The sequence below is a fragment of the Microbacterium meiriae genome (assembly GCF_032364335.1).
In the GTDB taxonomy this organism is placed as follows: Bacteria; Actinomycetota; Actinomycetes; order Actinomycetales; family Microbacteriaceae; genus Microbacterium; species Microbacterium meiriae.
The window spans coordinates 681,071-1,131,853 of the sequence record NZ_CP133984.1; the positions used below are offsets into that span (position 1 = coordinate 681,071).

A 450,783-nucleotide genomic window follows, 5' to 3' on the forward strand; every position below is an offset into this window, starting at 1 on the left:
GGCTATGACGTCGTGATCGCGAACTCGCGAGGGCCGGAGACCTTGGCCGACCTCGTCGCAGAGCTCGGGCCGCACGCGAAGGCGGCGACGGCGGAGGAAGCGGCCGCCGCAGCGGACGTGGCCGTGGTGACAGTGCCGCTGCACGCGATCGATCAGCTTCCCGCCGCACAGCTCGCCGGGAAGATCGTGCTCGACACGAACAACTACTACTTCGAACGCGACGGGCACATCGAGGCGCTCGACAAGGGCGAGACCACCACGTCCGAGCTCGTGCAGGCGCAGCTTCCGGAGTCGAAGATCGCCAAGGCGTTCAACCACATCTACGCCGCGGACATCACGACCGACGGGACTCCGGCCGGTACGCCGAACCGTCGGGCGCTGGCCACCGCGGGTGATGACGCCGAGGCTGTGGCCTTCGTGACCCGCTTCTACGACGAGGCCGGCTTCGACACGGTCAACGTCGGCCCGCTCAGCGAGTCGTGGCGGGTCGAGCGCGACCGTCCGGCGTACGTCGTCCGGCAGAACGCGGAAGAGCTGACCGCGAACGTCGCGCGGGCGAACCGTCTGCCCTGAGTCGGCTCGCGCCTCCGGTCTGGGATACCAAACTTGGCCAATCCCGGGCCGGGGTGCGAGAATGCCCGGATGGCGGGGGCTGTGGGGGTAGGCGGGGAACTCGAGTCGGTCAGGGTCACGAGGATCCTCCGAGACGACATCGTGCTCGGGCGACGCCCTCCGGGATCGCGTCTCGTGGAACGGGACATCGCCGCCGAGCTGCAGGTGTCGCGTCTCCCGGTGCGGGAGGCGATCAGGACCCTGGTCGCGGAGGGCGTGGTGGTCGCACGACCGCGGACGTGGGCGGTCGTGCGGGAGTTCACCCATGACGACATCCGCAACTTCGCCGAGGTGCGGGAGGCGATCGAGACCCTCATCTTCGTCTTCGCGGCCGAGCGGCATGACGCCGCCGGGCTCGCACGCCTGCGGGATGCCTATGAGCGCGAGGCTGCGGCGGCGCGGGCAGGAGACGCCGAGACCGCGCGCACAGCGGCGGCGGCGTTCCACGAGATCGCCGTCGATCTGGCGGGCAACGAGATGCTGGGCGAGCTCATCGCGGTGTTCCTGACCCGCCTGCGGTGGCTGTTCGGACAGCACGACGATCTGGCGGCGATGGCGGACGAGCACCGCGTCATCCTCGAGGCCGTCGCCGCGCGGGACGTCGAGGCGGTGCGCCGGATGGTCCCCGCTCACCTGGCCAGCGGACATTCGGCAGCCGAACGACGGCTGGCGCAGACTGTGACCGGCTGAGCGCGTCCGTCTGCGAAGACACCCCCACCGCGCGGAAGGCCGGTTGTATCCTTGTCCGGTCGGAGTCGGTCCGGTCTGTTCGCGCTGTCCTGGGAAGCGAGATGCGAAATCTTGCTGTCGTCGTCGGGGGAATCCTCCTGCTCGGCGGTGCTGCGCTCCTCGTCATGGCCGACCAGGAGCGTGCCGCGGACGTCGCCGCTGTGAAGGCCGAGATCGCTCGGATCGAGGACGTGCTCGACGAGTCGCAGACGGAGAACCTCGCCCTCGCGGAGCGTCTCACCGAACTCCGGTCCCGTATCGCTGAGCAGGACACCGATCTCTCGGACACGACGGGCTTCCTGCCGTGATGCGCCGGAAATTGGCGGTGACGGTGTCGGTGGCCGTGCTCCTCGCGGCGGCCGTCGTCGCCCGGGCCGACGCGCTGGACCACGAGCGGGCGGAGGCGTTGGCGCAGCTCTCCGTTCTGGCCGAGCGATCGCACGACGCCGCGCAGCGCACCGACCACCTGTCCGGCGCCGTCGCGCAGGCCGAGCAGGACACCGCGGATCGGGCCGCCGTGCTGGCCGTGCGTCCCGCGTTCCTCGAGGAGCTCTCGACGCTCGCGGCCGTCCTCCGTGGTGCGGACGGCAAGGTCGACACCGCGGCGCATCTCGCGTCCGCCCGGTCGGCTCAGGAGACGGTGCGCGCCGAGCGCCACGATCCCGACACCGTGGTCGCGGCGACCGCGACGGTCGAAGCGCTCACGCAGAAGGTCGGCACCGAGGTCGCAGGGTGGCAGGCATCGCAGAGCGCCGGTCCCGGCGGGCCCGCGTGGACGTCGAGCGGGCCGGACGGCTATGCGCGGGTGCGCGCGGCCCTCGACCGGGTGGGCGGCGGGGGCGTCGGGCTGTACGAGTCGTCGTCGTGTGCGGGCGGCACAGCGCCGGCCTGCGCCAACAGCAACGGCTACATCAAATACCGTGCCGACATCACCGGGTGGAGCGACGGACGCCTGAACTGGGCGATGGCGCACGAGCTCGCCCACATCCATCAGTTCCGGGTCTGGGGTGCCCTCACCTCGTCCGGCGCCTACGCGACGATGTTCGGCGGCGATCCGGAGTTCCTGGCCAACTGCATGGCCGTCGTCCGCGGCTTCCCGGGTTCGGTCGGGTGCTCCGGCGAGCAGCAGACCTGGGCCTCCGGTATCTGGGTCGGGGTCGTCCGCTAGCCCCGGCTCGACACGGACTTCGATGTCGGAGGTGTGCGGCATGCTGATCCGGAGCCAATCCGGCCGAGACTGTGCGGCATCGGTACCGGTACGCTCGAGAGAAGGAGGTGCCGGTGGGACGGACTGCGGATGCCATCGCCGAAGGCGTCGCGATCGCGACGGCCGCTGCGCGCCTCGCCGTGAAGAATCACATCCTCATCGGCACCATCGCCGAGGACGGCGTCTTCGACCTCGACAAGTACGTCGAGGATGCCAGGGCTGCTCTCGGCGCGATGGCCGAGGAGTCGGAGGAGGCGGCGGCCACGGTCACCGCGCTGCGCAAGCGCGCCCGCGGTCGGCATTCCGACCCGGTCGGCACCCACGACTACCGCGACCGCGATGTGCGCAATCTCCGGAGGCGGGCGAAGCAGTCGCTCGGCGTCGCGCAGCGTCTGCGCGAGATGATGGATGACCGTGCCCAGCTGGAGAGCATCGTCGAGGAGGCGCGCGCGGCGGCCTGGGCCGACGTGCGGCACAACCTCGACCGTCGACTGCGCGTCGAGGGCATGCGACCCGATCAGGATCCCGACTACGCACGTATGCGTGAGGCGCGGATGCAGGCACTGCGGCTCGTCGACCTGCAGGCGCTCTCCTCGCAGCAGCGGGCCAGGGAGAAGCGGCGGAAGAAGCAGGAGAAGGTGGCCGCGAAGGGGGAGTGAGCCCTCGTTTCGCTTTCCGGTCTCGTCTGTTGTAGGCTGGTCGTCGGCCCGCTGAGCGGTAAAGCACCGCGGGTCCTGCGCCTCTAGCTCAATGGATAGAGCATCTGACTACGGATCAGAAGGTTGGGGGTTCGAGTCCCTCGAGGCGCACACTGTGTTGAGACAGTACGGAAACCCCCGTCGCGGAAGCGGCGGGGGTTTTCGCTGTCCGGGGGCAGGTGCCGCGGTCAGAGCAGGCTGGTGATAGCGGGATCGCGTTCCGCGAGGTCGGCCGCCGTCGCCATGATCGCCGACCGCATCGCGGCGACCGCGACGGCGGGCGTCACGTCGGAGCGGTGGGCGAGGCTGATCGTCCGGGACATCGCGGGGTGGGCGAGACGCGCGGATCGCAGTGCGGGGCGTTCGTACAGCACCATCGCCGGGACCACCGCGACGCCGACGCCGCGCTCGACGAAGCGCAGCACCGCATCCATCTCCGCGCCCTCCAGCGCGAGGGTCGGGGTGAGATCGGCGGCCCGGAAGACGGCGTCCATCGCGGCGCGCAGTTCGTAGCTCTCGTCGAACTGGATGAGCGGGAGCGTGGCGAGGTGCGCCAGGCTCACGGACGAGCCGTGGGTCACCGGAGGGGCCGCCGCCGACGAGATCACCACGAGCTCCTCGGCGAGCAGCGGGACGTGCGTGAGGCTGACCCCTGCCGGCACCGGACCCTCGGACTGGGTCACGAGGGCGATGTCGACCGCGCCGACCGCGAGCTGCTCGACGAGCAGGCGAGAGCCGCCCTCCGTGAGGTGCAGATCGATGCCGGGGTGGGTGGCATGGAACGAGCTGAGAGCTTCCGCCACGAGGCTGATGCACAGGGTGGGCGGGGCGCCGAGTCGCACCCGTCCACGGCGGAGCCCGGCGAGCTCGGCCACCTCGTCGCGGATGGCGTCGGCTTCGGCGAGCATGCGCTGCGCGCGAGGGAGGACCGTCTCCCCGGCCGCCGTCAGGGCGATGTGGCCGCGCGCGCGATGGAACAGCTCGGCGCCGAGCTCGCGTTCGAGGGTCGAGATCTGACGGCTCAGCGACGGCTGGGCGAGGTGGAGGTGCTCGGAGGCGCGGGTGAAGTGGCCGAGGCGGGCGACTTCGACGAACCCGCGGAGCTGCTCGAGGTTCATATCCATAGCGTACCCGCATGGTTTCCAGACGAACTATGCATTGGAGTTATTAGGATCGCCTAACTAGCGTCGAGAGCATGAATGCACCCGAACGTCAGATCTCCACCACGGTCCTCGTGATCGGCACCGGAGGCTCCGGGCTCCGCGCCGCGATCGAGGTGGCCGAGCACGGCTTCGACGTGCTCGCCGTCGGCAAGCGCCCGCGGCAGGACGCCCACACATCGCTCGCCGCGGGCGGCATCAACGCGGCCCTCGGCACCATGGACGCCGAGGACAGCTGGCAGCAGCACGCGGCGGACACGATCAAGGAGAGCTATCTCCTCGCCAACCCCCACACCGTCCAGATCGTCACCCAGGGGGCTGAGCGCGGTATCCGCGATCTCGAGCGCTGGGGCATGGACTTCGCGCGCGAGGGCGATGGCCGCATCTCGCAGCGCTTCTTCGGTGCGCACACCTACCGGCGCACCGCCTTCGCCGGCGACTACACCGGCCTGGAGATCCAGCGGACGCTGGTCGCCCGGGCCGAGCAGCTCGACGTGCCCATCCTCGACAACGTCTACATCACGCGCCTGCTCGTGCGCGACAACGTCATCTTCGGCGCCTACGGCTTCGATCAGGCGGACGGCACGCGCTATCTCATCCATGCGGACGCCGTGATCCTCGCCGCGGGCGGGCACAACCGCATCTGGCGCCGTACGTCGTCACGCCGCGACGAGAACACCGGAGACTCCTTCCGGCTCGCTGTGGACGCGGGGGCCCGGCTCCGGGACCCCGAGCTGGTGCAGTTCCATCCGTCCGGGATCATCGAGCCCGAGAACGCCGCCGGCACCCTCATCTCCGAGGCCGCGCGCGGGGAGGGCGGCATCCTCCGCAATGCCCGGGGCGAGCGGTTCATGGCGAAGTACGACCCCGAGCGGATGGAGCTGTCGACTCGGGACCGTGTCGCGCTCGCCGCCTACACGGAGATCCAGGAGGGACGCGGCACGGAGAACGGCGGCGTCTGGCTCGACGTGTCGCACCTGCCCCGCGAGACCATCATGACCCGGCTTCCGCGCGTCTATCAGACGATGATGGAGCTGCAGATGCTCGACATCACCGCGGACCCGATCGAGATCGCGCCGACCGCGCACTACTCGATGGGCGGCGTGTGGGTGCGGCCGGACGACCACCAGACCGACGTCGACGGGCTGTACGCGATCGGGGAGGCGTCGAGCGGACTCCACGGCGCGAACCGTCTCGGCGGGAACTCGCTCATCGAGCTGCTCGTCTACGGCCGGATCGTCGGGCAGGCCGCCATGGCGCATGCGGCGGGGCTCGACGCCCAACGCCGGTCGGCCGAAGCGGTCGCCGCCGCGCGGGCCGAGATCGACGACCTCCTGGCCGCGGAGGGGCGCGAGAACGTGCGGGCGCTGCAGCGCGCGATCCGCAACCTCATGACGGAGTATGCGGGTGTGGTGCGGTCGGAGGAGGGGCTGAAGGCGGGCCTCGCCGACCTCGACATGATCGAGGGGCGGATGGAGGACATCGGCATCCACCCGGACATCGCCGGCTTCCAGGATCTCGCGCACGCGTTCGATCTCAAGGCCTCGGCGCTCGCCGCCCGGGCCACGCTGGAGGCGGCGCGGGAGCGTCGGGAGACCCGTGGATGCCACAACCGCAGCGACTTCCCGGACACCGATCCCACGCTGCAGGTGAACCTCGTGTGGTCCCCGTCCGCCGGGGTGACCCGCGAGGAGATCCCCGCGATCCCCGACGAGATCGCCGAGCTCATGCGCGACGTCGATACGACCGGCAAGCTCGTCGAGTAGATCCCCGAGACCCCGCTCTCGCGTCGAGACCCCGCCCTGCAGACGTCTGCAGGGCGGGGTCTCGACGGTAGTCCGGGGTCTCGCGGAGGGGTCAGTCGACGCCGAGGCCGACGGCCTCGTGATCCGGTTCCGGGTCGTCGCGCTTCGGGGCCTTCGGCTCCTCGCCGGGGGACTTCTCGGTGCTGGGCTCCTCCAGCTCCTCGGTGCTCGGGACCTCGGCCGGGTCCGCGTCCTCCGGGGAGTTCGCCTGCTCCGGCGTCGTCGCCTCGCCCTCCGAGGTGTCGGACGCGGGGGTCGGCGTGGGGGTCTGCGCCTCGGGCGAGAGCTCGTCGTTCGCGGTCTGTTCGGGAGTGCTGTCGGTCATGATCGTCCCTTTCTGCGATGTCGTGCTCTCAGCCTGCCTCTGCCTCGACACGAGCTGAAGGGCCTTGACGCCGACCCGTCGGCCACGCGGTTAATCGCGGTGAACCGGATCCGCGAAGTCGGCGTAGCCTGGAGGGGTGACTGCGTACGTCTCGGCCTTCGACCTCTTCTCCATCGGCGTCGGCCCGTCCAGCTCGCACACCGTCGGACCGATGCGGGCGGCACTCGACTTCGCGCGCCGGCTCTCCGGCTCCGGCGAGCTCGACCGCATCGCCCGGGTCGAATGCACGCTGTACGGCTCGCTCGGCGCCACCGGCATCGGCCATGGCACCCCGGACGCGGTGGTCGCGGGGCTGCGCGGTCTCGCACCCGAGGCCTGTGACCCGGCGGCGGTGCGCGCGGCCTGGTCCGCCTACCCCGAGGGCGAGCCGCTGCGGATCGACGGCGCCCACGCGGTGCCGTTCAAGAAGGACGACATCGTGTTCGCGCCGCGGACCCGCCTCCCCGGTCATCCGAACGCCATGACGCTCATCGCCCGTGACCGGGACGGAACCATCCTGTTCGAGCAGACGTACTACTCGATCGGCGGCGGGTTCATCCGGCGCGAGGGGGAGGAAGCGCAGCTCTCCACCGGCGCCTTCCCGCACCCGTATGCCGATGCCGCCTCGCTGCTCGCCCTGTGCGACGAGCTCGGACTGTCCATCGCGGAGGTCGCCCGCCGCAACGAGACGGCGCTGCGGAGCGAGGAGGAGGTCGCCGCCGGCCTCGACGCGATCTGGGATGCGATGTCGGGCTGCGTGGACGCGGGGCTCCACGCCGACGGGGTGCTTCCGGGCATGCTGCAGGTGAAGCGCCGCGCCGGCACGATCCGCGCACAGCTCGAGGCGGTCGAAGCCGAGGGGCACCGAGAGCTGCCCGGCGAGTGGCTCGGCGCGTTCGCGCTGGCCGTGAACGAGGAGAACGCGGCGGGCGGGCGCGTCGTGACAGCCCCGACCAACGGCGCGGCGGGCATTCTCCCCGCGGTGGCGATGTACTGGTGGCGCTTCCTCGCCGACTCGGGGCTCGGCGCCGGGAACGCGGTGACGCCGTACGGGGAGCTCGTCGGCAGCGCGCTGCTCGGGTTCGACGGGGCCCCGCCGCCCGCTCCCGCACTCGACGGGGAGGACGCGGAGATCGCGGAGGCCAATCGTCGCCGGGGCATCCGCCGGTTCCTGCTGACGGCCACCGCCCTCGGGTCGCTGTTCAAGGCCAACGCCTCGATCTCCGGCGCCGAAGGCGGGTGTCAGGCCGAGGTCGGCTCCGCGTGCGCGATGGCCGCGGGTGGGCTCACCGCGGTGATGGGCGGCACGAACCGGCAGATCGAGAACGCCGCGGAGATCGCGATGGAGCATCACCTCGGCCTCACATGCGACCCGATCGGCGGACTCGTGCAGATCCCGTGCATCGAGCGCAACGCGATCGCCGCCTCCACCGCGGTCACCGCCGCACGTCTCGCGCTCCGCGGCGACGGGAGCCACTATGTCTCGCTGGATGCCGTCGTCGAGACGATGCGCCAGACCGGTCTCGACATGTCGACCAAGTACAAGGAGACCAGCGAGGGCGGTCTGGCGGTGAACGTCATCGAGTGCTGACCTCGCCGACCCACCCCCTCTCGTGCGCCCCGGCCCGTTGCGTGCGCATGAAGAGGGGTGGCAGGCACACAGAGGGGTGGGTCGACGGAGGAGGGAAGGGAGAGGCATATGCGGCAGCAGCCGGTCGTCGCGGTGCGGGCGAACGACGAGGCGCCGACCGCGGACGGGACGTGGCCGACGAACATCCCCGCGGTCGCCCAGGTGCTGCGCGAGGGACTGGATCTGGGACCGGGAGTGACCTTCCTCGTCGGCGAGAACGGCAGCGGGAAGTCCACCCTCGTCGAGGGCATCGCGATCGCGTACGGTCTCTCCCCGGAAGGCGGATCCCGGCAGGCGCAGCACCGGACGCGTCCGACCGAGTCGCCGCTGTCGGACTGGCTGCGCCTCCAACGGGGCGTCGGCGCGCACCGCTGGGGGTTCTTCCTGCGGGCCGAGACGATGCACTCGTTCTACACGTATCTCGAGGACAACCCCTCCCTGCGCGGCGACGTGCCCTTCCACGAGATGAGCCACGGGGAGTCGTTCCTCGCCCTGCTCGACAGCCGCTTCGATGATCCGGGGTTCTACTGCCTGGACGAGCCGGAGGCCGCCCTGTCGTTCCATTCGACTCTCACGCTGATCGCCGTGCTGCAGCGCATCGCCGACGAGGGTGGCCAGGTGCTGTGCGCCACGCACTCCCCGGTGCTCGCGGCGCTCCCGGGTGCCACCATCCTGGAGGTCGGGGAGTGGGGGCTCCGCCCTGCCGCCTGGGAGGACCTCGAGATCGTGAACCACTGGCGCTCGTTCCTCGGGCAGCCGCAGCGGTATCTCCGGCATCTGCTCGACGAGCGAGGCTCCGCGGAGCCGTAGGCTGACGGGCATGACCGAGCAGAGGGCGCCGAGACGACGCGGGCGCCCGCGCGGCGGCACCGACTCCCGCGAGCGCATCGTGTCCGCGGCCGTCGACGAGTTCGGCGCGCAGGGGTACGACGGCGCCACGGTGCGGTCGATCGCTGCCCGCGCCGGCGTCGACTCCGCGCTCGTCCACCACTACTTCGGCACCAAGGCCGACCTGTTCGCAGAGGCCGCCGGGATCCCGTTGCGCCCCGACCTCGACGTCCCGGAGATCCTCGCGGGGCCGAAGGACGAAGCGGGGGCCCGGCTCGTCCGCTACGTGCTCGACGCGTTCGAGAAGCCCGACGTGCGCCGCCGCGGGGTACTGCTCCTGCGCACGGCGATCGGGAGCAGGCTGACGACCCCCCTGCTCGCCGGCTTCCTCTCCCGCGAACTGCTCTCCCGCGTGGCACGACGCCTCGACGTGGAGGACGCTGACCTCCGCGCCGCCCTCGTCGCCTCGCAGATCGCCGGCATGCTCATCGGTCGCTACGTGCTGCAGCTCCCCGCGCTCGCCGGAGCCTCCGTCGACGAGCTCGTCCGCCGCGTCGGCCCCACCGTCCAGCGCTACCTCTTCGACTGACGCCCGCGTCCCCGGGCACGGCTGCGGAGATCTCGGCCGCCGCGCCGGACGGCACGGGCCGGCGACGGCGTGTCGATCCGGCGCTCCGCAGCTGTGCCCACCGAGCCGTTGACGCCCGACGAGGCGAGGCGCATAATTCATCGCATGATGAATAACGCGGCGGTCGAGATCACGCAGCTCCACGTGCGGCGTGGGGCCGTATCCGTGTTCGACGGCATCGACCTCGCCGTCCCCCGCGGGCAGATCACGGGTCTCCTCGGCCCCTCGGGGTGCGGCAAGACCACGCTCATGCGGTCGATCGTCGGTGTGCAGCGGATCGCCTCCGGCGACGTGACCGTGCTGGGTGAGCCGGGCGGTACGCGTCGGCTCCGGCACCGCGTGGCCTACGGTACGCAGGGCGCCTCGGTCTACGGCGACCTCAGCGTGCGGCAGAACCTCTCGTACTTCGCGTCGCTCCTGAAGGCGCCGAAGGGCGATGTCGACCGGGTCATCCAGGAGGTCGGCCTCGGCGCACAGGCCACGCAGCTCGTCGATGCGCTGAGCGGCGGCCAGGCGACGCGGGTGTCGCTCGCGGTGGCTCTGATCGGCTCGCCGGAACTGATCGTGCTGGACGAGCCGACCGTCGGACTCGACCCCGTGTTGCGGGCGGAACTCTGGACCCTGTTCCGCCGGCTGGCCGACCGGGGCGTCACGCTCATCGTGTCCAGTCACGTGATGGACGAGGCGGTGCGCTGCGACCGGCTGCTGCTGATGCGGGAGGGGAGGATCATCGCCGACACCACGCCGTCGTCCCTGCTCGCCGACACCGACACGACCGACGCCGAGGCCGCGTTCCTGGCGCTGATCGAACGCGACAGGGCCGCCGGCGCCGCGTCCTCCCGGCGCGCACGCCGAGAAGCGCAGCAACGCCATGAGGAGGAGGGAAGATGAACGGCCGCCGGCTGTTCGCGACCGCGGGCCGTGTGCTCACGCAGCTCCGACACGACCCGCGTTCGATCGCCCTGATGCTCATCGCCCCGAGCCTGCTCGTCGGTCTCTTCGCCTGGCTGTTCAGCGAGCAGGACGGTGTGTTCGATCAGTTCGGGGGTGCCATCCTGGCGCTGTTCCCGTTCATCGTGATGTTCCTCATCACGTCGATCACCACCTTGCGCGAACGCCGTTCCGGCACGCTCGAACGGCTGATGACCACGCCGCTCGAGAAGGCCGACTTCATCCTCGGATACGCGCTCGCGTTCGGGCTGATGGCCGTGCTGCAGGCAGTGATCACGGTGTCGTTCGCCGTCGGGGTGTGCGGGCTCGACGTCGACGGACCGCTGTGGCAGCTGGGCCTCGTCGCGGTGGTCGACGCGCTGCTCGGCACAGCTCTCGGCCTGCTGGCGAGCGCGTTCGCCCAGACCGAGTTCCAGGCCGTGCAGTTCATGCCGTTGCTGGTGTTCCCGCAGATCATCCTCGGCGGGCTGTTCATGCCGCGCGACCAGATGCCCGACGTGCTGTACGCCATCTCCGACTGGCTGCCGCTCAGCTACGCGATCGACACGATCAACGCCGTCGCGGCGGGGGACGAGGGGTGGGACGTGTTCGGTCCGCTGCTCATCGTCGTGGCCTTCGCCGTCGGCGCGCTGGTGCTCGCCGCCCTCACCCTGCGGCGGCGCACGCGCTGATCCGGAGCCCTGGCCTCGGCTCAGCGTGCGGCGCGGTTCTTGGTGTGCTTCGTCGGCGCCGCGGCCCAGGGGTCCTCGGGCCAGGGGTGCCGGGGGTAGCGGCCGCGCATCTCGGCGCGCACCTGCCCGTAGGGACCGGACCAGAAAGAGGCGAGGTCGTCGGTGACGGCGAGCGGGCGGCCTGCGGGCGACAGCAGATGGAAGAGGACGGGAACACGGCCGTCCACCAGCCGGGGAGTCGCCGCCCACCCGAAGCACTCCTGCAGCTTCACCGCGACGACGGGGCGTGCGGTCGGATCCCCGTCGGGTTCCGGGTAGGTGATGCGGACGCGGGAGCCGCTGGGCACTTCGAGCCGCTCCGGGACGAGGGCATCGAGGTGCACGGCCTCGGGCCAGGGCAGCAGACGGCGCAGCGCCGAGGACAGATCCAGCCGACTCGCGGGGGTGCCGGATGCCAGCGCGTCGAGCTCCGGTGCCATCCAGGCATCGAGGGCGTCGACCAACCCCGCGTCCGACACATCGGGCCATGGCTCTCCGAGCTCACGTCGCAGCAGCGCGAGTCTGCGGCGGAGGGCTTCCGCCCCGTCGGACCAGGTGACCATACCGAGGCCATCGCGTCGGACCGCCCGGGCCACGGCATCCCGCCCTTCCGATGCCGCCGCTCGCACCGGCACCGATGAGCGCAGGATCGCACCGATCCGGCGCTCGCGGCGGGCCTGCACACGACCTCCGACGAACTCGGCCTCCACGCGGTCGCTCATCAGGGGGCCCGCAGCGTGCTCCGCCTGCTCCTCGGTAAGGGCCGCCGCGGAACGGATGACCGCACCGGAACCGGCGGCCGCCCGGGACGAGGCGCGGACGACATCGGCCACGGCGAGCCACTCCGAGGACGCGAGGGAACCGCTCACTCCGGCCCGCGTGCCGGAGGCCAGCAGGAACGTGGCTCCCGATCCCGTGTGCTCGACGCGGTGGGCGACACGTTCGGGGAAGGCCAGCGCGATCACGAGACCGACGCCGTCGAGACCCGCGCGGGTGTCCGGCGTCGGATCGGCGAGGCGTTCCAGACGACGCGCGTCCTCGCGCCAGCGACGGGCCTCCGCAGTCCCGCCGCCCCGCAACGCGACAAGAGCGTGGGCGACGTCGGCATCCGGGACGCGCTGATCACCGCCCAGAAGCGCGACGACCTCGGCGGCGAGCCGGCTCCCCACCACGGGGCTGCCGTCCCGCAGTGCCCTGGCCAGCCGGGGGTCGGTCGGGATGCGGGCCAGCACGCGGCCCTCGGCCGTGGCGCGCCCGTCGTCGTCGATCGCTCCGAGACCGCGAAGCACCGCGACGGCGTCGGCGAGGCTGTCGGCTCGCAGCGGTTCGATCAACCGCAGGCCTGCTCCGCCCGGGGCACCCCAGCACGCGAGGAGGAGGGCGGCGTCGGTGAGGTCGGCCGTGGCGATCTCCGGGGACGGACGCGCGGGAGCCGCCGCGTAGGCGCGCTCGTCCACACACCGGACGACGATGCCGGGGCCCTGACGCGTCGCGCGTCCGGCACGCTGCACGCACGAGGAACGGGAGGCGGCGGTGGTGACCAGACCCGTCATGCCGCGGGCGGCGTCGCGCTGCGGCTGCCGGGACAGACAGCTGTCCACGACCATCCGCACACCCGGCACCGTGATCGACGACTCGGCGAGCGAGGTGGCGACGATGATGCGGGGCACGCCCCCCGGTGCACGACCGCGGATCACGGCATCCTGTTCGGCCGGCGGGATCTGGCCGTGCAGCTCCCGCACGTCGAAGGCGCCGTTCAGAGTGCGGACGCGTCGGGCGATCTCCGACACCTCGCGAGCGCCCGGGGCGAACACGAGCACGTCGGCTTCGGGGTCTTCGCGGACCAGCTCGGTGGCGGCGGAGGCGGAGACACTCGCGATGTGGTCGAGGAAGCCGCGGGTGACTCCCCGTTCGTCGAGGCGGGGCGTGGGACTCGGAGCCCAGCGCTCGGTGAGGGGGAAGGCCGGGACGTCATGGTCGACGATCGGTGCGGGGGACTCGGCGGTGCCGATGACGGCGGCGAGCCGGGCAGCGTCGAGGGTGGCGGACATCGCGACGACGACGAGGTCATCCCGCAGCTCCCGCACCTCCGAGAGCAGGCCGACGAGGAGGTCGGTCTCGAGGGCACGCTCGTGCACCTCGTCGATGATGACCGCACTCACGCCGTCGAGTCCGGGGTCGTCGAGCATCCGTCGCAGGAGAACCCCGGCCGTGACGAACTCGACCCTCGTCTCCGGCCCTGCAGTGCGCTCGCCGCGGACGGTGAAGCCCACCCGGGATCCGAGCGGGGAGCCGTCGAGGTGTGCGAGTCGGCGGGCGGCGGCACGCGCGGCGACCCGGCGGGGTTGGGTGACGATCACGCGGTCGGTGGTTCGTGAGGCGAGGAGCGGCGGTACGAGGGTGGTCTTGCCCGTGCCCGGCGGCGCGGTCACCACCACGGATCCGCTCGCGTCGAGGGCTGCGGAGAGCTCGTCGAGGGCGCCGGCGAACGACAGGCCGGCACCGATGGCGGCGAGGTCGAAGGCAGCCCGGGTCACCCGTCCAGTCTGCCCGGTCGATCGACGCCCGGAGACGTTCACAACTCAGGAGATCCGGGGGATTCGGAGCACAGGGAGGGATCGCCGCGTCCGCGCCTGCCGATCTCCTGAGTTGTGAACCGGCAGAGGCGGTGCCCGACGACAGACAGCGGATGCCGCGACCGAGTCGGTCGCGGCATCCGCTGTCCTGTGCTGCTTACTCCGCCTCGGGAGCCGGATGAGCGGGGGGCGGCGGGGTGGTCGGTGCGGGCGTGCGCGGCGCGGGGGCCGGTGCGGAGGCTTCGGCGACTCCGGCTCCGAAGCCGCGACCGACGGCCTGCCCCTGGATGATTCCGGCCAGGTCGAGGCCTGTCGCGGAGTGCACGCTGTCGAACACCGAGCGCATGGCCTTCGCGCTGTCGGCGCCCACGACGTTCGACGCGCCGTCCTCGGCGGACCCGCCGACGATCGAGACGCTGCCGATGGCGGCGTAGCCCTTCGCGAACTCCGACATGATCGACGGCAGCACTTCCAGCACGCGCTGCGAGAGGAAGGCATCCTGGTTGGAGGCGATGGCCTTGGCCTCGGCCTCGACAGCGGCTGCACGGGCCTCACCCTCGGCGCGGATCGCCTCGGCCTCGGCGTTGGCGCGGAGGCGACGGGCCTCGGCTTCGGCCTCCGCCTGGGCGCGCAGAGCATCCGCGTCACCGGTCGCCTTCGCGATCGCGGCGGCAGCCTCACCGTCGGCGCGCGCCTTGTCGGCCTGCGCCTGCTGCTCGGCGATGCGGGTGCGCGCCTCGGCCTGCTTGACCTGCTCGATCGCCGCCGCCTCGGCCGCCCGCTCACGCGTGTAGAGCTCGGCCTGCGCGCGGGTCTCCGCCTCGTACCGCTGGGCGTCCGCGACGCGCTTGACGTCGGCGTCGAGCTGCGCCTGCTTGTTCTCGGCCTGCTGCTGCAGCACGGCCTGCTCGGCCTGGGCGCGGGCGAGCTGCTCGGCCTGCTCCGCCTCGGCGCGGGCCCGGCCGATGCCGGCGTTGGCGTTGGCGGTGTTGGTGTCGAGAGCGGTCTGCTCGACGAGGTTCGCCTCCTGGTTGGCGATGTTCTTCTGGTTGATCGCGCGGTCGGCGTTGGTCTGCGAGATCTCCGCGGCCTGACGCTTCGCCTGGATCTCCGGCGCACCGAGGGACTGGATGTAGCCGACCTTGTCGGTGATGCCCTTGATCTGGAAGGAGTCGAGGATGAGGCCCTGCTCGGCGAGCTCCTGGGAGACGTCGGCGGCGATCTGGTCGGAGAACTTCTTGCGCTCCCGCATGAGCTCCACAACCGAGAGCGTCGCGACGATGCCGCGCAGAGCGCCCTCGAGCTGCTCGGTGGTGAACTGCTCGATGGCCTTGTCCTGGGAGGCGAAGCGCTCGGCGGCCCGGCGCACCAGCAGCGGGTCGGAGCCGATCTTCACGATCGCGACGCCGTCGACGTTGAGGGTCACGTTGTCGAGCGACTGCGCCTCGGCGTTGAGCGACACCTGCCGTGAGCGGAGGGAGATGATCTCGTGGCGCTGGGTGATCGGGTTGACGAGCGACTTCCCGTTCACGATGACCGTGACGGGCGATTCCGTCATCTCCGAGCTGCTGGTGCCGTCGGCGCCGATGACGGCACGCTGCACCTTCTGCTTGCGTCCGGAGATGACGAGCGCTTCGTCGGCACGAGCGACCTTGATCCAGCTGCGTGCGAACAGCAGCAGGATGAGCAGGACGACGATCGCGGCGACGACCGCGATCCCGACGATGGTGAGGATGCCGATGATTCCGGCGATCTCCATGGATGACCTCCCTGGTTCCCCCCGAGGGGGCGGTCCGATATGCCCACGGTCGATGTGGGCGTGCGCAACCCACCCTGCCAGAAAAGCGACGCCCGCCACCGTCGCGGCCGTCATGATCCCGTCGTCGGCGGAGACGCCACCGACCGCGGCGACTGTGGAGGAGGGAAGCGGTCAGCGGGTGCGGAGTTTCTCCGCGAGGTCGCGCAGCAGGCGCAGCTCCTCGTCGTCGAGCCGTGACATCCGGTCGGCGATCGACCGGCCGTGCACCGTGGCGAGGGCGCGGAAGGCCCGCGCGCCTTCGTCCGTGGCGCGGATCAGCGCCCCGCGTCCGTCGTCCGGGTCCGCGCACTTCGCGACCAGTCCCCGCGTCACCATCCGATCGACGAGGCGGGAGACGCTCGGCTGGCTGATGAGCATGTTGGCGGTGATGTCGCGCAGCCGCGAGGTCATCTCCGGCGAGCGCGTGACGGTGAGCAGCACGTCGTACTCGGCCTGCGTGATGTCGCCGGTGTCGAAGTCCGCCGCCATCTCGGTGAACAGTTCGTGCTGCGCGCGGAACAGGCTTTCCCAGGCCTCCAGCGCGAGCTTCCGATCGGTCATCCTCACAGAGTACCGGGCGCAGTAAAGGGCCGGTCGGAGAGGCTCCCGACCGGCCCTTGTCCCTTGCACCAAGAGTGTCCTGCAATCACATGCGGTGGATGCCACAGCAAACATTCACCGTGCGATCACTGTATAACGGCGAGGTAACGAATGCAACGGTTTCATCACGATGAATCGGGCGGATGCTGGAAGCGACGGTTCGATGACACGAACAGTGTTCGGAGTCTCATGAAAGCTGTCGGAGCGTCTCACTCAGGCGTCAGAGTCTCATGAGAGGTATCGGTTGCGCGGCGTGTAGACGAGACCCGTTGGGCGCTGGACATACTCTGCCCGTGGGTCGATCCCCTGTCGGGCGATCTTTGTCAGGGCTCAGGGCTCAGGGCTCAGGGCTCAGGGCTCAGGGCTCAGGGCTCAGGGCATAGGGCTCAGGGCATAGGGCATAGGGCATAGGCCAGAACCGCTCACTAGGAGAGTGGCTGACTGCCGAATAGGACGCATCCGTCGATGTCTTCCGGCTCGGCTGCGAAACGAACGCGCGTGGAGTATCGACTCGACGGCATTCAACGGGAAGTCGACGCAGTCGATTGCAACGACGTCGCCTTCGAAAGAGGTGCTCCGGTCCGCAGTTTGCCCGGTTGGCGCTTGAAGCGGCACCATGACGGGAATCACTGGATGGGTGCGCTCGGCGTCTCAATCGGCTTTGAGTCGCTGACAGACAGGGCTGCATCATCGAGTTGGACCGCACGCCCGTCGTCGTCGTCGCAGGCCAGCCGGTGTGGATTCGGTGGGCCACGGCCGGGGGCCTATGTGAGAACTATCCGGACTACTTCGTTCGTCGCCACGGCCGGCAGGCCGTACTGATGGACGTCAAGCCTGCGCGTCAGCTCGATGACGACGTCAGAGCGCAATTCGACATGACTGCCCTGTTCGCTGCTGAGCGCGGATGGTGGAACATCGTCTATGACGCCGAATCGCCGATCCAAGGGGCGAACCTGCGATTCCTCCCGCCGTTTCGAGATAGTGCGATCAGCGAGGACTCTCCGAAATTGTCCGAGGGTGGCTTGCCGCTAGGCGCGGTCGCCAGCCTTTTCGGCTTCGGATCCAAGGGGTGCGCGCACTGTCACGCGCTCCTTTGGGTTGGCGCGCTCGAGGCAGATCTTGAGCAACCGCTCAGCAGTACAACCATCGTGTGGGAAAGGAGCGCGTGATGCGCGCTGCGGTCGGGGCGTTCATGTGGCGTCGACGCAAGTACACGGTTCTGTTCATCGAGAAAAATTCTTCGGCACTCCGAGACGACGATGGCTCCGAAATTGAGGTTGCCGTGGACAAACTTGGACGTGAGGCAGCGCCGATGGCTTCGGACACATCAGGGCTCCTCCATCTGTCTCCGCAGGCGGAGGATATCGAGCCGAGGATCGGTCCCTGGCTGCAGGCGTCTATCCGCGTTGGGGCCTCCCGCAGCGAAGTCGGGGTTGGGAGGGCCATTGAAACAGAGCGTCAGTGGCTGGAAGCTCGCTTGGGGAGTCCGTCTCCACACGCGCCGTTGACCGTCGGCTCGAAGTCTTTCGAGAGCAGGGAACGACCACGGCTGGAAAGCGTGCACGGCGGAAGAGCCAGTGGGATCCGTGCCTCATCGGAGTGATGAATATCGTCCTGGCTGAGAAGAGCCGCTCGTCGACCGTGAGCCAAACGACGGCGATCGAGCAGCTCACGCGGCGCGTCGAGCGGCTCTACGGGGATTCGGTCAAGCTGCCGAGTCGATCGACATTCTTCCGGTTACTGAACGCAGAAGACCGACGAGACCCGCGATTGTACCGAGCGACTAAGGTGCGAACTGGTCGGGGAATGGCCCACGATTCCTCGAGGACTGGCCGGACCGTGCGATTGAGGATGGCGGCGACCATTCGGCGCTCTAATGCGTGAGCTCCGCGAAGGTTCCGGCTGGACGCTGAGTGAATGTCTCCGTCGCGTCGAGCTGGAGCGCATTAATCCCCGGAGCGAGTGTCGCGCACCTGGCCCGGGTGGGGTGCTAGGCGGAACCACAGTGGGCCCAGCGTTCGGAGGCCCAAATACTGCTGGAAAATGCGAGCAGATTTCGCCAAATCTGTGAAGAAGTCGACCCCGCTCAGCAGTTACCCGCCGAGTCACAGGGATCGCACCACTTGATGAAATCTGAGCGTCCCCTAGCGGGAACGCAAGGGCAGTGCAGGGCTCTCTACTGGATCGACGTCTCGATGATCGGCATCCATCAGACGTCGGCTTGCGAGCCACTGACCATCGCGCTCTTGTTCCTCAGCGGCGCATAGCTGTAGCGAGGATCTTCTCACGCACGCGGACGGGCTGATGTAGATTCAGCGGCAGGCGGCCCGCAACTCCGGCCGCGACTCAGATGCTAGACGGTAGGCCATAAGGAGCCCCTCATGCCGCAGATAAGAGCAGTGCTAGGTCACGTATCACTGGAAACGGCACTCGGAAAGCGCATCTGCTCGCGCCACCGCACCGGTAAAGAGAAGCATGACATCCAAAAGGGCGACCTTTGCCTGGTGGTGCGAGGGATGCCCAGTGATCTGAACTACTGCGTCGAATCGGCTATGGATATCCTCCAGAAGGCCGAGAATGACCTTATCGATCTACGCAGTTCCCTCGAAGAGGCAATGAGAAAATAGCATGCTTAAACGGTAGCTTGGCGAGACTCTCGGGGCCGGTGCTTAGGCCCTGTGTTCTCGCTCGGTCAGTCGCTTCGAGCTTGGGCCCTAGAAACCTGAAGGCAGCGCAGAGGAAGGCAGGCTCGTCCCTCGGCCGGAGGTCTCGATGTCCCGTTCGTAGTGTTTCGGCGGACGTGTAGAGCAGCGACGTACTCAAGGCCAGATCTGGGGCGCACGATTGTCGCGCATCACTCACCACGTCCACCGCGCGGCTGAGAGCGAAGAGCTCAACGGATCGTTGCACAGCTGATCCGCGTCGCTCACTGCGACCACCAGGCGGCACCATCCTCACTGAGAACGCTCCGCCCGGTGTTACTAGCGTTGTGGCGGTTGATCTCGGCGCGAAGATACTCGCCGAGCAGCGCAGCTGTCTCGCTTGCTTAGAGCGTGATCGTGACATGACTTCCGCGGAACTCCGTGGAAGTCATGTCTCAGTCCGTGGAAACTCTCGTGACATCGGACGTGTCCTGTCCGGTCCGCGAAAGCTGAGCGAAATCTCGAGAGGCGGCGTACGTCTCGGGCAGTTTGGTGCCGCGCCGTCCAGCGCGGGCTGGCGCTTCGGCAAAGTCTGAGTACCACTACGGATCAGGCCGAACGGTTGGGATGACTGCTGCTGGCGCTCGAGGATTCCCTCCTGTTACTTGCCCGCGAGCCGTGCCGATACCCTCCGATACGAAGGCGCGCAATCCGGTGCAGCGGCCGATTCTTGACGGCGATGCGCACCGCCGATTTAGGCGACGCGCCATTCTGCTTCCGATGGGTGCGCGGAGATATCCCAGGTGAGCGCGTCCGCCGCGCAGGCGACCGCGATTCTCAAGAGCCTGCGCGTCCAGCACGGTCGCTCTGGACGCCGAGGCGTTCGGCGATCCTCAAAAGCCGTGTGCGATTCGGCTGCTCGATGGTGCAACGATCCCATGCGAGAAGCGATTGCAAGAACGCGGCGGCACCATGACCGACGACGGCAGAAATCTCCTCGGACGTGAGGGTCAGAAGGAGAGTAGAGGAGCTTCGGATCCCGCCCGGCACGCTCGCGTCCACCTCGGAGTAGAGATCCGCGACGGGCTTACCCGCATGCGCGTATTGAGACAGAACCCTGTAATGGGTGTACAGCGACGCCCCTGCACCGCGCAGCTCGTGCATCTGTCGCCTGACCGTCAGACGAGGACCCTTGGAGTCCGCAAGTTGTGTGCGCGTGGCTGCTGCCGCTTCGCTTAGCTTCTTGAAGCCGGGCGTCAGACCACCATTTCGCGTGATCTCGTCGATGAGCCCCTCAAGATCCGTGGACGCTTTGTGGATGAGTTCACGCCAAGATCCGGGTTCGGATTCAAGCCATAGAACAAGGATCGAGTCTTCGAGCATCAGGCGCACAAGGGGATAGGCCTGCACGATCATCTCCGCCTCGACGAGTTTGAGAACGGCTCGGCCCAGATCCGCCCCGTGCGCCGTGAGACCGTGAACTAGTGTCGCATTCCGAACGGAATCCACGGTGTGCTCCACACGCACGTCATCAACACGATGGTCGTCCCAAATCTCCAGGAGCTCAAGCATGACTTGTCTACCGTCGGGGAACGCAGCGCTATCTCGCATAGTCGCGAGCCTAGACTGATCCGTTGTCGGCATATGCTCTCAGGACAGCACTCGTCCAGAAGCGATGGAAGTCGGCTGCGCCCGGTCGTGGACGCGCCTGCAGACGTGCCGCACTGAGGAGGATGTGGATGCTCATATCGCTCTACTGTGGAAACGCTCGATTCAAATGGCTGTCCGCGTCGTCTCGTTGTCCGTATACCGCTGTCCGCCGGTGACGACCGCGTCGTCCCAGAAGGCACCGTTCCACCATCGCAAATCGAAGCGCATCGTGGGATCCGGCCACCAGCCAGGTGAGGGCAGCCGCGCGGCGCGTTCGACGGCATCCCGTGTTACCGGCAACGTTGAGGTTAGTGGCGTTAGAGCGAGATCGACTCGGATCGCCCGCGAAAGTCGGTCGAGTGAGGCGGCGTAATGCCCAAAGTGCAGGGTGGCCACTCCGACGCGGAACATCTCCTGCGAGGAAATCGCCCCCATGTACTCAGTGGTTGCCCGCCTGAATGCGTATGCAGCTTCCACTACAGCCGGGGAACCCACAGTGGCTACGCGCGCCTCCACACGGACGAGCGTTGACATCAGCTTGATGACCTCGTTGATAGCGTCTGCCGCTTCTTGATCTGCGCGCTGGTCGGCCCCGCCGCGGGGGCCGTGCAATCCGATCCGACGCAGCTCGTCGTACAGGGAGACCGCAACGTCCATGGTTTCGAAGTAGACCTCACGGCGTATGTCAGTGACGGTCCGACGTACGTCGTTGCGCCTAGTAACGATGCCGGTGACGGTCGCGCCGACGATGATGCCCGCAACCCCAAGCAGGGGCGTCAGCGCGCCGACAACATCTCCTACGGCTTCTAGGAGGGTACGGATTACATCGAAAAGGGACGCCACATTGAATGGTACCGAGCAGCGGTGATCACGAGAGCAAACCATCGCCAACCTCTGGGATGTGTTCTGAATATCCCTCACTTTCGCCGTCTGGTCTGTAGCTGGTGTGGTCTGCGCGCGCCAATCGCCGGGCGAGCGCCCGCTTGCTAACGGCTCCCAGGGGCGTGAGCGCAAGGCGAACTGGGACACAGCGCGTCGCCTCCGTCACGTAAATGCCGTGCCGCTCCCGGGCAGCGCTAGTGAGAACTGCCATGATGGCCGCGTCGCCATCGATCTCGGGAGCGCGCCGAAGGAAGCGATCGTGCACGGCAAATAGCGGCTCGGCTAATGGAGGAGACCAGCGGTGAATCGTGACATCGTCGTATGGGACCCCGAGCATCCCACCGCGGAACACTTGCTTAGTGGCGTGCTCACTTTGCACAAAGCGAATCGGGCAACGCTGGGTCCGATGCCGGACGAGGGCTTCCGAGATCGAGCGCGCCACGGTGGTCTCCTGATCGCGTGCCAGGGAGGGCAGGTTGTCGCGTACGCCCTGTACGACATACCGCGGTACAACCTCCTCAAGCTGGTGCACCTCTGCGTGAGCAGAGAGGTGCGAGGTGCAGGGTGGGCGAGAACCCTTGTCGACGCGGCCGTCCAGCGAAACCCTGGGCGGTCTTTCGTGACTGCCGCGTGCCGAATCGACTATCAGATGGACGGGTTTTGGCGGGCGCTGGGTATGCACGCCACATCAGAGAAGCCCGGCCGCGCACTCAATGGGTCGACCCTTACCAACTGGGTCAAACGGGTCAACCTCGACAGCGGTCTCGACTTGCTCGAAACGGCCGCGCTCGGATCCGGCGTGCCCGTGGCCATTTTGGACACAAACGTGATCGGAGATCTGTTCTGTCCCCCCGACGTGCGTCGTGACCAGCGAGAGGAGTCGTCGGCATTGCACGCGGACTGGTTGCAACCCCTCGTGACCTTCGCGGTGTCGGGGGAAGTGGACAACGAGCTCAGCCGCATCGTGGACCCGGCTGAACGCCAACACATGCGCGCCGAGACGTCTCACCTCACACGGGTGAGCACGCGACGACCCATTGACAGGCAGCTCGAAGACGCTCTGCTCACGGCGACCGGGCCGGACCTCGTAGGCAAAGACGCCAGTCTCCGCTCAGACGTTCTGCATGTCGCCGACGCCGTGAACGCCGGCGCCGACTACTTCGTCACCAACGACAGCAACGTGCACCTGGCGGCCGCAGCGTGGGAACCACTGTTGCGGGGAATGCGTGTCGTGCGGCCGCACGAACTTGTCGGTGCGCTTACACCTCAGTCGTTCATGTCTGACTTCCGCTCGCGTCTCATCGACGACGGCGACTTGGAATGGGCGCCAGTAGGATCGGTCGATCCGGGGCTAGAAGCATCGTTTCGTGTGTTTACGAGCGAACCTCGTCCGGCCGACTTCCACCGCACCATCCGGGAGCTCCTCGCCCGCCCCCACGAAATCGCGGTCCAGAAGCTCACCGATGGCGACGGGCGGCTCTGGGCATTGGCAGCGGTCGCCGTCGAGGAGACCACTCTGAAGTTGCCACTGCTCAGAGCGATCCGCGGCGCACGAGGTGCAACGGTCGCCTTCCAACTCGTCCGCCACTTTCGCCGAATGGCGTGGGAGAGAGGACTCTCCCGGGTTGAGGTCACCGACCGTGCCATCTCCCCGACCATCGACGCGGCCTTGGAAGCCGACGGGTTCACAGCAATGTCCCCACGTACCGCGACCCTCGGCCCCGCGACATTGGGGCGGGACGAGCTCGGACTGGCCACAGCCGCAGACGTCTCATTCATGGAGAGGACCCGGTGGCCGCTGGTCGTCACGGGCGCGTCCCTGCCTACCTATCTCATTCCCATCCAACCCAAATGGGCGTCCCTGCTGTTGGGAGTCGACGACGGATTGTTCTCCGTTCGTCGACGCGGGCTCGGCCTCTCCCGGGAACTGGTCTACTTCTCCGGATCGAAGATGAGGCCCCGAGAACTACCGGCCCGGGTGTTGTGGTACTCCAGCAGCGACAAAGGAGTCAGCGTGAGTCGAGTCGTCGCACGGTCGGTGATGATCGACGCGACCCGCTTACCCGTGCAGGACGCCGTGACGCGTTTCGCGCTCCTCGGAGTCCTACGACGGTCCGACATCGAGGCCGCAGCCGGGAAAGACGGGACGGTGAATGTCATACGCTTCCAGGACACTGAACGTCTCCCCGTGTCCATCTCGCGGAGCGACGATGTTTTCCGGACTTACGTGAAGGGCGAGGTGCAGAGCATGAGATCCGTCGACCCGGAGTTCTTCGATGAGGTTCTACGCCGTCAGCCCGAAGGACCGCGCACCGCATGAGCCGTTCCCTAATGCTCTCCGTCCGTCCCCGTTTCGCCCGAGCCCTGCTCGGAGGAACGAAGACCGTGGAGATCCGCAGACGATTCCCTGATGTGCCGGCCGACACCACCGTCGTCATCTACTCATCGACGCCCGACAAAGCTGTTCTCGGAACGATGAGATCAGCCGGCTTGGTCCGCAGCACCCCTGCGCAGATCTGGCGAGACTACTCCACAGTGATGGAACTCACCCGCGAACAGCTCACCGACTACCTCCATGGGGCATCGGAGTGTTCCGTGTTGAAGCTGGACCGTCCGCACCGCTGGGCGCAGCCCGTTCCCCTGACCCACTTGCGACGGATTCTGCACCTGGAACCCGCCCAGAGTTTCCGGTACCTCTCCCGCCGGCAACTCGAGCTCCTCACTGATCTCGGTTCCACCCAGTCACTCGAACCCGTGCTAGACACTCTGATCATTCGCAACGTAGCTGCCCTCGTATGATCCCGCTGACCCGCCGGCTGCCAAAGGGCGGCGGAGTCACGAAACTCGAAGTTTCAGTACCAAGCTGAATCGGTACGCGGATCAAAGAAGTGCATCTGCGTTGCTGTCGCGGAATCGACCGCGACGTGGCGACGCAGGTAGGCAACGAGCTCATCAAGTTGATCCTCGTGCGCGTCGAGGAAGTCCGCCATCACCATCGTCATCATCATGTCGGTTCGCATGTCATCCTTCTCGACCGTGCACTTTACAAGCTCGCCGTGCCGTTCGGACAGGACCAGTGGTAGCGGCTGATTACCGCGTTTCTCTGAGATTTCGTAGCTGAGATGCCAAGCCTCGAGGAGGCGGACGTTAGCCTCGGCCTGGTCATCGAAGGCTCGAAGATCGCCCCATTCTCCGATGTTCGCGAATGCTGCGCGGAGACCGTCTACGAGGCGTACCTTCGCGCCGTCCCACCTCAAGTAGCCCCACAGCCCGAAACCCATATTGTTTGGCGCCTCTACAGCGAGCACGAAATGGGGCACCAACTCGATCCACCGACGGTCGCGGTGCCCATGTAGTAGTGACTGGAGTAGGTCATGATTGTCGTAGACATTGACGCTGATGTCCCACCTAGGAGCGCTCTCTTGAAGGCTATCCAGCCACATCCTGGCCGGCGCCACCCATCCCGGTGAATCTGCGATCACCTTCGAAATTGCCCCGCGAAACGCCGCCCATTGAGCTGTATTCGATGTCCGTGCCCTCCCGTTGAAGTGGTAGGCCGAGAGCCCGCCAGCCCACCCCTGACATGCGTGGAGAACATCGGCTTCTGGGAAGAGATCGAGATCTTCGAAGACACCGGACCGCTCCACCTGATCGACATGCCAACCGTGGCCCGTTATCAGAGCACCAACCTTCTCGGGGTAGCAGACGTTCAACGGGTGACCTTCATACTCCATGCCGAGCAGAACGATCTCTTCGGTGGTCATCTCGTCGAGGTCTTCATCGTCGAAGTCCAGTTCCCGACGCAGGACTTCACTCATGGGTGCGAGCGGGTCGTCCGAGAGGATAGTGCCGAGTGCGAGGACGACCATATGGTTCTCGTCCATCGAGAGGTGCAGTCCGACGAAGTCACTGATTTGCAATTCGCGGAGACGAGATTTCACGGCATCCCATGATGCCGCGAGTTCCGTCTTTCCGGCCTCGTCGATTCGTCGCTGAGACGCAGTCAGGCTCCGAGGCGTCGCAGTCTTTAGCGGCTTCACCTCGTGTGCACCCGTCGGCGTAAGGCCGTCCGCTGCAAGATCGAGCTGAAACCCGCTGAGGTCGAAGTCGCTTTGATGGACGTAGTAGCTGAACGGAATGAGGAGCTCGTGCCAGTCGGTCGATACGACGATCGCCCTGATCATCTCCGGCGGGAGCCCTTTGTCGCGACTCAGTAGATCGACGTACTTGCCGACCTCGTGCATGGCCTGTCGAGACGTTGAACTTGCCTTCTTCAGCTCAATGACGACAAACGAGCCCGTCGAGTCGCGGGCCAGAATGTCCACGAACCCGTCGGCCCCGAGCGGGTTGCGAAGGTGGTAGTTGTTCGCGATGTGCTGCAACCCCGGCTCAATCAGTGAGAGTCGAGTCGCAAGCTGATCGCGGATGTCGTTTTCGGGAGCAGTCACGTTCGAACACTACTGAACTGGCGGTGGGGCGCGCATCGTGCTTGTTGCCGGTAGTTCGGCCTCGGAAAGCGTCAAGACGCGCAATAGGTACTGCGAAGCGCGTCGTGTCATCACTTATAGTTTCGTGAGAAAGCGCAGAGCCGGCGTTGGTGATGAGAACTGCCGAATCGCGCAATTTCGCTGTCTCACGAACTGTCAAGATTTGTGAGATCGGGCGGATACTGGAAGGGACGGTATCGAGAGCCCCCGCCTCCGCACCGCGCGGCAGACCTCTCGACGCCAGGAAGAAGATGCTCATGAAAGCTCTCCGCTACGTCGAGATCGGCAAGCCCCCGGTGGTGGTCGACATCCCGATTCCGAAGCCCGGCCCCGGCCAGGTCCTGCTCAAGATCACCGCGGGTGGTGTCTGCCACTCCGACGACTACGTCATGGGGCTCCCCGAGAAGGACTACCACGAGCAGGGTTACCCGCTGCCGCTGACGCTCGGGCACGAAGGCGCCGGCATCGTGCACGAGATCGGCGAGGGCGTCGACTCGACGCTCAAGGTCGGGGATGCCGTGGCCGTCTATGGTCCGTGGGGCTGTGGCCGCTGCCACAACTGTTCGATGGGCAAGGAGAACTACTGCACGAACGCCGCCGCCGAGGGCATCCGTCCTCCGGGACTGGGCAGCCAGGGCTCGATGGCCGAGTACATGATCGTCGACGACGCGCGCCACCTCGTGCCGCTCGGTGACCTCGACCCCGTGCAGAACGTCTCGCTGACCGACGCGGGCCTCACCCCGTACCACGCGATCAAGAACTCGCTTCCGAAGCTCGGCGCCGGCACGTTCGCCGTCGTGATCGGCACCGGCGGTCTCGGCCACGTCGGCATCCAGATCCTCAAGGCCATCTCGGGGGCCACGGTCATCGCCCTCGACGTGAACGACGAGAAGCTGAAGCTCGCCACCGAGGTGGGCGCCGATCACGTGCTGATCAGCGATGCATCGGCCGCCGAGAAGATCCGCGAGCTCACCGGCGGTCTCGGCGCGAACGCGGTGTTCGACTTCGTGGGCGCGAACCCGACGATCGCCCTGGCCCAGAGCGTGGCCGCGCTCGAAGCCGACATCACGATCGTGGGCATCGGTGGTGGGAGCATGACGCTCGGGTTCGGCTCGATCGCCTACGACGCCGCCGTGCGCATTCCCTACTGGGGCTCACGCGCCGAACTGATCGAGGTGCTGGACCTCGCCCGCGCCGGGAAGATCCACGTCCAGACCGAGAGCTACACGCTCGACGACGGCCCGAAGGCGTACGAGGACCTCGCGTCGAACAGTATCCGCGGACGCGCCGTCATCGTCCCCTGACGCCGGCACGGGAGCGCCCGGGAGGACTGACCTCCCGGGCGTTCTTCTTCTGGTTGCGCCTCAGTGCCGGCGTCGCCGGTCGGCGAGGAGTGCGAGCGCCGCATCGATCGCACTCGCCGCGGCGTCGGGGGCCACGCGGACGAGGGCGAATGCGGAGACCACCAGTCCCGTAGAGGCGTCCGCCAGGGTCGCGACTTCGGTTCCCGCGAGCTCGGGGAGGGCGGCCCGGACGCCGCGGGCGAACGCCTCTCGGAGCTCCGCGCGATAGGACGCCACGACCCGGGCGACCGCGTCGTCGGTGCCGATGGGGGCGGCGGCGGTGTTGACCAGCAGGCAGCCGCTCGTCGCCGGGAGGCTCCCCGCGGTCAGCAGCGCCGTACGCAGTCCGCCGAGGTAGGTCTCCAGAGCCTCCGGCGCCACGGTCTCACCCGTCAACGGGGCGAGGCGCGGGCGGATCACCTCGTCCAGATAGCTCTCGACGGCGGCGTCGAAGAGTCCGCGCTTGGAACCGAAGGCGTGATAGATGCTGGAACGACTGAGGCCGGTCGCGCGCTCGAGCTCCGGCAAGGGAGCGCTCTCGAAGCCGCGCTCCCAGAACACGCCGCGTGCCGCGCGGACCGCTTCCGCGGTGTCGAAGGTCTGTGTGCGCCCCATCCACCCTGCTCCTGCTCTTTTGTGAATCGCTCGATCCAGTATATATTGGAACGACCGATACAGAATGCGCGGCCTCGCCGCGTCGAAGGGGGACTGTCATGGTCATCGCCGGACTCGTGCTCGCAGGCATCGCGGCACTCGTGCACGTCTACATCTTCTGGCTCGAGTCGTTCGCCTGGACGAGCGCGCGCGCTCGCCGCACGTTCGGCACGGGCACGGCGGAGGAGGCCGCGCGACAAAAGGAGCTCGCGTTCAACCAGGGCTTCTACAACCTGTTCCTCGCGGTCGCCGTCCTCCTCGGCATCGTCCTCTTCGCCACGGGAGCGACGGCCGTCGGCGCGACTCTCGTCTTCACCGGCGCCGGATCGATGGTCGCCGCGAGCCTCGTGCTGCTGCTGTCGAGCCCCGACAAGGCGTCCGCCGCCCTGAAGCAGGGCGTCATCCCGGCGCTCGGCGTCATCGCGCTCGCCATCGGCCTCCTCGTCTGAGTCCGGCCGCAGCACCCCTAGATCCTCACGAAGGAGAGAAATGTCCCACGCCATCAGCACGCAGATCCAGCTCGCCCGCCGCCCCGAGGGGTGGCCGACCCACGACGACTTCCGCACCGTCGAGGTGGAGCTGAGCGATCCGGCGCCGGGGGAGGTGCGCGTGGCGAACGAGTTCGTCTCCGTCGACCCCTATATGCGCGGGCGGATGAACGACGTCCGCAGCTACGTCGCCCCCTACGCCCTCGACGAAGTCATCGCGGGTGGCGCCATCGGCCGGGTCGTCGCCTCTGCGGCGGACGACCTCCCCGTCGGCACCGTTGTGCTGCACCAGCACGGCTGGAGCGATGTCGTGCAGGCGGACGCGTCGACATTCCGGGCCGTGCCCGAGGTGCCCGGCATGCCGCTGTCGCTGCGCCTGCACATCCTCGGCATGACCGGCCTCACCGCGTACGTCGGGCTCACCGCGATCGCCGGACTCGCCCCGGGCGACACGGTGTTCGTCTCCGGGGCCGCCGGCGCCGTCGGCACGGCTGTCGGTCAGATCGCGAAGCTCCTCGGCGCCGGCCGTGTCATCGGCTCGGCAGGATCGGCCGAGAAGGTCGCCCTGCTGACCGAGAAGTACGGCTACGACGCGGCGTTCAACTACAAGGACGGCCCGGTGCGCGAGCAGCTCGCCGCCCTCGCGCCCGAGGGCGTGGACGTGTTCTTCGACAACGTCGGCGGCGACCACCTCGAAGCCGCGCTCGACGTGATGAACGACGGCGGCCGGATCGCGCTGTGCGGCGCCATCACGAGCTACAACACCACCGAGCCCGTGCCCGGGCCCGACAACATGGCGAACATCATCACGCGCGGCCTCCGCCTCCAGGGATTCACCCTCGCGAACTACCTGCACCTCTCGCCGGAGTTCAGCGAGAAGATGACGCGCTGGTTCGCGGAGGGCCGCATCGCCTACGACGAGACCATCGTCGATGGGATCGAGAACACGGTCGACGCGTTCCTCGACATGATGCGCGGAGCCAACACGGGGAAGATGCTCGTGCGGGTCGCACCCTCCGCCTGACGTCGGAGCGGGCCGCCCGCGCATTTGAGATATATTGCTTGAGACGTAGAACTTCACTCTCCATGACCCCCACTGGAGGCAGTGTGACACTCTCTGGCGGCCCCCTCGAACGCCGGTCGATGAGCGACGAGGCTTTCGTGCGCCTGCAGGATGCCATCATCAGCGGCGAACTCCAGCCCGGCGAGCGTCTGCGCGATTACGAACTCGCCGAACGCCTCGGCACCTCGAAGACGCCGATCCGTCATGCCCTCGACCGCCTGGCCGACAACGGCCTCGTCGAGATGCAGCGGAACCGGTACACCCGCGTGGCCCCGATCGATCTGGAGCGCGTGCGGAACGCGGTCGACCTGTTCGGCGACATCTGGATCGGCTCGGTCCGTCACGTCATGCCGGTCATCCAGGACGACGATGTGGCGTACCTCGTCGAGCTGGCCGACGACATGGCGGCGTCGGTGCAGGAGCGGGACATCATCGCGTTCGGGGCGGCGCTCCGCAGCGCGGCGACGGGCTTCGCCCGGATCGAGGGCAACGCCACGCGCGCCAACTCCATCGAGCGCCTCGGGCCGCAGATCCGTCGTTTCACCCAGCATGCGAAGGACGCCGTGGACTGGTCCGCCGTCGAGGAGTTCGTCGGCGCGATCCGCGAGGCGACGTCCGAACGGGACGCGGTCAAGACCCGGGCCGTCCTGGTGAGCTTCTTCGACGAGACGCTCCCCGCGATCATCGATCGGGCCGAGCAGTCGGGGCTGGCCGAGATCACGGAGTGATCCGCCGCTGACGAACGAGGGCGACCGCACACCGCGGTCGCCCTCGTCGCGTCCCGGAGCTACGGCGTGAGGCGATGGACGTCGCGCGGGAACAGCGTCACCTCACGCACGTTGGTCGCCTCGACCAGTCGGCCGACCCAGCGCTCCAGTCCGATCGCGAAGCCGCCGTGCGGAGGCATCCCGTGCGCGAACGCCTCCAGGTAGCCGGCGTACGCCGAGGGCGACTCGCCCCGAGCTTCGATCGCCGCGATGACCTCGCTGTGCCGATGCAGCCGCTGTCCGCCGGTCACGAGCTCCAGACCGCGGAACAGGAGGTCGAAGCTGTTGCTCCCCTCCGTGTCGTCGGGCTGCGGATGCGTGTAGAACGGGCGCTTGCGCATCGGGTATCCCTCGACGGCCAGCACGTCGCTGCCGAACTCCTCCTTCGCCCACGCCCCGAGCGCCCGCTCGTGTGCGGGGGAGAGGTCGGGCTCGTCGGCCGGAGCACCGACCCGGCGCAGCGCATCCCGGAAGTGCACGACGGGGATGTCCTCGGGGATGACGGGGAGCGTCACGTCGAGCAGCGCGAGTTCCTCCGCGGCGTCGGTGCGGATGCCGTCGAGCATGCCGCGCAGCACGTGGCCGAGGAGGCGCAGGACGTCGCGGTGGTCGCGGATGAACCCGAACTCGACGTCCAGCGACACGTACTCCGAGAGGTGCCGCACGGTGTCGTGCGGCTCGGCGCGGAAGACGGGACCCACCTCATAGACGCGCTCGAACACCCCCACGAGCTGCTGCTTGTAGAACTGCGGACTCTGCGCGAGATATCCGGTCCTGCCGAAGTAGTCGACCGGGAACACGTTCGCTCCCGACTCCGTCACGGTGTCGACGATCTTCGGGGTCTGCACCTCGGTGAAGTCCGCGGCGTCGAGCACCCGGCGGAACGCGCGCACGCTCGCCGCGGCGATCTGCCAGGTCGCGCGGCGTGCCGGATGGCGCCAAGTCACCGCGGCGTGGTCGAGCAGCGTCGGCAGGCTCGTTTCGAGTGTCGGACGCCACAGTGCCACGACCGGCGGTGCGGCCGGCTCCGACAGGCTCTCGATCTGCGGGTCGACGATCTCGACGCCGCCGGGGGCCTGCGGGTTCGCGGCGACGGTCCCCGTCACGCGGACGACCGTCTCCTCCGGAGGGAGGCCGCCGGCCGGAGCTTGCGCGGGGCGGACGACGACCTGTGCGAGTCCGGAACGGTCGCGGATGATCAGGAACGCGACGGTGGCGAGCTCCCTCCGGCGGTGGACGTGACCGAGCAGTGTGACACGGCGGTCGGGGACGGCCTCGGCGAGCTCCGCGGCGAGCGTGCGGGCGGGGTCGGGTGATCTCATTTCTCCTCCAGGTTGTGGGAGCCCTGGAGGTGTGGGCGGGGGCCAGATCGCGGTGCCACCACACCTTCGCCGGTGAGAAGCCGGCCTCTCGTCGGTACGCCGGACGCGCGGGGACCGCCTGCCCGGAGGCCGGAGGTCGTCACGCTCCGGCGGTCGCCGCGTCCAGTCTAGGGGCGCTCTCGGCAGATCCACAGAATCCCGCGGGCACCGTCTCGTACCCTGGATTATCCAAGGGGAGTACTCCGACACGGTCGGGTCGTCATTACGGATGCGTCTGCATCCCGGCCCACCGGTCCCGCTCAGCGGGATGGGGAAGACTTTGGCGCTGTTCCGTCACGCCCGAGTCTGGAGTACCCGTTGGAAATCACCCCCTTGATCTGGGTCATCACGATCGCGGTCACCATCGCGTTCTTCGTGTACGAGTTCTTCGCGCACGTCCGCAAGCCGCACGAGCCGAGCATCGGCGAGTCCGCACGCTGGTCGATCTTCTACATCAGCCTCGCGCTGCTCTTCGGCGTGGGCATCGGCATGGTGTCCGGCTGGACGTACGGCGGCGAGTACTTCGCCGGCTACCTCACCGAGAAGGCGCTGTCGATCGACAACCTCTTCGTGTTCCTCATCGTGATGACGGGCTTCGCGGTGCCGAAGATCTATCAGCAGAAGGTGCTGATGATCGGCATCGTGATCGCGCTGATCCTCCGCGGCATCTTCATCGCGGTCGGCGCGACCCTCATCGAGAACTTCTCCTGGATCTTCTACGTCTTCGGCGCGCTGCTGCTCTTCCTCGCGTACCGCCAGGCCTTCAGCAGCCACGAGAGCAACCCTGCGAACGGTCGCTTCATGACCTTCGTCCGCCGCCACCTCCCCGTCAGCGAGGAGTACAACGGCGACAAGCTCACGGTCGTCCAGAAGGGCAAGCGCTACGTCACGCCGATGCTTCTGACGATCATCGCGATCGGCTTCATCGACCTCGTCTTCGCCGTCGACTCGATCCCCGCCATCTACGGCCTCACCGACGAGGCGTACATCGTGTTCACCGCGAACGCCTTCGCCCTGATGGGTCTGCGTCAGCTCTACTTCCTCATCGGCGGTCTGCTCGAGCGCCTGGTCTACCTGGCTCAGGGCCTCGCCGTCATCCTCGCGTTCATCGGTGTGAAGCTCGTGCTGCACGCCCTGCACGTCAACGAGGTGCCGTTCATCAACGGCGGCGAGCCGATGCTGTGGGCACCCGAGATCCCGATCTGGTTCTCGCTGCTGTTCATCGCCGCGACCATCGCGGTCGCCACCGTCGCGAGCCTGATGAAGACGCGCCGGCACCGCAACACCCTCTCTTCCCCGACCGATTCCACCCCCACCATCGACAAGGAGCACTCTTGAGCGCGCAGCGCTGTTCTGACTCTTCGGACTCTGACAGTACGAGCACCCGGTTCATCCCGGGTGCTCACCCCGCCACCGAGGAGGTCGCCCGCTGATGGGCGATCTGCTCTGGAACATCGCCCTCGTCCTGCTCTTCGTGCTGATCGGCGGTGTCTTCGCTGCGACGGAGATGGCGCTGGTCACGCTCCGTGAGAGCCAGCTCAACGCGATCGCCGCACGCGGACGTCGCGGGGCGAAGGTCGCCGCTTTGGCCCGCAACCCCAACACCTTCCTCTCGGCGGTGCAGATCGGTGTGACCGTCGCGGGCTTCGCGTCCGCCGCGTACGGCGCGACCTCGATCGCCCCGTCCGTCGCGCCGCTGCTGGAGGGCTGGGGCGTCGCACCTCCGCTCGCGATGACCCTCGCCACGATCGTGCTGACGCTCATCATCGCGTACCTGTCGCTCGTGCTCGGCGAGCTCGTGCCGAAGCGGCTCGCGATCCAGCGCAACGCGCAGTTCGCGTATGCGGTGGCGCCGGCCCTGAACGGCTTCGCGACCGTCATGCGCCCGGTGATCTGGCTGCTGTCCGTCTCGACGAACGCGCTCGTCCGCGTGCTCGGCGGCGATCCGCACAAGACGAGCGACGAGCTCACCGATGAGGAGGTGCGCGATATCGTGGCGACCCACCAGGGCCTGCCTGACGACGAGCGCCGCATCCTCGACGACGTGCTCTCGCTGCGTGGGCGCCAGGTGAGCGAGGTCATGCGCCCGCGACCGGAGGTCGTGGCGCTGGACGAGGCTGCCACGGTCGGGGCGGCGGTGGAGCAGGTGCGCGAGCTGCCCTACTCCCGGTACCCGGTGTCGCAGACGTCGATCGACGACATCACCGGCTTCGTGCACGTACGTGACCTCTTCGAGGCGGCGGCGGACGACCCGGAGCGCCCGCTGCAGGGGCTCGTCCGCGACATCCCCTACATCCCGTCCACGGCAGGCGTGCTGCCGACTCTGACCCGCATGCGGGCGGAGGGACACCACATCGCGGTCGTCGTGGACGAGTACGGTGGCACCGACGGTCTGGTCACGCTGGAGGACCTCGTGGAGGAGGTCGTCGGTGAGATCTTCGACGAGTACGACGCCGAGGTGTTCCTCTCCGCCGACGACGGGCTGGACGGGCGCCTCAACCTGCAGGACTTCGAGGAGGCGACGGGGCTCGCGATGCCGCGCGGTTCCTCCGACACCATCGCCGGATTCGTCACGGAGCAGCTCGGACGGCTCGCCGTGGTCGGCGACACCGTCGAGGTCCCAGGTGCGACGATCCAGGTGGTCGAGATCGATCGCCGCCGCATCGCGCGGGTGCGGGTCTCGATGCAGACCGATCCGGCAGCGGGACGAGGCGCCGAGGACTGATGCGCGACCGGGTGGCGGGGTGCGTCAGTCGCGCGCCCCGCTGCCCAGCTCGCGCAGTCCGTCGTGGAGGACCTCGGTGAGGAGCCGCGCGTAGCGGCCATCCGGATCGAGGTCGGGATCGAACACGGTGATGCTGGCTCCGATCGCCCGCGGGGCGAGGGCGCGCAGGAGAGCGGTGAGCTCCGCCGCGTCGAGACCGCCGGGGTCAGGGCTGTCGACAGCAGGCATCACCGACGGGTCCAGCACATCGACGTCGAGCTGCAGCCAGTAGCGGCCGCCCGCGGACGCCGCGGTCTCGGCGGCGACCGCATCCGCGCCTCGCGCCAGCACATCGGCCGCAGGTGTGACGCGTGCGAGGAGGCTGCGGACCTCCGCCTGCTCCTCGTCATCATCACGGTGTCCGATGTGGGCCGTGCTAGCGGGGGAGAAGTACGGCGCGAGCCCCTCGATGTCGGCGATGGACGGCCAGTGCGCGCCGACGGCGGCCGCCAGCGCTTCGCCCGCCACGCTCGCGCACTCGTCGCTGTTGCCCGGGTGGCGGAAGTCGGTGTGTCCGTCGATGTGCACCAGGCCGGCCCCGCCGCGGCGCTTCACCGCGATCCCGGCGGCGACGAGGATGCCGCAGTCGCCGCCGATCACGAGCGGCGCTCGCCTCTCATCGAGGATCTCGCCGATACGCGATGCCAGTCGGAGGGAGTGGTCGACGAAAGCGGCCTCGTTGCGCACCCGGTCGGCGGGCCGGGTCGCGTCGTCGTCCACGTAGCGCCCGGCCAGCACGATGCCGCCGTCAGTCGCGCCCCGGTCGGTGAAGCGCCGGAACAGCCCCGCTTCGCGGAACGCTTCCGGCGCCTTCGCGGAGCCGGGCACGCTGCCGGGCTCCGGTGGGCGCAGGCCGAGGTTGCTGGGGGCGGACAGCAGCGTGATCATGCGCTCATCCTGCCCCGGGCGTCCGACATCGCCGTCGATCAGCGGATGGCGTAGACGGCGCTGCCGACGATCACCGCGATGACGGTCGTCCAGCCGATGATCGCGACGGCCTGCCACACGAGGATGCGCCCCTTGCCGATGCCGGACGCGGCCAACATGGTGGCGGTGAAGTGGGTCGGCAGCAGCAGCGGTCCGAGCAGGCTCACCCCGGGGACGCCGTAGCGCTCGAAAGCGCGCTGGAACTTCTCGCGGCGGGCGGACCCGCGTCCGGTCTCCGCCGGGACGCCGTCGGCCTCCAGGCTCGTGCCGCCGCCCACCGTCACCGGCTGCTTCGCCCGCGAGCGGTCCACGATGGCCCGGCGGGCGCCCGCGCTGGCGAGCACCAGGATCGCGACGCAGAGGAAGTTGCCGACCATCGCGGCGATGGCGGCGACCACGGGCGGGATGCCTCCGAGGATTCCGATGCTCGCGGCGCCCTCGCCCTCGACGAAGGGGACCGCCCCGGCGAGGGCGACGATGAGCGGCTGGACGAGGTCGGGGACCTGGGCGACGAGGTTCTGGAAGGTCTCGATGAGGTTCATGGGGGAAGCTCCGGGTGTCGGTGCGGACGGTCTCTCCGTCGCGATGACCCCAGTCCAGTCGAAGCGGCCCCGGCGCGGCAGTGCCGCCGCGTCACCGCTCTCCATGCGGTTCGCACCGGATCCCGTGACATGTGTCACGCCTCTATCGTGGGGAGCGTGAGCAGTCCTTCCCCCGCCCTCTCCGATCCCGGCCCCGGTGCCCGCCAGCTCGCGCGGGGAATCACCGCCACCTGGTGGTACACGGTGGGCGGGGTGATCTTCATCGAGCTCATGCTGGTGGCGGCCTGGCTCGGCATCGCCGTGGCGCTGGATCGCTCGGGCGTCGCGCTGCTCGTCGTGGGAGTCGGGGGCGTGCTCTGGGCGGCGTCGACCGTCCCGCTGCTGGTCGACTACCGTCATCGCGTCGATGTCGGCCCGGGAGTGAACTGGGCCCGCCTGGCCGCCCCGACCGTCGTCGCCCTGGTATACGGGGGCGCGGCGGGGGCTCTCGTCGGCAGTTGGCAGCTCGCCGCGATGCCGGTGGTGCAGGTCTTCGTGCTGCTGAGCTGGCCGCGCGGGATCCGGGTGCGGGTGGCCGTGGCGGCGACGGTCGTGCTCGTGGCTCTCGCGCTGGTCGACTCGACGACGACCTTCGGCGACGGCGTGCCCTGGTTCGTGCCGGTCATCTACGGAGTCATGCTCCCCGGGATGACCGTGAGCTCGCTGTGGTGGTGGGACGTGCTCGTGACCCTCGACCGGGCGCGCGCCTCGGAGGCGCGACTGGCCGCCACGCAGGAGCGCTTGCGTGTGGCCACCGACGTGCACGACCTCCAGGGGCATCACCTCCAGGTGATCGCCCTGCAGCTCGAGCTGGCGGAGCGCCTGCTCCCGACCGACCAGGAGGCGGGGATGGAGCAGCTCCGCGCCGCGCGGGCGAGTGTGGACGACGCACGACAGGGCACCAGAGACCTCGCCACACGGTTCCGGTCGGTGCCCCTCGGCGATGAGCTGGCCAACGCCCGGGATCTGCTCGAGGCGGCAGGGCTCACCGTGGACGCCCGGATCCACCCCGATGCGGATGCGGCACCCGCAGCCGACCTCGGTCCCGTGATCCGGGAGACGACCACGAACGTCTTGCGGCACGGACGCGGTGATCACGCGCGCCTGATCCTGGACCGGACGGCGGATGCCTGGCGATACGAGGTCGCTAACGACGCGGACCCCGCGTCCGAGGACGGGGCGGGCGGCTCCGGGCTCGACGGTGTCCGCCGGCGGATCGGCGAGGCGGGCGGCACGTACGAGCAGCGGAGGGACGCCGACGAGTTCGTCGTGACGGTCACCGTGCCAGCGCAGGCGGAGATCGTCCGATGATCCGGGTGCTGCTCGCCGACGACGAGGGGATGATCCGCTCCGCGCTCGCCGCTCTGCTGCGCCTCGAGGATGACATCGACGTCGTCGCGGAATGCGCGGACGGCGAGGAGGCCGTCGCCGCCGCCACCCGGCTCGAACCCGACGTGTGCGTGCTCGATCTGGAGATGCCGGGGCTCGACGGCGTGCAGGTCGCCGAGAGACTCAACCGGACGATCGCGACCCGCTGCATCGTCGTCACCCGGCACGCGCGTCCAGGGGTGCTCCGGCGGGCGCTCGCCTCCGGCGTCTCGGGTTTCGTGCCCAAGTCGCGGGGCGCGGACGAGCTCGCCGCGATCATCCGCCGCGTCGCGGCCGGCGCCCGGTACGTCGATCCGGAGATCGCCGCGGATGCGCTGAGCGACGAGCGCTCGCCGCTCACGGACCGCGAACTGGACGTGCTCCGCGCCGGGCGCCGAGGGGAGACCACGGGACAGATCGCGCGGGCGCTGGCGCTGGCGCCGGGGACGGTGCGCAACCACATCTCCGTCATCCTCGGGAAGCTCTCGGTGAGCACCCGTCAGCAGGCCGTGCTCGTCGCCGAGGAGCGCGGCTGGATCTGAGCGCTATGCTGACGGACATGGGAACAATATGCGCTGCGCCCGTGATGGGGCGCACCCTCGTGTTCCGCGACCGCCGCTCCTGACGGCGCGCTCGCTTTCCGCACGGCTCTGCGCGCCGTCCACCGAGATGTCATCGCACCTCGGGACGGGCGAATCACCGACGTCTCCCGCGTCCTCCCCTCCTTCGAGGTGCTCCGATTCTTCCTCTGGAGCGCACTCATGCCTCGATCCGTCCATGGCGGCCGTCACGAACTCGGCCAGAACTTCCTCACCCACCGTCCGACGCTGGCTCGCATCACGACCCTCGTCGCGCGGACGTCCGGCCCCATCCTGGAACTCGGATGCGGGGACGGCGCGCTCACGCGCTCCCTCGCCCGACTGAACCGACCCCTCACGGCCATCGATATCGACGAGCACCGTGTGCAGCAGTTGCGTCGGACGCTGCCCGGCGTGCGCGTCGAGGTCGCCGACGCCACCCGCCATCCGCTGGACGCGGAGGTCGTCGTCGGCAACATCCCCTTTCACGTGACCACCCCGATCCTGCGACGGCTGCTGTCGAGCGGGCAGTGGAGGCAGGCCGTGCTGCTCACCCAGTGGGAGGTGGCACGCAAACGCGCCGGCGTGGGCGGCAGCACGATGATGACGGCGCAGTCGGCGCCGTGGTTCACCTTCTCCTTGGAGGGTCGCGTACCGGCGTGGGGTTTCTCACCGCAGCCGAGCGTGGACGGGGGAGTGCTCTCGGTCGCGCGGCGCGGTTCGGCACTGGTTCCGGTGTCCGAGCGGAGGCCGTATGAGGCCTTCGTGCGGGCGGTGTTCACCGGCCGCGGGTCCTCTCTCACTGCGGTGGTGGCGTCCGCCGCCCAGATCCCGAGCTCCCGCGCACGACGTGCCGTGGCGGACGCCGGGGCCGACGGACGGCGCCTTGCTCGCGATCTGCGCCCCGAGCACTGGGCCGCGCTCTGGCAGCACGTCTCGCGACCATGAGCGCGCACTCCTGTCATCCCGTCAACTCGATGCGGAACGGCCTGCGAGAATGGAGGCGCCGAGTCCCGAGCCGAGGAGCACACGTGCCGTTCATCTCCACCCGCGGCGGCATGCAGCCGCAGTCGTTCAGCGAGACGCTGCTGGAGGGCCTGGCGCCCGACGGCGGTCTGGCCGTTCCCGATGTCATGCCGGAGGTCGACGGCGAGACGCTCGAGCGCTGGAGGGCGCTGACCTATCCGCAGCTCGCGACCGAGGTCCTCGGACTCTTCGCGACCGACATCCCGCGAGAGGACCTCGCGCGGATGACGGCGGCGGCGTACGCGGACTTCCCGGACGGCGTGGTCCCGCTTCGTCGCGTGGACGACGACCTCACGCTGGTCGGCCTCTCCGAAGGCCCGACGCTGGCGTTCAAGGACATGGCCATGCAGTTCCTCGGGCAGGTGCTGGAGTACACGCTCGAGCGCCACGGCTCGGTCCTCAACATCCTCGGCGCGACCTCGGGCGACACCGGCTCGGCCGCGGAGCACGCGCTGCGCGGCAAGGAGCGCGTCGCGGTGTTCATGCTCTCGCCGCAGGGCCGGATGAGCGCGTTCCAGCGGGCGCAGATGTTCTCGCTCGACGACGCGAACGTGCACAACATCGCGGTGGAGGGCGTCTTCGACGACTGCCAGAACCTCGTGAAGAAGCTCGCCGGCGACCTCGACTTCAAGCGCGCCCAGCACCTGGGCGCCGTGAACTCGATCAACCTCGCCCGCATCACCGCGCAGACTGTCTACTACTTCTGGGCATGGCTGCGGGCGACCGACGCCGGCGGGTGGACCGAGGTGTCGTTCACCGTCCCCTCGGGGAACTTCGGCAACATCCTCTCCGGATTCTTCGCGAAGCAGATGGGATTGCCGATCCGGCGCCTCGTGCTCGCCGCGAACGAGAACAACGTGCTCGACGAGTTCTTCCGCACGGGGGTGTACCGCCCGCGTAGCGCCGCGCAGACCCTGGCGACCTCGAGCCCGTCGATGGACATCTCGAAGGCGTCGAACCTCGAGCGGTTCATCTTCGAACTCGTGGACCGCGACCCCGCGCGCGTCGTCGGCGCCTGGGACGACCTGGAGGCGCAGGGCTTCTTCGACTTCTCGGCCGAGCAGGCGCGCTTCACCGAGGAGTTCGGCATCGTGAGCGGCACCTCGACGCACGAGGACCGGCTCGCGACGATCCGGGACGTCTACGAGACCTCCGGCGAGGTGATCGACCCGCACACCGCCGACGGGGTGAAGGTCGCGCGGGAGTACGTGGAGCCCGGAGTGCCGATGCTCGTGCTGGAGACGGCCAAGCCCGAGAAGTTCGCCGAGACCATCCACGAGGCCATCGGGGTCGAGCTGGCGTACGCGCCCGAGCTCCGTGCCATGCTCGACGCCCCCCAGCACGTGACCGAGATGGCCGACGACGAGGACTCTCTCCGCGCCTTCATCGAGGAGAACGCCCTGCACTGATCCGCGAGACCCCGCTTTCGCGCCGAAACCCCCTGTCCCCGACGCCGGAGACAGGGGGTTTCGACGTGAAGCCGGGGTCTCGGCGAAAGGGAGGGGGAAGAGAGGGGCGAGGGGAGGGGGTGGGCAGTGTGCACAGGAAGAAGGGAGATCAGGGCGGAGTGCACATGTCGGGAAGGTGGCGGGGTGAGTACCGTGGCGGGCAACCCGTATCCTCCTCCCGAAGGAACCCCCATGGCACGCACGGCGCACGCAGACGACTTCGCGCTCTCCCGAGTGACTCCCGAGGCCCGCAAACCCTGGTTCGGAATCGCCGTTCAGCGATTCGGGCAGGTCTCGGCCCTCTCGCAGTTCCTCCTCGGCGCGACCCTCGGTTACAGCATGACCTTCGGCGAGGCCGTCCTCGCCTTCCTCTTCGGCTCGCTCATCCTCGAAGTGATCATGTGCGTCGTCGGCTTCATCGGCCAGCGCGAGGGTTTGAACACGGCGCTCCTCGCCCGCTGGACCGGCTTCGGCGAGATCGGCGCCTCGCTCGTCGGCCTCGCGATCGGCATCAGCCTCATCGGCTGGTTCGGCATCCAGTCCGCGATCTCCGCGCAGTCGCTCGACGCGCTCATGCCCGGCGCGCTGCCGGTCTGGGCCTGGAGCCTCATCTTCGGCCTCGCCGTCACCGCGATCGTCGCCTTCGGCTTCGTCGGCATGCAGTGGCTCGCCAACATCACGGTGCCGCTGTTCCTCATCCTCGTGGGCTGGTCCGTCATCTCCGAGCTCACGCGGCACGACATCGGCGAACTGCTCACCGGCCCGGCACCCGGCCCGACCATGAGCGTCTGGGCGGGAACCGGCATCGTCGCCGGGGGCCTCATCGTCGGCGCCATCATCACCGGCGACATGACCCGGTTCAACCGCTCGCGGGCCGACGTCGTCAAGCAGACGGTGCTCGGCGTCTCCCTCGGCGAATTCGTGATCGGACTCGCGGGCGTCCTCCTCGCCCACGCGGCGGCGACCGGCGACATCGTCGCGATCGTGACCTCGTCCGTCGGCTTCATCGGTCTGTTCATCGTCCTCACCGGCACGCTGAAGATCAACGACTGGAACCTGTACTCCTCCACTCTCGGCCTGGTGAACTTCATCTCCACGGCCTTCGGCAAGAACCTCCACCGTGTCACCACCACGATCGTCCTCGGAGTGGTCGGCTCGGTGCTGGCCGCCGTCGGCATCCTCGGTCAGTTCACCGAGTTCCTCGTCGTGCTCAGCGTCGCCTTCCCGCCGATCGCCGGGATCATGGTCGCGGAGTACTACGTGGTGCGCCGCTGGCGTCCCGAGCTCGACGCGACCCGTGCCGCGGGGACCCTGCCCGCCACCGCCCCGAGGATCGTCCCGGCCACGATCGTCGTCTGGCTGGTCTCCTCGCTGGTCGGCTACTTCGTGACCTGGGGCATCCCGTCGCTGCTCAGCCTCTTCCTGTCGATGGTGCTCTACATCGTCGCCGGCAAGCTCGGCTGGGTGCGCGGCGTCGGCGTCGCGACCACCCGGCAGGCGAGCCCCGTCGACAGCACCCCCGCCGCGGTCTGAGCAGATGCGCCGGAAAAGAACCACCTCCACGAAAGCGAGCACCATGCACATCGGTATCGACGTCGGCGGCACCAACACCGACGCCGTCCTCATGGACGGCACCCGCACCCTGGCCGGGGTGAAGCACTCCACGACCCCGGACGTGACGAGCGGGATCGTCCAGGCCATCGAAGACCTCCGTGCGGGGCACTCCTTCGAGGGGGCCGACATCGACGCGGTGATGATCGGCACGACGCACTTCATCAATGCGCTCGTGCAGGCGAGCCGACTCGCTCCGGTCGCGGCCCTTCGACTCGGCCTGCCCGCGACGCGGGCCCTGCCGCCGCTGATCGACTGGCCGGAGGTTCTCGTCGCGGCCACCCGGGCGCGCAGCTACCTGGCGCACGGCGGCTACGAGTTCGACGGCCGTCCGATCTCGCCGCTCGACCCCGATGAGATCCGCGCGCACGCCGAGGACATGAAGGCGCACGGCATCCGGTCCGTCGCCATCTCGTCGGTGTTCAGCCCGGTCAACCACGACCTCGAAGTGCAGGCGGCCGAGATCGTCGCCTCGGTGCTGGGGGAGGACGCCGCCATCTCGCTCTCGCACGAGATCGGCCGCATCGGGCTGCTGGAGCGCGAGAACGCGACGATCATCAACGCCGCCCTCCGGGAGCTCGCGTCGGAGATCGTCGACGGGCTCACCTCGGCGGTCCGCGCGCAGGGCATCGAGGCGCCGATCTTCCTCAGCCAGAACGACGGCACGCTGATGGACGAGGACTACGTGCGCCGGTACCCGGTCGCCACGTTCGCGTCCGGACCGACGAACTCGATGCGTGGAGCCGCGGCCACGAGCGGACTCGTCGACTGCGCCGTCATCGACGTGGGCGGCACCACCGCCGACATCGGCCTGCTCATCAACGGCTTCCCGCGGGAGACGGCGAACGAGGTGAAGGTCGCCGGCATCCGCACGAACTTCCGGATGCCGGACGTGCTCTCCCTCGGCATCGGTGGCGGCAGCATCGTCGACGAGGAGACCGCCGAGGTCGGCCCGGCCTCGGTCGGCTACACGCTGACGACGGAGGCGCTGGTCTTCGGCGGCTCGACCCTCACGGCCACCGACATCGCGGTCGCCGCCGGTCGCGCGCAGGTGGGAGACCCCGCCAAGGTCGCGCACCTGGACCCCGCTTTCGTGGAGCGGGTGCTCGCCCGGATCGCGGAGCGGGTGGCGGAGGCGGTGGACCGCATGCGCACGTCGCCCGAACCCATCGCGGTCGTGGCGGTCGGTGGCGGGTCCATCCTGCTGCCCGACGAGCTGCCGCTGTTCGGCACCGTGCATCGGCCGGAGAACTATGCGGTCGCCAACGCCATCGGCGCCTCGATCGCGCAGGTCGGTGGCGAGATCGACAAGGTCTACGCGATCGAGCCCGGTCGTCGCGATGAGACCATCGCCGAGGTGCGCGCGGAGGCCGTCGACAAGGCCATCGCGGCCGGTGCCAAGCCCGCGACCGTGACGATCATCGACTTCGACGAGGTCCCCATCCCGTATCTTCCCGGCAACGCCACGCGCATCCGCGTGAAGGCCGTCGGCGACCTCGACATGGGGGCCTGACATGAGCACCACGATCACCGCGGCCGACATCGACGGCCTCGCCCGCGGCGCGGCCGTGCTCGGCACCGGCGGGGGTGGCGACCCGTACATCGGCGCCCTCCTCGCCCGCCAGGCCCTCGCCTCCGGAGACGTCACGGTCGTGGCGCTCGACGAGGTGCCGGACGACGCCCTGGTGCTGTTCGTCGCGATGATGGGCGCGCCCACCGTCATGGTCGAGAAGCTGCCGAGCCTCGCGGAGGTCATCGAGCCGGTCAAGGCGCTCGGCGTCCACCTCGGCCGCCCGGTCACGCACATCGCCTGTGCCGAGGTCGGCGGGGTGAACTCGACGATCCCGATCGCCGCCGCCGCCGCGCTCGGGCTTCCGCTCGTCGATGCGGACGGCATGGGGCGCGCGTTCCCCGAACTGCAGATGGTGCTCCCGACGCTCTACGGCGTGACGGCCTCGCCGCTCGCCTTCAGCGACGAGAAGGGGAACACGGGCGTGCTGCAGACCGCCGACAACTCCTGGACCGAGCGCATCGCCCGTGTCGCGTGCGTCGAGATGGGCTGCTCCGTCATGATCTCCGGCTTCTCGATGTCTGGTGCCGCCGCACGTCAGTCGCTGGTGGCGGGATCGCTGTCCCGGTGCATCGACATCGGTCAGCGGATCGCGGAGGCCCGCGAGGCGAAGACCGACCCGGTCGCCGCTGTCGTGGAGCTTCTCGGCGGTCGCGAGCTGTTCGGCGGCAAGGTCGCCGACGTGAACCGGGCCACGACCACCGGCTTCGCGCGCGGCAGGGCACGGATCGATGGAGACGGCGGCACCTCGCTGACGCTGCAGTTCCAGAACGAGCACCTCGTCGCCGAAGCGGACGGACGGGTGCTGGCGACCACTCCGGACCTCATCATGGTCCTCGACGGCGAGTCGGGGGAGCCTGTCACGACCGAGGGGCTGCGCTACGGACAGCGCGTCCGCGTGATCGCCGCTCCGGCCGACGAGCGCTGGCACTCGGATGCGGCTCTCGCGATGGTCGGCCCGGGGTACTTCGGCTACGACATCCCGGCGCATCGCTTCGACGGCACGGTCTCCGCCGGAGACGCCGCGGCAGGGGCCGCCGCATGAGCTGGGAGCTGACGGCGGCGGACCTGCCCGACCTCGCCCGCGGTGCGACGCTGCTCGGCACCGGCGGCGGGGGCGACCCCTACATCGGCAAGATGCTGGTGGAGCGGGTGCTCGGCGACGGGACCATCACGATCCTCGATCCGGACGACCTCGCCGATGACCTCTTCGTGATCCCGACCGCGCAGATGGGGGCGCCGACCGTGATGGTCGAGAAGATCCCCGCCGGCACCGAGCCCACCCTCGCGCTGCGCACCCTGGAGGACCACCTCGGACGTCGGGCCGATGCGACCATGCCCATCGAATGCGGCGGGATCAACTCGATGATCCCGCTCATCGTCGCCGCGGAGACCGGACTGCCGGTCGTCGACGCGGACGGCATGGGACGCGCCTTCCCCGAGCTGTCCATGGAGACCTTCGCGGTGTACGGCGTCCACGGCTCGCCGCTCGCCCTCGCCGGAGAGCGCGGGGAGCGGGTCGTCATCGACACCGGGGAGGACGACCGCCAGATGGAGTGGCTCGCCCGGGGCATCACCATCCGGCTGGGTGGCGTCGGTCACATCGCCGAGTACGCCATGAGCGGCGCCGACGTGCGACGCACAGCGGTGCCGCGGACCATCTCGATGGCCCTCGCGCTGGGTCGGGCGATCCGCCTCGCCCGGGAGGAGCACCGCTCGCCGTTCGAGGCCATCGCCGCGACGCTGTCGACGACGCTCTACCCGCATATGCGCGAGCTCTGCGTCGGGAAGGTGATGGACGTCGAACGACGGACCACCGAGGGTTTCGCGAAGGGGCGGGCGGTCATCGCTCCGCTCGGTGCCGCGGAGGACGACACGTTCGAGATCGCGTTCCAGAACGAGAACCTCACCGCGCGGCGGGCTGGACGGCTCGTCGCGATCGTCCCCGACCTCATCTGCGTCGTCGACCACGAGACGGCCGAGCCCATCACCACGGAGGGCCTCCGGTACGGTCAGCGCGTCCGGGTGCTCGGCATCTCGACGCCGGCGATGATGCGCACCCCCGAGGCGCTGGCCGCCTTCGGGCCGTCGGCCTTCGGCCTGACCGAGGAGTTCGCTCCCGTCGAGGGGATGGCCGCGTCCTAGGCTGGATCCCATGAGGCTGGAGCGGGACGACCTGGAGGCGCTCGCCCGCGGGTATGCCCTGCTCGGCTCCGGCGGCGGCGGTTCCACGACGATGCTCGAACTCATCCTCGACACCACCGCGGGATGGCCCCTCGAGGTCTCGCCCGTGGATGCGCTCGATCCCGGCACGCCCTGTCTCGGCGTGGCCTTCGTCGGGTCGACGATGCTGCTCGGCGAGCGGATGCCCGGCGACGCGCCCTTCGCCCCTCTGCTGCGGGCGGTGGAGCGGTGGCTCGGGCACCCCGTCCCGGCCGTGTGCTCCCTCGAGGGCGGCGGCATGAACGGCCTCGCGCCGCTCACCCTGGCCGGATCGCACACCGTGGTGGACGCCGACTGCACGGGGCGTGCGGTGCCGGGACTCGATCAGATGTCCCTGTTCGTCGACCGCGTGCCGGGACTGGTCTTCGCGTGCGAGACCGGCGCCGACGGGGTGGCGCTGGTGGAGGCGACGAGGGCCATCGATGCGGAGCGTGTCGTCCGTTCGGCCATCATCCAGGCCGGGGGTGTCGGCTGCGCCGTGCTCGCCGGCTTCACCGTCGGCGACCTGCGGGAGCACGCCATCGCCGACCACCTCGCCCGCGCGCTCGCCCTCGGTCGCAGCTTCCTGGCGGACCGGTCGGCGCCGCTGCCGGTCCTGGCCGACGTGCTCGGCGGGACGCTGCTCGCCGAGGGTCGCATCGTGGCCGGTGCGTCCTCCGGCACCGATCCGCACGTGAACGCGGTCGAGATCGCCGGACTCGGCGGAGCGGTGCATCGGATCGTCACCCGTTCCGAGACGCTGGCGGTGCTCACCGACGGCCTGCTCGTCGCCGCGGCCCCCGAGATCATCGTGCTCCTGGATGCCGTGTCCCGGGAGATCCTCGAGGTCACCGAACTCGCCCCCGGGCGCACGGTGGCGGCCGTCGCCCTTCCCGCGCCGGAGTGGTGGAACGCCCGCCCTGAGCGGCGGGCCCGGGTCGTGCCTTCCGCCTACGGGCTCGTCGATCTGGACGCCGCGTGAACGGCGCACTCGCCCTGGGGGCCCTTCTGGCGCAGGAGGAGAACGGCGTCCTCCGCCATGTCGCCGGCCCGCGCGACGTCGGGTGGGACGCGGTCGTGGTGGAGGCTGCGGAGTCCGACCTGCCGGACGAAGGGACCGCCCGGCTCGCCATCCTCACGGCGGGGGCACCGCTCGCCACCTGGCAGCAGGACGCGATGCTGCGCCGGGTCCGTGACCGCGGGTTCACCGGACTCGCGCTCCCCGGCGCCGCCGGTGTCGATCCCGGGGCGCTCCGCCTCGCGGACCGGATCGGTCTCGCTCTGCTCGACGTCGAGAGGCCGGTCCAGCTCGCCCGCGCCTGCTGGATGCTCATCGAGGCGAGAGACGCCCTCACGCTCACACGGGTGCGCAAGGTCGCGCAGTCCTTCGAATACGCCGCCGACGACCTCGGCGACCTGCTCGGACACCTCGCGGCGAACCTCGGTCTCGGCGTCGCCCTCGTCGACGCCGCGGGAGTGCTGCGTCAGGCCGGAGGACATCTGGGTGCCGACCTGCACGCGGCGATCCGCTTCGACTCGTGGAGCGATGGCGCCAGGGCGGGGGAGGGCGCGGCCGCCTCGGTGCGCGTGGACAGCCCCGGCCGGTCCGGTCTGCGCCTGGTCCTGTTCGGCGACGGCTTCGGAGAGGCGCAGCTGCAGTCGCTCCTGGTGGCCGCGGAGGTCGCAATGCCCGCGGTGGCCGCCCGCATCCTCATCGACGAGATCGCGGCCGTCAACGACGTCGCCGCGTCGTCCGGGCTGCTGCGGGACTTCGTCGAGCTCCGCGGAGCCGCCGATGCCGATGTCGAACGGCGCATGGCGGAGCGAGGGTGGCGCACCGGTGGGCATCACCTCGGGTTCCGCATGGTGGCGCGCAGCCGGGTGGAGCCGCTCGCGCTCCTTCGTGCGATCAGGCCTGGGCTCAGCGCGATCGACGCCGAGGCGCACGCGACCACCGCCGGTCGAGGCCTCAGCGGTTGGCTCTCCTTCGCCGAAGCCCCCGGTCCCGACCGCATCGAGCGGGCCGTGGCGGCGCTGCGCGACCTCCACCTCGCGGCCCTGCGCGACTTCGCGGTGGCGACCGGGGTGGGCTCGGCGCAGACCGGGCCGGAAGGACTGGCGGCGACCCTCGACGAGGCCGGCGACGCCGCACGGATCGCCGCGGCCCGGTCGGCGACCGGATGGTTCGTCCGCGTTGACAGCCTCGGGCTCGAACAGCTCCTGCTCGCCTGGACCGGGAACGACACCTTCGTCCCGGCCGCGCAGTCGCTGCTGGCACCCCTGGGGGAGGGGAACGGCGAGTTGCTCACGACGCTGTCGGCGTACCTCGACCATGAGTCAGGCATCGCGGCCACGGCGGCCGCTCTCGGGCTGCATCGCAACACGGTCGCCGTGCGGATCCGGCGGGTGCAGGAGCTCCTCGGGATCGACATGAGCGACCCCGAGGCGCGGCTGGCGTTGCACCTCGCGTGTCGCGCCGTGCTGCCGCGCTGAGCCCGGCGGTCACTCCGGGTCGCCGTGCAGCATCCAGGCGATCCCAAAGCGGTCGACGAGCATGCCGAACGTCCCACCCCACGGCGGCACGTCGAGCGGCATCGTGATCGTGGCGCCCTCGGAGAGCCGGTCCCACACCTGTCGGGTGACCTTCTGTGTATTGCCGCTCAGCGAGACGGAGATGCCCTGCGGTCTCTCGTAGGTCATGCCCTCCGGAGTATCCGAGGCCATGAGCACGAGACCGTCGGGGGTCGTGAGCTGCGCATGCATCACGAGATCCTTCTGGCTCGGATCCTGCACCATGTCGGGGAAGTCGCCGAAGACCGTGATGTCGAGGTCTCCGCCGAGGACTCCCCGGTAGAACTCCATGGCCTCGCGGGCCTCGGTGCGGAAGGACAGGTAGGGATTGAGGTTCGCCATGCGTGCTGCTCCTGGTCGCTCGACTGCTGGAAAGACCCCCGCCCCTCCTCAGTCTGCGCGCGCCGGCACCGCTTCGGCAAGCCATTCCGCGAACGTCTGCGTCCCGCGAATCGCGTCTGGTCCCGGCAGCGCCTTCCCCGCGCGCATCCCCGCCATCTGCGGACCTGGCACGTTCAGCGCCGGGATCCAGCCGCGGTACCCGATGCGTCGCGCGTACGCCCGCACCATGTCGGCGAGCTGCTCTTCGCGGGGGCCGGCGAGGTCGGGCACTCGGCCCCGCGCGTCCCCGGTCGCGAGCGCGACGAGCCGTTCCGCGACCTCTCGGGCCGCCACCGGCTGCGTGCGCGCACGCGGGGCGAGATGCAGCGGACCCGCCTTCGCGCGCGCGAACATCTGCGCGGCGAACTCGTGGAACTGCGTGGCTCGGAGGATCGTCGAGGGGACGGCGGACGCGGAGACCAGCTTCTCCTGGGCCACCTTGCCCGCGTAGTAGTCGTAGGGGATCCGGTCGATGCCGACGATGGAGAGCAGGACGACGTGTCCCACGCCGGCGTCCGCGGCGGCGGCGAGGAGGTTCCCGGTGGCGGCCGTGAAGAACTCGATCGCCGTGCTCGCCTTCAGCGTCTCGACGCTCACGACGTCGATCACGGCGTCGGCTCCGGTCAGCGCCGCCTCCAGCCCGCGCCCGCTGACCAGGTCGACGCCGTGCGAACGACTGAGCACGACGGCCTCATGACCCGCGCTCCGGACGGCCTCCACCGTGGGCGTGCCGACGACGCCGGTTCCTCCTGCGACGACGATCCTCATGCGTCGATCCTCACTCCCGATCCAGTCCGAAGGTGCGCTTCACGAGCGCCTGCACATCACGATCGAGCCCGTCGATACGGGCGTTGACGCCGTCGATGCGCGTGCCGACCGCGTCGAACCGGGTGTTGACCGCGTCGAAGCGCGCGGTCATCTCGTTGCGCAGGCCGCCGAGCTGACCGTTCATCTCGTTGCGCAGGCCGCCGATCTCGCTGCGCAGGACGCGGATGAACAGCGTCGAGACGACCGTGAGCATGCCCATCATCAGCGCCGTGAACGCGCCGATCATGGTCCAGACCTGTGCACCGTCCATGGTTTCCATCCCCTCATCGTGGCACCGGATCCTTCAGCCTGCCAGCATCCTGGCGGACGCCACGCCCGGCTACCCGCGCTCTGTGGAGACGCCGGGAATCGCGCGGATGGGGGAGGAAGGGCCGGGCGAGGATCCCTCTCACCCGGCCCTCGGTCAGTCACCCTTCACGTTGACGAGCTGCCGCAGCGTGTGCCGGATCCGCACCAGGCTCGCCGCATCCGCCATCACGCGATCGATGGGCTTGTACGCCTGCGGGATCTCGTCGATGAAGGCGTCGGTGTCGCGGAACTCGATGCCGGCCATCGCCTCGCGCAGCTGCGCATGCGTGAACGTCTTCCGGGCCGCGGACCGCGAGTACTCGCGCCCGGCGCCGTGCGGTGACGAGTTCAGCGACAGCGGGTCGCCGAGCCCTTCCACCACGTAGGACGCCGTGCCCATCGACCCGGGGATGAGTCCGGGCCGACCCGCATCCGCCTGGATCGCGCCCTTCCGGGACACCCAGACGCGCTTCCCGAAGTGCATCTCCGACTCCGTGAAGTTGTGGTGGCAGTTGATCCGCTCCTCCTCCTCGACCGGGGTGCCGAGGAACTCGGAGAGCTGCCGGATGACGCGGTCCATCATCTCCTCGCGGTTCAGCAGCGCGAAGTGCTGCGCCCACCTGAGCTCCCGGATGTAGCGGGTGAACTCCGGCGTGCCCTCGACGAGGTAGGCCAGGTCGGGGTCGGGGAGATCGATCCACCATTGCTTCGCCAGACGCTGTGCGACGGCGATGTGGTGCCCGGCGATCCTGTTGCCCACGCCGCGGGAACCGGAATGCAGGAACAGCCAGACCCGGTCGAGTTCATCCGCCGACACCTCGATGAAGTGGTTTCCCGACCCGAGGGTGCCGAGCTGGAGCCGCCAGTTCTTCGCGTAGCCCTCGGGGTCGAACTCGGCCGCGGTGGCCCGCTCCTCCAGCTCGACCACGCGAGGAGCGGCCGTCCCCACGACCTTGTTGTTGTAGCGCCCGGCGGACAGCGGGACCGCGCGCTCGATCTGCTCCCGGAGCGCGGCGAGGTCGCGCCCGTCGAGGTCGTCCTTCGTGAACGGCGTGCGGACGGCGATCATGCCGCAGCCGATGTCGACGCCGACGGCGGCGGGGATGATCGCGCCGAGCGTCGGGATGACCGACCCGACGGTCGCCCCCTTGCCGAGGTGCGCATCCGGCATCAGCGCCAGGTGCGGGTGAATGAACGGCATGCGTGAGGTGGTGCGCGCCTGATCGAGGGTCTTCTCATCGATCAGGGACGCCCACGACAGCAGCCGTGCGGAGAGCCTCTCCATGATTCCTTTCCTTGTGGTGATGTCCAGCTCACAGGTCAGGGGAGTCTTCCGACGGAAAACGCCCCGGACCTGACGGTGCGGGGCGTTGCGAGAGCGGATGCTGTCACACGGCGCGCGCCGGAGGGTACGACTCGTCGCGGTCATTGCGCTTCTGCGGAAGCGGCAATGCCGTGATCGGGTGGAGATTCCGCGGGGCGGTCATCCGTCGTCTCCTCGGCTGGTGTGCGGCGCCGGTCGGCACAGCCTTGCCACCCTAGGCGGCGACACGCCCGGGCGTCAAGCGTCCCTCGGCGGGTTGTACATGAACTCGAGCCGGATGCCGTCGGCGTCCTCGACGAAGGAGGCGTAGTACCGGTCGCTGTACCGCGGATATTCCTTCGGGTCCCGCACGGCGGTCCAGCCGGATTCGAGCGCGAGATCGTGGAGCCTGTCGACCTCGGCGCGCGACGGCACCGCGAAGGCCATGTGCTGCCAGCCCACGCGGCCGTGCCGGTGGGGGGTGGAGTCGTCGTCCCAGGTGTAGAGGATGATCTCGGTCTCGTCGCCGGTGTGCCAGGAGATCGAGTGATCGTCCTCGCCGCCGAGTTCGTAGCCGAGCGCGGCGAGCACGGGATGGAACTGCGCCCGTCCGCGTTCGAGGTCGGCGACGGTGATGCCCAGGTGATCGAGGAGAGCCATGCGCCCAGTCTGTCAGCGCATCGACCCGGTGTCAGTGGGGAGCGTGGTATTCGGCCTCGCCGCGCTTCCAGTAGCCCTTCACGACGGCGTTCGCGTTGTCCACGCCCCAGCGTGCCAGCAGGGCCCGACCGGGCTTCACGATGGACTGCTCGGCGGCGATGAAGACGAACGGGTCGGGTCCGACGACCTCGTCCTCGGTGAGCGCGTCGAGGAAGGAGATCAGCGCAGAGCCGGCGGGAGCGGCGCCGCGGTGCAGCCACTCGACAGCCACCGGAGCTTCGAGAGCGACCTCGCCGGCTGCCGACGTGGTCTCGATGACGATGCGTGCCGGCGTGCCCTCGGGGACGAGGGCGGCGAAACGGCGGATCGCGGGGATGGCCGTCTCGTCACCGACGAGGAGCCACGATCCCGGCTCTCCGGTGAGGACGGCGGCGCCGCGCGGCCCGCCGACGCCGATGGTCGACCCCAGCGGGGCGTTCGCGGCCCACGGTGCGGCCACGCCCTGATCGCCGTGCACGGCGAACTCGACATCGAGCCAGTCATCACCCCACGCGAGGGGCGTGTACTCGCGGCTCGGGGCGGCGCGCAGCTCCTCCACCGAGCCCACGGGGCCGCTCGGGAAGAAGAGCCGCATGTGGTCGTCTGAGCCCGGGGAGTCGAAGCCGGCGAGGTCGGGGCCGGACAGCCGGACGCGCACGAAATCCGGAGCGAGCCATTCGCGGGCGCTCAGCGTGACGTTGCGGAAGCGCAGCTCGAGGCCGCGACGCTCGATCGAGAAACCGGATTTCGTATCGCTCATAAAGTAAGGCTAACCTAAAAACCGACGCGGTCGGCTCGCCCGCCCGTCGGACCGGCGCCCCACGAGGGTGCACACATCCCCGCAGAACAGGAGTCTCTCCATGTCCGTGCCCAGAACCCTCACCGCCACGAGCGTCGCTCTCGTCGGCCTGCTCGCCCTCTCCGGCTGCGCGTCCGGCGGCGAAGCCGAACCCGAAGCGACGACCGCGGGATCGGGGACCGTGACCATCGAGGACAACACCGGCACGCATGAGATCACCACGCCGCCGACCTCGGTCGTCGCTCTGGACAACCGGACCTTCCAGACCCTGTCCGACTGGGGTGTCGAGCTCTCCGCCGGCGCGGTCTCCCTGATGCCGGAGACCGTCTCGTACGCGAAGGACGAGGACATCGTCGACATCGGCCTGCACACCGAGCCCGACCTCGAGGCCATCGTCGCCGCCGACCCCGACCTCATCATCAGCGGTCAGCGCTTCACTCAGCACAACGAGGCCATCGCGGAGCTGGTCCCGGACGCGACGATCATCGACCTGGAGCCCCGAGACGGCGAGCCCTTCGATGAGGAGCTCAAGCGGCAGACGACCGTCCTGGGCGAGATCTTCGGCACGCAGGACGAGGCCCAGAAGCTCGTCGAGGAGTTCGACGCCGCGGTGGACCGCGCGAAGGCGGCCTACGACGACGCCGACACCGTCATGGCCGTGAACACCTCGGGCGGCCAGATCGGCTACCTCGCCCCGACCGTCGGCCGCTCGCTCGGCCCGATCTACGACATGCTCGGCCTCACTCCGGCACTGCAGGTCGACGATGCGAGCGACGACCACCAGGGCGACGAGATCTCGGTCGAGGCCATCGCCGCCTCCAACCCCGACTGGATCCTGGTTCTCGACCGCGACGCCGTGTTCGCCGCGGAGACGCCGGACTACGTGCAGGCGGCGGAGATCATCGAGAACTCCGAAGCGCTCGCCGGCGTCACGGCGGTGAAGGACGATCAGATCGTCTACATGCCCACGGACACCTACCTCAACGAGAGCATCCAGACGTACACGACGTTCCTCAACGACCTCGCCGACGCGCTCGAGAAGAGCGCCGACAAGTAAGGGCTGGGCGGCGGCGTCCCGACCGGGGCGCCGCCGCCGGCATCCCCCCATGACCTCTCCTCTCCTCACCTCGACACCGCGATCGTCCGCACGGCTGTTCGATCCGAAGCTGCTCATCGGCGTCCTCGTCGTGGCGGTGCTCCTGGCGATCTCGCTCTTCACGGGCGTGTACGACATCGCCGGCGCGGACGACGGCGCGCAGATGTTCCAGATCACCCGCGTCCCCCGGACGATCGCGCTCGTGCTCGCCGGCGCGGCGATGGCGATGGCCGGTCTCGTGATGCAGCTTCTCACCCAGAACCGCTTCGTCGAGCCGACCACCACCGGGACCACCGAGTGGGCGGGACTCGGGCTCCTCACCGTCATGGTGCTCGTACCGCAGCCGTCCCTGCCGCTGCGTATGGCCGGCGCCGTGCTCGCCGCCTTCGTCGGCACGATGGTGTTCTTCGCGTTCCTCCGCCGGGTGGCGTTGAAGTCGTCGCTCATCGTGCCCATCGTCGGCATCATGCTGGGCGCCGTGGTCGGCGCGATCACGACCTACTTCGCCCTCGTCACGAACTCCCTGCAGATCATCGGTGTCTGGTTCGCGGGCAGCTTCACCTCGGTCATGCGCGGACAGTACGAGATGCTGTGGATCGTCGCGATCATCGGCGTCATCGTCTTCCTCGTGGCCGACCGACTGACCATCGCAGGGCTGGGGGAGGAGATCGCCACCAACGTCGGGGTGAACTACAACCGGATGATCCTGCTCGGCACCGCGCTGATCGCGGTGACGACCGGTGTGGTCACCGTCGTCGTCGGCAACCTGCCCTTCCTGGGGCTGATCGTTCCGAACATCGTCTCGATGGTCCGTGGCGACGACCTGCGCAGCAACCTGCCGTGGGTGTGCCTGCTCGGCATCGCGATCGTCACCGTCTGCGACATCATCGGCCGGACGATCATCATGCCGTTCGAGGTGCCGGTGTCGCTGATCCTCGGTGTCGTCGGCGCCGTCGTGTTCGTGCTCCTCCTCCTGCGGCAGCGTCGTCGTGGCTGAGGCGACGATGACGGCGACGACGGCCCCGCGGACGCCGCGCTCGGCCGGGGCGTTCACGACCGTGCGGGCGCGTCGCCGCTACATCGTCGTGCTCGTGGTGCTCGGCGTGCTCGCCCTCGGTTCCGCGTTCGGTCTCCTCGCCTGGGACAACCCGCTGCCCGTCGGCACGCCCGGGTTCTGGCGCATCGCCCAGCACCGCGCGACCGCCGTGGTCGTGATGGCGCTCGTCGCCGTCGCCCAGGCCGTCGCCACGGTCAGCTTCCAGACGGTCACGAACAACCGGATCATCACTCCCTCGATCATGGGCTTCGAGTCGCTGTACCGTGTCGTCCAGACGACGACCGTGTACCTCTTCGGCGTCGCGGGGCTGGTGGCGATCCAGGGCGTCGGCCAGTTCGCCCTCCAGGTGCTCATCATGGTCGCGCTCGCCGTCCTCCTCTACGGGTGGCTCCTGTCCGGGCGCTACGGCAACCTCCAGATCATGCTGCTCGTGGGCATCGTGATCGGGGGCGGCCTCGGGGCGATCGCCACATTCATGCAGCGGCTGCTCACCCCCAGCGAGTTCGATGTGCTCGCCGCCCGGCTGTTCGGCAACGTCTCCAACGCCGATCCCTCGTATCTCCCGCTCGCGATCCCGCTCGTGATCGCGGCCTCGACCCTCCTGTGGCTGCGGTCCCGGCGTCTGAACGTGCTCGCGCTCGGCCCCGATGCCGCACGATCGCTCGGCCTCGACCACCGGCGGGAGCAGTTCCTCGTCCTGACCCTCGTCGCCGTGCTGATGGCCACCTCCACAGCCCTCGTGGGGCCGACGACCTTCCTCGGCTTCCTCGTGGCGACGCTCGCGTACCAGTTCGCCGACACGCACGACCATCGGCTGATCTTCCCGGTCGCCGTCCTCACCGCGTTCTCGATCCTGGCGGGGGCGTACTTCGTCATGAAGAACGTCTTCTACGCGCAGGGCATGGTCTCGATCCTCATCGAGATCGTGGGTGGCACCGTGTTCCTCATCGTCATCCTCCGAAAGGGCAGACTGTGATCGCACTCGACGGCGTCCGCCGTGACTACAGCAGCGAGGTCGCGATCGGCCCCGTCGACCTCCGCATCCCCACCGGCGGGATCACCGCCCTCATCGGGCCGAACGGTGCGGGCAAGTCGACGCTCCTGACCATGATCGGCCGGCTGAACGGGATGGACGCCGGGGCCATCGAGATCGCGGGCCTCGACGTCGCCTCCACGAAGTCGAAGGACCTGGCCAAGGTGGTCTCGATCCTCCGCCAGGAGAACCACTTCGTGACCAGGCTCACCGTGCGGCAGCTCGTGGGTTTCGGCCGCTTCCCGCACTCCCAGGGCCGGTTGACGAGAGCCGACGAGGAGGTCATCAGCCAGGCGATCGACTTCCTCGATCTGGGGGCGCTCGAGGGGCGCTACCTCGACGAGCTCTCCGGCGGGCAGCGGCAGCGGGCTTACGTGGCCATGGTGCTCGCGCAGGACACGGAGTTCGTGCTGCTCGACGAGCCCCTCAACAACCTCGACATGCGGCACGCCGTGCAGATGATGAAGCACCTGCGGCGCGCGGCGGAGGAGCTCGGGCGGACGATCGTCATCGTGTTGCACGACATCAACTTCGCCGGACACTACGCCGACCACATCTGCGCCATGAAGGACGGTCGGGTGGTGGAGTTCGGCCCGCCGGCGGCGATCATGACGGACGACGTGCTGAGCCGCGTGTTCGACACCCCCGTGCAGGTCGTGGACGGACCCTCGGGCCCCCTCGCCGTCTATTACTGACGCGGGCCGGCGATCCGAGGGGCCCGGAGGTCGTCGTTCTCCACGATCACCGCGGCGTGCCGCTCCGGGTCGTCCTCTCGCAGGTACATCCGCTGACCCTCGACGTAGCGTCGGTTGCTCGCCGCCTCCGGGGCCGGATCCGAGCCGTCGCGTCGTGCCATGCGCGCGGCGGAGACGGCGAAGTCCACACGGAGGAAGACCGAGAAGTCCCACACCGCACGGAGCTCCCGCCGATGCAGGAAGATCCCGTCGACGACGATCACCGACGGCGCGGCGAGATGGCGTACCGGCCCATCGAGCAGTTCGTCGCTGTCGAGGTCATGTGACGCCGTGAGATACGGTCCATGGCCGGCCCGGAGTGGGGCGATCACATGGCGATCGAAGGCCGCGTAGTCGTAGGAGTCGAGGAAGAAGCCCTGCGGGGAATGCCGGCCTCGCCGATGGCGCTCCGTTCTGCGCCGGTGGAACCCGTCGATGGAGATCCGCACCGTGGGGTGCCGCGGCGCGAGGAGTTCGGCGATCTCGTCGGCGAACACCGTCTTCCCCGAGCCGTCCACGCCGTCGATGCCGACGAACACGTTGCGGCGGAGATCCTCCGGCCGCGGAATCACCGACACCACGGCCGTGAGCACGGCCCGACGGCCGGCGCTGGACTGCCGCTCCATGGCGTCAGAGCTCGACGCCGTGGTCCTCGTCGTTCACGCCCGCGTTGTGACCGCGGCGGGACTCGTAGCCGAGGAACCAGCCGAACCACACGATCGCGGCGAGCAGCACGCCCAGCCACACGTTCTGGAAGATGAGGCCGAGGACGACACCGGCGATCAGCAGGCCGACCGTGACGAAGATGCGCAGGGCGGTACGGGACATGCGCTCAGCATACGTCGGTCGCTCCGGGAACGGGCCGGTCAGCGTCGGCGGTGGTCTTCCGGGGCGAGCCGGGGTCCGCGCCGCGCCTCGCCGACGCCGCTCGCGAAGATGAGTCGTATGACGCGCTGCCGGTGACCGGCCCAGGGAGCGAGCAGTTCGACCATGCCGGCGTCATCCGTGCGGTGCCCCGTCAGGGCATGCCCGACCTCGTGCGCCAGATGGTAGTCGCCCACGCTGACGGCATCGGGGTCGCCCAGGGCGCGGATGCGCGTCTCCGCAGCGGTCCAGACGCCGACTCCGGGCAGGCTCGTGAGGACGCGGTCACGGTCAGGGCCGGTCGTGGCCGCTCGGACGGCATCGGCGATGCGGTCGCCGCGCTCCGCCGCCCGCACGATGGTCTTCGACTGCGGCGGCTCCACTCCGGCGCGGTGCCACGCCCAGGACGGGATGCGTCGCCACTGCGCCGCCGTGGGAGCGACGGCCATCGGTCGCGGCGTCGGCCCCGGCGCCGGGTCGCCGAAGCGCGACACGAGGTATCGCCAGGCGCCGAAGGCCTGCATGGAGGTGACCTTCTGCTCCAGGATGCCGCAGGCGAGGGCATCGAAGACCTCATCCGTGCGTGCGAGCCGGATGCCGGGGTGTCGTCGGGCCGCCTCGGCGATGAGGGGGTGCAGGGAGGGATCGAAGCCGGTCGGGTCGTCGCCGGCACCGCACAGTGCCGGCACGAGGGCGAGTGCGTGCTCGGCGCCCGGACCCCAGGCGGTCGCCGTGACCTCGTTCCCCGACATCCGCAGGGCCAACGTCGACGGACCCTGTGGCGTGCGGACCGCGCGCCAGATGACGGGGCCGTCGAAGACCGTCGTCGGATCGGTGCCGCCGCGGCGCAGCATGCCGACGGTACGCCGGAGATCGAGCGGGTGCGGCGGGCGGTACGTCGTCTCCCGCGGAGCATCCGCGCGGACGGCGCCCGCCGTCGCGGGGGCGGCGGCGAGGGTCATGCGCCCACCCTACGCGCGGCTCCTGACACCGGCCTCCGGGTCGAGCAGGAGCGGGTCAGAAGCGGTCCGGCGACGGGGTTCCGTGGCCGTAACGGATGACGACGTCGGCGTGACGGTCGAAGCGGTAGCCGATGCCGCGCACGGTACGGACGATGTCCTCGTAGCGGCCGAGCTTCGCCCGCAGCCGGCGCACGTGCACGTCGATCGTGCGCTCGCCAGGGGTCTCGTCGTCCTGGGCCTGCCAGAGGGCGGCGACGAGCTCGCTGCGCTCGATCGTGCGGCCCTCGCGGAGGACGAGGTACTGCAGCAGCTCGAACTCCTTGTAGGTGAAGGCGGCGGACTCGCCGTCGATGAGCACGCGCTTGCGGGAGATGTCGACGGTGACGCCGGACTCCTCGGGCGTGGTCTCCTCCTCGGCGGCGGCCTTGGTGCGGGCGATCGCGCCGGGCTCCTGCAGGGCGAGACGCACGACGTCGAGGTCGCGGCCGCCGGAGCCGTGCGGGGCGAGGGCGACGGTGGCGTGGGTCTCGGCGCCGGGCGCGAGCTCGGCAAGCGTGCGGCGGAGGGCGTCGACGAGCAGCGGAAGGCTCACACCGGCTTCGGCGGCCTTGATCTCGTCCAGGCCGACGTAGAGGGCGAAGCCGCGGGGCGAGCGGACGGCGGGGAGGTCGGCGCCGGCCGGGGCCAGCGGAGCCGACGACTCGGCGGGTCGGACGGTGCGGTTCGGGGCGGTGACGGCGGGACGCTCGAGAAGGGCGGAGTTCGACATGATGATGGGTCCTCAGGACGTGAGCCCGACGGGAGGGGGCTCGGATGCGTTGCACGAATGACCGGCGGAGCCGGGGAAGCGAGCACGGGTGTGTGCTCGGGACACTGCTCTCGCAGATGGCGAGGAGTCAGGTCAGACGAGGTGGCTGTTCGTTCAGCGACACATTCGGCAACACATGTCAACGCGACCGGGCATCATCATCCCGGCAGTCCCGTTCGCCTCCTGGGCGGACAAAGGGCGTGCGTTGATGGTCATGGGGGGATTATGTCCGATCGTGACGGGACATGTCAAAACGCCCGGGCGCGTCGCAAGAGGCGTAACGTGACACGGATGACGATCTCGCACACCGTCGGCGGCTTCATCCTGACCGACGAGAAGGACGCATCGCGGTACACCCTCACGCGCGACGGGAAGCTCGTCAGCGTGCTCGACTACCGGGACGACGGCCACACCGTCGCGCTCACCCGGGCCTACACGGTCCCGGCATTCCGCGGAAACGGATACGCCGGGAAGGTGGTCGAGGGGGCCGTGGCCGACATCGCGGAGCGCGGCGACCGCAAGGTGGACGCCGTCTGCTGGTACGTGGCGGAGTGGTTCACAGCCCACCCCGAGCAGTCCGGACTCCTCCGCTCACGCTGACGCTCCGGCTGTATGACGAACTGTTACGGCCGCCGCCTGCGAGGATGAGGACATGAGACTCGCCGAAGCCCTGGCCGCCCGCGCCGACCTGCAGCGCCGCATCGAGCAGCTGCGGGCGCGCATCGTCGCGAACGCCCGGTACCAGGAGGGTGAGGAGCCTGCGGAGGACGCGGCGGCGTTGATCGAGGAGGCCGATGACGCACTGACTCGGCTGCAGAGCCTCATCCGCCGCATCAACGTCACGAACTCCCGCCTCGACCTCGGCGCGGACGGCACGATGACCGACGCGCTCGCCGCGCGGGACGTGCTGCGCCTGCGCCACTCGGTGCTCGCCGACGCGGCGGCCGCCGCGTCCGGGGCGAGCGAGCAGTACCTGCGTCAGATGCGCTCGGAGCTGAGGCAGGTGTCGGCGCTGCCGGTCGCCGCGCTCCGGGCCCGGGCGGACGCCGTCGCCCAGGAGCTCCGTGCGCTCGACAACCGGATCCAGCAGGCGAACTGGTCGCACGACCTCGAGGAGGAGAGCGGAAGTCGGTAGTCGCGACGGAGCGGGCACAACCCTCAGCCGGCGGGGCAAGCCGGCACCTGTGGGCGGAGGGCAGCCCTGATCTCGCATCGCGCAGCCCCGCACGTCGCACAGGTGAAGATGCACGGTGCATCTCGCATCACCACGTGCCGGTCGTCGCGACGAGGGTGGGTCAGGGGACCTTCCGCCTTCTCCTCGGCCGTCGGGAGACGGCGGTCCCGGCACGCCTCGGACGGAATGTCCGAGGGGCTTCGTACCGTGGGGGTATGCGGATCCTGCACACCTCGGACTGGCACATCGGCCGGACGTTCCATGGCAACTCGACCATGGACGCGCTGGCCGAGGTGCTCACCGCCCTGACCGCGCAGGTCAGGGAGCACGAGGTCGACGTCGTGATCGTCGCGGGCGACGTGTTCGACTCCGCCACGCCCTCGGCCGCCGCCTATACGCTGCTCGGAGACGCCCTCGTCGATCTGCATGAGACGGGTGCACGGGTGGTCGTCACCAGCGGGAACCACGATTCCGCCGCGCGGCTGGGGTTCCAGGCCCGGCTGCTGCGCGACGGCATCCACGTGCTCACCGACCCCCTCGCGGTCGGTACCCCCGTCACGATCGACGACGCTCACGGTCCGGTGCATTTCTTCGGGATCCCGTATCTGGAGCCCGCGATCGTCCGCCAGCACTGGCCGGAGGGCGACGCCGAGGGACGGCAGCTGCGCACGCAGGCGCAGACCATGACGCACGCGATGACCCTCGTCCGCGCGGGCATGCAGGAGCACGCGGGTCGGTCGATCGCGATCGCCCACTGCTTCGCCGCGGGGGTGGAGCCGACGGAGGGTCTGGAGCGCGAGGTGCGACAGGGCGGCCTCGACGTCGTGCCGCTCCGGGCGTTCGACGGCCCCGACTACGTCGCACTGGGTCATATCCACGGTCGTCAGCAGGTCAGCGAGCGGGTGCGATACGCCGGCGCTCCGCTGCACTACAGCTTCGGCGAGCAGCACAAGCCGCGCGGCTCCTGGCTCGTCGACCTCGATGCCGACGGGCTCGCGGGCGTCGAGTGGCTGGAGCTGCCGGTTCCGCGGCGCCTGGTCACCCTGACCGGCGCCTTCGAGGAGATCCTCTCCGCAGAGAACATCGCCGCGCACGCCGACGCCTGGGTGTGCGCCGTCTACACCGACGCCGTACCGCAGACCGAACCCATGCGACGGCTGCGCGAGGCGTACCCGCACTGCGCCATGGTGCAGCATCAGCCCGCGACGGTCGGGGAGGAGCGTGAGCGGTCGTACGGCGAGCGGCTGCGCTCCGCGGTGACCGACGCCGACCGGATCGAGGCGTTCCTCGAGCATGTGCGGGCGGGCCAGGGAGCGACCGAGGTCGAACGCGAGCTGATCCGCGAGGTGCTCGACGACCGGGTCCGCGCGGAAGCCCTCGTCTAGTGCGGCTGCATCGGCTGGAGGTCGAGGGTTTCGGGCCGTTCCGCGCGCGTCAGACCGTGGACTTCGACGCCTTCGCCGACGACGGGATCTTCCTCATCGCCGGCCGCACCGGAGCGGGGAAGTCGAGCATCCTGGACGCGGTCTGCTTCGGGCTGTACGGCGGGGTGCCGCGGTACGACGGCGGGGAGAAGAGGCTCCGCAGCGATCACAGCGAACCGGACGATCCCTCCGAGGTGGTCGTCGAGTTCAGCACGCCGTCCGGTCGCTACCGGGTCACGCGTTCGCCCGAGTACCTCCGGCCGGCTCGGCGCGGCGGAGGCCTGACCAAGCAGGCGGCGGCGGTCTCCTTGGAGGAGCTCACGGACGACGGCTGGGTGGGTCGCGCGGCGCGGGCGGTCGACGTGGCGCACGAGCTCGATGACATCCTCCAGCTCAGCCGCGAGCAGTTCCTGCAGGTGATCCTCCTCGCGCAGAACCGCTTCTCGGAGTTCCTCCTGGCGGGCAGCCGGGACCGGCAGGCGCTGCTGCGCCGGCTCTTCGGCACCGAGCGTTTCGAAGACGTGCAGGCGCGGTTCGACGAGCGGCGGCGCCACGCTGAGCAGGGGCTCGGCGCGCGCCTGGCCACCGTCTCCGCGCGGCTGGACGAAGCGGAGCGCCTGGTGGCGGATGCCGATCTCGGGCGGGACGGCGGTGGCGACGAGGGCGGCATCGCGTCGGAGGTGCAGGGCGCTGGCACCACGACCGCCGATCGCCTGGCGGAGCTCGAACGGGCGCAGGCGCGCGCTGCGTATCGGGCGGAACGGCGCGCCGCCGATCGCCTGGAGGCGGAGAAGCGGTTCGAGGTCGCCGATGCTGCTCTGGCTGCGGCGCGCGAGGATCAACGCGCGCAGAAGGAGCGAGACCGTGCCCGCGCGGCGATGGCCCGTCTGGATGCCGAGGAAGCGGCGGTCGCCGCGGCGAAGGCGGAGCTCGCCAGGGCGCGGGCAGCCGAGGTGCTCCGTTCCTCGATCGCCGCGGCCACACGCGCGGCGGCGGCAGCGGACGAGGCGGCCGCCACGGAGGAACGGGCACGCGCGGCCTGGGCCCGGCTCGGCGTCGAGACCGACGACCTCGACGCGTGGATCGCGGAACGGACGCGTGAGTCCGGGATCTGGGAGCGCGCCGTCACGCTGGAGGCACAGGCGCCGTCCCGCGCCACCGAGCGCGGGACGGCGGAAGCGGCTGTCGTCGCCGCCGAGCGCCGGTGCGAGGACGGGCAGGCGGAGCGCGCTGCCCTCCCCGGGCGGATCGCGGCCGCAACCCTGGAACGGGACGACGCCCGTCGACTCGCCGACCGCATCGCGGAATGGGAGAGCGTGCGCATCGCCGCGGCCGTTCGCCGCGAAGCCGCGGTAGAGGCGGAGACCCTGCAACAGGAGTGCACCTCCGCCGAGCGGGTCCTCGCCGAGGCGACGTCTGCACAGGCCGCCGCACAGTCGGCTCTCGCTGACCTGCGGCAGCGCCGGATCGACGGCATGGCGGGGGAGCTGGCCTCCGCCCTCGTCGACGATCACCCCTGCCCGGTGTGCGGTGCGCGAGAGCACCCGGCCCCGGCAGACCACGGCGCGACGGTCTCCGCGGAGGACATCGCGGCCGCGGAGGTCCGGAGGGACGAGGCGGCGCGGCGCGAGCAGCAGGCGGCGTCGACCTGCACGACGTTACAGGTCCGACTCGCCGCGGCCACGGCGCGCGCGGACGGACGGGACGTCGAGACGGCGGGAGCCGAGCTCGATGCCGCCCTTGCCGCGGAGAAGGAAGCCCTCGCCGCCGCCGAGACCGCGCGGCGACGCGATGTCGTCCTCGCCGAGCTCCGTGAGCAGCAGGACGCCCTGGAGCTCCGCCGTGTCCAGGATGAGGCGGCCCTGGCCGCAGCCCGCGAGCAGCTGGCTCTGGTGGTCCAGCGAGACGATGACGCCCGCAGGGCGATCGACGAGGCGCGAGGGAGCTACGCGTCGGTCGCCGAGCGGACGGCGGAGACGACCGCCCACCTCGCCGTGGCCCGACGCCTCCTGGACGCCGAGGCCGAACGTGCGCGGAGACAGCAGGCGGCGACGGAGGCGGCCGCCGAGAGGGACGCGGCACTCGATGCCTCCGAGTTCTCCGACGTCACGGCCGTCGTGGAGGCGTTGCGCCCGCCGGCGGTGCAGGCGGAGCTCGATGAGCGGGTGACGACGCACGCGGTGCAGCGGGAGAAGGAGCGTGCACTTCTCTTCGACCTCGAACTGCGGACCCTGCCGGAGGAGCCGATCGACCTCGCGCCGATCGAGCAGGCGGCGCTCGATGCGAGGGCGGCGTGGACCGCCGCCGTCGACGAGGCCACGAGGACGGCGGGCGACGCTGCGCGGCTGACCGGCCTCATCGACGCCGCGAAGGACGAGCACGCCCGCACGGCAGAGGACGCGGCGGCGTTCGAGGTGCTCCAGGCCCTCGCCGACACCATCGCCGGACGCGGAGCGAACACACGCAAGATGACGCTGGAGACCTTCGTGCTGGCGGCAGAGCTCGAAGAGATCGTCGACGCCGCGAACCGCCGCCTCCACGACATGTCGGAAGGACGCTACCGGCTGCAGCACTCCGATGCCCTGGCGGCACGCGGTGCCGCGTCCGGACTGGGCATCGTGGTCGCCGACGCGTTCACCGGGCAGACCCGCCCGCCACAGTCGCTGTCCGGCGGCGAGACGTTCCTCACGTCCCTGGCGCTCGCCCTCGGGCTGGCCGAGGTCGTGACGGCCCGCGCCGGCGGCATCCGCCTGGACACGCTCTTCATCGATGAGGGATTCGGCTCGCTCGACGGCGACACACTCGACGTCGCGATGCGCACGCTCGACGAACTCCGGCAGGGCGGGCGCACGGTCGGGGTCATCAGCCACGTCGAGGCCATGCAGGAACAGATCCCGGCTCAGCTCACCGTCCGCGCGCTGCCGAACGGGCCGAGCGTCATCGAGATGCGCTGAGCTCAGACCCCGTATTCGGCGCGGATGACTTCGCGCAGCTCGATGCTGCATCGGGCGATGGCCTCGCGGAAGTCGGCCAGGGCGCCGTCCTCGGCTTGGTCGGAGACGGCGCGGAAGGCGCGGATGGGCACGCCGAACTGCCCCGCGACCCAGATGTACGCGTAGGTCTCCATGTCCACCAGTGCGGCGCCCATCGGCCGGATCACCGCCGTGACCTCGGCGTCGTTCACGAAGTGGTCACCCGTGGCGATCACGACGCCCTCGCGGCCCGTGGTCACCTGCGGCGGAAGCGAGACGTGCCGTCCGACGACGCCGTCGAGATCGATCACGTCGTGCTGCACCGCCGTCGCGATCTCGTGCACCGCGTACGGACGCCCCTTCTCGATGGAGCCCGCGGTGCCGACGACGACGACCTCGTCGTAGGTCTTCGCGTCGAGGGCCCGGGTCAGCGCGTACGTCGCCGGCAGCTTGCCCGGGCCGGTGACCAGACGGTCGAAGCCGTCGAGCTCCTCGGGGAAGGCGGACAGTTCGGACGCGAGGGCGGCGACGAGGAGCTTCACCGCTTCAGTCTCTCAGGTCGCGGCTGGATACCGCGTCCTGGCGCAGTGGCGTGACCCGCAGGAAACACGGAAGGGCGATACTGGAGTGAACCGATGAGCGGAGGACAACGTGTCGTTGCAGAAGCAGATCGCGGAAGACCTGGGCGCCCGGCCCGACATCGACCCCGAAGCGGAGGTGGAGCGTCGCGTCGGCTTCCTCGCGGACTACCTGCGCACGACGGGCGCGAAGGGCTTCGTCCTCGGCATCTCCGGCGGACAGGACTCGACGCTCGCGGGGCGCCTCGCCCAGCTCGCGGTGGAGCGCGTGCGTGCCGAGGGCGGGGAGGCGACCTTCCTCGCGGTGCGCCTGCCCTATCGCGTGCAGCACGACGCCGACGACGCGCAGGCCGCGCTGGACTTCATCGCGCCGGACTCGTCGATCGAGGTGAACATCCAGAACGGGGTCGAGGGCGTCGAGAAGGACATCGATTCCGCCGTCTCCAGCGACATCTCCGACTTCAACCGCGGGAACATCAAGGCCCGCCTCCGCATGGTCACCCAGTACGCGCTCGCCGGGCACGAGGGTCTGATCGTGATCGGCACCGACCATGCCGCCGAAGCCATCACGGGCTTCTACACGAAGTTCGGCGACGGCGCGGCCGACGTCCTCCCGCTCGCCGGGCTCACGAAGCGACAGGGTCGCGCCCTGCTCCAGTTCCTCGACGCCCCGGAGCGCCTGGCCTTCAAGGTGCCGACGGCCGACCTCCTCGACGACCAGCCGGGGCGCACCGACGAGGACGAGCTCGGGCTGACGTACGAGCAGATCGACGACTTCCTCGAGGGCCGGGAGGTCGACCCCGAGGTCGCCGGGCGCATCGAGGCGCGGTATCTCGCGACTCAGCACAAGCGTCATCTGCCCGTGACGCCCGACGACACCTGGTGGCGCTGACCCGGGGCGCCTCACGCGGGACCGCCCGCTTTTCGCCGTGTCGGATGCCGCGGATAGTGTCGAAGCAGCCGACAGAACGGGAGAATCGTGCGGATCGACACAGAGGCGCAGCGGGTCATCTGGAGCGCGAGCGACCTCAAGGCGGCCGCCGAGTGCGAGTTCGCCTGGTCCCGCGCGATCGATGCGAAGCTCGGTCGAGTCCCCGCGGTGGAGGAGCCGGAGGACGCGACGCTCCTCCGCGCGGCCCAGCTCGGAGACGTGCACGAGCAGAACGTGCTCGAGCGCTACATCCGGGAGCTCGGCGACGAGCGGGTGCATCGGATCGCCAAGGTCTCGTCGAGCGATCCTGATGCGCTGGCTGCCGCCGTCGACGAGACGTTGAGCGCTCTGCGCTCGGACGCGCTGGTCGTCTTCCAGGCGGCCTTCGCCACCGACGAGTTCGTCGGGTTCGCCGACTTCCTCCGCCGCGATGCGGACGGGCGTTGGCGCGTGCAGGACTCGAAGCTCGCCCGCAAGGCCCGGGTGACCGCACTCATGCAGCTCGCGGCATATGTCGACCAGCTCGACCGGCTCGGCATCCCGCGTGCGGACGAGGTCGACCTCATCCACGGCGACAACAGCGTCAGCACGCATGCGGTCGACGACCTCCTCCCACTGTTCCGCGTGCGCCGGGCGCGGCTGCGCGCTCTGATCGCGGACCGCGCCGTGGCCGACGGCGCGGCCGGGGCGCCGCTCGCGTGGGGCGACGACCGCGGCGATCTGCGCGTGGTCGCCTGCGGACGTTGCGCCACGTGCGAGGAACAGGTGCTGGCCCATCGCGACCTCCTCATGGTGGCCCGCATGCGGCCGGTGCAGCGGGCCCGTCTGCGCGCCGCCGGGATCCTCACCATCGACGACCTGGCCGCGGCGACCCAGGCACCGGAGGGCATGAACGTCGACACGTTCGAGAACCTCCGCGCCCAGGCACGCGTGCAGCTGCGGGCGGATGCCGAGGGGGCGGCGACGTACGACGTGCACTATGCCGCGGCGATCCACACCCTCCCTGTGCCCAGCCACGGGGACATCTTCTTCGACTTCGAGGGCGATCCGCTGTACACCGAGCCCGCTCCCGACGGCGAGGCCGAGTGGGGCATCGACTATCTGTTCGGCTGGGTCGACAACGCCGACCAGTACACCGCGCTCTGGGCGCACTCGTTCGCGGAGGAGCGTCGGGCGCTGGAGACCTTCCTCGACTTCGTGAAGGTGCGTCGCGCCGCCCACCCCGGCATGCACATCTATCACTACGCCCCCTACGAGACCTCCCACCTGGTCGCGATGGCCGCCCGCCATGGGGTGCGCGAGGGTGAGGTGGACCGCCTGCTCCGCGAGGGCGTGTTCGTCGACCTGTACCCGCTGGTGCTGCGCACAGTGCGGGTCGGTTCGCGGTCCTACTCCATCAAGAAGCTCGAGCCCCTCTACATGGGGGAGGACGTGCGCACGAGCGACGTCCAGAAGGGCGACGATTCCATCGTGCAGTACGTCGCGGCGCGGGAGCTCGCGGCAGCGGGGGCGCAGGCCGAGGCCGACGCGGTGCTCGCCGACCTCGCGGACTACAACCGCTACGACTGCGTCTCCACCCGGCGGCTGCGCAACTGGCTCATCGACATCGCCCGCGCGGAGGGGGTCACGCCGGCCCCGCCGGACGACGCGGACGAGGTCATCTACGAGCCGTCGCCGCGTTCGCTCGCGCTGCTCGGCGACGCGGAGCGTGCGGTGGAGGTCGGTGGCGATGGGCTCGTGCACCGGCTCGCGGCGGCCGCCATCGACTACTTCCCACGCGAGGCGAAGAGCTTCTGGGTCGCGCACTTCCAGCGGCTGCGGGAGCCGGTCACGATGTGGGACGGCACCCGCGATGTGGTGAAGGTCGATGCGACCCGCTCGCGGGTCCGCCGGGACTGGAGCATCGGCGAGGGCCGCAGAGTCCTGTCGCGCGAGCTGGAGATCCGCGGCGAGGTGTCCCCTGGCACGACGCTCGGTCCGGGTGCCCAGCCGTTCGCGCTCTACGACGTCCCGGCGCCGTTCGACACCGATGTCCCGTCGCGCGCGGTGCACGTGCCGCACGGGGTCACGGTCGTCGAGGTGCTGGACGACGGCTATCTCGTGGCGGAGTCCGCGGTCCAGGGGCAGACCTGGGATGACCTCCCCGTCGCCCTCACCCCCGCCGCGCCGCCACGGGTGGTGTCGCTGCAGCAGGCGATCGACGAATGGGCCGATGCGGTGCACGCGGCCGCTCCGGACTTCCCCCAGGACGCGGCGACCGACATCCTCCGCCGCCTCCCTCCGCGCACCGTGTCGGGGAACGCGCTCCCGGCCGCCGGCGACGACCCGATCGACGCGATCGTCCGCGGGATCCTGGACCTCGACCGCAGCTATCTCGCCGTACAGGGGCCTCCAGGCACGGGGAAGACCTACACGGGCTCCCAGGTGATCGCCCGGCTCGTCACAGAGCACGGCTTCCGGATCGGCGTCGTCGCGCAGTCCCACGCGATCATCGAGACGCTGCTGGAGCGCGTCGTCGCCGACGGTGTCGCCCCGGGTCAAGTGGCGAAGTGCCCCAAGGACGCGAACGCCGATCCCGGGTACACGGTGATCCCGAAGACCGGCATGGCCGCCTTCCTCGCGGAGCACGCAGACGGGGGCGCCGTCGTGGGCGGTACCGCCTGGGACTTCAGCAACACGCAGCGGGTGGCCAGGGGAGAGCTCGACCTGCTCGTGATCGACGAGGCCGGGCAGTTCTCGCTCGCCTCGACGATCGCGGTCGCCACGGGCGCGCAGAGGCTCCTCCTCCTCGGCGACCCGCAGCAGCTGCCCCAGGTCAGCCAGGGCGCCCACCCGGAGCCGGTGGACACGTCCGCGCTCGGCTGGGTGATGGACGGCGACCCCGTCGTGCGCCCGGAGTACGGCTACTTCCTCGCGCGCTCCTGGCGGATGCACCCGCACGTCGCGGCTCCGGTGTCGAAGCTCGCCTATGCCGGGAAGCTCGCCTCCGCCCCCGGTACCGAGCGGCGCGCGGTCGAGGGCATCGACCCGGGCCTCCACGTGGTGCCGCTGCGCCACCGCGGCAACGCGACCCAGTCGCCGGAGGAAGCAGAGGAGGTCGTGCGCATCGTCCGCGACCTCGTGGGCCGCGCCTTCCACGACAACGATGCGGCGGGCACCGTGCGGCCACTGACGCCGGAGGACATCATCGTCGTGGCGCCGTACAACGCGCAGCGGCAGCTCGTGCACGACGCGCTCGCCGCGGCGGGTTTCGGCGGCGTCCCGGTGGGCACGGTCGACAACTTCCAGGGCAAGGAGGCCGTCGTCTCGATCACGACGCTCGCGGCGTCGAGTGGCCGGGACGCTCCCCGGGGCCCGGAGTTCCTGCTGCTGCAGAACCGGCTCAACGTGGCGATCTCCCGGGCGCAGGTCGTGGCCTACCTCATCCACTCGCCGGCGCTGCTCGACGACCTGCCGTACACGCCCGAGGGCGTCGCCCGGCTCAGTGCCTTCGCCCGCCTGGTGGGGGCCGCGGAGGAGGAGGGTTCATGACGACGGTTCCTGCACCGGCCGCCGACGGCACGCCGACCGAGGCGGACATCCTCCGTGCAGCCGCCGCGTGGGCCTGGTTTCCGCGCGGCAGCGAGCATGTCCGCGGCGACCTGCTCCTCGTGCGGTACCCGGAGCGGTTCGGGGGCGGCGTCCGCGGCTCGCAGGTGACGTCCGCGCGCCCCGCCGCCGAGGTGCTGGACGGGGCGCTGGAGCGCACCAGAGCCTGGGGCGAGAGCGTGTTCACGTTCTGGACGAATCCCGCCGACGACCCCGACCTCGAAGAGGAGCTCCGACGCCGCGGTGCCGTGCACTTCGACACCGTCACCGTGTTCGCGCGTCCGACCAGCGGGGCCGCGGTCGGCGTGCCGCCCGGGGTCTCCGCCGAGGTCGTGCGGACCGTGGATCAGCTCCGCGAGGTCGATGCGATCAACGTCCCGGTCTGGGAGCAGCAGCCCCTCGACGACGACGGTCTGCGTGCCGAGTTCGCCGAGCTGACCGAGGCTCTCGATGCCGGTACCGGTTTCCGGGTGCTCGGGCGCATCGACGGACGCGCGGTGAGCACGGGGGGATGCACCATCGTCGACGGGTTCACTCGACTGTGGGGAGCGGCGACGCTCGAAGCCGATCGTGGTCGCGGCGTCTATAGAGCGGTCCTCGCGGAACGCCTGCGGCAGAGCGCCGCGCGCGGTGCGAGGACTGCGCTCGTCAAGGGCCGTGTCTCGACATCGGCGCCGATCCTCGCGAGAGCCGGCTTCACGCGCTACGGCGACGAACGCGGCTACCGCCTGGCCCTCTGACGTGGGAGCGGCGGCGACGGCCTCAGACGGTGCCGTACAGGCGGTCTCCCGCGTCGCCGAGACCGGGCACGATGTACCCCTTCTCGTCGAGGCGCTCGTCGAGCGCTCCGAGGACGAGGGTCACATCGCGGTCGCCGGCCATCGCCTCGATCGCCGCCACACCCTCCGGAGTGCCGAGCAGGCAGATCGCGGTGACGTCCTTCGCACCGCGATCGAACAGGAACTGGATCGCGGCGGCGAGCGAGCCGCCCGTCGCCAGCATCGGGTCGATCGCGAAGCACTGGCGGTCGGAGAGGTCGTCCGGAAGGCGCTCGGCATAGGTGGTGGGCTCGAAGGTCTCCTCGTCGCGGACCATGCCGAGGAAGCCGACCTCCGCGGTGGGGAGGAGCTTGACGAGGCCTTCGAGCATGCCGAGACCGGCGCGCAGGATGGGGACGACGATGGGTCGCGGCTCCGAGATCTTCACGCCCGTGGTCGTGGTGACCGGCGTCGTGATCTCGATGGGAGTGACCTTCACATTCCGGGTCGCCTCGTACGCGAGGAGCGTCACGAGCTCTTCGGTCAGCTGGCGGAATACCGGCGACGGGGTGCGCGCGTCGCGCAGCACCGAGAGTTTGTGGGTGATGAGAGGGTGGTCGGCGACGTGAACACGCATGGATACAGGCTAATGCGCCCCGCGTCCGCGCACGACATCGGGTGCCGTGGCGGACACCGCGCGCTGTCGTAGGCTCGGGGCATGACCCCCGCCGACCGCCGTGCGATGCAGCGTGCCCTCGAGCTCGCCGCCGAGGCCGCGGACGCCGCGGAGATCCCGGTCGGCGCCGTCGTCCTCGATGCCGAGGGGCATGTCTTGGCCGAAGGGCGGAACACCCGCGAGACCACGCACGATCCGACCGGGCACGCCGAGATCGAAGCCATCCGGGCTGCGGCGGCGCTCCAGGGATCGTGGAATCTCGACGGCTGCACGCTCGTCGTCACCCTCGAGCCCTGCGTGATGTGTGCCGGCGCGATCCTGCAGGCACGCATCGGCCGCGTGGTCTTCGGCGCGTGGGATGACAAGGCGGGAGCAGCCGGATCGATGTACGACGTGCTGCGCGACCGGCGCCTGCCCTACCGCGCCGAGGTGATCGGCGGCGTGGACGAGCACGCGTCCATCGCGCTGCTCCGGGCCTTCTTCGAGGACCGTCGCTGAACGCTCAGTCCGACGACTTGAGGACGAAGACGTCGGTCGAGGGTTCCGGATCGATCGCGGGACGGTAGACGTCCGGCTCGATGTAGACGACCCGGGCGACCGGCACGGCGGCCCGGATGCGGGCCTCGATCTCGTCGATGTCGTCGGCGACCTCGCGCAGCGGCTTGTCGGCGCTGAGCGCGATCTTCGCGGCGACCATCAGCTCGTCGGGCCCCAGGTAGAGGGTCTTCATGTGGATGATCTTCTCGATCTCCGGGCCGTCGTTGATCGCGTCCACGATCCGGTCGTAGTCGGCGGGGGTCGCTCCCTCGCCGACGAGCAGACTCTTGGTCTCCACCCCCAGCACGATCGCGATGAGCACGAGCAAGACGCCGATCATCACCGTGCCGAGGGCGTCGAAGACGGGGTTGCCGGTGAGGAGCGTGAGACCGACGCCGAGCAGGGCGAAGGTGAGTCCGGTGAGGGCACCCACGTCCTCGAGGAGGACGACGGGGAGCTCCGGCGCCTTGGACCGTCGTACGAAGGAGAACCACGACTGCCCCTTCTCGCGCACGACGTTGCTCTCGCGCACGGCGGTGCGGAGCGAGAACGACTCCAGGCCGATCGCGATGAACAGCACGACGAGGGGGAGCCACCACCAGGTCTGATCGATCTCATGCGGATGGGTCAGCTTGTCCACACCCTCGTAGATCGCGAAGAGCCCGCCGACGGAGAAGAGGATGATCGACACGACGAAGGCGTAGACGTAGCGCTCGCGGCCGTAGCCGAACGGGTGCGAACGGTCCGCATGGCGCTTCGCCTTGCGCCCGCCGAGCATCAGCAGCAGCTGGTTGCCGGAGTCGGCGACGGAGTGGATCGCCTCCGCGAGCATCGATGCCGAGCCGGAGAGAGCCCACGCGAGGAACTTCGCGAGGGCGATGCCCAGGTTCGCCAGGAACGCCGCGACGATGGCCTTGCTGCCTCCGGATGCACTCATGCGACGAGTCTAGGACGGCAACCCGGCCGCCACAGGAGCGCCCGCCGTAGGATGACGACATGGCTGATGCGCTCCCGTCCCTCGCGTTCCTCGGTGCCGGATCGATGGGGGGAGCGATCCTCCGCGGCGTGCTCGCCTCGGGCGTCCCCGTGCAGGGAGGGATCACGGCCACGAACCGCACGCCGGAGAAGGCGGCGGCGTTCGCGGGCATCGAGGGCGTCACGAGCATCGCGCTGTCCGAGCAACCGGAGGGCAACGCCGAGGCCGTGGCCGGCGCACGGGTGGTCCTGGTCGGGGTGAAGCCGGCGATGGTCCCCGACCTCCTCCGCGAGATCGCGCCGCACCTGGCCGCGGAGACCGTCGTGGTGAGCCTCGCCGCGGGTGTCACGCTGCAGACCTTCGCCGACGTCCTCGGTGCCGAGGCCCGCGTCATCCGCTCCATGCCGAACACCCCGTCGACGATCCGCAAGGGGGTCACCGGTCTCGCTGCCGGTGCCGCGGCGACCCCCGACGATCTCGCTCTCGTGCGTCGTCTGTTCGAGACGGTGGGGGCGGTGGTGGAGGTCCCCGAGTCGCAGATCGATGCGCTCTCGACGATCTCCGGCTCCGGTCCCGCCTACGTCTTCCTCCTCATCGAACAGTTCACCGAGGCTGCGCGGGGGATGGGCTTCTCCGACGCCGACGCGCGGCTCCTGGCCGAGCAGACCTTCATCGGCGCGACCGCGCTGCTGGACTCGACGGGGGAGGACCCCGCGGAGCTGCGCCGCCGGGTGACGAGCCCGAAGGGGACGACGGAGCGCGCGGTCGCCGTGCTCCAGGACGCGCACCTGTCCGACACCTTCGCCGCCGCTGCTGCCGCCGCCCTCGCTCGCGCGAAGGAGCTCGCCGCCGGCGCCTGATCCCCGCCTGTTCTCGCGCGCTTCCATCCTGCAGGAGCAGGCGATCACGCGAGTTCAGGCAGCCAGCACTCCTGGAGCCTGAACCCGCGCGAGGGCCTGTTGTGGCGAGGGCGGCGGGGAGCAGGCGACCACGGGAGTTCAGGCGGCCAGTGTTCCTGGAGCCTGAACTCGCGCGAGTGCCTGTTGCGGGCCAGGTGTCGTGCGGCTACGCGTCGCTGGCGACCTCGGTGAGCACCTCGGGCCACCGGCGCTGCAGGGTCCGACCGCCGAGCACCGTGCCGCCCCAGAGCGCAGCGCCCCCGAGCACGACGGCGGCCGCGAGGCTCGCCCAGCCCAGGGGCGGGATCCAGATCGACGCGATCGCGAAGCCGAGGGCGGGGCCGCCGAGCAGCAGCGTGATCGGGGACATGATGAGCATCGCCAGGAAGGACTGCGCGCCGCCGGAGGACCCGCGTCCGAACGGGTTGGCCTCGGGTGCCGGAGCACGTCCTGGCAGGAACGCCCCCACCCAGGACCCCGCTCCCGCCGACACTGCCATGAGCCCGAGAGCAGCGCCCAGGCTACCCGGAAGCAGATCCGCACGCCCGGCCAGCAGGCAGCTCGCGACGCAGAGGAGGACCGTGATCGGCACCGCGATCAGCGCGAATCCGAGCAGCCGTCCGGCGCGGTCGGCCGTGCCGCTCACGCCCGTGAGGATGTGCAGCGCGACGGCATCGTTGTCGTAGGCGATCGCCATCTGCACGATGCTCCCGGCGAGGAGAGCGTTGATCGCCGGAATGAGGGTGATCGCGGGCGCGAAGCCGGCACTGTCCTGCTGCAGTCCGTTCATGAGCGCGAGTCCGAGGAAGATCGCCGGAAGCAGCAGGAGCATCACGATGTTGACGACCTGACGCGGATCGCGGCGGAAGTAACGGAGCGTCCGTCCCGCGATGGCACCGACGGGGCCCGCGGGGAGCAGGCGGTCGAGCAGGCCGCCCGAGCGCACGCGTCCGCCGCCGCTCGACTGCAGCGGCGCGACCAGGCGCGCATCGAGCATCCGGCGCGCGGCGACCCAGAAGACGACGAGGGTGCCGGCGGCGACGAGCAGTCGCAGGAGGGCGGTGAGCACGTCGCCCTGGGCCACCGCGGCCGGGACCCCGAAGACGGCCGCCACCGGCGTCCACGCGGCGATCTCGGCGACCGTCGTGAAGGCGCCGCCGACGTCGCGCACGGTCGACAGCGCCTGCAGCCCGATGTTCAGGAGGAGGCCGGAGGAGGCCAGCAGCACGACGCCGAGGGTGAGGACGAGGTCGCGCGTCCGCCGACGGGCGAGCCACCCCGCGAGCAGACCGCTGACGACGCGGGCGCCGAGGACGCAGGTCGCGAGGGCCACCGGGACCATGAGCACCGCGACGAGGAGGGCCGGCACGCTGACCGACCATCCCACGAGCATCAGCAGCAGGGCCAAGGCGGTGCCGATGCCGCCGATCGTCGTCATCCCCGCCACGACCAGTCCGGGGAGGAGGGTGCGGGCGGTCACCGGGAGCAGGGCGAAGCGCTCGGGTGCCAGCGAGTCGTCCGCACTGACGAGGATCGACCCGATCCACCACCCGAGCACGACGATGGCACCCGTGAGGACCATCGCGGTCACGGCGGCGTCGGGCGCTCCTACCCGCAGGGCGATCAGCCCGACGGTGAGCAGTCCGAGCATGCTCAGCGCGATGAGACCCACGATCGCGAGGGTCACGATCATCCAGGGGTTGCGCCTGAGCTGATGTCCGAGCTGTCGCAGCCGCAGGCCTACGAGGAGCGCAACCACGCGAGCGTCTCCGTTCCGAGGTCGTGCGCGCCCACGAGGGTGAGGAAGCGCTCCTGCAGCGTGAGCCCGGCGCGCACCTCGTCGAGCGCACCGTGTGCCAGCAGGCGGCCCTCGGCGACGATGGCGACGCGGTCGCACAGCGACTCGACGAGCTCCATGACGTGGCTGGAGAGGACGACCGTGCCGCCGCCGTCCACGAAGGAGCGGAGGATCTGCCTGATCGTCTGCCCGGAGACCGGGTCGACCGCCTCGAGCGGTTCGTCGAGGATCAGCAGCCGGGGCGCGTGGATGAGCGCGCAGGCCAGGCCGATCTTCTTCTTCATGCCGGCCGAGTAGTCGACGACGAGCGTGTCGCGGGCCTCCGTCAGGCCGAGCGCGTCGAGGAGCTCACCGGAGCGGGAGACGACCTCCGCCTCCGGCATCCCGCGCAGCAGGCCGGTGTACCGCAGCAGCTCGGCGCCGGTGAGGCGGTCGAGCATCCGGATGCCGTCGGGGAGCACCCCCATCCGCGCTTTCGCGGCGGCCGGATCCTGCCAGACGTCGGCGCCGAGCACCCAGGCGGTCCCGGCGTCCGGACGCAGGAGCCCCGTGGTCATGGCGAGCGTCGTCGTCTTGCCCGCACCGTTCGGGCCGAGCAGCCCCAGCATCGAACCCGCGGGGACGTCGAGCGACAGCGCGTCGACGGCGACCTTCTGCCCGAACTGCTTGCGGAGCCCACGGAGGGCGAGGACGGGCGGTGCGGGGGCGTGATCGCTCATGCCCCCATCCCACCACGGCGGCCGTGGCGGGCGCATCCGTCGCGGGGAGGACTCGCTCAGCGGTCGAGGGCGGCGAAACGCTCGATGTCGCTGTTGGTCCCGGAGACGATGATGAGGTCGTGGTTGGTGACGATGGTGTTGGCCTCGGCGTACCGGAACGGCTTGCCAGGGCTCTTCACGCCGACGACCGTGACCTTGTACTTCGAGCGCACACCGGATTCGTTCAGGCCGACCCCGCGGATGAACTTCGGCGGGTACATCTTGGCCAGGACGAAGTCGTCGTCGAAGCGGATGAAGTCGAGCATGCGCCCGCTCACGAGGTGCGCGACGCGCTCGCCGGCCTCGCGCTCGGGGTAGATGACGTGGTTGGCGCCCACCCGGGCGAGGATCTTGCCGTGCGACTGGGAGACCGCCTTGGCCCAGATCTGCGGCACCTTGAGGTCGACGAGATTGGCCGTGATGAGCACCGACGCCTCGATCGAGGAGCCGACGGCGACGACCGCGACCTGGAAGTCCTGGGCGCCGATCTGACGGAGCGCGTCGATGTTGCGCGCATCGGCCTGCACGGTGTGCGTGACGCGGTCCGACCACTTCTGCACGAGCTCGAGGTTGTCGTCGATCGCGAGCACCTCGCGGTCGAGGCGGTCGAGTTCGCCGGCGCAGGCGGCGCCGAACCGGCCGAGACCGATGACGAGGACGGGAGCGTCCCCCCGAAGGACTTCAACCAACGATCGGCCTTTCCACGGGCAGTGAGTAGTACTGCGTGCGCGATGTCGCGGCGACTGCCGCAGCGAGAGTCACTGTACCAACGCGGCCCATGAAGATCGTCGCGGCCATGACGTACGAGGCGGAATCCGGCAGCTCCCCGGTGAGGCCGGTGGAGAGCCCGACGGTGCCGAATGCGGAGATGACGTCGAAGAGCACGTGGCTGATGTCGGCCTTGGTGATCTGCGCGATCACGATGGTCGACAGGGCGACGATCGTGGCACCCCAGGCGACGACGCTGAGGGCGACGCGCTGCACGTCGCTGGGGATGCGGCGGCCGAACGCCTCGACGGACTGGCGGCCCTTCGCTTCGGACCAGACGGCGATCGCGAGGACCGCGAGCGTGGTCACCTTGATGCCGCCCGCCGTCGACGCGGACCCGCCGCCGACGAACATGAGCATGCTGGCAGCGAGCAGCGACGAGCCGTTGAGGTCGTCCATCTCGATGACGTTGAAGCCGCCGGAGCGGGTCATCGCGGAGAGGAAGAACGCCTGGAAGGTCGTGTCGGCGGCGTCCATCGAGCCGAAGGTCTTCGGGTTGTTGTACTCGAGGATCAGGAAGGCGGCGGCGCCCAGGATGAACAGCAGCACGGTGGTGACGATGGTCAGCTTCGAGTGCAGCGACCAGCGCTTGACGTGCCAGACGTGCTTCGCGAGCGTGTAGATCACCGGGAAGCCGATGCTCCCGAGGAACACGCCGACCATGAGGAGTGACAGCACGAGGTAGTCGTCGGCGAAGACGGCCACCCCGCCGTCGTTCGGCGCGAAGCCGGTGTTGGTGAAGGCCATCGCCGAGAAGTACGGGGCCTCCCAGAGCGCGGCGATCGGGTCCACCCCCGCCATCACCAGCGCCGGGTAGAGGAGGGCGGCGAGGGCCGCTTCGATGAAGAGGGCCGAGAGGGCGACCGTGGTGAGCAGCTGGCCCACCTCGCCCAGGCGCACCGTCTGGCTCTCGTTGACCACGCCGCCGTGCGCCCGAAGCGGGTTCGTGTCGCCCGCCGCCATGAGCTTCGCGCGCAGCCCGAGGCGCTTCGAGATGAGCATCCCCATGAGGGAGGCGAGGGTCAGCACGCCGAGGGCGCCGATGTTGACGCCGATGAACACGACGACGTGTCCGAAGGGCGACCAGTGGTTGGCCATGTCGACGGTCGCGAGGCCCGTCACGCAGATCGTGGAGACGGCGGTGAACAGCGCGTCGCTGAGCGGTGTCACCGTGCCGCTGGCGGAGGCGATCGGCAGCGAGAACAGCACCGTGAACACGAGGATCAGCAGCGCGAAGACGGCGATCGCGAACCGGGAGGGCGACGAGGTGATGAGGTGCTTCACCCGGCCGGCGGCTCCGGGGAGACCGGTGCGAGGAGACGACGCCGAAACGATGCCCGACATCGCTGCCCCCTTCTTCTGCGCCGTCCGTTCCCCGGCGGCAGCACGGCGCCTCTCGCCGAGCCTTCGTCATGGTACTCCGTGCCGGGGCGCACTACCCTGATCACATGACGGACATCTTCGACGTGATCGCAGACGGTACGAGGCGCGACATCCTCCAGCTCCTGCTCCGCCGCACGTCCGAAGGCGAGTCCGGCACGAGCGTGAGCCAGATCGTCGCCGACCTCGGCATCAGCCAGCCCACGGTCTCCAAGCACCTCAAGGTGCTCCGCGACGCCGAGCTCGTGACCGTCCGCGAGGACGGGCAGCGTCGCTTCTACAGCCTTTCCGTCGCGCCGCTCGAAGCCGTCGACGACTGGCTGGTCCCGTTCCTCGTCGACGCGTTCGGCGACACCGCGCCGGACATCGCATACCCGGGCGCTCCGATCCCCGACGGTGCTGCACACGCGGCCGAGGTCGTCGGGCGTGCAGCGGCATCCGCCAAGCACGTGGTCGCCAACGCGCTGAAGCGCCTCGGCGCCTGACCCGACGCCCCGCCCGGACGGAGAACCGCCCCCGACGGCAGGGGGGATGCCGTCGGGGGCGGTGTGCGGACCCCAGATCCGCGCGGACTCGGCAGGTGCCGGCACGGGTCCTGCACTCGACACTGGCAGGGCTGTCTGAGCGATCGGGCAATGCGGGCTATGCGCGGGCTGGACGTCGGCGTGCCGGTGGGGCAGGGCGGGTCACGCACCGTTCCGGAGGAGCCCGTCAGGCAGGATGGGCACATGACGGACGAGTACCGCGCGCACTTCGACTTCGCGATCACCTTCGCCAACGGCGGCGGGCTGCAGGGACAGGGGTTCCGACTCGATCTGCCGCGGAAGGACATGACGGCCGAGGAGGTCTCGAGCCTGCTCGTGTCGCACCTCGGTCTGACGCTCGTGGGCGGGGTCGAGCTCCGGGACCTGCGGATCGTCGCCGAGCCGCACCGGGGCAGCCGCGGCGTCGCGGCACCGGCTCCTGCAGATCGCGCCGACCGCGTCGTCGACCTGAGCCACCCGATCGCCGAGGGCATGGTCACGTATCCCGGGCTGCCCGCGCCGAGCATCACCCCGCACCTCACCCGCGCGGCCTCTCGCGAGCGCTACGCGCCGGGGACGGAGTTCGCGATGGACGTGATCACGATGATCGGCAACACGGGGACCTACCTCGACTCCCCGTTCCACCGCTATGCGGACGGCGCGGACCTGGCGGCGCTCGACCTCGACACCCTCGTGGATCTCCCCGCCGAGGTCTTCCACCTCCGCGACGCCTGGACGCCGGAGCGGCGGGGCATCAGGGCGGCGACGCTCGCCGATCGCGAGCTCCGCGGCAGCGCGGTGCTCCTGGACACCGGCTGGAGCCGGCTGTTCGGCACGCCCGATTACGGCACCGGCGCGCCCTTCCTCACCGAGGACGCCGCGCGATTCCTCGTCGACGCCGGGGTGCGCCTCGTCGGCATCGACGCGCTCAACATCGACGACACGGAGAGCGGAGGGGAGCGGCCCGCGCACAGCATCCTCCTCGCAGCGGGCGTGCACGTCGTCGAGCACCTCACCGCTCTTGACCGCCTCCCCGCGCGCGGGGCGCGGTTCACCGCGGCCCCTCCGGCGATCCGCGGGTTCGGCACGTTCCCGGTCCGGGCGTTCGCGACCATGCCGATATCTCACTGATCACAGCAGTCACGCGGGTTTACACGCGTCCCAGCGACCCCATAGAGTGTGCTCATCGAGAAAGGGGTACGTGGGATGCCCGAGGTTCCAGACGTCCGATTCCTGACGGTGGCCGAAGTCGCCGAGCTCATGCGCGTGTCCAAGATGACCGTGTACCGGCTCGTGCACGCCGGTGACCTTCCCGCCATCCGGTTCGGACGGAGCTACCGCGTGCCGGAGTCCGCCGTCGCGGAGGCTCTGCAGCGGCCCATCGCCGACGCCGGCTGACGGAGGGCGCGGGGCACCCTCCTGAGTTTGCTAGGATGATCCGAGGCATTTTTCGTGCTCGTACCCGGGTGTCCGATTCCGGCGACACCCAGCCCCTGACTTAGTGAGGTTTCCGTGGGTTCTGTCATCAAGAAGCGCCGCAAGCGCATGGCGAAGAAGAAGCACCGCAAGCTGCTTCGCAAGACTCGCCACCAGCGCCGCAACAAGAAGTAAGCGGCCAGACACCGAGCGCCTGTCTTCGGACGGGCGCTTTGTGTCTCTGCGCGCCGTTCCGCACCGCCGAGAGGATGTCATGAAGTCGATCACCGTCGCCGAACTCGCCGAGCGCTCCGGCACGCCCCTCATCGATGTCCGGGAGGTGAACGAGTTCCAGGCAGGACACGTCCCCGGCGCCGTGAACATCCCGATGTCCGAGATCGGCAACCGCCTGGAAGAGCTTCCCGCGGAGTCGTTCGACGTGATCTGCCAGGCCGGCGGCCGCTCGGCCCGTGTGGTCGAAGCGCTCGAGGTCCGCGGCTACGACGCCACCAACGTCGAGGGCGGCACCGGCGAGTGGATCGCGCAGGGACGCGAGGTCGAGGTCCCGTCGTCGTGACGACGCTGACCCTCATCGGCAAGCCCGACTGCCATCTGTGCGCCGTGGCCTCCGAGGTCGTCGACGCGGTCGTCGCCGAGCTGCCGGACGCCGCCGCGGAGCGCATCCAGATCGTCGAGGCGTCGATCCAGGACGACCCCGCCCTGTACGAGCAGTGGTGGGAGAAGATCCCGGTCGTCCTCATCGACGGGCGACTGCACGCGCACTGGCGCGTGTCCCCCGACCGCCTGCGTGAGGCGCTGGAAGAAGCCGTCGACGCGGAGGCCCGCGCCGACCAGAAGGAGCTGCGATGACCATCCGCCATGTCGTGACCTGGAAGCTGGCCGCGGAGGACGCGGGGGAGCGGAAGGCTCAGGCGGCTGAGGTCGCCCGGCGTCTGAACGCCCTCGACGGCGTCGTACCGCAGTTGCGCAGCATCTGGGCCGGCGCGAACGACGTGTACCCCGACGCCAACTGGGACGTCACCCTGGTCGCCGACTTCGACTCCGTCGCGGACCTCGAGCAGTATCAGGTGCACCCCGCGCACGAGGAGGTCGCCGGGTACATCCGCTCGGTCGTCGCCGGTCGCGTGGCGGTCGACGCCGAGGTCTGAGCGTCGAGGCTCGTCCCCGCGGCACCGAAACACAAACGTGATGCGGCGCGAGGGGATGTCATTGGTCACGCGACGAGCCGCATGTTTAGATGAACTCCTACCCGTCCGTGGGCGCACCCGCCCCCCGACTCTCAGGAGCCGACATGTCCCGTCGTAACCTCTTCGCCGGCCTCGCGATCGCGGCCACCGCCACCCTCGCGCTCGCCGGATGCGCCACCGGCTCCTCCGATGCGGGCAGCAGTGGCGAGCCCGCCGCGGGCGACGAGTACGGCCTCGTCGAGGCGGGCACGCTCACCGTCTGCTCCGACATCCCCTACCCGCCGTTCGAGTTCGAGGGTGACGACGGCGAGTACACCGGCTTCGACATCGACCTCCTCGGCGCGATCGCCGAGCAGCTCGACCTCGAGCTCTCGGTGCAGGATGTGGGCTTCGACGCGTTGCAGTCCGGCACGACCCTCGCCGCCGGTACCTGCGACGTCGGCGCCTCGGCCATGACGATCACCGACGAGCGCAAGGCCAACATCGACTTCTCGGACCCGTACTACGACTCGCTGCAGTCGCTCCTCGTGCGCACCGATTCCGGCATCACGTCCATCGACGACCTCGACGGCAAGAACGTCGGCGTGCAGCAGGGTACGACGGGTGAGGCCTACGCGACCGAGAACGCTAAGGGCGCGCAGCTCGTCCAGTACCCGTCGGACGGCGAGCTGTGGCCGGCCATCCAGGCGGGGCAGATCGACGCGATCCTGCAGGACCAGCCCGTCAACCTCGAGCACGAGAAGGCCGACTCCGCGTACGAGATCGTCGAGACCTACGAGACCGACGAGTCCTACGGCTTCGCGTTCGCGAAGGGTGAGAAGGACGAGCTCCTCGACGCCGTGAACGGTGCGCTCAAGGATCTGAGGGACAACGGCGAGTACCAGAAGATCTACGACCAGTACTTCACGGCGAACTGAGCCGGGGAACACGGAGGTCGGGAGGACCTTGACAATGGCGTTGAGGCGCACCACCAAGCAGAAGCTCTACCGGTACACCGTCTATGCGGTGCTGATCGCGATCGCCGTCTGGGTCGCCTTCAGCACCGACTGGTCCCGGCTCGGGCAGCTCTTCTTCAACCCCGAGGTCGCAGCCAAGATGCTGCCGGGGATCATCACGACCGCGCTCGTCAACACGCTGTGGTTCACGGCGGTGGCGTTCGCCGGCGGCCTTCTCCTCGGCGTGATCCTCGCGCTGATGAAGCTGTCCGAGATCGGTCCGTTCCGGTGGATCGCGACCGTCTGGATCGAACTGTTCCGCGGGCTCCCCGCCCTGCTCACGATCTTCGCCATCGGGTTCATCGTGCCGATCGCGCTCGGCGTGCGGGCGCAGGAGCTCGGCGGTCCCGTGGTGCTCGGCCTGATCGGTCTCGTGCTCGTGGCGTCGGCGTACATGGCCGAGACCATCCGCGCGGGACTCCAGGCGGTGCCGAAGGGGCAGACCGAGGCCGCGCGATCGCTCGGCATGTCGCCCATGAAGACGACCTTCTGGATCGTCGTGCCGCAGGGCTTCCGCATCATCATCCCGCCGCTGACGAACGAGTTCGTGCTGCTGCTGAAGGACACATCGCTGCTGTTCGTCGTCGGCACGTTCATCTGGTCGAAGGAACTCACGACCTTCGCCCGTGACGCCAGCACGCAGAACGCCAACGGAACGCCGCTGATCATGGCGGCGATCCTCTACCTGATCGTGACGATCCCGCTCACGCGTTTCAGCGCGTGGCTGGAGCGTCGGATGGCGAGGACACGATGAGCACCGACCTGATCGACGTGCAGGCCCCCGCGATCGCGATCCAGGACCTGCACAAGAGCTTCGGCGACAACGAGGTGCTCAAGGGCATCGACCTGACGGTGCTCGCCGGCGAGGTCGTCTGCGTGATCGGCCCGTCCGGGTCGGGCAAGTCGACGTTGCTCCGCTCCGTGAACCTCCTGGAGGAGCCCACGGGCGGCAAGGTGCTCATCGAGGGCATCGACATCACCGATCCCGACATCGACATCGACCGCGTGCGCACCCGCATCGGGATGGTGTTCCAGAGCTTCAACCTGTTCCCGCACCTCAGCGTGCTCGGCAACCTCACGATCGCGCAGCAGCGGGTCAAGAAACGCTCGAAGGCCGAAGCGGAGAAGGTGGCCCGCGCCATGCTCGAGCGCGTCGGGCTCGCGGAGAAGGCCGACGCGTACCCCGGGCACCTGTCCGGCGGACAGCAGCAGCGGGTGGCCATCGCGCGGGCGCTGTGCATGAACCCCGACATGATGCTGTTCGACGAGCCCACGTCGGCCCTCGACCCCGAGCTCGTCGGCGAGGTCCTGCAGGTCATGCGGTCGCTGGCCGATGAGGGCATGACGATGCTCGTCGTCACGCATGAGATGGGCTTCGCGCGCGAGGTCGGCTCGCGGCTGATCTTCATGGACGGCGGACAGATCGTCGAGGAGGGCGACCCCCGCGAGGTGCTGGCGAATCCGCAGCACCAGCGCACGAAGGACTTCCTCTCCCGCGTCCTGTAGTTCTCCCCTCCGTGGTGCCGCCGAGACCCCGGGGATTCGCCGAGACCCCCGGCTGCAGACGTCTGCAGCCGGGGGTTTCGACGTGAACCCGGGGTCTCGGGTCAGCCGCGCGGACGCGCGACCACCGGGACAGGGGTCACCGCGATCCGGACGCGGTCGCCGAACGACGGGTGCACGGTGGGTGCGTGCTGCACGCGGACGAGCTCGCCCGACTCGGTGCGCACGAGGGTTCTCCGCATGCTGCCGAGGAACGTGCTCTCCTCCACGAGGGCATCTGTGGCGGCATCCTCCGCGGAGGTGAAGCGCACGTTCTCCGGGCGGAGGTACACGTCGACGGGGCCATCGGCGGGGGTCTGCAAGGGAAGACGCTGCCCCCACACGACGACGTGATCGCCCTCGGCGACCCCGGACACGACGCTGGAGAGGCCCACGAACGCGGCGACCTCGGCGCTCGCGGGGGTGGTGTACAGCTCCTCCGGGGAGCCGATCTGCTCGATGCGACCCGCGTTCATGACCGCGATCCGGTCGGACACCGCGAGGGCCTCCTCCTGATCGTGCGTGACGAACACGGTCGTGATGCCGAGCCGCAGCTGAATGCGCCGGATCTCGTCACGGAGCTGCACGCGCACCTTCGCGTCGAGTGCCGACAGCGGCTCGTCGAGCAGCAGCACCCGAGGCTCCGTGACGAGGGCGCGAGCCAGGGCCACCCGCTGCTGCTGCCCGCCGGAGAGCTGATGCGGGAACCGGTCGGCCAGGTCGGCCAGACCCACGAGGGCGAGCGCGTCGAGGGCCCGTCGCGCCGCCTCACCCTTGCCGACACCCCGACGACGGAGCCCGAAGGCCGTGTTGTCGACGACGCGGAGGTGCGGGAACAGCGAGTACGACTGGAACACCATCCCGATGTCGCGCCGGTTGGTCGGCACACGCGAGACATCTCCGCCGCCGAGGAGGACGGTCCCCTCGTCGGCGCCCTCGAGTCCGGCGAGCACGCGGAGCAGGGTGGTCTTCCCGCAGCCGGACGGACCGAGCAGCGAGACGAACTCCCCGGGAGCGATGTCGAGGTCGACGCCGTGCAGCACCCTCGTGCCGCCGTAGCTCTTCACGATGCCCTGCAGCTCGACCCGCGTACCCTCGCCGGCCTGGGCGAGCAGCAGGTTGTCCTTGGTGCGCGGGAGCGCGTGATCGAGGGTCATGAGCGGGCCTTTCGCGGACCGCGGGCGACGCGGCCGATGAGCAGGAGCAGGAGGAAGACGAACAGCAGGGCGAGCAGCGTGAAGATCGCGGGCGCGAACGGGTCCTGCTTCTGCACCACGACCATCGCCGTCTGGAAGACCTGTCGGTTGAGCAGGGACGCGATCGTGAACTCCCCGAGAACCACCGCGATGGAGATCAGCGCGGCGGCGAGCAGTCCCTGTCGGAGGTTCGGCGCGAGGACGCGGAGCACGACCGTCGGCCACCCCGCCCCGAGCGAGCGTGCTGCCTCGGACAGCGTGCGCAGATCGGCGGCATCGATGGACGCCTGGATCGAGCGGAACGCGAAGGGGAGGACTGTGACGCCGTAGGCGAAGGCGAGGGTCCAGGTGCCGGTGCCGAGGGTCCGACCGATCTGCAGGTAGATCGGCGCGAGGCCCACCACGAGGACGATCGCGGGGATCGAGATCGGGAGGAGCGCGACGAACTCGAAGGCCGCCTTCATTCTGGGGAAGCGCAGGTTCACGAGGATCATCGTGGGGGCCAGGAGGAACAGCACGATCGCCACGGTCACCACCGCGAGGACCAGCGAGTTGCCGAGCCCCGTCCAGATGGGCTTCAGACTCGCCGACGCCGCGGGGTCGACGAGGGCGGCCCAGTGCGCGAAGGAGAGGCCGTCCGTGCCGCGCAGCGTGAAGAGGAACGTCGACACGAGAGGCACAGCGAAGAACGCGCCGACCACGATGCCGATCACCGCACGGGTCGCGCGGGAGGGGGCGAGGCCGTTCATGCCTGCCACCGCGCGGCACGTCGCTGGATGACCGAGTACAGCGCCATCACGATGCCGACCACGACGATCATGCCGAGGGCGAGAGCGCCCGCGAGATTCTCCCGGCCGAGCAGGGTCTCGCTCGTGAGCGCCGTGCGGATCTGCAGCGGGACGATCTGCGAGCCCTGACTCGCGAGCGCCGCGGCCGTGGCGTAGGAGGAGAACGCGTTCGCGAAGAGCAGCAGCAGGCTCGCGAGGAACGACGGCGCCAGCACCGGGAGGCCGATCCGCAGCCAGAAGCTCGCCCTGCTGCCCCCGAGTGTGAGGTTCGCCTCGACCCACTGCGGCTTCAAGGCGGCGAGGGCGGGGAGGAAGGTGATGACCATGAGCGGCACCTGGAAGTAGATGTACGGGAGGATGAGGCCGGGCAGCTCGTACAGCCAGGTGCCCTCGGCGAAGATATCGATGCCGAACGTGTCGCGGAGGAAGACGGTGACCACGCCCTGGATGCCGATCATGGCGATGAAGGCGAAGGCGAGCATGACGCCGCCGAACTGCGCGAGGACCCCGGCGGCCGCGTCCACGGATCGCCGCACGACGCCGTCCGGGTTCATGCCGAGCAACGCATAGGAGACCAGGGCGCCGACGGTGGCGCCGACCGCCGCGGTGAGCAGGGAGAGCCCCGCCGAGTTCGCGAAGGTCGTGAGCACGACGGGGTCGCCGAGGGCGGCGACGTTCGTCCAGGTGAAAGCGCCGTCGCCGTCGAAGAACCCGGAGCCGATCGCGAGCACGGTGGGCAGGGCGAGGAACAGCAGCACGTAGGCGGCGAAGGGCACGAGCCCCAGCCACGCCGTGGACGGCGCAGACCGCCGGGCCCGCGCGTGCGACGCGGGTCCGGCGGCGGTGACGGGGGCGGACGCCGCGGCATCCACCCCCGGTGCGACGAGAGAGGTCACTGGACCGCCGCTGCCCACTTCTCGCCGAGCAGCGTGCCGGCGTTCTCGGACTGCTCCTCGGTCGGCACGACGGTCTCCTCCGGAGCCTCCGGGAGAGCCGCCGCGAGCTTCTCGTCGATCGTGCCCGCCTCGGTCATCGCCTCCATGCGCACCGGACGGGCGCCGCCCTTCAGCCACAGGTTCTGCACCTCGTCGCTGTAGAGGAACTCCTGCCACAGACGCGCGGCCGCCGGGTTCGGCGCGTCGACGTTGATGGCCTGGTTGTAGTAGCCCGCGTAGCCGGTGCCGTCGAAGACCTCGACCTTCCAGTTCGGGTTGTCGGCCGTGTGCGCGGCGTTCAGGTAGTCCCAGTCGAAGACGACCGGGGTCTCGCCGCTGGCGACGGTCGCGGTCGTGACGTCGACCTTGAGCAGGTTCCCGGCCTTCTGCAGGTCGGCGAAGAAGTCGATGCCCGGCTGGAAGTCGTCGAGCGTGCCGTCCGACTGCACCGTCGCCAGGCCCACGGCGGCGAAGGCGGCGCCGGCCTGCGTCGGGTCGCCGTTGATGGCCACGGCACCCTTGTAGTCGGCGGAGAGCAGGTCGGACAGCTCGGCCGGCGCCTCGAACTTCGAGGAGTCGTAGCCGATCGACATGTACCCGCCGTAGTCGCCGACGAAGAGGCCGGTGGGCTCCTTCAGCTCGTCGGGGATGTCGTCCCAGGTCTGGACCTTGTAAGGAGCGAAGGCATCGGTGTTCTGCAGAGCGACGGTGAGGCCGAGGTCGAAGACGTCGGGGGCGGTGTCGAGGCCCTTGTTCGTCTCGGCGGTCTGGATCTCCTCGGCGCTGGAGACGTCGGGCGACGCCTCGTTGATGGTGATCTCGGGGTACTTCTCGGCGAAGAGGTCGAGGATCTCGCCGTAGTTCGCCCAGTCGCGCGGGAGGGCGATGACGTTGAGCTGACCCTCCTCCTTCGCGGCGGCCTCGAGGTCGGCGAACGAGCCGAAGTCCTCGACCGACGTCGCGCTCGCCGCGTCCACGGCCTCGTCGCCGGCGGCCGGGGCGTCGGTCGCCGAGGCGCAGGAGGTCAGTGCGATGACGGCCGTGGTGGCCAGGGCGATGCCGGCGCCGATGCGTGCGCGGCGGATGGAGCGTGCCATGAGTGTCCTCTCGGTGTCCGGCGCTGCAGGCCGGTGTCGGGTTGCGAGAGGACACTATGAGTCCGAGGTAGCCGCGGGGAGCGGCGCGGGTGAACGGTCGGTGTCGGGCGGGTGGCGCAGGAATGCGCCTGGGGATCAGTCGTGCCGGACCGTGTACTTGAAGCCGCGGTGCGAGCCCACGTAGCCGAGGCGCTCGTAGAACCGGTGTGCGTCGGTGCGGGCGGCGTCGGAGGTGAGCTGCACCATGGCCGCGCCGAGGGCGGGCGCCGCGGCATCGCCGACCCACCGCATGACCGCGGAGCCGATGCCGGACGAGCGCAGGTCGCTGCGTACCCGGACCGCCTCGACGAGCAGCCGCCGTGCGCCGCGGCGCGCCATGCCGGGGATCGACGTGAGCTGGAGGGTGCCGACCACGGCGCCGTCGAGCTCGACCACGAGGAGGTCGTTCGAAGAGTCGGTCAGGATCTCGCGAAGGCCGCGCTCGTACGCCGGGCGGTCCTCGTCGGAGGCCACGTCGCCGCGGGCGGCGCTGATCGGGTCGTCGGCGAGCAGGGCGATGACGGCGTCGGCGTCGGCCTCGGTCGCCCTCCGGAGCACGGCGTCCCCGCTCCTCGACGCGAACGGGTGCGGCAGCGGGAGAGCGGGAAGCATGACCCCAGTCTGCCAGCGGCGCGGATGCGGGACGGTGCCCGCGGGTCTGGAATCATGGCGGGGTGGATATCGGCAGCCTCCTCGGACTCGAGCAGCTCACCTGGGGGATGCTGATCCTCATCATCGTGGCGGCGTTCAGTGCCGGGTGGATCGACGCGGTCGTCGGCGGAGGAGGACTGCTGCAGCTTCCGGCACTGCTCCTCATCCCCGGCATCGCCCCGGTCCAGGCGCTCGCGACGAACAAGCTCGCCTCCGTGTTCGGGACCGCGACCAGCAGCATCACCTACTACCGCCGTGCCAAGCCCGACCTCCGCACGGCCCTGCCGATGGCGGTGATCGCGTTGATCGGCTCGTTCGGCGGCGCGGCGGTCGCGACGGTGCTGCCCCCGGCCGCCTTCAAGCCCATCATCGTGATCGCGCTGCTGGCGGTCGCCCTGTTCACGGCGCTCCGTCCGCAGCTCGGGGCGGCGACGCAGCTGCGCTTCCACGGACACAAGCACCACATCATGGCCGGGCTCGCCGGGCTCGGCATCGGGTTCTACGACGGGATGATCGGTCCGGGGACGGGCACCTTCCTCGTGATCACCCTCGTCGCGCTGCTGGGGTACGACTTCCTGCAGGCGAGCGCGAAGGCCAAGATCGTGAATCTCGCGACGAACGCGGGGGCGCTGCTCCTCTTCATCCCGCACGGCTCGGTGCTGTGGCTGCTCGGGGGCATCCTCGCGGTCGCGAACGTCGCCGGCAGCTACCTGGGCTCGCGGATGGCCATCTCCCGCGGCACGACGTTCATCCGCGTGGTGTTCCTCGTCGTGGTGGTGGCTCTCATCGCGAAGCTCGGTGTCGACGTGTGGAACGAGAACCTCGCCCCCCTCTTCGCGTAGCCCCCCTTCTTCTTTTTCTTCGCCGAGACCCCGGGTACGCGACGAGACCCCGGGCTGCCAGCGGCAGTGTCCCGGGGTCTCGGCGGTAAGACGGGGTCTCGGGGGGTCAGGCCTCGTCCTCGGGGGTGAAGTCCACACCGGCCTCGGCGCGCTGCTCGGGGGTGATCGGCGCGGGAGCGGAGGTGAGGGGATCGAAGCCGTTGCCGGACTTCGGGAAGGCGATGACGTCGCGGATCGACTCGGTCTTCGTCAGGTGCTGGAGCACGCGGTCCATGCCGAGCGCGATGCCGCCGTGCGGGGGAGCGCCGAACTTGAACGCGTCGAGGAGGAAGCCGAACTGCTCCTGCGCGACCTCGTCGCTGATGCCCATGACCTCGAAGACCCGCTTCTGCACGTCCTCGCGGTGGATGCGGATGGACCCGCCGCCGAGCTCCGAGCCGTTGCACACGATGTCGTACGCGTAGGCGAGGGCCGATCCGGGGTCGGTGTCGAACGTGTCCTCGAACTCGGGCTTCGGGCCCGTGAACGCGTGGTGCACGGCCGTCCAGGCGCCAGCGCCCACTGCCACGTCTCCGGAGGCCACTGCGTCGGCGGCCGGCTCGAACATGGGAGCGTCGACGACCCAGGTGAAGGCGAACTCGTCCGGGTTCAGGTAGCCGAGGCGACGGCCGATCTCGACCCGCGCGGCGCCGAGCAGCGCCCGGCTCTCCTTGGTGGCACCGGCGGCGAAGAACACGCAGTCGCCCGGCTCGGCGCCGACGAACTCCGCCAGTCCCGCCTGCTCGGCCTCGGACAGGTTCTTCGCGGCGGGGCCGCCCAGGGTGCCGTCCTCGTTGAACAGCACGTAGGCGAGACCGCGCGCGCCGCGCTGCTTGGCCCAGTCCTGCCACGCGTCGAGTTGCTTGCGCGGCTGGCTGGCACCGCCGGGCATGCGCACCGCGCCGACGTACTCGGCCTGGAACACGCGGAACGGGGTGTTCTTGAAGTAGTCCGTCGCCTCGACGAGCTCGAGCCCGAAGCGGAGGTCGGGCTTGTCGGAGCCGTACTTCGCCATGGCGTCGGCGTATGTCATCCGCGGCAGCGGGGTCTGCACCTCGACGCCGATCGTCTTCCACATCGCCACGATGAGCGACTCCATGAGGGCGATCACGTCCTCCTGGTCGACGAAGCTCATCTCGATATCGAGCTGCGTGAACTCGGGCTGACGGTCGGCGCGGAAGTCCTCGTCGCGGTAGCAGCGGGCGATCTGGAAGTACTTCTCCACACCGCCGACCATGAGCAGCTGCTTGAAGAGCTGCGGGGACTGCGGCAGGGCGTACCAGCTGCCCGGGTGCAGACGGGCGGGGACGACGAAGTCGCGGGCGCCCTCCGGCGTGGAACGGGTGAGGGTCGGGGTCTCGACCTCGGTGAAGTCCTCGGCGTGCAGCACGTCGCGGATCGCCTTGTAGACGTCGGACCGCAGGCGCAGCGCGGAGGCGGCGGCCGGGCGGCGGAGGTCGAGGTAGCGATACTTCAGGCGCGCCTCCTCGCCGACCGTCTCGGTGTCGGCCAGAGCGGTCGAGACCTGGAACGGCAGCGGCGCCGACTCGTTCAGCACCTCGACCTCGGCCGCGATGACCTCGATCTCGCCGGAGGGGAGGTTCGGGTTCGCGTTGCCCTCAGGGCGTCGCGACACCTCGCCGGTGACCTTGAGGACGAACTCGTTGCGCAGCGGGTGGGCGATCTCCTCGTCGCGGATGACGACCTGGGCGATGCCCGACGCGTCCCGCAGATCGATGAAAGCGACGCCTCCGTGGTCACGACGACGATCGACCCACCCGGTGAGGGTGACGGTCTGACCGATGTTCTCGGCGCGCAGGGAGCCTGCGGAGTGGGTTCGCAGCACGGAGGATTCCTCCTGATCCGGGGAAAGATGAACCCGCCCAGTCTACGCGGGCGTCCCGGCCCTTCCCGGCCGGGTCGCCTGCGCGGAGCAGCGGCACCTCAGTAGGATCGCCACGACGAAAGGCGCACCCCATGAACCTCTCCATCTCGGACGGCAACGGCCTTCCCGACCTGTTCGGCGCGATCTTCTCCGGCACGACAGGGCTCATCGCCCTCATCTTCTATATCCTCGTCGTGGTCGGCCTGTGGAAGGTGTTCACGAAGGCGGGCTACCCCGGAATCCTCGCGATCATCCCGATCGTGAATGTCGTGTTCCTCGTGAAGATCGCCGGGATGTCGGGCTGGTTCGCCCTGCTCTACCTCGTGCCGATCGCGAACTTCATCCTCGGGGTCATCGTCGCATTTAAGCTCGGCGCGCGCTTCGGCAAGGGCGGGGTGTTCTCCTTCTTCCTGTTGTTCCTCTTCCCCTACATCGGCTATCTGGTCCTCGGCTTCGGCGAGTCCCGCTACCGCGAGGTCTGACGTGGCGGCATCACTTCTGCACCTCGTTCGCCACGGTGAGGTGCACAACCCGTCCCGCGTGCTCTACGGACGGTTGCCCGACTACCACCTCAGCACCGCGGGGGAGGAGATGGCGCAGGCGGCGGCGGAGTATGTGGCCGGGCTCGGCGATCCGGTGACCGCGCTGTTCGTGTCGCCTCTGGAGCGCGCGCAGGAGTCGGCCGCCCCCTTCGCGGAGGTGTTCGACCTCGAACCCGAGACGGACATCCGCCTGATCGAGCCGACGAACGTGTTCGAGGGCACCCGGATGCGGCGGTCGCTGATGAATCCGGTGAACTGGTGGCACCTGCGTCAGCCGTCGCTGCCCAGCTGGGGGGAGCCGTACGCCTTGATCGCGGAGCGCATGCTCGGCGTGATGGATGAGGCATGGACGGCCGCGGCCGAGATCCCGACCGCGGGGGACATCGTGATGGTGTCGCATCAGGCGCCGATCTGGATCACGCACCTCCGCGTGGCCGGCCTCCCGCTGCAGCATGACCCGCGGACCCGCCGCTGCGCCCTGTCGAGTGTGACCTCGTTCGAACGCGTGGGCGACGTCTGGCGCGAGGTCTCCTACGCCGAGCCCGCCGCGACCGGCGGTGCTGTCGACGTCGGGGCCGTCTGATCCCCTGTTCGAATCGCCTGACTGGCCCCATTCGGCCCGGAGATGGGACCAATCGGGCGATTCGAAGTCAGAGGGACTGGATCACCCCCACCGCGGCGAGCTGACCCGCGGCGGCGGCGAGCAGGACCGAGGCCATCGGGCCGGGGAGGGTCGCGCGATGGGCGAGGTCGCCCGCCGCAAGGACCCCAGGACGCGACGTCCTCCCGAACTCATCGATCTCGATGGACCCCGACTCCAGCATCCGCAGCCCGAGGTCGGCGGCGAAGGGTGCCCGGTGTCGCATCGTGCCGGAGGCCACGAACACGCCCGCGACGTCGAGGTCGCCCTCGGCGCTGCGCACCCGCACCCCGTCTCCGTGCGCGGCGACAGCCTCGACCGGAGCGGAGGCCACCCGTACCCCGAGCTCCTCCAGCGCGGTACGGTCCTCCGCGGCGAACGGCTCTCCCACCGGGACCACCGTGATCTCGCCGACGATCCGGCCGAGCAACCCGATCAGATGGGCCACCCGGGGTGCCGCGCCGAGGATCGCGATCGGCTTCCCGGCGTGCTCGTGTCCGTCGCAGAACGGGCAGCTGAAGACCCGGACGCCCCACAGCTCGGCGAGACCCCGCACCGGCGGGAGATCGTCCGCGACGCCGGTCGCCAGGATCACCCGTCGTGCGTCGGTCACCGACCCGTCGGCGAGGCTCACCGAGAACCCCGTCTCCGCGTCGCCGGAGATCCGCTGCGCCGCGACGTCCCGCACCTCGACGTCCGCATAGGCCGCGAGCTCGGCCCGGGCCTGGGTGCGGAGGTCCGCCGGGGCCTTCCCATCGGCACCGATCATGTTGTGCATGTGCTGCACGGTGCCATTGCGGTACTCGCCGGAGTCCAGCAGGAGCACCGGCCGATGCATCCGTCCGAGGGTGAGCGCCGCCTGGAGTCCGGCGGGGCCGGCACCGATCACGATCGCGTCGTACATGGGGGTTCCCTTCTCGCGTCTTGCGTTCGGCACCAGTCTGTGACTTCATGTCAACATGAAGTCAAGCGACCTGCATCCCTGGTCCGTCGGCGAGGTCGCCGCGCGTTTCGACCTGCCGACGAACGTCCTGCGGCACTGGGAGACGGTCGGCCTGCTGCGGCCACCCCGGGACGCGGCGGGCCGGCGTCGCTACGGCGAGGACGAGGTCGTGCGCATCGCCGTCATCCAGCGCAGCAAGGCCGCCGGCATGAGCCTCGACCAGATCGCCGTGCTCCTCGACGACGGCAGCGCGGGCCGGCATCAGGTGCTGCAGCAGCATCTCGACGACCTCGACAGGCGGATGGAGGAGATGCGCCGATCCCGGGAAATGACGGAGCACGCCATGGGGTGCCGGGCGCACGACATCGCGACCTGTCCGCGGTTCCGCGCCGGGGTGGACGACGTGCTCGCGCGCTTCTGACTCCCCCCGGGGGTACCCGGCCGATGCATAGGAAGCTCTGCGTAAACTCGGAGACGTGTCCCGCGCTTCCAGGATTCACCCGATCCGCAACGGCCGCCCCTCCCGTCTTCGGCCCCTCGGCCGCCTGGGCGGAGCCGCGCTCGCTGCGGTGCTCGCCGTCGGTTTGAGCGCCTGCGCCCCCGACGCCGTGAGCGAGTCGTTCCTGAGCGGCGAGAACACCGGGTACGTCGCCGCCGACGGCGCGATCGTCGAGATCCCCGTCGCCGAGCGTGGCGAGCCGGTCGAGTTCGCCGGAGTCACGGAGCACGGCGAGGACTTCGACAGTGCCGACATCGCAGGACAGGTCGCGGTCGTCAACTTCTGGTACGCCGGCTGCGCCCCGTGCCGCGTCGAGGCCCCCGACCTGGAGGCCGTCTGGCAGGAGCACAGCGACGCGGACGTCCAGTTCATCGGCATCAACACGCGGGATCAGGCCGACACCGCGGCCGCGTTCGCCGACGAGTTCGGGATCACGTACCCGAGCCTCATCGACGTCGACACCGCCGAAGCCAAGCTCGCCTTCGCGAAGGTCGTGCCGATCTCGGCGACCCCCACCACGCTCGTGCTCGACAAGCAGGGGCGCGTCGCCGCGAAGATCATCGGTCCGATCGACGGCACCTCCGTCCTCTCCACGCTCGTCAAGGACGCGCTCGCGGAGGACTCCTGATGTCCACGAGGTCGTCGTGAATCCGGGGACGATCATCGACTCCGGGGCCCTCTGGCTGGCGATCCCGGTGGCCATGGTCGCGGGCCTCGTCTCCTTCCTCTCACCGTGCGTGCTCCCGCTCGTGCCGGGCTACCTCGGCTTCCTCGGTGGAGCCGTGGCGCCGCGGGGATCGTCGACGACCGGCAGCACCACCCAGACCGCCACCCGAAGCCGCCTCGTGCTCGGTGTGCTGCTGTTCATCCTCGGCTTCACCGTGGTGTTCATCCTCTACACGGTGCTCGGCGGCACTGCTGGCGTGTTCCTGCTCCAGTGGGGCGACCTCATCACCCGCATCCTCGGCGTCGTCATCATCGCGATGGGCCTGGTCTTCCTCGGGCTCTTCGGGTTCGCGCAGAAGGAGCTCCGCTTCCACGTCGACTCGAAGGCCGGGATGGTCGGTGCCCCGCTCCTCGGCGTCGCGCTCGGCATCGGCTGGGCGCCCTGCATGGGCCCCACGCTCGCCGCCATCCTCGCGCTCTCCTTCAACGCGGGCGACCCCGTGCGCGCGGGCTTCCTCGGCCTCGCGTACTCCCTCGGCCTCGGCATCCCGTTCCTGCTCGTGGCGCTCGGCTTCGGCTGGGCGACCAAGGCCATCGGGTTCCTGCGCCGCCACATCCGGGTCGTGAACATCCTCGGCGGCGTGCTGCTGATCCTGCTCGGCGTCCTGATGGTCACCGGCCTGTGGACCGACATCATGTCCCGACTGACGGCGGTGATCGGCAGTGTCGACCTCCCGCTCTGACCGCTCCGAGACGACCATGACGAAGAACAAGAGTGCCGTGACGAACGACTCCAGCGATCCGCTCCGCCCGTCCGATCACGTCGACGGCGACGACACGATCACCCAGCCGCGCCTCGGATTTGTCGGCTGGCTGCGGTGGGGGTGGCGTCAGCTCACCTCCATGCGCACGGCGCTCGTCCTGCTGCTCGTGCTGGCGATCGCGGCCATCCCCGGGTCGATCTTCCCGCAGCGGATGGCCGACCCGAACGGCGTGACGCAGTGGGAGCGCGACAACCCCGATCTGTTCCCGGTGCTCGACGGGCTCAAGCTCTTCGACGTGTACCTGTCGCCCTGGTTCTCGGCGATCTACCTGCTGCTGTTCACCTCGCTCGTCGGCTGCGTCATCCCGCGCATCAAGCACCACGCCAAGGCGCTGCAGGCCCGCCCGCCGCGCACGCCCGCGCGACTGCGACGCCTGGAGGACTACCGCGCCGTCACCCGCGACACGGTCGCCGACTCCGGCACCCGCACCGGAGACGCCGCCGCGGAGGCCGCCGCCTCGATCGACGTCGCCACGAAGCAGCTCAAGGCGCTCGGCTACCGCGTGGAGCGCTACGACCGCGGCCGCACGTACTCGGTGTCGGCCGAGCGCGGCTACTGGCGGGAGACGGGCAACCTGCTCTTCCACCTCGCCCTCGTCGGCGTGCTCGTGACGATCGGCGTCGGCGGCGGCTTCGCCTACACGGGGCAGCGCGTGCTCGTCGAGGGGGAGACCTTCGCCAACACGCTGCTCGACTACGACTCCATGAACCGCGGGCGCTTCGTGGCCGACGACTCCTTCGCGCCGTACTCGATGCGGCTCGACTCCTTCGACGTCACGTATCAGCCGTTCGGCGAGCCGGGCTCCGGCCAGGCGGGCAACTTCACCGCGAACATGACCATCCAGGAGAACGGCGAGGAGCGCGAGGGCGCCGTCAAGGTCAACGAGCCCCTGGGCGTGGCCGACGACGACGTGTTCCTGCTCGGCAACGGGTACGCCCCGACGGTGACGGTGCGCGACCCCGAGGGAAACGTGGTGTTCCACAACAGCACGCCCTTCCTCCCGCAGGACAACAACATGACCTCGCTCGGAGTGCTCAAGGTCCCGGACGGCCTGGCCGAGCAGGTGGGCCTCGTCGGCTTCTTCTACCCGACCACGGGCGTGCTCGACACGGGCGCCTTCTTCTCGGCGTACCCCGACCTCACGAACCCGACGCTCACGCTCGACGTGTACACGGGTGACCTCGGGATCAACGACGGTGTGCCGCGCTCGGTCTACGTGCTCGACACCTCCGACATGACCAAGCTCACCGGACGCAGCACCGACGTCGAGTCGATCGAGCTGTCCCCGGGTGAGACCGCGCAGCTGCCGAACGGCCTCGGCTCGGTGACCTTCGACGACGAGTCGCCGGAGGGCGCCACCGACACCTCGGAGTCCGTCAAGCGCTTCGCCTCCCTGCAGATCCACCGCGACGAGTCCGGGGTGTTCGTGCTCGGCTTCGCGCTGCTCGCCCTCGGCGGCCTCATGCTCGCCCTGTTCGTGCCGCGTCGGCGCGTGTGGGTGAAGGCCACCGCGACGGACGGCGCGGTCGACCTCGAGTACGCGGCCCTGGCTCGAGGGGAAGACCCCACGCTCGCCCGCGCCGTGGACGACCTCCGCGCCGGTCACGCCCGACTGCTCGACGCCGCGGGAGGCACGACCGCCCGCACCCCTGAAGACGCCGACGAGGATGCCGCGGACGCCGCCGCGGACCCTGCGGCCCCGGCACCCGGAAAGTAGACTGACACCATGCTCGAGCTCACCGTGATCTCGCCCGTTCTGCTGTGGACGGCGATCGCGATCTACGCGGCGGCCTTCGTGGCCTACGCCTTCGATCTCGCGCGCCGCTCGCAGGCGACGGCCGACGCCCACACCGTCCGCGAGGGCGAGCTCGTGGCCGCCGGTCGTTCCGGGAGCGTCTCCGCGCCCCTCGATGCGACCGGAGCGCCGACGTCGGCACCGCAGCGGTTCGTCATGGCGCGGATCGGCACCTCACTCACCGTGCTCGGCTTCGTGTTCCACCTCGCGGCGACCCTGACCCGAGGCATCGCCGCGGGACGGGTGCCGTGGGCGAACCTCTACGAGTTCGCGATGGTGGGCACGCTGCTCATCATCGCCGTCTATCTCGTGGTGCTCACCCGTCTCGACCTGCGCTTCCTCGGCACGTTCATCACGGGCCTGGTCGTGGTCCTCCTGGGCCTCGGCGCGACGAACTTCTACGTCGAGGTCTCCCCGCTGATGGACCCGCTGAAGAGCGTGTGGCTGATCATCCACGTGTTCGTCGCCTCGCTCGCGACAGCGTTCTTCGCCCTCGCCTTCGCGCTCTCGGTGATCCAGCTCATGCAGGCCCGGCGCGAGCGGCTGCTCGGTGAGGGGGCGGCCAAGACCGGCCCCGGCTTCCTGCGCACGTTCCCGCCGGCGGAGCGCCTGGAGAGCCTGGCGTACCTGTTCACGATCATCGGCTTCATCCTCTGGACCTTCACCCTCATCGCCGGGTCCATCTGGGCGTACTACGCGTGGAGCCGCTTCTGGGGCTTCGACGTGAAGGAGACCTGGACCTTCGTGATCTGGGTGCTCTACGCCGGGTACATCCACGCCAGGGCGACCCGCGGCTGGCGCGGCAACCCTTCGGCCTGGCTGTCGATCGTCGGCTTCACCGCTGTGATCTTCAATTTCACCATCGTCAACGTCTTCTTCAAGGGCCTGCACGCCTACTCCGGCCTGAGCTGAACCGGCCGAGCACAGCTGCGGAGATCGCGAGGGACACACCGACGGGCGGACCTCGGTCGCGGTGTGTCGTCCGGCATCTCCGAAGTCGTGCCCGCCGGAGCAGGGCTCAGCCGCCGAGGGGGATGACCTCGGCGTGCTCGACGCCGCCCTCGTACCAGACGAACTCGGCCTCGGTGACGACCTCCGTCGGCGAGGGTGTGAGAGGACGGACCTCGGTGGCGGCGAGCTGCTGCCATGTCTCAGGGTCCAGCGTCTTGCCGTAGAGCACCGAGAGGTGGAACGTCCAGTCCTCGACGGAGAGCTCGTCGAGGCGACGGAAGTCCGTCGGCCGGAGCACCTCCGTCAGCGAGGCGTATGCGTGCACGAGCGCGGGGGTGCGGGCGAGGCGCAGGATCAGGATCTGCCACGGCGCGGGGAAGACGTCCACGGCGTCGGCGGTGAGTTCGAGAGGACTCTGTTCCGCGGCCCAGGCGCGGATCAGGGCCCGCAGCTCCTCCCGGCGCTCCGGCTCGAAGAAGCCGCGAAGCGTCACGTGCTCCGTGTGCGGATGCCGCAGGGGCGTCCCCAGGCGATCGAGCGCGCCTTCCTGGATGGCCCGGTATTCCGCGGCGACGGCTCCGGTCGGCCGGAGGACGAGATACTGCTGTCCTTCGAGGCTCGCGAGCTGGTCCGGAGTGTCCATGAACGGTCGGCGCATGGCACGAGGGTACGGGGTGTCGTCGTCGCGTCCGTGCACTGTTTCGGAGAACGGACGCGACACGCCGTCGGCAGGAGGTGTCCGGCGGCGTGTCGTCCGTGATCTCCGAAGTTGGGCCCGGGGTCAGGCGGTGACGACGGCCTGGGCCGTGGTCGTGCGGCGGACCGCGACGACCACCGTCGTGGCGACGAGCGACAGCACGCCCCAGACGACGAGGGCGGCGACCGCCGCACCGCTCGCCTCCACGAGACCCGCGAAGGCCGGTGCGGTCGGGAGGGCGGCCCCGATGCTCGCGAGCCCGTCGGGCACGGTCGAGATGAGTCCCGTCGCCACGGCGATGACGCCGATCAGCGCGGCGATCCAGCGTCCGATGCCGCCGAACACCGCCACGAGGGCCTGGTTCACGGCCGCGAACACCACCCCGGCGAGGACGGCGGTGCCCGCGAACGCCCACCATGCCGCAACGTCATAGTCCGCCACGGTCTGCACGATGAGGGAGACGAGCAGACCCTGCGCGGCGCCGATCGCCGCGGCCGGCCAGAAGGCACGGAGGGTGAGGGAGGCGGACGAACGTCGCGACGTGAGCGTGCGTGCCGTGTGGGCACGGAGGACCAGGAACGACGCGAGACCGCCGAACCACAGCACCACCGCGGTGAGCAGCGGGATCGCGGTGGGACCGAAGAGCGAGCCCATCGAGGAGTCGGTCGCCACGGGATCGGCGATCACCGAGGCCAGCGACGTCGACTCCTCGTCGCTGAAGGACGGGAGGGAGTCCGCCGCGGTGCGCAGCCCGCCCGCGAGGTCGCCGGTGCCGGTCGCGAGGGTGTCGAGGCCGGTGGCGAGCTCCGTGCTGCCGTCGGCGAGTTGCGTCGCCCCGTCGGCGAGCTGCGCCGCGCCGGACGACAGTGCCCGCGCCCCCGCCGCGGACTGATCCACGCCCTCGCTCGCGAGGCGGTTGAGCCCGCCGGCGAGCTCTGTCGCCCCGGCGCCCGCCTCGGACAGGCTCGAGACGACAGAGTCGAGTGTTCCAGGGATTGCGGCGACGCCGGGAGCCGCATTCGTCAGGAACCCTGCCGCGGTTCCCGCGGACTCGGCCACGGCCCTGGAGCTCTCCACTGCGTCACCGAGGCTCGCGCACAGCTCGGCGCCCGAGACCGCTGGATCGCACGACGACGCGAGGGATTCGAGGTCCGTGAGGAGAGTAGTCGCCTGTGCACTCGCTGCCTGGGCCGATCTGGTGCCAGTCTGCACGGCACCCATCGCCGCCTTGAGCCCGGCAACATTGGGCTGCAGCTCGGTCGCCCCGGAGCTGAGTCCCGCACCGATGGTGCCGGCGCCGGTCGCCGCCTGCCGGGTCTGCCCCGCGATCGTGTCGAGGCCGGATGCGAGGGTGGAGGCCCCCGTGCCCAGCTCGCCGGCACCGGCGGCGAGCTGCGTCGCGCCCTCCGGGAGGGCGGCGGCGCCGGTGGCCGCGTCGCGGGCGCCCTTCGCCAGCTCCAGGGCCCCGTCCGCCGCATCGCCGATCTGGTCGCCGATGGTGGTGAAGCCGACGAGGATGTTCTCGGTCGTCGCCTCGGACAGCATGGTGCCGAGCGTCGAGGCCGCCACGTCGGCGATCTGTCCGGTGATGAGGTCGTCGGCCACGAGGCCGTCGTCGGGCGTCGTCACCTGGATCGTCGCCTGCTCCGCGTCCCCGCCGCCGTCGGCGACCGCCTGGCCCGCGGAGGTCGCCGCGGCCGAGAAGTCTTCGGGGATCGTGATGACGGCCTGGTACGAGCCGTCGGCGAGTCCGTCGGCGGCGTCCTCCTCGTTGGAGATGACCCACGTGAGATTCGAGTCGAGGTCGTCCGACCCCTCGACGAGCCCGGAGGCGAGCTGGCGTCCCAGGGGAGTGGTCTGGCCGTCGATCTCGACGGGTTCGTCGAGGTTCACGATGGCCGCGGTCATGGAGTCGAGACGCTCGGTCGGGTTGTAGAGCGCCGCCATGAGGATGCCGCCGACCGCTGCCGGCAGCAGCAGGACACCGAGGATGGTGAGCCAGGTGATGGGCTTGCGCGAGCGGGCACGCTCGAGGGGGAGGGTCATGCGGGCACCTCGGTCGTTTCTGCGGCGCTCGGGCGGGGCGCGCGCGTGTCGAGAACGTCGGCGGACGGCCATCCGGCCTCCGCGAGAAGGGAGCGGGCCGCGTCGGGGTCGGCGGCCGTGGCGAACACGGCGAGATCACGACGGGACTTCGCATCGCGCAGCATCGCGGCCACCTGGTCGCGCTCGCCGCCGCGAAGCCGGTCCGCACCGTCGATCACCACGAGCTCGGAACGACCGCGGAGGGCTTCGCGGAGATCGGCGAGGACGGATCCGTCGTCCTCCGCGAGCACACAACCCACGTGCGAGCGGACCCAGGCCGCACGACCGGGGAGCAGGTGCCCGGCGACGCGGAGGCGCCCGTCGGCCGGAGCGATCCGGGCGCCGATCGTGAGCGCGAGGGCGCGCAGAGTCCCGGCGTCCGTGCCGCTCACGACGAGGGCCTCGCCGGGCGCGAGTCGCAACGTCAGCCCCTCCGCCGCGGAGATACCGGCGCCGAGCTCCAGGTGGTCCGCGGCGACGAGCGACCCGTCTCCCGGCCAGGCTTCGAGGTGCCGTTCGCGTTCCACCGCCTCGCCCTCGATGTCCACCCGAGGAAGGATCCGCTCCAGCCACGACGGGATCTCCCAGGCGCGCTCGCCGAGGATCGCCATCAGCGCCGGGATCAGCGTCATCCGCACGAGGAAGGCGTCGAAGGCGATGCCGGCGGCGAGTCCGAGGGCGATGGGTTTGAGGGAGGAGTCGCCCTCGGGTACGAAGGCCACGAACACCGCGAACATGATGAGGCCGGCCGCGGTGACGACCTTCGCCGACCCGGTGAACCCGCTCCGCACGGCGCGCAGGGCCGCCGCACGCCGGGTGGCGCGGTTCACCGACCCCGCACCCCGGCGCAGGTCGGGATCGTGCACGAAGTCCTCGCGCATCCGCGACACCAGGAACACCTGGTAGTCCATCGCCAGGCCGAAGAGCACGCCCATGAGGATGATCGGCATGAAGCTGATGATCGGTCCGACCTTCGCCACATGCAGGACGTCGGCGAACCAGCCCCACTCGAAGACCGCCCCGACGACACCGAAGGCAGCGACGATCGACAGCAGGTAGCCGGCCGCGGCGGTGATCGGCACCCAGAGGGAACGGAACACGATGGTGAGGAGGATCAGCGAGAGTCCGATCACGAAGATCCCGAACGGCAGCAGAGCCGCGCCGAGCTGATCGGAGATGTCGATGCCGACGGCGGTGAAGCCGGTGACCTTGAGGTCGATGCCGAACTCGTCCAGCCACTCGTCGTGGTGGCTGCGGAGCTCGCGCACGAGGTCGGCCGTCGCGGGGTCGTCGGGAGCCGTCTCCGGGATGATCTGCACGATGCCGGTGTCGGCGGTCTCGTTCGGCGTCGCGAGGGCGACCTCCTTCACGCCGGGAACCTCGGCCACCGCATCTCCGAGGTCTTCCATGAGACCGAGCGGGTCGGTGGAGGTGACGATGGTGCCGGTGAGGATGAGGGGGCCGTTGAAGCCGGGACCGAACTGCTCGCCGACGAGGTCGTAGTTCTGTCGCGCCTCGGAGTCCTTCGGCAGGACGCCGGCGTTCGGCAGGGCGAGGTCGAGGCTGAGGGCGGGGACGGCGACGATGCCGAGTCCGAGGACGACCGCGAGGGAGACGAGGACGGGGTGCTTCGTCACGCCCTCCACCCACCGACGGCTGCCGCGGGGCTTCGTGGCGGCGTCCTTCGCGGCCGCCTTCTTCGTGGGCTTCGTGCGTTTCGGCCGTCCGGCCACGCGCCCCTTGAGGAAGCCGAGCAGGGCGGGGGTCAGCGTCACGGCGATCGCGACGGCGACAGCGACGGCGACCGACGCGGCCACGCCCATCGTCGTGAGGAACGGGATCCCGGCGAAGCCGAGGCCGGTCAGCGCGATGAGCACGGTGACGCCCGCGAAGACGACCGCCGAGCCGGCCGTGCCGACCGCTCGCGCGGCCGATTCCTCGGGCTCCACACCCTCTCGGACCTGGTCCTGGTGGCGAGCGACGATGAAGAGCGCGTAGTCGATGCCGACCGCGAGTCCGAGCATCAGGGCGAGCAGCGGCGTGGTGGAGGAGACGGTCGCGAAGGCGGTCGCCGTGAAGATCCCGGCCATGGAGATGCCGACGCCGAGGATCGCGGTGAGCAGGGGGAGTCCGGCGACGACGAACGACCGGAATGTGACGATGAGCACGAGGAGCGCGATGAGCAGGCCCACGGCCTCGGTGAGCGTGACGCCGGGGATCGAGATCGCGAAGAGGTCTCCGCCGAGCGAGGCCTGCGCGCCGTCGGGAAGCTCTGCCGCCAGCCCGTCCACCGTGAAGCGCAGGGCGTCCTTGGTCTCCTCGGAGACGTCGGTGGACTCGCCGTCGAACTGCAGGCGCACGATGGCGGCCGTGTCGTCGTCGTTGATCATGCCGTTGACCATCTCGTCGTACGGCGAAGTGGCGGCGAGGACGTCGTCGAGGTCGCCGAGCTCCGACACGGCGTCCTCGATGGGCTCGCGGTACTCGTCATCGGTGATCTCATCGCCGTCCGCAGCCACGACGATGAACTGCGCGTTCGTGCCGCTCACCTGCGGGAAGGAGCGGGAGAGCTGCTCGAGCCCGGCCTGGGACTCGGTCCCGGGGATGGAGAACGTGTTGTCGGTGCCCGCACCGAGGAACACGGCTCCGGCTCCGGCGATGCCGAGGGCGAGCAGCCAGGAGACGAGGACGCGCCACGGGTGGCGGAAGGACCAGCGTCCGAGGGACGAGAGCAGTGTGGACACGCGAATCTCCGTGGGGTGCCGGGTGGATACACAGGTGTATCCGATACATAGATGTATCGTAAGGTCATCCGCCATCCGGAGTCTGTGCACCGGGTGTGAATAGTCGAGAGGGAAGGCCAGGAGGTTCCGATGTCGTCACCCGCCACCCGCAGCCGGGAGAACACCAAGGCGCGTCTGCTCGAGGCCGCCGCGCAGGTGTTCGCCGAGGTCGGTCTGGACGGCGCCTCGGTTGAGGCGGTTTGCGAGCGCGCCGGCTTCACGCGCGGGGCGTTCTACTCGAACTTCGACTCGAAGGACGAACTGTTCCTGACCCTCGCGGCCGGCGTCGCCGACGCGAGGGTGGCGGCCGTGCGGACTCGCGTGGAGCAGATGCGGGCGGACGGGGAGCTCGCCGACGACTGCGACCCGACAGATCTCGTCCAGCAGATCATGGAGCTCGGCAGCGACGACCGTCTGGGCGTGATGCTGATGAGCGAGATCCGCATCCGGGCCCTGCGCGATCCGCAGTTCGGCGAGGCCTACCTCGCCCAGGAGCGCGAGATGGTGGCGAGCATCGCACGCATCGTGGAGGACATCGTGGAGGCGGCGGGGACGCTGCGCCTCCGGCTGCCCGCGACCGATGCGGCGCGCATGCTGATGATCCTCTGGGAGGGCATGACCGTCCGCGGCGCCATGGCCGGCCGCGACGACGCGGCGCTGCGGCACTCCGGGGGCGAGGAACTCGGGCGGCTCGTGGAACTCCTCGTCGAGTCCTAGGCGCTGCGGTTCGCGAGCAGCTCGTGGTGGCAGCGGGCGAGGCGGGCCAGCCACCACTCCCGGCGTTCGTCCGCGGCGGCGAGGCGCGTGAGGGCTGCCGGGTCGGGGGACAGGCGTCCGACCGGGATCGCCCCGTCGACGGGGCGGAGGTCGGCGACGTCGTCCTGGAACAGTGAGGCCGTGCCCAGACCGCAGTCGTAGTCGAGGGTCGGGAGGGCGGCGGCCAGGGCGGCTCCCTGCGTCAGGCCGATCGCGGTGTCCAGGGCACTGGAGACGACCGCGGGCAGGCCGGCCGCGGTGACGATCTGCAATGCGTGGGTGAGCCCGCCCAGCGGCTGCGCTTTGATGACGACGATGTCCGCGGCTCCCGCGCGCGCCACGGCGAGGGGGTCTCCGGACTTCCGAATGCTCTCGTCCGCCGCGACCGGGATCCCCATGTAGGCGATCCGCCGTCGGAGCTCGACGAGCTCGGGCACCGAGGCGCACGGCTGCTCGACGTACTCCAGATCGAACGCCGCGAGCGCGTGCACGGCGTGCTCGGCCTCGTCGACGTTCCACAGACCGTTGGCGTCGATCCGGATGCGTCCCTCCGGCCCGAGTGCGTCACGGACGGCACGGACCCGGTCGAGGTCGTCCGCCAGTGTCTGGCCGGGCTCGGCGACCTTGACCTTCGCGGTCCGGCATCCGGAGAAGCGCGCCAGGACCTCGGGCACGCGGGCGGCGTCGACAGCCGGCACCGTGGCGTTGACGCCGACGCGGTCGCGCAGCGGTGCGGGTTGGGGTGCGTAGGCGTAGTCGATCGCGGCGGCCAGCCAGGTCGCCGCCTCGGCGTCGTCGTATTCGACGAACGGGGAGAACTCGGCCCAGCCCTCCGGCCCTTCGAACAACAGGGCCTCCCGTGTGTCGACGCCGCGGAAGCGGGTCTGCATCGGCAGGGCGACGACGCGGGCGGAATCGAGGAGCTCCGTGACGGCGGGGATCATGACTTCATTGTGCGCCACCTCCGCCGCGATGATGTCGCACGCGAGTATCTTCCACGACGCTGAACGGCACGCAGAGCACCGCGTGACCCCAGGGAAAGGCCGCGCCGACGCTCGGATTCTCAGGGGCGACCGCCGCGCCGAAGCGGTGGGCACGCCGTCTCCCCCCGCCGGGTGCCTGCAGGTCCGGTCCCGCTTCGCCACGACGTCCTCTTGTTCCGATGGTTCGACGACGCGTAACCAACAGATAGTGCGGTAAATGTTGGTAAACTGAGGGAATGGCAACAGGAGCTGCACCCGCACCCATTACGATCGAAGCCGTCTCCCACGAGACCTTCGAGTGGGTGCCGCGCGCCCCTGCGATGTTCTCCCGCGCCGAGGTGTCGCGCCAGACGGGTCCGTACGACGCCACCGTCACGTCGCCGATCGCTCAGTGGCATCCCCTACTTTCCGGTGAAGACTCGGCCGACGTCGAGGATGCCACGCGCCAACTGGTCGAGTTCGATCAGCACGCGCAGAAGAAGCTCGGCATGGACAACCCCGCCCTCGGCCCGATGACGGCGATCCTGCTACGCACAGAGTCGGCGTCGAGCTCGCAGATCGAGCAGCTGACGACCTCGGCGAAGCAACTCGCTCTGGCCGAGATCGAAGAGGGCGACAAGGCGAACGCGCTGACGGTCATAGGTAACGTCCGCGCCATGGAAGCCGCGCTCCGGATGGCCGACGACATCAACGAGGACTCCATCCTCGCCATGCACCGCGCGCTGCTGACGCATCAGCGCGGTCTCGAGCACGAAGCCGGCCGCTACCGCCGGGAGCAGGTCTGGATTGGGACCGGGAACGCCGGCCCCCGCTTCGCAAAGTTCGTCGCCCCACATCATGACCGCATCCCCGGTGCGATCGCGGATCTGGTTTCCTTCATCGACCGTCAAGATGTGTCGGTTCTGGTGCAGGTGGCCGTCGCGCACGCCCAGTTCGAGACCATCCATCCCTTCGTTGACGGCAACGGTCGCACCGGGCGCGCCCTGGCGCAGTCGATCCTGCGCAACAAGAAGCTCGTCGGGTCCACCGCGGTGCCGATCTCCGCGGGACTTCTCGTGGATACCGAGCGCTACTTCGCAGCCCTCGGAGCGTTCCGCGACGGGGACGCCGGCCCGATCGTCCGCGAGTTCGCGATGGCCAGCCGCATCGCTGCGAAGACGGGCACCGGGCTCGTCGACGACCTGGTGGAGCAGCTCGACGAGTCACGTCAGAAGATGGAGGGCATCCGTGCGGATGCCGCGGCGTGGAAGGTGCTCCCCTACCTCGTCGGCCAGCCCGCCGTGAACACGAAGTACCTCATGGCGGAGCTCGGTCTCGGGGAGATGGCGGCGCTGCGCGCGCTCGACGCGCTGACGGAGCGAGGAGTCCTGACCGAGACCTCGGGAAAGAGTCGCAACCGCGTCTGGCAGCATCGCGGCATCTTCGGCGTGCTTGACGCCTATGCCGCGGAGATCCGCCGCATGACGATCCGCTGAATCGAGAGGCAGCTGGGCGCGGAACCGCCCTTTGCCGGTGGGCCCACGACCACACGTCGTTGGTGCACGTGCTGTGGGCGTGCAGAATCGCTGGCTTGCCGCTCAGCTTCACGACGCGGCGACGCAAGACCGGGGAGGGCGCCACCCCCGCTCAGGCGACTGTGAGGCGTTGTGGGCGGGGAGCGAAGTGGACGGGTGAAGGGTGGATCGCACGAATAAGTGTCCTTGACGATAGTGTGTGCCGCACAGTAATGTGATCGACATGAACGAGACGCTCGACACGCACCTGCAGGAACTGCGCCGGGGCACGGTGGTCCTGGCATGCCTGCAGCTGCTGCGCACGCCGGAGTACGGGTACGCGCTGCTCGAGCAGCTCGAGAGCCGGGGCTTCGCCACCGATGCGAACACGCTCTATCCGCTGCTCCGTCGTCTGGAGAAGCAGGAATACCTGACGAGCGAGTGGAACACCGACGAGGCCCGTCCTCGCAAGTTCTACCGCACCTCGGAGGCCGGCATCCGGCTGGCCGACACCCTCACCGACGAATGGCGCGCGCTCACCGGCGCGATCGCCTCCCTCACCCCCGAGGAGAACTGACATGACCACGAGCACGCTCACCGAGCGTTACATCAGCGCCACGATCCGCAGCCTCGCACCGGAGGCGCAGGACGAGGTCCGCGCCGAGCTCGAAGCCGCCATCGCCGACGCCGTCGACGCGAGGCGGGAACAGGGCGAGAGCCCGGAGGAAGCGGAACGGGCCGTCCTCACCGACCTCGGCGACCCGGGCATCCTCGCCGCCGGATACGCCGACCGGCCGCTGCACCTCATCGGCCCCCGGTACTACCTCACTTGGTGGCGGCTGCTGAAGCTGCTCCTGTTCATCGTGCCGCCGTTCGCGGCCGTCGGGGTCGCGATCGGACAGCTGATCAACGGTGCCGGCCCCGGAGAGGTCATCGGCGCGGTCGTCTCCGTCACGCTGTCGGTGATCGTGCACCTGTGCTTCTGGGTCACGCTCGTCTTCGTCGTGCTGGAGCGCACCGGTGCGGACACCGGGGTGCGATGGGACGTCGATCAGCTCCCCGAGCCCACGGAGCACGGGGCCGCCCGCGCCGACGTGATCGCCTCGCTCGTGTTCCTCCTCGCCGGCATCGGTGCGATCGTGTGGGACGCCACGCTCGGGTTCTTCCCGACCGGCGGCGACCCGATCCCGATCCTGGCGCCCGCGCTCTGGCCGGTGGGCATCGGCATCCTCCTCGCGCTCATGATCGCCGAGGCCGGACTGGCCGTCGCCGTGTACGCGCGCCGCCGGTGGACCGTCGCCGCCGCCGTCGTGAACACCGTCCTCGCGGTCGCCTTCGCGGTGTGGGCGCTCACCCTGCTCCTGCGGGGCGAACTGCTGAACCCGGCCTTCCTGGAGTTGGTGTTCACGGGCAACGGGGTGGATGCCGACACGATGCGCGTCCTCACGGTGATCACGGGTGTCTGCCTCGTGGCCTTCCCGGCCTGGGACATCGTCGACGGGTGGATGAAGACGGCGCGTGCCCGGGGAATAGGCTGAAGACCGTGACCGATGCCTTCGTCTCCGACCTGTTCGATCCCGCCGAGTGGGAACTCGCGCCCGGCGCCGAGCACTACACCGACATCACCGCGCACGTGAGCCGCGACGGCGGGGTCGCCCGCATCGCCTTCCACCGGCCCGAGGTGCGCAACGCCTTCCGACCGCACACGGTCGACGAGCTCTACCGCGCCCTGGACATCGCGCGGCAGGACGCGCGCATCGGGGCGGTGCTGCTGACCGGCAACGGACCGAGCCCGAAGGACGGCGGCTGGGCGTTCTGCTCCGGCGGCGATCAGCGCATCCGCGGCCGCGACGGGTACAAGTACTCGGATGCGGAGACCGCCGTCGTCAGCGGAGCGTCCGCTGCGGCTGTCGGGCGGCTGCACATCCTCGAGGTGCAGCGGCTCATCCGGTTCATGCCCAAGGTCGTCATCGCCGTGGTCCCCGGGTGGGCGGCCGGCGGCGGCCACTCGCTGCACGTGGTGTGCGACCTGACCATCGCATCGGCCGAGCACGCGCGCTTCAAGCAGACGGACGCCGACGTCGGCAGCTTCGACGCCGGGTACGGCTCCGCCTACATGGCCCGGCAGACGGGGCAGAAGTTCGCGCGGGAGGTGTTCTTCCTCGCCGAGGAGTACTCGGCGCAGCGGGCCTACGAGGCGGGCGCCGTGAACCGCGTGGTGCCGCACGCCGAGCTCGAGCGTGAGGCGCTGAAGATGGCGCGCACCGTGCTGACGAAGTCGCCGACGGCGATCCGGATGCTCAAGTTCGCCTTCAACGCGGTCGACGACGGCCTCGTCGGCCAGCAGGTGTTCGCGGGAGAGGCCACCCGTCTCGCCTACGGCACCGACGAGGCGGTGGAGGGCCGGGACTCCTTCCTCGAGAAGCGCGCCCCGGACTGGTCGTCCTTCCCCTGGCACTACTGAGTCCGCACGAGAGACGGAGCCGACCGTGACCGCGCTGATCCCAACCGACGCCGAGGACACCACGCTGCTGCGGGAGGCGCTGCTCCGGGCGCTCGACGAGGGACCGGCTCTCGGGTTCGGCATGCTCGCCGACGCTCCGGCGGAGGTGGACGACGGCATCGCCGCAGTGATCGCGACCTCCGGATCCAGCGGCGTCCCGAAGCGGGTGGCGCTGAGCGGCGAGGCTTTGCGGGCGAGCGCGGAGGCCACCGCCGCCCGGATCGGCAGCGGGCGCTGGCTGCTCGCCCTGCCGGCCGGTTATGTCGCGGGGCTGCAGGTGATGGTGCGGTCGATCCTCGCGGGCACGGAGCCGACCCGGATCGAGGGGCGGTTCACGCCGCACGCGTTCGCCGAGGCCACGCGGCGCATGCTGCACGCCACGACCGCCGGTGTCGTCCCCGCGCTCTACACCTCCCTCGTCCCGGCGCAGATCGCGACGCTGCTCGACGCGACAGGGGAGCCGGGGGTGCTCGCGGCACTGCGGGCCTATGAGGCGATCCTCGTCGGCGGGCAGGCGCTCCCGGATCCGCTGCGGGAGCGGGCGGCCGACCTCGGGGTCCGTCTCGTGCGGACCTACGGCTCGACGGAGACCAGTGGCGGCTGCGTGTACGACGGCGTCCCGCTCGACACCGTGCACGTCCGCGCCGTCGACGGGGAGCTGCGGATCGCCGGCCCCCTGCTCGCGGAGGGGTATCTCGGGGACCCGGCGCTGACCGCGCGCACGTTCGCCAGGGACGAGCACGGCATCCGCTGGTACCGGACGGGAGACCTCGGTCTCGTCGAGAACGGTGTGGTCCGCGTGCACGGCCGCGCCGACAACGTGATCGTGTCCGGCGGCATCAACATCTCGCTGGACCGGGTGGAGCGGATCGTGCGCTCGGTGCCCGGGCTGCATCAGGCCGTGGTCGTGGGCGTCGACGACGAGCGCTGGGGGGAGGCCTCGGTCATCGTCGCGGCGCGCGGGGAGGCCCTGCGGCGCAGCGAGTCCGAGCAGCTCGCCCAGGCCAGGGAGGCGGTGGCCAGGGAAGTCGGCGCCCACGCCCGTCCGTCCCGTCTGATCCTCGTGGACGAGCTCGACGTCCTCTCCTCAGGCAAGCCCGACCGCGAGGCGATCCGCCGCATGGTCGCCTCCCTCTGACCCGTCGACCCACCCCTTTCGCGCCGTCCCGGCCCCATACGGGCGTTCGGAAGGGGCCGGGACACACGCAGAGGGGTGGGTCGACAGGAGTGCCAGACTGAGCGCATGGCCTCGTACACGCATGGACACCACGAATCCGTCCTCCGCTCGCACAGTGTGCGGGACATCGCGAACTCGGCGGCGTACCTGCGACCGCACCTCACGGCCGAGACCCGGCTCCTCGACGTGGGGGCGGGGCCCGGATCGATCACGGTGGACTTCGCGGGAGTGGTCGCGCACGTCACCGCGACCGAGATCGACGACGCCGCGCTGTCCCTCTCCCGGGACCTCGCCGCGGCGCAGGGAGTCGCGAACATCGCCTTCTCCATCGAGGACGTGCACGCGCTGAGCTTCGCAGACGACTCCTTCGACGTCGTGCACGCGCACCAGGTGCTGCAGCACGTCGCCGATCCGGTGCAGGCGCTGCGGGAGATGCGTCGGGTCGCGAAGCCCGGGGGACTGGTCGCCGCTCGCGACGCCGACTACGCGGGCTTCCTGTGGTTCCCTGTCCTGCCGGAGCTCGACCGCTGGCTCGCGCTGTACCGCGCCGCCGCCCGGACGAACGGCGGAGAGCCGGACGCCGGGCGCCGCCTGCTGTCCTGGGCGCGGGCGGCGGGCTTCGAGGACGTCTCGGCGACCGCGTCGACCTGGTGCTTCGCGACCCCGTCCGAGCGCGCCTGGTGGGGCGGGATGTGGGCCGACCGCATCCTGGAGTCGGCGCTCGCGCGGCAGCTCGTGGACCAGGGCATGGCCACGCGCGCCGATCTGCAGGAGATCAGCGACGCCTGGAAGCGCTGGGCCGACGACGGCGACGGCTGGTTCCTCGTGCCGCACGGGGAGATCCTCGCCCGCGCCTGACGGATACATCCCGCGACGGATGCCGGTCCCCGGGCGCTCGCGTAGCGTGGGGGAGTGATCCGTCCGCTGTCCCGTACCGGCCTCGTCCTCGACATCGTCGGGGCGGTGCTGCTGTTCGCGCTCCTGACGCCGCTCGGGGTCGTGTTCTACGCCCCGCAGCCGGAGCTGGCCGGCTCGTCCGCGGTGAACGTCATCGGGCTGATCTCGTCGTCGGTGTTCCTGTTCGGCGGGGTGGCGATCGGACGCCTCGCTCCCGGTCTCGCGCTCGCCGCCGCCTGGGCCGGAGCCATCGTGCAGATGCTCGCCGGCTTCGGACCGCTGCCGACCGACTTCGCGATCCTCCTCGTGCTGTACGCGACGTCCGCGTGGGGGTCGCGCCGCGTGCTCTGGTGGGGGTTCGGCTCCGTCATCGTGGGCGGCATCGTCGCTTCGCTGTACCTGGTCTTCGTCGGGGGCGTCGCGTTCGGCTCCGGCAGCGGGTGGGAGCTCGTGACCGGCGGCACTCTGCTCGTGGCAGCCTCGATCATGGCGCTCGGGTTCGCGTGGGTGTGCGGCCTCCTCTGGCGGGTCGTGCTGCGCAACCGGCGCACGCGCTCGGCGCAGCTGCAGGCCGAGGCCCTAGCCGCCGAGGAGCAGGAGCGGGTGCGCATCGCGCGGGACATGCATGATGTGGTCGCCCACTCGCTCGCGGTCGTCATCGCTCAGGCCGACGGCGCGCGCTACGCCGCGGCGGTGAAGCCCGAGATCGCGACGGAGGCCCTCGGCACGATCGCGCAGACCGCCCGCGGAGCCCTGAGCGATGTGCGGATGCTCCTCACCCAGCTCCGCCATCGGCAGGGGGACGGTCCGCAGCCGACCCTCGCCGACCTCGAGTCGCTGTTCGCCCAGGTACGCCAGGCCGGCATCGAGCCGCGGGTCACGGTCGACCCGATGCCTCCGGGGGAGCCACCGGGGGCGATCCAACTCGCCGTCTACCGGATCCTCCAGGAGGCGTTGACGAACGCGATCCGCCACGGCGACGGCGCGGTGGACGTGCATCTCGCGTGGCTCCCTGATCGCGTGGACATCGAGGTGCGCAACGCCATCTCGCCGGAGTCGACGCCGGGCGCGCCCGGGGGACACGGTCTGATCGGCATGCGCGAGCGGGCGCAGCTCGTGGGCGGTAGTCTGCAAGCCGAGCGCCGTGGTGCGCAGTTCGTCGTCCAGAGCAGCCTTCCGATCGGAGCCCCGCAGTGATCAGAGTCGTGCTCGTCGACGACCAGGCGCTGTTCCGTGCCGGTATCCGCATGCTCGTGGCCTCCCAGCCGGACCTCGAGGTCGTGGGGGAGGCGGGGAACGGGCAGGAGGCGCTCGCCGTGGTCGCCGCGACCCGGCCCGACGTGGTCCTCATGGACATCCGGATGCCGGTGATGGACGGGCTGACCGCGACCGCCGAGATCCTGTCCCGTCCGGAGCCCCCGCGCATCGTCATGCTCACCACGTTCGACCTCGACGAGGCGGCGGCGCGGGCGATCCGGCAGGGGGCGAGCGGCTTCCTCCTCAAAGACGCCGATCCGGAGTTCCTGCTCGCGGCGATCCGGACGGTGCATGCGGGGTCGAGCGTCATCGCGGCGTCGGCGACCCGCGAGCTGTTCGAGCACTTCGCGGAGGCTCCGAAGCCGGTACCCCCGCAGTATGCCGAGTTGACGGAGCGGGAGCGGGAGATCTTCGCGCTCGCCGCCCGGGGCCTCTCGAACGCCGAGATCGCCGCGCGGGAGTTCCTCAGCGAGGCCACGGTGAAGACGCACATCAGCCGCATCCTCACGAAGCTCGCGCTCCGCGACCGTGTGCAGCTCGTCGTGTTCGCGTTCGAGCACGGCCTCGCCTGACGTCGACCCACCCCCTTCTGTTCGGCCCGGCCCTTTGCGGCGGGCCGTAGAGGGGTGGGTCGAACGCACGGGGGTGGGTCGAGGGGAGGGGGATCATCCTCCCGATGTATCGGGATGCTCCCGGAGGGCGACGCGGGGGGACCGGGCGCGGAAATAGCGTCGGAAGCATGGAGATCACGACCACCGACCTCGGGCTCGCCGCCCGCGTCCAGCACCTGAAGAAGACCTACGGTTCGGGCGAGGGCACCGTCCGCGCGCTCGACGATGTGAGCGTCGGCATCCGCCGCGGACAGTTCACCGCCATCATGGGCCCGTCCGGATCCGGCAAGTCCACCCTCATGCACATCATGGCCGGCCTCGACAGCCCGACGGAGGGGCGGGCGTGGATCGGCGACACCGAGATCACCGGCCTCGGCGACCTCGACCTGACGATCCTGCGCCGCCGCCGCGTCGGGTTCATCTTCCAGGCGTTCAACCTCGTCCCCACGCTCGACGCCCTCGGCAACATCCTGCTGCCGTTCGAGCTCGACGGCCGTCGGCCCAGCGCCATCGAGCGGGCACGGATCGACGGTCTCATCGAGACGCTCGGCCTCGGCAAGCGCCTCGGGCACCGGCCGCACCAGCTCTCGGGCGGACAGCAGCAGCGCGTCGCGATCGCCCGCGCCCTCGCCACCGCCCCCGACCTGGTGTTCGCGGACGAGCCCACGGGCAACCTCGACTCCCAGACCGGACGGGAGGTGCTGCGCCTGCTCGCCTCCGCCAGCCGGGAGCACGGCCAGTCCATCGCGATGGTCACGCACGACGCGATCGCGGCCAGCCATGCCGATCGGGTGCTCTACCTCGGCGATGGGCGCATCGTCGCAGACCACCCGCGGCAGACCGCGGAGCAGATCTCCGCCTACATGCTCGCCGCGGAGGTGTCGGCATGACCGCGCTCACCACGGTCGTCCCGGAGACGCGGACGACCGGACCCCGGCTGGCCTGGCTCCGCGACCGCGGCATGGGCGCGAGCGTCCTCGTCGCCGCGCTGTCGTCGGCGTTCGGGGTGTTCCTCGTCGAGATCACGGCCTACATCGGCGCCGTCCTCCAGGCCGATCCGTTCATCGGCGACAGCGGCACGCTCGCGGTCGTCGTCGCGATCCTGTCGGTGCTGCTCACGGCGGTGGCGATGTACGTGGCGGCGATCGTCACGGCGAACACGTTCTCGACGATCATCGCGGGACGCACGCGGCAGATCGCGCTGATGCGTCTCATCGGGGCGACGGCGCGATCGCAGCGGGCGCAGGTCGGCCGGCAGGGCCTCGTCGTCGGGCTCCTCGGAGCAGGGCTCGGGCTGCTCGCCGGCCTCCTCCTCTCCGCGGCCGCCGTGCAGCTCGGTGGACAGCTCGTCGCCACCGCGCCGTCGTCCTTCTCGCTCGCGCAGCCCGCTCTCGCCCTTCCGGCGGTCGGCGTCGCGCTCACCACGTGGGCCGCCGCATGGGTGGGCTCCCGCCGCGTCCTCGCGGTGACCCCCCTGCAGGCTCTGGGCGGCGCGGTGGAGCGCACGCGCGACGAGGTCTCCGGGCGGAAGGGCCGCCATGTCGGGGCCTGGGTGCTGTTGATCTCCGGCGCTGCTCTGCTCGCGGGCGGGGTCGTCCTCGGCCTCGTCACGCCGCTCGGGGTCGTGGTCGCGTTCTTCGGCGGCATCCTCTCCTTCACCGGGCTGGCCCTGGGGTCCGTGCTGTTCATGCCGCCGGTGCTCCGGCTCGTGGGGCGGATGTTCGGGTCGAGCGCGACCGCCCGTCTCGCGGCCGAGAACGCCCTGCGGTACCCGGAGCGGTCGTCGCGGATGGCCATCGGCGTCGTCATGGGCGTGACCCTGGTGACGATGTTCGCGGTGGCGCTGGAGTCGTCGAAGCGCCTCATGACGAGCCAGACCACGGAGGAGATCCCGGCCGAGTTCTTCGCGCCCTACGACGCCTTCGCGGCGATCATGATGGTGCTCGTCGCGGTCTCCGCGGTGATCGCGGCGGTCGGCCTCGTCAACCTCCTCACCATCGGCGTCGTGCAGCGTCGTCGCGAGCTGGGGCTGCTGCGCTCGATCGGCCTGTCCAACCGGCAGGTGCGCCGCATGGTGCTGCTGGAGGCGACGCACATCACGGTGGCAGCCACCCTCACCGGGCTCGTGCTCGGGGTGCTCTACGGGTGGATCGCGGCCCAGTCGCTGCTGGGCTCCGTGCCGGTCCTGCCGGAGTTCACGCCCGCAGGGCTGATCGCTCCGCAGGTGCCGTGGCTCCCCGTGGTGATCATCGTCGCCGCGACGGCGCTCCTCACCCTCGTGGCCGCCGCGACGCCCACCCGGTTGGCGACCAGGGTGGCTCCGGTCGAGGCGCTCGCCGCCGACTGACGGCTCTAGGCTGGACGGATGCCGTCGCCGTTCGATCAGTCCCCGTACCAGGTCCGACTCGACTGGGGGGTGTCAGGGCTCGCCCGCCTCGCCCCGGCCGACGTCGTCGTGGTGATCGACGTCCTCCGGTTCTCCTCGACGGTCGTCGACGCGGTGGCCGCGGGAACGGACGTCGACCTCTCGACAGCCCTCGGATGGTCGCGGAACGGGGCGGCGGTGGCCGATGCCGCCGCCTCGACCGGGGCCACCGTCCTGCTGGGCGCGATCCGCAACGCCGGTGCCGTGGCCAGGGCCGTGCAGGTCGAGCAGGAGCGCCGGCAGGGCCGCACCTCGGTGGCACTCATCCCGGCGGGGGAGCTCGACGCCGCGGGGGAGCTGCGCGTCGCGGTGGAGGACCAGCTCGGGGCCGGCGCGATCGCCGCGGCTCTGACCGACCTCGGCATCGACCACACGGCGCCGGACGCGGCCGTGGCAGCGGAGGGCTTCCGTGCCCTGCGGCGCGCGGTGAAGCACCTGATCGGGGCGACGGGTTCCGGACGCGAGCTGCAGGCCGGCGTCCCGGCCACCGATCGGATCCGGGCCGCCGGACTGGAGCCGACCAGCACCGCCGACGCGGCCGTCCTCGATGCCGCGGACACCGTCCCCGTCCTGCGCGACGGGCGGTTCACGCGCTACGAGTGAGCGCGCCTTCCGCGTAGGGTCGAGGAATGAGGTTCCTCCCCGCTCTCCTCGTCGACGCCGTCCTCGTCCTCGTCTTCGCCGCCATCGGCCGGGCCTCCCACCAGGAGGACCCGGCAGGGTTCCTTCTCACGGCCTGGCCCTTCCTCGTCGCCCTGCTGCTCGGGCACGCTGTCGCGGCGCTGCTCCCCGGGCGCCCGCGTCGGCCGTGGTCGCTGCCGTGGGGCGCGGTGGTCTGGGCGGTGACGGTCGTCGGCGGCATGCTGCTGCGGCTGCTCAGCGGAGACACCGCGGAGCTGCCCTTCATCATCGTGGCGACGCTCGTGCTCGGCGTGTTCCTGCTCGGCTGGCGTGGGCTCACCGCGCTCGTCCGTCGCCGACGCGTGACCGCGGCGGCTGCGACGGCGGAGGACTCCGCCGTGCCCGCTCCGGAGGCCGCACCGGTCGCCGAAGAGGTGGCGCCGGAGGATGAGGCGCACACGCCCGATGAGGAGAACCGATCCGCCTCCGATGAGCAGGCCCGTCCCGGCGGCCCGTCGGCCTGACACGGTTCCGCTCGCGCCGCTCCGGCAGGACTCAGCGCGGCGCCTGCGCCGCGAGCCGGGCGTCGGTGGTGATCTCACGACGCGTCCAGGCGAACAGATGTTGCGCGTCGAATGTGCGGGAGCACCGGGCGCAGGACGTGGCTCGCGTCGGGCGCCGGTGACGGTACGTGACGTGTCCGGCCGGGCATCGCCCCACCCAGGGGGCGAGCTCGACCGCGGTCTCCCCGTGATGCGTCGTACCGCCGACGTAGCCCAGGTCGCGCGCCACGCGCTTCCACGCCGGACCGTGCGCCGCCTTGTGCCCGGCGAGCGCGTGCGCGACCTCGTGCAGCAGCACCTGATGGATGTCGTCGTCCTCGAAACGGGCGGCGAGGTACCGCGACACGGTGATGCGCTTGCGCGTGTAGTCGCATTGCCCGGCGCGACGCTTGGCATGGTCGAAGTCGAACGACCAACTGTCGTCGAGATGCAACCGGATCAGTGCCTCGCCCCAGACGCGCACGCGGTCAAGTTCCGCCATGCGCTCAGGCTAAGGCATGCCGCGGACACTCAGGCGCATCGGCGTCAGCCCGCGACGAGCTGCGCCGGACGACGACGCTCCACGGCCTCGATGGCCAGCAGCACCGTCTCGAGCTCGCGGTCCTCGGCGCCGGACTCGCGCCGCAGGAACAGCGACTGCTTGAAGCTCTCCCGCGCGGTCTCGTAGTCTCCCGCGTCGTAGGCGTTCTTGCCGTGGTGCTGGTAGGCGAACGCGGCGATCGACAGCCAACGCTGGCCCTCGGCCTCCGTGGCGCAGGTGGCCAGCTCCTGCTCGGCGGCGGCGTGGGCCCCGCGGTACTGCAGGATCGTGGCGTGGAGCACGCGGGCGCGGAGCACGTCCTTGCGCGTGCCAGCCATGCGGGCCTGCCGCACGGCCTCGTCGGCGAGGACGAGGGCGTCGTCGAGGCGACCGAGCACCTTCAGCAGCCACACGCGCTCGAGCAGGGCGGGAAGGCTCCGCTGCTCCTCGATCTCGTCCAGGCGGGCGGCGCACTCATCGAGGTCGACGCGTTCGCGGAGGCTCTCCTGGTCGTATCCCCGGATCAAACTCATTGCTCTCCTTCCGCGCGTCCCCGCGACTGTCCCCGTCCAGTCTGCCTGCCGCTTCCGCGCTCCTCGGGGCGGCGCGCCCGGTCAGCGCAGGAACAGCGACGCATCCGGGCGCGGGGAGGCGACCGCGTCGGCATCGGTGACGATGCGGGCCCCCTGGAGGAAGGCGCGGGCCTCGTCCCCCTGGGCGATCTTCGCGGGGTGCGGGCCGGCGGCCAGTATCCGCGGCAGCCACTCCGTCGGTAGCGGCGCGGCGGATGCCGCCACCACGAGATTGCCGAAGCGGCGGCCCTTGAGCACCTGGGTGTCGGCGAGGATGCCGATCTCCGGAAGGACCTCGGCGATCGTCGCGGCCTGTCGACGGGCGAACGCGAGACCGGGGCCGTCGGCGACGTTGACCAGCAGCACCCCGCCGGGCGCGAGCAGCGCGGCGAGCTCGCGGTAGAACTCCACGCTCGTGAGGTGGGCGGGGGTCTGCGCGCCCGAGTACACGTCGGAGACGACGAGATCGCAGGCGGCGTGCAGGGCGGCCGGGAGCTTGCGGACTCCCTCCCTGGCATCGCCGATGCGCAGGCGGATCGCCGCCCCCTTCGGCAGCGGGAGGTGCTCGCGGACGAGCTGGACGAGCGGGGCCTCCAGCTCGATGACCTGCTGGCGGGACCCCGGCCGCGTCGCGTCGATGTAGCGGGGGATCGTCAGTGCGCCGGCGCCGAGGTGGACGGCAGTGAGCGGTCCGGGGCGGAGCTGGTCGATCACGGCGCCCATCCGCACGATGTACTCGAAGTGCAGGTGGGTGGGGTCGTCCAGATCGACATGGGACTGCGGGGTGTCATCGACCACGAGCTCGAAGCCGCTCGTGAACTCGGAGGGGAGGATGCGGGCGATGCCGCCGTGGTCGAGACGGGTCTGCGGGTGCTCGGCATCCCGTGATCGCGTCCGTCCCATGTCGTCGAGCCTACGCCGCGCCCGCCTCGGGTCAGCGCTGGTTGCCCACCGCGCAGGTCTCCTGCTCGAGGGTCTGGCCCGAGACCTCCGGCGGGAGGGTCGCGCGGGCATCCGGCGTTGCGGTCGCCTCGGGACCGGGATCCGTCTCCGGGGCCGTCGGCGCCGTGGGAGCGGGGGTGACGAGCTCCACGCCGCGGTGCGTCGTCACGTCTCCGGTGAGCTGCAGCGGTTTGCCGGCCCGCACCGCATCCCAGAGCGCGGCGGCGGCGTCCTCGTCGGGCACGACCTTGTCATCGTCGAACGGGTCGACGACGTTCGGGTACTGCACGAAGGCGAAGTCGCCGAACCTCACGTCCTTGAGAGCGAGGGCGAGCTGCGCCAGCCGCAGCGGGTCGGCGAGCTCGTCGCTGGGGTCGATGTTGTCGGCGATGGCGTTCGTCAGCCGCAGGACCTTGGGGATGTCGGTCAGCGTCTCCTCGCTCAGCACCTTCTTGGCCAGTCGCGACATGTACTGCTGCTGATTGGAGATGCGGGCGAGGTCGCTCTCGTCCCCCACGCCGTGCCGGGTGCGGATGAACTGGAGCGCCTCCACGCCCGAGACCGTCCGCATGCCCGCCGGCCAGTCGATGCCCGTGTGGCGGTCGCGGATGCCGTCGCCGGCGATGCAGACCTCGACCCCGCCTATCGCATCGGTGACGGCCATGACGCCGTCGAAGCTGATCTTGGCGGCGAACTCCACGGGGATGTCACCCAGTTCGCTCACGGTCTTCGCGATACAGGAGAGGCCGGCGTGCTCGAACAGCGAGTTCATCGATGCCTTCTCCATCGCCGACGCGACGGAGCCGTCCTCGCGGGTGCACTCCGGCACGGGCACGCCGAGGTCGCGGGGAAGGGAGACGACGGTCACGTTCCGCGGGGCGGCGGAGACGTGCACGAGGAGGTTCACGTCGTTCCGACTGAGGCCGTCCGCCTCGGCGCAGCGCTCATCGAAGAGCGCGGTGGCCTTCGGGCCGCATTCGTCCGTGCCCACGATGAGGATGCTGAAGGCCTTGTCGTCGGGATACGCGCCGAGGGTGGGCGGGTCGACCTGCGGTGCACCCTCCAGGGTGACGGCCCCGTCGCCCACGCGGTTGAAGACGTCCCAGACGAGGAACCCGGCGACCGCCGCGGTCGAGACGAGCACCACGGCGAGTCCGATCCCGAGCCCGCGGAGCACGCGGGACGCGCGTCCGCGTGCAGGGTGCGGGGCATGCCGGGGGAGTGGGCGGCGGTCGGCGTCAGATCCACGTCGGGGCATGCGGGGAGCCTACCCCGGAGGCCTGATGTTACGGCGGTGTGACGATTCTGGGAGGAACTTGCAGGGAATTAGTTAGTCGTGAATACTTTTTCCTATCCCCGGTACGCACCCGATGCACACCTGGACTTTCAAAGAGGAGATCCCCCCATGCACAAGCGCATTCTTCCGGCGGTGGCGCTCGGCGCCGTCGCCACGATCGCTCTGGCCGGCTGTGCCGGCGGCAGCGGTGACAACGGCTCGACCAACGGCGAGGGCCAGGAGCTGACCGTCTGGATCATGAAGGGGACCAACCCCGACGCGACCGCCTTCTACGACAAGGTCTCGGAGGCCTTCGAGGAGGAGACCGGTGCGAAGGTCACCATCGAGGAGATCCAGTGGGCCGACGCCCACGACCGCTTCGTGACCTCGATCGCCGGGAGCACGACCCCGGACATCGCCGAGACCGGCACCACCTGGACCGCGGAGTTCGCCGACGCCGGCGCGCTCCTCCCGCTCGACGAGTACGTCGACGCCGAGGACGGCCTCCGCGACGACCTCGTCGAGGGCCTCGCCGTCGCCGGCACCTACGAGGACGAGCTGTACGGCATGCCGTGGTACGCCGGCGTCCGCTCCATCGTCTACCGCACCGACGTGTTCGAGGAGCTCGGTCTCGAGGCTCCGAAGACCTGGGACGACATCGTCGCCGCGGGTGAGGCCATCAAGGCCGCCAAGCCCGACATGCTGCCCTTCCCCGTCGCGGGCGACGCCGAGTTCCAGGTCTACCCCTGGGTCTGGGGCGCCGGCGGCGAGATCGCCACGAAGGACGGCGACACCTGGACCAGCGAGCTCGACAGCGCCGAGTCGCAGGCCGGCATCGAGTTCTACACGGGTCTGGCCACCGAGCACGGCTTCTCGTCGGCCGGTGCGACCACGTGGAAGGAGACCGACCTCCGGGACGCCTTCACGCAGGGCAACGTCGCGATGATGCTCTCCGGCTCCTGGACGCCGAACGCCCTCATCGAGGCCAACCCCGAGCTCGAGGGCAAGATCGGCGCCGCCGTGATCCCCGGCCAGGACGGCGGCATCGCGCCCTCCGTGCTCGGCGGCTCGCACCTGTCGGTGTTCAACACCACGAAGAACGCCGACCTCGCGTGGGAGTTCGTCAAGCTCATGACCACCGGTGAGTTCGCCGAGCAGTGGTCCGACGAGACCGGCTACTTCCCGGGCGTCCAGTCCGCGATGGAGGAGGCCCTCGCCTCGACCGACCCGCTCGTCGCACCGTTCGCCGAGCAGATGGTCGACGGCGGCGCGTCCGTCCCGGTCACGCCGAACTTCGGCGCCGTGCAGGCGAAGAAGACCACCAACGCCATGATCCAGGCCATCCTCAGCGGGCAGAAGGACGTCGCGACCGCGACGAAGGACGCCGCTGCCGAGATGACCGAACTGCTCAACCAGTAAGGAACCATTCCTTCCATGTCGATGGTGCAAGCGCCACTGCCGGCCACGAAGGCGGAGCCCTCCTCCGCCTCCGTGGCCGGCGGCCGGAAGCGTCGGGGTCTCTCGATCGTCACGGCCCGCCCCTGGCTCCTCCTCGCCCCCGGGCTGATCATCCTCGCGGGGCTGATGCTCTGGCCGCTCGTGCAGGTGTTCCTCTACTCGCTGCAGGACTACGGTCTGCGCGAGATCAACACCGGTGAGAGCAACTGGATCGGGCTGGACAACTACGCCGAGGCGCTCACCAATCCGACCCTGTGGACGGTGGTGCTCCCCAACACGGTCGGCTTCGCGGCCGTCGCGGTGTTCACCACCGTCGCACTCGGAACCCTCGTGGCGCTGCTCCTGGCGCGGCTGGGCACCGTGTGGCGCACCATCGTCTCCAGCTGCATCATGGTCGCGTGGGCGATGCCCGCCGTGACCGGCACGTACGTCTGGACCTTCATCTTCGATGCCGACCGCGGCATCTTCAACAGCGTCCTGCAGGACCTCGGCCTCATCGACGGTCAGGTCAACTGGTTCACCAACCAGTGGTCGTTCTACGCGATCGTGCTGCTGAACGTCGTCCACCACGGCTTCCCGTTCGTGGCCATCACCGTGCTCGCCGGCCTCCTGGGCGTCTCGAAGGAGATGCTCGAGGCCGCGGCGCTCGACGGGGCCGGCGCGTGGCGCCGCTTCTGGAAGATCATCTTCCCGACGCTCAAGCCCGTCTTCTCCGTCGTCATCATCCTGTCGACGATCTGGGACTTCAAGGTCTTCGCGCAGGTCTACCTCATGCCCGGAGGCAGCGGCGGCAACCGTCAGGTGCTCAACCTCGGCGTCTGGTCGTACGTGGAGTCGTTCGGTCAGAACCGCTACGGGTTCGGCGCCGCGCTCGCGGTGCTGCTGACCCTCGTGCTGATCGGCATCACGATCGTCTACATCCGCTCGCTCATGAAGGAGGACGAGCTGTGAACCCCCGCCCCAGGCTCCGGTCGCGCATCGGACTCGGCATCGGCGTCGCCGCCGTCCTCATCTTCACGCTGTTCCCCGTCTACTGGATGGTCTCCAGCGCGTTCGACGGCAAGGCCTCCAGCGGTGGGCAGTCGCTCCTCCCGCAGGAGTTCACGTGGGACAACTTCGCCTTCGTGCTCACCGAGGGCGGCTTCGGCACCTACCTGCGCAACTCCGCCATCGTGGCCCTCGTCACGGTGCTCGTCAGCGCGATCGTCTGCCTGCTCGCGGCGGTCGCCGTCGCGCGCTTCCGCTTCAAGTTCCGCACCACGGTCCTGATGATGATCCTCGTGGTGCAGATGGTGCCGCTCGAGGCGCTGGTCATCCCGCTGTTCCTCCAGGTGAAGAGCCTCGGTCTGCTCAACAGCATCATCGGCCTCATGGTGGTCTACGTTGCGCTGTCGCTCGCGTTCGGCATCTGGATGCTGCGCGGCTTCGTCGCGGCCGTCCCAGTCGAGCTCGAGGAGGCCGCCTACATCGACGGCGCGAGCTGGTGGCGGATGTTCCGCTCCATCCTGCTGCCCCTGGTGATGCCCGGCCTCGTCGCGACGAGCATCTTCAGCTTCATCACGGCGTGGAACGAGTTCATCTTCGCCATGACGATCCTCGGCGCGCAGACCGACCAGTACACGGTCTCGATCGGGCTCAAGTCGTTCTTCGGCCTGTACTCGAACGACTGGGGCAGCATCATGGCCGCCTCCACGATCATCACCGTGCCCGTCATGATCTTCTTCGTCATCGTGCAGCGCCGGCTCTCCGCCGGCATGGTCGCGGGAGCGGTGAAGGGATGACCGACGAGCTCGAGCGCCTCGCGAACGGCGTGCTCTGGCCCGGGTTCCTCGGCACCACGGCGCCCGCCTGGCTCGTGGAGGAGCTGCGCGACGGCCTGGCCGGAGTCGTGTACTTCGGACAGAACGTGGGAGAGGGACTGCCCGCGCTGAGTGCGCAGATCCTCGACGCGAACCCGGACGCCCTGATCGGCGTGGACGAGGAGGGCGGCAGCGTCACGCGTCTGGAGTCCGGGAGCGGCTCGACCCTTCCCGGCGCCGCGCAGCTCGGTGCCCTCGACGACGTGGTCGCGTCGGAGCGGACCGGCGCGGAGCTCGCCCGTCGCGTGCGCGCCGTCGGTGCGAACGTGGTGCTCGGTCCGGTCGCCGACGTCAACACCGACCCGCGCAACCCCGTCATCGGCGTGCGCTCGTTCGGATCCGACGAGGCGCTGGTGACGCGCCACGTCGTCGCCACGGTCGACGGCATCCAGGACGGCGGCGTCGCCGCGTGCGTCAAGCACTTCCCCGGTCACGGCGACACCCACCTCGACTCGCACCACGCGCTTCCCGAGATCGCGCTCGACGTGGCCGAGTACGAGCGTGTGCACCTCGAACCGTTCCGGGCGGCCGTCGAGGCGGGCGTCGACGCGATCATGACCGCGCACATCGTCGTCCCCGCGTGGGGCGCGCAGCCGGCGACCCTCAACCCGCGTGTGCTCGGCATGCTGCGGGAGTGGGGCTTCCGGGGCGTCATCATCACCGATGCGCTGGACATGGCCGCGATCCGCGAGACCGTCGGGCTGGGAGGAGGCGCCGCCCTCGCTCTGGCCGCCGGCGCGGATCTCCTGTGCATCGGAAACCCGACCAACCCCGGCGACGCCGCCCTTCCCGACCAGGACCGCCGCGACTTCCTCGCCGCCCGCGACGGGATCGTGGCCGCGCTGCGTGACGGCTCGCTCTCCCGGGAGCGCGTCGAGGAGGCCGCCGCGCGGGTGTCGGCCCTCGCCACCCGGCTGCGCACGAGCGACACCTCGGACGAGGAGATCGCCGCGTTCGACGCCGCCGAGATCGTCCGTCGGTCCGTGTCCCTCGCCGGCGACACCCCCGAGGCCGCCGACGCCCTGGCGGTGATCGACGCCCGACGTCGCTCGACGCTCGCGGTGGACAGCGCCGCCTCCTACGTGGCCGATGCGCTCGCGGGAGACGGCGTCCGGGTGCGGCTCGACGTGGCCGCGCGCACCGTGGACGAGCAGGACGCCGTGATCGACGAGGTCGCCGCGGCGACAGGCACGACGGTCGTCCTCGTGGACCGGCCGGATGCGGAGCCGGCGCAGCGCGCACTCATCGAGCGGGCCGCGCTCCGGGATCCGGGAGCTGTCGTGGTGAACGTCGGCCTGCCCGTACAGGAGCCGCTGCCGCTGCCCACCATCGAGGTCGGTGCCGCCAGCCGGCTCGGCGCTCAGACCGCGCGGGACGCGCTCCTCGGCCGCTTCGTGCCCCGACAGAGGACGACCGCCGCCGGTTGAGACGGGATCAGCGCATGGACGACGACGTTCTGGCCGTGGTGCGACGCTCCCTCCCCAAGCTCAGCGCGGCGGAGGGACGTGTCGCCGAGAGAATCCTCGGGGACCCCACCCTCGTGGTGGACCTCGCGATCAACGACCTCGCACAGCTCTGCCAGACCTCGCTCTCGACCGTCGCCCGGTTCGCGCAGTCGTTGGGCTACAGCGGCTATCGGGAACTCCGGGTGGCCGTCGCCCGCGCGGTCACCCTCGCACAGGCGCAGCAGGCCCGCTTCGGACTCGATTCCACGGCGATCGACCGGGACGACGGGCCGGCCGCGATCGCCGCGAAGCTCGCCGTGCAGGAGATCGACGCGATCGAGAAGACGGCACGGGCCCTGGACGCGGACGCCCTCGACCGAGTCGCGCGGGCGGTGGTCGTCGCCCGGCACATCGACCTGTTCGGGCAGGCGGCGTCGTCGCTGACCGCTCAGGATCTCCAGCTCAAGCTGTCCCGGATCGGCTGCTCGGTGACCCACTCGGCCGATCCGCACCTCGCGATCACCGCGGCCTCGTTGCGGTCGTCCGCCGACGTGGCGATCGCCTTCTCACACGGCGGCGAGACGGCCGAGACGGTCCGCGCCCTGGAGGTCGCGCGGGCCACGGGTGCGCTCGCGGTGGCGGTGACGAGCGCTGCGGACTCCCCGCTCGCGGCCATCGCCGACGTCGTGCTCCTCAGCCAGGCCCAGGAGTCGCCGTTCCGGATGGCCGCCATGTCGAGCCGCATCGCGCAGCTCGCGCTCATCGATGTGCTCTTCGTGCGGATCGTGCAGCACCGGGGCGAGCACGTCGCGGTGTCGCTGCAGCGCACGCACGACGCGGTCCCGCCGCGGCGTGGACGTCACGCGGACTGAGGTCGCCCGGTCAGTCGACGTGGTCCCGCGTGCTGGTGATCGCGCGCGTCGCGATGCGGTGGGCGCGGGCCAGGCTCCCACCCAGGGTCAGACCGGTCAGGACGCCCGCGAGGAAGCCCGCGGCGAACGCGTCGCCCGCTCCGATCGTCTCCACGACCGGTACGTCGAGGGCGTCGCTGGCCGCGCGCTCCGCGCCGTCGAACGCGACGGCACCGGCGGGGTCGGTCACGACCAGGTACCGCGGCTCGGGGAACAGCGTCCGCAGGTCGTCCGGCGCGCTCGTCCCGAACACGGCCTCGGCATCCGGCCGGGTGCAGAAGACGATGTCGGCGCGGTGGGCGAGGTCGGTGAGCAGTGCCCGCCCCTCGTCCTCCCGGTCGCGCCACAGCGCAGGGCGCCAGTTCAGATCGAAGCTGACGAGGCGGGCGGGGCGGGGAGCCGCCACCAGGGACTCCTGGGCGGCGCGTGCAGAGGGCGAGAGTGCCGGCGTGATGCCGGAGGTGTGCACGAGGGCCGCCGCGGCGAGCAGGTCCACCGCCACGGGCGACTCCAGCGACGCCGGCGACAGCGCCGCCGCGGCCGACCCGGCACGGTAGTAGTGCATCGTCCCCTCCACGGCGCCGTCCGCCCGCGGTGAGAGCTCCTTGACGTAGAGTCCCGTCGGTGCGACCGGGTCGACCTCCACGGCCCGATCGTCCACGCCGTGCGCACGGAGCTCGGCGGTGAGGAAGCGTCCGAAGCCGTCGTCGCCGACGCGGGACACGACCGCGGTGCGGATGCCGGCGGAGGCCAGCGCGATCGCGGTGTTCCACTCGGCCCCGGCGAGGGAGCGGTGGAACGTGCGGCAGGTCTCGAGCGGTCCGGCGGTGGCGGCGACGAGGGCGACCAGGCCCTCGCCCAGGCACACGACGCGGGGAGTGGTGTCCGGCACGTTCTGGACATTACCGGATCACGGGCGGCACCGCGTCGATACCGGATCGCAACCTCGGACTCTTGGCATCGGCCGGACCGCTGGGTACCTTCGAGGAATCACCGTCTCCGCGGCGACGATGCCCGGAGACGCGCAAGGAAGCGCCCGACAGGGAAGGTCATACACACATGCACCAGTCAGCCATGCCTCGGCGAGGACTCGCCGCCGTCACCGGAGCGACCATCGCCGCTCTCGCACTCGCCGGATGCGTCGCCAGCGAGCGCGGGGACAACGGGTCGGAAGGATCGGGTGACGTCGACGGCACCTTCGTCTTCGCCGCCTCGTCGGATCCCGCGAGCCTCGACCCGGCGTTCGCGCAGGACGGCGAGACCTTCCGTGTCTCGCGCCAGATCTTCGAGGGTCTGGTGGGCACGGAGCCCGGCACGGCCGACCCGGCACCGCTGCTGGCGGAGTCGTGGGAGTCGTCCGAGGACGGCATGTCCCACACCTTCGCGCTGAAGGAGGGTGTGACCTTCCAGGACGGCACCCCGTTCAACGCCGAGGCCGTCTGTGCCAACTTCGACCGCTGGTACAACTGGACCGGTCTCGCCGCCTCCGAGGCCTTCGGGTACTACTACAACAAGCTCTTCAAGGGCTACGCCTCCAACCCGGAGGACGCGGTCTACAAGTCGTGCACGCCGGACGGCGACAACTCCGTCACCATCGAGCTGAACAAGCCGTTCGCCGGCTTCATCGCCTCGCTGTCGCTGCCGGCCTTCGGCATGCAGAGCCCCTCGGCGATGCAGGAATTCGGCGCCGACGAGGTCGGCGGCACCGCCGAGGCCCCGCAGCTCTCCGAGTACGCCATGGGACACCCGGTCGGCACCGGCCCCTACCAGTTCGAGGAGTGGGCACCGGGCGAGCAGGTCACGCTCAAGGCCTACGACGACTACTGGGGCGAGGCCGGCCAGATCGACGAGATCATCTTCCGCACCATCGACGACCCGACGGCCCGTCGCCAGGCGCTCGAGTCGGGTTCCATCGACGGCTACGACCTCGTGGGCCCCGCCGACACGAAGGCGCTGGAGGAGGACGACTTCACCATGGTGTCGCGTCCCCCGTTCACGATCCTCTACCTCGCCTTCAACCAGGCGATCCCGGAGCTGCAGGACCCGAAGGTGCGTGAGGCGCTGTCCTACGCGATCGACAAGGACGCCCTGATCAGCCAGGTCCTCCCGGAGGGCACCGAGAAGGCGACGCAGTTCGTCCCGCCGGTGGTCAACGGCTACAACGACGAGGTCACGACCTACGACTACGACCCGGAGAAGGCCAAGGAGCTCCTCGCGGAGGCGGGCTACGACGAGGCGAACCCGCTGGCGCTGGACTTCAACTACCCGGTCAACGTCTCGCGTCCGTACATGCCGGACCCCGAGCAGATCTACACCGTCCTGTCGTCGCAGCTCTCCGAGGTCGGCGTGGAGACCACCCCGGTCTCCGAGGAGTGGGTCGAGTACCTCGACCGCACCACCGGCACCGCCGACCACGGCATCCACCTGCTGGGCTGGACCGGCGACTACAACGACACCGACAACTTCGTCGGCGTCTTCTTCGGCCAGAAGAGCTCCGAGTGGGGCTTCGACAACCCGGAGCTGTTCCAGGCGCTGACCGAAGCACGCGGGGTCTCCAACCTCGACGACCAGACGGCGCTGTACGAGGACATCAACGAGATGGTCGCGGAGTTCATCCCCGGCGTCCCGCTCGCGCACCCGGCGCCGACGCTCGCCTTCGACCCGCGCGTCGAGAGCTACCCCGCCAGCCCGGTGAACGACGAGGTCTTCACGGACATCGTCCTCACGAAGTAGGCCTGACCATTTGATATGCCGAGCCCCGGTTCCGCTCCTGCGGAACCGGGGCACGGCGTACCTTCTGATCGACGGAGAACTCTGTGCTGCGCACCATCGGCAGGCGACTGCTGTTCCTCATCCCCACCCTGTTCGGGCTCAGCATCCTGCTGTTCGCCTGGGTCAGGGCCCTCCCCGGCGGCCCCGCGGTCGCCCTCCTCGGCGAGAAGGCCACCCCGGAGGCCATCGCCAGGGTCAACGAGCTCTACGGCTTCAACAAGCCCCTCATCGAGCAGTACTTCATCTGGGTCACCCGGCTGCTGCAGGGCGACTTCGGTACGTCCATCCAGACCAACCGGCCGGTCACGGAGGAGTTCCTCCGCCGATTCCCCGCGACGATCGAGTTGAGCGTCGCGGCGCTCATCTTCGCGATAGGGGTCGGCATCCCGCTCGGATACTGGGCGGCCCGTCGCCACGGAAAGTTCACCGATCACGCGTCGGTCGTGCTGAGCCTCATCGGCATCACCATCCCGGTGTTCTTCCTCGCCTTCATCCTCAAGTACGTCTTCGCCGTGCAGCTGGGCTGGCTGCCCTCGGACGGTCGGCAGGATCCACGGATCGATGCGACCCATCCCACGGGCTTCTACGTCTGGGACGGCATCATCACGGGGGAGTTCGACGCCGCGTGGGATGCGATCCTCCATCTGATCCTCCCGGCACTCGCCCTCGGCACCATCCCGCTCGCGATCATCGTCCGCATCACCAGGGCGAGCGTGCTGGAGGTGCAGAACGCCGACTACGTGCGCACGGGACGGGCGAAGGGCGTGGGCTCGGCGACGCTGCGCAGCCGGTTCATCCTCCGCAACGCCATGCTGCCGGTCATCACGACGATCGGCCTGCAGACCGGACTGCTCATCTCCGGGGCGGTGCTCACCGAGACGGTCTTCGCCTTCCCCGGCATCGGGTCGTTCCTCGCGCGGGCCATCTTCACGCGCGACTTCCCGGTGCTGCAGGGGTTCATCATCTTCATCGCGATCGCCTACGCCCTCATCAACCTGGCCGTGGACGTGTCGTACAGCTTCATCGATCCGAGAGTGAGGGTGCAGTGATGTCCTCCTCCCTCATCCGAAAGGAGGCGCTCGCATGAGCATCGCCCTCCCACCCGCACAGGGGCCGTCCGCCGAGAGCGGTGGCAGCATCGACACCGTCGCGATCGCCCAGGCCGACCTCAAGGACGGCGGCGGCGGCTTCTGGCGCGACGTCTTCCGCCGGCTCCGGCACAACCCGACGGCGTGGATCGGCGCGGTCATCGTGCTCCTCTTCCTGCTCGTCGCGGTGCTCGCGCCGGTCCTCGCTCCGTATCCCGAGACCGCGCTCCCGGGCGCGAAGGAGATCACGCCCACGCACATCCCCGGCCCGGGGGAGCTGCCGCAGTTCCCGCTCGGTCTGGACCGGTTCGGCGGCGACGTGCTGTCGAAGCTCATCTGGGGCGCGCAGGCGTCGCTGCTGATCGGCGTCGTCTCCACCGCGATGGGCCTCGTCGGCGGCATGATCCTCGGACTCCTCGCCGGCACGTTCGGCGGCTGGGTCGACACGGTCATCATGCGCGTCGTCGACATCATCCTCTCGGTGCCGAACCTCCTGCTGGCCGTGTCGATCGCCGCGATCCTCGGACAGACGCCGTACGCCGTGATGATCGCCATCGGGGCCTCCCAGGTGCCGATCTTCGCGCGCCTGCTGCGGGCGTCCATGCTCCAGCAGCGCTCCAGCGACTACGTGCTCTCGGCGCAGACCCTCGGTCTCGGCCGCGGCCGGATCACGATGTCGCACGTCCTCCCGAACGCGATCGGGCCCGTGATCGTGCAGGGCACCCTGACCCTCGCGACCGCCGTGATCGATGCGGCGGCGCTGTCGTTCCTCGGTCTCGGCGGCGGCGGGCCTGCGACCGCCGAGTGGGGCCGCATGCTCACGTACGCACAGGCCGAGCTGGCGATCGCCCCGTGGCTGGCGTTCCTCCCCGGCATCTGCATCGCCGTCACCGCGCTGGGCTTCACCCTGCTCGGCGAGGCGCTGCGTGAGGCCATGGACCCGAGGACGAGGGCACGATGAACATCCATGACGAGGGCGCCGTGCGCGCCGCGAAGGAGAACGGCATGGCGGACGAGCCCCTGCTGTCGGTCGAGGGCCTGGCGGTGGACTTCGCCACCATGGACGGCGTCGTGCACGCCGTCGAGGGCGTCGACCTCGAGATCCGCCCCGGGGAGACCGTGGCGATCGTCGGCGAGTCCGGTTCCGGCAAGTCGACCACCGCGATGGCGATCATCGGGCTGCTCGCGGGCGGAGGGAAGGTGGCCGCCGGCAGCATCAGACTCGACGGGAGGGACATCTCCCGCGCCTCCGAGAACGAGTTGCGGTCGATCCGCGGACGGGACATCGGCCTCGTGCCGCAGGACCCCATGTCCAACCTCAACCCGGTCGCGAAGATCGGCACCCAGGTCGCCGAGACGCTGCTCGCCCACGGCCTCGCCACCCGGCAGAACGTGCAGTCCAAGGTCGTCGAGGCGCTCACCGCCGCCGGCCTCCCCGATCCGGAGAGCCGTGCGAAGCAGTACCCGCACGAGTTCTCCGGCGGCATGCGGCAGCGGGCGCTCATCGCGATCGGGCTGGCGTGCAAGCCGCGGCTGCTCATCGCGGACGAGCCCACCAGCGCCCTGGACGTGACGGTGCAGCAGACCATCCTCGACCAGATCGGCGAGATGACCAGGGAGCTCGGCACCGCCGTGCTCCTCATCACGCACGACCTCGGGCTCGCCGCCGAGCGGGCCGAGCGGGTGATCGTGATGCACCGCGGCAAGGTCGTCGAGCAGGGTCCCGCGCGGCAGATCCTCGAGGATCCGCAGCACCCGTACACCCAGTCGCTCGTGAAGGCGGCGCCGTCGGTCGCGGTGGCACGGCTGCGCCCGGAAGCCTTCGTGCAGGGCGCTTCGACAGGCTCAGCGACCCAGGAGGAGGCTGGGTCAGCGACCCAGGAGGGCGCTTCGACAGGCTCAGCGACCCAGGAGAAGGCTGGGTCCCTGAGCTCGTCGAAGGGCAACATCGTCGAGATCGAGAACCTCACGAAGGTGTACCCCGTGCGTGGCAAGCACGAGGACTTCGTCGCCGTCGACGACGTCTCGCTCGCGATCCCGCGCGGAGAGACCGTCGCGATCGTGGGGGAGTCCGGATCGGGCAAGACCACGACCGCGCGCATGCTGCTCAAGGTGATCGAGCCCACGAGCGGCCTCATCCGCTACGAGGGCAAGGACATCTCGACCCTGAGCCGCGCGGAGACGAAGGACTTCCGGCAGCGGGTGCAGCCCATCTTCCAGGATCCGTACTCCAGCCTGAACCCCATGTTCACGATCGAGCGGCTGATCGCGGAGCCGCTGGAGTTCTACAAGCGGGGGAGCGGAGCGGACCGGCGCAAGCGCGTGCGGCAGCTCCTGGACGACGTCGCGCTGCCGCAGTCGATGCTGCGGCGCTACCCGTCCGAGCTCTCCGGCGGGCAGCGTCAGCGCGTGGCGATCGCGCGGGCACTGGCCCTGTCGCCTGACCTCATCGTGTGCGACGAGCCCGTGTCGGCGCTCGATGTGCTCGTGCAGGACCAGATCCTGCGGCTGCTGGGCGACCTGCAGCGGGAGTACGGCCTGAGCTACCTGTTCATCTCGCACGACCTCGCGGTGGTGCGGCTCATCAGCGACTACGTGTGCGTGATGAAGGACGGGAAGCTCGTGGAGGCCGCGACGTCGGAGGAGATCTTCACCAACCCTCGCGACCCCTACACGCGCCGCCTCCTCGCCTCGATCCCCGGCAACGAGCTCAACATCGCGTCCTGACCCGAGACCCCGGTTTCGCGTCGAAACCCCGCCCTGCCCCCGCGGCGAGGGCGGGGTTTCGACGCGAAGGCGGGGTCTCGGCCGTCCCATTACCGCAGCAAGGAAGATTGGTCAAGGATTGCGCTTGCCATGTCGTGAGATCGCGTCTATAGTTGGTAGTTGCGCTCGCTTCTCCCTGCCCTCATATGGTGGTCGGCATCTCGTGAGCTTCTGAGCGCACTCCACCTGACGACAAAGGAATCGAGAAGCCCTGCGGGGCTCACGGAGGTTATTCCCTTGGCTGCTGCTCCCAACGCATCCACATCCACCACCACCAAGAACGGACGCGGAGCTTCCCGTCTCTCGTTCGCCAAGATCTCCGACACGCTGACGGTCCCGGACCTTCTCGCCCTGCAGACCGAGTCCTTCGGTTGGCTGGTCGGCAACGACGCCTGGAAGGCGCGCGTGGCCGAGGCCAAGGCCGCCGGTCGCACCGACGTGAACGAGAACAGCGGTCTGGGCGAGATCTTCGAGGAGATCTCCCCGATCGAGGACCTCGGCGAGACGATGCAGCTGTCGTTCACGAACCCGTACCTCGAGCCCGAGAAGTACTCCATCGAGGAGTGCAAGGAGCGCGGCAAGACGTACGCGGCCCCGCTCTACGTCGAGGCCGAGTTCATGAACCACCTCACGGGTGAGATCAAGACCCAGACGGTCTTCATGGGCGACTTCCCGCTGCAGACCGACAAGGGCACGTTCATCATCAACGGCTCCGAGCGCGTCGTCGTCTCGCAGCTCGTGCGCTCGCCGGGTGTCTACTTCGACAAGACCCCCGACAAGACGTCCGACAAGGACATCGTGTCGGCGCGCGTCATCCCGAGCCGCGGCGCGTGGCTCGAGTTCGAGATCGACAAGCGCGACCAGGTCGGCGTCCGCGTCGACCGCAAGCGCAAGCAGTCCGTCACGGTCTTCCTCAAGGCGCTGGGCATGACCAGCGAGGAGATCCTCGCGGAGTTCGCCGGCTACACCTCGATCGAGGAGACGCTCGCGAAGGACACCATCGTCACCAAGGAAGACGCGCTGCGCGACATCTACCGCAAGCTGCGTCCGGGCGAGCAGGTCGCCGCCGAGGCCGCCCGCGCGCTGCTCGACAACTTCTACTTCAACCCGAAGCGCTACGACCTCGCCAAGGTCGGCCGGTACAAGATCAACCACAAGCTGGGTCTCGACACCCCGCTGACGGAGTCGGTGCTGACGGTGCAGGACATCGTCGCCACCATCAAGTACCTCGTGCGTCTGCACGCGGGCACCGAGGAGACCTTCGAGGGCATCCGCGGCGGCAAGAAGACCGAGATCCGTCTCGCGACCGACGACATCGACAACTTCGGCAACCGTCGCATCCGCGCGGTCGGCGAGCTGATCCAGAACCAGGTCCGCACCGGTCTGTCCCGCATGGAGCGCGTCGTCCGCGAGCGCATGACCACGCAGGACATCGAAGCCATCACGCCGCAGACCCTGATCAACGTGCGTCCCGTCGTCGCCGCGATCAAGGAGTTCTTCGGAACCTCGCAGCTGTCGCAGTTCATGGACCAGAACAACCCGCTCGCGGGTCTGACCAACAAGCGTCGTCTGTCGGCTCTGGGCCCCGGTGGTCTGAGCCGCGACCGCGCCGGCGTCGAGGTCCGTGACGTCCACCCCTCGCACTACGGCCGCATGTGCCCGATCGAGACCCCGGAAGGCCCGAACATCGGCCTGATCGGTGCGCTCGCGACCTTCGCGCGCATCAACTCGTTCGGCTTCATCGAGACCCCGTACCGCAAGGTCGTCGACGGTGTCGTGACCGACCAGATCGACTACCTGACCGCCTCCGAGGAGGTCGACTACAACATCGCGCAGGCCAACGCGCCGCTCGATGCGAAGGGTCGCTTCCGCGAGAGCCACGTGCTCGCGCGCCCGAAGGGCGGCAGCGGTGAGGTCGATCTGTTCCTCCCGGAGGAGATCGGCTACATCGACGTCTCGCCGCGCCAGATGGTGTCGGTCGCGACCTCGCTCGTGCCCTTCCTCGAGCACGACGACGCGCAGCGCGCGCTCATGGGCGCCAACATGCAGCGTCAGGCCGTGCCGCTGCTCCGCAGCGACTCGCCGCTCGTCGGAACCGGTATGGAGGGCTACACCGCCATCGACGCCGGTGACGTGATCACCGCCGAGAAGGCCGGTGTCGTCTCCGAGGTCTCCGCGGACCGCGTCGTGGTCATGCTCGACGAGGGCGGCACGCAGGAGTACCACCTGCGCAAGTTCGACCGCTCGAACCAGGGCACCTCCTACAACCAGAAGGTCGTCGTCAACGCCGGTGAGCGCGTCGAGGTCGGAGAGGTCATCGCCGATGGCCCCGCCACCGAGAACGGCGAGCTGGCCCTCGGAAAGAACCTCCTCGTCGCGTTCATGACGTGGGAGGGCTACAACTTCGAGGACGCCATCATCCTGAGCCAGGACCTGGTGAAGGACGACACCCTCTCCTCGATCCACATCGAGGAGTACGAGGTCGACGCCCGCGACACGAAGCTCGGCAAGGAGGAGATCACCCGTGACCTCCCCAACGTCAGCCCGGAGCTGCTGAAGGACCTCGACGAGCGCGGCATCATCCGCATCGGCGCCGAGGTCCGCCCCGGCGACATCCTCGTCGGCAAGGTCACGCCGAAGGGCGAGACCGAGCTGTCGGCCGAGGAGCGCCTGCTCCGCGCGATCTTCAACGAGAAGAGCCGCGAGGTCCGCGACACGTCCCTGAAGGTGCCGCACGGCGAGCAGGGCACGATCATCGCGGTCAAGGAGTTCAACGCCGAGGACGGCGACGACGAGCTCGGCTCCGGCGTCAACCGCCGCGTCGTGGTCTACATCGCCCAGAAGCGCAAGATCACCGAGGGTGACAAGCTCGCCGGCCGCCACGGCAACAAGGGTGTCATCGCGAAGATCCTCCCCATCGAGGACATGCCGTTCCTCTCGGATGGCACGCCGGTCGACATCGTCCTCAACCCGCTCGGCATCCCGGGTCGAATGAACTTCGGCCAGGTGCTCGAGACCCACCTCGGGTGGATCGCGAAGCAGGGCTGGAAGGTCGAGGGCACCCCGGAGTGGGCCGCCAAGCTGCCGCAGCAGGCCTTCGAGGCCGCGCCGGGCACCAAGGTCGCCACCCCGGTGTTCGACGGTGCCAGCGAGGAGGAGATCTCCGGTCTGCTCGACTCGACGCTCCCGACCCGTGACGGCCTGCGCCTGATCGACTCGAGCGGCAAGACGCAGCTGTTCGACGGCCGCTCCGGCGAGCCGTTCCCGGCGCCGATCTCCGTGGGCTACATGTACATCCTGAAGCTCCACCACCTGGTGGACGACAAGATCCACGCCCGCTCCACCGGTCCGTACTCGATGATCACCCAGCAGCCGCTCGGTGGTAAGGCGCAGTTCGGTGGACAGCGCTTCGGTGAGATGGAGGTGTGGGCCCTCGAGGCCTACGGTGCGGCGTACGCCCTCCAGGAGCTCCTCACGATCAAGTCCGACGACATCCTCGGCCGCGTCAAGGTGTACGAGGCGATCGTCAAGGGCGAGAACATCCAGGAGCCCGGCATCCCCGAGTCGTTCAAGGTGCTCATGAAGGAGATGCAGTCGCTCTGCCTGAACGTCGAGGTCCTCTCGGCCGACGGCACGCTGGTCAACCTCCGCGACACCGACGACGAGGCGTTCCGCGCCGCAGAGGAACTCGGTATCAACATCTCCAGCCGCTTCGAGGCCGCCTCGATCGACGAGATCTAACCCTTCGACGGGCTCAGGGACCCAGGTTCCTGGGATCAGGACCCACCGGGTCGCTGAGCCCGTCGAAGCCCAGACTTCTCAAACAGAATTTCCGACACAGGAGAACTAGTGCTCGAGTCCACAACTTTCGATGAGCTTCGCATCGGCCTGGCGACCGCAGACCACATCCGCGCGTGGTCCTACGGCGAGGTCAAGAAGCCCGAAACCATCAACTACCGCACCCTCAAGCCGGAGAAGGACGGTCTCTTCGGAGAGCAGATCTTCGGCCCGTCCCGTGACTGGGAGTGCGCCTGCGGCAAGTACAAGCGCGTCCGCTTCAAGGGCATCGTCTGCGAGCGCTGCGGCGTGGAGGTCACCAAGAGCTCCGTCCGTCGTGAGCGCATGGGTCACATCGAGCTCGCCGCTCCCGTCACCCACATCTGGTACTTCAAGGGCGTGCCCTCGCGCCTCGGCTACCTGCTGGACATGGCGCCGAAGGACCTCGAGAAGGTCATCTACTTCGCCGCGTACATGGTCATCTCGGTCGACGAGGATGCCCGTCACCGCGACCTGGGCACCCAGGAGAACAACATCCGTCTCGAGCTGAAGACGCTCGGCGACCGCCGCGACTCGAAGATCGCGGAGCGCCTGGCGAAGCTGGAGGAGGAGCTCGCGGCCCTCGAGGCCGAGGGTGCCAAGGCCGACGCCAAGAAGAAGGTCAAGGACGCCGCCGAGAAGGAGATGTCGCTCATCCGCAAGGGTGCCGACGAGGCGATCCTGAAGCTGGAGCGCGTGTGGGAGGACTTCCGCACGCTTGAGGTCGGTGCCCTGCGCCCGGAGGACGACGTCTTCCACGAGCTGCAGGACCGCTTCGGCCAGTACTTCGAGGCCTACATGGGTGCCGAGGCGATCCAGCGTCGCCTGGCCGCTTTCGACCTGGCCGCCGAGGCCGAGAACCTGCGTCTGCAGATCTCGGAGGGCAAGGGCCAGCGCAAGATCCGTGCGATCAAGCGCCTCAAGGTCGTCAGCTCGTTCCTCGAGACCGGCATGAGCCCGGCCGCGATGGTTCTCGACGTCGTCCCGGTCATCCCGCCGGAGCTGCGTCCGATGGTCCAGCTCGACGGTGGCCGCTTCGCGACCTCCGACCTGAACGACCTGTACCGCCGCGTGATCAACCGCAACAACCGTCTCCGTCGCCTGATCGACCTCGGTGCCCCCGAGATCATCGTCAACAACGAGAAGCGGATGCTGCAGGAGGCCGTCGACGCCCTGTTCGACAACGGCCGCCGCGGTCGCCCCGTCACCGGTACCGGCAACCGCGCCCTGAAGTCCCTGAGCGACATGCTCAAGGGAAAGCAGGGTCGCTTCCGCCAGAACCTGCTCGGCAAGCGCGTCGACTACTCGGGCCGTTCGGTCATCGTCGTCGGCCCGCAGCTGAAGCTGCACCAGTGCGGTCTGCCCAAGCAGATGGCGCTCGAGCTCTTCAAGCCGTTCGTCATCAAGCGCCTGATCGACCTCGGTCACTCGCAGAACATCAAGGCCGCGAAGCGCGCCGTCGAGCGCACCCGTCCCGAGGTCTGGGACGTGCTCGAGGAGATCATCCGCGAGCGTCCGGTGCTGCTGAACCGTGCACCCACCCTGCACCGTCTCGGCATCCAGGCGTTCGAGCCGCAGCTCGTCGAGGGCAAGGCCATCCAGCTGCACCCGCTCGTCTGCGCGGCGTTCAACGCCGACTTCGACGGTGACCAGATGGCCGTGCACCTGCCGCTGTCGGTCGAGGCTCAGGCCGAGGCCCGCGTGCTGATGCTCGCGTCGAACAACATCCTGAAGCCGTCGGACGGCCGTCCGGTGACCCTGCCCTCGCAGGACATGATCATCGGTCTGCACCACCTGACGACGGTCAAGGCCGGCGCCAAGGGCGAGGGTCGTGCGTTCGGCTCCGTCGGCGAGGCACAGCTCGCGTACGACGAGGGCACGCTCGACCTGCAGGCGAAGGTCCGCATCCGCATCCCGGGTCTGGCCTTCCTCGAGGGCGAGGCTCCCGAGGGCTACGAGAAGCACGGCCTGGTCGACGCTTCGCTGGGTCAGGCGATCTTCAACGACGCGCTCCCGAAGGGCTACCCCTTCGTGCGCGAGCAGGCCGACAAGGGCAAGCTGTCGCAGATCGTCAACAAGCTGGCCGAGGAGTACCCCAAGGTCGAGACGGCCGCCACGCTGGACCGCATCAAGGATGCCGGTTTCTACTGGGCGACCCGTTCGGGTGTGACCGTCGCGCTGAGCGACATCCTCACCCCGCCGAACAAGGCGGAGATCGTCGCGGGCTACGAGAAGCAGGCCGCGAAGGTCCAGTCCCAGTACGAGAAGGGCCTCACGACCGACGCCGAGCGTCGTCAGGAGCTCATCAAGATCTGGACCGAGGCGACCGACGAGGTGCAGGCCGCGATGAAGGCGCACTTCCCTGAGGACAACACCATCAACCGCATGGTGTCCTCCGGCGCCCGTGGTAACTGGCTGCAGATCCGGAACATCGCCGGTATGCGTGGTCTGGTGAACAACCCCAAGGGTGAGATCATCCCGCGTCCGATCATCTCCTCGTACCGCGAGGGTCTGTCGGTGGCGGAGTACTTCATCGCGACGCACGGTACCCGTAAGGGTCTGGCCGACACCGCTCTGCGTACCGCCGACTCGGGTTACCTGACCCGTCGTCTGGTGGACGTCTCGCAGGACGTCATCATCCGCGAAGAGGACTGCGGCACGTCGAAGGGCCTCGAACTCCCGATCGCCGCTCCGAACTCGCAGGGTGAGCTGGTGCGCGACGCGAACGTCGAGAACTCGGTGTTCGCCCGCACGCTGGCCTCCGACGTGGTGAGCGAGTCGGGCGAGGTTCTCGCTTCGGCCGGCGACGACGTGGGCGACGTGCTCATCGACAAGCTCGTCGGACTCGGTGTCGAGACCATCAAGGTCCGTTCGGTCCTGACGTGCGACTCCGCCGTCGGTGTGTGCGCGCAGTGCTACGGCCGTTCGCTCGCGACCGGCAAGACCGTGGACATCGGCGAGGCCGTCGGCATCATCGCGGCCCAGTCGATCGGTGAGCCCGGTACCCAGCTGACGATGCGTACCTTCCACACCGGTGGTTCGGCGTCGGCGGATGACATCACGCAGGGTCTGCCCCGTGTGCAGGAGCTGTTCGAGGCGCGTACCCCCAAGGGCGCATCGCCGATCGCGGAGGCCGACGGCCGCATCACGATCGACGAGACCGAGAAGGCCAAGAAGGTCATCCTCACGCCCGACAACGGCGACGAGCCCGTCGTCTACCCGGTGCTGAAGCGTGCCACCCTCCTCGTCGAGGACGGCCAGCACGTCTCGGTCGGTCAGCCCCTGCAGGTCGGCACGCTCGACCCCAAGGAGGTCATGCGTGTCATGGGTGCCCGCGAGGTGCAGAAGTACCTCGTCGGCGGCGTTCAGGGCGTCTACCGCTCGCAGGGTGTGCCGATCCACGACAAGCACATCGAGGTCATCGTCCGCCAGATGCTCCGCAAGGTCACCGTCGTCGATCACGCCGACACGACGCTGCTGCCGGGTGAGATGGTCGACCTGAAGCGCTACCAGCAGATCAACCGCGAGGCCGTGGCCGAGGGCAAGCGCCCCGCGTCCGGTCGCCCGGAGCTGATGGGTATCACGAAGGCGTCGCTCGCGACCGAGTCGTGGCTGTCCGCTGCGTCCTTCCAGGAGACGACTCGCGTGCTCACGCAGGCCGCCATGGAGGGCAAGCGCGACCCGCTGGTCGGTCTCAAGGAGAACGTCATCATCGGAAAGCTCATCCCCGCCGGAACCGGTCTGTCGAAGTACCGCGACGTCACGGTCGAGGCCACCGAGGAAGCCAAGAGCGAGCGCTACCCGAACCGGATCTTCGCATCCGACGGCGCGTACGCGGACGGCGACTTCGGCTACGTCGACTTCGACGCGTTCTCGACGGACGACATCACCCCCGGTACCTACAACTGAGGTGTGAGTGAGTGAACGAAGGCCCCGGGGTTCTCCCCGGGGCCTTCGTCGTCCCTCGGCCCGTTCGGGTGTGCACAACTCAGGAGATCCGGGACGGCAGGCCGCCGTCGGCTGCTCGTGACGGCATGGAGGCCCAGGTCTCCTGAGCTGTGCACACGGTTCGGCGCTGCTTCGGGGCGCGGGCGTCGCGGTAGGGTCGGCGAGTGAGCACTGAGACTTCCCCCGGCGGCGCGGCCGTCGTCATCGGAGACGCCCTGATCGACGAGATCCGGGATGACAGCGGCGTCCGTGAGTTCGTCGGCGGAGCCGCCCTGAACGTGGCGGTCGGGCTGCGCCGGCTCGGCATCCCCACGACCCTCATCGCGATGGTGGGGGAGGATGTCGCGGGCGCGCACATCCGCGAGTACCTGGCCGATCACGGCGTACGGCTGATCGCGAGCGCGGCGCCGCACGGGTCGTCGCGGGCCGTCGTGACCCGGGCCGCGAACGGCGAGCCGAGTTACGTCTTCAATCGCGCGGCCCAGGAGCGGACCATCCGGTACTCGGACGAGGCGAGGGCCGCCATCGGCGACGCGGACATCGTCGCCGTGAGCTGCTTCCCCTTCGATGCCCCCGAGGAGGTCGACGCCCTCGCGACCGCAGTGGAGAGCGCGCGGCTGGCGATCGACCCGAACCCGCGCACCGGCATGCTGTCGGACCGCGAGGAGTTCGTCCGCGGCTTCGAGCGGCTGGCTTCGAGGGCCGAGCTGGTGAAGGTCGGTGCCGACGACGCTGCCGTGCTCTACGACGGCGACCTCGACGCCCTGCGCGCGCGGCTCCGGAGCCTCGGAGTCACCGCTGTGCTCGCGACGGCCGGGGCAGACGGCGCGGTGCTCGAGTCGGACGGCGGGTCGGTCTCGGCTCCCATCTCGGCGCTCCCTGGTCGCGTGGTCGACACCGTGGGGGCTGGGGATGCGACTCTCGCCGCCGTCGCCGCCGGGCTGGTGGACGGCGGCCCGAAGGCGGCCGAGGAGTGGACGGCCCTGCTCACGCGCGCGATGGACGTGGCCGCCGCGACCTGCCGCGCCGAGGGCGGGCTGCTGCGCACGCCGGAGTCGCTGGCTGCCGCCGACCGCGGCGTGTACGGGAGCTGACGCCTCGATTTCTCGCGCCCGCATCCGACAGGTATGATTGTTCTTCGTGCCCCCGGTTGGCTGTTCAAGTCGGACGGGTGCGCTCTGGCGAGTTACCCAAGTGGCCAAAGGGATCTGACTGTAAATCAGCCGTCTTCGACTTCGGGGGTTCGAATCCCTCACTCGCCACCACGGAAGCCCCCGCTCGCGGGGGCTTCTCGCGTTCCCGGCCTCACCTCCGCGCCGAGTTCCTAGACTGGAGCGATGCGACCTCTCACCGAAGCCGACGTCCGGGCCTCGTTCGTGAACGCGGACGCCGACGAGCTGCGCGTCATGGAGATGCCGCACGACTTCCTCCTCGTGGACTGGGACTACCTGGACTTCTTCGCCTGGCGCGATCCGAGTGCCGGCAAGCGCGGCTACGTCCTGATCCCGCACGAGGGGCGCGTGGTCGGCGTGGTGCTGCGGGCGTCGGAACCAGGGCGCGGGCGCTCCGGCATGTGCAACATCTGCCACACGATGCAGCCGGGCAACCAGGTGGCGTTGTTCGCCGCCCGGCGGACGGGGGAGGCGGGGGAGCGCGGCGACTCGGTCGGCACCTACATCTGCGCCGATCTGTCCTGCCACGAGAACGTGCGCCTGGCGCATCCGCTCGCGCCGAACGAGATCCGGGCGGCGGGACAGGTCGACTTCCGGCTCGACGGCACCCGGCGGCGGATGGAGCGGTTCGTCGCTCGCGTCTGGGACGGCTCCTGAGCGCGACTAGCCTGGAGGCATCCGCCTGTGCTCGAAGGAGAAGCCATGAGTGATGCCGTCCTGTTCGCCGTCGACGAGGGGATGGCGCGGCTGACGCTGAACCGTCCGACCCGCCTCAACGCCTTCAACGCCGATCTGGCGTACGCCTGGCGGGATGCGACCGTCGAGGCGACATCGCGGGACGACGTGCAGGCCATCCTCATCGACGCGGCGGGACCGGCGTTCTGCGCGGGCGGCGACGTGATCGACATGGCGACGACCATGGGGTCGTCCGGGGCGGAGATCACCGCGCTGGCCGAGGTCATCAACACCGGGATCCGCGCGCTCACAGAGTCGAGCGTGCCCGTGGTCGCCGCCGCGCACGGGACGACGGCCGGCGGCGGACTCGGCATCCTGCTCGCCACGGACTACGCGGTGGTGGGCTCGCGGTCGCAGCTCGGAAGCCTGTACGCGAACATCGGCCTCACGCCCGACCTCTCCGTGTCGGCGCAGCTCGCGCGGGCCGTCGGCCAGCGCCGCGCCCTCCAGCTGGTGCTGCAGGACCGGCTGCTCAGCGCCGCGGAGGCCCTCGACTGGGGGCTGGTGGCCGAGGTCGTGGAGGGCGAGGACGGCAGGGCGGAAGCCGATCGGGTCCGTGCGCGGGCCGAGGAGGTCGCGCGGTTCTGGCTCGCCGGGGCCGCCGACGCGTACGGACACGCGAAGCGGCTGGTGCGGTCGCAGCCGGAGCGCACGTTCGCCGAGCAGTTGAGCGAGGAGGCCCGGTCCATCGGCGCCGCCCTGGAGACCCCGGACGCGCAGGCGCGGGTCGCGGCCTTCGCTGCGGCATCCGCGAAGAAGGCCGGCTGACCCCTCCTCCCCAGAGCGCGATCGCGTCCCGATCTTCCGCGCGCCTGAGGGAAGCCGGAACAAGCGGGCCTGCGCGTGGCAGGATGAAGGCATCGCCGCTCGACGAGAGGATCCCCATGTCCCATCCGGACACCGCACGGCTGCAGCCGCAGGGTGACAAGAAGAACATGTCGCTGCTCATCAGGGGGTCGCTGTGGGTCGCCATCGGCGCCCTCATCGCCGCCGCACTGGTCTGCGTCGTGTGGGTCCTGGTCGGTGATCAGAACGGCCTCATCGGTCGTGCCTTCCTCACGATCCTCCTGCTCGCCGCCTTCGCCGGAATCGCCATCCTCGAGGCGGGCCTCGCGCCGAACCGGCCGGACTGGCTCCAGCTCGCCAGCATGGTCACCTGGGTCGTCGCGCTCCTCGTCGGCCTCGTGAAGATCTGGCTTCCGGAAGACGGCCTCTATTTCGGCGCGGAGCGGTTCTTCCAGCTGCTGCTGGTGATCGGGATCCTTCAGCTCGCACTGCTCCACGTGCGGCTGTTCACCCGTGCCGCGCAGCGACACGTCACGACCTTCACGAAGGTGATCCACATCGTGACGATCGTCTTCCTCGGTGCCCTCGTCGCGCTGCTGGTGTTCTTCCTCGCGTTCCCGAACACCTTCGACTACACCGAGCTGTACTGGCGCATCGTCGTCGCCCTCACGATCCTCGTCGCCGTCGGCACCACGCTGATTCCGCTGCTGAACGCCCTGTTCGCGCCGAAGAAGGCGCCCGCCGCCCGTCCCGTCGCTTCCGCCCCATCCTGGCCGACCTACGCCGATGGGATCACGCCGCTCCCGGTCCTCCCGGACGGCAGCCCGGACTGGAACGCCTACTACACGGGGTACCCCTCGACGGCCCCTCCGGCACTGGGTCAGGCGCCCGCCACGGCGTTCCCCGTGGCGACGCCGCCCCTCGCGCCGACGACTCCGGCCCTTCCCGACTTCGGCGCTCCTCCCGCTCCGGGACCCGTGCCGCCCGCGCCTGACCGACCCGCTCCGCCGCAGCCGGCGTCGGCACCCGCTCAGCCGGCGCCTCCGCAGCCGGCCCCGCCGCAGCCCGCGTCGCCCGCCCAGGGTGAGGCCCCGGCCTTCCCGCCGCCGCCGCCCGCCCCCTCGCACCCGGCGCCGTGATCGACGCTGTCGAGCTCAGCGCCCTGGCGGCCGAGATCGCCGAGGAGGCGGGAGCTCTCGCCCGGACCCGTCGACGGGAGGGTGTACGCCTCGCCGCGACCAAGTCGACGCTCGCCGACATCGTCACGGACGCCGACCGCGAAGTCGAGGAGCTGATCCGCGAGCGCCTGCGCGCGGCGCGACCGGCGGACGGCTTCCTCGGTGAGGAGTCGGGCGCGGCCACCGGCGACAGCGGGATCACCTGGGTGGTCGACCCCATCGACGGCACGGTGAACTACGCCTACGGCATCCCGGCGTACAACGTGAGCATCGCAGCCGTCAGCGGTCCGCCGGAGCCGGACGAGTGGGAGGCGCTGGCCGCCGCCGTGCACGCGCCCGCCGTGGGGGAGACCTTCACGGCTGCTCGCGGCCACGGGGCCTGGTCGGACGGCGTCCGGCTCGCGGTCACCGAGGTGACCGACGCCGGCGCGCTCCTGGCGACCGGATTCGGCTACGACCCGACGACCCACGACGGCGACCTCGCGACGGTCCGGCGGGTGATGCCGATCGCCCGTGATCTCCGTCGCATGGGGTCGGCGGCCCTGGATCTGGCCTATGTGGCGGCCGGCCGACTGGACGGATACTTCGAGCGCGGGCTCAAGCCGTGGGACCATGCCGCGGGCGCGCTGCTCGTCCAGGAGGCGGGTGGCCGGGTCAGCCGGATCGATCGGGAATCGCCGCGGCCTTTTTTGATCGCGGGCGGCGTGACCCTGCACGACCGACTCCGCGCTATCCTCGATGAGGAAAAACCCTGACCGATCCATGGCATTCACAGGTCGATCGGGGTAGTGTTTACCCGATCGTTACTTTCACCACCCGAAGGTGAGAGTTGTCATTGCGCCCCCGAGCATCACGAACGACCGAGAGATTAGCTTTGCCCTTCGAGAACCCCCAGGCTGCCGCTGCGCCCACGCGCCGGTCCAGCCGCCCTCGCACTGCGGCCTCCGAGGCCTCGGCGAGCGGGTCGACGGCACCCCTCGCTGACGCGGAGACCGTGATCGCCCTCGCTGCTGTCATCCCGCTCTCCCGTCGCGCCGCGCGTCAGCGTCAGGCCGACGTCCCTCCGGTGCCCGCCGCGCCGGAGGAGCCCTTCATTGCTGCGGCTCCCGCGCCTGCCATCGCCGATGTCCCCGCGGTGCCCGTCGTCGCGGAGATCGTCGAGAAGGCCGAGGACACCGTTCCGGTCGAGGACATCGCCCCGGCGTCGGAGCCCTTCGTCGCCGAAGCCGACGCCGAGGGTGACGCCTTCGAGCGCGCCTCCCGCGCCTTCCGCACCACCGGCTCCATCCCGACGTCGTCGGCGTCCCGCCGTTCGGCCTTCGCTGCGAATGTCGCATCACAGACCGCGCCGAAGATCGACACCGCAGGCCTCGCGGCCGTCGGCCCTCGCCGCACGCGCAGCATCCGCAAGGCCCTCACGGCCGGTGCCACCGTCGGAGCAATGGGTCTCGCCGGCCTCCTGGCCGTGTCCATGACGCTTCCTGCGGAGGCGGTCGCCGCCGCCCAGGGCGGCTCCCTCGCCTCGACCTCCCTCGTCACCGCGGCGGCTGCTGACGCAGCTGGCTCGGCGGACGACGAGATCCAGGCCTTCGTCGCACCATCCGGCGTGCAGAACGAGCCGCTCTCGCGCGCCGACAACTTCAGCACGGTCTCGCTCGTCGAGGTCGCCGCCGAGCAGGGAATCAACTACTCCGGTGAGATCTTCACGAACGACCCGGATGCCGCCATCCAGTGGCCGTTCCTCGTCGGCGTGGGCATGAGCTACGGCTACGGCATGCGCAGCGGCCGCCTCCACGAGGGCATCGACTTCGTGCCGGGCAACGGCGCGCCCATCCAGGCCATCGCCGACGGCACCGTCCGCATCGCGACCGAGCAGGGTGCCGCCTACGGTGTCACGGTCTACATCGACCACGTCATCGACGGCTCCGTCATCACGAGCCACTACTCGCATATGCAGTACGGCTCGCTGCAGGTCAAGGCGGGCGACAAGGTCAAGGTGGGCGACATCGTGGGCAAGACCGGCAACACCGGCCGCTCCTACGGCGCGCACCTGCACTTCGAGCTCATCGTGAACGGGACGACCATCGACCCGATGCCGTGGCTCAAGAAGAACGCCGGACGCACGTCTCTCACCTCGGAGGAGTGACCGTCTCGATTTCATGAGGACGCCACAGTGATGGTATTCTCGTGTGGTTGCCCCGCGAGGGGCAGCACGCCCCGATAGCTCAGTGGCAGAGCACTTCCATGGTAAGGAAGGGGTCGTCAGTTCAATCCTGACTCGGGGCTCGGAGTTCGCATCTGCGATGCGGATGCCGTGCGGCAGGGTAGCTCAGTTGGTGAGAGCGCACGACTCATAATCGTGAGGTCGCGGGTTCAAGCCCCGCTCCTGCTACAGAATGTGACACCTAGGTGGACCCGATAGTGTCCCCGATCAGCGAAAAGCAGCAATCAGGCCGCACTCATGTAGGCCCGAAGCAACGTCCTAGTCACGCCAAGCTCCGAGATGATCTCGTGCTCATCCGAAGCCCACTCGTAGAGTTCCGCGAGCTCGTTTGGGCAGATGAGGTTCTTCGCGGCGTACTGATCCGCCTGCCGTTCGTGCTTCGGCCGATCATCACGGTGGGCTAAGACTCCATGCCCGATCTCGTGGGCCAGAGTGAGCCTCTGGTCGCGCGCGCGCAGGCGATCACTGATGATGATCTCGCCGTACTCTGGGAACCAAATCCCGTTGGCGGTGCGGAGCCGGCGCACGAACACGGGGATGCCGAGTAGCTCGGCGTGTTCCCACGGATCGTAGTCGCGCCCTCTAGGGATGCTCAGGCTCGTCGTGGCCAAGATCGGGGTGCGTGTTGGCTGCGGCTTCTCCATCGAATGCATCCAACTCCTCCTCCGTCATTTCCGATGGTCGCTTCTTGCGCGCCTGTTCAGCGATCGTACGGATACCCTCCGACGCCAAGCGTTCTTCATGGGCGACGTCCGCCATCGCTTCCTCGAGCACATCTCCGGGCTTCACTCCAATGGCAGTGGAGAGGATGACCAGATCGGTAGCAGTGATCGGCGCGCGGGCCTTCAGCTTTTTCTGCAGCGTCCAGATAGACATCTGAGCCCGCTCCGCCACTACGTCCTGTGTGAGTCGCTTCTTCATGTACGCGCCGGTCAGAACGTCCGAGATTGCGCGGCTGATCGGTGAAATCTGTTCGGCCATGCCTCAACCGTAGAACAGTTCACCAGGCTCTTCGGCCAAAAAGTTGTCCCCAACGGTTGACACCTGGCGCTACCGCCAGGTAGCCTGGCGACATGGACAGGAACCGGGTCACCCTCGCAATCGCGAGAAGAGTCAACCTCGCTATTCGCGAGGCCGGCTGCGACGTCCACAGTGTCGCACAAGCCGCCGACATCACCACCATCGAGCTGTCTGCACGCCTTCAAGGGCGCGCGGAGTTTCAGCCCGATGAGTTGGTGCGTGTCGGCGGCTTTTTGCGTATCCCCGCAGAACGATTCATGGAGGAGGCCGCGTGAACGCGGAAAGCAAGATCGACAGCAGGAAGCCGACTGTGCTCACCGTCGCGGAGTCCGCCGCGGAAGTTCGCCTTTCGATCGATTCGATCCAGAAGGCCATCAAGTCGAACGAGCTTCCCGTGAAGTACTACGGCACCAAGCCGCTCGTGAAGTTCGATGAGCTGATGCGCTGGTTCGACAACCTGCCCGACGAGAAGCAGGGGCGTGTGGCGTGAAAACTGTAGATGCAGTGACCCCGGTTGGTTCCCGGTCGAGGAGAGCATCATGAGTGCGTCATCGTTTGCGAAGCGGCTCAAGGCTGCTCGTCGTTCAGCAGGCGTTTCTGCGCAGGCGCTCTCCGACGCCACTGGTGTCACACGATCCGTGATCGCGAACATCGAGTCAGGGCGCAAAAAGTCGATCACGGTCGACGAGATCGTTGCTTTTTCAGCGGCGCTGGGTATCACTCCGGGCGGCCTCGATGAGCGTCTGGAATCTTCGGAATCTAGGGCGCGGCGGAATGAGTACCGCGCTTCCCTCAAGGCGCAGATTTCACGGCTTCAAGCGGAACTTGACGAGGTGTCGTCATGAGCGGCCTGCGTGCGGCGCGTGAGCTGGCCGACATGTCACAGACGGAACTCGCGCGCCGGATGGCCGCTAAGGGATTCAACTGGTCGCAGATGACCGTCTCTCGACGCGAAGAGAACGAGAGCACCCTCCGCTGGCATGAGGGTGTGGCGCTTCGGGAAATCGTTGGATACCCATCGCTAGCGGACCCCCGCTCTCGCGACTCGTCCAAGTTCGACCCCGACTACTCGCCGGAGGTCTTCGAAGCAATGTATTCCCTCCTCTCAGAGGCGGCCGGCAGCCCGATGCGCGCGGTGCGCTTAGCGGTCTCACGTCTGCTCTCCACCACCGGCTGATCCCCGTCATCTGATCCGGCTGGTAGGTCGCACTGATCTACCCGTCACTCAGTGCACCCGAAAAGAGGGCGCACGCACAACTTAATCCCGCCCCCATCCCGCGTTACACCGACCGGCTAAGGGGAGATCGGGCGAACTCAATAGAGGTAAGCGTCAAGCCGATGGTCGGCCACCAAGGGGTGGTTCCGCGGATGGTGTGAGGTCCATTCCTTGGTTGGGGTGGCGGCTCGGTCTCGTGAGGGCCGGGTGTGGAGTAAAAGGTTTCCACGATTGGCCCGCACGACTATCACCGTTTGGTGTTCGGGCCGTCAGAACTGTTCGTGCGCTTAGGTCGGCGCATAGGCGGGCAGATGGGGAACCTGGCGCGCGACTGGCAGGCACCGATGTTCGAGTCATCGGCGCGCACGGTGGTCCCGGATGAGATAGGCCGGAAGACGCCAATTCGGGGAAGTCCATCCCCCGCAACCGCAAGTGGGTGCATGTCACAAAGAACGGCTTGACATGACGACCTTGCGGAAACGGACAGCCGCCGAGTGTAAAGGCATCGCCCTCGTTCAAGTCGGGGCGGCGGCACGGAAAGGAGCGGGAAATGAACAACTACTCGCAAGACATCTTTGGAGCCCACGGGCTGTGCTACAAGTCAGGCCCGGACGAGTCCCCACGCTGGTGGTTTGACGCTGGAGTTCTGTGCGAGCACCCCGAATGGCATGCAGAAGCCGGGGGAGACTCACGATGACGATCAAACTGACCCCGACGGGTTTGCGCGCCGGCGAGCAGTACTACTCGCTGGAACTAGGCACTGGGGAGTTCCGATACCTGGCGGGCGTGCTTCGACAATTTGGGTTCTACGACCGGGGAGCAATGGCTATCGCGCGAGAGATCGACCGCGTGATCGGGTCGACGCATACCCTCCCAAAGATCCTCCCGCGAAGCATCCGAGAAGACATGGCGCAGGAGATAGCTGAGGCGATCGACGACTCCTGCGCGGGGGGAGGGGCCGGGCTTGATGCCAACGAGCTTGAACGGGTTACCGAGCATGTAACTGCCGCGTTACTGGCATCGGATGTGATCCGGCAGATCAGGCCGGAAGCGTGCGATCACAGCGCCAAATAGCAGCTTCCGCCCGTGCGTGCGCTCGCAGATCGGCGCACGGGCACTTGGTCTGGCGGTTTCTTGAGTGGTTGCAGTGGCGTGGTGGCCGTTGCGAACTCCCGCAGACCTGGGGGCTGGTGTTGGTAGCGCCGGCCCCCTTCTCTTTTCCCTGCACCGCTGGGGTGGTTGTGGGGTTGTGCGTGGTGTGGGGCTGCGTGCGTGGGTGGGGGTTCGGGTGCATGGGGTTACCCGGACCTCCGCCGGAATATGGCACAGGACACATAAAGGAGAATGACATGAGCCTGTTCAGCAGCCGCGAACCGTTCAACGAAGACCCGCTGCCGTGGGTTCATCCGGTTCAGAACTGGCGCGCACCGGAGCAGATGATCAATTGGCTTGATCGTCGTGCGCGAACGGATTTCGACGTTCCGCAGCACAATCCGACGAACCCGATCCTTGTCGCGTTTCGTGAGTCATTGCCTTGCGACTACACGGCCGCAGAGTTCTCCGAGATCATCTCGGACGGGTACTTGGCTGAGTTGCGTGGCTGGTCGACAGCGGAAGTCGATCAGGCGCTCCGCGTTCTGAACCGTCTCGCCGTTCTCGAACAGGTGGCGCTCTGATGTTCTCCGTCGTTCGTCGTTTGCTCATGTTGCGTCGGGATAGGCGTTTGCGGGTTGCGGGGTTCCTGGTCGAAACGGCCGCCTACCAACGCGCACTACACAAGGAAGGCCACTAGGCATGTTCAAGGCAAGCAACGGGTACACGCTTGATGTCGGGGCTGGGAGCATCGAGGTTTTCAACAGGGCAGGCGAAACGCGTCACGTCCTCGGCAAATACTCGATGGACTCCCTGCGTGAGTTCTTCCGGCATGAGCGCGACGAAGAACTCGGACGGTGGCGCTGGCCCGACAACCCCGACTTTGTCGTGTACCCGCGCGGAGAAAGCGGGGTCCATGTACTCGACGAGGGGTCAGGCATCGGTGCGGCCCGCTTCATCCAACGCAACGGCGACCCACACAACCCCACCGCTGAATACCAAGCCGCGTACGCGTACTTCGAGGCGCACCCGGAGCGGAAGCCCTGGCACGACGCGAAGACTGGCGAAATCTGGGTCATCACCGTTGAGGGCGAAGAGTCCGCGTGGACAGTGAACAACGAAGACCGCTTCGAGAACCCGGACTCGACCTACGAACTCACGAACCCGCACATCACCGCGGCTCGGCGTCTCTGGCCGGAGTCGGACTGATGTTCACGGTTGAGGGGTGTGAGAAGTGTGTCCTGGCGAACGCTCATGGTGGGCCGGCACACAACAACCAGACGTCACGGTGCCAGTACCTCAGATTCGGGTACACGGTGCCCCATTGCACGTGCTCAGGCTGCTGGTAGGAGGCGCGATGAGGTTGCGACAGAGGGTTCGTGTTCACGCGGAGAACTTCACCACGCACACGGCCGTGAACGGTGACCGGCTTACTCGCGCTGATATCACCCTGTACCTGGGCGGCGTCGTGATGTGGGAGGCGGCGAGGTACTTGCTGCGTGTGGATCGGGTGGTGCAGTGATGGATGACCTGACGGAACGGGTGGCAAAGGCGATGTATGAGGCCCCCGCACCCGACGAACCCGACGCCCCGGTATCCCCGTGGCCACCGAGACACCCGGACGACCTCGCATGGTGGATCACCCGCGCACAGGCCGCCATCAACACGATCGCAGGACCCGTGTGGGCGGAGGGCGCGTTGTGGGCTGCCGTGGAATGCGGTGCGATCCGAGACGAAACCGAACGCTGGCTGGCACCCGGCTACAACCCGTACACGACCAAAGGAGAACCATGATGAGCCGCGATGACCCGCGCCGAGACGGATCCCTTGACCAACGGCTCAGTTACTGGGAAGAGCGGCTGGCTAACGCGAAGAGGCTGGGGCGACCCAAGCACATCGCCAAGGTGCAAGAACGAGTTGACGCCCTGTCGCTTCTCGTAACCGTTTCAAAGGAGAACCGTGATGCCCAACCCCGATGACGCGATTGAACGTGCACTCACAGACGGACAACAGTTCAACACCATGCTCCGTATCGGACTCATGGACATGTGGGACCAGATCGAACGCATCCTCAAACGGCCCGTCCGATTCCTCACCGAACAACAGAGAGAAGCACTCCGATGAAGATGACGTACACCGACGCACAGATGCTCTACATGATCTGTCTCGCGCTCGAGGAAGGCCTCGACGGCATCAAGCACGCCGAAGACCTGAACCACCTGCTGGTTCAGATGATCGCCGAACACTGGGGCATGTCTGACGCGGATGACCCCCTTGAGCGAATCGAACAGGCGTTTGAGGAGCTGGATCCGTACATCCCGGAGCATCTCAAATGATGGCGCTTAGGTTTGCGGCGTTCACACTCGCCGCCCTCTGTCTCGGGTGTATCGCGTTCACCCCCAACAGCCCCGCAACCATCTGGTTGACGGGGCTCTTCTTTACCTTCTTCGCCATCGTCTGCCTGACATGCCGCGAACCCAAAACCAGGAGACGACCATGAGTGATCCGTACTGGCCATGGTGGGCCGTGATCGTGTTCTTCATGAGCGGTGCGTTCAGCGCATGGATCATGACGATCTCGAACCGACCCAAGGAAGTCGACTGCCCAAACTGCGATGCGCACTTGAGGGTCAGCGACCTTCGCGCGCACTGGAAAGTGTGCATGTCATGACTCTTGATGAGGCTCTGGACCGGTTGGCGCAGGAACAGGCATACCTCAACCACGCCCAACACGGCAACAACCCCACAGCCATCGCACTCGCACAATCACACGTCCGCTACTGGGAATCCGTAGTGGCACAGAAACGACTCCAAGACCAAGGAGGCTGGCGACCATGAACGCCAAATGCAGGTGCGGATTCCTTGGATTGCCAAGGACAGGACCGTATGCGGACCAGGAGCACAAGCCCTGGTGTCCCGCTAGACCGAACGGATAGAGGACGACCATGACTAGTCGTGTTCGTGTTGCGCACACCGAATCCGGATGCTGGGCCGTCTACCGCGGAACCACCGCCATCGACATCTACCCACCCTTCATGTGGGCCTACGCATACCGGGCAGCACTCAACGAAGCCATCTACCAGAACCTCAGCATCACCGGAATCGAGATCAACCCATGATCGACCACCACATGCCCGACGAGATCTACCACGCGCGCCCCGAGCTATCCAGCACCGGGGCGCGTTCCCTTCTCCCCGAGTTCAAAGGATCGCCGGCAAAGTACATCTGGGAGAAGCAGCACCCCAGAACGTCACGCTCGTTCGACATCGGACACGCCGTCCACGCGAAGGTGCTCGGAACCGGGTTGCAGGCCATCGCATACCCCGAAGACCTCCTCGCAACCAACGGCGCCGCATCAACCAAAGCCGCGAAGGACTGGGCTGCCGAACAGCGCGAAAACGGGTTCGTGCCGATGAAGTCCGTCGAGGTGAACGTAATCAACCGCATCACTGAATCCGTTCTCGCCGAACGTGAAGCCAGAAAGATCCTCGAGATGCCTCACCGGGAGACATCCATATTTGCGCGCTCCCCGGAAGGCGTCGACTGCCGCGCACGATTCGATGTCTACGGCGTGGACCCGACCACCGGTCGAACAGCCGGCGCCGATCTCAAGACCGCCGACGACATCACGCCCCACGGATTCAACCGCCACGTCGTCGAGTACGGGTACTTCGTGCAAGAGGCCTGGTACCGCGACGTACACCGCTTTGAAACCGGCGAAGAGCTCGACTCGTTCAAGTTCATCGTCGCCGAGACCAAGGGGCCATACCAGGTCGCCGTCTACCCGCTCGACGTCATGTACCTCGAGATCGGCCGCAAACTCGCCCGTGAAGCACGCGACACCTACCAGCGGTGCGTCGAAACGGGGGAGTGGCCCGGCATCGAAGGTGAACTACTCGCCCCGCCCAGCTGGCTCATCTACGAGCACGAAGACGAAATGGAGATCGCGTGATGGACATCAGCGCGAGCACGACCCCACGCAGTGACCAGCAGAACTATGACGACTACATCAGCGGCCCGAAGGTCGTCACGGTCGCTGAGGTCAAGCAGGGGAGCTCTGAGCAGCCCGTCGAAGTCCACCTCGTGGAGTTCCCTGGGCGACCATACAAGCCGTCCAAGTCGATGCGTCGCGTGCTGGTCGCAGCATGGGGCGCTGAGGCAGCGAACTACGCGGGTCGAAAGATCAAGCTCTACGGCGATCCCGATGTCACGTTCGGCAGAGACAAAGTCGGCGGCATCAAGATAGCCGCCCTCAGCCACATCGACAAGCCGTTGTCGATCGCTCTCACGGTGACTCGTGGGAAGAGGGCACCGTTCACCGTGCAGCCGCTCGCCGACACCCCCGTGGACCCGGCGGTGGTTGATGCTGCACACGCCGCCATCAACCAGGCAACCACGACCCAGAAACTCGACGAGATCGCCGCACACGCAACACGCATCGGCATCCACAAACACCTGAAAGACGCGATCGAGACGCGACGGGCAGAGCTCGAGAAGTAAACAAAATCAATACGAAACGGGGCGCGCAACCGATCACGGATGCGCGCCCTCACTGCACCCCAGGAGACACCCGTGACCACCTCATTCCAGGTGCATGGAACACCAGCACCACAAGGCTCCAAAACCCGCACCAGATACGGCATGTTCGAGTCATCCAAGAGGGTCAAGCCGTGGCGTGAAGCAGTAACCACAGCCGCAACCGGGCTCGAACCGATCGCGCCCCCGTACGACGTCAAGGTGTTCTTCTTCATCCCAACACCCAAGAAGACCAACGCGGACTACCCAGTAGCGCCAACTGTCGGCGACCTCGACAAGCTACTCCGAGCCACCTTCGACGGACTCACAGCGTCCGGCATCATCACCGACGACCGACACATCGTCACCACCGAAGCCGCCAAAAACTGGGCAGGCACAGACGGACCCGGCGCCGTCATCATCATCAAATCACTGGCAGGGACAGCATGACGATCCGTGTGTATACGGAGGGCAACCTGACCCCGGAAACGTGGATGGAAGCTGAAGAGTGGCGCCCAGTTGTCGGCTTTGAAAGTGCCTACATGGTGAGCAGTCGCGGTCGAGTCAAGTCTCTCACTAGAACGGTGCACAGGATTGGCCGCGGTCCGTTTCCGGTGCTAGGGCGAATCCTCAAACCCTGGCCTTCTCCTCACGGGTACCCGCTCGTCAACCTGAGTTTCAACGGGCGCCGGCGGTGCTATCCGGTACACGTTCTCGTATGTGAGGCGTGGCATGGTCCCAGGCCGCCGGGTATGTTGGCCCGCCATCTGGACGACGTCCCCGACCATATCTGGCCAGAGAACATTGCCTGGGGTACGCCCCTCGACAACGCACAAGATGCAATACGCAACGGGAGGAATGTGCTTCTCAAGCGAGTCGAGTGCAAGCGCGGCCATCCATACGACGATCGCAATACCTACTTCGACCGACGTGGACACCGCCGCTGTCGGGCGTGCGCGGCGCAGTACTTCCGCGAAAGGCGCGCTCGGATCAAAGAGGAGCGGAAGGAAAGGGGAAGCTAATGATCCGCGTATACACCGACGATCATGTTCGCCCGGAGAGCTGGATGCGCGGGGCGATGTGCGCCCAGATCGGTGGAGACGACTGGTTCCCGAAGCACGGTGACCTGCCCACCGCAGAGCGCGCGAAACGTATCTGCCGCGAAGCATGCCCCGTGCAAGCCCAATGCCTAGAGTTCGCGTTGCGGACAGGGCAGTCGACCGGCATTTGGGCGGGGTACTCCGCGAAGTCGTTGCAAGCGATCAGGAGAAGGGGCGCCGCATGAGTTACGTGACAGCACCGGGCGCGATCCCGACCACGTACGCCCGTGAACAGCCCGCGTGTGGTCGCTGCCCACGATGCCACCCCGGCAAAAACTGGGGTGGCGACGAAGCATGCCGCATCAACACCTGCACATGCCACAAGAGGGGAGAGGTGATGACTTGAGCTGGTTCAAAGTAGACGACGGGTTCTGGTCGCACCCGAAGACCCTGGCTCTGTCGCCGGATGCTGTTGCGCTCTGGGTTAGAGCCGGCTCATGGTCGTGCCAGCAGTTGACGGACGGGGTGATCGAGGACTACACGCTCCCAATGTTTGGCCCGGTTGCTTCGGCGGCGGAGGAGCTTGTTGAGGTCGGTTACTGGTATCGGCATGACGGGGCTTACGAGTTCCACGATTGGGCTGAGTATCAGGAGGCCTCTGAGGCCGTGAAGGAGCGCCGGAAGAAGAACGCCGAGAAGATGCGGCGTTGGCGTGAGGCGAAGGCCGCGAAGCAGGAGAGTGACGAGGTTAGTGACCCGGTTACGTTACCGGTTACGAACCCGGTTAGTAACGCTCTCCCCGACCCGACCCGACCCGACCCGACCTCTTCTATCTCTGACGAGATAGAAGAGTCTTCTTTGTCCGACGCTGACGCGTCCGACCGGGGAACCCTCATCCCTGAAACCTGGCGCCCCAACCAAACCCACATCGACAAAGCCAAGTCGTTACACCTGGATGTGAAGGCCGAGTATCAGCGGTTCCGTTCCAACGCGGAACGGACGCAACGCAGGTTGAAGAACTGGAACACGGGTTTCACGAATTGGCTGCGGAAAGCGGCTGAGTTCAACCAGCAGCGTCAGGGGACAACGGCGCCGTCATCGAGACAGTCGCCCACGGATCGTATCGCCGCCATCCTCGCGATCGGCGAGCAAGGAGAAATAGAAGCATGAACGAAGCAGTGAGGGCAGAAGCCCTAAACCGCTACTCGCACAAGAACGTCAGGGACAGATACGACGCTGACCTACTCATGGCCGGGTTCAGTGACGGAGCCAAGTGGGCTATAGAGCATGGGGTGGACTTCTGCTACGAGTGCAATCGCACAACTTTGTGGAGCGGCGAGACCTGCACGGGTTGTGGCCGTGAATGGGGGCATGACCTGTGACTACGCCGTACTACGAGGACGACCTCGTGACCCTGTACCACGGGAGTTGCCTAGAGATCCTGGATTGGCTTTCCGCTGACGTCTTGGTGACAGATCCCCCATACGGGACTCAGTTCAGCAAGGACAACCCGAAGGGTGGGTATGGCCGACGCCAGAACGCCGGTCTCGGCCCGGAAGGGTTCGTTATCGCGAACGACGGGACAACCGAGACTCGTGACGCGGCACTCAAACTCTGGGGAGACCGCCCGGCGCTCCTCTTCGGTTCACCGCGCCTGCCGGACCCGCCGATGAAGGTTGCCGACCGCCTCGTATGGGACAAGAAGCGACCGGGGATGAATGGTGGGCCGTGGCGCTACCGGCACGAGTCCATCTATGTCACTGAAGGGTTCGTGCGTACGTCAGACGCATCGGTGTCGATCCTCACCGCGTTTCCCGAACAGTCTGACCACATACATGCCAAGCCGCTCCCGCTCATGGAAGCGCTCGTCGAGTCGGCGCCTCGGGGAGTGATCGCGGACCCTTTCGCTGGGTCTTGTTCCACCCTCGTGGCTGCGCGGAACCTTGGCCGGAAGGGCGTCGGAGTCGAATTGGAGGAAAGATATTGCGAAATGTTAGCGAAACGCCTGTCGAAGCAGACGTTGTTCGACGGCGCATTCTGACCGCAGAAGATGTCCAAGACCTCTCCGAAGCCCACCGGCTCGGGGAGGTTCGTTGTTCCGGCTGGTGGTCGTACGACAGGGGAAGTGAGTGAACGCTTTCGAGATGAAGCGTCTGCTGGCGAAGATCAGCCTTGGTGACAACAGGCAGGTCGACCAGCTCGTGATCGATGACTGGATGGAAACGATCGGGCACCTCGACTACCCGGCAGCGTATGAGGCGGTTGTTGCTCATAGGCGGGATTCGACGGAGTATCTGCAACCCGCGCACATCGCCCAGCTTGTTCGCTGGCGTGCACCACAGGCGGCGGTGACGATGAGCCCGGAAGCGCCGACGTCGTGTACACAGTCGGCGCATCGGTGGTTGCCGGATGGGACGTGCGTGTTCTGCACGGGGCGGAGGGATCGATGAGTGGTCCGGTGTCTGCGTGTCCGAGGTGTGGGTTGCGTCGTGAGGCGAGAACGTCGGCGGCGTTGTGTGCGTCGTGCCGGTCGGTCCTCACACCCGAAGAACGAAAACTATGGAGGAAACCATGACCGACATCCGGTTGCGAGAGTTCCACGGCGACGGAGTGTGGCGAGATGACACGGGCACAATCTGGGTTCGGCAATCCGAGCTTGTTGACGCGGTGCGGGCTGGTGTCGTAGCCGAGGAACCGGAATGGGAGTACGGCGTCAAGTTCGACTGGAAGCCCGAGCCTTCCTACGTCGGGTCACATGACAATTGCCGCTACTTCATGGATCAGCCCAATGATTCTCTCGAAAAGCACGCCCACCCCGAAGACACAAAGACGCTCCTGCGGCGTCGCAAGGCCGGCCCGTGGGTGCCGATGAAGCAGGAAGGAGCCGACCAGTGAAGCTCGCTTTGAACATCCCCGATCGTGAGTGGTTCGAGCTCGCAGGCAGGGCGGACAGGGCCAACACACGCCTCGACGACCTGATCGTGTCAGCAGTACGAGGGCTACTTGAGGATTCGCCACGGCGGACTGCGATGGCGGACAGGGTGCACGACCTCGTTGTGCAGGGTGTGCCCGACCCGGTGATCGCACACAGGTTGCAGGTGCCGGTTGAGCATGTGCGGGGGTTGCGGCGGTCTCACGGGTTGCGGCCCGTGAAGTTCCGTCGTGAGGAATGGGAACAGGAACTAGCCGCATGACCGACGACCTCAAAGAAACCAGGTACACCCACTGGGTAGGTGGATCGCCGCCGACCAGCCTGCACGCAAACGGCCCCTCGTCCTTCGAACACAAGACAGGCGACGCCATGGCCATCACGTGCAAGCTCTGCCGAACCCTGCTCGAGCGCGATTGGAGCACCTATGACTGAGGTTGTTGTGTACACCCAACCCAACTGTCAACCCTGCAAAGCCACACTCCGCAGGTTCAACGCGGCAGGCATCGAGGTGAAGGAGGTCGCCGCGGACGACTACAGGCCCCTGTTGAAAGCAATGGGCCACATGTCTGCCCCCGTCGTCATGGACGGGGTGCGCCACTGGTCGGGATATCGCCCTGACCTCATCGACGACACCATCAACACAAGGAGAACAGCAAATGGCTGATGTTCAGGTCCGATCCGCATTCGTCGACAAGGTACTCGTCGGCACAGACGGCGCATGGGGACTCAAAACCAGCGAACCCCACTCCCGCAAAAACGACAACGGCGGGTACGACACCACCGGTCGCACCTTCCGCACCATCCGCGGCAAGAACATCGACTGGACCCAGTTCCAGGAGAAGGACCGCATCTCGTTCTTCGGCCGTGAAGAGACCGTCGAACGTGAACACGAGGGCAAGAAGTATTACGACCTGCTCGTGTGGGTTGACGGGGTGACGGTGCTGCGGAACACGGGCCAGTCTCGTCCGGCGCCCACACCCGAACCCTGGCAAACACCGGGCGCATCCACACAGACCGACGCATGGACGACACAGGGGAGCTTCGGCGATGACACACCCTTCTGACCTGATCGCACATCGATGCGAGGACTGCCAGACGTGCGGTGTGCACGGGGGAAGCCACCTGAAGTGCTGCGGGTGCTATGACGGCGTGTGCTGTCAGGACCCGAAGGCTGAACCGTCTGACGCGCAGGTGAGCGCGGCCCTTGAGTCGTACTGGGGCTACCCAGACGGATACTCTCGCGGCCAGTTCGAGAAGATGCGCGCCGCTCTGCGTGCCGCTTGGGGTGTCCGATGACCTTGCCGCCGTTGTGGCGTTGTCCGTCGTGTCCGGTCATCCTTGTCGGCCCACAGATCGACGGCGCACGAGAACACACACTTGAACACGAAAGCGAGAACCCATGACTGACCTTCTCGATGCCGTGGATGACCTCACCCTCCCACGGCCCGTCAAAGTCACCACCGACGACGGACACACCTGGGCAACCGAAGACGCACTCCTCGTCCAACTCGAAGAAGCCATCCACTCAACCATGTCCAGAACCGGTGGCAGAGGCGGGGGAGACTCACGCATGATCCTCGACGCCGACGCCCTCATGCGGTTCTCGATGATCAGCGCTGCCATCACAGACTGGTGCCGCATGGTCCGCGCCCATGTCTCCCGCAACACCATCAACGACCTACGCGCATGGTACATCGCCTACACGGCAACACCAGGGGAACGCATGGACGAGTTCTACATCACCCAGTTGCGGAAGTGGGCTGACCTCATCCGGGGGAAACTCAACCCGCGAGAGACGATCGAGTTCACTGACCCGTGCCCCGAATGCCACGAGAAGGACTGGGTGAACGAAGACGGCGAACTCATCCCCAACCCAGTCGTCATCGACTACGACAAGACCGGTGACGTGCTCAACAGTGCACGCGGGTCATGTCGGGCATGCGGTGCGACCTGGCAAGGAGTGTGGGAACTGCGGGGGATGAGACACGCCGCCGACGAAATGACCGCACATGGTAGCGAATAGCCGTCAAATGCTGTAGCATAGACAACGCAGGGCAGTAGTGCGTCTACTCCCACCCAAAACCGCCCACCGTATCCCAATACACGGTGGGCTTTGTTGTTCCTCCCGGTCGGCTCATGGAATGACCCGTGGCGAATGGTCGGTCGAGGACAAGCCGGGTCGACGCCGGCGAAAACAGGTTGCGTGAGGCAACCCGACAAACACACGACAGCCCCCACCGACCCATAGCCCCACGCTTACAGGTCAAAGCGCGCACCCCGTCGTGTCAAACGCTCGAGTCCGGGTAAAGCCGCGGCGAGCACCTATGGTCCTAGGTGTTACGGAAGCATGGCGGTCTCATAATCGTGAGGTCGCGGGTTCAAGCCCCGCTCCTGCTACAGATGAAAACCCCCGGAACATTCCGGGGGTTTTGTCGTCTCCGACCTCAGTGCCGGGATACCGTCCTCACCCTGCGCGGAGCGTCCTAGAGTGTGTGACGCGTCGGCCTCCCAGCCGGCCACCGAGATGGCGGGCATCGAGGGACGAGGTCTGCCGTGTCTGCGCCCGATCGCCGTGCGAGCATCGTGTTCCGGGACGCCCGGCGCGCCCTGGAGGAAGCCGTCGCGGACGGGCGCGGTCATTCCCTCGGGCTCGAAACGCTCGCGCCGCAAGAGTCCTGGGACCTGCTGGTCGCCGAAGGGTACGGGCGCGCGTTGCTGACCGGCGCCCTCGCCGGGGCACTCGCCGGGCTGCTGCGACACGGCGTGACCGTCGCCGACGTGCTGAGCTGTCCTGCGGTCCCTCTCGGGGTCGAGCTCGGGACGAGATCCCTCCGGCTCGTCATGGGGTGGCTCGCGGACGGCGTGGCCGAGATGGACGATGCCGTCGTGTCGCGGACGATGGTGGCCGGCGTCGCCGACGATCTCATCGGTGCCTCCGACGCGGCCCTGGCCGTCGGCGATGCGCACCGGGTGGCCGTGCTGGTCTTCGCGATCGCGGCGGTCGGCACCCACGCGGTCTGGCGTGCGGTGTGATCCGGGCGGTCAGCGCTGCGGGGCGAAGGTGTCGGGTGCGGAAGCCCCGACCCGACCGCGGATGAAGATCATCAGCACGAGACCCGCGACGATCACGACGATGTTGCCGAGCCCCGCGACCGCGGTGAGCCCGCCTTCGGTGGGGTACAGCGTCTGCAGGAAGATACTCGGATCGGTGCTGGCGTGCAGGAGGATCGGGGCGATGATCGTCCCGGTGACCCGGAGCGCGAGGTACATGCAGATCCCGAACGCGAACGTGTAGACGAGCTGGAAGAGGGTCGGGAGCAGATCCTGGCCCGTCAGGAGATTCCCCGCGTGCAGAGCGGCGAAGATCGCGGCGGAGACGACCGCGACGACGAGCTCGCGCGCCCCCGCGTCCCGCATCATCTTCACGACGAGGCCGCGCGTGAGCACCTCTTCCGCGAAGCCGATGGCGAGTCCCGCGAGCAGCCAGGTCGCGACGACATCACGTCCGACGCTGCCGTCCTCGATCGTGAGGAAGCGGAGGACGTTGAACAGCAGGACCGCGACGATCGCGATCCACATCCACCCCGCTCCCCGGATGGGCTGGGGTCCGAACACGGGTCGCCACCACCCGACCGAGGCGATGAACGCGACCAGCAGGAGGCCCCCGACGAGGATCGGCAGGACGTCGTAGACGAGGACGCCGGCTGCACTCGCCGGATCGTCGACCTGCGCGGCCAGCGGGAGGAGGGCCAGCGAGAGCAGCTGATAGAGCCCGTAGTACACGGCCGCGAGCAGGAGGGCGCGCCACCAGCCTCCGCGATCCCAGAAGCGCTGCCAGGCGGAACGGTGCGGTGCGGCGTCGATCACGGGTGCTCCTCGAGAAGGGAGGGAGAGGGGGCGAACAGCTTCAGTCTGATGGCTCCGCCCCCGGCGAGTGGGCGTGCGGCGGCGACACGCCGTGTCAACCCCCTCGGCCGCGTCGGCGCCCCCGCGCAGACTGGCCGTCCGGATCCCCAACATCAGGAGGCGCCATGTCCGACACGTCGAACAGCCAGGACAATCAGGAGGAGATCGAGGCCATCGGCGTCGACCCCGACTTCGTCACCACCGATCACGACCCCGAGCCTGACGACCTTCCCGCGACCGGCGGTGGGGAGGACGACGACGACGACGTCGACGTCGCCGACCTCCCCTAGCGCGGGCTACCTGCCCGTGGACGCCGAGCCGGTCTCTCCCGGCTCGGCGTCCGCGCGTCCGGCATCGACGCGTCCGGCGGTGCGCAGCTCGGCCTCGAGGCGCTCGGCCTCCTCGCCGCTGATCGCCTCGCCGCGCGCGACGAGACCCGCCTGATCCGACAGCGGGATCTGCTTGAGGAACAGCGACAGGATGAGCGCGAGCGCGATGAAGGGCACGAGGTACCAGAACACCGGGGCGAGGGCGTCCGCATACGCCGTGACGATGCCGTCGCGGACCTCGTCCGGCAGGCTGTTCAGCGTGGCGGGGTCGATCGTGGACGCGGCCTCGGAGGCGGACTCGGGGGACGCCCCGGCGCCGGCGAACACGCCGAGCAGGTTCTCCGTCAGACGTGTGGTGAAGATCGTGCCGAACACCGCCGTCCCCAGCGAGGCGCCGACCTCGCGGAAGTAGTTGTTCGTGCTCGTGGCGGTGCCGATCTCGCCCGCCGGGACGGCGTTCTGCACGACGAGCACGACGACCTGCATGATGAGGCCGAGCCCGGCGCCGAAGACGAACAGGAATGCGCAGATCAACCAGATCGGCGTCTCCGCCGACAGCGTGGTCATGGCGACCATCGCGATACCGGTGATGATCGTGCCGAGGATCGGATAGATCCTGTACTTCCCGGTCTTCGAGATCGCGAGGCCGGAGAAGATCGAGGTCCCCATGAGGCCGACCATCATCGGGATCATCAGCAGCCCGGAGGCGGCGGCGGAGGTGCCGGACGACATCTGCAGGAACGTCGGGACGAAGCCGATCGCGGCGAACATGCCGATGCCGAGGACGAGGCCGATCGCCGTGGCGTTCACGAAGATCGGGTTGCGGAAGAGGCTGAGCGGGATGATCGGGTCCTGCACCCGGGACTCGGTGATGACGAACGCCGTCGCCGACACCACGAGCCCGGCGCCCCAGGCCCAGGTCGCGAGCGAGTCCCAGCCGAACGCGGCGTCGCCGCCGAAGTCGGTGAAGAAGATGAGGCAGGTCGTCGCCGCCGACAGGAAGAGCACGCCGAGGATGTCGATCGGCTTCTCCGCCTTCTTGCTGGGGAGCTTCAGAGCCACGAGGGCGATGAGGAACGCGGCGATGCCGACCGGGATGTTGATGTAGAACGCCCACTGCCAGGTCATGTGGTCGACGAAGAAACCGCCGAGGAGCGGTCCGGCGACGGCGGAGAGGCCGAACACCGCGCCGAGCGGACCCATGTACTTGCCGCGCTCGTTGGCGGGCACGATGTCGGCGATGATCGCCTGCGACAGGATCATGAGCCCGCCGCCGCCGAGACCCTGGAGGGCACGGAAGACGACGAACATCCAGAAGTCCGTCGCGAACGCGCAGCCCACCGAGGCCAGTGTGAACAGGGCGATGGCGACGAGGAAGAGTGACCGTCGTCCCAGCACGTCGCCGAACTTGCCGTAGATGGGCATGACGATGGTGGTGGCGAGCAGGTAGGCGGTGGTGATCCAGACCTGATGGTCGACGCCGCCGAGCTGGCCGACGATCGTGGGCATCGCCGTCGACACGATGGTCTGGTCGAGGCTCGCGAGCAGCATGCCCGCGATCAGGGCGCTGAAGATGATCCAGATGCGGCGCTTCGTGAGGAGGAAGGGCGCATCCGCGGTGACGGTGGCGGACATCAGTGGGCTTTCTGTGAAGGGGAGTAGAGGTCGCGCGCGAGGCGCAGTCGGCGGGCGATGAGGTCGGCGAACGGCTCGGTGGAGTGGTGGTGCAGCAGCTGCTCCATGCAGAGGCGGACGAGCGCGCCGACGGAGTGGACGAGCACTTCGGCGCGGAGCTCCGCGTCCGTGGCACCGCCGATGCGGCGCGCGACGAGGGCGATGTCGCGCCGCTCGTGCTTCTCCTGCTGCTCGAACGCCGCGCGCAGCAGTCGCGGCTCCTGCTCGATGACGGCGAACAGCTCGGCGGCGTGCTCGATCGGATCGAAGAGGGCGAAGCGCTCGACGGTGAGCTGCACGAAGTCGTCCAGGAGATCGCCGTCGCGCTCGAGGAAGACCGCTTCGAGCTCCTCCTGGCGGGAGTCGATCACGGCGAACCCGAAGACGGCGTTCTCCTTGCTCTCGAAGTAGTTGAAGAACGTGCGCCGGGAGACTCCGGCGTCGGCGCACAGCTCTTCGACCGTGAAGCCGGCGAAGCCCCGCTCGGCCGTCAGGCGGCGTGCGGCCTGGGTGAGGGCCCGCGTGGTCTGCCGCTTGCGTTGCTCCCTCGTGGATTCTGCACTGTTCTCCATAGAGTGCAACTTTGCACTCTGAACCTTGGAGTGCACTGAAAGTCGCCGCCGAGGAAGGCCCGGAGATTCGTTCCGAGAAGTTTGTGACATTCTGTGCTCCTCGACCGTCTTAGTGGTGTCGTGAGAACACGGCCCGCGCGGAAACCGCGTGGACACACGGATGAAGGAGCTCGAGATGGCGAACGTGACTGGGGGCACCCAGCCCAAGGCTCAGGTCGTCCCGGCGTCGCAGGGGGCGGCGGGGAAGACGACGATCGAGGATGCGGTGGTCGCGAAGATCGCCGGCATCGCGGCGCGGGAGGTCGACGGCGTCTACGCGCTCGGCGGTGGCGCCGCGCGCATGATGGGTGCGATCCGCGACGCCCTCAACACGACCGACCTCGCGCAGGGGATCAGCGTCGAGGTCGGCGAGACGCAGGTGGCCGTCGACGTGACGATCGTGGCGGAGTACCCGGTGTCCCTGCAGAAGGTGGCCGACCAGGTGCGGGCCGCGATCCACCGGGCCATGGTGGAGCTGGTGGGCATGGACGTCGCCGAGGTCAACGTGACCGTCAACGACGTGCACATCCCCTCGGAGGACGACGATGAGGCCCCGGAGGCGCGGGTCCAGTGAACGCCTCGGTGATCGGCGGAGCTGCGGCGACGGTGCTCGCGCTGACCTGGATCGTCTGGGGGTTCTGGGCGTTCCTGCTCGTCACCCTCGCGATGCTCGTCGGCGCCGTCGTCGGCCGCATCGTCGACGGTCGCCTGGACGTGCGGGCGCTCGCCGACGTGGTGCGCGGGCGGCGATCGTCCTCATGAGCGTGGCACAGACGGACGGGCCGACGACCGTGGCGGGGGCCACGGTCGTCGAAGCCCGCGCGTTGCACCGGCTCGCTCTGGGGATCGTCCGGGATGCCGCTCGGGTCGGTACCGACGACGTGAGCGTTCAGCTGGCGGACCGTCGCGGCGATCTGCGGGTGTCCGTGAAGGTTCCGGTCGTCCTCGGACGCCTCGGAAGCGATCCCGTGAGTGTGCGGGCGGACGCCGTCCGCGATGCCGTGGTACGCGGTATGCGGGACCTTGCCGCCCGCCGCGTGGGAGCGGTGGACGTGCGCTTCGCCGGAGTCCGGCGCGAGATCGGGAGGAGAGTGGCATGACGGTGGACACGGCGACATCACGGCGGCTGCTCCGTCGAGAGGCGAGGGCGACTCGTCGGGGGCCCGCCATCGCGCTCGCGGTCGTGCTGACGGCGATCCTCCTCGCTCTGCTGGCCGGAGCGATCGCCTGGGCCATCGACGCGGCGTTCCGCGCGCAGGTCAGCGCCTGGTTCGCGCCCGTCGCCTCGGTCGCGCAGACGCCGTCGGCCCTGATCGCGGTCGGGGTCGCGCTTCTCCTCCTGGCGTTGCTCCTCTTCGCGCTCGCTGTGCTTCCGGGCCGGCGTGCGCGCCGTACACGTCTCGACACGCGGGCAGCGCTCGTGATCGACGACGGCGTGCTCGCCGACGCCATCGCGGACGGGGTCGCGCGCCGGATCGGGGTGCCGCGCGGGCAGGTGGGCGTGACCGTGGCCCGACGCGCGGCGCTGATCCGGGTCACTCCGACGAGCGGGGTGCCGGTGGATGCGGCTGCCGCCGAGGAGGCAGCGGCCCGGGTGCTGGACGAGGTCGGCTTCCGGCTCTCGCCGCGGGTGCAGGTGGGACGGGAAGGAGTGATCGCATGACGTCGGCAGGGACGGCGGCGAACCGCGCGGTCCTCCTCGGGGGAGCGGCAGTGCTTCTGAGCGGGGGCGTCGTCCTCCTCGCCGGGGGGCTGCGGGGCGCGGGGATGCTCCCGCCACCCGTCGAGGAGGGGCTCGCGCAGGCGGACGGCCTCATGGCGTGGTCGGGGGCGTGGGGCCTCGACCTCCCCGGCGCGGGCTTCGTGCCGCTGTGGGCGATCGCGGGGGTCGTCGCCGCCGTGCTGCTTCTGGTCGTGCTCGTGGCGTTCCTGCTCACGCGCCGGCCGCGACGTGAACGCACCGTTCTCCGCCTCGTCGGCGAGCGCGGCACGACCGCCGTCGACCGGAGCGTGGCGGAGGACCTGCTCGCGGCGCCCCTCGCGGAGCGCGGGGATGTGCTCGCGGCCCGGGTGATGACCCGGAGAGTCGGGCGAGGGATCGCTCTCGGCCTCGTGGTGACCCCGCGCCCCGGTGCGGCTCTGGGTGGGCTGCTCGCGGCCGTCGATGACGTGGTGCAGGAGTGGGACGCCCTCACCGGTACCCGCATGCCGCTCGTCGTGCACATCGCCGACCGCGGGTGGCGGGAACTCTTCCGGTCGCGGCAGCGGATGCGTCGTTCGCTCGCGGCGGGACGGACCGCGGCGCCGGAGGGCCGGAACGCCGCACGGACATCGACCCCGACCGTCGGGGTCGTGTGAGGAAAGGAGACGCCATGAGCGCGGAGAACAAGATCAAGGCCGCAGCCGAGAAGGTGGCGGGCAAGGCCAAGGAGGTCGTCGGCGAGGTCACCGACAACGACAAGCTCGTCGCCGAGGGCAAGGCCGAGCAGGCCAAGGGCGATGTCAGGAACGCGGCCGAGGATGTCAAGGACACGTTCACCAAGTGACGGAGGGGGAGGAGACGCCCGTGCGGGCGTCTCCTCCGCCTGCGCGCATCGGGTCGTCACGATCCGACGCGGCGCGGGCTCCGAACGCCCGGGGAACCGTGAACGAGGGGTGGGGGAATGGCAGCCGACCGCTGGGGTGAGGCGCTGGAGCAGGCTGGGGACCGCATCGTCGCCGGCCGTGCGATGGATGGGGACGTCGCCGCATTCGCGGTGCTCGTGCGCAGGTACACGCCGATGATGAGGGCCTACACGCACAGGATGCTGAACGCATCGGCGGAGGTCGACGACATCGTGCAGGATGCGTTCGTGACCGCGTGGCAGCGGTTCGGTGAGCTGGAGGACCCCGCCAAGGTGAAGAGCTGGCTCATGCGGATCGTGAGTCGCAAGGCGGTGGACCGGCTGCGGCAGACGCGGCCGGCCCTCGACGTGGACGAGATCGACCGGCCCGCGCCGCCGCAGGCGTCGCCCGCCGCGGTCGTCGAAGCGCGAGCGGGTGTCGCGGCCCTCGGTGCCGCTCTGCGCGAGCTCCCCGAGGCCCAGCGCGAGTGCTGGGTGCTGCGGGAGCTGGGCGGCTACAGCTACGACGAGATCGCCGAGGAGCTCGGCATCCCCGTCAGCACGGTGCGCGGACTGCTGTCCCGCGCGCGACGATTCCTGATCACACGGATGGAGGCGTGGCGATGACCGATCACCACGAGGACGACCAGCTGCGCCGCCTCGGTCTCGAGCCCGCCGACCTGGACGGGCACACGATCGAGGACCTCAGCGATTACCTGGACGCCGGACGCACCCCGCGGAACCCCGCGATCGAGGAGTCTCCGGGATGCCAGCTCGCGCTCGACGCCCTGGAGAGGCTGCGCGGCCTCGGCAGCGAGCTGATGGATGACGACGCGGCCTCTGCCGCGCCGGTGGACGAGAGCTGGGTGGACCGGATCCTCAGCGGCATCGCGATGGATGCCCAGGCAGGACGCCGTATCCCGTTCGCCTCCGACGATCCGGCCGTGGAGCTGGCGATCACCGAGGGTGCCGTGCGCGGACTGGTCCGTGCCGCGGAGGAGGCCGTCCCCGGGGTTCTGGTCGGCCGGTGCCGACTGGACGGCGACGTGACCGAGCCCGGAGCGCCGGTACGGGTGATGATCGACGCGAGCGTGCGCCTGGGCGACCCTCTCCGCAGCGTCGCCGACCGGCTGCGCGCCGAGGTGGATGTCCGGGTTCGTCGTCACACCGAGCTGCAGGTCATGGCGATCGACGTCGCGATCACCGACGTCAGGGAGGGGGCATGATGGCCGACGCCGAGCTGACGAAGGAGGAGCGCGCGGACCTCGCGATCCGGATCGAGACCGCCCTGCGCGCCTGCTCGGGGGTGCGCGGTGTGTACCGCTCCGGATCGCTCGTCTCGAACCTCGTGCGTGCGGGGGCGGCCGCCTGGGGCGTCGAGCGCGGTGCCGACCCGATCGTGTCCGTCACCGCGGCGCCGGAGGGCGTGGCGGTCGAGGCCGCGATCGGGGTCGACGGGCGGGTGAGCAGCGTCGCGACCCTGCGGCACGCCCGCGAGACCGTGGATGCCGTGCTGTACGCGGACGGCCTGCGGCGGGACAGGCTCACGCTGACCGTCGCCTATGTGCAGAGCGCCGGCGAGCCGGTGTCGGGGGAGCGCCGCCGCCCGTGACGGCGGCCGGCGGCGCTCCTCACCTCACACCAGGGCGCGGAGGCCTTCGACGAGCGGTGTCGTCGGGCGGCCGATGAGGCGGCGGAGCGTGCCGTCGGTGTCTGCCAGTGCGCCGTCGCGGATACCGGCGTCGAGGGCGACGACGAAGTCGGCGGTGCCCTCATCGAGCCCGGCGGCGCGCAGCGCGGCGAGCTGCTCGTCCGCGGAGAGCGGGAGGAAGGTGACCTCGCGGCCGGTGACCTCGGTCATCGCGGCGGCAAGGTCGGCGTAGGTCCACGCGACGTCTCCGCCGAGCTCGTAGACGGCGCCGATGTGTCCGTCCTCCGTGGCCACGGCCGCGGCGGCCTCGGCGTAGTCCTTCCGGCTGGCGGAGGCGACGCGGCCGTCTCCGGTGCCGGCGCTGAGGGTGCCGGTCTCGGCGGCGCGGGCGAGGTCCGCGGCGTAGTTCTCGGTGTACCAGTTGTTGCGGAGGATCACCGCGGGGAGGCTTGCGGCCGCGATGAGCTCCTCAGTGGCCTTGTGCTCGGGAGCCAGGACGAGGGTGCTCGTGGTGGCGTTCGGCGCGCTCGTGTAGATGAACTTCGACACGCCGGCGTCCTTCGCGGCGTCGATCACCGCCCGATGCTGCGCGACGCGCTGGCCCACCTCGGAGCCCGAGACGAGCACGACGGTGTCCACGCCGTCGAGCGCCGCGGCGACCGATTCCGGGTCGGTGTAGTCGAGACGGACGACGGGCACGCCGAGGTCGGCACCCTTGGCGAGGTCGCGGGCGCCGGCGCGGATCGCCTGCGGCTCGACACCGCGCTCCAGGAGGGCGGCGACGATGAGGCGGCCGAGGTGACCGGTCGAACCGGTGACGAGGATGGTCATGGGAGTCCTTTCGTAGCTGACTCCCCGGACAACCCCGATAGCCGTCGTGAGCATTCCTTTCAGCAGGTACCCACTTTTCGGTAAGGTACCCACATGACGGTGAGTTTTGCGCAGATCCGCGATTCGCAGCCGGCCCTCTTCGATCAGGGGTGCGGCACGCGCGTCGTCCTGGACCACATCATGAGCAAGTGGGGCGTTCTGGTTCTCTCGTGTCTCTCCGACGACACCCACCGCTGGGGAGAGCTGCGCCGACAGGTGGACGGCATCAGCGAGAAGATGCTCGCCTCCACCCTGCGCACGCTCACCGACGACGGCCTGGTGCACCGGGAATCGCTGCCGACGGTGCCGCCGCACGTCGAGTACAGCCTCACGCCGCTGGGGCGCGACCTGATGGAGCGGATGCTGCCCCTGATGGAGTGGGTGGCGGCGCACGCCGACGGAATGCTCACTCGCGACTGACCCACGGAATCCTTCGCATATCCCCACACGACGCGTGGAATCCGTCGCCGAAACAAAAGGATTGACGGGATACCGCGGCCCGCCGTACTGTTCTGAGCATGGCAACGACGCCCATCCACCTTGAACGACCCGACGGCAAGGGCCTGGCTGCAGGCACCCTCGGCCTGTGGGGATCCACCGTCATCGGTCTGGCCTCCACGGCCCCCGTCTACTCGCTCGTCGCGACGCTCGGCTTCGTCGTGCTCGCGGTGGGCGCCCAAGCACCGATCGCCTTCATCATCGCCTTCGTGCCGATGCTGCTGATCGCCTTCGCCTACCGGGAGCTCAACAACGCCGTCCCCGACTGCGGCACCACCTTCACCTGGGGCACCAAGGCCTTCGGCCCCTGGGTGGGATGGATGGGCGGCTGGGGCGTCGCGGTCGCCGGCATGGTCGTGCTCGCGAACCTGGCGCAGATCGCCTCCGTCTACTTCTGGTCGCTGATCGGACAGGACCTCGAGAACAACGACTGGCGCGTCGTCGTCGTCGCCGTGCTCTTCATCGCGGCCATGACCTGGGTGAGCTGGCGCGGCGTGGAGATCGGCGAGCGCATCCAGAACGTGCTCCTCGCGATCCAGTACCTGGCGCTGGCGATCTTCGTCGTCGCCGCCCTCTGGCAGTTCTTCACCGGCGACGCCCCCGACGCCACGCCGTTCGCGTGGGAGTGGCTGAACCCGTTCGGCTTCACCGACTGGTCGGGCTTCACGGAGGCCATCCTCCTGGCGCTCTTCATCTACTGGGGGTGGGACACCTGCCTCGCCCTCAACGAGGAGACCAAGGACCCGAAGCGCATCCCCGGCCGTGCCGCCGTCCTCACCTGCGTCATCCTGCTCGTGACGTACGTCGCCGTGACGATCGCCGCCATGATGTACGCCGGGCTCGGCGAGGACGGCACGGGACTCGGCAACGAGGCCAACGCCGACGACTTCTTCCTCGCCATCAAGGACGGCCTGCTCGGCCCGTTCGGGTGGGTGCTCGTGGTCGCGGTCATCATCTCGGCGATCTCGTCCACCCAGACGACGATCCTCCCGACCGCCCGCGGCACGCTCGCGATGGGCGTGTACCGCGCGCTCCCGGCGAAGTTCAAGGACGTGCACCCCGTCTACAAGACGCCGTCGTTCTCGACGATCGTCATGGGTGTGGTGGCCTCTCTCTACTACGTGGGCATGACCCTCATCAGCGACAACATCCTCCAGGACTCGATCCTGTCGCTCGGACTCGCGATCGCGTTCTACTACGCGATCACCGGCTTCGCCTGTGTCTGGTACTTCCGCGCCGATCTGCGGCGCTCCGCTCGCGACCTGTTCTTCAAGGGGATCTTCCCGCTGGTCGGCGCCCTGCTGCTCACCGGGGCGTTCGTCCAGTCGGCGATCGACATGTGGGACGTCGACTACGGCTACACCGTGCTCTTCGGCATCGGCGGGACGTTCGTGATCGGCATCGGGTCGCTGGCGATCGGCCTGGTCCTGATGTTCCTCTGGTACCTCTTCCCGCGGTCGAAGCGGTTCTTCCGGGGCGAGAGCCTGAACCGGGAGACCCAGGTGATGGTTCCCGAGGAGCCGGGCGCGCTGATCCGATCGGTCGACGGCGGCATCTGACGCACGGGGTGCGCACGCGGCTGTCCTAGGCTGGCCTCGTGCGCATCCGGCTCGACATCGCCTACGACGGCACCCATTTCCGCGGGTGGGCCACGCAGCCCACGCTCCGCACGGTGCAGGGGACGCTGGAGGCGGCGCTCGCCCGGATCGTCGGCTCCGACGTGCGGTTCGTCGTCGCCGGGCGGACGGACGCCGGCGTGCATGCGAGCGGACAGGTCGCGCACGTGGATCTCGACGAGGCGCAGTGGGCGCGGATCGAGGCGCGCCACGGCCGCGCCGCCGAGGACCCGGCCGGCAGCATCGCGGCGCGGATGCGCGGGGTGCTCGGCGCCTACCCCGACGTGACGGTCACCCGGTCCTCGCTCGCCCCCGAGGGGTTCGACGCGCGATTCTCGGCCGTCTGGCGCCGCTACCGCTACCGGCTCGCCGACGACCTCGCCGGATACGACCCGCTGCGGCGGCTCGACACCACCACCATCCGGGGGCGGCTGGACGCGGAGGCGATGGACGCCGCGGCGCAGACGCTCATCGGCCTCCACGACTTCGCCGCCTACTGCAAACCCCGTGAGGAGGCCACGACCATCCGTACGCTGCTCGATTACCGGTGGCAGCGGGACGCGGACGGGGTGCTCGTCGCGGAGGTCAAGGCCGACGCGTTCTGCCACAGCATGGTGCGGGCCCTCGTCGGCGCCTGTGCGGCTGTGGGGGAGGGGCGCCTGGACGTCGGTGATCTCGTCGTGCTCCGCGATGCGCTCACGCGGACGAGTGAGTTCAAGGTCCTCGCCGCCCGCGGGCTGACCCTCACGGAGGTCGGCTACCCGGCCGAGGAGCTCCTGGCCACCAGAGCCGCCCAGACCAGGGCCCGACGCGACCGCGAGAGCGACTGATCGCCGGAATCGGGAGCCGGGGCACAGATGGGGCGGGTAGCGTGGGGACGATCATGAAGGTCATCTCCTACAACCTGCGCAAGCACCGCGCCGCCGGCGAGCTCGCGGCGCTCGTCGATGAGCATGATCCCGACATCCTCTGCCTCCAGGAGTGCGATGTCCCGGAGCTTCCGGATCGGATCGGCGGTCTCGTGCTGGCGGACGCGACGCAGGGCAACAGGCTCGGCCTCGCCCTCTTCTATCGCGAGAGCACCTACCGTCTGCTCGGCATCCGCACCCTCGGCCTGAAGAAGTCGCTGCATGACCGCATCGCCAAACCCGCGCATGAGCGCGTCCTCGGCGCCCGCCTGCGCGACATCGACGACGGCGGCGAGTTCATCGTGGCGTCCTTCCACGCCGCGCCCCTGACGGCGTTGAACTCACTGCGCCGGCACCAGATCCGCGCGGCGCTCGCCGAGCTCGCGACGCTCGGCGAGGGGCTGCCGCAGCTCATGGTGGGGGACTACAACTACCCCGTCTTCAAGGAGAACCTCGGTCAGGCGGTGCGCGATCAGGGATACGCGCTGTCCCTCAGCGACGACCACACCTACACGCGGTACCGGGTCTTCCGCGGGCACTACGACTTCGCGACCTCGTCCGGCTTCGAGATCGAGCGCATCACCACGCTGCCGCAGCGCTCCAGCGACCACCGCCCGATCCTCGTGACGGTCCGTCCGAACTGACACCCGTGCCGGGCGGGTTTGGGGAATGCCGTTCCGGTGGCGTATGCTGACTCTTTGGTGCCCTTCCCTGCCTGCGGGGAAGATGCACATCCGAACGTGAGCCCTCCACTGGCGTGTTCCTCCCCGTAGGGAACGAACCACCCCGGAGTGGGATTCACGAACACCTCCGTTCGACAAGAAAGCAGCACTATCGTGACGCGCACTTACACCCCCAAGGCTGGCGAAGTCCAGCGCGACTGGGTCGTCATCGACGCCACCGACGTCGTTCTCGGCCGCCTGGCCTCGCACGCGGCGACGCTTCTGCGTGGCAAGCACAAGCCGACCTTCGCCAACCACATCGACTCGGGTGACTTCGTCATCATCGTGAACGCCGACAAGGTCGCGCTCACCGGTCAGAAGCTCCAGAAGAAGCTGGCCTACCGCCACTCCGGCTACCCGGGCGGCCTGAAGTCGGTCACCTACGCCGAGCTTCTCGAGAAGAACCCGGTCCGCGCCGTGGAGAAGGCCATCCGTGGCATGCTCCCGAAGAACAGCCTGGGCCGCCAGCAGCTGTCGAAGCTGAAGGTGTACACCGGTGCCGAGCACCCGCACGCCGCGCAGCAGCCCCAGCCGTACACCCTCGACCAGGTCGCCCAGTAAGCGCCGTACAGACTAAGGACATACTCGTGGCTGACATCCAGGACTCCACCGAAAACCTCCAGAACTTCTCGACGTCGACCCCGGAGACCGACGCGGTCGAGGCGGCTCCCCGCCCCGTGCTGAGCGTCCCCGGCGCCGCTGTCGGCCGTCGCAAGCAGGCCATCGCCCGCGTGCGTCTGGTCCCCGGCTCGGGCACCATCACGGTCAACGGCCGTACGCTCGAGGACTACTTCCCGAACAAGCTGCACCAGCAGCTGATCAACGACCCGTTCACCGCGCTGAACCTCGCCGGTGCGTACGACGTGATCGCCCGCATCTCGGGTGGTGGCGACTCCGGCCAGGCCGGCGCTCTGCGTCTCGGCATCGCGCGTGCCCTCAACGGCATCGACGCGGAGAATAACCGTCCGACCCTGAAGAAGGCCGGCTTCCTCTCGCGCGACGCTCGCGTCAAGGAGCGCAAGAAGGCCGGACTCAAGAAGGCCCGTAAGGCGCCTCAGTACTCGAAGCGTTAAGGTCCACTGCTCCGATGCCGATCTTTGGCACGGACGGCGTGCGAGGACTCGCCAATGGCATCCTCACCGCCGACCTGGCGCTCACCCTGGCCCAGGCGACTGCTGTCGTCCTGGGCCAGGGCCGTACGGCGGAGGCTCGCAAAGCCGAAGGCAAGCGACTCACCGCCGTCGTCGCCCGTGACCCCCGGGTCTCCGGGCACTTCCTGACCGCTGCCGTCGCCGCGGGCCTCGCCTCTTCCGGAGTCGACGTCCTCGAGGCCGGGGTCATCCCCACGCCGGCTCTGGCGTTCCTCGTGGCGGATCGCGATGCGGACTTCGGCGTGATGATCTCCGCCTCGCACAATGCGGCGCCCGACAACGGGATCAAGATCTTCGCCCGTGGCGGACGCAAGCTCCCCGACGTCGTCGAGCAGCGCATCGAGGAAGCCATGCATGGCGAGATGCTGCGCCCGACCGGTGCCGGCGTCGGCCGCATCGACCGCTTCTCCGATGCGGAGGACCGCTACGTCGTCCACCTGCTCGGCTCGCTGCCGCACCGCCTCGAGGGCGTCCACGTCGTGCTCGACTGCGCCCATGGCGCCGCTTCCGGGGTGTCTCCCGAGACGTTCCGCGACGCCGGTGCCGAGGTCACCGTGATCGGTGCCGACCCCGACGGCTGGAACATCAACGACGGCGTCGGCTCCACCCACCTCGACAACCTGGCCGAAGCCGTCGTCCGGCTCGGCGCCGACGTGGGCATCGCCCATGACGGCGACGCCGACCGCTGCCTCGCGGTGGACGCGCAGGGCAACGTCGTGGACGGCGATCAGATCATGGCGATCCTGGCGCTGTCGATGAAGGAGCGCGGCCGTCTCACCGACGACACGCTCGTCGCGACGGTCATGAGCAATCTGGGTCTGCACGTCGCGATGCGCGAACACGGCATCACGGTGCGCCAGACGGCCGTCGGCGACCGCTACGTGCTCGAGGACATGAACGAGGGCGGGTACGCGCTCGGCGGCGAGCAGTCCGGCCACGTCATCATGAGCGAGTACGCGACCACGGGGGACGGCCTGCTCACAGGTCTCCATCTCGTGGCCGAGATGGCGCGGCAGGGCAAGTCCCTCGCAGAGCTCGCATCGGTCATGACGGTCTACCCGCAGCTGCTGATCAACGTCCGCGACGTCGACAAGGATCGCGTCGCCGAGGACGAGGTCGTGCAGCAGGCGGTGCGCGATGTCGAGGCTGAACTCGGCGACACCGGGCGCGTGCTGCTGCGCAAGTCCGGCACCGAGCCGCTCGTGCGGGTCATGGTCGAGGCCGCCGACTCCGAGTCGGCCCGGACCTACGCGGAACGTCTCGCGGCGGTCGTGCAGGAGCGCCTCGCGCTCTAGGACCGCCGTCTCCGAACCGGTCGGTCGCCTCGGCGGCCGACCGGTTCGTCGTCTCCGGAGGCCGCGTTCAGCGGGCGGCGCAGAGGCGGCTCGTCGTCCCCTCGGCCAGCGTCGCCGTGGCGCAGTCATCGAGGGTGAGTCGTGGTACCTCGGTCATCGACGGCGCATCCTGAAGCCCCAGATGCGCGCCGGTGAGCACCACCAGAGGCACCGCCCACCCCCAGCGCTCCGCCGCGACCCACTCGGCGTCGTTCTCCTCGATCCAGGCCTGCAGCGGCTCGACGTCGGCCCGCTGCTGGGCGAGCGTCAGCCCGGGGGACGTGACGGTGCCTGCGACGTGCAGCACCGCGCCCGCCGCGACGATCATCGCGACCAGGGCCGCCGCGACGGTCCCGCCGAGCCGCCACGCGCGTCGCTCGGGAAGCCGCGCGACCGACCAGACCGCGACGGCGGCGAGGACCGGGAAGAAGGCGAGGATCCCCGGCGCGGGGTGCCGGACCCACAGCGGCAGACGCGAGGCGGTCGCCCACCAGGTCACGAAGGCGAGGGCGCCGACGACAGCCGCGAGAGCGTAGGCGATGACCACACGTTCCTCTTCCGTCGCGATGCGCCAGCGACGGGCGACGCCGAGCGTCACCAGAGCGAGGGTGAGGACAGCGCCGAGGAGCGCGGCGGCGGGCGGCAGCGACCAGGAGTCGGCGAGCGTGCCGAGCTTCTGCAGCACCGTCGTCGCGGCGTCGGCCTGGCCGCCGCTGCGCACGAAGCGGACGAACGCGCGCAGGTGCTCCACGAATCCGGCCGGGCCGAGAGCGAGGAGCGCCCCCAGCTCGAACAGGGCCGTCGGCACCGCCGAGAGGAGGAGCGGCAGCCAGGCGCGGCGCAGGGCGTCGCGGACGCGTGCCCATCCGTGGCCATCGGCGAGGACCCACAGCGCGACGGCGTAGGCAGGGAGGGCGAGCGCGGCGATGAGCTTGGCCTGCACTGCGAGACCGACGAGAAGCCCCGCGAGCCAGGCCCGTCGCGGGAGCACGGCGAGAGCCCAGACCAGGAGCGCCGCGGCGGGGATCTCGCCCAGCAGGTCGGCAGGCCCCTGGATGGGGGAGACGCCGGCGCCGGCGGTGAACGCCAGGGGGACCGCGACGGCGAGAAGTGCCGCCCACCGCCCGCCGATACGACGGCCGAGGACCGCGAGTCCAGCGAGGAGCAGCAGCCAGAAGGCGAGCGGCACGAGTCGGGCCGCCAGAACCGGGTCCATGCCGGTCGCCAGGAGCGCCGCGACTGGGAGGAGCACGACGGGCCCGGTGGAGATGCGGGGGTCGAACGGCGTGATCGTCGAGCCGGACAGGGCGCCGTCACTGGCGTATCCGAGCCCGGCGAGGAGGTTGCGGGGCACGGTCAGATTGAACGCCTCGTCCTCCCAGAAACGGGACACCGTGAGGCTGTGCCAGGCGAGGGCGACGTGGCCGATCACGAGGGCGGCGGCCGCCACCCAGAAGAGGGCCGTGCGCAGCCGGCTCATCGGCGCACGGGCTCCGGACGACGGACGGCCCGGAGCGGAGCGGACGGACGCAGCGAGAGGAGCCAGGCCTCGCTGAGGGCGGAGCGCACGAAGACGCGCAGGCGCTTCGGTGGCAGGGGGAGCCCGCCGCCACGGCCCCACATGGTGCCGGTGCTGGATGCACCGCGGCGCGGGATGCTGGCGACGCGGACGTAGCGCACGCGGAAACCGCCCCGCGCCTCGGCGAGCGAGAAGTGTACGTGCGGCACCGTCGCGTCCGCGGGCACCGCCTCGACCAGGACTCGCAGAGCCTCGGGACGGTAGGCGCGCAGGGGCGTGTTCACGTCCGGGATGCGGCGACCCGCTGCGACGGCGATGAGGAGGCCGACCGCGCCGGTGAGCGTCTTGCGGTACCAGGGATCGGTGCGTCCGTCGCGCACGCCGTGCACGACGTCGGCCTGCTCGTCGGTGAGCGCACGCAGCAGCCGGGGGAAGTCGGCGCCGTGGAACTGCCCGTCACCGTCGACGTGCACGAGCGCGTCCGGGTCGGCGGCGAGTCCGGCGCGATAGGCCGCGAGGGCGGTCGGACCGTGGCCGCGGTTGGTCGCCTGCACGACGACGGTGGCGTCGGCGACGTCGTCGAACACGGTCGCGGTGGCGTCCGTCGAACGATCGTCGGCGATGTGGAAGGAGACCTCGTCGGCCAGAGGCTCGACCGCCGACCGGATCTCGTCGATGAAGCCCCGGATGCCCTCCACCTCGTTGTAGGCGGGCATGACGATGGCGAGGTGGCGGAGAGTCACGGAGTCCTTGCGGTGGCGGGCTGCAGAGGTGTCAGCCAGTAGCCTAGTTGAGCCATGAATCCTCCCTCCCGACTGCGTCGCCTCGCCGGCGTGGGCAGCCGCTTCCTCGTGGTCGGGGCGCTGAGCACCCTGATCGAGGTCGGCGTCTTCAACCTCCTCGTCTACGCCTGGGGGTGGGACGTCGTCGCCGCGAAGATCGTGGCCTCGCTCGTCGCCCTCATCAACGCGTACATCGGCAACCGCGAGTGGACCTTCCGCCACCGCGATCGCCGGGGACGGGCCGCGGAGGTCGCCCTGTTCCTCGCGACCAACGCCGTGTGCACCGCGCTCGGGGCCGCGCTCGTGTGGGTCGGCGTCGAAGCGGTCGGCGGCATCCTCGGCCGCACGCCCGGAGCCGTGGCGGTCAACCTCGTGAACCTCGTCAGCATCGTCATCGTCGTGCTGCTGCGCTTCGTGCTCTACCACTCGATCGTCTTCCGGGTCACGTCGCCGAAGGCCTGAGCGGCCGACGGGGGTCGGCGTCAGGCACGGGCGGTGGTGCGCTTCTTCGGGGCGCTCTTCCTGCCCCACCCGCGTCCGAACTTCGCGGTAACCCTGGTGGAGGGGCTGCCGTCGAGCTCGTGGGTCGAGCCGTAGGTGTACGCCCCGTAGCCGTAGCTGTCCGGTCCCTTCGTCGGGAGCATGGTGACCACGACGCCCAGCATCTGCACGCCGGCGTTCTCGAGAGCGCGGACGGCGCCCGAGAGCTCCTGCTTCTTGGTCTTCCCCGAGGCGGCGGCGAGGATGACACCGCGCGTCTTGGTCCCCAGGACCGCCGCGTCGGTCACCAGGAGCAGCGGCGGGGCGTCGATCAGGACATAGTCGAAGTACTCGCCCAGCGCCTGGAGCACGTCGTCCATCGCCGACGAACCGAGCAGCTCACTGGGGTTCGGCGGAACCTGTCCGCTGGGGAGGACGTAGAGGTCGTTGCGACCCCACTTCTGGAGGGCGTCCGCCACGTCCATCCGGCCGATCAGCACATCGGTGAGACCGGCGCCACCCTCGAGGCCCATGTAGTCGGCGACGCGGGGAAGGCGGAGGTCGCCGTCGAGGAGGGCGACGCGCGCGCCGGTCTCCGCGAGGGCGATCGCCAGGTTCGCGGTCGTAGTCGACTTGCCCTCGCCGGGGCCCGCGCTGGAGACGACGAAGATGCGCGGTCCGCTGTCGAGGTTCAGGAACTGCAGGTTCGTCCGCAGGCTCCGGAAGGACTCCGCGCGGGGGCTTCGCGGATCGGCGTGCACGATCAACGGACGCTTCGGTGCCTCCGGGTCGAAGGCGATGCCGCCGAGCACCGGGCGGTCGGTGAGCGCCTCGATGTCATGCAGGGTGTGGATGCGGTTGTCAAGCACGGTGCGCAGCATGGCGATGCCGACGCCCAGCGCGAGGCCGATGACGCCCCCGAGCAGGATGAGCATGCGCGTGTTCGGGCTCACGGGGGAGGTGGGGACCGCGGCCGGCTCGGTCACGGTGATCTGCACGGGGCTCACCGCGCCCTCGGCGGCCGGCTGCTCCAGTGTGTTCTGCACCGCGTTCTGGAAGCTCGCCGCCACGGCGTCGGCGATCTCCGCCGCTCTGGCCGCGTTCCCGTCGGCGACGCTGACGTCGATGAGGACGGTGTTCAGCGGCGTCGTCGCCGTGATGCGACGGCCCAGGCTCGAGACGGTCTCGTCGAGATCCAGTTCCTCGATGACCGGGTCGAGCACGAGGGCCGTGCCCACCACGTCGACGTAGCTGGTCACCATCTGCCGCGCGAACGTCGTGCCTTGCACGAGGTCGCCGGTCGCTGCACCCTCCGTGCGCACCGAGACGTACAGCTGCGTCGAGGCGACGTAGGAGGGCTGCTGGAGTGCTGCGTACCCGGCACCGCCCACGACGCCGAGGACGAGCAGGATCAGGATCATGATCCAGTTGCGGTGCAGGATGCGCACATAGTCGCGAAGTTCCACGCGGCAGTTCTTTCTGTTGCTGGGCAGCTCCCGGTCGTCGGTGAGCCGCGGAGTCAGATCCCGATGTTCTCACACAACGCGGGCGTCGCGCCGCGCGTCTGCGTCATCGCGGAACACCTGCCTGCGCGGCGGCCTGCGCGGCGGGATCCCGCCGACGGGTCGGGGCCTTCGTGAGGACGGTCCCGAGGACCGTGGCGCCGACCGCTTCGATGCTCTTGGCGGCAGCGGAAATACGCCCGGACGGAGTGCTGCCGGACGCGGCGACGAGGATCGCTCCGGTGGTGACGCGGGCGATGACCGCGGCGTCCGTCACGAGGAGCAGGGGCGGTGCATCGATGACGACCACGTCGAAGGCGGTGGAGGCCGCCTGCACGAGCTCCTCCATCGCCGATGACCCGAGCAGCTCCGCCGGATTCGGAGGCACGGTGCCGGCCGGCAGCACGAACAGTGCGCTGCGTCCCCACCGCTGGATGACGTCGTTCAGCCGCACGCGGCCGACCAGGACATCACTGAGGCCGACGCCGCCTTCGATCCCGAAGTAGTCCGCCACGCGTGGGAGCCGGAGATCCGCATCGATGAGAGCCACGCGATGCCCGGCATCGGCGAAGGCGAGGGCGAGGTTGGCCGCCGTCGTGGACTTGCCCTCTCCCGGGCCGGAACTCGTGATGACGAAGACGCCGCGGTTCTCGCGGAACAGGAAGTGCACGTTCGTGCGGAGGGCGCGGTAGGCCTCGGCACGCGCGCTCTGGGGCGCCGAGCTGATCGCGAGGGGTCGCTCCTCGGTGCCGGTGTCGAAGGGGATGCGCCCGAGGAGGGGAACGGGCACGGCCGCCTCGATGTCCGCCTGCGTGCGTACGCGCTGATCGAGCAGCGAACGAAGGAGCGCCGCTGCCAGGCCGAGGCCGAGCCCCACGACCGCTCCGATCGTCAGCGACAGCGGCATGTTCGGCGCGACGGGTGTCGTGGGCACCTGGGCTGCCTGCAGGGTGACGACGCGGATGGAGAACGGGGTCTCCTGGCCACGGTTCTCGAGGGTGTCGGCCACCACGGCGGTGAAGCTCTCCGCGATGCCGTTCGCGATCCGGGCCGCCTGGCCGGGGTTCGTGTCACCGACCTGGACGGTCACGATCGAGCTGTTCAGTTCCGAGGAGACCGCGGTGGCGGCGGCGATGTCCGAGGGCGACGCCGACAGGCCGAGGTCCTCGATCACGCGGTCGAGCACGAGTGAGCTCGTGACTACGTCACGGTAGGTCTGGATGATCTGTGTGGCGTAGCCGGTGGCCTGCGCGCGCTCCGTGGGTGAGGCCGTCTCCGACAGCTGCACCGTCACCATCATCTGGGTCGACGCCTCGAAGCGCTGCGGGGTGAGCATCGCCACCACCGCGCCCACCGAGAGCCCGATGAGCAGCCCGGACAGGATGACGACGATCTGCCGTCGGACGATCCGGAGATAGTCCTGGAGCTGCATCGGTCTCCCCGCGTGGTCAGGCCGGATGGGCGGTATGTTCTCTTGAGACTACCGATTCCCTGAAGGCGGCATGACGGCTCTCGACGAACTCTTCCCGGACGGTCCGCGCGCGGACCGTGAGAGCTCGGCCGTGCGCGAGGCGGCGTCCGGTGCACGGTTGCGCGAGCTCGTCGGGGATCCGCGCTCCCGCGCGCCCCGCGCCGCCGGCGTGACGGACACGCGGGAGCTCGCGCGCCGGGCGGAGGCCGCGGCCCGCAGTGCGGTGCCCTTCGCCGCCGCCGCCCCCACGGTTCCCCGGGAGGCCCCGCGCCGCCGTCGGCGGCTCGATCCGCTCTCGGCCTCCGCCGCCGCGCTCGCCGTCGTCGCGGTCATCGGCGCGGTCACGGTCGGCGGGATCCAGGCCGCCACGGCCAGCCCGGCAGCCAGCGCGCTCGAATCCCTCCGAGCCGACGAGGCGACCATCCAGAACACGCATCAGGCGCTCACGGCGACGCGGGACGGCATCGTCGCCGACATCGGAACCCAGACCGCGGAAGCGACGGCGCTGCGCGCTGCTCTGCTCGACACCGCCACCGTCCCCGACCCGCTCTCGTCGGAGGGCGCCGTGGTCGACGTGACCGACCCCGCGCTCCGGCAGGCGGCGGTGGCGGCGCTCGACACGTACCTCGCCGGTCTCGCCGCCGTCGAGGTCCCCGAGGCGCCCGCCGAATACCGCCGCGGAGACGTGGACGAGGATTCCCTCGTCGAGGTCGGCGGTGCCATCGACGCGGCCCAGGAGCGCCTGGAGGCCCTTGATCGCGAGACGGCCGAGATGCGAACGGTGCGGGGGACGCTCGACGCGTTCCGGCCCGCCACCGCGCCGGCTCTGGCCGCTTTCGCCGGCTCGTTCGTGCCCTCCGCGGAATCGGCGACGGCGGACCGGCTGGGTGCCGAGGAGCCCTTCCGCGTGGCCGTGACCCAGACGGCCGCCGCGGCGGCCGCCGCGGACCCGTGGACCGCTGACGCGCAGACGGCGTACGCGGCCTATCGTGATGCCTTCCGAGCCCTCGTCGACGACCAGTTGCGGGCCGAGCGCGAGGAGGCCGACCGGCGCGCGGCGGAGCAGCAGCAGCAGCCGAGCTTCCCCCAGAACCCGTCGGACGGGGGCACCACTCCGCCCGACCCGATCGAGTCTCCTGCGCCCACCGACCCGGACACGCAGGACGGCGAAGGCACCCCATAACGCACAGACCTTCTCGTTTCCTGTGAGACCATGGCGTACAGGTGGAGAAAAATGCGGGGGAGCAGACTGTCGTGAGCGACGCATACACGATCGGTGACGAGGCCGAGGAGCCCCGTGCGCCGTCACAGGCATCGGTGAAGCAACGGCGGCGGCGCTGGTTCGCCGCGCTGGTCGACGGGGCGTGCTGGAGCTTCGGGGTCGTCCTCGCCGTCGCGCTCCGCTTCGAGTTCCAGATGGACGCTCAGGGGTGGATCGCGACTCTGGTCCTCGCCGTCCTCGCCGGCGCGATCCAGATCCTCATCGGCTACCTGGCGGCGCTGTATCGCGGGCGCTTCACGTACGGCTCCTTCGACGAGGTCCGCGCCCTGGCGTTCATCGTCATCGTGGAAGCGCTGCTCCTGTCGCTCGTCGTCATCCCGCTCGGGCCGGTGATCGGCATTCCCCGCGGCACCCTGATCCTCGCGTTCCCCTTCGTGCTGCTGCTCATGTTCGGGGTGCGGTACGTGGCGCGGCTCGTCGTCGAGCGTTCACGCAAGCCCGGGGTGGACGCGGAACCGGCGCTCATCATCGGCGCCGGATTCGTCGCCGACAAGCTCCTCGCGAACATGACCACGGACCCGCTGTCGCCGATCCGGCCCGTCGGACTCCTGGAAGACGACCCGGACAAGCGGAACCTGCGGCTGCGCGGCGTCCCAGTGATCGGCACCACGCGGGACATCGCCGCCGCGCGCGCCCGCACCGGGGCGACGCTCGCCGTGATCGCCATCGCCCGTGCCGACAGCTCCCTGTTGCGCACGCTCACCGATCGTGCCGAGGCGGCGGGCCTGCGTGTGGCGGTGACCCCCAGCATCGAGATGATGACCTCGGGCACACGGGCGCTCACCGACGTCCGCGACATCAGCATCGAGGACCTCATCGGCCGCCACCCCGTGGACACCAACGTCGAGCTCATCGCCGGCTACATCACCGGCCGTCGCGTGCTCGTGACCGGCGCCGGAGGGTCGATCGGCGCGGAGCTGTGCCGGCAGCTGGCCAAGTTCGGTCCCAGCGAGCTCATCATGCTCGACCGCGATGAGACAGGGCTGCAGTTCGCCCAGCTCGGTACCGCCGGTCACGGGCTGCTCGACACGAACGACGTCGTGCTCGCCGACATCCGGGAGACCGCGACACTCGACCGGATCTTCGACGACCGCCGGCCGGAGGTCGTCTTCCACGCCGCCGCGTTGAAGCATCTGCCGATGCTCGAGCAGTACCCGGACGAGGCGTGGAAGACGAACGTCATCGGCACGCTCAACGTCATCACCGCGTCGCGACGGGCGGGGGTGACGACCTTCGTCAACGTCTCCACCGACAAAGCGGCCAACCCCACCAGCGTGCTCGGCCACTCCAAGCGCGTCGCGGAGAAGCTCACCGCCTGGGCGGGCGAGGAGACCGGCATGCGGTATCTCTCCGTGCGCTTCGGCAACGTCATCGGCAGCCGCGGTTCGATGCTCCCGACGTTCCAGCGCCTGATCGCGGAGGGACGGCCCATCACCGTCACGCACCCGCAGGCGACGCGATACTTCATGACCATCCCCGAGGCCTGCCAGCTCGTCGTGCAGGCGGGCGGCATCGGACGTGCGGGGGAGGTGCTCATCCTCGACATGGGTGAGCCCGTGTCGATCCTCGAGGTCGCGAAGCGGATGATCGCCATGTCCGGCAAGAACATCGAGATCGTCTTCACGGGCCTGCGCGCGGGCGAGAAGCTGCACGAGGAGCTCGTCGGCTCCCGGGAGAACCTCGAGCGTCCGTTCCACCCCAAGATCTCCCACACGCGTGCCGACACGATCAGACCCGACCGCCTCGACAAGGAAGGCTGGATGCGCCGGATGTTCGCGACCCCCCGCGAGAACGACACGGTCACGATCACCCCGGTGAAGGTCGGCGAGGTGGCGGAGCGATGAGCGATCGCATCTTCATGTCCTCCCCGGATGTCGGCGCGGCGGAGGAGGCGGCCGTCATCGCCGCGATGCGCTCCGGGTGGATCGCGCCCCTCGGGCCGGACGTGGACGCGTTCGAACAGGAGCTGGCGGCGCGCGTCGGCGTTGCGCACGGCGTCGCGCTGAGCTCGGGCACCGCGGGACTGCACCTGGGCCTGCTCACGCTCGGGGTGAAGCCGGGCGATGTGGTCCTCACCTCGTCGATGACCTTCGCCGCCACCGCGAACGCGATCACCTACACCGGCGCCGAGCCCTACTTCATCGACGCCGATCCGCAGACCGGGAACATGGACCCGGCGCTGCTGCGGGAGGCGCTGATCGAGCTCGGCGGGGCGGGCGAGAGCGCGGCCGCCATCGTCCCCGTCGACCTCCTCGGCAAGGCCGTCGACTACACCGCGATCCTGGCGGTCGCGGACGAGTTCGGTGTGCCCGTGCTCGCGGACGCCGCAGAGTCGTTGGGGGCCGTACACGCCGGGCGCCCGGCCGGGAGCTTCGGACGCGCGTCGGTGGTGTCGTTCAACGGCAACAAGATCATGACCACGTCCGGCGGCGGCATGCTGCTGACCGACGACGAGGGCTTCGCACAGCACGTGCGGTACCTCGCGACCCAGGCGCGGCAGCCGGTCGTGCATTACGAGCACACCGACATCGGCTTCAACTATCGGATGAGCAATCTCCTGGCGGCGCTGGGACGGGCGCAGCTCGCCCGGCTCGACGCGATGATCGCGCGGAGGCGGGAGATGCGCGAGCTCTACAAGCGCCTGTTCGCGGACGTCGACGGCGTCGAGGTGTTCGGTGCGGAAGGCGACGAGGACGACAACGTCTGGCTGACCTCGATCCTCGTCGACTCCGCCGTGGCGGGATGGGAGCCGTCCGCGCTCGCCGCCGCGCTCGCCGAGGACGACATCGAGAGCCGCCCGCTGTGGAAGCCGATGCATGCGCAGCCCGTCTTCGCGGGGGCACGCCGACGGACCTCCGGTGCGTCCGACTCTCTGTTCGCGCGCGGACTGACGCTGCCGAGCGGCTCCGCGCTCACCGACGACCAGCGCGCGCGGGTGACCACCGCGATCCGCGGTTTCCTTGACCGATGAGCGGCGGTTTCCGGGCGTACGACATCGTGAAGCGCGGCCTCGACATCCTCGTCGCGGGGGTTGCGCTTGTTCTGCTGTCGCCCGTGATCGTCGCGACGGCGGTTCTGGTCGCCGTCCGGCTCGGACGGCCGGTGCTGTTCGCGCAGCCCCGCCCCGGCCGACATGGCCGCATCTTCACGCTGTACAAGTTCCGCTCCATGCGAGCGGTGGACCCGGCGCGCGGCTGGGTGAGCGACGCCGACCGCCTTACCCCGTTCGGGATGCGCCTCCGGGCGACCAGCCTTGACGAACTGCCCAGCCTGTGGAGCGTGCTGCGCGGTGACATGAGCATCGTCGGGCCGCGTCCGCTGCTGGTCGAGTACCTCGATCGCTATACGCCGGAGCAGGCGCGACGACACGAGGTGCGGCCGGGGATCACCGGGCTCGCCCAGGTCACCGGGCGCAACGCGGTGACCTGGGAGCAGCGCTTCGCGCAGGACGTGCGGTATGTGGATAGACGCAGCGCCGGACTGGATCTGCGCATCGTGATCGCTACGATCGGCGCGGTGATCGCCCGTGAGGGGATCTCCGCGGAGGGGCATGTGACGATGACGAGGTTCGGTGAGGAGAATGACTGAGCGCGTCGTCGTCGTCGGCGCCGGAGGATTCGGCCGGGAGACGCTCGACGTCGTCGCCGCCCTGATCGCGGGCGGTGCCGCGCTGGAGCTCGTCGGCGTGATCGACCCCGGTGCCCGCGACCTCGACCGCGAGCGGCTCGCGGCGCGCGATGTCTCCCTGCTCGGCACGTTCGAGGAGTGGCGAGAGGGGGCGCGTGGCGACGAGCGCTTCGTCGTCGGCATCGGTGCGCCTGCGGTGCGCCGGAAGGTCGCAGCCTCCCTGCATGATGCCGGCTTCCGCGCCGCCACTCTCATCCACCCGTCGGCCGTCATCGGCACCCGGACGCGAATCGGCGAGGGCGTCGTCATCGCGGCGGGGGTGCAGGTGTCGACGAACGTCGACATCGGCGCCCACGTCCACCTCAACCCGGCCAGCGTCATCGGTCACGATGCCGCGCTCGCCGGCTTCGTCTCCGTGAACCCCGGGGCGATCGTCTCGGGGAACGTCGCCATCGAGACGGGCGTCCTGCTCGGCGCCGGCTCCGTCGTCCTCCAGGGACTCAAGGTGGGGGCTGACGCGACGGTCGGGGCCGCGGCCTGCGTGACCAAGGACGTCGCTCCGGCGGCGACGGTCGTCGGGGTGCCCGCGCGCCCGCTGATGAGTGGGGGTCCGGAATGAGGGTGCTGATCGTCTCGCAGTACTACCCGCCGGAAGCCGTGCCCCTCCCAGCCGATCTGGCGCAGGGCCTCGCGGCACGGGGGCACCAGGTAAAGGTGCTGACGGGATACCCGAACTACCCGTCGGGGCGGATCTTCCCCGGTTATCGCCAGCGCTGGCGCCAGACGGAGCAGGACGGGGTCGTCGCGGTGCACCGGGTCCCGCTCTTCGCCGACCATTCGCCGAACGCCGTCAGACGCATGATCAACTACCTGTCCTTCGCGGTGAGCTCGGCGACCGCGGTCCGCCTCGCGCGCGGCGCGGATGTGGTCTACGTCTACGCCACCCAGATGACGGCGGGCTTCGGGCCGTGGCTCTGGCGGGCGACGGGTGGCGCCCCGTACGTGCTGCACGTGCAGGACCTCTGGCCGGACTCTATCGTCGGCTCCTCGTTCGTGGCCAGTGGCCGTGCATCCCGCCTGGTGTCCGGTGTGCTCGATCCCTGGCTCCGCAGCGCGTATCGGCGGGCCGCCGGCGTGATCGGCATCGCACCGACCATGGTCTCCACGCTCATCGCCCGGGGAGTGCCGAAGGACAGCGCCCACCTCGTGTACAACTGGGCCGACGCCGGCGAGCCGGTGACCACCACGCTGCCTCCGGCGGAGAGCCCGCGCGCCGAAATCATCTACGCGGGCAACGTCGGTGACATGCAGGATCTCGACACCGTCGTGCGGGCGGCCCACGCCGCCGCGGATGCGGGCGTGCGGCTGACGATCGTCGGCGACGGGGTGGCCAAGCCCGCCCTCCGTGCGCTCGTCGATTCGCTCGGCGCCGGGAACGTGCGCTTCCTCGACCCCGTCGCCCGGGAGCGGATGCGTGAGGTCTACGCCCGCGCCGACTACGCGCTGGTCTCCCTCAAGGACCGACCGGTCTTCCGCGGCACCATCCCCTCCAAACTCCAGGCCGTCCTCTCGGCCGGGCTCCCTGTCGTGACGACGGTGCAGGGTGACGTCCGGGCGCTCGTGGACGACGCGTCGGCAGGGCTGACTGCGGACGCCGAGGACGTAGGGTCGGTGGAGGCGGTATTCCGCGCGGCGGCGGCACTTCCGGCTGACGATCGCGACGCCATGGGGCGACGCGGACGCGAGCTGTACGACACGCAGTTCTCCCGGGACTCCGGGATCTCCAGCATCGAAGGGCTCCTCACGGCAGCCGCGAAGGGAACGAGCAGACGATGAGCCACTCATACGACGGCGCCCGCGTCCTGGTCACGGGCGGAACGGGCTCGTTCGGCCACACGGTGGCCAGGAAACTCCTCGAACGGGACGTCGCCGAGATCCGCATCTTCAGCAGGGACGAGGCGAAGCAGGACCTCATGCGCCACGAGGTCAGGGACGGACGCCTGCGGTTCTACGTCGGGGACGTGCGCGACTACGACAGCGTCGAGCGGGCGACCAGGGACGTCGACTTCATCTTCCACGCCGCGGCTCTCAAGCAGGTGCCGTCGTGCGAGTTCTTCCCCATGGAGGCTGTCCGCACCAACGTGCACGGAAGTGAGAACGTGGTGCGCGCCGCCGACCGCAACGGCGTCTCCTCCGTCGTCGCGCTGAGCACCGACAAGGCCGTGTACCCGGTGAACGCGATGGGCATGTCCAAAGCGCTCATGGAGAAGGTGGCGCAGTCGCACGGTCTCAACAACCCCAACACCGCGACGACGGTCTCGTGCGTGCGCTACGGCAACGTGATGTACTCCCGCGGCTCGGTGATCCCGCTGTTCATCCGCCAGCTCAAGTCCGGCGGGAACATTACGATCACCAACCCCGACATGACCCGTTTCATGATGTCGCTGGCGCACTCGGTCGACCTGGTGGAGTTCGCGTTCCGGAACGCCCAGCAGGGCGACCTCTTCGTGCGGAAGGCCAAGGCGACGTCCATCGGCACGCTCGCCCAGGCCGTGCTGAACCTCTTCCGCTCCGACGCGAAGATCGAGATCATCGGCACCCGCCACGCGGAGAAGCTCTCCGAGGCGCTCGCGACGCGGGAGGAGCTGTCCCGGGCCCGGGACATGGGCGAGTACTTCCGGGTGGTCGCCGACAACCGCGACCTGAACTACAGCGTGTACTTCGAGGAGGGCGACCCGACGCAGAACCGCTTCGAGGACTACGACTCGCACACCGTCGAGCAGATGTCGGTCACCGAGGTGGAGGCGCTGCTGCTCACGCTGCCCGAGGTGCGTGCGGAGCTCCGTGCCGCAGGCCTCCCCGACGGATCGGACGCGGTGTGAGCCGTTTCGCGGTCACCGGCGCCCGGGGCTTCCTCGGGTGGCATCTCCGTGCCGCGCTCCAGGAGGAGAGCGTCGCCGTCGCGGGCATCCCGCTCGGCGACGCGTACGACGAGGGAGAGGCCGCATCGGCGCTCGCCGGCGCGGACCGGGTCATCCATATCGCTGGGGTGAACCGCGGCACCGACGAGGAGGTGCTCGAGGGCAACGTCGCCTTCGCCACGCAGCTGGCGTCGGCGCTCCGCGCCACCCGCACGCCTCCCCGCGTGGTCGTGTTCGCGAACTCGATCCAGGCGGGTAACGGATCGGTGTACGGGGAGGCGAAGGCACGCGCGGCCGGGATCCTCGCCGACGCGGCGTCCGACGTCGGCGCCGAATTCCTCGATGTGCTGCTCCCGAACCTCTTCGGCGAGCACGGACGCCCGTTCTACAACGCCGTCACCGCAACCTTCAGCCACCTCATCGCCCAGGGGGACACCCCCCGGATCGAGACCGACCGCGAGCTCGAGCTCCTGCATGCGCAGGACGCCGCCGACGTGCTGCGTGGCGCCGTCCCGCTCTCGGGGATGCCGGCGCTCCAGCGTCGCGAGACGGTGTCCGGCCTGCTCGGACGCCTGCAGCGGTACGCCGCACTCTATGGCCGAGGGGAGATCCCCGACGTGTCCGACCCGTTCGACCGCGACCTCTTCAACACCTACCGCTCGTACACGTTCCCCGCGCAGGCACCCCTCGACCTGACGCGGCACGCCGACGCCCGGGGATCCTTCTTCGAGATCATCCGCTCGCACGGTGGACCGGGGCAGTCGTCGTTCTCTACGACCGTCCCCGGCGTCACCCGCGGAGACCACTTCCACCGCCGCAAGATCGAGCGTTTCACGGTGCTCCAGGGGCGGGCCCGCATCTCGCTGCGCCGCCTGTACTCTGAGGAGGTCGTGTCGTTCGAGGTGTCGGGCGAGGCGCCGGGAGCGGTGGACATGCCGACGATGTGGGCGCACAACATCACCAACATCGGCGACGACGTGCTCTACACGTCGTTCTGGACGAACGACATCTTCGACCCCGCCCACCCCGACACGATTGCCGAGGCAGTGTGACATGGCCGACAAGCTCAAGGTGATGACCGTCGTCGGGACCCGTCCCGAGATCATCCGGCTCTCCGCGACGATCAAACTGCTGGACGAGCACACCGACCAGGTGCTCGTGCACACGGGGCAGAACTACGACTACGAGCTGAACGAGGTGTTCTTCGAGGATCTCGGGCTGCGTCGTCCCGACCACTTCCTGGAGGCGGACACCTCGTCGCTCGGCACCGCACTGGGCTCCATCCTCACGAAGACTGAGGAGGTGCTCCGCGCCGAGCGCCCGGATGCCTTCCTGGTCCTCGGCGACACCAACAGCTGCATCTCCGCAGTGATCGCCAAGCGGATGAAGATCCCGGTGTTCCACATGGAGGCCGGTAACCGCTCCTTCGACGAGAACGTGCCGGAGGAGACGAATCGCCGTCTCGTCGACCATGTCGCTGACTACAACCTCGTGTACACCGAGCACGCGCGCCGCAACCTGCTGGCCGAAGGACTGCACCCGTCCCGCATCCTCCTCACGGGGTCGCCCATGCGCGAGGTGCTGGAGCAGAACCGGGCGCAGATCGACGCGAGTGATGCGGTCGCGCAGGCCGGACTCCGCACGGGGGAGTACTTCCTGGTGAGCCTCCATCGCGAGGAGAACGTCGACAACCCGGAGCGCCTCGCATCCGCGATCGCCGCGCTCCAGGCGCTGCGCGACGAGTACGGCCTTCCCGTGCTCGTGTCGACCCATCCGCGCACACGCAAGCGGATCGAAGCCCTCGACGACGCGACGGCGATCGACGGCATCACGTTCCATCCGCCGTTCGGTTTCCACGACTACGTGAAGCTGCAGCAGGACGCGAAGCTCGTGCTCTCCGACAGCGGAACGATCAGCGAGGAGTCCAGCCTGCTGGGCTTCCCGGCGGTCACGTTGCGCGACTTCATCGAGCGGCCGGAGGCGGTCGACACGGGGGCGATCATTATCGCAGGGGTGTCCCCGGAAGACGTGCTGCGGGCCGTGGCGGCACGGCTCGCTGCCGCCGGGGCAGACATCGCGACGATCCCTGCCGGCTATGAGGTCGCGAACACCGCCTGGCGAGCGTCTTCGTTCATCCTGTCTACCGCGCACTCCCACCGGCAGCGGCTGGGGCTCCGATGAGGGCGTCATCGCGCGACCATGACGGACGCGCGGAGGCGCTTGGACCCGGCAAGGTCGAGCCAAGGGACGATGGGCATGTGAGCCCCGCGCCGAAAGCGGATCACGTGGTCGGTGTTCTCACGACCTTCTATGAGCCCGCGGTTAATGGCGGTGGCCCGATCCGAACACTGAGCGCCCTGATCGACAGCGCGCCGGACAACTATCACGTCCGCGTTGTGACGTCTGACACAGATCTCGGTGCGACGAAACCCCTCGCGGTCGTGACGGATGCGTGGAGGCCTCGTGGTCGGGCGTTGGTGCGATACGCATCCTCGAGCAGCCCCTGGTCCTACATTCGGTCTCTACGGTCTCTCCGTGCGGAGAGACCGGAAGTCGTGTACCTCAACAGCTTCTTCGCCTTCAAGTTCTCCATCATCCCCGCGGTGCTCCATCGGCTCGGCTGGTTCAAAGGTAGCGTCTTGCTGATAGCGCCCCGTGGCGAGTTCGGCGTCGGTGCGCTCGGCCTCAAGAGTGTGAAGAAGCGCCTCTACCTCGCCTTCGCACCGTGGCTCTTCGAGAGATCGGGTGTCTACTGGCATGCTTCGACCGAGGACGAAGCCCGCGACATCCGAGGTGTCCTACCCAAGGTTCGACGGGTCTTGGTCCGCGAGGACGAAACGGCGCTCCCGCCCGAACCCGATCCGGGGAGGGAGCGCACCGGGGACAAGCTGCGGCTGGTCTTTCTCGGGCGCATCGTTCCGGTGAAGGGCCTTGAGACGCTCCTCCGAGGCCTCGCGCTCGTCGAGCACGAAGTCGATCTCGACGTGATGGGTCCGGCCGAGGACGCGGCTTACGCCCGGCGTTGTCGCGACATTGCGGCGGCGCTTCCGCCGCAGGTGCGTGTTCGCTTTCGCGGATCGATGAGTCACGACGCCATCCTCGAGGAGCTGGGGAATTATGACGTGATGGTGCTGCCCACCCGCGGGGAGAACTTCGGGCATGTCGTGGCGGAAGGTCTCTCGAAGTCGCTACCCGTGTTCTGTTCGTCGCATACCCCCTGGTCGCCGTTCCTGCACAGTGGAGGTGGCCGCGTCGTGTCTCCGAATATTCCTTCCGAGTGGGCTCGTCAACTCACCGAGGTGGCTGCGTTCGACCGCGATCGGCTGCAGGCGATGAAGGTGGAAGCAGGCAACGCCTACCGGCGATGGCGGCACAAACAGGAGAGCCCCTCGATTTTCTTGCTCTTGGACGAAGCACGTCGAGCGGACGATTCGAAGGGGTGCGAATGAGCAGGGTCGCCGTGATCCACATTCCTTACGAACTCAAAGCTGACGCCAATATCGCCCCGCAGCTGAGGCCTCGCCGAATGATCGAAGCGTTCCGAGCGGTCGGGTTCACCGTAATCGTCGTGGATGGCGCTCCGCGCCGACGACGCGCGCTCATGAAGCGAGTGCTCCGCGACTTCGACTCCCACTCGCTGAATGTGGACTTCGTGTACTCCGAATCTGCAGGGTGGCCGAATGCGGTGTCTGACGGCCGCAAAGGGTCGTTCCATCCCTATCTCGACGAGAGGTTCCTGAGAGGTCTCAGGGCGCGAGGTGTTCCGGTCGGCGTGTTCTATCGGGATGCCTACCACCGCTCGGACCAGTTCTATCAAGTCCCGCGGTGGAAGCGACCGTTGCGACACGCGCTACGGTTCTTGGCTGAGCGCGATCTGCGCAGGTACAACGCCTACGTCTCCCTCCTCTATCTTCCGTCGAAGGAGATGGCCGCCCACATCCCGGAGTACAAGGGGAAGATCGAGGCGCTTCCGCCGGGCGCGAAGCCGCGCAGCGGCGACGGTCGCGGGGCGCCGGACAGCCCGCAAGCAACGCCCCTGACTTTGCTGTATGTGGGTGGTCTTGGTGCCTTATACAAGATTCATAACCTACTCGAGGCCGTGAGCCGGACTCCCTCGATTGAACTCGTGATCTGCACGAGGGAGGCAGATTGGGCGTCCGTTGAATCCGAGTATCAGCCGTACCTCGGGCCGCGGATATCCGTAGTGCACAAATCGGGAATGGACCTCGAGGAACTCTATCGTCGCGCCGACGTCGCGATGCTGATGGTCGAACCGCACCCCTACAGAGAATTCGCCGTTCCCGTCAAGCTCTACGAGTACATCGGATCTGGCCTTCCGATCATGGCCTCAGCAGGAACATTGGTCGGGCGGTACGTGGAGGAATCCGGCCTCGGATGGGTCGTGCCGTACTCGACAGACCGCATCGCCGACATATTGGCATACTTGGCGACGGCACAAGGGGAGGCAGACCGGGTAGCGGCCAGAGCCCGAGTGCAGAGACACGCGTTGGGGGTCACCTGGGAAGCACGCGCTCGGCAAGTGGTGATCGATCTCGCGGACGAACACAGCAGGGCGTCCTCCGTCATGCAGGATGCAGTTCACAACGAAACACCCCAAGATAGGCTCTGACTTGACTCTGCTCGATCCGCTATTACAGAAGGTACCGTTTCAGTGAAGACGAGCGCACCGGCAGCCACTCTCGGAAAGGGAAGCGGGCCGACGAGGCCTCCCGGCTACCGGATTTCCGCGTGGACTGTCTTGTGGACAGCGCTGGGCGTCCTGGCCAACGTACCTGCAGCGCTCGGTCTTTCGGCTACCGCACAGGTCTTGGTTGGGTCGGCCGGTCTCGCTCACTCGGCCGTGTACTTCTGGCGCGATGGTGGGCGACGCATCACGGCTCCGGGTGTTTATCTAATTGGGAGCGCGCTCTTCGCCTTCTACCCCGGGATCGCCATGGTGCTCGATGGAAAGTACTACCCGCCATCAGCGTCATTGGTTGCGACCAATATCGCGTTTTGGGTCCAGCTAGTACTCGTTCACCTCTTCTGGGAGCCGCGCCCGGCGAAAAGTACCCCTGTCACCTTCACTGACGATAATAGGATTGTGAGGCGCGGAGCTTCGATCGCGGTAGTCCTTATCGCAACAGGGTTCTGGGCCGTTCGCAGTTTCCCAAGCGATACCGCAGGCATCTTCGGAACCGCTGCGGTCTTCGTCGGGATTGTGTTGCTGGCTGTCTCCTTATTCCTCCGGTCTGGAAGAGTGGGGTTCGCCTCATACATTCTGGTTGGTGTGGCGTTCATGCTGTTCGCCGTCTTTCTCTCGGGCGGTTTCGGCCGTTTGATCCTTGGTTCCCTGGGAATCGCGGTCGTTATTGCGGCCGCCCCGAGATGGCGAGGTTTGCCCAAGATCGGCCTCCTTGCGGGCCTCGCGCCCGTCCTGGTTTATCTTGCGGCCGACCGAGTGCAGTTCACCGCCGGACTCAACCCAAATCAGTCATCCTCTGTCACCGGCTTCGAGTCTGTGATCAGCCCCTTCGTGCGTTTCTCGCAGACCCTCCTCCTCGAAACCACCAACGATATCCCGCACTCGTGGGGATCGTCGTTCTTTACCGCGCTCGTCGCCCTGGTTCCGCGACAGCTGTGGCCAGAGAAGCCCGTTGGATTTGGAGCGGAGGTGGCGATGTTCTTCAGCCCGGGCCTTGCCGGTACCGGCCATTCAGAACTCGTTCTCTTTTATGGCGAGTGGGTGTGGGCTTTCGGGTTTCTCGGGCTGTTCGCCATGGTTCCCGCGATTGGGTGGATCGTGCGCTCGTTGGACACCGCGATGATCAATGCCTTGGCGCCGCAGCGCGTCACGGTTAGGTCGCTTCTCATCGCGACGATGACCGTAATCCTCGTCGCGTCGATAGTCGATCTCTTCTGGGGTGGCGCATTCACCTATACCGCTCGCGTCGGCCCGCGGGTGTTGGTGATCGGATTGTTACTAGTCTTCACCATGTCTCTTCGGAGCGGAGACTCCAAGCGGGGCACCGACGAGGTCCACGGTCCCACCTCGAAGCCAGCAGCGTCCCGAGCGCGAGCGACCGTTCTTGCACAGCAGCGCCGGTAGCCGATTCAAACCTGGGTGGTCGGCGTTGCAGCCGTCCAGGCTTCGAGCTCTCGTGATTTGCGCCTGCAACGCTTTCGTTGGGGGCGATCATGCTCCTTGGGCGGCCGCGCCGGGGGCGAAATACAATGAGTGTGTTGTCACGACCGAGGCAGCGAGCAGCTTGTCTATCACCCGCCCTGAACTGACTAGCGTACCAACGGCCCTGTCGATTTCTGGCGTGATCTGCGACGAGCGCTCGAGTTGGGAATCTATCATTTCGCGTATACGCGGATTGGTCGCGTACCAGTAGTCAAAAGGATTCATGCTGTTTGGGGACTGCGCCGACGCCACCAAGCCTGCTTGTGCAAGCGCGCCCCGAACCGTTCTTTGCAGACGTCGGCGTACGCGACCCGCGTGCCAGCGCGCACGCCCGACTCTGCTCATGTGCGATGGAATGACTCGGGTGGAGCGGAGTTCGATCGCCTCGCGGTAGCGGCTAGACACCCAATCTCCGTATAGTCCATGCTTCACGCGCCAGCCCGACGGCAGGGAGAAGCAAAGATTGAGGAAGTCCACATCGATGAACGGCGAGACGGCGTATGTGTGCTCCTTGCGAGTAGCGTGGGTGCTGAGCGCGCCGAGGAATCCACGTGTTTCCATGAGATAGTCCTCCTGGTGTACCCAGCGTTCCGAAACTATCGACTGAAAGTCGAACTCAAGCGTGTCCGAATAACGTTCGCTGCCGACGGACGGCGGCTGGTCCGGGGCAGAAGTTGTGGAGAAGGTACCGAGGACGACATCGCCGAGCTGTCCCGTGTGCTCGAGTCCGAAGTGCTCGAAGCTCAACGTCTCCAGGAAACGCTTTCCCCCGGTTATGCCCGCATAGAATGCGGCTGAACCATTGAGGCGGAGTATCTGCTCGGCGTCGGCGAGATAGTTGCCGGAGTCGAGCGGCATCACCAGAACATCGTTACCGAGTTGCTTCGCCACCGACAGCGCCATCCGAAGCTCATCAGATCCGGGCTGCGCGAAGCACATATTGACGAGCGATGAGTAACCAAGCCGACGGGCAACCCAGTTGACCATCCGGCTGTCGAGGCCGCCAGAGACGTCGACGAGGTGGGATGTATACCCATACTCCAGATCCTTCTCGAAGCAACGTGCGACGGCCTTCTGGAAAGCCTTGTCGATCGTATCCACCGCTTCTCGCCGCGTTCCGATGAAAGGCGGCGCGTCCCTCAGGCTGAAGTAGGTCGCTGTCGTTCTTGAATGTGTCCGCTGGTTGAGAGCTGACACCCGGCCGGGAAGAACCCGCTTGACCTGTTCTGTGAAGGTGGTCTCGTCGAGCATGTAGCCAAAGGAGAGCATGTACCGTGCGGCCATCGCATCGAAAGTCGTCTCCATGTTGTTTTCGCCGGCGACCATCATCACGAGATCGAAACTGTTCGACGCGACCACTGTGTCTGGCGCGGGGCCTTTATAGATATAGGCCGCAGTGTCGCCCGTCTGATTCGCGAAAGTGTGGAGTGTGTTAGCAGTGCGATCAAGAATAGAGCCGCTGAAGGGGCCGCGCAACCGCTTCAAGGTTTCGTTCACTCCGTGCTTTTTCAACATACTCGCTAGAAGCGTAGGAACGTCGTCGACGCTCTCGTCCTTGAATAGCTCAAGCTTGTTCAGCAGTACGCCTTCGAGGACGATTACGTAGTCCGGGGTCGCGCTGAACGCCTTATCCCCTTGGAAGCGTCCGTCCACTCTTCGATGAAACGCTAAGCCGTCATGAATCATCAATTCGAAGTTCGAATCTACTGGGCGGCGCAGCTCCGCACCAGTTACAAGCCAATCGTTCGTCAATACGAAACCTTAAATTGTTCGATTACAGGCGACAGGGCGCCACAGCGCCTGGGCTCGACAGTATCACCGCCACGAAGCCGACGATCCCCTCCGCCTCGGTTCAGGGGAGGTCCACCCTGAGTGGCCCGACCAACGAGGTCATGATGTCTGTCATGCCACCCCAACCTGGGTACACCGATTAGGTCTCTGCCGCCCGACTCTTGGTGGCGGCGCGCTTCGCCAGCCGGAGAGCGATGGCGATGTAGGCGATCGACGAAACCGCCTGTACTCCGCTCATGAGCCAGATCGCTAAGAGGACGTCTTCGCGGAAGAGATAGACGGTGAACAACGACAGTGCGCTGTAGATGATCGAGTACATCAGCCCGACGTGCTCTTTTCTCAGCACGATGAACACAGTGGAAATGGGGGCGGATGCAAGGATTCCATAGAGCGCGGGGACCAATGCCTGAGCGTACTCTCCGGCCTCCGCCCACTGCTCGCCGAGAAATATCGGAAACAAGGCGGGGCTGAGCCATAGGATCAGCCCGAACGGGATCGCGCCGAATGCGAGCGCCTTCGCAACGCTTGCGCGGGCCGTCCGATACAGGTCGTCACGCGCAGTTGCTGCCAGTCGAGGAAAGTACACCTGGCTGATCGCTGACCCAACGAGACCAACCGGCAGCTGAACGAGTCTCCAGGCCTGAGAGTACTGGCCTAAGGCGCTCACTGAGAATTGGCCGATCAGCAGATTGAGCCCATTGAGTCGAAACGAATCGACGAACGTCTGCGGCATCAGTAGCGCGGGCAGTCGACGATACTTGCGAAGGAGATAACTCCACCGCCGGTCAGAGTGTATCTTCAGTATGCGTTTGCCCGAGGCGTCGACGAGGGTCAACAGCAAGGCCGCAACAGTCTGACCGACGAGCAGGCCTAGCGTCAGCCCGAGGCCGGAAGGCGGCACGACGTAGCACAGCAAAGCTTGCGCGGCACCAGTTACGCCGCTTTGAACGATCCGATTCGCCCCAATCGCACCGAATCTTCCCGCGCGGGTCAACCACTGAGTGAGAAGGCTGGTATACCCAATCAAGAAAACTGCTGGCCCAAGCAGTAGTGCGAGCCACACCCACCGCGAAGGCAGGAAGCTCGGTATCAATGTCGACGCCGAGCCTATTAACGTGATGCCGACCGTCACGGCGAGCAGAAGCCGTAGTCCAAGGTGGGCGATGGCGTCGGCTTCCCGATTAGATCGGGGTAGCACTATGGCCATCTCGTATCGCGCGGTTCCTATAATTCCTGCCAGCGCCGTGATCGAGACGAATATGGCATATTCACCAAAGGAAACTGGGCCGTACTGTCGGGCCAATAATGGCAGGAGAGCGATGGTGACGAGCTGCCCAGTCACCGCCGAGGATATCAAAGTGGTTATGCTGCGTCCGACGCGCTGCCTGGGTCGTTCCGCCATCTATGCTGTCCTCCACGCCGCACAAAGGAGCGTCCCCGGCTCGGGCCATGATAGGTCGTAACGTCCCCCCCTGTCGACTTTGCTGATTTTCGGCTCGGGGATCGAACGCGAGGTCGGCACACACCGCAGGACGGCGTCCGCTCTCATAGAGTGGACGCCATGAGGCGATCGGCACCGAATGACCTGGGCAACGACGCTTCATCGCTGATCTTGTTCACTCAGATCTTTCCGTTCGGGCGCGGCGAAGAGTTTCTTGAGGCGGAGATCGTCCAGCTTGTCGAAGTGTTCGACCGGGTGGTCGTCGTTCCCACCCTATGGGCCTCCGGTATACGGCAGACGCGCCAGCTTCCGGCAGGAGCATCCGTGGTGACCGGTCGAGCCACTGGGGGCTCCCTCGCCGCTGCGGTCGTGCGCTTCTGTGCTCGTCATCCCCTCCAGGCCCTCCGCTCGTTCCGACGAGCGATGTCAGCCGGCCCGAATCCGCGCTTCATCATGGAGGATTGGAAGTTCGACGTGCGAGCGCTGGAGATCGCAGAGCGCGTGGTGCCTCAGATCGCAAACCTCGTGAGCACGGATGCCGATATCGCGTTCTACGCGTTCTGGCTGCACATGCCGGCCCGCGTGGCGATCGAGACGATAAGACTGATGGGTCTCGATGAGATCCCGATCGTGAGTCGGGCCAACGGATTCGACTTGTATGTCGAACGCGCTCCGCATCATCACCTCCCGCAACGAGAGCTTCTCCTGTCGGAGCTCAATCATGTCTTCGCCGCCTCCGAATCTGCCGAGCGGTACCTGCGCGAGCGCTACCCGGAGCATCGCATGAAGTACTCGACCGACCGCATAGGCACGACACCCGCGATCGGCGCGGGCAACGCTAACAGGTCTAGCCTGCATCTGGTCTCCTGCTCTTACATCGCGCCCGTGAAGCGTCTCCGCATGCTCATCGACGATCTGGCCGAAGCGCAGAAGGCAACCGGCCTGCAGCTCACATGGACTCATATCGGCTCGGGAACCGGCGATCATACGAAGGACGTGATGGCTCACGCGGAGAACGTCCTCGCCCCGGGGTCGTACCGGTTCGCAGGCCACATGGAGAGCCGGCAACTTCGCGAGTGGTACGCGGAGAATCCTGCCGCCGCGTTTCTGCAAATGTCGGAATCGGAAGGCGGTCTCGCTGCCTCCATCCAAGAAGCCCTCGCTCAGGGCCTTCCCGTCATCGCGACCAACGTGGGCGGGGTCGGTGTGCTCAGGAAGGACCCGGATCTCTTCCCAGGCCTCTTGGATCCGTCGCACACGCCCAACGACTTCGTCGATCGTCTCCAAGAACTTCTCGGATCAGACGATGCGACCTACGCCCGGTATGTCAGAGCGAGCATGGACTATTGGCGGGCTCACTGCTCCGCCGAAGTGCTCTCGAGAGCACTGGCGCATCGGCTGCGGCGAATTGCCCGTCGTCCGTCGCAAAACCCGCAGGGACGGTACCGAGCGTGACGTGAGCTCGGCGTCGACACCTCGGACTCGCGGTCGCGGTACGGAATCTCGCTCGACTACTCGGAGTTTCACATCCGAGTACGATTGAATGGGCCCGATGTCTTCTTCAACACGTTCCCGCGCCAGCCTTCGTGACGCCAACCTCCGTCGACGGCGGCGGCGCCCTCGACGGGCGCTCATCGTCTGGTCGATCGTTGGCGTCTTGGTCCTGCTGATCGCAGCTCTTACTGCTCTCACTGTGATCGTCGGATCGAAAGCTTTGGCAGTGCGGGACGCGCTGACCGGCGCCGTGCCTGTCGCGAAGGGACTGCCGGACATGGTCGTTGCCGGAGATATGCCCGGAGCCGTCGCGCAAGCCGGTGCCCTGAAGGAGATGTCGCGCGCGGCTGCAGCGGAGACGAAAGGCATCGAGTGGAAGATCGCGGAGAGCTTTCCGTTCGTCGGCGACGACCTCCAGGCAGTGCGCTCAGCGGCGGAGAGCGTCGACGAGATCGCTGACTTCGCTGTCGACTATCTTCCGAGGCTGGACATCAACGCGTTCCGTCCCGTCAACGGCGCAGTTGACCTGAACGCGCTTCACCAGCTCGAGGAAGTTGTGTCCGCCGGCGCTGCCGTTTTCTCGAACGTCGCCGACAGGATTGACGAGACAGACCGAGGCGCACTCCTGCCGCAGGTTAGCGGTGCGATCGAAACCCTTGACGATGCCGTAAGCGGAGTAGATGAGACGCTGGGCAGCTTCGCGCCGATCCTGGAGATCCTGCCCGCCGCCTTGGGTGAGGGCGGAACGCGTACCTACCTCCTCATGTTCCAGGGCAACTCTGAACTTCGTGCCTCTGGAGGCAACCCGGCAGCACTCGCGCTCGTGACGGCGACGGACGGCCGTATTGAGATGACAACGCAGGCGACGAGCGTCCAGTTCGCTAACGCGCGTCCCGAGAGCATCGCGCCGCTCGACGGTGAGACATCGTCACTGTATAGCGACATCATCGGCCGCTGGATTCCGAACATGACGGCAACCCCGGACTTCCCGACGACTGTCGAAATCATGCGCGCATGGTGGGCCGACGAGGGCCTCCCTCCGTTCGATGACGTCATCTCTACCGATCCGGTCGCGCTCAGCTATATCCTGCGTGCCACAGGGCCCATTCCCCTCGCTACGGGCGAGACACTGACGAGCGAGAACGCGGTGTCCCTGTTGCTCAACGAGGTCTATTACCAGTACGGCGAGTACGTGCCGGGGAAGGTCCTCGACGCCTCCCCTCAGGACGCATTCTTCGCCGCAGCGGCGGCGCAAATCTTCAGCACACTGACGGCCGGTGTCAACAGTCCGATGGCGTTCCTCGACGCGCTGCGTCAGGCATCTGACGAAAGCCGATTGAAGATCTGGTCGTCGAACGAGAAGATTCAGTCGATGATGGCGGACACGAAGCTCGCTGGAACCCTCCCAAAGTCGAACGAGAACAAGACCGTGGCCGGGGTCTACTTCAACGACACGACGGGTGCCAAGACCGACTACTACGCGGACGCGACCATCGTCTCCAACACGGATCAGTGCACCGCGGCCGGCCAGCCGACATTCACTCAGGAAATCACGTTCGCCAACAACATCACGCCCGAACAGGCCCAAGACCTGCCGTTCTTCATCACCGGTCCGCATTACCGTCCGGGGGATATCGCGACCGACGTTGTCGTTTACACGCCCGTTGGCGCCTCGGTGGAGTCCTGGAACGTAGAGGGCGCCGCGAGGGCCAGTCTCGTGTCTGAGGGGCAGCACCTTGGACGCGACGCAATCCGGCTCAGCGTGCTCACCCCGCCGCAGACCGCCGCGACGATCACCGTCACGATGAAGGGCGCTGAAGGCACCACAGGGGCCGATTACGGGCCGTACGATGTCTGGACCACGCCGATGGTGCGCGAGACCCCGGTCACCCTGGAGACGCCCGGCTGCTAGCGAAGCGCCGCCTGGACGATCCGCTCGACCTCGCTCAGCGCGGGGGCGAGCTGCGCACCCGAGAGCGCGTAGGTCTCCCGCGAACGGCGGTACGGATCGATGACGTCGTCGTCCTCCGGCCGTGCGGGGGTGAGGCCGCGCTGATCCCCGACGGCGCGGAGCACGGCGGCGAACCGGTCGCGCAGCGCTCCGTCCCCCCGGGCGGCGTCCTGGACCTCGTCGGTGCTCAGCGTGGAGGCGAGCCGTGCGAACTCGCGCAGCGTGAACGTGCGTCGGAGAGCACCCGGCACCATCTTCACGACGGTGGAGCGGTGCTCGCGCGCCATCGTCAGCACGAGGTCGGCGCCTGTGATGTAGGGCTCGACGAGGTAGCGGGCGCGGTGAGCGGCGGCGATCGCCGGATCGGCCCCGCCGAGCGTCGCGAGTTCGAGGGCTTCCTCCGGCATGCCGTGCCCGTCGAGCGCGTGCGTCCCGGCGCTGTGCACGCGGACGCCCAGCGGCTCGAGGCGCTGTCGGAGCAGCACCTCGGCGAGCGGAGAGCGGCAGATGTTCCCGGTGCACACCGTCAGGATGGTCAGCGTCTCGCCGGCAGGGGCGATCGGGCTGACGTCGTTCTCGGCGGCGGGGGTGGGCGCGGGTCGGTCCTGCTGCTCGCGCCACTCTCGGCGGCTCATGCCGGCCGGCGGGCCGTCGAGGGGAGGGAGGGTCACGAAGCCAGCCTAGGGTCCCTCGGTCCGTCCGGACCGCGTGACAACAGGGCCAGCAGCAGAGTCGCCACGACGGCTCCGAGGAAGGTGCCGGTGGTGTTGGCGATCACATCGCTGAGCGTGGGGAACCGGGACGGCATCAAGCCCTGCACCGACTCGATCACGACGCTCAGCAGACCACCGGCGAGCGTGACCTGCCAGAGTCGAAGCCGTGGCCAGGCGAAGGGCAGCAACAGCCCGACAGGGACGAAGAGGGCGACGTTGGCCAGGATCTCCAGCACCACGGCGCTCGGCTGGTAGGGCGCGATGCCGGCTTCCGCGACCCAGCGGGCCATCACGCCCACGAGACCCGTGACCTTGGACGACACGGCCGCGGGCAGCCAGACGGTGAAGCCCACGAACAGCAGGTAGCCGACCAGGGCGACGCGGGCTGCCACCCTGCCGCGCGGGGCACGGGGGGCGAGGGTCGGGGTCATGGCGTCATGCTATCCGCGCCGCCGGAGCAGCCCTCTCAGGATCGCGACCCGAGCTGCTCGATGTACCGCAGCAGCACTCCTTCGCGCAGCGCCCACGGCGACACCTCCAGCTCCTCCACCCCCAGTGCGCTCATCGCAGCATGCAGCGACACCGCGGCCGCCACGATCTGGAACGTCCGGTCGGGCGTGATCCCCGGGAGCTCCTGGCGCGCCGAGGCGGGAAGGCGCGCGAGCCGCGGGATCCACGACCCGAGCGCCTCGCGGGGGAGCAGCATCCGCTCGATCCCGGACCAGCCGGGGACGGGATAGCCGACCAATCGTGCGAGCGAACGGATCGCCTTGGAGGACCCCACGACGTGGTCCGGACGGGGGAGGGCATGGAACCGGGGGACGACCGCGTCGAGAGTCGCTGCGGCGTGTGCCCGCAGCCGCTCCACATCGTCCTCACCCGGCGGATCCTGCGGGAGGAACTGCACCGTCATGCGCCCGGCTCCGAGCGGCACGGAGGCGGCAACGTCCGGCACCTCCTCGGCGCCCGCGGCGATCTCCAGGGAGCCGCCGCCGATGTCGAGGAGCAGCAGCTGGCCGGCGGACCACCCGAACCAGCGCCGCACCGCGAGGAAGGTGAGCGCGGCCTCGGTCTCCCCGTCGAGCACCTGGAGCGGCTGACCAAGGACGGCCTCGACGCGGGCGATCACCTCGGCGCCGTTGCGGGCATCGCGCACGGCGCTCGTGGCCGTGGCGAGGAGCGCGTCCACGCGTTCCGCCTCCGCCACCCGGCGCGCCTGCGCGACAGCGGTCTCCAGGGCCTGCACGCCGTCCTCCGCGATCGCCCCGTCCGGGGTGAGGTACCGCATGAGGCGCAGCACGGTCCGGTCGCTCGTGGTCGCGAGCGGTCGTCCACCCGGGCGCACGTCGGCGGCGAGCATGTGGACGGTGTTGGATCCGATGTCGAGGACTCCCAGGCGCACGGGATGAGGATACTCGCGCGCGGTTACGATGGACGACGTGACCACCGCCGACCCCACACTGCCGCTGTCGCCGTACCGGGAGATCGGGCGCGCGGAGTGGGCGCGTCTCGCCGCCGGACTCGACCAGCCCCTGACCGAGACCGAGGTCGTGGAGCTGCGGGGGATCGGCGATCGCCTCGACCTCACCGAGGTCCGTGAGGTGTACCTCCCGCTGAGCCGGCTGCTGAGCCTGTACGCGAGCGCGACGAAGCAGCTCGGTGCGGCCACCTCGTCGTTCCTCCAGGAGGACGACACGACCACGCCCTTCGTCGTCGGTGTCGCCGGCTCCGTGGCCGTGGGCAAGTCGACCATCGCCCGGCTCCTCCGCGAGCTGATGAGCCGGTGGCCGGGGACGCCGCGCGTGGAGCTGGTGACGACGGACGGCTTCCTCTACCCGAACGCCGAGCTGGAGCGCCGGGGCCTCATGGACCGCAAGGGCTTCCCGGAGTCGTACGACCGCCGGGCGCTGATCGAGTTCCTCACGGAGGTCAAGAGCGGAGCGCCCGAGGTGCGGGCGCCGTTCTACTCCCACATGCGCTACGACATCGTGCCGGACGCGCACGTCGTGGTGCGCCGCCCCGACGTCGTGATCGTCGAGGGGCTCAACGTCCTGCAGCCTCCGCCCGCGCCGAACGACGTCGCCGTCAGCGACCTCTTCGACTTCTCGATCTTCGTGGACGCCGACACCGCGCACATCGAGAAGTGGTACGTCGACCGGTTCCTCGCGCTGCGGCAGGGGGCCTTCAGCAACCCCTCGTCCTACTTCAACGTGTTCGCGCACCTCACCGACGAGGAGGCGATCACCACCGCACTGGGATATTGGAACGAGATCAACATGCCGAACCTCGTCGAGAACGTCATGCCCACGCGGCACCGCGCGCGGCTGGTTCTGCGCAAGGGCGCGGATCACGACGTGGAGAGCGTGCTGCTGCGCAAGCTCTGAGGCGCCCTGGCGGGCGTCCTATTGTTCGGACGACTCGCAAAAATTCCCGCTTACCCTTATCCCCATGTGTGGAATCGTCGGATACGTGGGCCCGCGGCCCAGCCAGGACATCCTTCTCGCCGGCCTCGCCCGGCTCGAGTACCGCGGCTATGACTCCGCGGGCATCGCCGTGATCGACGGCGACGGAACGCTGGGCATGCGCAAGAAGGCGGGCAAGCTCGCCATGCTGCGCGACTCGCTCGGCGATGCACCCCTCGCCGACGGCACGACCGGCATCGGTCACACCCGGTGGGCCACGCACGGCGGCCCGACCGACGTCAACGCGCACCCGCACCTCGCCGACGACGACAAGCTCGCGGTGATCCACAACGGCATCATCGAGAACTTCGCCGCGCTGCGCGACGAACTCCTCGCCGACGGCGTCGCCTTCCGCAGCGAGACCGACACCGAGGTGGCCGCGGCTCTGCTCGGCCGCGAGTACGCTGGCAACGGGGGCGACCTCGCGCTCGCGTTCCGCGCCGTCGTCAACCGCCTCGAGGGCGCCTTCACGCTCCTCGCGATGCACCAGGACCACCCGGGTCTCGTCGTCGGCGCTCGCCGCAACTCGCCGCTCGTGATCGGCCTGGGCGAGGGGGAGAACTTCCTCGGCTCCGACGTCGCCGCCTTCGTGGAGCACACCCGCAAGGCCCTCGCGATCGGTCAGGACCAGATCGTCTCGATCACCCCCGACGCGGTGACCGTGACCGACTTCGCCGGCACGCCCGTCGCCGCCGAGCCGTTCGACGTCTCGTGGGACGCCGCCGCCGCCGAGAAGGGCGGATGGTCGAGCTTCATGGCCAAGGAGGTCGCGGAGCAGCCGGAAGCCGTCGCGAACACGATCCGCGGCCGCATCCGCGACGGTCAGGTCGTCATCCCGGAGCTGGACGGTCTCGACGACCTGTTCGTCGGCATCAACCGCGTCATCATCACCGCGTGCGGCACCGCGTCCTACGCGGCCCTCGTCGGCAAGTACGCGATCGAGCAGTGGGCGCGCGTGGCGGTCGACGTCGAGCTCGCCCACGAGTTCCGGTACCGCGACCCCGTCATCGGCGCGGACACCCTCGTCGTCTCGATCAGCCAGTCCGGCGAGACCATGGACACCCTCATGGCCGTGAAGTACGCCCGGGAGCGCGGTGCCCGCACGCTGTCCGTCTGCAACACGCAGGGGGCGACGATCCCGCGCGAGTCCGACGCCGTCGTCTACACGCACGCCGGCCCGGAGGTCGCCGTCGCCTCGACCAAGGCGTTCTCCGCCCAGATCACGGCCCTGCTCCTGCTCGGCCTGCACATGGGACGCGTCCGCGGCGTCGTGGCCGACGCCTCGACCGATGTCGAGGAGCTCGCCGCGCTGCCGGAGAAGGTCGCGAAGGTGCTGGAGAGCGAGCACGAGCACGTGACCCAGCTCGCGGGCTGGATGGCCGACACCCGTTCGGTGCTGTTCCTCGGTCGCCACGTGGGCTACCCGATCGCGCTCGAGGGTGCGCTCAAGCTCAAGGAGATCTCCTACATCCATGCGGAGGGCTTCGCCGCCGGCGAGCTCAAGCACGGTCCGATCGCGCTGATCGAGCCGGGCCAGCCCGTGTTCGTGCTCGTGCCGTCGCCGCGGCACTCGGCACTCGTGCACTCCAAGGTCGTCTCCAACATCCAGGAGATCCGCGCCCGCGGTGCCCGCGTGATCGTGGTGGCGGAGGAGGGCGACGCCGCCGTGCTGCCCTTCGCCGACGAGGTCATCCACATCCCGCTCGCCGGCCCGATGTTCGAGCCGCTGCTGGCCGTCGTCCCGCTGCAGATCTTCGCGATGGCGCTGGCGACCGCGAAGGGCCTCGACGTGGACCAGCCGCGCAACCTCGCGAAGTCCGTCACGGTGGAGTGACCGCCGACCCACCCTGTTCTGTTCGCCCCACCCCTCTGCGTGCGCACGCAGAGGGGTGGGGCGTTCGTAACGGGGTGGGTGGGGAAGCCCGAGTAGGCTGAACGCGTGATCATCGGCACCGGCATCGACCTCGTGGACATCCCGCGGTTCGAGCGCACGATGACCAGGACGCCTCGTCTGCGGGAGCGGCTGTTCGCCCCGTCCGAACGGGAGCTCCGGCTGCCGTCCCTGGCCGCGCGGTACGCCGCGAAGGAAGCGCTGATCAAGGCCCTCGGCGGCTCCGACGGCGTGCACTGGACCGAGATCGAGATCGCCTCCGAGCCCTCAGGACGGCCGCATTTCGTGCTGTCCGGATCCACCGCCGCGGTGGTCGAGGAACGCGGCATCCTCACGCTGCACCTCACCCTCACCCACGACGCCGGTCTCGCCGCCGCGTTCGTCGTCGCCGAAGGAGCCCCGCTGTGACCGTCCCGTTCCGCGAGGCGACGATCGACCTGGATGCGATCGCCGACAACGTGCGGCACTTCCGTCGCCTGACCGGCGTGGAGGTGCTCGTCGTCGTGAAGGCGAACGCGTACGGCCACGGTGCCACCGCGGCCGCCGTGGCGGCTCTCTCCGCCGGCGCCACCCGCCTCGGCGTGGCCGAGATTCCGGAGGCACTGGAGCTGCGGCGTCAGGGCGTGCACGCCCCGATCGTGGCCTGGCTGCACGCTCCGGGGGAGCGCTTCGTCCAGGCGGCCGCCGAGGGGATCGAGCTCGGCATCTCGTCATACGACCAGCTGCAGGCGGCGGCCGCCGCCGCATCCGGAGACGGCCCGGTCGCCGTGCACCTGAAGCTCGAGACCGGGTTGTCGCGCAACGGCATCGCCCCCGACGACTGGGGGACGGTGCTCGCGGAGGCCGCCCGCCTGGAGCGCATCGGACGGGTCAGGGTCGTGGGACTCTTCAGCCACCTCTCCAACGCCTCGCCCGCCGACGACCGTGCCGCGCTCGCCCGATTCGAGGAAGGGGTGGCGCAGGCCGCCGCGCTCGGCGTGCGACCCGAGATCCGACACATCGCCGCCACGGCCGCCGCCATCGACCTTCCCGAGACGCGACTGGACGCCGTCCGCATCGGCATCGGCACCTACGGCCTCTCGCCCTTCGACGACCGCTCCTCGGCGGAACTGGGCCTGCGTCCGGCCATGACCCTTCGTGGGGCGGTCGCCGCCGTGCGGCGCGTTCCCGCCGGCACCGGCGTCTCCTACGACTACGCGCACCGCACGGACCGGGAGACCACCCTGGCGCTCGTGCCGCTGGGGTATGCCGACGGCGTCCCCCGCAGCGCCTCGGGGCGACTGCCCGTGTCCATCGGAGGGCGGCGCTACACGAACGTGGGACGGATCGCGATGGATCAGTTCGTCGTGGACGTCGGCGACGCCCCGGTCGCGGTCGGCGACGAGGTCACTCTCTTCGGGGACCCGACCCTCGGCGTGCCCTCGGCCGCGGACTGGGCGGAGGCCGCCGGCACCATCGGCTACGAGATCGTCACCCGCATCGGTCACCGGGTGCCGCGGAGGACGACGTGAGCCTGGACCCGGCGTTCCTCGGACGCCGGCAGATCGCCACCTCCGACGAGATGGAGCAGCTCGGGCTGCGCATCGGCGAGCAGCTCGAACCGGGCGACCTGCTCATCCTCACCGGACCCCTGGGGGCGGGCAAGACCACGTTCACCCGGGGTCTGGCCGAGGGACTCGGTGTGCGGGGACCCGTGCAGAGCCCGACCTTCGTGATCGCCCGCACCCACCCGTCCCTGGTCGGCCGAGCGCCGCTCGTGCACGTGGACGCGTACCGCCTCGGCTCCGCCGCCGAACTCGACGACCTCGACCTCGATCTGGAGCGGTCGGTCGTGGTCGTGGAGTGGGGCCGCGGCATGGCGGAGGAGCTCGCCGACGCCTGGTGGGACGTCGAGATCGAACGCCCCGTCGGAGCCGGCGACGACGAGGACGACCTCGACCCCTCGGAGCTGGATGCCGACGCGCCGCGCTTCGTCACGATCGCCCGCGAGGAGCGCGCGTGACGGGGGAGACGCCGCTGGTCGCGGTCATCATCGAAGACGACCCCGGTGTGCGGTCGCTCCTGGACGAGGTGTTCCTCGCCGCGGGCTTCCGCACCGTGCTGGCGGGTTCCGGTCCGGACGGTCTCGCGGCAGTGGCGGCGCACCACCCGATCATCACCACCCTCGACATCAACCTCCCCGGCATCGACGGGTTCGAGGTCGCGCGACGCATCCGACGGGTCAGCGACACCTTCATCATCATGCTGTCCGCCCTCGCCGAGGAGTCGGACGTGGTGCTGGGCCTCACCTCCGGTGCCGACGAATACCTCGTCAAGCCCTTCCGGCCGCGCGAGCTGCGGGCACGGATCGAGGCGCTCCTCCGCCGTACCCGCCTGTCCGCGGCGGACAAGGGGACGCCCGCGGCCGCGAGCGCACCGCCGCCCCGGGTCACCGTCTCGACGGCCTCCGCGGCGTCGAGCGCGTCCCTGCCGGTCATCGCCGCCGCCGACGCCACCGTCGCCACCTGGCGAGGGCTCGTGCACCGCGACCTCAGCCTCGACCTCGACACGCGTCTCGTGCTCGTCTCCCAGCGCCCCGTCGAACTCACCCCCACCGAGTTCGACCTGCTCGCCGCGCTCCTCGAGGCCGGCCGCAGAGTCTGCAGCAAAGCCGACCTCGCACGAGGGCTGCGCGGGCTCTCCGGAGATGCGTTCGACCGGGTGAGCGAGCCGGACAAACGGGCCATCGAGACGCACATGGCCAATCTGCGCCGGAAGCTCGGTGACAACCCGAACGCCCCGCGCTACATCGAGACGGTGCGCGGCGTCGGCTACCGTCTGACCTCCGACGACCGGCCCGTCTGAGGAGAGGGGTCGAGGCCGCGGCTCCCCCACCGCGGCCCCGGATGCCTGCGAATCCCCACTCGCGCGGCCCCAGCTTCTGCGAAATCCCCAGTCGCAGCGTCGGCTCCCACTCAGAATCGTAGGACGGGAAGGCCGCCTGAAGAGCGCGAAGTGACGATCTTTGAGTAATCTTGCGTGAATGCTGAGGATCGACCGGGAGGCGGGCCTTGATGATCCGCACGGTCTCGATCTGGCGGTGGCAGCTGGTGTTCACCGCGAGCATCGTCGCCATCGTGGTGATGGTCGCGGGCTTCAAGCCGCAGACCCTCGCGATCCCGCTGTTCATCGGGGGGATCGGCCTCATCGTGGTCACCACCCTCGTGGCGCTCATGGTGCCCTGGCGGCGCTTGCCGCGCACGGCGGTGACGATCCTCCCGCTGCTGGACGTGCTCGGGGTGGGACTGACGACGAACGTGCCGGATCTCCGGCTCGGCTTCCTCTGGGTGTTCCCGGTGGTCTGGCTGGCGACCTACTTCTCGATGCCCTGGGTGTTCGTCGGCATCGTCCTCAGCGGCGGCTGCCTCGTGTTCTTCGCGGACCGCTCCGGGCCGCCGGAGGACGTGCTGCTCCGGGTGCTCACCGTCGTCATCACCCTGAGCTTCCTCGGCGTGACCGTCCGTATCGGTGCCCAGCGCTCCGGTGCGGCGCGGCGGCTCCTGCAGCGCCGTTCCGAGCAGGTGAACAGGGCGGCGGAGCGGGCCGAGACGAACCAGGAGCGCGTCACGCAGGTCATCGACGCGCTGGGCATCGCGCTGGTGGTGGTCACCTCCGCGGGCCGCGTCCTGCAGATGAACGACGCCTACCGCGCCCTGTACGGCCGCGACCGCTTCGGCACAGCGCTCCCGTCGGCCTCCGTCGAGTACGACGCGCGGCGCGGAACGGCTCTGACGCCGGAGCGCACCACGCTGGCACGAGCCGCCGCGGGGGAGCAGATGCGGGAGGAGCGGGTGTGGCTGTACGACGGTGCAGGGCAGTGGCATGCCCTGGCCGTGACCACCCAGCCCATCGCAAGTGCCCGGGAGGGGGAGAGCATCACCCTCGTCGTCATCGATGACGTCACCGCCCTCCTCGAGGCCGCCGAGGAGCGTCGGGCGCTGACCGCCGTGATCTCCCACGAGCTGCGCAACCCGCTCACGGCGATCATCGGCCATGTCGAGCTCCTCCGGGAGCGCGACGACCTCCCCGGCCGGGTGCCGGCGCAGATCGAGGTCATCGCGGACGCCGGGGAGCGGCTGCAGGATCTCGTCACGAGCATGCAGGCTCAGACGGGGCGGATCTCGCACGATCCCTTCGAGCCGGTGGACCTGCGCGTGGTCGTGGAGGAGTCCGCCGCATCGTTCGCGCCCCTGATGGGCGCCGCGCGCCAGGAACTCGTGCTCGATGGGGCGGAGCGGGTGGTGATCACGGGAGACGCGTTCCGGTTGCGTCAGGTGGTGGACAACCTCCTGGGCAACGCCGCCAAGTACACGGAGGGAGGCGGTCGCATCACGGTACGGCTGGTGGAGTCCGACGGCCATGCGGAGGTCACGGTGGCGGACACGGGGATCGGCATCTCCGAGGACGAGCTGCCGCGGCTGTTCGAGCCGTACTTCCGCGCCGACAGTGCCGTGCGCGGCGGCATCCCCGGTACCGGGCTCGGCATGGGCATCGCGCGGGACATCGTGGTCGCACACGGCGGCGTCATCCTCGTGTCGAGCGAGGTGGACGTCGGCACCACCGTCACCGTCCGTTTCCCCCGACGAACGAAAGAGGACCCCGTATGACACCGCTCGTGCCCGTGAGCGTCGATGTCACCACGAGCATGGTGGCGGTGGTGACCGTGCTCACCGCGGTCGTCGTCGGTCTCGCGACCCTCGCCCGACCGAGCAGGGCGACCATCGTCTGGGGGGTCGCCTTCGGTATCGGGATGCTCGGCGCCTACCTGTGGCTGGCCGGGCACCACACCGGCAGCCCTGTGCTGCGGGCGGCCGCGTCCGCCATCGTCGTCTGCTTCGTGCCGCTGGTGTGGATCGGCGTGCGGATGCATTTCGAGCGCACGGCACCCTGGCTTCCGGTCATCGTCGCGCTCGTCGGGGTGCCCGCAGCCCTGATCCTGACGGCGGGCACGCGCTGGTATCTGCCGGTGTTCCACGTCGTCTTCCTGGCGATGGCGGTCTTCGCCGGGCTGCTCGCCTGGGAGCTGACGCGCGGGCAGCCGGCGACGCGGGACATCGTCCTGCCGCTCGCGCTCGCCGCGTGCGGCTTCGTGGTGGTCGCCGTCGTCAGCGCGGGATCCGCCCTCGTCTCCGGGGGCGTGAGCACCGAGGAGCAGCTCAGCGCGCTCCGCGGAGTGAACGCCCTCGGGACGATCGTCATGAGCACCTGCGCGGCGTTCACGCTCGTGCTCCTCGTGCGGGTGGAGAGCGCGCCGCCGGGGACCGACGGCGCCGCGAACCGTGCCAGGGATCGTCTGCGCAAGGCGGCAGCGCAGAAGGACCCCGCGTGGTCGGTCCTCGACGTCCGCCTGGACGATCCCGCCGACCTCCGCGAGGCGTCGAGCAGCGCCGGGTTCCGACGCATCGCTGACCGGTTCCACGCGGACATCTGCGACGCGCTCCCGGCGACCGCCGATGCGGAACGGGTCGCCGACGACCGCGCGATCGTCCTCATCCACGGCAGCGACGAGGCGGTGCGCTTCCATCTGCGGGCGATCCTGGGATCCGTGTCGATCATCGACCTGGACGCGCCGGCGACCGGCATCCGTTCCTCCGCGAGCATCGGCTGGGCGACGGCATCCGTCGCCGGGTACGACTACGACGCTCTCGTCGCGGCGGCGGCATCGGCGGCGTGCCGGGCGCGCGATGCCGGTGGGGATCAGTGGAAGCGGGCGCAGGAGTCGGACCTGGCCGCTGTCTGACCCGCCGCTAGGGGGTCTGCTTCTCGCGCCCGCGCGCGAGTGCCGCGGTGATGGCGTCCGCGGCGCTCGCGTCGGTGTCGGCGGCGGCGGAGACGTTCTCGGCGACGACGGCCTCGATGATCTCGGTGCGCTGGATGCGGGTCTCCCGCGGGGCCTTGACGCCGATGCGCACGCTGTCGCCCTTGATGTCGAGCAGCGTGACCTCGATCTCGCCGTCGATGCGTACGCTCTCACCGATCCGCCTCGTCAACACCAGCATTCGTTCAGCCTACTGGTGCGGCGGGGGCGGCCCCGAGCGACGCGGTGGAGGAGTCCCGGACCACCCCGATCGTCTCGATCGTGAGGGCGGCCGCGGTCGCCTCGCTGTAGGAGAGCACGGGGAGGCCGTCGGTCTGCGCCGACACCAGCCGCCGCACGGCGGGGCGCAGCGACGGTGCGCACACGAGCACCGGCTCTCCGCCGTCCGTCTGCGCGGCCACGGCCTGCTTCACCGACGCGATCACCGCTTCCATCCGCGGTGGATCGAAGACGATCTGAGAGCCCTCGTCGCCGGGGCGGAGGCTCTCCAGCATCGCCTGCTCCAGCAGCGGGGCGATCATCACGACCCGGAGCGTGCCGTCCTCGGCGAAGCGGGAGGCGATGGCAGGCCCCAGCGCGGCGCGGGCGGCCTCGATCAGCCCCTCCGGATCGGTGGAGACCTTGGCACGGAGCGCGAGCGCCTCGTAGATGCGGCTGAGGTCGTTGATGGGCACGCGCTCGGCGAGCAGGCCCTGCAGCACCCGCTGCACCTCCGCGAGCGAGAGCAGGGCGGGCGTGAGCTCCTCGACCGCCGACGGGGAGACCTGCTTCAGGGCGTCGGTGAGCTGGCGGACGTCCTCCCGCGTGAGCAGACGGGCGGCGTGCGTCTGGATCACGCTCGACAGATGGGTGATGATGACGCTCGCCCTGTCGATCACCGTGGCCCCGGCGAACTCCGCGCTGTGACGCATCTCCATCGGGATCCACTTGCCCTCGAGACCGAACACCGGGTCCAGAGCGGCGGTCCCCGGCAGGCTGTCCAACCCCTGCCCGAGGGCCAGGACCGACCCGGTGGGCGCGGTGCCGCGTCCGGTCTCGACACCGGCGATGCGGATGACGTACGTCGCCTGGGGGAGTTCGATGCTGTCCCTCGTGCGCACGGGCGGGGTGACCAGACCGAGGTCGAGTGCGATGCGGCGCCGCAGCGCCTTCACCCGGGCGAGGAGGTCGTCGGGGCCGCCGGTGACCAGGTCGACGATGTCGGGGGCGAGCAGGATCTCCAGAGGATGCACCCGCATGCGCTCGATGAGCTCCTCGGGCTGGTCCACCGGCGCGGGAGCCGGGGCCTGTGCGGCCTCCGCCTCCTCGCGCTTGCGGGTCGCGGTGATGCGCTGCGCGATGAGGAGCAGCAGGGCGCCGATCACCAGGAAGGGGAGCATCGGCATGTGCGGGATGAGCGACATGACGATGGCCGCGCATCCCGCGATGATGAGGGCGTTGCGCGACTGGCCGAGCTGCGTGGACGCGGCCGATCCCATCTCGGCCTCGGCGGTCGAGCGGGTGACGATCATGCCGGTCGAGACCGCCATGAGCAGGGCGGGGATCTGCGTGACGAGGCCGTCGCCGATCGTGAGCAGGCTGTAGGTGCTCACCGCCTGGTCGATCGACATGCCGTGCTGCACGAGGCCGATCGCGATGCCGCCGACGAGGTTGATGATGATGATGACGAGTCCGGCGATCGCGTCGCCCTTGACGAACTTCGAGGCGCCGTCCATCGCCCCGTAGAAGTCGGACTCGGCCGCCACCTCCGCCCGGCGTTCGCGGGCCTCGGTGTCGCTGATGAGGCCGGCGTTGAGATCGGCGTCGATGGCCATCTGCTTGCCCGGCATCGCGTCGAGCGTGAACCGGGCGCCCACCTCGGCCACGCGCTCTGCACCCTTGGTCACCACGACGAACTGGATGACGACGAGGATGAGGAAGACCACGGCGCCGATGATGAGCGAGCCGCCCACCGCGATCGCCCCGAACGCCTCGATCACCTGTCCCGCATATGCCTCGCCGAGGACGAGGCGGGTGGAGGCGACGTTCAGCCCCAGCCGGAACAGCGTCGCCACGAGCAGCAGCGAGGGGAACACCGAGAAGTCGAGCGGCTTCTTCACGAACATCGACGTCAGCAGGATGACCAGCGCGAACATGATGTTGAGGATGATCAGCACGTCGAGCAGGAACGGCGGCACCGGGACGACGAGCAGCATGATGATGCCGACGACGCCGATCGGCACCCCGAGCGTGATGAGCAGCTTCTTCATACGGTCCTCCGATACGGGAGAGAGTGGATGCCGCGGGCGGCGCCTCGGCGCCGGAGCGCGTCGACGAACACGAGCACGCGTGCCACGGCGTTGTAGAGGTCTTCGGGGATCTCCTGACCCAGCTCGCACGCGGCGTGCAGGGCTCGGGCGAGGGTGACGTCACGGACGAGGGGGACGCCGGACTCGAGCGCCTTCTCGCGGATGCGCTCGGCGATGACCCCGCTGCCCTTCGCCACGACCTTCGGCGCGGACGTGCCGGGGTCGTACTCCAAGGCGATGGCGATGTGCGTGGGGTTGACGACCACGACGTCGGAGCCGGCGACCGCGGCGATCATGCGGTTGCGGCTCACCGCGAGCTGGCGCGACCGGCGCTGCTGACGGATGAGCGGATCGCCCTCGGAGTTCTTGTTCTCGTCGCGCACCTCGCGCTTGGTCATGCGGGTGTGCTTGCGGTTCCGGCGCATCACCACGAACAGGTCGATGGCCGCGAGCACCAGGCCCACCGCGATCGCGGTCTGCAGCAGCGCGGCGGTCCCGTCCGCCGCGGTGCCGAGCAGCCGGGAGATGGAGTGGGCGCCGCTCGCGGTGAGCACGGGCATGAGGCCGGCGATGACGACCCACAGGGCGAGGGCGATGGCGGCCGTCTTCAGCAGGGCCTTCGCCCCCTCCCAAAGGGCCTGCAGGCCGAACACCCGCCGGACCCCGGAGACGAGGTTGAACTGCTCGTAACGCCCGGACAGCTTCCGCAGATGCACGCCGCCCTGCACCACCGCACCGAACAGCGTCACGATCGCGACCGCGGCGAGCAGCGCCCCCAGGGTCGGCAGCACCGAGGCGAGGGCCCGCCCGAGGGCCGCGAGGGCGGCGTCCGGTGAGGGCGCCTGCATGAGCGAGGTGAGGGAGATGAGCTGCTCGGTGCCGGCGCCTGTCCCCGCGGCGATGGCGGCGGGCATCATGACGGCGGCGGCACCGATGCCGAGCCACGCCGTCAGGTCCTGGCTCCGGGCGATCCTGCCCTTCTGCCTGGCCTCGCGGAGGTGCTTCTCGGTGGCCTTCTCGCTGCGCTCGCCGCTGTCCGCCCCGCTCACGGCGTCACCCCCTGCATCATGCGGAAGGCCTGGGTGGCGAGGGCGTCGACGATGCCGGGGAACGCGACGTACACGGCACCGGCGAGCAGGAGGGTCAGCAGGATCTTGACCGGGAAGCCCATCGCGAAGGCGTTGAGTGCCGGCGCCACGCGCGTGATGAGCCCGAGCCCGACATCGGCGAGGAAGAGCACCAGCACCAGAGGGCCGGCGATCTGCACGGCCGCCAGCACCATCTGGGACACCCCGTCGACGAGCAGCTCGGTCGGTCCCGCCACCCGGAAGACGCCGTCGACCGGAACGGCGTCGAAGCTGCGGGCGAGCCCGGCGAGGATGAGCTGATAGCCGCCGGAGGCGAAGAGCAGCGTGAGCGCCGTCAGGTGGAACAGCCGGGTGAACTGCGCGCCGTTGACCATCGCCGCCGGGTCGAAGGCCTGGGCGAGCTGGAACCCGCCGAACACGTCGATCAGGCTGCCCGCGGCCTGCACCGCGGAGAAGCAGAGCAGCACGAGGAAGCCCAGCAGGGCACCGGTGAGGAGCTGGATCACGAGCGCGCCGAGGAACGGCCCCGTGTCGAGGCTCTCGTAGCCCGGGGCGACCGCGGCACCCACCGCGAGGGACAGTCCGATCGAGAGCATCGCCTTCACCCGCACCGGGATCGCCCGGTACGAGAACGGCGGGGCGATCATGATGAACGCCGTGATCCGCACGGCGGCGAGCAGCGTGGCCTCCAGCCACGCGAAGTCGATCGGGATGAACACGGGCTCATCCGCTCAGCAGAGACGGGATGCGGGCGAACATCTCGTTCGTGAAGGCGATGATCTCGGCGATCATCCAGTTCCCGGCGATGAGCAGGGCGATGCCGACGGCGACGATCTTCGGCACGAACGACAGCGTCACCTCCTGCACCTGGGTGATGGACTGCAGCAGCGAGATCGCGAAGCCCACCACGAGCGCCGTGATCAGCATCGGTGCGGCGAGCTTGGCCGCGATCAGCAGCCCCTGGGCGCCGATGTCGAGGACGGCCTCGGGGCTCATCCCACACCTCCGTAGCTCTCCAGGAGGGCTTTGATGATGAGCCCCCAGCCGTCGACGAGGATGAACAGCAGGATCTTGAACGGCAGCGAGATCATGACCGGCGGGAGCATCATCATGCCCATCGACATCAGCGCCGCGGCCACCACGAGGTCGATCACGAGGAACGGCACAAAGATCACGAAGCCGATGATGAACGCGGCCCGGAGCTCCGAGATCATGAACGCGGGGATGAGCGTGTACATCGGCACGCTCGCGGGGTCCTCCGGGTTGTCCTGCGCGGCCATACGGGTCATCAGCGCGAGGTCCTCCTCGCGCGTGTAGTGCAGCATCCACTCCCGCAGCGGGCCCTGCCCGACGTCGACGGCCTGTGTGAACGTGAGCGCGCCGTCGATGTACGGCTGGACGGCCAGCGTGTTGATCTCGGTCAGGACCGGCCACATGATGAACAGCGACAGGAAGAGCGACAGCCCGGCCAGCACCTGGTTCGGCGGGATGGTGGGGAGGGACAGCGCGTTCCTGGTCATGGCGAGCACCACGAAGATCTTCGTGAACGACGTCATCATCAAAAGCAGTGCGGGAGCCACCGACAGCAGCGTGATCCCCAGGAGGGTGAGGATCGATCCGGACGGCCCGCCGTCGATCCCGTTGATGTCGATCGTCACGCCCTCCCCGTCGTCCGGGGTGATCTCGGCGTGCGCGGCGCCGCCGGTGACGACGACGAGGACCAGGGCCAGGAGGATCGCGCCCGCGACGACGACGAGGAGCCGCGAGGCGCGAGCGCGATCGACGGCACGGCTCGCGCTCATCGGGCGCGCCGGAGGGCCTCGGCGGTCTGCCGCCAGGTATCGGGGGAGAGGATGGAACCGCGGAGCGGGTCGTTGCGGTGCCGTACGCGGCGACGGAGCTCCGGTGCGGCGGTGCCCGCTGCCGGGTTGCCGGTGAGGGCGGCCGCGGCGAGGATGCGGTCGAACTCGGCGTCGTCGCTCACCGGATCGCGCTCGGACGCGGATGTCGTCTCCGAGGTGTCCCGGAGCTCGGGTCGGACGGGGAGACGGTCGACCACGCTCACGCCGTGCTCGGTGACCCCGAGCACGTAGCGCGCGTCGTCGGTCTGCACGACCACGAGCTGCGCCTTCGGGCCGATGCCCTGGCGTCCGAGCACCGTGATCGCCTCCGCGTCACGGCGCCGCGCCTGGGTCTTCGACACCCGGCGCTGCAGGAACCAGAGCAGCCCGAGCACTGCGGCGAGCGACAGCCCGACCCGCAGCGCGAGCAGGAGGTCGTCCAGGGTCAGGCCTCGACGTTCTCGAGGATGCGGGTGATCCGCACCGCGTAGTCCTGATCCACGACGACGACCTCGCCGTGTGCGATCGTGCGTCCGTTGAGCTTGACGTCCGCCGGGGCTCCCGCGGAGCGGTCGAGCTCCACGATGCGACCCGGCTCGAGGTCGAGCACGTCGCGGACCGCCATGCGGGTGCGGCCGATCTCCACCGTGAGCTCCATCTCGACGCCCGCGATGCGGTGCAGGCGGCCGTCGGCTCCCGTCGGACGCGCCGGGCGATGCGTGATCCGCACCGCGAGTCGGCCGATGGTCCGCTCGGTGTGGTCCACGAGGTCGAAGAGCTGGGTCTGCGGGTCGGCGAAGACGGCCGAGGCGTCGCCGACCGCCGCCTCGCCCAGCAGCCCAGGGCCGAGGGCGGTCGCGGCGGCCTCGAGCGCATCCAGGAGCCGGTCCGTGAGCGGACGGTCCCCGAGGCCGTCGACCAGCACGTCGGCGTCGAGGAGCTGCACGGCGAGCTGCGCGCTCGCCTCTCCGACGAACTGCGCCACGACGGCCTCCCCGGTATCCCCGGACGCCTGGGAGGCGCGGGCGGTGACCGGTGCGGCGGTGGGCAGTCGCGCCGCGAACGCGGCGGCGACGGCGGACTCGTAGGCGGTGGTGCTGATCACGCGGACTCCTGAGCGGGGGCGGTTTCGGGGACGGTGGCGGTCACGACGCAGGCGAGGCGGGCACCGGCACTGCCGACGGCCGCCGTCGCGACGGTCTGATCGCCGACGGTGAGGAGCATCGGACGGTCGGCGGCATGCGGCAGGGGCAGCAGATCCCCGACGGCGAGGTCGAGCACCTCACGGGGCAGCACGGTCCGCGGTGCCAGCCGGAGCGCGATCTCGACCGGAGTCGATTCCACCTGGCGGCGCACGAGACCGGGGGTCTCGGAGCGGTCGGCGTCGGAGGCGCGCACCGCGAAGCCGGCGAGCACCGAGGCGGGGAGCATGATGCTGGCGGGGACGGTCCGGCCGCCGTGGCGCATCGACAGACGCGCCACGATCACCGGCTCCCCGGCGGCGGCGACCTGAGCGAACTGGGAGCTGTACTGGATGCCGGCGACGGCGACCCCGGTGGGCAGCAGTCCGTCGAGGCTGCCGGTGAGGTGATCGATCGCGTCGCCGATCAACGACCGGATCAGCGCCTGCTCGATCGGGGTGAACGTGCGGTCCTCGGCGGTGGCGGTGACCCGGCCGCCGACCATCTGCACGATCCAGGAGGTCGCGGTCGGGATCGGCACCTGCACGATCAGGCGCTCGTCGGAATCCGGCAGCGCGCACACGATCATGGTCGTGGTCGTGGGCAGCGACTGCGCGTACTCGCCGTACGTGAGCATGCCCACGTGCTCGACGGCGATGGTCGCGCGCACGTGGATCTTGCCCGAGAGCTGGGCCGACCATTGCCGGGCGAACGTCTCGAAGGCGAGCTCCAGGGTGCGGGCGTGCTCGCGCGACAGCGTCGCCGCCCGGCCGAAGTCGTAGACCTCGACGTCGGCGGTCGCCGTTTCCGCGCGCACTCGCGAGCGCACGCCGTCATCCATCACCACGAACCCGACTATCGGGCGGTGATCGGCGTGCGTTAGGGGCAGGTCAGGGGGAGGTCTGCGCAGCGCCCGCGGCAGGGATCAGCGCTCGCACCTCCTCGCTGGCGTCGGAGAGGATGACGATGTCCACGCGGCGGTTCTCGGCGAGCTGCTCGGGGGTGCTCCCGGCGGCCACCGGACGGGTGTCGCCGAAGCCCACGGATTTGAGGTGTGCGGGGGGCAGGCCGGCTGCCTCCACGAGATAGCGCAGCACCTGGGTCGAGCGTCCGGCCGAGAGCTCCCAGTTGGTCGGGAAGGGTGCGACCGAGCCGCGGGCGTCGGCGTGCCCCTCCACCGAGATCTCGTTCGGCGCGGAGACGAGGACCGAACCCAGAGCGTCCAGCACCTGCGTCGCGGCCGGACTGAGATCCGTGCTGTTGGTGGTGAAGAAGGTCTCCGCGCTCACCAATCCGATGGTCAGCCCGCGCTCATCGATCGTGAAGGTGACGTCGGTCTCCAGTCCCCGCTCCGCGAGGACCTGACGCAGCCGCTCGCGCAGGGCGGACAGCTCGTCGAACTCGCGCTCCGCGGCCTCCAGGCCCGTGTCGGCGAAGTCCTGGCCCTCGTCGTCGATCAGCTCCGGAGGCACGACCACGCCGCTGGTCACGTCGACGTCGTCCGAGGGCTCCTGGCCGAAACCCGTCGCGAGCGAGGCGCTGAGGGCCTCGAACTTCTCCTGATCGACCGTCGACATCGCGAACAGCACGATGAACATGCACATGAGCACCGTCACCATGTCCAGGTAGGACGCCATCCAGCGTTCGTCCGGTCCGCTGTGCTCGGACTCCTGGACACGGCGTCGGGTGCGCACGCTCATGAGAAGAGGTCCTCGTGCGCCTCCGTCTCCGCGGGCTGCTCGCGGCGGCGGGAGCGGCCGGGGGACCGGTCGGAGACGAGCGCGCTCAGACGTTCGCGGACGTGGGCGGGGGCGGCACCGGCCTGCACGGCGAGCATGCCCTCCATCAGCACCGTCATGCGTTCGAGCTCCAGCTCGCCGAGGCGCTGCAGCCGGCCGCCGATCGGCAGCCAGATGAAGTTCGCCGACAGCAGGCCCCATAGCGTGGCGACGAAGGCCGCGGCGATCATCGGGCCGAGCGTGTCCGGCTTGTCGAGCTTCTCCAGCACGTGGGTGAGGCTGACCACCGTGCCGATGATGCCCACCGTGGGAGCGAACCCGCCGAGGGTCATGTAGAAGCGCGAGGCGGTGCGGTTCCGGGCGGCGGTGGACGTGAGCTCGTCCTCGAGGAGCACCCGCAGGTCCTCCGCGTCCGTGCCGTCGGCGATGCTCTGCAGGGCCTGCCGCAGGAACGGGTCCTTCTCCTCGTCCAGACCCTGCTCCAGCGCGAGCAGGCCCTCGGAGCGGGCCTTCTCCGCGTAGCCGACCACGGTGTCGATCGTGCTCTGCGCGGTGCGCCGCTCGCCGCGGAAGGCGCGGGGGAGGGACTTCACGGCGTGCAGGGCGTCGCGCAGCGTGCCGCTGGCGAGCCCGACCGCGATCGTGGCGCCGAAGACGAGCACCATGGGAGCCGGGAGCAGGAGCGACCCGACCGTCGCGCCCTCCAGGTTGATCATGGCGATCAGGGCGCCGAACGCGAGGACGAGCCCGAGGATGAGAGACGGATCCATCAGGCGTCCCCTCCCGTCACGTCAGCGCCGGGCAGGGGGTCCTCGGTGCCGGCCGCGACCAGCGCGGCGGCGGTCGCGAGGACACCGGCGCGGAACCGGGTGATGCGGGCGATCACGTCGTCCATCGTCTCCGTGACGACGAAGGTCGCGCCGTCGACCATCGTGATCGTCGTGTCCGGCGTGGCCTGGACACGTTCGATCAGGTCGGGGTTCACCGCGAACCGGGAACGGTTCAGGCGCGTGAGGACGATCATGGGCTCCATCCTGGAAAAGCTCGCCCCGCCCGGAAGCGGGGAACCGACGGCCCGTCCTGGGCTGTCGGAGGGGACTGTCGGCCGGGCGCTGCGCGTCGTTAGCGCCGGTGCCCGAGCGGACGGGGATCTTCCTCACGACGGGCGCGTCGTCGCCGATAGGGATCAGGGGCGGGGGACGATGAGCAGCGGGCGAAGGGAGCCTTGTGCGGGATCGGAACGTGGAGAAGGCCGCGGCGACGGCGGCCGAAGAATGCGGCTGCGCGCCGACGGCGGCCGAGCGGGGCGCGCTGTGGCGCCAGCCGGTCAGCCGCCGCAGCGCCTTCGGGATCGGGGCGCTGGGCGTGGTCGCGCTCGCCGCCTTCGGCGTCGGGTCCGGCGTCACCGCCGCGCACGCGGCGTCCTACCCGAGCTGGGACGACGTCCAGCGGGCGAAGAACAACGAGGCGGCCAAGGCCGGTGAGGTCACCCGGATCCAGGGGTTGATCCAGTCCCTCGAGCGCAAGGTCGCCGAGACCCAGGCGGCGGCGCAGGTCGCGTCGGACGAGTTCTACGAGGCCCAGCAGGCGTACTTCGCGGCCATCACGGAGGCGGAGACCCTGCAGGCTCAGGCCGACGAGCAGTCGGCGCTCGCGGAGGAGACGGCGAAGAAAGCCGGTCAGGTCGCCGCCCAGCTGTACCGCAGCGGCGGGGACGACACCGCTCTGGAGCTGTTCTTCGCAGGGTCAGGCGCCAACGCCGACGAACTCCTGTCGCGCCTCGGCACGATGAACAAGTTCCTCGAGTACAACCAGACCACCTACGACAACGCCGTCTCGGCGCGCGACACCGCCCAGGCGCTGACGGCGCAGGCCGACGTCGCCCGGGACGAGCGCGACCGCCTGCAGCAGGTCGCCGAGCAGAAGATGGTCGCGGCGCAGCAGGCCGCGGACGCCGCGCAGGCCGCACTCGACGAGCAGGCGGCGAACCTCGAGACCCTCAAGGCGCAGCTGGCCGCCCTCAAGGACACCACGACCAAGACGGTCGCGGGATACCAGGCGGGCGTCGAGGCGCGGCGGCGGGAAGAGGAAGCCCGCCGCAAGCGCGAGGCTGCTGCGGCGGCCGCGGCGGCGGCAGCTGCCGCTCGGGGGACCAGTGGCGGTGGTGGCGGTGGCGGCGGCGGTGGTGGCGGCGGCTCCGCGGGCAACGGTGGCTGGGTCCGCCCGCACGGCGGCGCGCGCAGCTCGAGCTACGGCCCGCGCACCCCCATCTGCGGTCCTCAGGGCTGCTCGTCGAGTTTCCACTACGGTGCGGACCTCGCCAACGGCTGCGGCGCCGCGATCTACGCCGCGAACTCCGGCACGGTCGACTATGCCGGACCGAACGGGAACTACGGCAACTACATCCGCATCCAGCACGGCGGCGGCATCAGCACGGGATACGCCCACATCAAGCCGGGCGGCATCAACGTGCGCAGCGGACAGTGGGTGCGCTCCGGCCAGGTCATCGCCTATGCCGGTGACACCGGGCGATCGTTCGGATGCCACCTCCACTTCGAGGTCTACATCAACGGCGGGTACACGAACCCGGTGCGCTTCATGGAGCAGCGCGGCATCTACGTCTGACGCGCCCGAAACCCCGTGTTGTCGCCGAGGCCCCGCCGTATCCACGTGAATACGGCGGGGCCTCGGCGCGAAAGCGGGGTCTCGGGACGGATCAGCGCTTGAGGTTGGTGAGCTCCTGGAGGACCTCGTCGCTGGTGGTGATGATGCGGGCGTTCGCCTGGAAACCGCGCTGCGCGACGATGAGGTTCGTGAACTCCTGGGAGAGGTCGACGTTCGACATCTCCAGAGCACCGCTGATGATGCCGCCGAGGCCGCCGGTGCCGGGCTGTCCGAGCTCGGCCTGACCCGAGTTGCCGCTCGGACGGAACTGCGACGAGCCGACCTTCTCCAGACCCCCGGGGTTGACGAAGCCGGCGAGCGCGATGCGGGCCAGCACCTGGGTGTCGCCGTTGCTGAACGTGCCGACGAGGCTGCCGTCGTTCGTCAGGGCGTAGGAGCTCAGCGTGCCGGCCGGCTTGCCGTTCTGCTCCTTGATGGCGATGTCGCTGACGTCGGCGAAACCGGTCACCCCGGACAGGTCGACGGTGACGCCGCCGGACACGATGCTGCCGGCGCCGTTCTGCACGCCGTTGGTGAAGGTCAGCGCGGTGCTCGCGCCCGCGCCGTCCGTGACATCCCACCCGGTCGCGCTGCGCGTGAAGGTCAGTCGCAGGGTCAAGGCGGAGCCGTCGGCGCCGTACGTCTTGATGTCGCGCACGAGCGTCTCGCCGACCGGGGCGCCGGAGGGCAGGTTGCCCGTGGCCCGTGCGGTGGTGGTGGCCGCGGCCGGGCTGAGGGCGCCGACCGGGAGGGTGATGTCGCCGATGCCCTGGCCGGGGACGATCGCGCCGTTGCGCGCCGTCCACCCCTGGACGAGCGCGCCGCCGGCGCCGACCAGACGGCCGCTCGCGTCGAAGGTGAAGCCGCCGTTGCGGGTGTACAGCGTCTCGCCACCGGAGCGGACGACGAAGAACCCGTCGCCCGAGATCATCAGGTCGGTGGGAACGCCGGTCGGCTGCGGGGCGCCGCCGGCGAAGTTGGTGCTGATGCCGGCGACCTGCACGCCGAGCCCGACCTGGGCCGGGTTCTGTCCGCCCGTCGCCTGCTGCGGCAGCATCGAGTTGCGCAGCAGCTGCGAGAGGGAGTCCTGGAACTGCACGGACGAGGCCTTGAAGCCGGTCGTGTTGACGTTGGCGATGTTGTTGCCCGTGACGTCGAGCATGGTCTGGTGCGAGCGGAGTCCGGAGATTCCGGAGAAGAGGGAACGGAGCATGGTGATGCCTTTCTGGGGAGCGGGGTCAGGCAGCGGTGCCGGGGACGAGGGAAACGCCGGAGACGGCGTCGAGGGGGATCGACTTCTCTCCGATGGTCACGGTGGGGATGGCTCCCGCATAGGAGACCGCGGTGACGATGCCCTTCTGGGTGACACCGTCGGCGTCGACGTACTGCGCCTCCTGCCCGAGGAGGGCGGCGGCGGTCTGCCGCATGCTGAGCGCGAAGCTCTCGGTGCTCGTCGAGGCGAGCGCCGTCAGCTGCTCCATGGAGGCGAGCTGCGTGGTCTGCGAGATCATCTCGTTCGTGTTCATGGGGGAGCTCGGGTCCTGGTTGGTGAGCTGGGTCACGAGCAGCTTGAGGAACACCTCGGAGTCGAGCGTCTTCTTGCGCTCGGTCGCCGGGGTCGTGCTGCCGGTCTGCACACCGGACGTCGGCGTGGCACCCGGCGGGAGGGTGCCGGTGATGGAGTCGACCGTGGTCATGGAGTCCTCTCTGGTCAGGCGTAGACGTCGATGCCGCCGAGCGGAGCGACGGGCGGTGCGGGAGGGGGCGGGGGTGGAACTTCTGCCGGCGTCGGCGGGACGGCGGAGGCGCGCGCGGTCGCCTGGTGCCGTTGGGCATCGGCGCCGCCGTTCCCGGTCTGACCGCCCGTCCCTCCGTGCTGCGGCGAGGAGGGCGAGCCGTCCGACGTGGTGAGGCTGAGGGTCGCCTGCGGAGCGGCGATCGCGAGATCACGGCGGAGGTCGCCGAGGATGGCGCGCAGCGCGTCCCGCCCGAGCTCGCCGGGGGCGTGCAGCTCGATGCGGATCGTGGACCCGGCGATGAGGGCGCGCACGGTCACGGGGCCGAGGTTCTCCGGCGAGACGGTCAGCGTGATCCGGTGATCTCCGTCCGGGGCCTGGGCGAGGGACACCACGGGGGCCGCCACCTGCGGGAGGAGAGCCGGGCGGGCCGGCGCGGCGACCGCGCTCGGCGGTGCCGCGGGGGCGAGAGCGGTGGCGACGACCGGGCTCGGGGCGGCAGCGGACCCCGCGGCCACGGGATCGACGCTCGGCGGGGCCGCGGCCGGCGGGGCGACCGATGCGGGGATCGAGGGTGCCGCCGGTACCGGGACCGCGTCGTCGGCGGTCGTCGCCTCTGCAGCGGAGGTCGAGGGCACGGTCGACGTGCGAGCCGGCGCGGCTGCGGAGACTCGGGGCAGGGAGAGGTCGGTTCCGGTGGCCGTCCCGTTCCCGACGGCGGTGCCGGGGGGCGCGACTTCTCCGGTGTCTCGACCCGGGGTGGGGGGCCGCAGGCCCGGTCGGACGGTCGCCGGGTCCGGAGACGGTGCGACCGGCGGCGCCGACGTCGGGAGGAGCGGGACCGCCACGGCGTCCCCGGCGTCGGACGGCGAGGCGGAGGAGGGGGTACCCACGGTCTCCCCGGAGGCGGGCGTCGCCGCGGCGCCGGCCGTGCCCTCGCCGGGTACGAGGAGGGCGTCCTGCCCGGCGGCGGACGGGAGGGGCGGGGGCGAGACCGCCGTGGGTGTCTCCGTCGTCGCCGGAGGTGCGTCCGATTCGGCGGAGAGGGCTGGCACGAGTGGCGCGCCGGCACCCGCGGGCGTCGGCGGGGCGGGGAGCAGCGGTGAGACGGTCGCTGCGCCCTCGACCGGAACGGTGGCCGCAGGCTCGGCCTCGGTCGTGGTCTCCGCGGCGCTGCCGGGGTCGTCGGTCGCACCGGGACCGGGGGATGCCGTCTCCCGCACCGCATCGCGCACAGCCTCGGCGAACGCGGTCGCACCGGGTGAGCCGGTGCGTGCGGCTGGGGCGGAGGGACGCACGGGGCGGGCATCCAGGGCGGTGAGGAGGTCGAGCGCGGTCATGCCGTCTCCTCCGTCCGCGAGCGCGCGGCGATCTCGTCGAGCTCCGCCTGCTCGGCGTGCAGGTCGGCCGTCCGCATGGCTACCGCGTGGTTGTCCGCGAGTCGTTCGAGGCCGCGGAGCGTGCGCCGGGCGTCCGCGTGCGCGGACCGCGCCTCCGCGACCGTCTCCTGCTGGAGGTCGGCCAGCGCGGTGAGGTCGGCGAGCAGCGCCCGCCCGGAGACCCGGGCCGCGGCGAGCGCAGCGAGGGTGCGCACGTCGACGGCCTCCGTGTCGGTACCGGCCAGGTGTGCGCGCAGGGCCCGGTCCCTGGCCTCGGTGTGCTGCGCGTCGATGACCGCGCGCGAGAGGCGCTGCGCGGCGGCGCGCTCCTGGATCTCCCGCACGCGCAGGAGACCGGCGAGAGAGAACCCTCTGCTCATGACACCCCCTCGAAGGCGGAGACGAGGCCGTCCAGCCGCGCCCAGGACTCCTCGATCGCGCTCGTCTCGTCGAGCGGCTGGGTGAGGAAGGCCGAGATGGCGCGCTCGTGTGCGATCGCCGCGTCGATGCGGGCATCGGCACCGGCGTGGTAGGCGCCGATGTCGATGAGGTCGTTCGCCCGGCGTCGGGCCGCGAGCACGGCGCGGAGGGTGGCCGCCTGTGCACGGCGCTCCGGACTCGTGATCTTGCCGGCCACGCGGGACACGGACCCGAGGACGTCGATCGCGGGGTGGTGGCCGGCGAGGGCGAGCGCGCGATCCAGCACGACGTGGCCGTCGAGGATGGAGCGGACCGTGTCGGCGATGGGCTCGTTGTGATCGTCGCCGTCGACGAGCACGGTGTAGATGCCGGTGATGGACCCGGCGCGGTCGGTGCCGGCGCGCTCCAGCAACCCGGCGAGGAGGGAGAAGGTGGACGGCGGGTAGCCGCGGGTGGCCGGCGGCTCACCCGCGGAGAGCCCGATCTCGCGCTGGGCCATCGCGACCCGGGTCAGCGAGTCCATCATGAGGATCGCGTGGGCGCCCTCGTCACGGAAGGCTTCCGCGATCCGGGTGGCGGTGAACGCGGCACGGATGCGGGCCATGGCCGGCTGGTCCGAGGTCGAGACGATGACGACGGAGCGGGCGAGTCCCTCCGGCCCCAGATCGTCCTCGATGAACTCCCGCACCTCGCGACCGCGCTCGCCGACGAGGGCGATCACGGTGACCTCGGCCGCGGTGCCGCGGGCGATCATCGACAGCAGCGACGACTTCCCGACCCCTGACCCCGCGAACAGGCCGACGCGCTGTCCGCGGCCGACGCTGACGAGGGTGTCGAGGGCGCGCACGCCGAGGGGGAGCGCGGTGTCGATGCGGTCGCGCTCCATGATCGAGGGGGTGTCGTGATCCAGGCTCACGTGCGGCGCCGCGAGCGGACCCTTCCCGTCGATGGGGCGTCCGAGCCCGTCCAGGACCCGGCCGAGCAGCGCCGATCCGGTGGGAACCCTCACCGGGCCGCCGCGGCCGCGCACGGGGGCGCCGACGGTGAGCCCGGCGACCGAGGCGAGCGGCATGCAGCGCAGCCCGTCCTCCCCGGTCGCGACGACCTCGGCGTCGATGCCGTCGAGCGTCACCACGTCCCCCACGGCGCCGTCGAGTCCGCGGACCTGCACGCTGAGGCCGCGGACCTGCGAGACCTCGCCGATCCGTTCCGGACGCGCCGCCTCGAGCACCGCCGTCCAAGCGCTCACGGCGCGGCCTCCGCCACCGCGCGGCGCGCCCGGTCGAGGGCGGTCCCCACCCTGGCGTCGATGACACCGTGCTCCAGCACGGCCACGGCGTCGCCGCGGGTGAGGGTCTCGTCGGGCACCAGCGTGAGTCCGGAGATGTCGTCGCCGGCCTCCGCGGAGAGGACGCGGAGGTCGTCCGGGTGCAGACGGAGGCGACGTACGGCGGCCGCATCGGTCGCGCTCAGGGCGCGGCGGGCCGCGGCGGCGGCCGACGCTCCTGCGTCGCTCAGCTCCGCGGCGATGATCAGTTCCGCGAGGTCGATCGCATGGGAGTGCACCTGGCTCGTCGCAGCGGACTCCAGCTCCGCCTCTCGGGCGGCGAGGGACCGCGCGGCGGCGTGCAGGGCGGCGACGGCGGCGGCGACGTCCGCGGCGCGGGCGCGCTCCCGTTCGGCCAGCTCGGCCTCGGCGACGCGACGGGCGGCGTCGGCGTCGGCCGCGCCCGCCCGGAAGCCCGCGGCGTGTCCCTCCGCGTACCCGCGGCGGCGGGCGCGCTCCTGTTCCGTACGGTGGTCGGAGCCGCCGAGCCGGGGGAAGGCAGCGGGGGCGAAGGCGTCAGTAGACATATTCGTCCTCGTCCGCCCGCTGCACGGTGATGTCTCCCGCGGCCTCCAGGGCACGGATCGTCCGGACGATCTCGGCCCGCGCCTCCTCGACCTGGGAGACGCGCACCGGGCCCAGCGTCCGGGCCTCCTCGTCGAGGTTCTCGCGGTTGCGCTCGGACACGTTGCGGCGGATGAGGTCGACGATCGGCTGCTGCGCCCCCTTGAGGGCGAGAGCCAGGGAGCGGATGTCCATGCCCCGCAGCACGCGCTGGGTGTCCCGGTCGTCGAGCTTGACGATGTCCGCGAAGGTGAACATGCGCGAGCGGATGTCCTCGGCGAGGGCGCTGTCGCGGTCCTCGATGCTGGCCAGCAGCGCCTTCTCGATCGTCGCTCCCGACCGCCCGATGATCTCCACGAGCGGCTCGACGCCGCCGAGCACCTCGGGACTGTCCCGCGAGGCGAGGCTGCCGGTCCGGGCCTTGAGGGCGTCGGCGACGATGACGATGGCCTCCTGCGAGGCGGTGCCCATGGTGGCGATGGCCTGGGCGACGTCGGTCCGCGCCGGATCGGGCAGCGCGGCGAGGACGGCGGCGGCCTGTTCGGCGGGGAGATGGGCGAGCACCAGGGCGACGGTCTGCGGCAGCTCCCCGTCGAGGAGCGTGGCGAGGTGGGCGGCGTCGGCGGAGGCGAGGAAGTCGAACGACGCGCTCATCGACGTCGAGCCGACCCGGCCGAGCACGGCTGCCGCCCGCTCGGAGCCGAACGAGGCCTCCAGCAGGCCTGCGGCGATGTCGCGTCCGCCGCGCGCCGGCGGGAGGTGCCCCGCGGCGATGCGATGGAACTGCCCCAGCGCCTGGACCGTGGTCTCCGCGTCGAGATCCTGCAGCCCGATGATCTCGGCGGCCACGGCCTCGGCCTCCGCCTCGGAGAGGTGCTTCATGACCTCGACGGCCTGCGCGCGGTCGAGGTTCATCAGGACGATCGCGGCCGTCTGCCGATCCGTCAGTCCGCTCATACCCGCGACCTGTCGTCGATGAGGGTGCGCAGCAGCTCCGCGGTGCGCTGCGGATCCTGACGGGTGAGCGCGGCGATCTCGGCGCGGCGGCGCTCGAGGCTGATCTGCGTGGGCTCGGGCTCGGGATCCGGGTCGAGGTCGGGTACCGGCTCGAGGAAGGCGAGCGGCGTGGTCGGCGCCTCCAGCACGGCCGTCGGCGCGTCCGCCGAGAGCGCGGACAGCTCGACAGGACGATCGCCGAAGAGCTGGTCGAACTCCTCCACGCCGCGCGCCTTCCGCCGGGAGCGGACGATGAGGGCGGCGATCGCGGCGATGAGCGGGATGGCGATGGCGGCCGCGATGATGACGGTGTTCAGGAGGGCGGCCTGACGGGCACCCTCTTCGGCCTCCTTCGCCGCCTGCAGCGCGGCCTGCGCGGCCTCGGCATCGGTCTGGCTGAAGGCGACGAGTTCGACGGCGAGCTCGTCGCCGCGGGTGCGGTCGATGCCGGCGGCGGTGGCCACGAGGTCGCTGAGCTGGGCGGAGCTGAGGTCGCCCCCGGCCCCGGCGTCCACGGCGACCGACACGGACTGCCGCAGCAGGGTGCCGGCGGGAGTGGAGGTGCTCTCCGTGGCCTTGTTGACGGCGTTGGTGCGCGTCTCCTCGGTGTTCGTGTAGGTGCCGTCGCCGTTCCCGTTCGGCACGGCGATGTTGTCCGGACCCAGGACCCCGGCCTCGGAGGTCGATCCGTTGCTGTTCTGCTCACGGACCTCCTCGGTGAGCGGGGGAGCGCCCTCGGCCGGGGTGTAGGTCTCCTCGACGCGTTCGTTCACCGAGCGGTCGATCTCGGCGACGACGGTCACGGTCGCATTCCCCGGGCCGACCACGGTGTCGAGCATCTGCTGCACGCTCGCGGCCACGCGGGCCTCGTAGTCGCTCGCCTGCTGATCGAGTCCGCCGGTGGCCCCGCCGCCCACGGTCGAGAGCGTGCGCCCGGTCTGATCGACCACGGCGACATTCTCCGGCTTCATGCCGCTGACGGCCGCCGAGGTGAGGTGCACGATGGCCTCGACCTGCTTCTGGTCGAGCGTCGTGCGTCCGGCGGTCTCCACGAACACGGAGGCGGTCGCATCGACGGTCTCCGACACGAAGACGCTCTCCTCCGGGATGGCGAGCTGCACCGACGCGGCGGAGACGCCGTCGATGGCGGAGATCGTCGCGGCGAGCTCGCCCTCGATCGCGCGCTTGTAGGTGACCGACTGCTGGAACTCGCTCGTGGTGACACCCATGTCGTCCAGCAGCGAGTATCCGGCCGACCCGGCGCTCGGCAGCCCGGCGGAGGCGGCGGCGAGCCGCTGGTCGTACACGTCCTTCTCGGGGACGAGCACCGTGGCGCCGCCGTCGGCGAGCTCGTAGGGCACGGAGGCGGAGCGCAGCTGCTCCACCACGGCGTTCGCGTCCGAGGCGTTCAATCCCGAGAACAGCGGGGTGTAGGTGGGGCGGCTGAGCCAGCTGGACAGCGCGATGATGCCGAGCGCGAGCACCGCGATGCCGATGATGGCGATGGTCCGCTGCGCGAGCGAGAATCCGGCGACCACCCGCCGCATCCGCTGGAACGCCCCGGTCACTGCCGGGGGCATCAGGCCTGCATCCGCATGATCTCGTTGAACGCGTCGACGCCCTTGTTGCGGACGGCGGCGACGAGTTCGAGGGTGACGGCGGCGCGCGAGGACGCGATCATCGCCGCATGGATGTCGTCGAGGTCCCCGGTCACGGCCGCGACCTTGAGGGTGTCGGACTCGGACTGCAGCGAGCGCAGCTCGTCGATCGCTCCGGTGACGCTGTTCGCGAAGGCCGTGTCGTCGCCCGTCTTCGCGCCCGTGACGGGCGAGGTGGTCATGCCGAGGGACGAGGCGACGGCCTCGATGCCGGCCACGGCGCTCACGCGTTCCGTCCGATCTGCAGCGCCGCCTCGTACGAGTTGCGGGCGCGGTCCACGATCGCCGCGCTCGCCTGGTATCCGCGCTGCGCGAGGATCAGCTGGCTCATCTGGTCTCCCAGGTCGATGTCGGGGTAGCGCACGTAGCCGTCGGCGTCGGCAAGCGGGTGGTCGGGCTGGTGCACGAGCCGGCCCTCCGCATCGCCCTGGACGGTCCCGGCGACGTAGACGCCGGGGGACTGGTCGCTGGTCTGGGCCAGGATGTAGCGTGCCCGGAACGCCGCGCCGTCGGTGGGTGTCGCCGTGTTGATGTTGGCGATGTTGTCGCTGATGGCGTCGAGCCACTTCCGGTGCACGGTCAGCCCCGTGCCGGCGATCCCGATGGCGTCGAAGGTCATGACGTCCTCATCGCGGTGCGCATCGAGGAGAACGACCCGTTCACGGCCTGCGTGGCGAACTGGTAGCGCAACATGGTGTCGATGCTGGAGAGGGTCTCGGTGTCGAGGTTCACGTTGTTGCCGTTCAAGCGCGTCGGCTCGAGCGAGGTCCCGACCGTGGCGGACACGTCCCCGTCGCCGGCGGCGATCGAGTCGGCGAGTGCCGCCTCGAACTGCACACGCTTGGCGTGGTAGTCGGGGGTGTTGATGTTGGCGATGTTGTCGGCGATGGCTCGCTGGCGCAGCGAGAGGCCGTTCAGCGCACTCGTCAGTGCGGTGATGGTCACAGAGTCGAACACGAACCGGCTCCCCGTGTGTGGGCGAAGTGGCCGTTCCCTGGCCGAGTCTTGCGAGCCATCCGTGCTCTCGGGAGACTGTCGGCCGTCCGTGCGGTTTCGTTAGGAGGGTCGCTCACCCGTCCACATCGAGGTAGGCGGGAGCATCCGGCGGGCGGGGTGCCGGAACCCGCCGGACGGCGCCGAGGTGCTGTCGCAGCCCGTCGAGCTCCGACCGGGCGCGTTCCATGGCGGCGTGCTGCCGGTCGATCACGGCGCGGGCGCGGTCGGCGAGGTGCGGCGGGAGCGGCGAGGACGGCGGCGCCCAGGGGATGATGTCATGCACCTCGACGGCTCCGGCCGGCGCGGTGAGGATCCGGTCGGCGTCCGCCTCGAGCCGGTCGAGCAGCGCGGCCCAGTCCTCGTCCGTCATGCGCGGCCCTCCGCGACGGCCAGGGCGGCGGTGTGCCAGGCGTCGCGCAGCGGCACGACGAGCTCGCGGCAGGCATGGGTGCGCTCCGGGTCGCGGCCGATGTTGGCGCCGATCAGCGTCTGCGACAGGAACACGTACAGCGAGCGCAGTCCGGCGCTGCCGCTCCATCCGTCGGTGAGGGAGGACGACAGCTCGGCCACGATCGCCTGCGCGTGCTGGAGCTGGGTGTTGGCCTCGGCCCAGTCGGCCGCCCGCTGCGCCGTCTCCGCGCGCTCGATGTCGAGCAGGAGCCGGTCGTAGAGCATCGTGACCAGGCGCTCCGGCGGGGCGGACAGGATGGCGTCCTCGCGGTACCGCTGCTGGGCGCGCAGGGCGGCGTTCATGCTCACGAGTCCGACCCGGAACGGCTGCTCGGCAGCGAGTTGATCTGCGAGGCGAGGTAGGAGGACTGCGACTGCATCTGCGACAGCATCACCTCGAGGCGGGCGTAGGTGCGCTCCAGCGAGGCCTTGCGCTGCGCGAGGCGCACGTCCCAGCGCTCCATCTGCTCGCCGAGGCTCTTGACCTCGCTCTCCTGGCCCGTGATCCGCGAGGTGAGCAGCCCGTCGTACTTGTCCGAGTAGGACGTCGCCGTCTGCTCCACACGCGCCGCGACCGCGGAGAAGAGAGCGCCGACGGCCGCGGGGTCCTTCGCCAGCGCCTCGGAGAACTTCTCCTCGTCGAAGGTGAGCTTGCCGTACATGTCGGTCGAGATGCCGACCGTGGAGGGGGAGACCCCGTCCACCGGGTGCTGGATGGCGTCGGCGAGGGCGGTCCGCAGGCCGCGGATGGTGCTGTCGCCGGTGAAGACGCCGAGCGTCGTCTTCTCGCCCTGTCCCGCGGCGACCGTGGCCTTCGAGCCGTTGTCGATGCGGGTGAAGATGTCGGTGAGGAGCGCGATGAACTCGCCGGAGGCCTTGGCCCTGGCCTCGCTGTCGACGGCGACGGTCACGGTGACGGGGCTCGTCGAGACGGTGGAGACCGTGACGTCGACGCCCTCGAAGAGATCGGTGAAGGTGTTGCCGGACGAGGTGATGACCTGTTCGGCCGCGGTGCCGGCCCAGAGGCGCAGCTGCGCGTCCGTGCCCGTGGCGATGACGGCGGCCCCGGGCTCCGTGGACACGTCCGTGGCGGTGCCTGCGGTGACGGCGGCGAGGTCTCCCGCGTAGACGCGGAAGCGTCCCGCCTCGCCGGGCTCCTCGGCCCGGAGCTGCAGGCGGTAGACGGGGGTGCCGTCGGCATCCTTTCCGGCGGGGACGGCGATGGCGAGGACGCCCGTGTCTGCGTCGTTGATGGCCTGGGCTATGTCCTGCATCGAGGTGGAGTCGGCCTGCACCTGCACGCGCTTCCCCGTGGCGTCCTCGAGGGTCAGCACGGGCGGGTCCGCGGGCCAGCGGGAAGCGGCGGCGGAGACGACGGTGTGCGCCTGGGCGACGCGGTCGACGACGATGTCGGTCGACACGGGCGCGGCGCCGGTGCGCAGGGCGACCTTCACCGATTCCGACGACGAGGTGCCGGTGAAGCGGTCGAGACCGCCAGGCGCTGCGGCCTTCTCGGCGGCGGCGGCGAGGTTCTGCACGGCGGTATTCAGGGTGCGCAGCTGTGTCATGACGACGTTCTTGTCGTCGATCTTGGCCTTGAGCAGCGTGCGGGGGATGGCGTGCACGTCCATCAGCGCCTTGATGACCTCGGTGGTCTTCAGCCCCGACACGAGGCCGTCGAGCGAGAGCGACATGCGGCTTCCCTTCTGTGTGCGGCGGGGCCCGGGCGACGGCCGAAGCCGTCACCCGGACCCCCGGAGTGATTCCGTGCGGCGGCGCGGGTCAGCGCAGCAGCTGGAGCACGCCCTGGTTGGCCTGGTTGGCCTGGGCCAGCATGGCCGTTCCCGCCTGCGACAGGATGTTCGCGGACGTGAACTTGACCATCTCGGACGCCATGTCGGTGTCGCGGATGCGGCTCTCGGCGGCGGCGAGGTTCTCGGCCGACACGTTGAGGCTGTTGATGGTCGACTCGAAGCGGTTCTGCAGCGCACCGTAGCCGGCACGTGCGGTCGAGACCGCCTGGATCTGCGTGTCGATGCCCGCCAGAGCCGCGCCGTACGTCGCCGCGTCCGTCATGCCGGCCGCGAGCGTCTTGATGTCGGCGCCGAGCGTGGCGAAGTTGGTCAGGCCCACCGAGATCTGGTCCTCGACGGCGACCGCGCCCGCACCCACCTGGAACGTCAGCGTCGCGCCGCCCGAGAGCAGCTTGATGCCGTTGAAGTTCGTGCTCGACGCGATCCGGGTGAGCTCGTCGCCCAGGGCGGAGATCTCGGTCTGGATGGCCTCGCGCGACTTCGCGTTGTTCGAGTCGTTCGCGCCCTGGTTGGTCAGGTCGCGCACGCGCTGCAGGATGGAGTGCACCTCGGTCAGGGCGCCTTCTGCGGTCTGGATGACCGAGATGCCGTCCTGGGCGTTGCGAGCCGCGACGTTCAGGCCGTTGACCTGCGAACGCAGGCCCTCGGAGATCGCGAGGCCGGCGGCGTCGTCCGCTGCGCGGTTGATGCGCAGACCGCTCGAGAGCTTCTCGAGCGACTTCGACAGGTCGTTCTGCGTGTTGGACAGGTTGCGGTAGGCGTTGAGCGCGCCCACGTTGGTGTTGATCTGCATACCCATGAGGGTTTCCTCCGTGATGTGTTGTACGGGAGACCATCCGTGGTCTCCTGCCCTGACCTATCGGCGGAGGATGCGGACGCGTTAGGCGGGGGCGGCGGCGCGGAAGACGTCGCCGATCCGGACGCCGGCGGCTTCGGCGATGCGGCCGAAATACGCGTCGCGTGCGGCAGGCGAGACGCGGGTGGTGGTCGTGGTCTCGGTGCCGCCCTCGGCGAAGTACCGGTCGAGGGCGTCGCGGAGCAGGCGCACGGCCTCCGACCGCTGCTGCGAGACGGCCGAGTGGGTCACGCCCAGCTCCTCGGCGATCTCCTTCACGGGCCGCTCCTCGATGTAGACGGCCACGATGATGCGCCGCATGCGCTCGGGGAGGGCGCCGATGGCGTGTTCGAGCACCTCACGCCGTTCGCCGACCATCGCCGACTCCTCCGGCAGCGGGATGTCGGCGACGAGATCGCGCGTGGCGGGGTCGTCCAGCGGGGCGACGGTGCGTGCGGCGTCCGCGAGGGCCTCGACGACCACCTCCTTGGGGGAGCCCATGGCGGTGGCGATCTCGGTGGCGGTCGCCGTGCGGCCGAACGCGGCGGTGAGGGTCTCGCGGACGGCGACCGTCTCCTTGATGCGCTTGCGGATGCCGCGGGACGCCCAGTCCATGGCGCGCATCTCGTCGGCGAACGCGCCGAGGATGCGTCGACGGGCGTAGGCGCCGAAGGGGACGCCGAGCGCGGGGTCGTACGCGTCGGCGGCGGTCACGAGGGCGAGCGCGCCGACGGCGGCGAGCTCTTCGCGGGGGATATGGGTAGCCCGAGCATGGGTGTCTGCAGCGAGGTAGCCGACCAGGGGGAGGTTGGCCTCGACGAGGCGGTTGCGCTCAGCGCGCGACGACATGGGGGATGATCCACCTCTCTGGATGCACTCCGGAAGCTCATGGCGAGGGATAGATGGCCATATCACAAGGTCCGAGATATGTCCATGGGGAGCACTAACCGCCGCCAATGCACATAGTAACCTTAGGGGCGCGGCGGCCGATAGAGATTTATGAACCGTTAACAGGCGGGCCGATCGCACCCGCGTGGGGCGGGGGATCGCTGGGGACAAAGGGGATCATGGGAGCCAACGAACTATCGATGCAGCTCTGGCGCGAGCGCGAGCTGCTCGAGATGCTGCTTTTCAAGCTCGACGAGCAGCAGCTGCTGCTCGCCGCCGGCCGGTCGCACTGGATCCAGTTCGCGGCCAGGGAGATCGATCAGGTGCTCGACCGCCTCCGCGCGGCGAGCCTGGCCAGGGCCGTCGAGGTCGCCGGTGTCGCCGAGGAGTGGGGGGCTCCTCAGGACGCGACGATCGGTCAGCTCATCGAGCACGCTCCGGACGGAGCCTGGGGCGATGTCTTCACCGACCACATGCGTGCGCTGGTGAAGCTGACAGCGGAGGTCGAGCAGATGCGCGATGCCGCCGCGGAGCAGCTCAGCGGAGTGCTCCGCGCCACGCAGGAGACCATCGCCGCTCTCGGCCAGGAGAGCGGCGAATACACCACCCGCGGCGACCGCGCCCGCGAGGACGCCGCCCGCATCATCGACACCGAGATGTGACCGAGAGGGATTCATGTCGACCTTCAGTGGACTGACCACCGCCGCCAGCGGCCTCGCCGCCGCACGGCGGGGCATGGACGTGGTCGGGCAGAACATCGCCAACCAGAAGACCGAGGGGTACACGCGGCAGCGCGTCGAGACCTCCTCGATCGCGGCCGTCGCGCAGACGGGCCGCTTCAGCATGGGTGCCCTCCCCGGACACGGCGTCTCGATCGACGGGGTGTCCCGCCTCGGTGACGCGCTGCTCGACGCCCGGGTCCGCGACACCCTCGGCGCTTCCGGCTACTGGGCCACCCGCGCGCTGGCAGCGACGACTGCCGAGTCGGCCCTCGCGGAGCCGACCGACAAGGGCCTCGCCAACCGGCTGACGAGCTTCTGGGCGGGCTGGCAGGACCTCGCCAACACCCCGGATTCGGGTGCGGCGGCCGCGAGCATCCTGGAGTCGGCGAAGGAGCTCGCCGCCCATATCTCCGGCGGCTACCGCACGGTCGCCGCGCAGTGGACGGCCGCCCGCGGGACCGCCGAGCGCACCGTCAGCCAGGTCAACGCCGCCGCCGACCAGATCGCGGTGCTGAACAGCGAGATCCGGGAGGCGCTGGCCTCGGGGCGATCGGCCAACGAGCTCACCGACCGCCGCAACCTGCTCGCGGAGGACGTGGCCCGGCTCGCCGGCGCGACGGCCACCGTGGAGACGGACGGCACGCTCACGGTCCGCCTCGGCGGCAACGCCCTGGTCTCCGGCGGCGACGCCCGTCACATCGCGCTGACCGGCTCGGCGACGATCGACGGCGCTCCGCGCGTCGGGGTCGCCTGGGAGTCGGTGCCGGATCTTCCCCTCGTCGTCGACGGGGGAGAGCTGGGCGGCTCCCTCGCGGTGCTCGCCCCAGCCGCGGACGGCGGGATGCTGGCGCAGCTCGCCGCGACCTACGACCGCGTCGCCACGGCGCTCGCGGAGTCGCTCAACGCCCAGCACCGCGCCGGTGTCACGGCGTCCGGACAGCCGGGCGGCGACTTCTTCACCCTCCCGGCCACCGGCTCCGCCGCGCTCGGGATGCAGGTGGCCGTCACCACGGCGGCCGACCTCGCCCTCGCCGCCCCCGGGGCCGGAGCCAAGGACGCGACCAACGCCGACCTCATCTCCCAGATCGGGCAGCGCGCGACCTCTCCGGACGCGCTGTGGACCGATCAGGTGACCCGCTTCGGCGTCGCCACCGCGGCCGACGTGCAGCGCGCGAAGGTGTCGGATGCGGCGGCTGTCGGCGCCGTCGGTGCGCAGCAGTCCGTCGCGGCCGTGGACGGCGACGAGGAGACGATCAGCCTCCTCACGTATCAGACCGCCTACCAGGCGGCGGCCCGCGTGCTCACCGCCGTCGACGAGGCCCTCGACGTCCTCATCAACCGCACGGGCGTCGTCGGACGCTGATCGGAGAAGCTCCATGATCTCTCGCGTGACCCAGACCACGATGACGCAGACGGCGATGCGCCAGCTGCAGTCGAACCTCTCCGAACTCGCCCGTCTGCAGGAGCAGGCCACGTCGCAGAAGGCGTTCGCCGCCCCCTCAGACGACCCGGCAGCGGCGGCGGCCGCCCTCGCCCTGCACGCCGAGCAGCGGCGCACCGAGCAGTACGCGCGCAACATCGACGACGGTCTGGCCTGGGTGACTGCCGCCGATACGGCGATCACCTCCAGCACGTCCCTGCTCTCGCGGGTGCGGGACCTCACCGCGCAAGGGGCCAACGACGGGGCGCTGGACGCCACGGCGAAGGAGGCCCTCGCGGTGGAACTGGAGGGCATCCGCGACGAGCTGCTCGCGCAGGCAAACACCCGGCTGCTCGGCCGGTCCGTCTTCGCCGGCACGTCGGACACCGCGGCCTTCGGGTCCGACTACTCCTACAGCGGTGTCGCCGGCTCCGAGGTCACCCGCCGCGTGTCCGATGCGGCGGCCGTCCGCGTCGACACGGACGGTGCGGCGGTGTTCGGCACCGGAGACGACTCGGTGTTCGCCCTCGTCGACCGCATCGTCGCCGATCTCCGCTCCGGCACCAACGTGGGGCCTCGACTCGGGGAGATCGACGACCGCCGCACGGCGATGCTGGGCGTGCAGGGCGCGGTCGGCACCAGACAGGCTCAGATCGAACGCGCCAAGGAGGCGGCAGTGCAGAATTCCGTGTCCCTCGAGTCCCGCCGCGCCGCGGTCGAGGATGTCGACTCGGTCGAGGTGCTCATCCGCCTGCAGGCGCAGGAGCTCGTCTACCGCTCGGCGCTCGCCGTCAACGCGCGCGTGCTGCAGCCGACGCTGATGGACTTCCTGCGATGACCGCCGTGCTCACCTTCACGGCCCCACCGCCCGGGCTGGCTCCGCACGTGGACTTCGCCCTCGCACCCGTCGATGGTGCGGACGGGCTCTTCGCGATGCGGGCGGTCGAGGACGACGCCCTGCGGCTCTACCTCGTCGACCCGAACACGGTCCTGGCGGAGTACGCGCCGACCCTCACGGACGCCCAGGTGGCCGACCTCGCTCTCGCTTCGGCGGACGACGCCTTCGTGCTCGTGGTGGCCCACCCGGGCGCCGACGGGGTCAGCGTCAACCTGCTGGCGCCGGTCGTCGTGAACCGGGCGACGGGAGCGGCGACCCAGGTCATCCTCGAAGGCCAGGACTACCCCGTGCGGGCGCCGCTGGGCTGACCCGCGCGGGTGCCGGGGCGCCGGGCGTGACGGGCGGGGTGACGACTACCCTGGAGACGTGATCCTCGCCGTCGACACGTCCCTTGGCACCGCCGTCGCCCTCATCGACCCGGATGGGACGTCTCGTGCCGAGGCCGGTACCGCCGATCCGCTGGGCCACGCCGAGGTGATCGGCGACCTGGTCCACGACGTGCTCCGGGAGGGGGGAGCCGACGGCATCACTCACGTCGTCGCCGGCATGGGCCCCGGTCCGTTCACCGGGCTGCGCATCGGCATCGCGACCGCCAGGGCGTTCGCCCTCGGGCGCGGCGTCCCGCTGGTGCCGGTGCCGAGCCATACGGCGGCCGCGCTGACGATCCAGTCCACGGTGACCGGGCCGTTCGCCGTCGTCACCGACGCCCGCCGCCGCGAGGTCGCCGTCACCGTGTTCGACGGACAGGACGAGGACGGGATCCCGCGCACGATCGCCAACACGGTGCTCGTGCGGGCCGCCGACGCCGACGATCATCTCGCCGGTCTCCGCCGGGTCGACGTGACGACGCTGTCCGCGGCCGACCTCGCCAGGGTGGGAGCGCGCGCACTCGCCGCCGGGCGGGTCCTCGCGGGGGACGAGCCGCTCTACCTGCGGCACCCGGATGTGTCCCTGCCCGGCGCCCCGAAGAAGGTGGGCGCATGACCCTCCGGGATGCGCGGCCGGACGATCTCGACGCGATCATGGCCATCGAGCAGCGCTCGTTCCCGACCGATGCGTGGAGCCGGGAGACCATGGCGAGCGAGCTGGCGAGCCCGCACGGTCGCTACCTCGTCGACGAGGGGGACGGGGCGATCGTCGGCTACGGCGGCGTCCGGGCGCTCCAGGGCGGTGCGGACGCCGACATCCAGACCATCGCCCTCCTCGCCGAGGTCCGGGGTCAGGGCCGCGGGCGCGCGCTGCTGCGTGCGCTGCTGCAGGCGGCCGCCGACCGTGGGGCGCATGAGGTGTTCCTCGAGGTGCGCGCCGACAACCCTCCGGCCGAAGGACTGTATCGCGCGGAGGGCTTCGAGGAGATCGGCAGGCGCCCCCGCTACTATCAGCCGGATGACGTGGACGCGATCGTGATGCGTCTGGATCTGCGCCGCCACCCGGCGCCCGCCGACACGCCGGAGGAGGCGACCGCATGAGTGAGCCCCTGGTGCTCGGCATCGAGACGAGCTGCGACGAGACCGGCATCGGCATCGTGCGCGGTCGTACGCTGCTGTCCAACACGATCGCCTCCAGCATGGACGAGCACGCCCGGTACGGCGGCGTCGTGCCGGAGGTCGCCGCCCGCGCGCATCTCGAGGCCCTCCAGCCGACCATCGACGCCGCGCTCGCCGAGGCCGGCGTCCGTCTCGCCGACCTCGATGCGGTGGCCGTGACCAGCGGTCCGGGCCTCGCGGGAGCGCTCATGGTCGGTGTGGGGGCGGCGAAGGGACTCGCGGTCGCCCTGGACAAGCCGCTGTATGCGGTCAATCACCTCGTCGGTCACATCGCGGCCGACATCCTGACGCCGGACTCGGCGCCGCTGGAGTATCCGACGATCGCGCTGCTGGTCTCCGGCGGCCACACCTCCCTGCTCCACGTGCGCGACCTCACGACCGACGTGGAGCTGCTCGGCGAGACCGTGGACGACGCCGCGGGCGAGGCTTTCGACAAGGTCGCCCGACTGCTGTCCCTGCCCTACCCCGGCGGCCCCGAGATCGACAGGGCCGCGGTGGGCGGAAACTCGGACGCCATCCGCTTCCCGCGCGGGCTGTCGCGCGCCTCCGACCTCGCGAAGCATCGCTACGACTTCTCGTTCTCCGGGCTGAAGACCGCGGTCGCCCGCAGGATCGAGCGCTTCGAGGCCGAGAACGCCGAGGCGGGTGCCGACGCCCGGGACCTCCCGATCGCCGACGTCGCCGCCAGTTTCCGGGAGGCCGTCGTCGACGTCCTGGTCACCAAGGCGCTCAACGCGTGCGCCGACCTCGGAGTGCCGCGGCTGCTCCTGGGCGGCGGTGTGATCGCGAACCGTCGTCTCCGCGACGTCGCCCTCGCCAGGGCCGCCGAGGCCGGCGTCACCGTGCGCATCCCTCCGCTGTCGCTCTGCACGGACAACGGCGCCATGATCGCGGCGCTGGCCGCTGAGCTCATCGCGTCCGGGCGCCCCGCATCGACCCTCGGCTTCGGCGCCGACTCGACCCTGCCGGTCACCGAGATCCAGGTCGCGGAGGCGGTGCCGGCGTGACCGGGCTCGCGCAGGAGCCGGAGTCGGACGGGGCCACGCCCCGTGCGCGGGTCGAGCGCGCGAGCGGGCAGGTCGAACGCCCGGCAGGGACGGCGCGCCTTCCCGGAGCGCCGCGCGAGGGCTACACGAAGCTGCCGACCGGTCCGGTCGGCATCGAGCCGGTCGTGGTGAGCGGGCCCGACCTCGACCACGGAGAGGACGAGGGCTGGGAGCCGGCGGTCGAGCCCGCCGTCGTCGACGACACCCGCCTGGCCCCGTGGGCGCTGCTGGCGGCGATCGTCGCCCTCGGCGCGTCGTTCTTCGTTGGGTGGGGCATCCCGGTCGCGATCGTCGCGGTGATCGCCGCCATCATGTCCCTCCGGCGCCCCGTGGAGAACCGGGCGATCGCGCGCTGGGCCCTCGTGCTCGGCCTGTGCGCGACCGTGTACAGCCTGGGATGGCTGGTCTGGGCGGGGATGCAGTTCGAGAGACTCGGCTAGGCGGGCTGGCCATGACGGACGACGACGACGTCGAGGAGCGCAGGGCCCTGCAGCGCAAGGCTTTCGGCCCGGGCGGAGGCCTCACGGACGCGGAGGCCGCGCGCCTGCGACAGCTCGACGCCGCCCGGCGACGCCCGTCGCCGGGACCGTCGCCGTCCCTCGGCTCCTTCGCCGCTGCAGAGGACGACGACGAGCCGTCGGCCGGAGACGACGCGCCCGTGGAGCCGGACGAGGAGTCCGCGGACGTCGTCACCGCTCAGAGCGACGTTCCGGCTCAGAGGCGGCGGCGCCGTTCCCTCGGCATGCTCGCGCTCGGCGCGGTCGTCGTGCTCCTCCTCGGGGTCGGCGTGGGATGGCTGGCGTTCGGCCGGAGCGGCGGCACAGCGGTCGCCCTCAGCGCCGAGCAGCAGGGATGGCAGTCCGATCTCGTCGCGTCCGGACGATTCGACCCGGGCTCGGTGCGCGCGCTCGCGACGGAGGACGACGCGGTCATCTGGGTGGCGACGCAGAACGGGGGTGCGAGCATCTGCCTGGTCCTGGGCGCAGGGGAGAGCACGACGCCGAGCTGCAATCAGCGGGAAGCGGTGCAGGAGGACGGCCTCTGGGGCGAGGTGACGACCCAGCGCGACGACGAGTACACGCGCCAGGTCATGGCCCATCTGCTCCTCACACCCGACGGTGAACCGGCGGTGAGCGTCGACGTCTCGGAGTACGGCTCCGGCGAGGGCGGCCCCACCTATGCGAACGAGGCGGAGACACGGACCGCCGAGCGCCTGGCCGATGACGGCTTCGACCCGAACTCGATCTGGGTCGCCGGGTACGACCGCGACGTCCCGATCTGGACGGCCTCCGAAGGGGAGACGGGTCGGCAGTGCCTCATCTACGACGGGGCGACGGCCGACGCGCCGCGGGCCTGTGAGACGACGGAGACGCTGCAGGAGCACGACGGTCGGCTGCGGTTGCAGGTGACCGACGCGGAGACCGGCGGAATGACGACCTACGAGCTGCCGACCGCCGGTTTCGGGTCGTTCGTGATCATCCGAGAGGGGGGCGACGTCGGTGCGGGAGGAGACTGACCGGCAGGGCTCCGCTGCGGCGGAGGAGCGCCGAGCACTGGAGCGCGCGGCCTATGGCCGCGACGGCGGACTCGACGCCGCCGGTGCCCGACGCCTGCGCGAGCTCCAGGAGGAGCATCGACGGCAGGAGCTTCCGGCGGAGGAACGGCCGACGACAGCCTCCGAGGCGCTCCCGGTGGCGGAAGACGAGGGGCGGGAGTCCGATCCGCCGCCGGCTTCCGACGCATCTCCGCTCGCCGCGGCCGGAGCACCACCCGCACCCGTCGAGACGGGCGCGCCGATGCGGGCGCGCGGAATCGTGCCGATGCTCGTGGCGGCAGCGACCCTCCTGGCGATCGGCGTCGGGGCGGGGTGGGCGCTGTTCGCCCCGCGGTCGGAGGCGTTCCCCTTGACCGAGACGCAGGAGCAGCGACGGATCGAACTCGCCGGGGAGGACTACGACCCCGGCTCCGTGCGTCCGGTGGCGGAGGCGGAGGGCGCGCTCGCCTGGTTCGCCACGCAGGATGACGGGGCCACCCGGTGCCTGATCCTCGACGTGGGCGAGGACTCCCAATCCACCTGTCTGGCAGCGGAGGAGGAGCTGGGACCGGGCCTGTACGCCGCCCTCCCCGTGGCGGCCTCCGATGCCGGTGGCGACGAGGACTCGTTCACCACCGACAGCGTGACGGCGGTGATGCTGTTCTCCACCGCGGACGAGCCGATGGTGAGCATCCAGCGGTGGGGCGGAAGCTCCACGCTCTTCGCCCAGTTCGGGGAGGAGCAGCGCCCGAGGGTGAAGGAACTCATCCGCGACGGTTATGACCTCAACCTCACCCTCCTCGGCTCGTTCCGCGAGCAGCCGGTGTGGCTGGGCGACCGCCGTACGGCGACCGGCCCGGCCCAGCGCTGCCTGATCGTCGACGCCGACGGTTCGCGGCAGTGCGCCACCCTCGACGAGGCGCTCCAGTCCGGGCTGCGCGTGCAGCTCCTCGACGTGGATCAGGAGACGGGAGAGCTGCTGTCGGCATCCGTGGTCGAGGTGGCCTTCACCCGCTGGCAGATGCCCTACCTCACGGTGACCTCGGGCCCGGCCGTGGTCGACGAGGCGACGGGCGAGTCGTATCTCGTGACCACCGGGCCGCCGGGGGATCCGATCCGCGTCGACATCCCTGGCCGTGACCCGGACGACTGATCGCTCTCAGTCCGTGGCGGGCACCCGGTCGGCGAGGATCGCGCGACGCTGATCGCCGAAGCGGGCGAGGATCAGGGTCGCCTCGGCGTCGCCGCGCAGGGTCAGCTTGCGCCGGAAGGCCGCGGGGTCGACGTCGACCCCGCGCTTCTTGATCTCGATGCGGCCGATGCCGTGCGTCTTCAGGGCCGCGTTGATCGTCTTCGGCGTGATCGGCAGCGTCTCCCTGACGCGGAAGGACTGCACGAACGGGCTCGTCAGTGCGGCATCGGAGGTGAGGTAGGCGATGCGCGGGTCGAGCATCCCCGCATCGAGGCTGCGGGCGACGTCGCCGATGAGGCGCGCCCGGATGACGGCGCCGTCCGGCTCGTGGAGGAAGGCCCCGAGCGGTCGGACCGGAGCGTCCTCGGCATCGGCCGGGCCGGTGAGCTCGTGCGAGCGCTCGCCGCGGATCACCAGGGCCGAGCGCCGGACCCCTTCCCTGGCCAGCTCCCTGGACCAGACGACGAGCTCCACGACGCTGCCGTCGGCACTGACCCACTGCGTCTCCGCGTCCGCGGGCAGGGCGTCGCGGTCGTGGGCGGGGCCGAGTTTGATCCCCGTGGGGCGCTGCGCGGCGACGGCGAACGCCCAGTCGAGGGACGGCGAGTAGTCGTCAGCGGAGACGCGCCGGGTCTCGCTGTGTCCAGAGGTGCGGCGGGCAGGATCCATCCAGATCGCCTGGCCGGGGACCGGCTCTCCGAGCGCGTCCTCCGCCGTGGCGTGCCGGACCGTGGCGTCGTCGCCGAACGGGGCGAGGTTGTAGGCGGCGAGGGCCGCGGTCACCTCGTCGGCGTCCACCGCATGGACCGCCAGTCCCGCGCCGGCGAACGCGAGGGCGTCGCCGCCGATCCCGCAGCCGAGGTCCGCGACGCTCGTGAGGCCGGCTCGGCGGATCCGCTGGGCGTGGCGGGCGGCCACGCCGAGGCGGGTGGCCTGCTCGAGGCCCGCGCGGGTGAAGAGCATGCGGGCGGCGAAGGGGCCGAACTTCGCCGCGGCCCTGGCGCGCAGGTGCGCCTGCCCGACGACGGCGGAGACGAGGGCGGGGGAGTGTCCCGCAGCACGCAGTCGGGAGACGGCTGCGGCCGCCTCGGCGGTGGAGGTGACCGGCCCGAGCGCGTCGAGCAGCTCGAGGCCGGCGGGGGTCAGCAGGGCGCGCAGCTCGGACATCTCCACCCTCCCAGCCTAGGACCCGCGTGACGTGTGACCCGGGTTGGCACTCGCATTGCATGAGTGCCAGCCGACCGCCTACACTGGCATTAGCACTCTCGGGTTGAGAGTGCGAACGAGTCTTTCGTGTCAGCGTCAAGAAAGAAGAGGTAGACCGTGTCGGTTTCCATCAAGCCGCTCGAGGACCGCATCGTCATCAAGCAGGTCGAGGCCGAGCAGACCACCGCGAGTGGCCTGGTCATCCCCGACACCGCCAAGGAGAAGCCCCAGGAGGGCGAGGTCGTGGCGGTCGGCCCCGGCCGCATCGACGACAACGGCAACCGCGTTCCGCTCGACGTCGCCGTCGGCGACCGCGTGCTCTACAGCAAGTACGGCGGCACCGAGGTGAAGTTCGGCGCGGACGAGTTCCTCGTCCTGTCGGCTCGCGACGTCCTGGCGGTCGTCGTCCGCTGATCGCACACTCGGTTCCCTCTGCACGGCGGACGGGAACCCGGTCCGAAGAGGGCCCGGATGCTTCGGCATCCGGGCCCTCTTCCGCGTCCGGAGCGGCGCGGCCCTCGTCCTCGCGGGCATAGGGTTGTGCGGTGACCCCCGAGACGACCCGCGCCACCCGGACGGCGGGCGTCGCCTACGCCGGGAGCGCATACCTCCTGTGGGGCGTGCTGCCGCTCTACTTCCTCCTGCTGCAGCCCACCGGGCCGTGGGAGGTGGTCGCCTGGCGGGTGCTGCTCTCCTTCGTCTTCTGTCTTCTGCTGCTCACCGTCACGAGGGGATGGCCCGCCTTCCTCGCGATCGTCCGGAGTCCGCGACTGCTCGGGTGGACGGCCCTCGCCGGCCTGCTCATCTACGTCAACTGGCAGGTCTTCGTCCTCGGCACGTTGAGCGAGAACGTGGTGGAGACGGCGCTCGGCTACTTCATCAACCCGATCACCACCGTGCTGCTCGGCGTCTTCGTCCTCAAGGAGCGCCTCCGCCGTCTGCAGTGGGCGGCGGTCGGGATCGCGGCCGTCGCGGTCGTCGTCATCATCGTGGCGTACGGCCACGTCCCCTGGATCGCCCTGACCCTCACCGCTTCCTTCGGTCTGTACGGGCTCATCAAGAAGAAGATCGGCCCTGCCGTCGACGCGGTCAGCGGGTTGACGCTCGAGTCGTTCTGGCTGATCCCCATCGCGGTGGTGCAGCTCGTGATCGTGGCGACGACGCCCGTCGGCCTGACGATGGGGACCGCGGGCTGGCCGCACGCCGTGCTGCTCGCCTTCGCGGGGGTGGCCACGGCTGTCCCCCTGCTGCTGTTCGCGGCCGGCACGCGTCGCGTCGACCTCACGATCATCGGGATGCTGCAGTTCCTCACCCCGGTCCTGCAGTTCGTGATCGGGGTCGTCGTGCTGCACGAGCCGATGCCGCCGGAGCGCTGGATCGGGTTCCTCCTGGTGTGGGTCGCGATCGCGGTCTTCGTCGTCGATCTGCTCCTCGCCGCGCGTCGCGGCCGTCGTGCCACCCGCGCCGCGGCGCTCTGATCGGTCCTGCCCGCGCCCCGAAACGGCGGCCCTGGATCGTTAACGCACCGAGATACTTGCCCCTCCTGCGCGCGGGGCGCACGCCCTAGTGTTAGAGCACCCGACTGTGGTCATCATCCACGTTCGTTTACGCAAGGGAGCATCATGAACGCACTGAAGGGCTCGCGCAGCGCGAGGATCTTCGCCGGGATCGCGCTGGTCAGCGCCTCCGCCCTCATCATCGCGGGCTGCAGCAGCACGCCCGATGCGGAGCCGTCGGACGGGGGCGGCGACAAGCCCGCCGCCGACCTGACGCTCAAGCTCGGTTCGCTGCTGCCCGCCACCGGTACGCTCGCGTTCCTGGGCGCGCCGATGGAGGCCGGCGTCCAGCTCGCCGTCAACCAGATCAACGAGGCCGACGCCGGCATCACGATCGACCTCAGCACGGGCGACGAGGGCGACCTCGACAACAAGGCCTACGAGACCTCCATCACCAACCTGCGCAACGGCGACATCACCGCCATGATCGGCGCGGCGTCCTCCAGCGTCACCAAGCTCATCCTCGACGGCAACGCGGGTGCGGACATCCTCACGGTGTCCCCGTCCAACACCTCGCCGGACTTCACGGGCATCAACCCGCTGTACTTCCGCACCGCACCGAGCGACAACCTCCAGGGCGAGGTCCTCGGCAACGAGATCGCCGAGGACGGCCACAAGACGCTGGGCATCATCTACCAGAACGACCCGTACGGCACGGGCCTGTTCGAGGCGATCAAGGCCACGTTCGAGAGCACCGGCGGCGAGGTCGTCGCCGATGCGTCGTACAACCAGGGTGACGGTCAGTTCAACGCGCAGGTCTCGGAGATCGCCGCGGCGAACCCGGACGCCGTCGCTGTCGTCTCCTACGACCAGTTCGCCACCATCGCGCCGCTGCTGGGCAACGCCGGGGTCGACACGGGCTCGCTGTACCTCGTCGACGGCAACCTCAAGGACTGGGGCGCCGACATCCCGGTCAGCCTCGAGGGCTCGAAGGGCACCCGCGCCGGCGCCGAGCTGCCGCAGGACTTCCTCGACCAGCTGAACGAGGTCTGGACGGCCGAGGGCAACGACCCGATCGACGCCGTGACCTACTCGGCCGAGGCGTACGACGCCGTGGTCCTCATCGCTCTGGCGGCGCTGAAGGCCGGCTCGGTCGAGGGCCCGGACATCGCGGCGGAGATGATCACCGTCTCCGGCGGCGACGGCGACGGCGAGAAGTGCGACAACTTCGCCGACTGCGCCGCGATCATCAACGACGGCGGCACGCCGGACTACGACGGCCTCTCCGGCGAGATCACGTTCGACGAGAACAACGACCCGAAGGGTGCCGCGATCGGCGTCTACGAGTTCGACGCCGAGAACGTCACTTCGCGCATCAAGTAAACACCGCACGATGAAGGCCCCGGATGCTTCGGCATCCGGGGCCTTCCTCGTGCGGCGCGGGGTCTCAGGCGGCGTCGGTCCCGAGGGTGCCGAGGTAGAGGCCGATGACCTTCGGATCGTTCAGCAGCTCCCGACCGGTGCCCTCGTAGGCGTCCTTCCCCTGGTCGAGCACGTAGCCGCGGTCGCAGATCTGCAGGCACCGACGGGCGTTCTGCTCGACCATGATCGTCGTCACGCCCGCCTTGTTGATGTCGGAGACGCGGATGAAGGCGTCGTCCTGCCGCACGGGGGAGAGGCCGGCGGACGGCTCGTCCAGCAGCAGCACGGACGGGTCCATCATGAGCGCGCGGGACATGGCGACCATCTGGCGCTCGCCGCCGGAGAGCGAGCCCGCACGCTGCTTCAGGCGCTTGCCGATCTCCGCGAAGATGCTGCTGACGAACTCGAGCCGCTCCGCGAAGATCTTCGGGTTCTGGTAGAGCCCCATCTCCAGGTTCTCCTGGATGGTGAGCGACGGGAACACGTTGTTCGTCTGCGGCACGAAGGCGACACCGCGGCGCACGAGCTTGTCGGCCTTGAGGCCGACGATGCTCTCGCCCTTGACGGTGATGTCGCCCTCGCGGACGTTCACCATGCCGAAGATCGCCTTGAGGAGCGTCGACTTCCCGGCGCCGTTCGGGCCGATGATGCCGATGAGCTCGCCCTGGCGGGCGACGAGGTTCGCGCCGTTGAGGATGTTCACTCCCGGCAGGTAGCCGGCGTGCACGTCCTTCAGCTCGACGATGACGTCGCCGGTCTCGGGGGTGCCCTCGGCGGGGATCGCGGTGCTCATGCCTTGTCCTCCTCGGCGGCGTCCTCGGCCTCGACCTCGGCCTCGACCTCCGTCTCGATCTGCTCGCGGATGCGCTCCGCGTCGGCGTCCGAGATCACCGGGAGGCGGCCGGTGACGGCGCCGAGGTCCACGTCCTGATGAGCGCCCAAGTAGGCGTCCACGACCGCGGGGTCCTCCATGACGGTCTCCGGAGGCCCCTCGGCCACCACGCGCCCCTCGGCCATCACGACGACCCAGTCGGCGATGTGGCGCACCATGTGCATGTCGTGCTCCACGAAGAGCACCGTCATCCCGAGGTCCTTGAGGTCGAGGATGTGGTCGAGGAGCGACTGCGTGAGAGCGGGGTTCACCCCGGCCATCGGCTCGTCCAGCATCACCAGGTTCGGGTCGCTCATGAGCGCCCGCGCCATCTCCAGGAGCTTGCGCTGACCGCCGGAGAGGGAGGCGGCGAAGTCCTGCTCCTTGGCGTCGAGCTTGAAGCGCACGAGGAGCTCGTGGGCCCGCTGCTCGATCTCCTGCTCCTGCGCGCGCCAGAGGAAGGGGAAGAGCCCGGCCCAGAAGCCCTCGCCGCGCTGGTCCTTCGCGCCGAGCTTCATGTTCTCCAGCACGGTCAGCAGCGACAGCGACTTGGTGAGCTGGAATGTGCGCACCTGACCCATCCGGGCGACCTTGAACGACGGGATGCCGGAGAGGCTCTTGCCGTCGTACGACCAGGTACCGCTGTTGGGCTTGTCGAACCCGCAGAGGAGGTTGAACAGTGTGGTCTTCCCGGCGCCGTTGGGGCCGATGAGTGCCGTGATGGCGCCACGCGGGATCTCGAGGTGATCGACGTCGACGGCGGTCAGTCCGCCGAAGCGCCGCTGCACCGCGTCCACGACGAGGATCGGGTCGACCTTCTTGACTCCGGGGGCGGCGGGACCCGCGGCGAGGCCGGTGGTCTTGGCGCGGGGAGCGCTCTTCGCGGGCGTGACGGCCGCGTCGTTCTCACTTGACAAAGGTCATCTCCCTCTTGTTCCCCAGGATGCCCTGCGGGCGGAACACGACGATGAGCATCAGCACGATGCCGATGAGGATGTAGCGCACCACGTCGGCCTGTGCGCTCGTCATGGGCAGGTAGCCGGCCGTGGCCATCGCCGGGAGGAGCGCGCCGAGGAAGGCGAACACCACCCAGAAGAGCACGGCGCCGAGCGTCGGGCCGAAGACCGTCGCCGCACCGCCGAGGAGCAGGATCGTCCACAGGAAGAACGTCAGCGACGTCGAGTAGCTGCCGGGGATGACCGCCGAGGGCAGGACGAAGACGATGCCGCCGAGCGCACCGATCACACCACCCACCACGAGCGCCTGCATCTTGTACGCGAAGACGTTCTTACCGAGCGACCGCACGGCGTCCTCGTCCTCGCGGATGCCCTTGAGCACGCGGCCCCACGGGCTGCGCATGAGCGCCCAGACCACGAGGATCGTCAGAGCGAGGGTGAGCAGACCGAACACCCGCACCCAGAGGTCGTTCGCGTTGTACGTCCACGGGCCGAAGCCGTACGTCCCCGGAGGGAACGGGTTGGCGTCGCGGAAGCTCTGGTGGTAGCCGGAGAGCCCGCCGGCGGAGTTCGTCCAGTCCTTGAACAGCTCCGTGACGAACATCAGGCGCACGACCTCCGCGGCCGCGATGGTCGCGATGGCGAGGTAGTCGGCGCGCAGACGCAGCGTCGGGATTCCCAGCAGCAGGGCGAAGAGCGCTCCGCCGGTGATGCCGACGAGCACGCCCAGCCACCACGGGAAGCCGAAGGTGAGGATCGAGATCGCGTAGCCGTAGCCGCCGATCGCCATGAAGGCCGCCATGCCGAAGTTGAGCAGACCCGTGTAGCCGAAGTGCACAGCGAGGCCGGTGGCCGCGAGCGCGTAGGCGATCGTCGTCGGGCTGAACAGGTAGGAGGCGGTGTTGCCGAAGATGCTTCCGAAGTCCATGCGTCAGCCCAACCTTTCCTTGCGTCCGAGGATGCCCTGCGGTCGCACGAGCAGGATGATGATCAGCGCGACGAGGGCGCTGGCGTACTTGAGGTCGGTCGGCACCCCGAGGAGCGTGGACACCTCGACCGCGAGGCCGACGATGATCGAGCCGATCAGGGCACCGATCGCCGAGCCGAGCCCGCCGAGCGTGATGGCGCAGAACATCAGCAGCAGCATCTGCATACCCATGTCCCACTTCACGCCGGGGCGGAAGTACGCCCAGAGGATCCCGGAGATCGCGGCCAGGGTGCCGGCGAGGATCCAGACGATGCGGATGACCTTGTCCACGTCGATGCCGGAGGCGGCGGCGAGCTGCGGGTTGTCGGAGATCGCCCTCGTCGCCTTGCCGGTGCGGGTGCGGGTGAGGAAGAATGCGACGCCGAGGATCACGATGATGCTGGTCGCCATGCCGATCAGGTCGATGTACGACAGGGAGATCGGCCCGAGACGGATGGGCTCCGGGCTGGAACCGGGCAGCTGATAGGTGTTGCCGCCGATGATGTACTGCAGACCGTAGCGGAGGGCCAGCGAGAGGCCGATGCTGACGATCATGAGCTGGACGACGCCCAGACCCCGGCGCCGCAGCGGCTTCCAGATGCCGGCGTCCAGAGCCCAGCCGAGCGCCGCACCGCCGATGACCGCGGCGATGATGCCGGCCCACAGCGGGAGCTGCCAGAACGAGGTGACGACGAGCGTGACCACCGCGCCCCAGCTCACCATCTCGCCGTGCGCGAAGTTCGACAGCCGGGTCGTGCCGTAGATCAGCGCGGCGCCCATCGAGGCGAGCCCCAGCAGCAGACCGAAGTTCAGACCGCCCACCATGCGCGACAGGAGCTGGTCGAGGAAGGAGACGGTGACCCGCTCGCCCTCGCCCAGGAAGAAGTTCACGATCTTCGTGCCCGTGAGCCCGAACTCCAGCTCGAACGAGGCGGTCGTGCCCGAGACGGGCTGGATCCCCTCGGGGAGCTGCGTCGCGTCGACGATCACGCCGTCCGGAAGCGTGGACTCGTCGACCGTCAGGGTGTACGTCTCCTTCTCCGGCACGTACAGGCGCCACTTGCCCTCGGCGTCGGTCTCGGTCTCGGCGTCGAAGCCGTTGCCCTCGATCGTCATCACGACGCCCTCGACGGGCTCGTCGCCGTCGGTGACGACGCCGGCGAAGTAGAAGTCGGTGACCTCCTGGCCGTCGTCCGTCGTCTCCGCGGATGCGGCTGAGGGAGGGAGGAGGAGCGATGCCGCGAGCGCCATCAGGATTCCGAAGAAGGCGAAGGCCCAAGGGCGCTTTCGCGGTCCGGCGAGTGCTGTGGGTCCCACGCAACCTCCACTGTGAGTGCTGTCTCCGCGGACTCGGGTCGAACCGCGGGGATGGACGACGCACTTGAGCGTAATGGGCGATCGGCGATTCACCTATCGTCCGGGCCAACGGTCCGGTAACGACAGGGCTCTGGGAATGTTCTCGGGCGTGTCTCGCTTAGAATCTCCATACGGGTCACGCCCGCGCACCGGCCGACGTCGACCCCCCATTCGCACCCGGATCCGCGCCACTCGCGCAGGAGGAGATTCCATGGACCAGCACGATCCCTTCGGCTTCGTCGGACTGACCTACGATGACGTGCTGCTGCTCCCCGGGCACACCGACGTCATCCCCAGCGAGGCCGACACGTCGTCCCGGATCACGCGGCGGATCTCCGTCGCGACGCCGCTCCTCTCCAGCGCGATGGACACCGTGACCGAGTCCCGCATGGCGATCGCCATGGCGCGGGAGGGTGGCATCGGCATCCTGCACCGCAACCTCTCGATCGCCGACCAGGCCGCGCACGTCGACCGCGTGAAGCGGAGCGAGTCCGGCATGATCACCGACCCCATCACCACGACGCAGGACGCGACCGTGGAGGAGGTCGACGCGCTGTGCGCCAAGTACCGGATCTCCGGTCTCCCGGTCGTGGACGACGAGGGTCGTCTGGTCGGCATCATCACGAACCGGGACATGCGCTTCGTCTCCGGCTTCGAGCGCCAGAGCACGTTCGTGAAGGATGTCATGACGAGGGAGAACCTCGTCACCGCCCCGGTGGGCGTCGCGGCAGGCGAGGTCATCGCGCTGTTCGCGAAGCACCGCGTCGAGAAGCTGCCCCTCATCGACGAGGACGGCAAGCTCGCCGGCCTCATCACCATCAAGGACTTCGACAAGAGCGAGAAGTACCCGCTCGCCACCAAGGACGACCAGGGCCGCCTGCGGGTGGGCGCGGCGATCGGTTTCTTCGGCGACGCCTGGGAGCGCGCCGAGGCCCTCCGCGACGCCGGCGTCGACGTGCTCGTCGTCGACACCGCCAACGGGCAGTCCCAGGGCGTGATCGACCTCGTCAAGCGCCTCAAGGCCGACGAGTCGTTCGCGCACATCGACGTCATCGGCGGCAACGTCGCCACCCGCGAGGGCGCGCAGGCGCTGGTGGACGCCGGTGTCGACGCGGTCAAGGTGGGCGTGGGTCCCGGCTCGATCTGCACGACGCGCGTGGTCGCCGGTGTCGGCGTGCCGCAGGTGACGGCCGTCTACGAGGCGTCGCTCGCGGCGCGTCCGGCCGGCGTCCCGGTGATCGCCGACGGCGGCCTGCAGTACTCGGGCGACATCGCGAAGGCCCTGGTCGCCGGCGCCGACGCCGTGATGCTCGGCTCGCTGCTCGCCGGCACGGACGAGTCGCCGGGCGAGATCGTCTTCCAGTCGGGCAAGCAGTTCAAGCAGTACCGCGGGATGGGATCGCTCGGCGCCATGCAGACGCGCGGCAAGCAGACCTCGTACTCGAAGGACCGCTACTTCCAGGCCGACGTGCCCAGTGACGACAAGCTGATCCCGGAGGGCATCGAGGGCCAGGTCCCGTACCGCGGCCCGCTCTCCGCCGTCGCCTACCAGCTCGTCGGCGGGCTGCGGCAGTCGATGTTCTACGTCGGTGCGCGCACCATCGAGGAGCTCAAGCAGCGCGGCAAGTTCGTGCGCATCACCTCGGCGGGACTCAAGGAGTCGCACCCGCACGATGTGCAGATCGTCGTCGAGGCGCCGAACTACAAGAAGTGACAGCGGCCCCCGGGAAGGGGGACGCACGAGGGGCCGGATGCGCTGCATCCGGCCCCTCGTCGTCCGCGGTGCGGTCAGCCGCAGCGGTAGGTGACGCCGCCGACGTCCCACACCCCGGGTCCGAGCTCGGCGCACGTTCCGATCACGCCGGCCAGCACGGTCACCAGCAGGACGATCCCGATGATCGCGAAGATCGTCAGGATGGCGCCGACGATGATGCCGGCGATCGCGATGCCCTTGGGGGCCTTCGCCTTGCTGAGCTGCACGGCGGCGATGATGCTGAGGATGAGGCCGACCGGCGGCAGCAGGAACGCCAGCACGAGGCCGATGATCGACAGCACCCGCCCGGGCGGCGAGGTCGGCACGTCCTGCGCGTGGGGGGCGCCGGGCGGGGGAGCGGAGGCCGCGGGATACGGCGAGGGCGCGCCGCCGGGCGGCGGCGGGTTGTAGGGCGGCGGGGCGTCGGGCGACGGTGCGTCGGTCATGATCTCTCCTCGGTTCCGGTCGTAGCCCAGAGCGTAGCGACGGAGGGACGGGCATGCCATCCCTCTTCCGGGCCCCGCGCGCCGCGCGTACGGTGCCGGTATGTGCCGAAACATCGTGCCTCTGAACAACCTCGAGCCCGCAGCCACGGATGAGGAGTGCCAGGAGGCCGCGCTCCAGTTCGTCCGCAAGATCTCCGGGACGACGGCGCCCTCGCGCGCGAACCGCGAGGTGTTCGATCGCGCGGTGGCCGAGATCGCCGTGGCCACGCGGCGGCTGCTCGACGATCTCGTGACCTCGGCACCGCCCAAGAACCGCGAGGAGCAGGCGGCGAAGAGGCGGGCGCGATCGGCGGAGCGCTACGAGGCGATCCGGGTCTATCAGGAGGAGAAGCGGGCGGCGCGCGCGGGCTGACGCGCTGCGGGCCGGGGGTGGAGCCCTGTGCCAGAATCGACGTACCCCGCTCGACTTTCCCTGCGGCCCGGTGATGAAGGCACCGAGCTCGCACCGCCGAATCCCCCCGGCAGGGAATCTCCCCAAGGAGAGCTGTACATGGCTGAGGTCCCCCCTCGCATCCTCGTCGTCGACGACGACCACGACGTCGCCCTGCTCGTCAAGACCGTCCTGGAACGGCGTGCAGGCTGCGTCGTCGATCTCGCGGACGACGGCCGGTCGGCGCTCGAGAAGGCCGCGGCGGTGAAACCCGACGTCGTCGTGACCGACATCGAGATGCCGGGGCTCAGCGGCCTGGAGCTGCTCGCGGAACTGCGGCGCCTCATGCCGACCGTGCCGGTCGTCGTGATGACCGCGCACGTCTCGGTCGAGTACGCCGTGTCGGCGCTCCGGGCGCAGGCCGACGAGTTCCTCACCAAGCCGCTCGACAATGCCCGACTCGTGGAGTCGGTCGCCCGGCTCGTCGAGGAGTCCCGGCGCCGGAAGGCGGAGGCGAAGACCGGCGAGGTCGTCCTCGCGATCGGGGCGCACCCGGACGACGTCGAGATCGGCGTCGGCGGCATCCTCGCGGCGCACGCGGCCGCCGGCGATCAGATCACGATCCTCACGCTCTCCCGCGGAGCGCGCGGCGGTGACGCGGACAGTCGCCAGCATGAGTCGCTCGCCGCGGCCGAGCAGGTGGGGGCGCGTCTGTTCGTCAAAGACCTCATCGACACCGAGATCTCGGGTGGGGGATCGACCGTCCGCCTCATCGAGGAGGTCGTGCAGGAGATCCAGCCGACCATCGTCTACACGCACTCGCACCACGACCGCCACCAGGATCACCGCGCGGTGAACGAGGCGACGATCGTCGCGACCCGCCGCGTCGGCACGGTCGCCTGCTACCAGAGCCCTTCCGCGACCATCGACTACCGGCCCACGCGCTTCGTCCGCATCGACCGCTTCCTGGATGACAAGCTGCGGCTGCTGGAGTGCTTCCAGTCCCAGACCGCGGCGAACCGGGAGTATCTCGCGCCGGAGTTCGTCACCGCCACCGCACGCTACTGGTCGCGGTTCGGCGGCGGCGAGGCGGTCGAGCCGCTGGAGGTCGTGCGCGAGACCGCCGAGTTCATCGGCGCCCATGAACTGAGTCGACGGGAGAGCTGATGACGAAGCGCGTACTGGTCACCGGAGCCGGAGGCCCCGCCGGCGTCGCCGTGATCCGCTCCCTGCTGCGACGGCCCGATCTGACGGTCTTCGCGGCCGACATGGACGGATGGGCGAGCGGCATCTACCTCGTCCCACCGGCGCAACGCCGTCTGGTTCCCCCGGGGCGTGACGAGGACTTCGTGCCGGCGATCGCGCGGATGGTCGCGGAGGACGGTCTCGACCTCGTGATCTCGACCGTCGACGTGGAGCTGATCGCCCTCGCGGACCGCCGCGATGAGCTGGCCCCCGCGGTCCTCGCCGCGCCGCCCGCCGACACGCTGCACACGGCCCTCGACAAGCTCGCCCTCGCGGAGCGCTGCGCGCCGACCGGTCGCGTGCCGCGCACCGTGCTCGCCGGGCCGGATGCCGCGGAAGTCGCGTGGGAGTTCCCGGTGTTCGCCAAGCCCCGCCAGGGTGCGGGCAGTCGCGGTGTGCGCCTCGTCCCGGACGCCGAGGCGCTCGCCGCCCTCCCCACCGATGAGGGGCTGATCGTGCAGGACTTCCTCCCGGGCGAGGAGTACTCGGTCGATGTGATCGCCGACGCGTCCGGCGGTGTGGTCGCGGCGGTCCCGCGCACCCGCGCCCGTGTGGACTCGGGGGTCGCCATCGCCGGCCGCACCCTCCGCGATCCCGAGCTCGAGGAGACCGCCGCCGCCATCGCGCGGGCGATCGGCCTCGTCGGCGTCGCCAACGTGCAGCTCCGTCGCGACCGGGACGGGCGGGCCGTGCTGCTCGAGGTCAACCCGCGCTTCCCCGGGGCGCTCCCGCTGACGATCGCCGCCGGAGTCGACATCCCGTCGCTCGTCGCCGACCTCTTCCTCGGCCGGGAGATCCCGGTGCAGGTGCCCTTCCGCGAGGTCGCATCGGTGCGCTTCCTGGAGGACGTGATCGTCGAGGTCGACGACGTGCTCGTGTCGGCGCACGCCGGTCACCAGGAGGAACTGTGAGCCATCCCGCCCTGCGCGGAGACCACCACGTCCACTCCACGTTCTCCGATGACGCGGTCTCCACGCTGGAGGAGAACGTCGCCGCCGCTGCGGCCGTCGGTCTCGAGACGGTCCGCCTCGTCGACCACGTACGGCAGAGCACGACCTGGGTGCCGGAGTACCTCGCCGCGGTCCGTCGGCTGCGCGTTCCGGACGGACTCACGGTGCTCACGGGCGTCGAGGCGAAGATCCTCGACGCCTCGGGGGAACTCGACATCCCGGTGCTGCCTGAGGGCATCGACCGGATCCTCATCGCCGACCATCAGTTCCCCGGCGTGGACGGGCCGCTCGGTCCCACCGCCGTCCGCGAGCGCATCGCCGCGGGGTGGGCGCCGGCCGACGTCCTCGACCAGTTCACGGACGCGGTCATCGCGACCATGCGACGCCATCCAGGCAACCAGCTCGCGCACTGCTTCTCGATCCTGCCGAAGATCGGTCTCGCGGAGGAGGAGCTCGGAGCCGAGCGCCTCGAGGCCTGGGCTCGCGCCGCCGCGGAGACGGACACCCTCGTCGAGGTCAACGAGAAGTGGGTGTGCCCCGGCGCGGAGGCGCTGACCGCGCTGGAGCGCGCGGGCGCCGGGATCGTCGCGTCCACCGACAGCCACGTGGCCGCAGACGTCGGCCGGTACTCCCGCATCCTCCCGCTGCTCGACGGGACGGAAGGACGCTGATGCCCGAGCTGACCTGGATCGAGACGGTCGTCGTCGTCATCCTCCTCCTCTGCGTGCTGATCGGCACGCTCCCGGTCGTCAACACCGGGCTGCAGTTCCTCATGCTGCCGCTGCACGCCTTCCGCAATCACTACGGCAAGGCCGCGCCGTACCACCCGAACGTGGCCGTGGTCATCCCGGCGTGGAACGAAGGGCTCGTCATCGGCCCCGCGATCGAGCGTCTGCTCCAGCTCGAGTACCCGGCCGAGCGCCTCCGCGTCTTCGTCGTCGACGACGCATCCACGGACGACACCCCGGCGATCGTGCAGCAGAAGGCGGCGACCTACCCGGGACGGGTCGTCCACCTGCGGCGCGAGAAGGGTGGCGAGGGCAAGGCGCACACGCTGAACCACGGCCTCGACGTCGTGCTCGCCGACCCGTGGACCGAAGCGGTGCTCATCATGGACGCCGACGTGATCTTCGCGCGGGACTCCCTGCGCAAGCTCACCCGGCACCTCGCGGACGAGGAGGTCGGGGCCGTCACGGCCTACATCGCGGAGGGCAGCAGGGACCGCAACTACCTCACCCGGTTCATCGCGATCGAGTACGTCATCGGGCAGCTCTCGGCACGGCGCACGCAGAACGTGGGCGGTGCGATCGCCTGTCTCGCCGGGGGAGCGCAGCTGCACTCCCGCGCGAACCTCGAGGCGATCGGCGGACGCATCCCAACGGGCACGCTCGCCGAGGACACCATGACCACCTTCGAGAGCCAGCTCCACGGCCGTCGGATGGTGTTCGAGCCGCATGCCGTGGTGCTCGCCGAGGAGCCGCGGACGATCGACAGCCTGTGGAAGCAGCGGCTGCGCTGGGCGCGCGGCAACGTGCAGCTCACCTCGATCTACAAGAAGCTCTGGTTCCGACCGAGCCGCGACCACAACCTGGGCAGCATCCCCTTCGGGCTGGCCTGGTTCACGATCCTGCTGATGCCGGCGCTCCTGCTCCTCGCCGCCACCGCGATGATCGTCCTCCTGCTCCTGCACAGCGACGTCGCGGAGTTCGTGTTCCGGTTCATGTGGATCGCCGCGGCGGCCATCTACATCTTCTCGATGCTCTACTCCGTCCAGCTCGATCCGCGCATCGGGCGGCAGTCCTGGCGCGAGGCGATCATGTTCCCGGGGCTCGGGGCGCTGATCCTCATGGCCCTGGCGCTGTTCCCCTGGGCCCTGGACGGCCTCATCGGCGCGGCCGGGCAGGAGTCGACGGAGCAGACGCGTGTGCTGTGGCTGCTGGCGTTCGCCCTCTGGGGGCCGGTGTCGATGCTCGGCATCTGGCTCGCGCGGGCGGTCGAGCCGCTTCCGGCCGGACGCTTCTTCGCGGGCCTGCTGCTCTACGTCTGCGGCTACGGATCACTGCTGTGCGCGATCACCGCCGACTCGTACCTCAAGGAGTGGCGTCGCGCGGATGCCTCCTGGATCAAGACCGAGAAGATCGGACGGGTCGACTCATGACCGACGCACCATCGCACGACGCCGAGGTGGAGGAGATCGCCGCAGACGCCCGCAAGGAGCGCCGGCTCATCCCGCAGGCGCTGCTCTCCCTCGCCGTCGTGGTCGTGATCGTCGTGGTCCGAGAGCTGCTCCTGCGATGACCGGACGACCGCTCGCCCTGGTCGTCGAGGACGCTCCGGACCAGGCGACCCTCCTGGGTCGATACCTCGACCGCGAGGGCTTCGACGTGTTCGTCGCGCCCGATGCGGAGTCTGCCATCGCCGCCTTCCCGGACATCGACCCCCAGGTCGCCGTCCTGGACCTGCTGCTCCCCGGCATCTCCGGTCAGGCGTGCTGCCGGCTGATCCACGAACGCTACCCGGAATGCTTCCTCATCGTCAGCTCGGTGCTGGACGTCGCGGAGTATCCACCGGCTGACGCCGCGCTGCCGAAGCCCATCACGGGGGCGGACCTGCATCGGGCCGTGGAGCGGGTGCCGCGATGAGGGCCACGCCGCTGGAGCGTGCCGAGAACCGCTGGTACCGGGTCGTCGACAACCCGAGCCCGATCGTCAAGCAGGTCCCGACTCTCGTCGCCGCCGCGATCGCGGGCGTGATGACGTGGGCCATCCCCAGCCTGCCGTTCACCGATGTGGCCCTCGCGCTGTCCGGCCTCGCGGTCGTGCTCGTCGCGACGCTCCACGCCGGGGTGCTCAGCGCGATGCACATCCGCGAGGGCTGGATCGTGCTGCTGGTGCCGATGGTCGACATCCTGGGACTGGGCCTCTTCCGTGCAGGGACGGGAGGCGCGGCCTCGCTCTTCGGATCGCTCGTGCTGCTCCCGGTGATCTGGATCGCGGCGGCGCCGGGGATCCGCTGGGTCTTCGTCGTCGGCGCGTTCACGTCGTTCGCGCTGCTGATCCCCTACGTCGTCGAACCGCCGACGAACGCGGTGGTGTGGCTCCGCGGCGTCGTCGGTCCGCTCGTCTTCGCGGCCGTCGCGGCCGTGGTGAACGAGCTCTCCCGGCAGCAGCGGCTGCGGGTGCAGCAGGCGGAGGAACTGGTCACGGAGCGGACCAAGGCGCTGTCCGAGAACGTCTCGATGATCGTGCAGCTTCGTCAGAAGGAGCACGAGTACCGCGTGCTGCTCGACTCGTTCGAGGGCCTGTGGGCGTCGATCACCGCGCAGGCCGTGATCGGCACCGATCGCGAGGGGCGCGTCACGGCGTGGAACCCCGGGGCCGTCCGCCTGCTCGGGCTCTCCCATGACGAGGCTCTCGACGACGTGCGCGTCGACCGCTTCTTCTCGCCGTCGGCGCTGAGGATGCTCGCCGAGGACACCGCGTCGCGCGAAGACGTCTCGGGGGTGCCGGCGGGGCAGGGCGGGGCGCCCGACCGCGCAGGAGTGCCGGACGGGCTCCGCGAGCTCTTCGCCCACGCGGACGCCGGCCATACCGTCGACGGCGACATCGAGGTGAGGACCGCGGGCGGCACGACGGTGCCGGCGCGGGTGACCGTCACCCCGCACAAGGATCCGTCCGGCGCGCAGCAGGGATACCTGTTCGTGCTCACGGACGAGACCAGAGCCGTCGAGGTCGCGCGCATGAAGGACGAGTTCGTGGGGATGATCTCCCATGAGCTCCGGACGCCGCTGAGTGCGATCATCGGCTTCCTCGACCTGTTGCAGAACGACCCCGGTCAGCCCCTGACCGAGGACCAGCAGGAGTTCGTCGGCATCATCGAGCGCAACGCGAAGCGACTGCTGAACCTCGTCGGCGATCTGCTCTTCACGGCGCAGGTGGAGTCGGGGCGGTTCCCCCTGGAACGGGACCAGGCCGACGTCGCGGAGCTCGTGCGCTCGGCGGTCGCCTCGGCGGGGCCGCATGCGCAACGCGAGGGGATCGAACTGGAGCTGCAGGTCGGTGACGAGCCGATCCCGCTGCTGGTCGATCCCGGACGCCTCGGGCAGGCGGTGGACAACCTCCTCTCGAACGCCATCAAGTTCACCCCGCGCGGGGGTCGAGTGACGGCAGCCGTGCGTCGCCTCGACGGCGGGGTGCAGGTCGCCATCGCCGACACCGGGGTCGGGATCCCGCAGGACGAGCAGCGCATGCTCTTCACGCGCTTCTTCCGCGCCTCGACGGCCACGCGCAACGCCGTGCCGGGGGTAGGGCTGGGTCTCACGATCACGCGCGCGATCGTGCTGGCCCACGGCGGGTCGATGGACGTGACCAGCGAGGAGGGGGTCGGCACCGAGTTCCGGTTCGTGCTCCCGGCGGCTCCGAAGACCGAGGTGCTGCAGACCCTCAGCCGCGCGGACTGACACATCGGTGGGGGAGCGGTACGGTGGGCGTCATGACCGCCACCTTCACTGCTTCGCTGGATGACCACGGGCACCTGGTCATTCCCGGCGAGTTGCGCGCGCGGCAGCGTTGGAACGAGGGCGTCACTCTGCTGATGATCGAGGAGGACCGCGGCGGCGTCGTCCTCCTCGCACGGGAGCAGGCGCGGACACTTGTCCGTGCGCAGCTCACCGGTGCCAGTCTGGCGAACGCGCTCCACGATGAGCGTCGAGCGGCCGCAGCGCAGGAAGATGCGGCTTGACGGGCCCGGAAGGCTCGTCCCGGTCGTCGCGAAGCCGCGCGGACTGATAGCCTGGTCGGCTCGCTGTCCGCGGGCGGAAGGACGGCCACGCCTGTGGGGTACATCGACGCATCCGGGATCTCACTGACGCTTCCCGACGGCAGACCGCTTCTCGACGAGGTGTCGTTCCGGGTCGGGGCGGGATCGACCAGCGCTCTGATCGGGCCGAACGGGGCGGGGAAGACGACGCTGCTGCGGATCATCCGCGGCGAGCAGCCGGCCGACGACGGGGTGGTGACCATCGACGGCGGACTCGGCGTCATGGACCAGTTCGTCGGGCACGGCGAGCCGGGCCAGACCGTGCACGAGCTGCTCGTGCGGGTGGCCCCCACCCGCCTTCGGGGTGCCGCGGAGGCGCTGGAGGCGGCGGAGAACGCGCTCATCGACCGCGACGAGCACGACACCCAGATGGCCTACGCCTCCGCCATCGCCGAGTACGCGGACGCCGGCGGATACGAGCACGAGACCGTGTGGGATCAGTGCACCGTGGCAGCGCTCGGCGTGCCGTTCGAGCGGGCACGGTACCGCGAGCTCACCTCCCTCTCCGGCGGAGAGCAGAAACGGCTCGCCCTGGAGGCGCTGCTCCGTGGCCCCGATGAGGTGCTCCTGCTCGACGAGCCGGACAACTACCTCGACGTGCCGACCAAGCGGTGGCTCGAGGAGCGGCTGCGCGCCACGGACAAGACCGTGCTGCTGGTGTCGCACGACCGCGAGCTCCTCGCCAGAGCCGCCGATCGGCTGATCACGCTGGAACCCGGTGCGGCGGGGTCGACCGCCTGGGTGCACGGCGGGAGCTTCGCGACCTACCATCAGGCGCGCGCCGATCGGATGGACCGGCTCGACGAGCTGCGCCGGCGGTGGGACGAGCAGCATGAGAAGCTCCGCATCCTGGTGGCGAACCTCAAGGTCAAGGCGTCCGCGAACGACGGCTTCGCGTCCCGGTATCAGGCGGCGCAGACGCGACTGCGGAAGTTCGAGGAGGCGGGCCCGCCCGAGGAGCGGCCCCCGGCGCAAGAGTTCGACATGCGCCTCCGCGGGGCCAGGACCGGGAAGCGGGCGGTCGTGGCTGACCGACTCGAGCTGACCGGTCTCATGCGGCCCTTCGACACCGAGATCTGGTACGGCGACCGGGTGGGCGTGCTCGGGTCGAACGGCTCAGGCAAATCGCACTTCCTGCGACTGATGGCCCGCGGTGGTACCGACCCGGATCCGTCCCTGGGGCATGTGACCGCGGTCGCGGAGGAGCTCCGCCCCGTCGAGCACACCGGACGCGCGGTGCTGGGCGCCCGCGTGGTACCGGGGCTCTTCGCGCAGACCCACGCGCACCCGGAGTTCGTCGGCCGCACGCTGCTGGAGATCCTGCATCGGGGGGACGACCTCCGCGACGGCATGCCCCGGGACGCGGCGAGCTCGGCCCTGGACAGGTACGGCCTCGTCCGCCAGGCCCAGCAGCCGTTCGAATCGCTCTCCGGCGGACAGCAGGCGCGGTTCCAGGTGCTCCTGCTCGAGCTGTCCGGCGCGACCCTCCTCCTCCTCGACGAGCCCACCGACAACCTCGACCTGGAGTCGGCCGAGGCGCTGGAGGAGGCGCTCGGACGCTTCGAGGGCACCGTGGTCGCGGTCACCCACGACCGATGGTTCGCTCGCTCCTTCGACCGGTTCCTCGTGTTCGGCACGGACGGCGAGGTCTACGAATCCGACGAGCCGGTCTGGGACGAGCGGCGGGTGGCGCGTGCGCGCTGACCGCCGCGGAGGCCGCCGGGCGCCGGGTAGGCTGGACGGGTGACCATGGAGATCGAGCTCGGCCGAGGAAAGCGCGCGCGTCGCGCGTACACGTTCGACGACATCGCGGTGGTGCCCTCGCGGCGCACGCGGAACCCCGAGGACGTGTCCACCGCATGGACGATCGACGCCTTCGGCTTCGAGATCCCGGTGCTCGGGGCGCCGATGGACTCGGTCGTCAGCCCGCGCACCGCGATCATGCTCGGGCAGCTCGGCGGCCTGGGGGTGCTCGACCTCGAGGGGCTCTGGACCCGGTACGAGGACCCGGAGCCGCTCCTCGCCGAGATCGCCGGCCTCGCGGAGGACCGCGCGACCGTGCGCATGCAGGAGCTCTACTCGGAGCCCATCAAGCCCGAGCTCATCACCCGCCGACTCGCCGAGATCCGCGAAGCCGGCGTCACCGTCGCCGGCTCCCTCACCCCGCAGCGCACGCAGGAGTTCTACGACACCGTCGCCGCGGCCGGCGTCGACCTGTTCGTCATCCGGGGCACGACCGTCTCCGCCGAGCACGTGTCGAGCGTGGCGGAGCCGCTGAACCTCAAGAAGTTCATCTACGACCTCGACGTGCCGGTGATCGTGGGCGGAGCCGCGACCTACACGGCGGCCCTGCACCTCATGCGCACCGGTGCCGCCGGCGTGCTCGTGGGCTTCGGCGGCGGCGCGGCGTCCACCACCCGTGCCACCCTCGGCATCCACGCGCCCATGGCCACCGCGGTGTCCGATGTGGCCGCGGCTCGCCGCGACTACCTCGACGAGTCCGGTGGGCGCTATGTCCACGTGATCGCCGACGGCGGCGTCGGCACCTCCGGCGACATCGTGAAGGCGCTCGCCATGGGCGCAGACGCCGTCATGCTCGGGGTCGCTCTGGCTCGCGCGACGGACGCTCCCGGCCAGGGATTCCACTGGGGTCCCGAGGCGCACCACCCGAAGCTGCCCCGCGGACGACGCGTCGAGGTCGGCGGGATCGGCACGCTGGAGGAGATCCTCTACGGTCCGGCGCCGGTCGCCGACGGCACCGCGAACCTCATCGGCGCGCTGCGCAAGTCGATGGCCACCACCGGGTACTCCGATCTCAAGGAGTTCCAGCGGGTGGAGGTCGTGCTGGCCCCGTACGAGGCCTGAGGTCTCCGCATCACCGTGACCGCACCTGCTCCCTTCCCGCCGACCCTTCGTGAGGTCATGCTGCGGGGACGCTGGATCGCGATGCTGTTGCTGTGCCTCGTCGTCGCCGGGGTGTTCGCCTGGCTCGGCCAATGGCAGCTGGAGCGGGCGATCGAGACCGATCCACCGGCGCCGGGGGCGACCGAGCAGGTCCGGCCGCTGGACGAGGTCGTGCAGCCGGGGGAGTACCTCCCCGAGCCCCTCGTCGGGCAGCGCGTGGAGACGGAGGGCGTCTGGGTCCCCGGGGACTTCCTCGTCGTGGGTAGCCGCTTCAACGACGGCGCCGAGGGGTACTGGGTCACCGGACAGCTCCGGGTCGACGAGCGCGTCTCGCTGGCGGTGGCCATCGGCTGGGCGCCGGATCGCGAGGCCGCCGACGCCGCCGTGGAGCGTCTGGAAGCCGAGGCGGACGGCGGCGTGGTCGAGGTCGCCGGTCGCGTCATCTCGGATGAGGGTCCGTCGGTGCCTCCGCGCTCCGATCCGGAGCAGATGGACCGGATGTCCCCGGCCGCTCTGTTGAGCCGCTGGCACGACATCGAGCAGCTCGACGTCTACCGTCCGTATCTCGCCTCCACGACCGCCACGGCAGGGCTCGACGACATCGCCTCGCCCGCGCCGGAGGAGCAGTCCCCGGTCAACTGGCTCAACGTCTTCTATGCCGCCGAGTGGGTCATCTTCGCGGGCTTCGCGTTCTACCTCTGGTACCGCCTGGCGAAGGACGCCTGGGAGCGCGAGGTGGAGGAGTTCGAGGACGCTGAGGGGTCAGCGGCCGTCTGACGGCCACTGCGCATCCGCGCGACGAACGCTGCGCTTCTGCGCGCCGCAGGGCCGGCGTGTGAACCTTCGTCAGGGGGCGTCGCGGCCATTCGGTGAGCGCTGGATGACCAATGGGAAAACTCCGTTGAGGATGTCCGAACCGCTCCGTATGCTCGCTCCATGTGCGCACGCTGGGAGTTCCCGATGTGTGCGATGACAGCGTCCTGAGCAGCGCCGGAACACGATCGAGGAGACAGCACCGATGATGTCCGCTCCTGAGCACGGGGAGACCCTGACCCCCGTCTCGCACCGCAGAATCCGAGGGCGCGTGGGCGCTCTCGCCGCGACGTGCGTCGCCGCCCTGAGCCTCGGCTCGCTGGTGGCCGCGCCCGCATCGGCGAACACCGAGGGCACCGGGGTGGTGATCAACGAGGCCTATCTGTCCGGCGGCAGCGCCGGGGCGGCGTTCACGAACAAGTTCGTGGAGCTCTACAACCCGACGGCGGCGCCCGTCACGCTCGACGGCATGTCCCTGCAGTACCGCTCCGCGGCCGGGACCGGCGCCTTCAACGGCGTCGCACCGCTGAAGGGGACGATCCCGGCGGGCGGCTACTTCCTCGTGCAGGCGAACAGCAACGGCACCAACGGCGCCGCGCTGCCCACTCCCGACGCCACCACGACGCTGAGCCCGAGCGGCACCAACGGCACCCTGGCGCTCGTCGAGGGCACCGCGGCGGTGACCCTCACCCCCGGCTCGACCGTCGGCGTGGACGGGGTGATCGACCTCCTCGGCTACGGCACCTCGAACACCTTCGAGACGGCGGCGGCCACCGCCCCCACCAGCAACACCGACGTCCGGTCGCTGAATCGCACGGACGGTGCGGACGCGGACGACAACAAGGCCGACTTCGCACTGTCGGCGACCATCACCCCGCAGAACTCCGGCGGCACGGATCCCGGCACCGACCCGGGCGAGGAGCCGGGGACGGAGCCGAAGGCCGCCACCATCGCGGAGGTCCAGGGCACCGGCGACGTCTCGCCGCTCGCCGGACAGCGCGTCCGCGTCGAGGGCGTCGTCACGGCGGACCACCGGACCGGCGGCTACAAGGGCATCGTGATCCAGACGCAGGGCTCGGGCGGCGAGACCGACGCGACCCCGGGCGCCTCGGACGGCGTGTTCGTGTTCCTGAACGCCCTCGCGCCCACGCTCGAGATCGGCGACCTCGTCTCGGTGACCGGCACGGTGAGCGAGTACTACGGTCAGACCCAGATCGCCCCTGCCGCGGTCGCGGACGTCTCGGTGGTCACGGCCGGCGTGGGCGTGCCCGCGCTCACACCGCTCCCCGACACCGTCCGTGGTGCCGACCGCGAGCAGTACGAGAACATGTACGTCGCCCCGACCGGCACGTACCGGCTCGCGTCGAGCCACCAGCTCTACAACTACGGGGCGCTGTGGCTGAACGCCGGCGACGACCTCAACGTCAAGAGCACCGAGACCACGCGTCCCGGGGCCGACGCGGCCGCCATCGCGGCCGAGAACCGCGCCAACCGCATCCTGCTCGACGACGCCTGGTCCATCCAGGTGACCAACAACGGCCACCCGGGCCAGCAGCCGTACTTCACGGAGGACACGGTGGTCCGCAACGGCGACACCGTCGACTTCGGGTCCAACGGCTACGTGCTCCAGTGGGGCTTCGACGACTGGCGTCTGCAGCCGGTGGTCCCGATCGACGACGCCTCCCCCGCGGAGCGCAAGGTCACCTTCGAGGCGACGAACCCGCGCCCCGCGGAGGCCCCGGAGGTGGGCGGTGATGCGCAGGTGGCGTCGTTCAACGTCTACAACTACTTCACGACGCTGAAGAGCGAGAACGCCGACGCCCGCGGCGCGGCGAACGCGGCCCAGTTCGCCATCCAGAAGTCCAAGATCGTCTCGGCCATCAACGGCCTCGACGCGGAGATCGTGGCGCTGATGGAGATCGAGAACTCGGTCAAGCTGGGCAAGCCCGTCGACACCGCCCTCAAGGACCTCGTCGCCGGCCTCAACGCCGACGCGGGCTCCGACGTGTGGGACTACGTGCGCACGCCCGAGGCTCTGCAGGACCCGGCGACCACGGACTACATCACCAACGCGATCATCTTCAAGAAGGACGCCGTGAGCACGGTGGGCGACAGCGCGACCGTCACCGACGAGTCCGTGTGGGGCAACGCCCGCGAGCCGATCGCCCAGGCGTTCGACATCGACGGCCGGGTCGTCACCGTCGTCGCCAACCACCTGAAGTCGAAGTCCCCGCCGCAGGGCGCCGGGGCCGAGCCCGCCGACGGTCAGGGCTTCTTCAACGCCGACCGGGTGAAGCAGGCGCAGGCCGTCCTCGACTTCACCGACGAGCTGGCCGAGAGCAGCGGCAGCAGCGACATGCTGCTGATCGGCGACTTCAACGCCTACGGGCAGGAAGACCCGATCGACGTGTTCACCTCGCAGGGGTGGAGCGACGTCGCCGCCGACAAGGCCGCAGGTCAGTACACCTACACGTTCGACGGCGAGCTCGGCTCGCTCGACCACGTGATCGCCTCGCCCTCGCTCGTCCCGTCGATCACGGGCGCCGGTGTATGGGGAATCAACTCGCCGGAGTGGAGCGACCGCGGCTATGCGTTCGGCGCCGCCGAGGAGGGCACCCCCTACCGGTCGAGCGACCACGACCCGATCCTCGTCGGCGTCTCCTCGGAGATCCCGCCGGTGAGCATCGACGTGGTGACGGTGAACGACTTCCACGGCCGTATCGAGGCGGACGGGGCGGCGGCAGGAGCTGCCGTGCTCGCCGGCGCGGTGCAGCAGTTCCGTGCGGCGAACCCGAACACGATCTTCGCCGGAGCCGGCGACCTGATCGGGGCGTCGACGTTCACGTCGTTCATCAACGACGACAACCCCACGATCGACGCGCTCAACGCCGCCGGTCTGGACGTGAGCGCGGCGGGCAACCACGAGTTCGACCAGGGCTGGGAAGACCTGCGCGACCGGGTGCAGGAGCGCGCGGACTGGGAGTACATCTCCTCGAACGTCTTCCTCACCGAGACCGGTGAGCCCGCGTTGGCCCCGGCCTGGGTCAAGGAGCTCGACGGCGTGCGCGTCGGATTCGTGGGCGCCGTCACGGAAGACCTCGACTCGCTCGTCTCGCCCGAGGGCATCGCTGATCTCGAGGTGCGCAGCATCGTCGACTCCGTGAACGCCGTGGCCGACGACCTGCGCGACGGGGACCCCGCCAACGGCGAGGCGGACGTGGTGATCCTGCTCGTGCACGAAGGCGCGGAGAGCACCGCGCTGTCCGCGATCACCGAGGACTCGCCGCTGGGCGAGATCGTCTACGGGGTCGACGACGACGTGGACGCGATCGTCTCGGCGCACACGCACCTCGCCTACAACCATGTCATCGATGGCCGGCCGGTCGTCTCGGCGGGGCAGTACGGCGAGAACCTCGGCCTCATGAACATCCAGGTCGACCCGAAGACGAAGGAGCTGCTCTCGATCACCAACGAGATCAAGCCCCTCACGGCTGCGGGCAAGCCGCTGTACCCGGCGGTGCCGGAGGTGCAGGCGATCGTCGACAAGGCGAAGGCGGAGGCCGACGTGCTGGGCGCCGTGAAGGTCGGCGACATCACCGCCGACTTCAACCGTGCGCGGCAGACCAACGGCTCGGAGAACCGCGGTGGCGAGTCCACCATCGGCAACTTCGTCGCCGACGTGCAGAAGTGGTCCACGGGTGCGGACATCGCTCTCATGAACCCGGGCGGCATCCGTGCCAACCTGACCTACGCGTCGAGCAACGCCGACGATCCGAACGGCAACGTCACCTACCGGGAGGCGGCGACCGTCCAGCCGTTCGCCAACACGCTGGTCACGCTGACCCTCACCGGCACGCAGCTGAAGGGGGTGCTGGAGGAGCAGTGGCAGCCGGCCGGATCGGCGCGACCGTTCCTCAAGCTCGGCGTCTCCGAGGGGCTGGTCTACACCTACGACCCGACGGCGGCCGCGGGTTCGCGGATCACCTCGATCACGCTGAACGGCACGGCGATCGACCCGAACGGGGAGTACACGGTGGCGGCGAACTCCTTCCTCGCTGCGGGCGGCGACAACTTCGCCACCTTCAAGGAGGGCGCGGGCAAGCGGGACACCGGCAAGATCGACCTGCAGTCCATGGTCGACTGGTTCGACGCGAACAAGACGGCCTCGCCCGACCTCGCCCAGCGTGCGGTCGGCGTGACGGTCAGCCCGGCGGACGCCGACGGCTACCGCGCGGGCGACCAGGTGACCGTCTCCCTCTCCTCGCTGGCCTTCAGCGGGGGCGAGGCAGCTCCGGGAGCGGTCACCCTGTCGCTCGGTGACACGCAGCTCGCGGCCGGCACGGTCGACCCGACCATCGTGGACACCACGGACGAGGGCGGGCGTGCCACCCTCACCTTCACGGTGCCGTCCGGGGTGTTCGGCGAGCAGCAGCTCACGGTCGAGGTCCCGGCGACGGGCACCACGGTGCAGGTGCCGTTCACGATCGCCGGCGAGGAGGAGTTCGCGGGGACCATCGCGCTCGGCTCCTCGAAGGTGGCCGCGGGCAAGAAGCTCGCGATCACCGGCGAGGGCTACCAGCCCGGCGAAACCGTGACGGTGGAGCTCCGCCCGAAGAAGGGCCAGGGCGTCGAGGTCGGCACGGTGCAGGTCCGCCAGGACGGCACGTTCAGCACCTCGGTGACGGTGCCGAAGAACGCCCAGCCCGGGAAGTACACCGTCGCGGTGGCGCAGGCGGACGGGGACGAGGCTACGGCCACCGTGACCGTCAACCGGGCCGGCGGTATCGGCGGGATCATCAAGGACATCGTCGACTGGCTGTGGGACCTCCTGACCGGATGGTTCTGACGCCGATCGGCGGATGACGTGGCGGAGGCCGTCGGGGCGACCCGGCGGCCTCCGTCGTTTCGGCGGGGTCGGGGTGGCGCGCCCCGCCGACTAGACTGGGGGCATGCCCGAACCGAAAGTCGCCAGCTTTCCGGCGATCCGCGGTGCGCTGAAGTTCTACCAGATCGCGTCGATCATCACGGGAGTCATGCTGCTCCTGCTGCTCGCCGAGATGGTGCTGAAGTACACGCCGATCCACCTCGAGCTCTTCGCCGGAGGGTCGGGCGGCCCGCTCTGGTTCGCCGGCGTCATCGCCGGACCGGACTGCCAGTGGTGGTCGCTGTTCGCGCCGTGGACGAACTCCTGCGAGATGACCTCCCTCGGGGACGGCTTCAACATCTCGCTGTTCATCCTCGTCGCCCACGGCTGGTTCTACGTCGTCTACCTCTTCGCGTGCTTCCGCATGTGGAGTCTGATGCGCTGGCGGTTCCCGCGGTTCATCCTGCTCGCGCTCGGCGGCGTCGTGCCGCTGCTGTCGTTCTTCATGGAGGCGGTCGTCGCCCGTGAAGTCAAGACCTATCTCGCCACCAGGGAGGCCGCCGAGGCCTCCGCGATCGCCCCGGAAGGTGTCCGTTGACCGAACAGTCCGAGACCCAGCAGCGCCCCGCGCTCGTCGTCGACTTCGGCGCCCAGTACGCGCAGCTCATCGCCCGCCGCGTGCGCGAGGCCGGGGTCTACAGTGAGATCGTGCCGCACACCGCCACGGCGGAGGAGATCGCCGCGAAGAACCCCGTCGCGATCATCCTCTCCGGTGGTCCGTCCTCGGTGTACGAGGAGGGTGCGCCGAAGCTCGACCCGTCGGTCTTCGACCTCGGCGTCCCCACGCTCGGCATCTGCTACGGCTTCCAGTACATGGCCCAGACCCTCGGCGGCGAGGTCGCGCACACCGGCCTCCGCGAGTACGGCGCGACCGATGCCGTCATCTCCGGTGACGGCGGCACGCTGCTCAGCGGGCAGCCGACCGAGCAGAACGTGTGGATGAGTCACGGCGACCAGGTCGCGAAGGCCCCGGAGGGCTTCGAGGTGCTCGCGACGACGGAGGCCACGAAGGTCGCCGCCTTCGCGAACGAGGAGCGCGGTTTCTACGGCGTGCAGTGGCACCCCGAGGTCAAGCACTCCGACCACGGTCAGCGTGTGCTCGAGAACTTCCTCCACAAGGGTGCCGGTCTGGCATCCGACTGGAACCCCGACAACGTGATCGCCGAGCAGGTCGAGCGCATCCGCGAGCAGGTCGGCGACGCCCGGGTCATCTCGGCGCTGTCCGGCGGCGTGGACTCCGCCGTGTCGACCGCCCTCGTGCACAAGGCGATCGGCGACCAGCTCACCGCGGTTTTCGTCGACCACGGCCTCCTCCGCAAGGGCGAGCGCGAGCAGGTCGAGAAGGACTACGTCGAGTCCACCGGCGTGCGGCTCATCACGGTCGACGCCGCCGAGACCTTCCTCGGTCACCTCCAGGGCGTGACCGATCCGGAGGAGAAGCGCAAGATCATCGGGCGCGAGTTCATCCGGGCGTTCGAGAAGGTGCAGCTCGACCTCGTCGAGGAGGCGAAGGCCGACGGCGGCGCCCCGGTGAAGTTCCTCGTGCAGGGCACGCTCTACCCGGACGTCGTGGAGTCGGGTGGCGGTGCGGGCACCGCCAACATCAAATCGCACCACAACGTGGGCGGGCTGCCGGACGACCTCGACTTCGAGCTCATCGAGCCGCTGCGGGCCCTCTTCAAGGACGAGGTCCGCGCGATCGGTCGCGAGCTCGGCATCCCCGAGGCGATCGTCGGCCGCCAGCCGTTTCCGGGGCCCGGCCTCGGCATCCGGATCATCGGTGAGGTCACCGCTGACCGTCTCGAGATTCTGCGTGAGGCCGACGCCATCGCCCGCGAGGAGCTGACCAAGGCCGGCCTCGATCAGGAGATCTGGCAGTGCCCCGTCGTGCTCCTCGCCGATGTGCGCTCGGTGGGCGTGCAGGGGGACGGCCGCACCTACGGGCACCCGATCGTGCTGCGTCCGGTCTCCAGCGAGGACGCGATGACGGCAGACTGGACGCGCCTGCCGTACGACGTGCTGTCGAAGATCTCGAACCGGATCACGAACGGCGTCCGTGACGTCAACCGCGTCGTGCTCGACGTCACGTCGAAGCCGCCGGGGACGATCGAGTGGGAGTAGGGGGCACGATGCCCCCGGTCTCGGCGCCCGCCCTCCCGGACGCCGAGTACCTGGTGCTGTCCAGCCGCCTCATCCCGGGGCTGGACGGCGGGTACACGATCGCCACGCTCGCGCGCGCCCGGCTGTTGGCCGCCGCAGGGGCGGGGGAGGGCGCGGGTCCGCAGCTGCTGACCTTCGACCCGGGGACGGCGGCCGAGCACGCCGAGCACCGTCGCGTGTTCACCGAGCGCGGTGCGCTCACCGCCCGCGATCGCCTGCGGAACCTCTTCGACGAGGCGGTCGCGCCGGAGGGCGGAGCCGCCTCCTGGCTGCGAGACGCGGCCGACGCTGCGGTGACGGCCGACCCCGACGTGGAGTACCGGGTGCTCGCGGACGCCGAGGGGCGCCCCTTCGCGGCGCTCCCGGTGATCCCGGGCAACCCCGACTGGCACCTGACGGATGAACCGGTGCTGGTGTACGACGGCGGCGGCGTGGTCGTCGGTGCGCTGCACGGTTTCCGCGGACTCTACGGTGCCTGGCTCGGGCACGTCACCGCGGCGGTGGGGGACCGTCCGATCGTCGTGATCTGCGAGTCCCGCCAGCTCGGTGAGCTGATCGCCGATTGGGTCGACCCGCGCGTCCGCATCCTGCACCCCATCCACACCATGCACGTGGAGGCGCCCTACACGCCCGACGCGACCCTCAACACGCTCTGGACGCGCTGGTTCCGGCTGGCCGACCGCTTCGACGCGGTCATCTGGCCGACGGCCACGCAGCGCGACGACGTCGTGGCCCGGTTCGGCGACACCGCGAACCATGTCGTGGTGCCGAATCCCATCGCGCCGGTCGAGCGGAGGGACGACCTGCGCGAGGAGGGCCTCGTGGTCGTGCTGGGGCGGCTCGCGGCCGGCAAGCGCATCGACCATTCCATCCGTGCCTTCATCGAGGTGGACGTGCCGGGCTCCCGGATGGAGATCTGGGGCACGGGAGCAGAGCAGGAGCGGCTGGCGGCACTGATCGCCGAGCTCGACGCCGCGGACCGCGTGCGTCTCTGTGGCTACACCGCGGATCCGGCCACCGTTCTCGATCGGGCATCCGTGCTCGTCACCTCCACGGCGTTCGAAGGGCAGCCGCTGGGCATCGTCGAGGCCCTCCTGCACGGCACGCCCGTGGTGTCCTACGACGTGCGGTACGGCATCCGCGATGTTCTCGGTGCGGGCGGCGGGGTTCTCGTCCCCGCGGGCGACGTGGAGGCGCTGGGGGAGGCGCTCCGGGAGCTGCTGACCGACCAGGACCGTCTGGCGGCGCTGCGTGCCGAGGCGCCGGCCGTCGCGGCGGCGTGGAGTCCCGAGCGCTCGATGGAGGCGCTGGCCACGACCATCGCCGCCGTCGTGCAGGCTCCGTCCCGGCGCCGCTGAACGCGACCGTCGCGACCGCCGGGAGGTCGCGAGCGGCCCCCCGGCGGTCGATGGCGTCATCGCGTGCGGCGCCCGTGTGCGGCCACGACCGTGGTGACGGCGCCGGCGGCCAGTAGCAGGCCGCCCAGCACCAGAGCGACGATGGGGGCGTCGCCACCCGTCGCCGCGAGATCACCGCGCTCGCCACGCGTGGCCCCGCCCCCGGGTGCCGTGACGCCGTCCTCACCCGCAGCGCCCGGGTTCGACGGGCTGCCGGGGTCCGTCGGTCCGGTCGGATCCGTCGGAGTCCCCGGGTCGGTCGGGTCCACCGGCTCGTCCACGGCGACAGCCACCGGCGCACTCTCGACGGCGGCGGCATCCAGCGCGGTCACCACCCAGGTCTCCGTCGCAGCGCGCGCGGCGGTGGGGGCATCGTCGGCGGGGAGGGGGAAGCGGAACGACGCCGCGCCGCCTGCCCAGACCGTGTCCACCAGCGCGCCCGGCGTGGCGACGATCTGCGCCGGATCACCGGTTCCGCGATAGATCGCATACTGGCGGGCCTCCTGCGCGTCCCCGGCTTGCCAGCGGAGCTCGCCGTCGATGACCTCGGGGGCCGCCGGGGTGGCCACCTGTCCGTCCGAGAGCCAGGGCTTGGCCGGAACGAGCGTGGGGTGGGCGAAGGCCTCGCCCTCGAGGAGCTCGATCGCGGTGTTCTTGGCCTGGTGCTTGGGCTGCTGATCAGCGGGGAGAGAGCTCAGATCGCTGGCCTTCATGTCGTTGTAGCTGAACAGGACGCTGCCCTCGATGCCGTCGAGCTTCTGGTTGTACCGGATCTGGTTCGGCACCTCCTCCGGGTTCATCCAGGCCTGCTCCCAGCCGCCGTTGTTGACGTGCTTGTAGAGCGCATGCCCCACGTAGACCTGGGTGCGACTGCCCGCTGCGACGTCGCTCCACCACTGCGCGAGCTCCCCGTAGGGGGCGGCGGCCTGATCGAAGCTCCAGTAGATCTGCGGCACGATGTAGTCGATCAGCTCGTTCTGCACCCACCCGCGGGTGTCGGCGAAGACCGCCTGGCTGTACGTCTGCGACGAGCTGGTCGGCGTGTGGGATCCGGCCGGGTCCAGCGCCTCGTGCTCCCAGATCCCGAACGGGCTGATGCCGAGCTGCACGGCGGTGCCGCGGGCCGCGTTGCCGGCATCGATCGCGTCGCCGACGAGGGTGATGAGACCCGTGATGTTGTCGCGCCGCCACGCCTCGATGCCGTCCACGGTGTCGGGGTAGCCCGCCGTGAGGCCGAACTCCTCGAAGGTCGCGCGGTCCTCGCCCTGCGCGCCGAAGAACACGTTCTGGCCGTCGACGGTGATCCGGTACGGGTAGAAGTAGTCGTCGAAGTGGATGGCGTCGACGTCGTAGTTCTCCGTGATCTCGGCGACGGTGGCCGCGACGTACGCGGGGACCTCGGGCTGGCCCGGGTCCAGGAACAGCTTCTCCTCGAACGACAGCACCCAGTCGGGGTGCTGCACGGCGAAGTTGTCGTCGGCGAGGATGCCGGCGTCGTTGAGCGCCGCGATGTACTGCGGGATCGAGAGCGCCTTCACCTCGTCCGCGGTGAGCCCGAGTGCGGTGAGGATCGCGGGAGACGTCATCTTGGTGTTGGTCACACGGTAGGGGTTCAGCCAGGCGTGGAACTCCATGCCGCGCGCGTGCGTGGCCTCCACCATGCGCTGCAGCGGGTCGTACCCGGGATCGGCGCCCTGGGTGCCGGTGAGGAACTCGGACCACGGGTTGAGCGCCGAGGGGTAGTAGGCGTCCAGCAGCGGACGCACCTGGAAGATCACGGCGTTCATGTTCCAGGAGGCGAAGTCGTCGAGCACCGTCGCGTAGCGGGCGTCGAAGTCCGCCGCATCCGTGGGCTTGCCGAAGTTCAGGTTGCCTATCGTGCCGACCCAGGCGCTGGAGAAGCGGCGGTTCTCCGGCGTCAGCGTCGTGGGGATGGCGACCTGCTCTCCGGATCCCGGATAGGTGTACACGGGCTCCGTGCTGTAGCCATAGGCGCCGGAGGTGTCCTTGACGTACCGGGTCAACGGCTCCTCGTCGGGGGCCGCTCCGGCGGTGGTGGGGAGCGCCAGCAGGAGCAGGGCGGCAGCGGCGGCGGCCGCGATGCGTCTCTTCATCGAGTCTCGTCCGATCTGGAAAACAATTTCCATTGAAAGGGTGTGAACTGAAACTCTATGCCTTCAGTGCGTCCTCGAGAAGTCAACGAAAGAAGTTCCACCCCGATGTCGATCTCCGCTGTTCCCGTTCGACGTCTGTGATGAGAGGGTCGAGGAACGGCCCTTCGGAACAAGGAGAACATCATGAAGTTCATGCTCATCATGCGCGCGACCGACGACGCGGTGGCGGCCTACCAGGAGATGCCCTTCGAGCAGGTCATCGAGGCCATGGGCCGGTACAACGAGTCGATGATGAAGGCGGGCGTCCTCGTCGCCGGCGAGGGCCTGACCGACGCGGCGGAGGGCTTCGTCGTCGACTTCAGCGCCGAGAAGCCGCTCCTCACGGACGGCCCCTACGGGGAGACGAAGGAGCTCTTCAACGGCTTCTGGATCATCGAGGTCTCTTCGCGCGAGGAGGCCGCCGAGTGGGCGAGCCGGGCGCCGCTGGGGCCGGGGTCGTTCCTCGAGGTGCGCCGGGTGACCGGCCCCGAGGACTTCCCCGCCGACAACGAGTGGATCGAGAAGGAGGCGGGCTGGCGGGAGGAGCAGGCTCGCCGTACCGAGCAGGCGTGAGGCCGCTCCGCTGATGGACGGCTCCTCGGACCCGGGGACCACCTCGGCCGCCTCTGCGCAGGAGGCGGCCGAGCGGGCTGTCGCAGCGGTGTGGCGCATCGAGTCCGCGCGCATCGTCGGCACGCTGACGCGGATGGTCGGCGACTTCGGCCTGGCGGAGGATCTCGCGCAGGAGGCCCTGGTCGCCGCGCTGCGGCAGTGGCCCGTCGAAGGGGTCCCGCGCAACGCCGCGGCGTGGCTCACGGCCGTGGCGAAGCGGAAGGCGGTGGACGGGTGGCGCCGCCGCGAGCGGCTGGACGATCGTCTCGCTCTGATCGCGCACGAGCTCGAACAGGAGCAGGCGCAGGTGCCGGACCTGCCGTGGGATCCGGACGCGGTGGACGACGACGTGCTGCGCCTCCTCTTCATCGCGTGCCACCCGGTGCTCTCGCGGGAGGCGCAGGTCGCCCTGACGTTGCGGGTCGTCGGCGGTCTGTCGACCGGGGAGATCGCCCGCGCCTTCCTCATCCCCACCGCCACGGTGCAGCAGCGGATCGTGCGCGCGAAGAAGACGCTGGCGGCCGCGCACGCGCCGTTCGAGGTGCCACCGCGGGACGAGCATCCGGCGCGGCTCGGTGCGGTCCTCGGGGTGCTCTACCTCATCTTCAACGAGGCGCACGCAGCCAGCAGCGGTCCGGAGTGGATGCGGCCGGAGCTGAGCGACGAGGCCATCCGGCTCGCCAGGGTGCTCGCCGCGCTGCAGCCTCGGGAGCCGGAGGTGCACGGCCTGCTCGCGCTCCTGGAGCTCACGGCCGCCCGCTTCCCGGCGCGTACCGACCGGAACGGGGACCCGGTGCTGCTCGCCGATCAGGACCGCGGGCGCTGGGACCGCAGCCGGATCGCGCGGGGGAGAGCGGCTCTGGCGACGGCGGACGGACTCGGCCGCGGTCGCGGGGCGTACGGTCTGCAGGCAGCCATCGCCGAGTGCCATGCCGTCGCGCCGTCCGTGGAGGAGACGGACTGGGATCGCATCGTCGTGCTCTACGAGGCGCTGGGCCGGCTCACCCCGTCTCCGGTGGTGGAGCTGAACCGCGCGGCCGCCGTGGCCATGGCGACCGGGCCCGCCTCCGCTCTGCGGCTGCTCGATGAGCTGAGCGCGTCCGGGGTGCTGCGCGGGTACCATCTCCTCCCGGCCACGCGCGGCGAGCTGCTGCGTCGGCTCGGCAGGGAGAGTGAGGCGCGCAGCGAGTTCGCGGTGGCCGCAGGGCTGGCCGGCAACGACCGCGAACGCCGACTCCTGGAGCGCAAGGCACGTGCAGCCGAGGGCTGACCGGCAGCGGCACGAAAAAGACCCGCCCCTCACGGATGCTCTCGCAGCCGTGAGGGACGGGCGTGGGTGACGCGGAGCGCGTCGAGTGGGGTCTGCGTCAGTCGTTGACCCGCTGGCTGCGGCCCGCGATGAGGCCGTAGATCAGCAGCACGATGATCGAACCGCCGATGGCCAGGAGCCAGGTGCCGAGGTCCCAGAACTCCGTGAGCGGACGGTTGAGGATCAGGCTGCCGAGCCAGCCGCCGAGCAGGGCGCCGACGACGCCGAGCAGCAGGGTGATGAACCATCCGCCGCCCTGCTTGCCGGGCAGGATCAGCTTCGCGATGGCTCCGGCGATGAGGCCGAGAAGAAGAAAGCCGAGAAAACTCATGGTCAGCTCCTTGGGTCAGGAGCCCCGGGGTGCCGGGGCTTCGTGGTATCCACTGTGGCGCGTCGCCGGACCGCGTGCCAACCCCTTGCGCGCACCGTCCCGAATATGGCAAAGGCCCGCCTCCGCAGGGAGACGGGCCTTTCGTGGTGCCGTATTGCGTCAGTTGTTGCCGCGGGCGATCGCGATGATCCGCAGGATCTCGACGTAGAGCCAGACGACCGTGACCATGATGCCGAAGCCGCCGAGCCAGCCGTACTTGCGGGGAGCGCCGTTGCGCACGCCCTGCTGGATCTGGTCGAAGTCGAGCACCAGCGAGTAGGCCGCCATGATCACGACGAGGACGCCGATGATGAGGCCGAGCGGGATGCCCATGATCTCGGCGCTGAACAGACCGAAGGCGTTGTCGTTGATCCCGGTCCACATGAGGACGAGGTTCAGGAGCGAGAAGACCAGGTAGCCGATCATCGCGATCATGAAGATCTTGGTCGCCTTCTTCGAGGCGCGGATCTTGCCGCTCGCGAAGAGGGCGAGGGTCACGCCGACGACCGAGACGGTCGCGAGCGTCGCCTGGAAGACGATGCCGGGCCAGCGGACCTCGAAGAATGCCGAGATGCCGCCGATGAAGAGGCCCTCGAAGGCCGCGTAGGCGAAGATCAGCGCGGGGCGGACCTTCTTGCGCGAGGTGAAGGTGATGACCATCGCCAGCACGAAGCCGCCGAGCGCCCCGAGGGCCCAGGGCAGCACGTTGACGGCGGCGGGGTTGTACGGGTCGTACCGCGGCACGTCGAGGCCGCCGAGCGTCAGCACCCAGCCGACGGCGGCGGTCACGAGGAGGATGCCGAACAGGCCGGCGGTCTTCCACACGGTGTCCTCGACGGACATCCGGTCGGTCTCGAGGGCGCCGGCCGCGGGGGCGGCGTACATGCCCTCGAGCTGCGCGTTGGCGGCGGCATCCATCGCACCGTGCTGGAGCGACGCGGCCTGTGCGCCCTGCGCACCCTGGGGGGCACCCGGGTAGGTCGCGACGTTGCGCGGGTCCTGCTGCTGGAACGCAGGATTGTTGAAGGCGAAGTTGCTCATCAGGTGGGCCTCACTCCAAAGGGGGGTCGTAGGTCGCTTTCCTCCACGATACCCGGGCGGCGACACTCCCGGGGTGCCTTACGCTGTGAGCGTGCCCAGCAAATCCCCGCTCGTCATCGGGCATCGCGGCGCTCCCGGCTACCGCCCCGAGCACACCCGCTCGTCCTACGAGCTCGCCCTCGCGATGGGGGTCGACGCCGTCGAGCCGGATGTGGTCGCCACCAAGGACGGCGTGCTTGTCGTGCGGCACGAGAACGAGATCTCCGGCACCACCGACGTCGCCGATCACCCGGAGTTCGCCGACCGCCGGACGACGAGGCGCGTGGACGGCGCCGCGCTGACCGGCTGGTTCACCGAGGACTTCACCTGGGAGGAACTGTCCACGCTGCGGTGCCGGGAGCGGCTGCCGAAGATCCGGTCGTCCAGCGCCTCCTTCGACGGCGCGGAGCCGATCCTGCGTCTGCGCGACGTGCTCGACCTGGTGCGGGCGGCCGCGGCCGCTCAGGGGCGGGAGATCGGCGTCGTGCTCGAGGTCAAACACGCCACCCACTTCGCGAGCATCGGGCTCGACCTCGCGCCGCTCATCGCGCAGGAGCTGCGGGATGCGCGGTGGGCGGCGGGGGGGCTGCCGCTCATCGTGGAGAGCTTCGAATCGACCGTGCTCGGACAGCTCCGTGCCGAGGGCGTCGACGCGAGCTTCGTCTACCTCATCGAGGCGGCGGGACAGCCGTATGATCTCCTCGTCGCGGAGGGAGCAACCGCCCTGAGTTACCCGGAGACGGTGGTGCCCGAGAACCTCGACCGTCTGGTCGGGCGAGTCGACGGGATCAGCGTCGACAAGAAGATGCTCCTCGTGCCGGGGACGACGCTGGTGGCCGACGCCCATGCCCGCGGTCTGACCGTCTTCACCTGGACCTGTCGGCCGGAGAACACCTTCCTCGCGGCGCCGCACCGCGGGCAGGGAGGCAAGAGCGCGTTCGGGGACTACGAGGCCGAGTGGGCCGTGATCGCGCGGCAGGGCGTGGACGGCGTCTTCGTCGACCACCCCGACCTCGGCGTCGCCGTCTTCCGCGCCTGAGCCACGGCGCTAGAGCGTGCGGTCGAACGCGCCTTGACGGGTGGAGACGATCTCCTTGCCGAGCGGCATGAGCGAGACCGGGACCATCTTGAAGTCGGCGATGCCCATCGGGATGCCGATGATGGTGACGCACAGCGCCAGCCCCGAGACGATGTGACCGAGCGCGAGCCACCATCCCGCGAGGATGACCCAGAGCACGTTCCCGAGGAACGAACCCACGCCGGCCGTCGGCTTGCTGACGACCTCGCGGCCGAAGGGCCAGATGGCGTAGGCGGCGATGCGGAACGACGCGATGGCCCACGGGATCGTGATGATCGGGATGCACAGCAGCAGGCCGGCCAGCACGTAGCCGAGGAAGAGCGCCCAGCCCGCGAGGATGACCCAGATGATGTTGAGGATCGTGCGCATACTGCGATTGTGTCACCCGCGGGGCGGCGCGGCTGGGCATCAGCCCGGAGGTCCCCGGCGCTTGCGCCCGGCGATGCCAGACTGACCGCATGACCGGAATAGTGGTGGACGACGTCAGTAGAGCGTTCGGGGACGTGCAGGCCGTGCGAGGGGCCACGCTGCGCGCAGAGGCGGGAAGGGTGACGGGCCTGGTGGGCCCGAATGGGGCGGGCAAGACGACCCTGCTCCTGATGCTCGCCTCGCTGCTCGCCCCCGACAGCGGCTCGATCCGCATCGGCGGCATCGACCCCGAGGCCGATCCGCTCGCCGCCCGTCGGGTGCTGGGGTGGATGCCGGACGCGCTCGGCGCCTGGCCCTCGCTCACGGCCCGCGAGACGATCGTGACCACCGCTCGGCTCTACGGGATCGACCGCCCGGACGCGGAACGGCGGGCGCAGCACCTCCTCGGCCTGGTCGGTCTCGGGGAGCTCGCGGATTCGGCGGCGAAGGTGCTCTCCCGCGGGCAGAAGCAGAAGCTCGGCCTCGCCCGTGCCCTGGTCCACGACCCGCAGGTGCTGCTCCTCGACGAACCGGCCTCCGGCCTCGATCCCGAGGCCCGCGTGCAGCTGCGGGTGCTGTTGCGCCGCTTCGCGGCCGAGGGACGCACGGTCCTGATCTCCAGCCATGTCCTGTCCGAGCTCGAGGAGGTCGTGGACGACGCGGTCTTCCTCGTGGGCGGGGCGGTCGTGGACGCCGCTCCGGCACAGAGCACGGTCCGCGCCTGGCGGGTGCGGCTCGCCGGTGCGACACCCGCGCGCCTGACCGCGGACACCTGGCAGGTCGCGTCGACTCTCGGGCTGGCTCCCGAGTCCCTCGTCGTGGACCGTGGGGCCGTCCTCGTCGGCTTCCCGGGCGAGGACGCCGCAGCCCAGTCGCTGCGTCACCTCGTGGAGGCGGGTCTCCCGGTCGCGGAGTTCGCGCCCGCGCAGAGCGACCTGGAGCACACCTTCCTCGCGCTCCGGAACCCGCAGCCGCCCGCGGCGACGACCCCACCCCCGCCGCCTGCGGCACCCCACGGAACGGAGGCGGGAGCATGAGCCTCGCGAACATCGGCGTCATCGCGCGCCTGGAACTGACCCAGCGGCTGCGGAGCGTCGGCTGGTACGTGCTCCTCGGCGTCTTCGCGCTGGTGCTCCTCGGCGTCACCGGCCTGTCGTTCGCCGTGTACTCCTGGGGGGAGGACGTCGGGGCCGGCGTGTCGTCCATCGTCGTCAACGTGGTCCTGCTGCTCGTCGTGCTCGTCTCGCCGACGCTCAGCGGCAACGCCATCAACGGCGACCGGGAGGCGGCCACGCTCGCGCCGATCCAGGTCACCGCGGCGTCGACCGGCGACATCATGCTGGGAAAGCTCCTCGCGGCGATCGCGACGGGTGGCGCGTTCCTGCTGGTGGCCGTTCCGTTCCTCGCGGCGTCGCTGCTGGCGGGTGGAACCGATCCGATCGTGCTGTTCGTGGCGCTGCTCGTCCTCGCCGCCGAGATCATCATCGTCGCCGCGATCGGCGTGGGGCTGAGCGGCCTCATCGCCCGACCGCTGTTCTCCGTCGCGTCCACCTACCTCGTGGTGTCGGCGCTCGTCATCGGCACGATCATCGTCTTCGCACTCGGCGGCCTGGCCGTGCGCAGCGAGGCGACCACCTACAGCCGCCCCTACGACAGCAACGGCAACGTGGACTGCGAGAGCTGGGACAGCTACACGTACGAGGCGCCGCGGTTCGACCTCGTGTGGTGGGCGCTCGCCGCCAACCCGTTCGTCGTGCTCGCCGACGCGACCCCCACCGAGTTCAACACGAGCGGGTACCCGGTCGATCTGTACGGGCAGATCAAGTGGGGTGTCCGCAGCGCGCAGCTCTCGCCGCTGGAGCAGCGATGGGACGACTGCGATCCGGAGAGCGGTTCCCAGACGGCCGAGCAGGTGATCGACGAGACCGTGCCCAGCTGGTTCGTGGGGCTCGGGGTGCAGGTCGTGCTCGCCGGGGCGCTGTTCGCGGGAGCGTGGGCACGGACGCGGACGCCGGCGCGGCGGCTGCCGCCCGGCACGCGCATCGCCTGACCGGAAGCGGACCGCCGTCCGGCTCGGAGGGGTGCGCGTCGTCCGCGTACCCCTCCGCCGGGGCCCTCGATGTCGGTGCCGCCGCCTAGACTCGAGAGGTCATGACCGAAGCCCCTCTCATCGTCCCCGGATCCGTCGGCCCGCAGTCCTCCGGCGCCCCCGCGCAGGACGACCTCCTCGCCGGCCTCAACCCCCAGCAGCTCGAGGCCGTCACCTATCGCGGCCCCGCGCTGCTCATCGTCGCCGGCGCCGGTTCGGGCAAGACGAGCGTGCTCACGCGCCGCATCGCCTCGCTCCTGCGCAGCCGGGAGGCGTGGCCGAGCCAGATCCTCGCCATCACCTTCACCAACAAGGCCGCCGGCGAGATGCGCGAGCGCGTCGAAGGGCTCATCGGGGACGCCGCGCGCGGCATGTGGATCTCCACGTTCCACTCCGCGTGCGTCCGGATCCTCCGCCGCGAGGCGCAGCAGTTCGGGTTCACGAAGAACTTCACCATCTACGATTCCGGCGACTCCCGCGCCCTCCTCAAGCGCCTGGTCAAGGAGCATGAGGCCGACGCCTACGGCCTCACCCCGGCGGCGGTCCAGGGGCGCATCTCCAAGCTCAAGAACGAGCTCTCCGACGCCGAGGCCTACGCACGCCAGGCCAACATGAGCGACCCGGCCGAGCGCGTCTTCGTCGAGGTCTTCGCCGACTACCAGCGGCAGCTCCAGAAGGCCAACGCCTTCGACTTCGACGACCTCATCGGCCAGACGGTCTACCTGTTCCGGGCGTTCCCCCAGGTCGCCGACACCTACCGCCGCCGGTTCCGCCACATCCTCGTCGACGAGTACCAGGACACCAACCACGCGCAGTACGCGCTCATCCACGAGCTCACCCGTCCGGTGTCCGGCGTCGGCGCGACACCAGAGCCGTATGCCGCCAACGGCATGATGATCTTCGAGCCCGACCCCGAGCCGGCACCGGGAGCCGGTGAGGCCGGGGCGTCGCTGACCGTGGTCGGCGACTCGGATCAGTCGATCTACGCCTTCCGCGGCGCGGACATCCGCAACATCAGCGAGTTCGAGCGCGACTTCCCGGGGGCGAAGGTCGTCCTCCTCGAGCAGAACTACCGCTCGACGCAGAACATCCTCTCCGCCGCGAACGCCGTCATCGGCAACAACTTCGACCGCAAGGACAAGAAGCTCTGGAGCGACCGCGGCGAGGGCGACAGGATCATCGGCTTCACCGGCTACTCGCAGCACGACGAGGCCCAGTTCGTCGCCGACGAGATCGAGGCCCTGCACCGCAAGGGCATGCCGTACTCGGAGATGGCCGTCTTCTACCGCACGAACTCGCAGTCCCGCGCGCTGGAGGAGATCTTCATCCGCTCGGCCGTGCCGTACAAGATCATGGGCGGCACCAAGTTCTACGAGCGCGCCGAGATCAAGGACGCCCTGGCCTACCTCGTGGCGGTCGCCAATCCCGCCGATGAGATGGCCGTGCGCCGCATCCTCAACAAGCCGCGGCGCGGCATCGGCGACGTCACAGAGACCGCCATCGCCCGTTTCGCCGAGGAGCACGGCATCTCCTTCCGCGATGCCCTGTCGCTGCCGGGGCAGCTCGGTGTGGGCCCGAAGATCCAGGCCGCCGTCGCCCAGCTCGATGCGGTTCTCGCCGAGGCGACGGCGATCATGCTCCCGCCGACGGGGGAGGTGCCGCCGCCCACCTCCGTGGCCGACGGGCTCAGCCTCCTGCTGTCCAAGAGCGGGTACCTCGACGCCCTGCGCGCCAGCCGCGACCCGCAGGACGAGGCCCGCGTGGAGAACCTCGACGAGTTCGTGGCCGTGACCCGCGACTTCGCGCGCAACAACCCCGAGGGCACCATCACCGACTTCCTCACCGAGGTCGCGCTGGTCTCCGACGCGGACGACCTCGACGACGAGTCCGGGTCGGTCTCGCTCATGACGATGCACACCGCCAAGGGCCTGGAGTACGACGCGGTCTTCGTGACCGGCGTCGAGGAGGACCTCATCCCGCACCGCATCTCGGCGGGAGAGCCCGGCGGACCGCAGGAGGAGCGACGCCTGTTCTACGTGGGCATCACCCGCGCCCGCAAGCGCCTGCACCTGTCCCTGGCGATGACCCGCGCGCAGTTCGGCGAGGTGACGGTCGCGATGCCCAGCCGGTTCCTGCAGGAGATCCCGGCCTCCCTCATCGACTGGCGGCAGTCCCCGGGCGACGTCAACTCCCGCGGGGGCATGCAGTCCCGCGCGTTGAACGCCCGCCGCTCCGGGGGCTCTGGCGACCGCTTCGGCGTCAAGGCCCTGCCCCGCGACTCCCTCAAGCCGCTCTCGACGGCGATGGACAAGATCCCCAACCGCGTCACCGCCAAGATGCGCGACAACGGCGACCTCGAGCTCGCCGCCGGTGACCGCATCCGGCACGACGACTTCGGCGAGGGTCGGGTCGATGCCGTCACCGGCGAGGGGGCCAAGCGCATCGCCCACGTCCGGTTCGACACGGCGGGGCAGAAGAAGCTGCTCATCAAGGTCGCACCGATCCAGAAGCTCTGACGTCGCGGCGAAGGGGGCGGGGAGACACGGTTAGGCTGGCTCCCATGGCCCTCTTCTCCCGCCGCAAGAAGTCCGGCGACGACGCCGTCGCTCCCGCCCCCTCCGCCGCTCCGGCAGCCGACACCGAGGAGGACGCGAGCATGACGACCGAGGAGTCGGAGGCGTCGACGGCCGAGGCATCGCCCGCCGTCGGCATCTCCGTCCAGGCGTTCCGCGGAGTCGGCGCCGAAGCCGGACCCGAGGTCGCCCTTCCGGATCCGGATGCCGCGACAGCACCGGCGCCCGCTGCCGCAGCGACACCGCCGCGCCCGGCGGAGGAGCCCGCTGCGCCGGCTGCCGAGCGGAAGCTCCCGCTCGCTCCTGCGCTCCCGCCCGAGCAGACCGAGACCGTGGCAGGGATGAAGGACAACGTCCTCCTGCGCGAGTCCCTGGCGCAGATCGAGGCGGGCGCCTCCAACGAGCAGCTCCTCGGAGTGCTCCGCCAGGCTCTGCAGAGCCACCTCTACATCCGCGTGAGCGGTGATGCCCGCGCGCAGATCAGCGAGGGCAAGCCGCTGGCCGTCGCCGTGGTCCGCGACGGAGAGCGGCAGTTCATGCTGGCATTCAGCTCGGCGGCCGCCGTCCGCGACTCCGTCCAGCTCGAAGCAGACCCGTCCGCCACGTCCGCGGTCGCCCAGCCGACGACCTCGGTCATGCAGCAGGTCGTCTCCGGCGACTTCGCGGGTCTCATCATCGACAACGCCTCGGCGCCGCATCGTGTGGTGTTCCCCACTGAGCTCCTGCAGAAGACGCTCGAGCAGGCCGACGTCGACATGACCGTGAAGTCGCTGCTCGCCGCTCCGCGGGAGCAGGACTCGCCCGCCAAGGTGGGCGAGGCCCTCGCCACGACGCGCATGTGGGTGGCCGTGAACGACGGATCCGGCACCGGTCAGGTCGGCATCGCCGAGGCTCAGACAGCCGACGGTCGGCGCTTCCTCCAGCTCTTCTCGCACCCGCTGGAGGTCATCGCGCTGGGCCGCGGCGACCGCCCGCTGCCCTTCGAGCCTGACCAGCTCGCGAAGGTGCTGTCGAGCCACTCCGAGATGGCCGGCGTCATCATCGACTCCGCAGGACCCTCGATGGTGGTGGAGCGCGACGCCCTCGCCCCGGTGCTCGTGCGCGCGGTGCGGATCGAGGACTGACGGCACGGGTCCACCGGGGGCCTGCCGGGGGTTCCGTGCGTCGTGACCGCCCCCTAGGGTCGGAGCATGGCCTCTGAACGCGTGACCCTGACCGTCGCCGACACCGACGGAGAGCGTGAGGTCGCGCTCTCCAGCCCGAATCGGATCGTCTGGCCCGACCTCGGTATCACCAAGGCGGAACTCGCCGAGTACGTGCAGCTCGTGTCTGTGCCGTTCCTCTCGGCGAACGGCAACCGCCCGGTGTCCCTGGAGCGCTTCCGCGACGGCGTCGGCGCTGCCGGCGGTCCGCGTCTCGAGGGGTTCTTCTCGAAGAACCCGCCGAAGGGCACTCCGGACTTCGTCGACGCCGTCACGGTCACCTACAACAGCGGCCGCCGTCACCCGCAGATCGTCCTGAACCGCACGAGCGCGATCGTGTGGGCGGTGCAGATGAACACCATCGTCTTCCACCCGTGGGCATCGCTGGCGACCGACTCCGACAACCCGGTCGAGCTGCGGATCGACCTCGATCCCCAGCCGGGCACCGGGTTCGCCGAGGCCGTCCCCGCCGCCCACGCTCTGCGGGAGGTGTTGCGGGAGGCCGGGCTGGAGGCGTTCGCGAAGACGAGCGGCAACCGCGGCCTGCACGTCTTCGCCCCGATCGAGCCGACCCACGAGTTCCTCGACGTGCGGCACGCCGTGATCGCCGCCGGCCGGGAGCTCGAACGCCGGATGCCGGATCGCGTCACGACGAACTGGTGGAAGGAAGAGCGGGGCGAGCGCCTCTTCGTCGACTTCAACCAGGCCAACCGCGACCGCACGATGGCCGGCGCCTACAGTCCGCGCGCCCTCCCCGGTGCGACCGTCGCGACGCCTGTGCACTGGGACGAGCTCGACGATCTCGACCCCAGGACGTTCACCGTCCGGAGCGTCCCGCAGCGGCTCGAAGAGGTCGGCGACCCCTGGGCCGACATGCAGGCGAAGCCCGGGCGCATCGACACGCTGCTGGAGTGGTGGGAGCGCGACACGGCGGACGGCCTCGGGGAGTTGCCCTTCCCACCGGAGTTCCCGAAGATGCCGGGAGAGCCGCCGCGCGTGCAGCCGAGCAAGAAGAACGCCGCGAACTGGGATGCCGACGGCAACCCCGTCGACGACTGAGCGCGCTCAGCTCAGGACGTCGGCGAGGTCGTAGCCGTCGACGGTGTCGAGCTGGTCGTACGTGCAGGAGCGGGCTTCCCGGTCCGGCCTCCATCGCTCGAACTGCACGGTGTGGCGGAAGCGGGCGCCCTCGAGCTGGTCGTACCGCACCTCCAGCACCCGCTCGGGGCGCAGGCGCACGAACGACACGTCCTTCGATCCGCTGAACCGCGACCGCTCACCCTCACCCGTCACGGCGGCGCCGTCCTCGTCGCGCTCGACCAGCGGCGCGAGCTCCTCCACGAGCTGCTTCCGCTTCGCGTCACTCCACGCCGCGACGCCGCCGACCTGGCGCAGGGTCCCGTCGGCGTCGTAGAGCCCGACGAGCAGCGAGCCGACCCCGGTGCCGGACTTGTGGATGCGGTAGCCGAGGGCGACGACGTCGGCGGTCCGCGCATGCTTGATCTTGAACAGGGTGCGCTTCCCCGGCGCGTACGGCTGGGCCAGCGGCTTCGCCACGACGCCGTCGAGCCCCGCGCCCTCGAACTCCTCGAGCCAGCGGACGGCCGCGTCCCGATCGCGGGTGGTCCTGGTCAGGTGCAGCGGGTGCTCCACGGACTCCATGAGTGTCTCCAGCCGGGCCCGGCGCGTCTCGAACGACTGGGCCCGCAGGTCGTCCTCCCCGGAGGCGAGCAGATCGAAGGCGATGAACATGGCCGGGGTCTCCGTGGCGAGCTTCGCGACCCGGGAGGCCGCCGGGTGGATGCGCTGACTGAGGGCCTCCCAGTCCAGACGCTGCGCGCCGTGCGGACCCGTGGCCACGACGATCTCGCCGTCGAGCAGGCAGGGCACGGGCAGCAGCTGCGGGATCGCGTCGACGAGCTCCGGGAAGTAGCGCGTCAGGGGCTTCGCGCCGCGGGACCCGATCTCGACCTTCTCGCCGTCCCAGGCGACGAGCCCGCGGAACCCGTCCCACTTCGGCTCGTAGAGCAGGCCGCCCGGCGTCTTGTCGGGGTCGGGAACGGCCGCGACGGCTTTGGCGAGCATGGGGGCCGGGATCTCGTAGCGCATGCACCCATCCTGGACCGGGCGGCGAGCGGGGGAAAGGGCCGGGTCAGCCGAACAGGTCGTCGAGCTCCGCGGGCGTGCCGGCGTCGCGGAGCACGGTGTGTGCCGCGTGCCATCCCGCCATGCCGTTGACCGCGGGGCCGGGCGGAGTCGAGGCCGACGCGAGGTACACGCCGCGCATCGGCGTCCGCCACGGGGTGGGGGAGAGGACGGGGCGGCGCAGGGCCTGACGCATGTCGAAGACGCCGCCGGAGATGTCGCCGCCGATCTCGGCCGGGTTGATCGCCTCGCGCGAGGATGCCGGCACCGCATGGTGGGCGAGGATCCGGTCGCGGAATCCCGGCGCGAAGCGCTCGACCTGTGCGGTGATGAGTTCGGTCGGGTCGAGGTCGGAGCCGTTCGGCACGTGGATGTACGCCCAGAGCACGGCCTTGCCGTCGGGCGCTCTGGTCGGGTCGAAGAGCGAGGGCTGGACCGCCAGCACGTACGGACGCTCGGACACGTGGCCGACCGCGACCGCGTTCTCGCTGTTCCACACCTCCTCCCTCGTCCCGGCGACGTGCACGGTCGGGGCGCTCCGCACGTGCTCGTTCGCCCACGGGACGGGTCCATCGAGCGCGAAATCGACCTTCGCCGCCGCGGCGCCGTAGCGGTAGCCGCGGAGGGCGCGGGCGTACGAGGCCGGGATGTCAGGGTGGGTGAGTGCGAGCCGGGGAGAGGTGTTGAGCAGCAGCACGTCACCGCGGTCGGGGTCGCCCGCGTCCAGGTCCGCGAGGTCGGTGACGCGGGCGCCCGTCTCGATCGTGCCGCCATGGGCCTCGAGATCGGCGATGAGGGCGTCCGCGATCACCTGCGAGCCGCCGCGGGGGTACGGCCAGCCGCCGGCGTGGGCGAGCCCGGCCAGCAGCAGACCCGCCGCGGCGCCGGCGAGCGTGGGCTGCGGGGAGTTCGCGTGCGCGACCACTCCGGCCATGAGCGCGGCCGCTTCCTCCGTGCGGAAGGCGGCCCGCGCGAGGGGCGTGCCCTGGTCGAGCATGCGGATGGCGTAGCGGACGGCGGTGATCGGGTCCTGCGGGAGGCGGAGGAGCTGGTTCCCGGTGAAGTCCGTGACGCCGTCGATGTGCGTGCTGAGGGGGCGGAGCCGGCGCAGCCAGGCGCCCCCGTCGATGCCGAGGTCGGCGGCGGTGCGCTCGATGTCGCGCCACGCGACGGCGGCACGACCGTCGTCCAGAGGATGGGCGAAGGAGATCTCGGGGCGGATCCACTCGATCCGCTCGTCGAGCCCGAACGCCTGGAAGAAGGGCGAGGCGACGGCCGCGGGGTGGACGGCCGAGCAGACGTCGTGACGGAAGCCGGGGAGGGTGGCCTCCCGAGTGCGCAGGCCCCCTCCGACCGTGTCCGCAGCCTCGAGCACGCGTACCCGGTAGCCGGCGCGGGCGAGGGAGACGGCGGCGGCGAGGCCGTTCGGGCCGGATCCGATGATCGTCGCGAGTGCCATGCGGCCAGTCTCGCACGCGAGTCCGCGGTCGGCGGAGGGGGTTGCGCCGTGCGATCCTGGAAGGGATGAATGAAGTCCAGGGCCCGACCCCCGCCGGCACCTCCCGTCCGTACCGCTCTCTTCCCGAGGCGCTCCGCGCGCACCGCATCGATCCGGTGAACCATGCGTTCATCACCGAGATCGTCGATTCCGCGGGGGTGACCTCTCTGATCGACCGCGGTCGCTACATCGAGGCGATCCGGCGCGAGGGCGCGGCGCTGCACATCGGCCGCACGTACACCAACGGATTCACGGAGGACGAGGTCGTCACCGTCGGCTCGACCCGCCTGCGGCTGCAGCCCAGCGAGGGGCGCGCGCCGTACTTCTACGTCACGCACCCGAGCGAGTTCGCCCCGCAGGCCCCCGTCAAGGCCAAGCGTTCCACGACGCCGGGCACCCCTTCGGCACCGCGCACCCCCGCGGCGCCGAAGCCCGTCGAGCGCGACTACGGCGTGTGCGACGTCTGCTTCATGGTGAAGACCCCCGCCGGCGGCTGCGGCTGCGACTGATGCCCGCGGCCTCCGCGTCGCACGGCGGCGTCTCCGTCCGCGAGGCGGAGTGGCCACAGGATGCGGCCTTCGTCGGTACGGCGGTTTCGACGTACCTCCGTCAGACGGAGCAGGAGAAGCACGACGTCCTGGGTGGTCCGGAGGAACCCGAGGGCGAACTCCCCGAGCGGTACCGGCCGGAGGTCCGTGACCCTGCGACCGCGTACGCCGATGGTCGGGTGCTCGTGGCGGAGATCGACGGGGCCCCGGCCGGCGTGGTGATCGCCCTGCCGTATGCCGGTCACACCGAGATCAAGCGGCTCTGGGCTGACCCCGCCGTGCGCGGCCGAGGTGTCGGTTCCGCGCTGCTCGACGCCGTCCTGGCGGAGGCCGAGGGTGCGGTGCGGCTGTCGGTGTGGGAGTGGCGCGACGCCGCGATCCGGCTCTACACGTCCCGCGGCTTCCGCCCCGTCGACCCCTGGGACGATCGCGACCGCCTCCTCTGCTTCGAATCGCTCACTTCGCTGCATCCGGCCGCCGAATCCAGCGAAGTGAGCGATTCGAAAGGCTAGGCGAAGGCGCTCATCCCGGTGATGTCGCGACCGAGAAGGAGGGCCTGCACGGACTCGGTGCCCTCGTAGGTGTGGATGGCCTCGATGTCGGCCATGTGCTGCATGACGCCGTTCTCCAGGAGGATGCCGTTGCCTCCCAGGAGGTCACGCGCCGTCGCCGCGATCCGCCGGGCCGCCCGGGTGTTGTGGAACTTGGCGAGCGAGGCCTGGGTCGGACGCAGCGCTCCTGCCTGCTCGAGGTCCGCCATCCGGCGGCAGTAGAGCTGCATCGCCGTCAGGTCCTCCAGCATGTGCGTCAGCCGCTCCTGCACCATCTGGAACTTCGCGAGCGGCTTGCCGAACTGCACACGCTCCTTCGCGTAGGCCAGAGCCGCCTCGTAGCAGGCCGTCGCGTGGCCCAGCGCCGACCAGGCGACTCCGGACCGGGTGGCGTAGAGCACGGTCGAGGCGTCCTTGAAGCTCCTGGTCCCCGGCAGCACCGCGTCCAGCGGTACCCGCACGTCGTCCAGGCGGATGTGCGCCTGGTGGATCGCGCGGAGTGAGGCCTTCCCGCGGATCACGGTGCCGGTGTACCCGGGGGCGTCCTGCTCGACGAGGAAGCACCGCACCGCCCCGTGCTCGGCGGCGGACTCGTCGTCGACCCGTGCCCAGACGAAGGTGATGCCGCCCGAGGCGCCGTTGCCGATCCACTTCTTGGCGCCGCGGAGGACCCAGGAGTCGCCGTCGCGGCGGGCCACGGTCTCCAGCGAGACGGAGTCCGAGCCGTGGTCGGGCTCGGTCAGCGCGAAGGATCCGAGTACCGAGCCGTCGGCGAGTGCCGTGAGCCAGCGGTCCTGCTGGGCGGGCGAGCCAAACAGGGCGAGCGTCCGCAGCGCGAGGCCGCCCTGCACGGCGAGGATCGTGCCGAGGGAGCCGTCTCCGCGCGAGATCTCCATGTTGACCAGGCCGGCGGCGAGCGGGGAGAGCCGGGTGAGCGCGGGATGGTCGACGCCGTCGACGACGAGGTCCATCTCCCCCATGCGGCGTGCGGCGTCGAGCGGGTACTCGCCGCGGTCCCACGCCTCGGCCATCTGCGGGGCGACCTCGTCGACGTACGCCTTCGCGCGGTCCCAGGCTTCCCGGTCGGCGGCGGGGATGTCGGCGAAGACGGCGTAGTAGTCGCTGTCCTGCCGTCCGGTGATGTCGTAGGACGAGACGCGCTCGCCGGGGACGGGGGAGGCTTCCGTGCTCATGATGCTCCTTCGTGACACCAGGTATCGTACTCCTCGATACTCGGTATCACGACCTCTCCGGCGGGCTCAGTCGAGCTCGGAGCGCAGCCTCCGCGTGACCTCGGCGACGGGCATCGAACGCGGGAAGACCGCCACCACCATGTCGTCTGGAGCCCCCGCCGCGGTGTCCTCGCCGACGCCGTACCGTCGACGCGCATCCGCGAGCGCGGACTGGAGGGTGGACAGCGGCACCTTCTTGCGTCCGCGCAGGAGCTGTCGCAGCACGTGGTTGTGCACCGCCGTCACGAGCGCCGCGAAGCCCACCGCGTCCAGCGGATCCACTCCCGGCAGGGCGCTGCGCAGGTACTCGTCGAACAGCCGCTCGTAGCGGAACACGGTGATGATCTCGCGTTCACGGAGCACCGGCACCTCCCGCACGATCTGGTAGCGCCGTCGCGCGAGCTCCGGGTCGTTCGCGAAGTGCGTGAACACGGACTCCGATGCCGCGCAGACCGCGCCCCACGGATCGTCGTGCCCCTCGTCGAGGAACTCCCGGAGCTGCTCCAGCAGGACCTCGTGATCGGCGAAGACCACGTCCTCCTTGCCGCCGAACTGCCGGAAGAAGGTCGACCGGGAGACGCCGGCGGCCTTGGCGATCTGCTCCACGGACGTCTGGTCGAACCCCTGGGCGCTGAAGAGTTCGAGCGCGGCGGCGACGACGCCCCCGGTGCGCAGCTCTGCGGATTCCTGCATGGCGAAATCCTAGACCGCCGCGGCACCGGCGCCCGACGGCCCCGGCGAGAGTACTCCGCTGACGCGGTTCCAGAGCTGCACGCGATGGGCGAAGTCGGCCAGCGCCTCCTGCTCTGCGGCGAAGACGCGCAGCGACCCCTCGATCGGCTGCGCCCGCTCGTCCTGGATCCAGGTCTGGAAACCCTCTCTGCCGTACGACACCACGACGGTGTTCGTCTTGCCCCGGGGGTCGTCGAAGAAGCAGAAGCCGACGGAGCCACGCGCGCGGAGGTCGGCGAGGACGGTGTCGCGGTTCATGCGGATGCTCCGGGGACGGCCAGCTCCCGGACCAGGCCGAGACGCAGGTAGAACGTGAGGGGGAGGGGCAGCACGAGCTGGGTCGCGCCGCCGGGGTCGCCGAAGGCCGGGGCCACCGTGCCGCGGAAGATCGGGGCGTCCCAGCGGTAGTAGCCGATGTCCACGAGGTCGTCCAGGTCCCGTCGGAGGACGGCGTCCTCCGACCGCTCGTACGCCGCGCGGATGTGCACGCAGTCGCCGACGACGAGGAACTGGTGGTACGCCGCGGGGTTCTCGACCCAGGGCAGGGAGCGCTCCGGATAGGCGGACGGCCGGCCGTTCTCCACGAGGTAGACGTAGCGCGTGTTGACCGGCCCGTACATGTCCCACACCTCCGCGCCGCGGGGGAGAGGCTCGCGATCGATCGCGACGCCGTCGGGTCCGATCCACAGCTCCGTCATTCCCGGCCCTCGATCCGGCGGACGGCGTGCGCGTCGGCGGCCTTGTGGGCGCGCGCCATGCGGAGGAACTGGTCGAGCGCCTCGGTCTCCGACGCGAAGCGCGAGGGGCCGTAGAACCGGTCACCGCGCTCATCGGTGTCCCACACGATCCAGTCGTCCCCGTCGCGGTCGATCCAGGCCGACCGTTCCCTGCGGCCGGTGCGTCCGTACCAGTTGGCGGTCGCGGTGAGCTTCTCCTCCTGGATGATGCGCTGCGCCTCATCGGCGGTGAGGTCGTTCATATGGTCTCCTTCCGCGGCCCGACGGCAGTCAGGTCGGTCACGTCGTCTCCTTCAGCACGCCGAGCAGGAGGAGGTGCTCCACGGAGAGCGAGAGCTGCACCTGCACGCCGCCGCCGGTCGATCCGAAGCCGGGGGCGATGTCTCCTCGGTACCCTTGCGAGCCGAGGTACTCGGGCTTGAATCCGGCGGCCGCCAGGTCGTCCTTCACCTGCTGCGGTGCGCCGTCGTATGTCGCGCGGAGGTCGGACATGTCGCCCACGACCTCGTAGCGGTGGTAGTGGGCCGGGTTCTCCACATACGGCAGGGAGCGCTGATCGTACGTGTACGGGCCGCTCTCGGGCACCGGAGAGGTGTACCGGCCGTCGGGGGGACCGTAGCGGTCGAGCACGTCCCCGACCTGTGGAGTGTGCGGCTGCCGGATCGGTTGCCCATCGGCGTCCAGCACGTAGCCTCCGCCGGGGACCTGGCTCCAGTCGATGCTCCCGTCGGGCTGGAGCACCTCCGGCCCCTTCGGGATCTGGACGTCGGGCGGGAGCGTGCCGTTGTTCGCGAAGTCGGCGGCGTCGTCCGGGTAGTAGCGGTCGAGGTACGTCTGGATCTGCTCGTCGGTGAGCGTGCTCTGGTCGCGCACACGGGGGCCGTCAGGGGTGGACCCGTCGGGGGACGAGCCACCGGGGGACGAGCCGCCGGGCGAACTGCCGTCAGGGCTGTGCGGAGCACCGGGGCCGGACGGCCCGTGCCCCCCACCCGGGCCGCGCGAGAAGAGGTCGCCGAGGCGCTGGAACAGCGACTTGAGCTCGTCGAGGTGCTTCGTCAGGGCCGTCACGGCGTCGACGAGCTTGAGCACGGTGCCGGAGATCCGGGCCGTCATGGCCGAGACGCGGCTCGTGGCCTGCGCGATGACGTACGGGGTGGCGGTGCCCAGCGACACGACGAGCGTGCTGGCGTACGAGATGAGGGATCCGACCAGCTGCGACAGGGTGTCGCGGACCAGCTCATGCACGATCTGCACGAGCATGGACGCGGTCTCCATGCCGGTCCTCATCCCGCCGGCCCAGGCGGCGGCCGCGGAGATGTGGGCGGCGACGTCGGACTGCAGCCGCAGATACGCCGCGATCGCCTCGCCCGACATCGAGCTGACGTCGGAGAGGCGGGCGTCGAGGGTCTCGCCCGCGTGCTGCAGCTGCTGCGCGATGTTGCCCCAGGTCGCTGCGAAACCCGCCACCTCGCCGGCGTCACCGGTCAGGTCGTTGAGCCACCCCTTGAGGGGTTCGAGGTGGTCCATCAGCCACCCCAACCCGGCGGCGATCAGCGAGCCGAGCGGATCCATGGCCGTGGCCACGGTGTTCGCGAGGGCGGAGAAGGACGCGAGTCCTCCGGAGACCCAGTCGCCGCTCTCGATCGCGGTGACGAGGTCGTAGCCGTCCTCCAGGAGACCGGCTCCGCTGAACGGCGTCGTCGGGTCGATCGGTCCCGCTACCAGGGGGTTCGGCGGGGTCATCGGCGAGCGCCCTCCACGGACGACAGCAGCCCACGGATCGAATCGAGCTGACGCTGCTCTCCCTCGTCGAAGTCGTCCGCCAGGCCGCGGAGCTGCTCCTCGGACTTCTCCAGCATCGTCGCGGCGGCGGTGATCGCCCCGGCGGCGATCGACGAGACGATCTGCGCCGGGGGGACGAGGAAGGCGCACATCACGCCGAAGGCGCCGCCACCCACGTTCATCGAGCCGGCGGCGTTCTCGGCGAGCCGGACGTCCGCGGCGATCTGCGCGACGCGCTGGGCGTGCTGGCGGACGGTCTCGGTGTCGACGGCGATCAGCTCGGCCATCAGCGGTACTCGATCTGCGGTCGGCCGTCCTGACTCGGGTCGGGGAGCTCGGCGATCTCCTCACGCAGATGCGCGACCGCCGCGTCCTCCGCGCCGAAGGCCTCCGCCGCGATCTCGACCGCCCGTGCGCCCGCCGCCTTCTGCGCGGTGGCGGCGAGGGTGACGATGAGGGCGCCCAGGGCGGCGGGGGAGCGCTGCAGAGCGGCATCCGTGAGCGCGACGTCGGCGAGCCGCCCGGAGGCGTCCACCGTCACGGTGACGTCGCGGCCCGGAGAGGCCGCCCGCTCGCGCACGCCGGCGATGTCGTCGCGCACCTGCGCGGCCTGCGCGGCGCGACGCTCCGCATCCTTCACCTGCTGCTCGATGCGCGCGCGTGTCGCCACCGGATCCGACCAGTCGAAGGTGTCCGTCATCTCGTCTCCCCTGCCTCGACGCTCAAGAATCGTACCGGAGGCGTCGGCGCGTCGGGGAGGGCGTCGGGGCGTCGGAGCGTTCAGCCTGCGGTAGTAGGCTGGGGGACTGGTCGATGTCTCGACATCGAGAGAATCACCAGACCAGACCGCAGCCCAGTGAAGGAAGCACAGTGGATCTGTACGAGTACCAGGCACGAGACGTTTTCGAGAAGTACGGAGTGCCGGTCCTCGCCGGCATCGTCGCGGACACCCCCGAGGAGGTGAAGGCGGCTGCCGAGAAGATCGGCGGTGTCGTGGTCGTCAAGGCCCAGGTCAAGACCGGAGGCCGCGGCAAGGCCGGCGGCGTCAAGGTCGCCAAGACCCCCGATGAGGCATACGAAGCCGCGAAGGCCATCCTCGGGCTCGACATCAAGGGCCACGTCGTCAAGCGCGTCATGGTCGCGCAGGGTGCCCGCATCGCCGAGGAGTTCTACTTCTCCGTGCTGCTCGACCGCGCCAACCGCTCCTACCTCTCCCTGTGCTCCGTCGAGGGCGGCATGGAGATCGAGCAGCTCGCCGTCGAGAAGCCCGAGGCGCTCGCCCGCGTCGAGGTCAACCCGCTGACCGGCATCGACAAGGAGAAGGCGGTCGAGATCGCTCGCGCCGCGAACTTCCCGGAGGACCTCGTCGAGAAGGTCTCCGATGTGTTCGTGAAGCTGTACGACGTCTACAAGGGTGAGGACGCGACGCTCGTCGAGGTCAACCCGCTCGTCCGCACCGAGGACGGCGACATCATCGCGCTCGACGGCAAGGTCACGCTCGACGACAACGCCTCCGAGATCCGCCACCCCGAGCACGAGGCGCTCGAGGACAAGGACGCCGCCGACCCGCTCGAGGCCAAGGCCAAGGCGTCCGGCCTCAACTACGTCAAGCTCGACGGCGAGGTCGGCATCATCGGCAACGGCGCGGGTCTGGTCATGTCGACGCTCGACGTGGTCGCCTACGCCGGAGAGAACCACAACGGCGTGAAGCCCGCCAACTTCCTCGACATCGGCGGCGGCGCCTCGGCCGAGGTCATGGCCGCCGGTCTCGACGTCATCCTCGGCGACCCGCAGGTCAAGAGCGTGTTCGTCAACGTGTTCGGCGGCATCACGGCGTGCGACGCCGTCGCCAACGGCATCAAGGGTGCCCTGGAGACGCTGGGCGACACGGCCTCCAAGCCGCTCGTCGTCCGCCTGGACGGCAACCGCGTGGACGAGGGTCGTGCGATCCTCGCCGACTACGCGCACCCGCTCGTGACCCTGGCCGCGACGATGGACGAGGGCGCCGACAAGGCCGCCGAGCTCGCCAACGCCTGACGCTTCGACAGGATTTAAGGAACAGAACATGTCGATCTACCTCAACAAGGACTCCAAGGTCATCGTCCAGGGCATCACCGGCGGCGAGGGCACCAAGCACACCGCGCTCATGCTCAAGGCCGGCACGCAGGTCGTCGGCGGCGTGAACGCCCGCAAGGCCGGCACCACGGTCTCGCACACGGACAAGGACGGCAACGCCGTCGAGCTCCCCGTCTTCGCCTCGGTCGCCGAGGCCATGAAGGAGACCGGCGCCGACGTGTCGATCGCCTTCGTCCCCGGCGCCTTCACGAAGGACGCGATGATCGAGGCCATCGACGCCGAGATCCCGCTGCTCGTCGTCATCACCGAGGGCGTCCCCGTGGGCGACTCGGCCGAGGCCTGGGCCTACGCGCAGAGCAAGGGCAACAAGACCCGCATCATCGGGCCGAACTGCCCCGGCATCATCACCCCCGGTGAGGCGCTCGTCGGCATCACGCCCGCGAACATCACCGGCAAGGGCCCGATCGGCCTCGTGTCGAAGTCGGGCACCCTGACCTACCAGATGATGTTCGAGCTGCGCGACCTGGGCTTCTCGACCGCCATCGGCATCGGCGGCGACCCGGTCATCGGCACCACGCACATCGACGCGCTCGCCGCGTTCGAGGCCGACCCCGAGACAAAGGCCATCGTCATGATCGGCGAGATCGGCGGCGACGCCGAGGAGCGTGCGGCCGAGTACATCAAGGCGAACGTCACCAAGCCGGTCGTCGGCTACGTCGCGGGCTTCACGGCTCCCGAGGGCAAGACCATGGGTCACGCCGGTGCGATCGTCTCCGGCTCGGCCGGTACCGCGCAGGCGAAGAAGGAGGCCCTCGAGGCCGCCGGCGTCAAGGTCGGCAAGACGCCGTCCGAGACCGCCGCTCTCATGCGCGAGATCATCGAGTCGCTCTGATCTGAGCTACGCTTGACCTGAAGGCCCCGGGCTCCACCCCGGGGCCTTCGTCATACCCTCACCTCCCTCGAATCACGCACATGGCCCCATTCCGTGTCGGAATGGGGCCATGTGCGCGACTCGGAGCGGGGCTAGATCCCGACGCCGAAGAGGGCCTCGATGGGACCGCGGGCGAAGAAGATCAGGAAGCCGGCGCCGACCACCCACAGCAGCGGGCTGATGGTCTTGGCCTTGCCGGAGAAGGCGTGGATGAGCACCCAGCTCACGAAGCCCGCCCCGATGCCGTTGGCGATCGAGTACGTCAGCGGCATGACCGAGACCGTGAGGAACACCGGCAGGAGCACCCGGAAGTCGCCGAAGTCGATGTGCCGGATCTGGGCCATCATCATGGCACCCACGATGATGAGCGCCGCGGCGGCGATCTCCGTCGGGACGATCGAGGTCAGCGGGGTCAGGAACATCGCGATGAGGAAGACGATGCCCGTCACGACGTTCGCGAGTCCCGTCCTGGCACCCTCGCCGATACCCGCGCCGGACTCGATGAAGACCGTGCTGGAGGACGACGAGGTCGCACCACCGGCGATCGCCCCGACACCCTCGACCACGAGGGCCGACTTGATGCGCGGGAAGTCGCCGTTGTCGTCGGCCAGGTTGGCCTCCTTGGCCAGGCCCGTCATCGTGCCCATGGCGTCGAAGAAGTTCGTGAAGAGGAGCGTGAACACGATCATCACGAGGGCGACGAGGCTGACCTTGCCGAGGTCGAACGAGAAGTCGACGGCGCCGATGAGGCTCAGGTCGGGGACGCTGACGGGGGAGCCGTTCAGCGCCGGGACGGTGAGGCCCCAGCCGCCGGGATTCACGACATTGCCGTCGTCATCGACGCCGCGGGCGCCGATGTGCCAGATGGCCTCGACGATGACCGCGAGCACGGTGCCGCCGATGAGGCCGATGAGCATCCCGCCCTTGATGCGGAGCGCGACGAGGATGCCCGTGAGGAGCAGGGTGATCACGAACAGCAGGCTCGGCACGGTCGCGACCGACCCGTTGACACCGAGGCCGACGGGCGGCGACGAGGCGCCGGTCGCCGTGACGAAGCCCGAGTTCACGAAGCCGATGAAGGCGATGAACAGGCCGATGCCGACCGTGATCGCGATCTTCAGCTGGAAGGGCACGGCGTCGAAGATCGCCTTCCGCAGCCCGGTGGCGGCGAGGAGCACGATCACGACACCGTTGATCATCACGAGCGCCATCGCCTCGGGCCAGGTGACCTGGCCGACGACGGAGAACGCGACGAAGGCGTTGATGCCGAGGCCGGCGGCGAAGCCGAACGGCAGGCGGGTGACGACACCGAAGAGGATCGTCATGACGCCGGCGGTCAGGGCCGTCGCGGCACCGACGGCGTTGAAGTCGAGCATGTCGCCGGCGACGTCCGGCTTTCCGGAGAGGATGATCGGGTTCAGGATCACGATGTAGGCCATCGTGACGAACGTCACGAGGCCTCCACGGATCTCGGTGCCGATCGTCGATCCGCGCTTGCTGATCTCGAAGAAGCGGTCCAGGGTACCGGTGGGTTCGGTGGACGCCGGGGCGGGTGGGGCAGTAGTCATCGGGAAACCTCCGGAGAAACGCTACCGTGTCGTCCGCCTCGCGCGCGCCCACGGGGGCCGGACCGGAAGTCGTCGTAGTCTCGAAGGCGCTATGCAACGCCTCCTCGTCGCGCTCCTCGCCGCCCTCGACGCCGCCATCGCGGCCGCCGTCGGGCTGGCCGTGCTGCTGGCGCCGTTGACGCTCCTGTGGACGCTCGCGTTCGGTGTCACCGCGGACTGGGGGGCGCTGTGGCCGCTCACCGGAACGCTGTGGGAGTTCGGGCACGGTGTCCCTCTGGAGATCACGATCCCGGACGCCCTGCTCGTCACCCTGGCGATCCCGGCCGACGCCGCGCGCTTCGCCGTCTCGGTCACGCCGCTGGCGTTCCTGCTGCTCACTCTGCTCTTCGCGGCGCGCTCCGGCGCCCGGGCCGCACGATCCGGCGCGTGGGTGCTGGGATCCCTGTCGGGGACGGTCGTGTTCGCCGTGATCTCGACGGTCGTCGCCCTCACGTCCGCGCTGGGCGCCGCTCGCGTCCCGCTGGCTCTCGCGATCCTGCTGCCCCCCGCCGTCTACCTCGTGGGCGCCGTATGCGGCGCCGTCCGCGTGGCGTGGGAGGACGGCGACGGCGGCGTGCTGGACCGCATCCACGATGTGCTGGACGCCAGGGAGGACTGGGCGCCGGTACCGTCCGCGGTCGTGCGCGGGGCGGCGTTCGCGCTCGTCGGTGTGCTGGGGGCTGCCGCGTTGGCCGTCGCCCTGTCGGTCCTGACGCGCGGTGGCGAGGTCGTCGCGCTGTTCCAGGCGGCGCGGGTCGATGCCCTCGGGGCGACCGTGCTGACCCTCGGGCAGCTGGCCTACCTTCCGACACTCGTGGTGTGGGCGGCCTCCTGGCTCGCCGGCCCCGGGTTCGCCGTCGGCGCGGGCACCGCGGTGTCGCCGGCGGGGACGCAGCTCGGCGTCGTCCCGGGTATCCCCGCCTTCGGTCTGCTGCCGGAGAACACCTCGATGTGGATGCTCATCGTCATCCTGATCCCGGTGGCCGCCGGGGCGTTCGCCGGGTGGGCCGTGCGCTCGCGCCTCGTCTGGGAGGGGACCCCGCTCGGGCTCCTGCAGCGGTCGGTGATCGCTGTCGGGATCGCCGCAGTCTCGGCCGGCGTGGCCGCGCTCGCCGCCGCCTTCGCGAACGGCTCGATGGGCCCGGGGCGACTCGAGGTCGTGGGACCGGCGGTGCTGCCGTTCGCGTTGTCGCTGGGAGCGGAGGTGCTCGTCGGCGCCGCGATCCTCCTGCTGTCGCCGCGCAACCGCGACGAGCTCGCGGAAGAGCGCACGGACCGCTGGATCGAGGAGATGTCCACGCTGGGCTCCGAGGACCACGCCGACGACGACCGTCGCTAGGCGTCCCGACCCCTCTACGGACCGGGTCGGAGCGTCGCCGGCACGCCGGTAGACTGGGCGCGTGCTCACGGTCGCCGTACTCATCTCGGGCGCCGGCTCGAACCTTCGCGCCCTCCTCGAGGCCGCTCGTCACCCCGATTTCCCGGCGCGTGTCGTCGTGGTCGGGGCGGACCGCGAAGCCGACGGGCTGGCCCACGCCGAGGAGTTCGGCATCCCCAGCTTCACCGTGCCGTGGCACGAGCACGAGAGCCGCGAGGCGTGGGGCGAGGAGCTGGGTCGTCAGCTCGCCGTCTGGACGCCGGACCTCGTGGTGCTCAGCGGACTCATGCGCCTGCTGCCGTCCTCGCTCGTCGCCGCCTACGCACCCCGGATCATCAACACCCACCCCGCGTACCTCCCGGAGTTCCCCGGAGCCCACGGCGTCCGCGACGCCCTCGCCGCCGGGGTCCGCGAGACCGGCGCCAGCGTGATCGTCGTGGACGACGGCGTCGACACCGGCCCCATCCTCGCCCAGGAGCGCGTGCCGATCAGGGCCGACGACACCGAGCACACCCTGCACGAGCGCATCAAGCCGGTCGAGCGCCGGCTCCTCATCGATGTCGTCCGGCGCATCGCGACCGGCGACCTCGCCCTGACTTCCGCCCCCTGACCCCCGACGCCCCCGCACGAAGGAGCCCATCATGGCCGGCCCCCGCCACGACCCCACGCTCTACCGCGATCGCGACACGGTGCCGATCCGGCGCGCCCTCGTCTCGGTCAGCGACAAGACCGACCTGCTCGTGCTCGCCGCCGCGCTCGCGGAGGCGGGCGTCGAGATCGTCTCGACGGGCTCCACGGCGTCCACCATCCGCGACGCCGGCTTCGAGGTGACGGACGTGGCCGCAGTCACGGGTGTCGCCGAGATGCTCGACGGCCGCGTCAAGACCCTGCACCCGAAGGTGCACGGCGGCCTGCTCGCCGACCTGCGCCTGGAGGACCACGAGCGTCAGCTCGCCGACCTCGACATCGCGCCGTTCGAGCTCGTCGTGGTCAACCTCTATCCGTTCGTGGAGACCGTGGCCTCCGGTGCCGAGGGCGACGACGTGGTGGAGCAGATCGACATCGGCGGCCCCGCCATGGTGCGCGCGGCCGCGAAGAACCACGCCAACGTCGCGATCGTCGTGTCGCCGCAGTCCTACCCCGCGATCGTCGCGGCCGTGGAGCAGGGGGGCACCTCGCTCGCCCAGCGCCGGGAGCTCGCGGCGCGGGCCTTCGCGCACACCGCGGCCTACGACACGGCCGTCGCGCAGTGGTTCGCCGAGGGGACCCTCAACGAGCCGGGCGACCTTCCGGCGCATCTGACGATCCAGGCCGAGCGGCTCGCGACGCTCCGCTACGGCGAGAACTCCCACCAGCGCGGCGCCATCTACACCCGCGCCGGCGGCCACGGCATCGCCCAGGCCACGCAGCTGCAGGGCAAGGAGATGTCGTACAACAACTACGTCGACGCCGACGCGGCCCTGCGCGCCGCCTACGACATGGTCAAGCCCGCGGTCGCCATCATCAAGCACGCGAACCCCTGCGGGATCGCCACGACCGCCCCGAACGCCCTCGACCCGATCGCCAGCGCGCACCTCCGCGCCCACGAGTGCGACCCCGTGTCGGCGTACGGCGGCGTGATCGCCGCGAACGGCACCGTGACGCTGAAGATGGCCGAGAACCTGAAGGACATCTTCACCGAGGTCATTGTGGCGCCGTCGTTCGAGCCCGCGGCCCTCGAGGTCTTCAAGGCGAAGAAGAACCTGCGCCTGCTGCAGCTCCCCGAGGACTGGCAGCAGGAGCGCATGGACGTGCGGCTCGTGTCCGGTGGTCTGCTGCTCCAGGACGCGGACCGCTTCCCGGACGACATCGTCTCGGTCGCGAAGAACTGGGAGCTCGTGTCGGGGGAGCGTCCGAGTGACGAGGAGATGGAGAACCTGATCTTCGCGTGGAAGGCCTGCCGGGCCGTGAAGTCGAACGCGATCGTCCTGGCGAAGGACAATGCGACGGTCGGCGTCGGCATGGGCCAGGTCAACCGCGTCGACTCGTGCCGCCTCGCGGTGGAGCGGGCGGGAGATCGTGCCGCCGGATCGGTCGCGTCGTCCGATGCGTTCTTCCCCTTCGCGGACGGTGCCCAGGTGCTCATCGACGCGGGTGTCACGGCGATCGTGCAGCCCGGTGGGTCCGTTCGTGACGAAGAGGTCGTGGATGCCGCGCGCAAGGCCGGCGTCACGATGTTCTTCACGGGGGAGCGTCACTTCTTCCACTGACCGAGACCCCGGTCTTCCGTCGAGACCCCGGTGTGCGCACGTCTGCACGCCGGGGTCTCGGCGCGTCGGCGGGGTTTCGGCGCGTCACCGCGATGTCCGATTTCCGCCAGCCGTAGCCCTGCGGGGGTGAGAGAGTGGAGGACATGAGCCTCCCCGTGACCGCGTTCGACGAGCGTTACCGAGCCATCAGCGCCCGGGACACCCGCTTCGACGGCCAGTTCGTCACCGCCGTGCGCTCGACCGGGATCTACTGCCGTCCGAGCTGCCCCGCCCGCACCCCCAAGCCGCAGAACGTGACCTTCTATCCGACCAGTGCCGCGGCGCACGAGGCGGGCTACCGCGCGTGCAAACGCTGCCTGCCGGAGGCCGCCCCCGGGTCGCCCGCGTGGGACGTCCGCGGAGACACCGCCGCTCGCGCCATGCGGCTGATCGCGTCCGGCGTGGTCGAGCGCGAGGGCGTGCCAGGACTCGCGTCACGACTCGGCTACTCGAGCCGTCACCTCACGCGGCTGCTGACGACCGAGCTCGGCGCCGGACCTCTGGCACTGGCGAGAGCGCACCGCGCCCACACCGCCCGGATGCTGCTCGTGGGGACGGACATGCCCATCGCCGACGTCGCCTTCGCCGCCGGCTTCCACAGCATCCGCCAGTGCAACGACACGATACGCGAGGTGTTCGGCCTCACGCCCGGAGAGCTGCGCGCCCGCCGCCGCACGCCGTCCGCGTCCGTGCCGGGAACGATCGACCTGGTCCTGCCGTACCGGGGTCCCCTGGATGCGGCCGGGATCTTCGCGTGGATGGCGGCGCGGGCGGTGACCGGGGTCGAGGAGGCCACGGCCACGGCGTTCTCCCGACACCTCCGGATGCCCGGGGGCCCTGCGTGGTTCGAGGTGCGTCAGGAGGAGACGGAGCGGCTGCACCTCCGGGCTCGGGTCGCGCAGCTCGGCGACCTCGCGCCGCTGGTGGCGACCGCGCGTCGGATCTTCGACCTCGACGCCGACCCCCTGGCGATCGACGAGGCCCTGGCGGCGCACCCGCCCCTCGCCCCCCTCGTCGCACGCACCCCCGGTATCCGCGTGCCCGGAGCGGCCGATCCGCACGAGATGCTCATCCGCGCGATGATCGGGCAGCAGATCACGGTCGTCGCCGCCCGCACCGCGCTCACCGCCCTCACCGACGCGCTGGGGGAGCGGACGCCCGACGGCCTCCTGTTCCCGACGATGTCGGCCATCGCGGCTCACGGCGCCGAGGTGCTGCGGGGGCCTGCCGCCCGGATCCGCGCCCTCACCGGAGCCGCCGCCGCCCTCGCGGACGGGAGCCTGACCCTCACGGTCGGCGACGACGGCCCCACGCAGCGCGCGGCCCTGCTGGCGATGCCCGGCATCGGTCCCTGGACCGCCGACTACGTGCGGATGCGGGTGCTCGGCGATCCGGACGTGCTGCTGCCCGGTGACGTCGCCCTCCGCGCCGGAGCCGCGGCCGCCGGTCTCCCGGCCGAACCGAAGACCCTCACCGCCTGGGCGGAGCGCACGGCGCCGTGGCGGAGCTACCTCAGCGCGCATCTGTGGCGTGCCGCCCCGGTCCGCCCCGCCGGTCCGCGGAGCAGGACCGCCACCCGGCCCGCCCGCGGCCCCGAATCCGACACCGAGGAGACCTCATGACCGCACTCATCCAGACCCTCGACACCGCCGACGGTCCTTTCACGATCCTCGCCGACGAGCGCCAGAGGGTCCTCGTGTCGGGGTGGACCGATGACGTCGAGGCGATCCTCGGACGCCTGCCGTCCCGAAGCCGTCCCGACGCCGTGCGGGAGACCGAGACGGACGCGGCGGGCGCCGTCCGCGCGTACTATGCCGGCGACGTCACGGCGATCGACGCGGTCCCGGTCGCGCAGACCGGCACCGCCCTGCAGCTCGCCGGATGGGCGGCGCTCCGCGGCATCGCCCCGGGGGAACCCCTGACGTACACGGGCTTCGCGGCCCGGCTCGGCAATCCGCGTGCGGTGCGGGCCGCCGCGTCGATCTGCGCCCGCAACGCCCCGGCCCTGTTCGTGCCCTGTCACCGGGTGCTCCGCACGGACGGCTCTCTCGGCGGCTTCGCCTGGGGCCTGCCCGTGAAGGAGAGGCTCCTGGCGCGCGAACGCACCGCGCGCTGACCTCTCGGTTCGAAGAGCCCGCTCCCCGGAGAGCGGGCTCTTCGTCGTCTCGGGAATTCCTCTTGCGCTCAGCTGGTTCACAGGAATAGGCTGATGGGCTGTCGCGCCAACCGGACGACCTCGCCGAGCCCTGAGGAGGACACCATGACCACGATCGCCACCGCGCGGATCGCCACCCTCGGCTCGACCCCGGCGCGCCCGCTCTCCTAGAGCCCCCGCCCTCTTCTGCACCGGATGCCGGGCTCCGTGAGCCCGCTCTCGCATCCGTCCTTTCACTCTTCTCACCCTCGACTCCTCTGAGAGACATGTCTTCCACGTCTTCCGCGCAGAAACCGTCCCCCTCGTCCTCCCTCTCCACGCCCGCCGCGCTGTGGCGGCTCAAGCCGTTCGTGAAGCCGGTCATCTGGCGTCTCGCCGGCGGTGCCGCCAGCGCGCTCGCGGCCGCGCTCATCGCGCTGATGATCCCCATCGTGCTCGAACAGATCATCGGCGGGCCGGTGCAGTCCGGAGCCCTCGACGCGATCGTCTGGGGCGCGCTCGCCGTGTTCGCCCTCGGCCTCGGCGAGGCGCTCATGGTCTGGCTCCGCCGGCAGTTCGTGCTGTTCCCGGCCACGCAGGTCGAGTACCGCATGCGCACCGAGCTCTACTCGCGCCTGCAGACCCTCCCGGTCGCCTTCCACGACCGGTGGCAGTCCGGCCAGCTGCTCAGCCGCATGATGCAGGACATCGGCCTCATCCGCCGGTGGCTCGCCTTCGGCCTCGTGCTTCTCGTCGTGAACGTGCTGACGATCCTCATCGGCTCCGTCCTGCTGTTCCGCTGGCACTGGCTGCTGGGCACGATCTTCCTGGTGACGGCGATCCCGCTGTGGATCCGCGGCTACCTGTTCGAGAAGCGCTACGGCGCCCTCACGCGGCGCAGCCAGGACCAGGCGGGCGACCTCGCCACGAGCGTCGAGGAGAGCGTGCACGGCATCCGGGTGCTCAAGGCGTTCGGACGGGGCACGCACGCCCTCCGCCGCTTCAGCCGTCAGGCCGAGACGCTGCGCGAGACCGAGATGAGCAAGGCCCGAGCCATCGCCTCGATCTGGTTCTGGCTCGACCTCATGCCGCAGATCGCCTTCGGCCTGAGCCTGATGTCCGGCATCTGGCTCATCTCGCAGGACGCGATCACCTCGGCGGAGCTCTTCGCCTTCTTCGCGATGGCCGTCGTGCTGCGCTGGCCGATCGAGTCGATCGGCTTCCTCTTCTCGTTCATGCTGGACGCGCGCACGGCGACGGACCGCGTGTTCGACATCTTCTCGGAGACGAACACCATCACCGACCCCGCGAACCCCGTGCACATCGAGAACCCGCGCGGCGAGCTCGCGTTCGAGAACGCGCACTTCCGCTACCAGGACGCGGCCCCCGACGAGCGGGACCTGCTCGACGGCATTGACCTCGTGCTCCGACCGGGGGAGACCATGGCGCTGGTCGGGCTCACCGGCAGCGGCAAGACCACGTTGACGACCCTGCCGACGCGGCTCTACGACGTGACGGGAGGGCGGGTCACGCTCGACGGCGTCGACGTGCGCGACCTGACGCTCGCCGAGCTGCGCGAGCACATCGCGATGGCGTTCGAGGACGCGACGCTCTTCTCCGCCTCGGTCCGCGAGAACGTCCTGCTCGGGCGCGCCGACCTCGACGTGCACAGCCCCGAAGCCGAGCGCGTCCTGCGCGAGGCGCTCGACGTCGCGCAGGCCGCCTTCGTCGACACGCTCCCCGAGGGCGTCGAGACGGTCATCGGCGAAGAGGGACTGAGCCTGTCCGGCGGACAGCGCCAGCGGCTCGCCCTCGCCCGAGCGGTGGCCGCCAAGCCGCGGGTGCTCGTCCTGGACGACCCGCTGTCGGCGCTGGACGTCGACACCGAGGCCCTCGTGGAGGAGGCGCTGCGGCACGTGCTCGCCGACACCACGGCGATGATCGTCGCACACCGTCCGTCCACCGTGGCCCTCGCCGATCGCGTGGCGCTGCTGGAGGACGGCCGGATCACCGCGGTCGGCACGCACACCGAGCTGCTGAAGACGAGCCGGCACTACCGGCACGTCATCTCCAGCTTGGAGGCCGAGGAGGCGGCTCGCACCGGCGCGATCCCGATCATCCGCGACGAGCAGTCGGAGATCCACGACACCGTGCAGGACGGCATCCGCCAGGAGGCCGACGATGAGGCGCCGGGAAGCGCCTCCCGATTCGCAGGAGAGGAGGTGCAGCGATGAGCTCCCTCACCGGAACCCAGGACGAGGACCGCTCCCGCCTCACCACGGAGGAGAGCAGGGCGATCCGCCGTCGCTCGCTGCGGCTGCTCGGCTCGCTCGTGCGCCCGCTCAAGCCGCAGATCGTGCTCGCCGCCACGGTGCTCGTCATCTCGACGGCGCTGCAGGTGGCCGGGCCGATCCTCATCAGCATCGGCCTCGACCGCGCGCTGCCGGCGGTGCTCGACGATGCCGACTGGATGCCCACCTTCGTCGTCGGCGGGATCTATCTGCTCGCCGGCGCTCTGGCCGCCGTGCTCATCGCCTGGTACGTCATCATCGCGGCGAAGCTGACCCAGGCCGTCCTGCTGGACCTGCGCAAGCGCATCTTCCTGCACACCCAGCGTCTGAGCCTGGAGTTCCACGAGTCGTACACCTCGGGGCGGATCATCTCGCGGCAGACGAGCGACCTGGACTCCATCAAGGAGCTTCTCGACGGCGGGTTGAACGAGCTCGTCTCCGGCGTGCTCTTCGGTGTCTTCACGTTCATCGCCCTGTGCGTGTGGGACTGGCAGTCCGGCCTGATCCTCGCGATCGGCGGCGTGCCGCTGTTCTTCCTCATGCGCTGGTTCTACTCGCGCTCCCAGCTCGTGTACCGCGAGTCCCGGGTGATCAGCGCGAAGGTGATCGTGCAGTTCGTGGAGACCATGACGGGCATCCGCGCGGTCAAGGCCTTCCGGAAGGAGCCGCGCAACGACGAGGCCTTCCAGGGCGTGGCCGGCGAGTACCGGGACGTGAACCGCCGCTCGATGCTGCTGTTCGGCACGTTCGAGCCGGGGCTCATGGGCGTCGCGGCGCTCGTCCTGGGCGTGGTCGTGCTGTGGGGCGGCATCCGGGTCTCGGAGGGGGCCCTGACGGTCGGCGTGCTGCTGTCCGCCGTGCTCTACGTGCGCAACTTCTTCGCTCCGATGCAGGAGATCGCGATGTTCCTCAACTCCTACCAGTCCGCCACCGCGGCGCTGGAGAAGGTGTCGGGCGTCCTGGAGGAGGTGCCGACGGTGCCGGACCCCGAGAAGCCGGTGGACCTCTGGGAGTCCCGGGGGCACATCCGCTTCGACGAGGTCACGTTCGCGTACAACGAGGACAAGACGATCCTGCCGAACTTCTCGCTCGACATCCCCGCCGGGCAGACGATCGCGCTGGTCGGGACGACGGGGGCGGGCAAGTCCACGCTGGCCAAGCTCATCTCCCGGTTCTACGACCCGTCCGCGGGGACGGTGACCCTCGACGGCGTCGATCTGCGGTCGCTGCACCCGAAGGACCTCCGCCGCGCGATCGTCATGGTCACGCAGGAGGCGTACCTGTTCAGCGGGACCGTCGCCGACAACATCGCGCTCGGGCGCCCGGACGCGACTCTGGACGAGATCCGCGAGGCGGCGCGGGCGGTGGGCGCCGACGCGTTCATCTCGGCGCTGCCGGACGGGTACGACACCGACGTGAACAAGCGCGGTGGTCGTGTCTCGGCAGGGCAGCGACAGCTCATCTCGTTCGCCCGCGCCTTCCTCGCCGACCCGGCGGTGCTGATCCTCGACGAGGCGACGGCCTCGCTGGACATCCCGTCCGAGCGGCTGATCCAGGACGCGCTGCAGACGCTGCTGGCCGACCGGACGGCGATCATCATCGCGCACCGGCTGTCGACGGTGGCGATCGCTGACCGTGTGCTCGTGATGGAGCACGGCCGGATCATCGAGGACGACACCCCCGCCGCCCTGATCGGCGGCACCGGGAAGTTCGCCCAGCTGCACGCGGCCTGGCAGGAGACGCTCGTCTGACGTCCTGACGTGACAGTGGCCCCGGCATCCGTACGGATGCCGGGGCTTCCTCGTCCGGGCGCGGGTGCGCCGGGATCGGTAGCATCGAGGGATGGACCCCTTCCTCCTCGTCGCGGAGTGGTGGTGGCTCGCGCCGACCGCCGCCGCCGGGGTGACCGCGGGCGCGATCGGCGTCCGTCGGCGCAACACCCGCAGCGGCCGCCGGCTGGAGTACGACGCGGCCCGCCACGACCTCCGCGAGGCCCAGCAGCGCGCGGTGGTGCGACGGACGGCCCTGAAGGTGGCACGGGCCGACCTCGCCCGGGTCTCCGCCGAGCGGGCCGCGCAGCGGGCGAGCGCGGAGCAGGTGTCCGGCGCCCGACGCATGCTCAAGGAGCGTGAGCGCGACGCCAGGGCCGCGGCAGCCGACGTCCGCGCCCGGCGGGTCAGGGTGAACGCCGCTCGCGCCGCGATCCCCGCCGGCTCCGCGCCGCGGCCGCTGGAGCGCCTGTATGCGGAGCACGACGCGGTGACCGCGCGGTGGATGCGGTATGAGACAGACCCCGCGTTGCAGATCACCTATCCCGAGATGACGGACGTGAAGCGTCCGGAGACGGCCGCCTACCTGCGGGCCGCCGGTGCCGCGGTCGAGGCGCGTCGGCAGACGACGGGCCGGGTGACCGCCGCCGAGTACGCGGCGTACCGCGACGCTGTCGCGGAGCTGGAGCGGGCGTTCGAGGCCGCCGAGCACGCGGCGAAGGTCCAGACGGGCGAGGCACCTCCCACCGCGGCCTGGCAGGACGCCGCGCAGGACATGCTGCACCGCTCCGCGGAGGCCATCGACCGCGCAGCAGGTGCTGCCGCCTCAGCGCTCGCCGCGTGGAACAGTCGCCGGGGCAAGGGCACGCCTCCGGACGGCAGCGGTCAGCGCTGAGGAGGATCGAGGTCGAGCCGTCCGGCGGGATCCGAGGGCGACGGAGTCTCGATGGGGGAGGGGATTCGAGACCCCGCCGCCGGTCTCAGGAGGGGACGCGGATCTCGGCGATGACCTCGCCGTAGGCCGTCTCCCCGACGGGGGTGAAGCCGACGCGACGGAAGAAGGCCTCCGGGCCGTCCTCGCCCGCTTCGTAGATCACGTTGACGTGGTCGACGCCGCGGGTGCGCGCTTCGTCGATGAGGTTCTCGACGGCGAAGCGGCCGATGCCGCGACCCTGGTCGTCCGCGTCGACGTTGATGCGCCACAGCACGGAGCGGAAGTGCTCCTCCGGGGCCTCGTCGTCGAAGTTGGCGCTGACGAAGCCCACGACCTCGTTGCGGTCCAGGATCACCCGCTGCCAGGAGGTCTGCGGGTTGATGACGGTGGCCGCGATGCCGTACGAGACGGGCGCGAGGAACTGCTCCTGTCCGGGCTTGAGCGACAGGTTGTTCACGGCGACGATCGTCGCGGCGGAGAGTTCGACCATGCGCAGTTCGGACATGCCCCCAGGCTAGCCCCTCCGCTCACCGCATTCATCACTCGGGCGGACTTTTCACGGACCGGTCACGTGCCGGACCCCGTCGCCGGGAGCGCCGCTTCGGGGCGAGGGCCGCTCAGGTATCTTGGTATCGAGACAAATAGCCCTCGTGAACGGAGAACCTCCCGGTGACCGACGACGCCATCATCTACACCTACACCGACGAGGCACCGGCGCTGGCCACCGCCTCGTTCCTGCCGATCATCCAGGCCTACACGGGCCAGGCGGGCATCGAATTCGAGACGCGGGACATCTCTCTGGCCGGCCGCATCCTCGCCGCCTTCCCCCAGAAGCTCACCCCGGAGCAGCAGGTCGGCGACGCGCTGGCCGAACTCGGCGGCCTCGCCACGCTCCCCGAGGCGAACATCATCAAGCTGCCGAACATCTCCGCGTCGATCCCGCAGCTCAAGGCCGCCATCGCGGAACTGCAGCAGCAGGGCTACGACGTCCCCGACTTCCCGGACGAGCCCTCGTCGCTGGAGGAGAAGGACGTCCGCGCCCGCTACGACCGCATCAAGGGCTCCGCAGTGAACCCCGTGCTGCGCGAGGGCAACAGCGACCGTCGCGCACCGCTCGCGGTGAAGAACTACGCCAAGAAGCACCCGCACCGCAACAAGCCGTTCGCCGAGGGCTCGAAGACCCGCGTCGCGACCCTCGGCCACGACGACTTCAAGCACAACGAGCGCTCGTGGGTCGCCGCTCACGACGACGTCCTCTCCTTCCGCCACACGGCGAAGGACGGCACCGTCACGGTCCTCAAGGAAGGACTCAAGGTCCTCCCGCGCGAGATCATCGACGCGACGTTCCTCTCCGCGAAGGAGCTGGACGCCTTCCTCGCGGACACCCTCGCGGAGGCCAAGGCCGACGACGTGCTCTACTCGGTGCACCTCAAGGCGACGATGATGAAGGTCAGCGACCCGATCATCTTCGGCCACGTGGTGAAGGCGTTCTTCAAGGATGTCTTCGACCAGTACGGCACGCAGCTCGCCGAGGCCGGACTGAGCGCGAACGACGGCCTCGGCTCCATCCTCGCGGGCCTGGCGAACGTCACCGGTGGCGAGGAGATCGCTGCGGCGTTCGACAAGGCCATCGCCGAGGGGCCGCGTCTGTCGTACGTGAACTCCGACAAGGGGATCACCAACCTCCACGTGCCGAGCGATGTCATCGTCGACGCGTCCATGCCGGCGCTCGTCCGCAACGGCGGCAAGCTCTGGGGCAAGGACGGCGAGGAGGCCGACACGATCGCGGTCATCCCCGACTCGTCCTACGCGAGCGTCTACCAGGCGGTGATCGACGATGTGATCGCGAACGGCCCGCTCGACCCGGCCACCATCGGCACCGTGCCGAACGTGGGTCTCATGGCGCAGGCGGCCGAGGAATACGGCAGCCACGACAAGACGTTCGAGATCGCGGCGGACGGCATCGTCCAGGTGCTGGACAGCGAAGGCACCGTCCTCATCGAGCACGAGGTCGGCAAGGGCGACATCTGGCGCGCGACGCAGACCAAGCACATCCCGGTCATGGACTGGGTCAAGCTCGCCGTCGGCCGTGCCCGTGCGACCGGCGTGCCCGCGGTGTTCTGGCTCGACGCGAACCGCTCGCACGATGCCCAGATCATCGCGAAGGTGCACCAGGGCCTCGCCACGCTCGACACCAAGGGCCTGACGATCACGATCCTCGCGCCGGAGGAGGCGACGCGGTACACGCTGGCGCGCATGCGTCACGGTCTCGACACCATCTCGGTGACGGGCAACGTGCTGCGCGACTACCTCACCGACCTGTTCCCGATCCTCGAGGTCGGCACGAGCGCCAAGATGCTCTCGATCGTGCCGCTGCTCGCCGGCGGTGGACTGTTCGAGACCGGTGCCGGTGGCTCCGCTCCGAAGCACGTGCAGCAGCTGGTCGAGCAGAACTACCTCCGCTGGGACTCGCTGGGCGAGTTCTTCGCGCTCGCCGCCTCGCTCGAGCACTTCGCCGACCGCACGGGCAACGAGAAGGCCCGCGTGCTCGCCGAGACGCTGGACGCCGCGACCGGTACCTTCCTCGAGGAGGACCGCTCGCCGGGCCGCGCGCTCGGCACGATCGACAACCGCGGCAGCCACTTCTACCTGGGGCTGTACTGGGCGCAGGAGCTGGCGAAGCAGACGAAGGATCCGGAGCTCGCCGCGGCCTTCGCCCCGGTCGCCGAGAAGCTCGCAGCGAACGAGGAGGCCATCGTCTCCGAGCTCAACGCGGTGCAGGGCAAGCCCGTGGACATCGGCGGGTACTACCGCCCGGACGAGAAGCTCGTAGCGGCGGTCATGCGCCCGTCCACGACGCTCAACGAGATCGTCGACGCCCTGCGCTGAGACGACGGAAGGGGGCGGATGCTGCGGCATCCGCCCCCTTCTCGCTGTCCGCCCTCCGCCAGGCCCGAGCACGACTGCGGAGCGCGACCGCGACACGCTGGGAGAGGGGACGCCTCGACGGCGTGTCGTTCCGCCTCTCCGAAGCTGTGCTCGGCACGCGAACCGGATCAGTTGTAGACGGAGACCTCGAGGCCCACGGGGGACCAGTCGTAGACGTACTTGGCGAGGTCGATCGGCAGGTTGACGCAGCCGTGGCTCATCCGGTTGCCGAAGTTGTTGTGCCAGTAGGTGCCGTGGAAGCCGATGTTCGGGGCGAACCACGTGATCCAGGGCACGTCCTCGGTGCAGTACGGCGCACCCTCGTAGCAGCCCATGTCCTGCATCGACGTGTGCGCGAAGACCTTGAAGTTGCCGGTCGGCGTCGGCGTACCGGGCAGGCCCGTCGAGACCGCCCAGGACTGCACGACCTTGTCGTTCTCGAAGAGGTAGGCGCGCTGCGTGCTGAGGTTGATCTCCGCACGGCGGAACAGGTTCGTCGTCTCGAACGGCGTCTCGGTCACGGAGAGCGCGAAGGTGCCGTCGCCCGCGGCGAGCTGCGTCGCGAAGTCGTCGGCGATGCCGTCGGTGTCTCCCAGGGCGCGTCCGGTGGCGCCCTCCTTCTCGGCGCGCAGCACATTCCCCGCGGAGTCGACGATGTTGGTCGCGTTCACGGGCGCGCGGTCCACGGCGGCGGGCAGCGTGTCGACGGTGGTCTGGATCGCCGCCGGATCCGCCTCGATGCGGAGCTGGCCGTCTTCGTCGACCACGGTCAGCCAGGACGCGGCGACCGCGGGGGAGACCGGGACGGTGCGCTCCTTGCCGACGTAGAAGCCGATGGTGGACAGCATGGTGTTGAGGGTGGTGGCGGTGGCCGTCGCGTCGTCGTCGGACACGGCGGGCAGGGCTTCGACAGGGCCGCCCGGGTACTCGAAGGTCGTGCGTCCGTCGCCGACAGCCTCGACGAAAGCAGCGTTCAGATCGGCCACGTCGACACCGGTGCCGGGAACGGACGGAGTGACGGTGTAGGTGCCCTTCGCGGCGTCGAACACCACGGCGGCGTCGACCGGGTCGACGAAGCTCCCGGGGACGGCCGCCCGGAGCGCGGCGGATGCGGTCTCCTGGTCGAGGACGATGTCCGCGGGCACGGGGTCGCCCATCCAGGCGCCGAGATTCCACATCGGATGCGCCGAGAACGCGGCATCGGCGAGGGCCGTGGCGTCGGCGGTCGCCCCCAGGTCAGCGCCGGTGAGCACGGCGTCGTCGCCGTCGCCCGTGAGGGTGACCTCGGTCTGGGCGAGGTGCGTGCTGATCGTCTCGGCGGCGGCACCGGGAGTCATCCAGCCCACCGGGATGCCCGCGACGGTGGTGCCGGGGGCGATGAGGATCATCGAGGCGGCGCCGGCGCCGAGCGCGACCACGCCGAGGCCGAGACCGATCCACAGGCCGAGGCGGCGTTTCTTCGGGGCCGGCTCGACGGGAGCCCAGGCCAGGGGCTGCTCGCCGGTCTGCGGCGGGGCCGTGTCGGTCGCCGCCTCCGGCGTCAGGACGCTCGTCGGGGTCGCATGGTCGGGCTGTGCCCCCGTCGCAGTGCCCGGCGTGGAAATCAGATCGGTCACGAACTACACCCCCCGCAGTCTCGACGTGTCCTGTCGTCCATGGTACGGGATGGCTGGTAACGGGGAGGCAACGGTCCTGATAGGGTGCCTCCCCGTTCGCCAGGGGTGTCGGGGTGTCAGCCGATGACGGCGAGCCCGTCGATCTCGACGAGCATCTCCTCGCGGGGAAGACCGGTGAAGACGGTGGTGCGCGAGGGCAGCACGCCGCTGGTCGTGTGGGCCTCGACGAACGCGCCGTAGGCCTCGTTCATGATCGGGAAGTCCTCGCGCGTGGTGAGGTACACGCGCAGCATCACGACATCGTCGAACGTGGCGCCGGAGGCCTCCACGATGGCCTTGACGTTCTCGAGCGTGCGGGTGGTCTGCGCCGCGACATCACCGGGGTACAGGTACTCGTTGGTCTGCGGGTCGACGGGGCCCTGGCCGGAGACCTGGACGATCGGGCCCTTGCGGACGCCCTGGGAGAACGTGTGCGCGGGAGCGGGGGCGGCGTCGGTGGAAACTCGTGTCTTCGCGGTCATGCCGCCAGCCTAGTAGCCTTGTTAGATGCCTCTACAAATTCCGGATCCCGTCCTCGGCGCCTGGGCGAAGGGGTTCCCGGCGCACGCCGCCGGGCTGCGTCTGTCGGAGGTCGGCGGTGCGGGGCTGCGCCTCTCGGACCTCGGCACGCCGGTGCTCACGGTGCATGCCGACGCGATCGCACACAACGAGGACACCGTGTTCGGCTGGGCGGGGCGAGAGGGCGTCCGCCTCGCCCCGCACGGCAAGACCACCATGGCGCCCGCGCTGTGGCAGCGCTTGCTGGACGCCGGGGCCTGGGGGATCTCCGTGGCGACGCCGTGGCAGGCCCGCGTCGCCGTCGACGCCGGTGTCCCGACGGTGCTCATCGCCAACGGGGTGACCGACGGCGCTGCGGCCCGTGAGCTCGGGGCGCTGCTCGCGGCCGACGAAGGCCTGCGGATCCTGTGCGGGGCGGACTCCCTCGCCGGCGTGGCGATCCTCGCCGATGCCCTCGCGGACGCCCCGCGTCCGCTGGACGTGCTCGTGGAGCTCGGCGGTGCGCAGGGGCGCACGGGTGCGCGGACCGTGGCGGAGGGCGAGCGCATCGCCGCGGCGATCATGGCCGCCCCCGGTCTCCGCCTCGCCGGAGTGACGGGCTACGAAGGCCCCTTCGGCCCCGATCGCTCCGCGGCGTCGGTCGCCGCGGTGGACGGCTTCCTGGCCACCCTCGTCGAACTGCATCGCCGACTGGAGTACCCCGACGGCGTCCGCCCCGTGCTCAGCGCGGGCGGCAGCTCCTTCCCCGATCGCGCCGCCGCGGTCCTCGGCGCCGCGGGAGCGGACGCCGAGGTCGTGCTGCGCTCCGGTGCCTTCCAGATCCACGACGACGGCTTCTACTCCCGCATGTCGCCGTTCGGTCCGCTCACGGACACCGCCCCGCTGCGCTCCGCGATGCACGCGTGGTCGCGGGTGGTCTCGCAGCCCGAACCCGGCCTCGCCCTGCTCGACGCCGGGCGGCGGGACGTGCCGTTCGACATCGACCTCCCGGCGCCGCAGTCGGTCGCCGGCACCGTGACGGCCCTGAACGACCAGCACGCCTTCCTCCGGCCGGCCGACGGGGCGACCGTCGCCGTCGGCGAGGTCGTGCGCCTCGGCCTCTCGCACCCGTGCACCGCGTTCGACAAGTGGCGCGTCGTCGCCGTGATCGACGACCCCGACGCCGCGGACCCGCGGGTGATCGGGGCGGTGGCGACATGCTTCTGAGCGCGGAGAAGGCGGCGGCGGGCCTCGTGCGCGTCTACCGGCGGGCGACCGTCGTCGACGGCACCGGCGCCCCGCGCTTCGTCGCGGACGTCGCGGTGGAGGGGGCCAGGGTCGTCGCCGTCATCTGCGACGGCGACGGGACGACGCTGGAGCTGCCGGACGACGCGGTCGAGGTCGACGCGTCCGGCCTCGTCCTGGCGCCCGGTTTCATCGACATGCACGCGCACAGCGACCTCGCGGTGCTCCAGGGCGCCGCGCACGACGCCAAGATCCGTCAGGGGGTCACGACAGAGGTGCTCGGCCAGGACGGCCTGGGCTACGCGCCGCTGGACGAGGCGACCGCCGCCGTCATCCCCGCCCAGATCGCGGGCTGGAACGGGCGGCCGGCGGAGGTCCCGTGGCGGTCGATGGACGATTTCCTGGAGGCGATCGACGTCGCCGCGGTGGCCAACGCCGCGGTGCTGGTGCCGCAGGGCAACCTCCGGATGATGGTGGTCGGGCACGATGACCGTCGGGCGACCCCCGCCGAGATCGTGGCGATGGCCGACCTCCTCGGCCAGGCCCTGGATGCCGGGGCCTTCGGCATGTCGAGCGGCCTGACCTACACCCCGGGGATGTACGCCGACGTCGCCGAGCTGGAGGCGCTCTGCCGAGTGGTCGCGGAGCGCGGCGGCTACTGGGCGCCGCACACCCGCAGCTACGGGCGGGCGGCGCTGGATGCGTATCGCGAGGCGATCGAGATCGGCCGCCGTACCGGGTGTCCCGTCCATCTCACGCACGCGACCATGAACTTCGCGCCGAACCGCGGGCGCGCCGCGGAGCTGCTGGCGCTCGTCGACGAGGCGACGGCCGACGGCGTCGACGTGACGCTGGACACCTACCCGTACCTCCCGGGGGCGACCACTCTCGCGGCGCTCCTGCCGAGCAGGCTGGCGGCGACCGGCGACCTGCTGGGCGTCCTGGCCGGCCTGGATGCGGAGGGGCGCGAGGCCGTCCGCGTCGAGCTGGAGGAGATCGGCTGCGACGGGTTCCACGGCGAGGTGGCGGACTGGTCGGTGATCCAGATCTCGGGGACGGGCACCCCCGCTCTGGCCGGCCTCGTCGGCCGCACGATCGCCGCCATCGCGGCGGAGACCGGGCAGCGCGCCGTGGACGTCGTGATCGACACGATCCTCGCCGATGCGGGCGCCACCGGCGTGCTCATGCACATCGGCGACGAGGACAACGTCCGCGCCATCATGCGGCACCCGCGGCACTCCGGAGGCAGCGACGGCATCCTCATCGGTGCCCGGCCGCACCCGCGCGGCCGCGGCACATTCCCTCGCTACCTCGGTCACTACGTCAGGGACCTGGGGGTGCTGAGCCTCGAGGAGGCCGTCCGCCATCTCTCCGGCAACCCGGCCGCCCGCTTGGGCCTCGACCGCGGTGACGCGCCGCGCGGTGTGCTCCGCGAGGGCGCCACCGCCGACCTGGTGCTGTTCGACCCGGAGACGATCGCGGCCGGAGCCACGTTCGACGACCCGCACGGTGCGCCGCAGGGCGTGCGCGAGGTTCTCGTCGGCGGTGTGCCGGTCGTCATCGACGGCGACCCCACCGGTGCGGTCGCAGGCCGCGCGCTGCGGATGCCCCCCTCGGCGCCGCGCGCGACGGTGCCGCACGTCGTCGCAGAGATCGACTCCCTGGCTCCGGGCTTCCGATGGACCCCGTCGACGCCGATCGAGGCGGCACCGGAGCTGGCCGCGGCCGTCGCACGACTCGGCGGCGGGGGAGCGGACGACACGCTGCCCGCCATCCGCCTCGTGATCGATCCGGAGCTGGGCGCCGCGGCATCCGCGGCAGGGCGCCATGGCCCCGAGGCCTTCCGCGTGACCGTGACGGCCGCGGGGATCGAGATCGCGGGGGCGACGCCGGAGGGGGTCTTCCGCGGCGCGACCACGCTCCGTCAGCTCCGCGACCCGGACCACGACCCCGCTCTCCCCGCGACGATCCCGGCAGGGCGCTGGGAGGGCTCTCCCGCCTACGCCTGGCGTGGAGCGATGCTCGACGTGGCGCGTCACTTCCGCCCTGCGGAAGACGTACGTCGTCTCATCGACCTGCTCGCCGATCACCACCTCAGCATCCTGCACCTGCACCTGACGGACGATCAGGGCTGGCGCTTCGAGGTGCCGGGGTATCCGCGCCTGACCGAGGTCGGTGCGCGGCGCGAGGCCACGCAACGCGGCCACGGCCCTGAGGCCACGGTCGAGCCCGGCGTGCACGAGGGCTTCTACACGACCGCCGAGCTGCGCGACCTCGTGCGGTATGCGGCCGACCGCTTCGTCACTCTCGTGCCCGAGGTGGAGCTGCCGGGACACATCCAGGCCGCGCTCGCCGCCTACCCGGAGCTGGGCAACCTCGACGTCGGGACGCCGCCCACCGGGCCGTGGGAGCGTTTCGGCGTGAACGCGCGCACCCTCGCGCCGACCGAGGAGGCGCTGGCCTTCGGCCGTGCCGCCATCGATGCGCTGTGCGATGCGTTCCCGTCCGCGTGGATCGGGATCGGCGGCGACGAGGTCCCGGTGACCGAGTGGGCCGACAGCGCCACGGCCGCCGCGCGGATGCGGGAGCTCGGGCTGGCCACCGCGCACGACGTGCAGCCCTGGTTCACGGCGCACTTCGTCGCGCACGTCCGCCGCAGGGGACGGACGGCACTCGCCTGGGACGAGGTGCTGGAGGGCGAGGTCCCGGAGGGCGTGCGCATCCTCGCCTGGCGAGGGCCGGTCGCCATGCGCGAGGCGCTGCGGCGGGGGATCCCCGTTGTCGGGTGCCCGGATCTCGAGGTGTACCTCGACTACCCGCAGTCCGAATCGGCTGAGGAGCCCATCCGCGTCGGGCCCCCGCTGACCATCGAGCGCGCGTACTCGTTCGAGGTCGTCGACGGCGCGGTCGGCGGGCAGGCGAACATCTGGACGGAGCACCTGCCGAGCAGGGACCGGGTCGACTTCGCGATGTTCCCGCGCCTCGCCGCGATCGCGGAGCGGTTGTGGGACGGGGGAGAGCCCGCGCCCTTCGCCCACTTCGCCCGGCGGCTGCCCACGCATCTGCGGCGCCTCGCCGCGGTCGGCGTGCGGTATCGTCCGCTGGACGGGCCGTCGCCCGAGCAGCGGCGACCGGGGGTTCCCGGCAAACCCATGACCGTCGAGACCCGGGAGGGGATCGTCGCCGGGCTCGTCGAGCGGCTGCTCCGGATGGCGGCGGACGACGAACCACCGCGGTCGGCATGATGTCACGTTTCGGTAACCCTGCCCGCGGAATCGCGCGGAACAGTTGCACAAATCCTGTTCGTAAGGTCTACTAACAAACATGTCCGTTTCGGATGATCAGCGCCCCGCGGCGACGACTGACTTCGTCGCCGCGAACGCGCACGCCTTCGGCCCCGCGCGGCATCTCCGCTCGCGCACCAAGGTGCTCCCCGAGCACGCCCGCGGACACAACCGCGCGCTCGTGCTGCAGACGCTGTATCACTCGGGGGCGATGAGTCGCGCTGACCTCTCCCGCGAGACCGGCCTCACACGCGTCACGATCTCGGATCTGGTCGCGGAGTTCATCGCCGACGGCATCGTCGTCGAGATCGGCGTGCGCGAGGCCGTCGGCCCCGGCAAGCCGCCCATCCTCATCGACATCGATCGGGTGGGGCATCAGATCATCGGGCTCGACCTCTCCGGTCCGACCGCCTTCGAGGGCGCCGTCCTCAGCCTGGACGGCGACGTGCTGGAGCGGCGGCAGGTGCCGCGTCCGGAGACGCCGGACGGCGATGCCGCGTATGAGGCTCTCCGCGGCCTCGCGCAGACCCTCGTCGAGATCGCCACGCAGCCGGTGCTCGGCGTCGGCATCGGCACCCCGGGCGTCGTGCGCCCCGACGGCCTCGTCCTCAGCTCGCCCAACCTCGGCTGGACGGACTTCCCGCTGGAGGCGAAGCTCAGCGCCGACCTCGACCTGCCGGTGCTCGCACGGAACGACGCCAATGCCGCGGTCCTCGCCGAGTACACGTTCGGCGAGGCGGAGGCCGACTTCATGCTGATCAAGATCGGTCGAGGCGTGGGTGCTGGGCTGATCACCGGAAGCCAGCCGCTCCTCGGCAGCCGTTTCGCCGCCGGGGAGATCGGTCACGTCGTCGTCGGCACGGACGGCGGCCCTCGCTGCGCCTGCGGCAAGATCGGCTGCCTGGAGGCATGGCTGAGCGTGAGTCGCATGCAGGAGGCGCTCGACGCCGACCCGGCCGCGCGCGAGGAGATCCTCCGCGACTCCGGGACGCGCATGGCGATCGCGATCGCCCCGATCGTCGCCGCCCTGGACCTGTCCGAGGTCGTGCTCTCCGGGCCCGCCGAGCTGCTGGACGGCACGCTCATCGACGCGGCCGTCGAGACGCTGCACGCGCGGACGCTCGAGGGCGTCTTCGAGGACGTCATGGTGCGGCTCACCCGTCAGGACGACATCGTGCTCCGCGGTGCCGCCGTCATGGTCCTCTCCGGGCAGCTGGGGGTGTCGTGACATCCGCGACCATGATCGGGAACGGCATCCGATGATCGTCCCCGCCTCCGCCGACCGCGCCGGTCGGCCCCTTCGCGTGGGCCTGGACGTCGGCGGCACGAAGATCGACGCCGTCGCCGTCGATCCGGCAGGGACGATCCTCGCCCGCCTCCGCCGCCCGACCGGGTGGGGAGAGGACGCCGTCGTCGACAGCATCGTGTCGACCGTCGCCGCCCTTGCCGAGGAGAGCGGACTGCCGCTGTCCGCGGTCGGATCCGCCGGCATCGGCATCCCCGGCCTCGTCGATGCGGAGACCGGCCGCGTGCTGCACGCCGTGAATCTCGGGGTGGAGTCGCTCGACCTCGCGGCGCGCGCCGAGCAGGCGCTCGGCGTTCCCTTCCGGGTGGAGAACGATGTGAAGGCCGCCGCGCTCGGCGCCGCGGTCCTGAGCGACGTCGCCGGCTCCATGGCCTATCTGAACCTCGGCACCGGCGTCGCCGCCGGCATCGTGGTGGACGGCCGCATCTGGCGCGGCGCACGCGGGACCGCCGGCGAGGTCGGACACCTCTCCGTCGATCCCCGCGGCCGGCTGTGCGGGTGCGGGCAGCGCGGCTGCGTGGAGACCTTCTGCGGCGGTGGGGCGCTGGCCAAGGCGTGGGGACGTCCCGGTGCGCTGCCCGTCAAGGACATCGTCGAGGCGGCCGACGCGGGCGATCCGCACGCCCAGGCCCTGCAGGCGGACCTCTTCTTCGGGGCCGCGGCGGCCGTGCGCGTGCTCGTGCTGTCGGCCGACGTCGAGACCGTGGTCATCGGCGGGGGACTCACCGCTCTCGGCGGCCGGCTGGCGGCGGGGGTCCGTGCCGCCCTGCACGCCGGTGCCGAGGCGTCACCGTTCCTGAAGTCCCTGCGGCTGGATGAGAGAATCGAACTGCTCCCCGCGGGTTCCCCCGCCGCCGCTTTCGGCGCCGCTCTGGTGGGCGCATCCATTTCTGAGAAGGAGATCGTTCCGCATGGCTGAGGTCGTCATCGTCGAGAATGCCGAGGCCGCCGGCGCCCTGGTCGCCACCGAGATCGTCGAGCTCATCGACAGCCGTCGGGACGCCGTCCTGGGGCTCGCGACCGGATCGACGCCGCTGCCGGTCTATCAGGCTCTCCGCAGCCGCCTCGCGGGACGCGACGTGTCGCAGGTGCGCGGCTTCGCGCTCGACGAGTACGTCGGCATCGACCCGTCCCACCCGGAGAGCTACCGCTCCGTGATCACCCGTGAGGTGGTGGAGCCGCTCGGCCTCGACCCGGAGCGCATCCACGTGCCGAACGGCGCGCAGGCCACCATCCAGCACGCCGGTGAGGACTACGACGCGGCCATCGCGGCGGCCGGCGGCGTCGACCTGCAGATCCTCGGCATCGGCACGGACGGCCACATCGGGTTCAACGAGCCCGGGTCCTCTTTCGCGTCCCGGACGCGGGTGAAGACCCTCACCGAGCAGACGCGCGAGGACAACGCCCGTTTCTTCGACTCCATCGACGACGTGCCGATGCATTGCATCACGCAGGGCCTCGGCACCATCCTCGAGGCCCGCCACCTCGTGCTGCTGGCATTCGGCGCCGGCAAGGCGGAGGCGGTGGCCGGCGCGGTCGAGGGGCCGCTCACGGCGCTGCTGCCCGGATCGGCCATCCAGTTGCACCCGCACGCCACTGTCGTCGTGGACGAAGCCGCCGCGTCGAAGCTGCAGCTCGCGGACTACTACCGCTACACGTTCGCGAACAAGCCCTCCTGGCAGGGCATCTGACCCGGACGGGCTAGCGCGCTGCGGCGGGCCAGGCGAGCGGCAGCAGGTGCTCGACGCTCAGCGGGGCCAGCGGAAGCGTCGCGACGTCCGCCGGGGTGATCCAGCGCAGTTCGGCGAGCTCGGCCTGCACCCGGACCCCGTCGGGATCGATCGAGGCCGAGAACGCGTCGGCCACGACGCGGTGCCCCGGCTCGTTGGCGGCCGCCGACACGAAGCGCCCCAGCGGCCGGAGGTCGGTCTCCGCGAGCTCGAGACCGAGCTCCTCGTGCAGCTCCCGGATGAGGGTCTCGGCGGGGGACTCGCCCGCTTCCGGCTTCCCTCCCGGCTGCATGAAGCGCGTCGTGCCGTGCTTGCGGACGACCAGGACGCGGCCCTCCGCATCGACGATCACGGCCGCGCTCACGTGGATGTCAGGCATCGGGGGAGAAGACCTTTCCGGGGTTGAGGATGCCGAGCGGATCGAACACGGCCGCGATGTCGCGCTGAAGGCGCCACTGGTCCTCGCCGAGTTCGTCGGCCAGCCATCGTCTCTTGAGGACGCCGATGCCGTGCTCGCCGGTAAGGGTTCCGCCCAGCCGGATCGCGGCGCGGAAGAGCTCATCGGCCGCCTCCCACACCTGGGCCGGGGTCTCCGGGCCCTCGAAGATGAAGTTCGGATGCAGATTGCCGTCGCCCGCGTGTGCGACCGTCGGGATCACCATGTCGAACTCCCGCTCGATCCGTGCGATCTCGTCGAACATGGCCGGCATGGCGCTCCTCGGCACGGAGACGTCCTCGATGAGGGTGGTCCCGAGCGACGCCATCGCGGCGTGCATGGATCGCCGGACCGCGAGCAGCCGATCGCCCTCGACGGGGTCGTGCGAGACCACGGGGACGCCCTCGTGGGCGCTCAGGATCGCGGCGATGGCCTCCGCCTCCGCGCGGGCGGCGGGGCCGTCGGTCTGGATCGTCAGCTGCGCGGCCCCCGGCGTCGGTGCCGGGAGCCCGAGGAGGGCATGGACGGCGGTGAGACTGGCGGCATCCATGAGCTCCATGATCGCCGGCTGGATTCCCGCAGCGGTCACGGCGGCAGAACCCGCGGCCGCGGCTCGCACGCCGGGGAAGGTCGCGGTCACCGTGCAGGTCTCGCCCGGCACCAGTCTGCGCAGCTTGAGCGTCGCCCTGACGACGACGCCGAGCGTTCCCTCCGATCCCACCACGAGAGCGGTGAGGTCGAGCCCGGTCACGCCCTTCACGCTGCGGTGGCCGAGGTGCAGCAGGCGACCGTCCGCGAGCACGAGGTCGACGCCGAGGACCGCATCCCGCACGACACCGTACTTCGCGCAGAGGAGTCCGCCGGCTCCGGTCGCGATGTTGCCACCCACCGTCGAGATGTCGCGGCTGGCGGGGTCAGGGGCCCACCAGAGGCCGTGCGCGGCCAGGTGCGCGTTGAGGTCGGCGTTGAGGATCCCGGGTTCGACCACGGCGAGGAGGTCGTCCGGTCGCACCTCGAGGACGGCGTCCATCCGGCGGAGGGAGAGGACGATCTCGCCGTCACCCGCATTCGCGGCGCCGGCGAGCCCCGTCGCGGCGCCGCGCACGACGACGGGAGTGCGCGTGGCGGTGGCGATCCGCATCGTCTGCTGCACGTCGTCCACGCTCTCGGCATGGACGACGGCCAGCGGGAGGCCCACCGCGGCATGACCGGAACGGTCGGACCTGGCGTCCTGCCTCGCCTGCTCCCTGACGTCCACGCGCGCCCCGAGGGCGTCGCGGAGCAGCGAGACGACGCTCACGACCGTGCGCTCATGCCAGGGCGCGGCGTCCGCTGAGGACGCCCGCGACGACGGCGACCAGGGCGAAGGCGGTGCCGATCAGGGCCTGGCCCATGGACCACCAGGCGATGGTCACGCCCACGTAGATGAACAGTTCGACGACCGCCCGGAGGAAGGGGTGCACGCGAAGAACCGGCCGCGGCGAGAGGAAGAGCGCCCACAGCAGCAGGGTGACCACGGGGGCGCCGACGCCGATGACGATGCTCCACGGCAGGTCCCAGCTGGCGAACCCCCACAGGGCGAGCGAGGCGATCGCCACGATGAGGACGACGACGCGCACGATGTCGAGGGCCGTGATGGCCGGACGGTCGACGCCGGCGACGGGGGCGGAATCCGGGGTCATGCGTCCAGTCTATTCCGCGACCGGAGCGTCCTCGGTCGGAGCCGGGGCCTCCGTGGCCGGGGCCTCCTCGGCCGGTGCGGCCGGTGCAGCGTCGGCGGCCGGCGCAGCTTCGGGGGCCGGCGCGGGCTCCGCCGGCGCGGGCTCCACGGGTGCGGGAGCTGCCTCGACCTCGTCGGCGGGTGTCGCGGTGTCCTCAGAGACGGCGGGCGCCGGGGCCTCGACCGGAGCGGTCACCGGCTCGGCCTCGTCGATGACGACCGCCGTCTGCTCGACAGGCGCAGCCGCCGCAGCGCGCTCATCGGCCGCCGCGTCCTGGGGCTGCAAGGCGTAGAGCGTGGTGACGGCCGACGGGGCGTCCGCGCCGGAGGGGAGGACGTAGCGGAAGGTCACGGGCACGAGACTGGCGAACAGGAACTGGTCCAGCGAGGCGCGGAGTTCGAGGGTGCCGGTGCCGTCCTCGCCGAGGACGACGCTGCCGGCGTCTGCGGTGCCGAGGAGAGCCTGCACGATCGTGCCCGGAGCTCCGGCGATCGGCACGAGGTAGTACCAGTGCAGGTCTTCGCCGAGCCAGTAGTCGGCGGGGCTCCAGGTGGGCGGCTCCGTCGGGATCGTAGGATCCACGGGATCCACGGGGTCCACGGGGTCCACGGGGTCGACCGGGTCGACGGGGTCCACGGGGTCGACCGGCTCCACCGGATCGACCGGATCGACAGGGTCCACGGGATCGACGGGGTCCACGGGATCGATCGGGTCCACCGGAGCGACGGGCGGCTGCGTGGCCTCGGGAAGCGCCGCGGGGACATCCGGGACGGCGGGTGCCGTGTCGGGCCCGGCCTCCGAGGAGACGGGCGGCGCCGCCTCCTCCTCGGCAGGAGGTGCAGGCGTCTCGTCGTTCTCCGGCGTCTCGATCACGACGGGCTCGTCGAGGTTCAGCGAGGAGTCCGGGGCGATGTCGGTCGCGATCGACGACGGGTCGGTGTCCGAGGCGCTGGGCAGGGAGGTCGCCGGGTTCGCGCCCGCGAGTCCGGGGACGATGGCCGCTGCGGCGACCACTCCGGCCACCACGAGGGCTGCCGACCCGGCGCCGACGACGGCGCCCATGCCCGTGAAGACGCCGCCCGTGCTCGCGCCCGAGCCGGCGCCGCCGGCCGAGGCCGCTCCTGAGCCGGCTGCGCCCGCGCCGGAGGTGGCCGCCGCGGCCTGGCCGATGCCGCCGTCACCGACGAACACCGCGCCCGGGATGGTGGACGACATCCCCGCCACGGCCAGGACCGGCGCACCGCCCTGCAGGGCAGCGAGGTACCCGGAGGCCCCGGTGGCGCCGAGGACGAGCGGGAGCAGGACGAGGGCGAGACGCTTGGAGACGTCCTTGGCCTCGGCGGCGACGATCATGCAGCGGGCACACTCGTCGAGGTGCAGCTCGAGGCGACGGTGGTCGCGGGTCGCGAGGTTGCCGCGCGAGTAGGCGCCGAGGTGCTCGATCGTCCACTGGCACTCGGAGCCGGGGCTCGCGCTCCGCAGGTGCGCCTGGATCCACGCCTCGCGGAGCCCCTCACGCGCACGGAACGCGAGCTGCGACACCGCGCCGGCCTTCATCCCGAGGAGCGGAGCCACCTCCTGCGGCTTCATCTGCTCGATCTCGGTGTACCAGAGCACTTCCTGCCACCGCGACGGGAGGCTGCGGAAGGCCTGCGCGGTGAGGCTGCGGTCGAGGGCCTCGTTCGTGGCGTGCTCGGTGCTGTCCGGATCGGCCACCGTGTCGAGCTCGTCGATCGCGGTCTCGCGACGTGCTCGTCCCCACGCCGCGGCGGTGTTGCGGATGCTGGTGAAGAGGTAGGCGCGGAACGAGCCGTTGGGGCCGCCGCCCTTGAGGATCGCCTGGTAGATGCGGGTGTAGGACTCCTGCACCAGATCGTCGGGATCGATCGACGAGGTCACCGATCGCGCGACGGCCATGCCGGACGGGTAGTGCCGCCTCCAGAGTTCCCCGAATGCCCCCTTGTCGCCGGAGCGGACACGGAGGATCAGGTCGGCGTCGCCGATGGTCTCGTCTGGTGTGGTGTTCTCTCGGTGCACAGTCATCCATCTGGTCCCGGGGCACACAGCCGTCCCCAGGAGGAGAGACGCGGGAAGGCGTCTTTCATTACGCGGTCAGACCATTCTCTCGCGAAATGGGTGCCGTGGCCACCCCCGGGACGGACTCCGAGCAGATGCTCGGGGACGCTTCCGCGGCCCCGGCGATGACGCCCGGCGAGAACTTTCTGAACTTTTTCCGAGAACCGCGTAATGAACCGAGCCGGCCCTCGTCTCATCCCGTAGAGACAGCCGAAATGGACTCCACCGGGGGGCGGAGTTCCGGCGCTGGTGCGGGGGGTACTGCACCAGTGGGCGGGTCGGGATCCTCGGGGGAGGAGCTCCCGGCCCCGCCCGCTCGAACGGGAGGGAAAGGGCCGCCGATCTGGGGAGAACGGCGGCCCTCCACTCTCACCTTGCGAGACGCACGTCACTGATCTGGGGAGTCCGGTGACATCGTCTCGTCCGATCGACCGGAGACCGCAGCGCTGCGCGTCGCGCGGAGCGCTGTCTTCCTAGGCGGGCAGCGCCGGTCCCGTCCAGACCCGCGCGACGCGCAGCCCCGCGTCCAGCAGCACGGCATCGCCGAGCAGGCCGGGGCGCAGCGCACCGAGGTGGGCGTCGCGTCCGATCGCGCGGGCCGGCGTCTCCGTGAGCGCCCGCACGACCTCCGCAAGGGGCACGCCCGCCGCCACGGCCCGCTGCAGCGCGACGTCCTGGGTCAGGGTGGAGCCGGCGATCGAGCCGGTGTCGTCGGCGCGGGCCACGCCGTTCTCGACGGTGACCTTCACCGCACCGAGGTCGTACTTGCCGTCGGCGCTTCCGGCCGCGGCCATGGCGTCGGTGATGAGCGCCACGCGGTGCGGCGCCACGTCGAACACGAGCTTGACGACGTGCGGGTCGAGGTGGACGTCGTCGGCGATGGCCTCCAGGATCACCCGGTGATCCGCGGCCGCGGCGAGCACCGGGCCGGGGGCGCGGTGGTGGATCCCCGGCATCGCGTTGAAGGCGTGGGTCAGCAGCGAGGCGCCGGCCTCGAAGGCGGCGACGGCCATGGCGGCGTCGGCGTCGGTGTGCCCCACCGCCGCCGCGGCACCCGCCGCGACGATCTGACGGACGGCGTCGATCCCGCCGGGGAGCTCCGGCGCGATGGTGACCTGTCGGACGGTGCCTTCTCCGGCCTCCAGCAGGCGGGCCACGTCGGCCGCGACGGGGTGCCGCAGCAGCGAGGGCTCATGGGCGCCGTGGTGACCGGGGTCGAGGAACGGGCCCTCCAGGTGCGAGCCGAGCACGTCCGCATCGGTCCTGGTCAGGGCGGCGATCAGGGCGACGCTGCGGGCGAGGTCGTTGATCGTGCCGGTGACGAGCGAGATGACGGCCCTGGTGGTGCCGTGCTCGCGGTGCAGATCCCGTCCGGTCCGGATGGCGTCCACGCCGTCGTCGTACGCCGCGCCCGCTCCGCCGTGACCGTGGATGTCGACGAAGCCCGGCGTGAGCAGTGCGCCCGCTCCTGCCACGGCCGCGCCGTCCACGACCTCGGTCGCCGGCTCCCAGTCCGTCCCCGTGCCCCGCGCGACGACGACGCCGTCCTCGATGCGCACCCACGCGTCCTCGACGATCTCCCCGCGGTCGACGAGGCGGACGGAGTGGATGACCAGGGAACCGGTCGCGGAGGAGAGGGTCTTCAACGGGCGCTCCAGGGGATCTCGGGGGCGGGGTGGAAATCGACCCCCTCAGCCTTCCACAGCGGCGCGAGGGCGCCGACCCGGGCGCGGAAGGACTCCCACGTGCGTCCCACGCCCTCGCGCGGCGACCAGGCGATCTCGGCCTGGGCGGCGGCACGAGGGAACACGAGCCGCTCCACCTCGTCGAGCGTGCGGGTGGTCTCGGACCACAGCGGAGCCTCGATGCCGAGGATCGCCTCGTCCGGCACGGCGAGCACGGCGGTCGGCTCCCACTCGTACGCGCGACGGACGTCGATGATCGCGGCCCAGGTGAGGCCGAGCGGGAAGTCGGCGGTGTACTTCATGTCGAGGTAGGTCGCATCCGCCGCCGACATGATGAGGGCTCCGCCGCGCTCGACGAAGTGCGCGGCCTCCTCGGCGTGCGTGCCCGTCGGCGTCGTCATGCCCCAGTACTGGCCGATCGTGCCGCGGGCGATGCCGGCCGCCGAGCCCATCTCGTGCCACGCGATCGGGGTCTTGCCCTCCTCGACGACGATCGCCGTCGCGCGCTCCGCGAAGAGGTCGAAGTCGGCCTGGGGCGTGCCGAGGGACTCGTCGCCGCCGATGTGGATGTAGGGCCCCGGGGTCATCTCGGCAAGCTCGCGGACCACGTCGCGGACGAACCGATACGTCGCCTCCTCGTGGATGCGCACGCTGGAGTGCCCGACGCCCCAGCCCAGGTAGGGCTCGCCGGCCACGGGGAGCGGCTGGCCGAGCTGCTCGGACTGGGCGATCAGCGCGTCGTTCAGGACCGGGGCCTCGACGAGCTCGGGGTAGGCGACGCCGATCGCGTGGGTGTGGCCGGGAAGGTCGATCTCGGGGATGACGATCATGTGGCGCGCGGCCGCGTACGCCACGATCTCGCGGTAGTCGTCCTTGGTGTAGAAGCCGCCGGGGGCGCCGTCGGCGGCGGTGGCGGCGGCCCGCTCGGTGAGCAGCGGCCAGGAGTCGATGTGCACGCGCCAGCCCTGGTCGTCGGTGAGGTGCAGGTGCAGGTGGTTGAACTTCAGCGCGCTCGTGCTGTCGATGAATCTCTTCACGTCGTCGACGCCGAAGAAGTGCCGCGCCACGTCGAGCATCACGCCCCGGCGGGCGAAGCGCGGGGCGTCCGCGATGTCGGCGCGGAGCAGCGCCCAACCGGCGTCGTCCTCCCGGAGCAGCTGCAGCAGCGTCTGGACCCCGTAGAAGAGCCCCGCCTCGTCGGCGCCGATGAGGATGGCGCGGTCGCCGACCTCGAGCGTGTAGCCCTCCGGCGCGGACGAGGCCGCGTCGACGAAGAGCTCGATCTCGGCGGGGCCGGAGTCCACCGCGGTGAGGCGGAGGCCGGTGCGGCGTTCGACGGCGTCGATCAGCTGTCCGGCGGCGGGGGAGGAGCCGAGCACGCGCGTCGTCGCGGCGAGCGGCAGACGTCCCTCCCTGGCCTTCGCGGACACCGGAGCGGGGACGAGGGGCAGATCAAGAGGTAGGACCATGAACAAAACCTAGCCGCCGAAACGCCGCAAGGGAACAGGGGGATCGAAACGATTCTGCAGGCGGTGGGCACGACGGCCGAAACGACCGCGTGCGCGGCGTCGCGCATCGGCTATGCTCGTAACCGTCGCGACTGGCGTCTGGGTGGACAACCACCGGGGAGCGACTGACCACGGAATTCGACCGCGCGCCTGGGCCGATAGGAACACCCTTTTCGAATCCGTCGTCAAAAGGAGCACGTCATGACCGACCGTTACTTCAACGCCCCGCTGTCCGAGGTCGACCCGGAGATCGCCGAGGTCCTCGATCGCGAGCTGAAGCGTCAGCAGACCTTCCTCGAGATGATCGCCTCGGAGAACTTCGTCCCCGTCTCGGTCCTGCAGTCGCAGGGCTCCGTGCTCACCAACAAGTACGCCGAGGGCTACCCCGGCCGTCGCTACTACGGCGGCTGCGAGGAGGTCGACGTCGCGGAGGAGCTCGCCATCTCCCGCGCCAAGAGCCTGTTCGGTGCCGAGTTCGCGAACGTCCAGCCGCACTCCGGTGCGTCCGCGAACGCCGCGGTCCTGCACGCCATCGCCCGCCCCGGCGACACCCTGCTCGGCCTCTCACTCGACCAGGGCGGCCACCTCACGCACGGCATGAAGATCAACTTCTCCGGCCGCCTGTACGACATCGTGGCCTACGGGGTCGACGCCGAGACCTCGACGATCGACATGGACGAGGTCCGCCGCCTCGCCATCGAGCACAAGCCCAAGGTCATCATCGCCGGGTGGTCCGCCTACCCGCGCACGATGGACTTCGCCGCGTTCCGCGCCATCGCCGACGAGGTGGGCGCGATCCTCTGGGTCGACATGGCGCACTTCGCCGGCCTCGTCGCCGCCGGCCTACACCCCAACCCGGTGCCGCACGCGCACGTCGTGTCCTCCACCGTGCACAAGACCATCGGCGGCCCCCGCTCGGGCTTCATCCTCACCAACGACGCCGACCTCGCCAAGAAGATCAACACCGCGGTCTTCCCCGGTCAGCAGGGCGGTCCGCTCATGCACGTGATCGCGGCGAAGGCGACCGCCTTCAAGCTCGCCGGCACGCCGGAGTTCAAGGAGCGCCAGGAGCGCGTGCTGCGCGGGGCGAAGCTCATCGCCGAGCGCCTGTCGCAGCAGGACGTGAAGGACGCCGGCATCGCGGTGCGCTCGGGCGGGACGGACGTGCACCTCGTGCTCGTCGACCTCCGCGACGCCGAGATCGACGGCAAGCAGGCAGAGGACCTCCTGCACGACATCCACATCACCGTGAACCGCAACGCCGTGCCGAACGACCCGCGTCCGCCGATGGTGACCTCGGGCCTCCGCATCGGCACGCCCGCGCTCGCGACCCGTGGTTTCGGCGACGCCGAGTTCACGGAGGTGGCCGACATCATCGCCCTCGCGCTGCTCCCCGGTGCCGACATCGAGGCGCTCCGCGCCCGCGTGGACGCGCTCGCCGCGGCCTTCCCGCTCTACCCGGACCTGCAGCAGTGACCGCGGTCGTCCTCGACGGCAAGGCGGCGGCGGCCGACATCCGTGCCGAGCTGACGGAGCGGGTCGTGGCGCTGAAGGAGAAGGGCGTCACCCCCGGCATCGCCACGGTGCTGGTGGGGGCCGACCCCGCGTCGCAGCTCTACGTGGGCATGAAGCACCGGCAGTCCGAGGCGATCGGGATGAACTCGATCCAGCGCGAGCTGCCGGCCGACGCCACCCAGGCCGACGTCGAGGCGCTGATCGACGAGCTCAACGCCGATCCCGCCTGCCACGGGTACATCGTGCAGCTGCCGCTGCCGAAGCACCTGGACACCGACGCGATCCTGGAGCGGATCGATCCGGCGAAGGACGCGGACGGCCTGCACCCGACCAACCTCGGGCGCCTCGTCCTCAACGTCAACGCGCCGATCCACACGCCGCTGCCGTGCACCCCGCGCGGGGTCATCGAGCTGCTGCTGCGCAACGACTACGACCTCAAGGGCAAGCACGTCGTGGTCGTCGGTCGCGGTGTCACGATCGGGCGCTCGATCGGGCTGCTGCTGACCCGTCGCGACCTCAACGCCACGGTCACGCTGACGCACACCGGCACGGTCGACATGCCGCGCTACCTGCGGGAGGCCGACGTGATCGTCGCGGCCGCGGGGGTCAAGCACCTCATCCGCGCCGAGGACGTCAAGCCCGGAGCCGCGGTGCTGGACGTCGGCGTGACCCGGGAGACGGACCCGGAGACCGGGAAGAACGTCGTCTTCGGCGACGTCGCTCCCGAGGTCGCCGACGTCGCCGGGTACCTGTCGCCGAATCCGGGAGGGGTGGGGCCGATGACCGTCGCCCTGCTCATGACCAACGTCGTCGAGGCGGCCGAGCGGACGGTCTGACCTCCGCGCCGCGTCGCAGATTCACGCGAACGCCGCAGGGATCCCGGTGATCCCTGCGGCGTTCGTGCGTTTCTGCGGACTCAGACCTGGCCGTGCAGCGAACTCTCCACGCCGCTGATCCGGGCCTGCTCGTCGAAGCGGATCGTCGCGGTGCCCGAGGCATCCGTCACCGTGGCGCCGGAGAACGACTCGTCCGTCCAGGTGAGGGTCCACCCGGCGAGGCGGGCGAGGTCCCAGACGGCCGTGCGGGCGTCGGGTAGGGGCGTCTGCGCGAGGGTGCGGGGGAGGGCGACCACCGTGTCGGCGACGGTGAGCGGGGCCAGCGGCGCGTCGAGCAGGAACACCGCGCGGGTGCCGCCGTCGACGGGTGCCGAGTAGTACGGGGAGCGTCCGGTGAGCTCGACCGCGACGCCGCCGATCGTGTGCGCCGCGCGGGCGATCCAGTCCGCATCGCCCGAGGCATCGGCCGGGAACGGGACCTCGGGGGTGGTGAGCTCGGCGATCCCGTGCTGCTCGCCGTAGGCGCGGAGCTGTGCCGCGACGCCCTGGGGGTCGCCCTGCGGGTGTGCCCACGCCCACAGCAGCGAGCGCGGACCGGGGGCGATCGTGGCGATGAGGTGCGCGCGGGTCACGAGCTGCCGGGTCGGGTCGGCGTTCGCGGTGAAGGCCAGGGTCCCCGCTGCGAGATCGGCGTCCCACCGGTGCTCGCCGAGTGCGTCGGCGGCCGCGGAGAGGGCGTCCTGGCGGAGCGCGGTGAAGAGGGCGGCACGGTCGGCGAGGGGCTGCAGCGGGGGGAAGGTCATGCTCACAGTCTCGCCGGGATTGCTATGAATCCGCCACTCCCGCGCGCTCCGTGACGGCCGCCGCGGGGCGCCCCATCCGCCACACCGCGGGGACGAGCAGCGTCACCAGGGCGATCGCCGCGTAGAGGACGGCGGAGGTGGTGAGCACGGTGGCCGGTTCCGCGTGCGTCACCAGCCAGCCGTACACGAGCGTGCCGATGGGCATCACGACGAAGCTGCCGAGCATGTCGTAGCTCGCGACCCGCGAGAGCTTCTCGCCGGGGATGTTCTCCATCATCGCGAGGTTCCAGCCGGTCGCGAAGACCTCGGCCCCGGCCCCGGCGACGAACGCGGCCATCGCGAGCAGGACCACGGCCGGGTGCACGCCGAGGAGGGTGAGCGGCAGGGCGAACACCGCCATCCCGATCATCCCGTAGCGCAGGGGGCGGCGGAGGGGGAACCACATCAGCAGCAGGGTCATCACCAGGACCCCCGCGCCCTCCGCGCTCACGACCCACCCCCAGCCGGAGATGCCGAGGCGATCGTCGTTCTTCGCGATGTAGGGCCCGACGACGCCCCAGGCGCCGACGTGGATCGCGTTCATGATCATGAAGGCCAGCACGATCGTCCACAGCCAGGAGCGGCTCCAGAACTCGCGCCAGCCCACCCGGAGGTCGTGGAACATCGTGGTGCCGCCGGAGGCCGCAGGCGGCGGGAGCTTCACGAGAGCGAGGACCGGGATCGCGAGCAGCCAGCCGGCCGCCTGCACGACCATGGCCCACGCGGGTCCCGCGGTCGCGACCAGGACGCCCGCGATGACCGGCCCGCCGATCGTGACGGCCGAGCGGACGAACGACAGCATCGCGTTCGCCTGCTGGAGGTGCGCGGGAGTGGTCAGCTGCGGGATGATGCCCTGCATCGCCGGGAGCACGAACGCGGACGAGGCGCCGTTGATCGCGGACAGCACCGCGAGGAGCGGGACCGTAGCCGTGCCGGTGAACAGCAGAGCGGCCATCGCCCCGACCGACAGGATGTCCACGACGTAGCAGGACTGGATGATGAGGGCGCGGGGGAGGCGGTCGGCGACGACCCCTCCGAACAGGACGAACACGATGTTGCTGATCGTGAAGGCCGCGAGCACGATCGAGAGCGAGCGGGCGTCGTTGTCGATCTCGAGCACCGCGAACGCCAGGGCGATGGCCGACATCGAGCCGGTGACGAGCGTCAGGGCGCGCGCGAGGAAGAACCACCGGAAGTTGCGGTCCTGCATCGCCGCCAGTCTGTGCACCGGCTCATCCTTCCCGGCCGCTTCGAATCGCGCAAATGGCCCCATTCCGGCCGCGGATGGAGCCAGGTGCGCGACTCGAAGTCAGTAGCTGGGGCGGCCGGGGGCGTCGGAGCGGGGGAGGAAGCGGGCGGCGAGGGCCTCGGAGGCACGGGCGAGGAGGGCGACGTCGGCGCCGACGGCCACGAAGTCGGCACCCGCCGCGAGATATGCGTCGGCGGCGGAGGGGTCGAAGGCGTTCACGCCCACCGGCTTCCCGGCGGCGCGGACCGCGGCGAACACCGACTCGACGGCGGCGACCACGTCCGGATGCGTCTGCTGTCCGAGCAGGCCCATCGACGCGGACAGGTCGGAGGGGCCGACGAACACCGCGTCCACTCCGTCCACCGCGGCGATGTCGGCGGCGGCCTCGACCCCCGCGGCCGTCTCGATCTGCACCGTCAGCGACACGTGCTGCGCGGACTCCTGCAGGTACCGGTCGACGCGGTTCCAGCGGGCGCTGCGGGCCAAGGCGCTGCCGACCCCGCGGACGCCCTCGGGGGGATACCGCGTCGCGGCCACGGCGGCCCTGGCCTCGTCGGCGGACGACACCATGGGCACGATGAGGTTCTGCGCGCCGAGGTCGAGCACCTGCTTGATCGCGACCGCATCGTTGAAGGGCACCCGGACGAGCGGGGTGACCGGGTAGGCCGCGACCGCCTGGAGCTGGGTCAGCACGGACTCGAGCGTGTTCGCCGAGTGCTCCATGTCGATGAGCAGCCAGTCCAGCCCGGACCCCGCGGCGACCTCGGCGAGCAGCGGGCTGCCGGAGCACACCCACATGCCGACGAAGGGGCGGTCGGACGCGGCGAGCTGCTCACGGAAGGACGGATCTAGACGAAGCGGCATGTGATGGTCCCCATCGGTCCGTAGTCGCACAGCACCTCGTCGCCGCGCGACACCCACATCGGGCGTGTGAACGATCCTGCCAGGATGATCTCGCCCGCCTCCAGACGCGCGCCGTGCTGATGGAACTTGTTCGCGAGCCAGGCGACTCCGGTGGCGGGGTGGCCGAGCACACCTGCGGCGACACCGGTCTCCTCGATCTCCCCGTTGCGGGAGAGCACGCCGGGGACCCACCGCAGGTCGATCTCGTCCGGGCGCTTGCGCACCGTCCCCAGCACCATCGCCCCGTAGGCCGCGTTGTCGCTGATGGTGTCGACGATCGTGCGGCCCTCGAGCTCGATGTGCGAGTTCAGCACCTCGAGGGCCGGCACGGCGTAGTCGATCGCGGCGAGGGCGTCGTCCAGCGTGCAGTCGGGGCCCTCCAGGGGCTCCTTGAGCACGAAGGCGAGTTCGACCTCGATGCGGACGTTGGAGAAGTGATCGGTGGGGATCTCCGCGCCGGACTCGTACACGGTGTCGTCGAACATGACGCCGTAGTCAGGTTCGGTGATCCCCGTCGCCTGCTGCATGGCCTTCGACGTCAGACCGATCTTGCGGCCCACGAGCCGACGTCCGGCCGCGACCTGCGAGTCCCGCCACACGCCCTGGATGGCGTACGAGTCCTCCACGGTCGCCTCGGGGTATCGCGCGGTGATGCGCGGGATCACCCCGTGGGTGCGGTCGGCCTCGGCGAGCTCCGCCGCGATCTGCGCGATCGTCTCCTCAGACAGCATCCGTGACTCCTAGAGCTGGTGGCCGAGCTTGTACTCGCCCTGCTTGTACTCGGGCATCGAGGTCTCGCCCTCGTCCGCGCGGGTGTAGGAGAAGCCGTCGGCGCCGATCGTCACGGCCATCTCGCTGGAGTCCGTGCGGGCGATCACCGGCTGCGGGTTGCCGTCGAGGTCGAGCACGAGCGAGGCGTCGGTGTACCAGGAGGGGACGACGGGGGTACCCCACCAGTCACGGCGCTGGTTGTCGTGCACGTCCCAGGTGACGACCGGGTTGTCGGGGTCACCGGTGTAGTAGTCCTGCGTGTAGATCTCCACGCGGTGGCCATCGGGGTCGCGCAGATAGAGGTAGAACGCGTTGGAGACGCCGTGCCGGCCGGGGCCACGCTCGATGGCGTCGGAGCGGCGCAGCGCCCCGAGCTTGTCGCAGATGGCGAGGATGTTGTGCTTCTCGTGCGTGGCGAAGGCGACGTGGTGCATGCGCGGACCGTCGCCGCCCGTCGCCGCGGTGTCGTGCACGGTGGGCTTGCGGCGCATCCACGCGGCGTACACGGTGCCCTCGTCGTCCTGGATGTCCTCGGTCACACGGAAACCGAGGTCCTGGTAGTGGCGCACCGCGCGCGGCACGTCAGGGGTGACCTGGTTGAAATGGTCGAGGCGCACGAGCTCGCCGGGGGTGTGCAGGTCGTACCGCCAGGACAGGCGCTCCACGTGCTCGGTGGCGTAGAAGAACTCGTACGGGAAGCCGAGCGGGTCGACGACGCGCACCGAGTCGCCGATGCCCTTCACGAAGCCGTTCTCCTGCCGACGGACGTCGCAGCCGAGCTCCGTGTAGAACTCCACGGCACGGTCGAGGTCCTCCGCGGCGCGCACCCGATACGAGAACGCGGCGACTGCGGCGATCGGCCCCTGACGCAGCACGAGGTTGTGGTGGATGAACTCCTCGGTCGAGCGCAGGTAGATCGCCTCGTCGTCCTCCTCGGTCACGTACAGGCCCAGGATGTCGACGTAGAACTGGCGCGAGGCGGCCAGGTCGGTCACGACGAGCTCCATGTACGCGCACCGCAGGATGTCCGGCGGGGTGCTCTTCGGCGTCGCGACGGGGTTGTCGCTCTGGATCGGTGCCTCCTGGCTCACGTAGTAGCCGGAGGAGGTGAGGGTCTTGGCGGTCTTGTCGGTCATGTCAGCGTCCTTGCTTGTGTCCGGGGGGCGTCAGTTCTTGCCGAACGTCGGGTTGTGCGGGGTCGAGGCGAGCGTGATGTGCACGCTCTGCTGGTCGGTGTAGAAGTCGATGGAGCGGTAGCCGCCCTCGTGGCCGAGGCCCGACGCCTTCACGCCGCCGAAGGGCGTGCGCAGGTCGCGGACGTTGTTGCTGTTCAGCCACACCATCCCGGCCTCGACGGACTGCGCGAACGTGTGGGCGCGCTTGAGGTCGTTCGTCCAGATGTAGGCCGCGAGGCCGTACTTCGTGTTGTTCGCGAGCGCCAGCGCCTCCTCGTCGGAGTCGAACGGGGTGATCGCGACGACCGGGCCGAAGATCTCCTCCTGGAAGATGCGGGCGTCGGGGGCCACGTCGGCGAACACCGTCGGGGCGACGAAGTTCCCCTCCTCGAAGCCCTCGGGGCGACCGCCGCCGGCGACGAGGCGGCCCTCGGTCTTGCCGATCTCGACGTAGGACATCACCTTGTCGTAGTGCTCGGGGTGCACGAGCGCGCCGACCTCGGTCTCGGGGTCGTGCGGGTAGCCGACCTTGACGCGCTGCGCCTGCGCGGCATAGCGCTCCACGAACTCGTCGTAGATCGAGCGCTCCACGATGATGCGGGACCCGGCGGTGCAGCGCTCGCCGTTGAGGGAGAAGACGCCGAAGATCGTGGCGTCGACGGCGGCCTCCAGGTCGGCGTCCGCGAAGACCACGGCGGGCGACTTGCCGCCGAGCTCCATCGACAGGCCCTTGAGGAACGGGGCGGCGTTGCCGAAGATGATCTGTCCCGTGCGGCTCTCGCCGGTGAAGGAGATGAGCGGCACGTCGGGGTGCTTCACCAGGGCGTCGCCGGCGTCTTCACCGAGGCCGTTGACGAGGTTGAAGACGCCCTGCGGGAGCCCCGCCTCCTCGAAGATGCCCGCCCACAGCGAGGCGGAGAGGGGCGTGAACTCGGCCGGCTTGAGGACGACCGTGTTGCCGGTCGCGAGCGCGGGCCCGAGCTTCCACGACTCCAGCATGAACGGCGTGTTCCAGGGGGTGATGAGTCCCGCGACACCGATCGGCTTGCGGTTGACGTAGTTCATCTGCTTGCCGGGCACCTTGAAGGCGTCGTCGGCCTGCGCGACGATCAGGTCGGCGAAGAAGCGGAAGTTCTCGGCGGCGCGGCGGGCCTGGCCCAGGGCCTGCGTGATCGGCAGGCCGGAGTCGTAGGACTCCAGCTCCGCGAGGCGGGCGTCGCGCGACTCCACGATGTCGGCGATCCGGTGCAGCACGCGCGAGCGCTCGCGGGGGAGCATCCGGGGCCATGGACCCTCGTCGAAGGCGCGCTTGGCGGCGGCGACGGCCCGCTCGATGTCGGCCTTCTTGCCGGCGGCTGCCGTCGTGTACGTCTGGTTCGTCACCGGGTCGAGCACGTCGAACGTGTCGCCGTCGATCGAGTCGACGAAGGCGCCGTCGATGTAGTGCTGGATGTGGTCGGGCAGGTCGGCGGGGATACGGGAGTCGGTCATGATGCTTCTCCTTCGGCGGGGACGGAACGGGTGTGCAGGGCGTCGAGGAACGCGTCCCTCGTGCGCCACCGGTGGTTGCGGGCGGCGAGCTCGATCTCCAGCGGCTCGGCGCCGTCGCGGATGAGCTCGAGGATCTGGGTGTGCTCGTCGACCGAGTGGTGGGCGCGGCCGGGCACGTAGGCGAAGGTCGAGTCGCGGATGCCGGACAGCCGGGCCCAGCCGCGGTGCACGAGGTCGAGCAGGTGCGGGTTGGGGCAGGGCTCGAACAGCACAGAGTGGAACTGTCTGTTCAGCTCGGTGAACGTGTGCGGGTCGAAGTGGTCGAGCAGGCGGCTCATGCGCTCGTTGACCTCCGCGGCCTGCGCGAGCGCGTCCGCGTCGAGCAGGGGAGCGGACAGCGCGGTCGCCGCACCCTCGACGAGTCCGAGCGTCTGCATGGTGTGCGCGTACTCGCCCTCGTCCACGAGGGTCACCCGGGCGCCGACGTTGCGCTCGAAGGTCACGAGCCCCTCGGCCTCCAGGCGGCGGATCGCCTCGCGCACCGGGACCACGCTCATGCCCAGCTCCTCGGCGATCGGCCCGAGGACCAGACGGTAGCCGGGACCGTAGGTGTGCGCCGAGATGCGCGCGCGGATCCAGGCGTACGCCTGCTCCGACTTGCTGGCGCTCTCGACCGTGCTCACTTCCGCTCCGCTCCGGTGCCGGTCGCCTGCTCGTAGCGGGCGCGCCATTCGGCGTTCATCGGGAACAGGCCGTCGACCGGGTGTCCGGCGGCGACCTGCTCGGCGATCCAGGCGTCCTCGATCTCCTGGGCCACGGCGTCGGCGGCGACCTCGGCGGCGAGAGCCGGCGGGATCACGATCACACCGTCGCTGTCGCCGACGATGATGTCGCCGGGCTGCACGGTGGCACCGCCGCACGAGATCGTCACGTCGACGTCCCACGGCACGTGCTTGCGGCCGAGTACGGACGGGTGCGCGCCCTGGGAGAAGACCGGCAGCCCGATCTCGGCGACGGCCTGGAAGTCGCGGACGCCGCCGTCGGTCACCACGCCCGCCGCACCGCGGGTCTGCGCGCGCAGGGCGAGGATGTCGCCGAGCGTGCCGGTGGTCGCGTCGCCGCGGGCCTCGATGACGATGATCTCGCCCTCGGCCACGGCGTCGAACGCGCGCTTCTGGGCGTTGTACCCGCCGCCGTGGCTCCGGAAGAGATCCTCGCGGAACGGCACGAAGCGCAGGGTCTTCGCGGTGCCGACGATCTTCGTGTCCGGGAGGTTCGCAGAGACACCGTCGATGAAGCAGGAGTGGTGTCCGCGCTTGCGCAGCTGTGCCGAGAGGCCGGCAGTGGGGGCTTCGAGAAGCTGGGCGCGGAGCTCGGGGGTGAGCGTGGGCGCGGTGTCCTCGGCGGGCAGGCCCGCGGCCTCGCGGGAGCCCCAGGCCTCGGTGCGCTGGAGGTCGTCGACGGCGGGGAGCGAACCGAGGTCGCCGTCGAAGGGGACATCGCCCTGCGTGACCGTCGTGATCAGGCGGCCGGACGTGGGAGCGCCGGGGGCGTCCGGGGCGTCGACCTCGATCTCGACCACGTCGCCGGGGACGATGACCGAGGATCCTGCGGGAGTGCCGGTGAGGATCACGTCGCCGGTCTCCAGCGTGAAGTGCTGGGAGAGGTCGGCGACGAGCTGGGCCAGCGGGAAGATGAGGCCCGCGGTGGTGTCGTCCTGACGGAGCTCGCCGTTCACCCAGGCGCGCACGCGGAGGGCCGCCGGGTCGACCGTGCGGGCGTCGATGAGCTCCGGGCCGAGCGGGGTGTACCCGTCGCCGCCCTTGGAGCGGACGTTGGAGCCCTTGTCGTTCGCGCGCAGATCGTAGAGGCCGAGGTCGTTCGAGGCGGTCACCCACTGCACGTGATCCCACGCGTCGGCGAGGGGGACCCGACGGGCCGGGGCGCCGATGATCAGCGCGATCTCCCCCTCGAACGCGAGCAGCTCGGTGCCGGCGGGGCGCTCGACGGTGCCGCCGGAGACGCCGACCGAGCTGGCCGGCTTGAAGAAGTAGGAGGGGTGGGCGGGGCGTCGACCACGCTGGTCGGCCCGCGAGGCGTAGCTCAGGTGGATCGCGATGATCTTCCCAGGGCGGGCGATGGTGTCCGTCACGGATGCGCCTCCTCGCGCTCGTCAGGACGCGTTGTGCGTCGTATCCGAAATCATATATCATCGTCTCACCCCTCGGCAAGCAAATCGGATTCACGTCCGTGCGCGCCGTGACAACGCGGTCACAAGCACAAAGGAGACACCCCATGAGCGGGCAGTCACAGGATGGGTTCACACCCACCGGAACCATCGCGACGGCGGCCGACCGGCGTCGTGTCGTCTTCGCCACCGTCGTCGGGACCACCGTCGAGTGGTACGACTTCTTCATCTACGCCACGGCGGTCGGGCTCGTCTTCGGACAGCTCTTCTTCGCGCCGCTCGGCGCCAACAGCGCTCTCGTCGGCTTCGCCACGGTCGGTGTGAGCTTCCTCTTCCGTCCCCTCGGCGCGTTCCTCGCGGGCCACTACGGCGACAAGCTCGGCCGCAAGGCGGTGCTGATGTGGACGCTGATCCTCATGGGCGCCGCGACCGCCCTGATCGGTCTGCTCCCCACGTACGAGACCATCGGCGTGATGGCGCCGATCCTCCTCGTGCTGCTGCGCATCGTGCAGGGCATCTCGGCCGGCGGCGAGTGGGGCGGCGCGGTGCTGATGGCCGTCGAGCACGCCCCTCGCAAGAAGCGCGGCATCTTCGGCGCCTCCCCGCAGATCGGCGTGCCGCTCGGCCTGCTGCTGGCGTCGGGCGTCATGGCGCTGATGACCGCGATCGCTCCGGGAGACCAGTTCCTCGCCTGGGGCTGGCGCGTGCCGTTCCTGCTCAGCGTCGTGCTGATCCTCGTGGGCTACTACGTCCGCCGTCGCGTGGAGGAGAGCCCGGTGTTCGCCGAGCTCGCCGAGCGCAAGGAGAAGGCGAAGATGCCGATCGTGCAGCTCTTCCGCAAGCACCTGCTGCTCGTCATCATCGCGGCCCTCGTCTTCGCCGGGAACAACGCCGTGGGCTACATGACCACCGGCGGCTACATCCAGGGCTACGCCACGAACCCCGACGGACCCATCGGGCTCGAGCGCGGGCCGGTGCTGTGGGCCGTCACCGGATCGGCCGTGACCTGGCTGCTGACCACGCTGCTGGCCGGCTGGGTGTCGGATCGCATCGGCCGTCGCACGACCTACCTCATCGGCTGGGTGCTCCAGCTCGTCGGCGTGTTCACGCTGTTCCCGCTCGTCAACACCGGCGAGGTGGGGCTGCTGTTCGCGGGCCTCGCGATCCTCACGATCGGCCTCGGCTTCACCTACGGGCCGCAGGCGGCGCTGTACACCGAGCTGTTCCCCGCGAGCATCCGGTTCTCCGGTGTCTCCATCTCCTACGCGATCGGCGCGATCGCCGGTGGCGCCTTCGCGCCCCTCATCGCCACGGCGATCGTGAAGGAGACCGGATCGACGGACGCCGTCACCTGGTACCTCGCGGGCATGACGCTGCTCGGTCTCGTCGCCACGCTCCTGCTGCGCGACCGGTCGGGCATCCCGCTCGGTCCGGACCACGAGGAGGAGCAGTCCGTCAGCCCGATCCGCGGGCTCGCGAAGGTCTGACCCGGCGATCCGAGAGCGCACGTCCCTGAGGGGCGTGCGCTCTCGTGCGTTCCGGCTCAGCCCTCGAGGGCTTCGCGGATGAGGTCGGCGGAACGCTGGAGTCGCGCGGCGATCTCCCCGTCGTCGAGATCGGTCGCGACGTGCACGACCGCGATCGCCGCGGGACGCTGGCCGCGCAGGCGCAGCGGAACGGCGACCGACTGCACGGTGGGGATGACCTCGTCGTGGCTCGTGGCGTATCCGCGCGCGGCGGCGGTGTCGATGTCGGCGCGCAGGGCGGGGGAGATGTCGGCGGGCACCTCCGCCGGGTCGAGCTGCGCGAGGATCGCCTTCCCTGGAGCGCCGACCGTGACGGAGTGCCGCGCGCCGGGGCGCTGGGCGACGCTCGCGACGGCGTGCCGCGGTTCGACGCTGGCGAGGGTGATGCACTCGGCGCCGTCGAGGACGGCGAGGAAGCAGGTCATGCCGAGCTCGTTCGCGATGGCGGTCAGCTCCGGCAACGCCTCTGCCTGGAGGTCGTGGGCCACGCCGGCGGCGAGAGCGGCCATGCGGGCGCCGAGGCTCACGGCGCCGCTCGCATCGCGGGTCACGAGACCGTGATCCTCGAGCGTGCGCAGGAGACGGTACGCGATGGACCGGTGCACGTCGAGGCGCCCCGCGATGTCGTCGATGGTCAGCGCGCCGCGGGCGTCGGCGAGCACCTCGAGGATGCGGATGCCGCGACTGAGCGTCTGCGACGCGGGGGCGGCGGGGCGCTCGGGCATGGCTCTCCTTGCGATGCGCGAGGCACCGGTCTAGGCTGTGTTCAATAGTAGAACACTGTGTTCGAATATAGAACACCGTGTTCCTGGGCGCAACACCCGACGAAGACGTCCGGAAGGAATCGACGACGATGCAGTTCCACCACCACGGCTATGTGTCCGGAGACCCGCGCGTGCAGGACGCCGCCGGCACCGGGATCGACCGCCCCGCCGCCCTGCCCGACGAAGTCGACGTCCTCATCGTCGGCTCCGGCCCCGCGGGCATGCTGCTCGCGGCGCAGATGTCGCAGTACCCCGACATCACCACCCGCATCATCGAGAAGCGCGAGGGCCGCCTCGTCCTCGGGCAGGCCGACGGCATCCAGCCCCGCAGCGTGGAGACCTTCCAGGCCTTCGGCTTCGCCGAGCGCATCATCGCCGAGGCCTACAACATCGGCTGGATGAACTTCTGGGGCCCCGACCCGGAGCACCCCGATCAGATCGTGCGGACCACCCGCACCGCCGACTACGCCTACGACATCTGCGAGTTCCCGCACCTCATCGTCAACCAGGCGCGCGTGCTCGACTACTTCGCCGAGGCGGCGGCCGACGGTCCCGGCCGGATCGTGCCGGACTACGGCGTGGAGTTCCTCGGGCTCACCGTGCACGAGGAGGGCGAGTACCCGGTCGAGGTGCACGTTCGGCACGTCGGTGACGCAGAGGAGCGCGTGGTCCGGGCGAAGTACGTGGTGGGCTGCGACGGCGCCAGGAGCGGCGTGCGGCAGGCGATCGGCCGCACGCACGCGGGAGCGAGCGCCGCACACGCCTGGGGTGTCATGGACGTGCTCGTCAACACCGACTTCCCGGACTGGCGCACCAAGTGCGCGATCAACTCCAAGGCCGGCAACATCCTGCACATCCCGCGGGAGGGCGGCTACCTCAGCCGCATGTACATCGATCTCGGCGAGGTCGCCGCGGACGACGACCACCGCGTGCGCCAGACGCCCATCGAGGAGATCATCCGGCGCGCCAACGCGATCCTCCACCCCTACACGCTCGATGTGAAGCAGGTGGCCTGGCACAGCGTCTACGAAGTGGGCCACCGTGTGACGGACGGCTTCGACGACGTCGACCCCGGCGTCGATCGCAGCCCGCGGGTCTTCCTCACCGGCGACGCCTGCCACACGCACAGCGCCAAGGCCGGCCAGGGCATGAACGTGTCGATGCAGGATGGCTTCAATCTCGGCTGGAAGCTCGGTTCCGTGCTGAGCGGCCGTGCCCCCGAGGCGCTGCTCGCCACGTACGGCGCCGAGCGTCGTCCCGTCGCGCAGCAGCTCATCGACTTCGACCGCGAGTGGTCCAGCCTCATGGCCCGCAAGCCGGAGGAGATCTCCGACCCGAACGAGCTGGCCACGTACTACCTCGCGACGGCCGAGTTCCCCTCCGGTTTCATGACCCAGTACACGTCCTCCATGATCACCGGCACCGACGCCCATCAGGAGCTCGCGGTCGGCTACCCGCTGGGCAAGCGCTTCAAGTCGGCGGAGGTCGTGCGGGTCGGGGACGGCAACGTCGTCCACCTCGGGCACCATGCGAAGGCCGACGGCCGCTGGCGGGTCTACGCCTTCGGCGACCGGACCGGGGAGGCGCTCGCCGCGTGGGCGGAGGAGGCGGCGCCGGTGTTCGCGCGGTTCACCCCGGCTGACGCCGACGCCGACGCCGTGTTCGACGTGAAGGCCGTGTACCAGCAGCCCTTCGAGGAGGTCGAGGTCACGACGACGCCCGAGCTCTTCCAGCCGAAGACCGGCCCGCTCGGACTCACCGACTGGGAGAAGGTCTACGCCGCGGGCCCGAGCAAGTGGTGCGAGACGGACATCTTCGAGGCGCGGGAGCTGTCCCGTGACGGTGTCGTGATCGTCGTGCGTCCGGACCAGTACGTCGCCGCGATCCTCCCGCTGGACGGCGTGGGCGAGTTGGCGGAGTTCCTGGACGGAGCGCTGCTGCCGGCGCGCTGACCCTCGGCGCACCTCCGGCCCTGGCGGGTGTCGGAGGCCGCGCGTACTGTGAGGGCCGACGGGTGACGGAGCCCGACAGGAGGAGTGCGTGATGGACTGGAAGATCGAACTCATCTTCGTCCCGGTCAGCGATGTCGACCGGGCGAAGGACTTCTACGTGAAGATCGGTTTCAACGCCGACCACGACCATGTGCCGTACGAGGGGCTGCGCTTCGTGCAGATGACGCCGCCGGGATCGGCCTGCTCGATCGCCTTCGGCACGGGGCTGACCACCGGCTTGGAGCCGGGGCAGCAGAACACCATCCAGGTGGTCGTCCCCGACGCCGACGAGGCTCTCGCGCACCTACGCGGCCTCGGCGTGGAGGCGGAGGGCGTGGACGAGCAGGACTGGGGGCGCTTCGTGCGCTTCGACGACCCCGATGGCAACACCTGGACCCTGCAGGAGCTCCCGGACTACAGCGCCCAGGGGTGACGACTCGGGGACTGGTTCGGGCTCCGGGGTCCGGTTCGGGTTCCGGGGTCCGGTTCCGGGGTCTGGTTCGGGTTCCGATTTGGGTTCCAGGGTCTGGTTCGGGGTTCCGGGTTCCGATTCGGGTTCCGGGGTTCGGTTCGGGGTTCCGGGGTTCGGTTCGGGGTTCCGGGGTTCGGTTCGGGTTCCGGATGCACGATGGCGGGGCGGGTGCACGACCAGGGGCTGAGGTTGGTCGTGCAGGCGGAATCGGCTCGTGCAGATGTTCCGGTGCCCGGGGAGGCGGGGCTCGAGTCGGATGACGGGTGCGCGACGCGGGTGCGGGTGCACGACCCGGGGAGGGTTTTGGTCGTGCAGACGGAGCCGGGTCGTGCAGACGGAGCCGGGTCGTGCAGGTGAGACCGTGCCGTAGGAGCGAGGTCTCGGGTGCTGTGACGGATACACGATCCGGGAACGGATGCACGGCCGGGCGAGGGCTGTGGTCGCGCAGACGGAACCGCGTCGTGCGGGTGACCGCGCGTGCCTCGTGCTCGGTCTCTCGAGTCCGAGGAGTCCGCGGCCGGGGTCAGGGGAGGCGGGTGGCTCCGCCCGAGACGACGAGGCCGCCGGAGGCCGGTATCGCGACGCGGAGTTCGCTCGGGCGACCGACGTGGGCCCCCTGATGGATGCGGACGGTGTCGCTCGGATAGCCCTGGGCGCGGAGGTAGGCGCCGACCGAAGCGGCCGCGGACCCTGTCGCCGGATCCTCCGTGATGCGCCCGACGGGGAAGAGGTTGCGGGCCTGGATCTCGGCTGGATCCTCGGCGTGCAGCACCGTCACCGTGCCGTGCCAGCCCCGCGCGCGCATGAGAGTGGCGACCTCGGCGGGGGAGAAACGGAACTGGTGGAAGAGCTCCCGGTCGGCGACGAAGACGATCGGATGCCAGTTGCCCGCGAACGCCTCGCGGACCGGGAAGCGCGGGTCGACATCGGCCGGCTCCATCCCCAGCAGCGCGAGGAGGCGGTCACGCACGACGGGGTCGAGGTCGCGCACCTCCGGCTCGACGCTCGTGAACGACACCGTGACCCGGCCGTCCGCGTCCGCGAAGGACTCCATCGACACGTCTCCGGCCGCGGTCTCGAACACGACCGCCCCGGGACCCTGCCGTTCGGCGAGGGCGACCGCGGTCGCCACCGTCGCATGACCGCAGAACGGCACCTCCGCGGCAGGCGACCAGTACCGCACCCGGAAGCGGGAGCCGTCCGCCGCGGCGTCCTGCACGAACGCGGTCTCCGAGTAGCCGACCTCGGCCGCGATCCGCTGCATGTCCGCCTCATCGAGCCCGTCCGCCGCGAGCACGACGCCCGCGGGGTTGCCGCCGTCCGGGGTCGCGGCGAAGGCGCTGTAGCGCAGGACCTCGGGAGCATCCGTCATCCCGGGAGCCTATCGGCCCGCGCGGGTCAGGAGTTCACGCGGATGATCTCCTGCTGGTACGGCGCGATCACGTCGCCGGAGATCCGGAGGTCGAGGACGAGGAAGCGCCGGGTCGCCGGGTCCTCCTCGGCCCAGGTGGCGAGGCGATCCAGGTCGTGGAGCGTCCGCACGACGACACCCTCCGCGCCGACCGCGGCTCCGAACGCGGCGAAGTCGACCTCGGGAATGCGCATCGGCCCCTCGGCCAAGCCCTTCAGCCCGTAGAGGTTGACCTCGGCACCGTACGCCGCGTCGTTCCAGACCACGGCCATGCCGCGTCCGCCCGCCGCCCGCACGGCCGATTCGAGGTCGGCGATCGCCATGAGCCCGCCGCCGTCGCCCGAGGTGAGCACGATGGTCGCGTCACGACGGGCGAGGGCCGCCCCCACCACGCTGGGCCAGCCCTGTCCGATCGACTGGAACGCGGTGCCGATCATCATCATCCGGTCCGGTGCGGCGACCGGCCAGTACATGTTCGCCCAGCCGATGAAGTGTCCGCCGTCCGACACCACGACGCGGTCCTCGGGGAGGAGCTCGGCGATCCGGCGTGCGGCGGAACGCGGGTCGAGGCGTCCGTCGGGTGCGAGGTCGTCCCCGGGCTGGTACGCGCGGGCCGCGGCGACATCGACCATCTCCCGCCAGGGTCGGGCGGACACAACTGCGGAGCCGGTGCCCGACACGCCGCCGGAGTCGGGGGTGGCCTCGGCGAGTCCTGCGCCATCTCCGAAGTCGTGCCCGGAGGAGAGGCGAGTGACGAGGGCCTCGGCGGCGAGACGGGCATCGGCGCGCACGAAGCCGCCGACATGCGCATGCGTGGCGGCCGGAGCGGTGTCGACCTGGAACACCCGGGTACCAGGGGCGAAGAGGTCGCCGAAGCGCATCGTGAACTGGTTCAGGCTCGCGCCGAAGACCACCGCGACATCGGCGGTCCGCACGAGCTCCATCGCCCCCTCGGCGCCGAAGCCACCGGTGACCCCGAGGTCGTACCGGGCGTCCGGGAAGATACCGCGGCCGAGGGCGGAGGAGGCGGTCAGTGCCCCGGTCTGCGCGGCGAGGGCGCCCAGAGCCTCGCCGGCGCCGGCGAGCCAGGCGCCCCGGCCGGCGAGGAGGAACGGACGCTCGGCGTCGCGCAGGGCGGCGGCGATCTCATCCAGCATGCCCTCGGCGAACGCGCCGCGCGGTGCGAGCGGCGCGGGGAGTCGGGGAGCCGGGGCCGCCGGTACCGCGCCCGCCTCGAGGGCTGCGACGTCGTAGGGGATCGCGAGCACCACGGGCACGCGATAGGTGAGGGCGTGCTCGACGGCGATGACGGTGGTCGCGGCGGCATCGGTCCGCCCGACGGTGTAGGTGCGGGCGCCCACCGCCGAGGCCAGCGCGATCTGGTCCACGTCCCACGGCCGCGGCCCCGAGGTCGGCTCGTCGCCCACCACGAGGACGAGCGGCACGTGCGCCTGCACGGCCTCGGCCAGCGCCGTGATCGTGTTCGTGAAGCCGGCGCCGTAGGTGGAGGTGCCCGCGGCGATGCGGCCGGAGGCGCGGAAGTGCGCGTCGGCCGCGACGACCGCGCCCTGCTCGTGGCGGACGGCGGTGAACGTGGCGTCGGTCTGCGTCTCGAGGGCGTCGAGGAAGTAGGCGTTGCCGTTGCCCATCACGCCGAAGACGGCATCGACGTGCTGGGCGAGGGTGAGGGCGACGTGCGCGGAGACGGAGGGCATGGAGAAGCCTTTCGAGACAGGGACGGAGAAGGGGGATCCGTATGTGTCTCGCCCTCGCGGCGATGCGAGGTGCTTCGTGCCTCTTTTTCAGGCACCGGCGGGGCCGGACCTGCTCAGTCTAGCGGCGGCTCGGGCGGAGCGGATGCGCGAGAATGGACCGATGACGGATGCATCGATCGAGCGCGAGACGCTCACCTGGGACGGCTTCGGCGTGGCGACGCGCGATCTGGCGCGGAACATCTCGGCGACGGGCTTCGAGCCGGAGGTCGTGGTGGCGATCGCCCGCGGCGGCCTGCTCCCGGCCGGGGCCATCGCGTACGGGCTCGGCGTGAAGAACTGCGGCGCGATCAACGTCGAGTTCTACACCGGCATCGGCACCGTGCTGGACGCCCCGGAGGTGCTGCCGCCGGAGCTCGACATGGCCTATCTCGACGGCCGCCGGGTGCTGCTCGTGGACGATGTCGCCGACTCCGGTCGCACGCTGGCGCTCGCGGTGCAGCTGCTGCAGGAGAAGGGCGCCGACGTGCGCTCCGTCACGATCTACACGAAGCCCTCGACGATCATCCAGCCGGACTTCGCGTGGAAGGACACCGACCTCTGGATCGACTTCCCCTGGTCGTTCCGCGGCACGGTGCGCCAGGAGGACGAAGGCCTCCCGCCCACGGCCTGATCAGGCGTCGTCCGTCGCGCCCCGCCGCAGGGCGAGGAGCGTCTGGATCGTGTCGGCCTCCGCAGCGGTCTTGTCCGGACGGTAGCCCTTGACCCGGGCGAACCGGAGGGCGAGGCCGCCGGGGTAGCGCGGGGACCGCTGCACGCCGTCGATCGCGATCTCGACCACGAGCTCCGGCCGGAGGAACACCGTCGACGCGGAGCGATGGGTCTCGTGCGCAGGGAACTCGTCGGTCTGCCACTGCAGCAGCGCATCCGTGAGGCCTTTGAAGGTCTTGCCCACCATGACGAAACCGCCGGGCTCACCGAAGTCGCCGTCCGGGTCGCGGGCGCCGAGGTGCAGGTTCGACAGCCATCCGCGCCGGCGCCCCGACCCCCACTCGGCCCCGAGCACGACGAGGTCGAACGTGAGCACGGGTTTCACCTTCACCCAGGACTTGCCCCGGCGGCCGGCGGTGTACGGCGCATCGATGCCCTTCACGAGCACACCCTCGTGGCCGGCCGCCAGCGCTTCCCGGGACAGACGCTCGGCTTCCTCCGCACTGTCGGTGACGATGCCGGGCATGCGCCACTCACCGGCGACCGCGGCCAGGACCTCCTGACGCACCGACAGCGGCTCGTCGAGCAGATCACGGCCGTCCACGTGCAGGACGTCGAAGAACCAGGGGCGCAGGGCGAGTTCCCGCGCGGCATCCGCACCGAACCGCGACATCGTCTCCTGGAACGGCCGGGGACCGCCGTCCTCGTCGAGCGCCAGCGTCTCGCCGTCGAGGATGACCTCCTGCGCGGGAAGACCGCGGACGACCTCGACGATCTCGGGCAGCCGGTGGGTGACGTCGGCGAGGCTCCGCGTGTAGATGCCGACCTCGTCGCCGCGGCGGTGCACCTGGATGCGCGCGCCGTCGAGCTTGTACTCGACCGAGGCGCGCCCGGTGATCTCCAGAGCGGCCGTGGGCGTCGGCGCCGTGGCCGCGAGCATCGGGAGCACGGGGCGACCCACCCGGAGCCCGACCTCGTCGAGTGCGCCCTCGGCGCCGGTGAGCGCGAGCAGCGCCGTCTCGCCGAGGTCGCCGGAGAGCATGGCGGCTCGTCGCACCGTGGCAGGCGGGGCCTCGGCGGCGCGGGCGATCGCGTCGAGGAGCACGCCGCTCAGCGCTCCGGTGCGGAGCTCCCCGAGCATCGCCCTGGTCAGGAAGTCCCATTCGGGAGCGGTGGCTCGGGCGGCGAGGTCGTGCAGCAGCTCGCTGCGCACGCCCGCCGAACCGGAGCCCGAGGTGTGCGCGAGGGTGTCGAAGGCGTGGTCGACCTCCGCGATGGTCAGCGTCGGTGTCGTGGTGTGCTCGATGGCGAGGGCCGTCAGCCCCCGCCACCCTACGCCGAGGCGACCCTGGCGGGGTGCCGCGAGGAGCAGCCCCACGAGAGGCGCGATGTCGTCGGCGTCGGCCCGGCGGAGCAGCGCCGCTATCGCCTCGACCTTGGCCAGGCGGGACGAGGTCGCGGCGACCTGGTCGGTGGTGGTGACGAGCTCCGAGAGCAGCATGCGGGCATCCTCCCACCGGGGTCGGACACTGCACGAGACGGTTGACACGGCGACCGGGCCGTGGCGTCAGCGCCCGCGGAACTCCGGCGTCCGCTTCTCCTGGAACGCGGCGAAGCCCTCCCGGTAGTCCTCGGTGTCGCACAGGGCGGCCTGGGCCGCGTTCTCGACCTCGATGGATTCCCAGAGGGTGAGGCGTTCGTCGCGGATGCGGGCGACGAGCTCCTTGCTCGCCCGGAAGGCGACCGTGGCGCCACGCGCGGCCTTCGTCGCGGCGGCCGTCGCGGCCGCGAGCACCTCGTCGTCGGGGAAGACCTGCGAGAAGAGGCCGGAGCGTACCGCCTCGGCGCCGCTCATGAGCCGACCCGTGTAGATGAGGTCGAGCGTCTTGTGCGGGCCGAGCCGGTCGAGGAACAGCGCGTGCCCGCCGGAGTCGAGGGTCGCGCCGAGCGCCGCGAACGGGGAGCCGATCTTCGCGGACTCGGCGACGTACACGACGTCCGTCGCGATGAGCAGGCCGAGTCCCACGCCGAGGCAGGCGCCGTGGGCGACGGCGAAGGTCGGCGCCGGGAAGCGGGACATCCGCTGCAGCAGAGGCGTCACGCGTCCGCCGAGGTAGTCGAGCACATCGTCGTCGCGCGGATCGACGGCGGAGATGTCCCGCCCGGCGCAGAACGCCCGCCCGTCACCACGGAGCAGCAGCGCCCGCACCCCGGCGGCCTCGGCCTCCCGGTACGCGGCGTCGAGCTCCGCGAGGGCGGCCTCGTCCAGGGCGTTGAGCTTCGCGGGGGCGTCGAGCACCACGGTGGCGACGTCGTCGGCGATGGCGAGATCGATCATGGGGTCTCCGGGTCAGACGTCGTAGTCCACGACCACGCGGTCGCTGGTCGGGTGGGACTGGCAGGTGAGCACGTAGCCGCGCTCCAGCTCGTCGGGCTCCAGGGCGTAGTTCTCGGTCATCGTGACGCTGCCCTCCAGCACGCGCGCCCGACAGGTGCCGCAGACGCCACCCGCGCACGCGAACGGGGCGTCCGGCCGCACCCGCAGTGCGGCGTTCAGCACCGACTCGCGCGCTGCGACGGGGCTTTCCACCGTCGACGAGGCGCCGTCGAGGTTCACCTCGATCCGCACGGTCTTCTCGCCCGAGCGCACCGTGACCGGCCGGGCGGCCCGCACCGGCTCGTCGCCGGTCGTGAACAGCTCGAAGCGCACGTGCTCGCGGGGCACGCCCACGTCGGCCAGCACCTCCCGGCACAGGTCGACGAGTGCGAGCGGTCCGCACAGGAACCACTCGTCCACGTCGGCCGGATCGATCAGCGCGTCGAGGATCGTCCGCAGCTTGGGCTCGTCGATGCGGCCGGACAGCACCGGCGCGGTCCGCTGCTCGCGGGACAGCACGTGGTGCAGCGTGAGCCGTGTCGGGTAGCGGTCCTTGAGGTCGGCGAGGTCCTCCAGGAACATCACGTCCAGCGTCGAGCGGTTCGTGTACAGGAGCGTGAACCGCGAGGTCTGCGAGCGGGAGAGCACGGTGTGCGCGAGGGCCATCAGCGGCGTGATCCCGGAGCCGGCCGCGATCCCGACGACGTGCTTCTCGTCCAGATCGTCGAGGCCGGAGGTGAAGGTGCCCTGGGGGCTCATGACGTCGATGCGGAAGCCCGGGTGCAGGCCGGTCTGGGCCCAGGTGGAGAACGTCCCGCCCTCGTCGCGCTTCACGGCGACGCTCAGGCGGGTGGGTGTCCCGTCGGTGCGATGCTCGGGCGCCCGGCACAGCGAGTACGAACGCCGCACCTCCACGCCGTCCAGCGTCGTGCGCAGCGCCACGTATTGCCCGGGGAGATGGTCGTAGTCGTCGGCGAGCTCCGCGGGCACCGTGAAGGTCACCTCGACGGAGTCCTCGGTGAGCGGCCGGACGTCCTCGACCTCGAGCGTGTGGAACCGGGCACGGCTGCGCGCCCGGGCGGGGGAGGCGGGAGAGGGCACCGGCGTCGTCGTCGGGGCCGGGGAGAACAGCGACATCAGTGCACCTTGAAGTGATCGAAGGGTTCCAGGCAGGCCCGGCACTCGTACAGTGCCTTGCACGAGGTCGACCCGAAGCGGGAGACCTCCCGGGTGTCGAGCGAGCCGCACCGCGGACAGCGCACGCTGAGGGCGAGTCGGATCGGACCTGCGGGCATCGCCGCGCGGCCACTGGGCGGCGCGATCCCGTACTCCCGGAGCTTCTGCTTCCCCGCGTCGCTCATCCAGTCCGTCGTCCACGCGGGGGAGAGCACGAGCCGCACCTCGACGTCGCCGAATCCTGCCGCCGTGAGCGCGAGCACGACGTCGTCGCGGATCGTGTCCATGGCCGGGCACCCGCTGTAGGTCGGCGTGATGTCGACGACCACGCGCTCGCCGCGGAGCTCGACCGCCCGCAGCACGCCGAGGTCCTCGATCGTGAGCACCGGCACCTCCGGGTCCGGCACGGCGGCGGCGATCCGCCAGGCCTGAGCCTCGACATCGGCGGTGGTCCGGGTCACCATGACGCCCCCGGATGCCGTCGCGCCAGCACCTGCATCTCGGCGAGGAGGTGACCGAAGGGGGTCGCGTGGGCGCCGTTCCGGCCGCCCGCGGACGACGCCGCCACCGGCGGCACCGCGAGCTCGGCCTCGGCGAACACGGTGGCGATGACCGCGTCGAACGGCGCGCGGAGCGTCGACGGTCGCACGGCGGCGTCGCCCAGCCGGTCGATCAGCGGTTCATCGCGGAACAGCTCGTCGACGTACGGCCACACATCCGCGAGGGCACGGATCATGCGGCGCCGCGACTCCTCCGTCCCGCCCGCCAGGCGCAGCACCCACTGCACGGCGTGGTCGCGGTGGTAGTCGACCTCCTTCAGCGCCTTCTCCGCGATCGCGGCGAGGGTGGGCTCGGAGCTCGCACGGAGCCCGGCATACAGCTCGACGAGGTAGACGGACGCGACGAGCTGGCGGGCGATGGTCTGCGCGAAGTCGCCGTTCGGCTGCTCCATGATCCAGGCGCTGCGGAACTCCGGCTCGTCGCGGAAGTAGGCGAGGTCGTCCTCGGAACGGCCGTCCCACGTCCCCGCGAAGTGCAGGAAGGAGCGGGCGTGGCCGAGCAGGTCGAGCGCGATGTTCCCGAGCGCCACGTCCTCCTCCAGCTCGGGGCCCCGGGAGATCCAGGCGCCGAGCTGCTGCGACAGGATGAGGGCGTCGTCGCCGAGCCACAGGGCGTACTCGGCGATGTCGGCGCTCGCCGCGGTCGTGCCGGCGCCCGCGAGCTCCTCGCTGAGCCGCAACTCGTCGACGGAGACGTCCCCGTGCGCATCCCCGTGGACGTCGCCGGCTTGCTGAGCGGAGCTGGGGCCCTGAGCGGAGCGGGGTCCCTGAGCGTGTCGAAGGGTCACAGGTGCGGCACCCCCTCGGACGCGGTGTAGTACACCGCATGCCGGTAGTTCTTACCCGCGGGACTCTCGAAGTACGCGCCCTTGGCGTCGGGGTCGCTCGTGGTGATCGCCTCGGCGGGGACCGCCCAGATCGACACGCCCTCGCCCCGGCGGGTGTAGAGGTCGCGGGCGTTGCGGATGGCCATGTCAGCATCGGGGGCGTGCAGCGAGCCGACGTGCACGTGGCTCAGCCCGCGGTTCGCCCGCACGAAGATCTCCCACAGCGGCCAGACCTCCCGTCCCTGGGTCCCTGAGCTCGTCGAAGGGTCGGCCCCGGGGGTCGCCATCACGCCACCGCCCCTTCAGGGGTCAGGCGGGAACGCTGCTTGCGGGCGTACTCCGCGGCGGCCTCCCGCACCCACGCGCCCTCGTCGTGCGCCGTGCGGCGGCGCTCCAGACGCTCGGCGTTGCACGGGCCGTTGCCGCGCAGCACCTGGAAGAACTCGTCCCAGTCGATCTCACCCATCTCGTAGCGACCGGTCTCCTCGTCGAACCGCAGGTCGGGATCGGGGAGGGTGACGCCGAGGATCTCGGCCTGGGGCACGAGCATGCTCACGAACCGCTGACGCAGCTCGTCGTTCGAGAAGCGCTTGATCTTCCACGCCATCGACTGGGCGGAGTTGGGGGACTGGTCGTCGGGCGGGCCGAACATCGCCAGGCTCGGCCAGTACCAGCGGTCGACCGCGTCCTGCGCCATCTGCCGCTGCTCGTCCGTACCGCGCATGAGCGAGAGCAGGATCTCGAACCCCTGGCGCTGGTGGAACGACTCCTCCTTGCAGATGCGCACCATCGCGCGGCCGTAGGGGCCGTAGGAGGCGCGGCACAGCGGCACCTGGTTGCAGATCGCGGCGCCGTCGACGAGCCAGCCGATCGCGCCCATGTCGGCCCAGGTCGGGGTGGGGTAGTTGAAGATCGACGAGTACTTCGCCTTTCCGGAGATGAGCTGGTCCATCATCTCGTCACGGGTGATGCCGAGGGTCTGCGCGGCGGAGTAGAGGTAGAGCCCGTGACCGGCCTCGTCCTGCACCTTCGCCATGAGGATCGCCTTGCGCTTGAGGCTCGGGGCGCGCGTGATCCAGTTGCCCTCGGGCTGCATGCCGATGATCTCGGAATGGGCGTGCTGGGAGATCTGCCGGATGAGGGTCTTGCGATAGGCCTCGGGCATCCAGTCGCGGGGCTCGATGCGCTGCTCGTTCGCGATCAGCTCGTCGAACAGGCGTTCCTCGGCGGAGGTCTCGCCGTCCACGAGGGACAGGTCTGCGGGACTGGTCATCATCGACTCCTCGGGCTCCGGTCCTTCTTTACTGACCGATCGTTAGGTAATTCTGACACACGCGACGGCCCGATTCAACAGGACGTGTCAGCGGGAGCGCGAGATCAGCGCCAGCAGGGCGCGGCCGTAGGCCTCCGCCGGGTCAGGGTGCTCGAACAGCAGGGGAGCACCGGCGAGCTCGATCTCGACGCGGAACGTGTCGGGGAGGCGGATGAGGGCACGGAACGTCCCGCGGAGCAGGTCGCGCAGCTGGTCCTCGCGCGGCAGCCACACCGCATCGGCGAGGGTCACGGCGTCGAGCGCCCACTCCGTCGTGCCGTTGAAGGCGAGATCCGTACCGGCCGGCGTCTGCCGCGCCTCGATGGTCATCGCGCTGACCGTGAAGACGTCGGCCTCCGCCTCCAGCTCCACCTCGTCCGGGAGGTCGAGCTGGAACCGGTCGCCCTCCGCGGGCTTCCAGGTCAGGCCGGCATCGCGGAGCGCGACGGCGAGTTCGCGGGTGATCATTCCTCCACGCTACGGGTTCCGCGCCGGTCGTCCACCGAGCGTGGGCGACGGGCAGAGTCCTGTCAGAGGCCTGCGGCAGAGTGGAGGCATGACCTCCTCGACTGCCGTGCCCCTCCGCGAGGCTGCCCGCGCCGCCCTCGGCGAACTCGTCGGCCGCCCCGACGTCGACTTCCACGACGGCCAGTTCGAGGCGATCGAGGCGCTGGTGGAGGGGCGTCGCCGCGCGCTGGTCGTGCAGCGCACCGGGTGGGGGAAGTCGGCGGTGTACTTCGTCGCGACCCTCCTGCGCCGCAGGCAGGGCACCGGCCCCACCGTGCTCGTCTCCCCGCTCCTGGCGCTCATGCGCGACCAGATCGCCGCGGCCGAGCGCGCAGGGGTGCGCGCGGTCGCCATCAACTCGACGAACGCGCACGAATGGGCGGAGGTGCAGGACAGCCTCGCTCGGGACGAGGTCGACGTGCTGCTCGTCTCCCCGGAGCGGCTGAACAACCCGGCCTTCCGCGAGGAGCAGCTGCCGACGCTGGTGGCGCGGCTCGGCATGCTCGTCGTCGACGAGGCGCACTGCATCAGCGACTGGGGGCACGATTTCCGCCCGGACTACCGCCGGCTCCGCGATCTCATCGCGCAGATGCCGGCGGACGTACCGGTCCTGGCGACGACCGCGACGGCGAACTCCCGCGTGGTGGCCGACGTCGCGGAGCAGCTCGGGGCGCTGCCTGGTGGCGCGGGCGGAGCGGAGGCGGTGCCCGTGCTCACGATCCGGGGGCCGCTCGCCCGCACCTCGCTGCGGCTCGGCGTGCTCCGCCTCAGGGACTCGGCGAGCCGCCTGGCCTGGCTGCTCAGTCACCTCGACGACCTCCCCGGCAGCGGGATCATCTACACGCTGACCGTGGCGGCGGCGGTCGACACCGCCCGATTCCTGCGCGACCACGGCCACGACGTGCGCGCCTACACCGGCCAGACCGATCCCGAGGAGCGCGCCGAGTCGGAGGGCATGCTCAAGCGCAACGAGGTGAAGGCGCTCGTCGCGACCAGCGCCCTCGGCATGGGGTTCGACAAGCCGGACCTCCGGTTCGTCGTGCATCTCGGTGCCCCGTCCTCGCCCGTCGCGTACTACCAGCAGGTCGGACGAGCCGGGCGGGCCAGCGAGAGCGCGGACGTGCTCCTGCTCCCCGGTGTCGAGGACCGCGAGATCTGGCACTACTTCGCGACCGCGTCGATGCCCGATCGGGAGCGCGCGGAACGGGTCATCGCGGCGCTCGGCGACAGCCCGATCTCCACGCCGGCGCTGGAGGCCGTCGTCGACATCCGTCGTACGCCCCTCGAGCTGCTGCTGAAGGTGCTCGACGTGGACGGTGCGGTGCGCCGCGTGCAGGGCGGCTGGGTCGCGACGGGACAGCCGTGGACGTACGACGCCGAGCGCTACGAGCGCATCGCCGCCGAACGGGTCGCGGAGCAGGAGCACATGCTCGAGTACGAACGGACCGACGGCTGTCGCATGGCCTTCCTGCAGCGGGCGCTCGACGACGACACCGCGGCCCCCTGCGGTCGCTGCGACAACTGCGCGGGCGTGTGGTTCCCGGCGGAGATCGCGCAGACGGCGAGTGCACAGGCGACGGAGTCCCTGGACCGGGTCGGTGTGCCGGTCGAGCCGCGCCGCGCGTGGCCGACCGGCGCCGACCGTCTGGGCGTGCCGGTGCGCGGTCGCATCCCCGCGGGGGAGCAGGCCGACGAGGGACGCGCCCTCGCCCGGCTCACCGACCTCGGCTGGGGCGGCGCGCTGCGCGAGATCTTCGCCGCGGGTGCCGCGGACGCGCCGATCAGCCCGCCGCTGCTGCAGGCCTGCGTGCGCGTGCTGGCCGGGTGGGACTGGGCGGAGCGGCCGATGGCTGTGGTCGCGATGCCGTCGCGCTCGCATCCGCAGCTCGTCGACTCCCTCGCCCGCGGGCTCTCGGAGATCGGGCGGCTGCCGTACCTCGGTGCTCTGGAGTGGCGGAACGGGGGTCCGTCGGGGCAGGCGGGCGGGAACAGCGTGTTCCGGCTCGCGGGGGTGTGGGATCGGTTCGACGCGGCGCATCTCGAGGTGCCCGTCGGTCCGGTGCTGCTCGTCGACGACCTCATCGACAGTCGCTGGACCCTGACGGTCGCGGCGCGCGCGGTGCGGCAGGCCGGAGCCACGGCCGTGCTGCCGTTCGCGCTCGGCCTGCGCGGCTGAGCACCGGTCCCCGAACCGACGCCGTCAGTCCTCGGCGGGGGCCACGGGTGGCGGCCAGGTCGTCGCGCCGAGTTCGCGGGAGATGTTCCGTGCCGTGTCCCGCAGCGCGTGCATGGTCGCGTCGGATGCGGGTGCCTCCGACGTCGGCAGCACGACGGCGACGGCGGCGACGATCGTGTTCGAGGCGTCGGCGATCGGGGCGGCGAGGGAGGATTCGCCGAGCACGGCTTCGTCCGTCTCAGCCGCCGTCCCGCGCTCCGCGATCCCCGGCAGCTCGAGGGTCAGTCGGGCGACGTCAGTGATGGTGTCGCCGGTGAGGCTGCGCAGGGGCTCCGCGAACACGCTCTGCTGGAAGCCCTGGTCGTAGGCGAGGAGCACCTTCCCCATGGCGGAGGCGTGCGCGGGGACGGCCATCCCCGTCTCCAGCATCTGCGGGCTGTCGTCTGGCCGGAGGTTGTGGTGGATCACGAGGACGTCCGTGAGGTGCGGCGCGCCGAGGCGCACGGACAGCTCGGTGCGCCGGGCCAGTTCCTGCGTCCAGCGCATCGCCCGCGCTCGCACATCCAGTGTGTCGAGGTACACGTTGCTCAGCCGCAGGAGGGTAGGGCCGAGCATGTAGCGCTGTCCGCCGCGCTCCTTCGCGACGAGGCCGTGCGCGCGCAGCGACTTCACCAGCCCGTGCACGGTCGACGGCGGAAGGCTCAGGGCCGCGGCGAGATCGGTGATACCGAGGTGGCGGGCGCCCTGGAGCAGGTCGAGGATCTTCGCCGCGCGGTCGATCGCCTGGATCATGCGTCCTCCTTCCGGTCGTCGTCGAGCCGGGTTTCCGGTCGCCGGATCGATCTTGACAACCCGGCAGGCTCCGAGCATATTCGACATTGACGAATCCTTTTCGGATTTTTGCTCGAGACTCACGCCGCATCAAAGGAGATCGCAGGATGAAGAAGCTCATCAACGCCCCGGAGGACGTCCTCGTCGAGTCCCTGAAGGGCGTCGCCGCCGCGCACCCCGAACTCTCGGTCGACCTGGAGAACCACGTCATCACCCGGGCTACACCGAAGGAACAGGGCAAGGTGGCCGTCGTCTCCGGAGGGGGATCCGGCCACGAACCGCTGCACGGCGGCTACGTCGGCACCGGCATGCTCGACGCGGCCGTCGCCGGCGAGGTCTTCACCTCGCCCACCCCCGACCGCGTGCAGGTGGCGACCCAGGCGGTCGACCGCGGCGCCGGCGTGCTGCACATCGTCAAGAACTACACGGGCGACGTGCTCAACTTCGAGATGGCCGCCGAGCTCGCGGCGATGGAGGGGATCGAGGTCGGCACGGTCGTCGTGGACGACGACGTGGCCGTGCAGGACTCGCTCTACACCGCCGGCCGTCGCGGCGTCGGCCTCACCGTCCTGCTGGAGAAGCTCGTAGGGGCCGCGGCGGAGGAGGGCCGCGACCTCGCGGCGGTCGTCGACCTCGCGAAGCGCATCAACGGGCAGGGGCGCTCGATGGGCATGGCCCTCACGAGCTGCACGGTGCCCGCGGCCGGGAAGCCCACCTTCGACCTCCCCGACGATCAGATGGAGATCGGCATCGGCATCCACGGCGAGCCGGGACGGCATCGTGAGCCGCTCGCGCCGGCGTCGGAGATCGCCCGGCAGCTCGTCGAGCCGATCCTCGGCGACCTCGACGCCACCGGACCCGCGATCGTGATGCTCAACGGCATGGGCGCCACGCCCCTGATCGAGCTCTACCTCATGTACGGCGAGGTCGCCGCGATCCTGGAGAAGTCCGGCGTGCAGATCGCGCGGAACCTGGTGGGCAACTACATCACCTCCCTCGACATGGCCGGGTGCTCCGTCACGGTGCTGAAGGCCGACGACGAGCTGCTGCGGCTGTGGGACGCCCCGGTGAACACCCCCGGCCTGCGGTGGGGCGCGTGATGGCGGCCGTCGGCACCGACGTCCTCGTCGACTGGATCTCCCGCTACCGCGAGGCCGTCACCGCGCAGCGCGACTGGCTCACGGAACTGGACTCCGCGATCGGGGACGCCGACCACGGCGCGAACATGGCGCGGGGCTTCACGGCGGTCGGGGAGAAGCTCGCGGCGACGACGCCCGCGACGATCGACGAACTCCTCAAGTCCGTCGGCATGACCCTGGTGAGCTCGGTGGGCGGTGCGAGTGGCCCCCTCTACGGCACCTTCTTCCTGCGCATGGGGATGTCGGCCGGTGCGGTGACGACATTGGACGGACCGGCGCTCGCCGCGGCACTGCGGGCGGGGCTCGAGGGCATCGTCGCGCGGGGCAAGCCCGAGGCCGGCGACAAGACGATGTTCGATGCGATGGCCCCCGCGGTCGACGCTTTCGATGCCGCCCTCGCCGGCGGAGCGGATACCGCGGCGGCGGCCAGGGCGGCCGCGGACGCCGCGGCCGCCGGTCGTGACGCCACGGTGCCCCTCGTCGCCCGGAAGGGCAGAGCGAGCTACCTCGGTGAACGCAGCGCCGGACATCTCGACCCGGGAGCCGCCTCGACGGCGCTCCTGTTCGAGACGCTCGCCGCGGCCCTCGCGGACGCCGGATGATCGGGATCGTCGCCGTCTCCCACAGCGCCCGGCTCGGGGAGGCGGCGCTCGAACTCGCCCTGCAGATGGTGCCGGGCGGCGGCGTGCAGGTCCGTGTGGCGGCCGGTGCGGGTGTGGACGCGGAGGGTGCGCCGATCCTCGGGACGGACGCCGTCGCGGTGTCGGCGGCGATCGACGAGCTCGCCCCCGACGTCGACGGCGTGCTCGTGCTGATGGATCTCGGGTCGGCCGTGCTGAGCGCCGAACTCGCGCTGGAGCTGCGCAGCAGCGACGTGCCGGTGCGGCTGGCTCCGGCACCGTTCGTCGAGGGGCTCCTCGCGGCGGTCGTGGCTGCGGCGGCAGGCGGCGACCTCGACGCGGTCGCCGACGAAGCCTCGTCCGCCCTCGCGGCGAAGACCGGCCAGCTCCTCCCGCCGGACGCGGAAGGCACGGCGGCAGTGGACTCCGCGCCGGTGTCGGCGGGGGACGCCTCCGCCTCGCCCGACGTGGCCGGGGAGACCGTGACGCATCGTGTGCGCGTGCGCAACCCTCTCGGCATCCATGCCCGCCCCGCCGCGCTGATCGCGGAGTCGGCGGCGGGTGCGGACGTGCGACTGCGGCGGCTACCGGACGGCCAGGAAGCCGCGGCCGGAAGCCTGACCCGGCTGCTCGCGCTCGGGGCGCGTCAGGGGACCGAGATCGAGCTCACCGGTCGGGGAGCGGACGCCGAGGCGGCGATCGACCGCCTGGTCTCGCTGTTCCAGGGTGGGTTCGGCGAGGGCGTCGAGACGGACGAGGGCGCCGCCGGCAGCCCCGCACCCGCGCCCGCGCCCGGCACGGCCGGGGACGCTCAGACGGGAACTGGGGCCGACCACGCGTCCGCGCCGCCGCCGCAGATCGTCTCCGGGACCGTGCTGCAGGGCCGTGGCGTCAGTCCCGGACGGGTGGCCGCGAGGGCGGTGTCCCTCGCACCGGCACTCCCGGAACCGGATGCCGAGACCGTCGTCCCGCCGGAGGGTCGGGAGGCCGAGGTCTCCACGATCGAATGGGCGGCGGTCGCCGTCGCCGATCAGCTGCGATCGCGCGCCGAGCGGGCGCGCGGAGAGGCGCGGGCGATCCTGGACGCGTCACGGCTCCTCGCCTCCGATCCGGAGCTCGTCGCCGAAGCCACCGCCCTCGTGCGCGCACAGGGGCGGACGGCGGCGCGAGCGGTCTGGGAGACCTCCGCGGCGCACGAAGCGGCACTCACGGCTCTCGGCGGGAGGATGGCGGAACGCGCCGCCGACATCCGTGACGTCCGCGACCGCATGATCGCCGAGATCCTCCGGGTGGACATGCCAGGGGTCCCCGAGCGTGACGAGCCGTTCGTGCTCGTCGCGACCGACCTCGCCCCCGCCGACACCGCGGCGCTGGAAGGGGGCAGCTGCGTCGCCCTCGTGACAGCGGACGGCGGGCCGACCTCGCACACGGCGATCATCGCGCGCGCGCTGGGACTGCCCGCCGTGGTCGGGGTGGCCGGAGCGACGGGGATCCCCGAGGGTGCCATGCTCCTCGTCGACGGCGCCCACGGCACCATCCACGTCGACCCGGACGAGGCGGAGATCGCCGAGGCACGGGCCGCGGCGGTCGTCGTCACCTTCGATGGACGGGGCCGTCTCGCCGACGGGACCCGCGTGCCGCTCCTGGCCAACGTCGGAGGGGCATCGGATGCAGGGAGCGCCGCGGCGGCGCACGCCGAGGGAGTCGGACTGTTCCGCACCGAGTTCTGCTTCCTCGACCGGACCGAAGCGCCGAGCATCGAGGAGCAGGTGGAGGCGTACCGCGGGGTCCTTCGCGCGTTCCCCGGACGCAAGGTGGTCGTGCGCACGCTGGATGCGGGGAGTGACAAGCCCCTGCCGTTCGCGAACGACGACGACGAAGACAACCCGGCGCTCGGCGTCCGGGGCCTGCGTCTCTCCCGTCGCCGGCCAGCGCTGCTCGACGACCAGCTCCGCGCGCTCGCCAGGGCTGCCGACGCGGAATCCGCGGACGTGGAGGTCATGGCGCCGATGGTCGCCACGGTCGACGAGGCGGCGGACTTCGCCGCGCGGTGTCGCGCCGCGGGGCTGGACAGAGCGGGGATCATGATCGAGACCCCGGCGGCGGCGCTGCTGGCCGCCGAGCTGTTCGAGGTCGTGGACTTCGTGAGCCTGGGAACCAACGATCTCGCGCAGTACACTCTGGCCGCCGACCGGCTGTCCAGCGCGCTCGCCGATCTCAACGACCCCTGGCAGCCGGCGGTGCTGCGGCTGATCGGGACGGTCGGGGCGGCGGGGCGAGCGGCGGGCAAGCCGGTCGGGATCTGCGGGGAGGCGGCCGGTGATCCTGCGCTCGCCCCCGTGCTCGTCGGGCTCGGAGCGACCTCGCTGTCGATGACGCCTCGCGCGCTCGGGCGGGTGGCGGCCGCGCTCGACGCGGTGGGCCCGGACGAGTGCCGGCGGGCGGCGGAGGGGGCGAGCCGCGCGGCGACCGCTGCGGAGGCGCGGCAGGCAGCAGCTCTCGTGCTCGGCGGAGGCGGCGCCGGCTGAGCCGCACGGCTCCTGCGGATGCGATCGGCATGGCTTGTATGCCTTCCACGGCATGACTATTGTCTCGTTCGCATATCGACCGTGTGCGGGCGGGTTCGGGGTGTCTCCCGACCGCTACTCTTCCCTCAGGGGGCGCCGTGTTCACGGCGCACATGATCATGCGGAGGGTTCATGTCGGCGACGGTGCGCGGCGGGCGGAAGATGCGAGGAGCGGCGCTCCTCGCGGCCGTGGTGGCGGGAGTGCTGGTCGTGCTCCCGGGGTGCGCGGCGACGCCGGAGGCGACACCCACGGCGACCGCATCACGGGCGCCGGAGACCCCGACGCCCACTCCTGATCCCTATCCCGGGCCCCTCCTCTTCGTCGGCGACGAGCTCGACGCCTTCGCGCTCACGCCGGCCGAGGTCGCCGACCTTCTTCCCTCCGCGCCTCCGGCGACGGAGGTCGAGGACACGCTCCTGCAGTATTCCGACGGCGGCGGGCCGGAGTTCACGCCGGCGGTCTGCGTGCTGCTGATCATGGAAGCCTCCATGGGCAGCATCGGCGCGCGTACTGTGCCGTGGGTGAACGCGGACGACACGGGCATGAGTGGGAAGCAGGAGATCCTGCAGTTCCCGTCTGACGACATCGCCGCGTCGCGCATGGACGAGCTCCTCGACACGGTCGAGCAGTGTGCGCAGTTCGATGCGCAGGGGACGGGGACCTTCGCCGCCGTCGCGGCGCCGGAGACGGACGGCGTCCGGGCCTTCGCCGGAACCCTGGAGATGGGCTCGGGGCAGAGCGCCTGGCGGGCGCACCACGGTTTCGCCGCGGTGGGGAACGTCATCGTGCACCTGTGGCAGCCGGCCAGGGACGGATCGGAGTTCGACGCCGAGCGTGCGGCGCTGCTCCTGCGCGACCGCGCGGGGGAAGCGAAGACCGCCTTCGTGGAGAAGCTGACCGCCACGCCGCCCGCGACGCCGACGCCGGAGACGGCCGATCCCGCCGCCCCGTGGAGCGAATGGGAGATGACCGCGACGGGCGTCGGACCGCTCCAGCTGGGTATGTCTCGCGAGGAGGCGTTGGCGGCGGTCCCTGGGGCGACCGCGCAGGCCGCCGGCGGCTCGAACACGCTGGTGCGCCTCACGAGTGGGGACGACGCGAGCACGCTCCTGCTGCAGTTCACGGACGATGGCACGACGGTCGCGGGGATCACCGCCGGCATCGCGAACGTGCAGGGCGACGTCGAGCCGGACGGTGCCGTCCTGGCCGCGACGGGCGGAGTCCGCATCGGCGCGCCGGTGACGGAGGCGGCCGCCGCATTCCCGGAGGGCACCTTCATCCGCATCGTCTCGTCGGGCGAGTACTTCTACCAGTCAGCGACGCGCGAAGGGGGTGTCATCCGCTTCCGCGCCGATCGGGATGCTGCGGACCCCGCGGCCGTCATCACCGGGGTGACCGTGGAGGACGCGACCCTCTGGCCGCCGCTCGCGATCGGGTGAACCGTCGACCGTCGTTCCGACCTCCTTGCGTTACTGACCGATCGTTCAGTTAGTATGGGCGGGCGGGACGAGGTCGTCCCGCCCGAGCGCGACGAGGAGGTCGGCGATGACGGAGACGACGACGGAGACGGCGGAGGCCGTCCGGCCGAATCGGGCCATGATGGCACGAGACCGGGCCTCGGCGATGCTCGGTCTGGTCGTGGAGCGTGACGACCCCGGGCACGCGGTCGTGTCGATGCGCGTCCGCGAGGACATGACCAACGGCTTCCGGATCACCCACGGCGGGCTCGTGTTCGCGCTCGCCGACACCGCCTTCGCGATCGCCTGCAACGAGGACGATCGGGTGACCGTCGCCGCCGGTGCCGACATCTCGTTCCTCAAGCCCACCGTCGCGGGGCAGACCCTCACCGCGACCGCCGTCCGCCGCACCCGTAGCGGTCGCTCCGGCCTCTACGACGTGACGGTCGTGGACGAGCACGGCGACGCGGTCGCCGAGTTCCGCGGCCGCTCCCGCACCACCTCTCGCACCTTCTGACCCCGCCCCCGTCCCGAGGAGTCCCCGTGTCGACGATGACCGCCCCCGCCTCCGCCCTCCGCCCGCCCGCGGCCGACGAGCTCGACCCCGAGGAGCGGATGAGCCGCGCCGAGATCGAGCAGCTCCAGCTCGAGCGCTTGCGGTGGACCGTGCAGCACGCCTACCGCAACGTCCCGCTCTACACGCGGAAGTTCGATGAGGCGGGCGTGCACCCCGACGACATCCGCACGCTCGACGACGTGCGCCGGCTGCCCTTCACCACCAAGGAGGACCTGCGCGAGACGTACCCGTTCGGGATGTTCGCGGTGCCGATGGCCGACGTCGCCCGCATCCACGCGTCCAGCGGCACCACGGGGCGCCCGACCGTCGTCGGCTACACGCGTGGCGACCTCGACCGCTGGGGGTCGCTCGTGGCCCGCTCGCTCCGGGCCAGCGGGATCCGGCGCGGCATGAAGGTGCACAACGCCTACGGCTACGGCCTCTTCACGGGCGGGCTCGGCGCGCATGCCGGGATCGAGGCGCTGGGAGCGACCGTGATCCCCATGTCGGGCGGGCAGACCGCGCGCCAGGTGCAGCTCATCCACGACTTCGAGCCGGACGCGATCCTGTGCACGCCGAGCTACCTGCTCACGATCGCCGACGCGATGGCCGCGCAGGGCATCGACCCGCGGTCCACCTCGCTCAAGGTCGCGGTGCTCGGCGCGGAGCCCTGGACCAACGAGATGCGGCACGAGCTGGAGCAGCGGCTCGGCATCGACGCCCTCGACATCTTCGGGCTCAGCGAGGTCATGGGGCCCGGCGTCGGCAACGAGTGCCTCGAGACCAAGGACGGCCCGCACCTGTGGGAGGACCACTTCCTGCCGGAGGTGATCGACAGCGACACCCTGGAGGCCCTGCCGGACGGCGAGCGGGGGGAGCTCGTCTTCACGTCGCTCACCAAGGAGGCCTTCCCCGTCATCCGGTACCGCACGCGGGACATCACCCGTCTGCTCCCGGGCACGGCGCGGCCGGGGATGCGGCGCATGGAGAAGGTCACCGGACGCAACGACGACATGATCATCCTGCGCGGCGTCAACCTCTTCCCGACGCAGATCGAGGAGCTGGTCCTCGGCATCGAGCAGCTCACCCCGCACTTCATCCTGGAGCTGACGAAGGAGGGCCGGATGGACGCCCTCACCGTGCGCATCGAGCGCCATCCCGACCTCTCCGTGGAGACGTGCGAGGCGGCGGCACAGGTGCTGGTGCAGCGCATCAAGGTGTTCATCGGCTCGTCGGTCGCCGTCCGCCTGGAGGAGCCGGGGGCACTGCCGCGTAGCGAGGGCAAGTACAAGCGCGTGTATGACCTGCGCTGACACGCGGGGGTCTCGGCGGCGACCTCCGCGATGAGCGCGGCGGGCGGTGCGAGACTGAGGGGGATGTCCGAGATGCAGACCACGCGGCGAGGCCGCCCCGGGTATGACCAGCAGGGGATCCTCGCCGTCGCGGTGGCCGCCTTCAACGAGCACGGCTACGACGCGACCTCGATCGGGATGCTCGCGGAGCGCCTCGGGCTGTCGAAGTCGGCGATCTACCATCATTTCGGGTCGAAGGACGAGATGCTCGACCGCGCCCTCGACAGCGCCCTCGGCGGGCTGGAGGCCGTGGTCGACGCGCCCCTCCCGGACAGCGGGGGAGCCGCCGATGCGGTCGCCCGCCTGGAGCACGTGCTCCGCGGGGCCGTCCATGTGCTCGTGGACCAGCTCCCCGCCGTGACGCTGCTGCTGCGCGTGCGTGGGAACACCGACGTCGAGCGCCGCGCCCTCACCCGGCGGCGGGCGTTCGACCGCCGCATCACGGCCCTCGTCGCGGAGGCGCAGGCCGAGGGCTCCCTGCGCTCCGACATCGATGCGGCCGTCGTCGCCCGCCTGACGTTCGGCATGATCAACTCGATCGTCGAGTGGTATCGCCCCGGCGGTCGCGAGGGCGCCGATCGTCTCGCGGACGACGTCGTCGCGATCGCCCTCGACGGCCTCCGCCACCCCTGACCCGCGAGACCCCGGCTTCGCGCCGAGGCCCCGCCCTCTCCGCGTGGGAAGGGCGGGGTCTCGACGAGTGCCCGGGGTCTCGGGGGACTATGCGGCGGGGGTGAGCTCCTTCGCGACGAGGGTCAGGACATCGTAGGTCGCGACGAGCTCGTCGTCCTGGTTCTTCAGGACCGCGTCCCAGCGCACCTCGCCGTACTCGTCGGTCTCCCGCGGCGTGATCTGCTTGGCGGTGAGCTCGACGCGGATCTCGTCGCCGGGGGAGACCGGGGTCACGAAGCGCAGGTTCTCCAGCCCGGAGTTCGCGAGCACGGGCCCGGGAGCCGGGTCGACGAAGAGCCCCGCCGCCCACGACACGAGCAGGTAGCCGTGGGCCACGCGTCCGGGGAAGAACGGGTTCGCCGCCGCCGACGCCTCGTCCATGTGCGCGTAGAACGTGTCGCCCGTGAACGCCGCGAACGTCTCGATGTCGTCGAGGCTGACGGTGCGTGAGGGACTGACGACCTGGTCCCCGATGCGCAGCTCCGCCAGCGACTTGCGGAAGGGGTGCACGCCGTCGCCGGCGTCGAACGGACGGGCCGAGGCCCCCTGGTGCCACACCCCGGTGAGCGCGGTCATCATCTCCGGGGAGCCCTGCACCGCCGTGCGCTGCATGTGGTGCAGCACCGCCCGGATGCCGCCGAGCTCCTCGCCGCCGCCGGCGCGGCCGGGGCCGCCGTGCACGAGGTTCGGGAGCGGGGAGCCGTGTCCGGTCGAGCTGCGGGCGTCGTCGCGGTCGAGGAAGAGCACGCGGCCGTTGTACGCCGCGATCCCCGCGGCCAGCGTCGTCGCGACCTCCGGGTCGTGCGTCGCGACGCTCGTCACGAGCGAGCCGCCGCCCCGGGCCACGAGCGCCGCCGCCTCGTCCAGCGTGCGGTAGCCGAGGATGCTGGAGACGGGGCCGAACGCCTCGATCTCGTTCACGGCGGGGCTCGTCGCATCGGTGAAGCGCAGGAGCATCGGCGCCACGAACGCGCCGTCCTCCGCCGGGCCCTCGCTGCCGTCCGCACGGCGGACCGTCGGGGCCTCGGGGGAGCCGATCACGAGCTCGCCGCCGCCCTCGCGGAGTCGCGCCACCTGCCGGAGCACCTCGTCGCGCTGGGCCGTCGAGGCGAGCGGTCCCATCGTCACGCCCTCGGCGCGCGGGTCGCCCACGACGATCCGCGCCGCGAGCCGGTCGCGCACGGCGGCGATCACGTCGTCCACCGCGTCCTCCGGCACGATCGCCCGCCGGATCGCGGTGCACTTCTGCCCGGCCTTCGACGTCATCTCCGCGACGAGCTGCTTCACGTAGGCGTCGAACTCCGGGGTGCCGGAGGCGGCGTCCGTGCCGAGGACCGAGGCGTTGATCGAGTCGGTCTCGCTGGTGAAGCGGACCCCGCCGGTCTGCACCGCGTCATGCGCCCGGAGCCGCTCGGCCGTCGACGCGGAACCGGTGAACGCGACGAGGTCGCCCAGGAGGAGGTGGTCGAAGAGGTCGGGCACGCTGCCGGACACGAGCTGCAGCGACCCCTCGGGCAGCAGACCGGACTCGACCATCACCCGCACCATGGCCTCGGTGAGGTACCCGGTGGGGGTGGCGGGCTTCACGACCGTGGGGACACCGGCGAGGAAGGCCGGCGCGAACTTCTCCAGCGAGCCCCACACGGGGAAGTTGAAGGCGTTGATCTGCACCGCCACCCCGGGCAGCCGGGTGTAGATGTGCCGACCGAGGAAGGAGCCGTCTCGCGAGAGGTTCTCCACGGCGCCGTCGACGTAGACCTTCGCGTTCGGCAGCTCGCGGCGGCCCTTGCTGGAGTACGCGAAGAGCACGCCGATGCCGCCGTCGATGTCGACCCAGGAGTCCTGCGCGGTGGCGCCGGTGCGGCTGGAGAGCGCGTACAGCTCCTCCTTGCGGGCGGTCAGCGCGAGCGCGAGCTGCTTGAGCAGCACGGCGCGCTGGTGGAACGTGAGCTCCCCGAGGGACGCCTGACCGGTGGTGCGGGCGAAGTCGAGCGCCGCGCCGAGGTCGAGACCGGCGGTGGAGACGCGGGCGACCGTCTCTCCGGTCGAGGCGTCGCGCACCTCGGTGGCGTCCGCATCGGAGGCGGGCGTCCACCAGGAGCCCTGCACGTAGCTGGGGAGGATCTCGGTCATCGGGGTTCCCTTCATCAGTCGTCCCATTCGTAGAAGCCGCGTCCGCTCTTGCGGCCGAGGTGTCCCTCGACGACGAGGCGGCGCAGCAGGGCCGGGGGTTCGAAGCGCGGGCCGAGGTGCGCCGCGAGGTACTCGGCGATGCCGAGCCGGACGTCCAGCCCGACGATGTCGGTGAGCCGGAGCGGCCCGACCGGGTGCTTGTAGCCGAGGGTCATGGCGGCGTCGATGTCGGCGGCGTCGGCGACGCCGTCCTCGAGCATCCGGATCGCCTCGAGGCCGAGGGCGACGCCGAGGCGGGAGGACGCGAAACCCGGGGCGTCGGCAACGACGATGGGCGTCTTGCCCAGCGCGCGCACCCAGGAAGCCGCGTCCGCGACGAGGTCCGGCGCGGTCGCGGCGCCGCGCACGACCTCCACGAGGGTGGAGGCGGGCACCGGGTTGAAGAAGTGCATCCCGAGGAAGCGGCCGGGGCGATCGAGCACGGCCGCGAGCTCGTCGATCGAGATGGACGAGGTATTGGACGCGAGGGCCGCATCGTCGGCGAGGTGCTGCTCGACGCGGGTGAGCGCCTCGATCTTCAGTGACAGCTCCTCCGGCACGGCCTCCACGACGAGGGTGCAGTCCGCGAACAGTGCGGCGTCGGTGCCGGTCGCGAAGCGGGCGCGATACGCCTCGGCGGTCTCGGTCGCGGTGCCGCGGGAGACCGAGGCGTCGATCGACCCGTGCACACGTGTAGCGGCGGCCGCGGCGGCGTCGTCGTCCCGCTCGACGACGGTGACGCGGGATCCGGCGAGGAGGAACGCGTGGGCGATGCCGGCGCCCATGCGTCCGCCACCCAGCACGCCGACGCGGGCCGGGGCTGCCGCTTCGGGGGAGGAGGGCGTGCTCATCGGTCTCTCCGTTCCAGGAAGGCGGTCATGCGACGGTGCTTCTCCGGGCTCTCGAAAAGCGCGGCCTGCTCCTCGAGGTCGGCCGCGGGGTGCTGGTCGCGCGGCGCCCGGAACACCCGCTTCGTCGCGATGGTCGCCGCGGGGTCGTTGCGGGCGATGCGGTCGGCGACCGCGTGGGCGGCGGCGAGGAGATCGGCGGGGTCGTGCAGCGAGGAGACGAGCCCGATGCGCAGGGCCTCCTCGGCGTGCACGGTGCGTCCCGTGAGCAGCAGTTCGATGGCACGGGCGTCGCCCACGATCTCCTTGAGCCGCCAGCTCGCTCCGGCGGCGGCGAGGATGCCCAGGCCGGTCTCCGGGTTGCCGATCTTCAGGGTCGGCGTCGCGAGGCGGATGTCGGCGGCATACGCGAGTTCCGCGCCACCGCCGAGCGCGTAGCCGTCGATCGCGGCGATCACCGGCATCGGCAGCTCCGCGACGCGGACGAACGCGTGGGCGTTGATGCCGCGACGGGCGTCGTCGGCGCGACGGTCCCGGAGCTCGGCGATGTCGGCTCCCGCCGCGAACACCCCGTCGGCGCCGGTGAGGATGAGCGTGCGCGGCGTCTCCTCCAGCTCGGCGCACAGCGCGTGCAGGGCGTCGATCGTGGCCTGGTCGATCGCGTTGCGCTTGTGCGGACGGTTCAGGGTCGCGACGACGCGGTCCGCGGTGCGGGTGACGAGCAGCGGCTCGTCCGCGCCCCTCACGCCTTCTCCAGGATCACGGCCGCGCCCTGGCCGACGCCGACGCACATCGTGGCGAGGCCGTAACGGGAGTCCTCGCGTTCCATGCGTCCCATCAGCGTCACGAGCAGGCGTGAGCCGGATGAGCCGAGCGGGTGGCCGAGGGCGATGGCTCCGCCGTCGGCGTTCACGCGGTCCTCGTCGAGGCCGAGCCGCCGGATGCAGGCGAGCGACTGCGAGGCGAACGCCTCGTTGAGCTCCACCGCACCGATGTCGTCGAGGGAGAGCCCCGAACGGCGCAGCGCCTTCTCCGTCGCGGGGACCGGTCCGAGTCCCATGATCTCCGGAGCCAGGGCGGCGGAGGTGCCGACGACGATCCGCGCGCGGGGCGTCAGTCCGTGGCGCTCGACGGCTTCGGCGCTCGCCACGAGCACGGCCGAGGCGCCGTCGTTGAGGGCGCTGGAATTGCCGGCCGTGACGACCTCTCCGCCCGCCACGACGGGGCGGAGGCGCGCGAGCACCTCGAGGGTCGTGTCCGGACGCGGGCCCTCGTCGACGAGCACCTCGCCGTCGCGGACCGGCACGCCGACGATCTCCGGGGCGAAGCGGCCCGCGGCGATCGCGGCGGCGGCGCGCTGCTGGGAGCGGACGGCGAAGGCGTCGGCCTCGGCGCGCGTAATGCCGTCGACGCGGGCCACCTCCTCCGCCGTCTCCGGCATGGTGAAGGTGGCCTTGTCCCGCGCGGCGAGCCGCGGGTTCGGGAAGCGCCAGCCGATGGAGGTGTCGAAGGCGGCTCCGGGCTTCGCCCACGCCTTCTCCGGCTTGGCCTGCACCCAGGGGGCGCGGGTCATGGACTCGACGCCTCCGGCGACGAGGAGATCGGCGTCGCCCGCGCGGATCGCCTGCGCGGCCATGGTCACCGCGGACATCCCGGAGGCGCACAGGCGGTTGACCGTGATGCCCGGCACGGTGTCGGGGAGACCGGCGAGGAGCACGGCCATCCGGGCCACGTTCCGGTTGTCCTCTCCGGCCTGGTTGGCGGCGCCGAGGATGACCTCGTCCAGCTCGGTACGCGCCGGGTCGAGCCCGGCGCGGCGCACGGCCTCGCCGACCACGAGCGCCGCGAGGTCGTCGGGACGGACGGCGGAGAGGGTGCCGCCGTAACGGCCGACCGGGGTGCGGACCCCTCCGACGAGGTAGGCCTCTGGCATGCGGATCTCCTGACTTCGTCGTCCTGGTGTGGTCCGGGAACGGCCGGTCGTGAATTACTGACCGATCGTAAGGTAATTATGGCACAGGCGCACGGCCGGCCGCGATCCCGGACCGGGCGTCAGACGCTGAGATCCACGCCCTTCGTCTCCTTCACCAGCGAGACGCCGATGAGCGAGATGATCGACGCGACTGCGATGTACACGCCGATCGTCCACGCGGCGTGGAACTGGTTCAGCAGCGCCTCCGCGATCATCGGTGCGAACGCGCCGCCGAGGATGGCCCCGAGGGCGTAGCCGATCGAGACGCCCGAGTACCGCACGTTCGCAGGGAACATCTCGGCGTACAGCGCCGCCTGCGGGCCGTACGAGAGTCCGAGTGCGAACGTCATGACGAACAGGGCCACGAAGTACCAGACGATGTTCGCCGTGTCGATGAGGAACCACATCGGGATCGCCCACACCGCAAGGGCGACGTACCCGATCTGGAACGTGCGGATCCGGCCGAGACGGTCGGAGAGCGCCCCGCCCCAGAGGGTGAAGATCAGCCACCCGAACGAGGCCAGCGTCGTCGCCAGCAGCACCGGCGGGCGCTCCATGCCGAGGCCCGTGACCGCGTACGTCGCGAAGAAGGCGATCAGCAGGTAACCCGCGGCGTTGTTCGCGATGAAGATGACGGCCGTGAGCACGACCTTCTTCGTGTGCGCGCGGAAGAGCTGTCCGAGCGGGGCCGAGGCCTCCTTGCGGCGGCGGCGGAGGTCTTCGAACACGGGGCTCTCGTCGACGGCGCGGCGGATGACGTAGCCGACCGCGATGAGCACGATGGAGAGCAGGAACGGGATACGCCAGCCCCACTCGAGGAAGGCCTCGGGGGACATCGAACTCGTGAGCGCCCACAGGGTGAAGGTGGCGAGGATCATGCCGACCGGCACGCCGATCTGCGGGAACGCGCCGAACAGGCCGCGTCGCGCCGACGGGGCGTGCTCGACGGCCATCAGGGCTGCGCCGCCCCATTCGCCGCCGGCCGAGAAGCCCTGCAGGATGCGCAGGAGGATCAGGAGGATCGGGGCGGCGACGCCGATAGCGGCGTACGTCGGCAGCAGGCCGATGAGGGACGTGGACAGTCCCATCATCACGAGGGTGAAGACGAGCATCTTCTTCCGGCCGAGCTTGTCGCCGAGGTGTCCGGCGACGATCGCACCGAGCGGGCGGAAGAGGAATGAGATGCCGATGGTCGCGAACGAGAGCACCTGGGCGAGCCCGGGGCTCGACTCCGCAATGGGAGCGAGGAAGAGCGGGGCGAGCACGAGGCCCGCCGCCTGGGCGTAGATGAAGAAGTCGTACCATTCGATCGACGTCCCCACGAGGGTGCCGGCGAGGACGCGCCGCTCCTCTGCGGGCATCCTTCCGGTCGACGAGGCGGCTGCGGTGGCTGAGGTCATGCGAACTCCGTTGTTCTGCGAGGGGGGGAGCACCGACGCGGGTACGTCGGCGATTACTTACCGAATGATCGGTCAGTAATCGCCGAGCGTAGCGTATCGGCGCTCCGCCCACGAGGGTTCGCCGGCCGGATCGACCTCAGACCCTCCCGAAGGCGCGGAGCGGATGCTCGATGAGCTCCACCACGCGGCGGAGGAATCCCGCCGCGTACCCGCCGTCGCAGACCCGGTGATCGAACACGAGGGAGAGCTGGACGATGCGACGCGGCACGATCGCCCCATCCACGACCCAGGGGCGCTCGATGATCCGGCCGATGCCGAGGATGGCGACGTCGGGGTGGTTGATGATCGCCGCCGAGCCGTCGACCCCGAGCCCGCCGTAGTTGTTGAGGGTGAAGGTGGATCCGCGGAGCCGCTCGGGCGGCAGGGTGCCGGCGCGCGCGGTGGCCGCGAGCTCGCGCAGGGCGGCGTCGAGGTCGGTGACAGTGAGCCGGTGCGCGTGCGGGACGACCGGGACGAGGAGGCCGCGTTCGGTGTCGGCGGCGACGCCGAGGTTCACGCCCTCGAACGAGATCAGCTCGGAGCCGTCGTCGCTGAGCCGCGAGGCGAGCACGGGGTAGTCCTCGAGCGCGAGGAGCACGAACCGCGCGAGCAGCGCCGTGATCGACGGGGCCTTCCCGCCGTCGGGAGCCATCTGAGCGCGGAGATTCCAGAGATCGGTGGCGTCGACGTCGACCCACACGGTGGCCTCGGGGATCTCGGACCGGCTGCGGGCGAGCCGGGCGCTCACGGTGCGACGCAGCGGGGAGAGGCGCTCCCTGCTGCGGACCGGGAGGCCGTCGATCTCGCCGGTGGGAGCGGTCGCGGAGGTCGGCGTCGGGGCCGCGGCGACGCCGTCCACGGCGTGGTCCACGGCGGTGCGGAGCACGTCGGCGCGGGTGATCGCCCCGTCCGCTCCGGTGGGGGAGATCGCGTGCACGTCGAGGCCCAGATCGCGGGCGAGGCGCCGCACGAGCGGCGAGCGTACGGCGACCGGCGCGGGTCGTGCGGCGTCGCGGGCGACCGGTGCGGCTGACTCCGGAGCGGTCGAGGCGGGTGCTGCGGGTGCGGGCGCTGTCGAGGCCGGCGCCGGCGTGGGGCGTGACGCCGCGGGGCGCCGTCGCCGACCCGTCGAGGCGGACGCGGAGGTGCCGTACCCGATGAGGACGTTGCCCGACCCCGCACGCTCCTCCTGCCGGTACGCCTCGTGCTCGGGCTGTGTGGCGGGGGCCTGCGGCGCGGACGCGGTCTCCTCGCTGCCGGGGTCGGCGACTTCCAGCACCGGGGCTCCGACGTCGATGGTGTCGCCGGGCGTGCCGTGCAGCGCCGTCACGACACCCGCGAACGGGGAGGGCAGTTCGACGACGCTCTTCGCGGTCTCGACCTCGGCGATGGCCTGGTCGGTCGTGATCGTGTCGCCGACGGCCACCAGCCACTGCACGAGGCCGGCCTCGGTCAGTCCCTCGCCGAGGTCGGGCAGGCGGAACACGCGGGCGGTGGTCTTCACAGGCGTGCTCATGCGTCGTCCTCCCAGTGCAGCGAGTCGATCGCGTCGAGCACGCGGTCGACGTCGGGCAGGTACCAGTGCTCGAACTTGGGGGGCGCGTAGGGGGTGTCGAACCCGGTCACCCGCCGCACGGGGGCCTCCAGGTACTCGAAGCAGCGCTCGAATACCCGGGCCTGGATCTCGGAGGCGACGCTGACGAAGCCCGGGGCCTCGGCGATCACGACCGCGCGTCCCGTGGACCGTACCGCCGCGGTGACCGTCTCGTCGTCGAAGGGGGAGAGGGAGCGCACGTCGACCACCTGCACGCTGCGTCCCTCGCCCGCGGCGACCTCCGCCGCCTCCAGCGCGAGCGGCACGGAGGCCCCGTACGCGAGGAGCGTCACATCGGTGCCGTCCCTGGCGATGCGCGCCGAGCCGATCTCCGCGGTCACCGCGGTGTCGACCTCGCCCTTCGACCAGTAGAGCTTCTTCGGTTCCAGGAAGACCACGGGGTCCGGCGAGGCGATGGCCGCGCGGAGCAGCGAGTAGGCGTCCTGCGGGGTGGACGGGCTCACGACCGTGAGGCCGGGCGTGTGCGCGTAGTACGCCTCGGACGAGTCGCAGTGGTGCTCGACGCCCCCGATGCCGCCGCCGAAGGGGATGCGGATCACGAGCGGCATGCGCATCCCGCCGCGGGTGCGGTTGCCGAGCTTCGCGACGTGGCTGACGATCTGCTCGAACGCGGGGAGGGCGAAGGCGTCGAACTGCATCTCGACCACAGGGCGCATCCCGTTCATCGCCATGCCGACGGCGGTGCCGATGATGCCGGACTCCGCGAGCGGGGTGTCGAAGCAGCGGTCCTCACCGAAGCGGGCGGTGAGCCCGTCGGTGATGCGGAACACGCCGCCCAGGGCTCCCACGTCCTCTCCGAACACGACCACGTCGGGGTCGGCGGCGAGGGCGTCCGCGAGGGCGCGGTTGAGGGCGGCGGCCATGGTCATGGTCGTGGTGGTGCCGACGGTCGTCGCGACCGGCGTCTCGTGCTCGGCGATGGTCATCGGGGGCCTCCGGTCGTCATCGTCTCGGCGGGGAGGGAGCGGGCGATCTCGTCCCGGAGGAGCTGCCACTGCTCCTCCCGCTGGGGCGAGCGGGTCGCGGTCACGAAGCGGAAGAGGTCTTCCGGGTCGAGCTCCGCATCGGTGTTCAGGGCGGTGCGCATGGCGGCGGCGATCTCCTCCGCGCTCGCGGCGAAGCGCGTCTCGGCCTCGTCGTCCAGCGTCCCCGTCGCGGTGAGGTGCGCGCGCAGGCGGAGCAGCGGATCGCGGGCGAGCCAGGCCTGCACCTCCTCGCGTTCGCGGTAGCGGGTGTCGTCGTCGGCGTTGGTGTGCGCCTGCATGCGGTACGTGTGGGCCTCGACGAGAGAGGGGCCGCCGCCGGCGCGGGCGCGGTCGACGGCCTCCGTGAGCACCGCGAGGACCGCAGCCACGTCGTTGCCGTCGACGCGCTGCCCCGGCATGCCGTAGCCGACCGCCTTGTGGGCGAGGGAGGGGGCGGCGGTCTGCCGGGAGAGGGGGACCGAGATCGCGAACTCGTTGTTCTGCACGAAGAACACGACCGGGACGTGGAAGACGGCGGCGAAGTTCATCGCCTCGTGGAAGTCGCCCTCGCTCGTCGCGCCGTCGCCGCAGAGCGCGAGCACCACGGTGTCCTCGCCGCGGTGCTTCGCCGCCTGCGCGAAGCCGACCGCGTGCAGGAGCTGGGTCGCGAGCGGGGTCGCCTGCGGGGCGACGCGGTGCGCGCGGACGTCGTAGCCCGAGTGCCAGTCGCCCTTGAGGAGCACCATCGCTTCCGCAGGTGCGACACCCCGGGCGATCACAGCGACCGAGTCGCGGTAGGTGGGGAAGAGCCAGTCGGTGTCGCCGAGCACCATCGCCGCCGCCACCTGGCAGGCCTCCTGGCCGTGCGACGACGGGTAGACCGCGAGGCGGCCCTGGCGCACGAGCGCGCCGGCCTGATCGTTGATGCGACGACCTTCGACGAGGCCGCGGTAGGCCGCCAGCAGGACGTCGGCGGCGGGGAGCGCGTAGGTCTCGTCGGGGAGGGTGGTCCCGTCCTCGGCGATCAGTCGTACCGCGGTGTCTCGCGGGAGCATGTCGTGGGGGTGCATCCGTCCGCCTTCCTTGCCGAACTCGATGAGGACAGCATGCCGCGCATGCGACACTCATCCAAGATCCGTAGGGTGATCGTGGACGATTGCGCTCCACATGTCAGAATGGCGTCCGAAGTGTCAGGATTTCCCGGACGCGAGAGGGGTGTCATGGCGGCGCTGGACGAGACGGATCGCGCGATCCTCGCGGAGCTGCGGCGGGATGCGCGGGCGTCCATGACCGCAATCGCCGAGGCGGTGCACATCTCGCGGGCGGGGGCGCATGCGCGGATCAAGCGCCTTACCGACGCCGGGGTGATCACGGGATACACCGTGCGCACCGACCCCGTGCTGCTGGGGCATCACGCGAGTGCCTATGTCACGCTCGCGATCGAGCAGGCCACCTGGCAGGAGGTGAGCGCGCGGCTCCGGGCGATCCCGGAGATCGAGCACATGGCGCTCGTCGGCGGCGACTTCGACGTGCTGCTGCTCGTGCGCGCGAACGACGCCCGCGACCTGCGCCGCATCGTCCTGGAGGACATCCAGGCGATCCCGTCGATCCGCTCGACGCGGACGATCCTGATCTTCGAGGACTCCGACCGGGCGTGACGTTCTCTCCCGCGGTCGAGGGTCGTCGGGGTGCGACGGGCGTCGGTGCCGCGGGTCGCGGGTGGGTGCGGGTTTCTTGCCGGCGGTACGGGGGTCTCGGTGGGTGCCGGGGCGTAGGTGCTGCCGGGGGTGCGGGGTCTTGCCGGGAAGCAGCGATTTTCGGCGGCGGCATGCTGTGCGGATGTTGTTGTGATGTGGCGGGTTGATCACGGGTCTGTTCGTGTGCAGGAGGAGTCCTTCGCGCGTACTGGAATATCGCTCTGAACAGGGGTAATCGGGTCTCCCAATGTCGGTGGCCCTCTGTTGAATCGTCGTATGGAAAGCACTCCGGCAGCGGTTCTCGACGACACGGTCGTCGCTCTCGACGCCGTGCTGCGATCCGGCACGGTGGGCGCTCTCGACGCGCGGGAGATGATGGACCTGCTGCGGGTCGCGGGCGAGATCCAGCGACGCGTGGAGGCTGTGATCGTGGACGCGGTGGCGAGCGCCGATCCGCGTCCGGCAGGGTCCGGGGAACCGGCGTTCTGCGGACGTTTCGGCTGCCGCTCGATGAATGAGCTGCTACAGCGTGTGCTCCGCACTGACGGCGCGTCCGCCGCGCGCCTCGTGAAGAGCGCGCGGTTGGTGCGGCGCGAGGTCGACCTCTCCTCCGGGGAGTGGCTGCCGGCGCGGTGGCCGGCGCTGCGCGAGGCCCTCCTCGACGGGGCGATCGGCGTGACCGGGTTGCTGGCCGCGACCGGGCCGATCGAGCAGGCCGGCCCTCGCGTGCGCCTCGCCGACCGCTGGGAGGCCGATGCGTATCTGGCGGAGGTCGCGCGGGGCGAGGAGAGTTGCGAGGGCGCCGAGAACAGTGATGATGACGAGACCGGGCCGGCACCGACGCCCGAGGACCTGAGGGTGCGGGCGCAGATGATCGTGCAGTACCTCGATCCGGACGGCGCGGAGCCCGCGGAAGACATCGCGCTGCGGGCCCGGGGCGTGGTGCTGGGCCGCGCCAAGGACGGCGTGATCCTGATCCGCGGCGCGCTGTTGCCCGAGGTCGCGGGGCAGCTGCAGCGGATCTGGGACGCGTACCTGAACCCGAAGGTCGACGGGCCGCCGCTTCCCGGCGTCCACTTCGTGCCGTCGGAAGTGCGTGACGACGCTGCTGGGGAGCAGCAGGTACCGGTCTCCCCGGATGACGATGTGCTTCCGTCCGGCGACGTCGGCGGGATGGTCGACGGGCGCACGCGGGCACAGAAGCAGCACGACGCGCTCGCGGCAGCCCTGGGGATCGCGGCCCGGCACGACGACATGCCGCGGCTGGGCGGTGCCGCCCCGACACTCGTGGTCACGGTCGCGGCCGAGGACTATGTCACGGGGCGCGGCTGGGCGCGTGTCGAGGGCGTCGAGACGCCGGTGTCGACGCGGGTGGCCGCACACACGGCGTGCGGAGGGACGGTCCAGCGCGTCGTGCTCGGCGCCGGAGGAAGGATCGTCGGGCTCGGGTCGAGCGACCGGATCTTCACCCCCGCGCAGCGTCGCGCGATCGGCGTGCGGGACGGCGAGTGCCTGATCCCCGGGTGTCACGTCCCCGCCGACTGGTGCGAGATCCACCACGTCACGGAGCACGCTCGCGGGGGTCCGACCCACACCGACAACGGCGTCGCGCTGTGCTGGCACCATCACCGCACGTTGGACACCTCGGGCTGGCAGATCCGCATGCGAGGGGGAGTGCCGCAGGTGCGAGGGCCGGCCTGGTGGGATCCGAGACGACGATGGCGCACGCCGCGCCCGGCTTTTCCCGGCTCCCCGGACCGGACGGTGGCCCGATTCGCTCACGCGGGACCGGCTCGAGAACGCATCCTTCGCGCGGGGACATCTCCGGCGCGCTCCGCGACAAGTGCGGCGGGAAGGGCCGACCGAGAATGAGAAGAAGACCGGCGTCCGCGCCGTGACCCGCTCGAAGGAGAGACACCGATGTCCGATTCCGCCGTTCCCGTAGCCGTCGACTCCGGATCCACCGATTCTGCGGCGTCCGCCGCCGCGGCGCTGCTCGACCGTATCCAGCCCCCGCGCGGCGAGGGTCGCGAGATCCCCGATGCCGCGACGCGGGAGGTCATCGGACGCGCGCCCGTGGCCACGGTCGCCGACCTCGACGACGCCATCGCCCGCGCGAAGGCCGCGCAGCCCGCGTGGGAGGCGCTCGGACACGAGAAGCGGAGCGAACTGCTCCTGGCCGCGGCCGACGCCATCGACGCGAACGCCGAAGGGCTCGCCTACCTCCTGTCGCGGGAGCAGGGCAAGCCGCTGAACGGCCCCAACGCGCGGTTCGAGCTCGGGGCCTGCTCGGCCTGGCTGCGCACCAACGCCACCACCGTCCTCGAGCCGCAGGTGCTCGTCGACGACGAGACGCTGCACGCCGAGCTCGTCTACAAGGCGGCCGGCGTGGTCGGGGCCATCGGTCCGTGGAACTGGCCGCTCATGATCACGATCTGGCAGATCGGCCCGTCGCTGCGCATGGGCAACACGGTCGTCGCGAAGCCCAGCGAGTACACGCCGCTGAGCGTCCTGGCGATGCTCGCCGTCATGAACGACGTGCTGCCCGCCGACGTCCTCATCGGGGTCTCCGGAGACCGTGAGGTGGGTGCCCGCCTCGCCTCGCACCCCGACATCGCCAAGATCATGTTCACCGGCTCCACCGCGACCGGGCGCCGCATCATCGAGAGCTCCGCGGGCAACCTCGCCCGCCTCACGCTGGAGCTGGGCGGCAACGACGCGGGCATCGTGCTCCCCGGCACGGATCCGTCGGCCATCGCGGAAGACCTCTTCTGGGGCGCGTTCATCAACACCGGACAGACCTGCGCCGCCATGAAGCGCCTCTACGTGCACGACTCCGTGTACGACGAGGTCGTGGACGCTCTCGCCGCGATCGCCGAGCAGGTGCCGATGGGCAACGGCCTCGACGAGGTCAACGTGCTCGGACCGCTGCAGAACCGCCCGCAGTTCGACATCGTCAGCCGCCTCGTCGACGACGCGAAGAGCCGCGGCGCCCGGATCGTCACGGGCGGCGAGCCGGCCTCCGACCTCGGCGAGCTGTTCTACCGGCCGACCATCGTCGCCGATATCGACAACGACGCGGCGCTCGTCCAGGAGGAGCAGTTCGGCCCGGCCCTCCCCGTCATCCGGTACAGCGACGTCGACGAGGCCTTCGCGCTGGCGAACGCCCTCGATGTGGGCCTCGGAGCCTCGGTATGGGCGAGCGACCCGGAGGAGGCCCGCGCCGTCGCCGCGCGTATGCAGTCCGGCACGGTGTGGATCAACTCGCACGGCGGGCTGCACCCGATGGTGCCGTTCGGCGGGGTGAAGAGCTCGGGTTACGGGCTGGAGTTCGGCGTCGAGGGGCTCAAGTCCGTCGCGGTCACCCAGGTCGTCTCCGGACCCGCCCGGAAGGCCTGAGCGTGGCCGCGACGAACAGCGGCGCGGTGCGCTCCGCGATCGTCGTCGGAGCCGGTACGTCGGGCGCCATCGTCGCGCGGCGTCTCACCGACGCCGGTGTCGCGGTGACGCTCGTCGAGGCGGGTGGTTACGACACGAACCCGGCCATCCACGACCCCTCGCGGGCGGGCGAGCTCTGGCACTCCGCTGAGGACTGGGACTTCTTCACCGTGCCGCAGCCGCACGCGGCCGGTCGTCGTCTGCATCTGCCTCGCGGGAAGGTCACCGGCGGTTCGCACGCGCTGAACGCCATGATCTGGGTGCGCGGCGCGGCCTCCGACTACGACGCGTGGGAGGCGGCAGGGGCGACCGGATGGGGGTGGGCCGAGGTCGAGCCGATCTACGACGCGATCGAGAACGACCTGCTGCCCGTGACCGACGACTACGCGCTCTCGCCCATCCAGGCCTCGATCATCGATGCCGCGGTGGAGGAGGGGCTGCCGCGCAACCCGAACTACAACGGCGGCACGCTCGACGGGGTGTCGCAGGAGCAGGTCACGATCAGGGACGGCCGCCGCGTCAACACCTGGACCGCCTATGCGCAGCCCGTCGCCGACCGGATGACGATCCTCACCGGACGCGCCGTCCATTCCGTGATCGTGCGCGACGGGCGCGCGGTCGGCATCCGGCTCGGGGAGGGCGATGACACCGAGGAGGTGTTCGCGGACGAGGTCATCCTCTCCGCGGGAGCACTCGGCACGCCCGTCATCCTGCTCCGCTCGGGCATCGGTCCCGCTGCCGAGCTGAGTGCCCTCGGCATCCCCGTCGTGCTCGATGCCCCCGCCGTCGGCAAGAATCTGCACGACCACCTCCTGTCACCCGTGATCTTCGCGACCGAGAAGAAGCCCGTCGGCCCGCCGCAGCCGGGAGTGTCCGTCACGCAGAGCCACCTGTTCTGGCGCAGCCGCGACGGCCTCGCGCAGCCGGACACGCAGCCCATCCACTTCTCCGTGCCCATGTGGGGCGAGCTGGAGCCGCGCGGCACCGACGGGTTCACGCTCATGGCGGGCCTGGTGACGCCGTACAGCCGCGGCGAACTGCGCCTCACCGGCCCCGGCGTCGACGACCTGCCGCACATCGACCTGGCGGCGCTGGAGGATCAGCGCGACGCCGACGCCCTCGCGGCCTCCGTGCGCCAGTGCCGCCGCATCGGCACGCAGCCTGCGCTCGCCGAGGAGTGGGGAGCGGTCGAGGTCTACCCCGGCCTGGACGTGGCGGACGACGACGTGGAGGAGTGGGTGCGCCGCACGGCCATCACCTATCACCACCAGGTCGGCACCTGCCGCATGGGCTCCGACCCGGAGTCCGTGGTCGACCCGCAGCTCCGGGTGCGCGGGATCGAGGGGCTCCGGGTGATCGACGCCTCGGTCATGCCGACCGTGCCCACCGGCAACACCAACGCGCCCGCGGCCATGATCGGCGAACGCGGCGCGCGATTCATCCTCGCGGACTGAGGGAGGGCGGCGAGGGGACGCGGGGCGATCACGGCATCTGTCGCGATCGCCTCGCGCTCCTGCGCGTCAGCGCGTGAGCAGCGTCACGGCCACGAGCGCGAGGGCGACGATCCCGAACCCGGTCGCGAACACCGTCAGCGCGAGCGGGAGACCGCCGCCCGGCAGCGGGCCGCGCGCCCGCGCGGTGAGCACCGCGGTCGTCCGACGCTGCCGACGGCGCGCGGCGATCCAGAGCAGTGCCGCCGTGCCGACGCCCAGCACGCCAGGCACGAGGCCCCACCCCTCGGCGCCGCTCGGCAGCACGAGAGGGAAGACCCGCAGCGACAGCAGCGAGCCGACCGCGATCGCGAGGGCCGTGCGCCGCCAGGCCAGCTCCGTCCGCTCCGGCTGCAGCCCGGGGTCGTACAGATCGGGGGCAGGGGTGGCGGGCACCGGAGTATCGGGGGCGGTCATCGGCAGGCCTCGCTCAGCGCCACAGCACCCCGGCGAGGACGAGCAGCCCCGTCGTCACCACGACCACCGCGAGCACCACCGCCGACAGCGCGCCGGGCAGCGGTCGTCCCTGCCGGAGGGCGCGCTCCGCCCGCATCCACTCGAACCACGCGAGCGGCGCCACGGCCGTGCCGGCGATCATCAGCAGCAGCGAGGCCGCCAGCCGGAACCCGGGGTGCAGGTCGAGGCCGAGGACCTCGAGAGCGACGCCGCCCGCGATCAGCGCCAGGCCGGTCCGGGTCCAGGCCAGGAACGTGCGTTCGTTGGCGAGGGAGAACCGGGGGTCGGGCTCGTCCCCGACCCGATAGACGGAGGCGGGGAAGCGGCGCATGCGCCCATCGTACGGCGCGGCGCGGTCAGCGCTCGTGCACCGGGCGCCCGGCGAACCACGTCGAGACGACCTCGGTGTGCACGATCTCCTCCGCCGGTCCGCCGATCGCATCCCGTTCCAGGATCACGAAGTCGGCCGATTTGCCGGGGGTCAGGGACCCGGTCTCGGCGCCGAGCCCCATCGCCGTCGCGGCGTTGATCGTGAAGACCTCCAGCGCTTCCTCGGCCGAGATCGCCTGCTCCGGCCAGAGCGTGCCCGCGGCCCGACCGAGCGGATCGGCCCGTGTCACGAGCCCCTGCAGGCCCTCGAGCGTGTTCGGCGACTCGCTCACCGGCCAGTCCGAGCCGCCGGCCACGAGGGCCCCGGCGTCGAGGAGTGCGCGGTTGGGCTGCGAGTGCTCGGCACGCTCTCCCAGCACGTCCGCCAGCGCCTGGGGGATGACGCCCGGGTACCAGATGAACGGGGAGATGTCGGCGGAGACGTCCAGCGCCGCGAGTCGGGGGATGTCGCTCTCCGCGAGGAACTGCCCGTGCGCGATCTGCACCGGCGTCGTGAAGCCCTCCGCGCGCAGGCGCTCGGCGGCGTCCAGGACGAGGCGTGCCGACCCGTCGCCGGTGCAGTGCACCTTGGCCCCGAGACCGCGGGCGGCGACGGCCCGCAGCCAGTCGGTGAGCTCGTCGAGGGTCATGGTCGTCTCGCCGTGGAAGTGCGCCCCGTGCACCGGATCCGCCGGATACGGGTCGAGGAACGAGGCGGTGCGGGCGGGCGGGACGCCGTCGAGGAAGATCTTCACGAAGTCGGGACGGTGGTGCGGCGTGCGGAACTCCTCGCCGCGGTCGAGCAGGGGAGCGCCGATGGGGTCGAACCCGAAGATCTCGTCGTTGATGAGGAGCGAGGAGACCACCCAGGCGTGCAGCTCGTCGGCGCGGTCGAGTCCGGCGAGCGCGGCGAGGATGTCGACGGAGACCCCCGCGTCCTGGAACGCCGTGATCCCGAACGAGTTCAGCAGCTCGATCCCGCGACGGGAGGCGGCCGCGTGCTGCTCCGCGGTGAGTCCGCCGCTGCGGTCGTACGCCTCCTGCACCGGGATGCCGGCGGCTTCCAGGAGTACGCCGGTGGGGGTGCCGTCGGGGTCGAGCAGCGTCACCCCGGAGGTCGGGATGCTGTCCGCCGTGATGCCGGCCAGCTCCAGCGCCCGGGTGCTGGCCCAGCGGTTGTGGCGGGAGTCCTCCATGAGCGCCACCGGCCGTCCGCCCGCTGCCTCGTCGAGACGCAACCGCGTGGCGGTGTTGGCGAGGGTGGGAAGCAGGGTCGTGGCCACGGCGCCGCCGACGATCCAGGCGTCCTCGGGCAGGGTCTGCGCCTTCTCCCGCACCCGGTCCAGGATCTCGTCGAGCGTGAGGGAAGGGGCCAGCGACAGCTCGAACAGCTCGGTCCGTCCGGCGAGCGCGTGGTGGTTGTGCACGTCGACGAACCCGGGATAGACCGCCGCGTCGCCGACCTCGACCAGCCGCGTGCGACGGCCGCGGAACGCCTCCACGTCGGCGCGGTCGCCGACGGCGAGGATCCGTCCGTCTCGTACGGCGAAGGCCTCGGCACGCGGACGGGCGCGGTCCGACGTGCGGATCACGGAACCGGTGACGATGAGGTCGGCGACGTCGGTCATGTCAGGCATCTCCGAAGGTCGCGGGCTCGAGCGACGGCGTGTGGTGGGTGGTCGACAGCAGGCGGCCGTGTGCGCCGAACGTGAAGTGCGTCGGCACCTCACCGCTCTCGTCCAGTCCGAACAGCACGCCGTGGGAGCGGATCGCGTTCACGTCGCGGTGGTCGGCGATCGTCACCGAGGCGCACGGGATCACCTTCTCGCGCCACGCGAAGATGTAGATCCCGGGGCGCACCTCCCACACGCTGTTCTCGTCGGTGTCGGCGAGCCCGCGCTCCGGACCGGCCAGGCACTGCCACGAGTACCAGCGCGGGGAGAGGTAGACATGCTCGTAGGCGTGCTCCTCGCTGTAGACCCACTCGACGCGGCGGCCGATGAGCGTGGTCGTGGGTGCGGCCTCGGCACCGGTGACCGCGGCGCCCTCGATGGTACCGGGGGCGAAGTGGTGCTGCACGCGGGTGCGGCCCTGCTCGGGCGCGGGGAGGATCTCGGAGATCACCGCGAGGGAGCGTCCGTGCCGCAGATCGAGCACGAGCGAGACCGCCTCGTTCGGGAGGTAGCGGTGGTGGAACTGCACGAAGTAGAGCTCGTCGTCGACCTCGAACGCCTCGTAGTCGTCGGTGTCGGACGCGGCGTCCGTGGGGTCCTCGGCGCCGGGCTGGTACTCCCAGGCGACCGTCGAGTCGTCAAAGCGGTGGACGATGCGGGTGCCGCGGGCGTCGACGACAGCGATCTCGCGACCGCTGAGCGCGGTGCTGTGCGGGGCCTTGTTGGCGTCGAAACCGGGCGCGAGGCCTTCCAGTGGCAGCCAGGTGGAGGTGTCGGCGGGGTTGAGGGTCGTCATGGGGATTCCTTCCTTCGGGGAACGGGGTCGGCGCGGGCGTCAGCGGTCGCTGAACCGCTCCAGGTCGGTGGCGAGGCCGTCGTAGACGGCGGGCTTGGCGCGGCGGAGGTAGGCGGCGTAGACGATGCCGCCGATCAGCGCGAGCACGAGCAGGAGCGGCATCAGGCGGATCGCGAGCTCCTCGGAGCCGGCCACGATGTTGAAGTTCACGATCGCCAGGATCGAGATGGCCGCGATGCCGAGGAAGCCGATGCCCGGCGCGATGAACGTGCTCCACCACCGCGGGTCGTTCCGGCGCCGGAAGTACACGACGATCGAGATCGCCGCGAGCCCCTGCAGGATCAGCACGCTGAGGGTGCCGAAGCCGAGCATCGCGGGCACGAGCGTGACGATGGGGTCGGCGCCGGCGAGGGCGAACAGGATCGCCACGATCGCTGCGAAGCCGGCCTGCACGATGCCCGCGAGCTGCGGGGCACCGTTCGGGCGGGTGCGAGCGAGGGCCTGGGGGAGGATCTTCGCGCGACCCAGCGAGTACAGGTAGCGGGTGGCCGAGTTGTGGAACGCGAGCATCGCCGCGAACAGGCTCACCAGGAGCAGCACCATCATCACGGTCGTGAGCGGACCGCCCAGGTACTGCTGCGAGAGCGAGAAGATGAGGTCGCCCGTGGGCAGGTGCTCCAGGGCCGTGGCCTGCGCCTGTGCGACGCCGGTCGCGCTCACCACGGCCCAGGTCGTGACGCCGAGGATCACGCCGATCGCGATGATCGAGGTGTAGGTCGCCCGCGGGATCGTGCGCAGCGGCTGCTTGGCCTCCTCGCTGAAGAGCGCAGTGGCCTCGAACCCGAGGAAGCCGGTCGCCGCGAGCAGCAGGCCGATGGGCAGCGAGCCGGAGAACACGGCCTCCGGGCTGAACGCGGCGACGTCGTAGCCGGTCTGCACGAGCACCGAGATGTCGAACACGACGAGCATGAGCACCTCGAGCACGAGGCACACGCCGAGGATCTTCGAGCTGAAGTCGACGCCGATCCGCGCGAGGACGAAGCACACGACGATCGACAGCAGGCCCCAGACGAGCCAGTGCACGTCGAGACCGGTGAGGTCGCGGATGATCGTCTGCATGAAGAAGCCGCTGGTGCCGATCGTGCCGACGACGAAGAAGTTGTAGCCGAGCGTTGCGATGAGGCCCGCGACGAGTCCGCCGGTGCGGCCGAGGCCCTTCACGACGAAGGCGTAGAAGCCTCCCGCGTTCACGAGCTGCTTCGACATCTGGGCGTAGCCGATCGCGAACAGCAGCAGGATGGCCGCGACGAGGAAGAACGACATCGGGGTGCCGCCGCCGTTGCCCAGGGCGATGGCGAGGGAGGCGACGACGACGATCCCGGTCAGCGGCGCGACGGCGGCCAGGACGAGGAAGACGATGCCGGCGACGCCGAGGGCGCCGGGGCGGAGGGAGGTGTGGTGCGGCGTCGTGGGTGCGGAGATCTGCTCTGCCACGTCGGCTCCTTTGCTCGGGTGACGGCCGTGCGGACACGGCATCGACGACGAGGGGAATCGTCGATAGAGCGAGTCTGCTCGCCGCCTCGATCCGGCGCTTGACCGTGAGCGAAGGACGATGGTGCCACCGCGCACACCCCGCCGGTGGGCGTGCGGCCCCTTCGCCCCGCGGAGCAGGATGACCGGGACGACACCGCTGTCTCGTCGGCGCCGCGCGGCGCCGGGCCGCGGTCGGAGGACGCGATGGACCTGCAGCTCGACGGCACGACGGCCCTCGTCACGGGGGCCGCCAGCGGCATCGGCCGTGCCGTCGTCCGGGCGCTCGCCGGCGAAGGGGTGCGGGTCGCGCTGCTCGACCGGGACGCGGCTGCGCTCCGGGACGCCGCCGCGGTCGCCGGCGCCGATCCGGTGCTGCTCGCCGCCGACGTCACCGATGAGCAGCAGGTGGCCGCCGCGGTCGACGCCGGTATCCGCGCGCTGGGCGGTCTCGATGCGGTGGTCTGCTGCGCCGGGATCTCGGGCCCGGTCGGCACGCCGATCGAGGAGACCGCACTGGAGGAGTGGAACCGCGTCCTCGCCGTCAACGTCACCGGCGCGTTCCTCGTGCTCAAGCACGCGATCCCGGCGCTCCGGGAGTCCGCCGCGGGGTCCGTCGTGCTGCTTGCGAGCGACTCGGCCGTCGTGGCCTCGCCCGGCATGGCTCCCTACGCCGCATCGAAGGCGGCGCTCGTGCAGTTCGGGCGGGCGCTTTCGGTCGACCTCGCCGGCACCGGGGTGCGGGTGAACGCCGTGGCACCGTCCATCGTCGACACTCCGATGAGCCGCGGGGATCTCGGTTCGGAGGCCTTCGCCGACCCCGCCTTCCCCGTGCAGAGCGCCGACGAGGTCGCCGGGCACGTGACGTACCTCCTCTCCCCGAGGAGCCGGACCGTGAACGGCACCACCCTCCTCAGCGACTTCGGGTACACCGCCCGGTCGGGATTCCCCGCCTGACGCGACCGCGTCCGGCCCCACAGCGCACGCGCGCAGAACACACAGGAGCACACATGGCAACCGTGGTCGGATCAAGCGTCTCCGGACGCGTCGTCGTCATCACCGGAGGCGGCACGGGCATCGGCGCAGCGGTCGCGGAGCGGTTCGCGGCCGAGGGGGCGCACGTCGTCGTGGTGGGCCGCCGGCCGGAGCCGCTGCACGAGGTCGAGCGCGCGGTCGGAGCCCTGCCCGTCGTCGCCGATGCGGCGGACACCGCGTCGGCGCAGGCCGCGATCGCCGAGATCCTCGCGCGGTTCGGCCGGATCGACGTCCTCGTCGCGAACGCCGGGGGACACGGTTTCTCGCCGGTCGCCGAGACCGACGACGCGAGCTGGGACGCGGCGATCCGCGCCAACCTCACCACCGCGTTCGTGATGGCACGCGAGGCGCTGCCGCCGCTGATCGAGGCCAAGGGGCAGGTGGTGATCGTCTCGTCGCTGGCCGGACTCTTCGCGGGGCCGTCGGTGGCCGGATACACGGTCGGCAAGCACGCGCTCATCGGCCTCACGCGGACGCTCGCGCGCGACTACGGGCGCCACGGCGTCCGCGTCAACGCGATCTGCCCCGGGTGGGTGCAGACGCCGATGGCCGACGAGGAGATGGACGAGTTCGCCGCGCATGCCGGCCTCGGCTCCCGCGAGGAGGGGTACGCGACGGTCACCGCCGATGTGCCGCTGCGCCGCCCCGCGCGGCCCGCCGAGATCGCCTCGGTCGTCCGCTTCCTCGGGTCGGGGGAGTCGTCGTACATCACCGGCGCCGTGATCGTGGCGGACGGCGGGTCGCACGTGGTCGACGTGCCGACCATCGCCTTCGACCACGCCGGGATGTAGCGCGGGTCAGGGTCGAGCGGCGGCTGTCGCGCCTCAGTCGATGCGGAGCTCGAAGCCGTCCTCGGTCGGGACCACGGCGACGTGCGTGAGGTCGTCGACGTGCGCGGTCGGGGCGTGGGCTCCGGCGTGCGGGCCGATGCCGATCACGCGCATGCCCGCGGCGTGGGCGGCCTGGATGCCGGCGCCGGAGTCCTCGAACACGACGCAGTCCGCGGGGTCGATGCCGAGCGTGCGGGCGGCGAGGAGGAAGCCCTCCGGATCGGGCTTCGAGGCGGAGACGTTCTCCGCAGTGACGGCGAGCTCGGGGACCGTGAGCCCGGCCTGACCCATCCGCGCGGTCATGAGGGCGACGTTGGCCGAGGTGACCACCGCGTGCGGGAACGGCTGCAGCGCGGCGAGCAGGTCCTCGGCACCCGGGATGCCGATCACACCGTCCACGTCGGAGGCCTCGGTCGCGAGCATGACCTCGTTCTCGCGGAGGTTGATCGCGTGGTCGCGCTCGGGGAGCAGGATCGCCATGCTCTGATGTCCCTGCCGCCCGTGGACAGTGCGGAGCACGGTCTCCGGATCGATCCCGTGCGGCTCCGCCCAGGCGAGCCAGAGGCGCTCCACGACGGCGGTCGAGTCGACGAGGGTCCCGTCCATGTCGAGGAGGGCGGCGCGGGCGTGGAGGATCTCGGTCACTCCCTCAGGCTAACCCCCACGCCGCCGACCCACCCCCTTTCGCGCGCCCCGGCCCCCTGCGCACGTACGCAGGGGGCCGGGAGGAACGCAACGGGGTGGGTCGACGGGGAGTCAGCCCCCGAGGTAGGCGCGGTGGAGGAGGGCGGGGTCGTCTTGGAGGGCCTGCGGGGCGCCCTGGAACGACACGCGGCCGCCGGCGACGACCACCGCCTCCTGCGCGAGACCGAGCGCGAGCTGCGTGAACTGCTCCACCAGCAGCACCGCCACCCCGGACTCCGCGATCGACGACACGATCGGCATCAGGCGCAAGAACACCACCGGCGCGAGGCCCAGGGACATCTCGTCGATGAGCAGCACCCGGGGCTTCGCCGCGAACGCCCGTGCCAGCACCACCATCTGCTGCTCCCCACCCGACAGCAGCGCCGTGGGGGAGTCGATGCGCTTCTCCAACTCCGGGAACTGCGCCAGCACGGCCTCGATCTCCCCGGCGGTGCGTGCCGTGAGGGAGAGGTTCTCGCGCACGGTCAGCGACGGGAACACGGCCCGCCCCTGCTCGATGTGCACGATGCCGCGCCGGGCTCGCGCCACGCGGGAGAGCCGGTCGATCGGATCCCCGTCCAGCAGGATCGACCCGGCCGAGTGCGGTGTCACGCCGGACACCGCCTCGATCAGGCTCGTCTTGCCGGCGCCGTTCGGGCCGACCAGCGCCAGGACCTCGCCACCGACGACCCGCAGCGAGACGTCCGAGATGACCGGCCCGGCGCCGCGGCTCACCGTCACCCCGTCGAGCACCAGTGCGCTCATTTCAGCAGCTCCGTCTCTCCCATGTACGCCTTGACGACGTCGGGGTTCGCGAGGACCTCGGCCTGCGGGCCGCTCGCCAGGACGCGGCCGAAGTCGAGGACCGTGAGGGTCGGGCACACCGAGCGGACGAGGTCCAGATCGTGCTCGATGATGATGAGGGCCACGCCGTAGCGCCCGGGGAGCTCGCGGAGGCGAGCCGCGAGCGCCAGATGCTCCTCGTGCGAGAGGCCGGCGGCGGGTTCGTCGAGGATGAGCAGGCGCGGGCGGGCGGCGACGTTCGCCGCGACCTCCACGAGCCGCCGGGTGCCGACGTCGACGCTCGAGAGGCGCGCCCGGGCAGGCGGGCACCCGAAGAACGCGAGGACCTCGTCGATGTCCGCCGCGGCGAGGCGCCGCCGGGCCACGAAGCGCACATAGCCGCCCACCGTGAGCGCCGGAGGGACGCGGTCCTGCTGGAAGGTCCGTCGCAGTCCGAGGCGGGCGCGCCGGGTGGGGGAGAGCCCGGCGAGGTCGCGGTCGCCGAGGAGCACGCGGCCCTCGTGCTGGGGGAGGAACCCGCTGATGGCGTCGACGAAGGTCGACTTCCCGGCGCCGTTCGGACCGATGAGCCCCATGATCGAGGCGGCGGGCACGGTGAACGAGACGTCGTCGAGGGCCTTGAGCGCCCCGAACTGCACGGTCAGCCCGTCGACCGTGAGCACCGGGGCGCCGTCGAGGGCGGCCTCGTCGACGGTGGCCGTCGTGGTCGTGGTGATCGCCGTCGCATCGGTTCCCGCGTCCGGCGGGAGCGCCGTGAGCTCCGCGGTGGCCGTGCGCCGGTCGGCCCGCCGGTACAGGAGGTTGCGGATGCCCTGGCCGAGGTTCGTGCCGCTCGTGAGGGCCTGGACGCCCAGCACGCCGAACACGACGAAGCCCCAGTCCTGCGGCACGCCCCAGCGCTTGAGCAGCTCCGGCACGAGCACCCAGAGCAGTCCGCCGAAGATGGCCATGTCGATGAGGTGCGCGCCGGACATGATCGCCAGCACGTACAGGGCGAGGGACTGCAGTGGTGTGAAGCTCGAGGCGAAGGGGAGCTGCACCTGTCCGGCGAGCAGCCCGCCGGAGATGCCGCCGAGGGCCGCCGACACTGCGAACGCCGTGAGCTTCGCGGTGCGCACGCTCTGCCCGGCCGCGGCCGTGCCCCGCTCGGAGAATGCGACGGCCTTCCAGCTGGCGCCCCAGCGTCCGCGCTGCAGGAAGAACACCGCCAGGCCGCAGACGGCGAGCACGACGATGGAGAGGAAGAAGAACTCCCGGTCACTGCCGAACAGCGCGGGCCGCTCGATCGCGATGCCGTCCGCGGAGCCGGGGAACTGGATCTGCACGAGCGTGACGTCCGCCGCGGCCGCGAATCCGAGCGTCACGACGGCGAGGTTCACGCCGCGCAGCCGCAGGGCGGGGAGGCCGACGAGGATGCCGACGAGACCGGCCGCGACGCCGCCGAGCACGAGCCAGACGAGGAAGCCGCCGGGCGCCTGCATCACGTTCAGCAGGGAGACGATCCACGCCCCGACCGCGGCGAAGGTGAGCTGGCACAGGGCGATCATCCCGGCCGAGCCGGTGACGATGCCGAGGCCGAGGATCGCGATCGCGGCCGTGACGGCGCTGATCGCGAGGAAGACGAAGTAGCCGGGAAGGGCGGCGCTGAGGAGCGCGCCCACGCCGATGCCGACGACGGCGACGGCGAACGGCCAGGTGATCCGGAACCAGGGGCGGTCAGCGAGCGGCATCCCACACCTCCTTGCGTTGCGTCCACAGCAGCAGGACGACGATGAACAGGAACGGCAGGAAGTTGCGCACGAGCGCCACTTCGTCGATCTGCGCGACGAGTCCGCCGAGGACGCCGAGGAGCAGCCCGCCGACGACGGCGAGGTCGAGCCGGCGGAAGCCGCCCAGGAGCGCGGCCGCCGCTGCGGGGACGATGAGCATGGACAGGCTCGTGGCGTCGTTCGACTGGGAGGGCGCGACGATGATGATCGCGATGGCGCTGATGATCCCGGTGACGAACCAGACGGCGATCGACAGCGGCCGGGAGCGGATGCCGAGCAGCTCCGCCGTGGTCGGCCGCTCCGACAGCGCGCGCAGCTGGGTGCCGACCCTGGTGCGGCGCAGCACGATGCGGACGGCGACGGCGGTGACGACGGCCATCGCCACCGTCGCGACGGTGACCTGGCTGATGACCACGCCGCCGAAGGAGAACGCGGGGCCGGCGATGATCGGGGTGAACGGCTGCGGTTTGTTGCCGAACAGGATGAACGACAGCGAGATGAGCAGCAGGAGCGGGCCGACCGTCATGGCGGAGCGGGTCGTCGTCGAGGCCTCCGACAGCCACGTCGCGGCGATGAAGCCGATGGCCGCGGCGAGCAGGCCTGCGACGAGGACGCCGAGGATCGAGCCGAGCCAGATGGGCAGTCCGATCTCGCGCACGAACCACACGGCGGTGAACGCGCCGAACATGCCGGTCGCGGCCTGGGCGAAGTTCACGACGCGCACGAGGCGTGACATGAGGGTGAGGCAGACGCCGAGGACGGCGTAGAGGCCGCCGGCGGCGAGTCCGGCGATGGCGCCTTGGAGCATCAGGCGTCCTTTCTGGTGAGGGCCCTTCGACAGGCTCAGGGACCCGGCGTGGGTCGCTGAGCCTGTCGAAGCGCGGGGACCCGGCGTGGGTCGCTGAGCCTGTCGAAGCGCGGGGACTATTCGCCGATCCGGAGCCAGTCGTCGGCGACCTTCTCCCAGGCGTTCGTGCCCGACTTCAGGATGATCGGCCAGCCCGCGGTGTTCTGCGTGCCGAAGGCGTAGGGCGTGCCCACCATCGGGTTCTCGATCGGGTCCATTCCCTTGAGGGCCTCGGAGACGCTCTCCCGGGTGATGTCGCCGTCGATGCTCTTCAGCACCTCGATGAAGTACGTCGCCGCGAGGTAGCCACCCTGGCTGAACGAGGTGAGGGGGATGTCGTTCTCCTCCATCAGCGTCCGCCAGTCCGCGTTGATGTCGCTGTCGTCCGTGAACGGGTAGAACTCGGCGGGGACGTAGATGCCGGCGCCCGCGTCGTCGATCGCGTCGGCGAAGTTCTCGCTGTAGACGCTCGTGAGGTAGAGCCAGGTCACGTCGTCCCAGCCCTGCGCGTTCGCGGCCTTGACCTGTCCGATCGCGTCGGGCTCGACCGGGTTGATCGCGAGGGCCTTGCAGCCCTGGTCCCGCGCCTTGACGATGTAGGGCGTGTAGTCGGAGGCGCCGTACGGCACGGTGTCGTCGACGTACTTCGGCTCCTTGCCCGTGATCTCGGTCCATTTGTCGATCGCGGCCTGGTAGGTCGGGCGGGTGGAGCCGGCGATCTCCAGCAGGATGCAGATGTCGTCGAGTCCGAGCACCTCGGAGCCGTACTGCAGCGTGAGGGTCATGTCGTTGAACGGGCCGACGTTCGCCGGCGAGATGTTCTCGCTGTCGAAGCAGCCCGTGTCGACGCCGATGCCGGGCACCGACAGGATGCCCTCCTGCTCGTAGTACTTCGCGTTGATCTCGCACTCGATGAGGCTCGCGGAGCCCACGAGCGCGACGGCTTCGTCGCTGCCCACGATCTCCCGCGCCGAGGCGGTGGCCGTGGCGGGGTCGCCCTTGTCGTCGAGCATCTTGTACTCGATCGTGCGGCCGTCGAGGCCGCCGTCCTCGTTGAACGCGTCGAAGACGGCGGCAGCCGCCTGCGAGGCCTCCGGGAACGTCGCCGGGCCGCTGATCGTGTTCACGGAGCCGACGACGATGGGGGCACCGTCGCCCCCGGCTCCGTCGCCGCCGGCGCAGCCGGCGAGAGCGAGGGCGGCCACGGCGATGATCGCCGCGGCGCCGGATGCTCGTCTGTTCATGTGCTTCCTGCCTCTCCTGTTCGGGTCGTGCTGTCAGCTCGAAGGCTGGGTGTCGGTGCTCGTCGACGGCGCGCGCAGGGCGCGGTTCACGAGCTCCGTGTCGGTGAACTGCTCGAAGGCGACGATCTCGCCGCCCGCCACGCGCCAGACGTGGGCCACCCGGGCGGCGAAGAACCGCCCAGTGCGCTTGTAGGTGCCGGAGTAGGTGCCGATGCCGACCACGACGTCGCCGCCGTCGACGACCTCGTCGATCGCGACGGTGTAGTCGTCCCACTCCTCCTGGATGCGTCCGAAGACGTTCTCGGCGACCGCGTCCGGGCCGATGTACGTTCCGGCGTAGGGGAATCCGGCGGCCTCGGTCCATTCGATGTCGGCCGCGAAGGGCGCGAGCATGCCGTCCAGGTCGCCGCGGTCGTTGGCGGCGTAGTGGTCGCGGATCAGGTCTGCGTTGCTCATGTGCTCTCTTTCCGTGGTGGGTCGCTGCGCCCGTCTGGGTCCCTGAGCCTGTCGAAGGGTCGAAGGGTCGAAGGGTCAGGCGGGCTGTGCGTCGGGGTAGGCGACGGCGCCCAGCGGGTAGATGTGTCCGCCGGCGCGGGAGTGCTCGGACTCGCCGTCGCCGTTGAGTCCGAGGAAGATCCCCGTCGTCATGAGCTGGTAGCCGAGGTCGTGGAGCCAGACGCTCGCCACCGCGATCCGGAACTCGCGGAAGCAGAACAGGTACAGGCCGTCCGCGAACTTCCACACCGTGGAGAGGTCCATGTCGCCGTGACCGCGCTGGACGCCCTCCAGGCACTGCCACGCGTAGCGCTGGCTGGAGACGTAGACGTGCTCGTACAGGTGGTGGGGGCTGTAGCGGTAGATGTTCCGCTTGCCGATGAGGTCGCGGCTCGGACCGGGGACCTCGCCGGTCGCGGGGCCGGCATCGGTGGTCGCGGCCCAGAAGTCCTGCCCGACCTGCGGGGTGCCCTCGACGGCCTCGGCGGCGATGCGGGAGCGGATGACGGTGGCGCGGTGGGTCGTGGTGGAGAAGACGACGGTGAGGGCTTCGCGCTCGCGGGTCTCGAAGGGGATGTTCACGAAGACGACGTCGTCGCGCACGCGGACCGCGTCGTACGGGTCGCGACCGGAGGAGCCCAGGCCCTCCCAGGCCACGGAGTCCTCGTCGAAGCGGAGCGCGAGCGCGGTGTCGTCGTCGAGGGTGAGCGTGAGCGCGGTTCCGGCGAGCATCGTGTTCGGCAGGCGGAACGTGTCGATGCCCGCGGCGAACTCGTCGTACGTGCGCCATTCGTCCAGAGCGGGGTCGGCGGAGATGTCGGTCATGAGGGTCCTGACGTCGCACACGGCGGGGCCTCGTCGCCCCGGGCACCGCGTCGTCGCGATGCGCTTGCCTCATGCTCCGGCCGCACCGGGGGACCCCTCAAGCGCGCGGAGTCCATCCCGCACCGAGAGTCAACCGGCGTGCCCTCCCGGGCAAGCCCCGTCCCCGCGCAGCTCCGTCCCCGCGGTTCCGTCCCTGGATCCGCCCCTGGCCCCCGTGCGGGATCAAAACCGCCCCTGCCGGACGCGAGTGGGGTGCGTTCCTGATCCCGCACGGGCGTCCCGCCTGCGGCCGCCCCGGCGCGGGACGGAAAACGCCCCTGCCGGACGCGGGTGGGGCCCGTTCCTGATCCCGCACGCGGGCGCGGTGCCCTCTGGGGCGCGGGAGTCGTGCCCTCTGGGGCGGGAGTCGTGCCCTCCCGCGCACGGCGTGCCGCTCGTCGGTGCGGGATCGAAAGTGCCCCTGCCCGACGGGAGTGGGGTGCGTTCCTGATCCCGCACGCGGGGCGGGGGGATGGTGCGGGATCAGGAACGTGCGCGAGGCGAGCGCTGGCGGGGCGGTTTTGATCCCGCGCGCGACGGGGAGAACGGGAACAACAGGGTCAGTGGGTGGCGCGGTACTCGCTGGGGGAGACGCCGAAGGCGGTCTTGAACGCGCGGCTGAAATGCGCCGCGTCGACGAAGCCCCAGCGGGCGGCGATGGCGGCGACGGGGCGGTCGGCGAGCATCGGGTCGAGGAGGTCGCGGCGGCACTGCTCCAGGCGGCGGGTGCGGATCCACGTCGACACGGTCACCCCCTGCTCCTGGAACAGTCCGTGCAGGTGGCGGGTGGAGATGAAGTGCGCGGCGGCGATGGAGGCCGGTCCGAGGTCCGTGGAGGCGAGGTTGCGGTCGATGTGCGAGCGGATCCGCTGCATGAGGGCACGGTGCGGGTCGGCGGAGACCTGATCGAGACCGAGCTCCCGCGTGAAGACGGTGGTCACGAGGTCGAGGGCGCTGTGCGCGAGCCGGGCTCCCGTCGTGCCGGCGAGTTCGTCGAGGTTGCCGGCGAGCTGCGTCAGGTACGGCACGACCATGCCGCCGAGCCCTTCCTGACCCGAGATGCGGACGGCCGTGAGCTGCCCGATCATGTCCGGCGGGAGGCTGATCAGGTGCTTCGGGAACATGACGACCATGGTGCGGAAGTCCTGGTCGAAGACGAGGGAGTACGGCCGATCGGTGTCGTAGACGGCGAGGTCGCCGGGCTGCAGCACGGCCTCGCGGTCGTCCTGGATGAGCAGGCCCGTCCCGGCGAGCATCAGGCTCACCTTGAAGTACGAGCGGTCCCCGCGGGCGATGAGCTCGGTGGTGCGCTCGACGACGTGCGAGGTGGCACGGATGTCGTTGACGTGCACCTCGTCGACGGCGGCGCCGCGGATCACGCCGCGGAACTGGTCGGCGCCCGCGGTGGACACCTGCAGCGGGACGAACGACTCGGAGACGGCGGCGCGGAACTCGCTGATGTTGCGCGCGACGAGCGTGGACACCGATTCGGCGGGGGTGGTGAGGGCACCGTTCATGACTGATCACCTCGGGCTGGTGGGAACGACGACGTTGTATACGATCCGTTCCGTGATGCTACCACCGGCGACGATCCTGCGGGGGTGCCGTCTAGGATGTGGTCCGTGAACGGCGGGATGATGTCGACGGTGACGCAGCGGATCCGGCAGGTGCTCCGCCAGGTGCGCGGACCCGCCACCTCCGACGCGGTGTTCGAGGCGACCGCGCTGATCGTCGGTGCGGCGTTCCTCCTCGTCGGGTTCCTCGTGGCGTTGCCGGTGTTCTGGGGGCGGGAGCTCTCGATCAGCGGCACCGGCTCGATCGGTATGTTCGCGGCCTACGGCGGTGCGATCGCGGCGGCGCTCGCCTTCGCCCTGGGGCGGCTCGCTGTGCGGGTTCCGGAGCCCGACCCCACCCGCGCCAGGGACGGGTTCGCCGTCCCCGGCGACCGGCTCCGCTGGTACGACCTCGCCGCCATCGCCTTCGCGCACGCCGCGATCGCCTACCTCGGCTGGTTGGGGATCGCGCAGCTGCTGGAGCAGAGCTTCGTGGACGCCCCCGTCTTCGCGTTCCCCGGCGCGATCCTGGTCGCCGTGGCGTTCGCGCTCACGGGCTACGTCGCCTTCCTCAGCGCCGTCGCTCTGACGCCGACCGTGCTGTCGCTGGTCCTGGCGGTGTTCCTCGTCGTCGGGGCCTTCGCGGCGATGCTGGCCTCCAGTGACGTGCACTGGTGGCGCGACAACCTGTCGGCGCTGGGCATGAGCAGCAATAGCGCCTCGGTGGCCTTCAACGTGACCCTCGTCATCGCGGGGATCATGGTGACGACCATCTCGCGCTATGCGACGGCGGGGCTGCCCGTCGACGACCCGGTCGACCGCCGTGGCCGGACCATCGTGCGCGGCGGGCTCATCCTGATGGGCATCTTCCTCGCGTGCGTCGGGATCTTCCCCGTCGACGAGTTCTTCGGTCTGCACAACACCGTCGCGACGGGCATGGTGGTGGTGTTCGCGGTGGTCGTCGTCGGCCTGCCGTGGTTCGTGCGCAGCATCCCGCGCGTCTTCGTCGGCCTCGGCTGGACGTACGTGCTGGTCATCGTGCTGCTCGGCGCGTTCTTCGCTGTCGGCTACTACAACCTCACGGCGGTCGAGCTCATCGCGGCCGTGCTGATCTTCAGCTGGATCATCGTGTTCCTGCGCACGGCGGGGACGATGGGAAGCCACACGCCACGGACGGAGGCTCCGACGGTGCTGGACGCCCCTGTCTGCTGACGCACCGGCGCTCGGCGACGACGTCAGTCGCGGAGGAGGCGCGTCGCCTGACGCGTGCGCTGCAGGGCGTCGACGGTCTCGGCGTACCGCCGCTTGGCGACGCCGATGAACAGGCAGTCGACGAGGGTGAGCTGCGCGATCCGGCTCACCATCGCCCCGGCACGGAAGGTCGACTCGCGCACCTCGGTGAACAGGGCGTGGTCGGCGACCTGGGCGAGAGGGGAGTCCTTCACGGAGGTGACGGCGACGGTCGTCGCGCCGTTGGCGACGGCTGCTTCGAGGAACCGCACCGTCTCGATCGTCGACCCCGCGTGCGAGAACCCGATGGCGACGGTGGTGCTGACGGGCAGGACCGCGGCGGCGATCGCCTCGTGGGGGTCGGCGAGGACGTGGGCGTTGCGGCCGACGCGGAGGAGCTTGTGCGCGAGGTCCTCCGCGACGAACTGACTGGCGCCGATGCCGTAGAGCAGGATCCGGTCGGCGCCGTCGATGGCCGCGACAGCCGCCGCCAGCACGGCGAAGTCGAGCTGGCCGACGGTCTCCTCGATGGCGAGGAGCTCCAGGGCCGCGAGCTTGGAGACCGCCTCCTCGAGGGTGTCCTCGTCGGAGATCTCCGAGCCGTAGGCGCCGCGGGCGGAGAACTGCGCGGCCTCCTTGCCGAGCTCGGTGGCCAGGGCCATCCGCAGCGGCGCGTATCCGGTGAAGCCGATCGCGCGGCAGAACCGCACGACGGAGGCGACCGAGGTGCGGCACTCCTCGGCGAGCTCGCTGATCGTCTTGTCGATCACGAGGCTCGGGTTCTCCCGCACCGCGGCCGCGACGCGCGCCAGCGACGGGGGCAGGGTCGCAGCGGCGGCTTCGATCGTGGACTGGATGCTCACGGTATCCTCCGGAACGGCGGAACGGGATGGTAAATTCTTTTCAGCGAGTCTACGTGTTGTGTAGTCCCTTTTCTTTCTTTCCGCCGGATCCGAGGAGTGCCGATGAGCGAGACGACCGCCACCGTCGACCTCGGCAAGTCCCGCTGCCGCCTCGTCGTGCACGGCGCGACGGCCGGGGAGCGCTCCGGGATCGGAGCGCCGGGCCTCGCCGCGGCGGGCGGAGTGGAGGCGGCGCTCACCGCGATTCTCCCGCTGCTCGACGGTGTCGAGCGCATCGACACGCTCGGCGTGGGGGCGGCCGGCGCCTGGTTCGCCCCGGAGGCGGCCGCGGAACTCGCCGCCGCGCTCGCCGCACGGACCGGAGCGCGCGTGGCCGTGGCGTCGGACGTGGTCACCGCCCATGCGGGCGCTCTCGACGGCGCGGCCGGCGTGCTGCTCATCGCCGGCACCGGAGCCGTGGCCCTGGGCGTCGACCCTTCCGGTGCGCGTCTGGTCGACGGCTGGGGCCCCGAGCTGGGCGACTTCGGCAGCGGATCCTGGCTCGGCCGCGAGGCGTTGCGCGCCGTGCTCCGTGCCCAGGACGGGCTGGCCGCGCCCACCGCTCTCACCGCGGCGCTCGCCGCCCCCGTCGGCCCGCCCTCGGCCGTGCAGGCCTGGCTCGCCGCCGACGGTGCCCTCGCCCGCCGCCTCGCGACCCTCGCGCCCCTCGTACTCGCCGCCGCCGCAGACGACGACCCCGTCGCCCGCGGGATCGTCGAGGACGCCGTCAGGCTCCTCGCTGCGACGACCGCTGCGGCCGCCGGACCGACCGCGGACGTCGCACTGCACGGCGGCCTCACCGACCACGACGGATTCCGCGCCGCCCTCACACGCGCGCTCGAAGGGAGCGGCCGTCGGGTCGTCCCCGCGCGAGGCAGCGCCATGGACGGGGCCCTGCTGCTGACCCGTCGCCTCGACCTCCCCCATGAAAGGTTCGTGCACCGTGCCGAATGACCCCCGTCTGACCACCCTTCTCGCCGAGCTCGCGGGCCTGGACACCGAGGCCTCGTCCACCGAGCGGGGCGATCTCGACCTGCTGAGCACCACTGAACTCGTCGAGCGCATGAACGCCGAGGACCGTCGCGTGCCCGAGGCCGTGGCGGGTCGCACGGCGGAGATCGCGGCGGCGGTGGACGGCATCACGGAGCGCTTCCGACGCGGCGGTCGCCTCATCTACATCGGTGCGGGCACGGCAGGTCGCATCGGCGTGCTCGACGCGAGCGAGTGCCCGCCCACCTTCGGCACCGACCCGTCGATGGTGGTCGGACTCATCGCCGGCGGGGAGACGGCCATCCGCTCGGCGGTGGAGAACGCGGAGGACGATGATGAGGCCGCGGCTCTCGCCCTGCGTGACCTCGACCTCACCGAGCGGGACACGGTGGTGGGCATCTCGGCATCCGGCCGTACGCCCTACGTCATCGGCGGGCTGCGGTACGCCCGGGGCCTCGGCGCCCTCACGGTGGCGATCGCCTCGAACGCGGGGTCGGCGATCGGCGCGGAGGCCGACACCGCGATCGAGGTCGTCACGGGGCCGGAGTTCATCTCGGGCTCCACGCGGCTGAAGTCCGGCACGGCGCAGAAGCTTGTCGTGAACATGCTGACGACGCTCTCGATGATCAAGCTCGGCAAGACGTACCGCGGGGTCATGGTCGACCTGCTCGCGACGAACGAGAAGCTGCACGCGCGCTCGATCCGCACGGTGTCGCAGCTCGCGGGTGTGGACGTCGACGCCGCGTCCGCCGCGCTGCAGGCCGCGGACGGTTCCGTCAAGCTCGCGCTGCTCCTGCTCGCGACCGGCGCCTCCGCCGAGGCCGCCGCTGAGGCGCTGGCCGCGGCCGACGGCATCCTCCGCGACGCGATCGCGGCCCTCGCCTGACCCGCTCTCCCTCGGCAGGGATGAGAGACGCGCCTGACGGGAGCGATCGGCGCACCTTTTCGCACCCGCGACGGGCTGCCCGCTAGCGTGAGGGCATGCCCCTCGCTCTCGTCACCGGCGCCGCGCGCGCGAACAGCATCGCCGCGGGTATCGTCCCGCGGCTCCGTGCCGACGGCTGGACCGTCGTCACCAGCGACCTCGACGGCGCCGACCATCCGGCAGACCTCTCCACCGCGGACGGACCGGAGCGCCTGATCGCCGAGGTCGCGGAGGCGCACGGCCCGATCTCCGCGCTCGTCCTCAGCCACGCGCACGACCTCGAGTCCGGCGTGCTGGACACGACGGCTGAGAGCTTCGACCGGCACGTCGCCGTGAACGCGCGGGCGAGCCTGCTCCTCATCGCAGCCTTCGCCCGGCAGGCCGAGGAGGGCGGCGCGATCGTGGCGCTCACGAGCGATCACGTGACCGGGAACCTGCCCTACGGGGCCTCCAAGGGGGCGCTGGACCGGCTCGTCATCTCGGCCGCACGGGAGCTCGGTCCGCGCGGCATCTCCGCCAACGTCCTGAACCCCGGCCCCATCGACACCGGATGGATGGACGACGAGACGCGCGTCGGCCTCGCCGGGATGACACCGCTCGGTCGCCTCGGCACGCCGGGCGACATCGCCGCCGTCGTCTCGTTCCTCGTCTCGGATGAGGGGCGCTGGATATCCGGGTAGCTCCTCCAGGCCGACGGGGCCTTCTCCGCCCGCTACTGATCGCGCGGCGGAGCGGCCCCGGGTGCGCTCAGTGGACGCAGGCGCAGGAGTCGCCGCCGCAGCAGGAGTCCGTCGCCGTCGCGCCGCCGTGCGCCTGGGAGGACTCCGGCACGTCCATGGCGGGGTTCTGGTCGAGGAAACCGTAGGGCTTGAACCAGAATCCCGCGTAGTCCACGGGCATGATCGGCCAGTCCTCCGGGCGCGGGAAGTGCGTGAGCCCGAAGGTGTGCCACAGCACCATGTCCTCGCCGTCGATCCGGCGGTCGTCGGCCGTGTACTCCGGGAGGCCGGCGCCGCCCTGGTGCGCGTTGGGGTAGCGCCCGGCCGGCCAGATCTGCCCGTGCTCGTACCGGGTCGCCCAGAGGTGCTTCGTGGCGAAGGCCGCGCGCGCGGCGACGGAGGAGGCGGGGTCGGCCATCAGCAGGGCGGTCGGCTCCGGGACGAGGTGGTAGGCGGTCGGGCGGCCGACGTGGTTCGTCCGCGAGGCGCTCTGCACCTCCCACACCCGGGCGGCGGAGGAGTCGGCCTCGCGCTGAGCGGCGTGCTCGGTCTCCAGCACCGTCTCCGACCAGGTGAACGCGTTGCCGAACGGGTTGTCCGGCCCTATCGGCACCCGCTGCGCGTCCACCTCCACGAGCCGGTTGTCCTGGCCGTCGATAGCCACGTCGAGCCGCGCGCAGAACAGATGCTGGTGGACCGGGGCGAAGACGCCGGGGGCGAGCTCGGTGGCGTGCTTCTGACGGACGCCCGGCTCCCCGGCGCCGGCGAACACGATGCCCGTGGCCTTGGCGACGACCTCGATCGAGCCGTCCAGTCCGAAGTTCCAGTAGAAGCCGTAGTCGTAGTTGCCGATCGTGGAGAAGTACGAGACCACGAAGCGCCGTGAGCGCCGCACGTCGGACCGTCCCGAGAGGTCGGTGTGCTTCCAGAGGATGCCGAAGTCCTCCTCGTGCATGCAGATCACGTTCGGGATGCGCACCGGGTGGCCGTGGTCGTCGGCGACGTAGCCGTCGAGATACCGGATCACGCCGAGGCAGTCGCAGCCGAGCTCCAGGTGGTTGGCGTTCTTGCCGAGGAGGTACTCGCCCGCGTCGAAGTAGCTGATCCAGAAGCGCCCGGGGGCGGTGTCACCGTACGGCACGACCATCTCCGGCACGCTCGCCCGGTGCAGCACGGAGCGCCCCTGGAACGACACGTCGTGCAGGACGAGGCCTTCGCGGGCGTTGAAGCCCACGCGCATGGACCAGCCCTCCCACTCGACGAGCGATCCGGACACGGCGAAGCTCGGCCCGTCCGGCTGGGTGATCTCGATGGGCCGCAGCGTCGTCCGTGCCGCGCCCTGCACCTCCGGGTAGTAGTTGCCGTGCCCGGCGGGCACCGGCACGTCGCCCTCGTCCTCGACGCGGATCACGCTGTCCGTGGTGAGATCGATGTGCACGATCAGCCCCTCGACGGGGTGGGCCCACGGGGAATCCTGCTCGTCGTATCGGAGGAAGGTGAGGGACCGGATCACGCGGCGGCCCACCTCGTCGGCCCGGCCGGTGTAGCCCGGGGCCAGGGGGGAGCAGAAGGCGAGGGTCATGTGGTCCGCCAGGCCCCGCCGCCGCATGGCCGCCTGCCAGTCCGGGGACGCCTTGGCGATGGCCTCTGCCCGCTCGTACTCCTCGAACAGGTACTGCGGCTGGCCGTACGGCGGGGCGTCGTTCGGCACTCGCTCCTGCCGCACGACCTCGCCACGGGTGATCGAGACGATCACCTCGGTCGCGACGCCGGTGGCGGTGTCGAGCAGCGTCACGTCGACACGGCGGTCGATGGCGGAGCCGGGGCGCCAGGCCGCGAGCTCCTCCTTCGTGGCTTCGTCGGGGAGCAGCATCGGCACGCGGGTGGTCGCCGTCAGCAGGCCGGCCGCGTCGAGCACCGCGCGGGCGGCGGCGATCTCGGCACCGGTGAGCGGGTCGAGCGGGTGCGGGACGGTGATCGGCTCGAGGGAGACGGGCTGGCGGGAGTGCGGGGACATCGTTGACCTCACTATTTTCGAGCAAGTGCTCAAGAAACGGGTTGGCACGATGATACGACGGCGTGCACGGGTGCACAACCGTGGCGTGTGGGCGATGTCGAGGTCAGCGTCGCCAGGGGGCGAGGATGCTGTCGAGGACCGCGAAGTGCGCCGCCGCCGTCTGCGGCTCGGTGACCTCGACGACCTGCTGGCCGTAGGTGATCGAGCGCAGGAGGGCGAGGAGGTCGCCGGTGGGGGTGTCGGGGCGCAGCTCTCGGTCGCTCACCGCCTCCTCCAGCGCCTCGCGGATGCTGCCCTGCCACGTCGCGAGGGTCGGCGCTCCGGCGTCGGGAGTCGGCGCGAGAGTGGCCAGGCGCCCCCAGAAGCCGACGACCACGTGTGCCTCGGTGCGGGTGCGCTCGTCGACGGGGAGCACCTCGCCCATCAGGGCCCGCAGTCGGGTGAGGCCGCGGAGTCCGTCCGTCGCGGCGGCGATGCGCTCGTCGGTGCGACGGGTGACCTCGGCTGCTGCGGCGCGGACGACGTCGTCGAAGCCGTCGAAGTAGTGCCACAGGGAGCCGGTCGCGACGCCGAGCTCCTTCGCGACCGCCCGCGAGGACACGCTCTCATGACCGTCTCTGGCGGCGACGACGAGCAGTGCGTCGGCGATCTGACGGCGACGCTCATCATGGTCGACGATGCGGGGCACGTGCTCATTGTGTCGCATGAAGTGCGGCCTCGCTTTTTTGAGCGAACGATCAATATACTTCGGCTGTGGACCTCCTGCTCCCGGCAGCATCGTTGCTGATGGCGGCGGCGGCGCTCGTGTCGGCCGGCGCCTGCCTCGCTGCGCGGCGCGCCGTGCCGTGGCAGGGGCGCCAGGCCGCGGTGGTGATGGCGGCGGGGATGCTGCTGATGGCGACGGGCGGGACCGGGCCGCTGGGTGCCCTGCTGATCGGTGCCCTGCTGCTCGTGTCCGGCATGATCGGCACGATGGGCGTCCGCGGGGCGACGTCCGCGGCCCCCTGCTGTCACCGCGCTCTCGGATCGCTCGTGATGGCGATCTGCGCCTTCCACGGCGCGGCGGGATCGGTCGGTCAAGGCGTGGTGGCGTCCGCGGGGCACGGGGGTCATGGACTCGGCGGCGCGCTCGGCGCGCTCGTCCTCCTCGGCACTCTCAGCGTCGTCGCCTGGACGATCGCCGCAGGGTGGCGGACGACGGCGCATCGGGGCCGCGCCGCCCGGCTGCTCGCGGTGGAATCCTGGGCGATGGCGATCGGGGTCGTCGCGATGAGCATCGCGGGCTGACCGTCCGGTGCGAGGGTCTCACTCCCGCGCCGCGGGGCGGACGAAGGCCCAGGCGGCGATCGCCGCGACGGCGGCGGCCAGGGTCATGGTGACCGCCATCGTGACGGCGTTCGTGCCCCCGATCCCGGCGGCGAGCGGGGCGAGCACCGGGCCGAACAGGAACGACGACATGCCGAGCAGGGCGGACGCCGTCCCCGCCCTGGCGCCGTGATGCGCGAGGGCGAGTGTCTGGCCGTTCGGGCCGCCGAGCCCCGCGCACAGCATGAACCCGACGAGTGCCGCCACCACGCCCGCCACCCCCGTCCCGCTGAGCGCCAGGACGAGGAAGGTCGTGGTCGCGACGAGTGTCGCCGTGACCCCGCCGAGGTACACGCGGAGGGGGCCGAAGCGGCGCACGACCAGGCGGCTCGACTGACTGCCGACGATGCTCGCCAGGGCGCCGGCGGCGAAGGCGAGACTGAAGCTCTGCGGGCTGAGGCCGAACTCGTCCTGCAGCACGAACGACGACATCGAGAGATAGGTGAAGAACGCCACGCCCGCACCGGCGGAGGCGCACAGGACCGCGGCGAAGAGCCGGTCGCCCAGCACGGCGCCGGCATGCGCCCGCAGCACGCGGAGGCCTCCGCCGTGGCGCGCCTCCGGTCGCAGCGTCTCCGGCAGGAGGAAGACGACCACGAGCAGCAGGATGACGCCGATCCCGCTGAGCACCCCGAAGATCCCGCGCCAGTCCATGATGCGGGCGAGCTGGCCGCCCACCACCGGCGCGATGATCGGCGCGGTGCCCGAGACGAGGAACAGCAGCGAGAGCATGCGGGAGAGCTCGATGCCCTCGAACTGGTCGCGGGCGATCGCCAGGCAGATCACGATGCCCGCCGATCCCGCCAGCCCCTGCAGGAAGCGGGCGACGAGCAGCAGCTCGATGGTCGGGGCGACCGCGCACACCGCGGAGAGTACCGCGAACGCCGCGACGCCGACCCGCAGCGGTAGACGTCTACCCAGCCGGTCGCTGAGGGGACCGGCCACGAGCTGCCCCAGGCCGAGGCCGATCATGCACGCCGACATGGTCACCTGCGCCAGGGCCTCGGTCGTGCCGAGCGACGCCGCGAGCTGGGGGAGCTGAGGGAGGTAGAGGTCCATCGACAGCGGACCGAAGGCTTCCAGCATGCCGAGCACCAGCATCGCCCGCAGCGTGCCCATCCGCGCGGGCTCACCGCGCGCCGGGAGACTCATCCGCCCAGGCGCAGCACGCGGCGCAGCCAGCTCTCCCGTGCGGCCACCGCGGCCTGCGACACCTCGGCCTCGGGGGAGAACCCGGAGAAGCCGTGGTAGCCGCCCGCCCAGACGTGCAGTTCCGCCTGCCCGCCCGTGGCCCAGATCCGCGACGCGTAGTCGACGGCCTCATCGCGGAAGGTCTCCGCGGCACCCACCTCGATGAACGCCGGAGCGAGTCCCGACAGATCCGTGGCCCGGGCCGGCGCCGTGTACGGCGACACGCGGTCGGTGAACCGGTCGGCTCCGGCGATCGCGTCCCACGCGGTGTCGTTGTTGTTCCGGTCCCAGGCGCCGAAGCCGTCGTACTGCCGGCTCGACGGGGTCTCGTTGCGGTCGTCGAGCATCGGGCAGCCGAGGAGTTGCCCGGCCAGCCGTGGTCCGCCGCGGTCGCGGGAGAGCAGCGCCACCGCCGCCGAGAGTCCGCCGCCGGCGCTCTGCCCGGACGCGATGACGCGGGAGGTGTCGATGCCGAGCTCGTCGGCGTGGGCGACCATCCACTCCAGTGCCGCGTAGCAGTCCTCCGCCTGCGCCGGTCCGGGGTGCTCCGGGGCGAGACGGTACTCGACCGCGACGCCGACGACACCGTGCCGCTCGGCGAGGTCGATGAGCTCGGCGGTGCCGAAGAAGCGCGTGCCGAGCACCATGCCGCCGCCGTGGATCGACAGCACCGCCGGTGCCGGGTCTGCGGGCGCCTGCGCCGGGCGCACGATGGTGATCTCGAGGTCCGGAGCCCCGACAGGGCCGGGGATGACCCGGTCCTCCCAGGTCACGGCGCGACCCTCCGCCTGCACGGCCATCGGCGGGATGATCGTGGCGAAGTGATCGCGGTTGGCGTGGATGGTGTCCGCGCGCAGCGGGATGACCTCGACGAGGTCGACGAAGGCGTCGAGTCCGGCGACGAGCTCCGGGTCGTAGGGCACCGGCTCCGGCGTGCTCATGCGGCGGTCCGCCAGATCCGTCGCAGCCAGGAGGCACGTGCGGCGAGGGCAGCGCGGGTGATCTCGGCGTCCGGCATGTACATGTCGAAGCCGTGGGCGCCGCCGCCCCACACGTGCAGCTCGGCCTGACCGCCGGTCTCCCAGATCCGGAGGGCGTACACGGTGTCCTCGTCGCGGAACATCTCCGCCTCGCCGACCTCGATGTAGGCGGGCGGAAGGCCGGAGACGTCTGTCGCCCGGCTCGGCGCGGCGTAGGCGGGAGCCTCGACGCTGAAGGCGAGCTCCTCGCCGAGGACGCACGACCAGGCGAGGAGGTTCATGTCGCGCTGCCAGGTGCCGATGCCGTCGTACTGCCGACTGGCCACCGTGGTGTTGGTGTTGTCGATCATGGGACACAGCAGCAGCTGCCCGGCCATGACGGGGCCCCGCCGATCACGCGCCAGCAGGGCGACGGCCGCGGTGAGGCCCCCGCCCGCGCTGCCGCCGCCCACGACGATGCGCGCGGGGTCGATGCCGAGCTCCGTGGCGTGGGTGTGCGTCCACACGAAGGCCGCGTAGCAGTCCTCCACGCCCGCGGGGTACGGGTCCTCCGGGGCGAGGCGGTACTCGACGTTCACGGCCACGACGCCGTGCTCCGCGACGATGTCGACGACGCGAGCCGTCTCCCAGGAGCGGTGGCCGACGATCATGCCGCCGCCGTGGATGTTCACGAAGCCGGGGAGCGTCGAGGTCTCCGAGCCGGCGGGGCGGAAGATCGTGCCCTCGATGTCCGGTGCTCCGGGCGGGCCGGGGATGACGCGGTCCTCCCAGGTGATGTCCCGGCCGGCGATCACGGCGTCGTTGTCCGGGAACATCCGGTTGACGCCGTCGCGCGGCAGGGTCTCGCGGGTGAGGGCGGGCTGCGGGTTCTTCGCGATCTCGTCGAGCACGGCCTGCACGTCGGGATCGAAGGGGACGGGGATGGTCATGGTTCTCCTCGGGTGGGACGGCGTCAGGGGCCTTCGGGGTCGACGACCCCGCGGTCGGCCCAGAAGGGCTCGACGAGACGGCGCAGCTCGGCGGCGCCGACGCGGTCGACGAGGGCGGCCGCGTCGAGGTTCGCCCGCAGCTGCGCGACGCGGGAGGCGCCGAACAGCGTCGTCGTCAGGGCGGGGTGGGTGAGGGTGAACGCGATGCCGAGCTGGGCGGGGGTCACGTCGAGGTCGTCGGCGACCGCCGTGAACGCGGGGGCGTCGGCGATGATCCGTTCGCGGATGCCGCCGGGGTCGCGCCCGATCTGCCGGTCGCCGTTCACCTTCCCGGCGAGGATCCCGCCCTCCAGGCAGTCCGAGGCCTGCAGCGTGAGGCCCTGCTCCCAGAGGCGCGCGAAGGGCTCGCCGTCCGGGATCGACCGCCGCGAGACGCTGTACTTGAGCTGCGCGATCTGCGGACCGGGAACGCCTTCCGCGGCGGCGAGGTCGATCAGGGCCTGGATGCTCGCCGCCGACCAGTTGTTCACGCCCCACGCGCGGATGAGGCCGGCGTCGGCGAGCGCGGCGAGGTCGAGCACGAGATCGCGCAGCTCGAGGTCGTCGCGGCGGAGGTCGCCGAGGATCACGAGGTCGGCGTGCTCGACTCCCACCCGCATCAGCGCGTTCTCGAGCTGTGGACGGAAGCCGTCGGCGCCGAAGGCCTCGAGCCAGAGCTTCGACGACAGCAGCCACTCCTCTCGGCGCAGCCCGGCCGCGCGCACCATCGCCGAGAAGATCACGTCGGTGAAGACGGGCGGGGCGCCAGGCGCGGAGTACACGCCCACGTCGAAGAGGTTCACGCCGCGGTCGGTGGCCTCGCGGAGGAGCGCCACCGCGTCGGCGAAGTCCATGCGGTCGTAGGTGTGCCAGGAGCCGAGGGAGAACAGGGAGGCGTGCAGGCCGCTGCGGCCGATCTCGCGGAGGGGGAGGGGAGTGGTCATGGTGCTCCTCAGAGGCTCGGGTCGATGACGGCCTTGACCTCATCGAGGTGGTGCATGTGGGCGATCTTCGCGGAGGCGTCGGCGAGCCCGACCGGGGCGCTGAACAGGTCGTCCCAGGGGAAGCGGTCGGCGAACGCCGTGAAGAAGTCGATCGCGCGGGCGTAGTCGGAGATGTCGCCGTTGAGCGAGCCGACGACCGTGAGCTCCTTGCCCATGATCGTGCTGAGGGCGAAGCCGTCTCCGGCCGGACCGGTCGAGCCCACGATCGCCACGGTGCCGCGTTGGGCGGCCATGCCGACGGCGTCCGGGCCGACGCTCGGGGCTCCGGCGAAGTCGAACACGTGGTCCGCCCCCTCGCCTCCGGTGAGCGCCAGGACCTGGTCGACGACGGGCCCGTCGCGGAAGTCCACGACGGCGTCGGCGCCGAAGCGGGCGGCGAGCTCCAGACGAGCCGCGGGTGCGCCGACGGTGATGACCTGCCCGGCACCCGCGATCCTCGCGACTGCGGTGGCGAAGATGCCGAGGGCGCCGGAGCCCTGCACCACCACGCGGGAGCCGGGACGGATCCGGCCGGCCCGCTCGAACGCGCGGAGGACGGTCTTCGCGGCGCAGCCCGCCATGGAGGCCCAGGTGTCTTTGACGGTCGCCGGGAGCAGGAGCGTGGCGGCACCCGGGGTCACGTACGCGTACTCGGAGAGCCCGGCCGTCGCGAACGGCGGAACGTCGGCGCGCTGGAGGAAGCCGTAGCCGCGGCGGGAGCACGCGACCGGCTCGCGCAGCACGACGCAGCCGTGGCACTCGCCGCAGGTGGACTCCGACCAACCGATCCGGTCGCCGGGGGAGAGCGGGCGGCCGAGCGCGTCGCGGGTGTCCGGCCCGGTGGCCACGATCTCGCCGACCATCTCGTGACCGAGGACCATGGGCAGCATGCCGGGGAACGACATCTTCCCTTCCCAGATCTCGATGTCCGTGCCGCACAGCGTCGTGCAGGCGATGCGGACGAGGGCGGCGCCGGGTTCGATCTCGGTGGGCAGCGGGAGGTCCTGCAGCGTGAGCGGCTCGCCGTGCGCGGTGAGCACCGCGGCGCGGGTGGTGGTGGGGAGGGTCATGGGTTCTCCAGTCGCGGGGCGGGTGGCGGGATCGAAAACGGTCCTCCGCGGTGCCAGGGAGGGGCGGGATCGATCCCGCACGGAGGGGGACGGGGGTCAGACCAGGAGCTGGCCGCCGTCGACGGGGACCGAGACCCCGGTGATGTGGCTGGCGGCCTCGCTCGCGAGGAAGAGCACGAGCGGGGTGACCTGGTCGACCTCGGCGATGGTGCCGAGCGGGATGCGCGATTCCCAGGCGGCGCGGGCATCGGGGTTCGAGGCGAAGTCGGCGGTCAGGGGCGTGAGCACGGGACCGGGGGCGACGGCGTTGACGCGCACCCCGGAGCCGGCGAGCTCGATGGCGGCCGTCCGGGTGAGCGCGTCGACCGCGGCCTTCGTGGCCTCGTAGTGTCCGAGGCCCGGGGTGGGTTGCCGGGCGCCGATGGAGGAGATGTTGACGATGGCCCCGTGGCCGGCGGCCGCGAGCAGCCCGCCGAAGACCCGCAGCATGAGGAACGTGCCGCGGACGTTGACGCGCAGGGCCGCGTCGACCGCGTCGACCGCGACCTCCTGGAGTGTGCCCCCACCGGCGACGACGCCGGCGTTGTTGACGAGGACGTCGAGCCCGCCGGCCTCCGCGAGCTGCGCGGCGGCGGTGGTGACCGCGCCCTCGTCGGCGATGTCGAGGGGGAGGGCGGTGGCGCCGATCTCGGCGGCGACGGCCCGGGCGGCTTCGAGGTTCACATCGCCGAGGAACACCTCGTCCCCGGCGGCGCGGAAGGCGCTGGCGATGCCGCGGCCGAGCCCGGAGGCTCCTCCGGTGACGAGGATGCGGCGCGGGGAAGCGGTCATGGTCGTCCTCACTGACGGTGTTCCGATGGGATTCCTCCGTTATATTCTACAGACATAGAAAAACACAACCCCGTGCCCCGAGACGGCGAAGGAGCCCTCATGCCCGATGTGACATACCCCCGCAAGCCGCTGTCTCCTCGGGGTGCGACGGTGCCGCCGCTCGCCCTCGGATCGTGGAACACCTGGGACCGTATGGGCTTCGACGATGCGGTGCAGCTCATCCAGCGGGCGGTCGACCTCGATGCCGGATTCTTCGACATCGCGTACTACAACATGGGGCCGCACGCCGAGAACTCCCGGACCGACATCCTCTTCGGAGAGGCCTTCCGGGCGAGCGGGGTGGACCGTGCCCAGGTCGTGCTGTGCGGCAAGCTCTGGCTCTGGGACTGGCCGCACCAGGGCTTCCGGGCACAGATCGAGGAGTCGCTCGAGCGGGCCGGCCTCGACCGCTTCGACACCCTCGTGGTGGGGGACTACCTGGACGCCCCGGACATGCCGCGACTCGTCGCCGACGTGAACGCCCTCATCGCCGACGACCTGGTCGACTCGTGGGGGATCAACAACTGGCGGATCGCGGACACCAGGGCGGCGCTCGCCGAGGCAACCGCTCAGGGGGTGGTCGGCCCCGCGTTCGCGCAGCTCAAGTACGGCATCGCGCGCCGGGCCATGGCGGAGGGCGACGCCTATGGACCCCTGTTCGCCGACGGAACCCTCGCGCTGCAGGCCTCCGACGTGTTCGAGGGCGGAATCCTCGCCACGGGACGGATGCCCCAGCGCAAGATCGGTGCCGATGTCGGGGGTATCCGCGAGCGGATCCTCGCCGTGTACCCCGAGGTCGCGCGGGTCGCGGGGGAGTTCGGGGTGACGCCGGCTGCCCTCGGCATCGCCTTCTGTCTGGCGAACCCCGCGACGGCCAACGTACTCTTCGGTGCCTCTCGCGTCGCGCAGCTCGAGGACAACCACGTCGCCCTCGCCCTCGCCCGAGACCACGGCGCCGAGGTCCGCGCCGCCCTCGCCGACTGCCGCGTCGACCACGCCGTCCGCCCCGACGGCACCTGGTGACCTTTCGTATCTCCCACCCGCACCTCCCCCCGCTTCCCCCTCCCGCTTCCCCGGCGTCCGGGATCACTTCCGCACCTCGCGCACGCCCCGCAGGCCCGTGTCTGATCCCGCTTCGCTCCGCCCGCGCGTCCCACTCCGCGTGCGGGATCAATTCCGCACCTCGCGCGCACCCCGCAAGCACGTTTCTGATCCCGCACTCGCTTGGCCCCCGTCCCATTCCGCCCCCCGCGTCCCACTCCGCGTGCGGGATCAGTTCCGCACCTCGCGCGCGCCCCACGGGCACGTTTCTGATCCCGCAGGGCGTGACGTTCTGTGCGCCGATTCGAAAACGCGCCGCGTGAGGAGGGCGTGCGGCCGATTCTGATCCCGCTTCTGGTGGCGGCTGTGTGGCGGTCGCCGGGCCCGCCGCTCGTGCGCGACCGGACCGCTCTCCGGAGCCCCGGATCAGAAGTGCTCCTCGTGTTCGCAGCAGATCGTAAGCGCTCCTCGCCTCCGTGCTGGATCGGAAGTGCCCCGCGCACGCTCCGGATCAGAAGTGCTCCTGGGGCCCGGGTGGGCGGTGCGTTCTTGATCCCGGGAAGGGGTGCGGGGCCCTCGGGAGCGGCAGTGTGGCCCGTTCGCGCCGTCGTTCACCCCGGTGCGGGATGAAAAGGGTGCCGAAGAGGCGTCGCCGAGGGGCGTTTCTGATCTGGCTGGAGGGGTGAGCGCGGTGGCGGGATCAGAAATGGGCCGCGCCGGGAGGACAGGGGTGCGTTATTGATCCCGGTACCCGCACCTGCACCCGCGGGGTGCGGGTGGGCAGGCACGGGACGGGGCGGGGTGTGCGCGGGGGAGCAAGGCGGGTGCGCGCTGAGACATCAGTCCGCGCGGCCAGAGGAAGAAACGCGCTTGCGCTCTTTTTCCACGCATGTAGACTAACCAGCACGACACATCGAAGTGGCGTCGGTCCCGGTCTCCGGTCAGCGGCTCTTCGAACCTTCTTCACCACCCCCTGCACCCGAGAGAAGGAACCATGAAACGAATGCCCCTCGCGGTCGCCGCCGCCGTCGCCGCGACCCTCGCACTCGCCGGCTGCAGCGGCGGCGGAGCGCCCTCGCCGTCCGAGGGCGGTGGCGCCGAAGGCCCCGACGCCCTCAACATCGGCAACTTCCTGGACGTCACGTCGTGGGATCCGTCCCTCGCCGACATCGGCTTCGACGGCCCCTATCTGTCCGCGGTGTACGACGCCCTGATCGCCCTCGACGCCGACGGCACCCCGATCCCGTCGCTCGCGACGAAGTGGACCGTGGCCGACGACGACCTCAGCATCGACCTCGACATCCGCACCGACGCCGTGTTCAGCGACGGCACCCCGGTCGACGCCGACGCCGTCGTCGCGAGCCTCGAGTACCTCAAGGCCGGCGCCCGGTCCGGTGAGGCCTACGTCAACGCGAAGGGCTTCGAGAAGGTCGATGACGACACCGTCCGCATCGCCCTCACGCAGCGCGACGACACGATCCTCTACCTGATGGGTCTCGGCCGCAGCTACGTCATGCCCCCGGCGTCCATCGAGGCGGGCACGCTCGGCAGCGATCCGATCGGCTCCGGCCCGTACGTGCTCGACAGCGACACCAGCGTCGCCGGCGCGGAATACCACTTCACGAAGACCGAGGACCACTGGGACGCGAAGACGTACCCGTTCTCCGAGCTCGCGATCTACCCGATCACCGACGCGACAGCACGCCACAACGCGATGCTCAGCGGTCAGATCAACGTGCAGTACGGCGACGTGGCGAACCTCGACCAGGCCGAGCAGCAGGGGTGGAACACCGCACAGCGGGTCTCCGGGTGGGCGGGACTCGTCATCACCGACCACACCGGCGCGAAGAGCGAGCCCCTCGGCACGCTCGAGGTCCGCCAGGCGCTGAACTACGCGTTCGACGGTGCGGCCGTCCTCGCGGCGGTCGGCAGCGGTGCGGGCGTGGCCACCAACCAGGTCTTCCCAGACGGCGGCGACATCAACGACCCCGAGCTCAACGATGCCTACGCGTTCAACATGGATAAGGCGAAGGAGCTCCTGGCCGACGCCGGCTACCCGGACGGCTTCGACATCTCGATGCCGATGTCCCCGATCTTCGAGATGTGGAAGCCGTCGGCCGAGCAGGCCCTCAACGAGCTCGGCATCACCGTCACCTGGGACAACATGCAGATGCCGGACTATCAGCTCAACGCCCCGAACTACCCGATGTTCATCTCCTTCCTCGCGATGGACGGCAACGACGTGGCCACCGTCTCCCGGCAGCTGACGAGCGTGCAGTGGTTCAACCCGGAGCCCGACTACGCGAAGAACGAGGTCATCGCCCCGCTCGTCGAGAAGGTGCAGACGGAGCGCGGCGACGCGCAGACCGCCGCCATCAAGGAGCTCAACGAGGCCCTCGTCGACCAGGCCTGGTGGTCGGTCTGGTACCAGGCGAACAACATCTACTACACGGCGCCCGGCATCCAGCTGCAGCCCGTCGTGGGGATGATGTTCCCGACGCTGCGGTACATCACGCAGGGCTGAACGCCCGTCGGGGCGGTCGCCACGCGGCCGCCCCGGCACCCCTTCCCCTCCTCCTCACCCTCGAGAGGCCCCCATGCTCCTCTTCACGGCGAAGCGGGTGCTGTCCGGCATCCTCCTGCTCGTCGCGGTCTCGATCGGCACGTTCTTCCTCGCCCACCTCGCGATCAGCGACCCGACCGCCTCGCTCCTCGGGACCACGGCGAGTCCCGCGCAGCAAGAGGCGCTGGCGGCGAAGATCGGACTCGACCGCCCCCTGATCGTCCAGTTCTGGGACTGGTTCTCCCACGCGGTCCTGCTCGACTTCGGCGTCTCGTGGCGCAACTTCCAGCCGGTCGGCGCGCAGCTCGCGGTGAAGGTCCCCGTCACTCTCTCCGTCGTGACCCTCGCGACCCTCATCACGGCGGTCATCGGCGTCGCCTTCGGCATGATCACCGGACTCCGCCCCGGCACCTGGTTCGACCGCATCATCAAGGGGATCTCCGTCGTCCTCTTCGCACTTCCCGGGTTCTGGGTGAGCCTGGTCCTGGTGATGTGGCTGGCGGTGCAACTCAAGTGGTTCCCCGCCGTGGGCTACGTCCCGCCGACGCAGTCCGTCGAAGGCTGGCTGCGCTCGATCACGCTGCCGGCGATCTCCCTCGCCCTGGGCGGCATCGTCGCCGTGTCGGAGCAGCTGCGCAACGCCGTGATCGCCCAGAGCCGCCAGGACTGGGTGCGCACCCTCCGCAGCCGCGGCCTGTCCGCCGCCCGGGTGAACCTGCACATCCTCCGCAACGCCTCGCCCGCCGCGCTCACGGTGATCGCCCTGATGTTCGTGGGCCTGCTTTCCGGCGCCATCGTGGTGGAGCAGATCTTCAGCCTTCCCGGTCTGGGCCAGCTCACGAACCAGTCGTCGCAGAACGGCGACATTCCCATGCTGCTCGGGATCACGGTGGTCTCCATCGTCTTCGTCGTCCTCATCAACCTCCTGCTCGACCTCGTGCTCGGCTGGATCAACCCGAAGGTGCGCGTCGCATGACCACGACAGACATCCGCGTCGCCTTCGACCGGGCCGCCCAGAAGCGCCGATCGAGCCTGTTCCGACGCTTCCTCCGCCACCCCGGCGGCTACATCCCGCTGGCGATCTTCCTGCTCATCGTGCTCGTCGGGGTGTTCGCGCCGTTGCTGGCGCCGATGGACCCGAACCTCGTCGACCTCGCGGCTGCCAAGGCCCCGCCGTCGCCGGAGCACCTGCTCGGCGGCGATTCCACGGGGCGCGACATCCTCAGCCGCCTCATCTACGGGACGAGGACGACACTGTGGGGTGCGCTCATCACGATCGTCACCGCGCTCGTCGTCGGGGTCCCGTCGGGTGTCGCAGCCGGGTACTTCGGCGGCGTCTTCGACCGGGTCGCGACCTGGATCAGCGACGCCCTCCAGTCGATCCCCGGGATGATCATCCTCCTCGTGGTCGCCGCCGGCAGCCGCAACAACTTCGAGCTGCTGATGGTCACCGTCGGTGTCTTCATGGTGCCGGGGTACTTCCGCATCGCGCGGTCGCAGACGCTCGCCGTCCGCGGCGAGGCGTACATCGACGCCGCCCGCGTGTCGGGCCTGTCGGACGCGCGCATCATCTTCCGGCACGTCATCACGGCCGTCTACCCGCCCGTCATCATCCAGACCGCGCTCACGGCCGGCATCGCGATGGGCATGCAGGCGGGGCTCCAGTTCCTCGGCATCGGCGACTCGAACGTGCCGAGCTGGGGCGCGATGATGCTCGAGGGCTTCCGGCTCATGCTCACCTACCCCCTCATGCTCCTGTGGCCCTCCGCCGCGCTCGGTCTCACGATCGCCGTCCTCGCGATCATGGGCTCCACGCTCGCCGAGCTCGTGCAGGTGCGCACGCCGCGTGCGGCCCGACGGCGGCGGCGCGGCGTGCTCGAGACCGCCGACGAGGTCGCCGCGGCTCCTGCGACGGGCAGCGTCCGCCATGAGGCCCCGAAGTCGGCCCTCCGCGTGGAGAACCTGCACGTCGTGCACGCGACGCCGACAGGGGAGACCGAGGTCGTGCACGGCGTGACCCTCGACGTCGCACCTGGGGAGGTCGTCGGAATCGTCGGCGAGTCCGGGTCCGGCAAGTCGCAGACCGTGTTCTCGGTGCTCGACCTGCTCCCCGCGACCGGCCGGGCGACCGCCGACGCGATCTGGGTCGGCGGCGCGGAGGTCACCCACGCGGCGCCGAAGGAGCGCCAGGCGCTGCTCGGCCGCACGATCGGCTACGTGCCGCAGGAGCCGATGAGCAACCTCGACCCCTCGTACACGATCGGGCATCAGCTCATCGAGCCGCTGCGTCGCACGCACGGGCTCGGCAAGACCGCCGCCCGGCAGCGCGCGCGGGAGGTGCTCCTGCGGGTCGGGCTGTCCGATCCCGATCGCGTGATGCGCAGCTACCCGCATCAGGTGTCCGGCGGCATGGCGCAGCGTGTGCTCATCGCCGGCGCGATCGCCGGTCGCCCCTCGCTCCTCGTCGCGGACGAGCCCACCACCGCCCTCGACGTGACCGTGCAGGCCGAGGTGCTCGAGCTCCTGCGGGAGCTACAGGCCGAGTACGGGATGGCGCTGCTGATCGTGACGCACAATTTCGGCGTCGTCGCCGACATCTGCGACCGCGTGATCGTCATGCGCGGCGGCGACATCGTGGAGTCGGGGCCCGTGGACGAGCTCTTCGCCGCGCCCACCCAGGAGTACACGCGCGAGCTCATCGCCGCGTCGCTCGATGATGCCGAAGGCCGAGCCGCGCTCGACAGCCGCCGGACGGAGGTCCCCGCATGAACGCCGTTCCGGTGAACCCCCTGCTGCAGGTCGACGACCTCGTGGTCGAGTACGGCCGCGGAAGACACGCCTTCCGCGCGCTGCACGGCGTCTCCCTCGACATCGCCCCCGGTGAGTGCCTCGGCCTGGTCGGCGAGTCCGGATCCGGGAAGTCGACCCTCGGCAAGGCCATCCTCGGCCTCGCCCCGGTGACCGCGGGCCGCATCCGCTTCGACGGCCGGGACATCGGCGGCCTCGGCGGCAAGGCACGACGGGCACTCGCCGACGACGTGCAGGTCGTGTTCCAGGACCCGTACGGCTCCCTCAACCCGGCATTGACCATCGGCGATATCCTCGCCGAGCCGCTGCTGACGACCGGCATCGGAGCGAAGGCGGCCGACACGCGCGTGCGCGACATGCTCGACCGCGTGCGCCTGCCTTCCACGAGCATGGACCGGTATCCGAGCGAGTTCTCCGGCGGGCAGCGGCAGCGCATCGCGATCGCCCGCGCCCTGGTCCGCGGACCCCGGCTGATCGTGTGCGACGAGCCGGTCAGCGCGCTCGACCTCACCACGCAGGCGACCATCCTCGACCTCTTCATCGAGTTGCAGCGCGACACCGGCGTGGCCTACCTCTTCGTCTCGCACGACCTCGGCGTCGTCCGGCGGGTCTGTCACCGGGTCGCCGTGATGTACCGGGGGGAGATCGTGGAGATCGGGGACGGCGAGCAGGTCACCCGCGCGCCGCGTCACCCGTACGCCGAGCGCCTGCGACTGGCCTCACCCGTCGCCGACCCGGTGGCGCAGCGGGAACGCCGGGCGCAATGGCTCGCTCTGCGGGAGGTGCCCGATGCGGCGGTACGGTAGCTCCAGGCCGGAACACGCCACACCCCGGACTCGGCCGGAAGGACGCCATGCCGAAGATCATCGACCACGACCAGCGGCGACGGGACATCGTCGAGGTGGCCAAGAGCATCATCCTGAAGGGTGGGTTCGAGGCGGCGACCATGCGCAGCATCGCCGCGGAGGCCGGCTTCGCGAACGGCGCGCTGAAGCACTACTTCCCCGGGAAGGAGAGCATCGTCGCGGCGACCTTCGAGACGATCCTGCAGCAGATGTCCGAGGGCGTGGAGGCCGCGGGGCAGGAACCGGTGGCGGCGGACGACGCGCTGCGAGGCTTCCTGCAGGCCACCGTGCCGCGCGACCCGGAGCAGATCGCCGCGGGTCGGGTGCTCCTGGCGCTCTGGGAGTACGCGATGGCGAACGAGTCGCTGGCCGAGCTCTACCGCGGACACCTGGGTTCGTGGCGATCCTCGCTCATCGCGCGCATGGAGGCGGCCCGCGACGAGGGATCGATCCGCGATCAGGACTACGGCCCGCTCGCCGACGAGTACATCTCCGCGGCGGTCGGGGCGACGGTCATCAACCTCATGTACCCGGACGGCGACCGCATCGCCGACTACGAGAACTACATCGACCGGTTCCTCGCGCGGCTGCGCTGAGGGCGAGGGGCCGGTCCCGAGAGGACGGCCCGTCATGACCCTTTCCCCCGAACGACCCGTGGTGTTCTTGCACGGCCTCGCCTCGCGCGGCACGCAGGACTGGCCGGAGAGCGAGTGGGCGGCGGTGCTCGGCGACCGACCGCGCCGCGTCCTCCACCTGCCGGCGCACGGCGACGCCCCCGGGCTCGGAGCCGTGCCGACCTCCGCGGTGCTCGACGCGCTCGCCGCAGCGATCGGCCCGGACGAGATCGACCTCGTCGGGTACTCGCTCGGTGCCCGGCTCGCGTGGGACCTCGCCCGGCACCCGGGTGTCGCGGTGCGGCGTCTCGTGCTCGGCGGCCTCAGTGCGGGGGAGCCCTTCGCGCTCGTCGACCTGTCCGCCGCTCGGGCCGCGATCGCCGGCGGACCGGCTCCCGTCGATCCGCTGACCGGAATGATCGTGCACATGGTGAGCCTGCCCGGCAACCGCCCGGACGATCTGCTCGACCTCATCGAGGGGCTCGCGACCGAGCCGTTCTCGCCCGAGGCCGGAGCGCCGGCGATGCCGGTGCTGCTCCTGGGCGGCACCGATGACCCGATGGCCGCGGGCATCGACGAGCTCACCGCGCGGCTGCCGGACGCCCGGGTGGGACGCGTCCCCGGGGATCACCTCGTGGCGCTGCACACCGCCGCGTTCCGCGACGCGGTGCGCGGGTTCCTCGCGGACTGATCTGCGAGACCCACGCCCGGCCGCTTCCTGTCCTTTATTTCCAACGTTCGTAGACATATCGAAAGGCATCCGCCATGACCGACACCCCCACTCCCGACGCCGCCCGCATCCTCGACATCGCCACCGGCTACATGGCCGCGAAGCAGCTCTTCCAGGCCAGCCGCATCGGCCTGTTCGCCGCCGTCGACGCAGGCGCCGACACCGCTGCGGCGATCGCCGAGCGCTGCGGGGTCAGCGAGCGGATCGCCCGGCTGCTCGCCGATGCCCTGGCGGCGAAGGGTCTCCTCGTCCGCACCGAGGGGCGCTACGCGCTGGCCCCCGACGCGTCCGCCTACCTCACCGGGGAGGACGCGGCGATCGACCTCGCCCCCTTCCTCACCTTCCTCGACGAGATCAGCTACCCGCACTGGCTGCAGTTCGCCCACACGGTCGACACCACCGAACCGGGCGACCTGCAGATGGATGACGCGCGGTGGGGGACGTTCATGGCGGGGGTGATGACGTACAACCGCCTGCACGCACAGGAGTTCGGCCGGCTCGTCGACCTCGCGGGTGCGACGAAGGCCCTGGATTTCGGCGGTCTGTCCGCCGAGTTCGCCCTCGCCGTCATGGCGCGCAACCCGCAGCTGCACACGACCTTCGTCTACGCTCCCGGGTTCGAGGATGGCGTGGCTGAGGCGGTCGAGGCGGCGGGTGTCGCCGACCGGGTCGCCGTCGAGGTCGGGGACACGGCGACCACGGCTCCCGAGGGCGCGTACGACGCGGTGTTCGCCAACCATGTCATCCACCGGTTCTCCGCGGAGGAGAACGCGCAGATCTTCCGCCGACTCCGTGCGGCGGCGGTCGAGGGGGCGACGCTGACGGTGCTCGACTTCTTCCTCGACGACGACGACGAGCAGCGCGCCCTGGATGCCCTGCACGCGGGGGAGTACCTCGTGATCGACGGCACGGTGGTGTACCCCGAGTCCGAGGTGCGCGGTTGGCTGTCGGATGCCGGGTGGGCGGTGCGCGACACCGTCGCCCTGCCGGGGAGCCCGCGCGTGCTCCTGGCCACCGCGGTCTGACGACCGCGGTTCGAGACTGGTCCGAGGGGGATCAGAGGCGGGCGGCATGCGTGAACATGCCGCCCGCCGTTTTCGTGGGTGAGTGGTCAGCCGCGCGCGAACACCGTGCGGCCGTCGACGATCGTGCGCTCGACCTGGAGGGCGGCGAACGGGCGCCCGGGGGTGCACGGGTCCTCGTCGACCACCGTGATGTCCGCGACCCTGCCGAGTTCGAGGGTTCCCTTCCAGGTCGCGGCACCGTCCTGGATCGCGGCGTCCGCCGTCATCGCGCGGAGCAGCCGGCGTCGGGTCCCGGCGTCGTCCGCCCGGCCGTCGGCGGCGAGGAGGGCGAGGGAGGCGTCGAGGCTGGGTCGCCAGTCCGGCGTGGCGATCGGGGCGTCGCTGGTCAGCGTGGTCAGCGCCCCGGAGGAGAGCATCTCGGCCAGGGGCCAGGCGGCCGCGACGCGGGCCTCGCCGAGCTGCACGGCCGCCCAGGAGTGCGTGTGCGCGGCGATGAGGGGCTGCACGGCGAACCCGACGCCGAGACGCTCCGCGCGGCAGATCTGGGCCGGCGTCGCGAGGTCGCCGTGCACGACGTGGTGGGGTGCCGGCGGCGGGGGAGTCTCGCCGACGCGTTCCAGTGCGGTGAGGAACTCTTCGATCGAGCGATCGCCGGTGGCGTGCACGGCGATCTGGAGTCCGCGACCGGCGGCCAGGGCGATCATCTGCTGGAAGGCGCTGAGCGGATCGGCGTCGCCGCGCGTGAGCAGGTGCCCGGTGGTGCCGTCGGGGTACGGGTCGGACGTCCACGCGGTGGCCATCGGTGGGATGCCGTCGGCGAAGATCTTCACGCCGGGGATCGCGAGCCAGCGCGGGTCGGTCCTCGGCGGCGGCACCGGGAGACCGGCGGCGAAGTCTTCCAGGGAACTCTCCCCGTCGATCGTCCCGAACAGGCGCAGCAGCGTGACGCGCGAGGTCTGGGCCCCCTCGCGGTGCAGCTCCACATAGGACTCGAGCATGTCGGTGCCGAAGCAGCCGGTCTCCCCGTCGTCCTCCCCGGGGCCGATGCCCGGCTCCGTGTAGCTCGTGATGCCGAGCTCCGCGAGCAGAGCCCAGGCGCGGCGCAGGGCGCTGCGTCGCTCACCGGCCGCGGTCACGAGGCGGCCGGTCGGCTGCTCCTCGGGCGGGGTGTCGGAGAAGAAGAGGTGCGGCCAGCGCGCGCCCAGCCACGCGGCGTGGAGGTGCGCGTCGTTGAGGCCGGGGATCGCGGTGCGGCCGTCGAGCTGCACGATCTCGCGGGCTGGGAGGGCTTCGGCCGCGGCATCGGTGGCGACGATCATCCCGTCGCGGACGGCGATCGCGGTGGCGACGGAATCGGTGGCGTCGAAGGTGTGGATGCGGCCACCGCGGAGGAGGAGGTCGGCGTCGTCGCCGAGGAGTGCGCTGCTCATTATTCCACCAGTGTAGACGTAAAACTCGCGCGTCCGGGGTGTCCCGCGCCGACCGATTCGGCGCGCGGTTCCGCGGCTTGTACCCTGGAGGCATCCCCCGAATACCCCGGCAACCTCGCGCGCGCCGGCGACCTCGGCGCGCGCTCACACATGCAAGGACGCAGATGAACGATTCCGCGGCACACCGCGACGAATGGACGGCGAGCGAAGAGCTGGCGGAGCGGATGATCCCGCTCATCGGGGCTCTCAAGCGCGAGCGCGACGTGGTCACCTCGCTGCACGGGCACCGCCTGCTCGGACTCTCGGCCACCGGCCTCGTCGAGGTGCACGAGCGCGTGGCCCAGCTCGGCCACGAGCGGCTCGAGGTCGAGGACAGCCTGGCGGTGCTCGAAGGCATCCACGCTCTCGCCCCCGGAGCCTCGTCGATCGATGTGGCCCGTCTCGTGGAGGGGTACGCGGGGAGCGGACGCCCGCTCGAGGAGTATCTGGCCGAGACCCTGGCCCCCGCCGTCGGCGCGGTCCCGGCACCGCCGACCGACGTGGTGCTCTACGGCTTCGGGCGCATCGGCCGGCTGCTGGCCCGCATCCTCATCGCGCACACCGGCGGCGGGAGCGGACTCCGGCTCCGCGCCATCGTCGTGCGCCGCGGCTCCGAGAACGACCTCGTCAAGCGCGCGTCGCTGCTGCTGCGCGACTCGGTGCACGGCCGCTTCGCGGGCTCGGTCACGGTGGATGAAGAGGCCGAGCAGATCATCGCGAACGGCACGCGCATCCAGGTCATCTACTCCGACGACCCGGCGGCGGTCGACTACACCGCCTACGGCATCGACGACGCGATCGTCGTCGACAACACGGGCCGCTGGCGCGACGAGGCCGGACTCTCCCAGCACCTCCGTGCGAAGGGCGTCGCCCGCGTGCTGCTGACCGCCCCCGGCAAGGGCCCGCTGAAGAACATCGTGCAGGGCATCAATGACGACACGATCACCGACGAGGACCGCATCGTCTCCGCGGCGTCGTGCACGACCAACGCCATCACCCCGGTGCTCGCCGCGATCGACGAGGCCTTCGGTGTGGTGAAAGGCCACGTCGAGACCGTGCACTCGTTCACGAACGACCAGAACCTCATCGACAACTTCCACAAGGGCGACCGTCGCGGCCGCTCCGCCGTGCTGAACATGGTGATCACCGAGACCGGCGCGGCGAAGGCCGTGGCCAAGGCGCTGCCCCAGCTCGAGGGACGGCTCACGGGCAGCGCGATCCGCGTCCCCACGCCGGATGTCTCGCTCGCGGTCCTGCACCTCACGCTGGAGCGCCCCGCCACCAAGGACCAGGTCAACGACTACCTTCGCCGCGTGTCGCTGCACTCGAAGCTCCGGCAGCAGATCGACTACGTGGAGAGTCCTGAGGTCGTCTCGACGGACTTCGTCGGCTCGCACCGCGCCGGCATCGTCGACGGTCTGGCCACGATCGCCGACGAGGACACCCTCATCCTCTACGTCTGGTACGACAACGAGTTCGGCTACTCCTGCCAGGTCATCCGGGTGCTGGAGACCATGGCGGGCTCGCATCCCGTCGTCCTCCCCACCCGCCGCGAAGTCACCCTCTGACCTCTCCCGTCGACCCACCCCCTTCCGCTCGACCCGGCCCCCTGCGTCCGCACGCACGGGGCCGGGGCACGCGAAAGGGGGTGGGTCGCGGCATGATGAGGGGCATGAAGACCTCACAGTGGCGGGAGGAGCGGCTGCGGTGGCAGGGGCTGACCGCGCCGGAGGCGGACGTGGCGGGGGCGGCGGGACGGCTGCTCGCGGTGCAGAGCCAGGATCTCACCGCCGGACGGTGGGCGCTGGCCGTGCGGACGAAGGGCGACGTGCGCCTGCGCGACGTCGACGCCGCGTTCGACCGCGGGGACCTCGTCCGGGCCTGGACCATGCGGGGGACGCTGCACACGATCCCCGCGCGCGACCTCGGCTGGGTGCTGGAGGTCACGGCCGCACGACAGCAGCAGCAGGCGGCCTCCCGACAGCGGCAGCTCGGCATCGACGACGCCATGATCGACGCGGTCGTCCGGGAGCTCACGCCGCGGCTCCGTGACGGCGGCCTCACCCGGAGCGAGATCTTCGCGGTGCTCGAGGGCATCGGCATCGACCCCTCGGGGCAGCGCGGCATCCACCTGCTGTTCGCGATGACGGTCTCCGGCGTGCTCGTGCAGGGGCCGGTCGTGCCGCGGGAGGGCATCACGCGGGAGCAGCGGTTCGTGCTCGCAGCGGACCACATCCGCGACCACGCCCGCCCGGACGACCCGCTGGCCGAGCTGTTCGTCCGCTACGTCGAAGGACACGGGCCCGCCGGGGTCGCGGACTTCGCGTGGTGGTCGGGCCTGACGCTCGGGCGGTCCCGGGAGGCGGCGGAGCGGGCGGCACCCCGGGTGACCGAGGTCGACGAGGGGGTCTTCGTCGGGAGTACCACGCCCCGGCGCGCGGCGGGCCGGCCGTCCGTGTTCGCCCTCGGTGCCTTCGACGAGTACTACATCTCTTATGCCGACCGCACCGTCGTGTGCGCTCCGGAACACCTCGCCGCCGTCGGGCCGGGGAAGAACGGGATGGTCCGGGCGACCGTGGTGGAGCACGGCCGCGTGATCGGCTGCTGGACCCACGCCGCCGCCGCGCACACCACCCCTCCGACTCTCTTCGAGCCCCCCGAGGACCCCGCCGCCGTCACCGCCGCGCTCGCCCGGTTCGCGGCCTTCATCGCCTGAGCCTCGTCGACCCACCCCTTTCCGTGCCTCCCGGCCCCCTACGGCAGCGCGTAACGGGCCGGGGCGCACGCAAGGGGGTGGGTCGGCGGGTCACTCACTGGCGTGGCGGCCGAGGAAGTTGTAGACCTCGTTGTCGTCCACGCCGGGGAACATGCCGCGGGGGAGCGGCGAGAACATGTGGGTGTGCACGCGGGCGCTCGGCCACGCCCGTCCCTTCCAGCGCTCCGTGAGCTCGGCCGACGGGCGGCGGCAGCACGCCTCGTCGGGGCAGGTCGACACCGCCCTGTCGTTCGTCTCGCGTCCCCGCCACCACCGGGCGTCGTCGAACGGCACGCCGACCGTGACGGAGAACTCGCCCTCGCTCGACGACCCGGTCTGCGTGGAGCACCAGAACGTGCCGGACGGGGTGTCCGTGTACTGGTGGTGCTCGACGGTGCGGTTCTGCTCCGTGAAGGCGGAGCGGGCCTGGAACTTCCGGCACACGCGCTGCCCCTCCACTGCTCCCGTCACGTCCATCGGCAGGGGCAGGTCGTCGTTCTCGTAGACCCGGGTGATGGCCCCCGTCGAGTCGACCCGCAGGAAGTGCAGCGACATGCCGAGGTGCTGCGTGAGCAGGTTCGTCATGCGCATGCCGGCGGCCTCGTGCGTCACGCCGAACCCGTCGCGGAAGTCCTCCACCGCGAGGTTGCGGTCCTTCTTCGCCTGCTGCAGGAAGGCCACCGCGGCGGTCTCCGGCATCAGGCAGCACGCGGCGAAGTAGTTGATCTCCAACCGCTGCTGCAGGAAGTCGGCGTAGTCCGTCGGCGGCGTGTGCCCGAGCAGTCGATGCGCCATGGCCTGCAGTGCCATCGACCGCAGGCCGTGTCCACCGGGGATCGAGGCGGGGGGCAGGTAGATGCGGCCGTTCTCGAGATCGGTGACCGAGCGCGTCGAGTGCGGCAGATCGTTGACGTAGATGAGTTCGAAGCCGAGCTTCTCGGCCATGATGCTCACGGTGCGGTGGGTCAGAGCGCCCTGCGAATGGCCGGCGGCCTTGAGCTGCTTCTCCGCGAGCTTCTCGATGTCCGGGAGGTAGTTGTTCTGCGCGCGCATCCGCAGTCGCAGCTCCGTGTTGGCGCGGCGGGCCTCCTCCGGGGTGGCGATGGCCTCGCGCTCGCGGCGCTGCAGCTCGCGGTGGAGGCCGAGGATGGACTCGATGGTCTCGTCGCTCATGCCCTTCGTGACGCGGACCGGGGAGACACCGAGCTGACGGAACACCGGGCTCTCCTGTGCCCGCTCCAGCTCGATCTCCAGAGCGGCACGCCGGTTCGGCGGCTCGCCGGAGATGAGGTCGGTCACCTCGGTGCCGGTGGCCTGGGCGATCGCCTGGAGGAGGGAGAGCTTGGGCTCGCGCTTGCCGTTCTCGATGAGGCTGAGCTGGGAGCCGGCGACGCCGACGAGGGCGCCGAGCTCGTCGAGGGTGTACCCCTTCTCCAGGCGGCGGTGCCGGATGCGGTGGCCGAGGGTCGTGAGGTGGATGCCGGAGGACGCCATTGTTTGAGTCTAGCGAAAGAACCGTGATTCTTATCGTTCGATTTGGCCGAAAGTCCGCGTCAAGGGCGAAGAAGATGGAAGCAACGCCCCACACTTCGAAGGAGCAGTCATGGCCATGGCCGAAGTCCTCACCCCTCGCACGTCCCCTGTCGCCCCGACGCGCACGTTCGGCACCGCCCCCTCCTACGACACCCCCGCAATGGCCGAGCTCGCCGCCTGGGTGGAAGAGATCCGCGCGCTCACGCAGCCGGACGCCGTGCACTGGGTGGACGGCTCGCGCGCCGAGAACGACTGGCTGCTGCGCGGACTCGTCGACGAGGGCAAGCTCATCAAGCTGAACCCCGAGTGGCGCCCCGGCTCGTACCTGGCGCGCTCGCACCCCAGCGACGTCGCCCGCACCGAAGCCCGCACCTTCATCGCCTCGGAGCGCGAGGAGGACGCCGGGCCCACCAACAACTGGGCCGACCCGGAAGAGATGCACGCGAAGATGGACGAGATCTTCGAGGGCTCGATGCGCGGCCGCACGATGTACGTCGTGCCGTTCTCGATGGGTCGCGTCGGCGGACCCCTGTCGCACATCGGCGTGCAGATCACCGACAGCGCCTACGCCGTCGCGTCGATCGGCATCATGACCCGCGTGGGCGACGAGGTCACCCGCCAGATCGCCGAGGGCGCGCCGTGGGTCAAGACGGTGCACTCCGTCGGTGCTCCGCTGGAGGCGGGCGAACCGGACGTCGAGTGGCCCTGCAACGACGACAAGTACATCGTGCACTTCCCGGAGACGCTCGAGGTCTACTCGTACGGCTCGGGCTACGGTGGCAACGCCATCCTGGCGAAGAAGTGCTTCGCGCTGCGCATCGCCTCGGTGATCGCGCGTGATGAGGGCTGGCTCGCCGAGCACATGCTCCTCATCCGCGTGATCGACCCGCGGGGCAAGGCCTACCACGTCGCGGCCGCGTTCCCGTCGGCCTGCGGCAAGACCAACCTCGCGATGCTCCGCCCGACGATCCCCGGCTGGAAGGTCGAGACCCTCGGTGACGACATCGCCTGGATCCGTCCCGGCGAGGACGGCCGCCTGTGGGCCATCAACCCCGAGGCCGGCTTCTTCGGCGTCGCGCCCGGAACGGGTGAGTCGACCAACGTCACCGCGGTCGAGACGCTGTGGGGCAACACGATCTTCACCAACGTCGCGCTCCGCCCCGACGGCGACGTGTGGTGGGAGGGCCTGACCGACGAGGCGCCCGCGAACCTCATCGACTGGGAGGGCAACGACTGGACGCCCGACTCCGGTCGTCCCGCGGCGCACCCCAACTCGCGCTTCACGGTGTCGGCGGCTCAGTGCCCGCAGATCTCCGAGGACTGGGAGGAGGCCGTGCCGCTCGACGTCATCCTCTTCGGCGGACGCCGCGCGAGCAACGTGCCGCTCGTGGTCGAGGCCACCGACTGGACGCACGGCGTCTTCCTCGGCTCGAACATCTCCTCCGAGCGCACGGCGGCGGCCGAGGGCACGGTCGGCGAGCTGCGCCGCGACCCGTTCGCGATGCTGCCGTTCTGCGGCTACAACATGGCCGACTACTTCGGTCACTGGCTCAAGGTCGGCCGGGGCCTGCGCTTCGACCGCGCGCCGCGCATCTTCCAGGTGAACTGGTTCCGCCGCGGTGCCGACGGCCGGTTCCTCTGGCCCGGGTTCGGCGACAACTCCCGCGTCGTCGACTGGATCATCCGCCGCGTGGCCGGTGACGTGCCGGCGGTGGACAGCCCCATCGGACGCCTGCCGCGCGTGGAGGACCTCAACCTCGACGGGCTCGACATCCCCGCGGAAGACCTCGACGAGCTCTTCTCTGTCGACCCCGAGGCGTGGAAGGCCGAGGCCGACCTCACGGAGGAGTTCTACGACACCTTCGGCGACCGGGTGCCCGCGGCCCTCCGCACGGAGCTCGCGTCGCTGCGCTACCGCCTCGCGAAGGCGTAGCCCCCAGACCGGTGCCGGTTCGGGGGAGCCGGCACCCTCGGCCTCCGGGTCGAGCCCTACCCGCGAAGGCGGGGCATCAGAGACGAACCCATGGCTGAGTGGTCTCCGACGCCCCGCCTTCGTGTGCCCACTCCCGCCGAGACCCCGGTTTCGGGTCGAGACCCCGCCCCGCATACATGCGGAAGGCGGGGTCTCGGCGGAAAGCCGGGGTCTCGGCGGTGTACAGGGGGGGACAGGGAGCTAGGCGAGGAGCTGGTGGCGGGCGAGGTCGCGGTAGAGCGGGGTCGACTCCACGAGCTCGGCGTGGGTGCCCTGTCCCACGACCACGCCGTCCTGCAGCACGACGATGAGGTCGCTGTCGACGACGGTGGACAGACGATGGGCGATCACGACGAGCGTGCGGTCTGTGGCGACCGCATCGATGGCCTCGCGCATGCGCTGCTCGTTCACGCCGTCGAGCGAGGAGGTCGACTCGTCCAGCAGCAGGATCGGGGCGTCGGTGAGGAGCGCCCTGGCGATCGCGAGTCGCTGCCGCTCGCCGCCGGAGAGCATCACGCCGTCCTCGCCGACCGGAGCGTCGACGCCGAGCGGGTTCCGTTCCAGCACGTCGCCGAGGTTCACGGCGCGGAGCACGCGGGCGCAGTCCTCGTCCGTGGCCGTCGGTGACGCGAGCCGCAGGTTCTCGGCGAGGGTGCCGGCCAGCGTCGGAGCGTCCTGCTCGACGTAGCCGAAGTGGGCACGGAGCTCATCCCGCGGATAGGTGCGGGTGTCGTGCCCCTTCAACCGGATGGATCCGCCCGTCGGGTCGTAGAAGCGCTCGATGAGGGAGAGGATCGTGCTCTTCCCCGCTCCGCTCGGACCGACCAGCGCCACGCGTGCCCCACGAGGGACCGCGAACGACACCCCGCGGAGCACCTCGTGGTCCTGCAGGTCGGGTGCGGCCTCGGTCTGCTCCAGGTGCGCATCGGCGAGCAGGGTCTGCGCCTCCCTCGCGGCGGCACGGCGGGCGGCGACGACGTTCTCCGGGTAGCGGAAGCGCACGTCGCGGAACTCCAGGGCGGGGGCGTCCGGAGCCGGTTCCTCGTCACGGGGCAGGGCCGCGGCGGTGGCCGCGTCGTCCTGGGTCTCGGTGGGGAGGTCGAGCACCTCCTGGATGCGGCCGAGCGCGCCGAGGGCCTGGTTGACGGAGGTGATCGCGCCGAACGTCGAGGCGAGGGGCATCACCAGCAGGAAGAGGAACATCACGAACGAGATGAGGGCCGCGATGGAGATGGCTCCGGCCGCGACGCGGAAGCCGCCCACGCCGAGCACGACGAGCAGGGAGAGCTGGAGGGCGATGCCGGCGACCGGCACCACGAGCGAGGAGATCTTCGCGATCCGCACGCCGATGCCGTACGCCTCGGAGGCCCGCTCCGTCACCGCCGCGGTCTCGCGTTCGGTCGCACCGGAGGCCCGGATGGTGCGGATGGAGCCGACGGCCCGCTCCACGCCCGAGGCCAGCTCGCCGACCTTCTCCTGCTGGGCCGTGGACGCCGTCCGGATCCGGCCGCTGAGGGCGACGACGACCACGACGGAGACGCCGATGACCAGGACGATGAGCAGGAGCAGAACGGGGTCGATGAGCAGCATCGCGATGAGCGCGCCCGCGAAGAGCACGACGTTGCCGACGGCGTCGGCGAGCCCCTGCGTGAGGACGGCGTAGAGGAGCGTGGTGTCGGTGCCGACGCGGGAGACGAGATCGCCGGTGCGCCGTGCGTCGAACTCGGACGTCGGCAGGTGCAGGATGCGGGCGATGAGCTTGCGGCGGCTGGAGTAGACGACCGCGGTGCCGGTGCGCTGCAGCAGATAGTGCTGGAACCCGGAGATGATCGACGACACGATCACGAAACCGACGAGCAGCCACACGAGGACGCCGATCGTGCCGTCGGATTGCACGGCCTCGATGACCTGTCCGACGAGAAGGGGCTGCACGAGCGAGGTCGCGGCGCCGAACACGCTGAGGACGGCGACGACGACGAGCGTGCGCTTGTGCTCGAAGAGGAAGGGGAGGAGCTGGCGGAAGGTGGCGCGCGGCCCGTCGGCCGGTGCGCCCCGTCCGCGTCGGCGTGCTGTCGCCGTGCGGGACATGGGGGACCTCGATCTGGAGATGGTACTTCGACCGTACTCGGGGCGCGGTCATTTCCTATGGGGTGGCTGTATGGGCTCAGGTGCGACCGAAACGGCGATGTGCCGCCTGCTTGGTGACGCCGAGGGCACTCGCGATCGCCTGCCACGAGTAGCCGCTCGTGCGAGCGCGACGGACCTGGGCCTCTTCGGCGCGCGCGAGCTCCTTGCGTAGCGCCGCCAGGCGGTGGAGCTCGGCGAGGGGTTCGCCGCCCTCGGCCGCGGCGATGGTGGTCGGTTGAGACATGGGGACCTCCTTCGCGTCAATATTCGTTGACGCTTGGGACGGTGTCAATAAGTGTTGACGTGCGCGTTGTCCACAGGGGCGCCCTTGTCCGCATGTGTGGCGCATGCGATGCTGACAGGATGGCTCGCATGCTGCAAGTGAGGAACCTGCCCGATGAGGTTCACGCCCGGCTCAAGGAGCGTGCCGCGGCAGAACGCATGAGCCTGTCGGACTACGTCGCGCGCGAGCTGGAAGACCTCGTCCGTTACCGCAGCAATGCGGAAGTCCTGGAGGCATCGCGGGCACGGGCGCGCGCCGCCGGTATCTCCCTGACGCGCGAGGGCATCCTCGCCGCCCGTGATCGCGAACGGGACGGGCGCAGGTGAGCGGGACGTCCGAGGCGGTCGTGCTCGATGCCTCGGCGGCGATCGAGGCACTGCTCGGCGAGGAGGAGTGGACGCACGGCGAGGAGTTCCATGCACACGCGGGTCTCGACATCGAGGTCCTGTCGGTGTTGCGTCGACTCACGATGCGGTCCTCGATGCCGGCACACGCCGCCCGTGAGGCCCTCGATGCGTTCGGGGCGTTGCAGATCACCCGCCATCCGCTGCGCCGGCTCATCCCACGGATCTGGTCGCTGCGCGATGACGTCACCGCGTACGACGCCGGTTATGTCGCGCTCGCCGAGGCCCTCGACGTCCCTCTGCTCACGGCCGATCGCCGGCTGGCGAAGACGGCGGCCCGATACTGCGACGTCGTGGTGCTGTGAGCCTCTGACCAGGCGAGAATACCCCACCCGCTCCGAGGCTAGGGTGAGCGGATGCCGGAGAAGTGGATACTGTTCGACGTCGGCGGCGTTCTCGAGGTCGTCGACGATGACGCCTGGCAGGACCAGTGGTGGGCGCGCTGGTGCCGTGAGGCTGACGTCACGCGCCAGGAGGCGGATGAGCGCCTGACGACGGCGGCGCTCCCGAGGATCGACCTCGAAGAGGGAGTGGCTGAGGCGTTCTGGGAGGGACTCGGGGCGGTGCTGCGTCTCGACAGTGACCGCCAGGCGCGGATGCGCGCGGAGTTCTGGGATTCCTACTGCGGTCATGCCGACGCGGAGCTGATCGCGCACGCCGCGACGCTGCGGGGAAGGGCGAGGGTGGCGATCCTCTCGAATTCGGCGGACGGCGCGCGCGAGGAGGAGGAACGGCGCTTCGGGTTCTCTGCGGTGTTCGATCCCATCTGCTACAGCCACGAGCTGGGAGTGGCGAAACCCGACGGCCGGGCGTACCGCAGTGCGCTCCAACGGATGGATGCGGCCCCGGTGGATGTCCTCTTCATCGATGACCACGTGGAGGCCGTCCGCGGCGCCCTTGAGATCGGAATGTCGGCGATCCTTCACCGGAGCACCCCGCAGACCGTAGCCGCGATCGAGCGGTTCCTCCGGGTCTGAGCGGAGCCGGACAGCGAACGGCGCCCGGTGTCCGAGGACACGGGCGCCGTTCGTCGTTCGGTCAGTGTCAGAGCTCGACGGCGGAGGCGAGACCGAGGTCGTCCTCGTAGTCGTGGTCCTTCGTCTCCGGAGTGAAGATGAGCGCGATGAAGGTCAGCACCGCCATCGACGACAGGTACAGTCCCACGAGCCAGGGCTCGCCGCCGACGGCCGCCCACAGGGCCACCGCGATGAACGGCGCCACGGCCGCACCGAGGATCGACGACACGTTGTACGCGATCGCCGAACCGGAGTAACGCACGTTCGTCGGGAACAGCTCCGGCAGGAGAGCCCCCATCGGCCCGAACGTCGTGCCCATGAGCATGAAGCCGAACACGAGGAAAGCCTGGGTGAGGGCCCCGGTGAACTTCGGGTCGGCCTGCGGCAGCAGGAAGAGGTTGAACGACAGACCGAAGACGACGATGAGTCCGGTGACCCACAGGAGCAGCTTGCGGCGCCCGATGGCGTCGGCGATCGGTCCGGACAGCAACGTGAAGATGCCGAAGAACACGACGCCGATGATCTGCATGAGTACGAAGTCGGTGTAGCCGAAGCCGAGGCCCGGGTAGAACTGCGCCGCGAACACACTCGGGTCGAAGTCCTTGCCGGTCGCCTCGGCCGCTGCCCGGGCGGCGGCCGACGCGGTCTCGAGGTCGGCGGCCTTCGTGCCGTAGGTGAGCGTGAAGTTCGTCATCAGGTAGAACAGCACGTACGTCGCCAGCATGATGAACGTGCCGAGGATGAGCTGCTTCCAGTGGTGCCGGAACACGGTCGCGAGCGGGAGCTTGCGGATCGCGCCGGTCTTCTCCGCCTTCTTGAACGTGTCCGACTCGACGAGGCGGAGCCGCACCCACAGACCGATGATGACCATGACGGCGGAGAACAGGAACGGCACGCGCCAGCCCCAGGAGAGGAAGGCCTCCGACTTCAGCGCCGAGTCCTCCGGGTGCGGGAGGGCGAAGTTGATGGCGAGGAAGATGCCGTTCGCGATGATGAAGCCGAGCGGCGCCCCGAGCTGCGGGAACGAGCCGTACCAGGCGCGCTTGCCCTTCGGGGCGTTCTCGGTGGCCACGAGCGCCGCGCCCGACCACTCGCCGCCCAGCGCGAAGCCCTGGGCGAGACGGAGGATCAGCAGGAGCAGCGGGGCGACCCAGCCGATCTGCTGGAACGTGGGCAGGAGGCCGATCACGAACGTCGCGATGCCCATGGTGAGGAGCGAGGCGACGAGGGTCGCCTTGCGCCCGAACTTGTCGCCGAAGTGCCCGAAGACGACGGCGCCGATCGGGCGGGCGACCATGGCCGCGCCGAAGACGGCGAACGACGACAGCAGCGACGCGGTGTCGTTCGTGCTCGGGAAGAAGAGTGTGGGGAAGACGAGCACGGCTGCCGTCGCATAGACGTAGAAGTCGTAGAACTCGATGGTGGTGCCGACGAGGCTCGCGGTGATGACGCGCGAGCGGGGGTTCGCGGGGGTGGTGGCGGTGCTCAAGGGGTCTCCGATCCTCCGCCGGTATACCGGCGGACTCGGGCGAGTCTACGCCTTCCTGGGAGTTCCCTGGACGTTGATGACGGACCGGGTCGAGGGCGTCGGTGCCCGCGCGTAGAGTCGGGGGAGACCGGCCGGAGGGGGATCATGACGACACGGATGCTGCTCCTCGCCGATACGCACGTCCCGAAGCGGGCGAAGCGGCTGCCGGACGCGGTGCTGCAGGCCATCGACGAGGCCGACGTCGTCGTGCACGCGGGGGACTGGGTCGATCTCCCCACCGTCGAGCTGCTCCGGTCCCGCGCGCGCGTGCTCCACGGTGTGCACGGCAACAACGACGGCCCCGAGATCCGCCGGGTGCTGCCGGAGATCGCGCGGTTCACCGTGGAGGACACCGCCGTCGCCGTCATCCACGAGACGGGCGCCGCGACCGGGCGGGAGAAGCGGACGGATCTCGCCTTCCCCGATGTCGACGTGCTGATCTTCGGACACTCGCACATCCCCTGGGACACCGTCACGCCGAACGGTCTGCGGCTGCTCAACCCGGGCTCTCCGACCGACCGGCGTCGACAGCCCGTGCACACGATGATGCGCGTCGTGGTCGACGGGCGCGATGTCGAGGCGACCCTCGTGCCGCTCCCATGACGGACGATGGCCCCGGCGAACCGCTCGCCTACCGCGCACCGATGCGCTCTCGCGACGATGCCGTCGCGCCGGGAGTCGCGGTCGAGCGTGCGCTCGCCGAGGGCGTCTGCGGCATGGGTGGGCGGCTCGACAGCACGCCCGGCTCTCTGACTGCGGCGCTCGCAGCCGTCGACGCCCGCCATGGAGAGCGGGCCGCGCGGCGGCTGGAGCGCTTCACGGCGCTTCCGACGGGAACCCTCGTCTGGACCAGGGACGTCGACGGACTCTTCTGGCTCGGGCGGCTGACGGGACCGTGGCGCTACGACGGCGATCCGGCCGCGGTGGCGGCAGACCTCGTGCACGTGCGCGCCTGCACCTGGTCGTCGAGCCCGGTGGCGGCTTCCGACGTCCCGTCGGGCGTCACCGCCACGTTCGCCCGCGGGGGACGCAACGGCCAGCGCATCCGTACGGATGGGGCCGGGGAGCAGTCATCCGCGCTCTGGGAGCGCAGCCTGCGCTGATCCGCGCGTCAGCGCCAGATCGCGGCGATGGCGGCGTTCACGGCCGTGAGGATGCCCACGAGCCAGAAGATCGCGGGCGGCACGACCTGGTCGCGCTTCTGGCGCGCCGTGCCGATGCCGAGCAGGGCGCCGATCACGAGGAGGATGACGAGCTTCGTGCCGATCTTGGCGTAGTTCATCTCGACGCCCTCCGGGAGGCCCCACGGGGCGGCGAGGGCGAGGCCGGCGACCGCGGCGATCGTCATGCCGATGGTCATCAGACGCGTGAACACCCGCTTGCCGCCGAACGCCTGCGCCGCCCAGGCCCCGAAGAGCACGGCGAAGCCGATGAGGTGGACGAAGAGCACGATGTGGCGCAGGGTCTCCATGCCCTCACCGTACGAGAGCGCGGCATTCCGCGCCACCAAGGCACGCCTGACCTCGCGCCCGCGATCGGGCGCAGAGCGTGAGCGTGCTCAGCCGCGCAGCTCGCGGATCACGAGGGCGGTGCGCAGCGCCGCGTCCGCGGCCTCCGCGCCCTTGTCCTCCTTCGAGCCCTCCAGGCCCGCGCGGTCCAGTCCCTGCTTCTCGTCGTCGAGCGTGAGCAGCCCGAACCCGACCGGCTTGCCGGCATCGAGGGAGACACGGGTGAGGCCGTCGGTCGCCGCGGCCGAGACGTACTCGAAGTGCGGCGTGCCGCCGCGGATGATGACCCCGAGGGCGACCACCGCATCCGCACCGCCCGCGAAGGCGGCCTGCGCGGCCACGGCGAGCTCGAACGAACCGGGCACCCGCACCAGGCGATGCGTCGCTCCGGCCTCGTCGAGCACCCGCTGGGCGCCGGCGATCAGGCCGTTCGAGATCACCTCGTGCCAGGTGCCGGCGATCACGACGACCTCCAGCCCCCGCCCGTCGATGGTCCCCGTCTTGGGTGCTCCGGCGCCGCTCATTCCTCGTCCTTTCCTGCCGCGAGGGCCTCGGCGAGCTCTGCTTCGCCGATGATGTGGCCCATGCGGTCGCGCTTGGTCTCCAGGTACTGGTGGTTGTTCGGACCCACGCCCACGATCAGCGGCACCTGCTCGACGACGTCGAGGCCGAGCTCACGCAGCTTGTTCACCTTGTCGGTGTTGTTGGTGAGCAACCGGACCTTCGAGACCCCCAGATCGGTGAGGATCCCGGCCGCCGCCGCGTAGTCGCGGGCGTCCGCCGGGAGGCCCAGTGCCAGGTTCGCATCGACGGTGTCCAGGCCGTCCTCCTGCAGGCTGTAGGCGCGCAGCTTGTTGATGAGACCGATGCCCCGGCCCTCGTGTCCCCGCATGTAGATGACGATGCCGCCCTCGCGGTCGATGGCGTCCAGCGCGGCATCCAGCTGCGGGCCGCACTCGCACTTCTGGGATCCGAACGCCTCGCCGGTCAGGCACTCCGAGTGCACGCGCACGAGGGCAGTCTCGGTCGGCTCGCCCGATACGACCGCGATGTGGTCGGTGCCGGTGACGCGGTCCTTGTAGGCCAGGAAGCGGAACGTGCCGTGGTCGGTGGGCACGGTGGCGTCGGCACGGAGGCTCACCCGGCGACCGCGCTGGGCGGCCGGGGTCGCCCCCTCCGGGTCGATCTCGTTGAGGTGTGCGATGAGCTGCTCGATCGTGATGACCGGCACGCCGTCGCGGGCGCCGAGTTCGAGGAGCCCGGGAAGCCGCATCATGCTGCCGTCCTCGGCGACGACCTCCGCGATCGCGCCGACGGGCCGGAGGCCGGCGAGCTTCATGAGCTCGACCGCGGCCTCGGTGTGACCGCTGCGCTCGCGCACGCCGCCGTCCACGGCCCGGAGCGGGAGCACATGGCCGGGGCGGATGATGCTCGTCGCCGTCGAGTCGGGGTTCGCCAGCACGTTGAGGGTGCGGGCGCGGTCGCTGGCGCTGATCCCGGTCGTCACCCCTTCCGCGGCGTCGACGCTGACGGTGTACGCGGTGGAGCGCGCGTCTTCGCTGGCCGCGACCATCGGCGGGAGGTTGAGGCTGTCCGCGAGGTCGGTGGGCATCGGCGCGCAGATGAACCCGGAGGACCAGCGCACGGTCCAGGCGACCCACTCGGGTGTGGCGAGTTCGGCGGAGAGGACGACGTCGCCCTCGTTCTCCCGATTCTCGTCGTCGGCCACGAGCACGGGGCGTCCTGCGCGCAGCGCCTCCAGGGCTTCGGGGATGGTTGCCAGGCTCATCGCGAGCCCCCTTCCGGTGCGGCGCGGAATGCGAGCAGCCGCTCGACGTGCCGCGCGAGGATGTCGGTCTCGAGGTTCACGCGGTCGCCGACCGCGCGGGTGCCGAGGGTGGTCGCCGCCAGGGTCTCCGGGATGAGCGACACCTCGAACCAGTGCCCGCCCCCGGTGCCCGAGCCCTCCTGGGTCCCTGAGCCCTCCCGGGTTCCTGAGCCCTCCTGGGTCCCTGAGCCTGTCGAAGGGGTCGAAGGGCTCACTGCGCTCACCGTCAGCGACGTGCCGTCGACGGAGATGGAGCCCTTATCGACGACGAGCGGCGCGAGGTCGTCGGGAAGGCTGATGCGCAGGACGCTCCACTGCGCGCCGGGGCGCACCTCGAGCACGGTGCCGGTGCCGTCGACGTGGCCCTGCACGATGTGCCCGCCGAGCCGCGCCCCCACGGGCATCGCCTTCTCGATGTTGACCCTGGTGCCGACGGTCGCCGCGCCGAGGGCCGCGACGTCGAGCGTCTGCTTCATGACGTCGGCGTCGAAGGTCTCGGCGGTGGAGCCGACGACGGTCAGGCAGACGCCGGAGACCGCGATCGACTCGCCGTGCACGGCGTCGGCAGCGGCCTTCGGGGCGCGCACCGTGAGGCGCCAGCCGTCGCCCGACTCCGCGATGGCGGTGATCTCGCCGATCTCCTCGATGATTCCGGTGAACATCAGAGGGTTCCCTCCTTCTCCGGGCCGGTGCGGTCCGGGTCGTCCGCGTCCGCAGGATGCGCGATCGCGAGCAGGTCTGCACCCAACGGCAGCCACTCGTCCACGACGAGGCGACGTGCCTGATCGATCGAGCGGACACCGACGTCGGTCACGGCCAGGCGGCTCCCGCCGAGCAGGACGGGGGCGACGTACGCGAGCACGCGGTCCGCGAGCCCGGCGGAGAGGAACGCGCTGGCGAGCGTCGGGCCGCCCTCCACGAACAGCGTCTGGATGCCGCGCGCATGCAGCTCGGCGAGGACCGCCGACAGGTCGTGCGTGTCGAAGAACAGCGGCGTGTGCGGATGACGATGCACCGCCGCATCCGCAGGGGTGGCCCTGGTGCCGATCACGACCGGGACGGGCTGGTGCGTCAGGAGCTCGTCGCCGGCGCGGGCGGTGAGCGCGGGGTCGTCGGCGAGCACGGTGCCGGTACCCACCGCGATCGCGTCGGCCTGGGCGCGTCGCCGGTGCACGTCGGCGCGGGCCTCCGGGCCGGTGATCCACTGACTGGAACCGTCGTCCGCCGCAGCCCTGCCGTCGAGGCTCTGCGCCCACTTGACGGTCACGTGCGGACGGCCGAGGCGCGACGCGGTGAGCCAGTCGCCGATCACGGCGCGGGCCTCGGTGGCTCGCTCGCCGGACTCCACGCTCACGCCCGCGGCGCGCAGCCGCTCCGCGCCGCCGCCGGAGACCTCGCCGGGGTCGTCGAGCGCGTAGACGACCCGCGTCACGCCGGCCTCGATGAGCGCGAGCGCGCAGGGGCCGGTGCGACCGGTGTGGTTGCAGGGTTCCAGCGTCACGATCGCCGTCGCGCCCCGTGCAGCGCCCGGCGCGAGCTTCGAGAGGGCGTCGACCTCGGCGTGCGGGGTGCCGGAGCCCCGATGCCAGCCTTCGGCCAGCACCTCGCCGTCGGGGGAGAGGATCACGGCGCCCACCTGCGGGTTGACCCCGCGCGGGCCGCGGGTCGCGAGGGCGAGCGCACGATCCATCGCACGGCGCTCTGTCGCGGTCACTGCCATCCGTCGTCGTCCTCTCTGCGGCTCGGGGTCGCTGCAGGCTGGCGGAACGGACGCACGCGCGTGCGCCTCGTGCTGCCTCCCTTCCGGACTAGCGAGGTGTCCCTCGCATCACCGTCGGTTCCGGAATTCCACCGGATCGGCATCCCGATCACTCGGAACGCTCGCGGACTGTCACCGCCGGTTCGGATTCCCACCGACCCCGGAGCACGTTGCTGCTCTGAGTGTACTCAACGCGTCTGCGCCCGTTTCATTCCGTGGCAGGGGCCGTGCCCGGCCCTCACTTGAGCAGGCGGGACAGCCGCCGGTCGGCGAGGACCTTGCCGCCGGTCTGACAGGTGGGGCAGTACTCCAGCGAGCGGTCGGCGAAGAAGACGCTGCGCACCTCGTCGCCGCAGACCGGACACGCCTCGCCCCGGCGGGCGTGCACCCGCATGCCGCGGCGCTTGGCGTCCTTGAGGTCGGCCGGAGGTTTGCCCGCGGCAGCAGCGACGGCCTCGGCGAGGGTCTCCTGCATCGCCGCGAACAGCCGGTCGATCTCGGCGTCGTCCAGCGTGCCGGCGATGGCATACGGCGACATGCGGGCTGCATGCAGGATCTCGTCGGAGTAGGCGTTGCCGATACCCGCGATGACGCCCTGGTCGCGGAGCAGCCCCTTGATCTGCATCCGGCGGTCGTCGAGCAGCGCGGCGAAGGCGTCGCGGGTGAAGGACGGGTCGAGCGGATCGGGGCCGAGGCGGGCGATACCCGGCACCTCGGCGGGGTCGCGGACGACGTACACGGCGAGCGACTTCTTCGTCCCGGCCTCGGTCAGGTCGAAGCCACTGCCGTCGTCGAGGGCGATCCGCAGCGCGATGGGCGACTTGCCCGGCTTGAGGAGCGTGGTGGGCAGGGTGTCGTACCAGCGCAGCCATCCCGCCTTCGCCAGGTGGAAGACGAGGTGCAGCTCGGGCCCGCAGGACAGCACGACGAACTTGCCGCGGCGCTCCGCCCCGGTGATCGACGCGCCTTCCAGCGCCGAGATCGGCGGGTCGTAGGTCTTCAGCGCGGCGATCGCGGCCACGGAGGCACGGGTGATGGTGCGTCCGGTGGTGCGCTCGCCGAGGAACGCGACGAGTCCTTCGACCTCCGGCATCTCAGGCATGCAGCCATCCTGTCACCGGGGTCCGACGCTGTCACGCGTGGCGTGCGCTCAGAGCACCGGCCACTCCACCGGCGTCCGGTCGTCGTCGCGCAGCAGCCCCGCGAGCCAGCCGTCGTCCCGACCGCGCTGGCTGGTGAGGCCCTGACGCATGGTGCCCTCGAAGCGGAAGCCGAGGGCGCGGGCGGCGCGGGCGGAGGGGACGTTGCCCACGACGGCCTGCCAGCGGATTCGGGCGAGGCCGAGCTCCGCGAAACCCCAGTCGAGCACCGCGCGCGCGGCCTCGACGAGGTAGCCGCGGCCGCGTGCGTCGGCGACGACCCAGTAGCCGAGCTCGGCATGACCGCCGGCCGGATGCTCCCCGATGTGGTGGAGGCCGACCATGCCCACGAGGACGTCGTCGGCGTAGACACCCCAGACGGTCTGCGAGCCGTCCTCCCACCACTGCTCCACGAGGGCGACGAAGTCCTCCGCGTCCTGGCGGAAGTAGGGGGAGGGCACCGTCGTCCACCGCCCGATCTCGGGGTCCTGGCAGGCCTCGGTGATCGCGTCGACGTCGGCCTCCGTCGGAGCGTGGAGGACGAGTCGTGCGGTGGTGAGGGTGACCGGAGGCATCCCTCCAGCCTAAGACGCCCGACCCGGCCCCTTCGGTCCGCCCCGGCCCCTTCCGCGCGTCCGTAACGGGGTGGGAGGCACGGAAAGGGGCGGGACAGGGAGAGTCGACCGCAGTGTCCGTGGGCGCGATTAGGCTTGTCCGGTGACTGTTCCGGGGATTCTGCGCGCCTTGGAAGAGGCGTCTCTGTATCGTGACGCTCTCGCCTGGGCGCACACCGACGCCGACCTCGGCCTGGTCGACGGGCTCGACGCGCCCGTTCTCGCCGGTCTGCTCGCCAAGCGTGCGGCGGCCGGCCACCCGGCGGCGCTGCTCGCCGTGGTGCCCACGGGGCGTCGCGCGGAATCGGTGGCGCAGGCCCTGGAGACCTACGTCTCGGATGCCGAGGTGCTCACCTTCCCGGCCTGGGAGACGCTGCCGCACGAGCGCCTCAGCCCCAGCCCGGACACGGTCGGCCTGCGACTGCAGACCCTGCGCCGCGTCGCCGAATGGAGAGGCGAGCGCCCTCTCGTGGTCGTCGCCTCCGTGCGCGCCGCGCTCCAGCCCATCGCCGGGAACCTCGGCGACATCGTGCCGCTGGAGCTGACGGTGGGCAGCCGCGGCAACGAGCTCGACCACGTCGCCGAGCAGCTCGTGGAACGGGCCTACTCCCGCGTCGACATGGTGTCGCGACGGGGCGAGTTCGCCGTCCGTGGCGGCATCCTCGACGTCTTCCCTCCCACGTCCGAACACCCGTACCGCGTGGAGTTCTTCGGCGACGAGATCGATCAGATCCGCGCGTTCTCGGTGGCGGACCAGCGCTCGCTGCCCGGCGACGTGCCAGGCGTCGACCTCCCGCCCAGCCGCGAGCTCCTGCTCACCGCCGAGGTGCGGGAGCGGGCCAGGGCGCTCATCGGGGGCTTCCCCGCCATCAGCGGCATGCTCGAGAAGATGGCCGAGGGCATCCCGGTCGAGGGCATGGAGTCGCTGCTGCCCGCGGTCGCCGGTCCCCTCAAGTCGCTCGTCGAGTACCTGCCCGAGGGCACGGCGACCGCCGTCATCGACCCGGAGCGCTCGACCGCCCGCGCCCTCACCCTCGGCGAGACGAACCGCGAGTTCCTCGACGCCGCCTGGAGCGCGGCGACCTCGGGAGCCTCGGCCCCCATCGACCTCGGCGCCGGCGACTTCCTCACCATCGCCGATCTGCGCGAGGTCGTCCGCGACCGCGGCGGCGTGTGGTGGCGCCTGAGCCCCTTCGGGATCGGCGACGCGACCGCGGAGAGCGTCGAGGCGGCCACCGTCATCCCCTCCTTCCACGGCAACGTCGACGGCGCGATCGCCTTCGTGGAGGCGAAGGTCGCCGACGGCTGGCGGGTGGTCGTCCTCGCGACCGGTCACGGCCTCGTCGACCGCGCCCGCGACGTGCTCTCCGACCGCGGCATCGCGGCCCGGGTGGTGGAGTCGATCGCGGACGCACCGGACCCGGGGGTCGCGACCCTCACGGTGGGCGGGGTCGAGGCCGGCTTCCAGGTGCCCGAGGCGAAGCTCGCCGTCCTCACCGACAACGAGTTCTACGGCCGCACGATCGGCGGCGACCAGCGCGTCGTCAAGAAGCTCGCGTCCCGTCGGAAGAACGTCGTCGACCCGCTGCAGCTCAAGCAGGGCGACTTCGTGGTGCACGCCACACACGGCATCGGCCGGTTCGTCGAGATGACCCAGCGCGAGGTCTCCACCGGCGGCCGCAACGCCGCGAAGTCGATCCGCGATTACCTCGTGCTGGAGTACGCGCCGTCCAAGCGCGGCTACCCCGGCGACAAGCTGTACGTGCCCACCGACCAGCTCGACCTCCTGTCGAAGTACGTCGGCGGCGAGGCCCCGACGCTGTCGAAGATGGGCGGCAGCGACTGGGCGCAGGCCAAGGGCAAGGCGCGCAAGGCGGTCCGCGACATCGCCGTCGAGCTCGTCAAGCTCTACTCCGCCCGGATGAGCGCCAAGGGGTACGCCTTCGGCCCTGACACCCCCTGGCAGCGCGAGCTGGAGGAGGCGTTCCCGTTCGCGGAGACCCACGACCAGCTGCAGACCATCGACGAGATCAAGGCCGACATGGAGCGGCCGATCCCGATGGACCGGCTGCTCTCGGGCGACGTCGGCTTCGGCAAGACCGAGGTCGCGGTCCGGGCGGCGTTCAAGGCCATCCAGGACGGCAAGCAGGTGGCCATGCTCGTCCCGACGACCCTGCTCGTGAAGCAGCACCTCGAGACGTTCACGGAGCGCTTCGCCGGGTTCCCGGTCAAGGTGCGGCCGCTGTCGCGGTTCCAGACCGACAAGGAGGCGCGGCTCACCCTGCAGGGCCTGCTCGACGGCTCCGTGGACATGGTGATCGGCACGCACCGCATCCTCACGGACCAGGTGCTGTTCAAGGACCTCGGCCTCATGATCATCGACGAGGAGCAGCGGTTCGGCGTCGAGCACAAGGACGCGCTGAAGAAGATGAAGACCAACGTCGACATCCTCGCCATGAGCGCCACCCCGATCCCGCGCACCCTGGAGATGGCGGTCACCGGCATCCGCGAGATGTCGACCCTCGCCACGCCGCCGGAGGATCGGCACCCGATCCTCTCGTTCGTCGGCCCCCGCAGCGACAAGCAGATCGCCGCCGCCATCCGCCGCGAGATCCTTCGCGAGGGCCAGGTCTTCTTCGTGCACAACCGCGTGCAGTCGATCCAGCGCGTCGCGGCGGAGCTCGCCGAGCTGGTCCCCGAGGCACGGATCGCCGTCGCGCACGGCCAGATGGGCGAGCACGCGCTGGAGCAGGTCGTCGACGACTTCTGGGAGCGCAAGTTCGACGTCCTGGTGTCGACCACGATCATCGAGACCGGCCTCGACATCTCCAACGCGAACACGATCATCATCGACCGCGCCGACAAGTACGGTCTGAGCCAGCTCCACCAGCTCCGCGGACGCGTGGGTCGCGGACGGGAGCGCGCCTACGCGTACTTCCTCTACGACGACATGAAGCCGCTGAGCGAGACCGCGGCCGACCGGCTGCAGACCATCGCGGTCAACAACGACCTCGGCTCCGGTATGCAGGTCGCCCTCAAGGACCTCGAGCTGCGCGGTGCGGGCAACCTCCTCGGCGCCGAGCAGGCCGGACACATCGCGGGGGTCGGCTTCGACCTCTACCTGCGCATGATCGGCGAGGCCGTCGCGACCTTCCGGGGCGAGGAGGTCGAGACCGGGCAGGAGCTCCGACTCGAGCTGCCGCTCGACGCCCGCATCCCGGAGGACTACATCGACAGCGAACGCCTCCGGCTCGAGGCGTACCAGAAGCTCTCCGCCGCCTCAGCCGCGACCGCGAAGGACGACGCGATCGACCTCGTGGTGGAGGAGCTCGTCGACCGGTACGGCACGCCGCCGGACGAGGTCACCGGACTCGTGTCGATCGCGCGACTGCGGCGCCGGGCGGCCAGGGCCGGGCTCACCGATGTCGTGGCCATGGGCTCGAACCTGCGCCTCGCGCCCGCCCGCCTCGAGGACTCGATCAAGGTCCGGCTGCAGCGGCTCTATCCGAAGGCGAAGCTCGTCTCCGGCGGGGAGGCTCTCGTCGTGCCGATGCCCACGGTGCCCGCCGCGGTCGGCGTGGGCGTGGAGCCGCTGCCCGACGCGGAGCTGCTCGCCTGGGTCGACCAGCTGTTCACCGCCATCTTCCCCGAGCCCGCCAAGCCCGAGTGACCCGGCCGGCGGTCGCGGCCGCCTCCGCCGTGCACGACTGCGGAGCCCGCGGACGACACGCCGTCGCCGGCGGCTCGGGTCCGGCGTGTCGGTGATGATCTCCGAAGTCGTGCACGCCGCAGACGCCCGGGGCTAGTCTGGCCGCATGTTGTACGAGCACCTCGGGGCTCGCCCCCGCATCCACGACACCGCCGTCGTCGCTCCCACCGCCGTCATCTCCGGCGACGTGGAGCTCGGACCCGGCTGCCAGGTGCTGCACGGCGCCGTCATCACTGCGGAGGGCGGCCCCATCACCCTCGGGGCGCACGTCATCGTCATGGAGAACGCGCTGATCAGGGCGACCGCGGCCAACGCCGTGCACATCGGTGCGCACACCCTCGTCGGCACGCTGGCGAGCATCGCGGGGGCCACCGTGGGCGAGGAGGTGTTCTTCGCGTCCGGGGCCCGGGTCTTCAACGGGGCCCTCGTCGGGGACCGCTGCGAGGTGCGGGTCAACGCCATCGTGCATCGCCGTGCCGTGCTGCCGTCGGGGACGGTGGTGCCGATCGGGTGGGTCGCGGTCGGCGATCCGGTGCAGCTGCTCTCACCCGACAGGGACGCGGAGATCGCGGCGGCCCAGCCCGAGCTCGACTTCCCCGGACACGTCTTCGGCGTCGACCGGGACACTCCCGACCTCATGGTCCAGCTCACGGAGCGCTACGGCAGCTCCCTCGCGCGGCACGCCGACGACCGCCAGGTCTGACCGCACACCCTTCGAATCGTCCGATTGGTCGCATTCCGGCCGGATTCACGACCAATCAGGCGATTCGAACCGGGTCAGATGACGCCCTGGGCGAGCATCGCCGCAGCGACGCGCTCGAAGCCGGCGATGTTGGCGCCGGCCACGTAGTCGCCGGGGACTCCGTGACGCTCGGCGGCCTCGAAGGCGGCACGGTGGATGTCGCCCATGATCTCGCGGAGCTTGTTCTCACTGTCGCCGAAGCTCCAGCGCTGCCGCGAGGCGTTCTGGCTCATCTCCAGCGCGGAGGTCGCGACACCGCCCGCGTTCGCTGCCTTGCCCGGGGCGAACAGCACGCCCGCCTTCTGGAAGGCCTCGACGGCCTCGGGGACGCACGGCATGTTGGCGCCCTCGGACACGGCACGCACGCCGTTCGCGATGAGGGCCTCCGCGTCGGCGAGGCTGACCTCGTTCTGCGTGGCGGAGGGCACCGCGATGTCCACGGGCACCTCCCACACGCTGCCGCTCTCCACGAAGCGGGCGCTGGGGCGGCGGTTGGCGTACTCGACGATGCGGGCGCGCTCGACCTCCTTGAGCTGACGCAGCAGGTCGAGATCGATGCCCGCGTCGTCGACGACGTAGCCGGAGGAGTCGGACGCCGTGACCGCGGTCGCGCCGAGCTGGGCGGCCTTCT

437 protein-coding genes, 4 tRNA genes and 2 riboswitches (2 of these 443 only partly in view) are annotated in these 450,783 nt (G+C 70.3%); of the genes, 260 read left to right on the forward strand and 181 right to left on the reverse strand.

Translation table 11 applies throughout. The annotated features are described in order from the left end of the window. The 6 genes from RI211_RS03185 to RI211_RS03210 form a co-directional block, all read left to right on the forward strand. On the forward strand, positions 1-573 hold the 3' portion of the coding sequence (locus tag RI211_RS03185) for an NADPH-dependent F420 reductase (RefSeq protein WP_315637197.1). Its footprint begins 69 nt before the window's first position; only the last 573 of its 642 coding nucleotides appear in the window; the start codon falls outside the window, past its left edge; it ends in the stop codon at positions 571-573. 69 nt (positions 574-642) lie between these two features. After that, positions 643-1,302, forward strand: coding sequence for a GntR family transcriptional regulator (locus RI211_RS03190; RefSeq protein ID WP_315637198.1), 660 nt, complete (start codon positions 643-645; stop codon positions 1,300-1,302). Between the two features lie 101 nt (positions 1,303-1,403). After that, positions 1,404-1,649, forward strand: a complete 246-nt coding sequence (locus tag RI211_RS03195; RefSeq protein ID WP_315637199.1) for a hypothetical protein — start codon at positions 1,404-1,406, stop codon at positions 1,647-1,649. After that, a complete protein-coding gene (locus RI211_RS03200; RefSeq protein ID WP_315637200.1) occupies positions 1,649-2,509 on the forward strand; it encodes a hypothetical protein in 861 nt (286 codons plus the stop codon). Before RI211_RS03195 ends, RI211_RS03200 begins: the two co-directional genes overlap by 1 nt. A gap of 113 nt (positions 2,510-2,622) precedes the next feature. Continuing rightward, positions 2,623-3,207: an asparagine synthase gene (locus tag RI211_RS03205; protein ID WP_187663254.1), complete on the forward strand. Its 585-nt coding sequence runs from the start codon at positions 2,623-2,625 to the stop codon at positions 3,205-3,207. 77 nt (positions 3,208-3,284) lie between these two features. Further along, a tRNA-Arg gene (locus RI211_RS03210) sits at positions 3,285-3,357 on the forward strand. 77 nt (positions 3,358-3,434) lie between these two features. Here RI211_RS03210 and RI211_RS03215 read toward each other — a convergent pair. Then, positions 3,435-4,370: a LysR family transcriptional regulator gene (locus tag RI211_RS03215; RefSeq protein WP_370428368.1), complete on the reverse strand. Its 936-nt coding sequence runs from the start codon at positions 4,368-4,370 to the stop codon at positions 3,435-3,437. A gap of 71 nt (positions 4,371-4,441) precedes the next feature. Here RI211_RS03215 and RI211_RS03220 point away from each other — a divergent pair, with 71 nt between their 5' ends. Further along, positions 4,442-6,172, forward strand: a complete 1,731-nt coding sequence (locus tag RI211_RS03220; RefSeq protein WP_315637201.1) for an L-aspartate oxidase — start codon at positions 4,442-4,444, stop codon at positions 6,170-6,172. A gap of 91 nt (positions 6,173-6,263) precedes the next feature. On the opposite strand, the gene RI211_RS03225 is transcribed toward RI211_RS03220, so the two are convergent. Then, positions 6,264-6,536: a hypothetical protein gene (locus RI211_RS03225; protein ID WP_315637202.1), complete on the reverse strand. Its 273-nt coding sequence runs from the start codon at positions 6,534-6,536 to the stop codon at positions 6,264-6,266. 136 nt (positions 6,537-6,672) lie between these two features. Between RI211_RS03225 and RI211_RS03230 the strand changes: the two genes are divergently transcribed. From RI211_RS03230 to RI211_RS03250, 5 genes are all read left to right on the forward strand, one after another. Next, positions 6,673-8,166 carry an L-serine ammonia-lyase, iron-sulfur-dependent, subunit alpha gene (locus RI211_RS03230; protein WP_315637203.1) on the forward strand — a complete coding sequence of 498 codons (1,494 nt, stop codon included), beginning with the start codon at positions 6,673-6,675 and terminating at the stop codon, positions 8,164-8,166. A gap of 108 nt (positions 8,167-8,274) precedes the next feature. Beyond that, complete coding sequence (locus RI211_RS03235; protein WP_315637204.1) at positions 8,275-9,015, forward strand: AAA family ATPase; 741 nt, start codon at positions 8,275-8,277, stop codon at positions 9,013-9,015. Positions 9,016-9,025: 10 nt separating this feature from the next. Further along, positions 9,026-9,622, forward strand: a complete 597-nt coding sequence (locus tag RI211_RS03240) for a TetR/AcrR family transcriptional regulator (protein ID WP_315637205.1) — start codon at positions 9,026-9,028, stop codon at positions 9,620-9,622. A gap of 144 nt (positions 9,623-9,766) precedes the next feature. After that, positions 9,767-10,552, forward strand: coding sequence for an ABC transporter ATP-binding protein (locus RI211_RS03245; RefSeq protein WP_315637206.1), 786 nt, complete (start codon positions 9,767-9,769; stop codon positions 10,550-10,552). Continuing rightward, positions 10,549-11,283: an ABC transporter permease gene (locus RI211_RS03250; protein WP_315637207.1), complete on the forward strand. Its 735-nt coding sequence runs from the start codon at positions 10,549-10,551 to the stop codon at positions 11,281-11,283. Before RI211_RS03245 ends, RI211_RS03250 begins: the two co-directional genes overlap by 4 nt. Positions 11,284-11,303: 20 nt before the next feature. On the opposite strand, the gene hrpB is transcribed toward RI211_RS03250, so the two are convergent. The 3 genes from hrpB to RI211_RS03265 form a co-directional block, all read right to left on the reverse strand. Next, on the reverse strand, positions 11,304-13,859 hold the full coding sequence (gene hrpB, locus RI211_RS03255; RefSeq protein ID WP_315637208.1) for an ATP-dependent helicase HrpB: 2,556 nt from the start codon (positions 13,857-13,859) through the stop codon (positions 11,304-11,306). Positions 13,860-14,055: 196 nt separating this feature from the next. Further along, entirely contained in the window at positions 14,056-15,657 is a 1,602-nt protein-coding gene (locus RI211_RS03260) for an SPFH domain-containing protein (RefSeq protein WP_315637209.1), read from the reverse strand. A 171-nt stretch (positions 15,658-15,828) separates the two neighbouring features. Further along, a complete protein-coding gene (locus tag RI211_RS03265; RefSeq protein WP_315637210.1) occupies positions 15,829-16,257 on the reverse strand; it encodes a MarR family winged helix-turn-helix transcriptional regulator in 429 nt (142 codons plus the stop codon). A gap of 734 nt (positions 16,258-16,991) precedes the next feature. Here RI211_RS03265 and RI211_RS03270 point away from each other — a divergent pair. Next, positions 16,992-17,465, forward strand: coding sequence for a hypothetical protein (locus RI211_RS03270; protein ID WP_315653621.1), 474 nt, complete (start codon positions 16,992-16,994; stop codon positions 17,463-17,465). 2,310 nt (positions 17,466-19,775) lie between these two features. Here the strand turns inward: RI211_RS03270 and RI211_RS03275 are convergent. Continuing rightward, positions 19,776-20,510, reverse strand: a complete 735-nt coding sequence (locus tag RI211_RS03275; protein WP_315637212.1) for a DUF5677 domain-containing protein — start codon at positions 20,508-20,510, stop codon at positions 19,776-19,778. A 201-nt stretch (positions 20,511-20,711) separates the two neighbouring features. Next, positions 20,712-21,431, reverse strand: a complete 720-nt coding sequence (locus RI211_RS03280; protein ID WP_315637213.1) for a hypothetical protein — start codon at positions 21,429-21,431, stop codon at positions 20,712-20,714. Positions 21,432-21,771: 340 nt separating this feature from the next. Here RI211_RS03280 and RI211_RS03285 point away from each other — a divergent pair, with 340 nt between their 5' ends. Both RI211_RS03285 and RI211_RS03290 read left to right on the forward strand, forming a co-directional pair. Then, on the forward strand, positions 21,772-23,790 hold the full coding sequence (locus RI211_RS03285) for a GNAT family N-acetyltransferase (RefSeq protein WP_315637214.1): 2,019 nt from the start codon (positions 21,772-21,774) through the stop codon (positions 23,788-23,790). A gap of 65 nt (positions 23,791-23,855) precedes the next feature. Beyond that, positions 23,856-24,269 (forward strand): hypothetical protein, encoded by a 414-nt coding sequence (locus tag RI211_RS03290; protein WP_315637215.1) that lies wholly within the window; start codon positions 23,856-23,858, stop codon positions 24,267-24,269. Positions 24,270-24,322: 53 nt separating this feature from the next. On the opposite strand, the gene RI211_RS03295 is transcribed toward RI211_RS03290, so the two are convergent. Continuing rightward, positions 24,323-25,918 carry an endonuclease NucS domain-containing protein gene (locus RI211_RS03295; protein WP_315637216.1) on the reverse strand — a complete coding sequence of 532 codons (1,596 nt, stop codon included), beginning with the start codon at positions 25,916-25,918 and terminating at the stop codon, positions 24,323-24,325. Positions 25,919-26,214: 296 nt separating this feature from the next. Between RI211_RS03295 and RI211_RS03300 the strand changes: the two genes are divergently transcribed. Then, the gene (locus tag RI211_RS03300; protein ID WP_259953491.1) at positions 26,215-27,261 is read left to right on the forward strand and encodes an NAD(P)-dependent alcohol dehydrogenase; all 1,047 of its coding nucleotides are present in this window, start codon (positions 26,215-26,217) and stop codon (positions 27,259-27,261) included. Positions 27,262-27,321: 60 nt separating this feature from the next. On the opposite strand, the gene RI211_RS03305 is transcribed toward RI211_RS03300, so the two are convergent. Continuing rightward, complete coding sequence (locus tag RI211_RS03305) at positions 27,322-27,915, reverse strand: TetR/AcrR family transcriptional regulator (protein ID WP_315637217.1); 594 nt, start codon at positions 27,913-27,915, stop codon at positions 27,322-27,324. Positions 27,916-28,013: 98 nt separating this feature from the next. Here RI211_RS03305 and RI211_RS03310 point away from each other — a divergent pair, with 98 nt between their 5' ends. The 3 genes from RI211_RS03310 to RI211_RS03320 all read left to right on the forward strand — a co-directional run bounded on the left by RI211_RS03310 (position 28,014) and on the right by RI211_RS03320 (position 30,233). Then, positions 28,014-28,403: a DUF1304 domain-containing protein gene (locus RI211_RS03310; protein WP_187663270.1), complete on the forward strand. Its 390-nt coding sequence runs from the start codon at positions 28,014-28,016 to the stop codon at positions 28,401-28,403. A gap of 40 nt (positions 28,404-28,443) precedes the next feature. After that, on the forward strand, positions 28,444-29,466 hold the full coding sequence (locus RI211_RS03315) for an NADP-dependent oxidoreductase (RefSeq protein ID WP_315637218.1): 1,023 nt from the start codon (positions 28,444-28,446) through the stop codon (positions 29,464-29,466). Positions 29,467-29,585: 119 nt separating this feature from the next. After that, positions 29,586-30,233 carry a GntR family transcriptional regulator gene (locus RI211_RS03320; protein WP_187663272.1) on the forward strand — a complete coding sequence of 216 codons (648 nt, stop codon included), beginning with the start codon at positions 29,586-29,588 and terminating at the stop codon, positions 30,231-30,233. A 59-nt stretch (positions 30,234-30,292) separates the two neighbouring features. Here RI211_RS03320 and aspS (RI211_RS03325) read toward each other — a convergent pair whose 3' ends face one another. Beyond that, positions 30,293-31,594 carry an aspartate--tRNA(Asn) ligase gene (gene aspS, locus RI211_RS03325; RefSeq protein ID WP_315637219.1) on the reverse strand — a complete coding sequence of 434 codons (1,302 nt, stop codon included), beginning with the start codon at positions 31,592-31,594 and terminating at the stop codon, positions 30,293-30,295. A 357-nt stretch (positions 31,595-31,951) separates the two neighbouring features. On the opposite strand from aspS (RI211_RS03325), the gene RI211_RS03330 reads away from it, so the two are divergent. Both RI211_RS03330 and RI211_RS03335 read left to right on the forward strand, forming a co-directional pair. Beyond that, complete coding sequence (locus RI211_RS03330) at positions 31,952-32,971, forward strand: TerC family protein (RefSeq protein ID WP_315637220.1); 1,020 nt, start codon at positions 31,952-31,954, stop codon at positions 32,969-32,971. 94 nt (positions 32,972-33,065) lie between these two features. Next, positions 33,066-34,358 carry a hemolysin family protein gene (locus RI211_RS03335; RefSeq protein WP_268777266.1) on the forward strand — a complete coding sequence of 431 codons (1,293 nt, stop codon included), beginning with the start codon at positions 33,066-33,068 and terminating at the stop codon, positions 34,356-34,358. A 24-nt stretch (positions 34,359-34,382) separates the two neighbouring features. On the opposite strand, the gene RI211_RS03340 is transcribed toward RI211_RS03335, so the two are convergent. Next, positions 34,383-35,285, reverse strand: a complete 903-nt coding sequence (locus RI211_RS03340; protein WP_315637221.1) for an arginase family protein — start codon at positions 35,283-35,285, stop codon at positions 34,383-34,385. Positions 35,286-35,323: 38 nt separating this feature from the next. Then, on the reverse strand, positions 35,324-35,866 hold the full coding sequence (locus tag RI211_RS03345; protein ID WP_268777264.1) for a small multidrug efflux protein: 543 nt from the start codon (positions 35,864-35,866) through the stop codon (positions 35,324-35,326). 156 nt (positions 35,867-36,022) lie between these two features. Between RI211_RS03345 and RI211_RS03350 the strand changes: the two genes are divergently transcribed. The 10 genes from RI211_RS03350 (at position 36,023) to RI211_RS03395 (ending at position 48,201) form a co-directional block, all read left to right on the forward strand. After that, the gene (locus tag RI211_RS03350) at positions 36,023-37,216 is read left to right on the forward strand and encodes a sensor histidine kinase (RefSeq protein ID WP_315637222.1); all 1,194 of its coding nucleotides are present in this window, start codon (positions 36,023-36,025) and stop codon (positions 37,214-37,216) included. Further along, entirely contained in the window at positions 37,213-37,815 is a 603-nt protein-coding gene (locus RI211_RS03355; protein ID WP_315637223.1) for a response regulator, read from the forward strand. The genes RI211_RS03350 and RI211_RS03355 overlap by 4 nt, the downstream gene beginning before the upstream one ends. Before the next feature lie 219 nt (positions 37,816-38,034). After that, positions 38,035-38,799, forward strand: coding sequence for a 23S ribosomal RNA methyltransferase Erm (erm, locus tag RI211_RS03360; protein WP_315637224.1), 765 nt, complete (start codon positions 38,035-38,037; stop codon positions 38,797-38,799). 83 nt (positions 38,800-38,882) lie between these two features. Continuing rightward, on the forward strand, positions 38,883-40,286 hold the full coding sequence (gene thrC / locus RI211_RS03365) for a threonine synthase (protein WP_315637225.1): 1,404 nt from the start codon (positions 38,883-38,885) through the stop codon (positions 40,284-40,286). A 231-nt stretch (positions 40,287-40,517) separates the two neighbouring features. Continuing rightward, complete coding sequence (locus RI211_RS03370; protein WP_259953473.1) at positions 40,518-41,858, forward strand: purine-cytosine permease family protein; 1,341 nt, start codon at positions 40,518-40,520, stop codon at positions 41,856-41,858. 43 nt (positions 41,859-41,901) lie between these two features. Continuing rightward, positions 41,902-43,449, forward strand: a complete 1,548-nt coding sequence (locus RI211_RS03375; RefSeq protein WP_268777259.1) for a hydantoinase/oxoprolinase N-terminal domain-containing protein — start codon at positions 41,902-41,904, stop codon at positions 43,447-43,449. Between the two features lies 1 nt (position 43,450). Then, a complete protein-coding gene (locus RI211_RS03380; RefSeq protein ID WP_187663283.1) occupies positions 43,451-44,551 on the forward strand; it encodes an S-methyl thiohydantoin desulfurase family protein in 1,101 nt (366 codons plus the stop codon). Continuing rightward, positions 44,548-45,651: an S-methyl thiohydantoin desulfurase family protein gene (locus RI211_RS03385; protein ID WP_187663284.1), complete on the forward strand. Its 1,104-nt coding sequence runs from the start codon at positions 44,548-44,550 to the stop codon at positions 45,649-45,651. The genes RI211_RS03380 and RI211_RS03385 overlap by 4 nt, the downstream gene beginning before the upstream one ends. A 10-nt stretch (positions 45,652-45,661) precedes the next feature. After that, the gene (locus tag RI211_RS03390) at positions 45,662-46,690 is read left to right on the forward strand and encodes an S-methyl thiohydantoin desulfurase domain-containing protein (RefSeq protein WP_315637226.1); all 1,029 of its coding nucleotides are present in this window, start codon (positions 45,662-45,664) and stop codon (positions 46,688-46,690) included. Then, positions 46,687-48,201 carry a helix-turn-helix domain-containing protein gene (locus tag RI211_RS03395; RefSeq protein WP_268777255.1) on the forward strand — a complete coding sequence of 505 codons (1,515 nt, stop codon included), beginning with the start codon at positions 46,687-46,689 and terminating at the stop codon, positions 48,199-48,201. Before RI211_RS03390 ends, RI211_RS03395 begins: the two co-directional genes overlap by 4 nt. A gap of 9 nt (positions 48,202-48,210) precedes the next feature. Here RI211_RS03395 and RI211_RS03400 read toward each other — a convergent pair whose 3' ends face one another. From RI211_RS03400 to RI211_RS03425, 6 genes are all read right to left on the reverse strand, one after another. Further along, positions 48,211-48,621, reverse strand: a complete 411-nt coding sequence (locus RI211_RS03400) for a VOC family protein (RefSeq protein ID WP_315637228.1) — start codon at positions 48,619-48,621, stop codon at positions 48,211-48,213. 48 nt (positions 48,622-48,669) lie between these two features. Then, a complete protein-coding gene (locus RI211_RS03405) occupies positions 48,670-49,428 on the reverse strand; it encodes an SDR family oxidoreductase (RefSeq protein ID WP_315637229.1) in 759 nt (252 codons plus the stop codon). A 10-nt stretch (positions 49,429-49,438) separates the two neighbouring features. Beyond that, complete coding sequence (locus RI211_RS03410) at positions 49,439-49,747, reverse strand: hypothetical protein (RefSeq protein WP_187663289.1); 309 nt, start codon at positions 49,745-49,747, stop codon at positions 49,439-49,441. A gap of 144 nt (positions 49,748-49,891) precedes the next feature. Next, a complete protein-coding gene (locus RI211_RS03415) occupies positions 49,892-51,061 on the reverse strand; it encodes an RtcB family protein (protein ID WP_187663290.1) in 1,170 nt (389 codons plus the stop codon). A 276-nt stretch (positions 51,062-51,337) separates the two neighbouring features. Next, entirely contained in the window at positions 51,338-51,739 is a 402-nt protein-coding gene (locus RI211_RS03420) for a VOC family protein (RefSeq protein WP_315637230.1), read from the reverse strand. 31 nt (positions 51,740-51,770) lie between these two features. Beyond that, complete coding sequence (locus tag RI211_RS03425; protein ID WP_315637231.1) at positions 51,771-52,538, reverse strand: siderophore-interacting protein; 768 nt, start codon at positions 52,536-52,538, stop codon at positions 51,771-51,773. 100 nt (positions 52,539-52,638) lie between these two features. Here RI211_RS03425 and RI211_RS03430 point away from each other — a divergent pair, with 100 nt between their 5' ends. The 4 genes from RI211_RS03430 to RI211_RS03445 are packed head-to-tail and all read left to right on the forward strand — an operon-like array spanning position 52,639 to position 56,458. After that, positions 52,639-53,634, forward strand: a complete 996-nt coding sequence (locus tag RI211_RS03430) for a siderophore ABC transporter substrate-binding protein (RefSeq protein ID WP_259953461.1) — start codon at positions 52,639-52,641, stop codon at positions 53,632-53,634. A gap of 49 nt (positions 53,635-53,683) precedes the next feature. Further along, complete coding sequence (locus tag RI211_RS03435; protein ID WP_187663294.1) at positions 53,684-54,670, forward strand: ABC transporter permease; 987 nt, start codon at positions 53,684-53,686, stop codon at positions 54,668-54,670. A 7-nt stretch (positions 54,671-54,677) separates the two neighbouring features. Continuing rightward, positions 54,678-55,706, forward strand: a complete 1,029-nt coding sequence (locus RI211_RS03440) for an iron chelate uptake ABC transporter family permease subunit (RefSeq protein WP_315637513.1) — start codon at positions 54,678-54,680, stop codon at positions 55,704-55,706. Then, positions 55,703-56,458: an iron ABC transporter ATP-binding protein gene (locus tag RI211_RS03445; protein ID WP_187663295.1), complete on the forward strand. Its 756-nt coding sequence runs from the start codon at positions 55,703-55,705 to the stop codon at positions 56,456-56,458. The genes RI211_RS03440 and RI211_RS03445 overlap by 4 nt, the downstream gene beginning before the upstream one ends. Here the strand turns inward: RI211_RS03445 and RI211_RS03450 are convergent. Genes RI211_RS03450 through RI211_RS03465 form a run of 4 tightly spaced genes read right to left on the reverse strand, consistent with a single transcriptional unit; the run spans position 56,452 to position 59,092 of the window. Further along, positions 56,452-57,123, reverse strand: a complete 672-nt coding sequence (locus tag RI211_RS03450) for a nucleoside/nucleotide kinase family protein (protein ID WP_315637232.1) — start codon at positions 57,121-57,123, stop codon at positions 56,452-56,454. The two genes, RI211_RS03445 and RI211_RS03450, sit on opposite strands and share 7 nt — an antisense overlap. Before the next feature lie 4 nt (positions 57,124-57,127). Next, on the reverse strand, positions 57,128-57,325 hold the full coding sequence (locus RI211_RS03455; RefSeq protein WP_025104487.1) for a hypothetical protein: 198 nt from the start codon (positions 57,323-57,325) through the stop codon (positions 57,128-57,130). A 38-nt stretch (positions 57,326-57,363) separates the two neighbouring features. Next, complete coding sequence (locus RI211_RS03460) at positions 57,364-58,323, reverse strand: DNA-3-methyladenine glycosylase family protein (protein WP_315637234.1); 960 nt, start codon at positions 58,321-58,323, stop codon at positions 57,364-57,366. 55 nt (positions 58,324-58,378) lie between these two features. Beyond that, positions 58,379-59,092, reverse strand: coding sequence for a winged helix-turn-helix domain-containing protein (locus RI211_RS03465; RefSeq protein ID WP_060921402.1), 714 nt, complete (start codon positions 59,090-59,092; stop codon positions 58,379-58,381). A gap of 330 nt (positions 59,093-59,422) precedes the next feature. Here RI211_RS03465 and RI211_RS03470 point away from each other — a divergent pair, with 330 nt between their 5' ends. The 4 genes from RI211_RS03470 (at position 59,423) to RI211_RS03485 (ending at position 64,683) form a co-directional block, all read left to right on the forward strand. After that, the gene (locus RI211_RS03470; protein WP_187663299.1) at positions 59,423-59,731 is read left to right on the forward strand and encodes a GNAT family N-acetyltransferase; all 309 of its coding nucleotides are present in this window, start codon (positions 59,423-59,425) and stop codon (positions 59,729-59,731) included. A 52-nt stretch (positions 59,732-59,783) separates the two neighbouring features. Then, a complete protein-coding gene (locus tag RI211_RS03475) occupies positions 59,784-60,266 on the forward strand; it encodes a DIP1984 family protein (protein ID WP_187663300.1) in 483 nt (160 codons plus the stop codon). A gap of 254 nt (positions 60,267-60,520) precedes the next feature. After that, the gene (locus RI211_RS03480; RefSeq protein ID WP_259953451.1) at positions 60,521-61,690 is read left to right on the forward strand and encodes an exonuclease SbcCD subunit D; all 1,170 of its coding nucleotides are present in this window, start codon (positions 60,521-60,523) and stop codon (positions 61,688-61,690) included. After that, the gene (locus tag RI211_RS03485) at positions 61,690-64,683 is read left to right on the forward strand and encodes an AAA family ATPase (RefSeq protein ID WP_315637235.1); all 2,994 of its coding nucleotides are present in this window, start codon (positions 61,690-61,692) and stop codon (positions 64,681-64,683) included. The genes RI211_RS03480 and RI211_RS03485 overlap by 1 nt, the downstream gene beginning before the upstream one ends. Positions 64,684-64,685: 2 nt before the next feature. Here the strand turns inward: RI211_RS03485 and RI211_RS03490 are convergent, their stop codons facing one another. Then, positions 64,686-65,243 (reverse strand): phosphorylase family protein, encoded by a 558-nt coding sequence (locus RI211_RS03490; protein WP_315637236.1) that lies wholly within the window; start codon positions 65,241-65,243, stop codon positions 64,686-64,688. 109 nt (positions 65,244-65,352) lie between these two features. Here RI211_RS03490 and nadE point away from each other — a divergent pair, with 109 nt between their 5' ends. The 3 genes from nadE to RI211_RS03505 all read left to right on the forward strand — a co-directional run bounded on the left by nadE (position 65,353) and on the right by RI211_RS03505 (position 70,538). Continuing rightward, positions 65,353-66,171, forward strand: a complete 819-nt coding sequence (nadE, locus tag RI211_RS03495) for an NAD(+) synthase (RefSeq protein ID WP_315637237.1) — start codon at positions 65,353-65,355, stop codon at positions 66,169-66,171. An 87-nt stretch (positions 66,172-66,258) separates the two neighbouring features. Further along, the gene (locus tag RI211_RS03500; protein ID WP_315637238.1) at positions 66,259-69,741 is read left to right on the forward strand and encodes a TM0106 family RecB-like putative nuclease; all 3,483 of its coding nucleotides are present in this window, start codon (positions 66,259-66,261) and stop codon (positions 69,739-69,741) included. After that, the gene (locus RI211_RS03505; protein ID WP_315637239.1) at positions 69,738-70,538 is read left to right on the forward strand and encodes a GNAT family N-acetyltransferase; all 801 of its coding nucleotides are present in this window, start codon (positions 69,738-69,740) and stop codon (positions 70,536-70,538) included. Before RI211_RS03500 ends, RI211_RS03505 begins: the two co-directional genes overlap by 4 nt. Positions 70,539-70,560: 22 nt before the next feature. Here RI211_RS03505 and upp read toward each other — a convergent pair whose 3' ends face one another. Next, positions 70,561-71,193 carry a uracil phosphoribosyltransferase gene (upp, locus tag RI211_RS03510; RefSeq protein WP_025104476.1) on the reverse strand — a complete coding sequence of 211 codons (633 nt, stop codon included), beginning with the start codon at positions 71,191-71,193 and terminating at the stop codon, positions 70,561-70,563. Between the two features lie 81 nt (positions 71,194-71,274). On the opposite strand from upp, the gene RI211_RS03515 reads away from it, so the two are divergent. Next, complete coding sequence (locus RI211_RS03515) at positions 71,275-71,730, forward strand: nucleoside deaminase (RefSeq protein WP_315637240.1); 456 nt, start codon at positions 71,275-71,277, stop codon at positions 71,728-71,730. A 4-nt stretch (positions 71,731-71,734) separates the two neighbouring features. Here the strand turns inward: RI211_RS03515 and RI211_RS03520 are convergent, their stop codons facing one another. Beyond that, positions 71,735-72,706 (reverse strand): cation diffusion facilitator family transporter, encoded by a 972-nt coding sequence (locus tag RI211_RS03520; protein ID WP_187663308.1) that lies wholly within the window; start codon positions 72,704-72,706, stop codon positions 71,735-71,737. Positions 72,707-72,765: 59 nt separating this feature from the next. Between RI211_RS03520 and proC the strand changes: the two genes are divergently transcribed. Then, on the forward strand, positions 72,766-73,605 hold the full coding sequence (gene proC, locus RI211_RS03525) for a pyrroline-5-carboxylate reductase (RefSeq protein WP_315637241.1): 840 nt from the start codon (positions 72,766-72,768) through the stop codon (positions 73,603-73,605). Between the two features lie 205 nt (positions 73,606-73,810). Here proC and RI211_RS03530 read toward each other — a convergent pair whose 3' ends face one another. Genes RI211_RS03530 through RI211_RS03545 form a run of 4 tightly spaced genes read right to left on the reverse strand, consistent with a single transcriptional unit; the run spans position 73,811 to position 78,312 of the window. Further along, the gene (locus RI211_RS03530; protein ID WP_315637242.1) at positions 73,811-75,403 is read right to left on the reverse strand and encodes a hypothetical protein; all 1,593 of its coding nucleotides are present in this window, start codon (positions 75,401-75,403) and stop codon (positions 73,811-73,813) included. Further along, positions 75,385-76,161, reverse strand: coding sequence for an ABC transporter ATP-binding protein (locus RI211_RS03535; protein WP_280567205.1), 777 nt, complete (start codon positions 76,159-76,161; stop codon positions 75,385-75,387). Before RI211_RS03535 ends, RI211_RS03530 begins: the two co-directional genes overlap by 19 nt. A gap of 56 nt (positions 76,162-76,217) precedes the next feature. Next, positions 76,218-76,889, reverse strand: a complete 672-nt coding sequence (locus RI211_RS03540) for a potassium channel family protein (RefSeq protein WP_025104470.1) — start codon at positions 76,887-76,889, stop codon at positions 76,218-76,220. After that, positions 76,882-78,312 carry a TrkH family potassium uptake protein gene (locus RI211_RS03545; protein WP_187663312.1) on the reverse strand — a complete coding sequence of 477 codons (1,431 nt, stop codon included), beginning with the start codon at positions 78,310-78,312 and terminating at the stop codon, positions 76,882-76,884. The genes RI211_RS03540 and RI211_RS03545 overlap by 8 nt, the downstream gene beginning before the upstream one ends. A gap of 104 nt (positions 78,313-78,416) precedes the next feature. Here RI211_RS03545 and RI211_RS03550 point away from each other — a divergent pair, with 104 nt between their 5' ends. The 10 genes from RI211_RS03550 to RI211_RS03595 all read left to right on the forward strand — a co-directional run bounded on the left by RI211_RS03550 (position 78,417) and on the right by RI211_RS03595 (position 83,997). Continuing rightward, positions 78,417-78,833, forward strand: a complete 417-nt coding sequence (locus tag RI211_RS03550) for an ArsR/SmtB family transcription factor (protein ID WP_187663313.1) — start codon at positions 78,417-78,419, stop codon at positions 78,831-78,833. A gap of 243 nt (positions 78,834-79,076) precedes the next feature. Next, complete coding sequence (locus RI211_RS03555; RefSeq protein WP_315637244.1) at positions 79,077-80,003, forward strand: cyclase family protein; 927 nt, start codon at positions 79,077-79,079, stop codon at positions 80,001-80,003. Positions 80,004-80,078: 75 nt separating this feature from the next. Next, positions 80,079-80,270 (forward strand): helix-turn-helix domain-containing protein, encoded by a 192-nt coding sequence (locus RI211_RS03560; protein WP_025104463.1) that lies wholly within the window; start codon positions 80,079-80,081, stop codon positions 80,268-80,270. Between the two features lie 114 nt (positions 80,271-80,384). Continuing rightward, positions 80,385-80,483 (forward strand): 30S ribosomal protein bS22, encoded by a 99-nt coding sequence (locus RI211_RS03565; RefSeq protein ID WP_003792170.1) that lies wholly within the window; start codon positions 80,385-80,387, stop codon positions 80,481-80,483. Between the two features lie 79 nt (positions 80,484-80,562). Continuing rightward, positions 80,563-80,865 (forward strand): rhodanese-like domain-containing protein, encoded by a 303-nt coding sequence (locus RI211_RS03570; RefSeq protein WP_315637245.1) that lies wholly within the window; start codon positions 80,563-80,565, stop codon positions 80,863-80,865. Next, a complete protein-coding gene (locus tag RI211_RS03575) occupies positions 80,862-81,158 on the forward strand; it encodes a glutaredoxin family protein (protein WP_025104461.1) in 297 nt (98 codons plus the stop codon). Before RI211_RS03570 ends, RI211_RS03575 begins: the two co-directional genes overlap by 4 nt. Beyond that, entirely contained in the window at positions 81,155-81,457 is a 303-nt protein-coding gene (locus RI211_RS03580; RefSeq protein WP_259953426.1) for a Dabb family protein, read from the forward strand. The genes RI211_RS03575 and RI211_RS03580 overlap by 4 nt, the downstream gene beginning before the upstream one ends. A gap of 143 nt (positions 81,458-81,600) precedes the next feature. Beyond that, positions 81,601-82,413: a basic amino acid ABC transporter substrate-binding protein gene (locus RI211_RS03585; RefSeq protein ID WP_187663317.1), complete on the forward strand. Its 813-nt coding sequence runs from the start codon at positions 81,601-81,603 to the stop codon at positions 82,411-82,413. Positions 82,414-82,447: 34 nt separating this feature from the next. Next, positions 82,448-83,245, forward strand: coding sequence for an amino acid ABC transporter permease (locus RI211_RS03590; RefSeq protein ID WP_187663318.1), 798 nt, complete (start codon positions 82,448-82,450; stop codon positions 83,243-83,245). Beyond that, complete coding sequence (locus tag RI211_RS03595) at positions 83,242-83,997, forward strand: amino acid ABC transporter ATP-binding protein (RefSeq protein WP_187663319.1); 756 nt, start codon at positions 83,242-83,244, stop codon at positions 83,995-83,997. The genes RI211_RS03590 and RI211_RS03595 overlap by 4 nt, the downstream gene beginning before the upstream one ends. 101 nt (positions 83,998-84,098) lie before the next feature. On the opposite strand, the gene RI211_RS03600 is transcribed toward RI211_RS03595, so the two are convergent. From RI211_RS03600 to RI211_RS03620, 5 genes are all read right to left on the reverse strand, one after another. Beyond that, positions 84,099-85,190 carry an ABC transporter ATP-binding protein gene (locus RI211_RS03600; protein WP_187663320.1) on the reverse strand — a complete coding sequence of 364 codons (1,092 nt, stop codon included), beginning with the start codon at positions 85,188-85,190 and terminating at the stop codon, positions 84,099-84,101. Further along, positions 85,187-85,978, reverse strand: coding sequence for an ABC transporter permease (locus RI211_RS03605; protein WP_315637250.1), 792 nt, complete (start codon positions 85,976-85,978; stop codon positions 85,187-85,189). The genes RI211_RS03600 and RI211_RS03605 overlap by 4 nt, the downstream gene beginning before the upstream one ends. Further along, complete coding sequence (locus tag RI211_RS03610; RefSeq protein WP_396654919.1) at positions 85,975-86,913, reverse strand: ABC transporter permease; 939 nt, start codon at positions 86,911-86,913, stop codon at positions 85,975-85,977. Before RI211_RS03610 ends, RI211_RS03605 begins: the two co-directional genes overlap by 4 nt. Continuing rightward, positions 86,910-88,049, reverse strand: coding sequence for an ABC transporter substrate-binding protein (locus tag RI211_RS03615; protein WP_315637252.1), 1,140 nt, complete (start codon positions 88,047-88,049; stop codon positions 86,910-86,912). Before RI211_RS03615 ends, RI211_RS03610 begins: the two co-directional genes overlap by 4 nt. A 135-nt stretch (positions 88,050-88,184) precedes the next feature. Next, positions 88,185-88,700 carry a GNAT family N-acetyltransferase gene (locus RI211_RS03620; protein WP_315637253.1) on the reverse strand — a complete coding sequence of 172 codons (516 nt, stop codon included), beginning with the start codon at positions 88,698-88,700 and terminating at the stop codon, positions 88,185-88,187. A gap of 107 nt (positions 88,701-88,807) precedes the next feature. On the opposite strand from RI211_RS03620, the gene RI211_RS03625 reads away from it, so the two are divergent. Next, the gene (locus RI211_RS03625) at positions 88,808-89,581 is read left to right on the forward strand and encodes a sulfite exporter TauE/SafE family protein (protein WP_187664096.1); all 774 of its coding nucleotides are present in this window, start codon (positions 88,808-88,810) and stop codon (positions 89,579-89,581) included. Positions 89,582-89,687: 106 nt separating this feature from the next. On the opposite strand, the gene aspS (RI211_RS03630) is transcribed toward RI211_RS03625, so the two are convergent. Then, complete coding sequence (gene aspS, locus RI211_RS03630; RefSeq protein WP_315637254.1) at positions 89,688-91,466, reverse strand: aspartate--tRNA ligase; 1,779 nt, start codon at positions 91,464-91,466, stop codon at positions 89,688-89,690. A 131-nt stretch (positions 91,467-91,597) separates the two neighbouring features. Here aspS (RI211_RS03630) and RI211_RS03635 point away from each other — a divergent pair, with 131 nt between their 5' ends. Beyond that, complete coding sequence (locus tag RI211_RS03635) at positions 91,598-91,987, forward strand: DUF5684 domain-containing protein (RefSeq protein WP_187663326.1); 390 nt, start codon at positions 91,598-91,600, stop codon at positions 91,985-91,987. Between the two features lies 1 nt (position 91,988). Next, complete coding sequence (locus RI211_RS03640) at positions 91,989-92,630, forward strand: histidine phosphatase family protein (RefSeq protein WP_315637255.1); 642 nt, start codon at positions 91,989-91,991, stop codon at positions 92,628-92,630. 67 nt (positions 92,631-92,697) lie between these two features. Here RI211_RS03640 and RI211_RS03645 read toward each other — a convergent pair whose 3' ends face one another. After that, on the reverse strand, positions 92,698-93,591 hold the full coding sequence (locus RI211_RS03645; RefSeq protein ID WP_315637256.1) for an NAD(P)/FAD-dependent oxidoreductase: 894 nt from the start codon (positions 93,589-93,591) through the stop codon (positions 92,698-92,700). Positions 93,592-93,646: 55 nt separating this feature from the next. Here RI211_RS03645 and RI211_RS03650 point away from each other — a divergent pair, with 55 nt between their 5' ends. Genes RI211_RS03650 through ccsB form a run of 5 tightly spaced genes read left to right on the forward strand, consistent with a single transcriptional unit; the run spans position 93,647 to position 98,326 of the window. After that, the gene (locus RI211_RS03650; protein WP_187663329.1) at positions 93,647-94,051 is read left to right on the forward strand and encodes a MerR family transcriptional regulator; all 405 of its coding nucleotides are present in this window, start codon (positions 93,647-93,649) and stop codon (positions 94,049-94,051) included. A 55-nt stretch (positions 94,052-94,106) separates the two neighbouring features. Beyond that, a complete protein-coding gene (locus RI211_RS03655) occupies positions 94,107-94,757 on the forward strand; it encodes a TlpA family protein disulfide reductase (protein WP_187663330.1) in 651 nt (216 codons plus the stop codon). A 16-nt stretch (positions 94,758-94,773) separates the two neighbouring features. Continuing rightward, positions 94,774-95,538 carry a cytochrome c biogenesis CcdA family protein gene (locus tag RI211_RS03660; protein ID WP_268777234.1) on the forward strand — a complete coding sequence of 255 codons (765 nt, stop codon included), beginning with the start codon at positions 94,774-94,776 and terminating at the stop codon, positions 95,536-95,538. A 16-nt stretch (positions 95,539-95,554) separates the two neighbouring features. Next, positions 95,555-97,336, forward strand: coding sequence for a cytochrome c biogenesis protein ResB (gene resB, locus RI211_RS03665; RefSeq protein ID WP_315637261.1), 1,782 nt, complete (start codon positions 95,555-95,557; stop codon positions 97,334-97,336). Between the two features lie 9 nt (positions 97,337-97,345). Continuing rightward, positions 97,346-98,326, forward strand: a complete 981-nt coding sequence (gene ccsB / locus RI211_RS03670) for a c-type cytochrome biogenesis protein CcsB (RefSeq protein WP_315637263.1) — start codon at positions 97,346-97,348, stop codon at positions 98,324-98,326. A 106-nt stretch (positions 98,327-98,432) separates the two neighbouring features. On the opposite strand, the gene RI211_RS03675 is transcribed toward ccsB, so the two are convergent. From RI211_RS03675 to RI211_RS03685, 3 genes are all read right to left on the reverse strand, one after another. Beyond that, positions 98,433-99,023 (reverse strand): 2'-5' RNA ligase family protein, encoded by a 591-nt coding sequence (locus RI211_RS03675; protein WP_315637264.1) that lies wholly within the window; start codon positions 99,021-99,023, stop codon positions 98,433-98,435. A 123-nt stretch (positions 99,024-99,146) separates the two neighbouring features. Further along, positions 99,147-101,108: a YhgE/Pip family protein gene (locus RI211_RS03680; protein ID WP_315637265.1), complete on the reverse strand. Its 1,962-nt coding sequence runs from the start codon at positions 101,106-101,108 to the stop codon at positions 99,147-99,149. Beyond that, entirely contained in the window at positions 101,105-103,891 is a 2,787-nt protein-coding gene (locus RI211_RS03685) for an efflux RND transporter permease subunit (protein ID WP_315637267.1), read from the reverse strand. Before RI211_RS03685 ends, RI211_RS03680 begins: the two co-directional genes overlap by 4 nt. Positions 103,892-104,020: 129 nt before the next feature. Between RI211_RS03685 and RI211_RS03690 the strand changes: the two genes are divergently transcribed. Continuing rightward, positions 104,021-104,647, forward strand: a complete 627-nt coding sequence (locus tag RI211_RS03690) for a TetR/AcrR family transcriptional regulator (RefSeq protein WP_259952956.1) — start codon at positions 104,021-104,023, stop codon at positions 104,645-104,647. Here RI211_RS03690 and RI211_RS03695 read toward each other — a convergent pair. Further along, positions 104,644-105,630, reverse strand: coding sequence for an o-succinylbenzoate synthase (locus RI211_RS03695; protein WP_315637268.1), 987 nt, complete (start codon positions 105,628-105,630; stop codon positions 104,644-104,646). The two genes, RI211_RS03690 and RI211_RS03695, sit on opposite strands and share 4 nt — an antisense overlap. A 275-nt stretch (positions 105,631-105,905) precedes the next feature. Here RI211_RS03695 and RI211_RS03700 point away from each other — a divergent pair, with 275 nt between their 5' ends. From RI211_RS03700 to RI211_RS03755, 12 genes are all read left to right on the forward strand, one after another. After that, positions 105,906-107,144, forward strand: a complete 1,239-nt coding sequence (locus tag RI211_RS03700; RefSeq protein WP_187663338.1) for a Fic family protein — start codon at positions 105,906-105,908, stop codon at positions 107,142-107,144. A 262-nt stretch (positions 107,145-107,406) separates the two neighbouring features. Next, positions 107,407-107,739, forward strand: coding sequence for a PadR family transcriptional regulator (locus tag RI211_RS03705; protein ID WP_187663339.1), 333 nt, complete (start codon positions 107,407-107,409; stop codon positions 107,737-107,739). A gap of 1 nt (position 107,740) precedes the next feature. Next, positions 107,741-108,700, forward strand: coding sequence for a permease prefix domain 1-containing protein (locus RI211_RS03710; RefSeq protein ID WP_315637270.1), 960 nt, complete (start codon positions 107,741-107,743; stop codon positions 108,698-108,700). 5 nt (positions 108,701-108,705) lie between these two features. Then, positions 108,706-109,626, forward strand: a complete 921-nt coding sequence (locus RI211_RS03715; RefSeq protein WP_102208055.1) for a 1,4-dihydroxy-2-naphthoyl-CoA synthase — start codon at positions 108,706-108,708, stop codon at positions 109,624-109,626. A gap of 25 nt (positions 109,627-109,651) precedes the next feature. Continuing rightward, positions 109,652-110,803 carry an AMP-binding protein gene (locus RI211_RS03720; protein WP_315637271.1) on the forward strand — a complete coding sequence of 384 codons (1,152 nt, stop codon included), beginning with the start codon at positions 109,652-109,654 and terminating at the stop codon, positions 110,801-110,803. 105 nt (positions 110,804-110,908) lie between these two features. Continuing rightward, positions 110,909-111,700 carry a class I SAM-dependent methyltransferase gene (locus RI211_RS03725; protein WP_315637272.1) on the forward strand — a complete coding sequence of 264 codons (792 nt, stop codon included), beginning with the start codon at positions 110,909-110,911 and terminating at the stop codon, positions 111,698-111,700. A gap of 54 nt (positions 111,701-111,754) precedes the next feature. Next, positions 111,755-112,936 carry a sensor histidine kinase gene (locus tag RI211_RS03730; protein WP_315637273.1) on the forward strand — a complete coding sequence of 394 codons (1,182 nt, stop codon included), beginning with the start codon at positions 111,755-111,757 and terminating at the stop codon, positions 112,934-112,936. Beyond that, on the forward strand, positions 112,933-113,568 hold the full coding sequence (locus RI211_RS03735) for a response regulator (protein WP_060922342.1): 636 nt from the start codon (positions 112,933-112,935) through the stop codon (positions 113,566-113,568). Before RI211_RS03730 ends, RI211_RS03735 begins: the two co-directional genes overlap by 4 nt. A 167-nt stretch (positions 113,569-113,735) precedes the next feature. Continuing rightward, positions 113,736-114,497, forward strand: a complete 762-nt coding sequence (locus RI211_RS03740; RefSeq protein ID WP_136051761.1) for an ABC transporter ATP-binding protein — start codon at positions 113,736-113,738, stop codon at positions 114,495-114,497. Continuing rightward, the gene (locus RI211_RS03745; RefSeq protein ID WP_259952970.1) at positions 114,494-115,954 is read left to right on the forward strand and encodes an ABC transporter permease; all 1,461 of its coding nucleotides are present in this window, start codon (positions 114,494-114,496) and stop codon (positions 115,952-115,954) included. Before RI211_RS03740 ends, RI211_RS03745 begins: the two co-directional genes overlap by 4 nt. Before the next feature lie 18 nt (positions 115,955-115,972). Then, on the forward strand, positions 115,973-116,635 hold the full coding sequence (locus RI211_RS03750; RefSeq protein ID WP_259952971.1) for a 2-phosphosulfolactate phosphatase: 663 nt from the start codon (positions 115,973-115,975) through the stop codon (positions 116,633-116,635). Positions 116,636-116,661: 26 nt separating this feature from the next. After that, positions 116,662-117,177 (forward strand): DUF3054 domain-containing protein, encoded by a 516-nt coding sequence (locus RI211_RS03755; protein ID WP_315637278.1) that lies wholly within the window; start codon positions 116,662-116,664, stop codon positions 117,175-117,177. A 31-nt stretch (positions 117,178-117,208) separates the two neighbouring features. On the opposite strand, the gene RI211_RS03760 is transcribed toward RI211_RS03755, so the two are convergent. The 4 genes from RI211_RS03760 to RI211_RS03775 all read right to left on the reverse strand — a co-directional run bounded on the left by RI211_RS03760 (position 117,209) and on the right by RI211_RS03775 (position 120,508). Continuing rightward, the gene (locus RI211_RS03760) at positions 117,209-117,697 is read right to left on the reverse strand and encodes a SprT-like domain-containing protein (RefSeq protein ID WP_187663348.1); all 489 of its coding nucleotides are present in this window, start codon (positions 117,695-117,697) and stop codon (positions 117,209-117,211) included. Between the two features lie 44 nt (positions 117,698-117,741). Next, positions 117,742-118,269 (reverse strand): hypothetical protein, encoded by a 528-nt coding sequence (locus RI211_RS03765; protein ID WP_187663349.1) that lies wholly within the window; start codon positions 118,267-118,269, stop codon positions 117,742-117,744. Between the two features lie 81 nt (positions 118,270-118,350). Next, positions 118,351-119,211, reverse strand: a complete 861-nt coding sequence (locus tag RI211_RS03770) for a spermidine synthase (RefSeq protein ID WP_315637281.1) — start codon at positions 119,209-119,211, stop codon at positions 118,351-118,353. Positions 119,212-119,242: 31 nt separating this feature from the next. After that, positions 119,243-120,508 carry an LCP family protein gene (locus RI211_RS03775; RefSeq protein WP_315637283.1) on the reverse strand — a complete coding sequence of 422 codons (1,266 nt, stop codon included), beginning with the start codon at positions 120,506-120,508 and terminating at the stop codon, positions 119,243-119,245. 147 nt (positions 120,509-120,655) lie between these two features. Here RI211_RS03775 and RI211_RS03780 point away from each other — a divergent pair, with 147 nt between their 5' ends. The 5 genes from RI211_RS03780 to RI211_RS03800 are packed head-to-tail and all read left to right on the forward strand — an operon-like array spanning position 120,656 to position 126,160. Next, the gene (locus RI211_RS03780) at positions 120,656-121,945 is read left to right on the forward strand and encodes a sugar ABC transporter substrate-binding protein (protein ID WP_259952977.1); all 1,290 of its coding nucleotides are present in this window, start codon (positions 120,656-120,658) and stop codon (positions 121,943-121,945) included. Between the two features lie 15 nt (positions 121,946-121,960). After that, complete coding sequence (locus RI211_RS03785; protein WP_187663353.1) at positions 121,961-122,935, forward strand: carbohydrate ABC transporter permease; 975 nt, start codon at positions 121,961-121,963, stop codon at positions 122,933-122,935. Beyond that, positions 122,932-123,765 (forward strand): carbohydrate ABC transporter permease, encoded by an 834-nt coding sequence (locus RI211_RS03790; protein ID WP_187663354.1) that lies wholly within the window; start codon positions 122,932-122,934, stop codon positions 123,763-123,765. Before RI211_RS03785 ends, RI211_RS03790 begins: the two co-directional genes overlap by 4 nt. Next, on the forward strand, positions 123,762-125,270 hold the full coding sequence (locus tag RI211_RS03795) for a glycoside hydrolase family 3 protein (protein ID WP_315637286.1): 1,509 nt from the start codon (positions 123,762-123,764) through the stop codon (positions 125,268-125,270). The genes RI211_RS03790 and RI211_RS03795 overlap by 4 nt, the downstream gene beginning before the upstream one ends. 14 nt (positions 125,271-125,284) lie before the next feature. After that, positions 125,285-126,160, forward strand: a complete 876-nt coding sequence (locus tag RI211_RS03800) for a MurR/RpiR family transcriptional regulator (protein ID WP_315637287.1) — start codon at positions 125,285-125,287, stop codon at positions 126,158-126,160. Positions 126,161-126,170: 10 nt separating this feature from the next. On the opposite strand, the gene RI211_RS03805 is transcribed toward RI211_RS03800, so the two are convergent. Next, complete coding sequence (locus RI211_RS03805) at positions 126,171-127,091, reverse strand: sugar kinase (protein ID WP_315637288.1); 921 nt, start codon at positions 127,089-127,091, stop codon at positions 126,171-126,173. 167 nt (positions 127,092-127,258) lie between these two features. Between RI211_RS03805 and RI211_RS03810 the strand changes: the two genes are divergently transcribed. The 15 genes from RI211_RS03810 (at position 127,259) to RI211_RS03880 (ending at position 146,852) form a co-directional block, all read left to right on the forward strand. Beyond that, complete coding sequence (locus RI211_RS03810) at positions 127,259-128,932, forward strand: ABC transporter substrate-binding protein (protein WP_187663358.1); 1,674 nt, start codon at positions 127,259-127,261, stop codon at positions 128,930-128,932. Between the two features lie 83 nt (positions 128,933-129,015). Next, complete coding sequence (locus tag RI211_RS03815; RefSeq protein ID WP_060922593.1) at positions 129,016-130,020, forward strand: ABC transporter permease; 1,005 nt, start codon at positions 129,016-129,018, stop codon at positions 130,018-130,020. A 34-nt stretch (positions 130,021-130,054) separates the two neighbouring features. Beyond that, positions 130,055-131,020 carry an ABC transporter permease gene (locus RI211_RS03820; protein ID WP_071327550.1) on the forward strand — a complete coding sequence of 322 codons (966 nt, stop codon included), beginning with the start codon at positions 130,055-130,057 and terminating at the stop codon, positions 131,018-131,020. Beyond that, positions 131,017-132,786 (forward strand): ABC transporter ATP-binding protein, encoded by a 1,770-nt coding sequence (locus RI211_RS03825; RefSeq protein ID WP_315637292.1) that lies wholly within the window; start codon positions 131,017-131,019, stop codon positions 132,784-132,786. The genes RI211_RS03820 and RI211_RS03825 overlap by 4 nt, the downstream gene beginning before the upstream one ends. A gap of 276 nt (positions 132,787-133,062) precedes the next feature. Next, the gene (rpoB, locus tag RI211_RS03830; protein WP_259952987.1) at positions 133,063-136,566 is read left to right on the forward strand and encodes a DNA-directed RNA polymerase subunit beta; all 3,504 of its coding nucleotides are present in this window, start codon (positions 133,063-133,065) and stop codon (positions 136,564-136,566) included. 108 nt (positions 136,567-136,674) lie between these two features. After that, a complete protein-coding gene (gene rpoC / locus RI211_RS03835; RefSeq protein WP_187663361.1) occupies positions 136,675-140,550 on the forward strand; it encodes a DNA-directed RNA polymerase subunit beta' in 3,876 nt (1,291 codons plus the stop codon). A 203-nt stretch (positions 140,551-140,753) separates the two neighbouring features. Further along, positions 140,754-141,683 carry a PfkB family carbohydrate kinase gene (locus RI211_RS03840; RefSeq protein WP_315637294.1) on the forward strand — a complete coding sequence of 310 codons (930 nt, stop codon included), beginning with the start codon at positions 140,754-140,756 and terminating at the stop codon, positions 141,681-141,683. 86 nt (positions 141,684-141,769) lie between these two features. Further along, a tRNA-Tyr gene (locus RI211_RS03845) sits at positions 141,770-141,854 on the forward strand. 72 nt (positions 141,855-141,926) lie between these two features. Then, the gene (locus tag RI211_RS03850; RefSeq protein WP_060922589.1) at positions 141,927-142,418 is read left to right on the forward strand and encodes an FBP domain-containing protein; all 492 of its coding nucleotides are present in this window, start codon (positions 141,927-141,929) and stop codon (positions 142,416-142,418) included. Between the two features lie 45 nt (positions 142,419-142,463). After that, a complete protein-coding gene (locus RI211_RS03855; protein ID WP_268777229.1) occupies positions 142,464-143,264 on the forward strand; it encodes an enoyl-CoA hydratase/isomerase family protein in 801 nt (266 codons plus the stop codon). 116 nt (positions 143,265-143,380) lie between these two features. Next, positions 143,381-144,421, forward strand: coding sequence for a hypothetical protein (locus tag RI211_RS03860; RefSeq protein WP_315637295.1), 1,041 nt, complete (start codon positions 143,381-143,383; stop codon positions 144,419-144,421). Next, positions 144,421-145,215, forward strand: a complete 795-nt coding sequence (locus RI211_RS03865) for an inositol monophosphatase family protein (protein ID WP_315637515.1) — start codon at positions 144,421-144,423, stop codon at positions 145,213-145,215. The genes RI211_RS03860 and RI211_RS03865 overlap by 1 nt, the downstream gene beginning before the upstream one ends. A gap of 119 nt (positions 145,216-145,334) precedes the next feature. After that, entirely contained in the window at positions 145,335-146,606 is a 1,272-nt protein-coding gene (locus RI211_RS03870) for a M23 family metallopeptidase (RefSeq protein ID WP_315637296.1), read from the forward strand. A 68-nt stretch (positions 146,607-146,674) separates the two neighbouring features. Then, positions 146,675-146,746: transfer RNA gene (locus RI211_RS03875), tRNA-Thr, on the forward strand. Between the two features lie 32 nt (positions 146,747-146,778). Beyond that, positions 146,779-146,852 (forward strand) — tRNA-Met (locus RI211_RS03880). A gap of 56 nt (positions 146,853-146,908) precedes the next feature. On the opposite strand, the gene RI211_RS03885 is transcribed toward RI211_RS03880, so the two are convergent. Together RI211_RS03885 and RI211_RS03890 are read right to left on the reverse strand one after the other, a co-directional pair. Next, entirely contained in the window at positions 146,909-147,328 is a 420-nt protein-coding gene (locus tag RI211_RS03885; RefSeq protein WP_315637297.1) for an ImmA/IrrE family metallo-endopeptidase, read from the reverse strand. Beyond that, positions 147,267-147,665, reverse strand: coding sequence for a hypothetical protein (locus RI211_RS03890; protein WP_315637298.1), 399 nt, complete (start codon positions 147,663-147,665; stop codon positions 147,267-147,269). Before RI211_RS03890 ends, RI211_RS03885 begins: the two co-directional genes overlap by 62 nt. A 92-nt stretch (positions 147,666-147,757) precedes the next feature. On the opposite strand from RI211_RS03890, the gene RI211_RS03895 reads away from it, so the two are divergent. From RI211_RS03895 to RI211_RS04005, 25 genes are all read left to right on the forward strand, one after another. Next, positions 147,758-147,979 (forward strand): hypothetical protein, encoded by a 222-nt coding sequence (locus tag RI211_RS03895; protein WP_315637299.1) that lies wholly within the window; start codon positions 147,758-147,760, stop codon positions 147,977-147,979. Further along, positions 147,976-148,194, forward strand: a complete 219-nt coding sequence (locus RI211_RS03900) for a MerR family transcriptional regulator (RefSeq protein ID WP_280570042.1) — start codon at positions 147,976-147,978, stop codon at positions 148,192-148,194. The genes RI211_RS03895 and RI211_RS03900 overlap by 4 nt, the downstream gene beginning before the upstream one ends. A 49-nt stretch (positions 148,195-148,243) precedes the next feature. Continuing rightward, positions 148,244-148,549 carry a helix-turn-helix domain-containing protein gene (locus RI211_RS03905; protein WP_315637300.1) on the forward strand — a complete coding sequence of 102 codons (306 nt, stop codon included), beginning with the start codon at positions 148,244-148,246 and terminating at the stop codon, positions 148,547-148,549. After that, the gene (locus RI211_RS03910; protein ID WP_315637303.1) at positions 148,546-148,881 is read left to right on the forward strand and encodes a helix-turn-helix transcriptional regulator; all 336 of its coding nucleotides are present in this window, start codon (positions 148,546-148,548) and stop codon (positions 148,879-148,881) included. Before RI211_RS03905 ends, RI211_RS03910 begins: the two co-directional genes overlap by 4 nt. 732 nt (positions 148,882-149,613) lie before the next feature. After that, the gene (locus RI211_RS03915) at positions 149,614-149,994 is read left to right on the forward strand and encodes a hypothetical protein (protein WP_280570035.1); all 381 of its coding nucleotides are present in this window, start codon (positions 149,614-149,616) and stop codon (positions 149,992-149,994) included. Positions 149,995-150,269: 275 nt separating this feature from the next. After that, on the forward strand, positions 150,270-150,596 hold the full coding sequence (locus RI211_RS03920) for a hypothetical protein (RefSeq protein ID WP_315637305.1): 327 nt from the start codon (positions 150,270-150,272) through the stop codon (positions 150,594-150,596). 118 nt (positions 150,597-150,714) lie between these two features. Next, complete coding sequence (locus RI211_RS03925; protein ID WP_315637306.1) at positions 150,715-151,221, forward strand: hypothetical protein; 507 nt, start codon at positions 150,715-150,717, stop codon at positions 151,219-151,221. A 753-nt stretch (positions 151,222-151,974) separates the two neighbouring features. After that, the gene (locus RI211_RS03930) at positions 151,975-152,136 is read left to right on the forward strand and encodes a hypothetical protein (protein WP_315653618.1); all 162 of its coding nucleotides are present in this window, start codon (positions 151,975-151,977) and stop codon (positions 152,134-152,136) included. Beyond that, positions 152,133-152,348: a hypothetical protein gene (locus RI211_RS03935; RefSeq protein WP_315637307.1), complete on the forward strand. Its 216-nt coding sequence runs from the start codon at positions 152,133-152,135 to the stop codon at positions 152,346-152,348. Before RI211_RS03930 ends, RI211_RS03935 begins: the two co-directional genes overlap by 4 nt. A gap of 160 nt (positions 152,349-152,508) precedes the next feature. Continuing rightward, entirely contained in the window at positions 152,509-152,682 is a 174-nt protein-coding gene (locus RI211_RS03940; RefSeq protein WP_315637308.1) for a hypothetical protein, read from the forward strand. Between the two features lie 274 nt (positions 152,683-152,956). Further along, positions 152,957-153,130 (forward strand): hypothetical protein, encoded by a 174-nt coding sequence (locus RI211_RS03945; protein ID WP_315637310.1) that lies wholly within the window; start codon positions 152,957-152,959, stop codon positions 153,128-153,130. After that, a complete protein-coding gene (locus RI211_RS03950; protein ID WP_315637312.1) occupies positions 153,127-153,963 on the forward strand; it encodes a PD-(D/E)XK nuclease-like domain-containing protein in 837 nt (278 codons plus the stop codon). The genes RI211_RS03945 and RI211_RS03950 overlap by 4 nt, the downstream gene beginning before the upstream one ends. Continuing rightward, complete coding sequence (locus RI211_RS03955; RefSeq protein WP_315637314.1) at positions 153,960-154,511, forward strand: hypothetical protein; 552 nt, start codon at positions 153,960-153,962, stop codon at positions 154,509-154,511. The genes RI211_RS03950 and RI211_RS03955 overlap by 4 nt, the downstream gene beginning before the upstream one ends. A gap of 72 nt (positions 154,512-154,583) precedes the next feature. Beyond that, positions 154,584-154,976 carry a RusA family crossover junction endodeoxyribonuclease gene (locus RI211_RS03960; RefSeq protein WP_315637316.1) on the forward strand — a complete coding sequence of 131 codons (393 nt, stop codon included), beginning with the start codon at positions 154,584-154,586 and terminating at the stop codon, positions 154,974-154,976. A 44-nt stretch (positions 154,977-155,020) separates the two neighbouring features. Further along, positions 155,021-155,548 carry an NUMOD4 domain-containing protein gene (locus RI211_RS16985; RefSeq protein WP_396654998.1) on the forward strand — a complete coding sequence of 176 codons (528 nt, stop codon included), beginning with the start codon at positions 155,021-155,023 and terminating at the stop codon, positions 155,546-155,548. A gap of 44 nt (positions 155,549-155,592) precedes the next feature. Then, on the forward strand, positions 155,593-155,811 hold the full coding sequence (locus RI211_RS16990) for a WhiB family transcriptional regulator (RefSeq protein WP_396654999.1): 219 nt from the start codon (positions 155,593-155,595) through the stop codon (positions 155,809-155,811). Between the two features lie 280 nt (positions 155,812-156,091). Next, a complete protein-coding gene (locus tag RI211_RS03965) occupies positions 156,092-156,736 on the forward strand; it encodes a hypothetical protein (protein WP_315714611.1) in 645 nt (214 codons plus the stop codon). A 238-nt stretch (positions 156,737-156,974) separates the two neighbouring features. Further along, entirely contained in the window at positions 156,975-157,607 is a 633-nt protein-coding gene (locus RI211_RS03970; protein WP_315637319.1) for a DNA-methyltransferase, read from the forward strand. A 103-nt stretch (positions 157,608-157,710) separates the two neighbouring features. Next, entirely contained in the window at positions 157,711-158,016 is a 306-nt protein-coding gene (locus RI211_RS03975; protein WP_315637321.1) for a hypothetical protein, read from the forward strand. Positions 158,017-158,137: 121 nt separating this feature from the next. Further along, entirely contained in the window at positions 158,138-158,461 is a 324-nt protein-coding gene (locus tag RI211_RS03980) for a hypothetical protein (RefSeq protein WP_315637323.1), read from the forward strand. Between the two features lie 295 nt (positions 158,462-158,756). After that, on the forward strand, positions 158,757-158,930 hold the full coding sequence (locus RI211_RS03985; RefSeq protein WP_280569941.1) for a hypothetical protein: 174 nt from the start codon (positions 158,757-158,759) through the stop codon (positions 158,928-158,930). Next, positions 158,923-159,162: a glutaredoxin domain-containing protein gene (locus RI211_RS03990; protein WP_315637325.1), complete on the forward strand. Its 240-nt coding sequence runs from the start codon at positions 158,923-158,925 to the stop codon at positions 159,160-159,162. The genes RI211_RS03985 and RI211_RS03990 overlap by 8 nt, the downstream gene beginning before the upstream one ends. Next, positions 159,155-159,562, forward strand: a complete 408-nt coding sequence (locus tag RI211_RS03995) for a hypothetical protein (RefSeq protein ID WP_315637326.1) — start codon at positions 159,155-159,157, stop codon at positions 159,560-159,562. The genes RI211_RS03990 and RI211_RS03995 overlap by 8 nt, the downstream gene beginning before the upstream one ends. 335 nt (positions 159,563-159,897) lie before the next feature. Continuing rightward, positions 159,898-160,521, forward strand: coding sequence for a DUF7341 domain-containing protein (locus tag RI211_RS04000; RefSeq protein WP_280569956.1), 624 nt, complete (start codon positions 159,898-159,900; stop codon positions 160,519-160,521). A 530-nt stretch (positions 160,522-161,051) separates the two neighbouring features. Beyond that, positions 161,052-161,531: a hypothetical protein gene (locus RI211_RS04005; protein WP_315637327.1), complete on the forward strand. Its 480-nt coding sequence runs from the start codon at positions 161,052-161,054 to the stop codon at positions 161,529-161,531. A 9-nt stretch (positions 161,532-161,540) separates the two neighbouring features. On the opposite strand, the gene RI211_RS04010 is transcribed toward RI211_RS04005, so the two are convergent. Then, entirely contained in the window at positions 161,541-162,365 is an 825-nt protein-coding gene (locus RI211_RS04010) for a CPBP family intramembrane glutamic endopeptidase (RefSeq protein ID WP_315637329.1), read from the reverse strand. Between the two features lie 164 nt (positions 162,366-162,529). On the opposite strand from RI211_RS04010, the gene RI211_RS04015 reads away from it, so the two are divergent. Continuing rightward, entirely contained in the window at positions 162,530-162,694 is a 165-nt protein-coding gene (locus tag RI211_RS04015) for a hypothetical protein (protein WP_315637331.1), read from the forward strand. 6 nt (positions 162,695-162,700) lie between these two features. On the opposite strand, the gene RI211_RS04020 is transcribed toward RI211_RS04015, so the two are convergent. Together RI211_RS04020 and RI211_RS04025 are read right to left on the reverse strand one after the other, a co-directional pair. Then, complete coding sequence (locus RI211_RS04020; protein WP_315637332.1) at positions 162,701-164,368, reverse strand: MDR family MFS transporter; 1,668 nt, start codon at positions 164,366-164,368, stop codon at positions 162,701-162,703. Further along, positions 164,368-164,979, reverse strand: coding sequence for a TetR family transcriptional regulator (locus tag RI211_RS04025; RefSeq protein WP_268777224.1), 612 nt, complete (start codon positions 164,977-164,979; stop codon positions 164,368-164,370). Before RI211_RS04025 ends, RI211_RS04020 begins: the two co-directional genes overlap by 1 nt. 175 nt (positions 164,980-165,154) lie before the next feature. Between RI211_RS04025 and RI211_RS04030 the strand changes: the two genes are divergently transcribed. The 9 genes from RI211_RS04030 (at position 165,155) to RI211_RS04070 (ending at position 169,233) form a co-directional block, all read left to right on the forward strand. Next, positions 165,155-165,592, forward strand: a complete 438-nt coding sequence (locus RI211_RS04030; RefSeq protein ID WP_187663371.1) for an Asp23/Gls24 family envelope stress response protein — start codon at positions 165,155-165,157, stop codon at positions 165,590-165,592. Continuing rightward, a complete protein-coding gene (locus RI211_RS04035) occupies positions 165,589-165,780 on the forward strand; it encodes a DUF2273 domain-containing protein (RefSeq protein WP_025104398.1) in 192 nt (63 codons plus the stop codon). The genes RI211_RS04030 and RI211_RS04035 overlap by 4 nt, the downstream gene beginning before the upstream one ends. Next, entirely contained in the window at positions 165,777-166,118 is a 342-nt protein-coding gene (locus RI211_RS04040) for a hypothetical protein (RefSeq protein ID WP_315637335.1), read from the forward strand. Before RI211_RS04035 ends, RI211_RS04040 begins: the two co-directional genes overlap by 4 nt. Continuing rightward, positions 166,115-166,681, forward strand: a complete 567-nt coding sequence (locus RI211_RS04045; RefSeq protein WP_315637337.1) for a hypothetical protein — start codon at positions 166,115-166,117, stop codon at positions 166,679-166,681. The genes RI211_RS04040 and RI211_RS04045 overlap by 4 nt, the downstream gene beginning before the upstream one ends. Continuing rightward, positions 166,678-167,376: a hypothetical protein gene (locus tag RI211_RS04050; RefSeq protein ID WP_315637339.1), complete on the forward strand. Its 699-nt coding sequence runs from the start codon at positions 166,678-166,680 to the stop codon at positions 167,374-167,376. The genes RI211_RS04045 and RI211_RS04050 overlap by 4 nt, the downstream gene beginning before the upstream one ends. A gap of 14 nt (positions 167,377-167,390) precedes the next feature. Then, positions 167,391-167,564, forward strand: coding sequence for a CsbD family protein (locus tag RI211_RS04055; protein WP_187663375.1), 174 nt, complete (start codon positions 167,391-167,393; stop codon positions 167,562-167,564). A gap of 117 nt (positions 167,565-167,681) precedes the next feature. Then, positions 167,682-168,248 carry an RNA polymerase sigma factor gene (locus RI211_RS04060; protein WP_259953005.1) on the forward strand — a complete coding sequence of 189 codons (567 nt, stop codon included), beginning with the start codon at positions 167,682-167,684 and terminating at the stop codon, positions 168,246-168,248. Next, positions 168,245-168,847 carry an Asp23/Gls24 family envelope stress response protein gene (locus RI211_RS04065; RefSeq protein WP_315637342.1) on the forward strand — a complete coding sequence of 201 codons (603 nt, stop codon included), beginning with the start codon at positions 168,245-168,247 and terminating at the stop codon, positions 168,845-168,847. Before RI211_RS04060 ends, RI211_RS04065 begins: the two co-directional genes overlap by 4 nt. After that, the gene (locus RI211_RS04070) at positions 168,844-169,233 is read left to right on the forward strand and encodes a hypothetical protein (RefSeq protein WP_315637345.1); all 390 of its coding nucleotides are present in this window, start codon (positions 168,844-168,846) and stop codon (positions 169,231-169,233) included. The genes RI211_RS04065 and RI211_RS04070 overlap by 4 nt, the downstream gene beginning before the upstream one ends. 24 nt (positions 169,234-169,257) lie before the next feature. On the opposite strand, the gene RI211_RS04075 is transcribed toward RI211_RS04070, so the two are convergent. After that, positions 169,258-170,103, reverse strand: coding sequence for an SDR family oxidoreductase (locus tag RI211_RS04075; protein ID WP_315637346.1), 846 nt, complete (start codon positions 170,101-170,103; stop codon positions 169,258-169,260). A 93-nt stretch (positions 170,104-170,196) separates the two neighbouring features. On the opposite strand from RI211_RS04075, the gene RI211_RS04080 reads away from it, so the two are divergent. The 7 genes from RI211_RS04080 to glmM all read left to right on the forward strand — a co-directional run bounded on the left by RI211_RS04080 (position 170,197) and on the right by glmM (position 176,332). Beyond that, complete coding sequence (locus RI211_RS04080; RefSeq protein ID WP_315637347.1) at positions 170,197-170,562, forward strand: winged helix-turn-helix transcriptional regulator; 366 nt, start codon at positions 170,197-170,199, stop codon at positions 170,560-170,562. A 98-nt stretch (positions 170,563-170,660) separates the two neighbouring features. Beyond that, positions 170,661-172,199, forward strand: a complete 1,539-nt coding sequence (locus RI211_RS04085; protein ID WP_187663380.1) for an APC family permease — start codon at positions 170,661-170,663, stop codon at positions 172,197-172,199. A gap of 38 nt (positions 172,200-172,237) precedes the next feature. Continuing rightward, positions 172,238-173,086 (forward strand): tRNA pseudouridine(38-40) synthase TruA, encoded by an 849-nt coding sequence (truA, locus tag RI211_RS04090; protein WP_187663381.1) that lies wholly within the window; start codon positions 172,238-172,240, stop codon positions 173,084-173,086. A 53-nt stretch (positions 173,087-173,139) separates the two neighbouring features. After that, positions 173,140-173,808 carry an endonuclease/exonuclease/phosphatase family protein gene (locus RI211_RS04095; protein WP_136052048.1) on the forward strand — a complete coding sequence of 223 codons (669 nt, stop codon included), beginning with the start codon at positions 173,140-173,142 and terminating at the stop codon, positions 173,806-173,808. 192 nt (positions 173,809-174,000) lie between these two features. After that, positions 174,001-174,447 (forward strand): 50S ribosomal protein L13, encoded by a 447-nt coding sequence (rplM, locus tag RI211_RS04100; protein WP_187663382.1) that lies wholly within the window; start codon positions 174,001-174,003, stop codon positions 174,445-174,447. 26 nt (positions 174,448-174,473) lie between these two features. After that, positions 174,474-174,959: a 30S ribosomal protein S9 gene (gene rpsI, locus RI211_RS04105; protein ID WP_025104384.1), complete on the forward strand. Its 486-nt coding sequence runs from the start codon at positions 174,474-174,476 to the stop codon at positions 174,957-174,959. Between the two features lie 14 nt (positions 174,960-174,973). Next, on the forward strand, positions 174,974-176,332 hold the full coding sequence (gene glmM, locus RI211_RS04110; RefSeq protein ID WP_144880707.1) for a phosphoglucosamine mutase: 1,359 nt from the start codon (positions 174,974-174,976) through the stop codon (positions 176,330-176,332). Between the two features lie 67 nt (positions 176,333-176,399). Here glmM and RI211_RS04115 read toward each other — a convergent pair whose 3' ends face one another. Further along, on the reverse strand, positions 176,400-177,851 hold the full coding sequence (locus tag RI211_RS04115; RefSeq protein WP_315637350.1) for a hypothetical protein: 1,452 nt from the start codon (positions 177,849-177,851) through the stop codon (positions 176,400-176,402). After that, positions 177,848-178,633, reverse strand: a complete 786-nt coding sequence (locus tag RI211_RS04120; RefSeq protein WP_259953021.1) for a glycosyltransferase family 2 protein — start codon at positions 178,631-178,633, stop codon at positions 177,848-177,850. The genes RI211_RS04115 and RI211_RS04120 overlap by 4 nt, the downstream gene beginning before the upstream one ends. Positions 178,634-178,687: 54 nt before the next feature. Between RI211_RS04120 and RI211_RS04125 the strand changes: the two genes are divergently transcribed. Then, positions 178,688-179,134: a GtrA family protein gene (locus RI211_RS04125; RefSeq protein ID WP_315637351.1), complete on the forward strand. Its 447-nt coding sequence runs from the start codon at positions 178,688-178,690 to the stop codon at positions 179,132-179,134. A gap of 20 nt (positions 179,135-179,154) precedes the next feature. Here the strand turns inward: RI211_RS04125 and RI211_RS04130 are convergent, their stop codons facing one another. Beyond that, complete coding sequence (locus tag RI211_RS04130; protein ID WP_315637352.1) at positions 179,155-180,618, reverse strand: tyrosine-protein kinase domain-containing protein; 1,464 nt, start codon at positions 180,616-180,618, stop codon at positions 179,155-179,157. 103 nt (positions 180,619-180,721) lie between these two features. Further along, positions 180,722-182,086, reverse strand: a complete 1,365-nt coding sequence (locus RI211_RS04135; protein WP_315637353.1) for a tyrosine-protein kinase domain-containing protein — start codon at positions 182,084-182,086, stop codon at positions 180,722-180,724. 70 nt (positions 182,087-182,156) lie between these two features. On the opposite strand from RI211_RS04135, the gene RI211_RS04140 reads away from it, so the two are divergent. The 12 genes from RI211_RS04140 to RI211_RS04195 all read left to right on the forward strand — a co-directional run bounded on the left by RI211_RS04140 (position 182,157) and on the right by RI211_RS04195 (position 196,064). After that, on the forward strand, positions 182,157-183,308 hold the full coding sequence (locus RI211_RS04140; RefSeq protein WP_315637354.1) for a hypothetical protein: 1,152 nt from the start codon (positions 182,157-182,159) through the stop codon (positions 183,306-183,308). A 71-nt stretch (positions 183,309-183,379) separates the two neighbouring features. Then, positions 183,380-185,251, forward strand: a complete 1,872-nt coding sequence (locus RI211_RS04145) for a polysaccharide biosynthesis protein (RefSeq protein ID WP_315637355.1) — start codon at positions 183,380-183,382, stop codon at positions 185,249-185,251. Next, positions 185,248-186,378, forward strand: coding sequence for a DegT/DnrJ/EryC1/StrS family aminotransferase (locus tag RI211_RS04150; protein ID WP_315637356.1), 1,131 nt, complete (start codon positions 185,248-185,250; stop codon positions 186,376-186,378). The genes RI211_RS04145 and RI211_RS04150 overlap by 4 nt, the downstream gene beginning before the upstream one ends. A 26-nt stretch (positions 186,379-186,404) precedes the next feature. Next, the gene (locus RI211_RS04155) at positions 186,405-186,995 is read left to right on the forward strand and encodes a sugar transferase (RefSeq protein ID WP_315637357.1); all 591 of its coding nucleotides are present in this window, start codon (positions 186,405-186,407) and stop codon (positions 186,993-186,995) included. Next, positions 186,988-187,653 carry a NeuD/PglB/VioB family sugar acetyltransferase gene (locus tag RI211_RS04160; protein WP_315637358.1) on the forward strand — a complete coding sequence of 222 codons (666 nt, stop codon included), beginning with the start codon at positions 186,988-186,990 and terminating at the stop codon, positions 187,651-187,653. The genes RI211_RS04155 and RI211_RS04160 overlap by 8 nt, the downstream gene beginning before the upstream one ends. Next, positions 187,650-188,870, forward strand: a complete 1,221-nt coding sequence (locus tag RI211_RS04165; RefSeq protein WP_315637359.1) for a glycosyltransferase family 4 protein — start codon at positions 187,650-187,652, stop codon at positions 188,868-188,870. Before RI211_RS04160 ends, RI211_RS04165 begins: the two co-directional genes overlap by 4 nt. Then, complete coding sequence (locus RI211_RS04170) at positions 188,867-189,916, forward strand: polysaccharide biosynthesis protein (RefSeq protein WP_315637360.1); 1,050 nt, start codon at positions 188,867-188,869, stop codon at positions 189,914-189,916. The genes RI211_RS04165 and RI211_RS04170 overlap by 4 nt, the downstream gene beginning before the upstream one ends. Then, positions 189,913-191,007 carry a polysaccharide biosynthesis C-terminal domain-containing protein gene (locus RI211_RS04175; RefSeq protein ID WP_315637361.1) on the forward strand — a complete coding sequence of 365 codons (1,095 nt, stop codon included), beginning with the start codon at positions 189,913-189,915 and terminating at the stop codon, positions 191,005-191,007. Before RI211_RS04170 ends, RI211_RS04175 begins: the two co-directional genes overlap by 4 nt. Position 191,008: 1 nt before the next feature. Then, on the forward strand, positions 191,009-192,136 hold the full coding sequence (gene wecB, locus RI211_RS04180) for a non-hydrolyzing UDP-N-acetylglucosamine 2-epimerase (protein ID WP_315637362.1): 1,128 nt from the start codon (positions 191,009-191,011) through the stop codon (positions 192,134-192,136). Positions 192,137-192,510: 374 nt separating this feature from the next. Continuing rightward, entirely contained in the window at positions 192,511-193,404 is an 894-nt protein-coding gene (locus tag RI211_RS04185) for a glycosyltransferase (RefSeq protein ID WP_315637363.1), read from the forward strand. Continuing rightward, positions 193,401-194,585 carry a glycosyltransferase gene (locus tag RI211_RS04190; RefSeq protein WP_315637364.1) on the forward strand — a complete coding sequence of 395 codons (1,185 nt, stop codon included), beginning with the start codon at positions 193,401-193,403 and terminating at the stop codon, positions 194,583-194,585. The genes RI211_RS04185 and RI211_RS04190 overlap by 4 nt, the downstream gene beginning before the upstream one ends. Positions 194,586-194,627: 42 nt before the next feature. Next, entirely contained in the window at positions 194,628-196,064 is a 1,437-nt protein-coding gene (locus RI211_RS04195) for an O-antigen polymerase (RefSeq protein WP_315637365.1), read from the forward strand. Positions 196,065-196,151: 87 nt separating this feature from the next. On the opposite strand, the gene RI211_RS04200 is transcribed toward RI211_RS04195, so the two are convergent. Together RI211_RS04200 and RI211_RS04205 are read right to left on the reverse strand one after the other, a co-directional pair. Beyond that, positions 196,152-197,894, reverse strand: a complete 1,743-nt coding sequence (locus RI211_RS04200; RefSeq protein ID WP_315637366.1) for an asparagine synthase-related protein — start codon at positions 197,892-197,894, stop codon at positions 196,152-196,154. 178 nt (positions 197,895-198,072) lie between these two features. Continuing rightward, the gene (locus RI211_RS04205; protein WP_315637367.1) at positions 198,073-199,275 is read right to left on the reverse strand and encodes an oligosaccharide flippase family protein; all 1,203 of its coding nucleotides are present in this window, start codon (positions 199,273-199,275) and stop codon (positions 198,073-198,075) included. A gap of 219 nt (positions 199,276-199,494) precedes the next feature. On the opposite strand from RI211_RS04205, the gene RI211_RS04210 reads away from it, so the two are divergent. Next, positions 199,495-200,829 (forward strand): glycosyltransferase, encoded by a 1,335-nt coding sequence (locus RI211_RS04210; protein WP_315637368.1) that lies wholly within the window; start codon positions 199,495-199,497, stop codon positions 200,827-200,829. A gap of 97 nt (positions 200,830-200,926) precedes the next feature. Further along, positions 200,927-202,780: a DUF4012 domain-containing protein gene (locus RI211_RS04215; RefSeq protein ID WP_315637369.1), complete on the forward strand. Its 1,854-nt coding sequence runs from the start codon at positions 200,927-200,929 to the stop codon at positions 202,778-202,780. Here RI211_RS04215 and RI211_RS04220 read toward each other — a convergent pair. From RI211_RS04220 to RI211_RS04230, 3 genes are read right to left on the reverse strand one after another with little or no spacing between them, the layout of a single operon-like run. Further along, positions 202,777-203,490, reverse strand: a complete 714-nt coding sequence (locus RI211_RS04220; RefSeq protein WP_315637370.1) for an arsenate reductase/protein-tyrosine-phosphatase family protein — start codon at positions 203,488-203,490, stop codon at positions 202,777-202,779. The two genes, RI211_RS04215 and RI211_RS04220, sit on opposite strands and share 4 nt — an antisense overlap. Further along, on the reverse strand, positions 203,487-203,963 hold the full coding sequence (locus RI211_RS04225; protein WP_315637371.1) for a VanZ family protein: 477 nt from the start codon (positions 203,961-203,963) through the stop codon (positions 203,487-203,489). The genes RI211_RS04220 and RI211_RS04225 overlap by 4 nt, the downstream gene beginning before the upstream one ends. A gap of 35 nt (positions 203,964-203,998) precedes the next feature. Beyond that, positions 203,999-204,934, reverse strand: coding sequence for a Ppx/GppA phosphatase family protein (locus RI211_RS04230; protein ID WP_315637372.1), 936 nt, complete (start codon positions 204,932-204,934; stop codon positions 203,999-204,001). Between the two features lie 28 nt (positions 204,935-204,962). On the opposite strand from RI211_RS04230, the gene coaA reads away from it, so the two are divergent. The 8 genes from coaA to RI211_RS04270 all read left to right on the forward strand — a co-directional run bounded on the left by coaA (position 204,963) and on the right by RI211_RS04270 (position 213,664). Next, complete coding sequence (coaA, locus tag RI211_RS04235) at positions 204,963-205,916, forward strand: type I pantothenate kinase (protein ID WP_071327518.1); 954 nt, start codon at positions 204,963-204,965, stop codon at positions 205,914-205,916. A 64-nt stretch (positions 205,917-205,980) separates the two neighbouring features. Continuing rightward, positions 205,981-207,828: a glutamine--fructose-6-phosphate transaminase (isomerizing) gene (gene glmS / locus RI211_RS04240; protein ID WP_280567385.1), complete on the forward strand. Its 1,848-nt coding sequence runs from the start codon at positions 205,981-205,983 to the stop codon at positions 207,826-207,828. 105 nt (positions 207,829-207,933) lie between these two features. Then, positions 207,934-208,293 (forward strand): holo-ACP synthase, encoded by a 360-nt coding sequence (locus RI211_RS04245; protein WP_187663387.1) that lies wholly within the window; start codon positions 207,934-207,936, stop codon positions 208,291-208,293. After that, the gene (alr, locus tag RI211_RS04250) at positions 208,290-209,396 is read left to right on the forward strand and encodes an alanine racemase (RefSeq protein ID WP_315637373.1); all 1,107 of its coding nucleotides are present in this window, start codon (positions 208,290-208,292) and stop codon (positions 209,394-209,396) included. Before RI211_RS04245 ends, alr begins: the two co-directional genes overlap by 4 nt. Continuing rightward, positions 209,393-209,887 carry a tRNA (adenosine(37)-N6)-threonylcarbamoyltransferase complex ATPase subunit type 1 TsaE gene (tsaE, locus tag RI211_RS04255; RefSeq protein WP_232089186.1) on the forward strand — a complete coding sequence of 165 codons (495 nt, stop codon included), beginning with the start codon at positions 209,393-209,395 and terminating at the stop codon, positions 209,885-209,887. The genes alr and tsaE overlap by 4 nt, the downstream gene beginning before the upstream one ends. Then, positions 209,884-210,729, forward strand: a complete 846-nt coding sequence (locus RI211_RS04260) for a response regulator transcription factor (RefSeq protein WP_187663389.1) — start codon at positions 209,884-209,886, stop codon at positions 210,727-210,729. Before tsaE ends, RI211_RS04260 begins: the two co-directional genes overlap by 4 nt. A gap of 209 nt (positions 210,730-210,938) precedes the next feature. Next, entirely contained in the window at positions 210,939-212,531 is a 1,593-nt protein-coding gene (locus RI211_RS04265; protein ID WP_280567395.1) for a sensor histidine kinase, read from the forward strand. Next, positions 212,528-213,664: a hypothetical protein gene (locus RI211_RS04270; protein WP_315637374.1), complete on the forward strand. Its 1,137-nt coding sequence runs from the start codon at positions 212,528-212,530 to the stop codon at positions 213,662-213,664. The genes RI211_RS04265 and RI211_RS04270 overlap by 4 nt, the downstream gene beginning before the upstream one ends. A 7-nt stretch (positions 213,665-213,671) precedes the next feature. On the opposite strand, the gene csrA is transcribed toward RI211_RS04270, so the two are convergent. From csrA to RI211_RS04330, 12 genes are read right to left on the reverse strand one after another with little or no spacing between them, the layout of a single operon-like run. Continuing rightward, a complete protein-coding gene (gene csrA, locus RI211_RS04275; protein ID WP_025104370.1) occupies positions 213,672-213,923 on the reverse strand; it encodes a carbon storage regulator CsrA in 252 nt (83 codons plus the stop codon). Positions 213,924-213,927: 4 nt separating this feature from the next. Further along, positions 213,928-215,991 carry a flagellar biosynthesis protein FlhA gene (locus tag RI211_RS04280; protein ID WP_187663394.1) on the reverse strand — a complete coding sequence of 688 codons (2,064 nt, stop codon included), beginning with the start codon at positions 215,989-215,991 and terminating at the stop codon, positions 213,928-213,930. Then, positions 215,988-217,079, reverse strand: a complete 1,092-nt coding sequence (locus tag RI211_RS04285; protein ID WP_315637375.1) for an EscU/YscU/HrcU family type III secretion system export apparatus switch protein — start codon at positions 217,077-217,079, stop codon at positions 215,988-215,990. Before RI211_RS04285 ends, RI211_RS04280 begins: the two co-directional genes overlap by 4 nt. Then, a complete protein-coding gene (locus RI211_RS04290; protein WP_268777207.1) occupies positions 217,076-217,837 on the reverse strand; it encodes a flagellar biosynthetic protein FliR in 762 nt (253 codons plus the stop codon). The genes RI211_RS04285 and RI211_RS04290 overlap by 4 nt, the downstream gene beginning before the upstream one ends. A gap of 4 nt (positions 217,838-217,841) precedes the next feature. Next, positions 217,842-218,114: a flagellar biosynthesis protein FliQ gene (gene fliQ / locus RI211_RS04295; protein WP_025104366.1), complete on the reverse strand. Its 273-nt coding sequence runs from the start codon at positions 218,112-218,114 to the stop codon at positions 217,842-217,844. Beyond that, complete coding sequence (fliP, locus tag RI211_RS04300; RefSeq protein ID WP_187663397.1) at positions 218,111-218,920, reverse strand: flagellar type III secretion system pore protein FliP; 810 nt, start codon at positions 218,918-218,920, stop codon at positions 218,111-218,113. Before fliP ends, fliQ begins: the two co-directional genes overlap by 4 nt. Further along, complete coding sequence (locus tag RI211_RS04305; RefSeq protein WP_232089187.1) at positions 218,917-219,354, reverse strand: FliO/MopB family protein; 438 nt, start codon at positions 219,352-219,354, stop codon at positions 218,917-218,919. The genes fliP and RI211_RS04305 overlap by 4 nt, the downstream gene beginning before the upstream one ends. Positions 219,355-219,404: 50 nt before the next feature. Further along, entirely contained in the window at positions 219,405-220,064 is a 660-nt protein-coding gene (gene fliN, locus RI211_RS04310; protein WP_187663398.1) for a flagellar motor switch protein FliN, read from the reverse strand. After that, positions 220,061-220,981: a flagellar motor switch protein FliM gene (locus tag RI211_RS04315; RefSeq protein WP_232089266.1), complete on the reverse strand. Its 921-nt coding sequence runs from the start codon at positions 220,979-220,981 to the stop codon at positions 220,061-220,063. The genes fliN and RI211_RS04315 overlap by 4 nt, the downstream gene beginning before the upstream one ends. A 49-nt stretch (positions 220,982-221,030) precedes the next feature. After that, positions 221,031-221,840: an OmpA/MotB family protein gene (locus tag RI211_RS04320; RefSeq protein WP_187663400.1), complete on the reverse strand. Its 810-nt coding sequence runs from the start codon at positions 221,838-221,840 to the stop codon at positions 221,031-221,033. Then, positions 221,837-222,649, reverse strand: a complete 813-nt coding sequence (locus RI211_RS04325) for a motility protein A (RefSeq protein ID WP_071327503.1) — start codon at positions 222,647-222,649, stop codon at positions 221,837-221,839. The genes RI211_RS04320 and RI211_RS04325 overlap by 4 nt, the downstream gene beginning before the upstream one ends. After that, positions 222,649-222,903: a flagellar FlbD family protein gene (locus RI211_RS04330; RefSeq protein WP_187663401.1), complete on the reverse strand. Its 255-nt coding sequence runs from the start codon at positions 222,901-222,903 to the stop codon at positions 222,649-222,651. The genes RI211_RS04325 and RI211_RS04330 overlap by 1 nt, the downstream gene beginning before the upstream one ends. A gap of 218 nt (positions 222,904-223,121) precedes the next feature. Here RI211_RS04330 and RI211_RS04335 point away from each other — a divergent pair, with 218 nt between their 5' ends. Next, entirely contained in the window at positions 223,122-224,504 is a 1,383-nt protein-coding gene (locus RI211_RS04335; RefSeq protein WP_315637376.1) for a M23 family metallopeptidase, read from the forward strand. A gap of 91 nt (positions 224,505-224,595) precedes the next feature. On the opposite strand, the gene RI211_RS04340 is transcribed toward RI211_RS04335, so the two are convergent. The 16 genes from RI211_RS04340 to RI211_RS04415 all read right to left on the reverse strand — a co-directional run bounded on the left by RI211_RS04340 (position 224,596) and on the right by RI211_RS04415 (position 237,567). Beyond that, entirely contained in the window at positions 224,596-225,756 is a 1,161-nt protein-coding gene (locus RI211_RS04340) for a flagellar hook protein FlgE (protein WP_292794345.1), read from the reverse strand. 25 nt (positions 225,757-225,781) lie between these two features. Then, positions 225,782-226,240, reverse strand: coding sequence for a flagellar hook assembly protein FlgD (locus tag RI211_RS04345; RefSeq protein WP_136050650.1), 459 nt, complete (start codon positions 226,238-226,240; stop codon positions 225,782-225,784). 14 nt (positions 226,241-226,254) lie between these two features. Further along, the gene (locus RI211_RS04350) at positions 226,255-227,619 is read right to left on the reverse strand and encodes a flagellar hook-length control protein FliK (RefSeq protein WP_315637377.1); all 1,365 of its coding nucleotides are present in this window, start codon (positions 227,617-227,619) and stop codon (positions 226,255-226,257) included. Continuing rightward, entirely contained in the window at positions 227,616-228,038 is a 423-nt protein-coding gene (locus tag RI211_RS04355; protein ID WP_187663405.1) for a hypothetical protein, read from the reverse strand. The genes RI211_RS04350 and RI211_RS04355 overlap by 4 nt, the downstream gene beginning before the upstream one ends. Beyond that, complete coding sequence (locus RI211_RS04360; RefSeq protein ID WP_315637378.1) at positions 228,035-229,327, reverse strand: FliI/YscN family ATPase; 1,293 nt, start codon at positions 229,325-229,327, stop codon at positions 228,035-228,037. The genes RI211_RS04355 and RI211_RS04360 overlap by 4 nt, the downstream gene beginning before the upstream one ends. Then, complete coding sequence (locus RI211_RS04365; protein WP_187663407.1) at positions 229,324-229,932, reverse strand: FliH/SctL family protein; 609 nt, start codon at positions 229,930-229,932, stop codon at positions 229,324-229,326. The genes RI211_RS04360 and RI211_RS04365 overlap by 4 nt, the downstream gene beginning before the upstream one ends. Further along, on the reverse strand, positions 229,922-230,926 hold the full coding sequence (gene fliG, locus RI211_RS04370) for a flagellar motor switch protein FliG (RefSeq protein WP_187663408.1): 1,005 nt from the start codon (positions 230,924-230,926) through the stop codon (positions 229,922-229,924). The genes RI211_RS04365 and fliG overlap by 11 nt, the downstream gene beginning before the upstream one ends. After that, positions 230,923-232,545 (reverse strand): flagellar basal-body MS-ring/collar protein FliF, encoded by a 1,623-nt coding sequence (gene fliF, locus RI211_RS04375; RefSeq protein ID WP_259955193.1) that lies wholly within the window; start codon positions 232,543-232,545, stop codon positions 230,923-230,925. The genes fliG and fliF overlap by 4 nt, the downstream gene beginning before the upstream one ends. Continuing rightward, positions 232,545-232,805 carry a flagellar hook-basal body complex protein FliE gene (gene fliE, locus RI211_RS04380; protein ID WP_051582258.1) on the reverse strand — a complete coding sequence of 87 codons (261 nt, stop codon included), beginning with the start codon at positions 232,803-232,805 and terminating at the stop codon, positions 232,545-232,547. Before fliE ends, fliF begins: the two co-directional genes overlap by 1 nt. A 41-nt stretch (positions 232,806-232,846) precedes the next feature. Then, positions 232,847-233,242: a flagellar basal body rod protein FlgC gene (locus RI211_RS04385; RefSeq protein ID WP_071327494.1), complete on the reverse strand. Its 396-nt coding sequence runs from the start codon at positions 233,240-233,242 to the stop codon at positions 232,847-232,849. Then, positions 233,239-233,580: a flagellar basal body rod protein FlgB gene (gene flgB, locus RI211_RS04390; protein ID WP_025104347.1), complete on the reverse strand. Its 342-nt coding sequence runs from the start codon at positions 233,578-233,580 to the stop codon at positions 233,239-233,241. Before flgB ends, RI211_RS04385 begins: the two co-directional genes overlap by 4 nt. Before the next feature lie 112 nt (positions 233,581-233,692). Beyond that, positions 233,693-233,989: a hypothetical protein gene (locus tag RI211_RS04395; RefSeq protein WP_315637379.1), complete on the reverse strand. Its 297-nt coding sequence runs from the start codon at positions 233,987-233,989 to the stop codon at positions 233,693-233,695. Then, a complete protein-coding gene (gene fliS, locus RI211_RS04400; protein ID WP_187664103.1) occupies positions 233,986-234,372 on the reverse strand; it encodes a flagellar export chaperone FliS in 387 nt (128 codons plus the stop codon). Before fliS ends, RI211_RS04395 begins: the two co-directional genes overlap by 4 nt. 2 nt (positions 234,373-234,374) lie before the next feature. Then, on the reverse strand, positions 234,375-235,763 hold the full coding sequence (fliD, locus tag RI211_RS04405) for a flagellar filament capping protein FliD (RefSeq protein ID WP_315637380.1): 1,389 nt from the start codon (positions 235,761-235,763) through the stop codon (positions 234,375-234,377). An 88-nt stretch (positions 235,764-235,851) separates the two neighbouring features. Further along, the gene (locus RI211_RS04410) at positions 235,852-236,682 is read right to left on the reverse strand and encodes a flagellin N-terminal helical domain-containing protein (protein ID WP_315637381.1); all 831 of its coding nucleotides are present in this window, start codon (positions 236,680-236,682) and stop codon (positions 235,852-235,854) included. A gap of 81 nt (positions 236,683-236,763) precedes the next feature. Beyond that, complete coding sequence (locus RI211_RS04415; RefSeq protein ID WP_268777198.1) at positions 236,764-237,567, reverse strand: sigma-70 family RNA polymerase sigma factor; 804 nt, start codon at positions 237,565-237,567, stop codon at positions 236,764-236,766. Positions 237,568-237,785: 218 nt separating this feature from the next. Here RI211_RS04415 and flgN point away from each other — a divergent pair, with 218 nt between their 5' ends. The 10 genes from flgN to RI211_RS04465 are packed head-to-tail and all read left to right on the forward strand — an operon-like array spanning position 237,786 to position 245,926. Beyond that, complete coding sequence (flgN, locus tag RI211_RS04420) at positions 237,786-238,268, forward strand: flagellar export chaperone FlgN (protein ID WP_025104341.1); 483 nt, start codon at positions 237,786-237,788, stop codon at positions 238,266-238,268. Between the two features lie 13 nt (positions 238,269-238,281). Then, positions 238,282-239,691 carry a flagellar hook-associated protein FlgK gene (flgK, locus tag RI211_RS04425; protein WP_315637382.1) on the forward strand — a complete coding sequence of 470 codons (1,410 nt, stop codon included), beginning with the start codon at positions 238,282-238,284 and terminating at the stop codon, positions 239,689-239,691. Between the two features lie 13 nt (positions 239,692-239,704). Further along, on the forward strand, positions 239,705-240,586 hold the full coding sequence (gene flgL, locus RI211_RS04430; RefSeq protein ID WP_268777196.1) for a flagellar hook-associated protein FlgL: 882 nt from the start codon (positions 239,705-239,707) through the stop codon (positions 240,584-240,586). Then, positions 240,583-240,954, forward strand: coding sequence for a flagellar assembly protein FliW (locus RI211_RS04435; protein ID WP_315637383.1), 372 nt, complete (start codon positions 240,583-240,585; stop codon positions 240,952-240,954). The genes flgL and RI211_RS04435 overlap by 4 nt, the downstream gene beginning before the upstream one ends. A gap of 58 nt (positions 240,955-241,012) precedes the next feature. Further along, entirely contained in the window at positions 241,013-241,630 is a 618-nt protein-coding gene (tsaB, locus tag RI211_RS04440; protein ID WP_315637384.1) for a tRNA (adenosine(37)-N6)-threonylcarbamoyltransferase complex dimerization subunit type 1 TsaB, read from the forward strand. Next, the gene (rimI, locus tag RI211_RS04445; protein ID WP_315637385.1) at positions 241,627-242,115 is read left to right on the forward strand and encodes a ribosomal protein S18-alanine N-acetyltransferase; all 489 of its coding nucleotides are present in this window, start codon (positions 241,627-241,629) and stop codon (positions 242,113-242,115) included. Before tsaB ends, rimI begins: the two co-directional genes overlap by 4 nt. Beyond that, complete coding sequence (gene tsaD, locus RI211_RS04450; protein WP_315637386.1) at positions 242,112-243,200, forward strand: tRNA (adenosine(37)-N6)-threonylcarbamoyltransferase complex transferase subunit TsaD; 1,089 nt, start codon at positions 242,112-242,114, stop codon at positions 243,198-243,200. Before rimI ends, tsaD begins: the two co-directional genes overlap by 4 nt. Beyond that, the gene (locus tag RI211_RS04455; protein WP_187663419.1) at positions 243,197-243,679 is read left to right on the forward strand and encodes a hypothetical protein; all 483 of its coding nucleotides are present in this window, start codon (positions 243,197-243,199) and stop codon (positions 243,677-243,679) included. Before tsaD ends, RI211_RS04455 begins: the two co-directional genes overlap by 4 nt. An 11-nt stretch (positions 243,680-243,690) precedes the next feature. Continuing rightward, on the forward strand, positions 243,691-244,755 hold the full coding sequence (locus tag RI211_RS04460; protein ID WP_315637387.1) for a hypothetical protein: 1,065 nt from the start codon (positions 243,691-243,693) through the stop codon (positions 244,753-244,755). Further along, complete coding sequence (locus RI211_RS04465) at positions 244,739-245,926, forward strand: hypothetical protein (RefSeq protein WP_315637388.1); 1,188 nt, start codon at positions 244,739-244,741, stop codon at positions 245,924-245,926. The genes RI211_RS04460 and RI211_RS04465 overlap by 17 nt, the downstream gene beginning before the upstream one ends. Before the next feature lie 6 nt (positions 245,927-245,932). Here the strand turns inward: RI211_RS04465 and RI211_RS04470 are convergent, their stop codons facing one another. Continuing rightward, positions 245,933-247,138, reverse strand: coding sequence for a THUMP-like domain-containing protein (locus RI211_RS04470; RefSeq protein WP_315637389.1), 1,206 nt, complete (start codon positions 247,136-247,138; stop codon positions 245,933-245,935). 150 nt (positions 247,139-247,288) lie between these two features. On the opposite strand from RI211_RS04470, the gene groES reads away from it, so the two are divergent. The 3 genes from groES (at position 247,289) to RI211_RS04485 (ending at position 250,050) form a co-directional block, all read left to right on the forward strand. Next, positions 247,289-247,585, forward strand: coding sequence for a co-chaperone GroES (gene groES / locus RI211_RS04475; RefSeq protein ID WP_017203655.1), 297 nt, complete (start codon positions 247,289-247,291; stop codon positions 247,583-247,585). Positions 247,586-247,716: 131 nt separating this feature from the next. Beyond that, entirely contained in the window at positions 247,717-248,649 is a 933-nt protein-coding gene (gene rarD, locus RI211_RS04480) for an EamA family transporter RarD (RefSeq protein WP_315637390.1), read from the forward strand. Positions 248,650-248,793: 144 nt separating this feature from the next. After that, positions 248,794-250,050 carry an ABC transporter substrate-binding protein gene (locus RI211_RS04485; protein ID WP_187663424.1) on the forward strand — a complete coding sequence of 419 codons (1,257 nt, stop codon included), beginning with the start codon at positions 248,794-248,796 and terminating at the stop codon, positions 250,048-250,050. 64 nt (positions 250,051-250,114) lie between these two features. Here RI211_RS04485 and RI211_RS04490 read toward each other — a convergent pair whose 3' ends face one another. From RI211_RS04490 to RI211_RS04505, 4 genes are read right to left on the reverse strand one after another with little or no spacing between them, the layout of a single operon-like run. Next, positions 250,115-250,882 carry an ABC transporter ATP-binding protein gene (locus RI211_RS04490; RefSeq protein ID WP_187663425.1) on the reverse strand — a complete coding sequence of 256 codons (768 nt, stop codon included), beginning with the start codon at positions 250,880-250,882 and terminating at the stop codon, positions 250,115-250,117. Further along, the gene (locus RI211_RS04495) at positions 250,879-251,877 is read right to left on the reverse strand and encodes an ABC transporter ATP-binding protein (protein ID WP_187663426.1); all 999 of its coding nucleotides are present in this window, start codon (positions 251,875-251,877) and stop codon (positions 250,879-250,881) included. The genes RI211_RS04490 and RI211_RS04495 overlap by 4 nt, the downstream gene beginning before the upstream one ends. Beyond that, a complete protein-coding gene (locus RI211_RS04500; protein WP_025103732.1) occupies positions 251,867-252,844 on the reverse strand; it encodes a branched-chain amino acid ABC transporter permease in 978 nt (325 codons plus the stop codon). The genes RI211_RS04495 and RI211_RS04500 overlap by 11 nt, the downstream gene beginning before the upstream one ends. Positions 252,845-252,847: 3 nt before the next feature. Further along, positions 252,848-254,134, reverse strand: a complete 1,287-nt coding sequence (locus RI211_RS04505) for a branched-chain amino acid ABC transporter permease (RefSeq protein ID WP_187663427.1) — start codon at positions 254,132-254,134, stop codon at positions 252,848-252,850. 316 nt (positions 254,135-254,450) lie between these two features. Between RI211_RS04505 and guaB the strand changes: the two genes are divergently transcribed. Further along, a complete protein-coding gene (gene guaB / locus RI211_RS04510; RefSeq protein WP_025103734.1) occupies positions 254,451-255,953 on the forward strand; it encodes an IMP dehydrogenase in 1,503 nt (500 codons plus the stop codon). 74 nt (positions 255,954-256,027) lie between these two features. Here guaB and RI211_RS04515 read toward each other — a convergent pair whose 3' ends face one another. Further along, positions 256,028-256,438: a hypothetical protein gene (locus RI211_RS04515; RefSeq protein ID WP_315637391.1), complete on the reverse strand. Its 411-nt coding sequence runs from the start codon at positions 256,436-256,438 to the stop codon at positions 256,028-256,030. A 100-nt stretch (positions 256,439-256,538) separates the two neighbouring features. Here RI211_RS04515 and RI211_RS04520 point away from each other — a divergent pair, with 100 nt between their 5' ends. The 16 genes from RI211_RS04520 (at position 256,539) to RI211_RS04595 (ending at position 276,040) form a co-directional block, all read left to right on the forward strand. Further along, the gene (locus RI211_RS04520) at positions 256,539-256,850 is read left to right on the forward strand and encodes a DUF2277 domain-containing protein (RefSeq protein ID WP_259954242.1); all 312 of its coding nucleotides are present in this window, start codon (positions 256,539-256,541) and stop codon (positions 256,848-256,850) included. 138 nt (positions 256,851-256,988) lie between these two features. Then, a complete protein-coding gene (locus tag RI211_RS04525; RefSeq protein ID WP_259954244.1) occupies positions 256,989-258,035 on the forward strand; it encodes a response regulator in 1,047 nt (348 codons plus the stop codon). Next, the gene (locus RI211_RS04530) at positions 258,035-259,024 is read left to right on the forward strand and encodes an ATP-grasp domain-containing protein (RefSeq protein WP_187663431.1); all 990 of its coding nucleotides are present in this window, start codon (positions 258,035-258,037) and stop codon (positions 259,022-259,024) included. The genes RI211_RS04525 and RI211_RS04530 overlap by 1 nt, the downstream gene beginning before the upstream one ends. Then, positions 259,021-259,734 (forward strand): PHP domain-containing protein, encoded by a 714-nt coding sequence (locus RI211_RS04535; RefSeq protein ID WP_259954245.1) that lies wholly within the window; start codon positions 259,021-259,023, stop codon positions 259,732-259,734. The genes RI211_RS04530 and RI211_RS04535 overlap by 4 nt, the downstream gene beginning before the upstream one ends. Further along, positions 259,734-261,221 carry a glycosyltransferase family 2 protein gene (locus RI211_RS04540; RefSeq protein ID WP_268777187.1) on the forward strand — a complete coding sequence of 496 codons (1,488 nt, stop codon included), beginning with the start codon at positions 259,734-259,736 and terminating at the stop codon, positions 261,219-261,221. The genes RI211_RS04535 and RI211_RS04540 overlap by 1 nt, the downstream gene beginning before the upstream one ends. Continuing rightward, positions 261,218-261,361: a hypothetical protein gene (locus RI211_RS04545; protein ID WP_315637392.1), complete on the forward strand. Its 144-nt coding sequence runs from the start codon at positions 261,218-261,220 to the stop codon at positions 261,359-261,361. Before RI211_RS04540 ends, RI211_RS04545 begins: the two co-directional genes overlap by 4 nt. Then, positions 261,358-261,705, forward strand: coding sequence for a response regulator (locus RI211_RS04550; protein WP_025103741.1), 348 nt, complete (start codon positions 261,358-261,360; stop codon positions 261,703-261,705). The genes RI211_RS04545 and RI211_RS04550 overlap by 4 nt, the downstream gene beginning before the upstream one ends. Beyond that, the gene (locus tag RI211_RS04555; protein ID WP_315637393.1) at positions 261,702-263,522 is read left to right on the forward strand and encodes a sensor histidine kinase; all 1,821 of its coding nucleotides are present in this window, start codon (positions 261,702-261,704) and stop codon (positions 263,520-263,522) included. Before RI211_RS04550 ends, RI211_RS04555 begins: the two co-directional genes overlap by 4 nt. A gap of 32 nt (positions 263,523-263,554) precedes the next feature. Next, positions 263,555-263,803, forward strand: a complete 249-nt coding sequence (locus RI211_RS04560) for an AbrB/MazE/SpoVT family DNA-binding domain-containing protein (protein WP_259954249.1) — start codon at positions 263,555-263,557, stop codon at positions 263,801-263,803. A gap of 93 nt (positions 263,804-263,896) precedes the next feature. Beyond that, positions 263,897-265,585 carry an ABC-F family ATP-binding cassette domain-containing protein gene (locus RI211_RS04565; RefSeq protein WP_315637394.1) on the forward strand — a complete coding sequence of 563 codons (1,689 nt, stop codon included), beginning with the start codon at positions 263,897-263,899 and terminating at the stop codon, positions 265,583-265,585. Positions 265,586-265,630: 45 nt separating this feature from the next. After that, a complete protein-coding gene (locus RI211_RS04570) occupies positions 265,631-266,746 on the forward strand; it encodes a GuaB3 family IMP dehydrogenase-related protein (protein WP_025103746.1) in 1,116 nt (371 codons plus the stop codon). A 57-nt stretch (positions 266,747-266,803) separates the two neighbouring features. Continuing rightward, a complete protein-coding gene (locus RI211_RS04575; protein ID WP_187664106.1) occupies positions 266,804-267,562 on the forward strand; it encodes an SURF1 family protein in 759 nt (252 codons plus the stop codon). 307 nt (positions 267,563-267,869) lie between these two features. Beyond that, complete coding sequence (locus RI211_RS04580; RefSeq protein WP_315653613.1) at positions 267,870-272,444, forward strand: ExeM/NucH family extracellular endonuclease; 4,575 nt, start codon at positions 267,870-267,872, stop codon at positions 272,442-272,444. A 103-nt stretch (positions 272,445-272,547) separates the two neighbouring features. Next, on the forward strand, positions 272,548-273,060 hold the full coding sequence (locus RI211_RS04585) for a DUF3817 domain-containing protein (RefSeq protein ID WP_060922041.1): 513 nt from the start codon (positions 272,548-272,550) through the stop codon (positions 273,058-273,060). Further along, complete coding sequence (gene guaA, locus RI211_RS04590) at positions 273,057-274,643, forward strand: glutamine-hydrolyzing GMP synthase (protein ID WP_136052711.1); 1,587 nt, start codon at positions 273,057-273,059, stop codon at positions 274,641-274,643. Before RI211_RS04585 ends, guaA begins: the two co-directional genes overlap by 4 nt. Before the next feature lie 8 nt (positions 274,644-274,651). After that, the gene (locus RI211_RS04595; RefSeq protein WP_315637396.1) at positions 274,652-276,040 is read left to right on the forward strand and encodes a glycosyltransferase; all 1,389 of its coding nucleotides are present in this window, start codon (positions 274,652-274,654) and stop codon (positions 276,038-276,040) included. A 56-nt stretch (positions 276,041-276,096) separates the two neighbouring features. Here the strand turns inward: RI211_RS04595 and RI211_RS04600 are convergent, their stop codons facing one another. Then, a complete protein-coding gene (locus tag RI211_RS04600; RefSeq protein WP_315637397.1) occupies positions 276,097-278,193 on the reverse strand; it encodes a glycoside hydrolase family 10-like protein in 2,097 nt (698 codons plus the stop codon). A 183-nt stretch (positions 278,194-278,376) separates the two neighbouring features. Here RI211_RS04600 and RI211_RS04605 point away from each other — a divergent pair, with 183 nt between their 5' ends. Further along, complete coding sequence (locus RI211_RS04605; RefSeq protein ID WP_268777181.1) at positions 278,377-278,805, forward strand: YciI family protein; 429 nt, start codon at positions 278,377-278,379, stop codon at positions 278,803-278,805. 13 nt (positions 278,806-278,818) lie between these two features. Then, positions 278,819-280,114 (forward strand): RNA polymerase sigma factor, encoded by a 1,296-nt coding sequence (locus RI211_RS04610; RefSeq protein WP_315637398.1) that lies wholly within the window; start codon positions 278,819-278,821, stop codon positions 280,112-280,114. Positions 280,115-280,211: 97 nt separating this feature from the next. Here the strand turns inward: RI211_RS04610 and RI211_RS04615 are convergent, their stop codons facing one another. Then, positions 280,212-280,484, reverse strand: a complete 273-nt coding sequence (locus RI211_RS04615; RefSeq protein ID WP_187663444.1) for a GlsB/YeaQ/YmgE family stress response membrane protein — start codon at positions 280,482-280,484, stop codon at positions 280,212-280,214. A 159-nt stretch (positions 280,485-280,643) separates the two neighbouring features. Next, positions 280,644-281,564, reverse strand: coding sequence for a Bax inhibitor-1/YccA family protein (locus RI211_RS04620; RefSeq protein ID WP_187663445.1), 921 nt, complete (start codon positions 281,562-281,564; stop codon positions 280,644-280,646). Between the two features lie 91 nt (positions 281,565-281,655). Here RI211_RS04620 and RI211_RS04625 point away from each other — a divergent pair, with 91 nt between their 5' ends. Continuing rightward, positions 281,656-282,642, forward strand: coding sequence for a glycerophosphodiester phosphodiesterase family protein (locus RI211_RS04625; RefSeq protein ID WP_315637399.1), 987 nt, complete (start codon positions 281,656-281,658; stop codon positions 282,640-282,642). 9 nt (positions 282,643-282,651) lie between these two features. Here the strand turns inward: RI211_RS04625 and RI211_RS04630 are convergent, their stop codons facing one another. After that, positions 282,652-283,050 (reverse strand): YccF domain-containing protein, encoded by a 399-nt coding sequence (locus tag RI211_RS04630; protein ID WP_315637400.1) that lies wholly within the window; start codon positions 283,048-283,050, stop codon positions 282,652-282,654. Positions 283,051-283,139: 89 nt separating this feature from the next. Between RI211_RS04630 and RI211_RS04635 the strand changes: the two genes are divergently transcribed. The 5 genes from RI211_RS04635 to ligD all read left to right on the forward strand — a co-directional run bounded on the left by RI211_RS04635 (position 283,140) and on the right by ligD (position 290,012). Next, a complete protein-coding gene (locus RI211_RS04635) occupies positions 283,140-284,126 on the forward strand; it encodes an ABC transporter ATP-binding protein (RefSeq protein ID WP_315637401.1) in 987 nt (328 codons plus the stop codon). Next, positions 284,123-285,139 (forward strand): ABC transporter permease, encoded by a 1,017-nt coding sequence (locus RI211_RS04640; RefSeq protein ID WP_315637402.1) that lies wholly within the window; start codon positions 284,123-284,125, stop codon positions 285,137-285,139. The genes RI211_RS04635 and RI211_RS04640 overlap by 4 nt, the downstream gene beginning before the upstream one ends. Positions 285,140-285,240: 101 nt before the next feature. Beyond that, positions 285,241-287,694 (forward strand): ATP-dependent helicase, encoded by a 2,454-nt coding sequence (locus RI211_RS04645; protein ID WP_312673463.1) that lies wholly within the window; start codon positions 285,241-285,243, stop codon positions 287,692-287,694. 44 nt (positions 287,695-287,738) lie between these two features. After that, on the forward strand, positions 287,739-288,875 hold the full coding sequence (locus RI211_RS04650; RefSeq protein ID WP_315637403.1) for an SseB family protein: 1,137 nt from the start codon (positions 287,739-287,741) through the stop codon (positions 288,873-288,875). A gap of 66 nt (positions 288,876-288,941) precedes the next feature. Then, entirely contained in the window at positions 288,942-290,012 is a 1,071-nt protein-coding gene (ligD, locus tag RI211_RS04655; protein WP_315637404.1) for a non-homologous end-joining DNA ligase, read from the forward strand. Between the two features lie 6 nt (positions 290,013-290,018). On the opposite strand, the gene RI211_RS04660 is transcribed toward ligD, so the two are convergent. Both RI211_RS04660 and RI211_RS04665 read right to left on the reverse strand, forming a co-directional pair. Then, complete coding sequence (locus tag RI211_RS04660; RefSeq protein WP_315637405.1) at positions 290,019-291,062, reverse strand: ATP-dependent DNA ligase; 1,044 nt, start codon at positions 291,060-291,062, stop codon at positions 290,019-290,021. Positions 291,063-291,105: 43 nt separating this feature from the next. Continuing rightward, positions 291,106-292,557: a phytoene desaturase family protein gene (locus tag RI211_RS04665; protein WP_315637406.1), complete on the reverse strand. Its 1,452-nt coding sequence runs from the start codon at positions 292,555-292,557 to the stop codon at positions 291,106-291,108. A 65-nt stretch (positions 292,558-292,622) separates the two neighbouring features. On the opposite strand from RI211_RS04665, the gene RI211_RS04670 reads away from it, so the two are divergent. Next, positions 292,623-293,105, forward strand: a complete 483-nt coding sequence (locus RI211_RS04670) for a hypothetical protein (protein ID WP_315637407.1) — start codon at positions 292,623-292,625, stop codon at positions 293,103-293,105. Next, a complete protein-coding gene (locus RI211_RS04675) occupies positions 293,105-293,656 on the forward strand; it encodes a GNAT family N-acetyltransferase (RefSeq protein ID WP_315637408.1) in 552 nt (183 codons plus the stop codon). The genes RI211_RS04670 and RI211_RS04675 overlap by 1 nt, the downstream gene beginning before the upstream one ends. On the opposite strand, the gene RI211_RS04680 is transcribed toward RI211_RS04675, so the two are convergent. The 8 genes from RI211_RS04680 to RI211_RS04715 all read right to left on the reverse strand — a co-directional run bounded on the left by RI211_RS04680 (position 293,653) and on the right by RI211_RS04715 (position 298,878). Beyond that, positions 293,653-294,888 (reverse strand): acyl-CoA dehydrogenase family protein, encoded by a 1,236-nt coding sequence (locus RI211_RS04680; RefSeq protein WP_315637409.1) that lies wholly within the window; start codon positions 294,886-294,888, stop codon positions 293,653-293,655. The two genes, RI211_RS04675 and RI211_RS04680, sit on opposite strands and share 4 nt — an antisense overlap. Positions 294,889-294,954: 66 nt before the next feature. Beyond that, entirely contained in the window at positions 294,955-295,620 is a 666-nt protein-coding gene (locus RI211_RS04685) for a TetR/AcrR family transcriptional regulator (RefSeq protein ID WP_259954271.1), read from the reverse strand. A gap of 9 nt (positions 295,621-295,629) precedes the next feature. Then, positions 295,630-295,917, reverse strand: coding sequence for a hypothetical protein (locus RI211_RS04690; protein ID WP_249520974.1), 288 nt, complete (start codon positions 295,915-295,917; stop codon positions 295,630-295,632). Then, the gene (locus tag RI211_RS04695; protein WP_315637410.1) at positions 295,914-296,357 is read right to left on the reverse strand and encodes a hypothetical protein; all 444 of its coding nucleotides are present in this window, start codon (positions 296,355-296,357) and stop codon (positions 295,914-295,916) included. The genes RI211_RS04690 and RI211_RS04695 overlap by 4 nt, the downstream gene beginning before the upstream one ends. Beyond that, positions 296,354-296,638 carry a hypothetical protein gene (locus tag RI211_RS04700; RefSeq protein ID WP_315637411.1) on the reverse strand — a complete coding sequence of 95 codons (285 nt, stop codon included), beginning with the start codon at positions 296,636-296,638 and terminating at the stop codon, positions 296,354-296,356. The genes RI211_RS04695 and RI211_RS04700 overlap by 4 nt, the downstream gene beginning before the upstream one ends. A gap of 37 nt (positions 296,639-296,675) precedes the next feature. After that, positions 296,676-298,139: a TNT domain-containing protein gene (locus tag RI211_RS04705; protein WP_315637412.1), complete on the reverse strand. Its 1,464-nt coding sequence runs from the start codon at positions 298,137-298,139 to the stop codon at positions 296,676-296,678. Then, the gene (locus tag RI211_RS04710) at positions 298,136-298,465 is read right to left on the reverse strand and encodes a type VII secretion target (protein WP_025103775.1); all 330 of its coding nucleotides are present in this window, start codon (positions 298,463-298,465) and stop codon (positions 298,136-298,138) included. The genes RI211_RS04705 and RI211_RS04710 overlap by 4 nt, the downstream gene beginning before the upstream one ends. Next, complete coding sequence (locus RI211_RS04715) at positions 298,465-298,878, reverse strand: YbaB/EbfC family nucleoid-associated protein (RefSeq protein ID WP_315637413.1); 414 nt, start codon at positions 298,876-298,878, stop codon at positions 298,465-298,467. Before RI211_RS04715 ends, RI211_RS04710 begins: the two co-directional genes overlap by 1 nt. Positions 298,879-299,048: 170 nt before the next feature. On the opposite strand from RI211_RS04715, the gene sucC reads away from it, so the two are divergent. Then, complete coding sequence (gene sucC / locus RI211_RS04720; protein WP_025103777.1) at positions 299,049-300,215, forward strand: ADP-forming succinate--CoA ligase subunit beta; 1,167 nt, start codon at positions 299,049-299,051, stop codon at positions 300,213-300,215. Positions 300,216-300,243: 28 nt separating this feature from the next. Beyond that, complete coding sequence (gene sucD / locus RI211_RS04725; RefSeq protein WP_187663460.1) at positions 300,244-301,146, forward strand: succinate--CoA ligase subunit alpha; 903 nt, start codon at positions 300,244-300,246, stop codon at positions 301,144-301,146. Between the two features lie 131 nt (positions 301,147-301,277). Here the strand turns inward: sucD and RI211_RS04730 are convergent, their stop codons facing one another. Further along, entirely contained in the window at positions 301,278-302,753 is a 1,476-nt protein-coding gene (locus tag RI211_RS04730; RefSeq protein ID WP_315637414.1) for an NCS2 family permease, read from the reverse strand. Positions 302,754-302,844: 91 nt separating this feature from the next. Here RI211_RS04730 and RI211_RS04735 point away from each other — a divergent pair, with 91 nt between their 5' ends. From RI211_RS04735 to RI211_RS04770, 8 genes are all read left to right on the forward strand, one after another. Next, the gene (locus RI211_RS04735; protein ID WP_315637415.1) at positions 302,845-304,131 is read left to right on the forward strand and encodes a cell division protein PerM; all 1,287 of its coding nucleotides are present in this window, start codon (positions 302,845-302,847) and stop codon (positions 304,129-304,131) included. Positions 304,132-304,192: 61 nt separating this feature from the next. Beyond that, positions 304,193-304,780, forward strand: a complete 588-nt coding sequence (purN, locus tag RI211_RS04740; protein WP_101847100.1) for a phosphoribosylglycinamide formyltransferase — start codon at positions 304,193-304,195, stop codon at positions 304,778-304,780. A gap of 31 nt (positions 304,781-304,811) precedes the next feature. Then, on the forward strand, positions 304,812-306,419 hold the full coding sequence (gene purH / locus RI211_RS04745) for a bifunctional phosphoribosylaminoimidazolecarboxamide formyltransferase/IMP cyclohydrolase (RefSeq protein ID WP_259954278.1): 1,608 nt from the start codon (positions 304,812-304,814) through the stop codon (positions 306,417-306,419). Positions 306,420-306,562: 143 nt separating this feature from the next. Continuing rightward, positions 306,563-308,080, forward strand: a complete 1,518-nt coding sequence (locus RI211_RS04750) for a DNA-3-methyladenine glycosylase 2 family protein (RefSeq protein WP_315637416.1) — start codon at positions 306,563-306,565, stop codon at positions 308,078-308,080. Continuing rightward, positions 308,077-308,574, forward strand: coding sequence for a methylated-DNA--[protein]-cysteine S-methyltransferase (locus tag RI211_RS04755; RefSeq protein ID WP_315637417.1), 498 nt, complete (start codon positions 308,077-308,079; stop codon positions 308,572-308,574). Before RI211_RS04750 ends, RI211_RS04755 begins: the two co-directional genes overlap by 4 nt. A 305-nt stretch (positions 308,575-308,879) precedes the next feature. Next, positions 308,880-310,826, forward strand: a complete 1,947-nt coding sequence (locus tag RI211_RS04760; protein ID WP_259954281.1) for an ABC transporter ATP-binding protein — start codon at positions 308,880-308,882, stop codon at positions 310,824-310,826. Continuing rightward, positions 310,823-312,634 carry an ABC transporter ATP-binding protein gene (locus tag RI211_RS04765; RefSeq protein ID WP_060923216.1) on the forward strand — a complete coding sequence of 604 codons (1,812 nt, stop codon included), beginning with the start codon at positions 310,823-310,825 and terminating at the stop codon, positions 312,632-312,634. The genes RI211_RS04760 and RI211_RS04765 overlap by 4 nt, the downstream gene beginning before the upstream one ends. A 91-nt stretch (positions 312,635-312,725) precedes the next feature. Further along, a complete protein-coding gene (locus tag RI211_RS04770) occupies positions 312,726-313,547 on the forward strand; it encodes a hypothetical protein (protein ID WP_315637419.1) in 822 nt (273 codons plus the stop codon). A gap of 85 nt (positions 313,548-313,632) precedes the next feature. On the opposite strand, the gene RI211_RS04775 is transcribed toward RI211_RS04770, so the two are convergent. Then, positions 313,633-314,091, reverse strand: a complete 459-nt coding sequence (locus RI211_RS04775) for a GNAT family N-acetyltransferase (RefSeq protein ID WP_101847088.1) — start codon at positions 314,089-314,091, stop codon at positions 313,633-313,635. A gap of 164 nt (positions 314,092-314,255) precedes the next feature. Here RI211_RS04775 and RI211_RS04780 point away from each other — a divergent pair, with 164 nt between their 5' ends. Further along, complete coding sequence (locus RI211_RS04780) at positions 314,256-316,475, forward strand: NADP-dependent isocitrate dehydrogenase (RefSeq protein WP_315637420.1); 2,220 nt, start codon at positions 314,256-314,258, stop codon at positions 316,473-316,475. A 167-nt stretch (positions 316,476-316,642) separates the two neighbouring features. Here RI211_RS04780 and RI211_RS04785 read toward each other — a convergent pair whose 3' ends face one another. Together RI211_RS04785 and RI211_RS04790 are read right to left on the reverse strand one after the other, a co-directional pair. After that, positions 316,643-318,130 carry a L,D-transpeptidase family protein gene (locus RI211_RS04785; protein ID WP_315637421.1) on the reverse strand — a complete coding sequence of 496 codons (1,488 nt, stop codon included), beginning with the start codon at positions 318,128-318,130 and terminating at the stop codon, positions 316,643-316,645. Between the two features lie 116 nt (positions 318,131-318,246). Further along, on the reverse strand, positions 318,247-318,651 hold the full coding sequence (locus RI211_RS04790; RefSeq protein WP_315637422.1) for a RidA family protein: 405 nt from the start codon (positions 318,649-318,651) through the stop codon (positions 318,247-318,249). Between the two features lie 25 nt (positions 318,652-318,676). Between RI211_RS04790 and RI211_RS04795 the strand changes: the two genes are divergently transcribed. From RI211_RS04795 to nagB, 5 genes are all read left to right on the forward strand, one after another. Continuing rightward, complete coding sequence (locus tag RI211_RS04795; RefSeq protein WP_315637423.1) at positions 318,677-319,894, forward strand: alanine racemase; 1,218 nt, start codon at positions 318,677-318,679, stop codon at positions 319,892-319,894. Continuing rightward, positions 319,885-323,157 carry a family 20 glycosylhydrolase gene (locus RI211_RS04800; protein WP_315637424.1) on the forward strand — a complete coding sequence of 1,091 codons (3,273 nt, stop codon included), beginning with the start codon at positions 319,885-319,887 and terminating at the stop codon, positions 323,155-323,157. The genes RI211_RS04795 and RI211_RS04800 overlap by 10 nt, the downstream gene beginning before the upstream one ends. Positions 323,158-323,236: 79 nt before the next feature. Beyond that, positions 323,237-324,424 carry an ROK family transcriptional regulator gene (locus tag RI211_RS04805; RefSeq protein ID WP_259951940.1) on the forward strand — a complete coding sequence of 396 codons (1,188 nt, stop codon included), beginning with the start codon at positions 323,237-323,239 and terminating at the stop codon, positions 324,422-324,424. Between the two features lie 31 nt (positions 324,425-324,455). Beyond that, positions 324,456-325,421, forward strand: coding sequence for an ROK family protein (locus RI211_RS04810; protein WP_259951942.1), 966 nt, complete (start codon positions 324,456-324,458; stop codon positions 325,419-325,421). Then, on the forward strand, positions 325,414-326,193 hold the full coding sequence (gene nagB / locus RI211_RS04815; RefSeq protein WP_187663473.1) for a glucosamine-6-phosphate deaminase: 780 nt from the start codon (positions 325,414-325,416) through the stop codon (positions 326,191-326,193). The genes RI211_RS04810 and nagB overlap by 8 nt, the downstream gene beginning before the upstream one ends. A 10-nt stretch (positions 326,194-326,203) precedes the next feature. On the opposite strand, the gene RI211_RS04820 is transcribed toward nagB, so the two are convergent. The 6 genes from RI211_RS04820 to RI211_RS04845 form a co-directional block, all read right to left on the reverse strand. Then, positions 326,204-326,611 (reverse strand): NUDIX hydrolase, encoded by a 408-nt coding sequence (locus RI211_RS04820; RefSeq protein WP_187663474.1) that lies wholly within the window; start codon positions 326,609-326,611, stop codon positions 326,204-326,206. Further along, on the reverse strand, positions 326,604-327,968 hold the full coding sequence (locus tag RI211_RS04825) for an FAD-binding oxidoreductase (protein WP_315637425.1): 1,365 nt from the start codon (positions 327,966-327,968) through the stop codon (positions 326,604-326,606). The genes RI211_RS04820 and RI211_RS04825 overlap by 8 nt, the downstream gene beginning before the upstream one ends. Positions 327,969-327,978: 10 nt before the next feature. Further along, on the reverse strand, positions 327,979-328,350 hold the full coding sequence (locus RI211_RS04830) for a YrdB family protein (RefSeq protein WP_187663476.1): 372 nt from the start codon (positions 328,348-328,350) through the stop codon (positions 327,979-327,981). A 9-nt stretch (positions 328,351-328,359) separates the two neighbouring features. Continuing rightward, positions 328,360-330,432 (reverse strand): sigma-70 family RNA polymerase sigma factor, encoded by a 2,073-nt coding sequence (locus tag RI211_RS04835; protein WP_315637426.1) that lies wholly within the window; start codon positions 330,430-330,432, stop codon positions 328,360-328,362. Positions 330,433-330,938: 506 nt separating this feature from the next. Beyond that, positions 330,939-332,111, reverse strand: a complete 1,173-nt coding sequence (locus tag RI211_RS04840) for an N-acetylglucosamine-6-phosphate deacetylase (protein ID WP_315637427.1) — start codon at positions 332,109-332,111, stop codon at positions 330,939-330,941. After that, positions 332,108-333,619, reverse strand: a complete 1,512-nt coding sequence (locus tag RI211_RS04845) for a beta-N-acetylhexosaminidase (RefSeq protein WP_315637428.1) — start codon at positions 333,617-333,619, stop codon at positions 332,108-332,110. Before RI211_RS04845 ends, RI211_RS04840 begins: the two co-directional genes overlap by 4 nt. Positions 333,620-333,736: 117 nt before the next feature. Further along, a riboswitch (ZMP/ZTP riboswitch) is annotated at positions 333,737-333,821 on the forward strand. A gap of 38 nt (positions 333,822-333,859) precedes the next feature. Here RI211_RS04845 and glyA point away from each other — a divergent pair. Together glyA and RI211_RS04855 are read left to right on the forward strand one after the other, a co-directional pair. After that, on the forward strand, positions 333,860-335,134 hold the full coding sequence (gene glyA / locus RI211_RS04850) for a serine hydroxymethyltransferase (RefSeq protein WP_025103803.1): 1,275 nt from the start codon (positions 333,860-333,862) through the stop codon (positions 335,132-335,134). Then, entirely contained in the window at positions 335,131-336,009 is an 879-nt protein-coding gene (locus RI211_RS04855; RefSeq protein ID WP_315637429.1) for a bifunctional methylenetetrahydrofolate dehydrogenase/methenyltetrahydrofolate cyclohydrolase, read from the forward strand. The genes glyA and RI211_RS04855 overlap by 4 nt, the downstream gene beginning before the upstream one ends. Before the next feature lie 80 nt (positions 336,010-336,089). Here RI211_RS04855 and RI211_RS04860 read toward each other — a convergent pair whose 3' ends face one another. The 8 genes from RI211_RS04860 to RI211_RS04895 form a co-directional block, all read right to left on the reverse strand. Next, positions 336,090-336,812 carry a DUF6882 domain-containing protein gene (locus RI211_RS04860; protein ID WP_315637431.1) on the reverse strand — a complete coding sequence of 241 codons (723 nt, stop codon included), beginning with the start codon at positions 336,810-336,812 and terminating at the stop codon, positions 336,090-336,092. 22 nt (positions 336,813-336,834) lie between these two features. Continuing rightward, positions 336,835-338,079 carry an MFS transporter gene (locus RI211_RS04865; RefSeq protein ID WP_259951967.1) on the reverse strand — a complete coding sequence of 415 codons (1,245 nt, stop codon included), beginning with the start codon at positions 338,077-338,079 and terminating at the stop codon, positions 336,835-336,837. Between the two features lie 81 nt (positions 338,080-338,160). Further along, positions 338,161-338,964: an HpcH/HpaI aldolase family protein gene (locus tag RI211_RS04870; RefSeq protein ID WP_259951968.1), complete on the reverse strand. Its 804-nt coding sequence runs from the start codon at positions 338,962-338,964 to the stop codon at positions 338,161-338,163. Continuing rightward, positions 338,949-339,734 carry a fumarylacetoacetate hydrolase family protein gene (locus RI211_RS04875; protein WP_259951969.1) on the reverse strand — a complete coding sequence of 262 codons (786 nt, stop codon included), beginning with the start codon at positions 339,732-339,734 and terminating at the stop codon, positions 338,949-338,951. The genes RI211_RS04870 and RI211_RS04875 overlap by 16 nt, the downstream gene beginning before the upstream one ends. Positions 339,735-339,743: 9 nt before the next feature. Beyond that, the gene (gene hpaD / locus RI211_RS04880) at positions 339,744-340,910 is read right to left on the reverse strand and encodes a 3,4-dihydroxyphenylacetate 2,3-dioxygenase (protein ID WP_259951970.1); all 1,167 of its coding nucleotides are present in this window, start codon (positions 340,908-340,910) and stop codon (positions 339,744-339,746) included. Positions 340,911-340,940: 30 nt separating this feature from the next. Further along, entirely contained in the window at positions 340,941-342,440 is a 1,500-nt protein-coding gene (hpaE, locus tag RI211_RS04885) for a 5-carboxymethyl-2-hydroxymuconate semialdehyde dehydrogenase (protein WP_025103810.1), read from the reverse strand. After that, positions 342,437-343,123 (reverse strand): GntR family transcriptional regulator, encoded by a 687-nt coding sequence (locus RI211_RS04890; RefSeq protein ID WP_025103811.1) that lies wholly within the window; start codon positions 343,121-343,123, stop codon positions 342,437-342,439. The genes hpaE and RI211_RS04890 overlap by 4 nt, the downstream gene beginning before the upstream one ends. Further along, a complete protein-coding gene (locus RI211_RS04895; RefSeq protein WP_315637434.1) occupies positions 343,120-344,592 on the reverse strand; it encodes a fumarylacetoacetate hydrolase family protein in 1,473 nt (490 codons plus the stop codon). The genes RI211_RS04890 and RI211_RS04895 overlap by 4 nt, the downstream gene beginning before the upstream one ends. A gap of 143 nt (positions 344,593-344,735) precedes the next feature. Between RI211_RS04895 and RI211_RS04900 the strand changes: the two genes are divergently transcribed. Beyond that, positions 344,736-346,115: an MFS transporter gene (locus RI211_RS04900; RefSeq protein ID WP_315637435.1), complete on the forward strand. Its 1,380-nt coding sequence runs from the start codon at positions 344,736-344,738 to the stop codon at positions 346,113-346,115. A 56-nt stretch (positions 346,116-346,171) separates the two neighbouring features. Here RI211_RS04900 and RI211_RS04905 read toward each other — a convergent pair whose 3' ends face one another. Next, positions 346,172-346,879, reverse strand: a complete 708-nt coding sequence (locus RI211_RS04905; RefSeq protein WP_315637436.1) for an IclR family transcriptional regulator — start codon at positions 346,877-346,879, stop codon at positions 346,172-346,174. Between the two features lie 128 nt (positions 346,880-347,007). Between RI211_RS04905 and RI211_RS04910 the strand changes: the two genes are divergently transcribed. Together RI211_RS04910 and RI211_RS04915 are read left to right on the forward strand one after the other, a co-directional pair. Beyond that, on the forward strand, positions 347,008-348,870 hold the full coding sequence (locus tag RI211_RS04910; RefSeq protein ID WP_315637437.1) for an FAD-dependent monooxygenase: 1,863 nt from the start codon (positions 347,008-347,010) through the stop codon (positions 348,868-348,870). 91 nt (positions 348,871-348,961) lie between these two features. Further along, positions 348,962-349,342, forward strand: coding sequence for a VOC family protein (locus tag RI211_RS04915; RefSeq protein ID WP_187663491.1), 381 nt, complete (start codon positions 348,962-348,964; stop codon positions 349,340-349,342). Between the two features lie 562 nt (positions 349,343-349,904). Here the strand turns inward: RI211_RS04915 and RI211_RS04920 are convergent. Together RI211_RS04920 and RI211_RS04925 are read right to left on the reverse strand one after the other, a co-directional pair. Then, positions 349,905-350,753 (reverse strand): PhzF family protein, encoded by an 849-nt coding sequence (locus tag RI211_RS04920; protein WP_315637438.1) that lies wholly within the window; start codon positions 350,751-350,753, stop codon positions 349,905-349,907. 26 nt (positions 350,754-350,779) lie between these two features. Beyond that, positions 350,780-352,507, reverse strand: a complete 1,728-nt coding sequence (locus RI211_RS04925; protein ID WP_315637439.1) for a thiamine pyrophosphate-binding protein — start codon at positions 352,505-352,507, stop codon at positions 350,780-350,782. Between the two features lie 160 nt (positions 352,508-352,667). Between RI211_RS04925 and RI211_RS04930 the strand changes: the two genes are divergently transcribed. Further along, complete coding sequence (locus tag RI211_RS04930) at positions 352,668-353,177, forward strand: phosphoribosyltransferase (protein ID WP_187663494.1); 510 nt, start codon at positions 352,668-352,670, stop codon at positions 353,175-353,177. Here RI211_RS04930 and RI211_RS04935 read toward each other — a convergent pair whose 3' ends face one another. The 8 genes from RI211_RS04935 to RI211_RS04970 form a co-directional block, all read right to left on the reverse strand. Beyond that, positions 353,178-354,716: an ATP-dependent DNA ligase gene (locus RI211_RS04935; protein WP_315637440.1), complete on the reverse strand. Its 1,539-nt coding sequence runs from the start codon at positions 354,714-354,716 to the stop codon at positions 353,178-353,180. Positions 354,717-354,782: 66 nt separating this feature from the next. Further along, a complete protein-coding gene (locus RI211_RS04940) occupies positions 354,783-355,553 on the reverse strand; it encodes an enoyl-CoA hydratase/isomerase family protein (protein ID WP_315637441.1) in 771 nt (256 codons plus the stop codon). A gap of 12 nt (positions 355,554-355,565) precedes the next feature. After that, on the reverse strand, positions 355,566-356,729 hold the full coding sequence (gene paaE / locus RI211_RS04945; RefSeq protein WP_315637442.1) for a 1,2-phenylacetyl-CoA epoxidase subunit PaaE: 1,164 nt from the start codon (positions 356,727-356,729) through the stop codon (positions 355,566-355,568). Then, entirely contained in the window at positions 356,729-357,232 is a 504-nt protein-coding gene (paaD, locus tag RI211_RS04950) for a 1,2-phenylacetyl-CoA epoxidase subunit PaaD (protein ID WP_315637443.1), read from the reverse strand. Before paaD ends, paaE begins: the two co-directional genes overlap by 1 nt. Beyond that, positions 357,226-358,116: a 1,2-phenylacetyl-CoA epoxidase subunit PaaC gene (gene paaC / locus RI211_RS04955; protein WP_315637444.1), complete on the reverse strand. Its 891-nt coding sequence runs from the start codon at positions 358,114-358,116 to the stop codon at positions 357,226-357,228. The genes paaD and paaC overlap by 7 nt, the downstream gene beginning before the upstream one ends. Beyond that, the gene (paaB, locus tag RI211_RS04960; protein WP_025103829.1) at positions 358,113-358,442 is read right to left on the reverse strand and encodes a 1,2-phenylacetyl-CoA epoxidase subunit PaaB; all 330 of its coding nucleotides are present in this window, start codon (positions 358,440-358,442) and stop codon (positions 358,113-358,115) included. The genes paaC and paaB overlap by 4 nt, the downstream gene beginning before the upstream one ends. Beyond that, on the reverse strand, positions 358,442-359,428 hold the full coding sequence (gene paaA, locus RI211_RS04965; RefSeq protein ID WP_315637445.1) for a 1,2-phenylacetyl-CoA epoxidase subunit PaaA: 987 nt from the start codon (positions 359,426-359,428) through the stop codon (positions 358,442-358,444). Before paaA ends, paaB begins: the two co-directional genes overlap by 1 nt. Before the next feature lie 87 nt (positions 359,429-359,515). Next, positions 359,516-359,935 carry a pilus assembly protein CpaE gene (locus RI211_RS04970; protein WP_268777147.1) on the reverse strand — a complete coding sequence of 140 codons (420 nt, stop codon included), beginning with the start codon at positions 359,933-359,935 and terminating at the stop codon, positions 359,516-359,518. A gap of 88 nt (positions 359,936-360,023) precedes the next feature. Here RI211_RS04970 and RI211_RS04975 point away from each other — a divergent pair, with 88 nt between their 5' ends. Beyond that, the gene (locus RI211_RS04975) at positions 360,024-362,150 is read left to right on the forward strand and encodes a RecQ family ATP-dependent DNA helicase (protein ID WP_315637446.1); all 2,127 of its coding nucleotides are present in this window, start codon (positions 360,024-360,026) and stop codon (positions 362,148-362,150) included. 24 nt (positions 362,151-362,174) lie between these two features. On the opposite strand, the gene RI211_RS04980 is transcribed toward RI211_RS04975, so the two are convergent. Then, on the reverse strand, positions 362,175-362,942 hold the full coding sequence (locus RI211_RS04980; RefSeq protein WP_268777145.1) for an IclR family transcriptional regulator: 768 nt from the start codon (positions 362,940-362,942) through the stop codon (positions 362,175-362,177). Between the two features lie 146 nt (positions 362,943-363,088). Here RI211_RS04980 and dhaK point away from each other — a divergent pair, with 146 nt between their 5' ends. The 7 genes from dhaK (at position 363,089) to RI211_RS05015 (ending at position 371,306) form a co-directional block, all read left to right on the forward strand. Beyond that, positions 363,089-364,081, forward strand: coding sequence for a dihydroxyacetone kinase subunit DhaK (dhaK, locus tag RI211_RS04985; protein WP_259952011.1), 993 nt, complete (start codon positions 363,089-363,091; stop codon positions 364,079-364,081). Next, positions 364,081-364,722 carry a dihydroxyacetone kinase subunit DhaL gene (gene dhaL, locus RI211_RS04990; protein WP_259952013.1) on the forward strand — a complete coding sequence of 214 codons (642 nt, stop codon included), beginning with the start codon at positions 364,081-364,083 and terminating at the stop codon, positions 364,720-364,722. The genes dhaK and dhaL overlap by 1 nt, the downstream gene beginning before the upstream one ends. Continuing rightward, on the forward strand, positions 364,719-367,268 hold the full coding sequence (gene ptsP, locus RI211_RS04995) for a phosphoenolpyruvate--protein phosphotransferase (RefSeq protein ID WP_315637447.1): 2,550 nt from the start codon (positions 364,719-364,721) through the stop codon (positions 367,266-367,268). Before dhaL ends, ptsP begins: the two co-directional genes overlap by 4 nt. 171 nt (positions 367,269-367,439) lie before the next feature. Next, the gene (locus tag RI211_RS05000) at positions 367,440-368,747 is read left to right on the forward strand and encodes a hypothetical protein (protein WP_315637449.1); all 1,308 of its coding nucleotides are present in this window, start codon (positions 367,440-367,442) and stop codon (positions 368,745-368,747) included. Between the two features lie 106 nt (positions 368,748-368,853). After that, positions 368,854-369,282, forward strand: a complete 429-nt coding sequence (gene paaI / locus RI211_RS05005; RefSeq protein WP_315714659.1) for a hydroxyphenylacetyl-CoA thioesterase PaaI — start codon at positions 368,854-368,856, stop codon at positions 369,280-369,282. A 35-nt stretch (positions 369,283-369,317) separates the two neighbouring features. Then, complete coding sequence (gene paaK, locus RI211_RS05010; protein ID WP_315637516.1) at positions 369,318-370,634, forward strand: phenylacetate--CoA ligase PaaK; 1,317 nt, start codon at positions 369,318-369,320, stop codon at positions 370,632-370,634. 63 nt (positions 370,635-370,697) lie between these two features. Then, on the forward strand, positions 370,698-371,306 hold the full coding sequence (locus tag RI211_RS05015; protein ID WP_268777141.1) for a TetR/AcrR family transcriptional regulator: 609 nt from the start codon (positions 370,698-370,700) through the stop codon (positions 371,304-371,306). Positions 371,307-371,393: 87 nt separating this feature from the next. On the opposite strand, the gene paaZ is transcribed toward RI211_RS05015, so the two are convergent. The 8 genes from paaZ to RI211_RS05055 form a co-directional block, all read right to left on the reverse strand. Beyond that, positions 371,394-373,478: a phenylacetic acid degradation bifunctional protein PaaZ gene (gene paaZ / locus RI211_RS05020; RefSeq protein WP_315637451.1), complete on the reverse strand. Its 2,085-nt coding sequence runs from the start codon at positions 373,476-373,478 to the stop codon at positions 371,394-371,396. A gap of 14 nt (positions 373,479-373,492) precedes the next feature. After that, positions 373,493-374,368, reverse strand: a complete 876-nt coding sequence (locus RI211_RS05025) for a 3-hydroxyacyl-CoA dehydrogenase family protein (RefSeq protein WP_315637452.1) — start codon at positions 374,366-374,368, stop codon at positions 373,493-373,495. Then, entirely contained in the window at positions 374,365-375,111 is a 747-nt protein-coding gene (locus RI211_RS05030) for an enoyl-CoA hydratase/isomerase family protein (RefSeq protein WP_315637453.1), read from the reverse strand. The genes RI211_RS05025 and RI211_RS05030 overlap by 4 nt, the downstream gene beginning before the upstream one ends. Then, on the reverse strand, positions 375,108-376,298 hold the full coding sequence (locus tag RI211_RS05035) for a thiolase family protein (RefSeq protein WP_249520802.1): 1,191 nt from the start codon (positions 376,296-376,298) through the stop codon (positions 375,108-375,110). Before RI211_RS05035 ends, RI211_RS05030 begins: the two co-directional genes overlap by 4 nt. A gap of 119 nt (positions 376,299-376,417) precedes the next feature. Continuing rightward, entirely contained in the window at positions 376,418-377,737 is a 1,320-nt protein-coding gene (locus RI211_RS05040) for an MFS transporter (protein WP_268777136.1), read from the reverse strand. 136 nt (positions 377,738-377,873) lie between these two features. Next, positions 377,874-379,292 carry a dihydrolipoamide acetyltransferase family protein gene (locus tag RI211_RS05045; protein WP_315637454.1) on the reverse strand — a complete coding sequence of 473 codons (1,419 nt, stop codon included), beginning with the start codon at positions 379,290-379,292 and terminating at the stop codon, positions 377,874-377,876. Then, on the reverse strand, positions 379,289-380,317 hold the full coding sequence (locus tag RI211_RS05050; protein ID WP_259952038.1) for an alpha-ketoacid dehydrogenase subunit beta: 1,029 nt from the start codon (positions 380,315-380,317) through the stop codon (positions 379,289-379,291). The genes RI211_RS05045 and RI211_RS05050 overlap by 4 nt, the downstream gene beginning before the upstream one ends. Continuing rightward, entirely contained in the window at positions 380,314-381,426 is a 1,113-nt protein-coding gene (locus RI211_RS05055) for a thiamine pyrophosphate-dependent enzyme (protein WP_315637455.1), read from the reverse strand. The genes RI211_RS05050 and RI211_RS05055 overlap by 4 nt, the downstream gene beginning before the upstream one ends. 150 nt (positions 381,427-381,576) lie before the next feature. Between RI211_RS05055 and RI211_RS05060 the strand changes: the two genes are divergently transcribed. From RI211_RS05060 to RI211_RS05075, 4 genes are all read left to right on the forward strand, one after another. Next, positions 381,577-382,014: an Lrp/AsnC family transcriptional regulator gene (locus RI211_RS05060; RefSeq protein ID WP_187663516.1), complete on the forward strand. Its 438-nt coding sequence runs from the start codon at positions 381,577-381,579 to the stop codon at positions 382,012-382,014. 315 nt (positions 382,015-382,329) lie between these two features. Next, the gene (locus RI211_RS05065; protein WP_315637456.1) at positions 382,330-383,925 is read left to right on the forward strand and encodes an HNH endonuclease signature motif containing protein; all 1,596 of its coding nucleotides are present in this window, start codon (positions 382,330-382,332) and stop codon (positions 383,923-383,925) included. Positions 383,926-383,973: 48 nt separating this feature from the next. Further along, positions 383,974-385,452, forward strand: a complete 1,479-nt coding sequence (locus RI211_RS05070) for an aldehyde dehydrogenase family protein (RefSeq protein WP_315637458.1) — start codon at positions 383,974-383,976, stop codon at positions 385,450-385,452. A 26-nt stretch (positions 385,453-385,478) separates the two neighbouring features. Continuing rightward, positions 385,479-386,945: a GMC family oxidoreductase gene (locus RI211_RS05075; protein WP_429977495.1), complete on the forward strand. Its 1,467-nt coding sequence runs from the start codon at positions 385,479-385,481 to the stop codon at positions 386,943-386,945. 66 nt (positions 386,946-387,011) lie between these two features. On the opposite strand, the gene RI211_RS05080 is transcribed toward RI211_RS05075, so the two are convergent. Genes RI211_RS05080 through RI211_RS05100 form a run of 5 tightly spaced genes read right to left on the reverse strand, consistent with a single transcriptional unit; the run spans position 387,012 to position 391,769 of the window. Next, positions 387,012-387,398: a DUF202 domain-containing protein gene (locus tag RI211_RS05080; RefSeq protein WP_232089193.1), complete on the reverse strand. Its 387-nt coding sequence runs from the start codon at positions 387,396-387,398 to the stop codon at positions 387,012-387,014. A gap of 13 nt (positions 387,399-387,411) precedes the next feature. Next, a complete protein-coding gene (locus RI211_RS05085) occupies positions 387,412-387,768 on the reverse strand; it encodes a YidH family protein (RefSeq protein ID WP_025103854.1) in 357 nt (118 codons plus the stop codon). A gap of 25 nt (positions 387,769-387,793) precedes the next feature. Continuing rightward, a complete protein-coding gene (locus RI211_RS05090; RefSeq protein ID WP_315637461.1) occupies positions 387,794-389,434 on the reverse strand; it encodes an amidohydrolase in 1,641 nt (546 codons plus the stop codon). A gap of 1 nt (position 389,435) precedes the next feature. Beyond that, positions 389,436-390,275, reverse strand: coding sequence for a molybdenum cofactor biosynthesis F family protein (locus tag RI211_RS05095; RefSeq protein ID WP_315637462.1), 840 nt, complete (start codon positions 390,273-390,275; stop codon positions 389,436-389,438). Positions 390,276-390,314: 39 nt separating this feature from the next. Continuing rightward, entirely contained in the window at positions 390,315-391,769 is a 1,455-nt protein-coding gene (locus RI211_RS05100) for an APC family permease (protein ID WP_315637464.1), read from the reverse strand. 243 nt (positions 391,770-392,012) lie between these two features. Here RI211_RS05100 and RI211_RS05105 point away from each other — a divergent pair, with 243 nt between their 5' ends. Continuing rightward, complete coding sequence (locus RI211_RS05105) at positions 392,013-392,762, forward strand: SDR family NAD(P)-dependent oxidoreductase (RefSeq protein WP_315637465.1); 750 nt, start codon at positions 392,013-392,015, stop codon at positions 392,760-392,762. 53 nt (positions 392,763-392,815) lie between these two features. Next, positions 392,816-393,631, forward strand: a complete 816-nt coding sequence (locus RI211_RS05110) for an SDR family NAD(P)-dependent oxidoreductase (RefSeq protein WP_315637466.1) — start codon at positions 392,816-392,818, stop codon at positions 393,629-393,631. Positions 393,632-393,664: 33 nt separating this feature from the next. Here the strand turns inward: RI211_RS05110 and RI211_RS05115 are convergent, their stop codons facing one another. The 8 genes from RI211_RS05115 to RI211_RS05150 all read right to left on the reverse strand — a co-directional run bounded on the left by RI211_RS05115 (position 393,665) and on the right by RI211_RS05150 (position 401,894). Next, complete coding sequence (locus RI211_RS05115) at positions 393,665-394,315, reverse strand: HAD-IA family hydrolase (RefSeq protein ID WP_315637467.1); 651 nt, start codon at positions 394,313-394,315, stop codon at positions 393,665-393,667. A gap of 111 nt (positions 394,316-394,426) precedes the next feature. Continuing rightward, positions 394,427-395,119, reverse strand: coding sequence for an ABC transporter ATP-binding protein (locus RI211_RS05120; protein WP_315637468.1), 693 nt, complete (start codon positions 395,117-395,119; stop codon positions 394,427-394,429). Beyond that, complete coding sequence (locus RI211_RS05125) at positions 395,116-396,888, reverse strand: branched-chain amino acid ABC transporter ATP-binding protein/permease (RefSeq protein ID WP_249520787.1); 1,773 nt, start codon at positions 396,886-396,888, stop codon at positions 395,116-395,118. The genes RI211_RS05120 and RI211_RS05125 overlap by 4 nt, the downstream gene beginning before the upstream one ends. Beyond that, entirely contained in the window at positions 396,875-397,735 is an 861-nt protein-coding gene (locus RI211_RS05130) for an ABC transporter permease subunit (RefSeq protein ID WP_101846949.1), read from the reverse strand. Before RI211_RS05130 ends, RI211_RS05125 begins: the two co-directional genes overlap by 14 nt. Before the next feature lie 116 nt (positions 397,736-397,851). Then, positions 397,852-399,018, reverse strand: a complete 1,167-nt coding sequence (locus RI211_RS05135; protein WP_187663528.1) for an ABC transporter substrate-binding protein — start codon at positions 399,016-399,018, stop codon at positions 397,852-397,854. Positions 399,019-399,051: 33 nt separating this feature from the next. Continuing rightward, entirely contained in the window at positions 399,052-399,474 is a 423-nt protein-coding gene (locus RI211_RS05140; RefSeq protein ID WP_085606741.1) for a nuclear transport factor 2 family protein, read from the reverse strand. Positions 399,475-399,549: 75 nt separating this feature from the next. Further along, complete coding sequence (locus RI211_RS05145; RefSeq protein ID WP_259952061.1) at positions 399,550-400,338, reverse strand: MoaF C-terminal domain-containing protein; 789 nt, start codon at positions 400,336-400,338, stop codon at positions 399,550-399,552. A 599-nt stretch (positions 400,339-400,937) separates the two neighbouring features. Next, positions 400,938-401,894, reverse strand: a complete 957-nt coding sequence (locus RI211_RS05150) for an AraC-like ligand-binding domain-containing protein (protein ID WP_187663531.1) — start codon at positions 401,892-401,894, stop codon at positions 400,938-400,940. A gap of 105 nt (positions 401,895-401,999) precedes the next feature. Between RI211_RS05150 and RI211_RS05155 the strand changes: the two genes are divergently transcribed. Next, a complete protein-coding gene (locus RI211_RS05155) occupies positions 402,000-403,142 on the forward strand; it encodes a DUF998 domain-containing protein (protein WP_315637470.1) in 1,143 nt (380 codons plus the stop codon). A 23-nt stretch (positions 403,143-403,165) separates the two neighbouring features. Here the strand turns inward: RI211_RS05155 and RI211_RS05160 are convergent, their stop codons facing one another. Next, the gene (locus tag RI211_RS05160) at positions 403,166-404,023 is read right to left on the reverse strand and encodes a MurR/RpiR family transcriptional regulator (protein ID WP_315637472.1); all 858 of its coding nucleotides are present in this window, start codon (positions 404,021-404,023) and stop codon (positions 403,166-403,168) included. A gap of 102 nt (positions 404,024-404,125) precedes the next feature. On the opposite strand from RI211_RS05160, the gene RI211_RS05165 reads away from it, so the two are divergent. From RI211_RS05165 to RI211_RS05175, 3 genes are all read left to right on the forward strand, one after another. After that, positions 404,126-405,016 (forward strand): BadF/BadG/BcrA/BcrD ATPase family protein, encoded by an 891-nt coding sequence (locus RI211_RS05165; RefSeq protein ID WP_315637473.1) that lies wholly within the window; start codon positions 404,126-404,128, stop codon positions 405,014-405,016. After that, positions 405,006-405,938, forward strand: a complete 933-nt coding sequence (gene murQ / locus RI211_RS05170; RefSeq protein WP_315637474.1) for an N-acetylmuramic acid 6-phosphate etherase — start codon at positions 405,006-405,008, stop codon at positions 405,936-405,938. The genes RI211_RS05165 and murQ overlap by 11 nt, the downstream gene beginning before the upstream one ends. A gap of 95 nt (positions 405,939-406,033) precedes the next feature. Next, entirely contained in the window at positions 406,034-406,657 is a 624-nt protein-coding gene (locus tag RI211_RS05175; protein ID WP_315637475.1) for an SDR family oxidoreductase, read from the forward strand. A gap of 67 nt (positions 406,658-406,724) precedes the next feature. On the opposite strand, the gene RI211_RS05180 is transcribed toward RI211_RS05175, so the two are convergent. Both RI211_RS05180 and RI211_RS05185 read right to left on the reverse strand, forming a co-directional pair. Next, positions 406,725-408,713 (reverse strand): primary-amine oxidase, encoded by a 1,989-nt coding sequence (locus RI211_RS05180; RefSeq protein ID WP_315637476.1) that lies wholly within the window; start codon positions 408,711-408,713, stop codon positions 406,725-406,727. A 103-nt stretch (positions 408,714-408,816) separates the two neighbouring features. Beyond that, entirely contained in the window at positions 408,817-409,401 is a 585-nt protein-coding gene (locus tag RI211_RS05185) for a TetR/AcrR family transcriptional regulator (protein ID WP_315637478.1), read from the reverse strand. Between the two features lie 65 nt (positions 409,402-409,466). Here RI211_RS05185 and RI211_RS05190 point away from each other — a divergent pair, with 65 nt between their 5' ends. Beyond that, the gene (locus tag RI211_RS05190) at positions 409,467-410,000 is read left to right on the forward strand and encodes a hypothetical protein (protein WP_315637479.1); all 534 of its coding nucleotides are present in this window, start codon (positions 409,467-409,469) and stop codon (positions 409,998-410,000) included. Between the two features lie 18 nt (positions 410,001-410,018). Here RI211_RS05190 and RI211_RS05195 read toward each other — a convergent pair whose 3' ends face one another. From RI211_RS05195 to RI211_RS05220, 6 genes are all read right to left on the reverse strand, one after another. Further along, entirely contained in the window at positions 410,019-411,230 is a 1,212-nt protein-coding gene (locus RI211_RS05195) for a multidrug effflux MFS transporter (protein WP_315637480.1), read from the reverse strand. Next, complete coding sequence (locus RI211_RS05200) at positions 411,227-412,210, reverse strand: alpha/beta hydrolase (RefSeq protein WP_268777114.1); 984 nt, start codon at positions 412,208-412,210, stop codon at positions 411,227-411,229. The genes RI211_RS05195 and RI211_RS05200 overlap by 4 nt, the downstream gene beginning before the upstream one ends. Next, positions 412,207-413,178, reverse strand: a complete 972-nt coding sequence (locus RI211_RS05205; RefSeq protein ID WP_315637481.1) for an alpha/beta hydrolase — start codon at positions 413,176-413,178, stop codon at positions 412,207-412,209. The genes RI211_RS05200 and RI211_RS05205 overlap by 4 nt, the downstream gene beginning before the upstream one ends. Before the next feature lie 23 nt (positions 413,179-413,201). Further along, on the reverse strand, positions 413,202-414,161 hold the full coding sequence (locus RI211_RS05210) for an aldo/keto reductase (protein WP_315637482.1): 960 nt from the start codon (positions 414,159-414,161) through the stop codon (positions 413,202-413,204). Between the two features lie 8 nt (positions 414,162-414,169). Beyond that, positions 414,170-415,270: a zinc-binding dehydrogenase gene (locus RI211_RS05215; protein WP_315637484.1), complete on the reverse strand. Its 1,101-nt coding sequence runs from the start codon at positions 415,268-415,270 to the stop codon at positions 414,170-414,172. A 96-nt stretch (positions 415,271-415,366) separates the two neighbouring features. Further along, positions 415,367-416,101, reverse strand: coding sequence for an SDR family NAD(P)-dependent oxidoreductase (locus RI211_RS05220; protein ID WP_259952082.1), 735 nt, complete (start codon positions 416,099-416,101; stop codon positions 415,367-415,369). A gap of 99 nt (positions 416,102-416,200) precedes the next feature. On the opposite strand from RI211_RS05220, the gene RI211_RS05225 reads away from it, so the two are divergent. The 8 genes from RI211_RS05225 (at position 416,201) to RI211_RS05260 (ending at position 425,766) form a co-directional block, all read left to right on the forward strand. Continuing rightward, complete coding sequence (locus tag RI211_RS05225) at positions 416,201-417,163, forward strand: aldo/keto reductase (protein ID WP_315637485.1); 963 nt, start codon at positions 416,201-416,203, stop codon at positions 417,161-417,163. Between the two features lie 1,012 nt (positions 417,164-418,175). Next, positions 418,176-419,705, forward strand: coding sequence for an ABC transporter substrate-binding protein (locus RI211_RS05230; RefSeq protein WP_315637486.1), 1,530 nt, complete (start codon positions 418,176-418,178; stop codon positions 419,703-419,705). Between the two features lie 73 nt (positions 419,706-419,778). Then, a complete protein-coding gene (locus tag RI211_RS05235) occupies positions 419,779-420,720 on the forward strand; it encodes an ABC transporter permease (RefSeq protein ID WP_247642057.1) in 942 nt (313 codons plus the stop codon). Beyond that, positions 420,717-422,513, forward strand: a complete 1,797-nt coding sequence (locus RI211_RS05240) for a dipeptide/oligopeptide/nickel ABC transporter permease/ATP-binding protein (RefSeq protein WP_315637487.1) — start codon at positions 420,717-420,719, stop codon at positions 422,511-422,513. Before RI211_RS05235 ends, RI211_RS05240 begins: the two co-directional genes overlap by 4 nt. Then, positions 422,510-423,358 (forward strand): ATP-binding cassette domain-containing protein, encoded by an 849-nt coding sequence (locus RI211_RS05245; RefSeq protein ID WP_315637488.1) that lies wholly within the window; start codon positions 422,510-422,512, stop codon positions 423,356-423,358. The genes RI211_RS05240 and RI211_RS05245 overlap by 4 nt, the downstream gene beginning before the upstream one ends. A 47-nt stretch (positions 423,359-423,405) precedes the next feature. Next, on the forward strand, positions 423,406-423,993 hold the full coding sequence (locus tag RI211_RS05250) for a TetR/AcrR family transcriptional regulator (protein ID WP_101846902.1): 588 nt from the start codon (positions 423,406-423,408) through the stop codon (positions 423,991-423,993). 34 nt (positions 423,994-424,027) lie between these two features. Then, complete coding sequence (locus RI211_RS05255; protein WP_315637489.1) at positions 424,028-424,702, forward strand: alpha/beta fold hydrolase; 675 nt, start codon at positions 424,028-424,030, stop codon at positions 424,700-424,702. A 74-nt stretch (positions 424,703-424,776) separates the two neighbouring features. Then, the gene (locus RI211_RS05260; RefSeq protein WP_315637490.1) at positions 424,777-425,766 is read left to right on the forward strand and encodes a methyltransferase family protein; all 990 of its coding nucleotides are present in this window, start codon (positions 424,777-424,779) and stop codon (positions 425,764-425,766) included. 86 nt (positions 425,767-425,852) lie between these two features. Here the strand turns inward: RI211_RS05260 and RI211_RS05265 are convergent, their stop codons facing one another. Then, positions 425,853-427,196, reverse strand: coding sequence for an amidohydrolase family protein (locus RI211_RS05265; RefSeq protein ID WP_315637491.1), 1,344 nt, complete (start codon positions 427,194-427,196; stop codon positions 425,853-425,855). A gap of 164 nt (positions 427,197-427,360) precedes the next feature. On the opposite strand from RI211_RS05265, the gene RI211_RS05270 reads away from it, so the two are divergent. Both RI211_RS05270 and RI211_RS05275 read left to right on the forward strand, forming a co-directional pair. Then, entirely contained in the window at positions 427,361-428,803 is a 1,443-nt protein-coding gene (locus tag RI211_RS05270) for a glyceraldehyde-3-phosphate dehydrogenase (protein WP_315637492.1), read from the forward strand. Positions 428,804-428,907: 104 nt separating this feature from the next. Then, positions 428,908-429,951, forward strand: a complete 1,044-nt coding sequence (locus RI211_RS05275) for a winged helix DNA-binding domain-containing protein (RefSeq protein ID WP_315637493.1) — start codon at positions 428,908-428,910, stop codon at positions 429,949-429,951. Between the two features lie 90 nt (positions 429,952-430,041). Here the strand turns inward: RI211_RS05275 and RI211_RS05280 are convergent, their stop codons facing one another. Continuing rightward, complete coding sequence (locus RI211_RS05280) at positions 430,042-431,484, reverse strand: XRE family transcriptional regulator (protein WP_071328117.1); 1,443 nt, start codon at positions 431,482-431,484, stop codon at positions 430,042-430,044. Positions 431,485-431,593: 109 nt separating this feature from the next. On the opposite strand from RI211_RS05280, the gene RI211_RS05285 reads away from it, so the two are divergent. Further along, positions 431,594-433,456, forward strand: coding sequence for a phosphoenolpyruvate carboxykinase (GTP) (locus RI211_RS05285; RefSeq protein WP_396654915.1), 1,863 nt, complete (start codon positions 431,594-431,596; stop codon positions 433,454-433,456). 240 nt (positions 433,457-433,696) lie between these two features. Here the strand turns inward: RI211_RS05285 and RI211_RS05290 are convergent, their stop codons facing one another. Both RI211_RS05290 and RI211_RS05295 read right to left on the reverse strand, forming a co-directional pair. Next, on the reverse strand, positions 433,697-435,583 hold the full coding sequence (locus RI211_RS05290) for an ABC transporter ATP-binding protein (protein ID WP_315637494.1): 1,887 nt from the start codon (positions 435,581-435,583) through the stop codon (positions 433,697-433,699). Positions 435,584-435,659: 76 nt separating this feature from the next. Continuing rightward, positions 435,660-435,866 carry a hypothetical protein gene (locus tag RI211_RS05295; protein WP_060923460.1) on the reverse strand — a complete coding sequence of 69 codons (207 nt, stop codon included), beginning with the start codon at positions 435,864-435,866 and terminating at the stop codon, positions 435,660-435,662. A gap of 119 nt (positions 435,867-435,985) precedes the next feature. Between RI211_RS05295 and RI211_RS05300 the strand changes: the two genes are divergently transcribed. The 3 genes from RI211_RS05300 to RI211_RS05310 are packed head-to-tail and all read left to right on the forward strand — an operon-like array spanning position 435,986 to position 437,286. After that, complete coding sequence (locus RI211_RS05300; protein WP_315637495.1) at positions 435,986-436,231, forward strand: FitA-like ribbon-helix-helix domain-containing protein; 246 nt, start codon at positions 435,986-435,988, stop codon at positions 436,229-436,231. Beyond that, entirely contained in the window at positions 436,228-436,614 is a 387-nt protein-coding gene (locus RI211_RS05305; RefSeq protein WP_315637496.1) for a type II toxin-antitoxin system VapC family toxin, read from the forward strand. Before RI211_RS05300 ends, RI211_RS05305 begins: the two co-directional genes overlap by 4 nt. 51 nt (positions 436,615-436,665) lie before the next feature. Then, on the forward strand, positions 436,666-437,286 hold the full coding sequence (locus RI211_RS05310) for an HAD family hydrolase (RefSeq protein WP_315637497.1): 621 nt from the start codon (positions 436,666-436,668) through the stop codon (positions 437,284-437,286). A gap of 67 nt (positions 437,287-437,353) precedes the next feature. Here the strand turns inward: RI211_RS05310 and RI211_RS05315 are convergent, their stop codons facing one another. Beyond that, the gene (locus RI211_RS05315; RefSeq protein ID WP_187663556.1) at positions 437,354-438,814 is read right to left on the reverse strand and encodes an MFS transporter; all 1,461 of its coding nucleotides are present in this window, start codon (positions 438,812-438,814) and stop codon (positions 437,354-437,356) included. 144 nt (positions 438,815-438,958) lie between these two features. Between RI211_RS05315 and RI211_RS05320 the strand changes: the two genes are divergently transcribed. Next, positions 438,959-439,456, forward strand: a complete 498-nt coding sequence (locus RI211_RS05320; RefSeq protein ID WP_315637498.1) for a metallophosphoesterase family protein — start codon at positions 438,959-438,961, stop codon at positions 439,454-439,456. Further along, complete coding sequence (locus tag RI211_RS05325; protein ID WP_315647707.1) at positions 439,453-439,956, forward strand: GAF domain-containing protein; 504 nt, start codon at positions 439,453-439,455, stop codon at positions 439,954-439,956. Before RI211_RS05320 ends, RI211_RS05325 begins: the two co-directional genes overlap by 4 nt. An 8-nt stretch (positions 439,957-439,964) precedes the next feature. Here the strand turns inward: RI211_RS05325 and RI211_RS05330 are convergent, their stop codons facing one another. From RI211_RS05330 to RI211_RS05360, 7 genes are all read right to left on the reverse strand, one after another. Next, on the reverse strand, positions 439,965-440,324 hold the full coding sequence (locus RI211_RS05330) for a Fe-S protein (protein WP_187663559.1): 360 nt from the start codon (positions 440,322-440,324) through the stop codon (positions 439,965-439,967). An 87-nt stretch (positions 440,325-440,411) separates the two neighbouring features. Next, positions 440,412-440,885 (reverse strand): 6,7-dimethyl-8-ribityllumazine synthase, encoded by a 474-nt coding sequence (gene ribH, locus RI211_RS05335; protein WP_315637500.1) that lies wholly within the window; start codon positions 440,883-440,885, stop codon positions 440,412-440,414. Beyond that, on the reverse strand, positions 440,882-442,150 hold the full coding sequence (ribA, locus tag RI211_RS05340) for a GTP cyclohydrolase II (protein ID WP_187663560.1): 1,269 nt from the start codon (positions 442,148-442,150) through the stop codon (positions 440,882-440,884). The genes ribH and ribA overlap by 4 nt, the downstream gene beginning before the upstream one ends. Then, entirely contained in the window at positions 442,147-442,851 is a 705-nt protein-coding gene (locus RI211_RS05345) for a riboflavin synthase (protein ID WP_315637501.1), read from the reverse strand. Before RI211_RS05345 ends, ribA begins: the two co-directional genes overlap by 4 nt. Next, entirely contained in the window at positions 442,851-443,909 is a 1,059-nt protein-coding gene (ribD, locus tag RI211_RS05350) for a bifunctional diaminohydroxyphosphoribosylaminopyrimidine deaminase/5-amino-6-(5-phosphoribosylamino)uracil reductase RibD (RefSeq protein ID WP_315637502.1), read from the reverse strand. Before ribD ends, RI211_RS05345 begins: the two co-directional genes overlap by 1 nt. A 66-nt stretch (positions 443,910-443,975) precedes the next feature. Then, positions 443,976-444,120: riboswitch (FMN riboswitch) on the reverse strand. Positions 444,121-444,186: 66 nt separating this feature from the next. Continuing rightward, positions 444,187-445,050 carry an Fpg/Nei family DNA glycosylase gene (locus RI211_RS05355; protein ID WP_187663563.1) on the reverse strand — a complete coding sequence of 288 codons (864 nt, stop codon included), beginning with the start codon at positions 445,048-445,050 and terminating at the stop codon, positions 444,187-444,189. A 48-nt stretch (positions 445,051-445,098) separates the two neighbouring features. After that, positions 445,099-445,662 (reverse strand): GNAT family N-acetyltransferase, encoded by a 564-nt coding sequence (locus tag RI211_RS05360; protein ID WP_187663564.1) that lies wholly within the window; start codon positions 445,660-445,662, stop codon positions 445,099-445,101. A 142-nt stretch (positions 445,663-445,804) separates the two neighbouring features. On the opposite strand from RI211_RS05360, the gene mfd reads away from it, so the two are divergent. Further along, positions 445,805-449,371 (forward strand): transcription-repair coupling factor, encoded by a 3,567-nt coding sequence (gene mfd / locus RI211_RS05365; RefSeq protein ID WP_315637503.1) that lies wholly within the window; start codon positions 445,805-445,807, stop codon positions 449,369-449,371. 145 nt (positions 449,372-449,516) lie between these two features. Further along, on the forward strand, positions 449,517-450,113 hold the full coding sequence (locus tag RI211_RS05370; RefSeq protein ID WP_025103909.1) for a gamma carbonic anhydrase family protein: 597 nt from the start codon (positions 449,517-449,519) through the stop codon (positions 450,111-450,113). A 74-nt stretch (positions 450,114-450,187) separates the two neighbouring features. Here RI211_RS05370 and gdhA read toward each other — a convergent pair whose 3' ends face one another. Continuing rightward, a protein-coding gene (gdhA, locus tag RI211_RS05375) for an NADP-specific glutamate dehydrogenase (RefSeq protein ID WP_071328131.1) crosses the window boundary here: on the reverse strand, positions 450,188-450,783 show its end. It continues 775 nt past the right edge of the window; only the last 596 of its 1,371 coding nucleotides appear in the window; its start codon lies off the right edge, out of view; its stop codon occupies positions 450,188-450,190.

Excerpts from the sequence above, each read along its gene's own strand:
- sucD (WP_187663460.1), top strand. The coding sequence starts at position 300,244 with ATGTCGATCTACCTCAACAAGGACTCCAAGGTCATCGTCCAGGGCATC.
- RI211_RS03310 (WP_187663270.1), top strand. The coding sequence starts at position 28,014 with ATGGTCATCGCCGGACTCGTGCTCGCAGGCATCGCGGCACTCGTGCAC.
- hpaE (WP_025103810.1), bottom strand. The coding sequence starts at position 342,440 with ATGACCGACTCCCGTATCCCCGCCGACCTGCCCGACCACATCCAGCAC.
- RI211_RS04690 (WP_249520974.1), bottom strand. The coding sequence starts at position 295,917 with ATGAACCGCGACACCGTCCTCGCCGACCTCCGCGCGCGTGGCTCCGTC.
- RI211_RS03690 (WP_259952956.1), top strand. The coding sequence starts at position 104,021 with ATGTCGTCACCCGCCACCCGCAGCCGGGAGAACACCAAGGCGCGTCTG.
- RI211_RS03985 (WP_280569941.1), top strand. The coding sequence starts at position 158,757 with ATGACCGACGACCTCAAAGAAACCAGGTACACCCACTGGGTAGGTGGA.
- RI211_RS03800 (WP_315637287.1), top strand. The coding sequence starts at position 125,285 with ATGGACGACGACGTTCTGGCCGTGGTGCGACGCTCCCTCCCCAAGCTC.
- csrA (WP_025104370.1), bottom strand. The coding sequence starts at position 213,923 with ATGCTGGTGTTGACGAGGCGGATCGGTGAGAGCGTACGCATCGACGGC.
- RI211_RS05220 (WP_259952082.1), bottom strand. The coding sequence starts at position 416,101 with ATGACCGCTTCCCCGCGCCGCATCCTCGTCACCGGAGGAGCCTCCGGG.
- RI211_RS04900 (WP_315637435.1), top strand. The coding sequence starts at position 344,736 with ATGAGCGGGCAGTCACAGGATGGGTTCACACCCACCGGAACCATCGCG.
- RI211_RS03920 (WP_315637305.1), top strand. The coding sequence starts at position 150,270 with ATGAGCCTGTTCAGCAGCCGCGAACCGTTCAACGAAGACCCGCTGCCG.
- RI211_RS04730 (WP_315637414.1), bottom strand. The coding sequence starts at position 302,753 with ATGACTACTGCCCCACCCGCCCCGGCGTCCACCGAACCCACCGGTACC.
- ribA (WP_187663560.1), bottom strand. The coding sequence starts at position 442,150 with ATGAGCCTGGCAACCATCCCCGAAGCCCTGGAGGCGCTGCGCGCAGGA.
- glmS (WP_280567385.1), top strand. The coding sequence starts at position 205,981 with ATGTGTGGAATCGTCGGATACGTGGGCCCGCGGCCCAGCCAGGACATC.
- RI211_RS04695 (WP_315637410.1), bottom strand. The coding sequence starts at position 296,357 with ATGACGGAGCTGTGGATCGGACCCGACGGCGTCGCGATCGATCGCGAG.
- flgL (WP_268777196.1), top strand. The coding sequence starts at position 239,705 with ATGATCTCTCGCGTGACCCAGACCACGATGACGCAGACGGCGATGCGC.
- upp (WP_025104476.1), bottom strand. The coding sequence starts at position 71,193 with ATGCGTGTTCACGTCGCCGACCACCCTCTCATCACCCACAAACTCTCG.
- RI211_RS04800 (WP_315637424.1), top strand. The coding sequence starts at position 319,885 with ATGCTTCTGAGCGCGGAGAAGGCGGCGGCGGGCCTCGTGCGCGTCTAC.
- RI211_RS04020 (WP_315637332.1), bottom strand. The coding sequence starts at position 164,368 with ATGTCCGCCACCGTCACCGCGGATGCGCCCTTCCTCCTCACGAAGCGC.
- RI211_RS04705 (WP_315637412.1), bottom strand. The coding sequence starts at position 298,139 with ATGACCCCGCCGAACCCCCTGGTAGCGGGACCGATCGACCCGACGACG.
- RI211_RS04775 (WP_101847088.1), bottom strand. The coding sequence starts at position 314,091 with ATGTCCGAACTGCGCATGGTCGAACTCTCCGCCGCGACGATCGTCGCC.
- RI211_RS05135 (WP_187663528.1), bottom strand. The coding sequence starts at position 399,018 with ATGAACAGACGAGCATCCGGCGCCGCGGCGATCATCGCCGTGGCCGCC.
- RI211_RS03275 (WP_315637212.1), bottom strand. The coding sequence starts at position 20,510 with ATGCTTGAGCTCCTGGAGATTTGGGACGACCATCGTGTTGATGACGTG.
- RI211_RS03930 (WP_315653618.1), top strand. The coding sequence starts at position 151,975 with ATGCCCAACCCCGATGACGCGATTGAACGTGCACTCACAGACGGACAA.
- RI211_RS04160 (WP_315637358.1), top strand. The coding sequence starts at position 186,988 with ATGACTGAGCGCGTCGTCGTCGTCGGCGCCGGAGGATTCGGCCGGGAG.
- RI211_RS05130 (WP_101846949.1), bottom strand. The coding sequence starts at position 397,735 with ATGCTCCAAGGCGCCATCGCCGGACTCGCCGCCGGCGGCCTCTACGCC.
- RI211_RS04640 (WP_315637402.1), top strand. The coding sequence starts at position 284,123 with ATGAGCCTCGCGAACATCGGCGTCATCGCGCGCCTGGAACTGACCCAG.
- RI211_RS03355 (WP_315637223.1), top strand. The coding sequence starts at position 37,213 with ATGATCCGGGTGCTGCTCGCCGACGACGAGGGGATGATCCGCTCCGCG.
- RI211_RS04675 (WP_315637408.1), top strand. The coding sequence starts at position 293,105 with ATGCCCGCGGCCTCCGCGTCGCACGGCGGCGTCTCCGTCCGCGAGGCG.
- RI211_RS04805 (WP_259951940.1), top strand. The coding sequence starts at position 323,237 with ATGTCCGTTTCGGATGATCAGCGCCCCGCGGCGACGACTGACTTCGTC.
- RI211_RS04135 (WP_315637353.1), bottom strand. The coding sequence starts at position 182,086 with ATGCAGCTCCAGGACTATCTCCGGATCGTCCGACGGCAGATCGTCGTC.
- RI211_RS05370 (WP_025103909.1), top strand. The coding sequence starts at position 449,517 with ATGTTGTACGAGCACCTCGGGGCTCGCCCCCGCATCCACGACACCGCC.
- RI211_RS04065 (WP_315637342.1), top strand. The coding sequence starts at position 168,245 with ATGACCGATCACCACGAGGACGACCAGCTGCGCCGCCTCGGTCTCGAG.
- RI211_RS04210 (WP_315637368.1), top strand. The coding sequence starts at position 199,495 with ATGAGGCGATCGGCACCGAATGACCTGGGCAACGACGCTTCATCGCTG.
- RI211_RS04045 (WP_315637337.1), top strand. The coding sequence starts at position 166,115 with ATGACGGTGGACACGGCGACATCACGGCGGCTGCTCCGTCGAGAGGCG.
- tsaD (WP_315637386.1), top strand. The coding sequence starts at position 242,112 with ATGAGTGAGCCCCTGGTGCTCGGCATCGAGACGAGCTGCGACGAGACC.
- RI211_RS16985 (WP_396654998.1), top strand. The coding sequence starts at position 155,021 with ATGGAAGCTGAAGAGTGGCGCCCAGTTGTCGGCTTTGAAAGTGCCTAC.
- purH (WP_259954278.1), top strand. The coding sequence starts at position 304,812 with ATGGCCGGCCCCCGCCACGACCCCACGCTCTACCGCGATCGCGACACG.
- RI211_RS03235 (WP_315637204.1), top strand. The coding sequence starts at position 8,275 with ATGCGGCAGCAGCCGGTCGTCGCGGTGCGGGCGAACGACGAGGCGCCG.
- RI211_RS03795 (WP_315637286.1), top strand. The coding sequence starts at position 123,762 with ATGACCGACGAGCTCGAGCGCCTCGCGAACGGCGTGCTCTGGCCCGGG.
- RI211_RS04080 (WP_315637347.1), top strand. The coding sequence starts at position 170,197 with ATGACGGTGAGTTTTGCGCAGATCCGCGATTCGCAGCCGGCCCTCTTC.
- RI211_RS03535 (WP_280567205.1), bottom strand. The coding sequence starts at position 76,161 with ATGAGCGATCACGCCCCCGCACCGCCCGTCCTCGCCCTCCGTGGGCTC.
- RI211_RS03855 (WP_268777229.1), top strand. The coding sequence starts at position 142,464 with ATGAGTGATGCCGTCCTGTTCGCCGTCGACGAGGGGATGGCGCGGCTG.
- RI211_RS03400 (WP_315637228.1), bottom strand. The coding sequence starts at position 48,621 with ATGGCGAACCTCAATCCCTACCTGTCCTTCCGCACCGAGGCCCGCGAG.
- RI211_RS03190 (WP_315637198.1), top strand. The coding sequence starts at position 643 with ATGGCGGGGGCTGTGGGGGTAGGCGGGGAACTCGAGTCGGTCAGGGTC.
- paaD (WP_315637443.1), bottom strand. The coding sequence starts at position 357,232 with ATGGTGACCCGGACCACCGCCGATGTCGAGGCTCAGGCCTGGCGGATC.
- RI211_RS03425 (WP_315637231.1), bottom strand. The coding sequence starts at position 52,538 with ATGAGCGATACGAAATCCGGTTTCTCGATCGAGCGTCGCGGCCTCGAG.
- RI211_RS03415 (WP_187663290.1), bottom strand. The coding sequence starts at position 51,061 with ATGGAGAGGCTCTCCGCACGGCTGCTGTCGTGGGCGTCCCTGATCGAT.
- paaA (WP_315637445.1), bottom strand. The coding sequence starts at position 359,428 with ATGACCAGTCCCGCAGACCTGTCCCTCGTGGACGGCGAGACCTCCGCC.
- RI211_RS04875 (WP_259951969.1), bottom strand. The coding sequence starts at position 339,734 with ATGCTGTCTGAGGAGACGATCGCGCAGATCGCGGCGGAGCTCGCCGAG.
- RI211_RS04905 (WP_315637436.1), bottom strand. The coding sequence starts at position 346,879 with ATGCCCGAGCGCCCCGCCGCCCCCGCGTCGCAGACGCTCAGTCGCGGC.
- RI211_RS03785 (WP_187663353.1), top strand. The coding sequence starts at position 121,961 with ATGTCGATGGTGCAAGCGCCACTGCCGGCCACGAAGGCGGAGCCCTCC.
- RI211_RS03555 (WP_315637244.1), top strand. The coding sequence starts at position 79,077 with ATGACGGACGAGTACCGCGCGCACTTCGACTTCGCGATCACCTTCGCC.
- RI211_RS03220 (WP_315637201.1), top strand. The coding sequence starts at position 4,442 with ATGAATGCACCCGAACGTCAGATCTCCACCACGGTCCTCGTGATCGGC.
- RI211_RS04830 (WP_187663476.1), bottom strand. The coding sequence starts at position 328,350 with ATGACCCCGGATTCCGCCCCCGTCGCCGGCGTCGACCGTCCGGCCATC.
- RI211_RS04930 (WP_187663494.1), top strand. The coding sequence starts at position 352,668 with ATGACGGATGCATCGATCGAGCGCGAGACGCTCACCTGGGACGGCTTC.
- RI211_RS05280 (WP_071328117.1), bottom strand. The coding sequence starts at position 431,484 with ATGGCGTCCTCCGGCATCCACCTCACGACCCTCGGCCACCGCATCCGG.
- RI211_RS03410 (WP_187663289.1), bottom strand. The coding sequence starts at position 49,747 with ATGGAAACCATGGACGGTGCACAGGTCTGGACCATGATCGGCGCGTTC.
- RI211_RS03695 (WP_315637268.1), bottom strand. The coding sequence starts at position 105,630 with ATGATCCCCGCCGTCACGGAGCTCCTCGATTCCGCCCGCGTCGTCGCC.
- RI211_RS04190 (WP_315637364.1), top strand. The coding sequence starts at position 193,401 with ATGAGCAGGGTCGCCGTGATCCACATTCCTTACGAACTCAAAGCTGAC.
- RI211_RS03570 (WP_315637245.1), top strand. The coding sequence starts at position 80,563 with ATGAAGTCGATCACCGTCGCCGAACTCGCCGAGCGCTCCGGCACGCCC.
- RI211_RS03590 (WP_187663318.1), top strand. The coding sequence starts at position 82,448 with ATGGCGTTGAGGCGCACCACCAAGCAGAAGCTCTACCGGTACACCGTC.
- RI211_RS04490 (WP_187663425.1), bottom strand. The coding sequence starts at position 250,882 with ATGAGCACCGCGATCCCCGCCGAGGGCACCCCCGAGACCGGCGACGTC.
- RI211_RS05255 (WP_315637489.1), top strand. The coding sequence starts at position 424,028 with ATGACCCTTTCCCCCGAACGACCCGTGGTGTTCTTGCACGGCCTCGCC.
- RI211_RS03885 (WP_315637297.1), bottom strand. The coding sequence starts at position 147,328 with ATGGAGAAGCCGCAGCCAACACGCACCCCGATCTTGGCCACGACGAGC.
- ribD (WP_315637502.1), bottom strand. The coding sequence starts at position 443,909 with ATGGCAGTGACCGCGACAGAGCGCCGTGCGATGGATCGTGCGCTCGCC.
- RI211_RS04050 (WP_315637339.1), top strand. The coding sequence starts at position 166,678 with ATGACGTCGGCAGGGACGGCGGCGAACCGCGCGGTCCTCCTCGGGGGA.
- RI211_RS05215 (WP_315637484.1), bottom strand. The coding sequence starts at position 415,270 with ATGACCCTCCCCACCACCACCCGCGCCGCGGTGCTCACCGCGCACGGC.
- RI211_RS05105 (WP_315637465.1), top strand. The coding sequence starts at position 392,013 with ATGGACCTGCAGCTCGACGGCACGACGGCCCTCGTCACGGGGGCCGCC.
- RI211_RS04610 (WP_315637398.1), top strand. The coding sequence starts at position 278,819 with ATGGACGGCTCCTCGGACCCGGGGACCACCTCGGCCGCCTCTGCGCAG.
- fliD (WP_315637380.1), bottom strand. The coding sequence starts at position 235,763 with ATGTCGCTCTCGCTCGACGGCCTCGTGTCGGGGCTGAAGACCACCGAG.
- RI211_RS03750 (WP_259952971.1), top strand. The coding sequence starts at position 115,973 with ATGCCGTCGCCGTTCGATCAGTCCCCGTACCAGGTCCGACTCGACTGG.
- RI211_RS04820 (WP_187663474.1), bottom strand. The coding sequence starts at position 326,611 with ATGCCTGACATCCACGTGAGCGCGGCCGTGATCGTCGATGCGGAGGGC.
- RI211_RS03860 (WP_315637295.1), top strand. The coding sequence starts at position 143,381 with ATGTCCCATCCGGACACCGCACGGCTGCAGCCGCAGGGTGACAAGAAG.
- fliS (WP_187664103.1), bottom strand. The coding sequence starts at position 234,372 with ATGAACGCCGCCCTGCGCGCCCAGCAGCGGTACCGCGAGGACGCCATC.
- fliE (WP_051582258.1), bottom strand. The coding sequence starts at position 232,805 with ATGACCACCTCGCCCGTCACGGGCGCGAAGACGGGCGACGACACGGCC.
- RI211_RS04750 (WP_315637416.1), top strand. The coding sequence starts at position 306,563 with ATGAGCCTCCCCGTGACCGCGTTCGACGAGCGTTACCGAGCCATCAGC.
- RI211_RS04575 (WP_187664106.1), top strand. The coding sequence starts at position 266,804 with ATGCTGCGGGGACGCTGGATCGCGATGCTGTTGCTGTGCCTCGTCGTC.
- RI211_RS04320 (WP_187663400.1), bottom strand. The coding sequence starts at position 221,840 with ATGAGCGTGCGCACCCGACGCCGTGTCCAGGAGTCCGAGCACAGCGGA.
- RI211_RS03825 (WP_315637292.1), top strand. The coding sequence starts at position 131,017 with ATGAACATCCATGACGAGGGCGCCGTGCGCGCCGCGAAGGAGAACGGC.
- RI211_RS05080 (WP_232089193.1), bottom strand. The coding sequence starts at position 387,398 with ATGACCGCCCCCGATACTCCGGTGCCCGCCACCCCTGCCCCCGATCTG.
- RI211_RS04085 (WP_187663380.1), top strand. The coding sequence starts at position 170,661 with ATGGCAACGACGCCCATCCACCTTGAACGACCCGACGGCAAGGGCCTG.
- RI211_RS04330 (WP_187663401.1), bottom strand. The coding sequence starts at position 222,903 with ATGATCGTCCTCACGCGCCTGAACCGTTCCCGGTTCGCGGTGAACCCC.
- RI211_RS03300 (WP_259953491.1), top strand. The coding sequence starts at position 26,215 with ATGAAAGCTCTCCGCTACGTCGAGATCGGCAAGCCCCCGGTGGTGGTC.
- RI211_RS04025 (WP_268777224.1), bottom strand. The coding sequence starts at position 164,979 with ATGGAGAACAGTGCAGAATCCACGAGGGAGCAACGCAAGCGGCAGACC.
- fliF (WP_259955193.1), bottom strand. The coding sequence starts at position 232,545 with ATGCCCCCGGCAGTGACCGGGGCGTTCCAGCGGATGCGGCGGGTGGTC.
- RI211_RS03320 (WP_187663272.1), top strand. The coding sequence starts at position 29,586 with ATGAGCGACGAGGCTTTCGTGCGCCTGCAGGATGCCATCATCAGCGGC.
- RI211_RS03465 (WP_060921402.1), bottom strand. The coding sequence starts at position 59,092 with ATGTCGAACTCCGCCCTTCTCGAGCGTCCCGCCGTCACCGCCCCGAAC.
- RI211_RS04525 (WP_259954244.1), top strand. The coding sequence starts at position 256,989 with ATGGCTGAGGTCCCCCCTCGCATCCTCGTCGTCGACGACGACCACGAC.
- ribH (WP_315637500.1), bottom strand. The coding sequence starts at position 440,885 with ATGAGCGGCGCCGGAGCACCCAAGACGGGGACCATCGACGGGCGGGGG.
- RI211_RS03745 (WP_259952970.1), top strand. The coding sequence starts at position 114,494 with ATGACCGCGCTCACCACGGTCGTCCCGGAGACGCGGACGACCGGACCC.
- RI211_RS04980 (WP_268777145.1), bottom strand. The coding sequence starts at position 362,942 with ATGATCCAGGCGATCGACCGCGCGGCGAAGATCCTCGACCTGCTCCAG.
- glyA (WP_025103803.1), top strand. The coding sequence starts at position 333,860 with ATGACCGACCGTTACTTCAACGCCCCGCTGTCCGAGGTCGACCCGGAG.
- RI211_RS03780 (WP_259952977.1), top strand. The coding sequence starts at position 120,656 with ATGCACAAGCGCATTCTTCCGGCGGTGGCGCTCGGCGCCGTCGCCACG.
- RI211_RS05265 (WP_315637491.1), bottom strand. The coding sequence starts at position 427,196 with ATGAGCAGCGCACTCCTCGGCGACGACGCCGACCTCCTCCTCCGCGGT.
- RI211_RS04095 (WP_136052048.1), top strand. The coding sequence starts at position 173,140 with ATGAAGGTCATCTCCTACAACCTGCGCAAGCACCGCGCCGCCGGCGAG.
- RI211_RS05345 (WP_315637501.1), bottom strand. The coding sequence starts at position 442,851 with ATGTTCACCGGAATCATCGAGGAGATCGGCGAGATCACCGCCATCGCG.
- RI211_RS04415 (WP_268777198.1), bottom strand. The coding sequence starts at position 237,567 with ATGTCGTCGCGCGCTGAGCGCAACCGCCTCGTCGAGGCCAACCTCCCC.
- RI211_RS03675 (WP_315637264.1), bottom strand. The coding sequence starts at position 99,023 with ATGCGCCGACCGTTCATGGACACTCCGGACCAGCTCGCGAGCCTCGAA.
- RI211_RS05035 (WP_249520802.1), bottom strand. The coding sequence starts at position 376,298 with ATGCCAGAGGCCTACCTCGTCGGAGGGGTCCGCACCCCGGTCGGCCGT.
- RI211_RS04545 (WP_315637392.1), top strand. The coding sequence starts at position 261,218 with ATGACCGACGCACCATCGCACGACGCCGAGGTGGAGGAGATCGCCGCA.
- RI211_RS05145 (WP_259952061.1), bottom strand. The coding sequence starts at position 400,338 with ATGACCGACATCTCCGCCGACCCCGCTCTGGACGAATGGCGCACGTAC.
- RI211_RS04620 (WP_187663445.1), bottom strand. The coding sequence starts at position 281,564 with ATGAGCAACTTCGCCTTCAACAATCCTGCGTTCCAGCAGCAGGACCCG.
- RI211_RS03980 (WP_315637323.1), top strand. The coding sequence starts at position 158,138 with ATGACCGACATCCGGTTGCGAGAGTTCCACGGCGACGGAGTGTGGCGA.
- RI211_RS05240 (WP_315637487.1), top strand. The coding sequence starts at position 420,717 with ATGACCACGACAGACATCCGCGTCGCCTTCGACCGGGCCGCCCAGAAG.
- RI211_RS04355 (WP_187663405.1), bottom strand. The coding sequence starts at position 228,038 with ATGAGCAGAGGGTTCTCTCTCGCCGGTCTCCTGCGCGTGCGGGAGATC.
- RI211_RS05250 (WP_101846902.1), top strand. The coding sequence starts at position 423,406 with ATGCCGAAGATCATCGACCACGACCAGCGGCGACGGGACATCGTCGAG.
- fliQ (WP_025104366.1), bottom strand. The coding sequence starts at position 218,114 with ATGAGCCCCGAGGCCGTCCTCGACATCGGCGCCCAGGGGCTGCTGATC.
- RI211_RS03430 (WP_259953461.1), top strand. The coding sequence starts at position 52,639 with ATGTCCGTGCCCAGAACCCTCACCGCCACGAGCGTCGCTCTCGTCGGC.
- RI211_RS04540 (WP_268777187.1), top strand. The coding sequence starts at position 259,734 with ATGCCCGAGCTGACCTGGATCGAGACGGTCGTCGTCGTCATCCTCCTC.
- RI211_RS03650 (WP_187663329.1), top strand. The coding sequence starts at position 93,647 with ATGAAGTCAAGCGACCTGCATCCCTGGTCCGTCGGCGAGGTCGCCGCG.
- RI211_RS04975 (WP_315637446.1), top strand. The coding sequence starts at position 360,024 with ATGACCTCCTCGACTGCCGTGCCCCTCCGCGAGGCTGCCCGCGCCGCC.
- RI211_RS03975 (WP_315637321.1), top strand. The coding sequence starts at position 157,711 with ATGAAGCGTCTGCTGGCGAAGATCAGCCTTGGTGACAACAGGCAGGTC.
- RI211_RS04270 (WP_315637374.1), top strand. The coding sequence starts at position 212,528 with ATGACACCGCTCGTGCCCGTGAGCGTCGATGTCACCACGAGCATGGTG.
- RI211_RS05325 (WP_315647707.1), top strand. The coding sequence starts at position 439,453 with ATGACGGACGATGGCCCCGGCGAACCGCTCGCCTACCGCGCACCGATG.
- ligD (WP_315637404.1), top strand. The coding sequence starts at position 288,942 with ATGGCCTCTGAACGCGTGACCCTGACCGTCGCCGACACCGACGGAGAG.
- ptsP (WP_315637447.1), top strand. The coding sequence starts at position 364,719 with ATGATCGGGATCGTCGCCGTCTCCCACAGCGCCCGGCTCGGGGAGGCG.
- RI211_RS04645 (WP_312673463.1), top strand. The coding sequence starts at position 285,241 with ATGACCGAAGCCCCTCTCATCGTCCCCGGATCCGTCGGCCCGCAGTCC.
- RI211_RS03595 (WP_187663319.1), top strand. The coding sequence starts at position 83,242 with ATGAGCACCGACCTGATCGACGTGCAGGCCCCCGCGATCGCGATCCAG.
- RI211_RS05095 (WP_315637462.1), bottom strand. The coding sequence starts at position 390,275 with ATGACGACCCTCAACCCCGCCGACACCTCCACCTGGCTGCCACTGGAA.
- RI211_RS03455 (WP_025104487.1), bottom strand. The coding sequence starts at position 57,325 with ATGTCCCGTACCGCCCTGCGCATCTTCGTCACGGTCGGCCTGCTGATC.
- glmM (WP_144880707.1), top strand. The coding sequence starts at position 174,974 with ATGCCGATCTTTGGCACGGACGGCGTGCGAGGACTCGCCAATGGCATC.
- RI211_RS05205 (WP_315637481.1), bottom strand. The coding sequence starts at position 413,178 with ATGACCATCCCCGTCCCCTTCGATCCCGACGTGCAGGCCGTGCTCGAC.
- RI211_RS03440 (WP_315637513.1), top strand. The coding sequence starts at position 54,678 with ATGACGGCGACGACGGCCCCGCGGACGCCGCGCTCGGCCGGGGCGTTC.
- RI211_RS04615 (WP_187663444.1), bottom strand. The coding sequence starts at position 280,484 with ATGAGTTTTCTCGGCTTTCTTCTTCTCGGCCTCATCGCCGGAGCCATC.
- RI211_RS03925 (WP_315637306.1), top strand. The coding sequence starts at position 150,715 with ATGTTCAAGGCAAGCAACGGGTACACGCTTGATGTCGGGGCTGGGAGC.
- RI211_RS04150 (WP_315637356.1), top strand. The coding sequence starts at position 185,248 with ATGAGCGATCGCATCTTCATGTCCTCCCCGGATGTCGGCGCGGCGGAG.
- flgN (WP_025104341.1), top strand. The coding sequence starts at position 237,786 with ATGGGAGCCAACGAACTATCGATGCAGCTCTGGCGCGAGCGCGAGCTG.
- RI211_RS05150 (WP_187663531.1), bottom strand. The coding sequence starts at position 401,894 with ATGAACGGTGCCCTCACCACCCCCGCCGAATCGGTGTCCACGCTCGTC.
- RI211_RS03470 (WP_187663299.1), top strand. The coding sequence starts at position 59,423 with ATGACGATCTCGCACACCGTCGGCGGCTTCATCCTGACCGACGAGAAG.
- RI211_RS05175 (WP_315637475.1), top strand. The coding sequence starts at position 406,034 with ATGCCCCTCGCTCTCGTCACCGGCGCCGCGCGCGCGAACAGCATCGCC.
- RI211_RS04910 (WP_315637437.1), top strand. The coding sequence starts at position 347,008 with ATGCAGTTCCACCACCACGGCTATGTGTCCGGAGACCCGCGCGTGCAG.
- RI211_RS04680 (WP_315637409.1), bottom strand. The coding sequence starts at position 294,888 with ATGAGCACGGAAGCCTCCCCCGTCCCCGGCGAGCGCGTCTCGTCCTAC.
- RI211_RS04520 (WP_259954242.1), top strand. The coding sequence starts at position 256,539 with ATGTGCCGAAACATCGTGCCTCTGAACAACCTCGAGCCCGCAGCCACG.
- RI211_RS03895 (WP_315637299.1), top strand. The coding sequence starts at position 147,758 with ATGGACAGGAACCGGGTCACCCTCGCAATCGCGAGAAGAGTCAACCTC.
- RI211_RS03950 (WP_315637312.1), top strand. The coding sequence starts at position 153,127 with ATGATCGACCACCACATGCCCGACGAGATCTACCACGCGCGCCCCGAG.
- hpaD (WP_259951970.1), bottom strand. The coding sequence starts at position 340,910 with ATGACCGACAAGACCGCCAAGACCCTCACCTCCTCCGGCTACTACGTG.
- RI211_RS03515 (WP_315637240.1), top strand. The coding sequence starts at position 71,275 with ATGACCCCCGCCGACCGCCGTGCGATGCAGCGTGCCCTCGAGCTCGCC.
- RI211_RS03615 (WP_315637252.1), bottom strand. The coding sequence starts at position 88,049 with ATGGCACGCTCCATCCGCCGCGCACGCATCGGCGCCGGCATCGCCCTG.
- RI211_RS04560 (WP_259954249.1), top strand. The coding sequence starts at position 263,555 with ATGACCGCCACCTTCACTGCTTCGCTGGATGACCACGGGCACCTGGTC.
- RI211_RS05165 (WP_315637473.1), top strand. The coding sequence starts at position 404,126 with ATGAGCGAGACGACCGCCACCGTCGACCTCGGCAAGTCCCGCTGCCGC.
- RI211_RS05050 (WP_259952038.1), bottom strand. The coding sequence starts at position 380,317 with ATGACCATCGCCGAGCACGAGACGCCGGTCGCGACGACCGTCGGCACC.
- RI211_RS04485 (WP_187663424.1), top strand. The coding sequence starts at position 248,794 with ATGAACGCACTGAAGGGCTCGCGCAGCGCGAGGATCTTCGCCGGGATC.
- RI211_RS03420 (WP_315637230.1), bottom strand. The coding sequence starts at position 51,739 with ATGGCTCTCCTCGATCACCTGGGCATCACCGTCGCCGACCTCGAACGC.
- RI211_RS04665 (WP_315637406.1), bottom strand. The coding sequence starts at position 292,557 with ATGGCACTCGCGACGATCATCGGATCCGGCCCGAACGGCCTCGCCGCC.
- RI211_RS03755 (WP_315637278.1), top strand. The coding sequence starts at position 116,662 with ATGAGGTTCCTCCCCGCTCTCCTCGTCGACGCCGTCCTCGTCCTCGTC.
- RI211_RS04710 (WP_025103775.1), bottom strand. The coding sequence starts at position 298,465 with ATGGCCGAGCTGATCGCCGTCGACACCGAGACCGTCCGCCAGCACGCC.
- RI211_RS04000 (WP_280569956.1), top strand. The coding sequence starts at position 159,898 with ATGACTGACCTTCTCGATGCCGTGGATGACCTCACCCTCCCACGGCCC.
- RI211_RS03820 (WP_071327550.1), top strand. The coding sequence starts at position 130,055 with ATGAGCATCGCCCTCCCACCCGCACAGGGGCCGTCCGCCGAGAGCGGT.
- RI211_RS04790 (WP_315637422.1), bottom strand. The coding sequence starts at position 318,651 with ATGACCGCGAAGACACGAGTTTCCACCGACGCCGCCCCCGCTCCCGCG.
- RI211_RS04925 (WP_315637439.1), bottom strand. The coding sequence starts at position 352,507 with ATGCCCTCCGTCTCCGCGCACGTCGCCCTCACCCTCGCCCAGCACGTC.
- RI211_RS05090 (WP_315637461.1), bottom strand. The coding sequence starts at position 389,434 with ATGACCGACGTCGCCGACCTCATCGTCACCGGTTCCGTGATCCGCACG.
- RI211_RS04555 (WP_315637393.1), top strand. The coding sequence starts at position 261,702 with ATGAGGGCCACGCCGCTGGAGCGTGCCGAGAACCGCTGGTACCGGGTC.
- RI211_RS03405 (WP_315637229.1), bottom strand. The coding sequence starts at position 49,428 with ATGAGGATCGTCGTCGCAGGAGGAACCGGCGTCGTCGGCACGCCCACG.
- RI211_RS04530 (WP_187663431.1), top strand. The coding sequence starts at position 258,035 with ATGACGAAGCGCGTACTGGTCACCGGAGCCGGAGGCCCCGCCGGCGTC.
- RI211_RS05040 (WP_268777136.1), bottom strand. The coding sequence starts at position 377,737 with ATGACCTCAGCCACCGCAGCCGCCTCGTCGACCGGAAGGATGCCCGCA.
- RI211_RS03700 (WP_187663338.1), top strand. The coding sequence starts at position 105,906 with ATGGCAACAGGAGCTGCACCCGCACCCATTACGATCGAAGCCGTCTCC.
- RI211_RS03545 (WP_187663312.1), bottom strand. The coding sequence starts at position 78,312 with ATGTCGGGCATCGTTTCGGCGTCGTCTCCTCGCACCGGTCTCCCCGGA.
- erm (WP_315637224.1), top strand. The coding sequence starts at position 38,035 with ATGCCTCGATCCGTCCATGGCGGCCGTCACGAACTCGGCCAGAACTTC.
- flgK (WP_315637382.1), top strand. The coding sequence starts at position 238,282 with ATGTCGACCTTCAGTGGACTGACCACCGCCGCCAGCGGCCTCGCCGCC.
- RI211_RS04460 (WP_315637387.1), top strand. The coding sequence starts at position 243,691 with ATGACGGACGACGACGACGTCGAGGAGCGCAGGGCCCTGCAGCGCAAG.
- RI211_RS04970 (WP_268777147.1), bottom strand. The coding sequence starts at position 359,935 with ATGATCACCCGCGAACTCGCCGTCGCGCTCCGCGATGCCGGCCTGACC.
- RI211_RS03910 (WP_315637303.1), top strand. The coding sequence starts at position 148,546 with ATGAGCGGCCTGCGTGCGGCGCGTGAGCTGGCCGACATGTCACAGACG.
- coaA (WP_071327518.1), top strand. The coding sequence starts at position 204,963 with ATGGACGACGTGACCACCGCCGACCCCACACTGCCGCTGTCGCCGTAC.
- RI211_RS04760 (WP_259954281.1), top strand. The coding sequence starts at position 308,880 with ATGTCTTCCACGTCTTCCGCGCAGAAACCGTCCCCCTCGTCCTCCCTC.
- RI211_RS04215 (WP_315637369.1), top strand. The coding sequence starts at position 200,927 with ATGTCTTCTTCAACACGTTCCCGCGCCAGCCTTCGTGACGCCAACCTC.
- RI211_RS04860 (WP_315637431.1), bottom strand. The coding sequence starts at position 336,812 with ATGACCTTCCCCCCGCTGCAGCCCCTCGCCGACCGTGCCGCCCTCTTC.
- RI211_RS04060 (WP_259953005.1), top strand. The coding sequence starts at position 167,682 with ATGGCAGCCGACCGCTGGGGTGAGGCGCTGGAGCAGGCTGGGGACCGC.
- RI211_RS04715 (WP_315637413.1), bottom strand. The coding sequence starts at position 298,878 with ATGACGGACACCTTCGACTGGTCGGATCCGGTGGCGACACGCGCGCGC.
- RI211_RS03740 (WP_136051761.1), top strand. The coding sequence starts at position 113,736 with ATGGAGATCACGACCACCGACCTCGGGCTCGCCGCCCGCGTCCAGCAC.
- RI211_RS04070 (WP_315637345.1), top strand. The coding sequence starts at position 168,844 with ATGATGGCCGACGCCGAGCTGACGAAGGAGGAGCGCGCGGACCTCGCG.
- RI211_RS04915 (WP_187663491.1), top strand. The coding sequence starts at position 348,962 with ATGGACTGGAAGATCGAACTCATCTTCGTCCCGGTCAGCGATGTCGAC.
- RI211_RS03600 (WP_187663320.1), bottom strand. The coding sequence starts at position 85,190 with ATGACCCTCGATCACGCGCTCCCGCGCACCAAGGACAACCTGCTGCTC.
- RI211_RS05320 (WP_315637498.1), top strand. The coding sequence starts at position 438,959 with ATGACGACACGGATGCTGCTCCTCGCCGATACGCACGTCCCGAAGCGG.
- RI211_RS03580 (WP_259953426.1), top strand. The coding sequence starts at position 81,155 with ATGACCATCCGCCATGTCGTGACCTGGAAGCTGGCCGCGGAGGACGCG.
- RI211_RS03810 (WP_187663358.1), top strand. The coding sequence starts at position 127,259 with ATGCACCAGTCAGCCATGCCTCGGCGAGGACTCGCCGCCGTCACCGGA.
- RI211_RS03390 (WP_315637226.1), top strand. The coding sequence starts at position 45,662 with ATGAGGCTGGAGCGGGACGACCTGGAGGCGCTCGCCCGCGGGTATGCC.
- RI211_RS04550 (WP_025103741.1), top strand. The coding sequence starts at position 261,358 with ATGACCGGACGACCGCTCGCCCTGGTCGTCGAGGACGCTCCGGACCAG.
- RI211_RS03200 (WP_315637200.1), top strand. The coding sequence starts at position 1,649 with ATGCGCCGGAAATTGGCGGTGACGGTGTCGGTGGCCGTGCTCCTCGCG.
- RI211_RS03990 (WP_315637325.1), top strand. The coding sequence starts at position 158,923 with ATGACTGAGGTTGTTGTGTACACCCAACCCAACTGTCAACCCTGCAAA.
- paaZ (WP_315637451.1), bottom strand. The coding sequence starts at position 373,478 with ATGACCGAGATCCTCCCCAGCTACGTGCAGGGCTCCTGGTGGACGCCC.
- RI211_RS05295 (WP_060923460.1), bottom strand. The coding sequence starts at position 435,866 with ATGTCTCAACCGACCACCATCGCCGCGGCCGAGGGCGGCGAACCCCTC.
- RI211_RS04595 (WP_315637396.1), top strand. The coding sequence starts at position 274,652 with ATGCCCCCGGTCTCGGCGCCCGCCCTCCCGGACGCCGAGTACCTGGTG.
- RI211_RS04635 (WP_315637401.1), top strand. The coding sequence starts at position 283,140 with ATGACCGGAATAGTGGTGGACGACGTCAGTAGAGCGTTCGGGGACGTG.
- RI211_RS04600 (WP_315637397.1), bottom strand. The coding sequence starts at position 278,193 with ATGAAGAGACGCATCGCGGCCGCCGCCGCTGCCGCCCTGCTCCTGCTG.
- RI211_RS03760 (WP_187663348.1), bottom strand. The coding sequence starts at position 117,697 with ATGGCGGAACTTGACCGCGTGCGCGTCTGGGGCGAGGCACTGATCCGG.
- RI211_RS05245 (WP_315637488.1), top strand. The coding sequence starts at position 422,510 with ATGAACGCCGTTCCGGTGAACCCCCTGCTGCAGGTCGACGACCTCGTG.
- RI211_RS03460 (WP_315637234.1), bottom strand. The coding sequence starts at position 58,323 with ATGACCCTCGCCGCCGCCCCCGCGACGGCGGGCGCCGTCCGCGCGGAT.
- RI211_RS04585 (WP_060922041.1), top strand. The coding sequence starts at position 272,548 with ATGCCCGAACCGAAAGTCGCCAGCTTTCCGGCGATCCGCGGTGCGCTG.
- rimI (WP_315637385.1), top strand. The coding sequence starts at position 241,627 with ATGACCCTCCGGGATGCGCGGCCGGACGATCTCGACGCGATCATGGCC.
- RI211_RS05085 (WP_025103854.1), bottom strand. The coding sequence starts at position 387,768 with ATGCGCCGCTTCCCCGCCTCCGTCTATCGGGTCGGGGACGAGCCCGAC.
- RI211_RS05180 (WP_315637476.1), bottom strand. The coding sequence starts at position 408,713 with ATGTCCCCGCACTCCCGCCAGCCCGTCTCCCTCGAGCCGATCACCGTC.
- RI211_RS05225 (WP_315637485.1), top strand. The coding sequence starts at position 416,201 with ATGCCCGATGTGACATACCCCCGCAAGCCGCTGTCTCCTCGGGGTGCG.
- RI211_RS04505 (WP_187663427.1), bottom strand. The coding sequence starts at position 254,134 with ATGGCGCTCGCGGCATCGCTCCTCCTCCCTCCCTCAGCCGCATCCGCG.
- RI211_RS03385 (WP_187663284.1), top strand. The coding sequence starts at position 44,548 with ATGAGCTGGGAGCTGACGGCGGCGGACCTGCCCGACCTCGCCCGCGGT.
- RI211_RS03915 (WP_280570035.1), top strand. The coding sequence starts at position 149,614 with ATGACGATCAAACTGACCCCGACGGGTTTGCGCGCCGGCGAGCAGTAC.
- RI211_RS05055 (WP_315637455.1), bottom strand. The coding sequence starts at position 381,426 with ATGCACCCCCACGACATGCTCCCGCGAGACACCGCGGTACGACTGATC.
- RI211_RS04170 (WP_315637360.1), top strand. The coding sequence starts at position 188,867 with ATGAGCCACTCATACGACGGCGCCCGCGTCCTGGTCACGGGCGGAACG.
- RI211_RS03935 (WP_315637307.1), top strand. The coding sequence starts at position 152,133 with ATGAAGATGACGTACACCGACGCACAGATGCTCTACATGATCTGTCTC.
- RI211_RS04345 (WP_136050650.1), bottom strand. The coding sequence starts at position 226,240 with ATGACCACGGTCGACTCCATCACCGGCACCCTCCCGCCGGGTGCCACG.
- RI211_RS04685 (WP_259954271.1), bottom strand. The coding sequence starts at position 295,620 with ATGCAGGAATCCGCAGAGCTGCGCACCGGGGGCGTCGTCGCCGCCGCG.
- RI211_RS05290 (WP_315637494.1), bottom strand. The coding sequence starts at position 435,583 with ATGTCCCGCACGGCGACAGCACGCCGACGCGGACGGGGCGCACCGGCC.
- RI211_RS05000 (WP_315637449.1), top strand. The coding sequence starts at position 367,440 with ATGTCGGCGACGGTGCGCGGCGGGCGGAAGATGCGAGGAGCGGCGCTC.
- RI211_RS03995 (WP_315637326.1), top strand. The coding sequence starts at position 159,155 with ATGGCTGATGTTCAGGTCCGATCCGCATTCGTCGACAAGGTACTCGTC.
- RI211_RS05330 (WP_187663559.1), bottom strand. The coding sequence starts at position 440,324 with ATGGAGACCCTGCGCCACATCGTGCTCTTCGTCCACCTCATCGGCTTC.
- RI211_RS05045 (WP_315637454.1), bottom strand. The coding sequence starts at position 379,292 with ATGAGCACGCCTGTGAAGACCACCGCCCGCGTGTTCCGCCTGCCCGAC.
- RI211_RS04075 (WP_315637346.1), bottom strand. The coding sequence starts at position 170,103 with ATGACCATCCTCGTCACCGGTTCGACCGGTCACCTCGGCCGCCTCATC.
- RI211_RS16990 (WP_396654999.1), top strand. The coding sequence starts at position 155,593 with ATGCGCGGGGCGATGTGCGCCCAGATCGGTGGAGACGACTGGTTCCCG.
- RI211_RS03340 (WP_315637221.1), bottom strand. The coding sequence starts at position 35,285 with ATGATCACGCTGCTGTCCGCCCCCAGCAACCTCGGCCTGCGCCCACCG.
- RI211_RS03195 (WP_315637199.1), top strand. The coding sequence starts at position 1,404 with ATGCGAAATCTTGCTGTCGTCGTCGGGGGAATCCTCCTGCTCGGCGGT.
- RI211_RS04605 (WP_268777181.1), top strand. The coding sequence starts at position 278,377 with ATGAAGTTCATGCTCATCATGCGCGCGACCGACGACGCGGTGGCGGCC.
- fliP (WP_187663397.1), bottom strand. The coding sequence starts at position 218,920 with ATGAGCGCGAGCCGTGCCGTCGATCGCGCTCGCGCCTCGCGGCTCCTC.
- RI211_RS03940 (WP_315637308.1), top strand. The coding sequence starts at position 152,509 with ATGAGTGATCCGTACTGGCCATGGTGGGCCGTGATCGTGTTCTTCATG.
- RI211_RS04660 (WP_315637405.1), bottom strand. The coding sequence starts at position 291,062 with ATGCGCTACGAGATCCCGGCCCCCATGCTCGCCAAAGCCGTCGCGGCC.
- RI211_RS04670 (WP_315637407.1), top strand. The coding sequence starts at position 292,623 with ATGAATGAAGTCCAGGGCCCGACCCCCGCCGGCACCTCCCGTCCGTAC.
- proC (WP_315637241.1), top strand. The coding sequence starts at position 72,766 with ATGGCTGATGCGCTCCCGTCCCTCGCGTTCCTCGGTGCCGGATCGATG.
- RI211_RS04570 (WP_025103746.1), top strand. The coding sequence starts at position 265,631 with ATGGAGATCGAGCTCGGCCGAGGAAAGCGCGCGCGTCGCGCGTACACG.
- RI211_RS05210 (WP_315637482.1), bottom strand. The coding sequence starts at position 414,161 with ATGACCACTCCCCTCCCCCTCCGCGAGATCGGCCGCAGCGGCCTGCAC.
- RI211_RS04630 (WP_315637400.1), bottom strand. The coding sequence starts at position 283,050 with ATGCGCACGATCCTCAACATCATCTGGGTCATCCTCGCGGGCTGGGCG.
- RI211_RS03520 (WP_187663308.1), bottom strand. The coding sequence starts at position 72,706 with ATGAGTGCATCCGGAGGCAGCAAGGCCATCGTCGCGGCGTTCCTGGCG.
- paaK (WP_315637516.1), top strand. The coding sequence starts at position 369,318 with ATGACCGCCCCCGCCTCCGCCCTCCGCCCGCCCGCGGCCGACGAGCTC.
- RI211_RS03260 (WP_315637209.1), bottom strand. The coding sequence starts at position 15,657 with ATGGAGATCGCCGGAATCATCGGCATCCTCACCATCGTCGGGATCGCG.
- paaE (WP_315637442.1), bottom strand. The coding sequence starts at position 356,729 with ATGTCGCTGTTCTCCCCGGCCCCGACGACGACGCCGGTGCCCTCTCCC.
- RI211_RS04395 (WP_315637379.1), bottom strand. The coding sequence starts at position 233,989 with ATGACGGACGAGGACTGGGCCGCGCTGCTCGACCGGCTCGAGGCGGAC.
- RI211_RS04280 (WP_187663394.1), bottom strand. The coding sequence starts at position 215,991 with ATGAAGAAGCTGCTCATCACGCTCGGGGTGCCGATCGGCGTCGTCGGC.
- RI211_RS03585 (WP_187663317.1), top strand. The coding sequence starts at position 81,601 with ATGTCCCGTCGTAACCTCTTCGCCGGCCTCGCGATCGCGGCCACCGCC.
- RI211_RS03945 (WP_315637310.1), top strand. The coding sequence starts at position 152,957 with ATGACTAGTCGTGTTCGTGTTGCGCACACCGAATCCGGATGCTGGGCC.
- RI211_RS04340 (WP_292794345.1), bottom strand. The coding sequence starts at position 225,756 with ATGCTCCGTTCCCTCTTCTCCGGAATCTCCGGACTCCGCTCGCACCAG.
- RI211_RS05200 (WP_268777114.1), bottom strand. The coding sequence starts at position 412,210 with ATGAGCACGCCGGAGCCGGTGCCCTACGACCCGGAGCTCGTCGCCGGA.
- RI211_RS05070 (WP_315637458.1), top strand. The coding sequence starts at position 383,974 with ATGTCCGATTCCGCCGTTCCCGTAGCCGTCGACTCCGGATCCACCGAT.
- nagB (WP_187663473.1), top strand. The coding sequence starts at position 325,414 with ATGGCTGAGGTCGTCATCGTCGAGAATGCCGAGGCCGCCGGCGCCCTG.
- RI211_RS04935 (WP_315637440.1), bottom strand. The coding sequence starts at position 354,716 with ATGCTGCTCTCGGAGCTCGTCACCACCACCGACCAGGTCGCCGCGACC.
- RI211_RS05125 (WP_249520787.1), bottom strand. The coding sequence starts at position 396,888 with ATGCCGCTCGCTGACCGCCCCTGGTTCCGGATCACCTGGCCGTTCGCC.
- RI211_RS03250 (WP_315637207.1), top strand. The coding sequence starts at position 10,549 with ATGAACGGCCGCCGGCTGTTCGCGACCGCGGGCCGTGTGCTCACGCAG.
- RI211_RS04650 (WP_315637403.1), top strand. The coding sequence starts at position 287,739 with ATGGCCCTCTTCTCCCGCCGCAAGAAGTCCGGCGACGACGCCGTCGCT.
- RI211_RS03765 (WP_187663349.1), bottom strand. The coding sequence starts at position 118,269 with ATGAGTTTGATCCGGGGATACGACCAGGAGAGCCTCCGCGAACGCGTC.
- RI211_RS03850 (WP_060922589.1), top strand. The coding sequence starts at position 141,927 with ATGCGACCTCTCACCGAAGCCGACGTCCGGGCCTCGTTCGTGAACGCG.
- RI211_RS05230 (WP_315637486.1), top strand. The coding sequence starts at position 418,176 with ATGAAACGAATGCCCCTCGCGGTCGCCGCCGCCGTCGCCGCGACCCTC.
- RI211_RS03770 (WP_315637281.1), bottom strand. The coding sequence starts at position 119,211 with ATGGGACGGACGCGATCACGGGATGCCGAGCACCCGCAGACCCGTCTC.
- RI211_RS03550 (WP_187663313.1), top strand. The coding sequence starts at position 78,417 with ATGACGGACATCTTCGACGTGATCGCAGACGGTACGAGGCGCGACATC.
- RI211_RS03480 (WP_259953451.1), top strand. The coding sequence starts at position 60,521 with ATGCGGATCCTGCACACCTCGGACTGGCACATCGGCCGGACGTTCCAT.
- RI211_RS04365 (WP_187663407.1), bottom strand. The coding sequence starts at position 229,932 with ATGTCTACTGACGCCTTCGCCCCCGCTGCCTTCCCCCGGCTCGGCGGC.
- RI211_RS05060 (WP_187663516.1), top strand. The coding sequence starts at position 381,577 with ATGGCGGCGCTGGACGAGACGGATCGCGCGATCCTCGCGGAGCTGCGG.
- RI211_RS03605 (WP_315637250.1), bottom strand. The coding sequence starts at position 85,978 with ATGAACGGCCTCGCCCCCTCCCGCGCGACCCGTGCGGTGATCGGCATC.
- RI211_RS03245 (WP_315637206.1), top strand. The coding sequence starts at position 9,767 with ATGATGAATAACGCGGCGGTCGAGATCACGCAGCTCCACGTGCGGCGT.
- RI211_RS04810 (WP_259951942.1), top strand. The coding sequence starts at position 324,456 with ATGATCGTCCCCGCCTCCGCCGACCGCGCCGGTCGGCCCCTTCGCGTG.
- paaI (WP_315714659.1), top strand. The coding sequence starts at position 368,854 with ATGACGGAGACGACGACGGAGACGGCGGAGGCCGTCCGGCCGAATCGG.
- RI211_RS03705 (WP_187663339.1), top strand. The coding sequence starts at position 107,407 with ATGAACGAGACGCTCGACACGCACCTGCAGGAACTGCGCCGGGGCACG.
- RI211_RS05140 (WP_085606741.1), bottom strand. The coding sequence starts at position 399,474 with ATGAGCAACGCAGACCTGATCCGCGACCACTACGCCGCCAACGACCGC.
- RI211_RS03375 (WP_268777259.1), top strand. The coding sequence starts at position 41,902 with ATGCACATCGGTATCGACGTCGGCGGCACCAACACCGACGCCGTCCTC.
- RI211_RS04870 (WP_259951968.1), bottom strand. The coding sequence starts at position 338,964 with ATGCCGCTTCGTCTAGATCCGTCCTTCCGTGAGCAGCTCGCCGCGTCC.
- RI211_RS05275 (WP_315637493.1), top strand. The coding sequence starts at position 428,908 with ATGAAGACCTCACAGTGGCGGGAGGAGCGGCTGCGGTGGCAGGGGCTG.
- RI211_RS04030 (WP_187663371.1), top strand. The coding sequence starts at position 165,155 with ATGGCGAACGTGACTGGGGGCACCCAGCCCAAGGCTCAGGTCGTCCCG.
- RI211_RS03620 (WP_315637253.1), bottom strand. The coding sequence starts at position 88,700 with ATGCTTCCCGCTCTCCCGCTGCCGCACCCGTTCGCGTCGAGGAGCGGG.
- RI211_RS04115 (WP_315637350.1), bottom strand. The coding sequence starts at position 177,851 with ATGAGCCGGCTGCGCACGGCCCTCTTCTGGGTGGCGGCCGCCGCCCTC.
- RI211_RS04385 (WP_071327494.1), bottom strand. The coding sequence starts at position 233,242 with ATGACCTTCGACGCCATCGGGATCGCCGGCACGGGGCTGACCGTGCAC.
- RI211_RS04755 (WP_315637417.1), top strand. The coding sequence starts at position 308,077 with ATGACCGCACTCATCCAGACCCTCGACACCGCCGACGGTCCTTTCACG.
- wecB (WP_315637362.1), top strand. The coding sequence starts at position 191,009 with ATGGCCGACAAGCTCAAGGTGATGACCGTCGTCGGGACCCGTCCCGAG.
- RI211_RS03505 (WP_315637239.1), top strand. The coding sequence starts at position 69,738 with ATGACGACGGTTCCTGCACCGGCCGCCGACGGCACGCCGACCGAGGCG.
- RI211_RS03370 (WP_259953473.1), top strand. The coding sequence starts at position 40,518 with ATGGCACGCACGGCGCACGCAGACGACTTCGCGCTCTCCCGAGTGACT.
- RI211_RS03435 (WP_187663294.1), top strand. The coding sequence starts at position 53,684 with ATGACCTCTCCTCTCCTCACCTCGACACCGCGATCGTCCGCACGGCTG.
- RI211_RS03240 (WP_315637205.1), top strand. The coding sequence starts at position 9,026 with ATGACCGAGCAGAGGGCGCCGAGACGACGCGGGCGCCCGCGCGGCGGC.
- RI211_RS03560 (WP_025104463.1), top strand. The coding sequence starts at position 80,079 with ATGCCCGAGGTTCCAGACGTCCGATTCCTGACGGTGGCCGAAGTCGCC.
- RI211_RS03265 (WP_315637210.1), bottom strand. The coding sequence starts at position 16,257 with ATGACCGATCGGAAGCTCGCGCTGGAGGCCTGGGAAAGCCTGTTCCGC.
- RI211_RS04845 (WP_315637428.1), bottom strand. The coding sequence starts at position 333,619 with ATGGTCCTACCTCTTGATCTGCCCCTCGTCCCCGCTCCGGTGTCCGCG.
- paaB (WP_025103829.1), bottom strand. The coding sequence starts at position 358,442 with ATGGCGACCCCCGGGGCCGACCCTTCGACGAGCTCAGGGACCCAGGGA.
- RI211_RS03305 (WP_315637217.1), bottom strand. The coding sequence starts at position 27,915 with ATGGGGCGCACACAGACCTTCGACACCGCGGAAGCGGTCCGCGCGGCA.
- RI211_RS05195 (WP_315637480.1), bottom strand. The coding sequence starts at position 411,230 with ATGAGTCTCCCGGCGCGCGGTGAGCCCGCGCGGATGGGCACGCTGCGG.
- RI211_RS04770 (WP_315637419.1), top strand. The coding sequence starts at position 312,726 with ATGGACCCCTTCCTCCTCGTCGCGGAGTGGTGGTGGCTCGCGCCGACC.
- dhaL (WP_259952013.1), top strand. The coding sequence starts at position 364,081 with ATGGCGGCCGTCGGCACCGACGTCCTCGTCGACTGGATCTCCCGCTAC.
- RI211_RS03315 (WP_315637218.1), top strand. The coding sequence starts at position 28,444 with ATGTCCCACGCCATCAGCACGCAGATCCAGCTCGCCCGCCGCCCCGAG.
- RI211_RS03380 (WP_187663283.1), top strand. The coding sequence starts at position 43,451 with ATGAGCACCACGATCACCGCGGCCGACATCGACGGCCTCGCCCGCGGC.
- RI211_RS04040 (WP_315637335.1), top strand. The coding sequence starts at position 165,777 with ATGAGCGTGGCACAGACGGACGGGCCGACGACCGTGGCGGGGGCCACG.
- RI211_RS04940 (WP_315637441.1), bottom strand. The coding sequence starts at position 355,553 with ATGATCGATCTCGCCATCGCCGACGACGTCGCCACCGTGGTGCTCGAC.
- RI211_RS04795 (WP_315637423.1), top strand. The coding sequence starts at position 318,677 with ATGCCTCTACAAATTCCGGATCCCGTCCTCGGCGCCTGGGCGAAGGGG.
- ccsB (WP_315637263.1), top strand. The coding sequence starts at position 97,346 with ATGCTCGAGCTCACCGTGATCTCGCCCGTTCTGCTGTGGACGGCGATC.
- RI211_RS03635 (WP_187663326.1), top strand. The coding sequence starts at position 91,598 with ATGAACCTCTCCATCTCGGACGGCAACGGCCTTCCCGACCTGTTCGGC.
- RI211_RS04125 (WP_315637351.1), top strand. The coding sequence starts at position 178,688 with ATGAATCCTCCCTCCCGACTGCGTCGCCTCGCCGGCGTGGGCAGCCGC.
- RI211_RS04315 (WP_232089266.1), bottom strand. The coding sequence starts at position 220,981 with ATGGATGACGGCGTGCGCTCGCGAGTGCGCGCGGAAACGGCGACCGCC.
- RI211_RS04835 (WP_315637426.1), bottom strand. The coding sequence starts at position 330,432 with ATGACTGTGCACCGAGAGAACACCACACCAGACGAGACCATCGGCGAC.
- RI211_RS04265 (WP_280567395.1), top strand. The coding sequence starts at position 210,939 with ATGATCCGCACGGTCTCGATCTGGCGGTGGCAGCTGGTGTTCACCGCG.
- RI211_RS04920 (WP_315637438.1), bottom strand. The coding sequence starts at position 350,753 with ATGACGGATGCTCCCGAGGTCCTGCGCTACAGCGCCTTCGCCGCGACC.
- RI211_RS05025 (WP_315637452.1), bottom strand. The coding sequence starts at position 374,368 with ATGAGCACGCCCTCCTCCCCCGAAGCGGCAGCCCCGGCCCGCGTCGGC.
- RI211_RS04350 (WP_315637377.1), bottom strand. The coding sequence starts at position 227,619 with ATGACCGCGCTCGACCTCCTCACCGCCCTGGATGCCCGCCCCGTGCGT.
- guaB (WP_025103734.1), top strand. The coding sequence starts at position 254,451 with ATGGACCAGCACGATCCCTTCGGCTTCGTCGGACTGACCTACGATGAC.
- aspS (WP_315637219.1), bottom strand. The coding sequence starts at position 31,594 with ATGAGATCACCCGACCCCGCCCGCACGCTCGCCGCGGAGCTCGCCGAG.
- RI211_RS04500 (WP_025103732.1), bottom strand. The coding sequence starts at position 252,844 with ATGGACTTCGGAAGCATCTTCGGCAACACCGCCTCCTACCTGTTCAGC.
- RI211_RS05120 (WP_315637468.1), bottom strand. The coding sequence starts at position 395,119 with ATGAGCGCACTGGTGCTCGACGGGGTGACGGTGAGCCGCGGCGCCGGG.
- RI211_RS05235 (WP_247642057.1), top strand. The coding sequence starts at position 419,779 with ATGCTCCTCTTCACGGCGAAGCGGGTGCTGTCCGGCATCCTCCTGCTC.
- RI211_RS03710 (WP_315637270.1), top strand. The coding sequence starts at position 107,741 with ATGACCACGAGCACGCTCACCGAGCGTTACATCAGCGCCACGATCCGC.
- RI211_RS03345 (WP_268777264.1), bottom strand. The coding sequence starts at position 35,866 with ATGAACCTCATCGAGACCTTCCAGAACCTCGTCGCCCAGGTCCCCGAC.
- RI211_RS03680 (WP_315637265.1), bottom strand. The coding sequence starts at position 101,108 with ATGACCCTCCCCCTCGAGCGTGCCCGCTCGCGCAAGCCCATCACCTGG.
- RI211_RS05285 (WP_396654915.1), top strand. The coding sequence starts at position 431,594 with ATGGCCATGGCCGAAGTCCTCACCCCTCGCACGTCCCCTGTCGCCCCG.
- RI211_RS04015 (WP_315637331.1), top strand. The coding sequence starts at position 162,530 with ATGTCCGACACGTCGAACAGCCAGGACAATCAGGAGGAGATCGAGGCC.
- RI211_RS05300 (WP_315637495.1), top strand. The coding sequence starts at position 435,986 with ATGGCTCGCATGCTGCAAGTGAGGAACCTGCCCGATGAGGTTCACGCC.
- RI211_RS03775 (WP_315637283.1), bottom strand. The coding sequence starts at position 120,508 with ATGCCCCGACGTGGATCTGACGCCGACCGCCGCCCACTCCCCCGGCAT.
- RI211_RS05270 (WP_315637492.1), top strand. The coding sequence starts at position 427,361 with ATGAACGATTCCGCGGCACACCGCGACGAATGGACGGCGAGCGAAGAG.
- RI211_RS05015 (WP_268777141.1), top strand. The coding sequence starts at position 370,698 with ATGTCCGAGATGCAGACCACGCGGCGAGGCCGCCCCGGGTATGACCAG.
- RI211_RS03890 (WP_315637298.1), bottom strand. The coding sequence starts at position 147,665 with ATGGCCGAACAGATTTCACCGATCAGCCGCGCAATCTCGGACGTTCTG.
- RI211_RS05310 (WP_315637497.1), top strand. The coding sequence starts at position 436,666 with ATGCCGGAGAAGTGGATACTGTTCGACGTCGGCGGCGTTCTCGAGGTC.
- RI211_RS04410 (WP_315637381.1), bottom strand. The coding sequence starts at position 236,682 with ATGGGTATGCAGATCAACACCAACGTGGGCGCGCTCAACGCCTACCGC.
- RI211_RS05360 (WP_187663564.1), bottom strand. The coding sequence starts at position 445,662 with ATGCCTCCGGTCACCCTCACCACCGCACGACTCGTCCTCCACGCTCCG.
- RI211_RS04165 (WP_315637359.1), top strand. The coding sequence starts at position 187,650 with ATGAGGGTGCTGATCGTCTCGCAGTACTACCCGCCGGAAGCCGTGCCC.
- RI211_RS05355 (WP_187663563.1), bottom strand. The coding sequence starts at position 445,050 with ATGCCTGAGATGCCGGAGGTCGAAGGACTCGTCGCGTTCCTCGGCGAG.
- RI211_RS03725 (WP_315637272.1), top strand. The coding sequence starts at position 110,909 with ATGGCCTCGTACACGCATGGACACCACGAATCCGTCCTCCGCTCGCAC.
- RI211_RS03450 (WP_315637232.1), bottom strand. The coding sequence starts at position 57,123 with ATGGAGCGGCAGTCCAGCGCCGGCCGTCGGGCCGTGCTCACGGCCGTG.
- RI211_RS04735 (WP_315637415.1), top strand. The coding sequence starts at position 302,845 with ATGCAACGCCTCCTCGTCGCGCTCCTCGCCGCCCTCGACGCCGCCATC.
- RI211_RS04515 (WP_315637391.1), bottom strand. The coding sequence starts at position 256,438 with ATGACCGACGCACCGTCGCCCGACGCCCCGCCGCCCTACAACCCGCCG.
- RI211_RS04435 (WP_315637383.1), top strand. The coding sequence starts at position 240,583 with ATGACCGCCGTGCTCACCTTCACGGCCCCACCGCCCGGGCTGGCTCCG.
- resB (WP_315637261.1), top strand. The coding sequence starts at position 95,555 with ATGACGAAGAACAAGAGTGCCGTGACGAACGACTCCAGCGATCCGCTC.
- RI211_RS04325 (WP_071327503.1), bottom strand. The coding sequence starts at position 222,649 with ATGGATCCGTCTCTCATCCTCGGGCTCGTCCTCGCGTTCGGCGCCCTG.
- RI211_RS03335 (WP_268777266.1), top strand. The coding sequence starts at position 33,066 with ATGGGCGATCTGCTCTGGAACATCGCCCTCGTCCTGCTCTTCGTGCTG.
- RI211_RS03225 (WP_315637202.1), bottom strand. The coding sequence starts at position 6,536 with ATGACCGACAGCACTCCCGAACAGACCGCGAACGACGAGCTCTCGCCC.
- RI211_RS04700 (WP_315637411.1), bottom strand. The coding sequence starts at position 296,638 with ATGAACGACCTCACCGCCGATGAGGCGCAGCGCATCATCCAGGAGGAG.
- RI211_RS03625 (WP_187664096.1), top strand. The coding sequence starts at position 88,808 with ATGCTGATCCTCATCATCGTGGCGGCGTTCAGTGCCGGGTGGATCGAC.
- RI211_RS03475 (WP_187663300.1), top strand. The coding sequence starts at position 59,784 with ATGAGACTCGCCGAAGCCCTGGCCGCCCGCGCCGACCTGCAGCGCCGC.
- RI211_RS04225 (WP_315637371.1), bottom strand. The coding sequence starts at position 203,963 with ATGACCCCGACCCTCGCCCCCCGTGCCCCGCGCGGCAGGGTGGCAGCC.
- RI211_RS04140 (WP_315637354.1), top strand. The coding sequence starts at position 182,157 with ATGACGGCTCTCGACGAACTCTTCCCGGACGGTCCGCGCGCGGACCGT.
- RI211_RS05110 (WP_315637466.1), top strand. The coding sequence starts at position 392,816 with ATGGCAACCGTGGTCGGATCAAGCGTCTCCGGACGCGTCGTCGTCATC.
- RI211_RS03215 (WP_370428368.1), bottom strand. The coding sequence starts at position 4,370 with ATGGATATGAACCTCGAGCAGCTCCGCGGGTTCGTCGAAGTCGCCCGC.
- RI211_RS03645 (WP_315637256.1), bottom strand. The coding sequence starts at position 93,591 with ATGTACGACGCGATCGTGATCGGTGCCGGCCCCGCCGGACTCCAGGCG.
- RI211_RS03905 (WP_315637300.1), top strand. The coding sequence starts at position 148,244 with ATGAGTGCGTCATCGTTTGCGAAGCGGCTCAAGGCTGCTCGTCGTTCA.
- RI211_RS04765 (WP_060923216.1), top strand. The coding sequence starts at position 310,823 with ATGAGCTCCCTCACCGGAACCCAGGACGAGGACCGCTCCCGCCTCACC.
- RI211_RS05065 (WP_315637456.1), top strand. The coding sequence starts at position 382,330 with ATGGAAAGCACTCCGGCAGCGGTTCTCGACGACACGGTCGTCGCTCTC.
- fliG (WP_187663408.1), bottom strand. The coding sequence starts at position 230,926 with ATGAGCGGACTGACGGATCGGCAGACGGCCGCGATCGTCCTGATGAAC.
- RI211_RS05260 (WP_315637490.1), top strand. The coding sequence starts at position 424,777 with ATGACCGACACCCCCACTCCCGACGCCGCCCGCATCCTCGACATCGCC.
- RI211_RS04055 (WP_187663375.1), top strand. The coding sequence starts at position 167,391 with ATGAGCGCGGAGAACAAGATCAAGGCCGCAGCCGAGAAGGTGGCGGGC.
- dhaK (WP_259952011.1), top strand. The coding sequence starts at position 363,089 with ATGAAGAAGCTCATCAACGCCCCGGAGGACGTCCTCGTCGAGTCCCTG.